Annotated in this window: 311 protein-coding genes, 1 tRNA gene, 1 other RNA gene and 11 pseudogenes; 180 read left to right on the top strand and 144 right to left on the bottom strand. The window is 71.3% G+C overall.

All coding sequences use genetic code 11. The features are described from left to right. Nucleotides 1-148: 148 nt before the first annotated feature. Entirely contained in the window at nucleotides 149-505 is a 357-nt protein-coding gene (locus ACGFU6_RS12465) for a HesB/IscA family protein (protein WP_393610210.1), read from the bottom strand. 237 nt (nucleotides 506-742) lie between these two features. On the opposite strand from ACGFU6_RS12465, the gene nadA reads away from it, so the two are divergent. After that, complete coding sequence (nadA, locus tag ACGFU6_RS12460; protein ID WP_393610208.1) at nucleotides 743-1,939, top strand: quinolinate synthase NadA; 1,197 nt, start codon at nucleotides 743-745, stop codon at nucleotides 1,937-1,939. A 128-nt stretch (nucleotides 1,940-2,067) separates the two neighbouring features. Here nadA and ACGFU6_RS12455 read toward each other — a convergent pair whose 3' ends face one another. Then, nucleotides 2,068-2,400, bottom strand: coding sequence for a hypothetical protein (locus ACGFU6_RS12455; RefSeq protein ID WP_393610206.1), 333 nt, complete (start codon nucleotides 2,398-2,400; stop codon nucleotides 2,068-2,070). Between the two features lie 135 nt (nucleotides 2,401-2,535). Here ACGFU6_RS12455 and ACGFU6_RS12450 point away from each other — a divergent pair, with 135 nt between their 5' ends. Together ACGFU6_RS12450 and ACGFU6_RS12445 are read left to right on the top strand one after the other, a co-directional pair. After that, complete coding sequence (locus tag ACGFU6_RS12450) at nucleotides 2,536-3,363, top strand: Scr1 family TA system antitoxin-like transcriptional regulator (RefSeq protein WP_393610204.1); 828 nt, start codon at nucleotides 2,536-2,538, stop codon at nucleotides 3,361-3,363. Continuing rightward, nucleotides 3,360-3,554, top strand: coding sequence for a DUF397 domain-containing protein (locus ACGFU6_RS12445; protein ID WP_393610202.1), 195 nt, complete (start codon nucleotides 3,360-3,362; stop codon nucleotides 3,552-3,554). Before ACGFU6_RS12450 ends, ACGFU6_RS12445 begins: the two co-directional genes overlap by 4 nt. A gap of 83 nt (nucleotides 3,555-3,637) precedes the next feature. Here ACGFU6_RS12445 and ACGFU6_RS12440 read toward each other — a convergent pair whose 3' ends face one another. The 5 genes from ACGFU6_RS12440 to ACGFU6_RS12420 form a co-directional block, all read right to left on the bottom strand. After that, nucleotides 3,638-6,787, bottom strand: coding sequence for an efflux RND transporter permease subunit (locus tag ACGFU6_RS12440; RefSeq protein ID WP_393610200.1), 3,150 nt, complete (start codon nucleotides 6,785-6,787; stop codon nucleotides 3,638-3,640). 165 nt (nucleotides 6,788-6,952) lie between these two features. Then, entirely contained in the window at nucleotides 6,953-7,648 is a 696-nt protein-coding gene (locus ACGFU6_RS12435; RefSeq protein WP_393610198.1) for a response regulator, read from the bottom strand. Further along, nucleotides 7,645-8,907, bottom strand: coding sequence for a sensor histidine kinase (locus ACGFU6_RS12430; protein ID WP_393610196.1), 1,263 nt, complete (start codon nucleotides 8,905-8,907; stop codon nucleotides 7,645-7,647). Before ACGFU6_RS12430 ends, ACGFU6_RS12435 begins: the two co-directional genes overlap by 4 nt. A 151-nt stretch (nucleotides 8,908-9,058) precedes the next feature. After that, a complete protein-coding gene (locus tag ACGFU6_RS12425; RefSeq protein WP_123526512.1) occupies nucleotides 9,059-9,337 on the bottom strand; it encodes a hypothetical protein in 279 nt (92 codons plus the stop codon). Between the two features lie 9 nt (nucleotides 9,338-9,346). Then, entirely contained in the window at nucleotides 9,347-10,132 is a 786-nt protein-coding gene (locus ACGFU6_RS12420; RefSeq protein WP_123526511.1) for a PspA/IM30 family protein, read from the bottom strand. A 319-nt stretch (nucleotides 10,133-10,451) separates the two neighbouring features. On the opposite strand from ACGFU6_RS12420, the gene ACGFU6_RS12415 reads away from it, so the two are divergent. The 3 genes from ACGFU6_RS12415 (at nucleotide 10,452) to ACGFU6_RS12405 (ending at nucleotide 13,082) form a co-directional block, all read left to right on the top strand. Continuing rightward, entirely contained in the window at nucleotides 10,452-11,051 is a 600-nt protein-coding gene (locus ACGFU6_RS12415; RefSeq protein WP_393610193.1) for a DUF3043 domain-containing protein, read from the top strand. Between the two features lie 89 nt (nucleotides 11,052-11,140). Then, complete coding sequence (locus ACGFU6_RS12410; RefSeq protein ID WP_393610316.1) at nucleotides 11,141-11,893, top strand: class I SAM-dependent methyltransferase; 753 nt, start codon at nucleotides 11,141-11,143, stop codon at nucleotides 11,891-11,893. Between the two features lie 97 nt (nucleotides 11,894-11,990). Further along, on the top strand, nucleotides 11,991-13,082 hold the full coding sequence (locus tag ACGFU6_RS12405) for a S1C family serine protease (RefSeq protein ID WP_393610191.1): 1,092 nt from the start codon (nucleotides 11,991-11,993) through the stop codon (nucleotides 13,080-13,082). Between the two features lie 62 nt (nucleotides 13,083-13,144). On the opposite strand, the gene ACGFU6_RS12400 is transcribed toward ACGFU6_RS12405, so the two are convergent. Continuing rightward, nucleotides 13,145-13,399: a hypothetical protein gene (locus ACGFU6_RS12400; protein WP_393610189.1), complete on the bottom strand. Its 255-nt coding sequence runs from the start codon at nucleotides 13,397-13,399 to the stop codon at nucleotides 13,145-13,147. Between the two features lie 128 nt (nucleotides 13,400-13,527). On the opposite strand from ACGFU6_RS12400, the gene ACGFU6_RS12395 reads away from it, so the two are divergent. The 4 genes from ACGFU6_RS12395 (at nucleotide 13,528) to ACGFU6_RS12380 (ending at nucleotide 18,645) form a co-directional block, all read left to right on the top strand. Then, nucleotides 13,528-14,730 carry a bifunctional adenosylcobinamide kinase/adenosylcobinamide-phosphate guanylyltransferase gene (locus ACGFU6_RS12395; RefSeq protein ID WP_393610188.1) on the top strand — a complete coding sequence of 401 codons (1,203 nt, stop codon included), beginning with the start codon at nucleotides 13,528-13,530 and terminating at the stop codon, nucleotides 14,728-14,730. 152 nt (nucleotides 14,731-14,882) lie between these two features. Further along, the gene (gene cobT / locus ACGFU6_RS12390) at nucleotides 14,883-16,025 is read left to right on the top strand and encodes a nicotinate-nucleotide--dimethylbenzimidazole phosphoribosyltransferase (RefSeq protein ID WP_393610186.1); all 1,143 of its coding nucleotides are present in this window, start codon (nucleotides 14,883-14,885) and stop codon (nucleotides 16,023-16,025) included. Between the two features lie 92 nt (nucleotides 16,026-16,117). Beyond that, a complete protein-coding gene (locus tag ACGFU6_RS12385; RefSeq protein ID WP_393610184.1) occupies nucleotides 16,118-17,920 on the top strand; it encodes a phosphatidylglycerol lysyltransferase domain-containing protein in 1,803 nt (600 codons plus the stop codon). Next, nucleotides 17,917-18,645 carry a hypothetical protein gene (locus ACGFU6_RS12380; protein ID WP_393610182.1) on the top strand — a complete coding sequence of 243 codons (729 nt, stop codon included), beginning with the start codon at nucleotides 17,917-17,919 and terminating at the stop codon, nucleotides 18,643-18,645. The genes ACGFU6_RS12385 and ACGFU6_RS12380 overlap by 4 nt, the downstream gene beginning before the upstream one ends. Here the strand turns inward: ACGFU6_RS12380 and ACGFU6_RS12375 are convergent. Further along, a complete protein-coding gene (locus tag ACGFU6_RS12375; protein ID WP_393610180.1) occupies nucleotides 18,588-19,349 on the bottom strand; it encodes a hypothetical protein in 762 nt (253 codons plus the stop codon). The genes ACGFU6_RS12380 and ACGFU6_RS12375 overlap by 58 nt on opposite strands. An 88-nt stretch (nucleotides 19,350-19,437) precedes the next feature. Between ACGFU6_RS12375 and ACGFU6_RS12370 the strand changes: the two genes are divergently transcribed. Then, on the top strand, nucleotides 19,438-20,217 hold the full coding sequence (locus ACGFU6_RS12370; RefSeq protein ID WP_393610178.1) for an adenosylcobinamide-GDP ribazoletransferase: 780 nt from the start codon (nucleotides 19,438-19,440) through the stop codon (nucleotides 20,215-20,217). Between the two features lie 19 nt (nucleotides 20,218-20,236). Here the strand turns inward: ACGFU6_RS12370 and ACGFU6_RS12365 are convergent, their stop codons facing one another. Further along, entirely contained in the window at nucleotides 20,237-21,085 is an 849-nt protein-coding gene (locus ACGFU6_RS12365) for an endo alpha-1,4 polygalactosaminidase (RefSeq protein WP_393610177.1), read from the bottom strand. 268 nt (nucleotides 21,086-21,353) lie between these two features. On the opposite strand from ACGFU6_RS12365, the gene ACGFU6_RS12360 reads away from it, so the two are divergent. From ACGFU6_RS12360 to ACGFU6_RS12330, 7 genes are all read left to right on the top strand, one after another. Next, nucleotides 21,354-22,901 carry a leucyl aminopeptidase gene (locus tag ACGFU6_RS12360; protein ID WP_393610175.1) on the top strand — a complete coding sequence of 516 codons (1,548 nt, stop codon included), beginning with the start codon at nucleotides 21,354-21,356 and terminating at the stop codon, nucleotides 22,899-22,901. Between the two features lie 336 nt (nucleotides 22,902-23,237). Next, nucleotides 23,238-24,626 (top strand): dihydrolipoyl dehydrogenase, encoded by a 1,389-nt coding sequence (gene lpdA / locus ACGFU6_RS12355; RefSeq protein ID WP_393610174.1) that lies wholly within the window; start codon nucleotides 23,238-23,240, stop codon nucleotides 24,624-24,626. A 61-nt stretch (nucleotides 24,627-24,687) separates the two neighbouring features. Then, complete coding sequence (sucB, locus tag ACGFU6_RS12350; protein WP_393610172.1) at nucleotides 24,688-26,454, top strand: 2-oxoglutarate dehydrogenase, E2 component, dihydrolipoamide succinyltransferase; 1,767 nt, start codon at nucleotides 24,688-24,690, stop codon at nucleotides 26,452-26,454. A gap of 147 nt (nucleotides 26,455-26,601) precedes the next feature. Next, complete coding sequence (locus tag ACGFU6_RS12345) at nucleotides 26,602-27,225, top strand: GntR family transcriptional regulator (RefSeq protein WP_393610170.1); 624 nt, start codon at nucleotides 26,602-26,604, stop codon at nucleotides 27,223-27,225. A 283-nt stretch (nucleotides 27,226-27,508) separates the two neighbouring features. After that, the gene (gene aceE, locus ACGFU6_RS12340) at nucleotides 27,509-30,178 is read left to right on the top strand and encodes a pyruvate dehydrogenase (acetyl-transferring), homodimeric type (RefSeq protein WP_393610169.1); all 2,670 of its coding nucleotides are present in this window, start codon (nucleotides 27,509-27,511) and stop codon (nucleotides 30,176-30,178) included. Between the two features lie 442 nt (nucleotides 30,179-30,620). Continuing rightward, nucleotides 30,621-31,601: a helix-turn-helix transcriptional regulator gene (locus ACGFU6_RS12335; protein WP_393610167.1), complete on the top strand. Its 981-nt coding sequence runs from the start codon at nucleotides 30,621-30,623 to the stop codon at nucleotides 31,599-31,601. Nucleotides 31,602-31,687: 86 nt separating this feature from the next. Continuing rightward, nucleotides 31,688-32,209 carry a DUF4240 domain-containing protein gene (locus ACGFU6_RS12330; protein WP_123526493.1) on the top strand — a complete coding sequence of 174 codons (522 nt, stop codon included), beginning with the start codon at nucleotides 31,688-31,690 and terminating at the stop codon, nucleotides 32,207-32,209. Between the two features lie 67 nt (nucleotides 32,210-32,276). On the opposite strand, the gene ACGFU6_RS12325 is transcribed toward ACGFU6_RS12330, so the two are convergent. After that, nucleotides 32,277-33,047, bottom strand: coding sequence for an SDR family NAD(P)-dependent oxidoreductase (locus ACGFU6_RS12325; protein ID WP_393610165.1), 771 nt, complete (start codon nucleotides 33,045-33,047; stop codon nucleotides 32,277-32,279). 139 nt (nucleotides 33,048-33,186) lie between these two features. On the opposite strand from ACGFU6_RS12325, the gene ACGFU6_RS12320 reads away from it, so the two are divergent. Next, the gene (locus tag ACGFU6_RS12320) at nucleotides 33,187-33,834 is read left to right on the top strand and encodes a TetR/AcrR family transcriptional regulator (RefSeq protein ID WP_393610163.1); all 648 of its coding nucleotides are present in this window, start codon (nucleotides 33,187-33,189) and stop codon (nucleotides 33,832-33,834) included. A 19-nt stretch (nucleotides 33,835-33,853) separates the two neighbouring features. Here the strand turns inward: ACGFU6_RS12320 and ACGFU6_RS12315 are convergent, their stop codons facing one another. Beyond that, nucleotides 33,854-34,381 (bottom strand): GNAT family N-acetyltransferase, encoded by a 528-nt coding sequence (locus tag ACGFU6_RS12315; protein WP_393610161.1) that lies wholly within the window; start codon nucleotides 34,379-34,381, stop codon nucleotides 33,854-33,856. A gap of 53 nt (nucleotides 34,382-34,434) precedes the next feature. Here ACGFU6_RS12315 and ACGFU6_RS12310 point away from each other — a divergent pair, with 53 nt between their 5' ends. Continuing rightward, nucleotides 34,435-35,334: a TIGR01777 family oxidoreductase gene (locus ACGFU6_RS12310; RefSeq protein ID WP_393610159.1), complete on the top strand. Its 900-nt coding sequence runs from the start codon at nucleotides 34,435-34,437 to the stop codon at nucleotides 35,332-35,334. 255 nt (nucleotides 35,335-35,589) lie between these two features. After that, the gene (locus ACGFU6_RS12305; protein WP_393610157.1) at nucleotides 35,590-36,939 is read left to right on the top strand and encodes an NAD(P)/FAD-dependent oxidoreductase; all 1,350 of its coding nucleotides are present in this window, start codon (nucleotides 35,590-35,592) and stop codon (nucleotides 36,937-36,939) included. A 21-nt stretch (nucleotides 36,940-36,960) separates the two neighbouring features. Here ACGFU6_RS12305 and ACGFU6_RS12300 read toward each other — a convergent pair whose 3' ends face one another. Further along, nucleotides 36,961-38,580, bottom strand: coding sequence for a regulator (locus ACGFU6_RS12300; protein WP_393610155.1), 1,620 nt, complete (start codon nucleotides 38,578-38,580; stop codon nucleotides 36,961-36,963). 264 nt (nucleotides 38,581-38,844) lie between these two features. On the opposite strand from ACGFU6_RS12300, the gene lipB reads away from it, so the two are divergent. The 4 genes from lipB (at nucleotide 38,845) to ACGFU6_RS12280 (ending at nucleotide 41,995) form a co-directional block, all read left to right on the top strand. After that, nucleotides 38,845-39,657: a lipoyl(octanoyl) transferase LipB gene (gene lipB, locus ACGFU6_RS12295; protein ID WP_393610154.1), complete on the top strand. Its 813-nt coding sequence runs from the start codon at nucleotides 38,845-38,847 to the stop codon at nucleotides 39,655-39,657. 132 nt (nucleotides 39,658-39,789) lie between these two features. Continuing rightward, the gene (lipA, locus tag ACGFU6_RS12290) at nucleotides 39,790-40,755 is read left to right on the top strand and encodes a lipoyl synthase (RefSeq protein WP_393610152.1); all 966 of its coding nucleotides are present in this window, start codon (nucleotides 39,790-39,792) and stop codon (nucleotides 40,753-40,755) included. A 309-nt stretch (nucleotides 40,756-41,064) separates the two neighbouring features. Next, a complete protein-coding gene (locus tag ACGFU6_RS12285) occupies nucleotides 41,065-41,265 on the top strand; it encodes a hypothetical protein (protein ID WP_123526484.1) in 201 nt (66 codons plus the stop codon). Between the two features lie 19 nt (nucleotides 41,266-41,284). After that, a complete protein-coding gene (locus ACGFU6_RS12280; RefSeq protein WP_073735670.1) occupies nucleotides 41,285-41,995 on the top strand; it encodes a DUF4191 domain-containing protein in 711 nt (236 codons plus the stop codon). 100 nt (nucleotides 41,996-42,095) lie between these two features. On the opposite strand, the gene ACGFU6_RS12275 is transcribed toward ACGFU6_RS12280, so the two are convergent. Then, nucleotides 42,096-42,563, bottom strand: coding sequence for an RDD family protein (locus tag ACGFU6_RS12275; protein WP_393610150.1), 468 nt, complete (start codon nucleotides 42,561-42,563; stop codon nucleotides 42,096-42,098). A 287-nt stretch (nucleotides 42,564-42,850) separates the two neighbouring features. Between ACGFU6_RS12275 and glnA (ACGFU6_RS12270) the strand changes: the two genes are divergently transcribed. Further along, a complete protein-coding gene (glnA, locus tag ACGFU6_RS12270) occupies nucleotides 42,851-44,260 on the top strand; it encodes a type I glutamate--ammonia ligase (protein WP_393610148.1) in 1,410 nt (469 codons plus the stop codon). Between the two features lie 3 nt (nucleotides 44,261-44,263). On the opposite strand, the gene xerC is transcribed toward glnA (ACGFU6_RS12270), so the two are convergent. Beyond that, nucleotides 44,264-45,376, bottom strand: coding sequence for a tyrosine recombinase XerC (xerC, locus tag ACGFU6_RS12265; protein ID WP_393610147.1), 1,113 nt, complete (start codon nucleotides 45,374-45,376; stop codon nucleotides 44,264-44,266). Beyond that, complete coding sequence (locus tag ACGFU6_RS12260; RefSeq protein ID WP_393610145.1) at nucleotides 45,345-45,902, bottom strand: helix-turn-helix domain-containing protein; 558 nt, start codon at nucleotides 45,900-45,902, stop codon at nucleotides 45,345-45,347. The genes xerC and ACGFU6_RS12260 overlap by 32 nt, the downstream gene beginning before the upstream one ends. A gap of 113 nt (nucleotides 45,903-46,015) precedes the next feature. On the opposite strand from ACGFU6_RS12260, the gene ACGFU6_RS12255 reads away from it, so the two are divergent. From ACGFU6_RS12255 to ACGFU6_RS12215, 9 genes are all read left to right on the top strand, one after another. Next, on the top strand, nucleotides 46,016-46,210 hold the full coding sequence (locus tag ACGFU6_RS12255; RefSeq protein WP_393610144.1) for a DNA-binding protein: 195 nt from the start codon (nucleotides 46,016-46,018) through the stop codon (nucleotides 46,208-46,210). Nucleotides 46,211-46,266: 56 nt separating this feature from the next. Next, the gene (locus ACGFU6_RS12250) at nucleotides 46,267-46,608 is read left to right on the top strand and encodes a hypothetical protein (protein WP_393610142.1); all 342 of its coding nucleotides are present in this window, start codon (nucleotides 46,267-46,269) and stop codon (nucleotides 46,606-46,608) included. Beyond that, entirely contained in the window at nucleotides 46,605-48,017 is a 1,413-nt protein-coding gene (locus ACGFU6_RS12245) for a phage/plasmid primase, P4 family (protein ID WP_393610140.1), read from the top strand. The genes ACGFU6_RS12250 and ACGFU6_RS12245 overlap by 4 nt, the downstream gene beginning before the upstream one ends. Before the next feature lie 209 nt (nucleotides 48,018-48,226). Beyond that, nucleotides 48,227-48,442: a hypothetical protein gene (locus ACGFU6_RS12240; RefSeq protein WP_393610138.1), complete on the top strand. Its 216-nt coding sequence runs from the start codon at nucleotides 48,227-48,229 to the stop codon at nucleotides 48,440-48,442. Beyond that, entirely contained in the window at nucleotides 48,439-48,603 is a 165-nt protein-coding gene (locus ACGFU6_RS12235; protein ID WP_393610136.1) for a hypothetical protein, read from the top strand. The genes ACGFU6_RS12240 and ACGFU6_RS12235 overlap by 4 nt, the downstream gene beginning before the upstream one ends. Beyond that, the gene (locus ACGFU6_RS12230; protein WP_393610134.1) at nucleotides 48,600-48,866 is read left to right on the top strand and encodes a hypothetical protein; all 267 of its coding nucleotides are present in this window, start codon (nucleotides 48,600-48,602) and stop codon (nucleotides 48,864-48,866) included. Before ACGFU6_RS12235 ends, ACGFU6_RS12230 begins: the two co-directional genes overlap by 4 nt. Continuing rightward, nucleotides 48,863-49,465: a hypothetical protein gene (locus tag ACGFU6_RS12225; RefSeq protein ID WP_393610132.1), complete on the top strand. Its 603-nt coding sequence runs from the start codon at nucleotides 48,863-48,865 to the stop codon at nucleotides 49,463-49,465. Before ACGFU6_RS12230 ends, ACGFU6_RS12225 begins: the two co-directional genes overlap by 4 nt. 221 nt (nucleotides 49,466-49,686) lie before the next feature. Then, nucleotides 49,687-50,052: a hypothetical protein gene (locus tag ACGFU6_RS12220; RefSeq protein WP_393610131.1), complete on the top strand. Its 366-nt coding sequence runs from the start codon at nucleotides 49,687-49,689 to the stop codon at nucleotides 50,050-50,052. Between the two features lie 356 nt (nucleotides 50,053-50,408). After that, nucleotides 50,409-55,079 (top strand): hypothetical protein, encoded by a 4,671-nt coding sequence (locus ACGFU6_RS12215; protein ID WP_393610130.1) that lies wholly within the window; start codon nucleotides 50,409-50,411, stop codon nucleotides 55,077-55,079. Nucleotides 55,080-55,194: 115 nt separating this feature from the next. Here ACGFU6_RS12215 and ACGFU6_RS12210 read toward each other — a convergent pair whose 3' ends face one another. The 8 genes from ACGFU6_RS12210 to ACGFU6_RS12175 all read right to left on the bottom strand — a co-directional run bounded on the left by ACGFU6_RS12210 (nucleotide 55,195) and on the right by ACGFU6_RS12175 (nucleotide 59,198). Continuing rightward, entirely contained in the window at nucleotides 55,195-55,389 is a 195-nt protein-coding gene (locus ACGFU6_RS12210) for a DUF397 domain-containing protein (protein ID WP_393610129.1), read from the bottom strand. Next, nucleotides 55,353-56,045 (bottom strand): DUF5753 domain-containing protein, encoded by a 693-nt coding sequence (locus ACGFU6_RS12205; RefSeq protein ID WP_393610128.1) that lies wholly within the window; start codon nucleotides 56,043-56,045, stop codon nucleotides 55,353-55,355. Before ACGFU6_RS12205 ends, ACGFU6_RS12210 begins: the two co-directional genes overlap by 37 nt. A 401-nt stretch (nucleotides 56,046-56,446) precedes the next feature. Beyond that, nucleotides 56,447-56,728, bottom strand: coding sequence for a hypothetical protein (locus ACGFU6_RS12200; protein WP_393610127.1), 282 nt, complete (start codon nucleotides 56,726-56,728; stop codon nucleotides 56,447-56,449). After that, nucleotides 56,725-57,120, bottom strand: a complete 396-nt coding sequence (locus tag ACGFU6_RS12195; RefSeq protein ID WP_393610126.1) for a hypothetical protein — start codon at nucleotides 57,118-57,120, stop codon at nucleotides 56,725-56,727. The genes ACGFU6_RS12200 and ACGFU6_RS12195 overlap by 4 nt, the downstream gene beginning before the upstream one ends. After that, on the bottom strand, nucleotides 57,117-57,584 hold the full coding sequence (locus ACGFU6_RS12190; RefSeq protein WP_393610125.1) for a DUF6907 domain-containing protein: 468 nt from the start codon (nucleotides 57,582-57,584) through the stop codon (nucleotides 57,117-57,119). Before ACGFU6_RS12190 ends, ACGFU6_RS12195 begins: the two co-directional genes overlap by 4 nt. After that, the gene (locus tag ACGFU6_RS12185; RefSeq protein WP_393610124.1) at nucleotides 57,581-57,766 is read right to left on the bottom strand and encodes a hypothetical protein; all 186 of its coding nucleotides are present in this window, start codon (nucleotides 57,764-57,766) and stop codon (nucleotides 57,581-57,583) included. The genes ACGFU6_RS12190 and ACGFU6_RS12185 overlap by 4 nt, the downstream gene beginning before the upstream one ends. Continuing rightward, nucleotides 57,763-58,359, bottom strand: coding sequence for a DUF6907 domain-containing protein (locus ACGFU6_RS12180; RefSeq protein WP_393610123.1), 597 nt, complete (start codon nucleotides 58,357-58,359; stop codon nucleotides 57,763-57,765). Before ACGFU6_RS12180 ends, ACGFU6_RS12185 begins: the two co-directional genes overlap by 4 nt. Beyond that, on the bottom strand, nucleotides 58,356-59,198 hold the full coding sequence (locus tag ACGFU6_RS12175) for a DUF6907 domain-containing protein (protein ID WP_393610121.1): 843 nt from the start codon (nucleotides 59,196-59,198) through the stop codon (nucleotides 58,356-58,358). Before ACGFU6_RS12175 ends, ACGFU6_RS12180 begins: the two co-directional genes overlap by 4 nt. 203 nt (nucleotides 59,199-59,401) lie before the next feature. Here ACGFU6_RS12175 and ACGFU6_RS12170 point away from each other — a divergent pair, with 203 nt between their 5' ends. Further along, nucleotides 59,402-59,638: a hypothetical protein gene (locus ACGFU6_RS12170; RefSeq protein ID WP_393610120.1), complete on the top strand. Its 237-nt coding sequence runs from the start codon at nucleotides 59,402-59,404 to the stop codon at nucleotides 59,636-59,638. 236 nt (nucleotides 59,639-59,874) lie between these two features. On the opposite strand, the gene ACGFU6_RS12165 is transcribed toward ACGFU6_RS12170, so the two are convergent. Further along, nucleotides 59,875-60,360: a hypothetical protein gene (locus ACGFU6_RS12165; RefSeq protein WP_393610118.1), complete on the bottom strand. Its 486-nt coding sequence runs from the start codon at nucleotides 60,358-60,360 to the stop codon at nucleotides 59,875-59,877. Nucleotides 60,361-60,488: 128 nt separating this feature from the next. Here ACGFU6_RS12165 and ACGFU6_RS12160 point away from each other — a divergent pair, with 128 nt between their 5' ends. From ACGFU6_RS12160 to ACGFU6_RS12140, 5 genes and pseudogenes are all read left to right on the top strand, one after another. Then, the gene (locus ACGFU6_RS12160) at nucleotides 60,489-60,929 is read left to right on the top strand and encodes a hypothetical protein (protein ID WP_393610117.1); all 441 of its coding nucleotides are present in this window, start codon (nucleotides 60,489-60,491) and stop codon (nucleotides 60,927-60,929) included. A 244-nt stretch (nucleotides 60,930-61,173) separates the two neighbouring features. Continuing rightward, nucleotides 61,174-61,482: pseudogene (locus ACGFU6_RS12155) on the top strand (replication initiator); the annotation flags it as partial. A gap of 55 nt (nucleotides 61,483-61,537) precedes the next feature. Then, nucleotides 61,538-61,645: pseudogene (locus tag ACGFU6_RS12150) on the top strand (hypothetical protein); the annotation flags it as partial. 209 nt (nucleotides 61,646-61,854) lie between these two features. After that, nucleotides 61,855-62,426 (top strand): annotated as a pseudogene (locus ACGFU6_RS12145) (replication initiator). Continuing rightward, the gene (locus ACGFU6_RS12140; protein WP_393610115.1) at nucleotides 62,426-63,934 is read left to right on the top strand and encodes a tyrosine-type recombinase/integrase; all 1,509 of its coding nucleotides are present in this window, start codon (nucleotides 62,426-62,428) and stop codon (nucleotides 63,932-63,934) included. The pseudogene ACGFU6_RS12145 and the gene ACGFU6_RS12140 overlap by 1 nt, the downstream one beginning before the upstream one ends. A 92-nt stretch (nucleotides 63,935-64,026) precedes the next feature. Here ACGFU6_RS12140 and ACGFU6_RS12135 read toward each other — a convergent pair whose 3' ends face one another. From ACGFU6_RS12135 to ACGFU6_RS12120, 4 genes are all read right to left on the bottom strand, one after another. Then, nucleotides 64,027-64,428 (bottom strand): hypothetical protein, encoded by a 402-nt coding sequence (locus ACGFU6_RS12135; protein WP_393610113.1) that lies wholly within the window; start codon nucleotides 64,426-64,428, stop codon nucleotides 64,027-64,029. Beyond that, entirely contained in the window at nucleotides 64,428-71,225 is a 6,798-nt protein-coding gene (locus ACGFU6_RS12130) for a polymorphic toxin-type HINT domain-containing protein (RefSeq protein ID WP_393610111.1), read from the bottom strand. Before ACGFU6_RS12130 ends, ACGFU6_RS12135 begins: the two co-directional genes overlap by 1 nt. Before the next feature lie 221 nt (nucleotides 71,226-71,446). Further along, nucleotides 71,447-75,712 (bottom strand): LamG-like jellyroll fold domain-containing protein, encoded by a 4,266-nt coding sequence (locus ACGFU6_RS12125; RefSeq protein WP_393610110.1) that lies wholly within the window; start codon nucleotides 75,710-75,712, stop codon nucleotides 71,447-71,449. Nucleotides 75,713-76,583: 871 nt separating this feature from the next. Further along, nucleotides 76,584-76,853, bottom strand: coding sequence for a hypothetical protein (locus ACGFU6_RS12120; RefSeq protein WP_393610108.1), 270 nt, complete (start codon nucleotides 76,851-76,853; stop codon nucleotides 76,584-76,586). A gap of 119 nt (nucleotides 76,854-76,972) precedes the next feature. On the opposite strand from ACGFU6_RS12120, the gene ACGFU6_RS12115 reads away from it, so the two are divergent. Next, nucleotides 76,973-77,332, top strand: coding sequence for an arsenate reductase family protein (locus ACGFU6_RS12115; protein ID WP_393610107.1), 360 nt, complete (start codon nucleotides 76,973-76,975; stop codon nucleotides 77,330-77,332). A gap of 50 nt (nucleotides 77,333-77,382) precedes the next feature. Here ACGFU6_RS12115 and ACGFU6_RS12110 read toward each other — a convergent pair whose 3' ends face one another. Further along, complete coding sequence (locus ACGFU6_RS12110; protein ID WP_393610106.1) at nucleotides 77,383-78,291, bottom strand: Gfo/Idh/MocA family protein; 909 nt, start codon at nucleotides 78,289-78,291, stop codon at nucleotides 77,383-77,385. A 260-nt stretch (nucleotides 78,292-78,551) separates the two neighbouring features. Between ACGFU6_RS12110 and glnII the strand changes: the two genes are divergently transcribed. From glnII to ACGFU6_RS12090, 4 genes are all read left to right on the top strand, one after another. After that, the gene (gene glnII, locus ACGFU6_RS12105; RefSeq protein ID WP_393610105.1) at nucleotides 78,552-79,586 is read left to right on the top strand and encodes a glutamine synthetase; all 1,035 of its coding nucleotides are present in this window, start codon (nucleotides 78,552-78,554) and stop codon (nucleotides 79,584-79,586) included. Nucleotides 79,587-80,015: 429 nt separating this feature from the next. Then, the gene (locus ACGFU6_RS12100; protein ID WP_393610103.1) at nucleotides 80,016-80,627 is read left to right on the top strand and encodes a winged helix-turn-helix domain-containing protein; all 612 of its coding nucleotides are present in this window, start codon (nucleotides 80,016-80,018) and stop codon (nucleotides 80,625-80,627) included. Nucleotides 80,628-80,834: 207 nt separating this feature from the next. Further along, nucleotides 80,835-82,469, top strand: coding sequence for a beta-xylosidase (locus ACGFU6_RS12095; RefSeq protein WP_393610101.1), 1,635 nt, complete (start codon nucleotides 80,835-80,837; stop codon nucleotides 82,467-82,469). A 91-nt stretch (nucleotides 82,470-82,560) separates the two neighbouring features. Beyond that, nucleotides 82,561-83,754 carry an ROK family transcriptional regulator gene (locus ACGFU6_RS12090; RefSeq protein ID WP_393610100.1) on the top strand — a complete coding sequence of 398 codons (1,194 nt, stop codon included), beginning with the start codon at nucleotides 82,561-82,563 and terminating at the stop codon, nucleotides 83,752-83,754. Between the two features lie 95 nt (nucleotides 83,755-83,849). On the opposite strand, the gene ACGFU6_RS12085 is transcribed toward ACGFU6_RS12090, so the two are convergent. Beyond that, the gene (locus tag ACGFU6_RS12085) at nucleotides 83,850-85,166 is read right to left on the bottom strand and encodes an enolase C-terminal domain-like protein (protein ID WP_393610098.1); all 1,317 of its coding nucleotides are present in this window, start codon (nucleotides 85,164-85,166) and stop codon (nucleotides 83,850-83,852) included. A 231-nt stretch (nucleotides 85,167-85,397) separates the two neighbouring features. Here ACGFU6_RS12085 and ACGFU6_RS12080 point away from each other — a divergent pair, with 231 nt between their 5' ends. The 5 genes from ACGFU6_RS12080 (at nucleotide 85,398) to ACGFU6_RS12060 (ending at nucleotide 90,938) form a co-directional block, all read left to right on the top strand. Continuing rightward, entirely contained in the window at nucleotides 85,398-86,771 is a 1,374-nt protein-coding gene (locus ACGFU6_RS12080) for an ABC transporter substrate-binding protein (RefSeq protein WP_393610096.1), read from the top strand. Between the two features lie 2 nt (nucleotides 86,772-86,773). Continuing rightward, a complete protein-coding gene (locus ACGFU6_RS12075; protein WP_393610094.1) occupies nucleotides 86,774-87,787 on the top strand; it encodes a carbohydrate ABC transporter permease in 1,014 nt (337 codons plus the stop codon). Continuing rightward, on the top strand, nucleotides 87,784-88,665 hold the full coding sequence (locus ACGFU6_RS12070) for a carbohydrate ABC transporter permease (RefSeq protein ID WP_393610092.1): 882 nt from the start codon (nucleotides 87,784-87,786) through the stop codon (nucleotides 88,663-88,665). The genes ACGFU6_RS12075 and ACGFU6_RS12070 overlap by 4 nt, the downstream gene beginning before the upstream one ends. Beyond that, entirely contained in the window at nucleotides 88,662-89,597 is a 936-nt protein-coding gene (locus ACGFU6_RS12065) for an NAD-dependent epimerase/dehydratase family protein (RefSeq protein ID WP_393610090.1), read from the top strand. The genes ACGFU6_RS12070 and ACGFU6_RS12065 overlap by 4 nt, the downstream gene beginning before the upstream one ends. Before the next feature lie 81 nt (nucleotides 89,598-89,678). Further along, nucleotides 89,679-90,938 (top strand): glycoside hydrolase family 71/99-like protein, encoded by a 1,260-nt coding sequence (locus tag ACGFU6_RS12060; protein WP_393610088.1) that lies wholly within the window; start codon nucleotides 89,679-89,681, stop codon nucleotides 90,936-90,938. 66 nt (nucleotides 90,939-91,004) lie between these two features. On the opposite strand, the gene ACGFU6_RS12055 is transcribed toward ACGFU6_RS12060, so the two are convergent. Further along, a complete protein-coding gene (locus ACGFU6_RS12055) occupies nucleotides 91,005-93,155 on the bottom strand; it encodes an MMPL family transporter (RefSeq protein WP_393610086.1) in 2,151 nt (716 codons plus the stop codon). 247 nt (nucleotides 93,156-93,402) lie between these two features. On the opposite strand from ACGFU6_RS12055, the gene ACGFU6_RS12050 reads away from it, so the two are divergent. Beyond that, a complete protein-coding gene (locus ACGFU6_RS12050) occupies nucleotides 93,403-94,671 on the top strand; it encodes a sensor histidine kinase (RefSeq protein WP_393610084.1) in 1,269 nt (422 codons plus the stop codon). Further along, nucleotides 94,656-95,303 (top strand): LuxR C-terminal-related transcriptional regulator, encoded by a 648-nt coding sequence (locus tag ACGFU6_RS12045; RefSeq protein ID WP_393610082.1) that lies wholly within the window; start codon nucleotides 94,656-94,658, stop codon nucleotides 95,301-95,303. The genes ACGFU6_RS12050 and ACGFU6_RS12045 overlap by 16 nt, the downstream gene beginning before the upstream one ends. Here the strand turns inward: ACGFU6_RS12045 and ACGFU6_RS12040 are convergent. Both ACGFU6_RS12040 and ACGFU6_RS12035 read right to left on the bottom strand, forming a co-directional pair. Beyond that, a complete protein-coding gene (locus ACGFU6_RS12040; RefSeq protein ID WP_393610080.1) occupies nucleotides 95,300-96,949 on the bottom strand; it encodes an alpha-L-fucosidase in 1,650 nt (549 codons plus the stop codon). The two genes, ACGFU6_RS12045 and ACGFU6_RS12040, sit on opposite strands and share 4 nt — an antisense overlap. Before the next feature lie 179 nt (nucleotides 96,950-97,128). Beyond that, on the bottom strand, nucleotides 97,129-97,623 hold the full coding sequence (locus tag ACGFU6_RS12035; protein WP_393610078.1) for a MarR family winged helix-turn-helix transcriptional regulator: 495 nt from the start codon (nucleotides 97,621-97,623) through the stop codon (nucleotides 97,129-97,131). A gap of 88 nt (nucleotides 97,624-97,711) precedes the next feature. Here ACGFU6_RS12035 and ACGFU6_RS12030 point away from each other — a divergent pair, with 88 nt between their 5' ends. The 5 genes from ACGFU6_RS12030 (at nucleotide 97,712) to ACGFU6_RS12010 (ending at nucleotide 103,158) form a co-directional block, all read left to right on the top strand. Continuing rightward, the gene (locus ACGFU6_RS12030) at nucleotides 97,712-98,293 is read left to right on the top strand and encodes a carboxymuconolactone decarboxylase family protein (protein ID WP_393610076.1); all 582 of its coding nucleotides are present in this window, start codon (nucleotides 97,712-97,714) and stop codon (nucleotides 98,291-98,293) included. A 76-nt stretch (nucleotides 98,294-98,369) separates the two neighbouring features. Next, the gene (locus tag ACGFU6_RS12025; RefSeq protein ID WP_393610074.1) at nucleotides 98,370-100,319 is read left to right on the top strand and encodes a hypothetical protein; all 1,950 of its coding nucleotides are present in this window, start codon (nucleotides 98,370-98,372) and stop codon (nucleotides 100,317-100,319) included. Between the two features lie 76 nt (nucleotides 100,320-100,395). Next, nucleotides 100,396-101,301, top strand: coding sequence for a metal-dependent hydrolase (locus ACGFU6_RS12020; RefSeq protein WP_393610072.1), 906 nt, complete (start codon nucleotides 100,396-100,398; stop codon nucleotides 101,299-101,301). 8 nt (nucleotides 101,302-101,309) lie between these two features. Next, nucleotides 101,310-102,386 carry a PDR/VanB family oxidoreductase gene (locus tag ACGFU6_RS12015; protein WP_393610315.1) on the top strand — a complete coding sequence of 359 codons (1,077 nt, stop codon included), beginning with the start codon at nucleotides 101,310-101,312 and terminating at the stop codon, nucleotides 102,384-102,386. A 49-nt stretch (nucleotides 102,387-102,435) separates the two neighbouring features. Further along, nucleotides 102,436-103,158: a TetR/AcrR family transcriptional regulator gene (locus tag ACGFU6_RS12010; RefSeq protein ID WP_393610070.1), complete on the top strand. Its 723-nt coding sequence runs from the start codon at nucleotides 102,436-102,438 to the stop codon at nucleotides 103,156-103,158. A 4-nt stretch (nucleotides 103,159-103,162) separates the two neighbouring features. Here ACGFU6_RS12010 and ACGFU6_RS12005 read toward each other — a convergent pair whose 3' ends face one another. Together ACGFU6_RS12005 and ACGFU6_RS12000 are read right to left on the bottom strand one after the other, a co-directional pair. Next, nucleotides 103,163-103,513 (bottom strand): 5-carboxymethyl-2-hydroxymuconate Delta-isomerase, encoded by a 351-nt coding sequence (locus ACGFU6_RS12005; protein ID WP_393610068.1) that lies wholly within the window; start codon nucleotides 103,511-103,513, stop codon nucleotides 103,163-103,165. A gap of 181 nt (nucleotides 103,514-103,694) precedes the next feature. Then, nucleotides 103,695-103,823, bottom strand: a complete 129-nt coding sequence (locus ACGFU6_RS12000) for a hypothetical protein (protein WP_393610066.1) — start codon at nucleotides 103,821-103,823, stop codon at nucleotides 103,695-103,697. A 368-nt stretch (nucleotides 103,824-104,191) separates the two neighbouring features. On the opposite strand from ACGFU6_RS12000, the gene ACGFU6_RS11995 reads away from it, so the two are divergent. Beyond that, nucleotides 104,192-104,554, top strand: a complete 363-nt coding sequence (locus tag ACGFU6_RS11995) for a hypothetical protein (protein WP_393610065.1) — start codon at nucleotides 104,192-104,194, stop codon at nucleotides 104,552-104,554. Continuing rightward, complete coding sequence (locus tag ACGFU6_RS11990; RefSeq protein ID WP_393610063.1) at nucleotides 104,551-105,564, top strand: hypothetical protein; 1,014 nt, start codon at nucleotides 104,551-104,553, stop codon at nucleotides 105,562-105,564. The genes ACGFU6_RS11995 and ACGFU6_RS11990 overlap by 4 nt, the downstream gene beginning before the upstream one ends. Nucleotides 105,565-105,768: 204 nt before the next feature. On the opposite strand, the gene ACGFU6_RS11985 is transcribed toward ACGFU6_RS11990, so the two are convergent. From ACGFU6_RS11985 to ACGFU6_RS11970, 4 genes are all read right to left on the bottom strand, one after another. Continuing rightward, entirely contained in the window at nucleotides 105,769-107,805 is a 2,037-nt protein-coding gene (locus ACGFU6_RS11985; protein ID WP_393610061.1) for an ATP-binding protein, read from the bottom strand. Between the two features lie 197 nt (nucleotides 107,806-108,002). Next, complete coding sequence (pulA, locus tag ACGFU6_RS11980; protein ID WP_393610059.1) at nucleotides 108,003-113,330, bottom strand: pullulanase-type alpha-1,6-glucosidase; 5,328 nt, start codon at nucleotides 113,328-113,330, stop codon at nucleotides 108,003-108,005. A gap of 113 nt (nucleotides 113,331-113,443) precedes the next feature. Then, the gene (locus tag ACGFU6_RS11975) at nucleotides 113,444-115,165 is read right to left on the bottom strand and encodes a carbohydrate-binding module family 20 domain-containing protein (RefSeq protein ID WP_393610057.1); all 1,722 of its coding nucleotides are present in this window, start codon (nucleotides 115,163-115,165) and stop codon (nucleotides 113,444-113,446) included. A gap of 468 nt (nucleotides 115,166-115,633) precedes the next feature. Next, nucleotides 115,634-116,719 (bottom strand): DUF5937 family protein, encoded by a 1,086-nt coding sequence (locus ACGFU6_RS11970; protein WP_393610055.1) that lies wholly within the window; start codon nucleotides 116,717-116,719, stop codon nucleotides 115,634-115,636. A 99-nt stretch (nucleotides 116,720-116,818) separates the two neighbouring features. Here ACGFU6_RS11970 and ACGFU6_RS11965 point away from each other — a divergent pair, with 99 nt between their 5' ends. Further along, on the top strand, nucleotides 116,819-118,045 hold the full coding sequence (locus ACGFU6_RS11965) for an MFS transporter (protein WP_393610053.1): 1,227 nt from the start codon (nucleotides 116,819-116,821) through the stop codon (nucleotides 118,043-118,045). A 103-nt stretch (nucleotides 118,046-118,148) separates the two neighbouring features. Here ACGFU6_RS11965 and ACGFU6_RS11960 read toward each other — a convergent pair whose 3' ends face one another. Both ACGFU6_RS11960 and ACGFU6_RS11955 read right to left on the bottom strand, forming a co-directional pair. Then, on the bottom strand, nucleotides 118,149-118,619 hold the full coding sequence (locus ACGFU6_RS11960; RefSeq protein ID WP_393610052.1) for an NUDIX hydrolase: 471 nt from the start codon (nucleotides 118,617-118,619) through the stop codon (nucleotides 118,149-118,151). Between the two features lie 2 nt (nucleotides 118,620-118,621). Then, a complete protein-coding gene (locus ACGFU6_RS11955) occupies nucleotides 118,622-119,341 on the bottom strand; it encodes an XRE family transcriptional regulator (RefSeq protein WP_393610050.1) in 720 nt (239 codons plus the stop codon). A gap of 282 nt (nucleotides 119,342-119,623) precedes the next feature. Between ACGFU6_RS11955 and ACGFU6_RS11950 the strand changes: the two genes are divergently transcribed. Together ACGFU6_RS11950 and ACGFU6_RS11945 are read left to right on the top strand one after the other, a co-directional pair. Beyond that, the gene (locus ACGFU6_RS11950) at nucleotides 119,624-119,839 is read left to right on the top strand and encodes a hypothetical protein (protein WP_393610048.1); all 216 of its coding nucleotides are present in this window, start codon (nucleotides 119,624-119,626) and stop codon (nucleotides 119,837-119,839) included. Further along, a pseudogene (locus ACGFU6_RS11945) lies at nucleotides 119,827-120,066 on the top strand (hypothetical protein); the annotation flags it as partial. The gene ACGFU6_RS11950 and the pseudogene ACGFU6_RS11945, both read left to right, overlap by 13 nt. A 60-nt stretch (nucleotides 120,067-120,126) precedes the next feature. Here the strand turns inward: ACGFU6_RS11945 and ACGFU6_RS11940 are convergent. From ACGFU6_RS11940 to ACGFU6_RS11920, 5 genes are all read right to left on the bottom strand, one after another. Next, nucleotides 120,127-121,197 (bottom strand): LacI family DNA-binding transcriptional regulator, encoded by a 1,071-nt coding sequence (locus tag ACGFU6_RS11940; RefSeq protein ID WP_393610046.1) that lies wholly within the window; start codon nucleotides 121,195-121,197, stop codon nucleotides 120,127-120,129. Further along, nucleotides 121,182-122,909 (bottom strand): glycoside hydrolase family 13 protein, encoded by a 1,728-nt coding sequence (locus ACGFU6_RS11935; protein ID WP_393610044.1) that lies wholly within the window; start codon nucleotides 122,907-122,909, stop codon nucleotides 121,182-121,184. The genes ACGFU6_RS11940 and ACGFU6_RS11935 overlap by 16 nt, the downstream gene beginning before the upstream one ends. A gap of 137 nt (nucleotides 122,910-123,046) precedes the next feature. After that, nucleotides 123,047-123,925 carry a sugar ABC transporter permease gene (locus ACGFU6_RS11930; RefSeq protein ID WP_393610042.1) on the bottom strand — a complete coding sequence of 293 codons (879 nt, stop codon included), beginning with the start codon at nucleotides 123,923-123,925 and terminating at the stop codon, nucleotides 123,047-123,049. Further along, on the bottom strand, nucleotides 123,922-124,941 hold the full coding sequence (locus ACGFU6_RS11925; RefSeq protein WP_393610040.1) for a carbohydrate ABC transporter permease: 1,020 nt from the start codon (nucleotides 124,939-124,941) through the stop codon (nucleotides 123,922-123,924). The genes ACGFU6_RS11930 and ACGFU6_RS11925 overlap by 4 nt, the downstream gene beginning before the upstream one ends. Before the next feature lie 21 nt (nucleotides 124,942-124,962). Next, nucleotides 124,963-126,240, bottom strand: a complete 1,278-nt coding sequence (locus ACGFU6_RS11920; RefSeq protein ID WP_393610038.1) for an extracellular solute-binding protein — start codon at nucleotides 126,238-126,240, stop codon at nucleotides 124,963-124,965. 403 nt (nucleotides 126,241-126,643) lie between these two features. On the opposite strand from ACGFU6_RS11920, the gene ACGFU6_RS11915 reads away from it, so the two are divergent. Further along, nucleotides 126,644-127,693 (top strand): LacI family DNA-binding transcriptional regulator, encoded by a 1,050-nt coding sequence (locus ACGFU6_RS11915; protein ID WP_393610037.1) that lies wholly within the window; start codon nucleotides 126,644-126,646, stop codon nucleotides 127,691-127,693. A gap of 199 nt (nucleotides 127,694-127,892) precedes the next feature. Then, nucleotides 127,893-128,789, top strand: coding sequence for a phosphatase PAP2 family protein (locus ACGFU6_RS11910; RefSeq protein ID WP_393610314.1), 897 nt, complete (start codon nucleotides 127,893-127,895; stop codon nucleotides 128,787-128,789). Nucleotides 128,790-128,894: 105 nt separating this feature from the next. On the opposite strand, the gene ACGFU6_RS11905 is transcribed toward ACGFU6_RS11910, so the two are convergent. Continuing rightward, nucleotides 128,895-131,891 (bottom strand): bifunctional [glutamine synthetase] adenylyltransferase/[glutamine synthetase]-adenylyl-L-tyrosine phosphorylase, encoded by a 2,997-nt coding sequence (locus ACGFU6_RS11905; protein ID WP_393610035.1) that lies wholly within the window; start codon nucleotides 131,889-131,891, stop codon nucleotides 128,895-128,897. 172 nt (nucleotides 131,892-132,063) lie between these two features. Here ACGFU6_RS11905 and ACGFU6_RS11900 point away from each other — a divergent pair, with 172 nt between their 5' ends. After that, nucleotides 132,064-132,579: a pyridoxamine 5'-phosphate oxidase family protein gene (locus tag ACGFU6_RS11900; RefSeq protein ID WP_393610034.1), complete on the top strand. Its 516-nt coding sequence runs from the start codon at nucleotides 132,064-132,066 to the stop codon at nucleotides 132,577-132,579. A 17-nt stretch (nucleotides 132,580-132,596) separates the two neighbouring features. Here the strand turns inward: ACGFU6_RS11900 and ACGFU6_RS11895 are convergent, their stop codons facing one another. The 3 genes from ACGFU6_RS11895 to ACGFU6_RS11885 all read right to left on the bottom strand — a co-directional run bounded on the left by ACGFU6_RS11895 (nucleotide 132,597) and on the right by ACGFU6_RS11885 (nucleotide 134,277). Continuing rightward, a complete protein-coding gene (locus ACGFU6_RS11895) occupies nucleotides 132,597-133,394 on the bottom strand; it encodes a putative protein N(5)-glutamine methyltransferase (protein ID WP_393610033.1) in 798 nt (265 codons plus the stop codon). Nucleotides 133,395-133,617: 223 nt separating this feature from the next. Then, nucleotides 133,618-133,845: a hypothetical protein gene (locus ACGFU6_RS11890; protein WP_123526410.1), complete on the bottom strand. Its 228-nt coding sequence runs from the start codon at nucleotides 133,843-133,845 to the stop codon at nucleotides 133,618-133,620. A 114-nt stretch (nucleotides 133,846-133,959) separates the two neighbouring features. Then, complete coding sequence (locus tag ACGFU6_RS11885; RefSeq protein WP_393610030.1) at nucleotides 133,960-134,277, bottom strand: 4a-hydroxytetrahydrobiopterin dehydratase; 318 nt, start codon at nucleotides 134,275-134,277, stop codon at nucleotides 133,960-133,962. 178 nt (nucleotides 134,278-134,455) lie between these two features. On the opposite strand from ACGFU6_RS11885, the gene ACGFU6_RS11880 reads away from it, so the two are divergent. Then, nucleotides 134,456-135,382 (top strand): LysR family transcriptional regulator, encoded by a 927-nt coding sequence (locus ACGFU6_RS11880; RefSeq protein ID WP_393610028.1) that lies wholly within the window; start codon nucleotides 134,456-134,458, stop codon nucleotides 135,380-135,382. A gap of 51 nt (nucleotides 135,383-135,433) precedes the next feature. Beyond that, a complete protein-coding gene (locus ACGFU6_RS11875; protein WP_393610026.1) occupies nucleotides 135,434-135,976 on the top strand; it encodes a DapH/DapD/GlmU-related protein in 543 nt (180 codons plus the stop codon). Between the two features lie 84 nt (nucleotides 135,977-136,060). On the opposite strand, the gene glnA (ACGFU6_RS11870) is transcribed toward ACGFU6_RS11875, so the two are convergent. Further along, complete coding sequence (gene glnA, locus ACGFU6_RS11870; protein ID WP_073735717.1) at nucleotides 136,061-137,422, bottom strand: type I glutamate--ammonia ligase; 1,362 nt, start codon at nucleotides 137,420-137,422, stop codon at nucleotides 136,061-136,063. Nucleotides 137,423-137,664: 242 nt separating this feature from the next. Here glnA (ACGFU6_RS11870) and ACGFU6_RS11865 point away from each other — a divergent pair, with 242 nt between their 5' ends. From ACGFU6_RS11865 to ACGFU6_RS11840, 6 genes are all read left to right on the top strand, one after another. Beyond that, on the top strand, nucleotides 137,665-138,351 hold the full coding sequence (locus ACGFU6_RS11865) for a DUF3105 domain-containing protein (protein ID WP_393610024.1): 687 nt from the start codon (nucleotides 137,665-137,667) through the stop codon (nucleotides 138,349-138,351). Continuing rightward, a complete protein-coding gene (locus ACGFU6_RS11860; RefSeq protein ID WP_393610023.1) occupies nucleotides 138,348-139,082 on the top strand; it encodes a DUF305 domain-containing protein in 735 nt (244 codons plus the stop codon). Before ACGFU6_RS11865 ends, ACGFU6_RS11860 begins: the two co-directional genes overlap by 4 nt. Before the next feature lie 128 nt (nucleotides 139,083-139,210). Then, a complete protein-coding gene (locus ACGFU6_RS11855) occupies nucleotides 139,211-139,636 on the top strand; it encodes a CBS domain-containing protein (RefSeq protein ID WP_393610021.1) in 426 nt (141 codons plus the stop codon). A gap of 103 nt (nucleotides 139,637-139,739) precedes the next feature. After that, complete coding sequence (locus tag ACGFU6_RS11850; RefSeq protein ID WP_393610019.1) at nucleotides 139,740-140,183, top strand: DUF6153 family protein; 444 nt, start codon at nucleotides 139,740-139,742, stop codon at nucleotides 140,181-140,183. Between the two features lie 82 nt (nucleotides 140,184-140,265). Beyond that, nucleotides 140,266-141,852, top strand: a complete 1,587-nt coding sequence (locus tag ACGFU6_RS11845; RefSeq protein WP_393610017.1) for a multicopper oxidase family protein — start codon at nucleotides 140,266-140,268, stop codon at nucleotides 141,850-141,852. Between the two features lie 79 nt (nucleotides 141,853-141,931). Further along, nucleotides 141,932-143,686 carry an NAD+ synthase gene (locus tag ACGFU6_RS11840; protein ID WP_393610015.1) on the top strand — a complete coding sequence of 585 codons (1,755 nt, stop codon included), beginning with the start codon at nucleotides 141,932-141,934 and terminating at the stop codon, nucleotides 143,684-143,686. Between the two features lie 110 nt (nucleotides 143,687-143,796). On the opposite strand, the gene ACGFU6_RS11835 is transcribed toward ACGFU6_RS11840, so the two are convergent. The 4 genes from ACGFU6_RS11835 to ACGFU6_RS11820 all read right to left on the bottom strand — a co-directional run bounded on the left by ACGFU6_RS11835 (nucleotide 143,797) and on the right by ACGFU6_RS11820 (nucleotide 148,860). Continuing rightward, entirely contained in the window at nucleotides 143,797-145,017 is a 1,221-nt protein-coding gene (locus ACGFU6_RS11835; RefSeq protein ID WP_393610013.1) for an MFS transporter, read from the bottom strand. Nucleotides 145,018-145,255: 238 nt separating this feature from the next. Continuing rightward, nucleotides 145,256-146,278 carry an endonuclease/exonuclease/phosphatase family protein gene (locus ACGFU6_RS11830; protein WP_393610011.1) on the bottom strand — a complete coding sequence of 341 codons (1,023 nt, stop codon included), beginning with the start codon at nucleotides 146,276-146,278 and terminating at the stop codon, nucleotides 145,256-145,258. A gap of 190 nt (nucleotides 146,279-146,468) precedes the next feature. Continuing rightward, nucleotides 146,469-147,161, bottom strand: coding sequence for a TetR/AcrR family transcriptional regulator (locus ACGFU6_RS11825; RefSeq protein WP_393610009.1), 693 nt, complete (start codon nucleotides 147,159-147,161; stop codon nucleotides 146,469-146,471). Between the two features lie 82 nt (nucleotides 147,162-147,243). Continuing rightward, a complete protein-coding gene (locus tag ACGFU6_RS11820; RefSeq protein ID WP_393610008.1) occupies nucleotides 147,244-148,860 on the bottom strand; it encodes a DHA2 family efflux MFS transporter permease subunit in 1,617 nt (538 codons plus the stop codon). A 218-nt stretch (nucleotides 148,861-149,078) separates the two neighbouring features. Here ACGFU6_RS11820 and panB point away from each other — a divergent pair, with 218 nt between their 5' ends. The 3 genes from panB (at nucleotide 149,079) to ACGFU6_RS11805 (ending at nucleotide 151,964) form a co-directional block, all read left to right on the top strand. Beyond that, nucleotides 149,079-149,966, top strand: a complete 888-nt coding sequence (gene panB / locus ACGFU6_RS11815; protein WP_123526394.1) for a 3-methyl-2-oxobutanoate hydroxymethyltransferase — start codon at nucleotides 149,079-149,081, stop codon at nucleotides 149,964-149,966. A 133-nt stretch (nucleotides 149,967-150,099) separates the two neighbouring features. Next, on the top strand, nucleotides 150,100-151,110 hold the full coding sequence (locus ACGFU6_RS11810; protein WP_393610006.1) for an ATP-binding cassette domain-containing protein: 1,011 nt from the start codon (nucleotides 150,100-150,102) through the stop codon (nucleotides 151,108-151,110). Beyond that, complete coding sequence (locus ACGFU6_RS11805; protein WP_393610004.1) at nucleotides 151,107-151,964, top strand: ABC transporter permease; 858 nt, start codon at nucleotides 151,107-151,109, stop codon at nucleotides 151,962-151,964. The genes ACGFU6_RS11810 and ACGFU6_RS11805 overlap by 4 nt, the downstream gene beginning before the upstream one ends. 9 nt (nucleotides 151,965-151,973) lie before the next feature. On the opposite strand, the gene ACGFU6_RS11800 is transcribed toward ACGFU6_RS11805, so the two are convergent. Further along, entirely contained in the window at nucleotides 151,974-155,318 is a 3,345-nt protein-coding gene (locus ACGFU6_RS11800; protein ID WP_393610313.1) for a BTAD domain-containing putative transcriptional regulator, read from the bottom strand. A 201-nt stretch (nucleotides 155,319-155,519) separates the two neighbouring features. Between ACGFU6_RS11800 and ACGFU6_RS11795 the strand changes: the two genes are divergently transcribed. Continuing rightward, nucleotides 155,520-156,317 carry a site-2 protease family protein gene (locus ACGFU6_RS11795; RefSeq protein ID WP_393610003.1) on the top strand — a complete coding sequence of 266 codons (798 nt, stop codon included), beginning with the start codon at nucleotides 155,520-155,522 and terminating at the stop codon, nucleotides 156,315-156,317. 27 nt (nucleotides 156,318-156,344) lie between these two features. Here ACGFU6_RS11795 and ACGFU6_RS11790 read toward each other — a convergent pair whose 3' ends face one another. After that, the gene (locus ACGFU6_RS11790) at nucleotides 156,345-156,521 is read right to left on the bottom strand and encodes a hypothetical protein (protein WP_393610001.1); all 177 of its coding nucleotides are present in this window, start codon (nucleotides 156,519-156,521) and stop codon (nucleotides 156,345-156,347) included. A 95-nt stretch (nucleotides 156,522-156,616) separates the two neighbouring features. Continuing rightward, nucleotides 156,617-157,327: an NADPH-dependent F420 reductase gene (gene npdG / locus ACGFU6_RS11785; RefSeq protein ID WP_123526390.1), complete on the bottom strand. Its 711-nt coding sequence runs from the start codon at nucleotides 157,325-157,327 to the stop codon at nucleotides 156,617-156,619. Between the two features lie 302 nt (nucleotides 157,328-157,629). On the opposite strand from npdG, the gene ACGFU6_RS11780 reads away from it, so the two are divergent. Further along, entirely contained in the window at nucleotides 157,630-158,232 is a 603-nt protein-coding gene (locus ACGFU6_RS11780; protein WP_393610000.1) for a hypothetical protein, read from the top strand. Between the two features lie 89 nt (nucleotides 158,233-158,321). After that, complete coding sequence (locus ACGFU6_RS11775; RefSeq protein WP_393609999.1) at nucleotides 158,322-159,632, top strand: MFS transporter; 1,311 nt, start codon at nucleotides 158,322-158,324, stop codon at nucleotides 159,630-159,632. Between the two features lie 32 nt (nucleotides 159,633-159,664). On the opposite strand, the gene ACGFU6_RS11770 is transcribed toward ACGFU6_RS11775, so the two are convergent. Further along, nucleotides 159,665-159,898, bottom strand: coding sequence for a hypothetical protein (locus ACGFU6_RS11770; protein ID WP_393609997.1), 234 nt, complete (start codon nucleotides 159,896-159,898; stop codon nucleotides 159,665-159,667). Between the two features lie 120 nt (nucleotides 159,899-160,018). On the opposite strand from ACGFU6_RS11770, the gene map reads away from it, so the two are divergent. Together map and ACGFU6_RS11760 are read left to right on the top strand one after the other, a co-directional pair. Continuing rightward, nucleotides 160,019-160,876 (top strand): type I methionyl aminopeptidase, encoded by an 858-nt coding sequence (gene map / locus ACGFU6_RS11765; protein ID WP_393609996.1) that lies wholly within the window; start codon nucleotides 160,019-160,021, stop codon nucleotides 160,874-160,876. A 232-nt stretch (nucleotides 160,877-161,108) separates the two neighbouring features. After that, nucleotides 161,109-161,774: a heme oxygenase (biliverdin-producing) gene (locus ACGFU6_RS11760; protein WP_393609994.1), complete on the top strand. Its 666-nt coding sequence runs from the start codon at nucleotides 161,109-161,111 to the stop codon at nucleotides 161,772-161,774. A 34-nt stretch (nucleotides 161,775-161,808) separates the two neighbouring features. Here ACGFU6_RS11760 and ACGFU6_RS11755 read toward each other — a convergent pair whose 3' ends face one another. From ACGFU6_RS11755 to ACGFU6_RS11745, 3 genes are all read right to left on the bottom strand, one after another. Then, entirely contained in the window at nucleotides 161,809-162,480 is a 672-nt protein-coding gene (locus ACGFU6_RS11755) for a PhzF family phenazine biosynthesis protein (protein WP_393609993.1), read from the bottom strand. A gap of 81 nt (nucleotides 162,481-162,561) precedes the next feature. After that, a complete protein-coding gene (locus tag ACGFU6_RS11750; RefSeq protein WP_393609992.1) occupies nucleotides 162,562-164,097 on the bottom strand; it encodes an HtaA domain-containing protein in 1,536 nt (511 codons plus the stop codon). Nucleotides 164,098-164,200: 103 nt separating this feature from the next. Continuing rightward, entirely contained in the window at nucleotides 164,201-165,616 is a 1,416-nt protein-coding gene (locus tag ACGFU6_RS11745; protein WP_393609991.1) for an HtaA domain-containing protein, read from the bottom strand. Between the two features lie 132 nt (nucleotides 165,617-165,748). Between ACGFU6_RS11745 and ACGFU6_RS11740 the strand changes: the two genes are divergently transcribed. The 7 genes from ACGFU6_RS11740 (at nucleotide 165,749) to ACGFU6_RS11710 (ending at nucleotide 173,368) form a co-directional block, all read left to right on the top strand. Further along, nucleotides 165,749-166,891: a hemin ABC transporter substrate-binding protein gene (locus ACGFU6_RS11740; RefSeq protein WP_393609989.1), complete on the top strand. Its 1,143-nt coding sequence runs from the start codon at nucleotides 165,749-165,751 to the stop codon at nucleotides 166,889-166,891. Beyond that, complete coding sequence (locus ACGFU6_RS11735) at nucleotides 166,888-168,009, top strand: FecCD family ABC transporter permease (protein WP_393609987.1); 1,122 nt, start codon at nucleotides 166,888-166,890, stop codon at nucleotides 168,007-168,009. The genes ACGFU6_RS11740 and ACGFU6_RS11735 overlap by 4 nt, the downstream gene beginning before the upstream one ends. Beyond that, on the top strand, nucleotides 168,006-168,845 hold the full coding sequence (locus tag ACGFU6_RS11730) for a heme ABC transporter ATP-binding protein (RefSeq protein WP_393609985.1): 840 nt from the start codon (nucleotides 168,006-168,008) through the stop codon (nucleotides 168,843-168,845). The genes ACGFU6_RS11735 and ACGFU6_RS11730 overlap by 4 nt, the downstream gene beginning before the upstream one ends. 188 nt (nucleotides 168,846-169,033) lie before the next feature. Continuing rightward, the gene (gene efeO, locus ACGFU6_RS11725; RefSeq protein WP_393609983.1) at nucleotides 169,034-170,170 is read left to right on the top strand and encodes an iron uptake system protein EfeO; all 1,137 of its coding nucleotides are present in this window, start codon (nucleotides 169,034-169,036) and stop codon (nucleotides 170,168-170,170) included. 23 nt (nucleotides 170,171-170,193) lie between these two features. Next, the gene (gene efeB / locus ACGFU6_RS11720; protein WP_393609982.1) at nucleotides 170,194-171,492 is read left to right on the top strand and encodes an iron uptake transporter deferrochelatase/peroxidase subunit; all 1,299 of its coding nucleotides are present in this window, start codon (nucleotides 170,194-170,196) and stop codon (nucleotides 171,490-171,492) included. A gap of 39 nt (nucleotides 171,493-171,531) precedes the next feature. Continuing rightward, nucleotides 171,532-172,503 (top strand): iron uptake transporter permease EfeU, encoded by a 972-nt coding sequence (gene efeU, locus ACGFU6_RS11715; protein WP_393609980.1) that lies wholly within the window; start codon nucleotides 171,532-171,534, stop codon nucleotides 172,501-172,503. After that, nucleotides 172,436-173,368: a hypothetical protein gene (locus tag ACGFU6_RS11710; RefSeq protein WP_393609979.1), complete on the top strand. Its 933-nt coding sequence runs from the start codon at nucleotides 172,436-172,438 to the stop codon at nucleotides 173,366-173,368. Before efeU ends, ACGFU6_RS11710 begins: the two co-directional genes overlap by 68 nt. Nucleotides 173,369-173,501: 133 nt before the next feature. On the opposite strand, the gene ACGFU6_RS11705 is transcribed toward ACGFU6_RS11710, so the two are convergent. Continuing rightward, nucleotides 173,502-174,248 carry a bifunctional DNA primase/polymerase gene (locus tag ACGFU6_RS11705; protein ID WP_393609977.1) on the bottom strand — a complete coding sequence of 249 codons (747 nt, stop codon included), beginning with the start codon at nucleotides 174,246-174,248 and terminating at the stop codon, nucleotides 173,502-173,504. A 275-nt stretch (nucleotides 174,249-174,523) separates the two neighbouring features. Between ACGFU6_RS11705 and ddaH the strand changes: the two genes are divergently transcribed. Continuing rightward, the gene (gene ddaH, locus ACGFU6_RS11700) at nucleotides 174,524-175,432 is read left to right on the top strand and encodes a dimethylargininase (protein ID WP_393609976.1); all 909 of its coding nucleotides are present in this window, start codon (nucleotides 174,524-174,526) and stop codon (nucleotides 175,430-175,432) included. Here ddaH and ACGFU6_RS11695 read toward each other — a convergent pair. Continuing rightward, nucleotides 175,429-176,424: a small ribosomal subunit Rsm22 family protein gene (locus ACGFU6_RS11695; protein ID WP_393609974.1), complete on the bottom strand. Its 996-nt coding sequence runs from the start codon at nucleotides 176,422-176,424 to the stop codon at nucleotides 175,429-175,431. The two genes, ddaH and ACGFU6_RS11695, sit on opposite strands and share 4 nt — an antisense overlap. 82 nt (nucleotides 176,425-176,506) lie before the next feature. Further along, nucleotides 176,507-177,868, bottom strand: a complete 1,362-nt coding sequence (locus ACGFU6_RS11690) for a multidrug effflux MFS transporter (RefSeq protein ID WP_393609973.1) — start codon at nucleotides 177,866-177,868, stop codon at nucleotides 176,507-176,509. A gap of 78 nt (nucleotides 177,869-177,946) precedes the next feature. Between ACGFU6_RS11690 and ACGFU6_RS11685 the strand changes: the two genes are divergently transcribed. Further along, on the top strand, nucleotides 177,947-178,945 hold the full coding sequence (locus ACGFU6_RS11685) for a Gfo/Idh/MocA family protein (protein WP_393609971.1): 999 nt from the start codon (nucleotides 177,947-177,949) through the stop codon (nucleotides 178,943-178,945). Between the two features lie 11 nt (nucleotides 178,946-178,956). Here ACGFU6_RS11685 and ACGFU6_RS11680 read toward each other — a convergent pair whose 3' ends face one another. After that, entirely contained in the window at nucleotides 178,957-180,597 is a 1,641-nt protein-coding gene (locus ACGFU6_RS11680; RefSeq protein ID WP_393609969.1) for an alkaline phosphatase D family protein, read from the bottom strand. A gap of 312 nt (nucleotides 180,598-180,909) precedes the next feature. On the opposite strand from ACGFU6_RS11680, the gene ACGFU6_RS11675 reads away from it, so the two are divergent. The 3 genes from ACGFU6_RS11675 (at nucleotide 180,910) to ACGFU6_RS11665 (ending at nucleotide 183,261) form a co-directional block, all read left to right on the top strand. Next, entirely contained in the window at nucleotides 180,910-181,683 is a 774-nt protein-coding gene (locus ACGFU6_RS11675; protein WP_393609967.1) for an SDR family oxidoreductase, read from the top strand. Between the two features lie 163 nt (nucleotides 181,684-181,846). Next, nucleotides 181,847-182,314: a lamin tail domain-containing protein gene (locus ACGFU6_RS11670; protein ID WP_393609965.1), complete on the top strand. Its 468-nt coding sequence runs from the start codon at nucleotides 181,847-181,849 to the stop codon at nucleotides 182,312-182,314. A 62-nt stretch (nucleotides 182,315-182,376) separates the two neighbouring features. Next, nucleotides 182,377-183,261: a PhzF family phenazine biosynthesis protein gene (locus ACGFU6_RS11665; protein WP_393609963.1), complete on the top strand. Its 885-nt coding sequence runs from the start codon at nucleotides 182,377-182,379 to the stop codon at nucleotides 183,259-183,261. Between the two features lie 25 nt (nucleotides 183,262-183,286). On the opposite strand, the gene ACGFU6_RS11660 is transcribed toward ACGFU6_RS11665, so the two are convergent. Together ACGFU6_RS11660 and ACGFU6_RS11655 are read right to left on the bottom strand one after the other, a co-directional pair. Next, on the bottom strand, nucleotides 183,287-184,228 hold the full coding sequence (locus ACGFU6_RS11660; protein WP_393609961.1) for an NAD-dependent epimerase/dehydratase family protein: 942 nt from the start codon (nucleotides 184,226-184,228) through the stop codon (nucleotides 183,287-183,289). Next, complete coding sequence (locus tag ACGFU6_RS11655) at nucleotides 184,225-185,157, bottom strand: ScbA/BarX family gamma-butyrolactone biosynthesis protein (RefSeq protein WP_393609959.1); 933 nt, start codon at nucleotides 185,155-185,157, stop codon at nucleotides 184,225-184,227. The genes ACGFU6_RS11660 and ACGFU6_RS11655 overlap by 4 nt, the downstream gene beginning before the upstream one ends. A gap of 254 nt (nucleotides 185,158-185,411) precedes the next feature. Here ACGFU6_RS11655 and ACGFU6_RS11650 point away from each other — a divergent pair, with 254 nt between their 5' ends. The 4 genes from ACGFU6_RS11650 to ACGFU6_RS11635 all read left to right on the top strand — a co-directional run bounded on the left by ACGFU6_RS11650 (nucleotide 185,412) and on the right by ACGFU6_RS11635 (nucleotide 188,557). Continuing rightward, nucleotides 185,412-186,074 (top strand): ScbR family autoregulator-binding transcription factor, encoded by a 663-nt coding sequence (locus ACGFU6_RS11650; protein ID WP_393609958.1) that lies wholly within the window; start codon nucleotides 185,412-185,414, stop codon nucleotides 186,072-186,074. Nucleotides 186,075-186,243: 169 nt separating this feature from the next. Next, nucleotides 186,244-186,621 carry a VOC family protein gene (locus tag ACGFU6_RS11645; RefSeq protein ID WP_393609957.1) on the top strand — a complete coding sequence of 126 codons (378 nt, stop codon included), beginning with the start codon at nucleotides 186,244-186,246 and terminating at the stop codon, nucleotides 186,619-186,621. A 102-nt stretch (nucleotides 186,622-186,723) separates the two neighbouring features. Next, entirely contained in the window at nucleotides 186,724-187,725 is a 1,002-nt protein-coding gene (locus ACGFU6_RS11640) for an ArsR/SmtB family transcription factor (protein ID WP_393609955.1), read from the top strand. Nucleotides 187,726-187,786: 61 nt separating this feature from the next. After that, a complete protein-coding gene (locus ACGFU6_RS11635) occupies nucleotides 187,787-188,557 on the top strand; it encodes a nucleotidyltransferase domain-containing protein (RefSeq protein WP_393609954.1) in 771 nt (256 codons plus the stop codon). 120 nt (nucleotides 188,558-188,677) lie between these two features. On the opposite strand, the gene ACGFU6_RS11630 is transcribed toward ACGFU6_RS11635, so the two are convergent. From ACGFU6_RS11630 to ACGFU6_RS11620, 3 genes are all read right to left on the bottom strand, one after another. Next, nucleotides 188,678-189,658 (bottom strand): Ku protein, encoded by a 981-nt coding sequence (locus tag ACGFU6_RS11630; protein WP_393609953.1) that lies wholly within the window; start codon nucleotides 189,656-189,658, stop codon nucleotides 188,678-188,680. 198 nt (nucleotides 189,659-189,856) lie between these two features. After that, complete coding sequence (locus ACGFU6_RS11625; RefSeq protein ID WP_393609951.1) at nucleotides 189,857-192,808, bottom strand: M48 family metalloprotease; 2,952 nt, start codon at nucleotides 192,806-192,808, stop codon at nucleotides 189,857-189,859. Then, a complete protein-coding gene (locus tag ACGFU6_RS11620) occupies nucleotides 192,809-193,390 on the bottom strand; it encodes a hypothetical protein (RefSeq protein WP_393609950.1) in 582 nt (193 codons plus the stop codon). Nucleotides 193,391-193,587: 197 nt separating this feature from the next. On the opposite strand from ACGFU6_RS11620, the gene ACGFU6_RS11615 reads away from it, so the two are divergent. Then, nucleotides 193,588-193,800 carry a hypothetical protein gene (locus ACGFU6_RS11615; RefSeq protein ID WP_393609949.1) on the top strand — a complete coding sequence of 71 codons (213 nt, stop codon included), beginning with the start codon at nucleotides 193,588-193,590 and terminating at the stop codon, nucleotides 193,798-193,800. A gap of 21 nt (nucleotides 193,801-193,821) precedes the next feature. Here ACGFU6_RS11615 and ACGFU6_RS11610 read toward each other — a convergent pair whose 3' ends face one another. Next, a complete protein-coding gene (locus ACGFU6_RS11610) occupies nucleotides 193,822-195,120 on the bottom strand; it encodes an SLC13 family permease (RefSeq protein WP_393609947.1) in 1,299 nt (432 codons plus the stop codon). Between the two features lie 28 nt (nucleotides 195,121-195,148). Beyond that, nucleotides 195,149-195,613, bottom strand: coding sequence for a CBS domain-containing protein (locus tag ACGFU6_RS11605; protein ID WP_393609946.1), 465 nt, complete (start codon nucleotides 195,611-195,613; stop codon nucleotides 195,149-195,151). Nucleotides 195,614-195,950: 337 nt separating this feature from the next. Here ACGFU6_RS11605 and ACGFU6_RS11600 point away from each other — a divergent pair, with 337 nt between their 5' ends. From ACGFU6_RS11600 to ACGFU6_RS11590, 3 genes are all read left to right on the top strand, one after another. Next, nucleotides 195,951-197,711 (top strand): chloride channel protein, encoded by a 1,761-nt coding sequence (locus ACGFU6_RS11600; RefSeq protein ID WP_393609945.1) that lies wholly within the window; start codon nucleotides 195,951-195,953, stop codon nucleotides 197,709-197,711. Nucleotides 197,712-198,103: 392 nt separating this feature from the next. Next, complete coding sequence (locus ACGFU6_RS11595; RefSeq protein ID WP_393610312.1) at nucleotides 198,104-199,138, top strand: PP2C family protein-serine/threonine phosphatase; 1,035 nt, start codon at nucleotides 198,104-198,106, stop codon at nucleotides 199,136-199,138. A gap of 9 nt (nucleotides 199,139-199,147) precedes the next feature. Then, nucleotides 199,148-199,684 (top strand): MarR family winged helix-turn-helix transcriptional regulator, encoded by a 537-nt coding sequence (locus ACGFU6_RS11590; RefSeq protein WP_393609943.1) that lies wholly within the window; start codon nucleotides 199,148-199,150, stop codon nucleotides 199,682-199,684. A 33-nt stretch (nucleotides 199,685-199,717) separates the two neighbouring features. On the opposite strand, the gene ACGFU6_RS11585 is transcribed toward ACGFU6_RS11590, so the two are convergent. Further along, the gene (locus tag ACGFU6_RS11585; protein WP_393609941.1) at nucleotides 199,718-200,305 is read right to left on the bottom strand and encodes a TetR/AcrR family transcriptional regulator; all 588 of its coding nucleotides are present in this window, start codon (nucleotides 200,303-200,305) and stop codon (nucleotides 199,718-199,720) included. 138 nt (nucleotides 200,306-200,443) lie between these two features. Here ACGFU6_RS11585 and ACGFU6_RS11580 point away from each other — a divergent pair, with 138 nt between their 5' ends. Next, nucleotides 200,444-200,740, top strand: coding sequence for a putative quinol monooxygenase (locus ACGFU6_RS11580; RefSeq protein WP_393609939.1), 297 nt, complete (start codon nucleotides 200,444-200,446; stop codon nucleotides 200,738-200,740). 192 nt (nucleotides 200,741-200,932) lie between these two features. Here ACGFU6_RS11580 and ACGFU6_RS11575 read toward each other — a convergent pair whose 3' ends face one another. Then, on the bottom strand, nucleotides 200,933-201,691 hold the full coding sequence (locus ACGFU6_RS11575) for an SDR family NAD(P)-dependent oxidoreductase (RefSeq protein ID WP_393610310.1): 759 nt from the start codon (nucleotides 201,689-201,691) through the stop codon (nucleotides 200,933-200,935). Between the two features lie 144 nt (nucleotides 201,692-201,835). Between ACGFU6_RS11575 and ACGFU6_RS11570 the strand changes: the two genes are divergently transcribed. Continuing rightward, the gene (locus ACGFU6_RS11570) at nucleotides 201,836-202,471 is read left to right on the top strand and encodes a TetR/AcrR family transcriptional regulator (RefSeq protein WP_393609938.1); all 636 of its coding nucleotides are present in this window, start codon (nucleotides 201,836-201,838) and stop codon (nucleotides 202,469-202,471) included. A gap of 85 nt (nucleotides 202,472-202,556) precedes the next feature. Here ACGFU6_RS11570 and rnpB read toward each other — a convergent pair. The 3 genes from rnpB to ACGFU6_RS11555 form a co-directional block, all read right to left on the bottom strand. Beyond that, nucleotides 202,557-202,958, bottom strand: an RNA gene (rnpB, locus tag ACGFU6_RS11565) — RNase P RNA component class A. Between the two features lie 61 nt (nucleotides 202,959-203,019). Then, the gene (locus ACGFU6_RS11560) at nucleotides 203,020-203,589 is read right to left on the bottom strand and encodes a Uma2 family endonuclease (protein WP_393610308.1); all 570 of its coding nucleotides are present in this window, start codon (nucleotides 203,587-203,589) and stop codon (nucleotides 203,020-203,022) included. Between the two features lie 115 nt (nucleotides 203,590-203,704). Then, entirely contained in the window at nucleotides 203,705-204,229 is a 525-nt protein-coding gene (locus ACGFU6_RS11555; RefSeq protein ID WP_393609936.1) for a TetR/AcrR family transcriptional regulator, read from the bottom strand. A 138-nt stretch (nucleotides 204,230-204,367) separates the two neighbouring features. On the opposite strand from ACGFU6_RS11555, the gene ACGFU6_RS11550 reads away from it, so the two are divergent. Then, nucleotides 204,368-205,108 carry a MerR family transcriptional regulator gene (locus tag ACGFU6_RS11550; protein ID WP_393609935.1) on the top strand — a complete coding sequence of 247 codons (741 nt, stop codon included), beginning with the start codon at nucleotides 204,368-204,370 and terminating at the stop codon, nucleotides 205,106-205,108. Beyond that, nucleotides 205,108-205,968, top strand: coding sequence for a hypothetical protein (locus ACGFU6_RS11545; RefSeq protein ID WP_393609934.1), 861 nt, complete (start codon nucleotides 205,108-205,110; stop codon nucleotides 205,966-205,968). The genes ACGFU6_RS11550 and ACGFU6_RS11545 overlap by 1 nt, the downstream gene beginning before the upstream one ends. On the opposite strand, the pseudogene ACGFU6_RS11540 reads toward ACGFU6_RS11545, so the two are convergent. Further along, nucleotides 205,919-206,068: pseudogene (locus tag ACGFU6_RS11540) on the bottom strand (RNB domain-containing ribonuclease); the annotation flags it as partial. The gene ACGFU6_RS11545 and the pseudogene ACGFU6_RS11540 overlap by 50 nt on opposite strands. A gap of 206 nt (nucleotides 206,069-206,274) precedes the next feature. Here ACGFU6_RS11540 and yaaA point away from each other — a divergent pair. Together yaaA and eda are read left to right on the top strand one after the other, a co-directional pair. Next, complete coding sequence (yaaA, locus tag ACGFU6_RS11535) at nucleotides 206,275-207,075, top strand: peroxide stress protein YaaA (protein WP_393609933.1); 801 nt, start codon at nucleotides 206,275-206,277, stop codon at nucleotides 207,073-207,075. A 93-nt stretch (nucleotides 207,076-207,168) separates the two neighbouring features. Beyond that, nucleotides 207,169-207,789 carry a bifunctional 4-hydroxy-2-oxoglutarate aldolase/2-dehydro-3-deoxy-phosphogluconate aldolase gene (gene eda, locus ACGFU6_RS11530; protein WP_393609932.1) on the top strand — a complete coding sequence of 207 codons (621 nt, stop codon included), beginning with the start codon at nucleotides 207,169-207,171 and terminating at the stop codon, nucleotides 207,787-207,789. A gap of 221 nt (nucleotides 207,790-208,010) precedes the next feature. Here the strand turns inward: eda and ACGFU6_RS11525 are convergent, their stop codons facing one another. The 4 genes from ACGFU6_RS11525 to ACGFU6_RS11510 form a co-directional block, all read right to left on the bottom strand. Further along, nucleotides 208,011-209,237 (bottom strand): bifunctional RNase H/acid phosphatase, encoded by a 1,227-nt coding sequence (locus tag ACGFU6_RS11525; RefSeq protein ID WP_393609931.1) that lies wholly within the window; start codon nucleotides 209,235-209,237, stop codon nucleotides 208,011-208,013. Next, nucleotides 209,237-209,980, bottom strand: a complete 744-nt coding sequence (locus ACGFU6_RS11520; RefSeq protein ID WP_393610306.1) for a zinc ribbon domain-containing protein — start codon at nucleotides 209,978-209,980, stop codon at nucleotides 209,237-209,239. The genes ACGFU6_RS11525 and ACGFU6_RS11520 overlap by 1 nt, the downstream gene beginning before the upstream one ends. Next, entirely contained in the window at nucleotides 209,977-210,813 is an 837-nt protein-coding gene (locus tag ACGFU6_RS11515; RefSeq protein WP_393609930.1) for a Nif3-like dinuclear metal center hexameric protein, read from the bottom strand. Before ACGFU6_RS11515 ends, ACGFU6_RS11520 begins: the two co-directional genes overlap by 4 nt. An 85-nt stretch (nucleotides 210,814-210,898) precedes the next feature. Beyond that, nucleotides 210,899-211,933, bottom strand: a complete 1,035-nt coding sequence (locus ACGFU6_RS11510; protein ID WP_393609929.1) for an ABC transporter substrate-binding protein — start codon at nucleotides 211,931-211,933, stop codon at nucleotides 210,899-210,901. A 197-nt stretch (nucleotides 211,934-212,130) separates the two neighbouring features. Here ACGFU6_RS11510 and ACGFU6_RS11505 point away from each other — a divergent pair, with 197 nt between their 5' ends. Both ACGFU6_RS11505 and ACGFU6_RS11500 read left to right on the top strand, forming a co-directional pair. Further along, nucleotides 212,131-213,585, top strand: coding sequence for a hypothetical protein (locus tag ACGFU6_RS11505; protein ID WP_393609928.1), 1,455 nt, complete (start codon nucleotides 212,131-212,133; stop codon nucleotides 213,583-213,585). Between the two features lie 138 nt (nucleotides 213,586-213,723). Then, nucleotides 213,724-213,897, top strand: coding sequence for a hypothetical protein (locus ACGFU6_RS11500; RefSeq protein ID WP_393609927.1), 174 nt, complete (start codon nucleotides 213,724-213,726; stop codon nucleotides 213,895-213,897). Between the two features lie 122 nt (nucleotides 213,898-214,019). Here the strand turns inward: ACGFU6_RS11500 and ACGFU6_RS11495 are convergent, their stop codons facing one another. The 3 genes from ACGFU6_RS11495 to ACGFU6_RS11485 are packed head-to-tail and all read right to left on the bottom strand — an operon-like array spanning nucleotide 214,020 to nucleotide 217,007. Further along, nucleotides 214,020-214,961, bottom strand: coding sequence for a 3-oxoacyl-ACP reductase (locus ACGFU6_RS11495; protein WP_393609926.1), 942 nt, complete (start codon nucleotides 214,959-214,961; stop codon nucleotides 214,020-214,022). 47 nt (nucleotides 214,962-215,008) lie between these two features. Then, nucleotides 215,009-216,085 carry a Zn-dependent alcohol dehydrogenase gene (locus ACGFU6_RS11490; protein ID WP_123526348.1) on the bottom strand — a complete coding sequence of 359 codons (1,077 nt, stop codon included), beginning with the start codon at nucleotides 216,083-216,085 and terminating at the stop codon, nucleotides 215,009-215,011. A gap of 49 nt (nucleotides 216,086-216,134) precedes the next feature. Next, on the bottom strand, nucleotides 216,135-217,007 hold the full coding sequence (locus ACGFU6_RS11485; RefSeq protein ID WP_393609924.1) for a MaoC/PaaZ C-terminal domain-containing protein: 873 nt from the start codon (nucleotides 217,005-217,007) through the stop codon (nucleotides 216,135-216,137). 346 nt (nucleotides 217,008-217,353) lie between these two features. Here ACGFU6_RS11485 and ACGFU6_RS11480 point away from each other — a divergent pair, with 346 nt between their 5' ends. The 4 genes from ACGFU6_RS11480 to ACGFU6_RS11465 all read left to right on the top strand — a co-directional run bounded on the left by ACGFU6_RS11480 (nucleotide 217,354) and on the right by ACGFU6_RS11465 (nucleotide 222,157). After that, nucleotides 217,354-218,334: an ABC transporter ATP-binding protein gene (locus tag ACGFU6_RS11480; protein WP_393609923.1), complete on the top strand. Its 981-nt coding sequence runs from the start codon at nucleotides 217,354-217,356 to the stop codon at nucleotides 218,332-218,334. After that, nucleotides 218,334-219,056: an ABC transporter permease gene (locus ACGFU6_RS11475; RefSeq protein ID WP_393609921.1), complete on the top strand. Its 723-nt coding sequence runs from the start codon at nucleotides 218,334-218,336 to the stop codon at nucleotides 219,054-219,056. The genes ACGFU6_RS11480 and ACGFU6_RS11475 overlap by 1 nt, the downstream gene beginning before the upstream one ends. 11 nt (nucleotides 219,057-219,067) lie before the next feature. Further along, on the top strand, nucleotides 219,068-220,279 hold the full coding sequence (locus ACGFU6_RS11470; protein WP_393609919.1) for a sensor histidine kinase: 1,212 nt from the start codon (nucleotides 219,068-219,070) through the stop codon (nucleotides 220,277-220,279). A gap of 282 nt (nucleotides 220,280-220,561) precedes the next feature. Then, complete coding sequence (locus ACGFU6_RS11465) at nucleotides 220,562-222,157, top strand: glycosyltransferase family 39 protein (RefSeq protein ID WP_393609917.1); 1,596 nt, start codon at nucleotides 220,562-220,564, stop codon at nucleotides 222,155-222,157. A gap of 203 nt (nucleotides 222,158-222,360) precedes the next feature. Here the strand turns inward: ACGFU6_RS11465 and ACGFU6_RS11460 are convergent. From ACGFU6_RS11460 to ACGFU6_RS11450, 3 genes and pseudogenes are all read right to left on the bottom strand, one after another. Further along, nucleotides 222,361-222,438, bottom strand: a pseudogene (locus ACGFU6_RS11460) (hypothetical protein); the annotation flags it as partial. Between the two features lie 809 nt (nucleotides 222,439-223,247). Continuing rightward, complete coding sequence (locus ACGFU6_RS11455; protein ID WP_393609915.1) at nucleotides 223,248-223,457, bottom strand: DUF397 domain-containing protein; 210 nt, start codon at nucleotides 223,455-223,457, stop codon at nucleotides 223,248-223,250. Then, nucleotides 223,454-224,284 carry a helix-turn-helix domain-containing protein gene (locus ACGFU6_RS11450; protein ID WP_393609914.1) on the bottom strand — a complete coding sequence of 277 codons (831 nt, stop codon included), beginning with the start codon at nucleotides 224,282-224,284 and terminating at the stop codon, nucleotides 223,454-223,456. The genes ACGFU6_RS11455 and ACGFU6_RS11450 overlap by 4 nt, the downstream gene beginning before the upstream one ends. A gap of 104 nt (nucleotides 224,285-224,388) precedes the next feature. Here ACGFU6_RS11450 and ACGFU6_RS11445 point away from each other — a divergent pair, with 104 nt between their 5' ends. From ACGFU6_RS11445 to ACGFU6_RS11425, 5 genes are all read left to right on the top strand, one after another. Further along, nucleotides 224,389-224,649, top strand: coding sequence for a hypothetical protein (locus tag ACGFU6_RS11445; RefSeq protein ID WP_393609912.1), 261 nt, complete (start codon nucleotides 224,389-224,391; stop codon nucleotides 224,647-224,649). 253 nt (nucleotides 224,650-224,902) lie between these two features. Continuing rightward, nucleotides 224,903-225,232 (top strand): hypothetical protein, encoded by a 330-nt coding sequence (locus ACGFU6_RS11440; RefSeq protein WP_393609910.1) that lies wholly within the window; start codon nucleotides 224,903-224,905, stop codon nucleotides 225,230-225,232. Nucleotides 225,233-225,265: 33 nt separating this feature from the next. Next, nucleotides 225,266-225,757, top strand: coding sequence for a MarR family winged helix-turn-helix transcriptional regulator (locus ACGFU6_RS11435; RefSeq protein ID WP_393609908.1), 492 nt, complete (start codon nucleotides 225,266-225,268; stop codon nucleotides 225,755-225,757). A 152-nt stretch (nucleotides 225,758-225,909) separates the two neighbouring features. After that, the gene (locus tag ACGFU6_RS11430; RefSeq protein WP_393609907.1) at nucleotides 225,910-227,064 is read left to right on the top strand and encodes a N(5)-(carboxyethyl)ornithine synthase; all 1,155 of its coding nucleotides are present in this window, start codon (nucleotides 225,910-225,912) and stop codon (nucleotides 227,062-227,064) included. A 114-nt stretch (nucleotides 227,065-227,178) separates the two neighbouring features. After that, on the top strand, nucleotides 227,179-227,811 hold the full coding sequence (locus tag ACGFU6_RS11425; protein WP_393610304.1) for a response regulator: 633 nt from the start codon (nucleotides 227,179-227,181) through the stop codon (nucleotides 227,809-227,811). A gap of 214 nt (nucleotides 227,812-228,025) precedes the next feature. On the opposite strand, the gene ACGFU6_RS11420 is transcribed toward ACGFU6_RS11425, so the two are convergent. Continuing rightward, complete coding sequence (locus tag ACGFU6_RS11420; RefSeq protein WP_393609906.1) at nucleotides 228,026-228,289, bottom strand: DUF5133 domain-containing protein; 264 nt, start codon at nucleotides 228,287-228,289, stop codon at nucleotides 228,026-228,028. A 483-nt stretch (nucleotides 228,290-228,772) separates the two neighbouring features. Between ACGFU6_RS11420 and ACGFU6_RS11415 the strand changes: the two genes are divergently transcribed. Continuing rightward, a complete protein-coding gene (locus ACGFU6_RS11415) occupies nucleotides 228,773-229,981 on the top strand; it encodes a PP2C family protein-serine/threonine phosphatase (protein ID WP_393610302.1) in 1,209 nt (402 codons plus the stop codon). A gap of 206 nt (nucleotides 229,982-230,187) precedes the next feature. Here ACGFU6_RS11415 and ACGFU6_RS11410 read toward each other — a convergent pair whose 3' ends face one another. Both ACGFU6_RS11410 and ACGFU6_RS11405 read right to left on the bottom strand, forming a co-directional pair. After that, nucleotides 230,188-230,583 (bottom strand): ATP-binding protein, encoded by a 396-nt coding sequence (locus tag ACGFU6_RS11410; RefSeq protein ID WP_393609905.1) that lies wholly within the window; start codon nucleotides 230,581-230,583, stop codon nucleotides 230,188-230,190. A gap of 124 nt (nucleotides 230,584-230,707) precedes the next feature. Next, entirely contained in the window at nucleotides 230,708-231,034 is a 327-nt protein-coding gene (locus ACGFU6_RS11405) for an STAS domain-containing protein (protein WP_393609903.1), read from the bottom strand. 99 nt (nucleotides 231,035-231,133) lie between these two features. Between ACGFU6_RS11405 and ACGFU6_RS11400 the strand changes: the two genes are divergently transcribed. Both ACGFU6_RS11400 and ACGFU6_RS11395 read left to right on the top strand, forming a co-directional pair. Beyond that, nucleotides 231,134-231,313 (top strand): hypothetical protein, encoded by a 180-nt coding sequence (locus ACGFU6_RS11400; RefSeq protein WP_393609901.1) that lies wholly within the window; start codon nucleotides 231,134-231,136, stop codon nucleotides 231,311-231,313. A gap of 110 nt (nucleotides 231,314-231,423) precedes the next feature. After that, nucleotides 231,424-233,127, top strand: coding sequence for a SpoIIE family protein phosphatase (locus ACGFU6_RS11395; RefSeq protein WP_393609899.1), 1,704 nt, complete (start codon nucleotides 231,424-231,426; stop codon nucleotides 233,125-233,127). 123 nt (nucleotides 233,128-233,250) lie between these two features. Here the strand turns inward: ACGFU6_RS11395 and ACGFU6_RS11390 are convergent, their stop codons facing one another. The 3 genes from ACGFU6_RS11390 to ACGFU6_RS11380 form a co-directional block, all read right to left on the bottom strand. Beyond that, nucleotides 233,251-234,675 carry an MFS transporter gene (locus ACGFU6_RS11390; RefSeq protein ID WP_393609897.1) on the bottom strand — a complete coding sequence of 475 codons (1,425 nt, stop codon included), beginning with the start codon at nucleotides 234,673-234,675 and terminating at the stop codon, nucleotides 233,251-233,253. Nucleotides 234,676-234,789: 114 nt separating this feature from the next. Next, nucleotides 234,790-235,986: a lipid-transfer protein gene (locus ACGFU6_RS11385; RefSeq protein ID WP_393609895.1), complete on the bottom strand. Its 1,197-nt coding sequence runs from the start codon at nucleotides 235,984-235,986 to the stop codon at nucleotides 234,790-234,792. 12 nt (nucleotides 235,987-235,998) lie between these two features. Further along, nucleotides 235,999-238,188: an acyl-CoA dehydrogenase gene (locus tag ACGFU6_RS11380; RefSeq protein ID WP_393609893.1), complete on the bottom strand. Its 2,190-nt coding sequence runs from the start codon at nucleotides 238,186-238,188 to the stop codon at nucleotides 235,999-236,001. 261 nt (nucleotides 238,189-238,449) lie between these two features. Between ACGFU6_RS11380 and ACGFU6_RS11375 the strand changes: the two genes are divergently transcribed. Continuing rightward, entirely contained in the window at nucleotides 238,450-240,243 is a 1,794-nt protein-coding gene (locus tag ACGFU6_RS11375; RefSeq protein ID WP_393609892.1) for an MFS transporter, read from the top strand. Here the strand turns inward: ACGFU6_RS11375 and pepE are convergent. Both pepE and ACGFU6_RS11365 read right to left on the bottom strand, forming a co-directional pair. After that, a complete protein-coding gene (pepE, locus tag ACGFU6_RS11370; RefSeq protein ID WP_393609890.1) occupies nucleotides 240,206-240,934 on the bottom strand; it encodes a dipeptidase PepE in 729 nt (242 codons plus the stop codon). The two genes, ACGFU6_RS11375 and pepE, sit on opposite strands and share 38 nt — an antisense overlap. Nucleotides 240,935-241,026: 92 nt before the next feature. After that, the gene (locus ACGFU6_RS11365) at nucleotides 241,027-241,848 is read right to left on the bottom strand and encodes an IclR family transcriptional regulator (RefSeq protein ID WP_393609889.1); all 822 of its coding nucleotides are present in this window, start codon (nucleotides 241,846-241,848) and stop codon (nucleotides 241,027-241,029) included. Between the two features lie 152 nt (nucleotides 241,849-242,000). Here ACGFU6_RS11365 and ACGFU6_RS11360 point away from each other — a divergent pair, with 152 nt between their 5' ends. The 8 genes from ACGFU6_RS11360 to ACGFU6_RS11325 all read left to right on the top strand — a co-directional run bounded on the left by ACGFU6_RS11360 (nucleotide 242,001) and on the right by ACGFU6_RS11325 (nucleotide 251,504). After that, nucleotides 242,001-242,954, top strand: a complete 954-nt coding sequence (locus ACGFU6_RS11360; RefSeq protein WP_393609888.1) for a DUF1177 domain-containing protein — start codon at nucleotides 242,001-242,003, stop codon at nucleotides 242,952-242,954. After that, nucleotides 242,954-244,345 carry a cytosine permease gene (locus ACGFU6_RS11355; RefSeq protein ID WP_393609887.1) on the top strand — a complete coding sequence of 464 codons (1,392 nt, stop codon included), beginning with the start codon at nucleotides 242,954-242,956 and terminating at the stop codon, nucleotides 244,343-244,345. The genes ACGFU6_RS11360 and ACGFU6_RS11355 overlap by 1 nt, the downstream gene beginning before the upstream one ends. Further along, nucleotides 244,342-245,670: a M20/M25/M40 family metallo-hydrolase gene (locus ACGFU6_RS11350; RefSeq protein ID WP_393609886.1), complete on the top strand. Its 1,329-nt coding sequence runs from the start codon at nucleotides 244,342-244,344 to the stop codon at nucleotides 245,668-245,670. The genes ACGFU6_RS11355 and ACGFU6_RS11350 overlap by 4 nt, the downstream gene beginning before the upstream one ends. A 249-nt stretch (nucleotides 245,671-245,919) precedes the next feature. After that, nucleotides 245,920-247,545 carry a chitobiase/beta-hexosaminidase C-terminal domain-containing protein gene (locus ACGFU6_RS11345; RefSeq protein WP_393609884.1) on the top strand — a complete coding sequence of 542 codons (1,626 nt, stop codon included), beginning with the start codon at nucleotides 245,920-245,922 and terminating at the stop codon, nucleotides 247,543-247,545. 183 nt (nucleotides 247,546-247,728) lie between these two features. Next, complete coding sequence (locus ACGFU6_RS11340) at nucleotides 247,729-248,316, top strand: class I SAM-dependent methyltransferase (RefSeq protein WP_393610301.1); 588 nt, start codon at nucleotides 247,729-247,731, stop codon at nucleotides 248,314-248,316. Between the two features lie 68 nt (nucleotides 248,317-248,384). Continuing rightward, entirely contained in the window at nucleotides 248,385-249,329 is a 945-nt protein-coding gene (locus ACGFU6_RS11335) for an N-acetylmuramoyl-L-alanine amidase (protein ID WP_393609882.1), read from the top strand. A 220-nt stretch (nucleotides 249,330-249,549) separates the two neighbouring features. After that, complete coding sequence (locus tag ACGFU6_RS11330) at nucleotides 249,550-250,380, top strand: hypothetical protein (RefSeq protein ID WP_393609881.1); 831 nt, start codon at nucleotides 249,550-249,552, stop codon at nucleotides 250,378-250,380. 113 nt (nucleotides 250,381-250,493) lie between these two features. Beyond that, nucleotides 250,494-251,504 (top strand): LLM class F420-dependent oxidoreductase, encoded by a 1,011-nt coding sequence (locus ACGFU6_RS11325; protein WP_393609879.1) that lies wholly within the window; start codon nucleotides 250,494-250,496, stop codon nucleotides 251,502-251,504. Between the two features lie 41 nt (nucleotides 251,505-251,545). On the opposite strand, the gene ACGFU6_RS11320 is transcribed toward ACGFU6_RS11325, so the two are convergent. From ACGFU6_RS11320 to ACGFU6_RS11305, 4 genes are all read right to left on the bottom strand, one after another. Further along, entirely contained in the window at nucleotides 251,546-252,346 is an 801-nt protein-coding gene (locus tag ACGFU6_RS11320; RefSeq protein ID WP_393609877.1) for an SAM-dependent methyltransferase, read from the bottom strand. A 183-nt stretch (nucleotides 252,347-252,529) separates the two neighbouring features. Beyond that, the gene (locus tag ACGFU6_RS11315; protein WP_393609875.1) at nucleotides 252,530-253,570 is read right to left on the bottom strand and encodes an iron-containing redox enzyme family protein; all 1,041 of its coding nucleotides are present in this window, start codon (nucleotides 253,568-253,570) and stop codon (nucleotides 252,530-252,532) included. Beyond that, entirely contained in the window at nucleotides 253,567-253,860 is a 294-nt protein-coding gene (locus tag ACGFU6_RS11310; RefSeq protein ID WP_393609874.1) for a CDGSH iron-sulfur domain-containing protein, read from the bottom strand. Before ACGFU6_RS11310 ends, ACGFU6_RS11315 begins: the two co-directional genes overlap by 4 nt. Beyond that, nucleotides 253,841-254,536 (bottom strand): HemK2/MTQ2 family protein methyltransferase, encoded by a 696-nt coding sequence (locus ACGFU6_RS11305; RefSeq protein ID WP_393609872.1) that lies wholly within the window; start codon nucleotides 254,534-254,536, stop codon nucleotides 253,841-253,843. Before ACGFU6_RS11305 ends, ACGFU6_RS11310 begins: the two co-directional genes overlap by 20 nt. 178 nt (nucleotides 254,537-254,714) lie before the next feature. On the opposite strand from ACGFU6_RS11305, the gene ACGFU6_RS11300 reads away from it, so the two are divergent. Then, a complete protein-coding gene (locus tag ACGFU6_RS11300; protein WP_393610300.1) occupies nucleotides 254,715-255,086 on the top strand; it encodes a VOC family protein in 372 nt (123 codons plus the stop codon). A 32-nt stretch (nucleotides 255,087-255,118) separates the two neighbouring features. Next, nucleotides 255,119-255,646: pseudogene (locus ACGFU6_RS11295) on the top strand (endonuclease); the annotation flags it as partial. A gap of 207 nt (nucleotides 255,647-255,853) precedes the next feature. On the opposite strand, the gene ACGFU6_RS11290 reads toward ACGFU6_RS11295, so the two are convergent. From ACGFU6_RS11290 to ACGFU6_RS11275, 4 genes are all read right to left on the bottom strand, one after another. Next, entirely contained in the window at nucleotides 255,854-256,420 is a 567-nt protein-coding gene (locus ACGFU6_RS11290; RefSeq protein ID WP_393609871.1) for a type 1 glutamine amidotransferase domain-containing protein, read from the bottom strand. A 131-nt stretch (nucleotides 256,421-256,551) separates the two neighbouring features. Then, complete coding sequence (locus ACGFU6_RS11285) at nucleotides 256,552-257,583, bottom strand: PHP domain-containing protein (protein ID WP_393610298.1); 1,032 nt, start codon at nucleotides 257,581-257,583, stop codon at nucleotides 256,552-256,554. Nucleotides 257,584-257,683: 100 nt separating this feature from the next. After that, nucleotides 257,684-258,463 carry a maleylpyruvate isomerase family mycothiol-dependent enzyme gene (locus ACGFU6_RS11280; RefSeq protein ID WP_393609869.1) on the bottom strand — a complete coding sequence of 260 codons (780 nt, stop codon included), beginning with the start codon at nucleotides 258,461-258,463 and terminating at the stop codon, nucleotides 257,684-257,686. A 42-nt stretch (nucleotides 258,464-258,505) separates the two neighbouring features. After that, nucleotides 258,506-259,057: a hypothetical protein gene (locus tag ACGFU6_RS11275; protein WP_393609868.1), complete on the bottom strand. Its 552-nt coding sequence runs from the start codon at nucleotides 259,055-259,057 to the stop codon at nucleotides 258,506-258,508. 140 nt (nucleotides 259,058-259,197) lie between these two features. Between ACGFU6_RS11275 and ACGFU6_RS11270 the strand changes: the two genes are divergently transcribed. Continuing rightward, nucleotides 259,198-259,488, top strand: a complete 291-nt coding sequence (locus tag ACGFU6_RS11270; protein WP_393609866.1) for a hypothetical protein — start codon at nucleotides 259,198-259,200, stop codon at nucleotides 259,486-259,488. A gap of 22 nt (nucleotides 259,489-259,510) precedes the next feature. Here ACGFU6_RS11270 and ACGFU6_RS11265 read toward each other — a convergent pair whose 3' ends face one another. From ACGFU6_RS11265 to ACGFU6_RS11255, 3 genes are all read right to left on the bottom strand, one after another. Continuing rightward, nucleotides 259,511-260,584 carry a prenyltransferase gene (locus ACGFU6_RS11265; protein ID WP_393609865.1) on the bottom strand — a complete coding sequence of 358 codons (1,074 nt, stop codon included), beginning with the start codon at nucleotides 260,582-260,584 and terminating at the stop codon, nucleotides 259,511-259,513. Then, nucleotides 260,581-261,357: a class I SAM-dependent methyltransferase gene (locus ACGFU6_RS11260; protein ID WP_393609863.1), complete on the bottom strand. Its 777-nt coding sequence runs from the start codon at nucleotides 261,355-261,357 to the stop codon at nucleotides 260,581-260,583. The genes ACGFU6_RS11265 and ACGFU6_RS11260 overlap by 4 nt, the downstream gene beginning before the upstream one ends. Nucleotides 261,358-261,424: 67 nt before the next feature. Further along, nucleotides 261,425-262,765, bottom strand: coding sequence for a glycosyltransferase family 4 protein (locus tag ACGFU6_RS11255; protein WP_393609862.1), 1,341 nt, complete (start codon nucleotides 262,763-262,765; stop codon nucleotides 261,425-261,427). 230 nt (nucleotides 262,766-262,995) lie between these two features. Between ACGFU6_RS11255 and ACGFU6_RS11250 the strand changes: the two genes are divergently transcribed. The 7 genes from ACGFU6_RS11250 (at nucleotide 262,996) to ACGFU6_RS11220 (ending at nucleotide 269,488) form a co-directional block, all read left to right on the top strand. After that, nucleotides 262,996-263,607: a TetR family transcriptional regulator gene (locus ACGFU6_RS11250; protein WP_393609860.1), complete on the top strand. Its 612-nt coding sequence runs from the start codon at nucleotides 262,996-262,998 to the stop codon at nucleotides 263,605-263,607. Nucleotides 263,608-263,741: 134 nt separating this feature from the next. Beyond that, nucleotides 263,742-265,022, top strand: coding sequence for a substrate-binding domain-containing protein (locus ACGFU6_RS11245; RefSeq protein WP_393609858.1), 1,281 nt, complete (start codon nucleotides 263,742-263,744; stop codon nucleotides 265,020-265,022). A 3-nt stretch (nucleotides 265,023-265,025) separates the two neighbouring features. Continuing rightward, a complete protein-coding gene (locus tag ACGFU6_RS11240) occupies nucleotides 265,026-265,826 on the top strand; it encodes an ABC transporter ATP-binding protein (RefSeq protein WP_393609856.1) in 801 nt (266 codons plus the stop codon). Continuing rightward, nucleotides 265,823-266,569: an ABC transporter ATP-binding protein gene (locus ACGFU6_RS11235; RefSeq protein WP_393609854.1), complete on the top strand. Its 747-nt coding sequence runs from the start codon at nucleotides 265,823-265,825 to the stop codon at nucleotides 266,567-266,569. Before ACGFU6_RS11240 ends, ACGFU6_RS11235 begins: the two co-directional genes overlap by 4 nt. Further along, nucleotides 266,569-267,456, top strand: a complete 888-nt coding sequence (locus ACGFU6_RS11230; protein WP_393609852.1) for a branched-chain amino acid ABC transporter permease — start codon at nucleotides 266,569-266,571, stop codon at nucleotides 267,454-267,456. The genes ACGFU6_RS11235 and ACGFU6_RS11230 overlap by 1 nt, the downstream gene beginning before the upstream one ends. Continuing rightward, nucleotides 267,453-268,607, top strand: a complete 1,155-nt coding sequence (locus ACGFU6_RS11225) for a branched-chain amino acid ABC transporter permease (protein WP_393609850.1) — start codon at nucleotides 267,453-267,455, stop codon at nucleotides 268,605-268,607. Before ACGFU6_RS11230 ends, ACGFU6_RS11225 begins: the two co-directional genes overlap by 4 nt. Beyond that, on the top strand, nucleotides 268,604-269,488 hold the full coding sequence (locus ACGFU6_RS11220; RefSeq protein WP_393609849.1) for an alpha/beta fold hydrolase: 885 nt from the start codon (nucleotides 268,604-268,606) through the stop codon (nucleotides 269,486-269,488). The genes ACGFU6_RS11225 and ACGFU6_RS11220 overlap by 4 nt, the downstream gene beginning before the upstream one ends. Nucleotides 269,489-269,578: 90 nt before the next feature. Here the strand turns inward: ACGFU6_RS11220 and ACGFU6_RS11215 are convergent, their stop codons facing one another. Beyond that, entirely contained in the window at nucleotides 269,579-271,054 is a 1,476-nt protein-coding gene (locus tag ACGFU6_RS11215) for a PHB depolymerase family esterase (protein ID WP_393609847.1), read from the bottom strand. A gap of 219 nt (nucleotides 271,055-271,273) precedes the next feature. On the opposite strand from ACGFU6_RS11215, the gene ACGFU6_RS11210 reads away from it, so the two are divergent. The 5 genes from ACGFU6_RS11210 (at nucleotide 271,274) to ACGFU6_RS11190 (ending at nucleotide 277,376) form a co-directional block, all read left to right on the top strand. Continuing rightward, complete coding sequence (locus ACGFU6_RS11210; RefSeq protein WP_393609845.1) at nucleotides 271,274-272,263, top strand: aldo/keto reductase; 990 nt, start codon at nucleotides 271,274-271,276, stop codon at nucleotides 272,261-272,263. Between the two features lie 109 nt (nucleotides 272,264-272,372). Beyond that, nucleotides 272,373-273,194 carry a 3-hydroxybutyrate dehydrogenase gene (locus ACGFU6_RS11205; RefSeq protein ID WP_393609843.1) on the top strand — a complete coding sequence of 274 codons (822 nt, stop codon included), beginning with the start codon at nucleotides 272,373-272,375 and terminating at the stop codon, nucleotides 273,192-273,194. A gap of 32 nt (nucleotides 273,195-273,226) precedes the next feature. Next, the gene (locus ACGFU6_RS11200; protein ID WP_393609842.1) at nucleotides 273,227-275,203 is read left to right on the top strand and encodes a helix-turn-helix domain-containing protein; all 1,977 of its coding nucleotides are present in this window, start codon (nucleotides 273,227-273,229) and stop codon (nucleotides 275,201-275,203) included. A gap of 137 nt (nucleotides 275,204-275,340) precedes the next feature. Next, complete coding sequence (locus ACGFU6_RS11195; RefSeq protein WP_393609840.1) at nucleotides 275,341-276,678, top strand: sensor domain-containing protein; 1,338 nt, start codon at nucleotides 275,341-275,343, stop codon at nucleotides 276,676-276,678. Between the two features lie 53 nt (nucleotides 276,679-276,731). After that, nucleotides 276,732-277,376, top strand: a complete 645-nt coding sequence (locus ACGFU6_RS11190) for a response regulator (RefSeq protein ID WP_393610296.1) — start codon at nucleotides 276,732-276,734, stop codon at nucleotides 277,374-277,376. Between the two features lie 10 nt (nucleotides 277,377-277,386). Here ACGFU6_RS11190 and ACGFU6_RS11185 read toward each other — a convergent pair whose 3' ends face one another. The 3 genes from ACGFU6_RS11185 to ACGFU6_RS11175 form a co-directional block, all read right to left on the bottom strand. Further along, nucleotides 277,387-278,268, bottom strand: coding sequence for a hypothetical protein (locus tag ACGFU6_RS11185; RefSeq protein ID WP_393609838.1), 882 nt, complete (start codon nucleotides 278,266-278,268; stop codon nucleotides 277,387-277,389). A 171-nt stretch (nucleotides 278,269-278,439) separates the two neighbouring features. Further along, complete coding sequence (locus ACGFU6_RS11180; protein ID WP_393609836.1) at nucleotides 278,440-278,673, bottom strand: ferredoxin; 234 nt, start codon at nucleotides 278,671-278,673, stop codon at nucleotides 278,440-278,442. After that, entirely contained in the window at nucleotides 278,673-280,136 is a 1,464-nt protein-coding gene (locus tag ACGFU6_RS11175) for an aldehyde dehydrogenase (RefSeq protein ID WP_393609835.1), read from the bottom strand. Before ACGFU6_RS11175 ends, ACGFU6_RS11180 begins: the two co-directional genes overlap by 1 nt. Before the next feature lie 190 nt (nucleotides 280,137-280,326). Here ACGFU6_RS11175 and ACGFU6_RS11170 point away from each other — a divergent pair, with 190 nt between their 5' ends. From ACGFU6_RS11170 to ACGFU6_RS11160, 3 genes and pseudogenes are all read left to right on the top strand, one after another. Further along, nucleotides 280,327-280,698, top strand: coding sequence for a VOC family protein (locus ACGFU6_RS11170; protein ID WP_393609833.1), 372 nt, complete (start codon nucleotides 280,327-280,329; stop codon nucleotides 280,696-280,698). Nucleotides 280,699-280,815: 117 nt separating this feature from the next. Next, nucleotides 280,816-281,856: an MBL fold metallo-hydrolase gene (locus tag ACGFU6_RS11165; RefSeq protein WP_393609831.1), complete on the top strand. Its 1,041-nt coding sequence runs from the start codon at nucleotides 280,816-280,818 to the stop codon at nucleotides 281,854-281,856. A 56-nt stretch (nucleotides 281,857-281,912) separates the two neighbouring features. Further along, nucleotides 281,913-282,089 (top strand): annotated as a pseudogene (locus tag ACGFU6_RS11160) (TetR/AcrR family transcriptional regulator); the annotation flags it as partial. Nucleotides 282,090-282,095: 6 nt separating this feature from the next. Here the strand turns inward: ACGFU6_RS11160 and ACGFU6_RS11155 are convergent. The 3 genes from ACGFU6_RS11155 to ACGFU6_RS11145 are packed head-to-tail and all read right to left on the bottom strand — an operon-like array spanning nucleotide 282,096 to nucleotide 284,541. Beyond that, on the bottom strand, nucleotides 282,096-282,941 hold the full coding sequence (locus ACGFU6_RS11155) for an amino acid ABC transporter ATP-binding protein (RefSeq protein WP_393609829.1): 846 nt from the start codon (nucleotides 282,939-282,941) through the stop codon (nucleotides 282,096-282,098). 5 nt (nucleotides 282,942-282,946) lie between these two features. Beyond that, nucleotides 282,947-283,732 carry an amino acid ABC transporter permease gene (locus ACGFU6_RS11150; protein WP_393609828.1) on the bottom strand — a complete coding sequence of 262 codons (786 nt, stop codon included), beginning with the start codon at nucleotides 283,730-283,732 and terminating at the stop codon, nucleotides 282,947-282,949. A gap of 14 nt (nucleotides 283,733-283,746) precedes the next feature. Next, nucleotides 283,747-284,541 carry an ABC transporter substrate-binding protein gene (locus ACGFU6_RS11145; RefSeq protein ID WP_393609827.1) on the bottom strand — a complete coding sequence of 265 codons (795 nt, stop codon included), beginning with the start codon at nucleotides 284,539-284,541 and terminating at the stop codon, nucleotides 283,747-283,749. 781 nt (nucleotides 284,542-285,322) lie between these two features. Between ACGFU6_RS11145 and ACGFU6_RS11140 the strand changes: the two genes are divergently transcribed. The 6 genes from ACGFU6_RS11140 (at nucleotide 285,323) to ACGFU6_RS11115 (ending at nucleotide 291,733) form a co-directional block, all read left to right on the top strand. Further along, nucleotides 285,323-286,594 (top strand): prenyltransferase/squalene oxidase repeat-containing protein, encoded by a 1,272-nt coding sequence (locus ACGFU6_RS11140; protein WP_393609825.1) that lies wholly within the window; start codon nucleotides 285,323-285,325, stop codon nucleotides 286,592-286,594. Further along, nucleotides 286,591-287,280: an SCO2322 family protein gene (locus ACGFU6_RS11135; RefSeq protein ID WP_393609824.1), complete on the top strand. Its 690-nt coding sequence runs from the start codon at nucleotides 286,591-286,593 to the stop codon at nucleotides 287,278-287,280. The genes ACGFU6_RS11140 and ACGFU6_RS11135 overlap by 4 nt, the downstream gene beginning before the upstream one ends. Continuing rightward, complete coding sequence (locus ACGFU6_RS11130) at nucleotides 287,277-288,443, top strand: energy-coupling factor transporter transmembrane component T (RefSeq protein WP_393609822.1); 1,167 nt, start codon at nucleotides 287,277-287,279, stop codon at nucleotides 288,441-288,443. The genes ACGFU6_RS11135 and ACGFU6_RS11130 overlap by 4 nt, the downstream gene beginning before the upstream one ends. After that, nucleotides 288,440-290,164, top strand: coding sequence for an ABC transporter ATP-binding protein (locus ACGFU6_RS11125; protein ID WP_393609821.1), 1,725 nt, complete (start codon nucleotides 288,440-288,442; stop codon nucleotides 290,162-290,164). Before ACGFU6_RS11130 ends, ACGFU6_RS11125 begins: the two co-directional genes overlap by 4 nt. After that, nucleotides 290,161-290,988: an ECF transporter S component gene (locus ACGFU6_RS11120; protein ID WP_393609820.1), complete on the top strand. Its 828-nt coding sequence runs from the start codon at nucleotides 290,161-290,163 to the stop codon at nucleotides 290,986-290,988. Before ACGFU6_RS11125 ends, ACGFU6_RS11120 begins: the two co-directional genes overlap by 4 nt. Before the next feature lie 304 nt (nucleotides 290,989-291,292). Further along, nucleotides 291,293-291,733: a transglycosylase SLT domain-containing protein gene (locus tag ACGFU6_RS11115; RefSeq protein WP_393609818.1), complete on the top strand. Its 441-nt coding sequence runs from the start codon at nucleotides 291,293-291,295 to the stop codon at nucleotides 291,731-291,733. A gap of 81 nt (nucleotides 291,734-291,814) precedes the next feature. Here the strand turns inward: ACGFU6_RS11115 and ACGFU6_RS11110 are convergent, their stop codons facing one another. Both ACGFU6_RS11110 and ACGFU6_RS11105 read right to left on the bottom strand, forming a co-directional pair. Next, nucleotides 291,815-293,113, bottom strand: coding sequence for an alpha/beta hydrolase (locus ACGFU6_RS11110; RefSeq protein WP_393609816.1), 1,299 nt, complete (start codon nucleotides 293,111-293,113; stop codon nucleotides 291,815-291,817). A gap of 114 nt (nucleotides 293,114-293,227) precedes the next feature. Further along, nucleotides 293,228-294,406: a steroid 3-ketoacyl-CoA thiolase gene (locus ACGFU6_RS11105; protein ID WP_393609815.1), complete on the bottom strand. Its 1,179-nt coding sequence runs from the start codon at nucleotides 294,404-294,406 to the stop codon at nucleotides 293,228-293,230. Nucleotides 294,407-294,709: 303 nt separating this feature from the next. Here ACGFU6_RS11105 and ACGFU6_RS11100 point away from each other — a divergent pair, with 303 nt between their 5' ends. Then, nucleotides 294,710-295,960 (top strand): cytochrome P450, encoded by a 1,251-nt coding sequence (locus ACGFU6_RS11100; RefSeq protein ID WP_393609814.1) that lies wholly within the window; start codon nucleotides 294,710-294,712, stop codon nucleotides 295,958-295,960. A 70-nt stretch (nucleotides 295,961-296,030) separates the two neighbouring features. Then, nucleotides 296,031-297,014, top strand: a complete 984-nt coding sequence (locus ACGFU6_RS11095) for an AEC family transporter (protein ID WP_393609812.1) — start codon at nucleotides 296,031-296,033, stop codon at nucleotides 297,012-297,014. Nucleotides 297,015-297,060: 46 nt separating this feature from the next. On the opposite strand, the gene ACGFU6_RS11090 is transcribed toward ACGFU6_RS11095, so the two are convergent. Then, complete coding sequence (locus tag ACGFU6_RS11090) at nucleotides 297,061-299,199, bottom strand: bifunctional glycosyltransferase 87/phosphatase PAP2 family protein (RefSeq protein ID WP_393609810.1); 2,139 nt, start codon at nucleotides 299,197-299,199, stop codon at nucleotides 297,061-297,063. Nucleotides 299,200-299,462: 263 nt separating this feature from the next. Here ACGFU6_RS11090 and ACGFU6_RS11085 point away from each other — a divergent pair, with 263 nt between their 5' ends. Beyond that, on the top strand, nucleotides 299,463-300,554 hold the full coding sequence (locus tag ACGFU6_RS11085; protein WP_393610294.1) for a DUF2330 domain-containing protein: 1,092 nt from the start codon (nucleotides 299,463-299,465) through the stop codon (nucleotides 300,552-300,554). Nucleotides 300,555-300,573: 19 nt separating this feature from the next. Here the strand turns inward: ACGFU6_RS11085 and ACGFU6_RS11080 are convergent, their stop codons facing one another. Continuing rightward, a complete protein-coding gene (locus ACGFU6_RS11080; RefSeq protein WP_393609808.1) occupies nucleotides 300,574-301,677 on the bottom strand; it encodes a serpin family protein in 1,104 nt (367 codons plus the stop codon). A 60-nt stretch (nucleotides 301,678-301,737) separates the two neighbouring features. Here ACGFU6_RS11080 and ACGFU6_RS11075 point away from each other — a divergent pair, with 60 nt between their 5' ends. Continuing rightward, on the top strand, nucleotides 301,738-302,226 hold the full coding sequence (locus ACGFU6_RS11075; RefSeq protein ID WP_393609806.1) for a GNAT family N-acetyltransferase: 489 nt from the start codon (nucleotides 301,738-301,740) through the stop codon (nucleotides 302,224-302,226). Between the two features lie 13 nt (nucleotides 302,227-302,239). On the opposite strand, the gene ACGFU6_RS11070 is transcribed toward ACGFU6_RS11075, so the two are convergent. Then, the gene (locus ACGFU6_RS11070; protein ID WP_393609805.1) at nucleotides 302,240-304,282 is read right to left on the bottom strand and encodes a DHA2 family efflux MFS transporter permease subunit; all 2,043 of its coding nucleotides are present in this window, start codon (nucleotides 304,280-304,282) and stop codon (nucleotides 302,240-302,242) included. A 135-nt stretch (nucleotides 304,283-304,417) separates the two neighbouring features. Between ACGFU6_RS11070 and ACGFU6_RS11065 the strand changes: the two genes are divergently transcribed. Next, nucleotides 304,418-305,572 carry a peptidoglycan-binding protein gene (locus ACGFU6_RS11065; protein WP_393609804.1) on the top strand — a complete coding sequence of 385 codons (1,155 nt, stop codon included), beginning with the start codon at nucleotides 304,418-304,420 and terminating at the stop codon, nucleotides 305,570-305,572. 192 nt (nucleotides 305,573-305,764) lie between these two features. Further along, entirely contained in the window at nucleotides 305,765-306,427 is a 663-nt protein-coding gene (locus tag ACGFU6_RS11060) for an HAD-IA family hydrolase (protein WP_393609802.1), read from the top strand. An 18-nt stretch (nucleotides 306,428-306,445) separates the two neighbouring features. Here ACGFU6_RS11060 and ACGFU6_RS11055 read toward each other — a convergent pair whose 3' ends face one another. Then, nucleotides 306,446-307,207: an ABC transporter permease gene (locus ACGFU6_RS11055; protein WP_393609801.1), complete on the bottom strand. Its 762-nt coding sequence runs from the start codon at nucleotides 307,205-307,207 to the stop codon at nucleotides 306,446-306,448. Between the two features lie 242 nt (nucleotides 307,208-307,449). Between ACGFU6_RS11055 and ACGFU6_RS11050 the strand changes: the two genes are divergently transcribed. The 4 genes from ACGFU6_RS11050 to ACGFU6_RS11035 all read left to right on the top strand — a co-directional run bounded on the left by ACGFU6_RS11050 (nucleotide 307,450) and on the right by ACGFU6_RS11035 (nucleotide 311,562). Continuing rightward, a complete protein-coding gene (locus ACGFU6_RS11050; RefSeq protein ID WP_393609800.1) occupies nucleotides 307,450-308,094 on the top strand; it encodes an HNH endonuclease family protein in 645 nt (214 codons plus the stop codon). Nucleotides 308,095-308,274: 180 nt separating this feature from the next. Then, nucleotides 308,275-310,026 carry an alkaline phosphatase D family protein gene (locus ACGFU6_RS11045; RefSeq protein ID WP_393609798.1) on the top strand — a complete coding sequence of 584 codons (1,752 nt, stop codon included), beginning with the start codon at nucleotides 308,275-308,277 and terminating at the stop codon, nucleotides 310,024-310,026. Between the two features lie 82 nt (nucleotides 310,027-310,108). Continuing rightward, nucleotides 310,109-310,567: a DoxX family protein gene (locus ACGFU6_RS11040; RefSeq protein ID WP_393609796.1), complete on the top strand. Its 459-nt coding sequence runs from the start codon at nucleotides 310,109-310,111 to the stop codon at nucleotides 310,565-310,567. A 308-nt stretch (nucleotides 310,568-310,875) separates the two neighbouring features. Next, the gene (locus ACGFU6_RS11035) at nucleotides 310,876-311,562 is read left to right on the top strand and encodes a DedA family protein (RefSeq protein WP_393609795.1); all 687 of its coding nucleotides are present in this window, start codon (nucleotides 310,876-310,878) and stop codon (nucleotides 311,560-311,562) included. On the opposite strand, the gene ACGFU6_RS11030 is transcribed toward ACGFU6_RS11035, so the two are convergent. From ACGFU6_RS11030 to ACGFU6_RS11020, 3 genes are all read right to left on the bottom strand, one after another. After that, a complete protein-coding gene (locus tag ACGFU6_RS11030) occupies nucleotides 311,549-311,773 on the bottom strand; it encodes a DUF2277 domain-containing protein (RefSeq protein ID WP_393609794.1) in 225 nt (74 codons plus the stop codon). The two genes, ACGFU6_RS11035 and ACGFU6_RS11030, sit on opposite strands and share 14 nt — an antisense overlap. An 80-nt stretch (nucleotides 311,774-311,853) precedes the next feature. Continuing rightward, complete coding sequence (locus tag ACGFU6_RS11025) at nucleotides 311,854-312,300, bottom strand: TIGR03618 family F420-dependent PPOX class oxidoreductase (RefSeq protein ID WP_393609792.1); 447 nt, start codon at nucleotides 312,298-312,300, stop codon at nucleotides 311,854-311,856. A gap of 32 nt (nucleotides 312,301-312,332) precedes the next feature. Next, nucleotides 312,333-312,776, bottom strand: coding sequence for a hypothetical protein (locus tag ACGFU6_RS11020; protein ID WP_393609791.1), 444 nt, complete (start codon nucleotides 312,774-312,776; stop codon nucleotides 312,333-312,335). 172 nt (nucleotides 312,777-312,948) lie between these two features. Between ACGFU6_RS11020 and ACGFU6_RS11015 the strand changes: the two genes are divergently transcribed. Together ACGFU6_RS11015 and ACGFU6_RS11010 are read left to right on the top strand one after the other, a co-directional pair. Beyond that, on the top strand, nucleotides 312,949-313,473 hold the full coding sequence (locus ACGFU6_RS11015) for a GNAT family N-acetyltransferase (RefSeq protein WP_393609789.1): 525 nt from the start codon (nucleotides 312,949-312,951) through the stop codon (nucleotides 313,471-313,473). Then, the gene (locus tag ACGFU6_RS11010) at nucleotides 313,470-313,970 is read left to right on the top strand and encodes a GNAT family N-acetyltransferase (RefSeq protein ID WP_393609788.1); all 501 of its coding nucleotides are present in this window, start codon (nucleotides 313,470-313,472) and stop codon (nucleotides 313,968-313,970) included. The genes ACGFU6_RS11015 and ACGFU6_RS11010 overlap by 4 nt, the downstream gene beginning before the upstream one ends. Nucleotide 313,971: 1 nt before the next feature. Here ACGFU6_RS11010 and ACGFU6_RS11005 read toward each other — a convergent pair whose 3' ends face one another. After that, nucleotides 313,972-314,334, bottom strand: coding sequence for a hypothetical protein (locus ACGFU6_RS11005; RefSeq protein ID WP_393610326.1), 363 nt, complete (start codon nucleotides 314,332-314,334; stop codon nucleotides 313,972-313,974). On the opposite strand from ACGFU6_RS11005, the pseudogene ACGFU6_RS11000 reads away from it, so the two are divergent. From ACGFU6_RS11000 to ACGFU6_RS10990, 3 genes and pseudogenes are all read left to right on the top strand, one after another. Further along, nucleotides 314,255-314,539: pseudogene (locus ACGFU6_RS11000) on the top strand (MFS transporter); the annotation flags it as partial. The gene ACGFU6_RS11005 and the pseudogene ACGFU6_RS11000 overlap by 80 nt on opposite strands. Before the next feature lie 57 nt (nucleotides 314,540-314,596). Beyond that, a complete protein-coding gene (locus ACGFU6_RS10995) occupies nucleotides 314,597-314,935 on the top strand; it encodes a PadR family transcriptional regulator (RefSeq protein ID WP_393609787.1) in 339 nt (112 codons plus the stop codon). Further along, nucleotides 314,932-315,831 carry a hypothetical protein gene (locus tag ACGFU6_RS10990; protein ID WP_393609785.1) on the top strand — a complete coding sequence of 300 codons (900 nt, stop codon included), beginning with the start codon at nucleotides 314,932-314,934 and terminating at the stop codon, nucleotides 315,829-315,831. The genes ACGFU6_RS10995 and ACGFU6_RS10990 overlap by 4 nt, the downstream gene beginning before the upstream one ends. Before the next feature lie 37 nt (nucleotides 315,832-315,868). Here ACGFU6_RS10990 and ACGFU6_RS10985 read toward each other — a convergent pair whose 3' ends face one another. The 4 genes from ACGFU6_RS10985 to ACGFU6_RS10970 form a co-directional block, all read right to left on the bottom strand. After that, nucleotides 315,869-316,645, bottom strand: coding sequence for a class I SAM-dependent methyltransferase (locus ACGFU6_RS10985; protein ID WP_393609783.1), 777 nt, complete (start codon nucleotides 316,643-316,645; stop codon nucleotides 315,869-315,871). A 154-nt stretch (nucleotides 316,646-316,799) separates the two neighbouring features. After that, nucleotides 316,800-317,990, bottom strand: coding sequence for an MFS transporter (locus ACGFU6_RS10980; RefSeq protein ID WP_393610293.1), 1,191 nt, complete (start codon nucleotides 317,988-317,990; stop codon nucleotides 316,800-316,802). 146 nt (nucleotides 317,991-318,136) lie between these two features. Further along, entirely contained in the window at nucleotides 318,137-318,577 is a 441-nt protein-coding gene (locus ACGFU6_RS10975) for a hypothetical protein (RefSeq protein ID WP_393609782.1), read from the bottom strand. 48 nt (nucleotides 318,578-318,625) lie between these two features. Beyond that, entirely contained in the window at nucleotides 318,626-318,994 is a 369-nt protein-coding gene (locus ACGFU6_RS10970; protein ID WP_393609781.1) for a signal peptidase I, read from the bottom strand. 257 nt (nucleotides 318,995-319,251) lie between these two features. Here ACGFU6_RS10970 and wecB point away from each other — a divergent pair, with 257 nt between their 5' ends. The 4 genes from wecB (at nucleotide 319,252) to ACGFU6_RS10950 (ending at nucleotide 324,401) form a co-directional block, all read left to right on the top strand. After that, a complete protein-coding gene (gene wecB, locus ACGFU6_RS10965; RefSeq protein ID WP_393609780.1) occupies nucleotides 319,252-320,475 on the top strand; it encodes a non-hydrolyzing UDP-N-acetylglucosamine 2-epimerase in 1,224 nt (407 codons plus the stop codon). Nucleotides 320,476-320,517: 42 nt separating this feature from the next. After that, on the top strand, nucleotides 320,518-321,855 hold the full coding sequence (locus ACGFU6_RS10960; RefSeq protein WP_393609778.1) for a glycosyltransferase family 2 protein: 1,338 nt from the start codon (nucleotides 320,518-320,520) through the stop codon (nucleotides 321,853-321,855). A gap of 420 nt (nucleotides 321,856-322,275) precedes the next feature. Then, nucleotides 322,276-323,346 (top strand): cytochrome P450, encoded by a 1,071-nt coding sequence (locus ACGFU6_RS10955; RefSeq protein WP_393609776.1) that lies wholly within the window; start codon nucleotides 322,276-322,278, stop codon nucleotides 323,344-323,346. 47 nt (nucleotides 323,347-323,393) lie between these two features. Then, nucleotides 323,394-324,401: a JmjC domain-containing protein gene (locus ACGFU6_RS10950; protein ID WP_393609774.1), complete on the top strand. Its 1,008-nt coding sequence runs from the start codon at nucleotides 323,394-323,396 to the stop codon at nucleotides 324,399-324,401. Nucleotides 324,402-324,426: 25 nt separating this feature from the next. Here the strand turns inward: ACGFU6_RS10950 and ACGFU6_RS10945 are convergent, their stop codons facing one another. The 3 genes and pseudogenes from ACGFU6_RS10945 to ACGFU6_RS10935 all read right to left on the bottom strand — a co-directional run bounded on the left by ACGFU6_RS10945 (nucleotide 324,427) and on the right by ACGFU6_RS10935 (nucleotide 325,371). After that, a complete protein-coding gene (locus ACGFU6_RS10945; RefSeq protein WP_393609773.1) occupies nucleotides 324,427-324,804 on the bottom strand; it encodes a hypothetical protein in 378 nt (125 codons plus the stop codon). A gap of 259 nt (nucleotides 324,805-325,063) precedes the next feature. Further along, nucleotides 325,064-325,189: pseudogene (locus ACGFU6_RS10940) on the bottom strand (flavoprotein); the annotation flags it as partial. Nucleotides 325,190-325,299: 110 nt separating this feature from the next. Beyond that, nucleotides 325,300-325,371: transfer RNA gene (locus ACGFU6_RS10935), tRNA-Val, on the bottom strand. Nucleotides 325,372-325,645: 274 nt separating this feature from the next. Here ACGFU6_RS10935 and ACGFU6_RS10930 point away from each other — a divergent pair. The 4 genes from ACGFU6_RS10930 to ACGFU6_RS10915 all read left to right on the top strand — a co-directional run bounded on the left by ACGFU6_RS10930 (nucleotide 325,646) and on the right by ACGFU6_RS10915 (nucleotide 328,956). Beyond that, nucleotides 325,646-326,416, top strand: coding sequence for a DUF4097 family beta strand repeat-containing protein (locus tag ACGFU6_RS10930; protein ID WP_393610291.1), 771 nt, complete (start codon nucleotides 325,646-325,648; stop codon nucleotides 326,414-326,416). A 71-nt stretch (nucleotides 326,417-326,487) separates the two neighbouring features. Continuing rightward, nucleotides 326,488-327,882: a hypothetical protein gene (locus ACGFU6_RS10925; RefSeq protein WP_393609771.1), complete on the top strand. Its 1,395-nt coding sequence runs from the start codon at nucleotides 326,488-326,490 to the stop codon at nucleotides 327,880-327,882. Nucleotides 327,883-328,028: 146 nt separating this feature from the next. Continuing rightward, a complete protein-coding gene (locus tag ACGFU6_RS10920) occupies nucleotides 328,029-328,655 on the top strand; it encodes a DUF4383 domain-containing protein (RefSeq protein WP_393609770.1) in 627 nt (208 codons plus the stop codon). 85 nt (nucleotides 328,656-328,740) lie between these two features. After that, complete coding sequence (locus ACGFU6_RS10915; protein ID WP_393609768.1) at nucleotides 328,741-328,956, top strand: zinc ribbon domain-containing protein; 216 nt, start codon at nucleotides 328,741-328,743, stop codon at nucleotides 328,954-328,956. A gap of 25 nt (nucleotides 328,957-328,981) precedes the next feature. Here the strand turns inward: ACGFU6_RS10915 and ACGFU6_RS10910 are convergent, their stop codons facing one another. The 4 genes from ACGFU6_RS10910 to ACGFU6_RS10895 all read right to left on the bottom strand — a co-directional run bounded on the left by ACGFU6_RS10910 (nucleotide 328,982) and on the right by ACGFU6_RS10895 (nucleotide 334,641). Next, entirely contained in the window at nucleotides 328,982-329,641 is a 660-nt protein-coding gene (locus ACGFU6_RS10910; RefSeq protein WP_393609767.1) for an O-methyltransferase, read from the bottom strand. Between the two features lie 122 nt (nucleotides 329,642-329,763). Next, on the bottom strand, nucleotides 329,764-330,606 hold the full coding sequence (locus ACGFU6_RS10905) for an HAD family hydrolase (protein ID WP_393609765.1): 843 nt from the start codon (nucleotides 330,604-330,606) through the stop codon (nucleotides 329,764-329,766). Then, nucleotides 330,603-333,299, bottom strand: a complete 2,697-nt coding sequence (locus ACGFU6_RS10900) for a phosphoribosyltransferase domain-containing protein (RefSeq protein ID WP_393609764.1) — start codon at nucleotides 333,297-333,299, stop codon at nucleotides 330,603-330,605. The genes ACGFU6_RS10905 and ACGFU6_RS10900 overlap by 4 nt, the downstream gene beginning before the upstream one ends. A 178-nt stretch (nucleotides 333,300-333,477) precedes the next feature. Then, a complete protein-coding gene (locus tag ACGFU6_RS10895) occupies nucleotides 333,478-334,641 on the bottom strand; it encodes an HpcH/HpaI aldolase/citrate lyase family protein (protein WP_393609763.1) in 1,164 nt (387 codons plus the stop codon). 221 nt (nucleotides 334,642-334,862) lie between these two features. Here ACGFU6_RS10895 and ACGFU6_RS10890 point away from each other — a divergent pair, with 221 nt between their 5' ends. Next, nucleotides 334,863-335,723 (top strand): TerD family protein, encoded by an 861-nt coding sequence (locus tag ACGFU6_RS10890; RefSeq protein WP_393609762.1) that lies wholly within the window; start codon nucleotides 334,863-334,865, stop codon nucleotides 335,721-335,723. A 10-nt stretch (nucleotides 335,724-335,733) separates the two neighbouring features. Here ACGFU6_RS10890 and ACGFU6_RS10885 read toward each other — a convergent pair. The 7 genes and pseudogenes from ACGFU6_RS10885 to ACGFU6_RS10855 all read right to left on the bottom strand — a co-directional run. Further along, nucleotides 335,734-336,105: pseudogene (locus tag ACGFU6_RS10885) on the bottom strand (MOSC domain-containing protein); the annotation flags it as partial. 21 nt (nucleotides 336,106-336,126) lie between these two features. Continuing rightward, nucleotides 336,127-336,861: a Tellurium resistance gene (locus ACGFU6_RS10880; RefSeq protein ID WP_024490092.1), complete on the bottom strand. Its 735-nt coding sequence runs from the start codon at nucleotides 336,859-336,861 to the stop codon at nucleotides 336,127-336,129. 191 nt (nucleotides 336,862-337,052) lie between these two features. Then, a complete protein-coding gene (locus tag ACGFU6_RS10875) occupies nucleotides 337,053-338,192 on the bottom strand; it encodes a DUF475 domain-containing protein (protein ID WP_393609760.1) in 1,140 nt (379 codons plus the stop codon). Nucleotides 338,193-338,262: 70 nt separating this feature from the next. After that, nucleotides 338,263-338,838 (bottom strand): TerD family protein, encoded by a 576-nt coding sequence (locus ACGFU6_RS10870; protein ID WP_073735863.1) that lies wholly within the window; start codon nucleotides 338,836-338,838, stop codon nucleotides 338,263-338,265. Between the two features lie 144 nt (nucleotides 338,839-338,982). After that, complete coding sequence (locus ACGFU6_RS10865; RefSeq protein WP_123527849.1) at nucleotides 338,983-339,558, bottom strand: TerD family protein; 576 nt, start codon at nucleotides 339,556-339,558, stop codon at nucleotides 338,983-338,985. Between the two features lie 150 nt (nucleotides 339,559-339,708). Beyond that, on the bottom strand, nucleotides 339,709-340,167 hold the full coding sequence (locus ACGFU6_RS10860) for a peroxiredoxin (protein WP_393609758.1): 459 nt from the start codon (nucleotides 340,165-340,167) through the stop codon (nucleotides 339,709-339,711). Between the two features lie 191 nt (nucleotides 340,168-340,358). Further along, nucleotides 340,359-340,796, bottom strand: a complete 438-nt coding sequence (locus ACGFU6_RS10855; protein WP_393609756.1) for a DUF3052 domain-containing protein — start codon at nucleotides 340,794-340,796, stop codon at nucleotides 340,359-340,361. A 540-nt stretch (nucleotides 340,797-341,336) separates the two neighbouring features. On the opposite strand from ACGFU6_RS10855, the gene aceE (ACGFU6_RS10850) reads away from it, so the two are divergent. Then, a complete protein-coding gene (gene aceE / locus ACGFU6_RS10850) occupies nucleotides 341,337-344,078 on the top strand; it encodes a pyruvate dehydrogenase (acetyl-transferring), homodimeric type (RefSeq protein ID WP_393609755.1) in 2,742 nt (913 codons plus the stop codon). The last annotated feature ends 179 nt before the right edge of the window (nucleotides 344,079-344,257 follow it).

The raw sequence follows: 344,257 nt of genomic DNA, 5'->3' as shown, positions 1-344,257 counted from the left end.
CCCCGCCCCCCCCCCCCCCCCCCCCCCCCCCCCCCGCCCCCCCCCCGCCCCGCCCCCCCGGCCCCCCCCCCCCCCCCGGCGCCCCCGGCCCCCCCCCCCCCCCCCCCCCCCCCCCCCCCCCCCCCCGCCGTACCGCTGTGTCTGTCGCCTAGCTGAAGGAGTCTCCGCAGGCGCAGGAGCCCGTGGCGTTCGGGTTGTCGATCGTGAAGCCCTGCTTCTCGATGGTGTCGACGAAGTCGACCGAGGCGCCGCCCAGGTACGGGGCGCTCATCCGGTCGGTGACGACCTTGACGCCGCCGAAGTCCTTCACGACATCGCCGTCGAGCGAACGCTCGTCGAAGAAGAGCTGGTACCGCAGGCCCGAGCAGCCGCCGGGCTGGACGGCGACGCGCAGCGCCAGATCGTCACGGCCTTCCTGCTCCAGCAGGCCCCTGACCTTGTCTGCGGCGGCGTCGGACAGGAGGATGCCGTCGCTCACGGTGGTGGTCTCGTCCGATACGGACATCTGCTTCTCTCCCGGGTTGTACGGAGTCTGCTTGCCGACGTTGCAACCGCCGGAACCGCGGATTCATTCCGGGCCGCGCGCTTGCCTGTTCCATTCATGCTCGCACACCGGACCCGCGAGCGGGTGCGTCACATTGACGCTATCGGCATCGTCAAAGTGACGTGAACCGGATATGATAGATAACGTCAATTCGACGAAAAGGCTCCTCTCAGAGAAGCTCCTCGCAGAGAAGAAAGGGTGCGTGACGTGACCACGGCCCACCCCGTCCAGGAACTCGACGTCCAGCCGTCGCCCCTCGCCCTGCTCCTGCTGGGCCGCGACGCCGACCCCAGGAGCGAGCGCGGCGTCGAATGCCCCGGCGACCTGCCCTCCCCGTCCGACCCTGACCTGGTGGAGCGCGCCCGCGCGGCCAAGGAGAAGCTGGGCGAGAAGGTCTTCGTCCTCGGCCACCACTACCAGCGCGACGAGGTCATCCAGTTCGCGGACGTCACCGGTGACTCCTTCAAGCTGGCGCGCGACGCCGCGGCGCGTCCGGAGGCCGAGTACATCGTCTTCTGCGGTGTGCACTTCATGGCCGAGTCCGCGGACATCCTGACCACCGCCGACCAGAAGGTCGTGCTGCCGGACCTGGCGGCGGGCTGTTCGATGGCCGACATGGCCACCGCCGAACAGGTCGCGGAGTGCTGGGACGTGCTGACCGAGGCCGGCGTCGCCGATCAGGTCGTACCCGTCTCGTACATGAACTCCTCCGCCGACATCAAGGCCTTCACCGGCCGCCACGGCGGCACGATCTGCACCTCGTCGAACGCGAAGCGCGCCCTGGAGTGGGCCTTCGAGCAGGGCCGGCAGGTCCTGTTCCTGCCCGACCAGCACCTGGGCCGCAACACCGCCGTCCGGGACATGGGGATGACCCTGGAGGACTGCGTCCTCTACAACCCGCACAAGCCGAACGGCGGCCTGACCGCCCAGCAGCTGCGCGACGCGAAGATGATCCTGTGGCGCGGACACTGCTCGGTGCACGGCCGCTTCTCGGTCGAGTCGGTCAACGACGTGCGGGCCCGGATACCCGGCGTCAACGTGCTGGTGCACCCGGAGTGCAAGCACGAGGTCGTGGCGGCGGCGGACTACGTCGGCTCGACGGAGTACATCATCAAGGCGCTGGAGGCGGCTCCGGCCGGTTCCAAGTGGGCCATCGGCACCGAGCTGAACCTGGTGCGGCGCCTGGCGAACCGGTTCGCGGCCGAGGACAAGGAGATCGTCTTCCTCGACAAGACGGTCTGCTTCTGCTCGACGATGAACCGGATCGACCTGCCGCACCTGGTGTGGACGCTGGAGTCGCTGGCCGAGGGCAACCTCGTCAACCGGATCGAGGTCGACCCGGAGACCGAGAAGTACGCCAAGCTCGCGCTGGAGCGGATGCTGGCGCTGCCGTAGCGCCGCCACCGGAGCAGGATGGCTCGCGCTGCCGTAGCGCACGCCGCGCAAGGGCCCCGGGGCCGCCTTCGGGTGCTTCCGGGGCCCTGCGGCGCCGATACTCATGGGCGCACCCCTCCCCGCCCCGGTCAGCCCTCCCGCCGGCCGCCACCCTTGCCGTTCGCCAGCCGCCCGCCCCGGCTCTCCGCGATCCGCAGGGTGTCCCCCAGCGACTCAGCGAGCCGGATGCCCGCGAACCGCAGCTCCCGCTCCCCCACCACGGTCTCCGCCAGTACCTCCCGGGCCTCCTCCAGTACGTACTCGGCCGAGGCGATCAGGTCGGATTCGAGTGCGTCGGCCATCCGGGAGACACGACTGTCGGGGTCCGCCGTACTGAGCCAGCACGGCCCGCCCTGCTCGTTGGTCCACGGGAGCAGCCTCATGGCCCGGCCCTGCGCGTCGAACATCAAGTCGATCGCCACCTTCGGAGAAGGCCCTCTGGTGCGCCGCACGAGAGGACGGTTACGGTGTGTGCCGCAATCGTCGCCCTGGGGAACCTCGCTCCAACAGGGCGCCACTGTCCCGGCCTTGGGAACGGGACACACGAAAGGCACACCGTGACGTTCAAACCCCAGGCCCTCACCCCGTATCTGTCCGCCCGCCACTACTTCGGCTCCGAGCAGCGCCGCCACCGTGAGCGGGCGGGGCTGTCGCTCGTACAGCTCGCGGAGATCGTGAACTCCAGCAAGAGCACGCTGGCCCGGATCGAGACGGCCGACCTGATGCCGCCACCGGACATCCCCAGCCGGCTGGACGTCGCCTTCGGGACGGACGACCGTTTCCACGGGCTCTACGAGCTCGCCCGGCGCGAGATCCATCCCGACCAGTACAAGCGGTACATGGACTTCGAGGCCCGGTCCGAGGTGATAGAGCAGTACGGCGCGCAGGTGCTGCCGGGTCTGCTCCAGACCGAGGAGTACGCGCGCACGTTCCTCCGTTGCCAGGAGGACCTGAGCGACGAACAGGTCGAGGAACGCGTCACCGCGCGCATGTCGCGGCAGCATCGGCAGCGCTCGGAGGACCCGCCGTTCCGGTGGGCGATCGTCGACGAGGCCGTGCTGCGACGACAGATGGGCAGCCGGGCCTGCATGCACAAGCAACTGGCCTCGCTGCTGGAGCAGGTGGATACTCCGGACAGTAAAGTTCAGGTGATGCCGTTCGGCGCGGGGCCGCACTCGCTGCTGGGTGGCGCGCTGACTCTGCTGTCGCTGCCCGACGGCACTTCGGTGGCGTACGAGGAGGGCATCCAGGCCGGGCATCTCTACGAGGACCCGGCCGCGGTGAAGAAGTGGCGGAGGCAGTACGAAGTACTCCGCGCCAACGCCCTCCCCCTGGCCGAGTCGGCGGAACTGATCCGGACCGCGATGGAGGGCTACCGACCATGAACCACTCCCCCGAGCTGAGCACCGCCCGCTGGCGCAGCAGCAGCTACAGCAATTCCAACGGGGGCGAATGCGTCGAGATCAGCGACGACTTCCCCGGCGTCGTCCCCGTACGCGACAGCAAGAGTCCCTCCGGACCCGCGCTCGTCGTCGAAGCCGCCGCCTGGGGGGCGTTCGTCTCCTCGCTCAAGTAGCGACGCGCATAGCGGGCGCCGCAGGAAACGGAGAGGGGCCCCGTCCCACGCGGTCGCGTGGGACGGGGCCCCTCTCCTTCTCGTCAGGCCTTCGCGGGCTCGGTCTCCCGGGCCTCGTCGGACTCGGCCTGGGCCGGGACGCCCGCCTTCGCGGCGCGCTTGTCGGCCTTCTTCTTCGCGCGGCGCTCCTTGCGGAGCTCCACCATCGCGTAGAGCGTCGGCACCAGGAGCAGCGTCAGCAGCGTCGAGGTGACCAGACCACCGATGACCACGACGGCCAGCGGCTGCGAGATGAAGCCGCCCTCGCCGGTGACGCCGAGCGCCATCGGGAGGAGGGCGAAGATGGTCGCCAGTGCCGTCATCAGGATCGGGCGCAGCCGGTGACGGCCGCCCTCGATGACCGCCTCGACGACGCCCATGCCCTGCCTGCGGTACTGGTTGATCAGGTCGATCAGCACGATCGCGTTGGTCACCACGATGCCGATCAGCATCAGCATGCCGATCATCGCCGCGACGCCCATCGGGGTGCCGGTGATGAGGAGCAGACCGATCGCGCCGGTGGCGGCGAACGGGATGGAGACCAGCAGGATCAGCGGCTGGATGAGCGACCGGAAGGTGGCGACCAGCAGCATGAAGACGATCGCGACGGCCGCCAGCATGGCCAGGGCCAGCTTGACGAAGGCGTCGTTCTGGTCCTCGGAGACGCCGCCGATGGTGGCGGTGGCACCGTCCGGAAGGTTCAGCGAGTCGACCTTCTTCTGGAGTGCCGTGCTGACGCTGCCGGTGTCGTCACCGACGGGCTTGGCGGTGATCGTCGCGGCGCGCTGACCGTCGATCCGCGTCATGGAGACCGGTCCGGGGACCAGCTTCACGTCCGCGATGGTGCCGAGCTTGACCGGGCCGAGCGGGAGGGCCTTCAGCTCGGCCATCGTGGCGGCCGGGTGGGCGGACTTGATGACGACGTCGCGCTCGGTGTCGTCCATGGTCGCCTTGCCGGAGGGGGTGCCCTTCACGGCGCCGGCGACGGCCGCGCCCAGGGTGGCCTGGCTGAAGCCGGCGTCTGCGGCCTTGGAGTTGGCCGTGACCGAGATCCTCGGGATGCTCTGCGACAGGTCGCTCTGGACGTCGGAGACGTCCTTGAGACCGGCCACCGCCTTGCGTACCTGCTCGGAGGACTTGGCCAGGACGTCCGCGTCGGCGGCCTTGACCACGACGCTGAGGTCCTGGCTGCCGAAGCCGCCCGCCTCCGCGATGGTCGTGTCACCGACGCCGTCGAGCTTGCCGAGGGCCTCGTCGAGGCGCTTCGAGGTGGCGTCGTACTCGGCCGGGTCCTTCAGCGTGACCTGGTAGGTGGCCTGGTTGGCACCCGTGCCGCCGCCGAAGGCCGCCATGAAGCCTGACGAGCCGACGGTGACCTGGTAGGCCTTGACGCTCTTGTCCGCGGCGAGGAGCTTCTCGACCTTCTTGGACGCCTCGTCGGCGGCCGCCAGGCTGGTGCCCGGGGGCAGCTCCTGGTTGATCGAGAGGACTTCCTGCTCGCCCTGGTCGAAGAGGGTGGTCTTCAGCAGCGGAGCCATGCCGAAGGTGCCGATGAGCACGACGACGGCGATGACCACACTGACGATGCGGCGCCGGGTGGCGAAGCCCAGCACCCGGATGTACATCCCCTGGAGCTTGCTGCGGGCTTCCTTCTCCTCGGCCTTGCGGCGGGCCGCCTCCGGGTCCTTGGCGCTGCCCTTGGGTGCGCGCAGGAACCAGAACGAGAGCACCGGGACAACGGTCAGCGAGACCAGCAGGGAGGCCAGCAGGGCGGCGGTGATGGTCAGCGAGAACGAGCCGAACAGCTCACCGACCATGCCCCCGACCAGACCGATCGGCAGGAAGACGGCGACCGTGGTGAGGGTCGAGGCGGTGACCGCGCCGGCCACTTCCTTCACCGCGGCGAGGATCGCCGACTGGCGCTCCTCCCCGTAGCTGAGGTGGCGCTTGATGTTCTCCAGGACGACGATCGAGTCGTCGACGACCCGGCCGATCGCGATGGTCAGCGCGCCCAGGGTGAGCATGTTGAGCGACAGGTCACGGGTCCAGAGCACGATCAGCGCGAGGACCACGGAGAGCGGGATGGAGACCGCGGTGACCAGGGTCGAGCGCAGCGAGGCCAGGAAGACCAGGATCACGATGATCGCGAAGACCAGGCCGAGCGCGCCCTCGGTGGTCAGGCCCGAGATCGCCTTGGAGACCGCGGGGCCCTGGTCGGACACGACGGTCAGCTCGGCGCCGGCGCCGAGGTCCTTGCGCAGGTCGGGGAGCTTGTCCTTGACCGCGTCCGAGATGGCGACGGCGCTGCCGTCCTTGTCCATCGTGGCCATGACGGCGAGGCTCGGCTTGCCGTCGGTACGGGTGATGGAGTCCGCGGTGGCGGGCTCCTGCTTCACCGTCGCGATGTCACCGACCCGGACCGGCTTGCCGGGCTTGCCCGTCGCCGGGTCCTGACCGATGACCCGCAGGTCCTCGATCTGCTTCAGCGAGGTGAAGGCGCCGCCGACCTGGACGGTGCGGCTCTTGCCCGACTCGGAGAAGGAACCGGCCGGGACGGTCGCGCCGCCGGACTGGAGTGCCTGGGAGAGCGAGGCCGCGTTCAGACCGGCTTCCGCGAGCTTCTTGTCGTCGGGGGTGACGGAGATCTGGAGGTCCCGCACACCGTCGACGGACACCTGGCCGACACCGTCGATGTCCTCGAGTGCGGGGACGACGGTGCGGTCCAGCTGGTCGGCGAGGGCCTGCTGGTCCTTGTCCGAGGTGACGGCGAGGACGACGGTCGGGATGTCGTCCGTCGAACCGGCGATGACCTGCGGGTCGACGCTGTCGGGCAGTTGGACGCGGGCCCGGTTCACGGCCTGCTGGATGTCCGCGACGAGCTGCTTGGTGCCCTCGTCGCCGAAGTCGAAGGACGCCATGATGACGGCGTTGCCCTCGCTGGCGGTGGAGGTGACTCCGGTGACGCCGTCGACGGCCTTGATCGAGTTCTCGAGCGGTTCGACGACCTGCTTCTCGACCACATCGGGGGACGCGCCCTGATACGGGGCGAGCACCGACACCATCGGGAGTTCGATGGTGGGCAGCAGCTGCTGCTTGAGCTGCGGGATCGCGATCGCTCCGAACACGAGCGCAACGATCGAGATCAGCCCGATCAGGGCCCTTTGCGCGAGGCTGAATCTGGACAGCCAGGACATGGGTGAGGTCTCTCTTCTGTGGCTTACGCGGCAGGTGGGCGGGTAACTCGGGGACAGACCCGGCCCACCTATTACGATCGCCCACGCCCGGGACCCAAAGCGTCAATCGCAGGTCGCTTTCTTATCCCCCGCATACCGCAGCTGGAGTACGCCGCGGCTGCACCCTCACTCCACCCTGGGGCGCACAAGACCCGATTCGTAGGCGATTACCACCAATTGGGCCCGGTCCCGGGCGCCCAGCTTCGCCATCGCCCTGTTCACATGGGTCTTGACGGTCAGCGGGCTGACCACCAGGCGCCCCGCGATCTCGTCGTTGGAGAGCCCGGCCGCGACCAGGACCAGCACCTCGCGCTCCCGTGTGGTGAGGGCCGCCAGGCGCTCGGAGTACTCCGCCGCGCCCGGCCCCCCGTCGGCCGCACCGCCGCCCTGCGCAAGGAACGTGGCGATCAGCCCCTTGGTCGCGGCAGGCGAGAGCAGCGCCTCACCTCCGGCGGCGATCCGGATGGCGTTGAGGAGCTCCTCCGGCTCCGCCCCCTTGCCCAGGAAGCCCGAGGCTCCGGCCCGCAGCGACTGGACCACGTACTCGTCCACCTCGAAGGTGGTGAGCATGACCACGCGTACGTCCGCGAGGTCCGGGTCGGCGCTGATCATCCGGGTCGCGGTGAGCCCGTCCGTGCCGGGCATCCTGATGTCCATCAGCACCACGTCGGCACGTGTCGAGCGGGCCAGCTCCACCGCCTGCGCGCCGTCCGCGGCCTCACCGACCACCGCCATGTCGGGCTCCGAGTCGACCAGTACCCGGAACGCGCTGCGCAGCAGCGCCTGGTCGTCGGCGAGCAGTACCTTGATGGCCGGTGTCATGCGTTCTCCCCCGTCCGGCCCGCCAGGTCCGGTTGATCCGGCTGCTGCGGGAGGGCCTTGACGGGCAGGATCGCATGGACGCGGAAGCCGCCGCCGTAACGGGGTCCGGCGCTGAGGGTGCCACCCAGGGCCGTGACCCGTTCCCGCATGCCGAGCAGGCCGTGGCCGCCCCCGTCGTCCCTGCCGTCCGGATTTCCGCGGCCGTTGTCGAGCACCATGACCTCGGCGGTGGCCCCGACCCGTACGACACTCACCTCGGCCTTGGCGCCGGGGCCCGCGTGCTTGCGGACGTTCGTCAGCGCCTCCTGGATCACCCGGTACGCGGCCAGGTCCACAGCGGCGGGCATCGGCGGGTTCCCGTCGGCCGCGCAGGCCACCTCTACGGGCAGCCCGGCCTGGCGCACGGCCTTCACCAGCTCGTCCAGGACCGCGAGGCCGGGGGCGGGTTCGGTCGGCGCCTCGGGGTCGCCGGACTGGCGCAGCAGCCCGACGGTGATCCGCAGTTCGTGGAGCGCGGAGCGGCTCGCCTCGCGGACGTGGGCGAGCGCCTGCTTGGCCTGGTCGGGGCGCTTGTCCATGACGTGGGCCGCGACGCCGGCCTGCACGTTGACCAGGGCGATGTGGTGGGCGACGACGTCGTGGAGGTCGCGGGCGATCCGCAGCCGTTCCTCGGCCACTCTGCGCCTGGCCTCCTCCTCGCGGGTCCGCTCGGCCCGTTCGGCGCGCTCCCGGATCGCGTCGACGAAGGCGCGCCTGGAGCGCACCGCGTCCCCGGCGGCGCCGGCCATTCCGGTCCAGGCGAAGACGCCGAAGTTCTCCTGGCTGTACCAGGGCGCAGAGCCGAAGAGCATCGCGGCGGCGGTGAGCGCGGCCATCGTGAGCAGCCCGACCCGCCAGGTGGTGGGGCGGTCGGTGCGGGCGGCGATGGTGTAGAGGGCGATGACCACGCTCATCACCACCGGAGCCGGCGGGTCCACCAGCACCAGCTCGACGACCGTCAGCCCGCCGGTGGCGACGAGCACGGCCATCGGGGCCCGGCGGCGCCACACCAGGGCGAGTGCGCTCAGCACCATCAGCAGCACGCTGCTCGCGGCGGGCGTGCGGGTGCCGAAGGTGGGTCCGTTGTGCGAGCCGGGATCAGCGAACGATCCGATGATCATGGACGCGAGCACGCACACGGCGAGCGCTCCGTCCGGCGCGAGCGGGTGGTCGCGCAGCCAGTGCCGGACGCGCAGCACGCGGGTTCCGAGGGTGGTCACGTCAAGCAACGTTACGGCGTGTCGCGCGGAAATCCGTCCGTCCTGTGCCGAGGAGCGGCGCCGGGATGGCGGGCGTACGCACCGACAGTGCCCCGCGTCCGGCGGACCGGACGCGGGGCACTGTCGGTGCGGGTGCTGGAGCTGCCGGTCGTCAGCCGGGAATCAGACCGTCGTCGCGGAGCATGGCGCGTACCTCTTCGAGGGTCGCCTCGGGTGACGGCAGGATCAGCTCGGACGGCTCCAGGGAGTCGTCCGGCAAGGGCGTGCCGAGTTCGCGCACCCTGGCGAGGAGCGCGTGGAGAGTGGAGCGGAAGCCGGGGCCGTCGCCGCTCTCCATTTCGGCGAGCAGTTCGTTGTCGAGCTCGTTGAGCTCGGCGAGATGGCTGTCGGCCAGGAGTACCTGGCCCTCCCCCATGATCCGTACGATCATGACGCTGCCTTAGTTCTTGTCGAATTTGTTCGGGGACCGGTCCTGCTGCTGTTGCTGGGCGGCATCCTGCGGACCGCCCTCGATGGCCTGCTGCGAGGAGGAGCCGCCGGCCAGTTCGGCCTTCATGCGCTGCAGCTCCAGCTCCACGTCCGAACCACCGGAGATCCGGTCCAGCTCGGCGGTGAGGTCGTCCTTCGCCGTGCCGGTCGGGTCGTCCAGGGCGCCGGAGGCGAGCAGCTCGTCGATCGCACCGGCGCGCGCCTGGAGCTGCTGGGTCTTGTCCTCGGCCCGCTGGATCGCCAGGCCGACATCGCCCATCTCCTCGGAGATGCCCGAGAAGGCCTCCCCGATCCGGGTCTGCGCCTGGGCCGCCGTGTAGGTGGCCTTGATCGTCTCCTTCTTGGTACGGAAGGCGTCGACCTTGGCCTGCAGCCGCTGGGCCGCCAGGGTGAGCTTCTCCTCCTCACCCTGCAGCGTGGTGTGCTGCGTCTCCAGGTCGGTGACCTGCTGCTGGAGGGCTGCCCGGCGCGACAGCGCCTCGCGGGCCAGGTCCTCGCGACCGAGCGCGAGTGCCTTGCGGCCCTGGTCCTCCAGCTTCGAGGTCTGGCCCTGCAGCTGGTTCAGCTGCAGCTCCAGACGCTTGCGCGACGTCGCCACATCGGCGACACCGCGGCGCACCTTCTGAAGCAGCTCCAGCTGCTTCTGGTACGAGTAATCGAGGGTCTCGCGCGGGTCCTCGGCCCTGTCAAGGGCCTTGTTTGCCTTCGCGCGGAAGATCATCCCCATACGCTTCATGACACCGCTCATGGGCTTCGCGCGCCCCCTTCTGACTTAACCGGTCTCCAGCACTCCAACAGAACCCACAGTACGGGCCCTGTCTCTATTACCGCACTGTTCGAGCAAGGATGTGGTCCTCCCCAAGGACGACTGACACCGCCCGGCACTCCGGCGCAGGGAGTAGGTGAAGGTCGGGGAATCCGTTGACGACGGCCGTACCGCCCCGCTGACAACGCCCGAATCGTCCCGCTCGCACACTGCTGGGGACGCAGGCCGTTGCCGGATCGTTCCCGGCCGGCCTGGGGTCGTCGCGATCGACCCCGTACCCTTGGGCCTTGTGTTCCGTAGCCGCTCCAAGGAAGAGAAGGCCCCCACCGGCAAGGTGACGGCGGACCTCTCCAAGACGCCCCGCGACCCGCAGGCCCCCAAAGGTCGCCCCACCCCCAAGCGCAGCGATGCCCAAACGCAGCGCCGTCGTGCCTCCAGTGGAGCGCCGACCGACCGCAAGGAGGCCATGAAGCGCCAGCGCGAGGCGCGCCGCGTGGACATGGCCAAGCAGCGTGAGGCGCTCGCCAGTGGTGACGAGCGCTATCTGCCGGCCCGCGACAAGGGCCCGGTGCGGCGCTTCGTCCGTGACTTCGTGGACTCGCGCTTCTGCATCGCGGAGTTCTTCCTGCCGCTCGCCGTGATCATCCTGATTCTCAGTGTGATCCAGGTGCAGGGCATCCAGAACATCTCGCTGCTGCTCTGGCTCGGCGTCATCGTGCTGATCGTCGTCGACTCGATCGGGCTGACGTTCCGGCTGCGCAAGCAGCTGAACGAGCGCTTCCCCGATACGCCCAAGCGCGGCGCGATCGCCTACGGCCTGATGCGCACGCTCCAGATGCGACGACTGCGGCTGCCCAAGCCGCAGGTCAAGCGCGGAGAGCGGCCCTGAGTACGGATCTCTTCGGCGCGGCCGGCGGTGCGTCCGCCGGCCGGCCGGGTGATGCCGCGTCCGGGTTCTCCGGGGCCGCCTCGGCCTGGCTGGAGGGGCTCGGCGGCCTGCGCAACACCGTGCGCCAGGAGCTGGTCGCCCGGCAGCTGGACGAGCAGATCGCGGCCCGCTTCCCGGTCGGGCAGCGGCTGCGGATCCTGGACGTCGGCACGGGCCAGGGCACTCAGGCGCTGCGCCTGGCGCGGGCCGGCCACACCGTGACCGGGCTCGAGTCCGACGCCGGGATGCTGCGGACCGCCCGTGAGGCGCTCGCGGGCGAGCCCGAGGGGATCCGTGAGCGGGTCCGGCTGATCGAGGGCAACGGCCAGGACACCGGGGTGCACTTCCTGCCCGGCAGCTTCGACGTGGTGCTCTGCCACGGCGTGCTGATGTATGTCCAGGCACCCGACGCCATGGTGGCCGGGCTCGCCCGGATGCTCGCGCCCGGCGGCCTGCTGTCCCTCCTCGTACGGAACGCGGACGCGCTGGCGATGCGGGCCGGGACCGCCGGGGACTGGGACACCGCGCTGGCCTCGTTCGACACCGACCGGTACATCAACCGGCTCGGGGTGTCCGTACGCGCGGACCGGCTCGACGCCCTCACCGCGACGCTCGCCGGGATCGCGGCGCCGCTGCACGCCTGGTACGGGGTGCGTGTCTTCACGGACAACGTGCGCAACGACGTGGCGCTGCCGCCCGCCGCGGAGCTGGAGCGGGTGCTCGCGGCGGAGGACCGGGCGGGCCGGACGGATCCCTACCGCCGGGTGGCGGCCCTGCTGCACCTGTGCGGAGTACGAGGCTGAGGAGCGCCCCGCCCGCGCTCGGGCGGGTGCGCTCGACGAGCCACTGATCGGGTGCGCTCAACGAGCCACCAATGGGGCTAAAAGTGATAATCCGGACATGGATTCCACTCACCCCCGCAGCCGTGCGCGCCGGCTGCTGCTGCCTCTGACCGCGGGTGTCTGTGCGATCGCGCTGGCCGGCGGTTGCTCCGACTCGAACTCGAACTCCTCCGCGCCCGGCGCGACGAAGTCCGGCACGGTCCAGCAGGGCTCGGCCTCCAAGGCCACCGGCGACCTCCAGGCCGAATACCAGTCGGTCATCGAGAACGTGCTGCCCTCGGTGGTGCAGATCGACGCGTCGGACAGCCTGGGCTCCGGCATCGTCTACGACACCAAGGGCCATATCGTCACCAACGCCCACGTCGTCGGCAAGGAGAAGACCTTCAAGGTCAGCTCGGCCACCGGCGAGAAGGTGCTGAGCGCCTCGCTGGTCGCCGCCTACCCCGACCAGGACCTCGCCGTCATCAAGCTCGACAACGTGCCCAAGGGGCTGAAGGCCGCGAAGTTCGGCGACTCGGAGAAGGTCGCGGTGGGGCAGATCGTGCTGGCGATGGGCTCGCCGCTGGGCCTGTCCAGCAGCGTCACCCAGGGCATCGTCTCGGCGCTCGGCCGGACCGTCAGCGAGAGCAGCGCGGGCGGCGGTACCGGGGCCACCATCGCGAACATGGTGCAGACGTCCGCCGCGATCAACCCGGGCAACAGCGGGGGCGCGCTGGTCAACCTGAACAGCGAGGTCGTCGGCATCCCGACGCTGGCGGCGACCGATCCGCAGCTGGGCGGGAGCGCGGCGCCGGGGATCGGGTTCGCGATCCCGGTCTCGATGGTGAAGACGGTCGCGGACCAGATCATCAAGAGCGGCAAGGTCACCGATTCGGGCCGGGCGGCGCTGGACATCACCGGCCGTACGGTCGTGGACAACAGCTACAAGCCGGCCGGGGTCGCGCTCGTCAGCGTCGCGAAGGGCGGCGCGGCCGACAAGGCGGGTCTGCGGGCCGGGGACATCATCACCAAGATCGGGAGCACACCGGTCACCACGATCACCTCCCTGTCGGAGGCACTGGCCTCGGACAAGCCGGGCCAGAAGGTCACCGTGACGTATCAGCGCAGCGAGGCGGAGAAGACCGCGCAGGTCACCCTGGGCGAGATCTGAGAGGCGACGCGCGCGACGGCCGCCGGGCGGGTCCCGAGGGGCGCGCCCGGCGGCCGTCCGGCTCAGCTCTGTTCGGCCTGCTCGGCCGGTTCCGGCTGTTCGGCCGGTTCGGGCTGCTCGGCCTGGAGGCTCATCGGGCCGTAGATCTTCGTCGCGTCGTCGAAGAGCGTCACCTGGGCCGCCCCGCCGTCGAGGAGTTCCTTCCAGTACTCACCGATCCAGGACTCCGCGTCGCCCTGCGTCGTGAATTCCTCCGGCTGCAGGGCCGGCTCCGTCTCCGTGCCGTCGGACTTCTCGAACCGCCACGTCCACGCCATGTCCGCCTCCTGGGTCCATTTGTTCCGTACGGCAGCCTAGTGCTTACGACCAGCGCGGGAAGGGGTCCCGGCACCTCCGGCCACCCCCACGTCGCGCACCCCGTGCGGGTACGCGGGAGGATCGGACCGTGGAACTGACTCTGCTCGGCACCGGAGCCCCCGACGGGCTGCCGCGGCCCGAATGCCCCTGCGCCGCCTGCGCCACCGCCCGGGGGACGCGCAGCCGGGCCGCGACCGCCCTGCTGGTCGACGACGCGCTGCTGCTCGACCTGACCCCCGGGGCGGTGTTCGCCGCCGCCCGCGCGGGGCACTCGCTCACCGGCGTACGCCAGGTGCTGCTCACCCATCCGCACGACGGCCCCGCCGTCGAGCTGCCCGCCGGGCTGCCCGCGGCGGGCCGGGTGCCGGACGGGCAGGTGCTGACCCTGATCAGCGGACACCGGGTGCGGGCCGTGCCGATGGACGCGCCGGGTACCGGGTACGAGGTCACGGCGCCGGAGGGCGAACGGCTGCTGTACCTGCCGCCGGGCGCCGCCCCCGCCGGTCTCGCCGACCGGATGGCGGAGCCGTACGACCTGGTGGCCTGCGATGTCGTGGGGCGCCCCGACGCGGTGGCCCGGCTGCGGGCCGTCGCCGCGATCGGACCGGCCACCGAGTTGATCGCCGTCCATCTGGACCATGACGCGCCGTCCGGCCCCGAGCTCGACCGCAGGCTGGCCGCCGCCGGGGCGCGGGCCGTGCCCGACGGGACGACGCTCCCGGTCGGCGGCTACCGCGCCGCGCCGGACGTCCCCCGGCGCACCCTGATCACCGGCGGCGCCCGGTCCGGGAAGTCGGTCGAGGCCGAGCGGCGCCTGGAGACGTATCCGGAGGTCGTGTACGTGGCGACCGGCGGCTCCCGTGACGGCGACACGGAGTGGGCGGAGCGGATCGGGCTGCACCGGGAGCGCAGACCGGCGGCCTGGCGCACCGAGGAGACCTGCGAGCTGGCGGAGCTGCTGGCCTCGGACGGGCCCCCTGTGCTGATCGACTGCCTCTCGCTCTGGCTGACGGACGCGATGGACCGGGTGGACGCCTGGGACGACGCGGCGTGGGCGGGCGGCGGGCGCAGCACGCTGCGCAAGCGGACGGCCGAGCTCGTGGCCGCCGTCCGGGGGACGCGGCGCACCGTCGTCGCGGTCACCAACGAGACCGGTTCCGGGGTGGTGCCCGCGTCGGCCGCTGGGCGGCGCTTCAGGGACGAGCTCGGCCGGCTGAACGCGGCGGTGGCCGCCGAGTGCGAGCAGGTGCTGCTGGTGGTGGCGGGGCAGCCGCTGACCCTGCGCGGCTGAGGACCCGGCCGGCGACAGGGGCGGCGCACCGGCAGGGGCCCGGAAATCGCGGCGGGTACTGTTCCGCAGTGGGAGGTCACCCGGCATGCTCTGAGGGGCTGTCGCCGGGCTCCCCGGCCCACACGACGTATCGACCCGCGAGGCAGACCCCCGTGAATCTGGACGACTTCTCCGACCTGATCGAACGCCCCGACGGGGGCGTACGGCGAGACGCCGAGGAGCGCCGGGAGCGCTTCGCGGTGCCGCCGGGCGCCCTCGGCCGCCTCGACGAGCTGGGCGAATGGCTCTCGGCCGCCCAGCAGGCCGTGCCGGTCAGGCCGATCGGGCAGCCACGTGTGGTGCTGTTCGCCGGTGATCACGGGGTGGCGGCGCTGGACGTCTCCGGCCGGGCGGCCGGCAGCGCGCACGAGCTGGTGCGGGCCACGCTCGACGGTGCCACGTCCGGCGCCGTGCTGGCCCGCCGGTTCTCCGTACCGGTGCGGATCGTCGACGCCGGCCTGGACTGCGACCCGGAGCTGCTGCCGGAGCACGTGGTGCGGACCCGGGTGCGGCGGGGCAGCGGCCGGATCGACATCGAGGACGCGCTGACGGCCGAGGAGGCCGAGCAGGCGGTGCGCCTCGGTATGGCGATCGCCGACGAGGAGGCCGACTCGGGCACGGACCTGGTGGTCCTCGGCGATCTGAGCGTGGGCGGCACGACGGCCGCGGCCACCCTGATCGCGGCGCTGTGCGGCACGGACGCCTCGGTGGTCACCGGGCGCGGCGGCGCGGGCATCGACGACCTGGCCTGGATGCGCAAGTGCGCGGCGATCCGGGACGCGCTGCGCCGGGCCCGGCCGGTCCTGGGCGACCAGCTGGAGCTGCTGGCCACGGTGGGCGGTGCGGACCTGGCGGCGATGACCGGCTTCCTGCTGCAGTGCGCGGTGCGCCGGCTGCCGGTGATCCTGGACGGCGTGGTCGCGGCGGCCGCGGCGCTGGTCGGCCAGCGGGCCGCGTTCCGGGCGCCGGACTGGTGGCTGGCGGGTCACGTCAGCGGGGAGCCGGCACAGGCGAAGGCGCTGGACCGGATGGCGCTCAACCCGGTGCTCGACCACGGCGTCATGGTCGGGGAAGGAAGCGGGGCATTGCTCGCACTTCCGTTCGTGCAGGCCGCCGCCGCACTGGCGGCGGAACTGCCCGAACGCGCACCGGCCGCCGACGAGGACGACGAGAAGGAAGAGCTGGGGGACGGGGACGACGACGGGAAGGCGGCCGTCGGCGAAGGGGCCAACGAGAGCGAACCGGCCGGGAACTGACGGGAAGCAGCGGGCCGGCCCGGCTGCGGCCGCCGGACACCGGCCGCGAGGTGGCCCCTTATGAAGTGCGATGCCCCATATGATCGCTTTTCATGGGAGAGGTCAGATTGGCCAGCGAGGAATCCGGGCGGGGCGCCGTTCCGGCACAGAGCACGGTCCGGTCACGACGCAGCGCGGCCTTCGCCATCTGGTACCTGCGCGTCGTGTCGTTCATCAACTTCCTGAGCGCCGCCTGGGTCACCTTCGGACAGGACCTCCGGCGCCACAACACCGAGAACTACTTCACGCCCTACCTGCTCACCGCGGGCTTCTCGTCCGGGGTGGTGGCGCTCTTCCTCGCGGTCACCATGCGGCGGCGCAAACGCGCCGCGTGGATCGTCAACATGGTGCTGAGCGGGCTCACGCTGCTGCTCTTCGCCGCGGTGATCGGCTTCCCGGAGATCCGCCGGTACCCGCAGAACTGGATCTCGCTGGCCCTGACCGCCTCCTTCGTCCTCGCGCTGGCCCTCGGCCGGCGCGAGTTCTACGCCAAGGGCGACCGGTCCAATCCGAAGCTGGCCGCGCTGGTCGCGGTCGTCGGCCTGCTGGTCACCTCGCTCATCGCGGCGGCCCTGGTAGCCGCCGCCAACACCGCGCACGACGAGTCCCGTTCGACGTTCCTGGACCGCTGGCGCTACGGGGCGCTGCGGCTGGTGTCCGTCGCGGACAACGACGCCCGGTTCCCCGGCATCATCACGCCCGGCTGGGTCAACGTCGTGATCAACATCATGTCCACGCTGCTGCTGATCGCCGTCGTCTACGCCGCCTTCCGCTCCCGCCGGGCCGTCGACCCGATCAGCCCGCAGGACGAGGAGGCGCTGCGCGTCCTGCTCGGCAAGCACGGCGACCGGGACTCGCTCGGGTACTTCGCGCTGCGCCGCGAGAAGAGCGTCATCTGGTCCCCGACCGGGAAGGCGGCCGTCACCTACCGGGTCGTCGGCGGGGTCTCGCTGGCCTCCGGTGACCCGATCGGCGATCCGGAGGCCTGGCCCGGGGCGATCGGCCCCTGGCTGGCCGAGGCCCGCGAGCACGGCTGGACCCCGGCCGCGATGGGCGTGAGCGAGGAGGGCGGCACCGTCTACGCCCGGCACGGGCTGGACGCCCTGGAGCTCGGGGACGAAGCGATCGTGGAGACCGCCGAGTTCACCCTGGAGGGCCGGGCGATGCGCACCGTCCGCCAGGCCTACAACCGGGTCGGGCGGGCCGGTTACGACGTGACGGTGCGCCGCCACGAGGAGATCCCCGAGGCCGAGATGGCCGAGCTGGTGCGCCGGGCCGACGACTGGCGCGACGGGGCCACCGAACGCGGCTTCTCGATGGCGCTGGGCCGGCTCGGCGACCCGGCCGACGGCCACTGCGTGATGCTCGAATGCCGCGACGCGGCCCCCGAGGAGGGCGGGCGGGGCGAGCTGCGTGCCGTCCTGAGCTTCGTCCCCTGGGGCCCGAACGGCCTCTCGCTGGACCTGATGCGCCGTGACCGGGACGCCGAGAACGGCCTGATGGAGTTCATGGTCATCGAACTCCTGCAGCGGGCCGAGGAGATCGGCGTCACCCAGGTCTCGCTGAACTTCGCGATGTTCCGCTCGGTCTTCGAACGGGGCTCGCGGCTGGGCGCCGGCCCGGTGCTCAGACTCTGGCGGTCCCTGCTCAGCTTCTTCTCGCGCTGGTGGCAGATCGAATCGCTCTACCGCGCCAACGCCAAGTACCGGCCGATCTGGGAACCGCGCTTCATGCTGTTCGAGAAGAGTTCCGACCTGCTGCGCATCGGCATCGCGGCGGGACGCGCCGAAGGGTTCCTGGAGGCGCCCGGTCTGCCCAAGTGGCTGCACCGCTCGCACCTCGGACCGCGTGGATGAGACCCGTGCGCGCGCTGGGCCGGGCGGCCCGCCGGGAGTGGGGCCCGCTGTGGGCGACCGTACGGGCGGCACTCGCCGCCGACCGGCTGCGGGCCGTACCGATGACGCTGACGGCGGTCGGTCTGACCGCGCTGCTCCAGGTGGTGCAGAACCGGCCCTGGGGCTTCGGCCCGGTGCAGACGCTCGGTTCGGTGCGGGCCGAGGATCCGCTCCGGGTGGCTCTGCCGCGTACCCCGCTGTCGCTGTTCGTGCCCGCGCTCGACCTGCCGGTCTGGGGTGCGCTGGCGCAGTTGCTGCTGGTGTTCGGGATCGCCGAGATCTGCCTGGGCCGGTGGCGGACGCTGCTGATCGCGTACGTCGCGACGCTGGCGGGGACGCTGTACGCGCGGATCGGGGTCGCGGCCGGCCCCGACGGGTTCCTCGGGCTGCCCGCCTCCGACGCCCTGGTCGTGGACACCGGCCCCTCGGCGGCCGTGGTCGCCCTCGCGGTCTACCTCTGCCACATCCACCGCGCCCGGTTCACCGGAGCGGTGGTGATCGCGGCGATGGTGGCCGAGGTGGCCGTCAAGGACAACCTGGCGGGCAAGGAGCATCTGGCGGCCATCGCGGCGGCCCTCGTCCTGTGCGCGGTCTCGGGCCGCCGGGACCGGCGCAGGCTGCGCCGCCGTCAGGGTTTGGGCGTGGGCGCCGGGACCCGGTCGGGCGCGCCGCCGATCAGATCCTGAAACCTGCGGCGCGGGCCGGCCCAGCGGACGTCGTGGTGGTAGGCGCGCAACACCGCACGGGAGCGGGCCCGGTGCCGGTTGCGGTAGAACCGCTTCGCCCACGTCGAGGTGGGCCGGGCGAGGCGGATCGCCCCGATGAGGGCGACGAACGGGACGAGAGTGCCCACCACCGCCATCCGCGCCTTGCCCTTGAACAGCGCGATCAGCACGAAGCAGAAGTTGATGACGACCGTGAGGACGGCGCTGAGGCGGCCCTGCTGCTGATCGTCGCTCAGGTCATCCACGCCGAGCGGCGAGAACCCGCCCAGCACGAGCAGCACCAGAGCCGCGGTGAGGACCACGACCTCCACGCTCTGGCGGCCCTCCTCGGTCCAGTACACGTCGTCCAGGTGCAGGATCAGCGCGAACTCGTCCAGCACCAGCCCCGCGCCCATGCCGAACACCACCGCGCAGATCCCGGCGGTGACACCGTGCCGGTCGCTGGCGACCGCGCCGAAGCCGCCGACCACGCTCAGCACCACCCCGGGCACCACGTGGTGGACATGGACCCCGCCGGGAGTGAAGTTGCCGAACGGGCCCTTCCCGGCCCGGATCATCCGGGTGATGACCCGGGTGATCCCGAAGGTCAGCACGAAGGAGGCCAGTGCCAGGAGCAGGGGCAGCTTCCCCGGCTCGACGACGTTCTGATCGAACCAGTGACCCATGCCACCCACTCCCGATAAATCGCTTCCGCCCCGCTTCATGACGTTTTGGACAATCTATCGGCCGCGCCCACCGATTAGCCTGCGCGCCGTGACCTCCCTGAACAGCCACGGCATACGTTTCGCCTTCGGCACCCTCACCGTCATCCCCGTCCGCGTCACCCGCTGGGACCGCGAGGCGGCGCGGGCCGGGATGCTGTGCGCCCCGCTGGCCGGTCTGGCCGTGGGGATCCTCGCGGCGGTGCCGGGCAGCCTGCTGCTGCTGTGCGGCTCGGGGCCGCTGCTCGCCGCCGTGGCCTGCGCGGCGGTGCCGGCCGCCCTCACAAGGGGGCTGCACCTGGACGGTCTCGCGGACACCGCCGACGGCCTCGGCAGCGGGAAACCGGCCGAGGACGCACTGCGGATCATGAAGCAGTCCGACATTGGGCCGTTCGGTGTGATCACCCTGCTGTTCGTGCTCCTCGCCCAGGTGGCGGTCCTTCAGCAGCTGTACGCGCAGAGCTGGGTACGGGGCGCGGCGGCGGCCGTCGTGGCCGGCGTCGTCGCCCGGCTCGCCCTCACCCTGGCCTCCCGCCGCGGGGTCCCGGCGGCCCGCCCGGAGGGGCTGGGCGCCGCGGTGGCCGGCACGGTCCCGGTCCGGGGCGCGGTGGCGGCCGCCCTCGTGACGGTGGCGGCGTGCGCGGCCTTGGGAGCGCCGTTCGGCGGGTACGGGGCGCTGCGGTACGCCCTGGCGGCCCTGGCCGCTCTCGCGGTCGCCCAGCTGCTCCTGCGGCACTGCGTGCGGCGGTTCGGCGGGGTGACCGGCGATGTGTTCGGGGCGCTGGCAGAGACGGCGGCGACCGTGACGCTGGTGGGGCTGGCCCTTGGCTGAGCGGGGAGCCGCCGCCCGGTCAGGCCCCGGCCGCCGGGCACCCCTGGCGCCAGACGCCGAGCTCGTACTTCTTGAGCAGCGAGCTCAGCCCCAGCCGCCGGGAGTCCGAGCAGAACTTCGCCACGGGCAGCTCGTACTCCACGTGGAAGACCGCCTTGCCCGCCTTCACGAACGGGGTGAGCTCCTCGCACTCCTCGTACTGGGCGCACTGCTCGTTCACCGCGAAGTCGAAGTCCCCCACCAGCTGGGGAATCTGCGGGAGGTCGTTCTTCAGGCCGACGGCGAGGCCGTGGCTGTGGGCGGTGCGGGCGACGATCCGGTTGTAGCGCAGCTGGTCGGCGGCGGTGAGCGGGAAGCCGGACCGGTTGCGGTAGCCGTCCATGTTGTCGGGTTCCACCGCGTCGAAGCCCTTCTTCGCGCACATCGCGATCCGGGTCTCCATCAGCGGCTCCAGCACGTCGGTGCGGCGGATGTCGAGCCACCGCTCCCCCGCCCAGCCGTTGCTCCTGCCGAGGACCGCCGCCGGGAAGTCGTCCGCGTCCGGGCGGAACTCCTCCCAGGCGCCGGTGGAGAGGTAGCAGATCACCTTGCGCCCCTTGCGGTGCAGGCCGGCCACCTGGTCCGCGTCGTGGTCGAAGCCGTCGATGTCGTACACCGGGACGTCCACGGTGGTGTCCAGCCGGCCGGACAGCTGCCACTGCCAGTCGGTGCCCGGTTCGGGCTGCCAGCGGTCCCCGGCGGACGGGGCGGCGGCCCCGGCGGATTCCGGCGCCGAGGTGCAGCCGGCCAGCACCGCCAGCAGAATCAGTACGGCGACCGGCAGCACCGCCGGCCCTCCGGTCACTCTTGCGGCCAGCCGCTCGCGCATCGTTCTCCCTGCTCACCGGCGCGCCGCCAACACCGCTCCGGTCACGCCCCGTTCCCCCCGGGAAGATCGTCCCGGCAGGACAACCGTACGACTCCCCGGACGCATACCCGCCCCGCCGCCGTGATCCGGCACCAAGGGCGCGCGTAGGCTCATTCCCGGCACATTGCGGCGACGCCTACGATGCGCCCGGCACGGTCGGCCACCCCCTCGACCAGCACAGGCCAACACAGACCGGCTCAGAACTCTACGGAAGCGAGATTTCACCACCGTGACTGCTCTCACTCTCAGCACCTCCGGTGCGGCGACGCTGCGCGCCGACGCACTCGTCGTCGGCGTCGCCAAGGGCGCCGGATCCAAGTCTGGCGACCTGGTCCTCGCACCGGGCGCCGAGGCCGTGGACAAGGCGTTCGGCGGAAAGCTCGCCGCTGTCCTGGAGACCCTGGGCGCCACTGGTGCCGAGGGCGAGCTGACCAAGCTCCCCGCGCCCGACGGCCTGAAGGTCCCGGTCGTCATCGCGGCCGGACTCGGCCCGGCCCCGGAGAAGGACGGCGCCTACGACGCCGAGGCGCTGCGCCGGGCCGCGGGCTCCGCCGCCCGCTCGCTCGCCGGCTCGAAGAAGGCCGGTTTCGCGCTGCCCGTCGGTTCCGTCGAGGACGCCGAGGCCGTCGCGGAGGGCGCCCTGCTGGGCGCGTACGCCTTCACCGCCTACCAGCGCGGCGAGAACAAGCTGGCCTCCAAGGCCTCCGGTGGCGCGAAGCAGCCGCTCGCCGAGGTGGCCGTGCTCGGCGCCAAGCCCCGCGACAAGGCGTTCAAGGCCGCCGCGGAGCGCGCCGTCGCCCTGGTCGAGGAGATCAACCGCGCCCGCGACCTGATCAACACCCCGCCGAACGACCTGTACCCCGAGTCCTTCGCCGCAGTGGCCACCGCCGCCGGCAAGGAGCACGGCATCAAGGTGCAGGTGCTCGACGAGAAGGCCCTCGTCAAGGGCGGCTACGGCGGCCTGCTCGGCGTCGGCCAGGGCGCGGCCCGCGGCCCGCGCCTGGTGAAGCTCGCCTACACGCACCCCAAGGCGGAGAAGACCCTGGCCCTTGTGGGCAAGGGCATCACCTACGACTCGGGCGGCATCTCGCTGAAGCCGGCCGGCCACAACGAGACGATGAAGTGCGACATGGCCGGCGCCGCCGCCGTGTTCGCCTCCGTCGTCACCGCCGCCCGTCTGGGGCTGCGCGTCAACGTCACCGGCTGGCTGGCGCTGGCCGAGAACATGCCGTCGGGCACCGCCACCCGCCCCGGTGACGTGCTGAACATGTACAGCGGCAAGACCGTCGAGGTCCTCAACACGGACGCCGAGGGCCGCCTCGTCCTGGCCGACGCGCTGACCCGCGCCTCCGAGGAGAAGCCGGACGCGATCGTCGACGTGGCGACCCTGACCGGCGCGATGGTGCTGGCCCTGGGCAACCGCACGTTCGGCATCATGGCCAACGACGACGCCTTCCGCACCTCGATCCACGAGATCGCCGACGAGGTCGGTGAGGCCTCCTGGCCGATGCCGCTCCCCGCCGACCTGCGCAAGGGCATGGACTCTCCGACCGCCGACATCGCCAACATGGGCGAGCGGATGGGCGGCGGACTGGTGGCCGGTCTGTTCCTGAAGGAGTTCGTGGGCGAGGGCATCGCCTGGGCGCACCTGGACATCGCGGGCCCCGCCTTCCACGAGGGCGCCCCGTACGGCTACACGCCCAAGGGCGGCACCGGATCCGCGGTCCGCACCCTGGTCAAGCTGGCCGAGCGCACCGCGGCCGGAGACCTGGGCTGAGGTCGTGAGCTGCTGGACGGCCCCGGGCATACGTCCGGGGCCGTCCGTGTTCCACCCACGGCACCGCGGCCGGGTCCGGGCAGGTTTCGCTCTCGACGAAACCCGACGAAATCAGCCCCTCCCACGCAGCGGTGACCCGCTGGGACGGACGATCGTCCGTCCCAGACCCGGGCCCCGCGTCCCGCCCACCGTCAACAAGTGCGAAGATGGGTTCTCGGCAGGACAGGGCCCCCACCACAGGGCCGAATGACAAAAGCGGCCGCACACCAGCCGACCGGCCGGTCACACCCCGATGACGGGGCCCGGCGTACGGCGCACATGCATGGAGGACGTGACGTGGCGAACGACGCCAGCACCGTTTTCGACCTAGTGATCCTCGGCGGTGGCAGTGGCGGTTACGCCGCGGCCCTGCGCGGAGCGCAGCTGGGCCTGGACGTCGCTCTGATCGAGAAGGGCAAGGTCGGCGGCACCTGCCTGCACAACGGCTGTATCCCCACGAAGGCCCTGCTGCACGCCGGTGAGATCGCGGACCAGGCGCGCGAGGCCGACCAGTTCGGTGTCAAGGCCACCTTCGAGGGCATCGACATGGAGGCCGTCCACAAGTACAAGGACGACGTGATCTCGGGCCTGTACAAGGGTCTGCAGGGTCTCATCGCCTCCCGCAAGGTGCACTACATCGAGGGTGAGGGACGGCTCTCCTCCCCCACCTCGGTGGATGTGAACGGCCAGCGCATCCAGGGCCGCCACGTGCTCCTGGCGACCGGCTCCGTGCCGAAGTCGCTGCCGGGCCTGGAGATCGACGGCAACCGCGTCATCTCCTCGGACCACGCGCTGAAGCTGGACCGGGTGCCGAAGTCCGCGATCGTGCTGGGCGGCGGCGTCATCGGCGTCGAGTTCGCCTCGGCGTGGAAGTCCTTCGGCACCGACGTCACCATCGTCGAGGGCCTGAAGCACCTGGTCCCGGTCGAGGACGAGAACAGCTCGAAGCTTCTTGAGCGCGCGTTCCGCAAGCGCGGTATCAAGTTCAACCTGGGCACGTTCTTCCAGGGTGTCGAGTACACCCAGGACGGCGTCCGGGTGACCCTCGCCGACGGCAAGACCTTCGACGCCGAGGTGCTGCTGGTCGCCATCGGCCGCGGCCCCGTCTCGCAGGGCCTCGGGTACGAGGAGGCCGGTGTCGCGATGGACCGCGGCTACGTCGTCGTCGACGAGTACATGCGGACGAACGTCGAGACCGTCTCCGCCGTGGGCGACCTGGTCCCGACGCTCCAGCTCGCGCACGTCGGCTTCGCCGAGGGCATCCTCGTCGCGGAGCGGCTGGCCGGTCTGAAGACCGTCCCGATCGACTACGACGGTGTCCCGAAGGTGACGTACTGCCACCCCGAGGTCGCCTCCGTCGGCATCACCGAGGCCAAGGCCAAGGAGCTCTACGGAGCGGACAAGGTCGTCGCCCTCAAGTACAACCTCGCGGGCAACGGCAAGAGCAAGATCCTCAAGACCGCGGGCGAGATCAAGCTCGTCCAGGTCAAGGACGGTGCCGTGGTCGGCGTCCACATGGTCGGTGACCGTATGGGCGAGCAGGTCGGCGAAGCCCAGCTGATCTACAACTGGGAGGCGCTGCCGGCCGAGGTCGCGCAGCTCATCCACGCGCACCCCACGCAGAACGAGGCGATGGGCGAGGCCCACCTGGCCCTCGCCGGCAAGCCCCTGCACTCCCACGACTGATCCAGTCGACCGGGCGCGACGACCGACCACTTCCGCATTTTCGTAAGGAGCAACTGAAACCATGTCGGTTTCCGTAACCCTTCCGGCGCTCGGCGAGAGCGTCACCGAGGGCACTGTCACCCGTTGGCTGAAGGCCGAGGGCGAGCGCGTCGAGGCCGACGAGCCGCTGCTCGAGGTATCGACCGACAAGGTCGACACCGAGATCCCGGCTCCCGCCGCCGGCATCCTGGCCTCCATCAAGGTCGCCGAGGACGAGACCGTCGAGGTCGGCGCCGAGCTGGCCATCATCGACGACGGCACCGGCGCGCCGGCCGCCGAGGCGGCTCCGGCAGCCGAGCCCGAGGCCGCCCCGGCCCCGGCTCCGGCAGCCGAGGCCCCCGCAGCCGAGGCCCCCGCCGAGGCTCCGGCCGCCGCACCCGCCGGTGGTGCCTCCGGCACCGACGTCACCCTTCCGGCGCTCGGCGAGAGCGTCACCGAGGGCACCGTCACCCGCTGGCTGAAGGAGGTCGGCGAGGAGGTCACGGAGGACGAGCCCCTCCTCGAGGTCTCCACGGACAAGGTCGACACCGAGATCCCGGCCCCGGTTTCCGGTGTGCTGCTGGAGATCGTCGTCGCCGAGGACGAGACCGCCGAGGTCGGCGCCAAGCTCGCCGTCATCGGTGCCCCCGGCGCCGCTCCGGCCGCTGCTCCGGCTCCGGCCGCAGCCGCCCCTGCGCCCGCCGCTCCGGCTGCCCCGGCAGCTCCCGCCCCGGCTCCGGCCGCCCCGGCTCCGGCTCCGGCGGCTCCCGCGGCCCCGGCCGCAGCTCCGGCCCCGGCCGCTCCGGCGCCCGCCGCCGCAGCTCCGGCTCCGGCTCCGGTCACCCCGGCGGCTCCGGCCGCTCCGGCCGCGACCTCCGGTGACGACGGCGCGTACGTCACGCCGCTGGTCCGCAAGCTCGCCGCCGAGAACGGCGTCGACCTGGGCGCGGTCAAGGGCACCGGCGTCGGTGGCCGTATCCGCAAGCAGGACGTCGTCGCCGCTGCGGAGGCCGCCAAGGCCGCCGCCGCTCCGGCTCCCGCCGCCGCTGCCCCGGCAGCGTCCAAGGCGCCGAAGCTGGAGGCCTCCCCGCTGCGCGGTCAGACGGTCAAGATGACCCGCATGCGCAAGGTCATCGGCGAGAACATGATGAAGGCGCTGCACTCGCAGGCTCAGCTGACGACGGTCGTCGAGGTCGACGTCACCAAGCTGATGAAGCTGCGCAACAAGGCGAAGGACGCCTTCGCGGCCCGTGAGGGCGTCAAGCTCTCCCCGATGCCGTTCTACGTCAAGGCCGCCGCCCAGGCGCTGAAGGCCCACCCGGTCGTCAACGCCCGGATCAACGAGGACGAAGGCACGATCACGTACTTCGACTCGGAGAACATCGGCATCGCCGTGGACGCCGAGAAGGGTCTGATGACCCCGGTCATCAAGGGTGCGGGCGACCTCAACATCGCCGGTATCTCGAAGAAGACCGCCGAGCTGGCCGGCAAGGCCCGCGGTGGCGGCCTGACGCCGGACGACATGTCCGGTGCCACCTTCACCATCAGCAACACCGGCTCGCGCGGTGCGCTGTTCGACACCGTCATCGTGCCGCCGAACCAGGCAGCCATCCTGGGCATCGGCGCCACCGTCAAGCGCCCGGCGGTCATCGAGACCGAGGAGGGCACCGTCATCGGTGTCCGCGACATGACGTACCTCGCGCTCTCCTACGACCACCGTCTGGTGGACGGCGCGGACGCCGCCCGCTACCTGACCGCGGTCAAGGCGATCCTGGAGGCCGGTGAGTTCGAGGTCGAGCTCGGCCTCTGAGCACCACGGTTGTAACCAGCCTCACCAGCGGCGCCCCCGTCCGGAACACTCCCGGGCGGGGGCGCCGCCGTATTGTCTAGACACCACCGGCCGCCCCGGCAGCCGAGTTGGGTGCAGGCAGCACCGGTTTGCCCGAAGGAGCCCCACATGACCCCGCCCGTCGTCCACTCGCTGCGCGAACAGATCCGCGAGCACATCGTGGACGGGATCGTCAGCGGGCGCTGGAAGCCGGGCGAGCGGATCGTGGAGCGTCGCATCGCCACCGAGCTGGAGGTCAGCCAGACGCCCGTGCGCGAGGCGCTGCGGGAGCTGGAGACGCTCCGGCTGATCGAGTCGGCGCCCAACAAGGGCGTACGGGTCCGCAACCTCACCGCGGCCGACCTGGAGGAGAGCTACCCGGTCCGGGCCGGCCTGGAGCAGATCGCCGCCGAGCTCGCGGCGCCCGGCCTCGGCGAGGACTGCTCACGGCTCGCCCCGCACGTCACGGCCCTGTACGAGGCCGACCGGCTGGCCGACGGGGAGGCGCAGGTGCGCCACACGGTCGGCTTCCACCGCGAGCTGGTCCGGGCGGCCGGCAACGCCGTGCTGCTGCACACCTGGGAGGGACTGGGCATCGAGGTGTTCACCGCCCTGTCGATCCGCTGGCTCGGCACGGTGCAGAAGTCCTACGCCGAGGAGCACGAGGCGCTCATCGAGGCGTTCCTGCGCAACGACCCGGATATCGGTGTGCTGGTCAAGGCGCACGTGCTCGGCTGCGCACCGCGCGCCTGAAGCGGCGTCGGAGCCCGAAGCACCGGAGGCGTTGCGCATGTGACGCGAGTGGCGCTCTCCTGTGCAGCCGGGCGCCCCTTTTGGGTATTAGATCCCGTCACTCCGTGCCCCGATTCGCGGCACCGCATGCCACTTTCTTCATATCGAGAAGTTTTGCCTTTCATCCTTTGATCGATCATCGATCGGCGACTTACAGTTCACTTCGCGGGCCCACCGGCCCCATCGCCCTGTCCTGCCAGTCAGGGACTTTCTCCACCCCCCTCCTCACCGGAAGGCGGCGAACATGACCGACCCCGTTGGAAAGCTTCCGAGCGAGCTCGACCAGCTCCCGGACCGCGACCCCGAGGAGACCGCCGAATGGGCGGCCTCCCTCGATGCCGTCACCAAGGCCGCAGGCCCGCACCGCGCCGCATACCTGATGCGCCGCTCGCTCCAGCATGCCGAGGGCGCCGGTCTCGCGCTGCCCAAACTGCTGGAGACCGATTACGTCAACTCCATCCCGACCGCCGCGGAGCCCGCCTTCGACGGTGACCTGGAGATGGAGTCGAAGATCACCGCGTGGAACCGCTGGAACGCGGCCGCGATGGTCACCCGTGGCTCCCGGTTCGGCGTCGGCGGCCACATCGCCACCTTCGCCTCGGCCGCCTGGCTGTACGAGACCGGCTTCAACCACTTCTTCCGAGGCAAGGAGGGGGACGGCTCCGGCGACCAGCTCTACATCCAGGGCCACGCCTCCCCCGGCATATACGCCCGTGCCTTCCTGGACGGCCGGCTCAGCGAGCAGCAGCTCGACAACTTCCGCCAGGAGGCGGGCGGCGAGGGTCTGCCCTCCTACCCGCACCCGCGGCGGCTGCCCTGGCTGTGGGAGTTCCCCACCGTGTCGATGGGCCTCGGCCCGCTCTCGGCCGTCTACCAGGCGCGCTTCAACCGCTACCTGAGCAACCGCAACATCAAGGACACGTCGAACTCGCACGTCTGGGCCTTCCTGGGCGACGGCGAGATGGACGAGCCCGAGTCGACCGCCGCCCTCGCCCTCGCGGCCCGTGAGCAGCTCGACAACCTGACCTTCGTCATCAACTGCAACCTGCAGCGGCTCGACGGTCCGGTCCGCGCCAACTTCCGCGTGGTCCAGGAGCTGGAGGGCGCGTTCCGCGGCGCCGGCTGGAACGTCATCAAGACGCTCTGGGGCAACGCCTGGGACGAGCTCTTCCAGCTCGACACCACGGGTGCGCTGGTGCGCCGGCTCCGGGAGGTCCCGGACGCGCAGTTCCAGACGTACGCCACCCGTGACGTCGCCTACATCCGCGAGCACTTCTTCGGCGCGGAGCCCGCGCTCGTCGAACTGTCCAAGCTGCTCACGGACGCGAAGATCGCCGAGTGTTTCCACACCTCGCGCGGCGGCCACGAGGCCCGCAAGGTGTACGCGGCGTACAAGGCGGCGGTCGAGCACAAGGGTGCTCCGACCGTGATCCTGGCGCAGACGGTGAAGGGCTACACGCTCGGCGCCGGCTTCGAGTCGCGCAACGCCAACCACCAGATGAAGAAGCTGGACGGCAAGCAGTTCCGCGCCATGCGCGATCTGCTGGAGCTGCCGATCCCGGACTCCAAGCTGGACGAGGCCCTGGTGCCCTACGGCCACCCGGGCGCCGACTCCCCCGAGGTCCGCTACCTCCAGGAGCGCCGTGCCGCCCTCGGCGGTCCCGCCCCGGCCCGCCGGGTGCACGCGGTGGCGCTGCCGCAGCCCGAGGAGCGCGCGTTCGCCGCGCTGAAGAAGGGTTCCGGCAAGCAGGAGCTGGCCACCACGATGGCCTTCGTCCGGCTCGCCAAGGACCTCATGCGGGACAAGGAGACCGGCAAGCGCTGGGTTCCGATCGTCCCCGACGAGGCCCGCACCTTCGGTATGGAGGCGCTGTTCCCGTCGGCCGGCATCTACTCGCCGCTGGGCCAGACGTACGACCCGGTCGACCGCGACCAGCTGATGTACTACAAGGAAGCCAAGGACGGCCAGGTCCTCAACGAGGGCATCACCGAGGCCGGCGCCATGGCCGACTTCATCGCCGCCTCCACGTCGTACGCGACGCACGGCGAGCCGATGATCCCGTTCTACATCTTCTACTCGATGTTCGGCTGGCAGCGCACGGGCGACCAGTTCTGGCAGCTGGGCGACCAGCTCGGCCGCGGTTTCGTGGTCGGTGCCACGGCGGGCCGTACGACCCTGACGGGTGAGGGCCTCCAGCACGCGGACGGCCACTCGCACCTGATCGCGTCCACGAACCCGGCGTCGCTCAACTACGACCCGGCGTTCGCGTACGAGATCGCGGTGATCGTCCAGGACGGTCTGCGCCGGATGTACGGCCCCGAGGCCGAGAACGTCTTCTACTACCTGACGGTCTACAACGAGCCGAAGCCGCAGCCCGCGATGCCGGAAGGCGTCGAGGAGGGCATCGTCAAGGGCCTCTACCGGTTCAAGGAGGGCGCGCCCGCGAAGGCGGACGCGCCGCGCCTTCAGCTGATGGCCTCCGGTACGGCGATCCACTGGGCCCTGGAGGCCCAGGAGCTGCTGGCCTCCGACTGGGGTGTCACGGCCGACGTCTGGTCCGCCACCTCGTGGGGCGAGCTGCGCCGCGACGCGCTGGAGTGCGACGAGGCGCTGCTCCGCGGTGAGCAGCGGGTGCCTTACGTGACCCAGGCGCTGGAGGGCGCCCCGGGTCCGGTCCTCGCGGTCAGCGACTGGATGCGCGCGGTGCCGGACTCGATCAGCCAGTGGGTGGAACAGGACTGGTCCTCGCTCGGCACGGACGGCTTCGGCCTCTCCGACACCCGCGAGGCTGCCCGTCGCCACTTCGGCGTGGACGCGCAGTCGGTCACCGTGGCGGCACTGGCCCAGCTGGCCCGCCGCGGCGAGGTACCGGCGTCGGCGGTCAAGGACGCCCGCGAGCGGTACGGGCTCTGACGGCAGCCCCATCGCATACTCAGGCCCGTCCGGCGGGAGGCTTTGCCCTCAATCGCCGGACGGGCTTGGTGTGCCCGTCCCCTGCACGACCGGGCCCCTCCGGCACAGGCGTCGTCCTCAATCGCCGGACGGGCTTGATTTGCCGGGCCCAGGCACCATCCAGCCCGACCGAGTCACCTCCAAGCCGGGCCGAGGCACCATCCAGCCCGACCGAGGCACCTCCTAGCCCGACCGAGGCACCTCCTAGCCGGGCCGAGGCACCTCCTAGCCGGGCCGAGGCACCTCTGAGCCGGGCCGAGGCACCTCCAAGCCCGGCCGGCGTTTGAGGCCACCCCTCTGAGCCCGTCCGGCGATTGAGGACCCCTTCAAGCCCGGCCGGCGATTGAGGCCACCGCCCCGGCCCGCAGCCACACGCACCCCCAACCGCGGCCACAATGGCCGCATGCGTGCTGCCCGGCTCATCAGAATGGTGCTGCTCCTGCAGTCCCGCCCCGCCATGACCGCCGCCGAGCTGGCCCAGGAGCTGGACGTGTCGGAGCGGACCGTCACCCGGGACGCCCAGGCGCTCTCCGAGGCAGGGGTCCCGGTCTACGCGGAGCGGGGGCGGGCCGGCGGCTACCGGCTCGTCGGCGGCTACCGGACCGGGCTCACCGGCCTCGCCCGGAACGAGGCCGAGGCGCTCTTCCTCTCCGGCCTGCCCTCCGCGCTGCGCGAGATGGGCCTGGAGGACGCCGGGTCGGCCGCGCGGCTGAAGGTGTCCGCCGCGCTGCTGCCCTCCCTGCGGGACGCCTCCACCGGGGTCAGCCGGCGCTTCCACCTGGACGCGCCCGGCTGGTACCGGGAGCCGGCCACCCCCGAGCTGCTGCCCGCCGTCGCCGAGGCGGTGTGGGACGACCGGAGGGTACTGGCGCGCTACCGCAGTCCCGGCCGGGAGACCGAGGTGGAGCGGGAGCTGTCGCCGTACGGACTCGTGCTCAAGGCCGGGGTCTGGTACCTGTGCGCCCGCGCGGCGGACGACTTCCGGGTCTACCGGATCGACCGGTTCACCGCCGTCACCGTGTCGGACACCCGGTTCGTCCGGGATGAGGGCTTCGACCTGCCGGGGTTCTGGGACGAGCGCGCGGCGCAGTTCGCCCGGTCGATCCTGCGTGCGGAGGTGACGCTGCGCCTCTCGGAGGCGGCGGCCGCTTGGCTGCCGAACGCCGTGGACCGCGTCGCCGCCCTGGGCGCCCTGGAGGCGGCAGGACCGGCGGGGCCCGACGGGTGGGTGACGGTCACTCTGCCGGTCGAGTCCCTGGACGTGGCGTACGGCCAGTTGCTCGCGCTGGGACCGGAGTTGGAGGTCCTGGCCCCTGCCGAGCTGCGGTCCCGGTTCGCCGCCGCCGCCGAACAGCTGCACTCTCTCTACCTTCGGCCCCGTTAGCCCTCACCCTCGCGGGGAGACCGTAAGGCTTCATTTCGGTGTCTCCGCGTGCGTCGCCCGCCGCCAAGGCAGATGCTGGAGCGGTGATGGACGAGACGGAATTCTGGGAGATCGTCGACAGCACCCGCGAGGCCGCCGACGGCGACCCCGAGGACCACGCCGACCTGCTGGTCGAACGGCTGGTGCGGCTCGATCCCGATTCCGTGCTGGACTTCGCCCGGCACTTCGAGGCCCGCTACAACCGCGCCTACCGCTGGGAGCTGTGGGGCGCCGCCGCCGTCCTGCTCGGCGGGGCGAGCGACGACGCCTTCGACTACTTCCGCTGCTGGCTGATCGGTCAGGGCCGGGAGGTCTTCGAGGGCGCCGTGCACGATCCGGACAGCCTCGCCGAGCTCCTCGACGACTTCGACGAGGAACTGGACGGGGACGCGGAGGAGCTGGGCTACGCCGCCGACGAGGCGTACGAGCAGCTCACCGGGGTGGTCGCGCCGGACCTCGGGCTGCCGCCCCAGCCGGCCGAGCCGGAGGGCACCGCGTTCAGCCTGGAGGACGACGCGGCCCTGGCCGAGCGCTTCCCGTTGCTCCAGGAGCGGTTCGGCGGCGTCTGAGCCCTGCCGCGCAACCGCTCCCCTGCCCTGCCCTGCCCTGCCTCGCCCCCTCCCCGCTCCGGTCCGGTCAGTAGTGGGTGCCGCCGTCGATGCGGATCTCCGTACCGGTGATGAACGCGCCGTCCTGCGAACCGAGCATCGCGACGACGCCCGCCACGGTGTCCGGGCTGGCGAAGCCCTCGCCCAGCGCGGGGGCCAGCTTCACGAAGAGGGACATGTCGGCGTCGGCCGGGAGCCCCGGCCCGTTGCCACTGGTCATGTCGGAGGAGATCGAGCCGGGCGCCACGGCGGCGAAGCGCAGCCCCTGCTTGCCGTACTCGGCGGCCAGCGCGTGGGTCATCGACTGGATGCCGCCCTTGCTCGCGGCGTAGGCCGACATGTAGGGGTGCGCGAAGCTCGCGGACGTCGAGGAGAAGTTCACGACGGCCGGCCTGTCGCCCGCCAGCAGTGCGGGTATCGCCTCCCGGATCATCAGGAAGGTGCCGGTGAGGTTGACCGCGATGACCTTGTTGAAGAACTCCAGCGAGGTCTTGTGCGTGTGCTCCGAGCGCAGGATGCCCGCGGCGTTGACCAGCACGTCCAGCCCGCCGAGGGCGGCCACCGCGGCGGCGACACCGGCGCGTACCCCGGTCTCGTCCGAGATGTCGAGGACGGTGGTGGTGAGGCGGTCGGCGGTGCCGTCGGCCTCGGCCGTGGCGTAGGTGGCCCGCAGCCCGGCCTCACTGACATCGGCGGCGACCACGAGGCCGCCCTCCGCGAGGACGCGGTGGACGGTGGCCTGCCCGATGCCGGAGCCCGCGCCGGTGATGAGTACGCGTCGGCCTTCGTAGCGGTTCATATGAGGTCTCCCGATCTCGAATCCCCCGGTGACAGTCAGTTTCCTGTCCACCGTACGCCTGGATGGCACGTTTTGCCATGACGGCATCATGTGCACGCACTCGATGCGGGGAGGGCCGGGCCGGGGTAATCTGCGGGGAATGAACCCGCCGCAGCCGTCACTCACCGAACGCCGCAAGGCCGCGACCCAGCTGGACATCGCACGGGCCGCCGCCGCGCTCTTCGCGGAGCGCGGCCCCGACGGCACCACGGCGGAGGACATCGCCCACCGGGCGGGCGTCGCGCTGCGCACCTTCTACCGCTACTTCCGCTCGAAGCAGGACGCGGTGGGGCCGCTACTCACCGGCGGCGCCGAGCGCTGGCAGGCGCTGCTCGAAGCGGCGGAGCCGGGCGCCCCGCTCGGAGGTGTCCTGGAACGGGCGGTGACGGACGCGCTCGGCCCGGGTGACGAGTACGCCGCGGAGCAGCTCGTCCAGACGCGCGGGCTGCTGCGGGCGGCACAGGACGATCCGGCGCTGCGGGCCGTCTGGTACCGGGTCAACCAGGACTCGGAGGAGCGGCTGCTGCCGGTGCTGACCCGGCTGGCGGGCGACGCGGCGGACCCCCTGGAGATCCGGCTCGCCGCGGCCGCCGCCACGGACTCGGTACGGGTCGCCCTGGAGACGTGGGCGGGCACGGACGCCCCGGCGACCGGGGCCGGCTCCCCCGCCGACCTCGCGGTGCGCTGTCTGCACCAACTCACCGGCGGAATGCGGCTGTTCAGCGACCGGCCGGGCCCGGAGGCCTGAGCGGCAGGGGGCGCGCCGCTCAGGGGGCGAGCGAGCGCCCCATCAGCACGTCGTCGACGTAGCGGCCGGCCAGGAAGAACTCACCGGGCAGCACTCCCTCGACGGCGAAGCCCTCCGACTCGTACAGCGCACGCGCGGGCGCGTTGTGCCCGAGTACCCGCAGGGTCATCCGGTTCGCGCCCTGGTCGCGCGCCGCCGCCGTCGCCGCCCGCAGCAGCGCCCTGGCGATCCCCCGGCCGCGGGCCCAGTCGGCCACGGCCAGGCCCTGTATCTGGCGTACGTGCGCATTGCAGGCCAGCGGGGTCGGCGGGACCAGCCTGGTGTACCCGGCCAGCCGAGTCCCACCGGCCGCGTCCCGCACCTCGGCCACCAGGAAGTCCAGCGGCCGGTGGGCGTCGTCGAAGAACGGGGCGTACGGGGGCTGCGGCCGGGGCGACACGGCGTGCAGCGTCGACCAGGTGGCGCGGTCGAGTTCGCCGAGCGCGGCCTCGTCGGAGGCGGCCGAGAGGCGGACGGAATGGGCCGGGTGGGCGTGGATCTCGGACATGCGCGCAACTGTGCCACGCCCCTTCCGGGCGTCGGGTGCGGCAGGATGGCCCCATGCCGCACTCCCGTATCGCCGTCACCGGATCGACTGGACTCATCGGAGCGGCCCTGGTGCGCTCCCTGCGGGCCGACGGGCACGAGGTGGTCCGGCTGGTCCGGCACCCGGCCCGGTCGGGCGACGAGGTGGAGTGGGACCCGAAGCGCAGCTACGTCGACGTGGCCGGGCTGGTGGGCTGCGACGCGGTCGTCCATCTCGCCGGGGCCGGGGTGGGCGACCACCGCTGGACCGAGGCGTACAAGCGCGAGATCCGGGACAGCCGGGTGCTGGGCACCGCCGCGATCGCGGAGGCCGTCGCCTCGCTGGACACCCCGCCGAATGTGCTGCTGGCCGGTTCCGCGATCGGCTTCTACGGCGACACCGGCGACCGGGCGGTCGACGAGAGCGCCCCGCCCGGCGACGGGTTCCTGTCGTCGGTGTGCGTGGAGTGGGAAGAGGCCACGGCCGCCGCCGAGGAGGCGGGGGTACGGACCGTGCACGCCCGCACCGGACTGGTCGTCGCCCGCGAGGGCGGCGCCTGGGGACGGCTGTTCCCGCTCTTCCGGGCGGGGCTCGGCGGGCGGATGGGCAACGGGCGGCAGTACTGGAGCTTCATCGCGCTGCACGACCACATCGCGGCCATGCGGCACATCCTCGACACCCCGGAGCTGTCCGGGGCGGTGAACCTGACCGGCCCCGACCCCGTCACCAACGGCGAGGTGACGGCGGCGATGGGCCGGGTGCTGCGCCGGCCGACACTCTTCACCGCGCCCGCGCCGGCGCTGCGGATCGCCCTGGGCGACTTCGCCGGGGATGTGCTGGGCAGTCAGCGGGTGCTGCCGGGGCGGCTGCTGGACGCGGGGTTCTCGTTCGCCTTCCCCGGGATCGACGCCGCCATCCGCGCGGCACTGCGCTGATCCGGCCGCGCGCGAACCACGGCGGCGAACCCGCCGACAGCCCGGCCGCGGCGGGTCCCGCGAGCCCCAGCGACGCCAGGAACCCCACCCGTAGACCGATTCAGACGAATGTGCGACCCCGTTGCACCGGTGCCCCGGTGCGCGCGACTGCGCCGATAACCGGCCGAGCTTCTAGCCTCATGCCGAACTCGCGCATTTCGGTGGCCTGTTGAGGGCAAAACCCTCCCACCAATCGCGCCGACTCGGGGAGGGCACGTGCTCAGCACGGCACACCACGCGGACGTCGTCATCATCGGGGCCGGCATCGCCGGCCTGGCAGCGGCTCACCAGCTGACCAGCGCGGGAGTGAGCGTCAGCGTCCTGGAGGCCGGCCCCCGGGTCGGCGGCCGGATGATGACCGAGGAGGTGGACGGATTCCGGCTCGACCTCATCGGCCCGCTCCTCAACACCTCTTACCCGGAGCTGTACGCGACACCCGGGCTCGACGAACTCGTCCTGCGGAACTTCTCCCCCGGCGTGCTCGTCCACAGCGAGGGCCGCCGCCAGCGCACCGGCGGGATACGGAGCACCCGGGGCGCGCGCAACGCCCGCGGCGCACTCAAGGCAGCGCGCGCCCTCGCGAGTGCCCCCAGGGCGCCGCTCGGCGGGGCCATCACCGGGGCCATGGGCGGCGCGATCGAACAGGCCAGGCTCGGCGCGGCGTTGTCCCGGCTCGCCGCCACCCCCCGGGCCCGTGTGCTGGCCAGGCCCGAACGGACCGCGCTGGAGGCCCTGTCCGGCCGAGGCCTGTCCCCCCGTACGCTCAACGGCTTCGTGCGCCCGCTGCTCACCGCGCTGCTCAGCGACCCCGCGCTGACCACGTCCAGCCGGTGCGCCGATCTCGCGCTGCGCGACTACGCGAGCGGCAGGCTCTGCGTACCGTCGGGGGGTTCGGGCACCCTGCCCGAGCTGCTGGCGGCGGCGCTGCCGCCCGGCACGGTGCGCACGGGCGTGCACGTCACGGCCGCCGACATCACCTCGGTGCGCACCAAGGAGCACGGCGAACTGGGCTGCCGCTCACTGCTGCTGGCCACCGGCGCGGGCGCCGCCGCCGAACTGCTGCCCGGTCTGCGGGTGCCGTCCTTCCACCCGGTGACGGTGCTTCACCACACCGCCCCCGCTCCCCCGCCGACCGGTGCGTCACTGGTGCTGGACGCCGACCGCTCGGGTCCGGTCGCGCACACCGCGGTGATGAGCGAGGTCGACCCGGCGCGCGCCCCGCACGGCCGGACGCTGGTCAGCTCGACGGTGCTCGGCACCCCGCCGCCCGAGCTGGACCGCGCGGTCCTGGCCCACCTCGCCGTGCTGCACGGCACGCCGACCGACGACTGGGAACTGCTCGCCGTCCACCACGACCCGGAGGCGGTGCCCGCGATGGCGGCCCCGCACGACCCCCACCGTCAGGTCCGGCTGCTCGCGGGGCTGTACGTGTGCGGCGACCACCGCGACACGAGCACGGTCCAGGGCGCGCTGTCCTCGGCCCGCCGGGCGGCCGAGGCGATCCTCACCGACCTGGGCGTACGGCGCGGGCCCGGAAGCACCGCCGCGCTCCCGGAGGCGGCCTGAGGCCCGGGAGCCGGGCCGCTCTCACCCGAGTGCGGCTACCCGCTCCCGGTAGCCGCGTACGGGGGCGGCGTCCCGGAACGGTTCGAGGCGGCGCTCGAAGTCCCGTACGTACTCGGTGGCGCGCACCGATCGCATCTCGGCGGCCTGCTGAGCGGCCTCCGCGCCCAGCCGGCAGGCCTGGTCGAGCTCCCCGAGCCCGAGCCGCGCGGAGGCGAGCACCACCCGGCAGAACAGCCGGCTGCGGGCGTACGCGGGGGCCCGCAGCTGCAGCGAGCGCTCCGCGTGCTGGGCGGCGGCCCGGTACTGCTGGAGGTCCCGGTGGCAGTGCCCGAACTCGTCGGCGAGCTGGGCCTCGTCGAAGTAGCGCGCCCAGTGCGGCACTTCGTCCCCGGGCCGGGAGACCTCCAGCGCCCGCTCGGCCCGCGCCAGCGACGCCACGCAGGCCTTGGCCTCTCCGAGCACCCCGTGCCCGCGCGCCTCGACCGCGTGCAGCAGGGCCAGAACCGCGTTCGGCGCCGCCGAGCCGATGCCCTGCTGGGCGACGCGCGCCAGCTGCACCGCCTCCCGGCCGTGCCCGAGGTAGACGGCCTGCCGGCTCATGGTGATCAGTACGTAGCTGCCGTAGGCCCGGTCCCCGGCGGCCTGGGCCAGCCGTAAGGACTGCACGAAGTACCGCTGGGCCAGCCCGTGCGCGGCGATGTCGTACGAGGTCCAGCCCGCGAGGCGGGTCAGGTCGGCGGCGGCGGCGAACAGCCGGCGGCCGGTGGCCTCGCCGTAGGTGCCGCGCAGCATCGGTTCCGTCTCGTGCTCCAGGTACCGCACCAGGGCCTGGCGGGCGTGGCCCCCGCCGTAGGCGTTGTCGAGGGTGCGGAAGAGCTCGGCGACCGACCTGAGCGCGGCGACGTCGCCGCTGCTGACCTTCTGGCCCGAGCCCCGGTCGGTCTGCCGCTGCCGGGGGACGCCCGGAGCACCCGGGCCGCCGCCCGGCGCGTGCGGCGTCCCCGGCGGGACGAGGGCGCCCGGCAGGCCGTGGGCCACCGGCGGGCCGGGCGGCCGGGGCGGCAGGGGCCCCCGCGGACCGGGGCGGCCGCCGGGGGCGGGGGGCCCGCCCTGTTCGGGGACCGCGCCGAGAGCGCCGGCGAGCCCGGCGCTCCCGGGGTGCCCGTTCACTCCGGTGCCGTAGCCGCCGCGCGCCACCCACTCGTCCGCCCGGCCGATCAGCCAGTCCCGGCTGGGGACGACCAGGCCTGCCGGGGTGAAGGCGATCTTCCGCAGCTCCGCATGGCTGCCGGAGTCCTTGCGCCACAGTCCGCTGACGATGTCGACCGCCTCGGCGGGCGTTGCGGCGAACTCCAGGCCCGCGTAGACGGGTGCGCAGGCGTCCAGACCCAGGTCCTGGGCGGAGAGTCTGCGCCCGAGCCGCCGGGTGAAGACCTCCGCGATCAGGGCCGGGGTGGTCCCGCGCGGCTGCTGTCCGCGCAGCCAGCGGGTCACGGAGGTCTTGTCGTACCGCAGGTCCAGGCCGTGTTCGAGGCCGAGCTGGTCCACCCGGCGGGCGAGGCCGGCGTTGGAGAAGCCGGCTTCGGTGATGAGCGAGGCGAGTCGGCGGTTGGGCGTGCGCTGCGGAGGTCGTTCCGACATCAGCTGTACGGTCTCCTGCCTTCGGGGCCGGGCGGGCAGCCCTTATGGAACGGCGCGAATTTAGCGGCCTCCGGGGCGACCTCGGCCGCCTTCGCTTCACATTCATCCGATCGTGTGAGGATTGCGGAGAAGCTGACGTGAACCACCTGCCCGGCCGGTCCCGGGCGGCCGGTCGTACAGTTGCGGGAGGCGCGATTCGGTGCATGGTGACGTGGCGACGGGGCACCCCCGGCTCCCGGCACCGCAAGGAGAAAGGCTGCTGCCGTGACTGAGCTTCGGTTCGTCCGTCTGGGATTCGGCGAGGAATCCGTCGACTACCAGGAGGCCTGGCAGAAGCAGCGCGAGGTGCACGCGGCACGGTTTGAGGACACCGTCCCCGACACCTGCCTGCTGCTGGAGCACCCACCCGTCTACACGGCCGGCCGGCGCACCGCCGACAGCGAGCGCCCCCTGGACGGCACACCGGTCATCGACGTGGACCGCGGCGGCAAGATCACCTGGCACGGGCCGGGCCAGCTGGTCGGCTACCCGATCCAGAAGCTGCCGCGCCCGGTCGACGTCGTCGCGCACGTCCGCCGGCTGGAGGAGGCGCTGATCCGTACGGCCGCCGAGTTCGGGGTGGCGACCAGCCGGGTCGAGGGCCGCAGCGGTGTCTGGGTGCTCGGGGACCCGGTCGAGCAGCGCCCGTCGATCGGCGGCCTCTCGCTCGACTTCGATCCCAGGCTCCAGGACGAGGAGTTCGACGCCCGGCTGAACGGCCCCGAGTACGCCCCGTCCAACGCCGGCCAGCGCCGCGAGGACCGCAAGCTGGCCGCGATCGGCATCCGGGTCGCCAAGGGCGTGACGATGCACGGTTTCGCGCTCAACGTGAACCCGGACAACACCTCGTTCGACCGGATCGTGCCGTGCGGCATCCGGGACGCGGGCGTCACCTCACTGGCGTACGAGCTGGGCCGCGACCTCACGATCACGGACGTGCTCCCGGTCGTCGAGAGGCACCTGCGGGACGTCCTGGAGAACGCCGAGCTCGCTCCGCGCGTCATCGAGCGCCCGGCCGATGCCGTGGCCACGGCATGACGCTCGGAGTACCGCTCCGGGAATAGGCCCTGCCGGCCACAGGTTGGCCAGACGTAAAGCCGTATGAACTACGGGCGTACCCTGGTGTTCGCCGAAGAATCCAATGCAGTGATAGCAAAGGGGAGTGCCGGAGTGTCCGCTGTCGCACCCGACGGGCGCAAGATGCTGCGCCTTGAGGTCCGGAACAGCCAGACCCCCATCGAGCGGAAGCCCGAGTGGATCAAAACGCGGGCGAAGATGGGCCCCGAGTACAACCAGCTGCAGAAGCTCGTGAAGAGCGAGGGTCTGCACACGGTGTGCCAGGAGGCGGGCTGCCCCAACATCTTCGAATGCTGGGAGGACCGCGAGGCCACCTTCCTCATCGGCGGCGACCAGTGCACCCGGCGCTGCGACTTCTGCCAGATCGACACGGGCAAGCCCGAGGCGCTGGACCGGGACGAGCCCCGCCGCGTCGGTGAGTCCGTCGTCACGATGGACCTGAACTACGCCACCATCACCGGCGTCGCCCGCGACGACCTGGAGGACGGCGGTTCCTGGCTGTACGCGGAGACCGTGCGCCAGATCCACGCGCAGACGGCGGAGCGGGAGGGCGGCCACACCAAGGTGGAGCTGCTGATCCCCGACTTCAACGCCGAGCCCGCGCAGCTCGCCGAGGTCTTCGCCTCGCGCCCCGAGGTGCTGGGGCACAACGTGGAGACGGTGCCGCGGATCTTCAAGCGGATCCGCCCCGGCTTCCGGTACGAGCGTTCCCTGGAGGTCATCACCCGGGCCCGCGAGGCCGGTCTGATCACCAAGTCCAACCTGATCCTCGGCATGGGCGAGACCCGCGAGGAAGTCAGCCAGGCCCTGCGGGACCTGCACGACGCGGGTTGCGAGCTCATCACGATCACGCAGTACCTGCGGCCGACCCCGCGCCACCACCCGGTCGAGCGCTGGGTGAAGCCGCACGAGTTCGTGGAGCTCAAGGACGAGGCCGACGCGATCGGCTACTCCGGCGTGATGTCCGGGCCGCTGGTCCGTTCCTCGTACCGCGCGGGCCGGCTCTTCCAGCAGGCCATGGAGCGGCGCGGCGCCGCTGCCACGGCGCCCACCGCGTAGCCGGCGCCCGTGTGAAACCGGGCACAAGAAGCTACTGAAAAGTAATAGCTGATTCGACGCGGCCCGTCCGCTCCTCGCAGGTCGGAGGCGCGGATGGGCCGCGCCGACGTGCGCGGCGCCGCCATCAAGGTTTCATTGGTGTTTGACCGACCGGTCATGCGCTGGTAACACCGAGCAGTGACCCTGGATGCACGCAGCGCAGTGGCTTCGCCGCCGCTGTCCACGCAGCTTCCGTATCCAGTCCGCGCAACACAGTCCGCCCACTGAGCGCCGCTCAGTCCGCGCATCCGTTCCGAGGGGACTTCCACGATGCAGGCCGCGCCGGTACGCGCCACAGCCATTCCGACCGTCACCAATGCCCTCCGCGCCGTCGAGTCGCTGCTGCTGAGCAGCGGCCAGGCCACGGCCCGTCGCAACGCCTGGACGGCGGTCCTGGAGGACCGCCGCCGGGCCAAGGACCGGGTCGAGTCCGAGTCCGTACTGGAGGCCGTGGCCGAGCACCGTTCTTAGGCCACGTAAACTTCATTGCATGGCGAGGAAGGCAAAATCCACTGAAGGCGCGGACAGCGCCGAGAACGCGGGGCGGCTCAAGCAGATCGCCCTGACCTACAAGATGACCAGGCGGACCGACTCGAAGATCGGTCTTGTCGTCGCGGGTGTGGGAATCGTCACCTTCGGTGTCCTCCTCGCGATCGGTTTCTTGATCAACCACCCGATCTACGTGGGCATCCTGGGCTTCGTGCTCGCCCTCCTCGCGATGGCGATCGTCTTCGGACGGCGTGCCGAGCGGGCCGCCTTCGGGCAGATGGAGGGCCAGCCGGGCGCTGCGGCGGCCGTCCTGGACCGCGTGGGCCGGGGGTGGTCCACGACCCCCGCGGTCGCGATGAACCGCAGCCAGGACGTCGTACACCGCGCCGTGGGCAAGGCGGGCATCGTGCTGGTGGCGGAGGGCAACCCGAACCGGGTGAAGTCCCTGCTCGCGGCCGAGAAGAGGAAGATGGCCCGCATCGTGGTCGACGTACCCGTGCACGACATCATCGTCGGCAACGACGAGGGCCAGGTGCCGCTGAAGAAGGTGCGCACCAAGATGCTGAAGCTGCCGCGCGTCCTGACCGGCCCGCAGGTGACCGCGGCCAACGACCGGCTGCGCGCGATGGGCGACCTGATGAGCAACATGCCGCTGCCGAAGGGCCCGATGCCGAAGGGCATGCGGATGCCGCGCGGCGGAAAGATGCGCTGACGGCGCACGGAGACGGAATACGACGCTCAAGAGGGCGGGTCACGAACCAGGTGTTCGTGACCCGCCCTCTTCGCGTGCTTGGCCTGCGTTGTCCGCCGTCTCAGCCGCGGATCTGGACGGCGCGGGCCACCCGGTCGTGCAGCCCCCGGCCGTCGCGGTCCCAGACCAGGGCCGGGATCACCAGGCACAGCAGCACCGTGCGCACCAGCACCCGCCCGAGACCCAGCCGTCCGCCGCCTTCGGCGACGACCCTGATGCCCGTGACGCGCTTGCCGGGCGTGCGGCCGATGGTCCCGACGGTGAGCAGGCTCAGTACGAGGAAGATCCCCACCGCCCAGTTGCCGGCCGCCTGCTGGTCACCGCGAGCGAACAGCCCGTATGCGATCACCATGCACAGGGCCCAGTCGATGAAGATCGCGCCGAAACGGCGACCGAGCGGCGCCACGGCCCCGGGGCCCTGCTCGGGAAGCCCGAGCCGCTTGCCCCGGTACCCGAAGTCGGCGCCCATGTCCTCGGCGGCCGCACGCGGCCCGGAGAGCCACGATCCGATTGCTTGCCTGTTGTCCACCCGACCACGGTACTGCGCGCCCGTGAGCCCGCTGCCGGGCGGGTGGAACAGGCGCTTTCCGGCACCGCCGGGAAACCCGTCCGAAACCTGCCCAGAACCCGCTCGGAACCAGTCACCGCGCGGTCACGAGGCGCTGCTCACACCCGGCCCGGTTAACTTCGGCGAAACAAATGGGTCATGCTTGAGAAATCCGGTCTGCCTATGGTCGGGTCCAGCGTGTGCCACCGCACTGGCCGCACAACGAGCTGCAACCCCGTCCCGCCCGGGTCGGGAGTAGGAGGAGTTGGATGTTCCAGAACGCCGACGACGTGAAGAAGTACATCGCCGACGAAGACGTCAAGTTCATCGACGTCCGGTTCTGCGACCTGCCCGGTGTGATGCAGCACTTCACCATCCCGGCGGCGGTCTTCGACCCGACCGAGGAGCTCGCCTTCGACGGCTCGTCGATCCGCGGCTTCCAGGCCATCCACGAGTCCGACATGGCGCTCCGCGCGGACCTGTCGACCGCCCGTGTCGACCCCTTCCGCCGCGACAAGACCGTCAACATCAACTTCTTCATCCACGACCCGATCACCGGCGAGCAGTACAGCCGTGACCCGCGGAACGTGGCCAAGAAGGCGGAGGCGTACCTGGCCTCCACCGGTTTCGCGGACACCGCGTACTTCGGCCCCGAGGCCGAGTTCTACGTCTTCGACAACGTCCGCTTCCAGACGTCGGCGAACGAGAGCTTCTACCACATCGACTCCGAGGCCGGCGCCTGGAACACCGGGTCGGAGGAGAACAACCGCGGCTACAAGGTCCGCTACAAGGGCGGCTACTTCCCGACCCCGCCGGTGGACCACTTCGCCGACCTGCGTGCCGAGATCTCCCTGGAGCTGGACAAGAACGGCCTCCAGGTCGAGCGCCAGCACCACGAGGTCGGCACGGCCGGCCAGGCCGAGATCAACTACAAGTTCAACACGCTGCTCGCCGCGGCCGACGACCTGATGCTCTTCAAGTACATCGTGAAGAACGTCGCCTGGCGGAACGGCAAGACCGCGACCTTCATGCCGAAGCCGATCTTCGGCGACAACGGCTCGGGCATGCACGTCCACCAGTCCCTGTGGGCCGGCGGCGACCCGCTGTTCTACGACGAGCAGGGCTACGCGGGCCTCTCGGACATGGCGCGCTACTACATCGGCGGCATCCTGAAGCACGCCCCGTCGCTGCTGGCGTTCACCAACCCGACGGTGAACTCCTACCACCGCCTGGTCCCCGGCTTCGAGGCCCCGGTCAACATGGTCTACTCGCAGCGCAACCGCTCCGCCGCGATGCGCATCCCGATCACGGGCTCCAACCCGAAGGCCAAGCGCGTCGAGTTCCGCGCCCCGGACCCGTCGTCCAACCCGTACCTCGCCTTCTCGGCCCTCCTGATGGCCGGCCTGGACGGCGTGAAGAACAAGATCGAGCCGCCGGAGCCGATCGACAAGGACCTCTACGAGCTGGCTCCCGAGGAGCACGCCAACGTCCAGCAGGTCCCGACGTCCCTCCCGGCCGTCCTCGAGGCCCTCGAGGCGGACCACGAGTACCTCCTCGCGGGCGGCGTCTTCACGCCCGACCTGATCGAGACGTGGATCGACTTCAAGCGCACGAACGAGATCGCCCCGATCCAGCTGCGCCCGCACCCGCACGAGTTCGAGCTGTACTTTGATCTGTAAAGATCAATCAGCTTCTGAGCTGTAGGTTCGCGCTGCGGACCCCTTGTCAGTCCGCAAGGGGTCCGCAGTTTTTTTGATCTTGCCCACCATGACCGCCTCGACGGCGCTCCTGGTCGACTCGTCCGAGTCGGGCCACAGGTGACCGTATGTGTCCAGCGTGGTCTTCGCCGACGAGTGCCGCAGCCGGTGCTGCACCACCTTGACGTCCGCGCCCGAGGCGATGAGCAGCGAGGCGTAGTAGTGCCGCAGGTCATGGAAGCGGAACTCCGACGGAAGCCCCGGGACATCCCCCCGGACCGCTCGCATCCTCCGCTCGATCGCCCAGGTGCTCACCTGCTCGCCACCATCGTGAATCAGTACCGTGACCGGGCCGCCGTCCGCCGGGCGCGGGAGCTCACCCACAAGTGCGTCCGGGATCGGGATGAACTCCTGGCTCATCTCGGTCTTGAGCGGTTCGGCCGGGTACTGCACCGCGGGCCGGATCTCCCGGACGTCGAACTCGATGTCGGTACGCCGGAGTCCGCAGACTTCCCCGACGCGCAGGCCGGCGAACGCAGCGAGGAGAACGGCCAGCTGGTACTTCTCACCGAACGCGTCATACAGCTGCCACACCTGATCGGTGGTGGCGACGTAGGGCCGCGGCTTCCCGCCGCCGGGACTGGTCCGCCGGGAGCACGGGTTCGACGAGACGATGCCGTCATGCACGGCGTCCGTCATCACCTGGGACAGGCGGTTGTGCAGGGCGAAGATGTACGACGGCTTCCGCCCCTCCTTCGCCAGACGGGCCAGCCACGACTTCACCATGCTGGGCTTGATGCTGCCGACCGGCAGGGGTCCGAACTCCTTGCGGATCCGAGCCAAGTGCACCTTCGCCTGTCGCACCGTCGACGTGCGCTTCGCCGCGTAGCCAGCGACCCATCGGTCGCACCATTCGTCGACCGTAACCTTCCGCGACTTGGGATCGACGTACTGCCCTGTCACCAGGCTTGCCGTCTCCTCGTCGAGCCAGCGCTGCGCGTCAACCTTCCGGGCGAAGTGCCGGGCGTGCTCGCGGCCCGCCGCATCCCGGTACCGCGCCCGATACTTACCGTTCGGTCTCTTCTTGATGCTCGCCATCCGGCCCTTCCTCTCGTTCTGTCGCACCGAACATCCGGTTGAGCAGTGCGTTGTCGTCGAGATCCCGGCCCGTCGCAGCCCGGTGCTTCTCTCGTTCCTGGTCCACGAACGCCCGCCCCTGAGCCGTGAGCCGGCCGGGAACAGGCAGCTCGTCGATGGGCACCTCGCTCCGGAAGATGCGTTGGTCGGTCCCTGAAAGCGGGCTTTCTCCCCGCACCCATGCACGAACCCGATTCGCTGCAACCGACTCCTTCGCCGTGACGGCGAACGGTCGGTCGTCGAGCGGTACGAGCAGGTTCACGGGGGCGACGTCGAGCACGCGCGCCAGGGCCAGCAGCTCGACAACGGTGATCGTCTGACGCCGCCCGGTTTCCAGCTTGGTGACCGTGGCCCGATCCCAGTTGAGACCGGTCTTGTCTCTCAGTTTGTCGGCCAGCTGTTGGGCAGTGAATCCCTTACGGCCGCGCACCTCCTTCACGCGTTGGGCGATCACTGCAACGGGGTCAGCTCCATCCGAATGTTCCATAGGGGAACACTAAGGGCCGCTTGCGGAACACGCAACGATGGGGCACCATCGAACGCAACGCACTTTCATGGCACTAAATGTTCCTTGAAAGCACTTAATGATCTGGAGGCGCGATGCGTAGGCCACTGGCCACCGTCCCCGAACTCTCCGAGCACTACGGCGTCCCGCAGGCGACTGTCCGCCGCTGGCACCACACGCAGACCTTCGTCGGCCCCCTGATGTTCCGCATGGGCAAGTACCTGCGGGCCCGCTGGGAGGACATCGACGCCTACGACGCCGAGCAGGCCGGAGGGCGGAAGGCCGCATGACCAGGAACGCAGAAACGCCCCGGCGGGTATCCGGGGCGTTTCCTGAAACTCGCGCGGTGGGCGCTCGCCTCACCGTAGCGCAGGCCAAGCCGGAGACGGAACCTGAAGCGGTCATCCGGGACTACTGGGCCGCCGCGAAGAACCGGTACGCCCAGGGCGACTACTTCAACTACGGCTCGCCCGAGTGGCGGGCGCTCCCCCCGGAGGACCCCCGCAAGATGGCCGGCCTGGTCGCGTTCGCCGAGATGTGGCGGAAGTACGGCGACGACATCGGCGCCAGCCTCACCCGAGCACTGGCCCCCCATCAACCTCTCTGGCAGCGAGCCACCGCCGAAGCCTGCGACAAGGCATTCCGCGACATCCTCGCCGAGCAGCAACGCAGGAAGGAGGCAGCGTGAACGAGCCGCACCTGCGCCCCGTACCCCAGGCCCCGCGCCTGGCCGTCGTGCCGGTACCCCGCCAGTCCCACCGCGGCCACCTGCGCATGGCCGAACGGTTCATCGAGGAACACGCCCTCGACCTGCGGCACGTCCACGGCATCGGCTGGCACCAGTGGGACGGCGCCCGCTGGAAGGCGGACGAAGAGCGCGTCGACATCGAGGCCGCCATCAACACCACGAAGCGCGCGCTGGCCGACGTCCTCGACATGCCGGCCACCAAGGAACGCGACGAGCTGTACGCCGATGTGCGCAAGTCCGAGAGCGCGTCCGGCATCGAGGGCATGCTGAAGCTGGCCGCAGCGCTGCGGCCCGTCTCCGCCGCATCCCGGGCGCTCGACGCCGACCCGTACCTGTTCAACACCCCGGGCGGCACGGTCGACCTGCAGGGCGGAACGATCGCCGAGAACAACCGCGACGACCTCATCACGAAGGTGGCCGGCGGACCCATCGGAGCCGAGCTGGACACCGAATGGGAACGGTTCCTGGAACGGATCCTGCCCGATCCGGACGTTCGGTCGTTCGTCCAGCGGCTCTTCGGCTACGCGATGCTCGGCAAGCAGACCGAGCACGTCATGCCGATCTTCACCGGTACCGGGGCGAACGGCAAGGGCACCATCCGTGACGCGGTCATGGCCGCGTTCGGGGACTATGCCATCGAGGTGGACCCCTCGCTGCTCATGGAGTCCAAGCACGAGCGGCACGGCGCGTTCAAGATGCGGCTACGCGGTGCCCGGCTGGCCTTCTGCTCCGAGACGGAGAAGGGCCGCAAGTTCGCCGAAGCCACCATGAAGCGGCTCGTCGGCGGCGACCCCATCGAGGCGAACCTGATGCACAAGAACCCGATCACGTTCGACCCGTCCCACACGCTCATCATGCTGACCAACCACCTGCCCGCCGTGTCCGGCGACGACCCGGCGGTGTGGCGCCGCATCCTCGTCGTTCCGTTCGACGTCGTCATCCCGGAGAACGAGCGGGACGGCGGGCTGCCCGAGCGGCTGAAGGCAGCTGCGCCCGCCGTACTCGCCTGGGTGTACGCGGGCTGGCTGGACTACCAGGGGCAGGGGCTCAACCCGCCCGAGGCCGTCCGAGTGAAAACCGAGGAGTACCGCGAGGAGAGCGACGCGCTCGGCCGCTTCCTGAAGGACCGCACCATCGACTCGCCACACGGCCGAGTGCGCTCGGGAGAGCTCTTCACCGCCTGGTCCAACTGGTGCCATGGCAACGGGATCGGGTCCGAGGAGATCGGCAACGCGGTCACGTTCGCGGCCTCGATGCGGGCCCGCGACTTCAGCAAGAAGGACACCAGCGTTGGGGCCGTCTGGCTCGGCCTGATGCTCGCCGGAAACGAGGAGGACGAAAGCCCCTGACCTGCGGAAGTGGTGGGTTGTGGTGGGTCCCCCGGTTTCTCTCCATATGCGCACGCGTAGTGAGTTTCGGAAAACCCACCACAACCCACCACCCGCCACTCTTCCGGCAGTGACGCAGACCAAGACAAAAGCGGCAGCAGGAAGAAGCAGCCCCGCCCGCTCATCACCTAGCCAGCCATCAGTTACCGCAACCAACGAGAGGGGTCAGCATGAGTGACCCGTTCAGCGCCGCAGCATTCCGGGCCCTGGTGGCCCGCCTCGGCGTCGACAGCATCCCCATCGTCGACGCCGACGGCCGGCCCGACGTGCTGCTTGACCGGACCGGCATGGAGCAGCTTCGAGACGCCGCCCGCGACCACAACTTGCCGGAGATCGCCGACACCGTTCAGCGACTCCTCGACCACAGCAACAAGGAGGCGGCATGACCTCCCAGGTCGAGCTCGCCGTGCAGGCCCGCATAAGCGAGGCCCGCCGCAAGATCGAGCAGAAGAAGCGGCGCCGCGCCGAGCTCGCCGAGCGCCGCCAGCACGGACTGCAGGCCCGGCACGCCGCGAAGATGCGCCGCTGGGACAAGGAGTCGTCGTGACCGACCTTGAGCTACTTGCCTACGACGTGGCCGCCGCCGCCCTCACCGGCGACCGCGACACCCTCGCCAGCCACCTCGCCAGCACTCCCGTCATCCAGACCGCGGCCACCGCCGAACTCGCCGTGATGACCCTCGCATCCATCGTCGACGGCCTGCTCACCTCCGAGCAGAAGGCCGACGTCGTCGAGCAGATCCGCGGCTTCGCACAGGAGCGCCGCGCCTTCAACAACATCGTCGCCACCATCGAAGGGAACCCGTCATGACCCCCGAACAGATCCGCCAGGCTCTCGCCAACAAGGCCGCCGCCATCAACGGCAAGCGCAACCTCACGGACGCGGCGAAGCGCACCATGCTCGCCCGCGCCTACCTCGAAGCGAAGACGGCCATCGAGGAGGCGCGGACGCAGGAGACCGAGAACATCGGTCGCGAGCGGCGCAAGCTCGAACGGAAGCTCTTCGGCAACGACGGCTTCACCGTCGACCCCAACGCAGCCATCAGCCGGCGCGACGCAGCCGACCGGGCCGCCCGCATCGAGACTGCGGACGAAGCGCTGCGCACCATGTGGCGGGCCGAGCGCGATGGAGACGCCACGCTCGCCAAGGCGATCGCCTCCAGGGCGGCCGACTACAGCGGCGACCCGGTGTGGGCGGGAGTCGTGCAGCAGTACGTCGCCGACAAGCCGAGCGAAGCCGAGACGCTGCAGGCGATGCGGGACCTGCCCGACACGGACGACGCGGTGTGGCGGATGCAGCAGGCCATGCAGTACGGCATCGGCACGCCGGACGGGCTGGGTGAGGTGTCCCACTACCAGGCCGAAGCGCTCGCCTCGCAGCCGCTCGATGGTGAGACGACAGCAGCGTGACCCAACGACTCGGCAGCAGCGCACAAGTCCATGGAGGGCGTCCCCGCGCTGCTGTCGACCGCCTCGGACGGCTCTGCTCCGGCCGGGCGGCCGAGGCGCATCCGGGGCGGGGTGGGGCGGTACCCCGCCCCCCACCTGGTCTTTTTCATCGGACCGTATAGCTCTCGACTTTGTGCGTGCTGGCCGCGCTGTGTTTTCCGGACCCTGGAAAGGGGGCTGTGATGGCTCTGAACGAACCGCCCGAGGGGCTCGGCCCGCAGGGCATGACCTTGTGGCAGGAGATCGGAGAGGTGTTCGAGCTGCGCGTCGACGAGCTGCGCATCCTCGGCGACGCGTGCCGGGAGGTGGACCTCATCGAGCGCATGCATGTCGCGCTGCTGGACGCGCCGCTGTTGGTGAAGGGCTCCATGGGGCAGGAGGTCGCGAACCCTCTGGTGCAGGAGTTGCGTCAGCATCGCGCTCTTGTCGCCCGGCTGCTGTCGGCGCTGAAGCTGCCGGACGACGAGGAGCAGGAGGACACCGACGGCCGGGCCCGCTCGTCGCAGGCCCGCAAGGCGGCCCTTGCTCGGTGGGGGCGGACCGGGTGAGCCGGCGCCGCGTCCGTGAGCGCTCCGGCGACCTGCCGGGCTGGCTGGCCGAGTACCGGCCAGAGCAGTGGTCCGAGGACCTCGACGACCCGGTGCAGGTCCACTACTTCGGCCGCATCGCCTGGGAGGCAGCCCAACGGGAGTGGGCTGCGGGAGGCGATCCGCAGCCCAAGATCCAAACTCCCCAGACCCGTAGCCGAGAACAGCGTGTATACGGCTCCGATGGCCAGGCAGCCGGGGAGGGGGTAACCCGGCACCCGCCGAGAGAGCCGCGGGCTCGCCCGATCAAGTCCTACTGACTGCACCACCATCTGACCTTTCAGGGCCCGCGCCAGAGCCTGCCGGAAGGGGCAGCTATGGCGATCTCTGTGGGATCCGTCGAAGTCGACGTCATCCCGAACACGAATGGCATCTACAACCGCTTGCGTGGTGCGTTGGTGCCTGCGGCTACACGGGCCGGTGACGATGCCGGCCGCGCCGCTGGGCGGTCGTTCGGCCCGGCAATGTCGGGTGCCGTTGACGACACGGTGGCCGCGCGCATCGGCCAGCAGCTCGGGCAGCAGATCGCTGCCCGCATCGCGGCGCAGGTCCGGGGTTCGTTGACCCAGGGCATCCGGCAGGGCGGTGCAGCTGCGCGCGGCTCGGCTACGCAGCAGGGCAACGAGGCGGGTGGGGCGTTCGGGACGATGTTCCGCCGCCGGGTACAGGCCGCCCTGGCCGCGCTCCCGGACATCGACATCGACGCGGACACGACCGAGGCGGACGCCGATATCCGGGCGCTTCGCGTCCAGTTGGAGACGTTGACGGGTCAGCGTGTCGGGATCGATGTGGATGCGGTCACGGCCCGGCGCCAGATCGATGAGCTTGAGCGGGAACTGACCCGCCTCGGCACGTCCCACCCGGACATCTCGGTCCGCATGAACACCGCCGCGGCCACGGCCCAACTGGCGGCGCTCCGTGCGGAGATCGACGCACTCGACGGCCGGGACGTCAATGTGCGGGTTGATCCGACGATCCGTAGCTTCGGCTTGCTGGTGACGGCGGCGGCGGCGTTCGGCCCGGCGATCCTGCCTGCTCTGCCGGTCGTGGCGGCCGGCCTCGGTGCGGTGGCGGCTGCTGGTGTGGCTGCTGGTGTCGGCCTCGGTGCGGTGGCCGCGGTCGCCCTTCCCGCCCTGAAGGACATCGGTGGTGCGTTGCAGGCGCAGAAGGCTGCCCAGGACGCTGCCAGCGCCGCCACGCTGAAGGGCGCCCAGTCCACCGGGCAGGGCGCGGCAAAGGCCCTGCAGATGGCGGGCGCACAGCAGGCGTTGGCGTCCGCGCACCGCAACGCGGCCCGGCAGATCGACCAGGCCGAGCAGTCGGTCGCTGATGCTGTCCGGTCGTCGGCCGAGGCGAGCGTGCAGGCCGCTCAGCAGGTGAAGACGTCGAGGAAGGCGCTTGCCGATGCTGTGCAGCAGGCCGCAGACCGGCAGCGTGACGCTGCTGAGCGGGTGTCACAGGCAGAGGACTCGCTCGCCGACTCTCAGCGCAGTGCCCGCCAGGCGCAGGTGGACCTGACGCAGGCCCGCAAGGACGCGGCCGCCGATCTGGCGGCCCTCGCCGACCGGGTCGCGAATGCCCAGCTGTCCGAGCGGGATGCGGTACTCGACGTTCAGGAAGCCCGGGACCGGCTGCAGGCTGTGCAGGCGGTCGGCTCGAAGGCGACGGTTGTCGAGCAGCAGCGCGCCCAGCTCGCCTACGACCAGGCGGTGCAGCGGCTCAAGGAGCAGCAGGCCGAAACGAAGGCCCTGGCCGGCGAGAAGGCTACGGCCGACAAGGCCGGCATCGAGGGCTCCGACTTGGTCAAGGCCGCGCAGGAGCGTATCGCCGAGGCCGAGAAGACTGTTGCCGACCAGCAGAAGGCGCTCGGTAAGGCGCGCGACGAGTCGGCGCGCCTGCAGGTCAAGAACCAGCAGGACATCGCCGGTGCGCAGGAGAAGGTTGCCGAGTCCCAGCGCAACGTCACGAAGGTCCAGGAGGACGGCGCGCGCGCGGTCGCCAGCGCCCAGGAGTCCCTTGCCGCTGCACAGGCGTCGGCGGCGGACTCGATTTCCACCGCTCAGCGCCAGATCGCCTCTGCGTCGCAGACTGCGGCCGGGGGCGTGGATCAGGCTGCCGTGGCGCAGGCCAACTACCAGGCGCAACTGGACAAGTTGACTCCGTCGGCGCGTGGCACATTCGACGCGTTCGTGGAATTGAAGTCGGCGTTCACGGACTGGTCGGAGAGTCTGCAGCCGCAAGTCATGCCCATTTTCACGCGGGCACTCGTCGGCCTGCGGGACGCGCTCCCGAGCCTGACACCGTTCGTTCTGGCCGCCGCCAGCGCGATCGGAACGCTGCAGGACAAGGCGTCGGCCGGCTTCAAGTCGCCCTGGTGGAAGAGCTTCAAGGAGGATCTGGCGGGCTCGGTCGAACCCGCGATTGTCGGGCTCGGCGTCTCATTCGGCAACATCTTCAAGGGCATGGCCGGCATCATCCAGGCCTTCCTGCCGCACATGGATGGCGTCTCCCAGTCGATGCAGGGGATCACCGCCCGCTTCGCGACGTGGGGCAGCAACCTGAAGGGGTCGCCCGCGTTCGAGCGGTTCCTGTCGTACAGCTCGGAGCAGGCCCCGCTACTCGCCGAGACGCTGGGCAACCTGCTTGCCGCGGTCCTGCACCTCGGTGTCGCGCTGGCCCCGATGGCGGGCACCGCCCAGTCGTTCATCAACGCACTCGCGACCGGCATCAGCGCCATCCCGACGAACGTCCTGACGGTGATCGGTGTGGCGTTCGCGTCCATCGCGATCGGGGCGAAGCTGGCCGCCCTGGCGATGGGCATCTGGCGGGGCGCTGTCATGGCCGCGGGTCTCGTCACGGCCCTGATGACTGGGGAGACGATCGCCCTGAACGCGGCGATGCGCGCGAACCTCATCGGGCTCATCGTGACGGCGATCCTGGCCCTGGTCGTCGCGATCGTCTACGCGTACCAGAACTGCGAGACGTTCCGGAACATCGTGGACACGGTGTGGTCCGCGCTCCAGACGGGCGCCCTGTTCGTCTGGAACACCGTCCTGAAACCAATCTTCAGCGCGCTGGTCACTGGCTTCCAGGCGATCGGCGCTGCCGCGACGTGGCTGTGGGACACCATCCTCAGCCCCGTCTTCGGATTCATCGGGGCGGCGGCACAAATCCTCGCCACGATCGTCCTGACGATCCTCATCACCCCCTTCGTCCTCGCTTTCCAGGCGCTCGCCGCCGTGGCCACCTGGCTGTGGGACATCATCCTCAGCCCGGTCTTCGGGTGGATTGGCGACGCGGCGACGACGCTGTGGACCGAGAAGATCAGCCCCGCCTGGGAGTTGATCAAGATAGGTACCGGGCTGCTGGCCGCGAAGATCAAAGAGCTCTGGGACACCTACGCCAAGCCGATTTTCGGGTGGATCGGCGACAAGGCGACCAAGCTGTGGACCGACACGATCAAGCCCGCGTGGGTTCTTTTCAAAGCCGGTATTGGGCTCCTGGGCGAGAAGGTTCAAGATCTTTGGGACGACTACGCTAAGCCGGTCTTCGACTCGATCGCCGAAAAGGGTAAGTGGCTTTGGGAAAAGGCACTCAAGCCTGCATTCGACAACATGAAGGAAGGCATCGCGGCCGTCGGCACTTCCTTCGGTGACGCGAAAAGCTTCATCAAGACGGCCTGGGATCAGGTCAAGAACATCGCTAAGACCCCAGTCAAGTTCGTGATCGATAAGGTGTACAATGGCGGAATTGTTCCGACGTGGAACCTGATTGCGAAGGCGTTCGGCGCCCCGAAGCTCAAGCCGATGGAGACCAAGGGCTGGGCGACAGGCGGCGTCCTGCCCGGCTACAGCCCGGGGAAGGACATCCACAAGTTCGTCTCCCCGACCGGCGGCGGGCTGGAGTTGAGCGGCGGCGAGGCCATCATGCGGCCCGAATTCACGCGCGCGGTCGGCTCGGGCTTCGTCTCCACGATGAACAAGATCGCCACGACGCGCGGTGCGACCGGCGTCAAGGCAGCCCTGGCCCCAGCGCTCGGCGGCAACGAGACGACGCAGCGCTTCGCCAGCGGTGGCATCTTCGGCTGGATCGGCAAGAAGGCTGCCGGTGCAGGATCTGCCGCATGGGACGGCGTGAAGAAGGGCGCGTCGTGGCTGAAGGATGGCCTCGAAGCGTCCGCGCGAGCAGGGGTCAACGGCGTCGTCAACCCGCTCCTCGCCAAGTTTCCAGGCGCCTCCGGGGACTTCGGGCAGATGATCCGCAAGATTCCGAACAGCATCCTCGACAGCCTCTTCGGCTACTCGAAGAAGGCCGACGAGAAGGGCGCGGGCGGCGTCGGCGGCCCAAGAATTCAGTCGGCACTGCGGTGGGCCAAGACACAGGCCGGCCTGCCGTACCAGTGGGCGGGCAACGGCAACCCGTCGTGGGACTGCTCCGGGTTCATGTCCGCGATCGAGTCGAAGATCCGGGGCCAGAAGCCCCACCGCCGCTGGGCGACCGGTGCGTTCTCCGGGAAGCAGGCCCCGCCCGGCTGGGTCCTCAACGCGAAGTCGCCGTTCCAGATCGGCATCACGAACTCCGGCGTTGGCCACACCGCGGGCACGATCGGCGGCACGAACGTGGAGTCGAGGGGAGGCGACGGCGTCACTGTCGGGCCGCGGGCCCGCGGCTGGAACGACAAGCTGTTCACATCGCACTACGGGTTCAAGCCCGGGTCCTACGACTCCGGCGGCTACCTGCAGCCCGGTATGAACCTCGCCTACAACGGCACCGGGAAGCCGGAGCCCGTGTTCACCACGGGGCAGGCCAACGCGCTCGCCCGAGGCGGTCCAGCCGGCGGCGCGCTGTCCCTCGACGGCCAGCAACTGCAGCTCGTCCTCGACGACGGTCAGCGGTTCAACGCCCACGTCGAGGCCCTGGCAGACGGCCGCGTCCAAGCGGCGAACGGGCAGCTGGTGCAGGTACTGAACGCGGGTGGTGGTCTGTAGCCCCGCCCTCGGGCATGATGCAGGTGTCCGGACATGCAGAAGCCCCCGCCGCAATTCTCCTGCGGCGGGGGCTTCCTGCTGCTCAGGAACCTTGAATGTTATACAAGGTTGCCTGTCACACCTCGTGGGTGCGGGCCCAGTCGACGAGCGACGACCAGGCGGCCGGCCGGAGCGGTATCCGGGCGCCCGCGGGGCGCTTCGAATCCCGAACCAGCACACCATCCTGGGGCCGCGCCCACTCGACACACGAACCGGTGTCGGTGTACGTCGACTTCACCCAGACCAGATGCTCATCTCCAACTGCTGACACAGTGTTCTCCTCGCCGTGTCGATCAACTCCAAGGACGCTGCTGGTGGCAGTGCCTCAGCCGTCACGTGATCGTATGCCGACGAGAAGGCGGCGATGTCCTCCGGGCGGGTGCTGATGAGCGTCCCGGTGAGCGTCTCGGTGAACACCGCACGCTGCCCACCGATGCGGTACATGGTGAAGCCACCCGAGAGACCGGGGTGTCCCTCGCTCGCTTCTGGCATCACCTGCAGTGTCACGGACGGCCGGAGCGCAGCCACGTTCAACAGGTGCTCCAACTGCTCGATGAGCACAGCCTTCCCGCCCACGGGGCGCCGCAGTGTCTCTTCGGACAGAACGAACCAGGCGCGGCGGTCCGAGGAGAATCCGAGGCTGTCGATGCGCTTCAGGCGCCGGTCCGCCCGGTCCGCGACCTCTTCCGGCGGCAGGGCCGGTGTCGTGGCCTTGATCGCTGATGCGGCGTACTGGAACGTCTGCAACATGCCGGGAATCATGAGCGGCTGGTACGACTGGATCGTGTCCGCGGCACTCTCTAAGCGGCCGAGCCGGTCGATGTGTTCAGACAGGGACTCGGCCGGCGCGGCCCGCCACCACCCCGCCTTGGATGAATCTCGTGTGCCACGGACGATGTCCGCAGCTTCCTTACGGTTGGGCTTCACCGGTTCTCCTCCGGTCGTGCCTTCATGGTTCGACAAAACTACTCCCTGTGTTGTGTGGATCACATAGGCGGAACGGGGGGCGCGCACGGCGCACTTCGGCCACTCCCCTGTTGCTCGCGTTGTTGTTGTTGCTCTGACCTGCGGCAACAACGGCAACAGGAGCGGTCTCAGAAGTGGGGGAGGGGTTCCCGAAAGGGGGGCCCGAACAGCAACCCCTTCTCGCCCCCCACTCTCGCCCGGGTAGATGACTGGTAGACGGCCCGATCTACCGGGGTAGACGGCGGGTAGACATGCAGGTCACAGCAGGTAGATGGGGTGGGTAGACGGGGCACGTCTACCCACCCCGGGGGAGCGGCCCGAGAGGGGGCTGGCTGCTCTCGAATCGCGGGGGCTGGCCGAGGTCAGGCGGCCGCCCGGAGGAACCGCCGCGCAGCCTCCCGCTCGGCCGTGCTCTCGGCCGGATCCTCGGCAACGATTCGGGCCTCGGCTACGGCCCGCGTGATGCCGGTCGATTCGACGGTCACGGCGATGCGGAATCGGACCGTGCCGGCGTCGGCCGAGCGCACCCACGACAGACCATCGAGCGTGGCCCCGCCGGGGGCATCGGCGAGGAGGTCGAGCAGCTGCTCGGCGTGCGACTCCAGGATGCCCTCGACGAGCTCGGGCGTGATCTTCTGGTTCATGATTCCCCCTCAGTGACCTGGTGGTGCGCGCTGTCCGTGCGAGCCGATGCCGGACTGCCCGCGGTGTGACGGGGTACCCCGGGTACCCGAGTACGTGGGGTACCCGAGCCCCCGGGTACCCCGGCGGGTACCTGGGGTACCCGCCGGGGTACGCCCGCGGTCATACCCCAGTCATATGGGCGTACCTGACAGGCGATGACCTGCGGCAACACCCCTTCCGGGTAGGCGCCCATCGCCCACGCGTTGCGGTAGGTACCCGCGATGAGGCTCACCGCTTCCTTCACCGCGTCGGAGACGGTATTACCCGCCCGCATCATGATCATGAGGTCGTCATACAGCTGCTGGTCGACCTTGACCGACAGCCCCTTGCCCGGCAGCGGCGGGGTACTCACGACGCAACCTTCTGCACTGCGGCGAGAGCGTCGCGCATCTGCTGCAGGCCGACGACGTACTCACGCAACTGCCGAAGCACGTCATCGGCCCCGGCCACATCCAGATCGGCGTAAGCATCGACCGACGTACCCAACTCCATGTGAATGGAAGCGGCCCCCAGCATCACCCCACCCTCGATCGTGTGGGCCATGAGCCGCGCCGTCAGCTGCGGAAGCAGGGACACATCGCTGCCGTGCACCTCAGGGGGAGGCACCACGGTGATCGGGGCGGACACATGGAAGTCGTCATCCAGGAACCGGGGAACACCCGGCGCCACCGGCACGGCGTGATCCTCCGCGCACCAGGACGGACACTCGACCTCGACGACACAGTCGGGAAGGTCGGCCGGCCCACGGTAGCAGCGAGGCGCCGTCTGGACCGGCGCCCCCGTCTCGCCCGGACTGTACAGAAGCCTGTGAATCATGACCGACCTCCCATCGCGCGATCGAGCAGGCAGCTGAACAGCTGCTCGCCGTACCGGTCGTTGGTGGCACGGGCCACGATCAGCAGATCGGCAACCCTCCCCACGGGCGGCACCGGGTGGGACGTCATCGAGCGCAGCGCCGCCGCCTCGGTCGGCCGGTTCACCACGGCCACCCCGGTCACAGCCCCTCCCCCGCCCGCACGACGGCCAGCTGCAGGGCGAGGGTCCGAAGCTGTCCGGCCGCCTCGACGAGCGCGGCGGCCAGGCCCTCGGCCCCGGGCGGGTCGAACGCGTCGGGCTCGCTGACGGGCTCGATGTACAGGTCGACGGCGCAGGCACTGCCGTGCGGGTACTGGGACAGGTAGGCGACGAACAGCTGCCGGTCACCGCCGATTCGGTGCTCGGGCCCGCGGTGGCCCAGGTCAACGAGCGCGTTCACCGGCAGGCCATCGTGTCCGCGGCACCACGTCGGCTCGGGCACCGTGACGTCGCCCTGGTCGAGGGTGGCCACAGTGACAGCCCCCTGCGCGATGAGGCGGAGGAGCGCCGCGTACTCGCCGCGGGTCTGGCCGGGGCGGACGTGGGGTGCGGCGGCGAGCAGGTCCTGCTCGGCCGCGAACGCCTTCTCCCCGACACCGTGCAGCACCTCGGAGAGGACCAGCGCGCGAGCGAGTCGGATCGGCTCCAGCATCGGCGCGGTCGGCCTGCGGGCGTCGAGGGTGTCGGCGAACTCGCCGAGGAGAGTACGGGTCTCCTCGCTGATGGGCTTCGTCATCGGACACCGCCAGCCTGCGCCGCGAGAGCACGCACCGACTCGGCGAACGCCACCAGGCCATCGGCGAACACCCCGGCCTGCTCGGGCGTCATGTACAGCGCCTCATCCTCGTGCGCGATGATGAGCAGCGGCCGGCGGGTTGCCTCGTCGGACCCGAACGTGTCCGCGTTCAGCCGGGCATTCACCAGCGGCGCATCCTCAGCGCCCACGCGCGGCGCCATGAGCGTCACCGTGTCCGTCGAGTGGTAGACGTCATCGAGGAACAGGGCATCCTCCGCGACGTGATCGAAGGTGCACCAGGCCGGGCAGTCGATGAGAACCGTGTGCCCGTCCACCCGGGCGGGCACCATGCGGACCGGCCGGTCCGCCTTCACCGTGTACTGCTGGGCGGCGGGGCTGATACGGGCCAGCAGCGCGCGGACGACGCGCTCGCGGTCGGCCTGCGGCAGGCTCCGCTCGATCCGGATCGTGGCCTCCCCGACCCGGCCCGACAGGGCCCCGGCGGCGCCGTCATCGGAGAGTTCGCCGTCGACCTCAACGACGCGGACACCGAGCGTCTTCAGCAGCTCGGCCACGGGGATCGTGCTGACGTCCCCCAGGGAAAGCGACCGCCAGGCGGTTGCCGGGGCCGACTCGGCGCGCAGCGCGGCGAGCCGGGGGAACTGAGCGTTGACGCTCCGCTGGGCGCGGCAGACGTCGGCATCGGTGCAGCGGAACAGCTGGGCGCCGGACGGGGAACGGTCCCCCGTGGGCTGCTGCTCGGTGTCGTCCGCGCCGCAGCCGACGCAGGCGAGCCCGTCGAGCTGCAAGCTGGACAAGGTGGGTACGGTGATCTGCATGGTTCGACTCCCTGTACTGAGGGTTCGGACCTAGGCCCCATTCCGGTGTTAGCGCACCGGGTGGGGCCGTTCCGCGTTCTGCGGTGGCCGTGCCCCAACCGTAGGGAACATCGTGTTCCTTTGTCAATGACTCACACTCTGGGCTTTCTGGCGCCGCATAGGTAACGTGATGTTCCATGAAGAAGGATGGAACACTATGTGTCATGGACAAGCGATCCCTGGAGCAGCTGGCCGGCCGATTCAGAGCGGCCGAGGCCCGGACTGAGATCCTGCGGCAGGAACTTGCGGCCGCGATCAGGCAGGCGGACGCCGACGGCGTGCTGCAGAAGGACGTATGCGAGGCGACCGGCTACACGCGTCAGCAGGTACGGCGGATCGTGAAGGCTGCGGACAGCGACCATGATGACCAGTCCGCAGGCAGTCCGCAGAACAATGATTAACGACGGAGTACGACGGAACGCGATGACTCACATATCGGCAGGTCAGAGGCCATGCGGACGCGAATCCGCAGGCCCCTGACCACCCGCACGAGTTCGAGCTGTACTTCGACCTCTAGGCAGCCGGCCCGGACTGTCGGTGGACAGCGCCCGGCCCGATTGCCGAGCTGATGCCGTGAGCGTCACACGAGGGCCGCCGCCCCCTGGCCGGGGCGGCGGCCCTCGTTCGCGTCGGACCGTCAGTGCCGCAGCGCCGTGCCCACCTCGGCCTTGACGTCGCCGTCGAGCTTGCGGTTGCTGCGGGCGGTGGCGTCCTTGGTGGCCTTGGCGGCGACGTCGTCGACCGTCACCACGACCGTGTCGAGCAGATTGCCGTTCCGGTCGCGGAAGTTGATCTGAACGCCGTAGGACTGCTTCGAGTCGGTCGAGTTGCGCACCGTGACCTTCGAGGTGGCGTGGCCGTCCTTGCCGGTGGCCGTCGCACCGGCCTTGACGTCGCCGCTCGCGTTCACGCCGTCCTTGAAGCTGTCCAGCTTGTCCTTGGCGGCGGCCGTCGCCGATGCGACCGCGTCGGCGCCCCTGGACGCCAGGGAGGAGGCTGCCGAAGCGGCCTTGGACGCCGTGCTGGACGCGCTGTCCCCGTCGTCGGAGCAGGCTGTAGCCGTCGCCGCCAGGACGACCGCCACCAGCACGGCACCCGCACCCCGTACGCCTCGCCCGGTCATCGCGCCTCCCAGCACTCGTCCACCGTCCCAAGTCAAGGCGGCGGCACGCGGGGGCGCATGCGGTGGGGGCCGGACGGGTGAGGGGCGGCGGGGTCGCGGGCCGGGGCCGGAGCGTGGAGGGTGGTGGCATGAGCGAGCAGGGAGCCGACGACGGGCCGGACGCGCCGCAGCCCTCCCGGCGGCGGTTGTGGCCGTGGGTGGTGCTGATGATCGTCGTGCTCCTGGCCCTGGCCGCGGGCGCGGTCTCCGCGGTGCTGGCCCGGGGGCTGTCCGAGCAGAGCTCGCAGCGGCTGCGGGTCAGGTACGAGGTCACCGGCACCGCCACAGACGTGACGCTCACCTACAGCACCTGGCAGGGCGAGGCCCTGTCGACGGGGCGGCTGACCCTGCGGACCCTGCCGTGGGCCGGGGAGCTGGAGACCAGGGGGTTCATGAACAGCGGCTCGTTCGTCGTCAGCCTCGGGAGGTCCGGCGGCGACGTCGCGTGCTCCGTGAAGGTGGACGACATCACCCGGCGGACGGACCGGGCTTCGGGGGCCTTCGCCACCGCCACCTGCGACGGGTACTGAGCTGGACTCCGTCACGCAAATAGCAGCAGCTCGGGGTGGTTGTGGGCGTAGCTGGGTGTTCGGTGGTCGCAGTGGACCGCCGGGTGTCCGGGCTGCCGGTCAGGCTGTGTCTTCCCTCGGGTTGAGGGTGACGGTGAAGCCAAGGTGGTTGAGCTGGTTGATCGCTCGGCGGGTGACGCATTCAGGGTCGCAGCGAGTGAAGTAGTCGCCGCCGAGCTCGAGCTAGGGCACGTTGTCGTTGAGCATGTGCCAGATGACGGTGATGATCGAGTGCTCGACAGCGACCGGACGAGGCCGCGTGACCCGCGTCCGCCAGCCGGCCGAGCGGGCCAGCCCCGGCCAGGACACCTACCACCTCATCCGCGCCGGCCTCTCCGGCGGCAAGACCGTCCCCGACACCGTCCGCACCCACCCCCGCGTCTTCGCCACCCTCACCGCCCCCTCCTTCGGCCCCGTTCACAACCGCACCACCACCCCCGGCGGCGGCACCAGGCCCTGCCGCTGCCACCAGCTCCACGACCCCATGGACCCGCTGCTGGGCTCGCCGTTGAACCCGGCGACGTACGACTACACAGGCGCGGTCCTGTTCAACGCCCACGCTGGGAGCCTTGTGGGCCCGCTTGACCATCTACCTGCGCCGCGAGCTCGCCGCCCGGCTCGGCATCACCCAGAAAGCCGCCCGCGCCGTACTGCGGATCTCCTTCGCCAAGGTCGCCGAGTACCAAAAGCGCGGCCTGGTCCACTTCCACGCGTCATCCGGCTCGGCGGCCCCGACGGCAACGCCACGCCTCCGCCCCCGTCTGCCACCGTCGTCGTGTTCACCGACGCCATCCGGGCCGCAGCCCTCCGTGTCCGAGTGGCCGTCACGTCGGACGCGATCAGGGAACGCGAACTCACATGAGGCCAGCAACTCGACGTCCGCGAGATCGCTGCCTTCGGCACCGCCAGCGACCTCACCGACCAGACGGTCGCCGCCTACGTGGCCAAGTACGCCACCAAATCCGCCGACGCCTCCGGCACGCTCGACCATGCCCTGTTCTGCCGCCCCTGCCAGGGACGCGGCGCCACCCTCCTGCCCCACGGAACCCCGCTCCCCTGCACCTCCTGCAAGGGCACCGGACAGGCCCGTCCCCTGCCACAGCTCGCGGTCACCCGGCATGTGCGGCAGATAATCCGCACCTGCTGGGAGCTGGGCAGGATGCCGGAATTCACCGGCCTAAGTGGGCGCACATGCTCGGCTTCCGGGGCCACTTCTCCACCAAGTCCCGCAGCTACTCCACCACCCTGGGCGCGCTGCGCGACGTCCGCCGCGCCTGGCGTACCGAACAGGCCCGCGCCCATGCCGGCCTGCCGGAGTCCGACGCGACGACCACGCTCGTCGTCGGCCGCTGGGACTACCTCGGCTCGGGCTACAGCCCCGGCGCGGCCCTCCTCGCCGCCGGTGTCTGGCATCGCAAGGAACTGGAAAGGCAGTTCGCGGCCGAAGGGGGCTGCTGATGGCCTCGCCCCCGCTCGCCGTCCTCCACGCGGAAGCGGCACCAGCGCTGGATCTGCTCACGGTGCCCCAGGTCATGGCCCGTCTCCAGCTTGGCCGCTCCGCCGTCTACGACCTGCTCCGCACCGGCCAGCTCGCCTCGGTCACCCTCGGCCGCGCCCGCCGTATCCCCATCCCCGCGCTCACCGACTTCATCCGGCCTCGAACAGGAAGCCGCCTGATGACCACACCTCGCCCCGCCTCCTCCCGCCGCTCCCGTGCCCGTGCCCGTGCAAATGGCGACGGGACCGTCTACCAGCGCAAGGACGGACGCTGGGAAGCCGCCGGATATGTCCTCGCCCCCGGCAACACCAGCAAGCGCATCCGCGTCTACGGCACCACCCGCAAAGACGCGATGACCAAGCTCACCGAGAAGATCGCCGCCAGCAACCGCGGCCTCCCCGTCGCAGCGGCCGACAGCACCGTGAGCGCCTATCTTGCGTACTGGCTGAACGGCGTCGCCGTTCACCACCTGCGGGAGAACACCCACACCCGATACGCGGCTTCCATCCGCCTCCACCTCAATCCCGGCCTCGGCGCCAAGAAGCTCGCCCGGCTCACCACCCGCGACGTCCGCACCTTCCTCGACGGACTCCGCACCACCTGCCAGTGCTGCGCCCAGGAGCGAGACGTTGTTCGGCGGTCCTGCTGCACCATCGGCCAGTGCTGCGACAAGCGCCTGTCCCCGCTGACCGTGACGTACGTCCACACGGTCCTCAAGTCCGCCCTGGAACACGCCGTCCGCGAGGACGAACTTCCCCGCAACGTCGCCCGGAACGTCAAGACGACCACGCCCCGCCCTCGCCGCTTCCAGCCCCTCACCACCACCGAAGCCCGACGACTCCTCCACACGGCCCACGGTGATCGGCTTCACGCCCTGTACGAACTCGCCCTGCGTACCGGACTCCGCAAGGGCGAACTCCTCGGCCTCCACTGGGAAGACGTCGACCTCACCGGCGGCACCGCCACCATCCACCGCTCCCTCCAGCGCACCCGAAGCCAGGGCCTGACCGTCCTGCACACCAAGGCCCTGGCCTCCGAGCGGCGCATCGACCTGCCCATCGAATGTCTGAGCTCCCTCAAGATCCACCAGGAACAGCAGCAGGAAGAGCGCCAGGCGGCCGGAAAGGGCTGGACGGACAACGGACTCATCTTCACCACCCCTCAGGGCAGGCCTCTCGACCCCGGCAACCTGACCCGTCGCTTCCGCCTCCTCCTCCACAGCGCAGGACTCCGGACGATCCGTTTCCACGACCTCCGACACTCGACCGCCCCCCTCCTCCTGGAACAGGGCATCGACCTCGTCGTCATCAAGGAACTCCTCGGCCACGCCCACATCGGCGTCACCGCCGGCGTCTACGCCCACGTCCGACTCCGCCTCCAGCGTCAGGCCATCGACACCCTCGGCAACGCCCTCGGCAGCGGCGACGACGCCCCCGACGACCCACCGACCGCAGCCGTAGTCCGCTGACGTTGCCGTCAGCGTTGCCGTCAAACACTCCAGAGGCCCCACCGGAAAAAAATCCGGTGAGGCCTCGATTGGATTACCGAAAAGACTTCGCGTCAGCCATGATGAAGCAATTCTTCGACTGCCGCCTTGATGGCTTCCAGCGCTTCATCGTCCACCATAAGTGGCGCTGCGAGCGTTTCGATCCATTGGCGCATCTCGACCGCATCTAGATCCCGCCAACGCGGATGCAACACGGCCCTTTGCCCGATGACCCCCCAGCGATGTGGGTGATGCGAAAGTCGATACCAGTCAGCCTGCTTCTGCGCTCGGCCTGGCGTCGAGCTCGAACGCAGCCCCAAGATCAAACCTTCGCGAAGGCGATTCAATGCCGATGCGTAAACCGGACTCCCGTTGAGTATGTCCGAGCCCTCGGAGTGCTCGAACTTGAACTCCATGCCAGCGCGAAGCAAGACCTCTACCTGGGCAAAGGTGTCGAACTCGACTAGCTCTGCCATCAGAAGGGGTTCCTTCCATGAAAGAGGACGTTCCCGGACGGGATCTTCAACGAGCCCCTCGCGATCAGCTCATTTGGCTGAGAACCAGGGCCAAGCCCGACACCTTGAGGCATGCGGAAGGCGAAAAGGAAATCAGCCTTCCCGGCGTGTGACGGATTATTGATCATGACGTTTCGCTCAATTTCCACAGAGCTCCCAATTTCCTGCGTCACATGAACCTTTCCGGCAGAGTTGGCACCGATCCTAAGGCTGCCGTCACCAGACAAGATACCTGCGTGCCCATCCTCGCTGGTGTAATGGAAGTAAACATCGTCATCGAGATTATCGACAACGTTCTCGACTTCATGAGTGGCCGCGTTGTTGCAATTATGAACCAGGACCGGAGTAGCGCCCGCCAGCACATAGTACGTGTGGATGCGGTCGACGGTGAGGTCGTGGGTCGTCTGCTGCTTCGCGTAGTGCCGGGTTTGCAGGACCTTGATGCTGGCACCGCTCGCCGTTCGCAGCGTGGTTCCGGGCTCTATGTCGCCGGCGTCTATCCACCTCTTCTGGTCGGTGGACCAGAAGGGGTGGGTGTCGGTGGCGATGATGGTTGCCTGGTCTTCGCCGGTCTGGAGCGTGAGTTCGGTGAAGTGCTTGTCATCCTTCGTGAGGATGGTTGCTATGACCTTCTTGCTCTGGGTCTTCCCGGTTTCCGGGTCGGTGGAAAGTAGCTCGTCACCCTCGTCGACGTCCTCAATTTTTTTGGATTTTCCATCGGCCAGGAGCACCTTGGTCCCAGGGAGGAAGCTGTGCAGGCATTTCGCTACAGCCGAACCGTCTTCGATTCCCTCTTCGATGCGCTTGGCCGCCTTGAGGCCCTTGAATATCTTGAGGAACGGTATATCTGTGGCCGACCAGGCGCAGGCAGTCACACTGCCCCCGGCGCAGGCCTGGTAGGAATCTACGTCGGGGAGAAGTATTGCTCCGACAACAGGACCGATGAAGTTGCTGTATAGGTTGTCTGGTTTCTTGGTTTCTACGGGTACGAATGAGGCTTCTTTAGCTGCCGAAACCCCTGCTGCTTTGGCTCGCCCGGACAGGGAGTAGGTGAGGAAGTAGCCGTACTTGCCTCTGTTTGACCATGTCTGGTGTCGATAGGTCCAGCCACCGTAGTAGTCGAGGATCCAGCCGCTTCCTCTTGTCCTTTCTCTGTATCCCCCGTCGAGAAGGGGGTTTGTCTCTCGCTCGTCGTTGTATGAGGCTCCGCCGACGGGTCCGTCGGGGCGTAGGCCGCTGGGGTCGGAGAGGGTGGCGGGGTTGTTGTTGGCGTAGGTGTAGCCGTTCATCTGTTGGGAGTCGGTCAGGTCGAGGACCGGGTCGATGGAGATGAAGCGGCCGAGGTCGGCGTCATATTCGCGTGCGCCGAGGTGGGTGAGGCCGGTGGTTTTGGTGTCGTCGGTGCCGCCGACGAATCCCTTGGTGCCGGGCCAGGTAGTGGGTGTGGTGCCTCGTTCTCCGCCGAAGGGGAGGGTGCGGCGCTGGGTGATAGCTAGGTCGGCTGCTTGGATGGCTAGTTCGCCGGTGCCGTGCTGGTCGGCGATGGTGAAGGCGAAGGTGCCGTCGTCACTGCGGATGGCTGTCTGGCCGCCGCCGAGGTCGAAGTACCGGGTGGCCTTTGCCTTGGTGGCGCCGGTGGGGAGGGTGACTTCGGTGTTGCCCAGGTACAGGGTGGTTTCGGTCGGGGTTCGGCCGATGAGCCGGTTGCCGGAGGCGTCGTAGAGGTAGTTGGTGGTCTTGCCGCTTTTGGTGACGCTTGCCAGGTGGCCCTCGGCGTCCCAGGTGAGCGACTGGCCGGGGCGGGTGATGGTGTTCCCGCTGGAGTCGTAGGTGTAGGTGTCGGTGGTGGAGCCGGCGGGCCCGGTGGTCTTCCGGGAGGTCAGGCTGTGCGCCTGGGGTGTGCCGGGCGTGGGGTAGGTGTAGGTGTCCTTGAGGTCCTTTGTTGTGTCGCCGGTTACGTCATGGCGTGTCTGCGTGGCTCGGTTGCCGGACTTGTCGTAGGTGAAGGACTGCCAGTACGGGGCAGGGCCTCCGACCTGGGACGCCGCGGGTGCGGCTGCGCAGGTCTTTGTGGGCTGTGCCCAGGCTTCAGTGAGCCGGCCGAGGTAGTCGTAGGTGTAGCACTGGTTGTCCGTGCCGGTCCGGGAGGTGTCCGAGATCGAGCGGACGTTGTCGGCCTCGTCGTAGTGGTAGGTGGCGTAGCGGTCGACGCCGGGCTGGTCCTGGCGGTCGACGCGGGAGGTGGCGAGGCGTTGGGTGCCCCACTCGTAGGTGTTGGTGACCTGTGTGATCTTGCTGCTGGAGGCAAGGCTCATCTGGTACTGGAGCGGCTTGCCTGTGAGGCTGTAGCTGACGCTGGACGCCATGCCCTCGCCGTAGACCGTGGCCGGGCGGAGGGTTGCGTTGTCGTAGGTGTAGTTGGCGGAACCGCCCGGCAGGGAGCCGGCTGCGGAGTAGCTCACGCCTGCGGTGAGGCCGGAGGGGTGGAAAGTGGTTCCGGTCTGGTAGGTGCCCTGGAGGGCGCCCTCAGCGGCGGGAATGACCACTGCCGTCCGGGTGGGGCGGTAGAGCCTGTCGTAGGCGGTGACCTTGGAGGTGTATGCCTGGCCGTCCACGTACCGCGTGGATTCGGCGAGCTGGCCCTTGGCACCTGTGAGCGTGTCGTAGACCTGCTTGGTCCGCAGGGTTCCGGTGGCGGACTTCTCGCGTACCTCGGTCTGGCGGCCGAGGTCGTCGTAGAGGTACGCCAGTCCGGGGACGTCGGTGCGCGAGCCCTTGGTGAAGGTCACCTGGCCGCGGTCGTCGTAGGTGGTGTCGGTCGTGCCCTGGTCGGGGTCGGTCGTGGAGATCTTCCGGCCGAGCTGGTCGTAGGTGTACGTCCAGTGGTTTCCGGCGGGGTCGGTGACCTTGTCCAGTTCGTTGCGCGGTGTGTAGTGGTACGTGGTGCTGTCGTAGGCGGCGTCAGCCGAACGGCTGTGAAGCTGGCGCAGTTCCGTGATGTTGCCGCGGGCGTCGCTCAGCGTCGTGGTGGCTGTGCCGCCGACCGGCGGAATGATCGTGGTGCGGTCGCCACCGTAGATGGTCTTGGTGGTGCTGAGGATCTCACCGCCGTCGCCATTGCCGGCCTTCTGCTGGGTTTGTACGGACCGGTTCATCCCGTCGAAGGTGACGAGGGTCTGGGTCTCGACGGACAGTGCGTTGTCCGGTTTGAAGAGCTGGGTGCTGGGTGCCTCCGTGACGTAGTAGGGGGCGAACGTCTTGGCGGCGAGCCCGCGTTCGTCGTAGAAGGTGTCCGCGATGATGCTGCCGCCGTCGGGCCCTGGGGCCTGGGTCTGGCGCTCTCGCAGGAATCCGTCGAGCAGTTGGTACGACGTGATCTGTCCGCCGGTATTGTTGAGCGACTTCGTCGCAATCACGACCGGCTTGTCGTCATCGATCGTGTAGACGAACTCCTGGGTGGGAGTCTGCGTGTTGCGGCGGTCGGCAGCCCAGACCTTGGTCGTCCGTCCCAGCGCGTCGTGGGCGTATTCGGTGACGTTGTTGTTCGTGTCGGTCTGCTTGGCGACGACCCCTCGTGACGGGTCGATGTCCGTGGTGGTGACCTGGGCCGTCGTTGTGTCGGACGCCTTGGCAGGCGGGGTGGTCACCTTGGTCTGCGTGGCGAAGCCGGTCGGGGGTGTGTAGGCGGTCGTGTTGGTGCGGCCGTCGCTGCGTGCGGAGCGGACAGGGGCCTGGTCGCCGGTGACCGTAACGTTGGCGGTCAGGTCGGTCGCGGTCAGCTGTCGGCCGTAGATGTCGAAGGTGGCTCCCGCTTCGAGGTACGTCGCCTTCGTGCCGTCGTGGCTCTTCAGAGCTGCCGTGGCTGTCGCGTCGCCCTTCGTGGGTGCCGCACCGTAGGCGGCCTTGTCGTAGGCCGAACGGACGTCGGTCAGGACATTCTTGGACCGGTCCACGGGAGCGCTGCAGGATTTCGCGACGGTCTCGACCCGTATCGGGAGAGTGAGGATCGTTGCGGCCGAGTCCTCCGCGTAGGTGGTGCGGGTGCACTGGTCATCCGCTGCCGTCGAGTCGTCGCCGAAGTTGTCGCTTTCGATAACTCGCCCGGCGACCAGGTCCTGCTTCGACGCGGTCGATGTCGTGCGCCACTTCTCGCCTGCCCCCTTGTCCAGGGAGGTCCAGGTCGTGGTGGAGGCAGTGCCGTTGAAGTTGGAGGTGACAGTCCCCCAGTCGCGTACCTTCTTCCCGGTCTCGTGGAACCATGGCCGGCTGACGGTCTTGCCCAGAACGTTGCCGCCAGGCTTTTCGAAGACGGCGGTCTTGTAGCCGAACCCGGCGGAAGCGGCATCGTCCGCTATCGCGTCGCCTTCGCCGTCTTCGAGCGCCACGGAGACGCTCTTCGTACCGCCTGTGGAGTTCTTCCGGTCGCCGTTCATGCCGCGCAGAAAGTAGGAGTCGTTCTGCGTCTTCATCTGGTCGGCGCCGCCCTGGCCACCGGTCAGTACACGGACGTGACCGTAGCCGCGCCACTGGGACCAGGTCTTCTCCTTCTCCTTGGTCAGGCCGTCGTCATCGTCGTAGTGCCAGGCGGCGTCGCCGAGGTACTCGTACTGCGTGACCTGGTCCGGCGCCTTCCCTGTACGGTCCGTCTCGGTGACGGACGTCGTGACGTACTTGTTGAACCAGTTCAGTTTCGCCGGTTCCGAGTCGCTACCGCGGAGGTACTGCGGGAAGCACCTCGTGGTGTTCGTCTCCGGTGTCGGCAGCGCGCCCCAGCTGCATTCCGGCTTCGAGTAGTTCGCATCGATCTGACCGCCGAACTCGTCGGCAACAGTCGAGAGCCGGTCCTTGACGAACGGGGCGTAGCCGTCGCCAGTCTTGTCGAGTCGGTTCTGCAGCTGTGTGTAGTCGAAGGTGGTCTTGGGCAGCGTGACGGCCGGGGTCGCCGATTCACCGGTGTGCTGGATGCTGTCCAGCAGCAGCTGGTAGTCGACGTCCGCGGTGCCCCAGTGGTGGTCGAGCTTCCAGGAGTCGACCTTGTCGTAGGTGCCCGCGGTGTTGAGTACCTGGGTGTTGATGCCGGTCAGTCGCTTGCGGGTCCAGAAAGAGGGGGAGAGCCGGCCGTTGTCACAGCTGGTGCCCGTCTTGCAGTTCAGGTCCCAGGGGGTGTCGTACCAGTAGGCGGACTTGGAGTCGATCGTGTCGGTCTCGCAGGTCACGCCGGTCTGGGGCAGGCAGCGTTCTTTGTTGTCGAAGACGACCTGGGCCAGGGGCTTGGCGTAGTAGTCGCTGGCCCTCAGGCCGTAGTTGATCTTGTCGAGGTACCCGCCGCGCACGTACGTCGTGTCGTCGTCGGCCTTGAGGTTCCGGCCGTAGGAGTTGTTCTCCTTGCCGTAGTGATAGGTGATGGCGTTGCCGTGCGTGTCGACGACTACGTCGAGGTTCCACCGCCAGCCCTGCTGGCACCAGGATTCCGCGAACGACGCACCATGGCACTTCTCGCCGCTGTCGTTCCCGTAGACCGGAACCGTCCAGGTCGAGTTCGAGGACTCGTCGCCGTCCGTCCAGCCACTGGGCCGGTTGTAGCCGAAGTAGTACCGCGTGCCGTCCGGGGTGGTTACACGCCAGTACTCGCCGTCGTTGTCACCGTTCTCGAGAGCGGTGTTGTAGCCACGGGCGATCTTCGTGCCGTCGTCGTTCTTGAGCTTGAAGGTGTTGGTACCGGTCTGGACGAGTTCACCGCCCACGCCGTTGAACGAGATGTAGGCGTTGTCGTAGCCCCAGCACAGGTCGCCCGGCTTGTTGCCGTCAGTGTTCTTGACCCCGTCGTCGGCACACGGCTTGTAGCGGCGCTCGATGGAGCCCGACCACAGGTTGAACCCGTCGCCGGCCCAGGAGCCCTGGTTGTTCGTCCCTCCGGTACGCCCGTCGATGGCGCCCGACGAGTAGGACAGACCCACGCTCGGCTTCAAACCGCCCGGCACCTCGGGGGTCTGGAAATCGTAGGACCAGGTGAAGTCACCGGTGTTGAGACTGGTGGCCCAGGTGGAGGACGGCGAGAGGGAGGTGGCCTTGTAGTCGCCCTTGTCCCCGTCCGGCGCTGCCGTGGCCGCCAGGACCGTGGGGGCGTCCGCCTGCAGCGACATGGAGCCGGCGCTCAGCGTCTGCTGGTCCGTGTCGTTGACTGCCGCGACCGGCTGCGCCTTGCGGCACTTGTCCTGCTCGGGCGTCGTCAGCGCACAGGCCGGAAGTTCGACCAGCTGCATGCGCGAGGCATACGAGCCGCCGAAGGACTGGGCGAAGGAGGAGTAGTCGACGGAGACGTCGACCGGAGCTTTGCCCTTGGCAGAAGACTTGGCAGCCTTCGGGGCGAGAGTGAAGAGCAGTCCCTTCACCCCCGCACGCTTGGCGTGCCGGGAATCGAATACGCGTGAGGTGACGCCGTTCAGCGCCAGGTCTTCGCTAGCCGTGCTGCTCTTCGCCGTGTTCTTGCCGGCCGCGGTGCTCGTGGCCCGCGCGATCCCGATCGGCTGCCCCTTCGGCGAGGCGAACCGGTTCGCGCCCTTGGCACCCGGGGCCGGAAGCGAAGTGGTGACCTCGGTCGCCTTCGGCAGCGTGTTGTGCGGGGTGGCTGTGGGGACGCGGGACCCCTTGTGCTGCGCCCGCGGTTTGACCTTCGTGCCCTTGGTACCCGCGACGGGCTTCTCCGACGCGGGCAGACCGGGCAGACTCGGCGCCGCAACGGCGACGGGGGTTGCCACACCCTGCAGCAGACTGCCTATCAGGACCGTGGACAGGACGAGTGAGGTTCTGCGGAGCAATCTTGCCCCGGGACTGGCTTTCATACGTGACGTGTCCATCACTGTCGGGCGTCTGACCGCTCATGTCGGTCAGACACAGAAAATTGGGTGGAAGCTCGCAGGCAACTGCCTCTGTCGGGTGGGCGGACCACTGGCAGGTCCGCCCACCCGACGCTTGTGGATCAGCCTTGGTTGCCGCTGGGGACGTCGGTGGGAATGTCGAAGAATGTCCCGGCCAGCTGCTGGACTTGGCTGTCGTCCAGCGCGCCCTGGAAGGCCCACACGTCGTCGATGACACCGGGGAAGTACTGCCCGAAGGCGTCCGCTGTCTTGGCGCGGCCGACCTGCAGGGTGCCGCCGGCCTTGAACGTCAGTACGTTGTCGGCCCAGGCGATCAGGTCCTGGCAGGAGGTGTCGTCCGCGTTGCCGTTGCCGTCGGCATCGGTGCAGGCGGTCTCCTGCAGCACGCCGTTGACGTACAGGCGGGCCTCCTTGGCGAAGCCGTCATACACCAGGGCCAGGTGGTTCCAGTCCCGTGCGTCGTAGAACTCGGTGTTCGCGACGCTGTCGGTGCTGGCGCCGGCCGTGTCCTCGGCGTGGATGTCCGCGCTGTAGCTGCCCATCCCGTCCGCGTTCGCGGCATCTGGGGTGAAGTGCAGGTCGAAGGCACTGGTGTGGGTGCCTGCGGCGGAGACCACACTGGCGTTCTGGGTGGGCAGCGCGGCGGCCTGAGCCCAAGCGGTGACGGTGAAGCTGGAAGAGGTGTCCAAAGGCTGGCTGTTCGCGGTGGCGTAATCGTCCACCCCGTCCAGCTGCAGGCCGTTGAAGTCGATCCAGCCCATGCCCTGCTGGGCCTGGCCACCCAGAGTCATCGTGTTGGCGTTGTCGGAGGAGTCAGGGCTGGTGGCCGGACTTCCGGTGGTGACGGTCTCGAAGTTCCAGCGGGCCTTGACCAGCGGGCGCTGGCGGAACATCTGCGCCACCTCCTCAGCGGAGACCGGCCGGTCCATCACCCGGACGTCGTCGATGGTGCCGGGGAAGTAGGAGCTCATGGCTCCGCTGTAGTTGGACGCGCCGATGTACATCGACTGGTCCGCGTAGAACGCTCCCTCCAACGCCGTCGTGCCGGCCTTGGCCCCGTTCACGTACAGGGTGAGGGTCTTGGCGACGGTGTCGTGCACACCGACCAGGTGCACCCACTCCCCTACCCGGGCGGCGGTGCCGTCGGGCTGCATCGCGCGGATTGGCTTGGCGTCGACGCTGTCACTGGAGTACTGGTTGAACACCCACCGGTCATAGCCGGCCGAGTAGTACAGCTCGAAGCCAGGAGCCACTTGACCGGCCTGCGCGGTGATCACCGCGGCGCCGGTCGGCTTCTTGTCGAGCTTGGCCCAGGCCGAGACGGTGAAGCTGCGCTCGGTGTTGACGTGTGGGCCGCTGGTCTGGCCGATTTTCGCGTAGCCGTCGGTGCCGTTGAACTTGGCAGCCTTGCCCGCAATGCCCTCCACGCCGGTGGTGACCGTGCCGTTGTACTTGGCAGGCAGAACGCCGCCGTGTCCACTCAGCTCAGTGGCATCGGCCGCATCGTCCATGTCGAAGACGGCGATGGCGGGACGGCCGGGGTCGCCCACGCTCTGCTTGGCCTTCAGCTTGTCGACCTCGTCCTGGGCGAGCGGTTTGTCGAAGATCTGCAGATCATCGATGGTGCCCGGGAAGAGGGCGCTCGGGGTGCCGGTGAAGTTCTTACCACCCACCAGCAGGCCGCGCCGCGCGATCCACGGCGCGTCGTAGGACACCGTCTCGGTCAGCACACCGTCCACGAACAGCTGCAACTCGTGAGTAGAGGCGGAGTTCGAGTAGGAGCCGACCAGATGCGTCCAGGTACCGGCCTTCACCTTGCTGGTGTCACCCTGGTCGGCACGCACCAGACCGGCGGAGGCGTCGTCGGACTTGTACTGGTTGAACGACCAGCCGAACGTGGTGGAGTAGTACAGCTCCATGCCGGGCGCATTGTTGCCCGGGATCAGAGCCACATCCGCGGTCGCGGTCGGGATCTTGTCGAGCTTCACCCACGCCGAGACCGCGAACCCCCTGCTGGTGTCGACGGGCGAGAGGTCGGTGGAGGCGTAGGCGTCGGTGCCGTTGAACTGCACCGCCGTGCCATCCGCCCCGGCCACGCCCGGGGTCGCGCCACCGTGCAAAGCCAGCGCGCGCTCCGGCGTAGAGCCCTTGGCCTCGCTCGCGCCCGCAGCCTCGTCCAGCTGCCAGGTCGCCCGGGCCGGCTGGCCCGCCTTCACCCGGAACTGATAGGTCCGGATCTCGCTGCCATTGCCGGCCGAGTCGAAGGCCTGCGCCGTCACGAAGTTCACGCCCGGCTTGGACGGCAGCACCTGGGCGACCTCAGCGGCCCCGCCCGAGGTCGTGATCTTGTTCTTGGAGGACGGGTCGGTGTTGATGCCGTACCAGTACGTCTTCACGTCCGTACTGGCCGAGTCGATCGTGAACGACCCGTACTGCCCCACACCGTCGTACCACGGGTCATCCGGGTCGTCCGGGTCGGACTCCGGGTACTGGCTCGAGGCCACGGCCGGCGCCTTGGGCACCGATGTGTCGTAGACGAAGTAACAGGCCTGCGGATCACCGGCGTACGACCATGGTGAATACTGCGCGCCGTCATAGACGCGGGCATACCAGTTGACCGTCTTGTTGGACGGGATCGACGAGGGCAAGCTGATGGTGAAGTCGGAACCTGACTTCTTGGAACTAGTCTTGGCCGGGCTCCATGAGCCCCCGTCCCAGTTCGCCTGGAACTGCACCGAGACGCTGTCCTTGTCCGGGTCCGTCACATTGTTCGCGGTGATCTTGCCGAGAGTACGTACCCGCGCGGGGTTCGACGAGGACTTGCAGGTGCCGCCGTACTCCATAGTCAGCTGCGAGGACTTCAGCTGCGACGGCGGGCGGTTGTACTTCACCCGCAGAAACGCCTTGTCCGAGAACCGCTTCCACCCATAGCCATCACTCTCACTGCCCGCCCGCAGGCCGAACGTCATCGTGGAGTCGTGCGCGTTCGCCGCCGACTGCACGGCCGACTTCACGCTGAACTCGGCGTCCTTGGCCGAGCAGCCGTTGTAGCCGTACGCGAACGAGTCCGAGGCCAGCTGCTTGACCCAGAACCCCGACGCATTCTGCGAGTTCCACGTCGTCGACGAGGAGATGCCCTTCGTCTCCCACAGCTCCACCGAACGCGCCGAGCAGGACGCCGACCAGGTGTTGTGCACCACGAACTCGGCCGACAGGATCGACTTGCCCGCGAACGTAGACACCGGAATGCGATAGAAGAGCCGCTTGGTGTCATTGGGCTGGCAGTACGACCAGTTGCAGTAGCCCATGCCGGAGTCCGAGTCACCGTTGAACTTCCACTGCGGCGACGATGCCCAGTACTTCGACGCCATCGTCCACGCCGACGCACGCGGCGAATACCACTGCGGGTCGATGAACACCGGATAGGTGGTGTCCTCCCCCTTGAGCACCTCGGTGTCCGGGGTCAATACCAGCTCATCGTTCGTGGTGAGATCCACACCGACCGGCGCCAACTGTCCCGACTCGGCCGCGCCCGGCTCCTCCCGCTCCCCGGTGCTGCCGTCATCACCGACCGCGCTCAGAGTCTGGGGCGCCGTCTGCGCATCGCCCTTGCTGGAGTCCCACATCAACGGCTGCGGCGCCTCGAAAACCGTGCCGCCCGCACCACGGTCGACCGCCTGCAATCCGCCCTGGCTGGTCTCCTTGACATCCAGGCCCTCGGTACCGAGCTTGAGCCGCAGATCAGCCAGCTCCTCGCTCTGCGCCGCCTCGGCCGTCTTGACCACCAAGAGCTGCGAGAAGCCGTCTTCCTGCGCCGTCATCCGCAGATCCACGCCCGGCAGCACCGACGGGTAGGTAGCCATCGCGCCGTCCAATACCGGAGCTGGCAGCGACGCCGGCCAGGTCAGGCTTGCCGCACGGCCCGCTCGCTCGATACGTACCAGCGGCTCCTTGGCACCGCCGCCGGAGAACGCCAGGTTCACCGTAGCCGCGGCCGGGGCGACCGTGCCGTCATCCTGTCGCGCAAGCGCGGTGTCGATGTGCTTCCAGTCCTTGCCCGACCGGGTCCAGATCGGACGCAGGTACTCCCGCGCCTCCAGATTCCCGTCCGTCGTCGCGAAGACCTCCCGTGCTTCACCCCGCTGGGCGAGCACCTCCACCGGCTTGCCCGACTTCTTCGCCTGCGCCAGCGCCTCGGTCTCCGAGGCCACTGCAGCCGACGTATCGCCGCTGTCGGCGGCCGTCTCACTGAACGCGGCGGCCCCCGGAGCGGCCGCCATCGACAGGCCAGGCAGCACCCCCGCCCCGAGCGCGACCACGAGCGCCGCCCCCAACCAACGCTGCCGCCCGTGTTGCTTTCTTCCCATATTCTTCCCGCCCCACTCACAATATATCCTTATTTGCAGCGTGAACTTAAGCCGCTCTTACTCGGACTGACCAGCTGTCACCAGGGCAGACATTTCTCCCTATGCACGCATCCGCCGGGAAACTTCACCTGTGATCTTCATTGCATGATCAAAAGGTTGTATCGCACACGCGTGTTTTCGATCACACATTCGGCTGCCATCTGCGGCACCGGGTCAGTGGTGCTCACCGGCGACGCCTCAGCGTCGATCTGCCGACGTGGCGAGCCTCCAGCCAGAGCGGCTCGGAGAGACAATCGCAGGCGATACGCTCGCAGTGTCCTGGGACTACTCCCGGCCCTTCATGTGCTCAACACCCGTCCCGCCGAAGCAGACCTCGGGAACGGCGGCTCCGAGCCGGGTGGCCATGATCCGGTTCACCTCGGTTCTCCAGCGCGAACGCACGCGTTTTGACGCAGACACCGAAGCAGCACGGATAACCCTCACCAAGCTGATGAAACTTTCTCGCGATCTGCTGTCACGTTTCGGTCCGGCGACGTCCTTGTGCTTTGTGCGAGTGGCAGAGCGCCGTCGTACGGGTGGTGCGCATGACGCTGGTGCCTGATTCCGTCTCGCTCGCCGGACCCGCACCATCTGGCAGTTTTGGTAGGCCCCGGCTTTGCCAGAGCCGCTCTCGCCCTCCCCTGCACCACCCGGATCAGGCTGCACTCAGCTGCCCTGACCTGCTGCTACAGGCTAGAGGCGGCGGACTGTCACCTCCACTCGAACCACAGCGCCTCACGGCGCAACCAAGATCCCCGACAGAGTCAAGCTGAGACGCGGCCGTGCCCCCGGGGCCTCCCGGGGGCACAGCGGACTGACAGGGGGCCGGTGGTCAGCGGCCGTAGCGGATGAGCGCGCGGACCATGCGGCAGGTGGTGTCGGACGGCGGGTGGATGCCGAGGTGCCCGGCAGCCGTGCGTATCCGGGCGTTGCTCGCGCTGGACGGCTGGTGAACTCCCGTGTCGAGCAGGGCGATCGCCAGCCGCATCGCCTTCAGCCGGCGGTTGTGCGTGACGTACCACTGACGGGGGCGGCCGGCGGGGAGCGGCTTCTTCTTCAGGGGTGTGTGGAGCGGCTCGGTCGTGACTGCGGCAACGGCCATTGGCAACCTCCTGGCGCGGTGGTGGAACCCTCACGAACTACCTCCATTTTACTGCCCGGCACTGACAATCGCCCCTGGCCAGAGGGGTTTTCGCGGGTCCATCCCGTACCGTTGGCCCCATGGAGATCTGGATCAATCCCGCCTGTTCCAAGTGCCGGGGCGCGCTGCACCTGCTCGACGAGGAGGGCGCCGAGTACACCGTCCGCCGCTACCTGGAGGACGTGCCGTCACCGGACGAGATCCGGGCCGTCCTCGACCGGCTGGGGCTGGAGCCGTGGGAGATCACGCGGACGCAGGAGGCGGACGCGAAGGAGCTGGGGCTCAAGGACTGGCCGCGCGACGCGGCCGCCCGGGACCGGTGGGTCACGGCACTCGCCGAGCACCCGAAGCTGATCCAGCGGCCGATCATCACGGCCGAGGACGGCACTGCCGTGGTCGCGCGCACGGACGAGGCGGTACGGGAGGCGATGGGGCGCTGAGCGGTGGGCCCGGGGACCAGGAGTGTGCCCGGACCACCGCGTCGGCTCCGCTACTCCCCCGCCTGCGCCTCGGCCTCCGCGAGGAGTTCGGTCAGCCGGAGCCCGAACCGTGCGTCGCAGGGGTGCGCCACCCCCGTGCGCACCGATTCGATGAGCGCGTCCACCGCCGCCGTGTAGGCGCCGACCGCGCCGTCCCACCGGGGCAGCCCGATGGTCCCGTGCTCGCCCCTGAGCTCCACCTCGACGCCGGTCGCCGCCTGGGGGGCGGCCAGGGTGAGCGTCACCGTGCTGGAGGCTCCGGAAGCGTGGCGGAGGATCAGGTGGTGGGTGTCGGCGGGGCCGCGGGCGGCGGTCAGCCGGGTCACCTCGCCCAGCACCGGGATGAGGACGGAGAGCGCGTGCGGGCCGACGTCCCAGAGGCCGCCCTTCTCGTGGCGCCAGGGGGACGCGGCGTACTCGCTGTCCGCGCCGGGCGCCCACAGGGCGCCGATCCAGTGCGCGTGCGCGGTGAACCAGCCGCCCGCCGCGTGCTGTTCCTCGATCCAGGCCGCGGTCTCCGGGGCGAACCGCAGGGTGCAGAAGACGACCGAGGCGACCCGGGCCCGCTCCGCCGCCTCCACCACCGTCCGGGCCGCCGCGACGCTCGTGGCCACCGGCTTGTCCATCAGCAAATGGCAGCCGGCCGCCGCGGCACGGGCGGCCAGCGGCGCCTGTACGTCCGGCGGCAGGGCGAACGCGACGGCGTCGCTCACGACGAACAGCTCGTCGAGCCCCGCATCCCCCGTGTAGGCCTTGGCACCGTGGGCGTCGGCCACCTCCTGCGCGGCTTCGGCCCGGCGGCCCCACACCCCGCTCAGCACGGCGCCGGGATGTGCGGCGAGGGCGGGGGCCTGGGTGTTGCGGGCCCAGGGACCGGTCCCGACCAGGCCGATACGCAGGGGGTTCACGGATGTCGTCATGGCACAAGTGTGCCCGGTGCGGCCGTGGTCCCGAATCCCGCGAGCCGCTCGGGCGTCACCGCGATGAACCGGCCGCGGCCGTACGTGCCCCGGTGGTCCTGTGGTCCTGTGGTCCGTGCGAACCCTGTATACGACGCCACGGGCCCGCTCCCGTGCGGGAAACCTCGGTAACACGGGCTTCACACGAGAGCAACGGACGGGAAATCGCGTCTTGCGAAGCTGCGCTGCATAGACCGCAGCACCCCCGAAGGATGGCTTCCGTGACGTTCAAGGCTGAGTACATCTGGATCGACGGCACCGAGCCGACCGCCAAGCTCCGCTCCAAAACGAAGATCATGCCCGGTTCCCCGTCGTCCGACGTGGCCGAGCTGCCCATCTGGGGCTTCGACGGATCGAGCACCAACCAGGCCGAGGGCCACGCCTCCGACCGGGTGCTGAAGCCGGTCTTCACCTGCCCGGACCCGATCCGCGGCGGTGACGACGTCCTGGTCCTGTGCGAGGTCTTCCACATCGACATGACCCCGCACGAGTCCAACACGCGTGCCGGACTGCGCCCGGTCGCCGAGCAGTTCGCGGGCCAGGAGCCGATCTTCGGCATCGAGCAGGAGTACACCTTCTTCGACGGCCACCGGCCGCTCGGCTTCCCCGAGGGCGGTTTCCCGGCCGCGCAGGGCGGCTACTACTGCGGCGTCGGCGCGGACGAGATCTTCGGCCGCGACATCGTCGAGAAGCACCTCGACAACTGTCTCAAGGCGGGCCTGGCCATCTCCGGCATCAACGCCGAGGTCATGCCCGGCCAGTGGGAGTTCCAGGTCGGACCGGTCTCCCCGCTGGAGGTCTCGGACCACCTGTGGGTCGCGCGCTGGCTGCTCTACCGCACCGCCGAGGACTTCAACGTCTCCGCGACCCTGGACCCGAAGCCGGTCAAGGGTGACTGGAACGGCGCGGGCGCGCACACCAACTTCTCCACCAGGGCGATGCGTGCGGGCTACGACCCGATCATCACCGCGTGCGAGTCGCTGGGTGAGGGCTCGAAGCCGATGGACCACGTCAAGCACTACGGCGCGGGCATCGACGAACGGCTGACCGGTCTGCACGAGACCGCCCCGTGGAACGAGTACAGCTACGGCGTCTCCGACCGCGGCGCCTCGGTCCGCATCCCGTGGCAGGTCGAGCAGGACCGCAAGGGCTACATCGAGGACCGTCGCCCGAACGCCAACGTCGACCCGTACGTCGTCACGCGGCTGATCGTCGACACCTGCTGCGCCGCGCTGGAGAAGGCCGGCGAGGCCTGATCCCGCGCAACACCCGTACGAGGGGGGGCGTGCACCGGTTGTCCGGTGGGCGCCCCCTTCGGCGTGCACCGGTTGTCCGGTGGGCGCCCCCTTCGGCGTGCACCGGACACCGCGGACGGGACGGACCCGGATTCCGGGTTCACGGCCCCGAGTGAGGAAGGTAACCCAAAGGGTCCGTATCGACGGGTGGAAGAGGCCTGCTGCGGCACTGTTTTCTCTGGTTCAATGGAGGCATGGCCAGCATTCAGCACACCTCGTCAGGTCGCAGCGACCTCGAGCCGTTCTGGCCTTCCCGTCAGCATCACGACTTCGACCGGGTGTGTTGCCGCGCGTTGAACGCGCCGGCCCCCTAAAGCCGATCACCCGGCCTTCGGCCCGCGCGCAGCAAGTCCGTCCACAGACGACTCCTCGCGCGAAAGAGCTGACCTCATGGCGAACACTCGTACGATCTCCGCCGCTTCCGCTGCCACCGCAGCCCAGCCGGCGACCGCTGCGGCCACCACCGCCCGTCCCCTCTCCCCCAACCGGCCCCGGCTGCGGGCCGTCGCGCCGGACGAGGTCTTCCAGCCGGCCGATGTCGCCGCGTTCCTGGCGCCGGGTGCCACCTGGCTGCCCGCACCGCAGCACACCCTGCCGGCGCTGCCGGGCCGGCCGCCGATGGTCGGCTACCTGGTGCTCGTCCCCGCCGACCAGCAGCCGCCGGCCGCGGCGGTCCGGGCCGGCCAGTACGTGGTGCCGGAGATCCTGGAGGCGCCGGGGGCCGGGCCGGTGCGCATCGACCCCGTCCAGCGCACCGCCGCGGTGAACGGCGACCGGCTCGACCTCACCTACCTGGAGTTCGAGCTCCTCGCCCACCTGGTGGCGCACCCCAACCGGGTGCACACCCGCGACCAGCTGGTGACCACGGTCTGGGGCTACGGGCACGTGGGCGACGGGCGCACCGTCGATGTCCATGTCGCCCGGCTGCGCCGCAAGCTGGGCGCCGAGCACCGCCGGTCGATCCAGACGGTGCGGCGCGTCGGGTACAAGTACACGCCCTGAGCCACGACGAGGCCGGGCAGGGGTCGCGCCGGCCCCTGCCCGGCCTGATCGTGAAGGCGGAGCGGGTGCCCGGTGGCGCCTGCGAACTCCCGCACGGCCGGAGGCCGGACCTGGTCACCGGCCCTACCCGTACCTGCTTCCCGATCTGCGGTGCCCTGTTAAAGTAACATCAATCAAATTGATTTAGCTTGTGACAGGGAGACACTCATGACTCGTGACCTGGAACGAGGCAACCGTGCGGGCGGCACGAGCGGTCGCGCAGCGGTGAGCATCGATATCTCCGCGTCGGCCGAGGGCACCGCGCTCCAGCCGTTCTGGCGCCGCGTGGTAGGTGCGGGACGGGCCAATGAGGGGCTCCGGGCCGACTGGCAGCACCAGCTCGTCGCGGCCCGGCGGGACTGCGGCTTCGAGTACGTCCGCTTCCACGGGCTGTTCCACGACGACATGTTCGTCTACACCGAGCGCGAGGACGGCGCCCCGGTGTTCAATTTCCAGTACGTGGACGCCCTGTTCGACTTCCTGCTGGACACCGGCGTGCGTCCGTTCGTCGAGTTCGGCTTCAGCCCGCGCGCGCTCGCCCGGGAGACCGGCACCGTCTTCTGGTGGGGCGCGCACGGTGCGCCGCCCGTCGACCTGGACAAGTGGGCCGCGCTCATCGAGGCGACGGTGCGCCACTGGATCGGGCGCTACGGCGCGGAAGAGGTGCGCCGCTGGTACTTCGAGGTGTGGAACGAGGCGAACCTCGACGGGTTCTTCAAGGGGACCCGCTCCGAGTACTTCGAGCTGTACCGGGTCACGGTCGAGGCGGTGAAGGCCGTGGACGGGTCGCTGCGCGTGGGCGGCCCCGCCACCTCGAACTTCGTGCCGGACGAGCGGTTCAGCAAGGACGTGGAGGACGTCGCCCTGCGGATCACCGCAGGCCGCGACGACATCGACACCCTCCGCTGGCGGCCCGTGTGGCTGGAGGCGTTCCTGGAGTTCTGCGAGCGCGAGGCGCTCCCCGTCGACTTCGTCTCCACGCATCCCTACCCGACGGACTGGGCGCTGGACGAGCACGGCCGGGGCGAGAAGCTCACCCGGTCGAAGGACGCGACCCCCCAGGACCTGGCGCTGCTGCGCGACATGGTGGCGAAGAGCGCGTTCCCCGAGGCGGAGATCCACCTCACCGAGTGGTCCTCGTCCTCCTCGCCCCGCGACCACACCCACGACACCCTGCCCGCGGCGACCTACGTGGTCCGCTCCGTACTGCACTCCCTCGGAACCGTCGACTCGCTGGCCTACTGGACCTTCACCGACGTCTTCGAGGAGGGCGGCGCCGGCGACGAGCTCTTCCACGGCGGCTTCGGCATGCTCACCCTGCCGGGCATCCCGAAGCCGACCTACCACGCCTACCGGATGCTGAACGCGCTCGGGGACGAGCTGATCGGACAGGGCGAGGACTTCACCGCCACGCGGGACTCCGCCACCGGCCGCGTCGGCGTCCTGGTCCACCACTACCCGGCCCAGGAGCCCAAGTCGGTACCGGCCTCCTTCGACGACCGCTCGACGGCCCGGTCCACCCAGGCCAAGGGCGAACCGCGCGAACTCCGGCTGCGGCTGACGGGGCTGGCCCCGGGCGCCTGCTTCGAGGTGGAGACCCTGGAGCCGGGCCACGGGGACGCGATCGGGGCCTGGCAGGAGCTGGGCGAACCGGACGCGCCGACCCGTGAGCAGCTGGCCCACCTGGACCGGCGGGCGCGGGCGACCCGGCTGGAGACCATCCGGGCGGACGGGGCGGGCGTGCTTGTACACGAGGCACCACTGCAGCCGTGGTCGATCACGCTGGTACGCCAAGTCCCCTGAGGCGTGTTTCATTCGGATCCGGCGGATCAACCCGCCGCCCGATCGTCGTGATGCGCCCCGTGGACGCCGCAGCAGGAGAACTATCGTGAGCATGAGCAACACATCGATCAGGCGGGGTACCAACCTGCCACGCATGGGCGACTTCAACGAGTCGGTCGTCCTGGACGCCATCCGGCGCCACCCCAAGGGCCTGAGCCGGGTGGAACTCGCCCACGCCACCGGGCTCTCCGCACAGACGGTCTCCAACATCTGCCGCCGGCTCCTGGACCAGGGGCTGACCCAGGAGTCGGGCAAGCAGTCGTCCGGCGGTGGCGGCAAGCCCCGTACGCTGCTGCGCGTCGTGGCGGGAGCGCGGTACGCGGTAGGGGTGCATCTGGACCCGGCCGTCATCACCTACGTACTGCTCGACCTGCTGGGCACCACCGTCGCCCGGCGCAGCGAACCCACCCCCCTGGGCACCGACATCCACGCGGTCACCGCCGAGATGGTGAGTGCGGTGCGGGCGCTGATCGATGATTCGGGCGTCGAGCCCGAACGGGTCCTCGGCCTGGGCATCGCGGCCCCCGGGCCGCTGGACGCGGGGCACGGAATGGTCGTCGATCCGCCCGAACTGCCGGGCTGGGGAAGCGTTCCGCTGCGTGCCAGCCTCGCCGCCGGAACGGGGCTGCCCACGCTGCTCGACAAGGACGTCATCGCCGCGGCGGTGGCCGAGCGCTGGATGGGGGCCGCCACGGAGACCCGCAACTTCCTGTTCTTCTACCTGGGCACCGGCTCGGGCATGGGGCTGGTCGTGGACGACACGGTCCTGCGCGGCGCTTCCGGGAACGCCGGTGAGGTCGGCGGGCTGGGGGCCGCCTGCTCCACCCGGGCGCTGGTCGACGAGGCGATCCAGATGGGGGCCCTGGGGCACGAGTTCACGCCCACCGGCCCCCAGGACGCCCGGCGCAGTCTGGACGAACTCGCCCGGCTGGCCCGAGCGGGCGTGCAGCCCGCGGCGGGTGTCGTGGAGCGCTGGGCGATCCGCATCGGCAGGGGGGTGTGCGCGGCGGCCACCCTGCTCGACTCGGACACCATCGTCTTCGGCGGACCGCTCTGGCCGCAGATGTCCGAACCGTTCCTCAGCGTGATCGAGCCGATGGTCGCGGCGTCCCCGTACGTGAAGGCCGTCCATCCGACCCGGGTGACCTCGACACGCATCGGCGAGCACGTCGCCGCTGTGGGCGCCGCCTGTCTGGTCCTGGACCAGACGCTGTCCGCGCAGCCGGGAAGCCTGCTGCTGCACTGAGCGCGGGGGGGGGGGGGGGGGGGGGGGGGGGGCGGGGGCCCCCCCCCCCCCCCCCCCCCCCCCCCCCCGCGCCTGTTCCGTCGCAGGGCCCCGCGTCAGGGCCGGTGCGCGCTGCCGTCCGCCGCCCGGAGCAGGGCCCACCGGTCGTGCTGGAGCGGTGCGGGGGCCGGGTGGCACCGGGCGGCCGCCTCGTCGAAGTCGACGCCGAGGCCCGGTGCCTCGGAGGGGAAGAGCTTGCCGGCGCGCGGTACGGGAGCCCCGGGGAAGACCTCGCGGGTCGCCTCGGTGAAGGAGGCCGCCTCCTGCACGCCGAACGCCGGTGAGCTGATGTCCAGCGCGAGGTTGGCGGCCATGCCGACCGGGCTGACGTCCCCCGGGCCGTGCGGGGCGGTGCGCACGCCGAACAGCTCGCAGGCGGCCACCAGTTTCCGGGTGGGCGTGAGCCCGCCGAGGGTGGGGATGCGGATGCGCGCGAAGTCGATGACGCGCTGCTCCAGGAGCGGCAGGTACGCCTGCGGATCGGCGTAGAGCTCCCCCACCGCGAGCGGAACCGTACCGGCCGCGCGGAGCTGCGCGAAGTGTGCGGCGTCCTCGGGCGCCAGCGCGTCCTCCAGGAAGAACAGGTCCGCGTCCTGCACCGCGCGCACCAGTTCGCGCGCCTGTGAGGGCGTGAGGCGCTCGTGCACGTCGTGCAGCAGCTCCACGCCGGGGCCGACCCGTTCGCGCACCTCGCGCAGGACGGGCGGCACGTGGCGCAGGTAGCCCAGGGAGTCCCAGCTCCCGGCGCGCAGGGTGCGGCGCTCGGCCTCCTCGGCGTTCCGGGGGGCGGTGCCGTAGGCGTCGGTGCCGGGTACGGCGACCTGGACGCGCACATGCCGGTAGCCGCCCTCGGCGGCGGCCAGCACGGCTTCGGCGATCTGCGCGGCGTCGGCCCCGTCGACGTGGGTGTACGCCTCGGCCGACTCCCGGACGCGCCCCCCGAGCAGGGAGAACAGCGGCAGGCCCGCCGACTTGCCCTTGATGTCCCACAGGGCGACGTCCACGCCGGCCAGCGCGTTGTGCCCGATGGACCCGCCGCGCCAGTAGCCGCTGTTCAGCAGGAGCCGGTGCAGGTCCTCCACGTCGGCCGGGTCCCGGCCGATGAGGAGCGGTCCGACGTAGTCGTCGACGACGGCCCGGATCGCCGTCGTGCGCTGGGGGTCGCTGGCGCAGCCGAGGCCGTAGAGGCCCGGCTGGTTGGTCTCCACCCGCACGATCACGTACGGGCAGCCCTGGGGCGCGCACAGGAAGGTGCGGACGGCTGTGATGCGGGTTCCGTCGCCGGACCCGCTCCAGGGGGCGGCGGCGAGTACGGGCGCGGCGGCCCGGGCGGTGCCCGGAGCGGCCGGGTCCGCGATGTCCTGTTCAGTCATGGTGGGCTCCGTACGGGAGGAGACGCGCAGGGTTTCTCGAGTGTTACGACCGTTGACACGGTACATCAAGTCGATTTAGATACCGGTGCTGGCTCTGGCCCGTACCCGCTTCAACACGCGGCCCTCAGCACCCACTTCATCACCCAGCAGGCGAGACACCTGTATTCCGCGGGCTCGGGACGCGGTGCGGAATCAGGCCATGGACGCCACAGAGGAAAGGGGGCCGCTTGCATGGAACACAGCCCCGCGTTCCGGCAAGGACGCCGCCGTCTGCTCGCCGCCGCACCGGCCATGGCCCTGCTGGCCGCGGGCTGCGGCCGGTCCGCAGGCGCCGGACGTGATCGTCTGACGATGTGGACCTTCAAGCAGTCACACGTCAAGGCCCTCGACGCGGCCGCCGCCGCGTTCACGGCGCAGACCGGCACCAAGCTCGCGATCCAGGCCATCACGCCCGACGACGCCTTCCTGACCAAGGTGCAGGCCGCCGCGCGCACCAACGATCTCCCCGACGTGATCGAGGTCCACGCCAACGGCGACGACCTGTCCTTCGGGGGCGCCGGCCTCCTGGAGGACCTCGCCGGCGCGGTCGGCAGGAGCTGGCTGGACACGTACCTGCCCCAGGTACGCAAGGACGGCGCCGTCACCGCCGCGCAGTACCGGGACTCCCTCACCGAGGGGTCCAAGACGATGGGGGTGAAGGAGGGGCAGCGGTTCAGCGTCCCGCTCACCGTCGGCACCTTCGGCATCGTCTACGCGGACCGCCGCCGCCTCGCCTCGGCCGGTGTCACCGAACCGCCCGCCACGTGGGAACAGTTCATCGACACTCTCGCCGCGGTCCACCGGACCGACCCCAAGCGGGGCGGCATCACCATCGGGGTCCAGCAGCCGTCCACCGCGCTGGAGTGGCTCATGCAGCCCATGGCGTTCGGGATGCTCGGCAAGGAACGCTTCCAGGCCCTCTTCGGCTCCGACCCCTCCAAGGGCTTCGCCTCGGCCGACGGCCAGCGGGTCCTGACGGAGTACGGCAGGGTGACGCCGTACTGGATGCCGGGCACCGCCGCCAAGAGCATCGACGACGCGGACCTCTCCTTCGCCCAGGGCAAGTCGGCGTTCCTGGTCGGCGGGACCTTCACCCTGGCCTTCCTGGCGGCCAACGGCGCCGACCCGGCCAACATCATGACGTTCCCGGTGCCGCCGCCTGCCAGGGCCGCCATCCCCGGCATGCAGCTGTCCCCCTTCGCGCTGACCGGGCTCTCGGTGACCCGCACCTCGCGGCGGAAGGACGAGGCGATGGCCTGGCTGCGGTTCCTCTCGAAGCCCGACGTGGCCGCCGACTTCGGCCGCGCGGCGCTCGACGTGCCGCCCAACCTGCTCACCGGCGCGGACCGCGAGGCGGTCGGCCCGCTGCTCACCACCATGCTCGACTCGTTCGGCACCGGCGAGAACGCCTACAACGCGGGCGACACCACCTACCGCCCCAGCCTCTACGACCCGGGCAAGGTCGGCGCGGTACTGGCCGGCTACACCCCGCTGAAGTCGACGGGCGCGCGGCAGACCGGCAATCACATCAGCTCCATGATCAAGTCTTACTGGGCGGAGCAGTAGCCATGGCAGCCAATCTCACCGCCGGCACCGACGCCGGCACCCCCGACCCCGGCAGCATGGGTAAGGCCCGCGCCACCGGAAAGGGCCGTACATCGCCTGCGGGCAGGCCCCGCCGTACCGCCCGCCTGCGGGAAGCGCTCTGGGGCTACACCTTCATGGCCCCCGCGCTGGCCCTGTTCGCCGTCATGGGCGTCTACACCATCGTGTACGGCTTCTCACTGAGCTTCGCCCAGTGGAACGGCTTCTGGCCGCAGTGGCACTGGCGCGGACTGCGCAACTACACCGACCTGCTCGGCGGCAGCCCCACCTACGCCCCGATCGTCAGGACCGCGGCGCTCAACACGCTCTACGTCATGATCGCCGTCCCCGTGCTCACCGTGCTGATCAGCTTCCCGCTGGCGCTGGTGCTCAACTCGATCCGGCGCTTCCAGGGCGTCCTGCGCTCGGTGTACTTCCTGCCGTACGTCACCACCGGCATCGCGGTCTACTTCGCCTGGCAGTACATCCTGGAGCCCGAGGGCGCGATCAACCTGCTGCTGCAGTCGGCCGGCCTGGGGTCCCTCTCCCAGCCGCAGGGCTGGCTGGGCAATCCGGACACCGCGCTGCCCACCCTGATCATGGTGATGGTCTGGTCGGCCGTCCCGGTCTCGATGCTGCTCTACCTCACCGGCCTGCAGTCGCTGGACGGATCGCTCCTGGAGGCCGCCCAGCTCGACGGCGCCGGCCGGGTGCGCACCGCGCTCCACATCATCTGGCCGCTGATGCGCCCCATGACCCTCGTCATCACGCTGCTCAACCTGCGGGACGCGCTCCAGGGCTTCCAGATGTTCCTGATCATGACGAACGGCGGTCCGGGCGACTCGACCTCGGTCCTCGGGCTGGAGACCTACCGGCTGGCCTTCCTCTCCGAGCTGTCGCCCACCCTGGGCCTGGCCAGCGCACTGGGCTGGCTGCTGTTCATCGCGGCCCTGGTGGTCGCGTTCCTCAACCAGCGCGCCACGCGGAGGACGGAATGACCACGACCGCCCAGATCGCTCCCCGGGCACTTCCGTCCCGCCGCACCCGGCGGTCGCTCGGCGGGATCAGCGCCCGGACCGCGGTGACGGTGGCGCTGGCCGCCTACGCCGTGGTCAGCTTCTACCCCTTCCTGTGGATGGTCTCGGCCGCCTTCAAGACCAACAGCGAGGTCGTCTCCGGCGGCCACCTCATCCCGCACCACCCCACCTTGCAGACGCTGTCCGACACGTGGAACAAGCTCGACTTCTTCGAGTACTTCACCAACAGCCTGAAGGTGACGGTACTGACCACCGTCCTGGTGGTCGTCGTGTACGCGGCGGCCTCCTACGCCTTCGCGGTTCTCCGCTTCCCCGGCCGGCGCCTCTTCTACCGGCTCTTCCTGGCCCTGCTGTTCGTGCCCGGAGTGGTGACCCTGCTGCCGATCGTGCTGCTGGAGAGCCGGCTCGACATCCTGGGCACCCACTGGGGGCTCGTCCTCCCCTTCGTCAACGGCAGCGCCCCGCTGGCCGTCCTGATGCTCACCAACGCCTTCAACACCGTCCCCATCGAACTGCGCGAGGCGGCCCGGATGGACGGGGCCGGCGAGCTGCGCATCTTCGCCCGCATCTACCTTCCGCTGGCCCTCCCGGCGCTGGTCACCATCGCGCTGCTCACGGCGATCCCGACCTGGAACGAGTACCAGCTCACCCGGATCTCGCTCAACGACCCGCACACCTACACGCTGCCGATCGCCCTCCAGGCGATGCAGTCGGAGAGCGTCGTCCAGTACAACTCGCTGATGGCCGCCGCGCTGATCATGGTGGTCCCCGTGATCATCCTGTTCCTCTGCGCCCAGCGCTACTTCGTCAACGGACTGATGGGAGCGGTCAAGGGATGACCTCGCACGAGAACGCACACCGGCACGCCGGCACGGTCCTGGTCACCGGCGCCTGCGGCGGCCTGGGCACCGCGGTGACCGCGGACCTGGCCCGCGCGGGCTACCGGGTCGTCGGCGCCGACCGGCGGGGGCCGGCCGATCCGGACGCCTCCGCCCACCTCGCCGCCTTCGTCACCGGCGACCTGAACGACCCGGCCGTCGTACGCGCCGCCTTCGACGCGGCGGCCGGGCAGGACGGGGCCGCTCCGGCGGCCGTGGTCCACCTCGCCGCGATCCCCGCACCCGGCATCGTGGACGAGTACGAGACGCTGCGCTCCAACGTCATGACCGCCTACACCGTCTTTCAGGAAGCGGGCCGCCGGGGAGCCGGCCGCGTGGTCGGCGCCTCCAGCGCCGCCGCCGTCGGGCTGGCCTGGGCGGACCGGGACCAGTCCCCCCGGTACGTTCCGGTCGACGAGGAGCACCCGGATCTGACGGTCGACTCCTACGGGCTGTCGAAGGTGATGAGCGAGAGCGCGGCCGCCTTCACCACCCGGCGATGGCACACCACCACCGTCATGCTGCGCTTCCCCTTCATCGGTGAGGGCGAACGCCTGGCCGGCCGGCTCGCCGAGGTGGCGGCCGACCCCGCCGCCAACCGCCGCGAGCTGTGGGGCTGGGTGCACACGCAGGACGCCGCCGGGGCGGTACGCGCCGCGCTCACCGCCCCGCTCACCGGCCACCACGTCATCAACATCGCCGCTCCCGACAGCTCCTGCCGGGTACCGACCCGTGAACTGCTGGCCGCCCACCACCCCACCGCGAAGCTCCTGGACGACGGTATGGCCGAACACGGCTCCCTGTTCGCCACCGGGCGCTCCCGCGCACTGCTCGGCTTCACCGCCCGCCAAGGCCGGCGGACCAGCGGCACCACCGCCGCTCCCCCGGACTGATCGCGGACCGCAAGAACCCGGAACCCGTCCGTGGATCACGCACCGCCCCCGTTCCCCGTCCTCATCATGAGAGGCCCCCACATGACCACATCGCGACGCACGTTCCTGCTGGCGGCGACGGCCGGTGTCACGGCCGCCGCGCTGTCCCCCACCATCGCCGGGGCCGCGACACCGAGCCCCTCGGCGTCCGGCGCCGCGAGCCCCGTCGGAGACGTGGTCGGCAAGGTCACCGTCGGCTATCAGGGCTGGTTCGGGGCGCCGGGTGACGGCGCCCCGATCAACGGCTGGTGGCACTGGAGCCCGGACATGTCACAGGCCCCGCGCCCCGGCGCCTCCAGCGCCAAGTCCTGGCCGGACGTGCGCGATTACGACCGTACGTACCCGACGGCCATGCCCGAACTGAACGGCGGAGAGCCCGCGGCGCTGTTCTCCTCCTGGGACCAGCAGACCGTCGACACCCACTTCCGCTGGATGCGGGAGAACGGCATCGACACCGCCGCCCTGCAGCGCTTCAACCCCTTCGGCTCCGAGGGCCCCACCCGTGACGGCATCGCCCAGAAGGTGCGCGGCGCCGCCGAGAACAACGGCCGCAAGTTCTACGTCATGTACGACGTGACCAACTGGACGTCGATGGCGGCCGAGATCAAGCAGGACTGGTCGCAGAAGATGTCCGCGCACACCTCGTCCGCCGCCTACGCCCGCCAGAACGGCAAACCGGTGGTGTGCGTCTGGGGCTTCGGCTTCAGCGACGACGCCCGGCCCTTCGACGCGCCGGAGTGCCTGGACGTAGTCAACTGGTTCAAGCAGCAGGGCTGTTACGTCATCGGAGGCGTCCCCACCCACTGGCGGACGGGGAACGAGGACTCCCGTCCCGGCTTCCAGGACGTCTACCACGCCTTCGACATGCTCTCGCCCTGGATGGTGGGCCGGATCGGCAGCGCCGGTGAGTCGGACTCGTTCCACACCAACGTCAACACCCCCGACCTGGCGGACTGCGCCGCGCACGGCATCGACTACCAGCCGTGTGTCCTGCCGGGTGACCTCCAGGCCGGGCAGCGCGCGCACGGCGACTTCATGTGGCGGCAGTTCTACAACATGGTCCGCCTGGGCGCCCAGGGCATCTACATATCCATGTTCGACGAGTACAACGAGGCGCACCAGATCGCCAAGACGGCGGAGACGGCCGCCGACGTGCCCGCCGGGTCCGGGATCCTCGCTCTCGACGAGGACGGAACCTCCTGTTCCGCGGACTACTACCTGCGGCTGACCGGCGACGGCGGGCGGATGCTCAAGGGGCAGCTGGCCCTGACCGCCGACCGCCCCACCCCGGTGCGTCCCTGAACAGCGCGGTGGGCCCCGGTTCCGGTACGTAACCGGAGCCGGGGCCCACCGCGTGTTGCGGCACGGTCAGCCGCGCTGTCCCGTCGCCACCGGGCCGACCGGGCCGGCCACCGGGCCGTGCTCCGGCTCCGGCTCGCTGTGGTCCAGGGCGGGCAGCCGGGACAGTCCGCGCGGGGTCCGCCAGTTGCGCTCACCGAGCAGCGCCATCACGGAGGGCAGCAGCACCATCCGGACGATCGTCGCGTCGAGCAGTACCGCGACGGCCAGGCCGACGCCCATCTGCTGCATGTCCTGCATGGACAGCGTCCCGAAGACCGCGAACACCGCCACCATGATCACGGCCGCGCCGGTCACGGCGCCCGCCGTCCGGCGGATTCCCTCGTCGATCGCGGCCGGGGTGGACAGGCCTCGGCCGTGGGCCTCGCGGATCCGGGAGACCACGAAGACGTGGTAGTCCATCGAGAGCCCGAACAGGACGACCAGTACGAAGAGCGGCATCCAGGACTCGATGGCGCCGACGCCCTCCGAGCCGATCAGCGAGGCGCCCCAGCCGTGCTGGAAGACGGCGACCATCACTCCGTAGGCGGCGCCCACCGAGAGCAGGTTGAGCAGGATCGCGGTCACGGCGATGACGTAGCTGCGGAAGCAGAACAGCATCACCAGGAAGGTCACCGCGGCGATGAAGAGGAAGACGGGCGCGATGCCGCTCTTGAGCTGGGCGGTGAAGTCCACGGACCCGGCGGTCTCACCGGTCACATAGGCACGGGCGCCCGTGCCGTCGAAGGCGGCCGGCAGCCGGTGCTCACGCAGTTCGCTCAGATCGGCCTTACCGTGCGGCATCGCGACCTCGATCTCCGCGACGTTCTGCGCCCGGTGGACGGTCACCTTGTCGAAGTCGCCGAGCGCCTTGCGTACGGCGGGGGCCTCGATGTCGTCGGCCTCGACGACCACCTGGGCCGGGGCGGGGCCGCCGGGGAAGGTCTCGCTGATATCGCGGTAGGCGATGGCCAGTTCGGACTGGGAGCCGAACTGTTTCTCCAGGCCGAGCGATTCGGTCTTCATGCCGAGGGCCGGCGCCGCGAGCACGAGCAGTACGACGACCGAGGCGGCGGCGAAGAACTTCGGCCTGGCCAGCACGGGCCGCAGCAGCTTTCCGGCGAACCGGCCGCTCTGCTTCTTCGCGCCCCGCTTGCCGCGCCGGTTGAGCAGCGGCACGCGTCCGGCGTCGATCCGGTCGCCCAGCCAGGACAGCAGGGCCGGCAGCACCGTCACGGAGCCCATCATGGCGATGAAGACCACGATGATCGTGGCGACGGCGAAGCCCTTGAAGAGGAGCAGTCCGGACAGGAACATGCCGGCCATGGCGACCATGACGGTCAGCCCGGAGACCAGGACGGACCGGCCGCTGGTCGCCGCCGCGATCCGCAGCGCCGTCTCGGCGTCACGCCCCGCCGCCCGCTCGTCCCGCTCGCGCCGCAGGTAGAAGAGGCAGTAGTCGACGCCGACGGCGAAGCCCATCAGGAACATCACGGAGTACGTGGTCTGGAAGAGGTGCAACTGGTGGCTGGCGAGCGACAGCAGACCGAAGGCGGCCAGGCAGGCGGTCAGCGCGAGTCCGACGGGCAGCAGGGCCGCGACGACGGCGCCGAAGGCGACCAGCAGGATGCCGAGGGCCAGCGGTACGGCGGTGAACTCGGCCTTCTTGAAGTCGTCGGAGAGCAGGTCACCGAGCCACTTCCCCGCACTGGCGTCGCCGAACTGGTGGACCGTGACGCCCGGCTGCCCCTTCCGGACCCCCTCGACGGCGTCCAGGACGGGCTGCACCCTGTCGGACGCGGTGGCGGCGTCCCCCTTCATCTCGAAGGTGACCAGCGCGTCCTTGCCGTTCTCGGCGGCGACCGGAGCCTTGAGGCCCGTCACCTCACCGGTCTTCCCGAGGGCGGTGGTCAGCTGCCGCGCCGCGGTCCGCCAGCCGTCGGGTTCGGCCGACGACACCATGACCATCTCGCCCGCCCGGTGGCTGAGGCCGGCGTCGGAGAGGATCTGCTCGGCCCGTGCCGAGTCGCCCGCACCATTCTCCGCGTTGGTCATCTCGACCATGCCCGACGCACCGCCGATGCCCGCGGCGAGCACGACGAAGAGCAGCCAGCCGAGAATGGCCGTCTTTCGGTGGTGTGCGCTCCACACACCGATACGTGCCGCGAGATTGCGCCTCATGGCGTCTTCGCCCCCTGAAATCGTCGTTGGAAGTACCTCGGTCAAGACACCTCGAATCTACGAATGCGACGCCCGCCGCCCCAGCCGCTGGAACACCCACTCCCCGTGACGTAGGGCGAGGTCACGGGGGTGGTGCTGGGTACACCCCCGCCGGGTGGCAGAACGGCTGACGTCCCGGCCGGCCGAGGCGTCAGACTGTGTGCGGACCGGGGCTGCCACGAGTGCCGGCGAGGGAAGAGGGACCGATATGGACACGCCGCACGGACGGACAAGGGCCGCACTGCTGGCCGCTGGGCGCGGGCTGGTGCTCTCGTTCGCGTCGATCGTGGGGTCGGTCACGCTGTTCGTGCTGGCGGTGGTCTCGATCTCCTTGATCCCGCTGGGCATCGGCCTGGTGACCACCCCCTACGTCATGACGGCGGTCCGCAAGCACGCCAACCAGCGCCGGCTGCTGGCGATCACCTGGTCGAACGTCCGGATCCCGGTCCCGTACCGGCCGGTTCCGAAGGACGTCCGCAGCGGGTTCACCGGGCAGGTGGAGCGGACCACACTGATGCTGAAGGACCCGGCGACCTGGCGGGACATGCAGTGGCTGCTGGTCGACATGACGGCCGGCTACGTGGTGTCGATCCTGGCGGCGGCGCTGATGATCTACCCGCTGGAGGGGTTCGTCCTGGCGGCCGGGCTGTGGCGGGTCTTCAGGGACGACACGTACTGGTACGGGTTCGTCCCGGTCGACAGCCAGGCCACGGCGCTGGCCGCCGCCGCGCTCGGGGTGGTCCTCTTCGGCGCCGGGGTGCTGCTGAGCGAGCGGCTGCTGCACGCGCACTTCGTTCTCACCCGCTCGGTGCTGGCCCCCACCCATGAGCAGGAGCTGGCGCTGCGCATCGACCGGCTGACCGAGACCCGGCACGAGGCGGTCGACACCGCCGCCACGGAGCTGCGGCGCATCGAGCGCGATCTGCACGACGGTGCGCAGGCCCGGCTGGTCGCCATGGGCATGAACCTGGGCACCATCGAGGCGCTGGTCGAGAAGGACCCGGCGCAGGCGAAGAAGCTCCTGGCGATGGCCCGCGCGTCCTCCGCGGAAGCGCTCACGGAGCTGCGCGATCTGGTGCGGGGCATCCACCCGCCGGTGCTGGCCGAGCGGGGGCTGGGGGACGCGGTCAGGGCGCTGGCCCTGCGGATGCCGATCGGGACCGAGGTCGAGGTGGAGCTGAGCGGCCGCGCCGAGGCGCCGGTCGAGTCGGCCGCGTACTTCGCGGTCAGCGAGATCCTGACGAACGCGGCGAAGCACTCGGGCGCGGACCGGATCTGGGTGGACCTGCACCATGGCGACCACATGCTGCGGATCTCCGTGACGGACAACGGCAAGGGCGGTGCGAGCGCCGGTTCGGGCTCGGGCCTGAGCGGAGTCGAACGCCGACTCGGTACATTCGACGGCATCATGGCCGTCAGCAGCCCCGCGGGCGGTCCCACCATGGTGACCATGGAGATCCCTTGCGAGTTGTCCTAGCCGAAGATCTCTTCCTGCTGCGCGACGGCCTGGTGCGCATGCTGGAGGCGTACGACTTCGAGATCGCGGCCGCCGTCGAGACGGGGCCTGAACTGACCAGAGCCCTTGCCGAGTTGAAGCCGGACGTCGCCGTGGTCGACGTCCGGCTTCCGCCGTCCCACACGGACGAGGGGCTGCAGTGCGCGCTGGCGGCCCGACGGGCCAGACCGGGGCTGCCGGTGCTCGTACTCTCCCAGCACGTCGAGCAGTTGTACGCGCGTGAGCTGCTGGCGGACGGCAACGGCGCCATCGGCTATCTACTCAAGGACCGGGTCTTCGACGCCGAACAGTTCATCGACGCGGTCCGCCGGGTCGCCTCGGGCGGCACCGCGATGGACCCGCAGGTGATCTCGCAGCTGCTGTCGCGGCGCTCGCATGACAAGCCGATGGGCGGGCTCACGCCGCGCGAGAAGGAGGTCATGGAGCAGATGGCGCAGGGCCGTTCGAACGCGGCGATCGCCGCGCACATGGTGATCACGGAGCGGGCGGTGGCCAAGCACACCTCGAACATCTTCGGGAAGCTCGGCCTGCCGCCCTCCGACGACGACAACCGCCGCGTTCTGGCGGTACTGGCCTATCTGGACCGCGGTTAGCGCGCGGCTGCGAGGTGCAGGGTCGTCGCCCCCAGGTGCGGCTTCGCCCTGGACTCCAGCACCTTGACCCGGACGGCGGACGCGGTGACGGCCGAGGGCAGCGGCAGGATCCGCTCGCTGCCGATGGTGGTGCCCTCCGCGATCCGCTGCCACTTCCCGCCGGTCCGGGCCTCGACGGCGAACTTCTCCACCCGCTGGCCGTGCCGGATGTCCTCCCGGACGGCGACCCGGTCGAAGGTGTACGGGCCGGGGCCCTGTTCGCGTACGTCGGTGCCGTAGATCCGGCGCACGTCGGCGCCGTAGGCGCTCAGGGACGCGACGTCCGCGTCGGCGATCCGGCCGTCCGGCGCGGGCGGGACGTTGAGCAGGAGCGAGGCGTTGCGGCCGACGCTCTTCTCGTAGAGGTCCATCAACTGCGCCGGGGTCTTGGGCTTTTCGTCGGGGTGGTAGAACCAGCCGGGGCGGTTGGAGACGTCGGCCTCGGCCGGGTACCACTGGAGGTAGTTGATCGCCGGGTCGAGGAGTTTGGCCCGGGAGCCGATGTCGGGTTCGGTCGAGTCGTTGGGGAGACTTCCGAGGCCCGTCCACGGGTCGGTGACGTGCGGAGTGACGCTCCACTCGGTCTCGCGGGCGACGCCGGACTCGTTGCCGACCCAGCGGACGCCCTGCGGGCCCTGGAAGACGACGGTGTCCGGCGACAGTGCCTTGACCATGTCGAACCACTGCTTGACGTCGTACTTCTGGGTGATCCCGGAGCCGGACCAGGGGTTGGCGCCGTCCAGCCAGAGTTCCTCGACCGGGCCGTACTGGGTGAAGATCTCGTAGAGCTGGTTGAGGTAGTACGCGTCGTAGTCGTCGGCCTTCACCTTGAAGGTGGGCAGCTTGCCGCTCTTCACCCGGGCCGCCCGGTCGTCGCCGGGAACGAGGGTGGGGATGGTGCGCTCGGTGACGGCGCTGCCGTTGCCGAAGCGGCCCTGTCCTGCGGGGGCGCGGTCGCCGTCCTCCAGGGCCATCTTCTCGGGCAGGCTGAGCGCTTCGCCGTCGGCCTGCTTGGCCCGGATCTTCTCGACCCACTCGGCGTGCCAGGCGTGCGGGAGCTCCGCGCCGTCGGAGGGCGAGAGGTAGAGGCCGACCTTCAGGCCCGCCTTGCGGGCGGCCTTCACATAGCGGGCGACGACGTCGGGGCTGCCGGGGCTGAGGGCGACCGAGTGGTCGGTGTAGCGGCTCGGGTAGAGGACGAAGCCGTCGTGGTGCTTGACGGTGAGCATGACCTGTTCGACGCCGGCGGCCTTGTAGGCGCGCATCCACTGGTCGGCGTCGATGCTCTTCGGCGCGAACAGCTTCTCGTCCTCGGTGCCGGAGCCCCACTCACGGCCGGTGAAGGTGTTCATCCCGAAGTGCGTGAAGGCGGTGACCTCCCGCTGCTGCCAGGCCAGCTGGCCCGGAGTGGGGACGATGTTCGCCGCCTTCTCGATGATCCGCTCGGGGCTGTCGCACGCCTCGACCGTCATCTGCGACGCGGGACGAACGGGTGCGCCGCAGGGCTTGGCGGGGTGCGCGGGCTGCTGCGCCGTGGCAGTCACGGGGATGAGCGCGGCGGCGGCCGCCAGCGCGAGCGCGCTGAGCACATGGGTGCGTCGTGCCATGGTTCCCTCCCATTCCCGACCACTAGTGGTCGGATCTCTTGGGTGCCGACGCGTGCATGTTGCCGCACGGAGTGGCCTGCGGGAAGGGCGCCCACCAGATACGTCCTATCTCTCGTGCGCAAAGTCCAAGTCCGCACCCAAGCCCGCACCCAAACCCCACGCACCGCCCCTCGACCCCGTCAGCCGTTGAACCAGCTCGACGCGTCGAGCCGGAAGGCGTCCGCCGCGGCCATGGTGCGCAGGTCGGACTCCAGGGCCGCGACCCGTTCGGCGCCGAGCACCCGGACCCACTCCGCGCGCACCCGGTCGAAGCCCGCCGCCGAGCGTGCCAGTACGTCGATTCCGCGCGGGGAGAGCCGGACCAGTTTGCGGCGGCCGTCCTGCGGATCGTCGGCACGCTCGACGTAGCCGAGCCCTTCGAGCCGCTCGACGGTCTTCCCGGCGGCCTGCTTGGAGACCCCGAGCCGCCGGCCGAGCTCGCTCGCGGTCGCCCCGTCGAGGCCCACCGCCTGGAGCGCGTACCCGTACGCGGGCCGCACCTCGGGGTGACCCTGCACGGCCAGCTCGCGATGCATCTCGTCGATGATCGACCGGAAGCCGGCGAACAGCAGCAGCGGCAGCTCGAAGCCCGCGACGCCACCGCTCGAAGTGGCATCCCCCGCGCGCTCAGCCATTGCGAAACTCGACAACCTGATTTACCTTTTCGTCAATCACGTTGTCGAGTTTACGTCGTCGCGTTCGCGTTGAGACGAGAGGTCCGCCATGTCCACACCCCTGTCCCCGTCCCCCGAGCACATCACCTGCCACTTCCCCGACCACTCCCCCGAATCCGCCCCCGCCGCGTCCCGCGCCGCGATGGCGGCGGTGACGGCGAAGCAGGGCCACCTGCCCGCCGCCGTCGCCCGGCTCGCCTCGTCGCCCGAGCTGCTCAACGGCTTCCTGAAGACGAGCGCGCTCTTCGAGTCCACCACCCTGGACCAGCTCTCCCGGGAGGTCCTGGTCATGACCATGGCCACCCGCAACGGCTGCCACCTCTGCGTGGCGATGCACACCGCGAAGCTCACCGCCCTCGCGGCGGACGGCGGACTCGTCGCCGCCCTGCGCGGCGAGAGCCCCCTGCCACTCCCCGACGAGCGGCTGGAGGCCATGAGGCGGTTCACCGTCGCCGTGATCGAGGCGAGCGGCGCGGTGGACGACGACACGCTCCAGTCGTTCCTGGCCCACGGCTACACCGCGCGCAACGCGCTGGAAGTGGTCCTGGGGATCGGCGCCTACACCATGTCGACTCTGGCCAACCGGATGACGGCAGCCCCGATCGATCCCCAACTGGCCCGCTTCGCCTGAGGCTTGGTGCCGAAACGGCGTCCCGGGGGCACCCGGTCCGGGGTGACCATCGCACGATTCGCTCGTTCAGCTGAATGTGCGCCCACTGCCAGAGGTACCGCCAGCCGCCACCCCGGTCGACGCGGAGCAGGCCGAGGCCTCGCTCGTCGAGCACTACCCGCGACTGGTCCGGCTCGGCTATCTCGTCCTGCCGCCCACGCTGAGCCGCTCCCGGCGCGTGCTGGCCTCGCACGCCCTGGCCCAGCGCTCGCTGCAGGCCGCGCGCCGGGCCTGTCCGGCGGACGGTCCGGGCCTCCCGCCGCCGCGCCGCCCCGGCCGTGCGGCGGCGGCCGGCCCCGGGTACGCGTACGTCAGGCGCCAGGTGCTGCGCGGCGCCCTGACGGCGGGGCTGCCGCTGCGGCGGCGGTGGTGGCCGGGGCGGGTGCGGCTGCCGTCCGCCCTTCCGCTGGTCTGGGGGCTGCGGCTGTTCCCGCACTCCGGCGGCGCGGACGAACTCGCTCTGGAGCAGAGGCTGTCGGCGGTCGGCGGGCCGGCGCGCGCCGCGTTCGTCCTGCGCGGTCTGGAGTCCCTCTCGGACTGCGAGGTCCGCCGCGAGCTGGCCGCCGCGGGGGTGGCCGATCCGCACGCGGCCCTGCGGGAGGCGGACGGGGTGGCGGCGCCCTACGCGCTGCTGGCCTCACCGGAGTTCGATCCGTGCTCCCTGCAGGCCAGGCCGCCGGACCTGCCGCGCCGCCGCAGATACGCGCGGGCCGCGCTGGCCGCCGCCGCGGCGGCCGCGGTGTGCGGGACGCTGCTGGGGCTGCCGGGCGGCGGCTGGGGACACGAAGGGCCGGCCGCGCCCCCCTACGCGCGCAATCCGGCCGCCGAGGAGGCCCTGGACCCGGGGGCGTTGCGGGTGGTGCCGGCCACGTTCTGGCGCCGTTCGCCGCGTACCGACTTCACCGCGTGGCCCACCCGGGGCGACCGCACCGAGGACACCCGGCTGCTGCGGCGGGCGCTGACGGTGTGGGCGCGGCCGGGCGGCGGGGTACGGACGTCGGCGACGCCCCGCACACCCATGGGCCCCCCGATGGGAGCCCCGCAGCTGCTGTACGCGGGCGAGGTGGGCGCGTCGGCGGTGGTGCTGTTCTACGACGGGCTGCGCGTCGTGCGGTACGCGGAGCCCCGTAACGCCGATCCGTCCGAGGGCGCCGCGCTCGACTTCGCCCGGGTCGACGGGGCGGACGCGGCCTCGGCGGGCGCCCTGGTGGTGGAGCGCGCCGGGGGCCGGGTCCGCTATCTGACGGCGCCCTGGGTGCGGAGCGCGTCGGTGCGGGACCTGCTCGCCCCGGACCGGGCGCCGCGCCCGCTGCACCGCGCCCCGGACGGGGTGACCGACGCGCTGAGCGGTACCGGGGCCGCGGGCGGCTGCCGGTCCTGGGACGCGGTCGGGCTGTCCGACGGCACGGCCGACCGGCTGGTGACGGATCTCGGTGAACTCGCCCCGGCCCGGCTGACCTCGGGCCCGCCGTCGAAGCCGCACGACGTGGCGGGGCGCACGGAGCTGGAGAGCTGGGCGCGGACCGCGTGCCTGCTGCCCGCGGTGCGTTCGCGCGGGGTGCGCTCGGTGAACTCCTGGGCGTACGCGACGCAGCCGCTGCCCGAGGACGGCGGTTCGGCCCGGTGGCTGTGCACCAGGGCGGAGACCTGGCGGGGCGCCGGGAGCCGGGTGCTCGCCCAGTTCCAGGCACCGTCCGCGCGGCCGCCCGGGAGCCGTCCGCCGGGGGCCGTCGCGGCGCGCTCCGAGGACTCGCCCGCGTGCGGGGCGAGCGACCCGCGGGTACTGGCGGGCGTGCTGTGGAAGTCGCGCGAGGGCCGTTGGTACGTGCTCGCGGCGGGCAGCGAGCAGTTCACCTCGCTCACCACGTCGGGCGGGGTGACGGGGACCTCGCGGGGGCGGCTGCTCGCGGTACCCGCCGGCGCGGGCGACCGGGCGAGGCTGAACGGACGGCTGAGAGACGGAAGTCGGGTCGGGGCCCTGCGGTGACGGCCGGCCGGGAGCATGCTCAGGAATTCGCCGCAGGCCCCTGTTCGCCGGGCCTACCCCTCAGTACATTGACAACATGTCTAACACGCAGCCAGCGGCGGTCGCGTCCGAGCGGATCGCACTCAAGGCCCGCCGGGTCTCCTTCGCCTGGGACCGGACGCCCCTGCACTGGGTACCGGGCGATCCGTTCACCACGCACACCATCAACGTCCTCCATCTGCTGCTCCCGGCCGGGGAACGCTGGTTCATCCACGTCTACCGCCAGGTGCTGCCGTATATAACCGACGAGCGGCTGCGCGAGGACGTCATCGGGTTCATCGGCCAGGAGGCGATGCACTCCCAGGCCCATGACGACGTGCTCCCGCACCTGAGGGAGCTGGGCCTCGACCCGACCCCGTACACGGCGCAGGTCGACTGGTTCTTCGAGAAGCTGCTCGGGGACCACACGCTGCCGCCGGGCCGGGCGCGCAAGTGGTGGCTGATGGAGCGGGTGGCGACGATAGCCGCCATCGAGCACTACACCGCGTTCCTCGGCGACTGGGTCCTGAACGCCGAGGAGCTGGACCGGCGCGGCGCCGACCCCACCATGCTGGACCTGCTGCGCTGGCACGGCGCGGAGGAGGTCGAACACCGGTCGGTCGCCTTCGACGTGTTCATGCATGTCGACGGCGGATACCGGCGGCGGGTGCGGACCTGGGCGACGGCGTTCTCCGCACTGGCCTTCCTCTGGCAGCGCGGCGCCCGCTTCTTCATGGAGAACGACCCCAGTCTGCTGGACGGCAAGGCCTCGTTCGGGCAGTTCTACCGCAGCGGCCGGCGCGGCACCCTGCCCAGCACACCCTCGATGCTGCGGTCCATACCGCGCTATCTGAGCCGCGGCTACCACCCCTCGCAGGAGGGCAGTACGGCCCAGGCCGTGGACTACCTCAACCGCTCGCCCGCCGCGGTCGCGGCCCAGGCCCGTACGACGGAAGCCGGCTGACCATGCCCCTGCCCCTCCCCCGGCCGCGCACCGTCCTCGCGCTGGCCGCCGCCGCGCTGCTCGCCAGGCGGGCGATGCGCCGGCGCATAGAGAAGTCCCCGCTGTGGCCGCTGCCGGCGCTCGACGAGCCCGTGTCCGGTCACTCGCAGCGCCGTTCGACCACCGGCAGACTGCTGACGGTCACCGAGCGGTCCACCCCCGCCGACGGGGTCGTGCTGCTCCGGCTGAAGGGCTCGGGCCTGCCGCGCTGGCAGCCCGGCGCCCACCTCGACCTGGTGCTGCCGTCCGGGCTGATCCGCCAGTACTCGCTGTGCGGCGACCCGGCCGACCCCGACACGTACACCGTCGCGACCCGGCTCGCCGAGGACGGCCGGGGCGGCTCCCGGGAGGTGCACGAGCGGCTCCGCGAGGGCGACGAGATCGAGGTCCGCGGCCCGCGCAACCGCTTCCCGCTGGCGGACGCCCCCGCGTACGTGCTGGTCGCGGGCGGCATCGGGATCACGCCGGTGCTGCCGATGCTGCGCGAACTCGCCGCCGCCGGAGCGGACTGGCGGCTGCTGTACGCAGGGCGCAGCCGGACGACGATGCCGTTCCTGGCGGAGCTCGCGGAGCTGGACGCGGACGGCGGCCGGGTCACCGTCGTACCGCAGGACGAGGCGGGCCACCCGGACGTCGCCGCGGCGCTGGCGGACGCGGCGCCCGGCACGGCGGTGCACTGCTGCGGCCCGCAGCCCCTGATGGACGCGGTCGCCGCCGCGCTCCCGCCCGGCTGCACCCTGCACCTGGAGCGCTTCACCGCGGCGGCCCAGGACGCCACCGGCTCCGCCCCGTTCGAGGTGGAGCTGCGCCGCTCGGGCCGCACGGTCCGGGTGGCGGCGGGCCAGTCGGCGCTGGCCGCGGTGCGGGCGGAGCTGCCGCATGTCACGTACTCCTGCGAACAGGGCTTCTGCGGTACGTGCCAACAGCGCGTCCTGGAGGGCGAGGTGGACCACCGCGACGATCTGCTCGACGACGCGGAGCGGGCGGACTCGATGCTGCTCTGCGTGTCCCGGTGCCGGGGCGAGCGGCTGGTGCTGGATCTGTAACGGGCCCGGGGGCCCTGCGTCGGGCGCGCAGGTCGGTACGCTGTTCACCATGACGACCGGGGTGCGGCGCAGGATGGGCGTCGAGGAGCGCAGGCAGCAGCTGATCGGTGTCGCGCTGGAGTTGTTCAGCCACCGCTCCCCCGACGAGGTCTCGATCGACGAGATCGCCGCCGCCGCCGGGATCTCGCGGCCGCTGGTCTACCACTACTTCCCGGGCAAGCAGAGCCTGTACGAGGCGGCGCTGCGGCGGGCGGCCGACGAGTTGGCGACCCGGTTCCTGGAACCGCACGAAGGCCCCCTGGGCGCAAGGCTGTTGCGCGTGATGCAGAGGTTCTTCGCCTTCGTCGACGAGCACGGGCCGGGCTTCGCCGCCCTGATGCGGGGCGGCCCGGCCGTGGGCTCGTCGACGGCCAACGCGATGATCGACGGGGTGCGGCAGGCGGCCTGCGAACAGATCCTGGCCCACCTCGGGGTCGAGGAACCCCCGGCCCGGCTGGAGTTGGTCGTCCGGTCCTGGGTGTCACTCGCCGAGTCGACGGCCCTGATCTGGCTGGACGGGCGGCACATCCCGCGCGCCGAGCTTGAGTTGCAGCTCGTGCACGACTTCGCGGCACTGATCGCCGTGAGCGCCGCTTACAACGCGGAGATGGCGGGCATTGTGCTGCGGGTCCTCGCGCAGGAGCCGGCGGACGGGCCGTTCGGAGACCTGCTGGTGCGGCTCTCCGCGCTGGCCCCCGCCGTGCCGGCCGTGCCGCCGCAGCGGCTTCCGTAAGGCCTCAGGCGCTGCGGTAGGACGCGTCGAGGTCACGGGCCTCGACCGAGAGGTGCAGCGTCAGCCCGGCCGCCGGCCTGATGTGGGCGGCCAGCAGCTCCCGTACGGACTCGGTGAGCCGGGCCTTGACCTCGGGGGTGCGGCCGGCGAGCAGCGAGATGTCGATGTGCACGAGCGCGTCGCCGCCGGGCGCGTCCGCCACCACGACCTCCTCGACCCGGCGGAAGCGGGTCTTGCAGGCGGCGATCTTCGTGGCCACCGTCTCGGCGACCAGCGGGTGCAGCGCGCCGGTGAAGCCGGTGCGGTCGAAGGTGTCGTCGAGCTCGGCGGAGTAGTCGACGGTGATCTGCGGCATGGCGGGGCTCCTGAGCGGGGCGGGGAGGGACGGTACGCCCCCACCCTTTCCCGCGCCGGGGAACGCGCACAAGCGGGAATCACTATGTGAGCGGTTCGCGGGAGGCTCCTTGTGCGCGGTGCGTCGTGGGGTCGCCGCGCGCACGGTCCGCCTCGGCGTCCCTACGGGCAATACCGGTGATTCAGGGCCTTCTGCGGGTGCCGGCGGTCCTCGTGGTCTCGACCATGGTGACGATCGGAGCGCTGGGACGCGTCGGGGTGCGGTGCTCGGCGCACTTCAGCGCCCAGTGGGACATGCTGCGTTTGATCACGCACGGGTCGGAACGCAACCGCCCTGGTTCCAGCAGGCGTTCGCCGATCTCACGCCGAGCCTGGGGGGCTGCCCGGGTGAGCCGGGAGGGGGGAAGGCGCCGCCTGGTCGGTGGCCTGGCGGCGGGCGACTCGCAGGGTGCACCCTCGACGCCGGCCGCCGGCGAACACATCAGCCGGATGCGTCTTGTGCTGGTGAGATGAGTACCAGGGAGTCGGGGCGCGGGCTCAAGGTGCTTATTTGACCTGGACTTGACACTCGCGATTGAGTACCCCGGGAAGATCACTGGGTCATGGGGGTCCGATGAGTTCAGATTTCGACGACGAGCGCCCGATATCCGCGCCGAACACAGGACCGGATCCGCACGTCATGGCACCTGTCACGCCGAACAGCGAGGCAGACCCCCGTGCCACCGCACCGGTCACACCCAACATCGGGCCCGATCCGCGCGGCGAGCAGATCCAGCTGGTCTCCGCACCGGCCGGGGCCACCGCCGGGGGCAGTCGGCGGCGGCGTACCCACCGCCGGATTCGGTACGAGCCATGTCGACGACCCCAGCGTGCTCAGCCGCGCCGCCTCACCTCGCACCAGGAAATGCTCGATCTCCTGGGCAACCGGGCCAAGGACGGCGGGCCCGGCCGGCATGGGGCCGGGATGGACGATCTCAGGCACGACATGACGAATGACCACACCCCCGGCCAGCAGCTCACCAAGGAGGCGATCGGCCGATGAAACCGTTCCACAAGCGGGCCGTGATCGTAGGCGCGCTGGTTCTGACCATCGTCACCGGGGGCGCTGTCACCTACGCCGTCGTGTCCCACGAGGAGGACCCCGGCTGCGGGAACCTGCTCGGCGAGAAGCCGGTGCAGCGCATCCTCGGTTCCGAGCACCGTACGGACATGAGCTGCGCCGATCTGGGCGAGGCCCTGCGGCGGGCTGCGACGGGACCGGTCGCCGGACAGCACACACTGGCACAGGCGCAGAACATGCACGACACCATCATGGTGATCAACGAAGACATTCAGCAGCGTCGGCAGCCCACCATCGCCGAGGGACTCCGAGGGCCGATCACGAAGGCCCTCGCGGACTATGCCGGAGACTCCTTCGAGATGCTCACCGCGATCAACCCGGACTACAACCACCGCAGGGACAGCGGTCCTTGGCGCGAAGGGGCGGTCGTCCGTATGCCGGTCCCCCTGGGCGATCTCGTGCGCGTGATGCGTGCCGCATCCGATGCCCCGTCGGCGTACGCGACCCTGCGGGCCGCGCAGACCCGTGAGTGCGCGGACGGGCTGGGCGCGCTGCCTGCGAAGGTCACGGACACCGAGTTCCGGGGTCCGGCCCGCGACTGCGCGGCGGGACTGGGCCGATTCGACGCCATCGCCGACGACCTGCCGGAGAACAAGCGCCAGGACTGGCAGAAGGCCGTCCTCGCCCAACTCGCGGACACTGCGCCCAAGGCGCCTCCGGCCTCGTACGGCGACGATCCCGCCGAGCACATCATGCGAACCTGGCAACAGGGCTTCACCGGGGCCGATCCCGACGAGTCCGCCTTCATGGACGACGACATCAGCCGGCTCATCGACATCTGGGTCAAGGGGAGAGGAGAGGACCCCCGTTCCGGCAGAGTGAAACTGCTCCGTGCCAAGGCCGCCGGCGATGCCTCCGGCACCGCCGGAGATACGGCAGCTGCCCTCACCTGCACCCGCCACCCCCACGGCAGCTCCTGCCCCCTCCTCTAGGGTCCGTTTGGATCAGGGAGCGGTGTCCGGTGCGTGCGATTGCAAGGCGGAGGAGGGAGTGAATGCGGAGCATTGGCGACCGACGACAACGCCGCGGATGTGCGTGCCGGACACCGCGAGCCCGGCATGAGCCAAACGAAAGACCCTAGGGCCTGTCTTCAGACTGCCGTCTGCCGGGCGACGACGGCAGTCTGAAGACAGGCCCTAGGTGAGCAGTTCCCCGTGGAGCGCGAGTGCCAGGCCCGCCTCGGCGCTGTCCGCGCGGCCCCGGTCGTAGGCCCGCTGGTAGGCGGCGTCCCCGACGGACTCGCGGGCCTGGCGCTCGCAGGCCTCGCGCAGCGGCCCCAGCTCCGGGGTGCCGCGCTGCGGGTGGCCGACCATCCGCCAGTAGAGCTGCCCGGTCCCGTACACCCGGGCGGCGTGGGCGCCCTCGCCCTGGGCGGCGACCGCGGCGGCCAGGATGTCCAGGCCGAGGGCGATGCCGAAGCTGTCGCGGAGCCGGTGCTTGCCGGTGAGCATGGACCGGGCGTGCGCGGCGGCCGCGTCGGCGCGGCCCTGGAGCAGGGCGATCAGGGCGAGCTGGTAGTCGACGTAGCTGCGGGTCCAGCACTCGTCCATGGCCTCGCAGGCCGCGCGCAGGACGGCCGCGGCCTCGGCCGCCTCGTCCAGCCGGCCGAGGCCGGTGAGGGCGAAGACGGTGATCAGGTGGCAGCGCAGCCGGTAGGTCGATTCGAGCGGCGTGCCGGCCTCGGTGCTCCGCAGCACGCGGTCCACCTCGCGCAGGCTCAGTTCGGGCCTGCCGACCATCAGGTGGGTGAGGCCGCGCAGGTACGCGGCGGCGAGGACGCCCTCGTCGGCCCCGTCCTCGGCGGCCGCCTTCACGCATTCCTCCCCGATCCGCTCGGCGGCCGGGTAGTCGCCCTGGAGCATCACGCAGATGCCGAGCACCCACAGGGCCCGGGTGCGGTGGGGGCCCTGTGCCGGGCCGACGTCCAGGGCGCGCTGTGCGTAACCGCGGGTCTGCGGCAGGTGGCCGCAGCAGCACCAGAAGAAGCCGATCCGGCCGGCCATCTCCTGGGCGGCGGCGGTGTCGTGGGTGAGCAGGTGGTCCAGGGCCGCGCACAGGTCGGCGTGGGTGTCGGCGATGCGGTGGTACCAGCTGATCTGGTCGTCGCCGGTCCAGCCCGCGTGGGCGCTGCGGGCCAGTTGGAGGAAGCAGGCGGCGTGCCGGTCGGCCGCGGCCCGTTCCTCCCCGAGCTCGGCCAGCCACATCCGGCCGTACTCGCGGATGGTGTCCAGCATCCGGTGGCGCGCACCGTCGCGCACGACGACCGATTTGGCCACCAGGCCGCGCAGTGCCGTGCCCACTCCGTCCCCGGTGAGCGGTCCCCCGGCGCAGACCTCGCGGGCGGTGGCCTCGTCGAAGTCACCGCGCAGCACGGTCACCCTGGCCCAGAGCAGCCGTTCCAGCGGGGTGCACAGCTCGTGGCTCCAGCCGATGGTGGTGCGCAGGGTGCGGTGGCGCTGCGGGCGGATGGACTCGTCGGCGAGCAGGTCGAGGCGGGAGCCGATCCGCAGCGCGATCTGCTCGACGGTGTGCCGGCCGGTGCCCGCCGCCGCGAGTTCGATGGCGAGCGGGATGCCTTCCAGCCGTCGGCAGATCTCGGCGGCCGCCTCGGCGGTGCCCGGTTCGTCGAACTGGGTGCCGGGGGCGGCCGCGACGGCCCGTGCCCGGAAGAGGGCGAGGGCGTCGGCGGCGCCGTCGACGGGCAGCGGCTCGACCTCGACGAGTTGCTCGCCCTTGATGCCGAGGGGCTGCCTGCTGGTGGCGAGCACGGTGAGCCCGGGTGAGGTCGTGAGGATCTCCCCGAGGAGGTGGGCGCAGGCGGGGCGCAGATGCTCGCAGGAGTCCAGGACGAGCAGCAGCTCCTTGTCGGCGAGCCACTCGCAGAGCACGTCCATGGGCAGCCGCAGGGTGTGGTCGCTGAGCCCGACCGCGTCGGAGACGGTGGCGAGGAGGAGTCCGTCGTCGTGCAGCGGGGCGAGGTCGGCCCACCAGACGCCGTCGCGGTATCCGGGCTCCGCGCGGCCGGCCGCGCGGACCGCGAGGCGGGTCTTGCCGACCCCGCCGGAGCCGGTGAGCGTGGTCAGCCGACGGGTGGCGAGGGCGTGTTCGATCCGGCCCAGCTCCGTCTTCCGTCCGACGAAGCTCGTGGTCTCCTCGGGGATGTAACTCACCATCGTCACCGTCGCTGAACAGGTGGAGCGGCCGGGCCCCGGCCCCCGCGCCCGGTACGCCACCGGCGGGCCGACGGTGCGGCTGGCGGTGTGTACGGGGATCGGGGCCGGGACCGGCCGGGTGGAGTGGGGAGGGCGCGCCCGGGAGTGTGTTGCTGCGGCTCTCCCCGGCGGCTGGCCTCACGGTAGACCTGTTGCGGTCAGCGTGCCGAGAACACCGCCACTGTGCGTCCCGGAACGGTGAAAATTCCCGAACTCCGTCCGTAGACAGACCTCTTGACGGTAAGATCCGCGCCCGCCGCCTGGACGGGGTGCAGGGTGTAGTTCCGGCCCGCCAGTGCGGCGACCTTCTGCGTGGTGGTGTCCGGGGTGGCGTTGAGGACGACCACCAGTTTCCCGAGCCGCATGGTGATCACTCCGGGGGTCTCGTCCTTGCCGGAGAGCGGGAAGGAGAGGGCGGACTGCACCTGTCCGGCGGTGGCGAGGCCGAAGTCCTTCTCGGTGGCCCGGATGGTGAGCAGGTCCCGGTAGGCGGCCGAGGCGCCGTTGATCTGTGCGCAGCCGGGGCTGATCGCCGGGTTGGCCAACAGTGGTCCGGCGTAGGGCCACTTGGCCTGGTTGTCGGCGGCGGGCGGAAGGCCCCGGCCGAAGCCGTTGCCCGCGCGGCAGTCCCAGTGCAGGGCGTTGAACCAGTCGCCGCTGTCGAAGGAGTTGCGGTCCAGGGACTTGGAGCGCAGCAGGTCGGTGCCCGCCTGGGAGAGCGAGGGCCCTTGCGAGAGGGTGGCCGTCGCCATGGCCAGGACCTGCATGCGGGCCCGGTCGGCTGCCGGGGTGTCCGCCGGGAGCTTGAAGGCGAGGGTGTCGTAGAGCGTCTCGTTGTCGTGCGCGTCGGCGTAGGCGAGGGCGTCGCCGGGGGCGTCGGCGTATCCGGCCGGGGCCCCGTTGTAGTCGATGTCCGAGCCCTTGACCGTGCTGCCGGAGCTGGCGGTGAAGGTGTAGCCGGCGAGGCTGCCGGTGAGCCCGACCTTGATCAGGTCCTGGTAGTGCAGCAGCCGGGCCTTCTGCTCGGCCTTCGTACCGTTGTGGGTGGAGGCGTTGGGGTCGGTGTAGAGGCCGGTGGCGAAGCCCTGCACGCCGGGGTCCTCGTCGAACGGGGAGCCACCGCGCACGGCGTCGCGGGCCCGGTCGGAGAAGGTGGCGATGCCGGTGCCGGCCATGTTCTTCTGGGTGGCCTGGACGAAGCGGGCGTCGTCGGCGATCTCTCCGAAGTTCCAGCCCTCCCCGTACAGGATGATCTTCTTCCCGTCGACGCCGTCCCTGGCGACGGTCAGCGCGTCCAGGGCCTTGCGGACGGCCAGGATGTTGGCCTTGGGGTGGTGGCCCATCAGATCGAAGCGGAAGCCGTCGACCTTGTACTCCTTGGCCCAGGTGACGACCGAGTCGACGACCAGCCTGCCCATCATGGTGTTCTCGGGCGCGGTGTTGGCGCAGCAGGTGGAGGTGGCGACGGTGCCGTCCTCCAGGAGCCGCTGGTAGTAGCCGGGCACGATCCGGTCGAGGACGGACTTGTCGTCCTGGCCGGAGGCGACGGTGTGGTTGTAGACGACGTCCATGACGGTCCGCAGCCCGGCGCCGTTGAGGCCCTGCACCATCTGCCGGAACTCGACGGTGCGCTTCGTGCCGTCGGGGTCGGAGGCGTAACTGCCCTCCGGGACGGTGTAGTGCAGCGGGTCGTAGCCCCAGTTGAAGGCGTCCTTCGCGGCGGTCTTCGCCACGCAGGCCTGCTGCTCGGCGGAGTCGGGGGCGTAGACGGACAGGTCGCAGGCCGGCTTCTGCTGGTCCTTCTTCTTCTCCGGGATGGTGCCGATATCGAAGGCGGGGAGCAGGTGGACGTAGCCGGTGCCGGAGTCGGCGAGCTGCTTGAGGTGCTTCATCCCGTCGGAGCGGGTGTCGGTGAAGGCGAGGTACTGGCCGGGGTGCTTGGAGGTGGGGTCCGCGATCGAGAAGTCGCGGATCTGGAGCTCCTGGATCTGTGCGTCGCGCAGCGGCACGGCGGCGGGCTTGCGCAGCCCGCTCCAGCCCCTGGGCGCGAGCTTGCCGTCGTCGAGGTCGACGACGAGGCTGCGGGCGGAGTCGGTGGTCAGGGCGGTGGAGTAGGGGTCGGTGACCTTGTTGGTGACCAGCTTCTGGACGGTGGGCGCCCAGACGTTCACGGCGTACCGGTAGGGCTTGCCCTGCCAGTTCTTCTTCCCGGTGACGGACCAGACGCCGGTGCGGTCGTCGCGGCGCATGGCGACGGTCCTGCCGTCGAGTTCGAGCGCGACGGTACGGGCGGTCGGCGCCCAGACGGACAGGGTGGGCGTGCCGCGGTGGAAGACCGGGCCGAGCGGGGCGCCGCTCGCCCGCTTCCCGTAGAGGTCGTCGAGCACTCCGGCGCTCTGCACCCCGGTGGCGGCGAGCAGGGCGCCGTTGGCCGCGCGCTGGGTGGCGATCAGCTGGCCGCGCAGGGCCTCGCGGACCCGGTCGCGGTCACGGGCGTCCACGGTGAACGCCGGGTAGTCCTTGAGGTGCGGGTACTTCGCCTGCTGCGCGTCGGTCAGGGCGGCCGGGCTGAGCCGCAGCCACTGGCCCTCGTCGGAGAGCGCGCCGTCGACGACGGAGATCCCGCCGCCCGGTGCGTAGACGAGCTGCTGGCTGGTGGCCTCGGTGGCCTTCACCTTCCAGACGACGGTGTCGGCGTCGATCCACTGCGCCTCCGCCTTGGTGAGGTCGGGGGCGGGCACGCCGCCGGTCTGCGGGAGCAGGTAGCCGGCGCGGCCGCCGAGCATCCAGACCTCGTGGCCGTAGCTCGCGATATCGAGCGACTGGTCGCCGGTCAGGTCCTTCTCGTCGCCGCGGTGCAGGATGTAGCTGAGCGAGGTGGCCGCGTCGGTGAGCGGGACCTCGAAGGTGAGACCGGAGGCGTCCTTCTTCACCGGCTGCAGCGGCTTGGCCCAGTCGGTGGGCTCCTTGGCGCCGGTCCAGGTGTGCAGCCCCCAGCCGTCGTAGTCGCCGTCGGCCCGGTAGTAGTGCAGGACGGCCTTGCCGGTGTCCTGCGGCGGGTAGGCGCCTTCGGGGGCGGTGTCGGCCTGGCCGTCCTCGCCCTGCGCGATCCACACCTGCCCGGTCCTCGCGAGGTCGACGGTGCGCTCCGGCCCGTCCGCGACACCGGCCTTCTCGACGGTGTACGGGACCGAGGAGGCACCCTCCGGCACCTTGATCCAGGCGAAGGCACCGTAGGCGTCCCGGCCGGTGAACGCGGCGGTGGTGTCGCCGGACCTGACCTGCCGGCCGTCGTAGGCGCCGTCGGCACGCTTGTAGTGGATGACGGCGTAGTCGCGTTCGACGGCGACGGGCTTCGCCGGGGCCGGTGCCTGGCCGGCGGTCGACGCGGCGAGCGTGCTCGCGGTGCGTCCGGTGCGGTCGACGACGACGGCCTTGTAGCGCAAGGGCGTTCCGGCGGCGGTGTGTGCGCCGATGGTCTGGGTGACCTTGTACGGGGCGTGGTCGGCGGTGCCGAGGGTGGTCCACTTGCCGTTGCCGGTCTGGGCGGCGAAGACGACCCGGTTGAGGGAGCCGCCGTTCACGTCGGCGGTGAGCTCGACGGTGCCGGTGGCTCCGGCGGCCGGTGCCTTCAGCGTGACCGAGGGCTTGGCGGCAGGGGCGGCCAGGGGCTTCGCGGCGCGCAGCACGATGCTGGACAGCGCCGGGACGGTGACGGTGATCTTCTTGTCGGAGCCGCTGCGGACCGTACCGGAACCGCCGTACAGGGTGCGGAAGTCCATCCGGGCGGACTCGGTCGGCAGGTCGACGGTCTTCGCGGCCGTGCCGTTGTTGGTGGCGACGACGTACTCGTCGCCGCGCGCCGGGTCCGTACGGGAGAAGGCGTAGACGGAGCCCTCGGCGTACCGCTCGCTCTGCACGCCGTCGCGCAGCGCCGGGTTCCGGGCGGTCAGCCCGGACAGGGCGGCGATGGACCGGTAGAGCGGGTGGCCCGGGTCGTAGGCGTCGGAGGCGTGCGTACGGTCGGTGCCCAGTTCGTCGTCGTCGAGGTAGTCGGCGGTCTTCGAGGCGAACATGGTCTGGCGGGCGTCCTTGTCACCGCCGGCGCCGGTGAAGCCCTGCTCGTCGCCGTAGTAGACGACGGGGTTGCCGCGGCTGAGGAACATCACCTCGTTGGCCAGCCGGGCCCGCTTCACCAGCTCCGCGTCATCGGCCTTCGGGTTGTCCTGCTTCAGGAACGTCCCGATGCGGCCCATGTCGTGGTTGCCGAGGAAGGTCACCTGCTCGTAGGCGTTGGCCTTGTCGGTGGTGTACCGGTAGTCGTCGCCGAAGACGGCGGCGAGCTTCGAGGCCGGGGCGCCCTGCGAGGCGTACTGGCGGGCCGCTTCCTGGAAGGGGAAGTCGAGCGTGGCGTCCAGCCGCCCCTGGGTGACGTAGGGCGAGGTGATCGCGGTGTCGGCGGAGTAGACCTCGCCGAACATGAAGAAGTCCTTGCGCCCGTGCCCGGCCGCGTAGGTGTCGAGCGCGGTCGCCCACTGGGTCCAGAAGTCCATGTCGACGTGTTTGACGGTGTCGATCCGGAAGCCGTCGATATCGAAGTCGCGGACCCACTTCTCGTAGATCTTCTCCATCCCGGAGACGACCTCGGGCCGCTCGGTCCACAGGTCGTCGAGCCCGGAGAAGTCGCCGTACGTGGTGGACTCGCCGGCATAGGTCGAGTCACCGCGGTTGTGGTACATCGTCGGGTCGTTGAGCCAGGCCGGCGTCTTGCCGCCGGAGGTGACCGGCTTGTACGGGAAGGAGCCGGCGTCCACCTTCGCCATGCCCGCCGCGTCGTCGAAGGGGCGGCCGTTGCGGTCGAGGTAGGGGTAGGCGCCCTTGGGCTTGTAGCCGTACGTCTTCTCGGCGTAGTCGACGGTGTCGGCGGTGTGGTTGGTGATGACGTCGAAGAAGACCTTCATGCCCTTGCCGTGGGCCTTGTCGATCAGCTTCGTCAGGTCGGCGTTGGTGCCGAAGTGCGGGTCGACCTGGGTGAAGTCGGTGATCCAGTAGCCGTGGTACCCGGCCGAGGCGTCCTTGCCGGTGCCCTGCACGGGCCGGTTCCTGAAGATCGGGGCCAGCCAGATGGCGGTGGTGCCGAGTCCCTTGATGTAGTCGAGCCTGCTGGTCAGCCCCTTGAGGTCGCCGCCCTGGTAGAACCCCTTGTCGGTGGGGTCGTACCCGGTCTCCAGGCGCGAACCGGTCAGCCCGCCCTTGTCGTTGCCGGTGTCGCCGTTGGCGAACCGGTCGGGCATCACGAAGTAGAACTGCTCGCGGGTCAGGTCGTGCCGGGCCGGCTCGGCGGCCAGCTTCGCGTCCGAGGGCGCGGCGGGCGGCCCGGCCGCGGCGGCGGGCAGCGCGGGCACCAGGGCCGCGCACAGGGCGGCCGCGACGACGGCGGCGGGCGCCGCTCTTCGCGCGGGCACGCGCGGGTACGGACGTATCACTCGGGTTCTCCTCGAAGGGGGTGTACGGGTACGAGGCCGGACGGGCGGAATTCAGCCCGTCCGGCGATTGAGGACACGGCGCGGCCGGAGACCGCTCGGCCCACGGAGAGACCTCAGTTCCGCCAGGCATCCGCGGTCAGGGCGACCTTGCCGGAGGAGGGCACCGTGGCCGTGCGGTTGGCACCGCTCTCCCAGGTGACGTTGCCGCTCGCGTCCTTGCGGACGTACTTGTACTCGAACGACGTACCGGCGGGCAGGCCGACGTCGAGCTTCCAGACGGGGTAGGCGGCCGGGTCCAGCTTCGGCGCGGCGCCGGGGTTCCAGTTGCCGAGGGCGGACTGGTTGCCGGTGACGTAGATGTTCTGGCCCGGCTGGGTGGTGGCGTTGACCCCGAACGAGGCGCCGGAGGTGCCGGTCCCGGGGCCGGTCGGGTCCGTCGGATCGGTGGGGCCACCGGCGCAGGTGCGGGCGTTCGTCTGGAGGGCGAGTGCGGTGCCGGCGCCGAGGGTGGCGGTGAAGCGGCCCGAGCCGTCCACGGTGACGCCGTTGCCCGACTGGATGTCGCAGTAGGCACCGGCGGGCAGCGAGGTCTGGAACGTGCGGGACAGCGTGGAGCCCTCGTGGTTGATCACGACGTACGCCTTGGAGCCCCGGCCGAAGGCGATCTGGTCGCCGCCGTTGTCCCACCAGTTGGTGACGGCCTCGCCGCGGGCGGTGTTGCGGAAGCCGACCATGGAGGCGATCTCCCGCCAGGCGTGCTGGCACTTCCAGCCGTCGCTGTAACAGGCGTTGACCGTGCCTCCGTTGGGCGGTCCGGCGTCCTTGTCGGACCACTCGTAGCCGGAGTGGACGTCGGGCGAACCGTAGGGCCAGGCCAGCATGAACACGCTGGCGAGCGTGTAGTTGGCACCGTCCTTGTAGCTCAGTGTGTCGCCGCCGCGCTCGGTGTCGTGGTTGTCCACGAACACCGCGGCCTTCGAGGAGGCCATGAAGCCCCAGCCCTCGCCGAAGTTCTTCAGGTTGGCGAGGTTCTCGTTGTTGAAGACCTGCTTGAGGCTGCGGGCGTACCGGAACTCCTGCACGTCCCCGGTGCCGGCGTACTCGTCGGGCGAGACGGCCTCACCGGCTCCGTAGATCGCCTCCTGCTTCCAGTACGCGGCCGGGTTGCTCAGCCGGGACTTGATGTTGGCCAGGTCGTCCTCGGGGATGTGCTTGGCCCCGTCGATGCGGAATCCGTCGACGCCGAGCGCGAGCAGGTCGTTGAGGTATCCGGCGATGCGGCCGCGTACGTAGTCCTCACCGGTGTCCAGGTCGGCCAGGCCGACGAGTTCGCAGTGCTGGACGTTGTAGCGGTCCTGGTAGTTGCTGATCTGCGCGGTGCAGTCGTCCATGTCGGGCGCGGAGTACAGCCCGGGGTAGTCGTACTTCGTGTACGAGGACCCGCCGGTACCGGTGCCGGAGCCCGCCGACATGTGGTTGATGACGGAGTCCGCGACGACCTTGACGCCCGCGCTGTGGCAGGTGCCGACCATGGCGGCGAACGAGGCGCGGTCGCCGAGCCGTCCGGCGATCCTGTAGCTGACCGGCTGGTAGGAGGTCCACCACTGCCCGCCCTGGATGTGCTCCTGGGGCGGCGAGACCTGCACGTACCCGTAACCGGCCGGACCGAGGGACTCCGTGCACGCCTTGGCGACGGAGTCGAACTTCCACTCGAAGAGAACTGCGGTGACGTCCTTGGTGCCCGGCGCGGCGGCCTGGGCGCTCGTGCCGGGGACCACGAGAGCGGCGGCGCCCGCCATCAGGGCGAGCGCTGCAGACAGGGGTCTGCGTGCCATGTCATTCCTCCTGCGGTGGGGGAAATGCGAGTGACGGCTGTCGAGTTGTCTCGGCCTCGTACGGCAACGCACCCTGCCCTCAAGGCTCCTGAAGGTTCTTGCTGCAAGAATGCAAACCTTGCCGCGGGGAGACCGTACGAGCCCGCCAGGTCCCGGTCAACCCTTTGGACATCAACTGCTCACATCCTGCTCACACCCACGAAATACCGCAGATTTCTTCCTGCAAGCTCTTACGCAAAACATTGCAGCCCTGTTACGTTTCTCCCGACTCCGGTCCGGTCGGCCGGGGGTCCCGTTACCCCGGGCCCCACGCGCCCGTCCGGCCGGGCCGGTCACGGACAAGAGGGGCACCCGAAGTCACACTCCCCGCCGGCCCACCCCGGGCCGACTCCGGGTGCCCCTCCTGCACGCGGGGGCCGCTTCCCCCGTCGCGGCCGCCGTCGGGCGACGCGCCCGCGGTCCGAACGCTCAGCGCAGCACCGCGGCCAGCAGATCGGCCCCCAGCGTCGTCAGATCGGGCAGATTGAGGGTGTAGCGGACGTAGCGACCGTGCCGCCGGGCCGTGAGCAGGTCCGCTCGGCGCAGGACAGCGAGGTGGCGGGACACCTCCGGGGGTGACAGTTCCCAGGCCTGGGCCAGCTCACCGGTCGTGTGCGGGCCGCGGGCCAGGGTACGCAGCAGCCGGAGCCGTACCGGATGCGCGAGCGCCTCCAGTCGTAGCGTCACCGTTTCCAGCGCTACCGGCTCCGTCGGACTCGCCCCGGCCACCGGGTACTGCACCACCGGTTGCCATCCGGGGGCGTGGACGGCCACCAGGTGCGGGCGGCCGAAGGCGCTGGGGATGAAGGTGACTCCGGTGCCGTGGGCGGCGGTCGCGTTGTCCTGCAGCTTGTCCACGATGATGCAGTCGCCGTCCGGGGACAGGGTGACGGCGCCGGAGACCGAGGCGAGTGCCGCACCGATGCCCTGGTGCTTCAGCAGGTCGTTCTTCAGACGCAGGTCGGTGGCGAGTTGTACGGCGACGCCCGTCCACGCGGCGTCGAAGAAGGCCTCGGCGCACTGTTCGAGGGTGTGGCGCACCCGTGCCCGCACGGCGGCCGGGTCCGCCAGCAGCCGTTCCGCGAAGGCTTCCTGGATCGCGCCCCGGGCCTGGGCGAGGTCCAGGGCCCGCTCACGCGCCGTCGCGTCGGCGAGCGGCGACGGCGCGGCGAAGTTGACCCGGTTACTGCCGCAGGTGGTGATGAGCGCGGCGGTCACATAGGTTTCGTTGTCGATCCGGTCCACGTCGTCCAGCTCCTCGGCGAGGGTGAGCCGGGGGCGCGCGGGGACCAGGAAGTCGGCCCGTGAGGAGCGCCAGAGGAACTCCGCCTCCCTGAGCCGTTCGGCAAGCTCCGGCCGGAGCCCGGCCCAGACGTCCCCGGCCCAGCCGGCGAGCTGCGGGTGATGCGCGGGTTCGGCCAGCACGTGCAGCATGGCGGTCAGCTCGGCCAGCGGGGAGGGAGCGAACCGCAGTTGTCCCGTCGGCAGGCCCCCGATGTCGATCCTCAACGTCATCCCCTCATCATCGCCGGTCAGTTGGCCGGCGACCACGTCGATTGACGATGTCCGTCAACCGGCCTGGCCGGCTCCGCTGCCGGCCGCACCGTTGACGCCATGGCAACCACCACCAAGCTCCAGCCGCGCGACCTCGTCCGCGCCTGCGGAGGCCCCCGCTACGCAGTCGCCCTGACCGTGGACGCACTCGGTACCGGGCTGCTGCGGCCCCTTCTGCTGCTCTACGGGGTCTCCGTGCTGCGGCTGACCGCGCCGGCCACCGGCATCGCCATGACAGCCGGCGCCGTCGTGGGTCTGGTGTGCATGCCCGCGGTCGGCCGCTGGCTGGACCGGGGCGCACGCAGCACGGTCGTGGCGGCGTCGATGCTGGTGCGGGTGCTGGGTGTGGCGCTGCTGCTGGCCGCCCCGGCGGGAGACGTCCGGCTGTTCGCGGCGGCGGCGCTCTTCCTCGGCATCGGCAACCAGGCATGGCCGGCCGCCCACGCCGCCCTCGTGGCCACGGTCGCCCACGGCCGGGAACGCGACGTCGCCCTCGCCGGGAGCCGCGCCCTGCGCAACGCCGGCCTGGGCGTGGGCGCCCTCCTCGCCACCGCATGCCTGGCGGGCGGCACCGCGGCCCTGCAGGCGCTGGCAGCCGTCACCGGGCTCGCCTACCTCGCCGCGGCGGCCCTGGCATGGTCGGTCCACGTGCACGCTCATCCGGCCGCCGCCCCGGCCACGGGCGGCAACGACGGGCCCGCGCCCCGGATGCGCGCGCTGCTGGCCGCCAACGTGATCTACGTCTTCTGCCTCAACGTCCCCGAAATCGCGCTCCCCCTGGTCCTGGTGACACAGCTGCACGCGTCCCCGGTGTGGTCGGGGGCCATCTTCGTGGCCAACACCGTGCTGGTGGTCTCCCTGCAGGTTCCGGTCACCGTCCTGATGTCCCGCTTTCCTCGCCGGTCCGTACTGGCGGTCGGCGGCGTGGTGCTCACGGTGTCCTACCTCGGCTTCCTCGCGGCCACCTTCCTGGGACACGACGTGGCCGCCCCGGCCGTCGCCGCGGTGTCCGTGCTCTGCACTCTCGGCGAGATCATCTACGCGGGCAGCGCCACGACGCTGGTCACCGCCCTCGCCCCGGCCCATGCCCTGGGCCGCGCCCTCGCCCGCTTCCAGCTCTCCACGGGCTTCGGCCTCTCCGCCTCGCCGGCGGCCATCACCGCTCTCGCATCCCACGGCCCGGCCGCCCTCTGGGGCACCCTCGCCGCCGCGACGCTCCTCTCCGCCGGAGCCGTCGCCACCGAGAAGGACGGCGACGGGCCCTGCCCCGAGCACCCTTCGCCCTGACCGGGCAGCGGGGCCCCGCGGAGTCCGGTTCCCCCGTCCGGCCGGCAGGGGCCTCTCCCGGCGAGGAGCGGCGTTGTTGCCGTCGCTACTGCCGTCCGCCGGATCAGCCCAGGTAGGGGCTTTCGCGGCGTTCCATGAAGTGCTGGAGCCTGAGCTGGTGGGTGTGGTGCATCGACAACTGCGCGATCTCTTCCGGCGGTACGAACCGGAGCTCTGTGGACTCGTCGGAGATCTCCAGCCGGCCGCCGGTGATGCGGGCGGTGAAGCAGACGTTGAACTGGCGGCGAACCTCGCCGTCCGTGTAGGCGATGATGTGTTTCGGATCGGTGTAGGTGCCGACCAGGCCGGTGATCTCGACGTCCAGACCGGTCTCTTCCCTGACCTCGCGGACGGCCGTGCCGGGCAGAGAGTCGGTGAGGTCCATGCCACCTCCCGGCAGGGCCCACAGATCATTGTCGCGGCGGCGCTGGAGAAGGATGCGCCCGTGATTGTCGGTGACGACAGCGGATGCGGCCACGACCATGCTGTTCGGCTCGGGCGCGTTCGGGTCGTCGTAGTGTTCGGTGCGCGCCACGGTCAGCCTTCCACTTGTACGGGCGTCGCCGTCGTCCACACGGCGTCGAAGCTCTCGGCGTAGGTGTCGAACACCCCGCCTGTCTCGTGTCGGCGAAGATGCCATACGGGGGCGGCGTAGGCGTTGACGCCCCAGACGTGGGCGTTGACGAGCTGCTGGTCGTCGGCACGGTAGAGGGAGTTGTAGAGCGTGGTGCTGTGGGTGCGGACTTCGATGCCGAGGGTGCCGGCGAGCGGCCTGTAGTGCATGAGCGCGAGGCGGCAGCGGGATTCGATGGCGTGGCCGAACCGCTCTTCTTGGCCGCGGGCTTGGACGTTTTCGCTGTCGGGGTCCCCGACCGCGATGCGGACGGTGCAGCCTTCGGCGGCGCGTTCGGTGAGGAGTTCGTTCAGCCGGGGGTACGCCTCGTGGAGGAAGACGGCCGCGTAGACAAGGATGTCGATCCGTTCCCGGGCCTGGGCCATCAGGTCGGTGAACGCCGACACGGGGAGGTCGGCCCGCTGCTCGTAGAGCGCCACCAGCTCAGGGCTGATGGCGCGGACGGGGCGGGCCTGGCGGAGCGCCGGCCAGAGTGCGTGCACGTCTTCTCCCAGGGCCTTGGCCGCCTGGAGGGCGGTGGCACGGCGTGGGATACGCCCGAGGTTCACCCAGCGCTCGACCGACTTGGGGTCGACCTCGACCTGCTGAGCGAGTGCGGCGTACGTCCAGCCTCCCGTCGCCATGACGGCTCGTAGTCTCTCGTTCCGCACGAGTCTCCCCCCTCATCTCAGGACGGCACTAGGGACGTTCCACACGGTGCAGGACGTCCCGAAGCGGGTTTTGGTGGAGGTTCCTTCGTCCCGGTGACCGGCGTGAGGATCGGTGCCGACCCTGCGGCACCGACAGACCCCAGGGCACGCATCACCGCCGCCGAGGAGCGTCACCGTGCCAATGAGCGCCACCCCGTGTGTTCCCGCCCTACAACTGACCGCCCAGCCGCCCGCCCCCTCGCCGGGGTGGTCACGATGAACGCCCCCGCCCCCGATGCCGGCGCTCTGGCGGTCGACCGGCGGAATGGCGAGGTGGGCGTGGTGATGGGACACGTGGGGACGTACATGCAACTTCGACCGCTGGGCGGTGGCCGGGAGTGGGACGTGCCGCCCCAGGACGTACGTCCGCCGACCCCGGCCGAAGAGTTGAGCGCCAAGGTGGCCGTGGCCAACCGAAGGTGGCGGCGGTGACCCCGCACTCGGTCCTGCGCTACGGCATCTGGACGCTCCAGCCCGACCGCGAGCCAGATGCGGAACCGGTCCTGTACGCGATGCAGTGCGCCGTGGACGGAGAGACCTCACCGACGAGCGAGGACTTCGCCGAACCGCAGGACTGGGTGCTGCGGCATTGCGGCCGGAACCCGTCCCACCACACCTACCGAGAGCTCATCACCCGCCCCTGGCGGACCTGGCGCCAGATGCGACCCGCTGGGTTCGCCCCATCAGCAGCCCACCCCGGAGACGGAGCCGCGCTCGCGTCACCCCCCGCGCACCGCCGCCACCACCGCCGCCGTCGACCCCCGTACCACCAGCTCCGGCTGGAACACGTACTCCGTGCGCTGGACGGGGCTGCCGGCTATCTCCTCCAGCAGGGCGCCGACCGCCGCCGCCGCCATCGCCTGGACGGGCTGGCGGACCGTGGTCAGCGGGGGGTCGGTGAACGCGATGAGCTGGGAGTCGTCGAAGCCGACCACGGACACCTCGCGCGGCACCGACAGGCCCCGGTCGCGGGCGGCGCGGACCACGCCGAGGGCCATCAGGTCGCTGCCGCAGACGATGCCCGTGCAGCCCCGGTCGAGCAGTCCGCCGGCCGCCACCTGGCCGCCCTCGACGCTGAACAGCGTTGAGCACACCATGAGTTCGGCCTCGGAGCGGTCCATCCCCAGCAGCGACACCGCCGCGTCCACGAAGCCGTCGCGTTTGCGGCGGGAGGGGACGTAGCGCTGCGGGCCGATCGCCAGGCCGACCTTGCGGTGGCCGAGTTCGGCGAGGTGGCCCACGGCCATGCGGACGGCGGCGGTGTCATCGGGCGATACGAAGGGGGCGCTGATCCGTTCGTTGTAGCCGTTGATCAGGACGAACGGCACGCCCCGGTCGGTGAGGGCGGCGTAGCGCGCCGGGTCGGCCGAGGTGTCGGCGTGCAGTCCGGAGAGGAACACGATGCCGCCGACGCCGCGTTCGACGAGCTGCTCGACGAGTTCGTCCTCGGTGGCGCCGCCGGGCAGCTGGGTGCAGAGGACCGGCGTGTAGCCGTGGCCCGCCAGGACCTGTTCCACGGACTGCGCGAACGCCGGGAAGATCGGGTTGGTGAGTTCGGGCGTCACCAGTCCGATCAGTCCGGCGCTGCGCTGCCGCAGCCGTACCGGGCGCTCGTAGCCGAGGATGTCGAGCGCCGCGAGCACCCGCTGACGCGTGGTGTCCGCGACGCCCGGCTTGCCGTTGAGCACCCGGCTGACGGTCGCCTCGCTGACCGAGGCCTGTCCGGCGATGTCGGAGAGCCTCAGCGCGCCGCCGGCCCTGGGCGGGGGGACCGTCACACCGTCCACCACACCGTGGTGTCGGCCGGGAGCTCGATCTCGGCGCCGTCGGTGGTGACCGGGGCGCTGGACAGCAGGACGGTGCCGCGTACGGGGATGCGGACCGGGGCGCCGGTGGTGTTGACGGTGCAGACGAAGCCGGGGCGGGCGAAGATCAGCAGGCCCTCGGGGGCGTCCAGCCACTCCACCGCTGTTCCGGCACCGAGCCCCGGGTGCGCCCGGCGGGCGGCGATCGCGGCCCGGTACAGCTCCAGGGTGGAGCCGGCCGCACCGGTCTGGGCCTCGATGCTCAGCTCGCCCCAGCCGGTGGGCTGCGGGAGCCAGCTGCCGCCGTCGCCGAAGCCGTACGAGCTGCCCTCGCGGGTCCACGGGATCGGCACCCGGCAGCCGTCGCGGAAGCCGTCCTGGCCCTCGGCCCGGAAGAACGACGGGTCCTGGCGGGCCTCGTCGGGCAGGTCGGTGACGTCGGGCAGGCCGAGTTCCTCGCCCTGGTAGACGTAGGCGGAGCCGGGCAGCGCCAGCATGAGCAGGCTGGCCGCGCGGGCTCGGCGCAGGCCAAGGTCGCGGTCGCCCGCGGTCCGGATCTGGGTGCCGAGGCCGGGCGGGTTGGCGAACCGGGTGGCGTGCCGGGTGACGTCGTGGTTGGAGAGCACCCAGGTGGTGGGGGCGCCGACCGGGCGCATCGCGTTCAGCGAGGTGTCGATGACGGCGCGCAGCTCGGCGGCGTCCCAGGCGGTGGCCAGGTACTGGAAGTTGAACGCCTGGTGCATCTCGTCGGGGCGTACGTAGTTGGCGGTGCGCTCGACGGTCGGGGTCCAGGCCTCGGCCACGGCGATCCGCCCGCCCGTCGCCCGCCGCCGCCCCTCTGGCGAAGGCCCTTCGGGCCCCATCGCATCGGGGTACTCGTCGAGGATGGTGCGCCAGCTGCGGTAGACCGCGTGCACACCGTCCTGGTCGAAGAAGGGCATGACATCGTTTCCGAGCAGCTTCAGCTGGTCGTGCGTGCCCAGGTCGGGCAGCCCCTCGGCCTTGACGAGGCCGTGTGCCACGTCGACCCGGAAGCCGTCGACGCCCATGTCGAGCCAGAAGCGCAGGATCGAGCGGAACTCGTCCGCGACGGCCGGGTGCTCCCAGTTGAAGTCGGGCTGTTCGGGCGCGAAGAGGTGGAGGTACCAGTCGCCGGGCGTGCCGTCCGGGTCGGTGGTCCGGGTCCAGGCCGGTCCGCCGAAGATGGACTCCCAGTCGTTGGGCGGGAGTTCGCCGTGCGCGCCCTTTCCGGGGCGGAAGTGGTAGCGGTCGCGCAGGGCGGAGCCGGAGCCCTCGGCGAGCGCGCGCTTGAACCACTCGTGCTGGTCGGAGGAGTGGTTGGGCACCAGGTCGACGATGATCCGCAGACCCAGGTCGTGGGCGTCCCGGATCAGCGCGTCGGCGTCCAGCAGGGTGCCGAACATCGGGTCGATGGCCCGGTAGTCGGCGACGTCGTAGCCCGCGTCGGCCTGCGGGGAGGCGTAGAAGGGGCTGAGCCACACGGCGTCGACGCCGAGGTCCCTGAGGTACGGGAGCCGGGCGGTGACGCCTGCGAGATCGCCCATGCCGTCGCCGTTGCCGTCGGCGAAACTGCGCGGATAGACCTGGTAGATCACCGCGTCCTGCCACCAGCCGGTGCGGTGGCCCGGGGCGTCGGTGGACGTGCCGGTGGAGGGGGCAGCGAGGTGCTGGGTCATGTCGTCCCTGGGGTGTCTGGGTGGGGAGTGGCGCCGGAACCGGGTCGGGATGCCGGCGCCACCGTGACTTGGTGCGTGCGGGTCGTGCTGCTGCCGTTGGGGAAGGGTGCGGCCGAGATCGCCGGCGCCCTCCCCGCTCAGCCCTTGACGGCTCCGGCGGACATGCCGGTGACCAGGTGCTTCTGCGCGAACAGGAAGACCAGGGCCGCGGGTATCGCGATCAGCACGGACGCGGCCGTCATCGGACCCCACTGGGCCCCGTACTGGTTGACGAACAGTTGGAGGCCGCCCGCGAGGGTGAGGTTGTCCTCGCCGACCATGAAGGCGGAGGCGTAGGCCACCTCGCCCCAGGCGGTGATGAACGAGTAGAACGCGGTGACGGCGAGGCCGGGCTTGGCCAGCGGCAGGATGAGCCGCCAGAACGTGCCGAACGGGGTGAGGCCGTCGACCTGCCCCGACTCGTCGATCTCGCGCGGGATGGTGTCGAAGAAGCCCTTCATCATCCAGGCGCAGAAGGGCACCGAGATGGTGAGGTAGGTGATGACGAGACCGGCGGGCTTATTGAGCAGTCCCATGCCCGCCATGATGTTGTAGATCGGCACGATGAGGACCGCGACCGGGAACATCTGGGTGACGAGCAGCGTCCACATCAGTCCGCGCTTGCCGGGGAAGCGGAAGCGGCTGACGGCGTAGCCGGTCGAGGCGGAGACGATGACGCCGAGGAGTGTGGTGAACCCGGCGACGAGCACCGAGTTGCCGAACCAGGTGAGGAACTTCGTGTTCTGGATCAGGTTCGAGTAGTTCTCGAAGGTCGTCGCCTTGAAGAAGTCCGTCGTCGTCGCGAACTGGGCGGGCTTCAGCGAGGTGAGCAGCACCCACAGCACGGGGAACACGGCGATCACCGAGGCGACGACGAGCGTCAGGTGCAGGGCGGTGGAGGCCAGCGGTGAACGCTCGCCACGCAGCCGGACCTTGGACGCGGAGTGCCGCGCGGCGGGCGTGGGGATGGTGGTCACCAGTCGTCTCCCTGGGTGCGCAGGACTCGCCGGTAGATGGCGGCGAAGATCAGCAGGAGTACCAGGATCAGCACACCCCATGTGGAGGACTGCGCGAAGTCGCGCGGGCTGATCTCAAAGGAGAACTTGTACGCCTGAGTCACCAGGATCTGGGTGGCGTCGCCGGGTCCGCCCCGGGTCAGCAGGTAGATGACCGGGAACATGTTGAAGGTCCAGATCGTGGAGAGCAGGATCACCGTCGTGGAGACGGGACGCAGTCCGGGCAGCGTGATGTGCCGGAAGCACTGCCAGGCGGTGGCGCCGTCCATCTCGGCGGCCTCGTAGTGCTCGCTGGGGATGGACTGCAGGCCGCCGAGCAGGGCGACCATCATGAACGGCACACCGAGCCAGACGTTGACGGCGATGACGGCGAACTTCGCCCAGGTCGGGTCGTTCAGCCACGGTATGCCGTCGAAGCCGGCCCCGGAGAGGATCTTGTTGAGCAGCCCGCGGTCCTCGTTGTAGAGGAAGCGCCAGGCGAAGACGGAGACGAAGCCGGGGATGGCCCAGGGCAGGATGAGCGCCATCCGGTAGGCGGAGCGTCCCGCGATCCGCCGGTTGAGGATGTTGGCGAGCGCCATCCCCAGGGAGAAGGTGATGGCCACGCAGGAGACCGTCCACACCAGGGTCCAGCCGAGCGTGCCGAGGAACTGTTCGCCGGTGAGCGCCTCGGTGTAGTTGTCCAGGCCCACGAACTTGTACGTGGCGGGCAGGTGGTTGACACCGATGGACCGTTCGACGTTGCGTTCGTTGGCGTCGGTCAGCGACAGGTAGATGCCGCGGACCAGCGGATACCCGATGATCACGCCGATCACGGCGACGACCGGGGCGACCATGGTCCAGGCGTACCAGTGGGTCGACAGGGCCCGCCGGAGCCGGCCCGGGGGCGGTGGGTTGCCAGTACCGCGGCTCCGGCCGCGGGCGACGGTGTCGTCGCCCGCGGCCTTCGCCACCGACTGGCTGGTGTGGACAGCCATCAGCCGGCCTGCCTTCCTGGGTTACTTCCAGCCCTTGAGGAGCTTGCGGTAGGAGTCGCCGGTCGTCTTGACGGCCTTCTCCGGGGAGGTCTGTCCGGTGAGGACCTTCGTGTACTCGGTGACGAGCGGCGCGAAGAGGCTGCCGGTCTCCGGGATCCAGGGGCGCTCGACGGCGCTCTCGACGACGGGCTTGAAGAAGCCGACGATCTCGTTGTCGACGACGCTCTCCTGCGCGTAGGCCGAGGTGCGGGTCGGCAGCAGGTTGAGCTCCTTGGTGACCTGGGCCTGGGTCTTGACGGAGGTCATGTAGTCGACGAAGGCGTAGGAGGCGTCGAGGTTCTTGGAACCGGCGTAGACGGCGAGGTTGTGGCCGCCCTGCGGGGCGCCCTGTGCGGCGGAGCCGGCCGGGACCGGGGCGACGCCGAGGTTGGCCTTGTCCTTGAACTCCTTGCCGGTGTAGGTGTCGGCGACGGCCCACGGGCCGTTGATCATCATCGCGACCTTGCCGTCCTTGAAGGACGACTGCATGTTCTCCCAGCCGTCCGTCGCGTCGGTCTTGGCGGCGCCGGAGTCGACGAGGTCCTTGACGACCTTCATCGCCTTGACGCCGGCCGGGTTGTCGATGGTGACGGACTTGTTGGAGGCGTCGACCATGTCGCCGCCCTCGCCGTACAGGAAGGAGAGGAACCAGTACGCGTCGTCGCCGCGCAGGTAGAGACCGGTCTTGCCGGTCTTGTCCTTGATCTTCTTGGATACGGTCTTCAGCTCGTCGACGGTCTTGGGGACCTCGACGCCGGCGTCCTTGAAGATCTTCTTGTTGTAGAAGATGCCCATGGAGTCGATGACCTGCGGCACCGCGTACGTCTTGTCCTTGTACTCGGTGGACGCGGCGGCCTGCTTCAGGAAGTCGTCCGCCTTCTGGAGGGCGGGGGTGCCGTCCAGCGGGGCGAGGTAGCCGAGGTCGGCGAACTCGGGCGTCCAGGCGACCTCGGAGCGGATCACGTCGGGGGCACCGGAGCCGGACTGCGCGGCGTTCTTGAACTTGTTCTGCGCGTCGCCGAAGGGCACGTTGACGTACTTGACGTCGACCTTCGGGTGCTCCTTCTCGAAGCCCTCGGCGATCTTCTTGAAGACCTTGTCCTCGCTGCCCGCGGTGGAGGTGTCCCACCACGTCACGGTGCCCGAGAGCTCGCCCGAGCTCTTGGAGGTGCCGTTGGAATCGTCGTCATCGCTGCCGCAGGCGGTCGCCGCGAGCGCCAGGGCCGCGACCAGGGCGGTGGCCGTTATGCCACGTCGCATCTGAACTCCTTCAACTGCCGTACCGCTCCGTCGCGGCGCCGGGTCGACGTGAACGTAACAAGGATGAAAGAAGGCCGAAAGAGTTTGCGGAAGATTTCTGCAAGCTCCGGTGATCGTTACATTCGCGTGTCCTCAAGGTTGCCGTCAAGCCCCTTGACGCGGGCCCCTGAACCCTGACAGGGGCGGGCCACCGCCCATGATTGCGCAGTGCGACGATCAGATCGCAGCCGACGGACCGGCTTCGCAAGACCTTGCAAGATATTGCCGAAGTCCCTCGGAAGACCTTCGGAAGACCTCCACGGACGGAGCAACGGGAAGCGCCCCGGGCCTGCCCCGCAGCCGCCGGGGTCCGATTCCTGCGCATGGTGGGCAATCCGACCCGCTCCCGGTACAGTCCAGTCCCATGACCGCACGGCTTGCCGATATCGCAACTCAGGCGGGGGTCAGCGAAGCGACGGTCAGCCGTGTACTGAACGGCAAGCCCGGGGTTGCCGCTGCCACCCGCGAATCCGTCCTCGCCGCGCTCGACGTCCTGGGCTACGAACGGCCCGTACGGCTGCGCCGGCGCAGCGCTGGTCTGGTCGGCCTGATCACGCCCGAGCTGGAGAACCCCATCTTCCCGGCGCTCGCCCAGGTCATCGGGCAGGCGCTGACCCGCCAGGGCTACACCCCGGTACTGGCGACCCAGACGCCCGGTGGCTCCACCGAGGACGAGCTGACCGAGATGCTGGTGGACCGCGGCGTCTCGGGGATCATCTTCGTCTCCGGACTGCACGCCGACACCTCGGCCGATATGCAGCGCTACGAGCAACTGCGCGCCCAGGGAGTCCCCTTCGTACTGGTTAACGGTTTCTCGCCCAAGGTGCAGGCGCCGTTCATCTCGCCGGACGACCGGGCCGCGATGCGGCTGGCGGTGACGCATCTGGTGTCGCTGGGCCATACCCGGATCGGACTGGCCGTCGGGCCCAAACGGTTCGTCCCCGTGGTCCGCAAGATCGAGGGCTTCCACGCCACGATGCGGGAGCAGTTGAACCTCACCCCGGACGAGGTGGAGGGGCTGATCCAGCACTCCCTGTACACACTGGAGGGCGGCCAGGCCGCTGCCTCGGCACTGATGGAGCGGGGTTGCACGGCGGTGGTGTGCGCGAGCGACATGATGGCGCTGGGCGCCATCCGTGCTGCTCGCAGGCTCTCCAGGGACGTACCGCGCGATCTTTCGGTGGTCGGTTACGACGACTCGCCGCTCATAGCGTTCACCGATCCGCCGCTGACCACGATCCGGCAGCCGGTGACGGCGATGGGCCAGGCAGCGGTGCGCACGCTCCTGGAGGAGATCGGCGGCACTCCCGCCCCGCACAGCGAGTTCGTCTTCATGCCCGAGCTGGTCGTGCGCGGTTCGACCGCTGCGGGCCCCGGTCCGGATGCGGCACCGGCCGCCCCGACCGTCCAATAATCCCACGCACACCCGTAGTCCGCAGGACGTGCGAGCCGCGTAGCCCCACAGGCCCTTCGCGCCCTCCGCAGGACGTGCACGCCGCTTCCGACCGGAGGATCATCAGGCGGAGGGGGCAAATCTGGCAGACTCTGTGCCTATGGGTGAATTGAGCGTGAAACCACAGGAAGGCCGCACGGAGGCCACCCCGTCACCCATCGTGAACGAGGCGGCTCCCGAGGCGAACACGAAGCAGGCCGGCAAAGCGAACCGGCTGCGCAGACTGCGCGACCGCAGCCTGGCAGGGCTGCGGGCCCCGCGGTCCCCCAGACGGCCACGTCTCTGGTTCGAAATCCTGCTGATCGCGGTCAGTTACTGGCTGTACTCGCTGGTACGCAACGCCGTCCCCGAGCAGAAGGCGGCGGCCCTGGCCAACGCCGACTGGATCTGGTCGGTCGAGCGGTTCATGGGCATCGCCGTCGAACAGTCGGTCAACCACGCGGTCAACTCCGTGACATGGCTGATCGTGTCGATGAACTACTACTACGCGACACTGCACTTCGTCGTCACCATCGGTGTGCTCGTCTGGCTGTTCCGCCGCCACCCAGGACGCTACGCGGCGGCCCGCCTGGCCCTGTTCGCGACCACGGCGGCCGCGCTGGCCGGCTACTACCTCTTCCCGCTGGCGCCACCCCGTCTGATGAACGGCAGCAAGTTCATCGACACGGTCATGGTCCACCAGACCTGGGGTTCGATGGCCTCGGGCAACTTCAAGGAAATGTCGAACCAGTACGCGGCGATGCCGTCGATGCACATCGGCTGGTCACTGTGGTGCGGCCTGACCGTCTTCGCCCTGGCCTCCGCGCCCTGGGCGAAGATCCTGGGCCTGCTCTACCCGACGGTCACGCTGATCGTGATCGTGTCGACCGCGAACCACTTCTGGCTGGACGCGGTGGGCGGCATGGCCTGCCTGGCCTTCGGCTACGCGGTGTCGTACGCCTGGTACGGAGCGCTTCCGCACCATCTGCCGAGGCAGATCCCCCGGAAGACGGCCCGGCGCCCTCGCCTGTCCGCGCTCTCGGTGCACCGAGCGAAGGCCGCGGTGGGCCGGAACTGACGGGGCCGGGGCGTTATCAAGCCCCTCCGGCGATCGAGGAGCGAGGTCCGGGGCAGAGCCACAAAACCCGGGCGCGACGTCATCCGGCACCGCACCGGCCACTCTTCACACCGCCGCCCCGTAGAACAGCTCGTCCACCACCGCCCGCGCCCGCCGGGTGATCCGCCGGTAGTCGTCCAGCATGTCGCCGACGTGTCCGGGCTCGTACCCCAGGTACCGCCCCACCGCCGTCAGCTCCCGGGGCCCGGACGGGAAGGTGTCGGCCGGCCTCCCCCGCACCAGCATCACCGCGTTGCGGACCCGGGTGGCCAGCACCCACGCCTCGTCCAGCGTCTGCGCGTCCTCGGCGGAGATCAGCTCCGCCGCACAGGCCGCCGCCAGCGCCTCGCGGGTCCGGGTGGTCCGCAGCCCCGGCACCTCCCAGCCGTGCTGCATCTGCATCAGCTGGACCGTCCACTCGACGTCGCTCAGCCCGCCCCGGCCCAGCTTGGTGTGGAGCGTCGGGTCCGCCCCGCGCGGCAGCCGCTCGGACTCCATCCGGGCCTTCAGCCGCCGGATCTCGCGGACGGCGTCCTCCCCCAGCCCCTCCGCCGGGTAGCGCAGCGGATCGATCAGCTCGATGAAGTCGCTGCCCAGGTCCGCGTCGCCGGCCATCGGCTGGGCGCGCAGCAGTGCCTGGCTCTCCCAGACCAGCGACCAGCGCCGGTAGTACGCCTCGTACGACTTCAGGGTGCGGACCATGGGCCCGCTCTTGCCCTCGGGGCGCAGATCGGCGTCGATGATCAGCGGCGGGTCCGCGGTCGGCAGCTGGAGCAGCCTGCGCATCTCGGCCACCACCCGGTTCGCGGCACGGGCCGCCTCCTGCTCGTCGACGCCCTCACGCGGCGCGTGGACGAACAGGACGTCCGCGTCGGAGCCGTAGGCGAGCTCCTGTCCGCCGAAGCGGCCCATGCCGATGACCGCGAACCGGGTGGGGAGCGTGTCGCCCCACTCGGCGCGGACGGCGGCGCGCAACGCTCCGGCGATGGTGACGGCGTTGAGGTCGGTGACCGCGGTGCCGACGCGGTCGACGAGCGCGCCCGGGTCCTCTTCCGCGGGGCTTTCCTCGGTGCCGTAGGAGCCGATGAGGTCTGCGGACGTGGTCCGGAACAGCTCGCGCCGCCGCACCCCGCGCACCACCGCCACCGCCGATTCGGCGCCCTCCGAGCGCCCGACCGCGGCCAGCACCTCCTGCTCCAGGGCGTCCCTGCTGCGCGGCTTGAGCCCCTGCGGGTCGCCGAGGATCGCCACCGCCTCGGGGGCGCGCAGCAGCAGGTCGGGGGCGAGCCGGCCGGCCGACAGCACCCGGGCGAGGTTCTCCGCCGCCGCGCCTTCGTCACGCAGGAGGCGCAGGTACCACGGGGTCTTGCCCAGCGCGTCGGACACCTTACGGAATCCGAGCAGTCCGGCGTCCGGGTCGGCGGAGTCCGCGAACCAGCCGAGCAGCACCGGCAGCAGGGTGCGCTGGATGGCGGCCTTGCGCGAGACACCGGACGACAGCGCCTCCAGGTGTCGCAGCGCGGCCGCCGGGTCCTCGTAGCCGAGGGCTTCGAGCCGGTGCGCGGCGGCCTTCGTGCTGAGCCGGGACTCGCCGGGGGCGAGCTGGGCGACGGCGTCGAGCAGCGGCCGGTAGAACAGCTTCTCGTGCAGCCGGCGCACCACGGAAGCGTGCCGCTTCCAGGCCTGGTTGAGCTCGGTGACGGGGTCGGTGCGCATGCCGAGGGAGCGGGCGAGGCGTCGCAGGTCCGGTTCGTCCTCCGGGACGAGGTGGGTGCGGCGCAGCCGGTAGAGCTGGATGCGGTGCTCCATCGTGCGCAGGAAGCGGTAGGCGTCGTCCAGCTGTGCGGCGTCCACCCGGCCGACGTAGCCGCCCCGGGCGAGCGCGCCCAGGGCCTCCAGGGTGGAGCCGCTGCGCTGGGCGGGGTCGTTGCGGCCGTGCACGAGCTGGAGCAGCTGTACGGCGAACTCGACGTCCCGCAGTCCGCCGGGCCCCAGCTTGATCTCGCGGTCGACCCGGTCGACGGGGATCGTGTCGATGACGCGGCGGCGCATCTTCTGCACGTCCGGGACGAAGTTCTCCCGGTCGGCGGCCTGCCAGACGAGCGGCGAGACGGCCTCGACGTACTCGGCGCCCAGCTCGGGGTCACCGGCCACCGGCCGGGCCTTGAGGAGCGCCTGGAACTCCCAGGTCTTGGCCCAGCGCTGGTAGTAGGCGAGGTGCGAGGACAGGGTGCGCACCAGGGGCCCGTTGCGGCCCTCCGGGCGGAGGTTGGCGTCGACGGGCCAGATGGTGCCCTCGACGGTCGTGTCGGAGCAGATCCGCATCATGTGTGCGGCCAGCCGGGTGGCGGCGGGGATCGCGGCGCTCTCCTCGGCGCCGTCGGCGGGTTCCGCCACGAAGATGACGTCGACGTCGGAGACGTAGTTCAGTTCGTGGCCGCCGCACTTGCCCATCGCGATGACGGCGAGGCGGCACTGCGCGGCGTCATCGGGCGCCGCCGTACGCGCGATGGCGAGCGCGGCCCGCAGGGTCGCCGTGGCCAGGTCGGCGAGCTCGGCGGCGGTCTGGGCGACATCCGTGGTGCCGCACACGTCCCGGGCCGCTATCGACAGCAGGCACCGGCGGTAGGCGACGCGCAGGGCGTCCTGGTCGTCGGCCCCGGCCAGCTCGTGCTCGAACTCGGCCACCCCGGGGTGCAGATCGGTGGCCTCGTACGTGACGAGTGCCTGCCAGTCGCGCGGGTGGCGGGCCAGGTGGTCACCGAGCGCCTCGGAGGCCCCGAGCACCCCGAGCAGCCGGTCCCGCAGCGGCTTGGCGGTGACGAGGGTGTCCAGCAGGATCTGCCGCTCGTCCTCCTCCTCCGCCTCCACGAGCCGTACGACGCCGCGCAGCGCGAGATCGGGGTCGGCGGTGGCGCCGAGCGCTTCGAGGAGGACGGGGTCGGAGCGTACGGAGGAGAGGTCCGGCAGGTCGAGCAGCCGTTCGGCGGCGGACGGGTCGGTGAATCCGTGCCGCAGCAATCGGGTGAACGTACTGCTCCTGCGCCCCGGCAACGTCGTCATTCCGCGCTCTCTCCTGCTCGCCGCCCGATCACGTTCCAGTATTACGAGCCTAGGGCCTGTCCGGCGGATCAGGGTCGGAAAGGCACTGGTCCCGCACCGATGAGTAAGGGGCCGTCGCACAGTCTGTACTTCACCGGCACGTCCCGTTCAGCACTCTCCTGGAGGCCCGATCATGTCCGCAGCCGAACCGCACGCCGAGCTGGACCCCCGCTACAGCAGCTCCGGCGCCGAGCCCGCCCGCTGGGCCGACGCGCGGGAGCTGCTGTCCGGCGCCGAGCTGTACTGGCTGACGACGGTCCGCCCCGACGGCCGCCCGCACGTCACCCCGCTGATCGGGGTCTGGTGGCAGGGGGCGCTGTACTTCTCCACCGGCGCCGAGGAACGCAAGGGCCGCAATCTGGCGGCCAATGCCGAAGTGGTCCTCACGACCGGCATGAACACCTGGACCGAGGGCTTCGACGTGGTGGTGGAGGGCCGGGCGGACCGGGTGACCGACGCGGCCCTGCTGACCAGCCTCGCCCAGGCCTGGGAGGCGAAGTACGGGGAGTTCTGGCACTTCGACGTGGCGGACGGCCTTTTCGTGGGCGCCCAGGGCAACCGGGCCGAGGTCTTCGCGGTCTCCCCGCGCACGGTCTTCGGCTTCGGCAAGGGCGAGCGGTTCAGCCAGACCCGGTGGCGTTTCGCCTGAGCCGTCGGGAGGCTCGGCTACCGGGGCCGGGCGGGCATGGTCCCGATCACGACGGTGGCGTACAGCTCGTCGCAGCTGACCACCCGAGGGATCAGCCCGCTGCCGCCGATGGTCTCCTCGGCGAGGGCGGCCTGCCGTTCGCTGGCCTCGACGAGCAGGCTGCCGCCGGGCGCCAGCCACCTCGGCGCCTCGGCGGCCACCCGCCGCATGACGTCGAGGCCGTCACCGCCGCCGTCGAGCGCCACCAGCGGCTCGTACACGCGCGCCTCCGCGGGGAGCAGGGCGACATCCCCGCTCGGTACGTACGGCACGTTGGCGAGCAGTACGTCGACGCGCCCGCGCAGCGAGCCGGGCAGCGGCGCGAAGAGGTCGCCCTCGTAGACCCGGCCCAGCTCGCCGACGTTGCGCCTGGCGCAGCGCACGGCGGCGGGTTCGACGTCACAGGCGTGGAGTTCGACGTCCTCCAGAGCCGCGGCGAGCGCGGCGCCGAGCGCGCCCGTGCCGCAGCAGAGGTCGACCACGACGGCGGGTCTCGCGGCGAGTTCCACGGCCTGCCGGATCAGGAACTCGGTGCGGCGACGGGGCACGAAGACCCCGGGGTCCACGGCGATCCGGAGCCCGCTGAACTCGGCCCAGCCCAGGACGTGTTCCAGGGGCAGACCGGCGGCGCGGCGCTCCACCATGGCGGCGAGCGCGGCAGGGTCCTCGGCGGTGGAGGCGAGGAGCTCCGCCTCGTCCTCGGCGAATACGCAGCCGGCGGTACGGAGTGTGGTGATGACGGCGGAGAGGTCGAGCGGAGACAGCGGGACCGGCATGGAGCGGAGCCTTTCGGGAAAACGCCGATGGGTGCTCCGCGGCCGGTTATGTCCGGTCGACCACGCGTTGACGAGGGGCGAGCACCCAGCCTGATACAGCGGTGATGGGTCCCACCTCCTCCGGTACGTCCCCGTGCGGGGATCCTTTGCTGCGTCCCCGTGCGGGGCACGTCACCCTACCCCAGCGCGGACCCGCTCATGCGGACCCTGCGGGCGGGCCGGATCAGCGCCGTCCGGGCCGCCAGTCGTTGCCGCCGTCGAAGAACCGGTTGTGCACGGCGACCGACGTGTTGGCCGCCCGGGTATGCCGCGCCTCGGCGCTGTGCAGCCGCTCGATCTCCTGGCCGTCGAAGTTGTCCGTGGGGCGGCGCCGCTCCTTCAGCATCAGCTTCACGATCAGGAAGACGATCACCGTGAACAGTGCACCGAACAGTACGAATATCTCAGCCATGGCTCCCCGTTCCCCCGCCCACTGCTGCCCTGGCAACCATTGTCAGTGATCGGACAGGTGCGGTCCAGCGGAACGGCGGGCTCCGCACGGAGGGGGTGGGCGGGCGTTCGGGTGTCAGTCGAGGGGCGTGGCCTGGTGGGCTGCCGCGACGGCGTCGATGCGGGCGGCGAGGTCGAAGTCCGCCTCGGTCAGTTTGTAGTCGGCGTCGTGCGTGGTGACCGCGATGCGCAGGTGGTCGATCCTCAGATCGATGTCGGCGTGGTGGCCGATGCGCCGTTCCCGGTCCGCGATGTGCACGATCATCGCGACGCCTGCGTGGTAGCGGATGTCGACGCGGCGGTGGATCTCGTCTCCGTCTCGCGTCCACTCCGGGAGCGCGGCCAGCCGCTCCGCGATCTCCCCGTCGGTCAGCGGCTGCGGTACGCCCGTCATGTCATCCCCTCCCGGTCACCGGTGCCGGCACAGGCCGAGCCGATCACCATCCATGCGGCTACGGGGCCCGGGGCCACCATCCGCGTCCACAAGGCGCCGTGCACCCGTGCGGGCCACGGTCGCACAACCACCCCTCCTCCAGCCACAACGAATGGTTGTACCTGCCTAGGATGACCAGGTGGACACCGAGGCATTGCGATCGTTCGTCCGGGCCGCCGAGCTCGGGCAGCTGCGGCATGCGGCCGACGAGCTGGGCGTGACGCAGCAGGCGGTCTCCAAGCGGATCGCCGCCCTGGAGCGGAAGCTGGAGGTCCGGCTGTTCACGCGGACCGCCCGGGGAGTGGAGCTGACCCTGGACGGCCGGGCCTTCCTCCCCCACGCACGGAGCATCGTCGCCGCCGTCGAGCGGGCCGTCGCCTCGGTCAGGCCGGGCTCACGGGCGCTCCGGGTGGACGTACTCGGCCTGCGGAGCGCGCAGGCCCTCGTGCTGCACAACTACTGGCGGTCGCGTCCCGGGTCCGGCCTCGACGTGGTGACCCTGCGGGTCAACGATCCGCGCGTGGCGGCCGCCGCCGTCGCGGCGGGCGATATCGACGCCTCGTTCCGCACCGTCACCGATCCGGACGCGCTGCCGTCCGGTGTGCGGATGCTGCACGCGTTCGACTCACCGCTGGAACTCCTGGTCGGCCCGGGGCATCCGCTCGCCTCCGCGCCCAGCCTGACACCGGCACAGTTGCGCAAGCACCGGATCTGGGTGCCGGGCATCGCGCCGCTGAGCGAGTGGTCGGACTTCTACGACCAGCTCGCCGCCGAATTCGACCTGCGTATCGACGCGGCCGGGCCGCACTTCGGCGACGAGGTGCTCCTCGACACCCTCGCGGAGTCCGGCCAGGTGGCCACCCTCGTCGGGGCGCGTGACCGGTACACCTGGCCGGCGGAGTACGGCCTGCGCCGCATCCCGGTCGTGAATCCGACCCTCGCGTACCCGCTGTCGCTCATCGTCCCCGCGGCAAACCCCCATCCAGGGCTGCGCGGGGTCATCGCCCACCTGGAAGGCCTGCCGACTGTCGCCGGACCGGTCTGGCGCCCGACCTGGGCAACGTGAACCGACCGTCGTCCCCGTCACCCGCACACCATCCCCGCGAAGGACCGTCGCTTGTCCAACGACCGCCTCATGCGCATCCACAGCCCCGAGTTCCGGGCCATGTCCGAACGAGTCCTGCGGGCCACCCGGCTCACCTCCCGGCTGAACGTCCTGCCCTTCGATGACGAGACCGGAAAGGCCGAGCTGTTCGCGGAGATCCTCGGCGGGCCGCTGCCGCCGAAGGTCACCGTCTACCCGCCCTTCTACACGGACCACGGGCTCCGACTGGACCTGGCCGAGCGGGTGTTCATCAACCAGAACTGCACGTTCCTGGACTACGCCGGCATCCGGCTCGGTGAGCGGGTGATGGTCGGCCCCAACGTCATGTTCATCACCGTCGGCCACCCGGTCGATCCCGAGGAGCGACGGGGCTGGCTGACCGGCGCGCCCATCGACGTCGCGGAGAACGTGTGGATCGGCGCCGGTGCCAAGATCCTGCCCGGCGTCAGCATCGGCCGCGACGCCGTGGTCGCCGCCGGCGCGGTCGTGGCCGACGACGTTCCGCCGGCCAGCCTGGTGACCGGCGGCAAGGCTGCGGTGCGAAGGCGGTGGTGACCGGGGCCGGGACGGCTTCGGGCCGACCGTGCGACACGGCCGGCCCGAAGCGTACTCATCAGCTCTGCGCGGAAGTTGCGGAAGTTACAGCACCGGCAGCAGGTTCTTCAGCTCGAAGGCCGTGACCTCGCTGCGGTACTCCTCCCACTCCTGCTTCTTGTTGCGGAGGAAGAAGTCGAAGACGTGCTCGCCGAGCGTCTCCGCGACCAGTTCGCTCTTCTCCATCAGCGAGATCGCCTCGCCCAGGTTCTGCGGGAGGGGCTCGATGCCCATCGCCCGGCGCTCGGCGTCGGACAGCGCCCAGACGTCGTCGTCGGCGCCCGCCGGGAGTTCGTAGCCCTCCTCGATGCCCTTGAGGCCGGCGGCCAGCAGGACCGCGTACGTCAGGTACGGGTTGGCGCCGGAGTCGATCGAGCGGACCTCGACACGGGCCGAGCCGGTCTTGCCGGGCTTGTACATCGGGACCCGGATGAGGGCGGAGCGGTTGTTGTGGCCCCAGCAGATGTACGAGGGGGCCTCGCCGCCGGCGCCCGCGGCACGGGAGGAGCCGCCCCAGATGCGCTTGTAGGAGTTGACCCACTGGTTGGTCACGGCGGAGATCTCCGCCGCGTGCGTGAGCAGACCCGCGATGAAGGAGCGGCCCACCTTCGACAGCTGGTACTCGGCGCCGGACTCGTAGAACGCGTTGCGGTCGCCCTCGAAGAGGGAGAGGTGGGTGTGCATGCCCGAACCGGGGTACTCCGAGAACGGCTTCGGCATGAACGTCGCCTGCACGCCCTGCTCCAGCGCGACCTGCTTCATGACCAGGCGGAACGTCATGATGTTGTCGGCGGTGGAGAGCGCGTCCGCGTAGCGAAGGTCGATCTCCTGCTGGCCGGGCGCGCCCTCGTGGTGGCTGAACTCGACCGAGATGCCCATCGATTCGAGCATCGTGATCGCCTGGCGGCGGAAGTCCATGCCCACGTTCTGCGGGGTGTGGTCGAAGTAGCCGGAGCTGTCCGCCGGGGTGGGGCGGCTGCCGTCCACCGGCTTGTCCTTCAGCAGGAAGAACTCGATCTCCGGGTGGGTGTAGAAGGTGAAGCCGAGGTCGGACGTCTTGGCGAGGATCCGCTTCAGGACGTAGCGCGGGTCCGCGAAGGACGGCGAGCCGTCCGGCATCAGGATGTCGCAGAACATGCGGGCGGTACCGGGGGCCTCCGCGCGCCAGGGCAGGATCTGGAACGTGCCCGGGTCCGGCTTGGCGATCATGTCCGACTCGTAGACCCGGGCGAAGCCCTCGATGGCCGAGCCGTCGAAGCCGATCCCCTCGTCGAACGCCTGCTCCAGCTCGGCAGGGGCGACGGCCACGGACTTGAGGTAACCGAGCACGTCGGTGAACCACAGCCGGACGAACCGGATGTCCCGCTCCTCGAGTGTCCTGAGGACGAATTCCTGCTGCTTGTCCATAGCCACATCCTTGCAGTTCAGACGGTCCGTGCACCACCGCCCGGGGTAGGGGGGAAACTCCAGTATCACGACCCGGGATTTCACCCAGATTACGCACACGACGTGAGATGGAGCACTCGGCCACCCACTACGATCGTCGGCCATGGTGTGCACGGGCCGCGGCGGCCCGGCAACCGCCCTGCGCACACCGGATTTCCGACCCGTTCCAGACCCTCATCGCCCCTTCGCAGAAGGACCACGACATGAGCCACGAGAGCCACGACCGCAGGACGCGCATAGAGCAGATGCGCAAGGCCGACCGCGCGCGGGACCGCCGCAGCCGCGTGGTGGCCATAAGCCTCGGCGCCGTCGTCGTCGCAGGTCTCGTCGCCTTCGGCAGCTACACGCTGCTCGACAGGTCGGAGGCGTCGGCGGACCAGAAGTCCTCGGACGCGAAGGCCTCGGAGCAGCCCGGGGCGGAGGGGAAGGACGCGGGCGGCGACGCGATCGAGGGCGAGAAGACGTGGGACGCGAAGAAGCTGACCCGCAACCACGTCACCAAGCCCGTGACGTACCCGATGAAGCCCCCGGTCGGCGGTGACCACGACCCCGTCTGGATGAACTGCGACGGCGAGGTATACAAGAAGCCGGTCCCCGACATGAACGCCGTGCACGCGCTGGAGCACGGTTCGGTGTGGGTGACGTACACGGACAAGGCCCCGGCCGCCGACGTGGCCGAGCTGGCGGACCGGGTCTCGAAGACCCCGTACTCGCTGATGAGCCCGTACAAGGACCAGGCCGGCACGATCATGCTGAGTGCCTGGGGCAAGCAGCTCACGGTGGACGGCGCCGGTGACCCCAGGGTGGCGCAGTTCTTCACCAAGTACGTGCAGGGGCCGCAGACCCCCGAGCCCGGTGCCGCGTGCACCGGCGGGCGGGGGGCCGAATGACGGTTACGGAGCGCACCCGGCGCACCCGCTGGGCGGCCGGTTCCGCCGTGGCGCTCGCGGTGCTGTTCGCGGGGGCCGCGACGGTGGCCTCCGCGCGGGACGACGGGGCCGGCCACCACCCGAGCGCGCCCGGGTCCGCCCAGCGCACGCCCGGAGCGGAGTCGGCGGACGCCGGCTTCGCCCGCGACATGGCGGTCCACCACCAGCAGGCCGTGGAGATGTCCTTCATCGTGCGGGACCGCACGCGGGACGAGGACGTGCGCCGGCTCGCGTACGACATCGCCAACACCCAGGCCAACCAGCGGGGCATGCTGCTCGGCTGGCTGGATCTGTGGGAGCTGCCCAAGGTGGCCGCCGGGCAGGAGCCGATGGCCTGGATGGCCGGTGGTGGACAGAGTGGACACGAAGGCCATGACATGGCGGGTATGCCCGGCATGGACGGGGGCGCCTATCAGGCCCACGACGGGTCCCTCATGCCCGGCATGGCCACCCGCACCGAGCTCGGCCGGCTCCGTGAGGCCAGTGGCAAGCAGGCCGAGATCCTGTATCTCCAGCTGATGACCGACCACCACAGGGGCGGCATCGACATGGCTCGCGGCTGCGTGGACCTGTGCACCGTCAAGGTGGAGAAGCGGCTGGCCCAGGGCATGGTCCAGGCCCAGCAGTCCGAGCTGGACGCGATGGCCGACCTGCTCGCCGAGCGCGGAGCGAAGCCCAGGGACCACGGCTGAGGGTTCCCCCAGTGCCGCAGGTGCACCCGAATGGGTGACAGCGCTCGCGTACCCCGAACGGGCCCATGACGATGGGTTCGCTCGGGGTCGTAGAGCTGTGCCCACCGGCACGCGGGAGGAAAACGCCCATGACCACTGCCAAGGAAATCATGCACACCGGCGTCACCTGGATCCCGGCGCACGAGACCCTCGACCGCGCCGCGCAGCTGATGCGTGAGCACAAGGTCGGCGCGCTGCCCATCTCGGCCGAGGGCGACCGGGACCGGATGATCGGCATCCTCACGGACCGCGACATCGTGGTCGACTGCGTGGCGATGGGCAAGGATCCGTCCAAGGTGACCGCGGGCGACCTCGCGCAGGGCACGCCGCGCTGGATCGACGCGGGCGCGGAGGTGGAGGACGTGCTGCAGGAGATGCAGGACCACCGGATCCGGCGGCTCCCCGTCGTCGAGGACAAGCGGCTGATCGGCATGATCAGCGAGGCCGATCTGGCGCAGCACCTCTCCGACGACCAGATCGCCGGCTGGGCCGAGAAGGTCTACTCCCGCAACTGACCGGCACCGCGTACGGCCTGACGGCCCGGCGGCCCGCCCTCCGCCGCGCGCGGGGTGGCGGGCCGCCGCCGTTCATATACCCGGTAGGGGTAAGGTGGCCGGCATGTTCGGGACGAGGAGTGCGAGATACGGGCAGCTGCTGCTGTTCGCCGCGCTGCTCTTCGGGATCTTCACCATGCACACCGTCGGGCACCCGGCGGAGCACGGCGGGCAGGGTGGCGGCGCCTCCCCGATGTCCGCCGCGCACTCGATGACCGCACCCGGCCCGGCGGCCGAGCAGGCCACCCAGGTCTCTGAGGCCGCTCACCCCGGCATCCGGCACCCCGTCCGCCCGGCGCCGATGCGCGGCATGGACCCGATGGCCGTCTGCCTCGCCGTGCTCACGGTCTGGGGCCTCGCCCTGCTCACCGCGCTCATGGCGGCGCGGCGGCCCGCGAACGGCGTACCGGGGACCGCCGGGGCGCGTTCGCCTTGGCTGCCCCGGCCCCCTCCCCCACCACGGCCGCGCAAGGCCCTCCTCACCGGTCTGTCGGTACTGCGGATATAGGCGCGCCCGCGCTCCGTCCGGGGCACACCGCGCCCCGTCCGCCCTTCACCACACCGACAACACCTTTGAGGTGCACTCAGCCATGCCCGCTCAGCACACCCGACGCGCCGTACTCGGCGCCTCGCTCGCCCTCGCCGGTACCGGAGCCCTCGCCGCCTGCTCCGACGGCGGCACGAGCACCGGCCACTCCGGCATGAACCACTCCGCCATGGACGACGCCGGGCCCTCCGGCACGGCGGCCCCCGCGGGATACGTGTCCCCCGACGGCCCCGAGGTCGCGGCGGCCGAGAAGCGGCGGGGTTCCGGCCCCGTCCGCCAGGTCTCCCTGACCGCCACCCCGTCCCGGCTCGACCTGGGCGGCGGGCACACCGTCAGCACCTGGGCGTACGGGGACCGGCTGCCCGGCAAGGAGGTGCGGGTCACCGCCGGTGACACGCTCGCCCTCACCCTCGCCAACCACCTCCCGCAGCCGACCTCGATGCACTGGCACGGGCTCGCGCTGCGCAACGACATGGACGGGGTCCCCGGGCTGACCCAGCGGGCCATCGAGCCCGGCAAGGACTTCACCTACCGGTTCGCGGTGCCGGACCCCGGCACGTACTGGTTCCACCCGCACTCCGGCGTCCAGCTGGACCGCGGGCTGTACGCGCCACTGATCGTCGAGGACCCGAAGGAGCCGCTGTCGTACGACAAGGAGTGGGTCGTCGTCCTGGACGACTGGCTCGACGGGGTGGACGGCTCCACTCCGGACGCGGTGCTCCAGGAACTCACCAAGGGCAGCGGGCACAGCGGGCACGCCATGGGCGCGACGCCCCCGGCGAGCACCGGAACCGGGCCCTCGCGCATGCTCATGGGCGCCACCAGCGAACTGCTGGGCGGCGACGCGGGCGACGTCGGCTACCCGTACTACCTGATCAACGGCCGCACCCCGCAGGACCCGACCGCCCTCAGCGCCCGGCCCGGCGACCGGATCCGGCTGCGGATCATCAACGCGGGCGGTGACACCGCCTTCCGCGTCGCGCTCGGCGGCCACCGGATGACGGTCACGCACACCGACGGCTTCCCGGTCCGGCACACGACGACGGACGCCCTGCTGCTCGGCATGGGCGAGCGGTACGACGTGCTGGTGACCGCCGGGGACGGGGTGTTCCCGCTGACCGCGCTGGCCGAGGGCAAGAAGGCCTCCGCGCTGGCGCTGCTGCGGACCGGGGGCGGGGCGGCGCCCGACGCCGCCGTGCGGCCCAAGGAGCTGGACGGCTCGCTGGTCACCGCCGACCGGCTCGTCCCGGACGCGTCCGTGGCGCTGTCCGGCCGGACGCCCGACCGGACGGTGCGGATCCGGCTGACCGGCTCGATGGCGGCGTACGACTGGGCCTTCGACGGGAAGCCGTACAGCGCCGACCAGCGCCATCCGGTGCGGGCCGGGGAGCGGGTGCGGATGGAGTTCCGCAACGCGACCTCGATGTGGCACCCCGTCCATCTGCACGGGCACACCTTCGCGCTGGCCGGGAACGCGTCCGGGGCCCGTAAGGACACCGCGATCGTGCTGCCCCGGCAGACCCTCACGGTCGACTTCGACGCCGGCAACCCCGGGCTGTGGATGCTGCACTGCCACAACCTGTACCACGCGGAGGCGGGCATGATGACGGTCCTCGGCTACCGGGGCTGACCGGCTCCCCGGCGGGCCGCACGGCTTTTCGCGCGGCCCGCCAGGACATCGCGTCAGTCAGACGATTACACTGGGCGGCGTGCCTCAACTACGCCTCGCACTGAATCAGATCGACTCGACCGTCGGCGACCTCGCCGGCAACGCCGAGGCGATCCTCCACTGGACCCGGCACGCCGCCGAGCAGGGCGCCCACCTGGTGGCGTTCCCCGAGATGGTGCTGACCGGATACCCCGTCGAGGACCTGGCCCTGCGGTCGTCCTTCGTCGAGGCGTCGCGGGACGCGCTGCGCGCGCTCGCCGCCCGTCTCGACGAGGAGGGCTTCGGGGAACTGCCGGTCGTCGTCGGATACCTGGACTGCTCCGAGTTCGCCGCGCCGCGCTACGGGCAGCCCGCCGGGTCCCCGCGCAACGCCGCCGCGGTGCTGCACCGCGGCGGGATCGCGCTGAACTTCGCCAAGCACCACCTGCCCAACTACGGCGTCTTCGACGAGTTCCGGTACTTCGTGCCGGGCGACTCGATGCCCGTCGTACGGGTGCACGGCATCGATGTCGCGCTCGCCATCTGCGAGGACCTCTGGCAGGACGGCGGCCGGGTGCCGGCCGCGCGGGCCGCCGGGGCCGGGCTGCTGCTCTCGGTCAACGCCTCGCCCTACGAGCGGGACAAGGACGACACCCGACTCGAACTGGTCCGCAAGCGGGCCGAGGAGGCCGGCTGCACGACGGCCTATCTGGCGATGATCGGCGGCCAGGACGAGCTGGTCTTCGACGGCGACTCGATCGTCGTCGACAAGCGGGGCGAGGTCATCGCCCGTGCGCCGCAGTTCGCCGAGGGCAGCGTGATCATCGACCTCGACCTGCCGGCCGCCACGGCCGACGCGCCGTCGGGTGTGGTGAACGACGGGCTGCGCATCGACCACGTGGTCCTCTCCGAGAAGCCGCTGCCGGCGTACGAGGCGGAGCTGGCCGGCGGGTACGCGGACCGGCTCGACGACGACGAGGAGCTGTACTCGGCGCTCGTGGTGGGCCTGCGCGCGTACGCGGCGAAGAACGGCTTCAGCAGTGTGCTGATCGGGCTCTCCGGCGGGATCGACTCCGCGCTGGTCGCCGCCATCGCCTGCGACGCGCTCGGGGCGCAGAACGTCTACGGCATCTCGATGCCGTCGAAGTACTCCTCGGACCACTCCAAGGGCGACGCGGCCGAGCTGGCGCGGCGTACCGGGCTGAACTTCCGGACCGTACCGATCGAGCCGATGTTCGACGCGTACATGGGCTCGCTGGGGCTCACCGGTCTCGCCGAGGAGAACCTCCAGTCGCGGCTGCGCGGCACGATGCTGATGGCCGTCTCCAACCAGGAGGGCCAGATCGTCCTGGCGCCGGGCAACAAGTCGGAGCTGGCGGTCGGCTACTCGACGCTGTACGGCGACTCCGTCGGTGCGTACGGGCCGATCAAGGACGTCTACAAGACGTCGGTCTTCCGGCTGGCGAACTGGCGCAACCGGGCCGCCGAGGAGCGTGGGCAGACCCCGCCGATCCCGGAGGCATCCATCACCAAGCCGCCGAGCGCGGAGCTGCGCCCGGGGCAGGTAGACACGGACTCGCTGCCCGACTACGACGTGCTGGACCGCATCCTGGAGATGTACGTCGACCGGGACCAGGGGCTCGACGCGATCGTCGCGGCAGGGTTCGATCCGGCGCTGGTGGCGAAGACGCTGCGGATGGTGGACACCGCCGAGTACAAGCGGCGGCAGTACCCGCCGGGCACGAAGATCTCGCCCAAGGGCTTCGGCAAGGACCGGCGGCTGCCGATCACGAACCGGTGGCGCGAGTCCGGCTGACGCCGGGGGTACGGGTGGCTGCGGGCCCGTCCGGCCGAGGGTTTGTCCTCAATCGCCGGACGGGCTTGAGGTTGCCGGGCACCGGCTCGATCCGGCGGATCGCGGTGTCCTCAATCGCCGGACGGGCTTGAGGTTGCCGGGCTCCGTTCGGTCATGTCCGTCGCGCGTGCCACCACCCTCGACGGGGTGCGGTCCCGGTCCAGTACGCCCGCCGTGACCGCCACCGCGAGGCCCGCCACGGCCAGGACCGCGCCGACCAGGGCCGGGGACGTCCAGCCCCAGCCCGCCGCGATGGCCACGCCGCCCAGCCAGGCGCCGCCCGCGTTGGCCAGGTTGAACGCGGAGTGGTTGGAGGCGGACGCGAGCGTCGGGGCGTCCTTCGCCTTGTTCATGACGAGCATCTGCAGCGGCGTCGTCGTCATGAACCCGACCCCGCCCAGCAGCACCACCATCACCAGCGCGGCCCACTGCACATGGGCGGCGAACGGGAAGACGACCAGGACGACCGCGAGCGCGCCCAGCGATCCGTACAGCGTGGGACGCAGCGCCCGGTCCGTGAGCGGGCCCGCGGCGAGCGCGCCCAGGGTCATGCCGATGCCGAAGAGCGCCAGCACCAGGGTCACCGAGGACTCCCCGAAGCCCATCGCCTCCGTCGTCATCGCCGAGAGGTAGGAGTACACGGCGAAGACCCCGGCGAAGCCGAAGACGGCGGTGAGCAGTCCGAGCAGCACCTGCCGGTTGCCCATGGCCCGCACCTCGTGGCGGACGCTGCGGTGGGCCTCCACCGGGATCTTCGGGACGAGCCGGGCGAGCGCGGCCATGGCGCACAGCCCGATCACGGCGACGACCAGGAACGTGGCCCGCCAGCCGAGGTGCTGGCCGAGAAGGGTGGCGGCGGGCACTCCGACGATGTTGGCGACGGTCAGGCCGAGGAACATCGTCGCCACGGCCCGTGCTCGCCGCCCGTCGGCCACCAGCCGGGCGGCGACGACCGCGCCGACGCCGAAGAACGCGCCGTGCGGGAGCCCGGCCAGGACCCGGCCCGCGATCAGCCAGCCGAAACCGGGGGCGAGCGCGGAGGCGAGGTTGCCGACGGTGAAGAGCGCCATCAGCAGCAGGAGCATCCGCTTGCGCGGAATGCGCGAGCCGAGGGCGGTGAGCAGCGGGGCGCCGAGCACCACGCCGATCGCATAGGCCGACACGAGGTAGCCCGCCGTGGGGACGGAGGTGCCGAGATCGTCCGCGACATCGGGCAGCAGGCCCATCATCACGAACTCCGTGGTACCGATGCCGAAGGCGCTCACCGCGAGTGCGAGCAGAGCCAGAGGCATGAGGAGAGACCTTTCCGCAGGGAGGCCTCGCGCGGGGCGGCGGCGTGGGCCGGCCGCGCCACGAGGGGCAGGAGGGAGCCGGGGCATGGCGGCGCTGCCGGGCGTGGGGGCCGGAGCGCACAGCGGCTGACCGGCTCCATCGCCGGTCGGCCTCGGTCCCTGATCGGAACAAATACTCTCAGATGGTTTATGCCGGGAGGTAAACGGACCGTGACGTCAGAGCCTGGCCCGGGCGGCGTCAGAGCTTGACGCGGGCGGCGATCGGGAGGTGGTCGCTGTCCGTCGCGGGGAGCGTCCAGGACGACACCGGGTCGACGCCCTTCACCATGATCTGGTCGATCCGGGCCATCGGGAACGACGCGGGCCAGCTGAATCCGAAGCCGTCACCGGCCGCGCCCTGGGTGGAGCGCATCTGGGAGGTGACCGCGTTGAGCGAGCGGTCGTTCATGGTGCCGTTGAGGTCGCCGAGCAGGACGACCCGGTCGAGTCCCTCGTCGGCGATGGCCTCACCGAGGGCGTCCGCGCTCTGGTCGCGCTGGTTCGCGGTGAACCCGGCGTGCAGCTTGACCCGCACCGAGGGCAGGTGCGCGACCACGAAGCCGACCTTGCCCCCGGGTGTGGCGACGGTGGTCCGCATGGCCCGGACCCAGCCCATCCTGATGTCCACCGGGCGGGTGTCGCTGATCGGGTACTTGCTCCACAGGCCGACGGTCCCCTGTACCGAGTGGTACGGGAAGCGGCCGTCGAGCGCCGCCTCGTACGTCTTCACCTGACCGGCGGGCAGCTCCTGGAGGGCGATGACGTCGGCTCCGGAGCCCGCGACCTGCTGGGCGGTGCCGGCGGGGTCGGCGTTGTCCGCGTTGACGTTGTGGGTGGCGACGGTGAGGTCGCCGCCCCCGCCCGACTTGTCGGTGAGCAGACCGCCGAACACGTTCAACCAGACGATGACGGGCAGCAGCAGCGCGATCAGCGCGGTGGCGGAGCGCCGCACCAGGCCCAGGACGAGCAGCACCGGTACGAAGACGGCGATCCAGGGCAGGAAGGTCTCGGTGAGGCTGCCGAGGTTGCCGATGGTGTTCGGGATGTGGGCGTGCAGCAGCATCACGAGGGTCAGCAGGACCGAGCACCCGGCCAGGACCGTCCCGCGCCGCCAGATGCCCCGGTCCCGGGCCAGTCTGTCGCGCAGGTCCCGGAAACGGGATCCGGAGGGCTGCGGTCCTCCGCCGCCGTTCCCGGTGTCCGCCCTGTACGCCTGCACCATCGCACTGTCCTCACTGCCTTGCCGTACACATCGCCGCGCCAACGACCCTAGGCGATGAGCGACGCGATTCCGGCCGTCGACGACGGCCGTACTGCCACCAGGACGAACGAGCGGGCGCGGCGGGTTCCGGCCGGAGGCGGTCTGTGGGGGCTTGTGACAGAACGATCACATGCGCGGGGGTCCGGGCGCGTCAGCCACGACGGGCGGCCCCGCCGGATCCGGTGCCCGGCGGGCGCGGTCCGATGCCGTCGACGAGCAGCCCGATGATGCGGTCGGTGAGGTCCTCGGGCAGCGGCGCGTCCGGCCGGTGGATGGTGCGGACGAGCATGGGGCCGGTGAACAGGTCGTCGATCAGCTCCACGTCCGTGTCGTCGCGCAGCTCACCGGCCTCGACGGCCCGCCGGACGGCCGCGCGCATGGCGACGCGGCGTGGGGCGATCACGGTGGCCTGGTACTCGGCCCAGAGCCGGGGGTGGCTCTTCATCTGGGCGAAGACGTTGTGCAGCAGGACGGAGGAGCGCTGGGCCAGTCCGCGCGTGCGCATCGACTCCAGCATGACGCGCAGATCGCCGATGCCGGCGGTGCCCGAGACCTCGGGCTCCGGGGGCTCGATGTCACGCAGGACGTCGACGAAGAGCGCTTCCTTGTCGGTCCAGCGCCGGTAGATGGTGGCCTTGCCGACCCCGGCGGTACGGGCGATCCGCTCGATGGACAGGCCGGCGAGGGGTTCGCCGGCCTCCAGCAGTTCGACGACGGCGTCCAGGATGGCCCGCTCGGCCGCCGCGCTGCGCGGACGGCCGCGGCGGGGCTCCTGATCGTCGCCGGGGGCGCGGTCGCGCTCGTCCGAAGCCCGCTCGGCCCGGTCCGATGCCTGGTGCTGCACGTGAAACCACCTTTCGCCGCCCCCGATTCTCCCCGACCGGTCCGGTCCCGGTGGCATCCCGCCGGGACCGGACCGGTCGGCGTCACCGTGCCGCGGGCGCGCGCACCGCCTGATCGTCCTGGCCGTCGCCCGGGGCGGGCGTCCGCCCGGCGGGTGCCTTGCCGGGCAGGAACAGGGCGACCACGATCGCTCCGAGCAGGGCGACGAGGGCCGAGCTGATGGCCGTGACGTGCATGGCGCCGAGGAAGGCGTCGTTGGCGGCGGCGACCAGCGGGGCGCCCTTGGGCCCCATCTTCTCCGCGATGCCGAGCGTCGCCTCGATCGACTCCGCCGCGGTGTCCCTGGCGGCGGCCGGGAGCGCCCCGAGGTGGCCCTCGATGTCGCTCCGGTAGACGGCGGACAGCACCGATCCGAGTACGGCGATCCCGAGCGCCCCGCCGACCTGCCGGAACGTGTTGTTGACGGCCGAGCCGGAGCCGGCCTTCTCGCGCGGCAGGGCCTGCATGACGGCGACGGTGACCGGCGGCATCACATGCGCCATGCCGGTGCCCTGCACGAAGAAGACCACACACATCAGCCAGACGGGGGTGTCGGCGTCGAACAGCGCGAACGCGGCGAGACCGACCGCGACCATCAGCATGCCGACGGTGCACACGGCACGGGCGCCGAACCGCGCGACCACCAGCCGGGCCCTGGGCGCGAAGACCATCTGGGCGATGGCCAGCGGCAGGATCAGCAGTCCGGACTGCAGGGCGCTCCAGCCCCGCACGCTCTGCATGTAGAAGGCGGAGAAGAACGTCACGCCCATCAGCGCGAAGAAGACCAGCGCGATGGCGGCGACGGCTGCGGAGAAGGCCGGCTTCCTGAAGTACGTGATGTCGATGGCCGGGCTGGCGCTGCGCTTCTCGTGGAGGACGAATCCCACCAGGACCACCAGGCCGCCGATGACCGGCAGGAGCACCGAGACGTCGGTGAAGTCGGCCAGCTCGCCGCCGCGGATGATCCCGTACACCAGCAGCACCAGGCCGATGATGGAGAGCACCACACCGACCGGGTCGAGGCGGCCCGGCTTCGGGTCCCTGGAGTCCGGTACGAGGATCAGCATCGCGATCAGCGCGATGACCACGACGGGCACGTTGACCAGGAAGATCGAGCCCCACCAGAAGTGTTCCAGGAGCAGGCCGCCGGTGATCGGGCCGATCGCGATGCCGAGGCCGACGCTGCCCGCCCAGATGCCGATGGCCTTGGGCTGCTCGTCGCGCTCGAAGACGTTCATCAGGACGGCGAGGGTGGCCGGCATCACGAAGGCGGCGCCGAAGCCCATCACGGCTCGCCAGGCGACGAGTTCGCCGGGCGAGCCGGACATGGCGGCGAAGGCCGAGCCGATGCCGAAGATCACGATGCCCAGGAGCAGCGTCTTCTTGCGCCCGATGCGGTCGCCGAGCAGGCCAGCGGTGAAGAGCAGTCCGGCGAAGACGAGGGTGTAGGAGTTGATCGCCCACTCCAGCTCGCTCTGGGTGGCCCCCAGCCCGGTGGGTGCGGGGGAAGCGATCGTCTTGACGGCGACGTTGAGGATCGAGTTGTCCAGCACCACGATGAGCAGGCTGAACATCAGGACGACGAGGATCGCCCAGCGGCGGCGGTGGACCGCCTCCGGGACCTGGGGCACGACGGCGGGAGCGCCGGACGGTATGGACATGGACGAGAGCCTAACCTCATTTCGATACGAGACCGTCTCGTATTGGAAAGTCTTTACCGGCGGGACCCGGCGATTGCCGCCGCCGCACCGCCCTCGTACTGCCGCCGTCCGGGGGACGTGTGCGGGCCCACTTCCCGTGACGGGCTCCGGGATGCCACCATGGAAGGGATCCGGGGACGCCGTCAGGGCGCCTCGAGATGACGAAGGAGCCGTTGGCAATGTCGCTTCAGGCTGCGCACAACCAGTCCGCCACACCCCCCGCGGGTGCTCCCGCCGACAGCAGCAAGGCGCTGTACGGAGGAAAGAGCAACCGCCGCATCACCGTCCACGACATCGCCGCCGCCACCGAGCGCGGCGAGAAGTGGCCCATGCTCACCGCCTACGACGCGATGACCGCGTCCGTCTTCGACGAGGCCGGCATCCCGGTCATGCTCGTCGGCGACTCGATGGGCAACTGTCACCTCGGCTACGAGACCACCGTGCCCGTCACGATGGACGAGATCGCCATCCTCTCCGCCGCCGTCGTACGGGGCACCAAGCGCGCCCTCGTCGTCGCCGACCTGCCCTTCGGGGCCTACCAGGAGGGCCCGGTCCAGGCCCTGCGCAACGCCACCCGGCTGGTCAAGGAGTCCGGGGTCGGCGCGGTCAAGCTGGAGGGCGGCGAGCGCAGCCACGAGCAGATCAAGCTCCTGGTCGACGCCGGCATCCCGGTCATGGCCCACATCGGCCTGACCCCGCAGTCCGTCAACGCGATGGGCTACCGGGTGCAGGGCCGCGGCGAGGAGGCCGCCCAGCAGATGCTGCGCGACGCCAAGGCCGTGCAGGACGCGGGCGCGTTCGCCGTCGTCCTGGAGCTCGTACCGGCCGAACTGGCCGCCGAGGTCACCCGCACCCTGCACATCCCGACCGTCGGGATCGGCGCCGGTCCGGACACCGACGCCCAGGTGCTGGTCTACACCGACATGGTCGGGCTGACCGGCGGCAAGGTGCCGCGCTTCACCAAGCAGTACGCCGACCTGCGCCAGATCCTCGGTGACGCCGCCAAGGCGTACGCGGACGAGGTCGTGGGCGGCACCTTCCCGGCGCCGGAGCACACCTTCCACTGACCGGACCCGCCCCGGCCGGACGACCACCACCGGCACCACCGACAGCCCGCCGTCTTCCCCCGTCGGCGGGCTGTCGCACTGCTGTCGGCGGCCTGTCGGCGGGTTGTCGGTGGCGGCTGCTCTGATAGTGGACATGACGCGAATCGACAAGAACCCCAGGCGCGGCGGAAACGCCGTCGAGGTACGGGGACTGGTCAAGCACTACGGCTCGACCAAAGCTCTGGACGGCGTGGACCTCGATGTGCGCGAGGGCACCGTCCTCGGAGTACTCGGCCCCAACGGAGCCGGCAAGACCACCCTCGTGCGAGTCCTGTCCACCCTCATCCTTCCCGACGCCGGACACGCGGTGGTGGCGGGCCACGACGTGGTGAAGCAGCCCCGCGCGCTGCGCCGCACCATCGGACTGACCGGGCAGTACGCCTCGGTCGACGAGAAGCTCTCCGGCTGGGAGAACCTCTACATGATCGGGCGGCTGCTCGACCTGCCGCGCAAGAAGGCCCGCTCCCGCGCCGACGAGCTGCTGGAGCGCTTCTCGCTCACCGACGCGGCGAAGAAGGCCGCCATGGACTACTCCGGCGGCATGCGGCGCCGCCTCGACCTGGCCGCCTCCATGATCGGCAGCCCGGCCGTGCTGTACCTGGACGAGCCGACGACGGGGCTCGACCCCCGCACCCGTAACGAGGTCTGGGACGAGGTGCAGCGGATGGTCGCGGAGGGGGCGACCGTGCTGCTCACCACCCAGTACATGGAAGAGGCCGAGCAGCTCGCCAGCGAGCTCACCGTCATCGACAAGGGCAGGATCATCGCCCGCGGCGGTGTCGACGAGCTGAAGGCCAAGGTCGGCGGCCGCACCCTGCAGATCCGCCCCTCGGACCCCGCCGAACTGGCCGCGATGGCGCAGGCCCTGCGCGAGGCCGGTCTCGACGGGGTCGCGGGCGCGCAGGCGGTCCCGGACGAGGGACTGCTGTACGTACCGATCCTCAGCGACGAGCAGCTCACCGCCGTCATCGGCCTGCTCGGCACCCGGGGCTTCTCGCTGGCGCACGTCGCCACCGCGCTGCCCAGCCTGGACGAGGTGTTCCTCGCCATCACCGGCGGCAAGGCCACCGTCACCGACACGACTCCCCAGGAGGTCGCGGCATGAGCACGACGACTCTGACGCCCGCCCCCACCGGCACGACGCCCGCAGCTCCGGTCACCGCTGTCCACGACGAGGGCGGCATAGGCCTGCGGAACAACCTGCGGCACATCGGGGCACTGGTGCGGCGCAACCTGCTCCAGATCAAGAAGGATCCGGAGTCGATGTTCGACGCGCTCCTGATGCCGGTGATCTTCGTCCTGCTGTTCGTGTACGTCTTCGGCGGCTCCGTCGGCAGCAGCATGGGCGGCGGTCGGCAGGAGTACCTGAACTACCTGATCCCCGGTCTGATGGCCATGATGGGCATGAACATCGCCATGGCCGTCGGCTCCGGTGTCAACGACGACTTCCGCAAGGGGGTCATGGACCGGTTCCGCACGATGCCGATCGCGCGGTCCTCGGTGCTCATCGCCAAGATCGTGGTCGAACTCGGCCGGATGATGGTCGCCACGCTGATCCTGCTGGGCATGGGCTTCGCGCTCGGCATGCAGCTCCACGGCTCGGTGCCGGGGCTGATCGGCGCGATCGCGCTGGCGGCCGCGTTCGGCGCCGCGATCATGTGGATCTTCATCCTGCTCGGACTGAGCCTGAAGACGACCCAGGCCGTCCAGGGAATGGGGATGCTCGTCATGATGCCGCTCCAGTTCGGCTCCTCCATCTTCGCCCCGCCCACGACGATGCCCGGCTGGCTCCAGTCGTTCACCGACTACAACCCGCTGTCCAACCTTGCCGACTCGGCCCGCGCCCTGATGATGGGCACCCCGGTCGGCCACTCAATCTGGCTGACGCTCGGCTGGACCGTGTTCATCACCGCGGTGATGGCCCCGATCGCGGTGTCCAAGTTCCGCAAGAAGTCCTGACGGCCGGGTTCAGTCCCGGTACGCCTCGACGAGAGCGGTGACCTCCTCAAGGGAGAGGCCGCCGCTCCCGGCGTACCCGCTCTCGAAGGCGGTGTCCCCGAGAGCGGCCCGCACCAGTTCCTCGGCCGCGTCGTAGTTCTCCCGCTCCATCGACGTCGGCATGTGCCCGCTCGGCAGCAGTTCCCGGCAGGTGGCCAGCAGCCGGGCCGCCAGGGCCCCCCGGCGCTCCCCGCCGAGGCCGCCCAGCGCCCGCGCGGCGCTGACGAGGTGGATGACGGCCATGTGCGGCGCCACCATCTGCGACAGCGGGTCGCCGGACCGCGACAGCGCATGCCGGCTCCGGTCGAGGGCGTCCGCGTACAGCCCCTCGATGTTGTCCAGCCAGGCCATACCGCCCACCACGAACGCGTCGAAGACCGCCTGCGTCTCCGCCCTGAACTCCTCGCGCAGGGCGGTGAGGTGCGCGCGGGCCTCGACGGTCCGGCCGGACCGGCCCAGCCACATCGACAGGAAGAGCCGGGCGAAGGACTTGGCCCCGTGCCCCACGTGCCACGTCTCCAGGAGCACCTCGCGCAGAATGGTCTCGCCCTCGGCGCCGCGGCCGAGCTCCGTCAGGACGGAGGCGTACCGGGTGCGGAGCACCGAGACCTGGGCGCGGGCGCCGATCTTCTCCGCGTACCCGATCGCGGCCAGGTAGTCCTCGGCCGCCTGGTCGAAGTCGCCCCGCTTCTCGTCGGCCTCGCCCCGTGAGGAGAGGGCCTCGGCCACGCCCCAGTCGTCGCCGAGACGGATGAAGATCTCCAGGCTCTCGTCGGCGTCGGCCTGTGCCTCGCCCGCCCAGTCGAGCCGGTTGGCCAGCACGTTGGCGCGCATCTGGAGCGCCGAGGCCAGCTCCCATTCGTAGCCGAGTCGCCGTGCGGCCGCGACCGTCTCCTCCAGCATCTCGCGCAGCGCGGCCATGTCACCGGTGACCAGCACCGCGAAGAACCAGAGCGATGCCGGGAAGCGGCAGGTCTGCGGCTGGCCCGCCCGGTAGGTGTTCGCGATGGTGCGCAGCTGCGCCACGCCGTCTGTGTTCGTCCACTCGTCCAGCCCGTTGTCCACGCTGACCAGCTGGACCAGCGCCACCTGCCGCCGTGCCTCCTGGAGCAGTTCGGGGCTCATCGGCGGCGGTGCGTCGATGCAGCGTTCGTGGAGGGAGGGCGCGGGGCTGCCGGGCGGGGCGAACGGATCGGGGCCGAGGGACGCGGCGGCCTCGGACCACTGCAGGGCATCGGTGCTCAGATCGCGTATGTGCCAGTACCAGGAGAGCGAGAGCACCATGCAGAGCGACTCCTGCTCATCCCGGGCGGCGATGGCGTGCCGCAGGGCGGAGCGGAGGTTCTCGTACTCGCTCTGGAACGTTTCGATCGCGGCCAGCTGCCCGGCGCCGCGGAGCTCGGGGTCAGCGGTACGGGCCAGCTCCCGGAAGAACACCAGGTGCCGGCGTTCGACGGATTCGCGCTCCGCCGCCTCGTCGAGCCGCTCGGCGGCGTACTCGCCGACGGTCTCCAGGAGGCGGTAGCGCATCCGGCCGTCCGCGGCGGGCGCGGCGACGACGAGCGATTTGTCGACGAGCGAGCCGAGCAGGGCGGCGACGTCGTGCGCGGCGCGCGGCCGGTCCGCGCAGACCGCCTCGGCGGCGGCCAGGGTCCAGCCGCCGGAGAAGACCGACAGCCGCCGCAGGGCGGTGCGTTCGTCCTCGTCCAGGAGGTCCCAGGACCAGTCGACGACGGCGCGCAGGGTCTGCTGGCGTGGCAGTACGGTGCGGCTGCCGCCGGTCAGCAGGCGGAAGCGGTCATCCAGCCGGTCGGCGATCTGGCGCGGGGTGAGCATCCGGAGCCGGGCGGCGGCCAGCTCGATGGCGAGCGGCAGCCCGTCGAGCCGGCGGCAGATCTCGGCGGTGGCGGCCGCCGTCCGCTCATCCGCGTCGACCCGGAAGCCGGACAGCGCGGCGGCGCCCCGGTCCGCGAACAGGCGCAGCGCCATCGGGTCGGGCAGCGGGTCGACGGTCCGGACGAACTCGCCCGGCACACCGAGGGGTTCACGGCTGGTCGCGAGCACGGTGAGCTCGGGGCAGCGGGCCAGCAGGTGGTCGGCGAGGGCGGCCGCGGCCTCGATGACGTGCTCGCAGTTGTCCAGGAGCAGCAGCATGCGGCGCCCGGCGAGGTGTTCGGTGAGCCGGGCGAGCGGTTCGCCCCCGCCGCCCCGCTCCACGGCCCGGAGCTCCTCGGCGCCCGCACCCCGCAGTACGGTCTCGCGGCCCCCGAGCGCGGTGAGTACGGCCTCCGGCACCGCCTCGGGATCGTCGACCGGCGCCAGCTCCGCCATCCAGACCCCGTCCGGCCAGGTGGCGGGATCGACGGATTCGGCGGCCTCCTGCGAGAGCCGGGTCTTGCCCGCGCCGCCGGGGCCGAGCAGGGTGACCAGGCGGGCGCCGGAGAGGTCGCCGCGCAGGGTCTCGATGTCGCTCTCCCGGCCGACGAAGCTGGTGAGCCTGGCCCGGAGGTTGCCGGGCGGGGCGGCGGGAACGCGGCGGTCGGAGGCCGCGGCGGGGCGGTCGGCGGGAGCCGCGGATATGAGCGGTCGCTGCGGCTCCTGACGCAGCAACTCCGCGTGCAGAGACCTCAGTTCGGCGCCGGGATCGGCGCCGAGCCGGTCGGCGAGCACGGTGCGCACCTCCTCGTACGCGGCCAGCGCCTGGGCGGTGCGTCCGGCGTCGCGCAGGGCGCGCAGCCGCAGCGCCTGGAGCGGTTCGTCGAGGGGGTGCTCGCCGCAGAGCGCGGCCAGTTCCGGCAGCACCCGCTCGGCCCGGCCGAGGGCGAGCGAGGCGGTGAGCCGGGTGCGGCGGGCGTCGAGCCGGCGGGCGGTCCAGCGGGCCGCCTCGGCGTGGCGGTCGGGCAGATCGGCGAGCACCTGGCCGCGCCACAGGCCCAGCGCGTCGTCGAGGACGCTCGCGGCCTTGGCCGGGTCGCCCTCCTCCAGGGCCCGTGCCCCCTCCCCCGCGAGGCGCTCGAAGCGGTACAGGTCGACGGTGTCCGGTTCGGCTGCCAGCCGGTAGCCGTTCTCCGCCGAGGCGACGGCCGCGTGCCCGAGCGCCCGCCGGAGCCGGCCCACGAGCGCCTGCAGGGCGCCCGGCGCGTCGGCGGGCGGGTCCGCGCCCCACACCTCGTCGACGAGTACGGCGGCGGGCACCGTCCGGCCGGCCCGCAGCGCGAGAACGGTGAGCAGGGCGCGCAGCCGCGCCCCGCCGACGGCGACGGCCGTGCCGTCGTCGCGGAGTGCCTGGGTGGTACCGAGGATCCTGTAGCGCACCCGCCCATTGTCCGTGACCGGGGCCGGAAGCGAGACCACGGACCGGTCGTGTGCGTGCGGGCCGCCCGCCGTACTGGCTGTCATGCCCCCACCCTTTACGGAACCAGTGGCAGGATGCCAGACGTTTTGGCCGTGTCGCCTGTACGGTCGGGCTCGCCGCCCGCCCGCGCCCGTTCCGCCCGCAGCCACCAGGAGCCGCCGATGACCACCGCAACAGCGCGCAGCGACCGGCGGATCAGCCCGGTCTTCCTCGGGATCGCCGCCGTCGCGGCGGTGTCCGGATGGGCGGTGTGGACGGACTTCGCGGATCAGCCGGGCTTCGCCACGTTCCTCTTCGTCACGGCGGCCTGGATCGTGTCGCTCTGCCTCCACGAGTACGCCCACGCCAGAACCGCGCTGCACAGCGGCGACATCTCCATCGGTGCCAAGGGGTACCTCACGCTCAATCCCCTTCGCTACACGCACGCCCTGCTGAGCATCGTGCTGCCGGTGCTGTTCGTGATCATGGGCGGGATCGGCCTGCCCGGCGGTGCGGTCTTCATCGAGCGCGGCCGGATCCGGGGCCGCTGGCGGCACAGCCTGATCTCGGCGGCGGGCCCGCTGACCAATGTGCTGTTCGCGATCGTGTGCACGGCGCCGTTCTGGCTGGACGCGCTGAGCGGCGTGCCGGCCGCGTTCCGCAACGCGCTGGGCTTCCTGGCGCTGCTCCAGGTGACGGCGGCGATCCTCAACTCCGTACCGGTGCCGGGGCTGGACGGCTACGGGGTGATCGAGCCCTGGCTCTCCCACTCGGTGCGCCGCCAGGTGGAGCCGTTCGCCCCGTTCGGGCTGATCGCGGTCTTCGCCCTGCTGTGGGTCCCGGGGGTGAACGCGGCGTTCTTCGACATGGTCGACGCACTGCTGCGGTCGCTCGGCGTCAGCGACTTCGACACGTACTGCGGTCTCGACGCCTACCGGTTCTGGCAGACGCCGAACGACATCTGCTCGATGAACGGCTAGCCGGGTGTCTTACGCGCTCCGCGTGCCCTACGCGCTCTGCGTGGCACGCCGGCGGCGCAGGTAGTACCAGGCCATGTTCGACGAGAGGCCGACCAGCAGCACCCAGAGGACCCCGAGGAGCCAGCTGCCCTGCACGAAGGAGATCACGGCCGCCACGACGGCGAGAACGCAGACGATGACGGCGTAGAGAGCGAGGCGGGGCATGGGGAGGGCTCCTGTCGGGGGGTGGTGCGCGGTCTCCTCCAGTGTCCCCCATGCCCCGGAACGCTCCGAGCGGGGTGCGGGCGCGGCGGCGCGGCTCACACGTCGGTGGTGCGCAGCCCCGCGTGTGCCTTGTAGCGGCGGTTGACCGAGATCAGGTTGGCGACCAGCGACTCGACCTGGTGGGCATTGCGCAACCGTCCCGCGAAGATGCCGCGCATCCCCGGAATCCGGCCGGCCAGCGCCTGGACCAGGTCGGTGTCGGCGCGGGCCTCGCCCAGCACCAGCACATCGGTGTCGATCTCCTCGATCGCCTCGTCCTGAAGCAGCACCGCCGAGAGGTGGTGGAAGGCGGCGGTGACCCGGGAGTCCGGCAGCAGGGCGGCGGCCTGCTCGGCGGCGCTGCCCTCCTGCGGCTTCAGCGCGTAGGCGCCCTTCTTGTCGAAGCCGAGCGGGTTGACGCAGTCGATGACGAGCTTCCCGGCGAGCTCCTCGCGCAGCGACTCCAGGGTCTTGGCGTGCCCGTCCCACGGCACGGCGACGATCACGACGTCGCTGTCGCGGGCGCAGCCGGCGTTGTCCGCGCCCCGGACGCCGTGGCCGATCTCCTCGGCGGCGGTCTGCGCGCGGTCGGCCGCGCGGGAGCCGATGACGACCTGCTGTCCGGCGCGGGCGAAGCGGTAGGCCAGTCCGCGGCCCTGCGGGCCGGTGCCGCCGAGTACGCCGACGGTCAGGCCGGACACGTCGGGGAGGTCCCAGGGGTCCTTGGCGGGGGGCTTGGGCGCGCTGCCGCTGTCATTCGTAGTCATGGGCCCGACAGTACTTCCAGGCGGCTAGGGCCTGTCCGGCGGAGCAGGGTCGGAAAGGGCGCGGTGTCTGGTGCGGTGCATCGCAAGGCGCCGGAGTGTCCTCATCGCGGAGCGATTCGGACGTTTCGGCAACGCGGCGAGGTGCCGTACCAGACACCGCGACCCCGGCCCTGATCCGCCGGACAGGCCCTCAGGGCCGCCCCGCCGCCGGACCGCGATCCGGATCACGTTTCCGGCCCCGTTCGGGTGGTCCGCGGCCGTTCCCCCGCGCCGGCCCCGGGATGTGCCGCAGGATCCCGGCCATGGATGCCGTACGTGTGGCGCTGCTGCGTGAGGTGCTCGCCGGGACGGAGTGGCCGGCCGCCACCCGGCGGTTCGCCGGGACGCTGCGCTCGTCCGTCGTCCCGCACGGCGGCGGGCTGCTGCTGGTGGGGACCGAGGAGTACGAGCCGTGGCACCTGGCTGCCCATCTGGTCGACGAGTCCACCTGGTCGGGGCTGCCCGAGCTGGCGCCCACGCTGGTCCGGCACAGGGTGGCGCCCGGGGACCCGGCCCAGCTGGCCGTCGGCCTGGGCCGGATCGAGGCGGCGGGCCGGGGCGAGACGCTGCTCGTGGTGGTGCCCCGGTGGCCGGGCGAGGGCCTGCTGGAGCGGGTGCACGACGCGCGGCGGGCGGGTGCGACGGTGCTTTCGCTGGACAACGGTGATCCGGAGGTCCGGGGCCTGGCCCATGAGGCGCTGTCCGTGGCGGGCGACGACGAGGTGGACCTGGACACGGTGCAGCACCTGGTGAGCGCGGCGGCCGGGGAGAACAGCGCGCCCGTGCCGCGTGGCCGGCGGCGCTTCCGCGACCGGCTGTCCCGCCTCGCCGACCAGCTGACGGCGCCCCCGCCGCCGCGCTGGTGAGCCGGGGCGGGCGGTCCTGCGGGGCGGCCGTCCGGCAACCCGGAAACGCGTTTGCACCGAGCACCCGTCCCGGCGGACCATGACCCCTCGTGACCTCCCGTTTCTCGCTCGCCGCCAGGCTCTCCGCGCTTCTTCCCGACCTCTCGCCCTGGCGGTCCTCGGCGGACTTCCGGCTGCTGTGGGTGCAGGGGCTCGTCACCTTCTTCGGCAGTTCCATGGCGCTGATCGCGCTGCCGCTCCAGATCAAACACCTCACCGGCTCACCCCTCGCGGTCGGCGCGATGGGCGCGGTCGAGCTGGTGCCGCTGATCGTGTTCGGCCTCTACGGCGGTGCGCTGGCCGACGCCGCCGACCGCCGCAAGGTCATCCTGGCCACCGAGGCGGGGCTCGGGCTGCTCGCGCTCGTCCTCCTGGTGAACGCGGCCCTGCCCGACCCGATGCTGTGGCCGCTCTACGTGGTGGCCGGCGGCGTCTCCGCGCTAGCCGGGCTCCAGCGGCCCGCGCTGGACTCGCTGATGGCCCGCATCGTGCCGCACGACCAGCTGGGCGCCGCCGCAGCGCTGAACTCGTTGCGCTGGCAGGCCGGCGCGATCATGGGCCCGGCCCTCGCGGGCCTGGTGGTGGCCTATGCCGGGCACGCCACGGCGTACGCGATCACGGTGGCGACCTTCAGCGTGTCCGTGTTCCTGTGCCGCCGCCTCGCGCCCGCGCCGCCCGCCGAGAAGGGGACGAAGCCGTCGCTGCGCGGCATCGCGGAGGGCGCCCGCTACGCCTGGAGCCGGCCGGTGCTGCTGGGGACGTACGCGATCGACATGGCGGCGATGTTCTTCGCCTTCCCGAACACGATCTTCCCGTTCCTCGCGGACGACCTGGACGCGGAGTGGTCGCTGGGGCTGATGTACGCGGCGGGCTCGGTCGGCTCCCTCCTGCTGGGCCTGACCAGCGGCTGGACCTCACGGGTGCGCAGGCACGGACTGTTCGTGGTGTTCGGCGCGGCCGTCTGGGGGCTGGCCATCGCGGCGGCCGGCTGGTTCGGCAACGTGTGGCTGGTGCTGGGCTGCCTGGCGGTGGCCGGCGCGGGCGACATGCTCAGCGGGCTCGGCCGTTCGACGATCTGGAACCAGACGATCCCGGAGGCGCTGCGGGGCCGCCTCGCGGGCATCGAGGTGCTCTCGTACAGCGTCGGCCCGCAGCTGGGCCAGGTGCGGGCCGGCGGTATGGCGGGGTGGACGGGGACCCGCACCGCCGTCTGGAGCGGCGGGGTGGCCTGCATCGCCTCGGTGGCGCTGCTGGCGGCGGCCCTGCCGAAGCTCCTCACCTACGACTCGGAGACGGACGCGGACGCGCTGCGCAGGCGCGCACAGCGCGAGGAGGGCCTGGAGGCCGCGCCCGCGGGCTGAGCCCGGGGCGCGGGCCCCTCACCGAGGGGCTCTCAGCCGCTCGCGTTCTCGTCCGGCCCCTGGCGGTCGTGCCATTTGGGGTCGGTCTCCCACTCCAGGTTGCGCTCCTGCGCGGTCTCCATGGCGTGCTGAGCCTCCTGGCGGGAGGCGTACGGGCCGAAGCGGTCCTTGGCGGGGCAGTCGGGACCCTCTTCGACCTTCTTGTGCTCCAGGCAGTAGTACCACTCGCCGGGCTTGCCGACCGTGCGCTTCTTGAACAGGGCCATCGTCGCTTCCTTTCCTCGGTGCCATGCTGCCCCATGCGGGCTGGTCAGGGCCTGCCATTCGGATCAGGCCGGATCAGCGAGCCCGGCATGATCCGAATGGCAGGCCCTACACTCGCTGGCATGTCTGGCCAGTCGCTGCTTGTACCAGGGGAGATCACTCCCGTCCGTTCCGTGCCCGGAAACATCCGGCGCCCCGAGTATGTCGGCAAGCCGGCTCCGACGCCGTACACCGGCCCGGAGGTCCAGGACGCCGACACCGTCGAGCGCATGCGCGTCGCGGGGCGGATCGCCGCGCAGGCGATGGGTGAGGCCGCGAAGCTCATCGCCCCCGGCGTCACGACGGACGAACTCGACCGGGTCGCCCACGAGTTCATGTGCGATCACGGCGCCTATCCGTCCACGCTCGGCTACCGGGGCTTCCCCAAGTCGCTCTGCACCTCGCTCAACGAGGTCATCTGCCACGGCATCCCCGACTCGACGGTGCTGCGCGACGGCGACATCGTGAACCTCGATGTGACGGCGTACATCAACGGAGTGCACGGCGACAACAACGCCACCTACCTCTGCGGCGACGTGGACGAGGAGTCGCGGCTGCTCGTGGAGCGCACCGAGGAGTCGCTGAAGCGGGCGGTCAAGGCGGTCCGTCCGGGCCGCCAGGTGAACGTGATCGGGCGGGTCATCGAGTCGTACGCGAAGCGCTTCGGGTACGGGGTGGTGCGGGACTTCACCGGGCACGGGATCAACTCCTCGTTCCACTCCGGGCTGATCATCCCGCACTACGACAGCGAGCACGCCACCACGGTGATGAAGCCCGGCATGACGTTCACCATCGAGCCGATGCTGACGCTCGGAACCCACACCTACGACATGTGGGACGACGGCTGGACCGTGGTGACCAAGGACCGCAAGCGCACCGCGCAGTTCGAGCACACGCTGGTGGTGACGGAGACGGGGGCCGAGATCCTCACGCTCCCGTAACCCGTCCCCTCCCCCTCACCCACCTGCTGAACGGCCGCCCCTTCCGGGCGGCCGTTTCCCTTTCCCGGCTTCCCCGATGTTTTTACCGACAGGCCGTCGGGAAGCGGTTGACTTAGGTAAACCTAAGTAGGAAGATCGACCCATCGGCACGCATGCGGTGCACTGCCTCGGCGAGCCGATATTTCCGTCTCTTTCTGGACTTCCCGTCCCCCTCGGTCCCCGGAGGCCCGCCTTGGACGCAACCGCCACCGCCACGTCCTTCTCGACGCTGATCCGCACCGCGTCGCACGAGCAGCACGTCGAGGCGGAGACCTCGACCTTCATGAGCGACCTGCTCGGCGGACGCCTCGGGGTGGACGCGTACACGCGCTACACCGAGCAGCTGTGGTTCGTGTACCGAGCCCTGGAGGACGGCGCCGAGGCACTGCGCGGCGATCCGGTCGCCGGTCCGTTCATCCAGCCCGAGCTGATGCGCACCGCCGAGCTGGAGCGCGATCTGACCCATCTGCGGGGTGCGGACTGGCGCGAGGGCCTGGAGCCGCTGCCGGCCACCGCCGCGTACGCCGACCGGGTCGCCGAGTGCGCCCGTACCTGGCCCGCGGGTTACATAGCGCACCACTACACCCGCTACCTGGGCGACCTGTCGGGCGGCCAGATCATCCGCGACAAGGCGGAGCGCACCTGGGGCTTCGAGCGCAAGGGCGACGGAGTGCGGTTCTACGTCTTCGAGGGGATCTCCAACCCCGCCTCGTTCAAGCGGGGTTACCGCGAGCTGCTGGACGCGGTGAACGCGGACGACCTGGAGAAGCAGCGGATCGTGGACGAGTGCAGGCGGGCGTTCGCGCTGAACACCGCGGTGTTCCGGGAGCTGGGAGAGGCCTTCCCCCTCGGCGCGTAACGCGGCGCGCTCGGCGGCGCGCTCCGTTCTGCCGTCAGCCCTGGGTCGTGAGGAGGACCCGGCCGCCGATCTCCACCGTGCCGTCCGGTGCGGGGGCCGTGAGGATCTGGGAGCCTCGGCCCTGCCTGATGTTCAGGGCACGGTTCAGTTGGTTGCTGAGCAGCAGCGCGGCCGCCCCCGTCGCCTCGTCCTCGATGACCCTCTCGTCCCGGCACGGGAATCCCCGCGCCCTGACCCGGCCGGCCGCCTCGTCCTCCCACGCCCAGGCGTAGAGCCGGCCCTCGCCGGGTGGCGGGGCAGACAGCGCCTCGACCTCGGCCGCCGAGCCGTACCGCTCCAGCGTGCGCGGCGGGACCCACTCGGGGCGGGCGGTGATCCAGCTGAACTCGCCGTCCTGACGGGCGAACACCTCCCCCACCGCCGGCTCCAGGACCTCCAGGTCGAGCAGCCAGGCGGCGCCGACGAGCAGGTCGCCGGCGAACGGCAGCCGCAGGCCCGGGGTGTAGATGTCCAGGTGACCGCGTTCCGGATCGTCCACGAACACGGTCTCGCTGAAGCCGAGCCGCCGGGCCAGTTCCTGACGCGCGGCCGGCTCGGGGTGGTCGCTCCCGTCGCGTACGACGCCGAGCGCGTTGCCGTGCCGCCCGTCGGGGCCGCAGAACACACGCAGTACGTCGATGCCGGCGGGTACGTCGTAGTCGCTCACGTGCGCATTGAAGCACCGCCCGGGTGCCCGCCCCTCCGAGAGGGCCGGTACCCGGGCGGCGGTGTCGCGCGGTGCCTCGGATCAGGCGGTGCGGCGACGGCGGGCCACGACGACGGCGCCGGCGCCGGCCGCCACGATGAGGCCCGAGGCGGCGACCAGCGAGCCGGCCGGGACGTCGGAGCCGGTGGAGGCCAGGGCGGCCGAACCGCCGACCGTACCGCCGCCCCCCACGGTGGCGCCGCCGGTCGTACCGCCGTTGGCCGAACCGCCGGCCGCGCCCGTGCCGGACGGGAGTTCGGCGTCCTTGTCCAGGGCGACCGCGACGGTCAGCGCGTCGAGCTGCTCACCGGCCCGGTACATGCCGCCGAAGGCCTTGGTGCCGTCGGCGGTGAGGGTGGCCGGAACGGCGGAGAGGGTCACCACACCGTCCTTGGCGGTGAGTCCGCCGGCGGGCAGCTTGAGATCGGCGACGGCGAGTCCGGTGTAGGTGGCGGCCTTCTTCGTCGCGCGGTCCTTGGTGGACACGTCGGCGATGAGCTTGCCCGTGGTCCCGTGGGCCTGGATCTCCAGGTTGCTCAGCGAGAGGTCGAGCGTGTACGCGCCGTCCTCCTGGTGGCCCAGGAAGCGGACCTTGCCGTCGAACCCGGCGTTCAGGGTCTGCTTCGCGGCATCGAAGTGCCCGGTGGCGTCGGGGAACCGGTAGCCGTCGCCGGACGCGGTGGCGCCGCCCGTCGTCTCGACCTTGCCGTGGGCGATGGGGCCGGTGACGTATGCGCGGAAGGAGGCCTTCACGCCCCAGTTCAGGGTGCCGCCGACGACGGCGCCCGGGTCGGCGGCCGGCCGGTCGGTGGCCGTGACGCTCGGGGAGGGCTTCGGCGTGGGCTGGGTGGTGGGCTTGCCCGTGGGCATCACGGTCGGCTTGTCGGTGGGCTTCACCGTCGGCTTGCCGGTCGGCTCGGTGGGCTTCTCGGTCGGCTGCTCGGTCGGGGGCGCGACCGCCTTCACCGTGAGCGTGGCCGGGTCCAGGACCTCCCCCGCCTGATACTGGCCGTTGAAGGCCTCCGAGCCCGCCTTCGTCAGCTTCGCGGGGATGTCCTTGAAGACCATCGCCCCGCCCGCGCCCTGACCGGGCTTCACGGCCGACAGGTCGAGGTCCGCGACCGCCACGTCGTTCTGGGTGCCCTGCGGGGTCGCCACGTCGGCGGTGATCGCACCGCCCTTGCCGGCGGTGGACAGCTTGACGTCCGAGAGCGTGATGTCGAGGACCCCGCCGTGGGCGGAGAAGTTGACGCCGCCCTCGAAGGCGGTGTCGGTGCCGTAGGTGGTCATGTCGTACGTGCCCTTGCCGTTGACAAAGGTGAACACACCGTTGCCCGCGGCCTGGGTGGCGCCGTCCTTGACCGTGATCTTGCCTGCGGCGCCGATGTACTTACGGAAGGACTCCTTGAAGCCCCAGTCCAGCGTGCCGTCCTTCAGCTCCATGGCAGGGGCGGCCGCGTTGGCGCCGTCCTGGCCGGACCGGCCGGCCGCGAACGCCGGGAGTGCGAAGGCTGCGCCGAGGGCGGCCGCTGTGGCGACGGCTGCGGCGAGGGCTATGGGGCGGCGGGTGGCTGCCATGGTCGGTGGTCTCCTCAGGGATGAACAGAATCAACGGGGGTGGGGTGGGGACGGGGGTGGAGCGGGTGGAGTGCGGTGCGTGGGGGGACGGGGAGGTCCGGGATCAGGAGGGGGTGCCCGGCGTGGAGCGGTTGCGGCGCACCAGGAACAGCACGCCGCCCGCCGCCGCGACGAGCACGGCGATGCCGCCGAGGGCCAGGTAGAGCCCGGTCGATGAGCCCTCGTCCGTCACCGAGGCCACGGGAGCCGCGGCGGCGGTCTTCGGCCCGGGGGTGTCCGACGGCTGCGCGGTGGGGGCCGGGTCGCTGCCGAGGTCGGGGAGCGCGGGGAGCTTCGCCTTCGCGTCCACGGCAACGGCGAGCGAGACCGGGTCCATCGCGGTGCCCGCCCGGTAGAGCGAGCCGAACGCCTTGGCGCCGTCGGCGGTCAGCTTCGCGGGGGCCTCGGTGAGGACCGCGAGGCCGTTCTTCGGCGCGAAGTCCTCGGCGGTGAAGGTGATGAGCGGCACGGCCTTCGCGGTGTCGCCCTCGGTCCGGACGTCGGCGCTGAGCGTGCCCCGGCCCGCCTTCAGCCCCACCGTGAACCGGGAGAGCGTCAGATCGAGGTCGTTCGCCCCGGTGAAGCGGACGCTGCCCGCGAACGCGGCGGTCAGGTTCCGCTTCTTCGCGTCGTACGTGCCCTGCCCCTTCGGGAAGCGGAAGAGTGCTCCGCCGTCCTGGGCGCCCCCGGTCAGGGTCCACTCGCCCTGGCCGATCGAGCCGGTGACGTACTCCCGGAAGGTGCGGCGCACGCCCCAGTCCACGGCGGCGTCCTCGATCCGGCCCGCCGCCTCCTTCGGCTTCGCACCGGCGGCGGGCTTCTCGGGGGGCCTGGACGCGGCGGGCTTCCCGGCCGGGGCCGAGGTGTCCACGGAGAGGCTGACCGGATCCAGCGGCGTACCGGCCGTGTAGTAGCCGGCGAAGGACCTCGCGCCCTGCGAAGTCAGCGTTGCCGGGACGTTGTTGAGGGCGATGGGGGTGGAGCCGCCCCGCATGTCGATCCCGGCCAGGCCGAGCGTGGCCAGGGGCACCTGGGCGGTGGACGTGACCCGGCCGGTCCCCCGGTCCTTGCTGACCATGTCCGCGTACAGGGTGCCGCCGCCGCCCTGGATACGGATGGTCGGGCGGCTGATCGTGAGGTCCAGCTCGTTGGAGCCGTCGGGCTTGCGGTGGCCGGTGAAGTGGACACCGCCCGAGAAGCCGGAGGTGAGGGCGCCGCTCGCCGGGTCGTAGGAGCCGGTGGCGGAGTGGAAGCGGAACTGGCTGCCGCCGACCGTGGCCGCGCCGCCGGTCAGGTTCCAACTGCCGTGGGCGATGGGGCCCGTGACGTAACTCTGGAAGGAGGACTTGATCCCCCAGTCGAGCCGGCCGCCCTGCACCGTCCGGCTCGCCGCTTGCGCGGCGGTGGCCGGGAGCAGGGCTCCCAGCAGTACCGCGAGAAGCGCGACGGCGAGCGCGCGGGCAGGTCTGAACGGCGGCATGAACCCCTCCGAGGCCTAGAAGATGAGGTAAGGCTAACCTAAGCTATATGCATCGTGTGTCGGTACCCCTTCCGTCACATTCCTCGCATTCCATTCCCAACTGCACGCCGCAGAACGACAGGACGGTGCCCAGTGCGCTCCTCGCAGGACTTCGCCCCGCCGGGCCGGGACACCGGGCGACCCGGGGCCTTTCGTTTGGATCAGGCCGGACACCGCGAGCCCGGCCTGATCCGAACGAGAGGCCCCGGGCGGGCGCGCACCGGCCTCGTCACGGCCGCGATATCCCTGGCGACCGCACTGCTGCTGACCGGCTGCGGGGGGACGGCGACTCCGGCGGCGAAGGCGGCGGGCGCCAAAACCGGCGCGGCCTTTGACGCCGACCGGATCGAGCCGCTGACGACCACGCCCGCACCCCGCCTGCCCGTCACAGTGAAGTCGGCGGACGGGAAGCGGACCACGATCACCTCGGCGGACCGGATCGTGCCGCTGACCGGCAGCCTGAGCGAGATCGTCTTCACCCTCGGCCTGGGTAAGCGGGTGGTGGCCCGCGACATCACCGCCACCTTCGAACAGGCCGAGAAGCTCCCGGTGGTGACCCGCGCCCACGACGTGTCGGCCGAGAGCGTGCTGTCCCTGCGGCCCACCGTCGTCCTCGCGGACACCACGACCGGCCCGGCCGAGGCCATCGGCCAGATCCGGGGCGCCGGGATCCCGCTCGTGGTCGTCGACCCGGCCACCGAACTGGCGGACGTCGGCCGCCGGATCGAGACGGTGGCGGCGGCCCTGGGCGTACCGAAGTCGGGCGATGAGCTCAAGCAGCGCACCCAGGACCGGATCGACGCCGTCCGCAAGTCCGTGCCCGCACCTGCCGACGGGGCGAAGAAGCCCCGGGTCGCCTTCCTCTACCTGCGCGGCTCCGCCTCCGTCTATCTGCTGGGGGGCCGCGAGTCCGGCGCGAGTTCGCTGCTCGAAGCGGCCGGCGCGGTCGACGCGGGCAAGGCGTCCGGGCTGAGGAAGGACTTCACCGCCATCACCAGCGAGGCCCTGGCCAAGGCGGCTCCCGACGCGATCCTGGTGATGACGAAGGGCCTCGAATCGGTCGGCGGTGCCGACGGCCTGGTGAAGATCCCGGGCGTCGCGGAGACCCCGGCCGGCATGGACCGCCGCATCCTCTCCATCGACGACGGGGTACTGCTGAACTACGGGCCGCGCACCGACCGCGTACTGAGCGAACTCGTCGCCCAGCTCCACCCGAAGGACGGGGCGGCCAAGTGACCACCTCCTACCGGGAGCGCACCGGGAAGACCGCAGCCGATGCCGGGCCGCCCGGCGCCGAGACGGCCCCCGCGCCGCCGCCGAGGGCCCGGCGCCCCGCCGCCGTCACCCTCACCGCCGGGCTGCTCGCGGCCCTGGTCCTGTGCTCCCTGCTCTCCGCCGGGCTCGGCGCGTACGGCATTCCGCTCGGTGACGTCCTCGCCTCCGTGCAGCACCGCGTCGGACTCGGCGGACACGCCCTGGACCGGGTCGGGGAGAGCGTCCTGTGGAACGTCCGGCTGCCGAGGGTCGTCCTGGCGCTGCTGGTCGGCGCCTCCCTCGGCTGCGCGGGCGCCCTGATGCAGGGGGTGTTCGGCAATCCGCTCGCGGAGCCGGGCGTCATCGGGATCTCGGCGGGCGCGGCGGTCGGCGCGGTCGCCTCGATCGCGCTGGGGCTGAGCTTCTTCGGCAACTGGACCATCACCGTCTGCGCGTTCGTCGCCGGTCTGCTGACCGTGCTGCTCGTCTACGCGCTGTCGCGGTCGGGCGGCCGGACGGAGGTGGTGACGCTTATCCTCACGGGTATCGCCGTCAACGCCTTCGCGGGCGCGCTGATCGGGCTGTTCATCTTCTTCGCGGACAACGCGCAGATCAGCCAGATCACCTTCTGGCAGCTCGGCTCGCTGGCCCAGGCCACCTGGCCGAAGGTGCTGGCCGTGCTGCCGTGCGCGGCGCTCGGGCTGCTCCTCGCGCCGTTCTACGCCCGCAGGCTGGACCTGCTGGCGCTCGGTGAACGGCCCGCCCGGCACCTGGGCGTCGATGTGGAGCGGCTCCGGGTCGTGCTGGTGCTGGTCGTGGCGCTGCTGACCGCCGCCGCGGTGGCGGTCGCCGGGATCATCTCGTTCGTGGGGCTGCTGGTGCCGCATCTGCTGCGGATGGCGAACGGCCCCGGCCACCGCTTCCTGGTCCCCGGCAGTGCGCTCGGCGGTGCGCTGGTGCTGGTCGCGGGCGATCTCGCGGCCCGTACCGTCGCGGACCCGGCCGAGCTGCCGCTCGGCGTGCTGACCGCGCTCATCGGCAGCCCGTTCTTCTTCTGGCTGCTGCGCCGGACCCGTCGCAAGCAAGGTGGCTGGGCATGAGAACGCTGCGGAACCTCTTCGCGGTGCGCGACCGGCTGCTTCCTGCCCCGGTCGCCCCCGGCGCCCCGGTCGCGGAGGTGAGCGGGCTGCGGGTCCGGCTGGGCGGGCGCCAGGTGCTCGACTCCGTCGAGCTGACGGTGCACGCGGGCGAGGTGCTGGCGCTCGTCGGCCCGAACGGGGCCGGGAAGTCGACGCTGCTGGCCGCGCTCGCCGCCGACCTGCCCGCCGGGAGCGGCACGGTACGGATCGACGGGCGGCCGGTGGGCGAGTGGTCCGCGCCGGAACTCGCCCTGCGCCGCGCGGTGCTGCCGCAGTCCGCCGCGCTCTCCTTCCCGTTCCCGGTGGCGGACGTCGTACGGATGGGGCGGGCGCCCTGGGCCGGTACGGAGCGCGAGGACGAGGACGATCCGGCGGTCCGGGCGGCGATGGCGGCCACCGAGGTCACCGAGTTCGCCGCACGCCCGTTCTCCGCGCTGTCCGGCGGCGAGCGGGCCCGGGTCGCACTGGCCCGGGTGCTGGCGCAGCGCGCCCCGCTGCTGCTGCTCGACGAGCCGACCGCGGCGCTGGACCTGCGCCACCAGGAACTCGTGCTGCGGATCTGCCGGGAGCGGGCCGCCGCCGGTGACGCGGTCGTGGTGGTCCTGCACGATCTGGGGCTGGCCGCCGCGTACGCGGACCGGGCCGCCGTGCTGCACGGCGGGCGGATCGCGGTGGTGGGGCCGCCCGCCGAGGTGTTCACGGGCGCGCTGCTCGGCGAGGTCTACCGGCAGCCGGTCGAGGTGTTCCCGCATCCGCGCACCGGGGCGCCGCTCGTGGTGCCGGACCGGACCGCTTGACCGTCGCTTTACCCCGTGCGGGCTCGTCCATGGGTCGGTCGTGATCGCCCCGTTCCCGCGCGCGTGCGGTGAGAGCTGAATCACTGCGCGGGTGGGTATCGGTCAGGTAAGGGTCGGTTAAGTTAGGTCCGCCTCACCTGCCCTGGTCCGTCCCGCTGTTTCTTCCTTCATCCTCATGTGGAGCCCGTATGCGAGCCGTTCGTCTCTCCGTCGTCACCGCTGCCGCCACCGTGGCTGCCCTGACCGCTGTCACGGGCTGCGCCGAGAAGAGCGACGGCAAGGGTGACGGCGCCGTCCAGGTCGTCGCGAAGGACGACTCCTGCGAGGTGTCGAAGAAGAAGCTGCCGGCCGGTCACGTCGAACTGGCCGTCCAGAACAAGGGCTCCAAGGTCACCGAGGTCTACGTCCTGTTCCCGGACGACCGCATCGTCGCCGAGCGCGAGAACATCGGCCCCGGCACCAAGGCCACCATCACGGCGGAGATCAAGGCCGGTTCGTACGAGATCGCCTGCAAGCCCGGCATGAAGGGCCACGGCATCCGGCAGAAGCTGGAGATCAGCGGGGGCAGCGCGGCCAGGCGCAGCCCCGAGATGGACAAGGCCGTCGCCGCCTACCGCACCTACGTCCAGGACCAGGCCGACGAGACGCTGCCCAAGGCCAAGCTCTTCACGGACGCGGTCGCCGCCGGGGACATCGAGGCCGCCAAGAAGGTCTACGCCGAATCCCGGCTCGGCTGGGAGCGGACCGAGCCCGTCGCGGAGTCCTTCGGTGACATCGACCCGAAGGTCGACGTCCGCGCGGACGGCCTGGAGGACGGCCAGAAGTGGACCGGCTGGCACCGCCTGGAGAAGGCGCTGTGGCAGGACAAGAAGCTGGGCGCCCAGGAGAAGGCCCTCGCCCCGACCCTCCAGAAGGACCTGCTCGACTGGCAGAAGCGCGTCGGCACGGCGGAGATCACCCCGACCTCGATGGCCAACGGCGCCAAGGAACTCCTCGACGAGGTCGCGACCGGCAAGGTCACCGGCGAGGAGGAGCGCTACAGCCACACCGACCTGATCGACTTCAAGGCCAACGTCGAGGGCGCCGAGAAGTCCTACGAGCTGCTGAAGCCGATCGCCTCGAAGAACGACGCGGCCCTGTCTGCCACCCTGGACAAGCGCTTCGCGGAGCTGAACAAGCTGCTGGACACCTACCGCAAGGACAAGACGTCCTACGACTTCACCTCGTACGAGAAGGTCGGCAAGGCGGACCGCAAGGACCTGTCCGACGCGGTCAACGCACTGGCCGAGCCGCTCTCCAGGCTCGCCGCCGCGGTCACCAAGTAACGAGTCGCAGAGAGGCCCCGGGCATGTCCGAGGACACGCAGAACACAGCCGGCGAGAGCCCGGACTCCGGGGCCCCGGCCGCCCCGGGCCCCGGCGGCGCCCCGTCACGGCGGGCGCTGCTCGGCTGGGGCGGCGCCGGACTGGCGCTCGGTGCGGTGGCGGCCGGTGGCGCGGTCGCCGCGGTCCGCTCCGACGACGCGCCGGTCCCGGCCGCGGACAGCGGCGCGGCGGTGCCGTTCCACGGCGCGCACCAGGCCGGGATCGCCACCGCCGTCCAGGACCGGCTGCACTTCGCCGCGTTCGACGTGACCACGAAGGACCGGGCCGAACTCGTCGCGCTGCTCAAGGAGTGGACCCGGGCCGCCGAGCGGATGACGGCCGGGCACGCGGTAGGTGACGGGGCGTACGGGGGCCTGCCCGAGGCCCCGCCGGACGACACGGGCGAGGCGCTGGGCCTCAGGCCGTCCCGGCTGACGCTGACCATCGGCTTCGGCCCCACGCTGTTCGCCAAGGGCCGCTTCGGCCTGGAGGACAGGCGGCCGGACGCGCTCGTCGATCTGCCGAAGTTCCCCGGCGACAACCTCGACGCGGCCCGCAGCGGCGGCGACCTGTGCGTCCAGGCCTGCGCGGACGACCCGCAGGTGGCGGTGCACGCCATCCGCAACCTGGCCAGGATCGGCATGGGCCGCACCGCGATCCGCTGGTCCCAGCTGGGCTTCGGCAAGACGTCGTCGACGACGCCGGGCGCCCAGACCCCCCGCAACATGATGGGCTTCAAGGACGGCACCCGGAACATCTCCGGCAGCGACACCGCCGCCCTGGACAAGCACGTCTGGGCCGGCGGGAAGGACCGGGCGGGCTGGATGACCGGGGGCTCCTACCTGGTGGCCCGGCGCATCCGGATGCACATCGAGACCTGGGACCGCGCCCCGCTCCAGGAGCAGGAGGACGTCTTCGGCCGCGACAAGGGCGAGGGCGCCCCGGTCGGCAAGGCCAAGGAACGCGACGAGCCGTTCCTGAAGGCGATGCTGCCGACCGCCCACGTACGGCTCGCGCACCCCGACAGCAACGCCGGGGCGACGATCCTGCGGCGCGGCTACTCCTTCACCGACGGGACGGACGGCCTGGGCCGCCTCGACGCCGGGCTGTTCTTCCTCGCGTACCAGCGCGACACACGCAAGGGGTTCGTACCGCTCCAGCGCCGCCTGGCGGCGCACGACGCGCTCAACGAGTACATCCAGCACGTGGGTTCGGCGCACTTCGCCGTCCCGCCGGGCGTCCGCGACAAGGACGACTGGTGGGGCCGGACGCTGTTCTCGTAGTCGTTCTCAAGTACCCCGAAGCGGAAAGGGACCCGAATCGTGTTCAGTAACTTCCTGATCGGCCTGCGCGAGGGCCTTGAGGCCAGCCTGGTCGTCTGCATTCTCATCGCGTACCTGGTGAAGACCGGAAACCGGAACAAGCTGCTGCCCATCTGGGTCGGCGTCGGCATCGCGGTCGTCGTCAGCCTGGCGTTCGGCGCGGGGCTCGAATTCGGCTCCCAGGAGATGACGTTCAAGGCGCAGGAGGCGCTCGGCGGCTCGCTGTCGATCCTCTCGGTCGGCCTGGTCACCTGGATGGTCTTCTGGATGCGGCGCACCGCCCGCCACCTCAAGGCGGAGCTGCACGGCAAGCTCGACGCGGCGCTCGCGATGGGCACCGGCGCACTCGTCGCCACGGCGCTGCTCGCGGTGGGCCGGGAGGGACTTGAGACCTCGCTGTTCGTGTGGCGCGCGGTGCACGCCGCGGACGACGGCTGGCATCCGATGATCGGCGCGGTGCTGGGCATCGCCACCGCCGTGGTGCTGGGCTGGCTGTTCTACCGGGGTGCGCTGAAGATCAACCTGGCGAAGTTCTTCACCTGGACCGGCGGCATGCTGGTGGTCGTCGCGGCGGGCGTCCTCGCCTACGGGGTGCACGACCTGCAGGAGGCCGGGTTCCTGGGCGGCCTGCAGAACCGGGCGTTCGACATCAGCGCCACGATCCCGCCGGACAGCTGGTACGGCACGCTGCTGAAGGGCACCTTCAACTTCCAGCCCGATCCGACGGTTCTCCAGATCACGGTGTGGGCGCTGTATCTGATCCCCACGCTCGCGCTCTTCCTCGCCCCGGTAGGGTTCGCACGGTCAGTGGGGGCGACGGATCAGAAGGCGCAGAAAGCAACGGATGAGAAGTCTGAGGCCGGTTCGGCTGGCGACGGGGCTCGCGGCGGCGACGGTGCTGAGCATGACGGCGAGCGGATGCGTGACGGTGCACGGCGAGCTGGAAGTCGTGCCAGCGGCGACGGAGTCTGAGGCCGCGCAGGCCCTGAAGACCTTCACCGCCGCGTACAACGCGGCGGACAAGGCCTACGATCCGGCACTGGACGCCGACGAGATCGGCGGCTCGCTCGGGGCGATCAACCAGGCCGGCCTGACGGCCCGGCACAAGAACAGCCCGGACGGCAACGCGAACCACCGGCCGCTGGAGCTGACCGACGCGAACTACGTCATCCCCAAGAAGGCGGGCTGGCCGAGGTGGTTCGTCGCGGACACCGACTCCAACCGGGACCAGGACAGCGGCAAGCTGGACACCCGCTGGCTGGTCGTCTTCACCAAGTCCGGCCCCGACGCGGGGTGGAAGGCCGTCTATCTGTCGGTCGTCGCCCCGTCACGGCTGCCCGAGTTCGCGAAGGACGACGACGGCCGGGCCGAGCCGGTCCCGGCGGACAGCACCGGACTGGCGGTCGCCCCGCAGGAGTTGAGCAAGCAGTACACGGGCTACCTGCAGAAGGGCACCCCGGACGTCTTCGCCCCCGGCACCTCCACCTCGCTCTGGCGCACCACGCGCCAGAACACCCGGCGGGCCGGTTTCTCGTACCAGTACATCGACCAGCCGCTGGTCAGCGGCGCGTTCGGACCACTCGGCCTGGAGACGAAGGACGGCGGGGCGCTGGTCTTCTTCAGCAGCAAGCACTTCGAGCGCCAGACCGCGGCGAAGGGGCTGCGCCCGACGGTCAGCCCGGACGTCCAGGCGCTGCTGTCCGGCGAGGTGAAGAGCACCCTCACGAAGGAGCGGGTCTCCAGCCAGCTGGCGTACGTCCCGAAGAAGGGCGCCGGCACGGGCAAGGTAACCGTCCTGAACCGCCTCCCGGGCCTGACCTCGGCCAAGGGCTCCTGACAACAGCCAGCCCACATCGGCTCAGCCCGGCCAAAACCAAGCCCGCCCGGCGATTGAGGGCATCTTTCAGCCCGTCCGGCGCTTGAGGACGGAAAGGACGGAACCGGCCGTCCCGGCCCGGCCGCTCACCCGCCTAGCGACTGAGCGGCCACGCCACGGACTCGTGATCGACGTCGCTCTGCTCCGCCGACCCCACGAACCTCGCACACGCGTCCGTCAACGTCTCCAGCAGCGTCAACGGGTCCGGCAGCGGATTCTCCGGCCCCCGCACCCACCGCACGTCCAGCTCACCCGGCAGCCGCGCCGGCGGCAGGAGCACGTAGCTGCCGCGGCAGTGCCACCGCAGCCCGGGGTGCTCGTCCATCGTCTCGGGGTGGCAGTCCAGCTCGCACGGCCACCACTCGTCCTCGTCCTCCGGCGTGCCCCGCGTCGCCGTGAAGAAGAGCATCCGGTCGTCGCCGGACCGGGCCACCGGGCCCACCTCGATCTCGGCGGCGAGCAGCCGTTCCAGTGCCTGCTCACCCGCCGACAGCGGGACATCGAGCACGTCGTGGATCATGCCGGTCGCCGTGATGAAGTTCGCCTGCGGCTGGCTGCGGGCCCAGCGCTCGATCTGGGACCGGTCGGTGGTGGACTGTGTCTGCCAGGCGAACGAGATCGGGTGCCTGGCGGGGGTGGGACAGCCCATGCGTTCGCAGGAACATCGGTAGCCCACCGGATGGGCCGCGGGTGCGATCGGCATTCCGGCCTCGGCGACAGCCAGGAGCAGTGCCTCCCGTGCGGTGTCGTCGACCTCGCTCTGCTGCGCTTTGGGTCGTCGGCGCAGCCAGTGGGAAAACTTGCTCTCTGAGCCGCGACTACGGCCGAAATCGGCGCCCATCTATCCCCTTACCTCTGCGTTGCCCCTGCCCATCGTCCCACCATCCTGCGCCTCGGGTGGCCAGACTCCGGAAGCAGGGTGCGCGGATCGGCGACGCGGGGTGAGCACTATCACACGTCTTGTCGTGAAATGACGGATGCTGCTCAGAGGGCAGGGCCCCAGCAGCCGGTGGTGGGTGAGCAGGGCGACAAGGGGTTCCGGGGCGATCCGCGCTTCGGCACTTCTCGGGAACCACCCGATCGGTTCACTGTGCGACGGGGCCCGGACGGCGCACCATGGGCTCACGCACACACCCGTGCGACGCACCGGCCGCAGCGGCCACCAATGCCGCCGCGACGATTCGTGAGGAGCCCTCGTTGCCTCGTGAAGCCACACCCCGCCGCTACCTGATGTGCGCCCCGGCCCACTTCAGGGTGACCTACTCCATCAACCCGTGGATGGACCCCACCAAGCCGGTGGACCTCCCGCTGGCGCAGACCCAGTGGGAGGACCTGCGCGACCGCTACCGCGCCCTCGGCCACACCGTCGAGCTGCTCACGCCCCACCCCGGGCTGCCCGACATGGTCTTCGCCGCGAACGGGGCCACCGTGGTCGACGGCCGGGTGCTGGGCGCCCGGTTCGCGTACCAGGAAAGGTTCGCCGAGGCGGCCGCCCACCGCGACTGGTTCAGCGAGCACGGCTTCGCGGAGATCCACGAGCCCGACCACGTCAACGAGGGCGAGGGCGACTTCGCGGTGACGTCCTCGTACCTGCTGGCCGGGCGCGGCTTCCGGTCCAGTCCGCTCTCGCACGACGAGGCCCAGGAGTTCTTCGGGCGGCCGGTGATCGGCCTCGACCTGGTCGATCCGCGGTACTACCACCTGGACACGGCGCTGAGCGTGCTGGACGAGGCGGCCGACGAGATCATGTACTACCCGGCCGCCTTCTCACCGGGCAGCCGGGCGGTGCTGGCTCGGCTCTTCCCCGACGCGCTGATCGCCGAGGAGGCGGACGCCGCCGCGCTCGGGCTGAACGCGGTGAGCGACGGCCGCAACGTGCTGCTGCCGCAGGCCGCCACCGGCCTGTTCGACCCGCTGCGGGCGCGCGGCTTCGAGCCGGTGCCGATGGACCTGAGCGAGCTGCTCAAGGGCGGCGGCAGCGTGAAGTGCTGCACCCAGGAGCTGCGCGGACAGGACAGCTTCTAGCCGGCCTCGGGCGGCGGCCAGGCGTCGCCCCAGTCGATGTCCCGGGCGGCGCGGTACAGCTCGCCGTGCCGCTTGGTGACCGTGGCCCGCTGGAGCCCCCCGTCCCGGGTGCACAGCTCCAGCAGCACCTGGCCCTTGCGGATCTGCGGGCGGCGGGTGATCCGGGCCCCCACCGGGTCCACCGCGAACCGGGTCGCCGCGACGTAGCTGAACTTCTCGTCCTCGTACGGCAGCGAGCCGCCCTTCACCTTCCGGTGCAGCGAGGAGCGGCTCACCCGGACCGAGAAGTGGCACCAGTCCGTGCCGGGCTCGATGGGGCAGGCGTCGCTGTGCGGGCAGGGCGCGGCGACGGTGAACCCGGCGGCGGTCAGCCGGTCCCGCGCCTCGATGACGCGGGCGTAGCCGTCGGGGGTGCCGGGCTCGACGATCACCACGGCCTGCGCCGCCCGGCCCGCGGCGTCGACGAGCGCGGTGCGGGCCTGCGGCGTCAGCTCGTTGAGCACGTAGGAGACGGTCACCAGGTCGGCGGCGTCGAGTTCGAGGTCCTCGCCGATCCGGGCCCGCTGCCACTGGACGGATTCCAGCGCCGGGCTGCCGGAGGCGTCGGCCAGTTCGCGGCCGAGGGCGAGCGCGGGCTCGGCCCAGTCCAGCACGGTGGTGCCAGGTCCCTCCCAGGCCCCGGCGACCGCCCAGCTCGCCGCTCCGGTGCCGCCGCCGACGTCGGTGTGGGTGGCGGGCACCCAGTCCGGGGCGGCCTCGCGCAGGGCGTGCAGGGCGGACCGTACCGCTTCGAAGGTGGCGGGCATCCGGTACGCGGCGTAGGCGGCGACGTCCGAGCGGTCGCGGAGCAGCGGGGTGCCGGTGGGGGTGGTCCCCCGGTAGTTGGCGATGAGCCGGTCGACGGCCTGGGCGGCCTGTCGGGGCGGCAGCCCGTCGAGGAGTCCGGCCAGTGCCGCACGCAGGGTGTCCGCGGTGGGGAGGGAGTCGTTCACCGACGAAGTGTAGGCGGAGCCCGGCCCCGCTCCGCCCGGCCCGCCGCCGGTCACCGCCGCCCTCCCCCGGGCCCGCCGGCCGTCACGGCCTCGCGGCCACCTGCTGCCAGGGCCGGCACAGCGCCAGGAAGCAGACCATCGCGCCCGCCGCGCACACGAGCTGCACGACGGCCATCGGTACGGCCGTCGCCTCGCCCGCGATGCCGACGAGCGGTGAGGCGACGGCGCCGATCAGGAACGACGACGTGCCGAGCAGCGCGGAGGCGGACCCGGCGGCGTGCTTGGTGCGCATCAGGGCCTGTGCGTTGGTGTTGGGCATCGCGAGCCCCATCGCGGACATCAGGACGAAGAGTCCGGACGCCACCGGTACGAGTCCGACGTCGCCGAAGACCCCGGAAGTCATCAGCAGCAGCGCCGTCGCGGCCAGCACGATGACGGAGAGCCCGAAGCCGAGCGCCTTGTCGAGGCTGATCCGGCCGACGAGGATCTTGCCGTTGATCTGGCCCACGGCGATCAGGCCGATCGAGTTGATACCGAAGAGCATGCTGAAGGTCTGCGGCGAGGCGCCGTAGATCTCCTGCACGACGAACGGCGAGGCGCTCACGTAGGCGAAGAGGGCGGCGAAGGCGAGGCTGCCGGCGATCATGTAGCCGGTGAAGACGCGGTCGGCGAGCAGCCCGCGCATGGTGTGCAGCGCGTCCTTGACGCCGCCGGTGTGGCGTTCCTCCGGCGGCAGGGTCTCCTGGAGCCACTTCCAGACGACCAGGGTGAGCAGGGTGCCGACCACGGTGAGGACGGCGAAGATGCCCCGCCAGTCGGTGAGCCGCAGGACCTGTCCGCCGATGACGGGGGCGATGACCGGGGCGACGCCGGAGATCAGCATCAGTGTGGAGAAGAACCTGGCCATCTCCATGCCGTCGTACATGTCACGCACGACCGCCCGGGCGATGACGATGCCCGCAGCGCCCGCGAGGCCCTGGAGCAGCCGGAAGCCGATGAGGAGTTCGACGGTCGGGGCGAAGACGCAGAGCGCGGTGGCGAAGACGTAGATGATCATGCCGAGGAGCAGCGGGCGGCGCCTGCCCCAGCGGTCGCTCATCGGTCCGACGACGACCTGTCCGAGCGCCATGCCGGTGAGGCAGGCGGTGAGGGTGAGCTGGACGGTCGAGGCCGGTGCGTGCAGTGCGTCGGTGACGGCGGGGAGCGCCGGGAGGTACATGTCCATGGACAGCGGCGGCAGCGCGGTCAGGCCGCCGAGTACCAGGGTGACGAGGAGTCCGGTGCGCCGGGCCGCCGCCGTGGCGGCCGGGCGGGACGGGGCGGTCCCCCCGGGAAGTCCGGTTCCGGTGCGGGTCGCGACTCCGGCGCCGGCGTCGGCGCGGGTGTCGGGGGCGGTGTCGGTTATGTGTACGTGCTGGGCTCGGCTGACGCCGCTCTCCGGCATTCTGATCTCCATTGTTGTTGAATCCGCCTCTATGCTCTCAGCTCAGCCGGAATGGTCGACACCTTTTTGGGAGCGTGCATGAGCAGGACTGTCCGTTGGGGCGTGCTGGCGACCGGTGGTATCGCGGCGACGTTCACCGCCGACCTGCTGGCGATGCCCGATGCGGAGGTGGTGGCCGTGGCCTCCCGTACGGACACCTCGGCGAAGGCGTTCGCCGAACGGTTCGCGATACCGAGGGCGTACGGCAGCTGGGCCGGACTCCTCGCCGACGACGAGGTCGACGTGGTGTACGTGGCCACGCCGCACTCCGCGCACCGGGAGGCGGCCGGGCTCGCGCTGGAGGCCGGAAAGCACGTGCTGTGCGAGAAGGCGTTCACGCTCAACGAGCGCGAGGCGCGGGAGTTGGTGGAGCTCGCCCGCGACCGCGGCCTCTTCCTGATGGAGGCCATGTGGACCTACCTCAACCCGGTCATCCGGCGGATGACGGAGCTGGTGCGGGACGGGGCGATCGGCGAGATCCGCACCGTGCAGGCCGACTTCGGCTTCCCGGGCGACTTCGGCGCGGAGCACCGGCTGCGCGATCCCGCGCTGGGCGGCGGTGCGCTGCTGGACCTCGGGGTCTATCCGGTGTCGTTCGCGCAGCTGCTGCTCGGTGAGCCGGACCGGGTGCACGCGGACGCGCTGCTGTCGCCGGAGGGCGTCGACCTGAACACCGGGATGCTGCTGGGCTGGGACTCGGGCGCCACCGCCCTGCTCGCCTGCTCGATCGTCGGGCACCACCCGACGGCCGCGACGGTCATCGGGACGGCCGGACGCATCGACTTCCCGGACAGCTTCTTCTATCCGCGGCGCTTCGTGCTGCACCGGGCGGGCCATGAGCCGGAGGAGGTCACCTCGGGGCCGGGGCCGCAGGGCCTGTCGGGGATGCAGTTCGAGGCCGCCGAGGTGATGCGGGCGGTCCGGGCGGGCGAGACGCAGTCCCCGCTGGTGCCGCTGGAGGGTTCGCTCGCGGTGATGCGGACGCTCGACGCGGTACGTGACCGCATCGGCGTCCGCTACCCGGCGGACGCGCTCTAGCCTTTCGCCCGTCAGGCGGGGGTGAGGCCCTGGTTGCCCACCTCCGTGACGAGCGAGCCGGCCGTCGTGACCGGGGAGCCGGGCTTGGTGACGGCGGCCACCGTGCGGAAGTCGGCGCGCGCCTGGCGCTCCTGGAGGGTGACGACGGCGTAGCCTCGGCGCCCGTTGTAGAACTTCAGGTGCGGGTTGGCCTGCATCAGGTTGTTCCAGTTGGACGGCTTCTCGGAGCCGTCCTTGCCGCTGGTGACGGACGTGGTGACGATCTCGGTGCCGACGGTCCGGGACGAGGGGTCGTCGAAGTCCCGCTTCAGGTCGAAGGCGTAGCTGACGTGGACGTCGCCGGTGAGCACCATCAGGTTGTCCACGCCGACGGCCTCGGCGCCCTTCAGGAGCCGGTCGCGGGAGGCCGGGTAGCCGTCCCAGGAGTCCATGGAGAGTTTGTAGGCGTCGGTCGGCACGTCGCGCCGCTGGGCGAAGGTGACCTGCTGCGGCACGACGTTCCAGGTGGCCCGCGAGTGGCGCCAGCCGTCGACCAGCCAGCGTTCCTGGGCGAAGCCGGGCAGGGTGCGTGCGGGGTCCTCGGACTCGGGTCCGGAGGTCTGCCAGCCGTCGCCGTACGCCTGGTCGCTGCGGTACTGGCGGGTGTCGAGGATGTCGAACTGGGCGAGCCGGCCGAACTGCAGGCGCCGGTAGAGCTTCATGTCCGGGCCGGTCGGCCGCTGCGGGGCGCGCAGCGGCTGGTTCTCCCAGTACGCGCGGTAGGCGGCGGCGCGGCGGATCAGGAACTCCTCCGGCGGCACGTTGTCCTCGGAGGTGTCCCCCGCGTAGTTGTTCTCGGTCTCGTGGTCGTCCCAGGTGACGACGAAGGGGTGCGCGGCGTGGGCGGCGCGCAGGTCGGGGTCGGACTTGTAGAGGGCGTACCGCAGCCGGTAGTCCTCCAGCGTGGCCGTCTCCCGGTTGAAGAGGGCGGGCAGCGTGCGGTCGGTGTAGTTGCGGGCGCCGCCGGTCGCGGTCACCGCGTACTCGTAGAGGTAGTCCCCGAGGTGGAAGACGACGTCGACGTCCTCCTGGGCAAGGTGCTTGTAGGCGGTGAAGTAGCCGTCGTGGTAGGCCTGGCAGGAGACCGCGGCCAGCCGCAGTTCGCTGTTGCGGGCCCCGGGGGCGGGCGCGGTGCGGGTCCGGCCCACCGGGCTGGTCCACTTGCCGGCGCGGAAGCGGTAGTAGAGGACGCGGTCGGCGTCCAGGCCCCGGACCTCGACGTGGACGCTGTGGTGGAACTCGGGGTGGGCGGTGGTGGAGCCGCGCCGCACGACCCGGGTGAAGCGCTCGTCGCGGGCCAGCTCCCAGCGCACCTCGACGCGGGCGCGGGGCAGTCCGCTGTCGGGCTCGTACGGGCGGGGCGCGAGCCTCGTCCACAGCAGGACGGAGTCGGGCAGCGGGTCGCCGGAGGCGACGCCGAGGGTGAACGGGTCCTCGTCGATCCGCCGGGCGTCCAGCTCGGCGGCGGCCGCGGAGCCCGCTGCCGGGAGGCCGACCGAGAAGGCGAGCGCGGCGGCGGCACCGGTGACGGTGAGAAATCGGCGGCGGCCCGTGTGCCGGGCGGCGTCGCGCAGCTCCTGCTCCTGGTCCTGCTGGTGCGATGAGTGCGTCATCTGTCCCTCCCCTGACTGGTGATGTGAGGGGAAGTCCATCGGTCCAGCACATCCGGCGGTTGTCGTGCTCGCGTCGCGCGGGCGTCGCCGGGATGAGGAATGCGGCAGGAATGGGTCCCCGGGGGCAAACTCCGCATATGCGGCCAGGACCATGATCATTAACTCCGGCCGGGACGGCCCGGGAATCGCCGGTACCCGTGCCGGAATCACCCCCCGGAAGCACGAACCCGCCATCCGGGGGCACCGTTTGGCCCGACCGGAACGGACGGGACGCTCCGCCGGCCCCGGACCCTGGGCGTACGCTGCCGCACCATGAGCAACAAAGTGTTGAACTCCGCGACGAAGACGGCTGTGGTCACGGGCGCGGGCTCCGGGATCGGCCGCGCGGTGGCTCTCGCCCTGAACGGCGCGGGCTGGTCGGTGGCGCTCGCGGGCCGCCGCCCCGAGCCCCTCGCCGAAACCGCCGCCCTGGCCGGGGAACAGGCCCGGGTGATCACCGTCCCCACCGATGTCTCGCGCCCCGGGGAGGTGGACGCGCTCTTCTCCTCGGCGCACGAGTCCTTCGGCCGCCTCGACCTGCTCTTCAACAACGCGGGCACCTTCGGTCCGGGCGGCGTACCGGTCGAGGACCTCGGTTACGAGGACTGGCGCACGGTGGTCGACGTGAACCTCACGGGGGCGTTCCTGTGCGCGCAGGCGGCGTACCGCCGGATGAAGGAGCAGGACCCGCAGGGCGGCCGGATCATCAACAACGGCTCCGTCTCGGCGCACACCCCGCGCCCGCACTCGGTGGCGTACACGGCGACCAAGCACGCGCTGACCGGCCTGACGAAGTCGCTGTCGCTGGACGGACGCCCGTACCGGATCGCCTGCGGGCAGATCGACATCGGCAACGCGGCGACCGAGATGACCGAGCGCATGCGGACCGGAATCCTCCAGGCCAACGGCGAGCTGGCCGTGGAACCGGTGATGGCGGCCGCGGACGTGGCGAGGACGGTGGTCCACATGGCGGAGCTGCCGCTGGAGGCGAACGTCCAGTTCGCCACGGTGCTGGCGACGGCCATGCCGTACGTGGGACGGGGCTGACCTGCCTCGAACGATCAGAACAGGCCGTTGATCGACCGGAACTGACCAACCTTCACACCGGAGCGGCCGATGTCCGCCGGAATGACGCCCCGGCCGGTCCGGTAAGCGCGTGCTGCCCTTATGCTCAACGTTCTTCACCGGAACTACACACAAGGAACACAGCATGCGCATACGCACCGCGGTGCCCCTCGCCCTGGCGGCCGCCACCGCCCTCGCCGGCTCGCTGCTCGTCGCGGCACCGGCCTCGGCCGCCGCGCACCAGGGCGGGGTGCACCTCGGCAAGATCCAGTACGACAGCCCCGGCAAGGACACCCGGTCCAACACCTCGCTGAACGCCGAATGGGTCGAGATCCACAACAACACGAAGTCGAAGTTCCAGCTCAAGGGCTACAAGCTGAAGGACAACACCGGGTACACCTACACCTTCGCCGGCTACAACGTCAGTCCGGGCAAGACCGTCAAGGTCCACACCGGCAGGGGGAAGACCAGCCCCGGCCATGTGTACTGGAACCGCGGTTCGTACGTCTGGAACAACACCGGTGACAAGGCGCGGCTGATCAAGCCGAACGGCAAGCTGCTGGACTCCTGCTCCTGGACGAAGTCGAGCAAGGGCACCAAGAACTGCCACTGAGCCGGCCCTCGCGGTCCGGGGCCCGGGGGAATGCCCCGGACCGCGACACGGTTGTGCGGCACATGAATGAGATCCCGCACACCGCGATCCTGCGCTACACCGCCTTCTCCGCCGACCCGGACGGCGGCAATCCGGCCGGCGTGGTGCTGGACGCGTCCGGCATGGACGAGTCGGAGATGCTCGCGGTGGCGGCGGATCTCGGCTACAGCGAGTCGGCCTTCCTGACCGGGCCGGCCGAGGCGGCGGCGCCGGGCGCGCGCGGCTACGCGATCCGCTACTTCAGCCCGAAGGCCGAGGTCCCCTTCTGCGGGCACGCCACCGTCGCGACGGCCCTGGCCCTCGCCGAGCGGGACGGCCCCGGGGACCTGGAGTTCGCCACCGCCGCCGGTCCGGTGCCGGTCACCGTCGCCCGCGAGGGCGCCGAGCTGCGGGCCACCCTGACCAGCGTGGAACCCCACATCACGGACGTCTCCCCGGAGGACCTGGCGGAGGCGCTGGCCGGTCTGGACTGGCCGGCCGCCGATCTCGACCCGGCCCTGCCGCCCCGTATCGCCTACGCGGGCGCCCGGCACCTGGTGCTGGCCGCCGCGACCCGGGAGCGGCTGGCCGACCTCGACTACGACTTCGCACGCGTCGAATCGCTCATGCACCGGCTGGAGCTGACCACGCTGCAGCTGGTGTGGCGCGCGGCGGACACCGTCTTCCACGTCCGCGACCCGTTCCCGGTCGGCGGTGTGGTCGAGGACCCGGCGACGGGTGCGGCCGCCGCCGCCCTCGGCGCGTACCTGCGCGCCCTGTCCCTGGTCCCGGACACCGCCGGACTGACCCTCCACCAGGGTGAGGACATGGGCCGGCCCGGCACGCTCACCGTCGCCCTGCGGGCGGGCGACACACGGGTCCGGGTGAGCGGGACGGGCACCAGGATTCCGGCACCGGCCGGGGCCTGAGACTCCAGCGACACGGCTCGACGCTTCAGCGGCTGAGGAACTCCCGGTACCACGGGGCGTGTTCGGCGAAGGACGTACGGAAGTCCGGGCCGGGAGGGCAGTCGAAGTCCTCCCAGACCCGCTCGTCGGCGAACCAGTGGTCAACGGTGAGCATCTCGAAGTGGTGCTTGGCGTACGGGACACCGGCCAGCCGGGCGCGGGCCTCGTCCAGTCCGATCTCCGTGCTCGCCCACGGCAGCGAGAGTCCGGTGAGGACCGTCGACAGCACCTCCGAGCAGCTCACCGGCTCCGGATGGTTCACGTGGTAGACGCCGGTCGGCCGCTTCGGGGAGAGCGCGGCCCCGAGCAGCGCCCGGCCCAGCGTCGCCACGTCGATCATCGAATGGCGGGCGTCGCAGCCGACCGGTCCGGCCGACAGGTACCGCAACAGGGCCACCAGGCCGGGGATCGCCCACCGGTCCCCCGCCCCGTGCACGAGGTGCGGGCGCAGGACGGCCCCGCCGGCCGCGAGCACGTGCTGTTCGGCGGCGGCCCGGGTCAGGCTGACGGCCGAGGCGGGAGCCGGTTCGGCCATTCCGGGGAGCAGCGCCGTGAAGGGGCCCCGGCCGTAGACGGACGCGGTGCTCAGCTGGACGATCCGGCCGACGTCGCTGCGTACGGCCTCGTCGACCAGGGCCCGGGTGCCGAGGTCGTTGACGGTCCGGGCCGTCTGTTCACCCGAGCCGACGTGCGAGGCGCAGTGGATCACCGCGTCGACGCCCTCGCAGCTGCCGCGCAGCGTCCCGGGATCGGTCAGATCCCCGTACACCGTCTCGAAGCCCGGACCGTCGGCCGTCGTGGCCGGGTCGTCGAGCTCGGTGCGGTGCGTCATCAGCCGCAGGCTGACGCCGGGAGTGGAGCGGGCGGCCGCGGCCACCCGGCTGCCGACGAATCCGGTGGCCCCGGTGATGAGGATGCGCGTGGTCATGAGCGGCGGCTCCGGGCGTCGCTGAGGCCGGTCTGACGGAGATCCGGCGTACGGAGAGTGCAGGTGAAGGCGGGTTCGTCGTCCTGGACGGCCCGTATGCGGACCCCGGCGGGCGAGGTGCCGTCGGCGGGGACGGGCCTGGCGTCGATCCAGCAGGGGCGGTCGAGTTCCACGTACTGGAGGAAGTCGGCCTCTATCGATGTCGGGAGGAAGACGCGGCCGGGCGAGGCGGCCTGCGCGGCCTGCCGGGCGGCCTCCAGCAGCAGGATGCCCGGCACATGGTCGTTGGAGTGGCTGAACAGTGTCGGGTGCGCGGTGTCGAGCCGCAGTGCCCAGGTGCCGGGGGCGGCCGCGGGCGCGAGGACGACGTCGTGCTCGGAGGTCCTGCCCACGGTCCGGGGTGCGACGGCGGGCAGGAGGGGTATCCGTGCGTCGAGCATGTCGCCGCGGTGACCCCGCACCCGCTGGTAGGCCCTGGCCGAGGTGCAGCTGATCCGCCCGCCGCCGGAGGCCAGCACGGTGCCCCGGCGGTGCAGGAGGAGTTCCAGTTCCATGGAGCCGAGGCTCCGGCCGCGGCGCTGTATCCGGGAGCAGGACACGTCCACCGTGATGTCCCAGGGGTCCTCGCCCAGAACGAGGCGCCCGGCCTCGGAGACGTACCGCAGCTCCCACATCACGAACGCGTCCCCGAGGGGTACCCCGAACTCGGAGTGTGCGATCAGCATGGTGGTCTGCCGCATGGTCTCCGCGACGAGCAGCGGGTCCTGGTGGCCCCCGACGGGGGAGAAGAAGCGGTGCGACCTCGGCCAGTGGGCCGACACCGAGAACTGGGAGTCGGTCAGCCGGGTCAGCCCGGTGGGGAACACGTCCTGCGGATCGGGGCGGTGGACCAGCTGTCTCAGGTGTTCCGAGGAGCTCCTTCTTCGCACCGATTGCTCCATTCCGGCGGCGGTGGCGGAGCCCGGGACTCCGCCGGGGGCCTCGGAGCGACCGGTGTTCCTTCCGGTCCCGGCGCTCCCGGCCGAAACCGAAACGCCGCGTGAGGTGATCTGAACCATGAAGTTCCCCCAGGAGGATCCGAGTCACAGAGCCGAGCCGCCCCGCAGTAAGATACTGACAGCCCGGTTTTACTTTCCAGCCAACCCCATGTGACACCAACCCCGCCACCACTAGAGAGAAGCTGATGGCACAACAGGCGCGCGCGATCCAGACCCGCCGGTCGATCCTGGTGGCGGCCGCCGAGGTGTTCGACGAACGCGGCTACAGCAGCGCGACGATCAGCGAGATCCTCACGCGGGCGGGGGCGACCAAGGGCGCGTTGTACTTCCACTTCACCTCGAAGGAGGACCTCGCGCTCGGGGTGATGGACATACAGCTGCACAGCGCACCGCTGCCGCCGCAGCTGACCAAGCTCCAGGAACTGGTGGACCAGGGGATGATCCTCGCCCACCGTCTGCGCCATGAACCCCTGGTCCGGGCCAGTGTCGGCCTGGCCATGGACCAGGCCGTGGAGGGGCTCGACCGGGGCACGCCGTTCCGTGCCTGGATAGACCGGCTCGAACAACTGCTGCGTGCGGCGAAGAGCCAGGGCGAGCTGCTGCCGCACGTCGATCCGGGCGAGACCGCGGAGATGCTGGCCGGATCCTTCTCGGGTATCCAGGTGATGTCGCAGGTGCTGTCGCAGCGCGAGGACCTCGGCCGGCGCATCTCGGTCCTGCTGCACTACGTACTGCCGAGTATCTCGACGCCGGCCATTCTGGCCAGTTTGGATATGGCCGAAGATCGCGGTGAACGTCTGCTCAGCCTCCTCGAAACCGTACCGACCCAGGCCGGCGCCTCCAACTGACCACCGGACCGGGCGGCTTGGCAGGCCCAAAGCATACCCAGCGGTCCGGTACGAGGGGTACGACTCCGAGGCGCGATCGAACCCAGAGTGTGTGCGCGACACATGCCGACGCGTCCGTGCGGCCCGTAATGTCGGTGACACCAAGTCAGTCACGTGACAGGAGTCGCCGATGTCAGTCCGCCGCGTCGTCCCCAACATCCCCGTCGCCGAGAGCACGGGCCCCGACGGCGCAGCCGGCGCCATGCGGGCGAATGCCGCGTTCTACGGGCTGCTGGGGTTCGAGGAGGTCATGAACCAGGGCTGGATCATGACGCTCGCCTCCCCCTCACAGCCCGCCGCCCAGATCAGCTTCATGAGCGCCGACCTGACCGCACCGGTCACGCCAGACATCAGCGTGGAGGTGACGGACGTGGACGCGGCACACGCTGAGCTGGTGCGCGCGGGCGCGGAGATCGTGTACGGCCCCCGCGACGAGGACTGGGGCGTGCGCCGCTTCTTCGTACGTGATCCAGGCGGCCGTGTCGTCAACGTCCTGAGCCATCACTGACGTCGTCACCGGCCCCGGCGGGAGTGACCGGAGACGGTCTCGTCCTCCCCGTCATCTCCTGCCATAGTTGACAGCGCAGCTATGGGGACATCGGGGGATGAGATGCTGCGTATCGAGTTCGGCACGGAAGACCTCACCCGGCTGCGGCTGGCCGAATCCGTCCATCCGCTGTGGGAAACGGCGCTGAGTCTGCAGCTGTTGCAGAACCGGCACGGCGCGCTGGTCTTCGACTCGTGGCGCCGCAAGGCGCGTGCGGACCTGGACGACGAGGGGCTGACCGGGACGGTGGCCGCGCTGATGCGGATCTGCCCGCACGCGGAGTACTTCCCGGACTTCCTCACCCCGCGCACCGACGACAACGGCCTGGAGGCCGGGCTCGACACGGTGCTGTCGACGCCGCGCGAACAACTGGGACGGGAGCTCGGGCGGCTCTACCCGGACCGCCGCATGCCCGCGTCCGTGCGCCGGCTCGCGGAGGGGGATCTCACGGCGCTGCACTGGCTGGGCGAGGCGCTGCGACGGTTCCACAGTGTCGCGGTGGCGCCCTACCAGGACGCGATCCGTGCCGAGGTCTGCGCCGATCTGCCGCACCGCTCGCAGGCGGCGCTCGCCTCGGGCGCCGAGGGGCTGCTGGCCAGCTACCGGCCGGAGCTGATCCGGCGGGACGGGGCGCTGGAGTGCGCGTATCCGATCGACTGGGAACTCCCCCTCGGCGGACGCCCGTTGAACCTGATCCCGTCGTTCTTCTGCACCCGCTGGCCGGTGACACCGGCGGATCCCGAGCTGCCGCCGGTCCTGGTACTGCCGCTGGCACCCGCGCCGGGCTGGCTCGACCGGTCCCGCCCGCTGTCCGGCACCCTCGACTCCCTGGGCCGGCTGCTCGGCCACACCCGGGCGCAGGTGCTCGACGTCCTGGACCGGCCCATGTCCACCGGCGGGATCGCGGCCGAGCTGTTCCTCGCCCCGGCGAGCGCGAGCCGGCACACGGCGGTGCTGCGTGAGGCGGGCCTGATCAGTTCGCACCGCCGGCGCCACCAGGTGCTGCACCGGCGGACCTCGCTGGGCGAGGCCCTGCTGAACGGAGAGCCGGGGACGGCGGCGTGACCCGGGCCGTGAACCACACGGAACCACGGCGTCCGGCAGGGCGCTCTGCGAGAATCCGGCCATGACAGCAACCGCAACGGATCACGTGCTCAAGCGGTTCGTCGCCGACGTACGGCAGTTGGTGCCGACGGTAGCCGTCTGGGCGCACGGCTCACTGGCACTCGGCGACTTCCAGGAGGGGCGGAGCGATCTCGACCTCATCGCCGTCGTGGAGAGCCCGCCGGACGCGGCGCAGCGGGAGCGGCTGGCCGGGCTCCACCAGCGGCTCCTGGACGAGGAACCGGCGGCGGCCGAGCTGCACTGCTCGTACATGCCGGGGGAAGCACTGGCGGACGCCGAGGCGGACCATGTCACCTGGGCACACGCGATGATCCAGGAGCGCCCGGTCACCCCGGTCACCCGCCGGGAACTGCTCGACGGCGGACTCACCCTCCACGGTCCGCCTCCCGGGCAGCTGCTCCCGCCGCTCGCCCCGGGGCAGCTGGAGGACTACATCCGGCGCGACCTCAGGGAGTACTGGCTCCCGGCCACCGACAAGGCCCGGCTCTGGCTCCAGGACATCTGGGTGGACCTCGGCCCGCTGGTGCTGGCCCGCGCCTCGGTCACGCTGCGCGACGGTAGGCTGATCACGAAGGGCGAGGCCCTGACGGAACTGCCGGCCATCGGCGCACCCGCAGACCTGGTCCAGGACATCCGCGAGCGCCGGTACGCGGACCCCTTGCCGCTCAGCGACGCCGAGCGCGTCCGACGGGGCGAGCGGGCACGTGCCTTCGTCCGGGACGGCATCCTGATCACGCTCGGGACGGGGACGGGGACGGCCTCGGGGACGTGAGTCCCGGCCCCGCGAGGCCGGTGTGCGGGCGACCGGTGCACGCGGCCGGTGTGTGCGAGGCCGTGTGCGTGGCCGGTGTGTGCGACGCCGGTGTGCACGCGCCCGGTGTGCGTGGCCGGGTCAGGACGCGCTGCGCCTCTCGGCCGCGGTCTTCCCGGCCGTCGCCGTCTTCGCCCGGGACCTCTTCGCCGCGGACTTCTTCGCCGCCCCCTTGCCGGCCGCCGTCTTCTTCGCCGGGGTCTTCCTGGCCGGGGTCTGCTTGGCCGGGGCCTTCTTGCGCGACCGCATGGTGTGCACGGTGGCGTCCTCGCCGTCCGCGCCCCGGCTCTCCTTCGCGGCCTCGACGGAGGCGTTCAGTGCCGCCATCAGGTCCATGACCTGTCCGGACTCCTGCTCCGCGTCCTCGGCCGGCTCGGGAGCCTCCTTGCCCTCGGACTTCGCCTCGATCAGCTGCTCCAGGGCTTCGCGGTAGCGGTCCCGGAAGCCGGAGATGTCGTCGCTCGCCATGGTCTCGGTGAGCTGGACGGCCTGCTCGATCTCGTTCTCGTCCAGCTCCACGTCCTTCGGCGCGAGGGACTCCGGGCTGCGGATCTCGTCGGGCCAGTGCATGACGTGCAGCACGATCGCCTCCTCGCGGACCTGGAGCATGCCGAGGCGCTCGCGCCCGTGCCAGGCGAATTTGGCGACGGCGACCTTCTCGGAACGCTCCAGCGCCTGCCGGAGCAGGGTGTACGGCTTCGCCGCCACCTGGCCGCCGATCGCCAGGTAGTAGGAGTCGGCGATCCGGACCGGGTCGATGCTGTCCGCGTCGACGAACGTGACGATCTCGATCGCCTTCGCGGTCGGCAGCGGCATCTGGTCGAGTTCCTCGTCCGTGATCGGGACGGTCTCGTCCTTCGCGACCTCGTAACCCTTGCCGATCTCGTCCTGCGACAGCTCCTCGCCGTCGAGGTCGCACACCTTGCGGGTGCGCACCCGGCCCATGTCCGAGAGATGGAACTGATGGAAGTGGATCGCGTGGTCCTCGGTCGCGCTGATCATCTTGACCGGGATCGTGACCAGCCCGAAACTGATCGCTCCGCTCCACAGGGGTCGCGGCATCCGTACCTCCAGGCGCGTGGCGGGTGCGGGCCGGATCGACCGGTACGCACGGTGAACGGCCGAACGGGGCTGGCCGGGCCCGCCGCCGCCCGCACCTCGATCCTGCCGCCGACCCGGCGTGATCGCATGCGGAGCGGGCGCGGTGATCCGGAGCGGCGGTTCAGGGGGGGGTAGCGGGCGTCCGGGCGCGTCGCCGGGTCAGGGCTCGGCCGCAGGGGGGTGGTCGCAGACGGCAGTGCGGCCCGTGGCGGCCCGGCGGGAGGTGCCCGGGTAGCCGCCCGCCCGCAGGACCCTGTCGATCCCGGTGTTGACGGTCTCCGCGCAGCGGGCGGCGGAACGCAGCCCGAGCAGGGCCTTCCGCAGCGCGTCGTTGTCGTGCGCTTCCAGGGCTTGCTTGCAGCCCCGGTTGCCGGTGTCCGCCCAGGTGACCATCCGGTGCCAGTCGGCTCGCAGGAGCGGATCGGCCGGTACCCGGAACCAGACCGTCTCGAACCAGGCGGCCCTCCCCCAGCTGGTGCAGACCGGCAGAACCGTCCGGTTCAACGCGGGCCAGGGTTCCTTGGTGGCATCCGCCGCCCGGATGACGACGCTTAGCTGCCTGTCGTACGACACCGCGAGGTTGATGAGATCGTCCCCGCTGAGCCGGTACCAGGCCCGGATCTGCCGCGCGCGGGCAGCGTCCGACAGGTGTGGTTCCGGGAGGCCCCAGAACTGCACCAGCCTGCGCTGGGAGGTGATCTCGTTGGTCGTGAGCCCGAGCCGGTACCTCCCCACCGCGCCCTGCGTCGCGGTGCCGGCGAGCGCCACCGCGCACAACAGCGCCACCGCGGTCCGGACGCGGCGTCCCCATGCCGGGGCGGGGCCGGGGGCGGGGGCCGCCGGCCGCCGTCGACGGCCCGGCAGCGTGGCGGCCGACGCGGTGACGAGCGCGGTGACGAGCGCGATGAGGAGGGCGGCGAGCGCGGACAGGACCAGGGCGTTGTTCAGCACGAAGTCGAACGGGAACAGCGGCCTGTGCCAGGCCGGCCGCCAGGCGCAGCTGTCCGAGAGGACGTCGAGGGGGGCGATGCAGCCGTCCACCGATACGAGCAGGGTCATGGCGGCGAGTCCCAGCAGGGCCGTCGTCTGGGCGGCGATCAGTGCGCCCAGCAGCCGGTAGCGGCGGTCCGCGGTGCTCGCCACCGCCGCGGCCGCGGCTGCGGGCAGACAGAGGGCCGACAGCAGGAGGGCCAGGTAGCGGTAGGCGTAGAGCCCGCCCCGCCCGGCCGGCACCGGCTGCCCGGTGTGCAGGTAGGCCTGGACGCCGGCCACGGCCAGGCAGGCCAGCGCACCGCCCAGCAGTCCGGGCCGCAGGACCTTGCGCAGCGAGGCCGCGGGCGCTTCCGGGTAAGCCGTCCGGCCGGGCACCCAGCGGGGGGTGCCGGCCGCCGGGCCGCTCGCCCAGGCGAACAGCGGAACCACCCACAGCACGGTGACCGCGAGGGCGCCCATCGGGGTCTCGGCGATGTTGTCCAGCTGCGGCTGGACCACGGCGAGGCCGGGAATCGTGCTCAGGTCCCCGGCCGGCGCCTCGGAGGGCAGCCATGCCAGGATCGCCCGCGCCGCCATCCCGGCGCTCGGTGCGGGCCTGTTCAGGTTCGCGGCGCCGGCGAGCATCCACCACGTGAGCCACGACATCATGGCGAGGGAGGCGGCCGCCACGCAGGACGCGAGCGCGGGACGCAGGGTGCGGCCCCTCGCCGCGCCGGTCCACAGACGCGCGCACTGGGTCACCCACCAGCCGAAGGCCGCCCCCGCCGCCACCGGGACGAGCAGGACCGGCGGGCGCTGCGGCAGCCAGGCCCAGCCCGCGCCGAAGCCGCTCAGGACCAGGCCCGCCGACATCCCGGCGCCCAGGCACCCCCCGGCCCAGGCACCGGAGGGCACTCGGGCGCCGGTCAGCACGGCGTAGACCACGGCCCGCCACAGGGCGACCACGATCACGCCCGTCACCAGTGCGCCGGGCACGATCACCAGGAGCGTCATCAGGTTGTTGGTGAAGTCGACGCGGTACTGGGCGATCTGCAGGAGCACCTGCGGCACGGCCAGGGAGGGCACCGTACCGATGAGGAGGATCGGCAGGGCCGCGGTGCGGAACAGCGGTGCGGGATCGGCCAGCGCGCCCCGGCGCAGGCCCCATTGCGGATGCGTACGCCACAGTTCGGTGAACGAGTCGAGGGCGCGGCGCACCGGGCCCCCGGGCGTCGGGGCGGTGACGGACCAGCCGTGCGGGTCCGCGCCCCAGCGCACCGCCGTCAGGTCCGCGTAGATCTCCCGGCTCCGCAGCGCGTCGGAGCGGGCGAGGTACAGCAGCGCGACCATGACGAGGGCCAGCACCGCCGGCCGGCCCATCCTCGGCACGCCGCCGCCCGCCACCACGCTGTAGACCACGTAGCCGAGGCAGAGCAGGTACGGCAGCAGCACCAGCCCGAGGAAGACCCGCCACAGGGCGACCGTGAGGTAGGTCAGGGTGACGTCACGGTTGGCGATGTGGGCGAGCTCGTGCAGCAGCACCGCCCGGAACCGTTCGGGATCACTGCGCCGGACGACGAGCAGGCCGCCGTGCAGGCAGACGACCGGACGGCGAGTACGTCCGAAGACCACCGCGCCGACCGAGGTGGCGGCGGGATCGATCACGAACCGGGGCATCGGCGACACCCCCGCGACCGCACACAACTCACTAATCAGAGACCGGAGTTCACCGCTCTGATCGACCGCCTCCAGCGGGACGACACGGCTCTGCCGGGCCTTCCACATGGGCAGTACGGCGAAGAGCAGCCCGGCCGCGACCATCAGCACCAGGGGCCAGCCCGCGATCTGCCACCAGGGCGGCGCGGGCGCCCAGAGGGACAGGCAGAAACGGGCGGCGGTCGCCTGGCCGGAAATGCTGAGCGATGTGTTCCAGTAGCTGCCGTCGCTGAGGTCCACACCTGCGGCGAGGCTGCATCCGTCCTGGTCCCCGTGGGCCAGGACCTGGAACACCGCCAGGATCATGGCACCGCCCGCGGTCAGCATCAGGAGCAGCAGGGTGACGAAGCGGGGTCCCGTTCCCGCGCCGAGGACCCTCTCGTCGATCCGGAGCCGCGCACCCGGCCCGGGTACGGCGGCCATCTAGTCCTGCCCGGTGGCCGGCCCAAGAGCATCCGGCTCGACCGACGGCCCCGGCTCCAACGGCCCCGGCTCGGGTGCGGCCGGTGCCGTCAACTCGTCGGCCAGCACCAGCCGGGCCACGACCGCGTCCGCGATCGCCTCGGCCCGCACGGTCTCCAGACCGCGCTGTTCGCCCGCCGCCAGGACGAGGGCCCGTACCGCCGCCAGTTGTTCCCGCGTCAGCGGCGGGACTCCGGCTGCCGGGGCGGGCCGCCGCCTCGGCACCAGTCGTCGCACCATGGCCGTCATCCCCTCGGAGATACGCGTCGCCGTCGACTCCGCCGTCCGCTGCGCAACCCCGTCGAGCACCAGCCAGACGACGGGCGTCACCAGCGCGGCGACCTCGCCGAACCCGAATCCCAACGGCTCGCGGCGCCCGCCCCTGCGGCTCAGCCGCCGCACCACCGTGGCGTCGTCGAAGCGGCAGAGCCCGTCCACGAGCGGCAGTTCGTCGGGCGCGAGGTCCGCCACGACCGCACGCACCAGATCACGCACCAGCGGGCCGGACCGATCGCCACCGGTCCTGGCAGTTGCGGATTCCACTCGTCCCCCAGACGTCCCGAGCCTCCCCCGGCCCGCAGCGAACCGGCCTACGACCAAGCACTGTCCCATGCGATGTGACGGCTCGGCAGAGTTTTCCGCAGGACCGCATATGCGGCCGGCTGCCCCGCCCAGCACGTCGGCGGGTGTGAGCACACGTACTCAAGCGCGCCATGGGCACGCAGCGATACGGTCGCGGGATGGTCATGCGACCGAAGCGGCAGGCGGCGGGCTCCACGGCACACGGTGGCGGCTACCTGGTGCGCAACGCGTTGTTCCGCATGTGGGTCGTCCTCGCCCGCGCCCTGCCGGAGGGGGCCTTCTGGTACCCGCTCTGGCTCGGGGCCGTGCTCTGGAAGGGGCGGAGCGGCAGAGGGGCGTCAGGCGCCCGTGCCGCTCCGCGCAGTCCGTGATCCACGGACCTCGGCCCTGGGTCAGGCGAGAGCGAAGTAACGCAGCCAGAGGTAGGCGGCCGCGACGGCGAGGGTGGCGGCGGTGACGACCAGACCGTACTTGGTGAACTGCCAGAAGCTGATCGGTGTGCGGTTGCGTTCCGCGATACCGAGGACGACCACGTTGGCGCTGGCGCCGATGGCCGTGGCGTTGCCGCCGAGGTCGGCGCCCAGAGCGAGCGCCCACCACATGACGTGCTGGGTGGAACCGCCCATGCTGTGAACGAGATCGCTGGTGATCGGTGCCATCGTCGCGACGTAGGGAATGTTGTCGACGACTCCGGACAGGATTCCGGAAGCGCCGAGGATCAGCATGGAGCCGCCGAGTTCCTTGTCTCCCACGGCGTTGGCGAGCGCTTTGGAGACTTCGCCGATGACGCCGGTGTCGATGAGCCCGCCGATCATGATGAACAGTCCGGCGAAGAACGCCAGCGTGGGCCACTCCACTTCCTTCAGGACCTCGCCGGTCTCCACGGTGGAGACGGCGATGAGCAGGCCGGCTCCGAGAAGCGCGACGATGCTGGGTTCGTAGTGGAGTACGGGATGCAGGACGAATCCCACGATGACCAGGGCGAGTACGGCAAGCCCCTGGACCAGGAGGCGCCGGTCCCGGATCGCTTCCTTCTCGTCCAGCTCCATGACCTCGGTCGCCCGCTGCTCGTCGTAGACGAACGACTTGCGGAACAGGAACCGGCACAGGGCGATCAGTACGAGGGTCAGCAACGCGGACAGCGGGGCCAGGTGGACCAGGAAGTCGTTGAAGGTCAGTCCGGCCCGGCTGGCGATGATGATGTTGGGCGGGTCGCCGACGAGCGTTGCCGTGCCGCCGACATTGGAGGCGAGGACCTCGGCGATCAGGTACGGGGCGACGGGCAGTGCGAGGCGTTCGCAGATGAGCAGGGTGACAGGGGCGATCAGCAGGACGGTGGTGACGTTGTCCAGGAGGGCCGACGCCACGGCGGTGATGACGATCAGCATGGCCATCACCCGGAAGGGCTTGGCCCTGGCCTTCTTGACGGACCAGATCGCCAGGTACTCGAACATGCCGGTCTTCTTCAGCACGCCGACGATCATCATCATGCCGAGCAGCAGGAAGATGACGTTCCAGTCGATACCGGAGCCCTCTGAATAGAAGGCCGAACGGTCGTCGGTCGCCCCGATCGCCAGCATCAGGCCGGCGCCGCCCAGAGCGGCCGCGACCCGGTGGATCCTCTCACTGATGATCAGGGCATAGGTGCCGGCGAAGACGGCGATGGCCGCCCAACCGTGCCAGTCACTCACGTGGTCTCCATTTACTTCTGTGCTCCGACTACTTCTGTGCCCCGAGCAGTTGCTGAAGGAGGTGCGAGGCGGTGATCACGCCGAGCAGACGGGTGCCGCCCCGCTCCCCCTTCTCGGTCACGGCCACCAGGGGGCTGCGCACCTGCGCCATGAGCGCGGCCACTTCCAGAGCGGTGTCATCAGGTGCGGCAACGGGCGGCGGGACGGCCTTGACCGGCAGGCAGTCGCCGACCGTGCGTCCGGCCAGCGCCTCGCACAGCCGGTCGGCGTGCCTCTCGTCGATGACCGCTGCCAGGGTGGGGTCATCGATCACGTAGGAGGGCACCAGCACCTTGACCAGCTGGGAGGCCGGCATGATCGCGACCGGAGCCCCGTCCGCGTCCACCACGAGCAGCGCGGGCAGCGTCCCCCCGGCCATCAGCCGTGCGGCGTCGAGCGCGTCGCTGTCGACGTCGACCGTCTCGTACTCCACCGCCAGATCACGTGCGCGCACGGTCGGCTCCCTTCCGCTGTGGGTGTCTGTCTGCTCCGCCCGCTGGATACCGGACCGCGGCGCAGCGGTTCGTGCACCACCTCCACGTACCCGCCCGGCGGCACGGCCCCGGACAAGCACGTCCCCCGGAGGGGACCACTGACCAGCGGCGCGGCGGACATCGCCGTACGCTACGCCACCGGCCAGAAGGGGAACGCGGCAAGGAGCACCGTACGCGCGGACAACTGGACCGCGACCGGCACGGCAACACTGGCATACGAGCACCAGCACCATTCTTTGCCTAGTGCAATAAATCACAAACGTAGAATCGCCGCATATATTTTTGCATAATGCAAACATGTGGAGCAGGGGAATCACAGAAGCAGCAAGGATCCGCGAGGAACACGGGAGGATCGCGGTGCTCGCCGCGCTGACCGGCATCGGCGCGGGGCTCGGGTCCATCGTGTTCCGGTGGCTGATCATGTCCTTCACCCGCCTTTTCTCCGGGCACGCGGACTACGCGGGCGCCGGGCACGCCGCCAACCCGCACATCCCCTGGCTCGGCCCCTTCTTCGTACTGCTCACGCCTGTCGTCGGCGGTCTGTTGTACGGCCCGCTGGTGGACCGGTTCGCCAAGGAGGCCAGAGGCCACGGGGTGCCCGAGGTGATGCTCGCGGTCGCCCGGCGCGGCGGCCGCATCAACGCCAATGTAGCCGTCGTCAAGTCGCTGGCCTCGGCGCTGACGATCGGGTCCGGCGGATCGGTGGGACGGGAGGGCCCGATCGTGCAGATCGGCTCGGCACTGGGCTCCACGCTCGGCCGGATGGCCAAGGTCACCGAAGGCCGGATGCGGCTGCTGGTCGCCTGTGGCGCGGCCGGAGGTATCGCCGCGACCTTCAACGCGCCACTGGCCGGGGTGTTCTTCGCGATGGAGCTCATCCTGCGGGACTTCGCCATCGAGTCGTTCGGCGCCGTCGTCCTCTCCAGCGTGGCCGCGAGCGTTATCGGGCGGGCCGCGTTCGGCGACAGCGCCTTCCTCGACCTGCCTTCGTTCCATGTCGAACACATCGCCCAGTACGGACTGTTCGCCCTGCTCGGTATCGCCGCCGGATGCGCGGGGATCGGCTTCACCCGCGTCCTCTACTGGGTCGAGGACGCCTGCGACTGGGCGTGGCGCGGCCCCGAGTGGCTGCGGCCCGCGGCCGGTGGTCTGCTGCTGGGCCTGGTCCTGCTGGTGCTGCCGCAGATGTACGGGGTCGGCTACCCGGTCCTGGAGAAGGCCGCCGAGGGCCGCTATGCCGCCGGGTTCCTGCTGCTGCTCCTGGTCGGCAAGATCCTGGCCACCAGTCTGACCATCGGGATCGGCGGCTCCGGCGGAGTGTTCGCGCCGAGCCTGTTCATCGGCGCGATGCTCGGTTCCGCGTACGGCATCGGGGCGCAGCAGCTGCTGCCCGGCACGGCGGGGGCGGTCGGAGCGTACGCGCTCGTCGGGATGGGCGCGGTGTTCGCCGGATCGGCGCGGGCACCGATCACCGCGGTCGTGATCCTCTTCGAGCTGACGGGCCAGTACTCGATCATCCTGCCGCTGATGCTCGCCATCGTCACCGCCACCCTCGTCAGCAAACTCCTCAGCCGGGACACCGTCTACACCCTGAAGCTCCGCCGCCGCGGCATCGATCTCGACGCGGCGGCCCCCGTCGCCGCACCGCGCGACCGGCGGGTGGACGAGGTCATGGAAGAACTCCCGTATCCGCTGTCCGCCCGGACCGCACTGTCAGCAGCCGCCCTGTTGCTCGCGCACTCCGAGCACGGCAGCCTGCCGGTATTCGACGCGGACGAGAAGTACGTCGGAACGCTCACCGCCCGCGCGGTGGCGGAGGCCCTGGCCGCGAACCCGGACGGCGGGGCAGACGCACCGGCCACGGCCGGTGACCTGGTCGAACTGCCGCCCCGGGTCCACTGCGACATGCAGCTGTCGGCCGCGCTGCACGCCCTGATGTCGGCTCCGGGCACCGGGCTGCCCGTGCTCGACGCCGACCGGGGCGCTCCGGTCGGCTGGATCACCCACCAGAGCGCCCTGCGCGCGCTGCACCCGTCGCCCGTGGCAACACCCTCCTGATGCCCGCTCATCGAGACGGACCCGACAGCCCGGTCCGTCTGCCGGGCCTGCCCCGCCGGGCCGGCGGGCCCGGGGCAGGGGCGGCCCGCAACAGGACTTGCTCACGGGGCATCCTCGAGACCGGAACCAGTGCATGATGAACCTCGTTCCGGTGACAGACAGCGAAGGAAGCCCGCTCCACCGACCCATCCGTCGCGCGGGGTGAGTGGCACGTGAGAGAGAGGACGATGATGCGTCCAGCCCGGTCGGATCCCCGCCCTCGCGAGCGCACCGGCCTCTTCGGCCGCAGGCGGGGCTCCCTTCCGGACAGTCGACCGCCTGCGTCCGACGGGACGGACATCGAGCGGACGCCGCCCGCGCCCGTCGCGCTCTCGGTCCTGCCCTTCGCCGTGATGCTGATCGTCGCCGTCGTGGACGTGTCGGCCGGTTCGGGGGCTGGATTCCTGCCGCTGGTGGCACTGGGGCCTGCCTTCGCCGGGCTGGTCGGCGGCTGGCGGCGCACAGCGGTCATCGGAGTCCTGGCGCTGGCTCTCTGCACGGCGCTCGGTCTCTACGACGAGGCGTTTCACGGACGACGGGGCTATACGGCGCTGGCGTCGGTGGCGGGCGTGACCGCGGCGGGCTGGGTGGCCGCCGTCATGCGGCAGCGGCGCGAGAGGGAGTTCGCGAACATGCGGTCCATCGCGGAGGTCGCCCAACGGGTGCTCCTGCGACCGGTGCCGCGCCGGGCGGGCCATCTGCACACGGCGCTCTCTTACACCTCGGCGGTGGCGGAGGCCAGGATCGGCGGGGATCTCTACGAGGTGGTCGCCACCCCCACCGGGGTTCGGGTCATCGTCGGGGACGTGCAGGGAAAGGGGCTGGCGGCGGTGGAGACCGCGGCTGTCGTCGTAGGAGCCTTCAGGGAAGCGGCCTACGAGGAGCCGGAGCTGACCGGTGTCGGTGCCCGGGTCGAGCGGGCCGCCGACCGCGTCCTGCAAGGCGAGAAATTCGTCACCGCTCTCATCGCCGAGCTCAGCCCCGGACGGGGAGCCGTGTTCCTGAACTACGGCCATCCGCCCCCCATGGCCGTACGCGCCGATGGAACGGTGAGGTTCCCGGAGCCCGATCAGTACGCTCTGCCGCTGGGACTCGGCATCCACGCCGCGGACGGGCCGAAGCCGTTCCGGGTCGACTTCGGCCCCGGTGATCAGCTCCTTCTCTACACGGACGGGGTGACCGAGGCGCGGAACCAGGAGCGCGCCTTCTACCCACTCGCCGAGCGGGCCCACCTGCTGCGGGACGCGGACCCCGAGTTGGCACTGAACGCACTGCACGACGATCTGACGGAACACGCCGGAGGGCAGCTGCACGACGACGCGGCCATGCTGCTCCTCCGTCACCGCGAAGAGGGCACCGGCAGCGGCAGCCGGCCCGAGGCACGGTAGAAAGAGCCAATGAGCGAGCAAGCGCAACCCGCTGCCCCAGGCATCGACGACGTCGACGCGGTGACCCACGCCGTACTGACGGCGTCCCGGCTGCTGGTGGCCGTATCGGCCAGGTCGCTGGCCGAGGTCGAGGACCGGGTCACCCTCCCGCAGTTCCGTCTGCTCGTCGTGCTGTCGACGTACGGCACAGCGAAACTCGTGGTGCTCGCCGAGCTGCTCGACGTGAATCCGTCGACAGCCATGCGCATGCTCGACCGCCTCATCTCGGCCGGGCTCGCCGACCGGCAGACCGATCCGGGTGATCGGCGCGCGACACTGCTGCGCCTCACCGCGGAGGGGCACCGCCTGGTCGAGGAGGTCACCGCCCGCCGCCGCAGGGAGATCGCGACAGTGGTGGAGAAGCTCACCCCTGAGGAGCGATCAGCCCTGGTGAAGGCCCTCACGGCGTTCAGCGACGCGGGCGGCGAACCGTCGGTGGCCGCCGGCAAAGACACCGCGCCCTACCCACTCGGCTGGTCCGACCCGCCCGCACACCGGTCCGCTTGACCCGCGAGTTGGGCATGATCCGAACGAGCGGCCCTAATCGCGCTCCGGTGCACGTCGCGTGAGAAGCGGCACCGCGATGCCGTCCACGATCCGCTCGATGGCCTCGGTGGATACCGGCCGCAGCGTCAGGAGAACCTCGTGCCGGAACAGATCGAAGGGAAGCGAGACGAGACGCGGCTCCAGTAGGGCGGGGTCCACTTCGCCCCGCTGGACGGCCCTCTGAACGATCGTCTCGGCGGCCGAACTTCGGCCGCCCATGATCTGCTCGCGAAGTTGTTCCGGGTTCGTTCCCGTATCCGCGAAGTAGCTGTCGAGGAGGATCGCGGTCGCCACGAGCAGGTCGGTCCGCGATGCGTTGGCCGCCCGCATGATGGCGATCAGGTCGCCGCGAAGAGTTCCCGTGTCCGGTACGTCGACGACCCGCCGCGAACTCGCGTGCGCGATGGCCGCCTCGACCATGAGGACCTTGTTGGCCCAGCGGCGGTAGATCACCGGCGTGCTCGTGCCGGCCCGCTTCGCGACCGCTTCCAGTGTGAACGCCGCATATCCGCGCTCGGTCAGCTCGGCCCACGCGGCTTCGAGCAGTGCGTCCTCGAGGTCCTTGCCTCGTCTGCGCCGCATCGCGCCTCCGTACCGGGTTGGGTTGGGTTGGGTTGGGTTGGTGCACCTTACGGCGTCCATGTACAGTCCAAAATAAGATGTGACACCACATCTTAATTGACCGAGAGAGACGATGGGGACAACAAGGGAGCGCCACCCATGAGCAACCAGGACACCGTCACGGTCCTGATCGAAATCCATGCCGAGGCGGGCCAGGAGCAGCAGGCTCGCGACGCGCTGCTCCACGCGATCCAGACGTCCGAGAAGCCGGGCCTGATCAGCTCCACCGAGTACGACGACGTCAACGACCCCGGAGCGTTCTACGCCATCCAGGTCTGGGAGAACGCGGACGCCTTCCGCGCCCACATGGAGGATGCCGCCAACTCCGGTATGCGCGAGGCGATCCAGGTCCTGAGCGAGCACCCCAGGACCGCCGTACTGCGCACCATCGGCTGAGCCGGGCCTCTCGTCCTCCCGGGGCGCGAGCGGCCCCCGGTTCCGCCGTCGCGCCCGATTCGCCGGCGCCCTGCGCCCGCCGCGCGACCCGGACGCGCCGGAACCGGACGAAGACGGGACCGGTGCGGCACGCATCCGGCCCGTCGTTGCCTGCGGCCCGGCACAGGCTCGCCCGCCCGGTCGGTCGGTCGGTCAGAGGAGGGCACCACCGGAGACTTCGACGCGCTGGGCGGTCATCCAGCGCAGACCCTCGGACGCCAGTGCGGCGATGGCGTCGCCGATCTCCTCGGGTTCGCCGACGCGGCCGAGCGCGGTCTGCCCGGCGAGGCCCTGGCGCATCTCGGCGTCATCCCGCATGGCACCGCCGTTGAAGTCGGTGGCGGTCGGCCCCGGGGCAATGGAGTTGACCCGGATGCCGCGGGGGCCGAGTTCTGCGGCCAGAGTGCGGCTCAGGGCCTCGACGGCAGCCTTCGAGGCGGAGTAGACCGAGGTCGCGGGACTGGTGTGGCGAGTCAACGACGAGGAGACGTTGATGACGCGGGCGCCCTGCGCCAGCAGCGGCACAAGTGACTGGATGAGGAAGAACGTGCCCCGCACGTTCGTGCCGAACACCGCGTCGAAGTCGTCGGCCGTGACAGCTTCCAGCGGGCCGAAGAGACCCACCCCCGCGTTGTTGACCACGATGTCGAGCCGCGAAGCCCCCCAGCCCCCCAGCAGTTCACTCAGCTCGGAAGTGAAGGCTCCGAAAGAGGAGACGTCGCTGATGTCGAGACGCACGACAGCGGCAGTCCCGCCCGCGGCTTGCAGTTGCCGCACCGTCTCCTCGGCCCCGGTCGCATCACCGCGATGGGTGACCACGACCCGCACTCCGCTCGCCGCCAGGGCAAGAGCCGCACTCCGGCCCAGGCCACGGTTGGCCCCGGTCACCAAAGCGATCCTGTCGACTGTCATCAGCTGCTCCCTCATCGCAGGGCACCCGCGAGAGGGCGGGCACCCCAGCCCGAGGCGAGTCGCTCGACTCGCCTCCCTTCGAACCGTAGACATGCCAGAGAGGCGAGTCAAGTGACTCGCCTCGGGCTGGGGCATACTGCACGCATGGCAGCAGAGCTCTCCACACATCACCGCCGGCTCGCGCAGCAAAAGCGTGAGGCGATCATCTCCGCAGCCACGGACCTCTTCCTGAACCGCGGTTACGACGGCACTTCCCTCGCCCGCATCGCCGAAGCGGCGGCAGTCTCGAAGTCCACCCTGTTCAAGCAGTTCCCCACCAAGGCAGCCCTCTTCGAGGCCATCGTCACCGAGTCCTGGCAGCGCGACGCCGCAGGCGCTGTCGCACGGCCTCAGGCCGGCGACCTGCGTTCCGGCCTGACCTCCATCGGCCTCCGCTACGCCGACCTGATCGGCCGGCCCGGCATGACAGCCCTGTTCCGCATCGTCATCGCCGAGCTGCCCCGCTTCCCCGAACTGGGACGGATGCAGTTCCAGCTCGGCAAGCTGCCCTACTTCGCCTCGGTGCAGCACTACCTGGAGTCGGAGCACGAGGCCGGTAACGCCGACGTCCCGGACGCCGAGAGCGCCGCCAACCAGTTCCTCGGGATGATCGCCAACTACGTCCTGTGGCCCCGCATGCTGCTGACCGACTGGAACCCCGCACCCGCTGACATCCGCTACACCGTCGAGCAGGCCGTAGAGACCATGCTCGCCCGCTGCACCTCCGATCGGCCAGCCTGATCCGAAGCCGGAACTCGTACGCCGGTACTGGGTGCTGGAAGATGTTGAGAGGTGAGCTTCCCTCGCAGGTCAGGGAACTGGCAGGCAGACGAGTCGGGCTGTACGCCGGGTTCTGTCGCCCGGTCGCCTCGCGGCGGCCGGGGAGACGGCCATCCATCTAGGACCGGCATTGCTGCCGGTCTCGTGCGGTCTACCCGCGAACTCGGGCGGGCAGCCCTCGGACGTTCGCGCAGAGCCGTCTTGCGACGGCCCCTCTTGACCTTGCTCCGGGTGGGGTTTACCTAGCCGCCTGAGTCACCTCAGGCGCTGGTGGTCTCTTACACCACCGTTTCACCCTTACCGAGGACCGAAGTCCAAGGCGGTCTGTTTTCTGTGGCACTGTCCCGCGGGTCACCCCGGGTGGCCGTTAGCCATCACCCTGCCCTGTGGAGCCCGGACGTTCCTCGGGAGGGTCCGAAGATCCTCACGCGGCCGTCCGCCCGGCTCGTCTGCCGTGGCGCCCATGCTACCTGCACCACCGGGGCCGGCCGACAGGGCGAACGGGCGGCTCAGACGAACGACTCGGTCTCCAGATCGAGCGTGAAGGGCGCCGGGAGCCGGATCGACTTCCCGAACGGAACCGTGCAGTGCTGGCGGTAGTCGTCCCCCTGTGGGTCGCTGAACAGGGTCACCGAGGACTCTTCGCGATCGACCAGGAGGTAGAGGGGAACGGGCCCCCGGGCGTAGCAGTGGCGCTTGCCGGTGCGGTCGGCGGCGGGTTTGGACGAGGTGACCTCGACGACCAGGGCCACCCCCTCACAGGGCATCCACGGATCCGCGCCCCGGTACAGACGCAGTTCGGTGGGTGCGAAGGTGCCGTCGGGGATGGCGTGGTTCTTGGGACACCCGCCACCGCTGCGCAGCTTCAGGCCCTTGTTCCCGGAGAAGTCCATGTCGGTCCGGGCCAGCCTGATCACTTGCTTCATGATGACGCTGATGTAGTCCTCATGATCCCCGTCCGGCGGCGGCGTCACAACAATTTCCCCCTCGATCAGCTCGGCCCGGAAGCCCTCCGGCGTATCCAGCGCCAGGAAGCCCTCAAGCAGGACTTCCGCCTGCGAGAGCGGTTCGTGCGGCATGGCAGACATGTCACGCCCCTTCCTCGGTCGCTCGCCAGAATGGGACATCGGGGAATCCGCCGTCCGTGAGATGGGAATGTTTCCCCCGATCGTGGCACAGCAGGGCGCGCACGTGTCAGAGGCGGCCCGGGGCGAAGGCCGCGATCCCCGCCGTCCACGCCGCGGCCACCTCGCCCGCGGGGAAGCGGCCGTTCAGTTCCATCGTCACCATGCCGTGGGCGAAGGCCCAGGCCGCGCGGGCGCGGTCCGCGTCGTCCGCCAGGGCCCGGAACAGCGGAGCCGCGGCACGCTCCTCCAGGTCCTGCGGGAGCGGGCGGCCGGTGGTGAGGCGGTAGAGGTGGGGGTGGGCCAGGGCGTGGGTGCGGTAGGCGTCGGCCAGGGCCGGGAAGGAGCCCGGGGCGGCGGACTCCGCCGCTTCGAGGGCCTCGGCCGTCTCCCGGAGCATCACCCCGGCCAGGGCGTTCACCACCGAGGACTTGTCCGGGAAGTGCTTGTAGAGCGAGGGCGCCGTGATGCCCACACGGGCGGCGAGGCGGCGCATGGTGAGCGCCTCCGGGCCCTCCCGCTCCAGGAGCACGCGCGCGGCGGCGAGGATCTCGCGGGCGCGGTCGGTGACGGTCGGGGCCGCGAGATCGGTCATTCCGGCTTCCTCTCCTACGGGCTCGGGGTGCGGGGCCGAAGGCGCGATCGTACGAGACGGGGAACGGTGCGGCAGGTACCAGGGGTGCGTGGCCCGGCGGCTTGACCTTGCCGCAGCGTCAGGGTTTCTACTGGCCCTATGCGCATCGGAGAGATCGCCGCGCTCGTCGGGCTCACCCCCAGGGCCGTGCGGCACTACCACCAGATCGGCCTGCTGGCCGAGCCCGCCCGCCGGGCCAACGGCTACCGCGTCTACACCGTGCGCGACGCCGTGCTCCTGGCCCGGATCCGGCGGCTCAGCGAGCTGGGGCTCGGCCTGGACGAGGTGGCGGAGGTGCTCGCCGGGGACGCCGGGCGGCCGCTCGGGGACGTACTGCGGGAGCTGGACGAGGATCTGGCGCGGCAGGAACGGGAGATCCGGGAGCGGCGGCTGCGGCTGGCGCGGCTGATGGAGGGGCCCGCGACCGGAGCCGGGCCCGTGTCGCCCGCGCTGGCCGCGCTGCTGGCCGCCGGTCCGGTCACCGACTCACCGGCCGCCGCCAAGGACCGGGAGCATCTGGAGCTGCTGGACTCGGCCGTCGGCGACAGCGAGGTCTTCACCGCGATGCGCCCCCTGGCCGCCGATCCGGCCGTGCTCGCGCTGTACCAGGAACTGGACGCGCTCGACGCGGCCCCCGCGGACGATCCGCGCATCGGGCCGCTGGCCGACCGGATGCTCGCGCTCCTGCCGGACGAGGTGCTGGCGGCGATCCCCGGCAACGGTCCGGTGGTGACGGGGTTCGGCGAGGCCCTGCTGGCGGACTACCCCGCCGCGCAGGCGGAGGTGGTGCGCCGGGTGATGGTGGCGCTGACGGAGCGGATGAAGGGGAGGTCGAAGTGATGAGCGGGGTACGGGGTGCGCGGCTGGCGGTCGCGGCGGTGCTGCCCGCCGAACTCGCCCTGGTGGTATGCCTGCTGGCCGGAGTACCGATACCGGGTGTGGTGCTGGCGGGTGTGGAGGGGGTCGTTCTCCTGGCCCTCGCGCTGGAGGCCGTCGTGCTGGCGCGGCTCTGGCGGGCGGGGCGCCGGGCGGGTGCGGGTCGGCGGGAGGCGATGGGAGGGGCCCTGCGGACGGTCGTGCCCGTGGGGGTGCGTCGGCTGTTCGCGCACGAACTTCGGGCCCTGCACAGTCTGGGCCTGTGGGTGCTGCGGCGTCGCCACGCCGTACCGGAGTCGGCGCTGGCCGTCCCGTACACCGGGCCGCAGACCGCGATGATGTACGGCCTGGTCTTCGTCTCCGTGGTGGAGACGGTGATGCTGGCGCTGCTGATCCCCTGGCCGGCCGTGCACCGGATCATGCTCTTCGTGGATGTGTACGGGGTGCTGCTGATCCTCGCCATGCATGCCGCCTGCGTGACCCGGCCGCATGTCGTGGACTCCGACGGTTCGCTGCGGATCCGCTACGGGGTCCTGTTCGACCTGCGGATCCCGGCCGCGTCGATCGCGTCGGCGCGGGTGGAACGCCGCTACCCGGAGGGCCGGCTGGTCCAGCTGGGCCCGGACGGCGTACTCGATCTGGCGGTCGGCTCGCAGACGACGGTGACGGTGGAGCTGACCGCACCGCTCGGCTTCGTGCGGCCGCTGGGCGGTCGCGGGCAGGCGGGTACGGTCCGCTTCCACGCCGACGACCCGCGCGCCGCGGTGGCCGCGCTCACGCGGGCGCGAACAGCACCTTCGACGAGCCAGGGTCCGCCTGCGTGAGCCGGACCCGCAGCCGTTCCCCGAGCGGGAGCGGGGTGCTGCCGCCCTCGATCCGGGCGACGATCGCCGGGTCGTCGATGTGGACGGTGCCGGTGGCGGGGCATGGACCGAGCGTATGGCGGGGCGGGGCGGGCGGCATCCCGGGTGCGGGGAGGGCGGGGGCAGGAGTGCGGGAGGGCGGGGGCGGGACTCCCCGTACGCTGGCGCGAGGGGTCTTCACGGACCCGGGCGACGCCGCCGGGAGCCGTGGGCCGGTCCGCACCACCGGTCGCGCCCCCTTTTCCGTACGTACGAAGGAGAACCGCCGTGCTCGTGCTGTTGCCGCCCTCCGAAGGAAAGGCCGCCTCGGGGCGGGGAGCGCCGCTGAAGCCGGAGTCGCTGTCGCTGCCGGGCCTGGCCCCGGCGCGGGCCGCCGTGCTGGATGCCCTGGTGGAGCTGTCCGTGGCGGACGAGGAGAAGGCCCGTGTGGTGCTGGGGCTGAGCGAGGGCCTGCGCGGCGAGATCGCGAAGAACGTCGAGCTGCGGACCGCGGGCACCCGTCCGGCCGGGGAGATCTACACCGGGGTGCTGTACGACGCGCTGGACCTGGCGTCCCTGGACACCGCCGCCCGCCGCCGGGCCGGGAAGTCGCTGCTGGTGTTCTCCGGGCTGTGGGGCGCGGTGCGGGTGGGCGACCGGATTCCCTCCTACCGCTGCTCGATGGGGGTGAAGCTGCCGGGGCTCGGGGCTCTCGGGGCGTACTGGCGCACGCCGATGGCGGAGGTCATGCCGGAGGCGGCCGGGGACGGGCTGGTGCTGGACCTGCGGTCGTCCGCGTACGCGGCGGCGTGGAAGCCGAAGGGTGAGGTGGCCGAGCGCACGGCGAGCGTGCGGGTGCTGCACTCCCAGCTGGTGGACGGGGTGGAGAAGCGGTCGGTGGTCAGCCACTTCAACAAGGCCACGAAGGGCCGGATGGTCCGCGACCTGCTCCGGTCGGGCGCCGCGCCGAAGGGACCCGGCGAGCTGGTCGGCGTCCTGCGTGATCTCGGGTACGTGGTGGAGGCCGAGGCGCCCGCACGGGCCGGGCGGTCCTGGGAGCTCGATGTCGTGGTGACGGAGATTCACTGACGCCACGGAGATCCGGTGGGCCGGATCGAGCACGCGTTGCAGCATGCGCAACGCGCGTTGCGTGGAGTGCGGTCTTCGCGGCAGGATGAGGGCATGACCTCCTCCGTGCTGGACCTTGCCCCCGTCGTGCCCGTCGTCGTCCTGGAGGACGCCGCCGACGCGGTGCCGCTCGCCCGTGCCCTGGTCGCGGGCGGGCTCCCGGCGATCGAGGTGACCCTGCGGACGGCCGCCGCCCTGGACGCGATCAAGGCCATCGCGGCGGAGGTGCCGGACGCGGTGGTCGGCGCGGGAACGGTGATCTCGGCGCGCAACGTCTCCGACACCGTGGCCGCGGGTGCCCGGTTCCTGGTCAGCCCCGGCTGGACGGACGCCCTCCTGGACGCGATGAAGGCGTCCGGGGTGCCGTTCCTGCCGGGCGTCTCGACGACGTCCGAGGTGGTCGCGCTGCTGGAGCGCGGGGTCACCGAGATGAAGTTCTTCCCGGCCGAGGCGGCGGGCGGCACGGCCTATCTGAAGGCCCTCTCCGCCCCGCTCCCGCAGGCCCGGTTCTGCCCGACCGGCGGCATCTCGCTCGCCTCGGCACCGTCCTACCTGGCCCTGCCGAACGTCGGCTGTGTGGGCGGCAGCTGGATGGTGCCCGCCGACGCGGTGGCGTCCGGCGACTGGGCCCACGTGGAGCGGCTGGCCGCCGAGGCGGCGGCGCTGCGCGGCTGAACACCGCTCGGGACATCTGGCGCGATTTCGCGCGCATGCTCCCCGGCAGCCGGGGCACGAGTCCTTTCAGGGACACGTGACCCGGACTCCGGGTGACCCGGGTTCCGGCAGGCAATCCCCCGGCCCGCCGGAACCGCCTCGGCCCCATCGGCCTCCCCCCGCCGATGGGGCCGAGTGCCGTCCGGGGGCGGGTGCCGTTCAGCGCCGGCCGCTCGCGGCGGTCAGCGGAGGTGAGACGTGTCGTTCAGCAGCCGTAGGGAGGCGTTGCCGTCCGCGTAGTACGCCACGGTCGACAGCGAGGCCGCCGACAGCTCCATCCGGAACAGCGACTCCGGCGGTGCGCCGAGCGCCAGCCGGACCAGGGTCTTGATGGGCGTGACATGCGTGACGACGAGCACGGTGCGCCCCGCGTAACGGGCGGTCAGGCGGTCGCGGGCGGCGGCGACGCGGCGGGCGACCTCCGCGAAGCTCTCACCGCCACCGGTCGGCGCCGCCTTCGCCGAGGCGAGCCAGGCGTCCAGGTCGGCGCGGTGACGCTCCCTGACCTCACCGAACGTCAGCCCCTCCCAGGCGCCGAAGTCCGTCTCGCGCAGACCCTCCTCGATCCGGACCTCCAGGCTCAGCCGGGCCGCCACCGCACCGGCCGTCTCGCGGCAGCGCAGCAGCGGGGAGCTGACGATCTCCTGCACCGTGCCCCGGGCGGCGAACGCGTCGGCCGCGTGGGCGGCCTGCTCCCGGCCGGCGGCGGAGAGCTCGGGGTCGGTGCCGCCGCTGCCGGAGAACCGCTTCTGCGGGGTGAGGGCGGTCTCCCCGTGCCGCAGCAGGAGGAAGGTGGCGGGCGCGCCCAGATCGGGGGCGGCGCCCCAGCCGACCTGCGGGGTTGCGCCGGAGGCCTGCGGGGTTGCAGCGGAGGCCTGCGCGGTTTCAGTCGTCTGTGTGTCAGCCGTCTGCGGGGTTGCTGCGGCGGGCCGGTCCAGGGCGGCCGTCGAGGACGACGGCTCCCACTGCCTGCCGCGCTTGCCCGCGTCCATCGCCTCGTTGGCGAGCCGGTCCGCGTGCTTGTTCCGCTCGCGCGGGATCCACTCGTAGGTGACGGCGGACGCCGGAAGGATCCGGGCGGCCTCGGCCGCGAGCGGCTTCATGTCCGGGTGCTTGATCTTCCAGCGCCCCGACATCTGCTCCACGACCAGCTTGGAGTCCATCCGGACGTGCACCTGCGGCCCGCCGTCGGCCCCGGCCTCCGGCACCAGGGCCTTCGCCGCACGCAGACCGGCGATGAGGCCCCGGTACTCGGCGACGTTGTTCGTCGCGACGCCGATGTACTCGGCCGCCTCGGCCAGCGTCTCCCCCGTCACCGGGTCGATGACGACCGCACCGTAGCCGGCGGGCCCCGGGTTGCCCCGGGAGCCGCCGTCGGCCTCGATGACGAACCGGCGCGCAGGGGTCACTACAGACCCGAGTCGGCGGTGCGGACCAGGATGCGGTGGCAGTTCTCGCAGCGCAGCACCGTGTCGCGGGACGCGGCCTTCACGTCGTTGACCTCGGTGATGTTGAGCTCAAGGCGGCAGCCCTCGCAGCGGCGCTGGTAGAGGCGGGCGGCGCCGACCCCGCCCTGCTGGGCGCGGAGCTTGTCGTACAGCTTGAGCAGGTCGGCGGGGACGGAACCGGCGACGACCTCGCGCTCCTTGGTGATCGTCGCGCGCTCCTCGTCGATCTCGTTCGTCGCCGCGTCCCGGCGGGCGGTCGCGTCGTCGACCTTCGCCTGGACGGCGGAGACCCGGTCGGTCAGCTCGGTGACCCGCTCCTGCACGGACTCCCTGCGCTCCATGACCTCCAGGACGACGTCCTCCAGGTCGCCCTGGCGCTTGGCGAGCGAGACGATCTCCCGCTGCAGGCTCTCCAGGTCCTTGGGCGAGGTGACGCTGCCGGAGTCCATCCGCTGCTGGTCGCGGGCGGCGCGCTGGCGCACCTGGTCCACGTCCTGCTCGGCCTTGATCTGCTCGCGTGCGGTGTCGCTCTCCTCGGTCGTCGAGGCGACGAGGAGGTCACGGAGTTGGGCGAGGTCGGTCGTGAGCGACTCGATCTCGGCGTGCTCGGGAAGGGTGTCGCGCTTGTGCGCGAGCTGGGAGAGGCGCTGGTCGAGGGCCTGGACGTCGAGGAGTCGGATCTGGTCGGCGGGCGCGGCGTTCAGTTGGGGGCTCCAGAAGAGTGGTGGGTGGTCCAGGGGTCGGTGACCTGCTTCGAGACATGGACCCGCAGGTCCCATCCGTGGCGGTCGGAAATCGCGTCGAGCTGTGCCGCGGCCTGTTCGCACCACGGCCATTCGGTGGCCCAGTGTGCGGCATCGACCAGGCCGAGCGGCGAGTGCTGGACGGCCTCGGAGGCCGGGTGGTGGCGCAGGTCGGCGGTGAGGAAGGCGTCCACACCCGCCGCGCGGACCGCGTCGAAGAGGCTGTCGCCGGACCCGCCGCTCACCGCGACGGTGCGCACGACGGCGTCCGGATCGCCGGCCAGCCGGATGCCCTGCGCGGTGGCGGGCAGCCGGGCGGCGGCGCGGGCGGCGAACTCACCGAGGGTCTCGGGGCGGCCGAGCGTGCAGATCCGGCCGAGTCCGCGACGCCCGGCGGGGTCCGTCGGGTCCGGCACGAGGGGCCGCTCGACGCGCAGGTCCAGGGCGCCGGCGAGGGCGTCGGAGACGCCGGGATCCGCGGAGTCGGCGTTGGTGTGGGCCACGTGCAACGCGATGTCGTGCTTGATCAGCGTGTGCACGACCCGGCCCTTGAAGGTGCCGGCCGCGACCGTCGTCGTACCGCGCAGATAGAGCGGGTGGTGGGTGACGATCAGCTGGGCGCCGAGCTTCAGCGCCTCGTCGGCGATGTCCTGTACGGGGTCGACCGCGAAGAGCACCCGGTCGACCTCGGCGTCCGGATCACCGCAGACGGTGCCGACCGCGTCCCATCCTTCGGCCCGCTCGGGCGGCCAGAGGGCGTCGAGCTCGGAGATGACTTCAGACAGACGGGGCACGGAGGAAAGGCTACCTGTCCTCCGTGCCCCGCAGTCCATGGCCGCCGCGACCCGTGGGGCCGGACCGGCGGCCGGTCATGAATCGTTACTTCACCAGGTCCGCGCGGAGGTCGTCCAGGACCAGGTTGGCGGCCGTGACGCCGAGACCGAGGTACCAGGTCTCGTCGGAGACGTTCTTGGCCCGCCCCTCCTTGACCGCGGTGAGGTTCTTCCACAGCGGGTTGGACTGGGTGGTGTCGCGCTTGGTGGCCTTCGGCGCGCCGTAGACGCCGGTGAAGATCCAGTCGGCGTCCGCCTCGTCGATCTTCTCCGGGCTGATCTCCGCGGCCAGCTCGTTGATCTGCTGGTTCTTGGGCCTCGGCAGGCCCGCGTCGTCGAGGATCGTGCCGATGAAGGAGGCCTTGGCGTAGAGGCGGATCTTGTCCGGCAGGTAGCGGACCATCGAGATGGTCGGCTTCTTCGGGCCGACGTCCTCGCCCAGCTTCTTCGCGTTCGCCTCGTAGGTGCCCAGCTCCGACTCGGCCTTGGCGGTCTTGTCCAGCGCCGCGGCGTTGAGGAGGTAGTTCTCCTTCCAGGTGAAGCCGGGGCGGATGGAGAACACGGTCGGCGCGATCTTGGACAGCTCGTCGTACTTGTCGGCCGCGCGCAGCTGGCTGCCGAGGATCAGGTCGGGCTTCAGGCCCGCGATCGCTTCGAGGTTGAGGTTGTTGATCGTGCCGACGCTCTTCGGGTTGCCGGCGTTCTTCTTCAGATAGGAGGGGATGGCCGCGTCGCCCTCGGAAGGGGCGTAGCCGACCGGCTTCACACCCAGCGAGACCACGTTGTCGAACTCACCGACGTCGAGCACGACGACGCGCTTGGGAGCGGCCTTGAGCTCGGTCTTGCCCATGGCGTGCGTGAGGGTACGGGGGAACGTGCCCGCCGGGGCGTCGGTCCCGTACTCCGCCGTCTTCTTCGCCGCGTCACCGAAGTCCTTGCCGCCCGTCGCGACCGCGGCCTTCTTCTCGCCACCGGCCTCGGACTTGCCCGAGCCGCCGTCGTCGCTTCCACAGGCCGACAGGGACAGGGCGGCGACAACGGCCAGGCCGACTGCGGCGGTGCCGCGGCGTCGAAGGGACATCACTTGCTCCAGTTGCGGATCACACAAATAAGACTTAGGGGTGCCTAACCTTAGCCACGCCCCCATCGCGAAGCACACCCACCCCCTCCCCCTCAGGCGAATACGGGCATCGCCACCCATATGTGTGAAGTGACGGGTCTCGTGTTGTTCGGCAGGAAGTGCGAAAACTAGCTTCGGTGGCCGGAGGTGACGAGTCGATGACTGCCTGTGCCATCGAGGACGGGACCGCGGCGGCGGTCGAAGCCGGCGAGACGGCGGAGACGGTGGAACCGGGGTCCGACGAGACGAACGACGAGACGACCGGGAACGGGGAGCCCCCGGATCCGGCGACGGACACGGCGCGCGACGCCGCGACGGACCCGACGCCGGAAGCGGAAGCGGCCGATCCGCCGGACCCTCAAGTCCCGCAGATCCCGTTGGTCCCGTTGGTCCCACCGGTACCGGAGCAACCGCCCGCTGAAACGGTCCTGCCGACACCCGCGTTCACCATCACGGCGAACGGCGCGTACGCGGCCCGGCTCACCACCGCCCGCGTCGGGACGACCGGAGCCGGAGAGGCGAGCGCCCACACCGGCGTGAGCGCCTCCGCCGACCCGGCCTGGTTCCCGGAGCGCTGGACGCTGGACGGCCCCGAGCCGTACGCCGTACCGCTCCCCCTCAACCAGCCGGAGGACGCCGCGTCCCAGGTGCTGCCGCTCGCCGACGGGCGGGTGCTCATCCGGCGCCGGGTCGCGGACGGGCACACCCTCTCGCTGCTCTACCCGACCGGCCCCGGCACCGGCGAACTGCTGCTGGGCGCGGTCGAGTGCGAGGAGCTGACCCTGCTGCCGCCCTCACCGGACGGCGTCAGCGCGTACGCCCTGTCCACCGGTGAGTACTCCACCGGGCTCTGGCTGGTGGCGGGCGGCCCGGCCGGGCCCGAGCTGGTCGTGGAGCTGCCGGGACGCTGCTCGGGCGGGGCCTGGCTGGACCGGGCCGGACGGCTGCTGGCCCTGGACCGGGAGCCGGCCGGGGGCGGCCCGGTGAAGGCGGTCGCGGTGGACCTGGGGCGGGGCGCCGAGATGACACCGCTGCTCCAGATCGCGCCGGAGAGCGACGACCGGCTGCTGCTCGCCGATCCGGACAGCGGTCTGCTGCTGATCCGCTCCGACGCGCCGGGGCACGACCGGCTCGGCTGGGGGGTGCTGGGGAGCTGTCTTCCGGTGCGCTTCCCGGAGTGCCTGCGGCTGCCCGATGTCGCGGTGACGCCGTTCGCCGTGCAGCCGGGGCAGATGCTGATGCCGGAGAGCTGCGCGGTCGCCCTGCGGATCGACGGGGCGACGGGCAGCTGGCTGGGGGTGTGGCGGCCGGCCGGCCGCCGGCTGCACCAGCTCCCGGTGCCCGGGGGGTGGCTGGCCGGCAGCGGCGTCTGGTCCCGCGAGGGCGTGCTGGCCCTGCCGTACGCCAACGGGGAGACGGACTGCGCGGTGGCGTTCCTGACGGCACCGGCCGATGTGGACCCCGTCCCGGGACCGGCTCCGGCTCCGGCTCCGGCTCCGGCAGGACATCCCGGAAGCGGGATGCAACCGTCCGGGGCCGGGGTGCCTCCTTCTGTGTGCAGGCCGGTTCCCCTGGGTCAGGCTCCGCTCGTGGGGCGTTCCACCAGTAGCTAGACCCATCGGTCTAAAGTTGGGCCGGGGGCTCACGCATTCGCGCACCGAGGTTGCCGACGGTGACCGCTTCCCGGGTGGCGGTGGCGTGATGACCCCGGAGACAAACACGTAAGCGATCACAACGGGGTGACTTCCCACATGTCTGAAGCCCGAACCGACACGACCCAGACGCGTCCGCCGGGGGCGGACGCGAAGCGGGCCGAAGCCGGTGGCTCCGGAAAGCACCGAGGGGGTGTGGCGCCGGACGACTCGGCAGCACAGCCGCTCGGCCGCCACCGCCGCACCTCCGAGGAGGAGAGCAGGGCGGCCTGACCGCCGGAACATCAACGAGGGAAACGGGGAAAGGGAGGGCCCCCGCAGCCGGCCGGCTGCGGGGGCCCTCCCCTGTGCTTCCCCTGCGCTTCCCCTGTGCTTCCCCTGCGCGCAGCGGCCGGTCAGCCCCGCTTCAGGCCGAGCACCTCCGCTGCCGCGAAGGTCTCGTTCGCCGGGCGGTCCGCGTAGTACGGCGAGATCAGCTCGTCCAGCTCGTCGAAGGAGAACGTCTCCTTCGACGCGTCGAACTTCGCCGCCACCTTGGGCCGTTCGACGATCGCGACCATCCCGCCGTGCACCACGAGGAGCTGCCCGTTGACCTTGGCGGCCGCCGGGGAGGCCAGATAGCCGACGAGCGGTGAGACGTGCTCGGGTGCGAGCGCGTCGAGCCCCCCGTCCTGCGGTTCCTGGAAACCCGCGAAGACGTCCTCGGTCATCCGGGTCCGGGCGCGCGGGCAGATGACGTTGGCGGTGACGCCGTACTTGGCCAGGGCCAGCGCGGTGGAGGTGGTCAGCCCGACGATGCCGCCCTTGGCCGCCGCGTAGTTGGGCTGGCCCGCCGAACCGGCGAGGAACGCCTCGGAGGAGGTGTTGACGATCCGGCCGTAGACCGGTCCGCCGGACGCCTTGGACCGGGACCGCCAGTGCGCGGCGGCGAAATGCGTGGTGTTGAAATGGCCCTTGAGGTGCACCCGTATGACCGAGTCCCACTCGTCCTCGGTCATCGAGAAGATCATCCGGTCGCGCAGGATGCCCGCATTGTTGACCAGGATGTCGAGCTGTCCGTACGTGTCGACGGTCAGCTCGACCAGGGCGCGGGCCTGCTCGTGGTCGGACACGTCACCGAGGTGTGCGACCGCCCGGCCGCCGGCCGCCCGGATCTCCGCCGCGACCTGCTCGGCGGGCGCGGCGGACGCGTCGCCGGAGCCGTCGCGGCCCGGCTGCCCGTAGTCGTTGACGACGACGGCCGCGCCGAGCCGCGCCAGTTCCAGCGCTTCGGCGCGGCCGAGGCCTCGGCCGGCGCCGGTGACGATCGCGGACAGTCCGTCCAGGGGAAGTGACATCGGATCTCGGGGTCCTCTCGGGAGGGGGCGGGGCGGTGACGCGGGGGTCAGAGTTCGATGCAGGTCCGCAGCGACTCGCCGGTCCGCATCTGGTCGAGGGCGTCGTTGATGCCGTCGAGCCGCACCCGGTGGGTGATCATCGATTCGAGGTCGATGCGGCCGGCCCGCCAGAGCGCGATGGCCCGCTCGTACGACCGGAGCACGTCCCCGCCCCCGTACATGGAGGGCAGGATGCGCTTCTCGTCGAAGAACAGCTCGAACATGTTGACCTGGAAGTTGTCGTCCATGGCGCCCGCGCCGACGACGCAGAGGGTGCCGCCGCGCCGGGTGTTCTCGTACGCGGTGCGGGCGGTGACCGACTTGCCGACGACCTCGAAGACGTAGTCGAAGCCCTCGCCCGCGGTGATCCGTGCCTTGGCGTCGGCGAACGCCTCGGGCGACACCGCCTCCGTCGCGCCGAACCTCAGCGCCGCCTCGCGCCTGGATTCCACCGGGTCAACGGCGACGATCTGGGCGGCGCCCTGCACCCGGGCGCCCTGGATCGCGGAGATGCCGACGCCGCCGCAGCCGATCACGGCCACCGACGAACCGGCCTCCACCTGGGCGGTGTTGATGGCCGCGCCGAGTCCGGTGGTGACGCCGCAGCCGATCAGCGCGGCGATCTCGAAGGGCACGTCGTCGGGGATCGGCACCGCGCAGTCCGCGCCGACGACGACCTCCTCGGTGAAGGTGCCGGTGCCGGCGAAGCCGAAGACGTCACCGCCGGGGCGCTTGAAGTTGGGCGTGCCCGCGTTCATGAACCCGGCCAGGCACAGGTGGGTCTGGCCTCGCTTGCAGGACGCGCAGGCGCCGCAGGCGGGCAGCCAGCAGACCAGCACCCGGTCACCGGCGCTGAGTCCGCTCACCCCGTCGCCGACGTCGAGCACCTCGCCCGCGCCTTCGTGGCCGGGGACGAAGGGGGCGGGCTGCGGCAGCACGCCGTTCATCGCGGAGAGGTCGGAGTGGCACAGCCCGGTGGCCCGGATGCGGAGCCTGACCTTGCCGGGGCCGAAGCCCACCGCCTCGACGTCGTCGAGCACTTCGAGCTTGTCCTGGCCTGTCTCGTGCAGTACGGCTGCGCGCATGGTGCGGCTCCCCTCGGGGTCGGTACGTGCGGTAGGTGCGGTACGTGCTTCAGGAGTGCTCGACGAGCGTGTCGGCGAGGACCGGCGCGTCGTCGCGTTCGGCGGCGGTCACCAGCGCCTGGACCCGGCCGTCACCGGCCCACATCCGGATGCGGAGGGTCTCGCCGGGGAAGACGATCCCGGCGAACCGGGTGCGGTAGGAGGCGATGCGGGACACCTCGCCGTCCAGCAGGGTGTCGGCCACCGCCTTGAGCGTCATCCCGTAAGTGCAGAGCCCGTGCAGGATCGGCCGGTCGAAGCCGGCCAGCTTGGCGAACTCCGGGTCGGCGTGCAGCGGGTTCCAGTCCCCCGACAGCCGGTAGAGCAGCGCCTGCTCCGGCCGGACCGGCCGCTCCACCACCCGGTCCGGCTCGCGGTCCGGCAGTTCGAGCCGCTCCGACGGGCCGCGCTCACCGCCGAATCCGCCCTCCCCGCGTACGAAGATCTGGGCGTCGTTGGTCCACAGCGGTCCGTCGTCGTCGGTGGCCTCGGTACGCAGGACGAGGACCGCCGCCTTGCCCTTGTCGTACACGGCGGCGACCTTCGAGGTCTGAACGGCGCTTCCCTTGACGGGAATCGGCCGGTGCAGCCGTACGGACTGGCCGCCGTGCAGTACGGCGGCGAGGTCGACGTCGACCCCGGGCGCCGCGAGGCCGCCGGCCATCGCGAGGCCGGCGCCCGCGACGGTGGCGAAGCTCGGCAGGACGTGGAGCCGGGACTCCAGCGTGTAGCGCAGCTCGTCCGGGTCGGTGGCGTCGTCCGGCCGGCCGGGGGCCGTACCCGCCCCGAGACCCAGGTGGTAGAGCTGAACGTCCTTGTGGTCCCAGCTGATCGAGGTCGGGCGGGGTTCGGCGGCAACCGCCTCTGCGGCATCAATGGGCATGGGAAAGCTGCTCCTTGATGGTGGGAAGACCTCGGCGCGGCCGTCCGCACCGTCGGCCGCACCGAGGTCGTGCGGGACCGGAAGCCGCATCCGTTCTAGAACGCGTTCTAGCCGGTGGCCCTATGTATAACGCAGCACCGAGCAGTTGTGAAGACCACTGACGTAGCGTCAGATCACCTTGTGTACAAGCGATCCGGCCGCTCCGAACCCCACCGGCCCGTTCCCGTCCCGGCCGGCCGGATGCCCACCGGCCCTTCCAGTTCGGCCGGCCGATGACATTTGTCATCACGGAGTCCGTACATGCGCCTCTGCCGGGGCCGCACCCCCGCTCCGTAGCGTCATGTCCATGAATTCAACAACGGGGAACGGGACCGCGGTGGTCTTCACGGCGGCGGTCAAGACCTTCGGCCGGGGAGCGCAGAGCGTGCGGGCCGTGGACGGGATCGGGCTGACCGTGGAGCGGGGCGAGACCGTCGCGCTGCTCGGCCGCAACGGCGCCGGGAAGTCCACCGCCATCAGCCTGCTGCTCGGCCTGGACGAGCCCGACTCCGGCAGCGTCCGGGTACTGGGCCGCACACCCGGTCAGGCAGTCCGGGCCGGCCTGGTCGGCGCGATGCTCCAGGAGGGGCAGCCCATCCCCCGGGTGACCGTCCGCGAGCTGATCACCTTCGTCGCCTCCACCTACCCGAACCCCATGCCGATCGGTGAGGCGCTGGACCTGGCGGGGGTCGCGGACTACGCGAAGCGGCGGATCGACAAGCTCTCCGGCGGTCAGCTGCAGCGGGTCCGGTTCGCCGTCGCGCTGGCCGGGAACCCGGAACTGATCGTGCTGGACGAACCGACCGCGGCCCTGGACGTGGAGGCTCGCCGCGGCTTCTGGGCCTCCATGGGGGCCTACGCCCGTCGCGGCAACACGGTGATCTTCTCCACCCACTACCTGGAGGAGGCCGACGAGAACGCCGACCGGATCGTCGTGATCGACCGGGGCCGGATCGTCGCGGACGGCAGCGGCCACTCCATCAAGGAGGCGGCCGGCCTCCACATGGTCTCGTTCGACCTGGCGGGCGGGTCCACCGAGGGCCTGGAACTGCTGCCCGGCGTCGCGACCGCCGAGGTGACGGGCGACCGGGCACTGCTGCGTACGAACGACTCCGACGCCACCGTCGTCGAGCTCGCACGGCTGGGCCTGATACGGGGCCTCCAGGTCTCCCCCGCCACGCTGGAGACCGCCTTCCTCTCCCTCACCGCACAGCCCACACAGCCCGCCCAGCCCGCACAGCCCACAGAGCCTTCCGCCGCCCCGCTGAACCAGAAGGAGACCGTCTGATGTTCCAGTACATCCTGCTCGAAATCCGCCGGACCCTGCGCGACAGCTTCTTCCTGCTCTTCGGTTCCGGGATGCCGGTGATGATGTACCTGCTCTTCACCAACATCGGCGGCGACGGGGGCGACGACGGCTGGAAGACCGCCTCGATGGTCGGCATGGCCGCCTACGGGGCGCTGGGCTCCGCGATGTCGATCGGTACGGGGGTCGCCTCCGACAAATCCCTCGGCTGGCTGCAGCAGTTGCGGGTCACCCCGCTCTCCCCGTCACAGGCCGTCGTGGGCCGGGCGATCAGCGGCTCGGTGACGGTGCTTCCGACGATCCTGACCGTGCTGCTGGCCGGCGGGCTGGTCAACGGGGTCGAACTGACGGCCTGGCAGTGGCTCGCGCTGGTCCTGCTCCTGTGGATCGGCGCGCTGCCCTTCACCATGCTCGGCATCGGCAACGGCTACCGGCTCACCCCGCAGGGCACCGGCGTGGTCAACGTCGCCTGCCTGATGGGCTTCGCGATCGTCGGCGGGCTGTGGTTCCCGCTGGAGCTGCTCCCCCACTGGCTGGGTTCCATCGGCGGGTTCACCCCCGCCAACCGGTTCGCGGAACTCGGCTGGGCGGCCACCGAGGGCCACGCCCCCGGCGCGGGCACCATCGCGGTGCTCGCCGCGTGGATGCTGCTGTTCGGTGGTTACGCCGTGATCTCGTACCGTCGGTCCGCGAGGACCGTGTGACGGGAGTGAACATGTCCAGGAGTGGATCGGAAGCGCGCGAGGCACGGCGCAAGCGGCGTGCGGAGCGACGGGAGTGGCGCAGGGAGCACCGGCGCCCGGGACCTCCCGGACCCTACGTCCTGCTGCCCTGGCTGCTGCTCGGCCTCGGCGCCTTCTCCAATCTGTTCCAGGGCGACACCCCCAACCCCTGGGTCGGCGGCATCGGCCTCTTCGCCTTCAACTCCCTCTACGTCTCCCTGGTGTTCAGGGGCTTCCACAAAAAGGCACGCGAGGCCCGCGTGACGTACGTGATGCTGGCCGCGCTGACAGCCATCACGGTGGGGCTCGCGGCCGGGTACGGCGGCAGCTGGCTGCTGTTCTTCCCGCTGCTCTCGCTGGCCTGCGGAACCGTCCTGCGCAAGCAGTGGCTGGCGGTCGGTCTGCTCGTTCTCGCCGTGACCGCGTGCGTGATCTCCGTATGGCGCGAGGACAGCACGTCGACCCCGTGGACGCTGGCATACGGCACCTTCATCTCCGGTGCGGTGACGGCCGCGCTGCTCACCCTGTCGGAGACGGTGATGGAGCTGCGCTCCACCCGGCAGGAACTGGCCCGCAGCGCTGTGGAGAGGGAGCGGCTGCGCTTCTCCCGCGACCTGCACGATCTGCTGGGCCACACGATCTCGGTGATCGTCGTCAAGTCGGAGGCCGCGCGCAGGCTCGCGCCGCACGACATGGACCAGGCACTCCAGCAGGTCGCCGACATCGAGTCGGTCGGCAGGCAGGCGCTCACCGAGATCCGCGAGGCGGTCACCGGCTACCGCGAGGGCAGCCTGGCCACCGAGCTGGACCGGGCCAGGTCCGCGCTGATCGCCGCCGGCATCGAACCCGCGGTCCGCCGCTCCGGCCCGCCGCTCCCGCCGCAGACCGAGGCGCTGCTGGGCTGGGTGGCCCGGGAGGCGGTCACCAACGTCCTGCGCCACTCCACCGCCACCACCTGCGCCTTCGTGATCGACGGCACCCCCGACCGGGTCCGCCTGACGGTCACCGACGACGGCCGCACCCCGGCCGCACCGCCCACCCCGGGTATCGGCGGCACCGGCCTCAAGGGCCTCACCGAACGGCTCACGGCGGCGGGCGGCTCCCTGGAGGCGGGACCTGGTCCGGGCGGCGGCTTCGTGGTGACGGCGGAGCTGCCGTTGGACGCGGTCGGGGAACCGGAAGCGGACGAGCCCTCCGGCCCATGACCGAGGCCGGAGTCCGGGCCGGGAGCGAGTCCGGGCCGGAGCGAGCGGGGTCCGGGCCGGAAGCTCGGAATGCCGGTCACCGGCCGGCCGGGCACCGAGGTACTACGCCATAAGGCCGAAGGCGGACCCTCGTAGCTCCTGCGACGGACCCCCGGGGTCGTCGGCGCAGGGGACGACCCCGGTCACCCCCGCCGCCTAGCGTGCTGCGGGTGATCGGAACCGTCCGGCGGCTGCCTGGCGTCCCGGTCGCCTCCTCCTTCGCGCCGGCCCCGGAGCTTCGCCATGCCCAGAACCACACTCGCGGCCGGTCCGGCAGCGCTCACCCTCTTACTCGGCCTGTGGGGGATCACCCGCGAGGACAGCATGTGGCTTGACGAGGCGGCGACTTGGCAGATCGCCCACAGATCCGTCCCCGAGATCTGGCACCTGCTGGACCGGGCCGATGTCGTCCACGGCCTCTACTACCTGTTCATGCATGGCGTCTTCGCCCTCTTCGGAGACAGCCTCCTCAGCCTGCGGCTGCCCTCCGTCCTGGCCATGGCGGGCGCCACCGCCCTGGTCACCCTGCTCGGCGCACGACTGGCCGACCCGTGCACGGGACTGGCCGCAGGCCTGGCCTTCTCCCTGATCCCCGCGGTCCAGCAGTACGCGCAGGAGGGGCGCTCGTACGCCCTGGTGACAGCCTGCGCGGCACTGGCCTGCCTGCTGCTGGTCAGGGCGATCGACACGGCCGGCGAGCCTGGCGCGGGCCTCTGGGCGGCATACGGCACGACGGTACTGCTGGCGGCGCTGCTCAACTGGTTCTCGCTCCTGCTGCTGCCCGCGCACGCCGTGACACTCGCCCTGATCCGCGCGCCCCGCGCGACCGTCCTGCGCTGGGGAGCCGCCTCCTGCACGGCCGTGCTCGGCACGCTCCCCCTCATCGTCGCGAGCAAGTCCCAGACGGGCCAGGTCGCCTGGATATCCCCGGTCCGCCTGGGCACCCTGCTCGGCCTCCTGCTGACCCTCCTCGCGGGCGCCCTCTGCGCCTGGCTCGCCCGGCCGGGGAAGGCCCTCGGCGCGCCCCGCCGCGACCGGGCCACACTCACGGCGGTGGCCGCACCCCTACTCGCCGTACCCCAACTCCTCCTGCTGACCGCGTCGCTGGCCCACCCCGTCTACCTCACCAGCTACGTCCTGTTCAGCTACCTCGGGCTCGCCCTGCTCATCGGCGCGGCGTGCCGGGGCCTCGCGCTCCGTCTGCGCACACCACCACGTCGGCTGATCGTCGCGGTCACGGCCCTCGCCTTCCTCGGGCTGCTCCCCGTCCAGCTGTCACTGCGCGCCCCGGCCGGCCGGATCGACGACGTACTCGCCACGGCCGAAGATGTCGCCACGGTCCGCGAGGCGGGCGACGGGGTGCTGTACATCCCCGCGGCACGCCGTGACACCGCCCTCGTCTCGCCCACGGCGTTCACCGGGATCAGGGACCTGGCACTGGTCCGGGGTCCACTGGAATCCAGCACCATGAACGGCGTGGAGAGCACCCCGGAGCAGATAGCGGAGGCCATGCCGACCGTGAGCCGCATCCTGGTCGTCAGCGACGACGGTGCGCCGTCCGCCGATACGGATCGCGACCGGGCCAAATTGCGTGTCCTCAAGGAGCGCTTCGTCCGCTGCTCCGAAGTCAGCGAGCACGGCCGCCGGGTCACGGTGTACCGGCCGCGCCCGGTGACAGCTGTTGCTGAAACCGCGGTTGGGGTGGCCGGTGCAGGTCAATCCTCGCAGGCCCCGAAGTCGAGCCAGCCGAGCTCGGGGCCGGCCCAGCCCGACCACCCGTCGGAGCCGGTCTCCTCATCGCTCACAGAGACCCCGCCCCGGTCCTGCCGGCCGATATAGCGGGAAGCGGTGCCGTCCCCGCCCGACTGGACGACCTGGAGCTCCGCGTGGCCGTCGTGATCGGCGTCGGTGGCCCGCACCGCGCGCACGAACGCCGAGCCACCTATACGGATGGTGCCGGTCCGGTCACTGCTCAGGTCGCGGGCGAGAGGCCCGTAATGAACCTCATGCACCACCATGTTGTCCCTCGTGGCATCGCCCGCGTCGCCCTGGCTGTAGAAGAGAGCCAGATCGAGGTACCCGTCGCCGTCGAAGTCACCGAAGGTTCCCCGGGTCACCATGTCTTCCTTCGGTGCGCCTTGCAGCTTCTGCCAGAACCCGCGGGCCTCGCCGACGCCGACAGTGGTGCGGATACCGCCTCGGCGGAAGACCGCTGAGCCGATGCCGTCGCGGTGCCGGTCACGGATCTCGTCCAGTTGTCCGTCCGCGTCAACGTCGGCGCGCAGGCTCTCGCTGTCGACAGCGCATATGGCCATGGGCGCATGGTCACCCGGTTCAGGCCCGGTGCCCAGCAGAAGCCACAGGCCTTCGGCGACCACGACGAGACCGGCTCCGGCAGCCGTGACGAGCCGCCGACGCCGACGCGTGCGCTGCCGTCGCAGCGACGCGAGCTCGTCCGCAAGCGTGGATCGCTTCGGGGCGGCAGAGAACGGCATGGCCGAACCCTAGATGAACGAGAAGCCGCATCTCAATCGATCTTGGAACATACGGGTCGAGCGGTTATCCGGATCGGGTGATCTCGGGGTGGTCGGTGCATGAGGGCGGGTGCTCTCGGTAGTTCGGGGCATTGGAGGCCGCCGGTCTGCCCGGGAGATTCTGCTGCTGCAGCCGTACGCGCCCGCGCCCGCGTCGATCCGCCCGTTGCTGCCGGTACCGGCCCGTTCCACGACCGGCTGCGGGGCAGCGTCCGCATCGGGGCGGGACGCGCAGCCGCGCCGACCGCATCCAGAAGTGTCTGGATCAGCACCAGATCCCCCGGCCGAGGTCCTGGCGAACCCTGGGCAGCTGACCTCGTAACTCCAAGATCCCCGCCAGAGTCAAGCTGCGCCCCACCGTGCGGGGCACGGTGGGGCGGCGCCGAATCGACCGCTCAGACGGTGCCGAAGTCTCCGGCCCTGACACCCGCCACGAACGAGGCGAACGCGGCGGTACGAAGACCCAGAGTGGGGCCACTCAGATCCTTGGAGTCGCGGACGGGTACCACGCCGCGTGAGACGGCAAGGTTGGCCGCGACCTCGACGCACTGGCCACCATTGCTACTGTAGGAGGACTTGAACCAGCGGGGGGATTCGGTCGTCACGGGGTGCCCTTTCTTACCTTCTCGATCATGGCCACGGATGCCGCTTGGGACGGCGCTTCGGCCTGTAGTTGATGGTAGGCCGTCAACAGGGGCTGAACGAACCGCATATCGCGCTCCAGTCGCCCTTGCTGCGCAGACTCCGCGTATGCCATGTGCGATCGGTCGGGGAGGGTGACCAGTGTTACCGGCAGGTCGAACGGCCGCCGCTCACCAAGATCGAACGGCGCGACTTGCACGACACTGGACGGCAGCTCGGCGAACGCGGCGAGCCGGTCGAGCTGTTCCGCCATGACACGGGGGCCGCCCACCACGCGCCGAATGCAGCTCTCGTCGAGGACCACGTACACAAGCGGTGGGGGCGTCCGCTCCAGTGACGCCTGCCTCTTCGTAAGGAGTGTCAGCCGCTCTTCCGCCTGCTGCTCCGTGATCGCACCGCGCCGCACCGCACCCGTCGTGATCGCCGCCGCGTACTCCGGAGTCTGGAGGAGACCCGGAACGATCCCGAGCTCGAACAACCTGATCTCTGCGGCTCGTACCTCGTGGGTGACGAAGTCCGTGAACCCCTCCAGTAGCGAGGTGTTCATGAGCGCACGGGTCATTCGCTCGAACTTGTCCCCGGTGCCGAGTGCGCTGTCAGCACTACGCGCGAAGCGTTTAGTTGGTGGGCGGCGGCCAGTTTCGACGGCGGAAACATGGGACCCGGTCAGGCCCATGCGTACGCCCAGTTCGTCCTGTGTCCACCCGCGCTCGTCCCGTGCCTGCCGTAAGCGCTGGCCAAATGCCTGCGCCGGCGAGGTCTCGGGGTCCAGTGCCTTCCGGTTGACCACGTGCGTTCCTAACTCATCAAGCAAAACAGCCAAGTTGAGGACACTCCAACTCTAGGCCACTCTGGCAGCCCTGAGTAGCTAAACCGCTACGGAGAGGAGCGGCGATGAGTGCGCACATCGTTCCCACGGATGGGCAGGAGCCTGCCCCCGTACCCGCCCCCGGCACACTCATGGTGGACACGGCCCGCGCGAACAGGATCGGGGAGTTCCGAGGGCTCGCCGGCCCCTACTGGTCACTGCGACCCCTGTGCGGCGGGCAGGAGTGGGAGGCCGAGCCCGAGCACGTACGTCCTGCGGACTCCATAGAGCGGCTGCGAGCCCAGAACGCGCGGTGCAACGCGCGAAGTCGGGGTGAGGTGCTGTGAGTGCGGGACACCTCCCGGTCGGGGAGCACCTCGGGTGAACGGCGTTCCCTACGTCGCGGAGGTCACCGCTACGACCGGAGGCAGAGCCGTATCGCTCGGCCGGGCCGTCATGCCGAACCGCCGGCTCGCGCTCCGGTGGCTCCGGCGGCAAGCGCATCGGCTCGCGGACGGGCTCGGCGCCCCCGAGCCCGTCCGTGTGCTGCCGCGCGCCGCATGGACCGGGTCCCACGTCCCCTGAACCGGAGGCTCAACGGTGATCCACTGCAATTCCCGCGCTCGTCCGCCCTGGTCCGACACCGCGCAGGCGCATCAGCAGGCGGGTAGTACAGGACTGCCCCACTCACTTGTCTGCGAACTGGCCAAGGGGCATACCGACGAGCACGCCGGCCATCTGGAGGACATGGGGCGCGGCACCTTTGACGTATGGGTGCGCTGGGACAGCGACCACTTCACCTACGTCTGTGCCGAGCCGTGCGAGAGGGTCGACCCTGCGCTTTCCCCTCAACGGCAGCAGGCCTGCACGCTGTTCGTCGACCATGCGCCGGGGCACTCCTGGGAGTTCGAGGACTTCTTGAACGACTGACGCTCCTGGGGACTGGGGATATAGCGTCGGTTCATGATTCCGCCGACCGCTACCGCCACCGACCAGGCACCGGCCGATCCGGCCGCCACCGACGACATGCTGGCCACCCAGCCCGTCGGGTACTGGAGCGGCCTCGCCCATTCGGCCGTCACCCGGCATCTGCGCGACGCCATGGCCAGGATCGACGTCACACAACCGCAGTACTGGGTGTTGAACCGCCTGAACGGCGGGTCATCGGCGCCGAGCCGCGAGGAGCTCGTCATCCAGCTGACGCCCCTCGCGGACGGGCCGGATGAGATGGGGCGGGTCGTCGACCAGCTGGCCCACCGAGGCTGGCTGCGGATCGACGCCGGGCACCGCCTGCACCTCACTGACGCCGGGGAGGCTGCCAGGGTTCGGCTGCGCGAGCTGGTGACCGAACTGCGCGCCGTGGTCCACGAGGGCGTCAGCGACGCGGAGTACGTGGCCGCGCTCAAGGTCCTGCGCAGGATGGTCGCCAACATCGAGGATTCCGCCGACTCCTGACGGGACCCGGGGACGACCCGGCTCAGGACCACTGCGCCCGGGAGGCCGGGGTCCCGGAGTCTGCGGGCGAGGGCAAGGGCCCCGGACGAGCACTGCCGACCACGTCCGCGCATCTCGGGGGGTGTTATACAGTTAGCAATCAGAGGGGTATTTTGCAGCAGCTCAAGCTCGGAATCATGTCGCAGGCTCGCAAAGAGAACGAACACCGTCTGCCGATCCACCCGGCGCACTTCGATCGCATCGACGTCGACCTACGGTCCAGCATCTATCTGCAGAGCGGCTACGGAGAGCACTTCGGCGTTCCGGACCATCAGCTCGCACCGCACGTAGCCGGTTTCCGCTCACGCGAGGAACTGATCGCGGAGTGTGACGTCATTCTGCAGGCCAAACCGTTGCACGAGGATGTGGCGGAGCTGCGGGACGGCCAGGTGCTGTGGGGGTGGCCGCACTGCGTGCAGGACGAGAAGGTCACGCAGGCAGCCATCGACCGCAGGCTCACGGTGATCGCCTTCGAAGCGATGCACCACTGGACCCGCAACGGCGGATTCAGCCTGCACGTCTTCCACAAGAACAACGAGCTGGCCGGCTACTCGTCGGTGTTGCACGCCATGCAGCTGACCGGAGCGACCGGTGACTACGGGCGTCGGCGGCGTGCGGCAGTGATCGGCTTCGGCGCCACCGCCCGCGGCGCGGTGACCGCGCTGAGCGCGCTGGGCGTGCACGACGTGGACGTGCTGACCGCCCGCGGCACCACCGCCGTCAGCTCACCGATCCACTCGGCACGGATCGTGCGCTTCGACCACGACGTGGCCGACGACACCCTCGACCCGCGGCGCAGCATCGCGCTCACCGAGGACGGCCCGGAGCCGCTTGCCGAGTTCCTCGCCGGGCACGACATCATCGTCAACTGCGTGCTCCAGGACACCGCTGCTCCGCTGATGTTCCTGATAGAGGAGGATCTGCCGAAGCTCGCGCCCGGCACCCTCGTCATCGACGTCTCCTGCGACGAGGGCATGGGTTTCACCTGGGCTCGGCCCACCACCTTCAACGAGCCGATGTTCACCGTCGGCGACAACGTCCACTACTACGCGGTGGACCACAGCCCCTCCTACCTGTGGGATGCGGCCACCTGGGAGAACAGCGAGGCGCTGATCCCGTTCCTGCGGCCGATCCTCCAGGGGCCGGCCGGCTGGGACGGCGACCGCACCATTGGCAAAGCGATCGAGATCCGCGACGGCACCGTGCAGAACCCCGCGGTTCTGGCCTTCCAGCACCGCGCCGAGCAGTACCCGCACGCGGTGCTCTGAACCGGCGCCGCCCGGTCGACGGCCGGCTCACGCCGGGTACGCCGCCGACCGGCCGCCCCGGCCGGATGACGCGCCCCGACACCCCGCCCGCCATACCCTGTCCCGGTGAACGAGATGCCGCAGGATCACCGGCCCGTCAAGTCCGTACGCGTACTGCTCGCCGAGGACCAGGGGATGATGCGGGGCGCGCTGGCCCTGTTGCTCGGGCTCGAACCGGACATCGAGGTGGTCGCCCAGGTGGGGGCCGGGGACGAGATCGTGGCGGCGGCCCTGTCGGCGCGGCCCGATGTGGCGTTGCTGGACATCGAACTGCCGGGCCGCAGCGGGCTGGACGCGGCCGCCGATCTGCGCGAGGAGGTGCCGGACTGCCGGGTGCTGATCCTCACCACGTTCGGGCGGCCCGGGTATCTGCGGCGGGCGATGGAGGCCGGGGCGGCGGGGTTCCTCGTGAAGGACGGGCCGGTCGAGGAGCTGGCCGAGGCGATCCGGCGGGTGCTGGCCGGGGAGACCGTCATCGATCCGGCGCTGGCCGCCGCCGCGTTGAGCGCGGGCCCCAGTCCGCTGACCGCCCGGGAGCGCGATGTGCTGATGGCCTCGGTGGACGGGGCGACGGTCGCGGACATCGCGGTGAAGCTGCACCTGTCGGAGTCGACGGTGCGCAACTACCTCTCGTCCGCGATCGGCAAGACCGCCACCCGTAACCGGATGGAGGCGGTCCGGGCCGCGCGCCAGCAGGGCTGGCTCTGAGGACTGCCCGTGGCCACGCTTGTCGCCGTTGCCCGAGCCGGACTCCCGCCGGCTCGCTGGAGCCGGCGGGAGTCCGGGGCCCCGGCACCGTCGGTACCTTCGCTGGAGGGCCTTGAGGGGCTGTCGTCGGCAGCGTTCCGGCTCCCACCGCTGCCCTCGGAAACCTCGGCGGACAGAGCCCGGCACCCGACTGGTGGATCTACGACGGGCCGGTTCAGGCGGCCTGCAGGCCCTCGCCCCGCTCGGTGGCCGTCCTCGATGAGCCGACGGGGAAAATCGTGGTGTGCTCCCCGAGCAGCGCGTCGGCGACCCTCAGGGCCCGCGGCACGTCACGGGCGCCGGTCATGACGCACAGGGTGTAGGCGGCGTCCTCGACGGCTCCCGCCGTGGAGTCCGTGGGGAAGCGGTCGTCGTGGATGCGTGCGTCGGCATAGCGGGCCAGGGCTACACGCAGGTCCTGCGGGCTGGGGTTCAGCACAGTGAAGTACTCCTCATGGTCCGGTGTCGGGGCAAATACCCCAGGCGGCGAGACCGCCTGGCATGGGATACCCGCTGCCGTCCGGCCGTGTGGATGCGCAGCGGCGCACGCACCATTGCGAGATCCGTTTGGTCGCATGCCCCCGAACCCACCTTTCAATCAGGCGACTTGGAGCCTCTTCACCCGTACGGTCCTGCGCGCACGCGGGGCCGCGTCTGTGTCACCCGTCACGAGCAGGCCGTGGGCCCGACGGGGTAGGTGTGACGGGGTAGGTATGAGATATGCGGCTGCGGGGCCGGTGAGCTCCCGCAGCACGATGCCCCGTCCGCGCCGCAGATGGCACGGACCCCATGCCCCGGGGCGCCGCCTCGGGGTGCTGTCGATGAGTGAGGTGCTGCAGTGACCGCGATCGAGCCGGATACGGAAGGCATGCGTGCTTCTCGCCGTGGCACGGCCGGGGGCGCTGGGACGGCGTTGGCACAGATGTTGCAGGCGGCGGAGAGCGCGCCGCCGGTGGAGTCCCTCGATGTGGTCGCCCGGATCTTGAAGGAACGGCTCGGAGCCGTCGCCGTGTCGTTCCTGATCACCGACTTCACCGGAAGCTCGGTGGTCCGACTGGGCACCGCGGGAAGTGTCGAAACCGGTGAACGGGCCCGACGAATCCCGCTGGCGGAAACGATCTACGACGATGTGATCCGCTCCCAGCGCCCGACGGTGGAGGCCGCGGGCCGGGCGGAACTGGTGCGGGTCGTGGCGCCGGTGACCAATCGCGGGGACGCTATCGGACTGCTGGAGCTGTCCCTGCCTTCGGCGCCGGATGCCGAAGTGCTGCGGGAGGTCGGTGAGGCGGCGCACGCGCTAGCGTACGTCGTCATTGCCAACCGGCCCTTCACCGACCTCTACCAGTGGGGACGGCGCACCCTTCCACTGAGCCTGGCCGCGGAGATCCAGCACCGGCTGCTCCCGTCGTCGCTGACGTGCGAGGCGGCGCAGTTCGCGGTCGCGGGTGCGCTGGAGCCGGCCGACCACGTCGGGGGCGACACCTTCGACTACGTCCTGGACCGCGACACCGTACAGCTTTCGATCACCGACGCCATGGGGCATGACGTGCGGGCCGCCCTGCTGGCCACTCTGGCCGTGGGGGCCCTACGGCGGGCCCGGCGGGCGGGCGCCGACGTGGTGGAGCAGGCGCGCCAGGCCGATGAGGCACTGCGGGAGCACGACCAGCCGGGATACGTGACCGGTCAGATCCTTCGGATCAACCTGCGCGACGGTGGGACCGAGTTCGTCAACGCCGGTCACCCCTGGCCCCTGCGACTGCGCGACGGCCAGGTGGAGCAGATCGTCCCCGAGGTCGACATGCCTTTCGGCGTCCACCTCCCGCACGGCTACCGGGCGCAGAAACTGGACGTACGGCCCGGCGACCGCCTGGTGCTGCTCAGCGACGGCATGCTCGAACGCAACGTCAAGACCCTGGACCTCTCCGACATGATCGTCCGCACTCGCGGCCTGCACCCCAGAGAGGCGGCCCGCGCCCTGATCAGCGCGGTCGTCGAAGCCGGCGAAAGCAACCTGTCGGACGACGCGACCGTCATCTGCCTGGACTGGCACGGCACCGACAGCTCCCAGCGCGACGCCGACACCGGTGCCGACCTCACCGACGCCTCCGCCGCGTCACCTCGGCACCACTGACCCGGAGCCGCCACCCGACCGGGCCTTCCCCCACCGGAGACGACGGCCTCAGGAAAGCCGACCGGTCTTCGGACACAGGGCCCTGTACGACTCGGCAGAACATCCTCCTGCCGCCTGACGCCCGCCCGGCACCGAGGTGGCGCGTCCCGGGCGGCCGCGCGCTTTGTGGAGTCCGCTCAGGCCGTCCGCCCGGGGCAGGCGCTGGTTCATGTGAGGGAGATCAGGGCGACGATGTTCTTCCCGCCGGGGTGGACGGTGACGGACACCTGCTTGGCGAGCCGGCGCACCAGGGCCCAGCCGTAGCCCCCGATGCGGCCGACACCCGAGGTCTCGGTGCCGGCGTCGTAGCTGACCGGCAGGTCCGGGCTGGCGTCCGCCACCGCGAGACGGAGTCCCTCGTCGGTGAGTTCGGCGGCGAATCCGGTGAGTCCGCCGCCGTGCCGGACAGCGTTGGTCACCAGTTCCGAGGTGACGAGCAGCGCGTCGGCCACGATGACGTCGGCGGCCGGCCCTTCACCCACCAGCCCCCCGAACTGTGCTGTCAGGAGCAGCATGACGGTGTCACGGGCCGCGGCCGCGTTATTGGGAACAGGAGCAGTCACGGACTCATCCCACCCATCGGCCGGATTCGTGCCGTCTTCCGCTGTATCTCGTTCCCCGTGCATCGTCTTCATCGCATGCCCGGCCGGACCCCGCCCACACACCGCTCTCGCGGACGGTTCCCTCTCATCCAGTGACGGCCGCGTCGACGTCGTCCGCGAACCGGAACGCACCTTCGGTGCCGGTGACCTCGAACAAGCGGCGTACGTTGGCGCTCAGAGGGCCGGCCACGACCATGCTCACCCCGGCTTTGTCGTGCTTGCGCTTGCCGAGCAGCAGGGCGTGCAGACCGGACGAGTCGGCGAAGTACACGCCGGACAGGTCCAGCACGGTTCGCCGCCCCCCGTTCTCGGCCGCATCTGTCAGCGTCTCGACCAACGCGGCAGAGCCCGCCCAGCCGTCCAGACTGCCTTGGACCCGGACCAGCACGACACCGTCGCCGACGGCCTCCACGACCGGACCCGCTTCTTCCCCTCGCGATGAGGGCTCCTTCATAGTTGTCACCCGGCAATCATTACAGAGTCGAACGGCTGTTCTGCAAGGTTCTGCAAGGTGCTCACGAAGAGAGAGGTCCACGTGGACGTACAGAACCTCACGTTCATGGATTTCACCGGCCCGGAAGTGCTGGTCGACGGAGTGCGCGACTCGGAAGCAGCCCGGAACGGTCCGCGCCTGGCCGGGGCCGGAACGCGGGTGCGCCGTTGCTGGACCCGAGCGGCCCGGATGAGGTGATCAGCGCGCTTCCCGACGCCGGCGCCGCGCTTTCTTCCTGGGCCCCCTGATGCCTCCCGCACGTCTGCGGCCTGCTGTTTATCGCGCGGGCATCGGGAAAAAAGAGCCGGATGGAAAGCTCTGGAGCGGGTGCGAACGCCGTCCCCCTGGTGGGCGACGCGCTGATGTCCGACCTGTTCGCCGGCGCACGCGCGGGCATGTACGCCGTCGACGCACACGGCGTGGTGATCGCCTGCAACCCGTGGGCGGAACGCCTGCTGGGCTACGCGCCGCACACCCTGATCGGTGTCAACGCGCACGAGGCCCTGCACCCCCACTCGGGCGACGGACTCCGCCCGCCCGCCCAGCGCTCCGTCCTCGAGGACATCACCCTGGGCAAACGCTCCAGCGGCGACCGAGCCGTCCTGCTCCGGGCCGACGGCAGCGCACTCCAGGTCTGGTGGAGCGCGGCACCGCTGCCCTCCGACGGCCGGCACGGCAGCGGTGCGGTCGTCGTCTTCCATGACGTCTCCGCGCAGCGTGAGCGTGACGGGCAGCGAGCGGTCCGCTACGCGCACAGTGAGACGATGCGCGAGCAGGCCGAATACGATCTCGCGGAGATCGCCTGGCTCGCAGAAGTGACACTGGCCCTGGTCAGCACCCTGAACGCGGACGAAGCGCTGCGCCGCCTGGTACGACTCCTGGTGCCGCGCCTGGCTGACACCGCGGTCATCCATCTCGGTGAGAGCCACACGCCGGAACGCACAGCATGGGCTCACCACGCACCGGACGCGCTTCCCGCACACCCCTCCGACACCCACACCCTTCCCGACACACCAGCCCACACCGAAGCGCTGCGGCGGGTGATGCGGGGGGACGGCATCCAGCACCTCACCCCAGTTACCGACTGCCCCGGCCCGGATCTGTTCGGTTCGGTCGGAGCAACCGAGGTCATCGTGGTCCCGCTGCGCCTGCGCACCACCACGTTCGGAGCCCTGACACTGATCCGCTCCGCGGCCGGCCCGCCGTACGACGAGGCGGACCAGGTCGTGGCCGAGGAAGTGGCCCGCCGTACCGCGCTGGGTCTGGACAACACCCGCCTGCACACGGCCCAGGCAGACATCGCCGCCACGCTCCAGCGAGCCCTGCTCACCAACCTGCCGCACGTCCCCGGACTGGAGCTGGCCGCGCACTACCAGCCCAGTCAGCACGCTGCGGAGGTCGGGGGCGACTGGTACGACGCCTTCCCGCTGGAAGGCGGCGACACCGCCCTGGTCATCGGGGACGTCACCGGGCACGACATCCAAGCAGCCTCACGGATGAGCGAGTTGCGCAACATGCTCCGCGCCCTGGCCGTCGACCGACCGGAAGAGAGCCCGGGACAGATCCTCCAACGGCTCGATACCGCCCAGGCCCGGCTGTCCCTCGCCGACTCCGCCACCACCGTCCTCGCCCGACTCAGACCCGACGACGCGGGATCCTGGGATCTGGCCTGGTCGATCGCCGGCCACCCGCCGCCTCTGTTGATCACCGCCGACGGCAACACCACCTTCCTCACCGGCGGAAAGTCACTCCTGCTCGGCGTCCGCCCCAGCACGGAGCGCCCCACCGCCGAGATCCGGCTGCCCGCCGGCGCGACCCTGCTGCTCTACACCGACGGACTCATCGAATCCCGGACCCAGAACCTCGACACGGGCATGACCCGCCTGCGCCAGCACATCACCACCCACCAGCACCTGCCACTGCCCCAACTGTGCGCCCAGCTCGCCCGCGAACTCGGCGACACCCGCGACGACATCACGCTCATAGCCGCCCGCACCCCGCCCCGGAACTGAGCCACACCTGTCGGAGTCGACGGTGCGCGACTGCCTGTAGTCCGCGATCGGCGAGACCGCCACCCGCAACCGGATGGAGGCGGCCCGGGCCGCGCGGCAGCAGGACCGGCCCCGGAAAAGTGCTCAGCGCTGTACGGACGACCGGTGGCGCGGCAGCCAGAAGATCATCAGCAGCAGGCCGGCCAGCAGGACCGAGCCCGAGGTCCGGAAGGCCAGGGCGTAGCCGGCCGTGAGATCGGCCGGGGCCGTTCCGCCGTCCGTGCGGGCGGCGGCGACGGTGGAGAGGACGGCCAGGCCGAGTGCGCCGCCCATCGTGCGGGAGGTGTTGACGAGTCCGGAGACAAGCCCGGCCTCGCCGGGGGCCGCGCCCGAGATGGCGAGTGAGGCGAGCGGGGTGGACGCGAGGCCGGCGCCCGTCATCATCAGTATGCCGGGCAGGCAGATCGAGGTGAGGTAGTCGCCGTCGGCGGTCATCGTGGACTGCCAGCCGAAGCCTGCGGCGGCGACCACCGTGCCGACGAGCGCCAGGTTCTTCGCGCCGACCCGGGCCATCAGCCGCGGGGCGCTCTTGGAGCCGACGACGATGGCGACCGAGGTCGGCATCAGGGCGAGTCCGGCCTCCAGCGCGCTGTAGCCCAGCACGTTCTGCGCGTACACGGTCATGAAGTACCACATCGAGAACGTGGCCGAGCCGATCACGAACATCGCCACGTTCGCCGAGGCCACCGCCCGTGCGCCGAGCACCCGCAGTGGCATCAGCGGCTTCGCCGTACGCGATTCCACCAGCACGAACAGGGCGAGCAGCGCCACTCCGCCGAGCAGCGGGAGCAGGGTCGCGGCAGCGGTCCAGCCCGACTCCTCGGTCTGGACGATGCCGTACGCGACGGAGGCGAGGCCCGCCGTGACGAGCAGCGCGCCCGGGAAGTCGATCCGGCTCCGCCCGCCGGTCCGGCCCTCGGCCAGGCAGACCGCGGCACCGACGAGGACGACGACGCCGACCGGCACGTTGATCAGCAGGACCCACCGCCAGGAGAGCCCGTCGGTGAGCACCCCGCCGATCAGCCCGCCGGCCGCGCCGCCACCGGCGCCGACCGCCATCCAGGTGCCTATGGCCTTCGTCCTGGCGGGTCCTTCGGGGACGGCCGCGGTGAGCAGGGTGAGGGTGGCGGGGGCCAGGACGGCGGCGCCGAGGCCCTGCGCGGCGCGGGCGGCGAGCAACTGCCAGCCCTCCTGGGCGAGTCCGCCGCCCAGCGAGGCGGCGGTGAACAGGCCGAGGCCGACCAGGAACATCCGCTTGCGGCCGTACAGGTCGGCGGCCCGGCCGCCGAGCAGCATGAACCCGGCGAACGTGATCGAGTAGGCGTTGAGCACCCATTGGAGCCCGGCGGTGCTGAGCCCCAGGTCGGTGCGCATGGAGGGGAGGGCGACGTTGACGACGGACACGTCGAGGACGACGAGGAACTGGCCGACACAGGCGGCGAGCACCACCGCCCAGGTGCGGGTACGGGGCCGGGCGGTACGGCGTGTGGGCGTCGAGACGTCAACCATGACGTCATAGTCGCAGCCGCCCCGCACCCCGTACATCGGTTTCCGGACCGTACCGGCCTCGGTCCGGCGGCGTAGGACTACGGGCTCCGGGTGCCCTGCGAACCCATCCGGATCTCAGCGGCGCAGCAGCGTCACCACGGCCGCGCCGCCGAGTCCGATGTTGTGGGCGAGTCCGGTGCGGGCGTCCGGCACCTGTCGGGCGCCGGCCTCGCCCCTGAGCTGCCAGGTGAGCTCGGCGGCCTGGGCGATTCCGGTGGCGCCGAGCGGGTGGCCCTTGGAGATCAGGCCGCCGGAGGGGTTGACCACCCAGCGGCCGCCGTGGGTGGTGGCGCCGGACTCGACGAGCGGGCCGGACTCGCCCTCGCCGCACAGCCCGAGCGCCTCGTAGGTGAGGAGTTCGTTGATGGAGAAGCAGTCGTGCAGTTCGATGACGTCGAGGTCGTCGGCGCCGATGCCCGCGCTCTCGTACACCTGCCGGGCCGCCTCCCGCGACATCGGCAGTCCGACCACGTCGATGCAGGTTCCGGAGGCGAAGGAGTCCTCGGTGTCGGTCGTCATGGCCTGGGCGGCGATCTCGACGGCCCGGTCGCCGAGGCCGTGTTCGTCGACGAAGCGCTCGGAGACGACGACGGCGGCGGCTGCCCCGTCGGAGGTGGGTGAGCACTGGAGCCGGGTCAGGGGGTGGTGGATCGGCTTGGCGGCGAGGACCTCCTCGACGGTGTACGGGGCCTGGAACTGGGCGTACGGGTTGCCCGTGGAGTGGCGGTGGTTCTTCGCGGCGACGGCGGCGAGCTGCGCCTCGGTGGTGCCGTAGCGCTTCATGTGCTCGCGGGCCGCGTTGCCGAAGATCTGGGCGGTGGGCGGGGTCATCTCGAAGCCGTGCGCGGCGGCCATGATTCCGTAGTGCCGGGCGACCGGGGACGTCTTGAAGTCGCCGGCGCCGCCGTCGGCCCCGCCGCCGCCGAGCGATCCGCGTGCCATCTTCTCGAAGCCGAGCGCGAGGACGCAGTCGCCGGAGCCGCCCTCGACGAACTGCCGCGCCATCATCAGCGCGGTGGAGCCGGTGGCGCAGTTGTTGTTGACGTTGTAGACGGGTATCCCGCTCAGGCCGAGCTCGTACACGGCGCGCTGTCCGGCGGTGGAGGCCTGGAAGCAGTAGCCGACCGCGGCCTGTTGTACGTCCTCGTACCGGACGCCGGCGTCGTCGAGCGCCGCGGTGCCGGCCTCCTTGGCCATGTCCCAGTACTGCCAGTCGCGGGTCTCGGGCTTCTCGAACCTCGTCATCCCGACGCCGACGATGTATGACCTCATCATGGATTCCCTTCAGTCCCTGGGGAGGCCGAGGATGCGCTCGGCCACGACGTTGAGCTGGACCTGCGTGGTGCCGCCCGCGATGGTCAGGCAGCGGGACATCAGGAAGCCGTGCACGGCCCGCTCCCCGGCTCCTTCGGCGACCGCCCCCGCGGGGCCGAGCAGTTCGAGGGTGAGTTCGGCGACCTTCTGCTGGTGGACGGTCTGGACGAGCTTGCGTACGGAGGCGCCCGCGCCCGGTTCGAGGCCGGAGACCTGTTGCAGCGTGGTGCGCAGCCCGATGCAGGCCAGCGCGTGGGCTTCGGCGGCGAGTGCGCCGATCCGGGCCCGGCAGGCGCCGTCGAGTCCGGCGGAGCGCTCGATCAGGGCCTCCAGGCCGGTGTCGAAGGACATCTGGTCGGCCATGTGGACACGTTCGTTGCCCAGGGTGTTGCGGGCAACCCGCCAGCCGCCGTCGGCCTCGCCCACCAGGGCGTCGGCGGGCAGGATCACGTCGTCGAAGTAGACCTCGTTGAACAGGGATTCGCCGGTGATCTCCTTCAGCGGGCGGATGTCGATGCCCCGGGCGTTCTTCATGTCGACCAGGAAGTAGCCGAGCCCCCGGTGCTTGGGGGCGTCCGGGTCGGTCCTGGCGAGCAGGATGCCGTGGTCGGCCCACTGGGCGGCGCTCGTCCACACCTTCTGGCCGTTGATCCGCCAGCCCTCGGGGACGCGTTCGGCGCGGGTGCGCAGTGCGGCGAGGTCGGAGCCCGCGCCGGGTTCGGAGAACAGCTGGCACCACTGGAGTTCGCCGCGCAGGGTCGGCAGGAGGTAGCGGTCCTGCTGCTCGGCGGTGCCGTGCGCGATGAGCGACGGGATCACCCAGGTGGCGATGGACAGGTCGCTCAGCTTCACCCCCTGCTCGCGCAACTCCTGTTGTACGGCGAGCTGTTGTACGGGTCCGGCGTCCAGTCCGTAGGGCGCGGGCAGATGCGGGGCGGCGTAGCCGGTGGGGGCGAGGGCACGGCGGGCGGCCTTCGGGTCCAGGCCCCGGGCGGCGGCGACGGCCTCGCGGGCGGCCGTGCGATGCGCCTCGGCCTCCGGGGGGAGCTCCAGGGTGAGGCCGCGGCGGGCTCCGGCGGCGGCGAGGCGGACGGCGCGCCGGCGGTGGACGTCGCCGGAGCCGAGCAGCTGCCGTGCGACCAGGGCCCGGCGCAGGTAGAGGTGGGCGTCGTGCTCCCAGGTGAAGCCGATGCCGCCGAGGATCTGGATGGCGTCCTTGGCGCAGGTGTACGCGGCGTCCAGGGCGGCCGACGCGGCGAGGGCCGCGGCCATGGACCGCACCTCCGGGGCCTCGCCGGCCGCGCGGGCGGCGTCCCAGGCGAGCGCGCGGGCCTGTTCGACCCGTACGAGCATGTCGGCGCAGAGGTGTTTGACGCCCTGGAACTGTCCGATGGGGCGGCCGAACTGCTCGCGGACCTTGGCGTGTTCGGTGGCGGTCTCCAGGGACCGGGCCGCGGTGCCGCACGCCTCGGCGGCCAGGAGTACGGCGGCGAGGTCGCGGACGAGTCCGGAGTCGGCGGGCAGCAGCCGCCCGGCGGGGACCAGGACGCCCTCGGCCCGGACCTCGGCGGTGGGCCGGGTCGGGTCGGCACAGCGGTGCGGGCGGACGGTCAGCCCCCGGGTGGCGGTGTCGACGGCGAACCAGCGGGTGCCGGTGACCGAGGCGGCGGGGAGCAGCAGGAGATCGGCCCCGGCGGCGGAGAGGACCGGCGGGAGTTCCCCGTCGAGCAGGTGCCCGTCCTCCAGCTCGACGGCGGTGAGGCCGCCGGGACCGAGGGCGACGGCGCCGATGCGGCGGCCGGTGGCCAGGTCCCGTACCAGCTCGTCCGCCTCGGGGGTGCGCGGCGCCGACGCGTGCAGCACGGCCGAGGCGAGGGTGCTCGCCAGGAAGGGGCCGGGCAGTGCGGCCCGTCCGGCCTCCTCCAGGACGACGGCGAGGTCGAGCAGACCGCCGCCCCCTCCTCCATGCTCCTCGGGGAGGTGGATGCCGAGCAGGCCCTGTCCGGCGAGGCCGTCCCAGTACTCGGGGCGTGCGCCGGTTGCGGTGGGGGCGTCCGCGTCAAGAATTCTACGGATTTCCCCGGGCGGTACGGCGCGCGCGAGCCACCCCCGTACGGCCTGCGCGAGCTCCCTGTGTTCTTCGGTGATTCCGATGCCCATGCGGATCCTCGCCGGTCGCAGCCACTGGAACGGCGCAAGAGTAGAACACGTTCCAATCTGACGGAAGGTCAGACGGGCATCTGTTTCCGGACGGCCGGCCGGCCCCGGCCGCGAGCGTGTCCTGTTCGCACCTCGTTCACCGGAATACCTCGGACATGCGGAAGGTTTCACCCTGCACACACTTGGCGGGCAGCGCTGCCCGCAGCACGACCCGCACGCCTGCCCCGTACCTCCCTCTTCCGCTGCCCGGAGGCCGCACGTATGCCACAGACGACGCACGAACAGCAGTCCTCGGAGCTCCCTGATCCGCGGACGTCGAAGACGGGCAAGGGGATCGTCCCCGTACTCGCCTTCGCGGGTATCACCGTCGCGGTGATGCAGACCCTGCTCGTCCCCGTCATCAAGGACCTGCCCGCCCTTCTCGACACCGACCCGTCCAACGCCACCTGGGTGATGACGGCGACGCTGCTCGCCGGAGCCGTCTCCACGCCGATCATGGGGCGGCTCGGCGACCTCAACGGCAAGCGGAAGATGCTGCTGGCCAGCCTCGCCGTCATGGTGATCGGCTCCCTGATATGCGCCTTCACCGACGACCTCGTGATCATGATCGTGGGCCGGGCGCTCCAGGGCTTCGCCATGGGCGCCATCCCGCTGGGCATCGGCATCATGCGCGACGAGCTGCCGCGCGAGAAGCTCGGCTCGGCGATGGCCCTGATGAGCTCATCGATCGGCGTCGGCGGCGGACTGGCACTGCCCGCCGCCGCACTGGTCGCCCAGCACACCGACTGGCACACCCTCTTCTTCGGTTCTGCGGGTCTGGGCGTACTGGCCATGGGGCTCACCGTCCTCGCCGTGCCGGAGCCCGCACTGCGGGCCCCCGGCCGGTTCGACGTCATCGGCGCCCTCGGCCTCTCGGCCGGACTGGTCCTCCTGCTGCTGCCCATCACCAAGGGCAGCGACTGGGGCTGGACCTCCGTCACCACCCTCGGACTGATCGCCGCCGGCCTGGTGGTGCTGCTGCTGTGGGGCGTGTTCGAGCTGCGCAGCGACGCACCCCTGGTGGACCTGCGCACCACCGCCCGCCGCGAAGTGCTGCTCACCAACCTCGCCTCGATCATGGTCGGGGTCGCCTTCTACGCCGTCTCGCTGGTCCTGCCGCAGCTGCTCCAGCTGCCGCTGTCCACCGGATACGGCCTCGGCCAGTCGATGGTGGTCGCCGGGCTGTGCGTGGCGCCGCTGGGCCTGACGATGATGCTCGTCGCCCCGCTGTACGCCCGGCTGTCCGCCAGGTACGGCCCCAAGGTCTCACTCATGCTCGGCATGGCGGTCATCGCGATCGGCTACGGCGCCGGGCTCGGCCTGATGAGCGCCGCCTGGCAGACCGTCGTGATCGCGGTGGTGCTCGGCGCGGGCATCGGGCTCGCCTACTCCTCGCTGCCCGCACTGATCATCGGGGCCGTCGACGCCTCGGAGACAGGTGCGGCCACCGGGCTCAACACCCTGATGCGCTCGATCGGCACCTCGGTGTCGAGCGCGGTGATCGGCATGGTGCTGGCGCACACGTCGACCCAGATGGGGCCGGTCGCGGTGCCCAGCATGCAGGGGTTCCGCACCTCGTTCATGATCGCGACGGGTGCGGTGCTGATCGGTCTGGTGCTGGCGGCGTTCCTGCCGTCGCAACGGGCGGCCGCCGCACCGGTCCTGCTGGCCAGCAGCGCGGGCGACGCCACGGCCCGGCGCTCCGGCCTGCCGCTCCCGCTCCCCGGCTCCGGCTTCCGGGGCCGGGTCACCGAGGCGGACGGCACCCCGGTGGCCGGCGCCAACGTGACCCTCATCGACCGGCAGGGCCGGCAGGCCGGGCTCACCACGACGGACGCGGAGGGCCGGTACGCGCTCGCCGCCCCGGCCGGCGGCAGCTTCGTACTGGCCGGGTCGGCCGCCGGATACGCGCCGCGCGCCTACCCGGCGGCGCATCCGGCGAGCGGCCGGCCCGCCGAGACGGATCTGGTGCTGAGCGTCAGCGCACCGGAGCGTCGAACCTCGGTGCGCTCGTGAGCAGATGAGAGACGTCCGTCCCCGCCGGGAGCTCCTGCGGCTGCGTGCCCCGGGTGAACAGCCGTGCGGGGCGGGCGCCCTGGACCCGGGCCTGACGCCCGTTGACCCGCAGCCATGAGCCCTCGCGCAGGCCGAGCACGGGGACGTCGTTCTCCTCCAGGAACTCGCTGAGCCGTTCCTCGCGGGTCTCGCCCTTGTGGGTGCTGTCCGGGTCCGGGTCCTGGTAGTGCGGGTTGATCTGGAACGGGACGAGGCCGAGCGTCTCGAAGGACGGCGGCTGCACGATGGGCATGTCGTTGGTGGTGCGCAGGGTGGGCGACGCCATGTTCGTCCCCGCGCTGGCCCCCATGTACGGCAGCCCCTCGCGCACCGCCCCGGTCACGGCCTCGCGCAGCCCGGTCCGGCAGAGCGCGCTGAGCAGCCGGAAGGAGTTGCCGCCGCCGATGAACACGGCGTCGGACGCGGCGAGTTCGGCGACCGGGTCGGCGTTCTCGTGGACGCCCCGGACGCTGATGCCGGCCGGTTCCAGGGCGTCGCGGACCCGGGTGGTGTACGCGGCGTAGTCGGCGAGCGCGTACGGCACGAAGGCGAGGCGGGCACCCGAGGGCAGGAACGTCTGCACGGTGTCGAGGGCGTGTTCCAGGTAACCGCAGCCGTACTGGGTCGAGTTGGAGAGCAGGAGCAGATTCACGGGGTTCCTCTTGGGTTCTCTTCGGGTCAGGTCGTGCGGGCGGGGCGGGTGACTGCTGGTCAGGTCGCCCGGATGGGGCGGGTGTTCACGGTTCAGCCGGTGCGGCGGGACCGGGGCTTCGGGCGCTGCGGCGGATGGGTGAGGCGCCGCTCCAGCATTTCGGCCGCCTTCCGCAAGGCTTCGAGCCGGTTCTCCGGTGCCCCCTCGAACCGTTCCTGTGCGCCGCCCAGACTGAGGCTGCCGTACGGTTCGCGTCCCAGGAAGACCGGCACGGCCAGCGTCGCGATGCCGGTGTCGTACTCCCCGACCGTCCAGGCGTACCCCTGGGCGCGCACCTTCAGCAGCTCCGCCTCCAGCAGATCCGGATCGGTCACCGTCCGGTCGGTGAACCGGGCCATCGGGCGGCCCCGGAACAGCCGGTGGCGCTGCTCGTCCGGCAGGTAGGCGTAGTACGACTTGCTGGTCGCCCCGGCGTGCGCCGGGTAGAGCTCACCGACCAGCGGGTAGTAGCGCAGCGGCCCGGTCTCGCCCTCCTCGGCGGCCACGCACCGCATGTGGAAGCTGTCCGGCAGGCAGAACAGCACGGTGTCCCCGGTGACCCGGCGCAGCTCCTCCAGGACGGGTCCGGCGAGCAGCTCCAGCGACCCCGAGCGCTCCCAGAGCCTGCCCAGGCGCAGCACGGCGGGGCCGATGCGGTAGCGGCGGGTGGCCGGGTCGGAGACCAGGAAGCCGCGCCCCGCGAGGGTGGCGAGCAGCCGCTGGGCCACCGAGGTGTCCCAGCCGAACTCCTCGGCGACCTCGGTGACGCCCCAGTCGGGTCTGGTCCGCTCGAACGCGAGCAGCACGAGGAGCGCCCGGTCGACGGTTTGCAGGGCCCCGGCGGGGGTGCGCCGGTCCAGATCGAAGTCCGCCATGTGATCTCACCATTCAGACCTGAGTTGCAGATAACGGGAAATGGTTGCGCTCAACGCTATCCGATCCCGACTCTGCTCTCAGCACCCCGTCCGGCGTCCCACTCCCTGCCGGGCGCCGGACGGGTGTGATGGATGCGCGAGAAAGGCCCCCCATGCTGAAGTACGTACTGGACATCGTCGACCTCCTCGACGACCCGCAGGCCAACGGCAAGACGGTCGTCGAGTACCTCGACTCCGTGGCCGGTGCCGAGGGCTCGTCGGCGGAGGTCACCACGGTCGCCGGCGAGCGGGGCTCGACGGACTTCGTGATGGTCCGCATCCCCGGCTCCCGGGGCCGCACGGCCGGGGGCACCGCCCGCACCCTCGGTGTGGTCGGCCGGCTCGGCGGCATCGGCGCCCGGCCCGAGATGACCGGCCTGGTCTCCGACGCCGACGGGGCCGTCTCCGCCGTCGCCACCGCCGCGAAGCTGCTCGACATGCGCCGCCGCGGCGATGTGCTGCCCGGCGATGTGATCGTCGCCACCCACATCTGCCCGGACGCGCCGACCGAGCCGCACGACCCGGTGCCGTTCATGGGCTCGCCCGTGGACATCGCCACCATGAACCGCCACGAGGTGAGCGACGCCATGGAGGCCGTGCTCTCCATCGACACCACCAAGGGCAACCGCATCATCAACCACAAGGGCCTGGCCCTGTCGCCCACCGTCAAGGAGGGCTGGGTGCTCCGGGTCAGCGAGCAGCTCGGTGAGCTGCTGGCCGTGGTGACGGGTGAGCCGTTGGTCACGTACCCCGTGACCACACAGGACATCACGCCGTACGGTAATGGGGCACACCACATCAATTCGATCCTCCAGCCCTCCACCGCCACGGCCGCTCCCGTGGTCGGTCTGGCGGTCACCTCGGCCGCCGCGGTGCCGGGCTGCCAGACGGGCGCGAGTCACGAGAGCGACATCGCGTCCGCCGCCCGCTACGCCGTCGAGGTCGCCAAGGCCTACGGCGCGGGCCACCTGGACTTCCACGACGCGGTGGAGTTCGACAACCTCGTCAACCGCTACGGGTCGCTGTCCCACCTGCAGACCTTCGGCCGCACACCCCAGGAGTCCTGATGGCTGCCGCCCCGCAGGCCGACGCCGCGGTCCACGAGACCAAGAGCATCGGCAGCGACGACTACTCGCTCTCGCGCGTCCCGCGCGACAAGCGGTTCGGCTTCTGGTCCATGCTGCTCCAGTGGCTGGCCCAGTCCGGTTCGATCTCGCAGTTCACGCTCGGCGCCACCATCGGCGTCGGCATGACCTTCGGCAACGCCTTCCTCGCCTTCACGCTCGGCGCGGTGATCCTGGAGATCGTGATCTTCGCGATCGGTCTGGCCGGGATGCGCGAGGGTCTCGCGACCCCGATGCTGACCCGCTGGGTGGGCTTCGGCCGCAACGGCTCCGCGCTGGTCAGCTTCGTCATCGCGGTCAGCCTGGTCGGCTGGTTCGGCGTCCAGAACACGATCTTCGGCAACAGCGTCTCGGAGCTGGTCGGCGGACCGTCCTGGATGTGGTGCGTGCTGGCGGGCATAGCCATCACCGCCCTGGTGATCTTCGGCTTCAAGTACATGGCCAACTTCGCGAAGATCGTCACCCCGCTCTTCTTCGCCATGGTCGCCTTCTCCGTCATCCGCACCCTGAGCGACCACTCCTTCAGCGACCTGATCCACTCGCCGCCGCCCGGCGACACGATCCCGCTGGCCGTCGCCGCCACCGCCATCGCGGGCGGCTACATGACGGGCGCGATCGTCTCCCCCGAGATGACCCGCTACAACCGCAAGGGCTCGCACGTCTTCCTGCAGAGCGCCTCCTCGATGATCCTCTCCGAGTACATCGTCGGCCTGACCGGCGTGCTCCTGGGCCACCTGGTCAAGAGCAACGAGGTCTCGCACATCGTGCTCTCCACCTCCGGCGCCTTCGGCGTCATCGTGGTCCTGATGTCCACGGCGAAGATCAACGACTGGAACCTGTACGGCTCCTCGCTCGGCGTCGTCAACTTCTTCCAGGTCGTCTTCGGCAAGCGGATCCACCGCGGCGCCGTCACCATCGTCCTGGGCATCGCGGGCACGCTCCTGTCCGCGGTCGGGATCATGACCCACTTCACCGAGTTCCTCACGATCCTCGGTGTCGCCATCCCGCCCATCGGCGGCATCATCGTGGCCGAGTACTGGGTCGTGAAGAAGATGCGCAAGCCGCTGGACGAGACCCGCGAGGCCGAGACCCTGCCGGCGACCTCGCCGACCTGGGTGCCGATGTCCATCGTCATCTGGATCGTCGCCTTCTGCGTCGGCAAGTTCTACGACGGCGGCATACCGGCCCTGAACTCGCTGGCCACCGCCTTCGTCCTGTACTGCGTGCTCGGCCTGCTGGGCTGGGTGAAGCCGTACGGCACCTCCACCACCCAGGACGACGAGGACAGCGCTGTCCCCGACGCCCGCACCACCACCTCCGTGGGAGCAGCATGAGCACCACCGAACCCACCGCACCCCTGGTCCCGGCCTCCGACGAGGCCCAGGCCGAGGTCGTCGACCTCTGCGCCGAACTGATCAGGTTCGACACCTCCAACCCCACCAGCGACGAGCGCGCGAGTGCCGAGTGGGTGGTGGGCCGCCTCGCGGAGGTGGGCATCGAATCGGAGCTCATCGAGTCCGCGCCGGGCCGGGCCAGCGTCATCGCCAGGATCGCCGGCAGCGACCCGGAGCGGGGCTCCCTGATGGTCCACGGCCATCTGGACGTGGTCCCCGCCGACGCCTCCGAGTGGCAGGTGCCGCCGTTCTCCGGCGAGATCCGGGACGGCTACCTGTGGGGCCGGGGCGCGATCGACATGAAGGACACGGTGGCCGTCATGCTGGCCACCGCCCGGCACTTCGCCCGCACCGGCACCAAGCCCTCGCGCGACCTGGTCCTGGCCTTCCTCGCCGACGAGGAGGCGGGCGGCAAGTTCGGCGCCCACTGGCTGGTCGAGCACCGCCCGGAGCTGTTCGCCGGGGTCACCGAGGCGATCGGCGAGGGCGGCGGGTTCTCCTTCGCCATCGACGACACCCGGCGCCTCTACCCGATCGAGAACGCCCAGCGCGGCATGGCCTGGATGGAGCTCACCGCCACCGGCCGGGCCGGTCACGGCTCCTCCCCCAACGACGAGAACGCGGTCACCGACCTCGCCGAGTCGCTGACCCGGATCGGCCGCGAGACCTTCCCGATCCGGCTGATCGAACCGGTCCGCGCCCTGCTGGAAGAAGCCGCCCGCCTCTACGGCGTCGAGTTCGACGAGAACGACATCGAGGGCAGCCTGGCCCGCCTGGGCCCGGTCTCCGACTTCATGCAGGTGGTGCTCCGCAACTCCGCGAACCCCACCATGTTCAACGCCGGCTACCAGACCAACGTCATCCCCGGAAAGGCCACCGCCCGCGTCGACGGCCGCTTCCTGCCCGGTCACGAGCAGGAGCTGATCGACACGATCGACCGGCTGCTGCTCCCCTCGGTCAGCCGCGAGTGGGTCAACCACGACATCGCGATGGAGACCACGTTCGACGGCCCGCTCGTCGACGCCATGTGCGACGCGGTGCGCGCCGAGGACCCGGACGGCCACCCGGTGCCGTACTGCAACCCCGGCGGTACGGACGCCAAGGCCTTCACCCACCTGGGCATCCGCTGCTTCGGCTTCAAGGGCCTGAAGCTCCCGCACGACCTGGACTACGGCCGCCTCTTCCACGGCGTGGACGAGCGCGTCCCGCTGGAGGGACTGCGCTTCGGCGTCCGCGTCATGACCCGACTCTGGCAGAGCTGCTGACCGCTGCGTCACGGCCCTGCCAGGGGCCCGCCCCGACCCGGGCTCACCCCTCCCGTACGCCCCCGCCGACTCCTTCGGCGGGGGCGTACGGCGTGCGGCGGGACCGCGCCACGGACATTCACGGGCACTTCACCGGAAGGCCGGCCGGCTCACCCCTCCGGCTGGTCCGCGCTGCCTAACGTCGATGGTTCAGACCGGTTATCGGTCCGTTATCACGCCATCACGCTGTCGCGCAGACAAGGAACCCCCGTGAGACTCACCCCGCTCGTGATCGCCTCGGCCGCCCTGGCGCTCGCCGCACCGGCCGCCGTCCCGGCCACCGCCCAGGCCCGGCCGCAGTCCGCCCCGCCGGCCGCACCCGGTGTCAGCGTCCCCGGCGGACGGTACGACCACACGGTGTCCCTGAAGTTCCGCGCCGGGCACGGCGACACCGTCCGCTACACGCTGGACGGCAGGACCCCGACCCGGGAGAGCCGGGCCTACCGCCCCGGCCGGCCGCTGCGGATCACCGAGGACACCAACGTCACGGCCGTCGCCTTCCGGGGCGGCCGGGCCAGTGTTCCCGTCGCGTACGGCTATCTGATCAAGACGAAGGAGAAGCCGCTAGCCCGCTTCGTCGTCATGTCGGACGTCCACGTCGGCGACCACGAGAACAACGACAAGAAGTACGAGAGCTTCTTCGACACCATCGGCTCGGTCTTCCCGCACCCGGACGCGATCCTGTCGAACGGCGACATGATCAACGACAACGGCGACGGCAAGGGCCCGGACCACCGGATCGTCTCGGACATCTTCCGCTCGAATCTGAAGCGCAAGGGCATGACCGGCACCCAGCTGCTCATCTCCAACGGCAACCACGACGACAGCCTCGCCGCGATCCGGGCCGGCTATCCGAAGGCCTGGTTCCCCGACTCGGGCGGCGGCTACTACGAGTCCGACGTCAAGGGCGTCCACCTGCTCACGGTGAACACCGAGACCTACGACGGCGACGCCTCGCAGCGCACCTGGCTGAAGAACCGGCTGACCGCGCTCACCACCGGCCCGGGAGCCTCCCGCAAGCCGGTCCTGGTCCAGGGCCACCGGCCCACGACCGGCACCACGATGGACGGCCAGCAGGCAAGCAACCCGGGGCTGGCCGCGGACCTGAGCGCCTTCCCGCAGGCGATCCTCTTCTCCGGCCACTCGCACCTCAACGTCAACGACGACCGGTCCATGTACCAGCGCGACTTCACCTCCGTCAACGACGGCTCGATGTCGTACGTGGAGGTCGACCACGGCTACCAGATGGTGACGGACAACGGGCTCGCGGACCGCTTCGAGGCGCCGACCGCGCAGGCGCTCTTCGTCGAGATCTACAAGGACCGCACCGAGATCGACCGCATCAACATGGCCGCCGACAAGCACGACATCTACACCGGCGGCCAGTGGTCGGCGAGCTGGCAGCCGCCGTACGCGAGCGCCGGGACGCTCGCCGGTCCGGGCTGGACCGTACGCCTGAAGGGCAGCACGAACCAGCAGATCAAGGACAACTTCCGCTACACCGCGGCCCGTCGCAACACGGTGGCCCCGCAGTTCACCACCCGCAGGCCGGTGACGACGGCGCGCGTCGCCGGGGGCGGCACGGCGCTGCGTGTCACGCAGGCCGTGGACGACCAGATAGTGCACCACTACCAGGTCGACATCACGGACACGGCGACCGGCGCGAAGGTCCTCTCGTCCGAGGTGCTGTCCGACTACTACTTCATGCCCCGCCCCAACGCCCTGGACATCCCGGTCCCGGACGCGGTGGCCGGTCACCGCTACCGGGCGGACGTCGTCGCGGTCGACGCCTACGGAAACGCCGCCCGCCCCGTCTCGCTGACCTTCACCGGCTGAGCCGGCGGACGTGGCCGCGGGGGCTCTGTGCCCCCTCGGCCCGGCGGACCCCGCGCGCACCGGCGGCACGGGCGTGCGGCACGATGGGGCGCCGTCGACACCGCCCCCAGCACCAGGAGGAAGCCCGTGGCCGCCGAGCCCAAGCCGGAGATTCTTGCCGCGTTCCAGGCCGCGAAGGGCTTCATGCCGGTGGTGGAGGGGCTGGCCCTGTACGCGGCCGCCGCCGAGGCCGCCGCGCTCGGGCTGCCGCTCCTCGAGGTGGGCACGTACTGCGGGCGCTCCACCATCCTGCTCGCGGACGCCGCCCGCGCCGCGGGGGCCACGGCCCTCACCGTCGACCACCACCGGGGCAGCGAGGAGCAGCAGCCCGGCTGGGAGTACCACGATCCCACCGTGGTGGACCCGGAGGTCGGCCGGATGGACACGCTGCCCACCTTCCGCCGGACGCTGCACGCGGCCGGTCTGGAGGAGCACGTGGTGGCGCTGGTGGGGCGCTCCCCGCAGGTCGCGGCCGTCTGGGGCGGGCTGCTCGGTCTGGTCTTCATCGACGGCGGCCACACCGACGAGCACGCGAACGGCGACTACGAGGGCTGGGCCCCGCATGTGGCCGATGGCGGGCTGCTGGTGATCCACGACGTGTTCCCCGACCCGGCGCACGGCGGCCAGGCCCCGTACCGGATCTATCTGCGGGCGCTGGCCTCCGGGGCGTTCACCGAGGTCTCGGTCACCGACTCGCTGCGCGTCCTGCGGCGCACCGGGCCGGGGATCTGACGGCGGCGCCCGCCGGGGAGGCCGTCGGGCCACCGGACGCCGGACGGGCCGCCGGATAGCATCGCCGGGTGCGTGACGACGAGAGCGTTCCCCCCACCCCGCGCCGCCCGGCCCTGTTCGCCGCCGCGACGCTGACCGTGATGTGTCTGGGCGCGGCCGGCTGCGGCGGCGGCGACACCGCGCAGGCCCGGCCCGGCGCGGCCGGTGCGGCCGCCGGGTCGCCGTCCGCGGCGACGGCCTCCTCGCCGGTCCCGGCCTCCCCGTCGCCGGTGCACAGCAGCCCGGCCCCGGCCAAGCACCGGCCCGCCGCGTCGGCTTCGGCGGCGGAGGGCCCGTCCGGCCCGCTGACGGGGAAGACGGTCGTGATCGACCCCGGGCACAACCCGCGCAACCACCTGCACACCGCCGAGATCGCCCGGCAGGTGGACATCGGCACCACGCACAAGGAGTGCGACACCACCGGAACCTCCACCGACTCCGGTTACGCGGAAGCCGAGTTCACCCTCGACGTGGCGCACCGGATGCGCACACTGCTGCGGGCGCAGGGCGCGAAGGTGGTGCTGACATACGACAACGACCGGGCGTTCGGCCCCTGCGTGGACGAACGGGCCCGGATCGGCAACAAGGCCGGGGCGGACGCGGTCGTCTCGGTCCACGCGGACGGCTCGGCGGTCGGCAACCGGGGCTTCCATGTGATTCTTCCCGCACCGGTGCGCGGCGGCGGCGCGGACACCACGGAGATCGTCGGCCCGTCGCGTGATCTCGGTACGCGTATCGCCGGACTCTTCGTCCGCACTACCGGAAGTGCGCCTTCCAATTACATCGGCGGCAATACCGGACTGGACACCCGCAAGGATCTGGGTGGACTTAATTTGTCTACCGTGCCCAAAGTCTTCATCGAATGCGGCAATATGCGTGATCCGAAGGACGCGGCCCTGCTCACCAGTGCGGGCTGGCGCCAGAAGGCGGCTCAGGGCATCGCCGACGGCATCAGCAGCTACCTCAACGGGTAGTAAGAGGTGGTTCTGCGATGAATTCGGGAGGATGCCCGACCAACGTCCGGACGGGGGGCACAACCCGCTCGGGCAGACGATAGATTCATCCGTACGATGGGGAGCCGCCCCCGAGCTTCGCGCCGTGCCCGCCGTACCGGTGGCAGCGACGACCGCCCCGACGAGACGACCCACTAAGGACCTTCACGTGAATATCCGCTCCCTCACTCGAGGCGATGGCGTGGTGATCGGAGCAGCGGTCGTGCTGTTCATCGCCTCTTTCCTCGACTACTTCTCCTACGGGAACTCCGACATCGACGCACCGAACTCCTGGGATTCGCTGGGCAATGCGATCGGTGTCTACCTGGTCGGGGTGGCCGGTGCCGCGCTGATCGTGCTCTCCCGCTCGCAGCCCCAGCCGCGCAAGGTCGCCGGTCTGGACCTGGCCCAGTTCGGCGTGGCCGCCACGGTGTTCACCGCGTGGAACCTGTTCTGGACGATCATCGACCTCGGCCAGATCGACGCCGGCGCCGGTCTGATCCTCGGCCTGATCGCCGCTCTGGTGCTGGCCGGCGGCGCGGTCGCGTCGCCCCTGCTTCCGGCACTGAAGGCCCCGCTCGCGGGCGCCCCGAAGCCGCAGGCCGTGCACCCGCCGTACGGCGGTCAGCCGCAGCCCGGCCAGGGCTACGGCTACCCGGGCGCGCAGCAGCCGTCCTTCGGCGGCCAGCAGCCGGGCCAGCCGCAGCCGTACGGTGCCCAGCAGCCCGGTCACCCCGGCCAGCCCGGCCAGCCCGGCCAGCCCGGCCAGCCCGAGCCGCAGCAGGCGGCGGCGCCGGCCCAGCAGGCCCCGGCGGCCGACGCCGCGCCGGCCGGTGACTTCACCCCGTTCTGGTTCGCGGTTCCGGTGGCCCGTCCGCTGTACGGCGAGGACGGTTCGCCGGCCCCGATCGCCGAACTGGCTCCGGGTACCTGGTACCTCGCGGTCGAGCAGCGCGGTCCGGGCCTCATCGCCCAGACCCAGGACGGCCGTCGTGGCGTGCTCCAGGACACCACGGGCATCCAGCGCGGCTGATCACCGGCACACGCACCACCGACAGCGGCCCCCCGCCCCTTCCGGGCGGGGGGCCGCTGTCGTACCCTCCCGCTATATCTGATGCAGCGTCAGAAATACTGGGAGGCAGCGGCATGCGGCTCGGACTCGCTCTCGGATACTGGGGCCGCGGCCCGAACCCGGCCCACCTCGACCTTGCCCGCCAGGCCGAGGACCTCGGCTACTCCTCGGTGTGGACGGCGGAGGCCTGGGGGTCGGACGCCTTCACCCCGCTCACCTGGATCGCCGCCCACACCTCCCGCATCCGCCTCGGCACCGCCATCGCGCAGATGGCGGCCCGCACCCCGACCGCGACCGCGATGCACGCCCTGACCCTCGACCACCTCTCCGGCGGCCGGATGATGCTGGGCCTCGGCCTCTCCGGACCACAGGTGGTCGAGGGCTGGTACGGACGGCCGTTCCCCCGCAGCCCGCTGACCGCCACCCGCGAGTACGTGGACGTGGTGCGCCAGGTGCTGCGCCGCGAGGCACCGGTCGAGCTGGACGGCCGCTTCCACTCCCACCCGTACAACGGCCCGGACGCCACCGGGCTCGGCAGACCGCTGAAGCCGATCACCCATCCGCTGCGGGCCGGCCTTCCGTTGCTGCTCGGCGCGGAGGGGCCGAAGAACATCGCGCAGACCACCGGGATCGCGGACGGCTGGCTGCCGCTGTACTGGTCGCCGCTGCGCACCGATGTGTACGGGGCCTCCCTCACCGGCCTCCGCGACGGGTTCATGATCGCGCCGATGGCCCGCGCACAGGTCTGCGACGACGTCGCGGAGGGGCTGCTCCCGGTGAAGGCGATGCTCGGCTTCTACATCGGCGGCATGGGCACCGCCGCCCGCAACTTCCACGCGGACCTGATGGCGCGGATGGGGTTCGAGGATGAGGCGCGGCACGTCCAGGAACTGTTCCTCCAGGGCCGCAAGCAGGAGGCGGTGCTGGCCGTCCCGGACGCGTTCGCCGACGAGATCTCACTGGTCGGCCCCCGCGAACGCATCGCGGAACGCCTTGAGTTGTGGCGCAAGGGCCCGGTCACCGACCTCCTGGTGACCGCCCCGGACCCGCACACCCTGCGGGTGCTGGCGGAGCTGAACCAGTAGGGCCGCCTCCTGAGCCGGGCTCCCCTTCGCCCCGCTCGCTCCTACCGCTTGGCGGCCACGAATCCCCACTGGTCGACCGGCTCACCGACGACGGGCTCCTCGGGGCGCCACAGGCTGATCGAGCCGAAGCCCGGCTCCACCAGGTCGAGTCCGTCCGCGAAGGCCTCCATGGCCTCCTTGGGGCGCGAGATGTACGGCATCGCACCGCCACTGGCGTACTCCTCGGAACCGGCCTCGGTCTCCGGAGTCCCGATGGTGTCGCACAGCATCAGATGACTGCCCGCGGGCAGCGCGTCCAGGTAGCCGCGGAGCAGCGCCGCGGCCTCGTCCGAGTCCGCGACGTGTCCCAGCGTCGAGAGCAGCATCACGGCCACCGGCTTGTCGAGGTCCAGCGTCCGGGCGGCCTCGCGCAGCACCGTCTTCGCGTCCGTCAGGTCCGCGTGCACATAGTCCGTCGCCCCTTCGGGCCGGCTGGTCAGCAGGGCACGCGCGTGCGCCAGGACGATCGGGTCGTTGTCCACGTACACGATGCGGGCGGCCGGTTCGACGTCCTGGGCGACCTCGTGCGTCGCGTTCGCCGTCGGGAGACCGGTGCCGAGATCCAGGAACTGCCGCACCCCCGCCTCACGGGCCAGATAGCGCACGGCTCGCGCCTGGAACGCCCTGGAGGCGCGCGCTATGTCGATGATCTGCGGGTACAGCTCCTCCATCGTCGCTCCGAGCCGGCGGTCCACCTCGTAGTTGTCCTTGCCGCCCAGCCAGTAGTTCCACACCCGCGCCGAATGCGGTGTCCCCGTGTCGATCCCGTCCACCGGCGTCCGGGTGCCCTGCTCGTCAGTCATCGGCCCTCTTCGAGTCGTACATCGGCCGCGCGGACGACCCCCGTACCGCGCGCACCCATGCTTCCTCACCAGCAACGTCCGCACCAGCCCGGCGGGTGAGCAACTCCCTTACGGGGCAAGGAGGCAGAGGACCGGCGGCCGGGGCTCAGCCGGGTGCCGGCGGAGCTGAACCAGCAGGGCCGGCTACCGGTGGTCCGGCGGCCGCAGCGGTGCGCGCAGGCTGGAGCGGCCCCGGCGCCAGGCGGAGAGCGTCCTGTCGCCCAGCCGCGCGTCCAGCAGGTTCGTCGCCTCGATACCGAAGGCCACGTCCGCCTCCAGCCAGGGTTCCTCCTCCAGCAGACCGCCGACGACCTCGCGGCGCACCACCTGCTCGTGGACGGCGTCGGCCTCCACGTGCTCGGCGTAGAAACGCACCGCCGCCGCGCCCGCGTCCGCCCGCCGCATCGCCTCCGCCAGCCGCCGGGAGGCCGGGGAGGACGTGACCTCGACCGAGGCGAAATGGCCCACCAGGGCGCCCCGCAGCGCCCGGTGCAGGCCGAACACCGACATCAGGTTGACGCTCGCCAGCATCTCCGCCGCCGCCACGTCCACGTACCGGCCGTACGTCGTGTCCAGGCCCAGGTCCGTCATCAGGTCCGCGAAGAGCCTGGAATGCATCCGGTCGGCCGCGCCGGCGCCGAACTCGTCGAACTCCACCGCGACCATGCCGGCCTTGGCGCGGCCCCGCAGCCGGGGAATCACCCAGGCATGCGGATCGGCCTCCTTGAGGTGGTAGAGCGACCGCTGCGCGGCATACTCCCGCAGCTGCCACAGCTCACCCTCGTCCCGGAGGAAGTGGGACAGGCCCTTGCCGTCCGGCGGCTCGACGAGAATCCCGGCGAACGCCTCGTCCACGCTGTGCGGCGCGGCCTCGGTGTCCGTGCGCAGCGCGTCCAGGAAGCGGCGTTCCAGGCCCGCCCGCAGCCCGAGGAGTTCCGGATTCCACTCCCAGCCGGGGTCGGCGTCGCGGAACCCGCGGTAGTGCAGCTCGTAACAGACATAGAGCGCCAGGTGCAGGTCCTCGCCGTACGGATCGGCCCCGTCGACCGCCCCGCCCGTGGGCAGGGCGTGCTCGCCGCCGGGGCGGGTGCGCAGCGCGCGCAGGACCGCGTGGCTGAGTTCTCCACGGCCTGCCGGGGGAATCGGCCCGGACCGGTGGGCGGCCGCGTCTTCCGCAGTGCTCACGTGCCGGGCTCCTCACCGGGGCTCCGGCGTCCCGCCCGCTCGGCGTCCGGCGCCGGCCGGCTTGCGGTGCGCGGTTCGCGGTCCGCGCGGGCGCCGGCCCCGCGCCGGTGGCTGGTGTCGCACCAGGGGTAGGCGCGGCTGCGCCGGCAGACGCACAGGGCCACGGTGAACCGGTCCGAGGTCACCGTGCTCCCGTCGTCGAGGGTCACCTCGACCGGGCCTTCGAGCAGCACCGGCCCCTCCCGGGTCGGTGTGACGCGCCTCGGCCGGTCACTCGCTGCGTTCGGCACGGATGATCACCAGCTCTTCCTTGTCGTCACCGGGCCCGACCAGGCCACGGTCCAGCAGCCACTGCCGCCGCCCCGCCAGCACGGGCCCGAAGGGCACGGACCGGCGGTCGGTCACCTCGGCGGGCAGGCCCGCGTGCCCCAGCCGGTCCAGCGTCTCGGTTACCCCGCACAGGGCGGAGTGAACCAGCAGCAGCGCCCCGCCGGGCCTGAGCAGCCCGGCGGCTCCGGCGCACAGCCGGTCGATGACCAGGCGGCCGTTGTTCCCGGCGTCCCATGCCCGGCTTGAGCCCCGCCCGGGCAGGGCCGCGTCCGGCGCCGGCACGTAGGGCGGATTGCTGAGGATGAGGTCGAACCGCCTGCCGGCCGCCGGGGCCAGCAGGTCGCCCCGGACCGCTTCGGCCCGCACCCCGGCGAGCGCCGCGTTCAGGCGGGTGGCCAGAACCGCGCGGCGGGTGCGGTCCACGGCGGTGACGCGCGCGCCCCGCCGGGCCGCGGCGAGAGCGAGGAAACCCGACCCCGTCCCGACGTCCAGGACTGTCGTCCCGGCGCGGACGGCTTCCCGGGCGAGCGCCTCACGCAGCAGAAGGGTGTCCTCCTGGGGCGCGTAGACGCCCCTCGGCACCATCATCCGGCCGGTGCGGTCGTAGGTACCGAGCAGACCGAGGAATCCGAGCATCGACTCACCTCTCACCACTGCGCGACACGCTCACGTCACCCTGCAACCATCGCCCAGTACCCCCGGCGGCGCACTTCTCACGTCCTGGTGCCGAGGTGTCCGCCGCAGGGCCGCGGTTTAGCTTGGACATGGAGGGAACGTGTTCCTGTCCCTGTGTGTCGACGTTCAGGAGGACGCGATGGCCGTCGCCACGTTCAGCCTGGTGGCTCTGGACTGCCCGGAGCCGGAACCGCTGGCCCGTTTCTACGCGGATGTGCTCGGGGGCGAGGTGAAGCGTTTTGCGGACGACTGGTACGACCTGTACCTGCCCGGTGGCACGCGGCTCGCTTTCCAGCGGGCGTCCGGGTACCGGGCGCCGGACTGGCCCCGTGCCGATGACAACTCCCAGCAGTCACACCTTGACTTCGATGTCGACGACATGGAAGCGGGCCGGGAGCGGGTGCTCGCGCTGGGTGCCACGGCGCTGGATCTGGACGACCGGGGCGGCGAGCGCGGATTCCGCGTCTTCGCGGACCCGGTCGGACATCCCTTCTGCCTGTGCCGACGGTAGATCCGCCGTGCCGGGCGACGACGGGCACGGGCGCCACGAGACCGAGGAGGAGCGGGCCGACCGCAACTGGACGGATCTGCTCCGACGGCATGCGCACCCCTCGCCGCATGCTCGACAGGACGTGGCAGCAACGCGTGGACGCCCTCGGCAAGGGGGGCTACCGCCGCTACGACGAGAAGACCGCCGAGCAGCTCGGCGAAGGCGCCGAGCTGCTGCTCGACGAGTACGGCGGCGACCTGCGACGCCTTCGCCGCTCCGCCGACGGCGATCTCGACGCCCTGTGCGCCGGACTGCGCCGGACACCGGGCGTGGGACCGGCCGGCGCGGACATCTTCCTGCGCGAAGCGCAGGCGGTGTGGCCCGAGACGGCCCCGTTCCTCGACAAGAAGGCGCTGCGGGGCGCGGAGCGGCTGGGGCTGCCCTGCGCACCGGAGAAGCTGGTCCGGCTGGCGGAGCGGGCCCACCCCGCGGGCCCCCACGGGCCCGCGGTCCTCGCGGCGGCGCTGGTACGCGCGGCACTGGACAAGGACATCGTGGCGGACCTGCGGGGGCGTGGGTGACGGACCTGGACGCGCTCAGGGCTTGAGTACGGCCTTGGCCCAGAACTGACCCAAGCAGAAAGGCAGTTGCCCCTCCTGTGTCAGTCGGTCGGAGCCGCAGGTATGGGTGGGGTGGCGGCCCGGGGCGCCGGACAACGCCCCTCTCCACCATGCGCGCGACGGACTCCCCTCGCAGAGGGCGAGGGCCCCGTTGACGCCTCGCGGAGCTCAGGAGCCGACGAGGGCCTTGTTGATCGCGTCGATGAAGACGTCGAGGTCCTTGGGCGTCCGGGAGGTGACCAGGGTGCAGGGGCCCTCACTGTCACTGACGACGGGCTCGTCGACCCAGGCCGCGGCGCCGGCGTTGCGGATGTCGGTCTGCAGCGAGGGGTACGACGTGAGGGTCCTGCCCCGGACGAGGCCGGCCTCCACAAGGGCCCAGGGGCCGTGGCAGATGGCCGCGATCGGGCGGCCGGAGGCGGCGAAGGCCCTGACGATGGCGAGGGCCTTCTCGTCGAGGCGCAACTGGTCGGCGTTCAGCGTGCCGCCGGGAATCAGCAGGAGCTGGCGTTCACCCGGGTCCACCTGGTCGAACGTCGTGTCCGGGTCGACGCTCTCACCCGGGTCCTTGTCACCCACCAGGGTCTGTACCGGCTCGGCGGACGCGGCCGCGACGGTGACCTCGGCCCCGTCGTCCCGCAGCCGTCGCAGCGGTACCAGCAACTCGTCCTGCTCGACTCCGTAGTTGGTGACGAGGACCAGCACGCGGTGTCCGTTCAGGGGCTTGTCGGTCATGATGCGCCTTTCCTTCTCGTGTTGTTCAGCCTTCTTGCTCTTGCGTTCAGCCTTCTCTCTCGCGCCCTCGGCCGTCTTGTCCCGTGCCTTGAGGGCGGGTGCCCGTGCGGGTACCCCTTCTCCCGCCGTCCTCACGTTCCCGGGATCACGCCCTCGCCCGTCCAGGCCAGCAGCTCGTCCGCCGTCCACGTCGTGACGACGCGCTCCGCGGGGACCTCGCACTCCTCGGCGCGGGCGCAGCCGTGGATCTGCCAGTCAAGCTGGCCGGGTGCGTGCGCGTCGGTGTCGAGGGCGAACAGGGTGCCCGCCCCGACGGCCCGGCGCAGCAGCCGCCGGGGCGGGTCGAGGCGCTCGGGTCTGCTGTTGATCTCCACCGCCGTGCCCGCCTCCGCGCAGGCGGCGAAGACCTCGTCCGCGTCGAACCGCGACTCCGGGCGGCCCCGGCCGGTGAGCAGCCGGCCGGTGCAGTGGCCGAGGACGTTCGCCTGCGGGTGGCGGACGGCCGCGAGGAGGCGCCGGGTCATCGGTCCGGGGTCCATCCGCAGCTTGGAGTGGACGGAGACGACCACCAGGTCCAGGCGCTCCAGCAGCTCGTCCTCCTGGTCGAGGGTGCCGTCGAGGTTGATGTCGCACTCGATGCCGGTGAGCAGCCGGAACGGCGCCCAGCGCTCGTTGAGTGCGGCCACCTCGTCCAACTGCCGGCGCAGCCGCTCGGGCGAGAGCCCGTTGGCCACGGTCAGCCGGGGAGAGTGGTCGGTGAGCACGGCCCAGTCGTGGCCGAGCGCCGCCGCCGTGCGGCCCATCTCCTCGATCGGGCTGCCGCCGTCCGACCAGTCGGAGTGCAGATGGCAGTCACCGCGCAGCAGTGCGAGCAGCCGCTCACCGCCCTCGGCGAGCGGTCCGCTCTCCTCGGTCTCGGTCTCCAGCCGCTCCAGGTAGCCGGGCACCTCTCCGGCCACCGCCTCCCGGACGACCTGCGCGGTCCTGGGACCGATGCCCTTGACCCGCTCCAGCGAGCCGTTCGTCACCCGCTGGACGGCCTCCCCGTCGGCCATGGCGGCGACGGTGCGGGCGGCCGTGCGGAAGGCCTGGACGCGGTAGGTGTCCGCGCTGCCGCGCTCCAGCAGGAAGGCGATCCGTTCCAGGGCCCGGACCGGGTCCATCGCCACCTCCTCGCCGGACGGGACGGGCTGCCGTACCAGCTTGGCGCAGCGAGGCCCGGCCCGCACACCGGCCCCCGCACACCGGCCGGGGTCCGGCCGGTCAGCCGAAGGAGGAGCGCGCCAGCCAGAAGTCCAGGAGCTCCGCGTCGCCCAGGACCTCGACCCGGTCGCTGTCCGGGGAGAGACGGCGGTTGAAGACCAGCATCAGGTCGGTGAGCGGGCCCCGCAGCGCCACGGTGGCCCTGTCGTGCGCGCGGCGCCAGGTGAAGCCGTCCTCGCCGAACTCGATCAGCCACTCGGCGCCGGGGGCGTCGGTGGCGTGCAGGTGGATGGAGCGCCCGGCGCCGCGCAGCTCAGCCGCCTCCGGGTCGTCTCCGGAGGAGGCGGAGAAGGCGACGATGTCCAGCCATTCGTCGATGGTGTCCGCCGCCAGGTCGGGCGCCATCGCGTAGGGCACCTTCGCGGCCAGGGCGGCGTCCGCCTGGTGGACGACGGTCTCGATCGCCGCGCGCCGTGCCCAGAACCCGGCGCTGTGGTCCCAGGACCAGGACCAGACCGGCAGGTCCGGCCCCGCCTCCCGCAGCGCCCCGGCGGTCTGCGCCGCCCCCTGGGCCAGCCAGGCATCCAGCTCCGCGGGGTCGTCGCCCCCGGGGGTGAAGTCCGCCACCCTGTCCTCCGGCAGCTCCTCGGTGGCCCGGGTGCGCACGATCTCCCCGATCCAGCGGTGGGCGCCGCCGACGTGGACGGCGAGCTCGCGCAGCGTCCACTCGGGGCAGGTCGGTACGGTCGCATCGAGGTCGCCGTCGGCCACCGCAGCCCTCAACGCGTCTGTTCTCAGAACGATTTCGTCGCAGTAGCGCTTGTGCGTGAGTTGGCTCATGCCCCGCAGCCTAAGGGCTGTCCCGAGCGTCGCTCCCGCCCTTTATCCGCCGAGCTGCGACGTGGAGGGGACCTTGTCCTTCACCTCGGCGCCCGCGCTCTTCCCGGCGTCCTTGATGCCGCTGATGACGCTCTCGAAGGCGCCGATGTCGCCCTCTCCCGCCTCGCCCTTGCGGAGCTTGGTGGCGAGGCCCTTGAGCGAGGCGATGCCGGCGGTCAGCGGTGCGACGGCCTTCGCGAGCAGCGGGTCACCCTTGGCGTTCTCGGTGGCGGCCTTGAGCCTGTTGTAGGCGAAGCCGCCCGCGAGTCCGGCCTTGACCAGCGCGAAGGTCCGCCCGTCGGTGCCCTTCTTGAACTTGCCGGCCCGGTACGGCTTGACGACCCACTGGTAGGTGGCGCCCGCGGCGAGCCCCGCGTTGGCGACGAACCGCGTCTTGGCGAACTTCTGCGCCTCGGCCGAGGACGTGCCGGAGGGCGACGCCGAACTGCTGCTCGTCGTGCTGTCGTCGTCGCCGCACGCGGTGGTGCCCATCAGTACGGCGCAGCACAGCAGCAGCGCCATGAGCAGACGGCGGAGCGGTACGGAACGGGGCACGGCGGGCCTCCCTGGCCGGGCACATCACGACGGGCGCCGGGGCCCGGCACTCCCCCGCAAGGCTGGCGCCGGCCCGGGCGGCCCGCCACCGGGGTACGCCGTCCGGGTTTCACTCAACGGAAAGCGGCAATCCGCAGTCCATGTCGTACTCAAGAGGCAACGGAAGCAGCACCGCAGCACGTGTCATAGCCGTGGTGGCGGACATCATGGCTTTCATCATCATCCTGTGGATCCTGATGTACCTGCTCGATGCCAACCCGGACAACGGTCTGGTCGAGTTCGTACGGCACACCGCCCGCTGGCTCGCCGGCTGGTCGTACGACCTGTTCACCTTCGACGAGGAGTGGGCCCGCGTCGTCGCCGGCTACGGCCTCGCGGCCGTGGTGTACCTGTTCATCGGGCACGCCGTCGCGGGCCGCATCCGCCGCTGAGGCCGACGGGCCCGCCTGCCGCTCAGCCGCAGCAGTCCGGCTCCAGTCCCTTCGGCAGCCGCTCCCCGCTGAAGACCGCGGTGGTCGCCTCGTCCCCACCGAGCGCGGCCACCGCCAGCAGCAGCGAACCGGCGGTCCAGGCGGTGCGTTCCTCGGGCCAGAACGCCCGCTTGCCCTCGAAGACGTACCCCGTCCAGTACATCCCGTCCCCGGCCCGCAGGTGCTGGATGGACTGCAGGATCTCCAGGGCCCGGTCGGACTCGCCCATCACCCAGAGCGCCAGGGCGAGTTCGCAGCTCTCGCCACCGGTCACCCAGGGGTTGGGCAGCACGCAGCGCACGCCGAGGTCCGGGACGACGAAGCGGTCCCAGCCCTCCTCGATCCGCCTGGTGGCCGCCGGGCCTTCGAGCGCGCCGCCGAGGACCGGGTAGTACCAGTCCATCGAGTAGTGGCTCTTGTCCAAGAAGCGTTCCGGGTGGCTGCGGATCGCGTGGGCGAGTGCGCCGGTCGCCAGCTCCCAGTCGGGCTGCGGCTCCTCGCGGCTCTCCGCGATGGCCAGCGCGCAGCGCAGCGCCTGGTGGATGGAGGAGGAGCCGGTCAGCAGCGCATCCGTCACCGGGGTGCCGTCGGCCTCCTGCTTCCAGCCGATCTGGCCGCCGGGCTGCTGGAGCCGCAGCACGAACTCGACGGCGGCGAAGACGGTCGGCCACATCCGGTCGACGAAGGCGTCGTCGCCGGTGGCCAGGTAGTGGTGCCAGACGCCGACGGCCACGTAGGCGCAGAAGTTGGTCTCCAGGCCCCGGTCGGTGGGCCGCGACGGATCGCCGTCGTGGTAGGCGGCGTACCAGGAACCGTCGTCGTTCTGGTGACGGGCCAGCCACTCGTACGCGCGTTCCGCGGCCTCGTGCTCACCTGCGGCGTCCAGCGCCATGGCGGCCTCGGTGTGGTCCCACGGGTCGAGGTGGTGCCCTCGGAACCAGGGCAGGGCGCCGTCCTCGCACTGCACGGCCAGCAGCGCGGCGACGGTCTCGGTGGCCTGCCCGGCGGTGAGCACTCCGGGCAGCACGAGGTGTTCGGTGCGCTCGGGAAGTGTCACGCCCCGGCCCCGGCGGCGTGGTCGGCCTGCGCCGGGGCGTCGGTGGCCGCGGTGGCGGGCAGGTGCGGCTTGGTCGCGTAGGCGACGAAGCTCTTGCCGACGACCGGGTTGAGCAATTGCTCCGCGACCCTGGTCGCCATCGGCTTCTTCATGATGTCCCAGACCAGCAGCTTGTGGTACGCCCGCACCGGCAGCGCCTTGTCATTGTCGACGCCGAAGGCGCACTTGAGCCACCAGTAGGGCGAGTGCAGTGCGTGCGCGTGGTGGGTGCCGTACGGCTTGAGGCCGGCGCCGCGCATCTTGCCGAGCAGCTCGTCGGCCCTGTAGATGCGGATGTGGCCGCCCTCGACCTCGTGGTAGGCGTCGGAGAGCGACCAGCAGACCTTCTCGGGACCGTAGCGCGGCACCGTGACGGCGATCCGGCCGCCGGGCCTGAGCACCCGGACCATCTCGGCGAGCACGCCCTTGTCGTCGGGGATGTGCTCCATCACCTCGGAGATGATCACGACGTCGAAGGAGTCGTCGGGGAACGGGAGGTTGAGCGCGTCGCCCTCCATCGCGGTGGCGGTGGCGCCCTCCGGGGCCTCGCCCTCCTCCTTCATCGCGGCGAACCACTTCGCGACCTCGCGGATCTCCTCGCCGTTCTGGTCGAGAGCCACCACCTGGGCGCCGCGCCGGTAGCACTCGAAGGCGTGGCGTCCGGCGCCGCACCCCAGGTCGAGCACTCGGTCACCTGCGGCGAGCGGGAAGCGGGTGAAATCCACGGTCAGCACGAATGCCTGCTTTCGCGGTCGGGGTTCGAAGGGGGCGGGACGCGGAGGCGTCGGGGGTGGTGCGGAGTCAGCGGCGGCCGTCGGGCCCGGTGGCGGCGCGGGCGGCGATGGCCTCACGGTAGAGCGCGGCGGTGCCGATGGCCGCCTGCTTCCAGGTGAACCGGGCGAGGACCCGGGCGCGGCCCGCCGCCCCGAGCCGCTCGCGCAGCGCGGGATCACGGAGCAGCCGGCCGAGCGCGTCGGCCAGGGCCCCGGCGTCGGCGGGCGGGACCGCGAGACAGGTCTCGCCGTCCGGGCCCGCGACCTCGGGGATCGCGCCGCCGGTGGTCGCGACGAGCGGGGTGCCGGTGGCCATGGCCTCGGCGGCGGGCAGCGAGAAGCCCTCGTACAGCGAGGGGACGCAGGCGATCTGGGCGCCGCGCACCAGGTCGACGAGTTCGGCGTCGCTGATGCCCTTGACGAACTCGACCGCGTCCCCGAGGCCGTGACGCTCGATGGCCTGCGCGACGGGTCCGTCCTCGGCCCGCCGGCCGACGACCACGAGGTGCGCCGCGGGGTTCTCGGTACGGAGCTTGGCGAGCGCCTCGACGAGGTGGACGAGGCCCTTGAGCGGGACGTCGGCGCTGGAGGTGGTGACGATCCGGCCCTCGACCTCGGCGACGGCGGGGTCGGGCGACCACAGGTCGGTGTCGGCGCCGATGTGCACGACGTGGACGCGGCCGGGCTCGACCCCGAGGTGCTCGACGATCTCCTGCTTGGAGGAGCCGGAGACGGTGAGCACGGACGGCAGCCTGCGCGCGACCCGCTTCTGCATCCGGGTGAAGGCGTACCAGCGGCGCACGGAGGCGCGGCGGCGGCGGGTCGGGGCGGCGTCCAGGTCGAGCTTTCGATCGACGGTGATGGGGTGGTGGATCGTGGTGACAAGGGGGGCGCCGAGGTCGGCGAGGAGCCCGTAGCCGAGGGTCTGGTTGTCGTGGATGACGTCGAACTCGCCGCTCCTGGCGGCGAGATGGCGTCTGGCGCGCAGGCTGAAGGTGAGCGGTTCGGGGAATCCGCCGGTCCACATGGTGGCGACCTCGGTGGCGTCGATCCAGTCCCGGTACTCGCCGGGCTTCGGGGTGCGGAACGGGTCGGGCTGCCGGTAGAGGTCCAGGCTCGGCAGCTCGGTGAGCGGGACGCCCTCGTCGAGCACGGGGTAGGGCTGGGCGCCGATCACCTCGACACTGTGGCCCAGGCGGGCGAGCTCGCGGGCGAGGTGGCGCACGTAGACGCCCTGGCCGCCGCAGAAGGGATTGCCCTTGTAGGTGAGGAGTGCGATGCGCAACGGCCGGTCGCCTTCGGTGCCTGCCTCCGTGTCCGACGTACCGACGCCCGTGCGGGGGCCCGACTCTATGGCCTCAGCGGTCACACTCGGCCCCCTTCTCACTGCGTGTTCGCCGGAGCGTAACCGCTCACGCTAATCTAGAACAAGTTATAGACCGGATCGTTCAACAAGCTACGAATCTACCGGCAGGTAGCGACGGTGCAACGGCCGGATCAGGTGATTCGCGCCACGGCACACACCCTGGCATGCTGTGCGCCGCCGGACCGGCCTTCGCGTCCTCGCGGTCGCGGACAGAAGCCACGGGGATGGGACACATGACAGCGGAAGCCAGACCGGCATCGCCGCCCCTGACGGAACGCCAGGAGGCCCGCCGCCGCCGCATCCTGCACGCCAGTGCGCAGCTCGCCAGCAGGGGCGGTTTCGAGGCCGTCCAGATGCGCGAGGTGGCGGAGGCCGCCGGGGTCGCCCTGGGCACCCTGTACCGCTACTTCCCGTCCAAGGTCCACCTGCTGGTCGCCACCATGCAGGACCAGCTCCAGCACATGCACGGCACGCTGCGCAAACGTCCCCCCGCCGGGGCCGACGCCGCGGACCGGGTCGCCGACACCCTGATGCGGGCGTTCCGCGCGCTCCAGCGGGAACCGCATCTGGCGGACGCGATGGTGCGCGCGCTGACCTTCGCGGACCGCAGCGTGAGCCCCGAGGTGGACACCGTCTCGCGCCTCACCACGGCGATCATTCTGGACTCGATGGGGCTCGAGCACCCGACGCCCGAGCAGCTCTCGGCCGTCCGGGTGATCGAGCACACCTGGCACTCGGCGCTGATCACCTGGCTGTCCGGCCGGGCGTCGATCGCACAGGTGAAGATAGACATCGAGACGGTGTGCCGGCTGATCGACGTGACGGCGCCGGACCAGGCCCGCTGAGCGGCCGGGCGCCGCCCATGTGCGGTGCCCACACGCATCGCCGGTCAGGTGAGGTGCCCTGCACCATATCGACGACGGCACGGTGTTCATACGGTTCGGCGACATCACAGGAACACGCCGAGGAGCCGGTCACCATGCGTCGCAGAGCCAGCGATACGAGCAGAGCCCGCACAACCGGCGGGGCCACCCGCACCGCCCGCCCCGCAGCCCTGCCGGCCGTCGCCGCACTGGCCGCCGCCGGCCTGCTGCTGACCGGGTGCAGCGCCGCCGGGAAGGCGGGCAGCGAGGACGCCGGGGCCGGGAAGTCCGCCGGCACGTCGAGTGTGAAGGTGGGCCTGGTCTACTCGCGGACGGGGCTGCTCGCGGACTACGGCAAGCAGTACCGGGACGGCTTCATGGCGGGCCTGGACTACGCGACCAAGGGCACCGGCAAGGTCGCGGGCCACCGCATCGAGGTCACCGAGCAGGACGACGCGGGCGACCCCGGCAAGGCCGTCTCGGCGGCGAAGAACCTGATCGGCAAGGGCTACAAGGTGCTGGCCGGCACCACCGACTCCGGCGTCGCCCTCCAGATGGCGCCGCTCGCCGCCCAGAACAAGGTGCTGTACATCAGCGGGCCGGCCGCCACCGACGCGGTGACCGGCATCAACGACTACACCTTCCGCTCGGGCCGCCAGTCCTACCAGGACATCCTCACGGCGGGCGCGATGCTCGGGGACGCCAAGGGCAAGAAGGTCACGGTGCTCGCCCAGGACTCCACCTTCGGCCAGGCGAACGTCGCCGCGGTCAAGGCGGTGCTCGGCGCGAAGGGCGCGAAGGTGGGCTCCGTGCTGGCGCCGCCCAGCGCGACGGACCTGACGCCGTTCGCCCGGCAGGTCAAGGCGGGCGGGCCGGATCTGGTCTTCGTGGCCTGGGCCGGCTCCACCGCGCCGGCCCTGTGGACCGCACTGGACCAGCAGGGCGTGCTGGGCGCGGGCAAGGTCGTCACCGGGCTGGCCGGGACCGCCTCGTACCCGGTCTTCGGAGCGGCGGGGGCCAAGGTGTCGTTCCTGGCGCACTACTTCCCGGGCGCGGGCGGCGGCAACGCGGTGGAGAAGGCGATGCTCGGCTCGGTGCGGAAGGCCGGCGGCACCCCCGACCTGTTCACCCCGGACGGTTTCACCGCGGCCCAGATGGTCGTGCGCGCCGTGGCCGGGGGCAGCGCCACCGACCCGGCCGCGATGGTGAAGGCCCTGGAGGGCTGGTCCTTCGACGGGGTGAAGGGCAAGGCGCAGGTCCGGGCCGAGGACCACGCCCTGGTGCAGCCGATGTTCGTGGCCCGGCTGACCGGCAAGGGCGCCGCCGCGAAGCCGGAGCTGCTGGACACCGAGCCGATGGACGCCGTGGCGCCGCCGGTGAAGCCCTCGGCGGGCTGAACCATGACCGCACCGCACCCCCTCGGCCGGCGGGACGGCCGGGCGGACGCCGCGGACTCCACCGGCCCCGTGCTCCGCCTCGACGGGCTGGGCTGGAGCGTCGGTGGCGCGACGATCCTGAAGGACATCACGCTCGACGTCCGCGAGGGCGAGTTCCTCGCGTTCATCGGCCCCAACGGGGCCGGAAAGACCTCCCTGTTCAACCTGATCAGCGGCACGGTCATGCCGACCTCCGGCAGCGTCACGCTGGACGGCGCCGACATGACGGACCGGCCCGCGCACGTCCGCGCCCGGCGCGGCGTCGGCCGGACGTTCCAGACGTCCAGCCTCTGGCCCGCGATGACGGTGGCCGGCCACGTCCGGCTGGCCGCGCAGGCCGCCCGGGGCGGCTCGTACCGGCTCTGGCGGCGCGCCGACCCGTACACCGCCGAGGTGACCGGCGTACTGGAGCGCACCGGTCTGGGCCACCGGGCCGGGGCCACCGCCGCCGAACTGTCGCACGGCGAGAAGCGGAAGCTGGAGCTGGCCGTGCTGCTGGTCGGCGAGCCCCGGCTGATGCTGCTCGACGAGCCGATGGCCGGGGTGAGCGCCGAGGAGGTCCCCGCGCTCACCGAACTGATCCGCACCCTGCACCGGGAGGAGGGGCGCACCGTCCTGATGGTCGAGCACCACATGGACGTGCTCCTCGGTCTGGCCGACCGGCTCGCGGTGATGCACCACGGGCGGCTGCTGGCCCTGGACACCCCGGAGGCCGTCACCGCCGACAGAGCCGTACAACAGGCTTACCTCGGGGAGGGTTTGTGAGCGAGCCGCCCCTGCTCGACGTACGGGACCTGCGGGTCCTGATCGGCGGCAGGCACATCCTGCACGGCGTCGCCCTGGACGTCGCCGCCCACGGCGTGACCGCACTCCTGGGCCGCAACGGCGCCGGGAAGACCACCACCGTCCGGGGCGTCATGGGCCTCGTCCCACGCACCGGCAGCGTCCGGCTGGACGGCGAGGAGACCGTGTCGCTGCCCACCCACGCCGTGGTGCGGCGGGGCGTGGGCTACGCCCCGGAGGACCGGGGGATCTTCGCCGGGCTGACCGTGGCGGAGAACCTGCGGCTGGCCGAACGGCGCGGCGCGGGTGAGCCCGACTACCCCCTCGTCCATGAACTCTTCCCCGAACTCAAACAGCGGGCAAGGCAGTTGGCCGGCACGCTGTCCGGTGGTCAGCAGCAGATGGTCGCCATCGGCCGCACCCTGCTCAACGCCAACCGGCTGATCATCGCGGACGAGCCGACCAAGGGCCTCGCGCCGAAGGTGGTCACCGAGGTGGCGCGGGTGCTGGAGCGGGCCGCGGAGGCGGTGCCGGTGCTGCTCGTGGAGCAGAACCTCGCCGTCGTACGCCGGCTCGCCGGGCACTGCGTGGTGCTGGCCGACGGCCGGACCGCCCACCGGGGCCCGGCCGACGAGCTGCTCGGCGACGCGCAGGCGGCCCGCCGGCTGCTCGGCGTGGGACACGGTCCGGCCACCGGAGCACCCTTTGTGGAGGCGGATTCCTGATGTCCACCATCGTGCTGCTCACCATGACCGGACTCGGTCTGGGAGCCCTCTACTTCCTCGTCGCGTCCGGACTCTCGCTGATCTTCGGCCTGATGGACGTGCTCAACTTCGCGCACGGCGCGCTGCTCTCCATCGGCGCGTACGGCACCTGGTGGGCGGCGTCCGGGAATCTGCCCGGCGCGGGCCCCGGCGGGGCCGGCTTCGTCCTCGCGGTGCTGTTCGGTACGGCGGTGGGCACCGCGGCCGCCGTGCTCCTGGAACTCGCCGTCGTCCGCCCGCTCTACACCCGGCCGCGCGAGCAGGTGCTCGCCACCGTCGGGGTGGGGCTCGCGGTCCCCGCGCTGCTGTCGGGGATCTGGGGCGCGGACGCCCGGACCTTCCCCGGGCCCGAGGCCCTGTCCGGCACCTTCGGGCTGTTCGGCGCGCAGGTCCCGGTCAACCGGCTCGTCCTGGTGGCGGCGGCGGTCGTGGTCCTGGTGGCGCTGCGGCTCTTCCTGGGCCGGACCCGGCACGGCCTCGTCGTACGGGCCGGGGTCGAGGACCGGGCGATGGTCACCGCGCTCGGCATCGACGTCCGCAGGGCGTTCACCCTCGTCTTCGCGATCGGGGGCTGCGCCGCCGCGCTGGGCGGGGCGCTCGGCGGGCTGTACTTCGGCTCGGTCGACCCGCGCCAGGGCACCTCGCTGCTGATCTTCGCGTTCGTCGTGGTGGTCACCGGCGGCATGGGCTCGGTGACCGGCGCCGCCGCGGCGTCCGTGGTCATCGGCCTGGTACAGCAGTTCGCCAACTACTACACCGCGGCGGGACTCGGCGACCTGGCGGTCGTCGTCCTGCTCGCCGCGCTGCTGCTGATCCGCCCGCGCGGACTGACGGGGAGGCTCGCGTGAGCACCGCCATCGAGACACCCGACCGCACCGGCGGCCGCACCCCGGCCGCCCCCGCGCCCCCGGGCCCGTCCCGGCTGCTGCGCAGGTGGCTGCCCGCCGCCGTGCTGCTGGTCCTGGTCGTGGCACCGTACAGCGCCGTTCCCGTACCGGGGCTGCTGGACGGGCCGCTCGGCAGCGCGGGCAGCCTGCAACTCATCGCCACCTGCCTGCTGTTCGGCGCTCTGGCCACCGGCTACGACCTGCTGCTCGGGCGCACCGGGCTGCTCTCCTTCGGCCACGCCCTGTACTTCGCGGCGGGCAGCTACGCCACCAACGTGTTCCTGCTGGAGGCGGGGCTCCCCTTCGCGGCGGCCGCGCTCCTCGGGCTCTGCTTCGGGATCGCGCTGGCCCTGGTCCTGGGCTCGGTGAGCCTGCGCGTCACCGGCATCGGCTTCTCCATGGTGACGCTGGCCTTCGCCCAGGCGGGCTCGATCCTGGTCTCCCGCAACCCCGGTGGCGTCACCGGCGGCGAGGAGGGCCGGGCGGCACCGGCCGGTCTGCTGCCCTCCTGGCTCGTCGGCATCGACAACACGGCGAACCTGTACTGGATCGCGCTCGCCTACCTCGTCCTCACCCTGGGCGTCGTCCACTGGGCGGTCCGCTCCCCCACCGGACGCGTCTGGGAGGGGATCAAGGAGAACGAGCGCCGGGTGGAGGTGCTGGGGCTGAGGCCGTACGGGTTCAAGCTGACGGCCTTCGTCCTGGCCGGCGCGCTCGCCGCGCTCGGCGGCATCGTGCACCTGCTGCTGACCGGCGGCTCCACCCCGCAGACGACCACGTCCGACTTCACGCTCTCGCTGCTGGTGATGGTGGTGCTGGGCGGGTCCGGGACCCGCTGGGGCCCGATGGCCGGCGGCATCCTCTACACCTGGGCCGACCACCGGCTCGGCGACCTGGCCGGTTCGGGCGCGGTCGCCGGTCTCCCGGCGGTGCTCCGGGTCCCGCTCTCCCAGCCGCTGTTCCTGCTGGGCGTGCTGTTCGTGGCCGTGGTACATCTGCTGCCCGGCGGTCTGGCCCGACTGCCCTCCAGGCTCGCCGCGTCACGCCGGCGCGGGCCCGCCGAGGAGACCCCGCCCCGTACCCCGCTCCGGAAGGAGAACGGAAACCCGTGATTCCGTACGAAGAGATCAAGGTCCCCGTCACCGGGGGCGAACTGGCGGCCGTACGCTGGCCGGCCGCCGAGCCGGACGCGCCGGTGGTGGTCGCGCTGCACGGCATCACGGCCAACGCGCTCTCCTGGGGCACGGTCGCCCGGCAACTGGCCGGACGCGTCACCCTGGTCGCCCCGGACCTGCGCGGCAGGGCGGGGAGTTCGGGGCTGCCGGGCCCGTACGGCATCGCCGCCCACGCCGATGACACCGCCGCCCTGACCGAGGCGCTGGGCGTGGACCGGGTGGTGCTGGCGGGCCACTCGATGGGGGCGTTCGTCGCGGCGCTCGCCTCGGTCCGCCACCCGGAGCGCTTCGGACCGCTGCTGCTCGTCGACGGCGGCATCGGCTTCCCGGCGCCCGCGCACCTGTCGCCGGACGAGCTGATGACGGCGGTGATCGGCCCGGCGATGGACCGGCTGTCGATGACGTTCGCGGACCGGGCCGCCTACCGCGCCTTCTGGCAGGCTCATCCCGCGTTCGCGGGCGCCTGGTCGGACGAGGTGGACGCCTACATCCAGCGCGATCTGACGGGCGCGGAACCGGCCCTGCGCTCGTCGTGCCGGATCGAGGCGATCCGCACGGACGGCGTCGGCCTCTTCGACGAGGAGGTGCTCTCGGCGGTACGGAAACTGCCCGTCGGGGCGACGCTGCTGTGGGCGGCGCGCGGTCTGATGGACGAGGAGCAGGGCCTGTACGACGAGAAGCGCCTCGCGGCGGCGGATCTCGCCGGGACCCGGCTGACGCCGGTGGCGGCGGCGGACGTGAACCACTACACGGTGCTCACCGGCGAGGCGGGCGCGCGGGAGATCGCGGACCGGCTGGTGGCGTACGCGCGGGCCTGAACCGGTGGGCCGGGCAGGTTAGTTGCCTGCCTGGCTGAACCGGTGGGCCGGGCCAGGCAGTTGCCTGCCGGGCCCGGCCCACCGCACGTGTCAGCCCGTGGTGCAGCCGCTGTCCGCGATCACGAAGTACCCCGCGGGTGACTCCTTGAGGGTGTGGCTGACGAACACGTTGTACAGGCCCATGTTCGCCTCGGAACCGTTGGCGTAGACGTACCCGCCGGCGGTGTGGGCCCGGCCGGCGGCCACCTGCGCGTAGTTGGTGGCCGTCCAGCACCGGGCGGGTGCGCTGCCGCCGGTGGTGGTCGCCGTCACCCGGTCCGATGCGGTGCCCGCCGTGCCGTCGGAGTCCACGGCCGCCACGGTGTAGCGGTAGGCGGTCCCGGCGGTGAGGCCGGTGTCCGTGTGGGTCGTGCCGGACGGGGACGCGATCTTCGTGCCGTTGCGCAGGACCGCGTACGAGGCGGCGCCCTCGACCGCGTTCCAGGACAGGGAGGCGGTGGTGTCGGTGGTGCCGGTGACGGTCACACCGGCCGGGGCCGGCAGCCCGTCGTCGCCGCCGCCCGGGGTGCCGCCGTCCAGGCCCCAGAAGACGCCCGTGTAGTAGGAGGAACAGATCGCGTTCAGGAAGTACGCGGCCGTCTTCCCGCACTGCTCGGCCCCCGGACCGGGACTCACCGCAAGGCCGTGGCCCATGCCGGAGACGGTGTACGTCTCCACGGCCGGCCGGCCCGCCGAGTCGTTGTAGACGCTGCGCGTGGTGTTGCCGGGGAGGGTGTCGGTGGCGGACGGGGTCTGGCCGATGCCCCAGACGTCCGTCCACTGGTCGCGCAGGGCTGTGGCGTTGGCCGGGTACACGGTGTAGTCCGAGGTGCCCTGCCAGATCGCCACCCGGGGCCGGGGGCCGCTGTAGCCGGGATAGGCGGCGCGGACCTTGTCGCCCCACTGCGCGGGGCTGAGTTTCTGCGGGCCGGTCTGGCAGCCGGAGGCGGCCGCCTGGCTCGTCGCGCACTGCGCGGGCAGCCCCGAGGCCACCGAGCCGCCCGCGAACACGTCCGGGTAGGCGGCCAGCAGGTCCGCGGTCATGCCGCCGCCCGCCGAGAGGCCGGTGACGTACACCCGGGCGGCGTCCGAGCCCCGGCTCTGCTTCGCCTTCTCCACCATCTGCACGACCGAGGCGGCCTCGCCCTTGCCCCGGGTGTCCTCGGCGGGGTCGAACCAGCCGAAGCAGGAGAGCGCGTTGTTCGCGGCCGTGGTCTGCGGGAAGACGACGTCGAAGCCCCACCGGTCGGCCAGTTCCGCCCAGCCGGAGTCGGCGTAGTACGCGTCGGCCGTCTGCGTACAGCCGTGCAGGGCGACGACCAAGGGCGCGTTCGCGGGGAGTCCGGCCGGGGTGTACTCGTACATCTGGAGGTTGCCGGGGTTGGAGCCGAAGCCGGTGACCTGCTGGAGGCCGCCGGCCGCGGCGGCCGGCTGGGCGGCCGTGGTGCTCAGCGTGGCCGCGAGCAGGCCGAGGACGGCCGTGGACGCGGCGCGGCGGAAGAGACGTCTCAGGATCGGTGGGCGCACGGGTGCCTCCCTGGTCGGTACGTGCGGGGGTACGGGCTGCTGCCGGAACCTACGAGCAGCGCCCGCCCGCGCCCATGGGACCGGCGGACACTCCCGGGACCCGGCTGTGTGCGCCGCCGCCCTTGCGCGGCGGGCCGGCGGTTGACATCGAGTGCACTCCAGCACGCAGACTGCCGCCCAACGCCCTTACTGCAAAGGGCTGCTGGAGAAGGGACCCGCATGCGCTACCGCACCATCGGCACCAGTCCGAAGACCCGTCGCGAGGTGAGCGTGCTCAGCCTCGGCGCCATGCGGATGGGCACGCTCACCGACGAGGCGGCCTCGTTCGCGATCCTCGACCGGTACGCCGAGGCCGGCGGCACCTTCGTCGACACGTCCGACAACTACGCGTTCTGGGTCGACGGCACCCAGGGCGGGGAGAGCGAGCGACTGCTCGGCCGCTGGCGGCGCAGCCGGGGCGCGGCGGCCGACGGGATCGTCATCGCGACCAAGCTGGGGGCCCGTCCGAACGCACCGAGCAGCGGGTTCACCCGCGATATCGAGGGCCTGTCCGCCAAGATCGTCCGGGAGTCGGCCGAGCGCAGCCGGGAGAACCTCGGGGTGGAGAAGCTGGACCTGCTCTACGCCCATGTCCAGGACCACGCCGTGCCGCCGGAGGAGACCGTCGGGGCGTTCGCGGAGCTGGTCGCGGAGGGCACCGTCGGGCTGCTGGGCGTCAGCAACCACTGGGCGTGGCAGGTCGAGCGGGCGCGGGCGCTCGCGGCGGCCGCCGGTCTGCCCGGGTACGAGGTCCTCCAGTACCACCACAGCTATCTGCGACAGCGCACGGACCAGCCGAGCCCGCGCTCCCCCGACGGCCAGGAGGGCGTGCTGGCGGGCGACCTGCTGAGCTACCTCCGCCACGAACCTGCCCTGGTCCCGGTCGCCTACTCACCGCTGCTCAGCGGCGCCTACAGCCGGGCGGACCGGCCGCTGGGACCGGAGTTCGACCACTCGGGCACGCCTGCCCGGCAGGCGGCGCTGCGGGCGGTGGCCGAGGAGACCGGGGCGACCCCCAACCAGGTGGTGCTGGCCTGGCTCATCGGCGGCGAGGTGCCGGTCGTCCCGCTGGTCGGCGCCTCGTCGGTGGCGCAGCTGGACGAGAGCCTGGCGGCGGTGGACCTGGAGCTGACCCCGGAGCAGCGGGCGGTGCTGGACGCCGCGCACTGACGGCCCGGGGCCGGGGCACGCACCATGTACGCCGCCACCATGCCGGGGCGGGAGGGTGTGTGCACCGGCCCCGTGTGACAAGGGCCGCCGCGTACCTACGGTGACGGCCATGGAGACTTCCCGCAGACCCGATCACGAGCCTTCCGCGCCCTCCCCCGGCGGCGGACCGGCGCAGGCACCCCTGGCACCTCCGCAGGCCGGGCGGACCGCGCTGGTGACCGGTGCGGCGAGCGGGATCGGGCGGGCCTGTGCGCTGGCGCTCGCGGCGGCCGGCGCCCATGTGCACGTGGTGGACAAGGCCGGTGAGGCCGCCAGGAGTCTGGCCGCGGAGATCGGCGGGACGGCCTGGGTGGTGGACCTGGCCGATCCCTCGGTCGTCGACACGCTGCCGGCCGACGCGGACGTGGTGGTCAACAACGCGGGGCTCCAGCACGTCGCCCCCGTCCACGCGTTCCCGCCGGAGCGCTTCGCGCTGATCCAGCGCGTGATGGTGGAGACCCCGTTCCGCATCTTGCGCCGGACCCTGCCGGGCATGTACGAACGCGGCTGGGGGCGCGTGGTCAACATCTCGTCGGTGCACGGGCTGCGCGCCAGCCCGTACAAATCGGCCTATGTGACGGCCAAGCACGCACTGGAGGGGCTGAGCAAGGTGGTGGCGCTCGAAGCGGCGGAGCACGGGGTGACGAGCAACTGCGTCTGCCCCGGCTACGTACGCACCCCCCTGGTGGAGGACCAGATCGCCGACCAGGCCCGCAACCACGGCATCTCGGAGGAGGAGGTGGTGGGGCGGGTGATGCTGGAGCGCAGCGCGATCAAGCGGCTGATCGAGCCGGCGGACGTCGCCGAGGCCGTCCTGTGGCTGTGCGGTCCGCGCACCGGTCACATCACCGGCACCTCGCTCTCCATGGACGGCGGCTGGACCGCCAACTGAGCCCTCCCACCCCCTGTCTACGAACGGCCGCCATGTCTGAACCGCCCCCCTCCGCCGCACCCCATCTCCGGCACCTGTTCGACCTGCTGGGCGACGACGCCCCCGCCGAGGCGCTGGGCGCGGTCCTGTCGACGGCGCGGGCCGACGGGGTGCCGGCGGGCGAGCTGGCCGAGGTGGAGCGGGCCACGGCCACCGCGCTGCGGATCAGGGGCGCCCTGCGCCAGCACCGGCGGCGTGAGCTCCAGCTCACCGCGCTCTTCGACACGGCGGGCGACCTGGCGGCATCCCGCGATCTGGACGACGTGCTGAAGGCGATCGTGCGGCGGGCCAGGATGCTGCTGGGGACGGACACGGCCTACCTCACGCTCCCGGACGAGGAGGCGGGCGACACCTACATGCGGGTGACCGACGGGTCGGTGTCGCTGCTCTTCCAGCGACTGCGCCTCGAACTCGGCGAGGGGCTCGGCGGTCTCGTGGCGCAGACGGCGAGCCCGTACGCGACGCCGGACTACCGCACCGACGAGCGCTTCCACCACACCCGCAACATCAATGCCGGGGTGCTGGACGAGGGCCTGGTCGCCATCCTGGGCGTGCCGCTGCTGCTCGGCTCCAGCCGCGGGGGCACCGGCAAGGTGATCGGCGTCCTCTTCGCGGCGGACCGCGCGCCCCGGGTCTTCAGCCCCGACGAGGTCGCCCTGCTGTGCTCGCTGGCCGCGCACGCCGCGATCGCCATCGACACCGCCCGCGCCCTGGCCGACACCACCTCCGCACTCGCCGAACTGGCCGAGGCGAACGCGGAGCTGGCCGAGGCCAATGCCTCGGTACGGGCGCACTCGGCGGCCATGCGGCGGGCGGAGGAGTCGCACGACCGGCTGACGGACCTGGTGCTGCGCGGCCGGGACGTCAGGGACGTGGCGGCGGCCGTCGCCGGACTCCTCGACTCCCCCCTGACCATCCACGACCCGGGCGGGCGCCCGCTGGCCGCGGTCCGCCCGGACGGTACGGGCTTCGCCGCCGACAGCATGGACGCCGGCTGGCTGGCGGAGGCGGCCGAGGAGTCCCGTACCGGGGCGCGCGCGGTGCACCGCGACGGGCGGGTGGTCTGCGCGGTGCTCGCCGGACAGGAGCTGCTCGCCGGTCTGGTGCTGCACCGCGGCCGGCACCTCGACGACTCCGACCGCCGGCTGTTCGAGCGGTCGGCGGTGGTCACCGGGCTCCTCCTGCTGCTGCGGCGCACGGTGGCCGAGACCGAGAACCGCATCCGCGGCGAACTGATCGCCGACCTGCTGACGGACACCGCCCGCGACCCGGCCGGGCTCGTCGAGCGCGGCCGCCGCCTCGGCATCGACCTGGACCGCCCGCATCTGCTGCTGGTCGCGGAGACCGGCGCCCGGGGGCGGCTGGCCCCGGCCGCGATGCGCTATCTGTTCGGCGGGGAGATCCACGGGGTGAGCGCCGAACACGCGGGCGCGGTGGTGCTGTTGATCGAGGCGGGCGGTTCCGGTCCGGCGGCCGGGGCCGTGGCCCGCTCGGCGGCGGCCCAGCTCGGCCAGCTGGCCCAGACCCCGGTCACCGTCGCCGCCGCGGGCCCGGCCAGGGGCGCGCGGGAGCTGGCCGCCGCGTACGCGGAGGCGGCGCGCTGCCTGCGGGCGATGCGGGTGCTGGGGCGTACGGGTGAGGGCGCGTGCGTGGACGAACTGGGCTTCCTGGGCGTGGTGCTGGGCAACGGGCAGGACGTCGGCGGCTTCGTCTCGGCGGCGCTGGGGCCGCTGCTGGAGTACGACGCGCAGCGCGGCACCCACCTGGTGCGGACGCTGGGCGCGTACTTCGGCGCGGGCGGCAGCCTGATCCGGGCCAAGGACGAGCTGCACGTGCACGTGAACACGGTGGTGCAGCGGCTGGACCGGATACAGGTGCTGCTGGGACGGGACTGGAACGAGCCGGACCGCGCGCTGGAGCTCCAGCTGGCGCTGCGCCTGCACCTGCTGTCCGGAGCCCCGGACCGCTGAGGGCCCAGCGCACCTGAGGCCCCGCACCGCTGAGGACCCCGGACCGCCGCTGACGCCCCGCGTCCCCGCGCCCTGGTCCGCCCCGTGCCCGGCCGTCGCGCCGCAGCGCCGCCGGCCCGCGCGATTATGCTGAGGTCATGGCTGAGTCGCTGCCCTCCGTGGTCGCGGGCCGGTGGCGGCCGGGCGCCGGTCCTGCTGTCCGCGTCGGGCGTCGCACGCTCGTGGAATCCCTGTATCTCCTCACCGCGCCGTTGAGCGCGGCGGCCGGTCTGCTGCTGGTGGCCGGCGGCCTGTGCGCCGCGACGGCCGGTTCGCTGGTGCCGGGCGGGTCGCCCGGTACGGCCCGCGCCCTGGCACTGGCCCGGTGGCCCGGCGATCTGGAGTGGTGGCGGATCGGCGCGGTGCGGGCCCGGACCGGCGCGGCGCGCGGTGCGGGCCGGCGGCCGAGGTCGAAGGAGACGGACGGCGCGGCCGACCCGGAGCTGTGGCTCGACCTGGCGCACGCGGTGCTGGTGCTCCCCGTCGTGCTGGTCACCTGGGTGGTGACGGCGCTGTGGTGGTTCGTGGGCCTCGCGACCCTCACGTACCCGCTGCGCAACGAGGTCGCGCCCGGTTCGCTGCGGCCCATGACCCTGTACGCGGGCAGCGACCGGTCCCATGTCGCGCTGAGCCTGGGCCTGACGTCGCCGTCCGGGCGGATCGCGTTCGCCCTCTCGGTCGGCGTGCTGGTGCTGTCGGCCCTGCCGCTGCTGACCCGGGTGTGCGTCGCCGCCCAGGCCGGCCTCGGGCAGGCGCTCCTGTCGAACATGTCGGCGCTGCACCGCCGGATCAGCGGCCTTGAGCAGGAGCGCGACACCGCCCGCGCGCAGGCCGTCGCGGCGGTGACGGCGGAGACCGCCGCGCTGCGGCGGCTGGAGCGCGACATCCACGACGGGCCCCAGCAGCAGCTGGTCCGGCTGGCGATGGAACTGGGCCGCGCCCAGCACCACTTCGACCGCAGACCTGAACTGGTCAGGGCCGCACTCGCGGACGCGGTCCTGCGGACCCAGGAGGCCCTGGACGAACTGCGGGCCCTGTCACGGGGCATCGCCCCGCCGGTCCTCACCGACCGGGGGCTCCGGGAGGCGCTGCGCGCCCTGGCCGCGCGCGGTGTCGTCCCCGCCGGGCTCGACACCGCTCCCCTGAACCGCCGGCTGGAGCCCGGAATCGAGACGGCCGCGTATTTCGTGGTCGCCGAGGCGCTGACGAACGTGGCCAAGCACAGCCACGCCCGCCGGTGCACGGTCGGGCTGCGCCACACCGGGGGAACCCTGCGGGTCTGGGTGACGGACGACGGGGTGGGCGGTGCGGCGCCGGCCGAAGGACACGGACTGTGGGGTCTGGCCGACCGGGCGCGGGCGGTCGGCGGCCGGCTGACGGTCGACAGCCCCGAGGGCGGCCCGACAACGGTCACGGCGGAGCTGCCATGTCAGTGACCGGCGACGGCGCGGCGCCGGGAACACCGGTGGTCCCCGCCTTCCGGGAGCCGCTGCGGATCGTCGTCGCGGATGACGCGGTGCTGCTGCGCGAGGGGCTGGTCCGGCTGCTCTCCGAGGACGGCCACGAGGTGGTGGCGGCGGTCGGTGACGGCCCCGCCCTGGTCGAGGCGGTGCTCGCGCACCGCCCGGACGTGTCGGTCGTCGATGTGCGGATGCCGCCGACGCACACGGACGAGGGGCTGCGCGCGGCGGCCACCGCCCGCAGCCTGTTGCCCGGCGCCCCCGTGCTGGTGCTCAGCCAGTACGTGGAGGTGTCCTACGCCGCCGATCTGCTCGCGGACGGGGCCGGCGCGGTCGGCTACCTGCTGAAGGAGCGGGTCGCCAGGGTCGAGGAGTTCCTGGACGCCCTGGTGCGCGTCGCCGGGGGCGCGACGGTGCTCGATCCGCAGGTCGTCGCCCAGTTGCTGGCCCGGCGGCGGCGGGACGACCCGCTGGAGAAGCTGACCGCGCGCGAGAGGCAGTTGCTGGCGCTGATGGCCGAGGGCCATTCCAATACGGCCATCGCCCGGCGCATGGTGCTCTCCGGCAGCGCGGTGGAGAAGCACATCGGCAACGTCTTCGCGAAGCTCGGCCTGCCGCCCGACGACACGCGGCACCGCCGGGTGCTCGCCGTCCTCGCCCACCTCAACGGCTGAGGACCTCCCCTCACCAGCCGCCTTCGAAGAAGGCCAGGAGCGCGGGGGCCGGGTCGGCCGCGGTGGCCGTGTTCGCCACGGCGATCACGGCGACGGCTGCCGCCAGCAGGGCCCGGAGCAGGCCGGACGACCGGAGTACGCGCCTGGTCCACCGGTCGGACGGCACTGTCGCGGCGAACCTCCGCCACGACACCGCGCTCATCGCGGCAGCGGTGAGCGCCGCCGCCGTCGCGGCCACGGCCAGCACGGCGTGGTAGCGCCCGAAGTCGCCGACCATCACCTCGACGGGGGGCGGGGTCGCGCCGCCGGCGTCCGGGTAGCCGCCCAGTTGCCGTCCGATCTCATCGAGGGTGCCGGCCAGCTCCCCGTGGGGCGCGTGGAGCGGCAGCATCGACAGCAGCGAGGAGAAGGGCGCCACCGCTCCTTGGACGTTCGCCATCACCATCGCCAGCGAGAACAGCGCGAACGCCGCGACGGCCGCCCCGGCGGACGCGAGGGCGGCCCGCCTCCCGGCGGTGAGCCCGCCGGCCCGCAGGTACGCCTTCCGCAGCAGCACGCCGAGCGCGATGAGTACGGCCAGCAGGACCGCGGCGACCACGGCCTTGACCAGGTGGTAGCGGGACCAGTAGTCGACGACGTCCCTCAGGCCCGGGGGGAAGCCCCGCTCACCGGCCGCCCAGTAGTCGACGAAGGAAGCGGAGAGATGGTCTTCGAGCCCGCGCCGGCCGTCGTAGCCGCCGCCGGACAGGCTCCCGGCCACCGGACCGGGGGCGAGTACGAAGGCGGTGCCGAGGGCCATCGCGAGGGCGGTGAGCACGGTGGCCGCGCGGACGGGTACACCCGGGGTGCGGGACGGTCCGGGCCGGGTGGTGGGTGGTGTCGTTGTGGACATGCTGGTGACTCTGTCGCGGCGCCCCCTCCCCGGTCACTGCGGTCCGCCACCCGCTCGGGGTGTGGCAGGCCACACCCCGAGCGGGTGGCGGGGACCACGGAACAGGTGCCGGGGCTCACGGAACAGGTGCCGGGGATCGGGGAACAGGTGCCGGGGCTCGCGGACCGGCTCTCAGTCCTCCGGCGGGAACACCACTTCCCCCGAGTCGGCCAGGGACACGGTGATCGCTTCGACCGGACACCCCTCGGCGGCCGCGAGGACCCGCTCGTTGGCGTCGGTCTCCGGGTCGACGGGACGGGACTGCCGGGCGGAGTCCAGCCGGAAGCCGTCCGGTGCGTGGTTGACGCACATCCCCGACCCGATGCACACGCCCCGGTCGACCTCGACGCTCCACCGGTCCCCCATCAGGACGCTCCCCCGTACCCGGCGGGCAGATGGATCATCTTGTGCTCGAAGTACTCCCCGTACCCCTCGGGCCCGAACTCCCTTCCCACACCGGAGTTCTTGTAGCCGCCGAACGGCCCGAGCATGTCGAGGCTGAAGGTGTTCACGCTGTACGTGCCGGTCCTGACCCGGCGGGCGATGTCGATGCCGCGTTCGGTGTCGGCGGTCCAGACGCTGCCGCTGAGCCCGTACTCGGAGTCGTTGGCGATCTTCACGGCCTCGTCCTCGTCGCCGTACGGCAACAGGCAGATGACCGGCCCGAAGATCTCCTCGCGGGCGATGCGCATGGAGTTGTCGACGTCCCCGAAGAGCGTCGGCTCGACGTACCAGCCGCGCTCCTGGGAGGCCGGACGCCCGCCGCCGGTGAGGATCTTGGCGCCCTCCTCCTGGCCGATCCGGATGTAGTCGAGGGAGCGCTGCTGCTGGCGCCGCGCGACGAGCGGGCCGAGTTCGGTGGCCGGGTCGAGCGGGTCGCCGACCTTGAGCGCACCGGCCGCCGCCGCGAACGCCTCGGCGGTCTCCTCGTACCGGGAGCGCGGCACGAGAATGCGGGTCTGGGCCACACAGGCCTGCCCGTTGATCATCCAGGCGAAGGGCACGATGCCCGCGACGGCGGCCGTGAGATCGGCGTCGGGGAGGATCACGGCGGCGGACTTCCCGCCCAGTTCCAGGGTGACGCGGGTGAGGTTTCGCGAAGCGACCTCCATGACGCGCCGTCCGGCGGCGACGGACCCGGTGAAGGAGACCTTGTCGACGCCGGGGTGCCCGACCAGGTACTCGCTGACCTCGCGGTCGGCGGGCAGGATCGACAGCACGCCTTCGGGCAGCCCGGCCTCCGCGACGATCTCGGCCAGGATGTAGGCGTCGAGCGGAGATTCGGGCGACACCTTCAGGACGGCCGAGCACCCGGCGAGCAGCGCGGGCGCGAGTTTGGCGGCGGCGGTGAACTGCGGCACGTTCCACGGCACGACGGCCGCGACCACCCCGACGGGCTCACGGCGCACCAGCAGCGGCCCGAGCGCCCCGTCCCTGCGCTCCTCGTACGGGAAGGTGCGGGCGACGGTGATCGCCGCGTCCCACACCATCATCGCGGCGAGGGCCTGCACCATGACGCTGGAGCTGTACGGGGTGCCGTTCTCCGAGCTGATGACGCGGGCGATCTCCTCGTACCGCACGGCGAACGCGTCCTTGATCCGCGTGACGACGGCGATCCGCTCATCCAGTGCCATCCGGGGCCACGGCCCCTCGTCGAACGCCCGGCGGGCGGCGGCGACGGCCCGGTCCACGTCCCCCTCGGCGGCGTGCGGCACGCGGCCGATGACCTGCTCGGTGTGCGGGGAGATGACCTCGATGACTTCCCGCCCGAGCGGATCGACCAACTCCCCGCCGATGAACAGTTTTCCGTGTTCGACAAGCTCGCTCATGGCTGCTGCCTCCCGCGACGCGGCACGTGACCCGACTCGTTGACTGGTTCTGCGTCCGGCATCCGCATCCCGCTTCCGACGTCCGCAGCTGATATCTGACTCGCTGTCAGAACTGATACCAGTTCCAGTTCCAGGAGTCCACGGCTGGGACAACGCCCGAAGCGCGGACCGGCGATGCACACTGGCCCCCATGACCGCTTCTCTCCACCACATCGTCATCGACGCACACGACCTGCCCGCCCTGGCCCGCTTCTGGGCCGCCGTCCTGAAGTGGCGCGTTCTATCCGAGCGTGAGCGGGAGGTGGTGATCGGACCGGACGTGAACGCCCCGGTGGGCATCTGTTTCATGCCCGCACCGGAGACGAAGACCGTGAAGAACCGGCTGCACCTCGACCTGACGACAGAGCCCGCCGAGGGGGAGGCGGAGATCGAACGCATCCTCGCGCTCGGCGCGCGCCGGGCGGACATCGGACAGACCGGCGAGGAGTCCTGGACCGTGCTCACGGACCCGGAGGGCAACGAGTTCTGCGTCGTGCGGCCGAAGGCCACCCTGGTCGGGTAGCCGCCCCGACGAGATGGTCGACCGGGGCTACCACTGGAACAAGTTCTCGTTACAGTGGACGCGGCGCGTCGTGGCCGGGACAAGCACGCCGCCGAGGCCGCGGAGATTGGGGAGTCCATGACGCAGGTGATGAACCACGGTGGTGGCGTCCACAGCATCAAAGTCCCCATCCCTGACAACCCGTTGGGCCACACGCTGGTCCATGTCCTGGACACCGGCCGGGGGCCGGTCCTGATCGACACCGGCTGGGACGACCCCGAGGCCTGGGACACCCTGACGGCCGGACTCACGGCGGTCGGCGTGGACATCGCCGACATCCACGGTGTGGTCATCACCCACCACCACCCCGACCACCACGGCCTGTCGGGGCAGGTGCGCGAGGCATCCGGGGCCTGGATCGCGATGCACGCGGCCGACACGGCGATCGTCCGCCGGACCCGGGAGTCCGAGCCGGGCACCTGGCTGTCGTACCTCGCGGCGAAACTGGCGACGGTCGGCGCCCCCGAGGACCACATCGCCCCGCTCCTGGCCGCCCGTGAGAAGGGCGGCCGGATGCGCACCCTGCCCGGTCTGCGGGCCGCGCTCCCGGACCGGGAGATCGTGCCCGGCGAGCTCCTCGACCTGGCGGGCCGCCGGCTGCGCGCGATCTGGACCCCGGGCCACACCCCGGGCCATGTCTGCCTGCACCTGGAGGAGGACCACCCGGCCAATCTGCCCGGCCGCGGCCGCCTCTTCTCCGGCGACCACCTGCTCCCCGGCATCAGCCCGCACGTCGGCCTCTACGAGCACCCGGACAGCGCGACGGAGACCGACCCGCTCGGGGACTACCTCGCCTCCCTGGAGCGGATCGGCGCCCTGGGGGTCGCGGAGGTGCTGCCCGCCCACCAGCACGCGTTCGCGGACGCGGCAGGCCGCGTGCGGGAACTCCTCGTCCACCACGAGGAGCGCCTCACCGGCCTGCTGTCCCTGCTGGCCGAACCGCTCACGCCGTGGCAGCTGGCCGAACGGATGGAGTGGAACCGGCCCTGGGAACAAATCCCTTACGGCTCACGGAACATCGCGGTCTCGGAGGCCGAGGCGCATGTGCGCCGGCTGGTGAAGCTGGGGCGCGCGGAGGCGGTGGCAGGGAGCGAGCCGGTGACATTCGTCGCCGTGTGAGGTGACTCCGGGCGACGACAGGCGCGGGACGGAGCGGAATCCCTTGGCGTGAAGACCGGCGCGCAGGGCAGTACGACGCCGCACCGTCCCGTGCCGTCGGCCGGCTCCTGGCAGCCGTGCCGGCCTTCTTCGCGGGCACCCTGGAACGCATCGCGGACCCGGATCCGCCCGACGGATGCCTGGTGGCTCAGTCCGCCATGGCGATCCCGGTACCGAGCTCGGCCCTCGACGCGCGGCCCTCAGGGCGGACCCGACCGCCTTCCCGGCCCGTCGGCATCCGCGGCCGCGTCCTCACGCAGGCCCGCGCCGGCCGGGGTCAGCAGGCGGGCGAGGAAGGACCGGGTACGGACATGACCCGGCGCGCCGATCACTTGCGCCGGGGTGCCCTCCTCGACGATGACCCCGCCGTCCATGAAGACGACACGGTCCGCCACCTCCTCGGCGAAGCTCATCTCGTGGGTGACGACGAGCATGGTCATGCCCTCGTCGGCCAGTGAGCGCATCACGGCCAGGACGTCCCCCACCAGTTCCGGGTCGAGGGCGGAGGTGGGCTCGTCGAAGAGCATCAGCTCCGGGTCCATGGCCAGCGCCCGCGCGATGGCCACCCGCTGCTGCTGGCCGCCGGACAACTGCGCCGGGTAGGTGGACTCCTTGTCGGTCAGGCCCACCCGGGCCAGCCGTTCGCGGGCGATCCGGGCCGCCTCCGCCTTGTCGCGTCCCAGCACCCGTCGCTGTGGAAGCGTCAGGTTCTCCAGCACCGTGAGATGCGGGAAGAGGTTGAACGACTGGAAGACCATGCCGATCCGCCTGCGCACCCTGTCGATGTCCACATCCGGGTCGGTGACTTCGGTGCCGGCCACCGTGATCGTCCCCGAGGTCGGCTCCTCCAGCAGGTTCACACAGCGCAGCAGCGTGGACTTGCCCGAGCCGGACGGGCCGATGACGCACACCACCTCACCCCGGCCGACCGTGAAGTCGATGCCCGCGAGCACCTCCAGCTTGCCGAACGACTTGTGCAGGCCCCGCACTTCGATCGCCGGTGTGTTCACCGCCGCCTCGCCGTCCGCCACAGGAACGTCCTTCATCGCGTTCACCTCGCCCTCGCCGTACGCGCTTCGAGCCGCCGGACCAGATGGCCGAGCGGCAGGGTAATGATCAGATAGCAGAGTCCGGCGATGAGGATCGGGGTCAGGCTGCGATTCTGGTTCAGGGCATCCCGGCCGAACTTGGCCAACTCGTACTGGGAGAGCGACAGGCCCAGCAGATACACCAGGGACGAGTCCTTGGTCAGCAGGATCAGTTCATTGGTGAGCGGGGGCAGAACGATACGCAGGGCCTGCGGAATGATGATGGACACCATGGCCCGGCCCTGCGACATTCCGAGCGAACGCGCCGCTTCGGTCTGCCCCTTGGGGACCGCCTGGATTCCGGCCCGAATCGTCTCCGCCATGTAGGCGGCGCCGACGAGTCCCAGAGCCAGCATCACGGTCACGTACTGGTTGAGCGCCACCTGGAAGGCCAGCGGGACGCCGAATCCGAGGGCGATGAAGACCAGCAGAGTGGGAACCCCGCGGAAGAACTCGATATAGGCAACGGCCAGCCAGCGGTACGGAGGTACGTGCGACAGCCTCATCAGCGCGAGGACGAGTCCGGCAACCAGCCCGAAGCTGAAGCCGAGCAGCGTGTAGACGACGGTGTTGACGAGGGCGGTGGTGATGATGTCGGGGAACTGCGCCTTGGCCACGCCCACGTCGAAGAACGCCCGCCCGATCTCACCCCAGTCGGCGGCCAGGGCGACTACGAGCAGGACGGCGGCGAGGACAGCGTACTGAACACCCCGAATGGCGCGGGCCCGTTGTCGGCGTGATATCGGCATCGGTATGCGCTTCCTCACTTCTTGGGAGCGGCGGGGAACCACTTCTTGTAGATGCGGTCGTAGCTGCCGTCGGATTTCGCCTTACTGATGACTGAGTTGATCTCCTTTCTCAGGGCGTCATTTCCGGCACGGACCCCGATGCCGTACTTCTCGCCCGTATCGAACTCAGCGGTGACCTCGGTATCCGGGTTCTTCCGCACGTACTCGAAGAGCACACCGTTGTCGCCCACCGCGGCGTCGACCTGTCCGGTCTTCACGGCCGTGAGCAGCAGAGCCAGATCCTCGAACTGGACGGCGGTCACCCCCGGCGCGTGCTTCTGCGCGTACGTCTCTCCGGTGGTGCCCTGCTGGACTCCGAGCTTCTTGCCCTTGAGGGCGGCCAGCGAGGTGAAGGAAGAGCCCTTCTTGGCGATCAGGGCCTGCGTGGCGTCGAAGTAGCCGGCGGAGAAGTCCAGGTTCTTCGCACGCACCGGCGTGATCGTCATGCCCGCCGCGGCCAGATCGCATTTACGGGTGTTGAGGTCCTCCCCGCTCTGGATGCCCTCGAAGGGCGTGTCCACGATCTCCTGGGTGACCTTGAGCTTCTTGGCGACCAGGTCCACGAGGTCCACGTCGAAGCCGACGATGGCGTTGCCCTTGCGTATCTGGAAGGGCTCATAGGGCAGATGGGTGCAGGTCATGAGCTTGCCGGATTTCACCAACTCCACCTCTGTGCCGCCCGAAGCGGAGGGCTTGGTGCTCGTGCAGCCCGTGAGCACGGCAACGGCGGTCGCGGTGGCCAGAAGGCACAGCATGGAACGTTCGGACACGACATCTCCAAAGGGCGGTCGGCCAACGAACCCACTGCATGAGTGAGTTGGGCCGATCTTGTCACCGGAGGGGCGCGCTGTCGCCTGTTGGTGTCCGGGCCGCCGGCCCGCGGCCCGCGCGCACCCCGCACGGTCAGGGTCTCGGCAGCGCCCTGCGGGCCACGCGGCCCTCCGGGTCCGGGGTGGCCGCCGGGCAGCCGTCGCCCAGCGCCAGGTGGTCGAAGCCGGACACGCCGCGGGGGACGGCTCCGCGGATGGCCGCGCGTACGCGGCGTCCGCCCTCGACGGGGACCGGGACGACGTCACGCGGGTCGGCGGGACGGGTCGAGCGGCGCTGCGGCCACCAGGCGCACAGGCTCCCCGTGCGAGGGACGGCGGGACGGCGGCCGCCATGACGACGAGAGCGCTGCCCGTCTCGTCCCCGCCCCTGCCCTCCCGGCCGCGCGCGGCCGCCCCTCCTCGCATTCTCCCCCGGCACCACCGCCCGGCCAGGGCTCCCGACGGGCCCGCCCGGTAGAGTGTGCGAGTCGTCATCATGCCCGTTCAGGGGGAAGCCGGTGCGAATCCGGCGCTGACCATTCCCCAAGCTCTCGACTTCGCTCGAGCAGGGGAGACCCCATCCCGTGACCGCCCCCGGGCGGGAGTCTGAATGCCCTGTCCGTGTCGTGACCGGCTCGTGCCATCGGGACCCCGGTGGCCGGCACCGTCGAGGTATACGGAGCCGGAGCCCGGTGCCTGAGTGCGCCTGGGCCCGGTTCCCGCAGGAGAGGCCCCGCCCGCCATGACCGTACGCCGCAGCGCAGCCGCGCTCGCCGCCACCGCTGCCGTGCTCTGCGCGGCCGCAGCCCCGGCCGCGGTCGCGGTCGCCGCACCGTCCCCCTCCCCCTCGCCCTCCGCGGCGCTGCCCTCGGGGCTGTACGGCACGACGGACCCGACGTACGACGGGGTGTGGCGGCAGTCGCTGGCCTTCGTCTCGCAGCGGGCCGTGGGCGTCATGCCCGCCGCGAAGGCCGTGGACTGGCTGGTCGGGCAGCAGTGCGACAGCGGGGCGTTCCCCGCGTACCGCCCCGACCCCTCCGTGCCGTGCGACGCCAAGACCGCGATCGACACCAACGCGACGGCGGCCGCCGTGCAGGCGCTGCACGAGGTCGGCAAGCACCAGGAGCTCGTCGCCAACGGGCTCGACTGGCTGAAGTCCGTCCAGAACGAGGACGGCGGCTGGGGATACACCGCCGGCGGGCCCAGCGACGCGAACTCCACCTCGATCGTGATCGGCGCCCTCTCCCGCGCCGGCGAGCGGCTCGGGGACATCACGACGCACGGCGGCAAGACCCCCTACAACGCGCTGCTCAGCTTCGCCATCCCCTGCGGCGGCAAGGACGGCGGCGCCTTCGCCTACCAGCCCGACAAGGCCGGCAAGCTCGTCGCCAACGGCGACGCCACCGCCGCGGGCGTCCTCGCCGCACTCGGCAAGGGGCTCGTCGTCGGCGACACCGCCGCGGCCAAGGCGCCCACCTGCGAGAAGGGCAGCACCCCGCTCAGGCCGGAGCGGGCCGCCCAGAACGGCGCCCACTACCTCGCCGGGGCCCTCGCGAAGACCGGCCACCTCGACCAGCCGCCGATGCCGGGGGCCGAGGACAGTGCCCCGCAGCCCGACTTCGGCAACACCGCCGACGCGGTCGTCGCCCTGTCCGCCTCCGGGCACAAGGACAAGGCCGCCGCCTCCGTCGACTGGCTGGCGAAGAACTCCGCCGCCTGGGCCGAGCAGAGCGGCCCGGCCGCCTACGCCCAGCTGGTCATGGCCGCCCACTCCACCGGCGCCGACGTGCACGACTTCGGCGGCGCCGACCTCGTCACCCAGCTGAACTCGACCGGGCCCGCCCCCGCCTCCATTTCGACGCCGAAGCCGACCGCCACCCAGAACGAGGAGAAGAAGGACAGCGGCGACGGGGACGGGATCGGCGGCGTCTGGTGGTTCGTCGGGATCGGCCTCGCCGTCGGCGCGGGCGCCGGCTTCCTGATCAGCGGCCGCCGGAAGAACCAGCAGCTGTGAGGGGCTGCCGGGCCGCCGTGCTGCTGGTGGTCCTGGGCGCCGTCCTGGCCGTGCTCGGCACGGGTACGGCCCAGGCCGCCGGCTACCGCTACTGGTCCTTCTGGGAGGGTTCCGGCAGCGGGTGGGCGTACGCCACCCAGGGGCCGTCCCTGGTCCGGCCGGACGACGGTTCGGTGCAGGGCTTCCGGTTCGCCGTGAGCGCCGACTCGCAGGACGCGGCGAAGCCGCGCCGCTCCCCCGACTTCGGCGCGATCTGCGCCGGCACCCCGGCCCGGGGCGGCAGCAAGCGGATCGCGCTCGTCATCGACTCCGGCACCGCCGCCGACGCGCCGCAGGGCGAGACCCCGCCCGCGCCGCGCACCGCGTGCGCGCGGGTCCCGGAGGACGCCAGCAGCGCGGAGGCCCTCGCGTCGGTGGCCAAGCCGCTGCGTTACGGGAGTGACGCGCTGCTCTGCGCGATCTCCGGCTACCCGGTCGCGGGCTGCGGTGAGCAGGTCTCGGGAACCACCGGCACCGAGAGCGGCCGGGCGACCGCGGACCCGTCCGCGCCCACGTCGGCCTCCTCCTCCGCCAGCGGCGGCGGCTCCGGCGGCAGCGGTCCGTCCGCCGGGGTGCTGTTCGGGGTCGGCGCCGTCCTCCTGCTCGGTATCGCCGCAGTCGCACAGGCCCGCCGCCGCCGCGGATGAACGGCTCGACGGACGGCACCGGGAGCGCCCCGGCGGCCGTCGCCCCGGCCCCGGTCTGGCGCGCCCCCGCCGCGACCCGGAGCAACGCGCTGCCCGCCGGGGCCTGGTGGCTGTGGGCGCTGGGGCTCGCCACCGCCGCGTCCCGGACGACCAATCCGCTGCTGCTCGGCCTGCTGGTGGGCGTGGCGGGTTACGTGGTGGCCGCGCGCCGCACGGACGCGCCGTGGGCCCGGTCGTACGCGGCGTTCATCAAGATCGGGCTGTTCGTCATCGGGGTGCGGCTGCTGTTCTCGGTCTTCCTCGGCTCACCGATCCCCGGTACGCACGTGGTGTTCACCCTGCCCGAGGTGCCGCTGCCCCACTGGGCGAAGGGCGTGCGGATCGGCGGCCGGGTCACCGCCGAGCAGCTGCTGTTCGCGCTGTACGACGGGGCGAAGCTGGCCACCCTGCTGATCTGCGTCGGCGCGGCGAACTCGCTCGCCAATCCGGCCCGGCTGCTGAAGTCGCTGCCCGGTGCGCTGTACGAGGCCGGGGTGGCGGTCGTCGTCGCGATGACGTTCGCGCCGAACCTGGTCGCCGACGTGGTGCGGCTGCGCACCGCCCGGCGGCTGCGGGGCCGGGCGACCGGCGGGGTCGCGGCCGTGCTCCAGATCGGGCTGCCGGTCCTGGAGGGCGCGCTGGAGCGGTCGGTCGCGGTGGCCGCCTCGATGGACGCGCGCGGCTACGGGCGTACCGCCCAGGTGCCCGCCGCCGTCCGGCACACCACGAACGTCCTCACCCTGGGCGGGCTGCTCGGGGTCTGTGCCGGCACGTACGGGCTGCTGGCCGCGCAGGGCGCGGTGTACGGGCTGCCGCTCCTGATCGCCGGGCTGGTGGCGGCGATGGCCGGGCTGCGGCTCGGCGGGGCGCGTTCGGTGCGGACCCGCTACCGGCCCGACCGGTGGGGCGTACGGGCCTGGCTGGTCGCCGGCTCGGGTGCGGCGGTCGCGGTCGCGATGATCCGGGCGGGCGCCGTGGATCCGGCGGCGCTGCACCCCGGGGTCGTACCGCTGACCGCGCCGGTGCTGCCGCTGTGGCCCGCGGCCTCGGTGCTGATCGGTCTGCTGCCCGCGCTGGTCGCGCCCGTCCCGCCTTCCCCCACAGGCTTCGAGGAGCAGGTGTGATCCGGTTCGACGATGTTTCGGTGCGGTACGAGGGGGCCGGTCGCCCCGCCCTGTCGGGGGTCGATCTGACCGTTCCCGAGGGTGAGCTGGTGCTGCTCGTCGGCCCCTCGGGCGTCGGCAAGTCGACATTGCTGGGTGCGGTGTCGGGGCTCGTGCCGCACTTCACCGGGGGCCGGCTGACCGGCCGGGTCACCGTGGACGGGCGCGACACCCGTACGCACAAGCCCCGCGAGCTGGCCGATCTGGTCGGCACGGTGGGCCAGGACCCGCTCTCCCACTTCGTGACCGACACGGTCGAGGACGAGCTGGCGTACGGCATGGAGTCGCTGGGCCTGGCCCCGGACGTGATGCGGCGGCGGGTCGAGGAGACCCTCGACCTGCTGGGCCTGGCCGGGCTGCGGGACCGGCCGATCGCCACGCTCTCCGGCGGCCAGCAGCAGCGGGTCGCGATCGGCTCGGTCCTCACCCCGCACCCCCGGGTGCTGGTCCTGGACGAGCCGACGTCCGCGCTGGACCCGGCGGCGGCCGAGGAGGTCCTCGCGGTGCTCCAGCGGCTCGTCCACGACCTGGGCACGACGGTCCTGATGGCCGAGCACCGGCTGGAGCGCGTCGTGCAGTACGCCGACCAGGTCGTCCTGCTGCCCGCGCCGGGCGCCGCCCCCGTGATGGGCGCCCCCGCCGATGTGATGGCCCTCTCGCCGGTGCATCCGCCGGTCGTGGCGCTGGGGCGCCTCGCGGGCTGGCACCCGCTGCCGCTCTCGGTACGGGACGCCCGGCGGCGGGCCGCCGGAATGCGCGAGGCGCTGGCGGGCGAGCGGCCCGGACCGGTCTCCGGCCCGGCCGGGCCCCGGCTGCCGGCCGGAACGGGCCCCGCGCCCCGCCCCGCCGCCCGGCGCTCCGGCCTGGCCAGGCTCCTCGGGCGCGGCCCGCGGGAGACCGCCGCGCCAGGACCGGTCACCGACACCACCACCCGCATCGAGCGCCTGGGGGTGCGGCGCGGCCGGATCGAGGCGCTGCGCCGGGTCACACTCACCGTCGCGCCCGGCGAGACCGTCGCGCTCATGGGACGTAACGGCGCGGGCAAGTCCACCCTGCTCGCCGCCTTGGTGGGCATGGTCGAGCCCACCTCCGGGAGCGTCCTGGTCGGCGGCCGGACCCCGCACCGCACGCCGCCGCGCGAGATGGTGCGCCGGGTCGGCCTCGTACCGCAGGAGCCGCGCGACCTGCTGTACGCGGACACGGTCGCCGCCGAGTGCGCGGCGGCGGACGCCGACGCGGGCGCCGCGCCGGGCAGCTGCCGGGCCCTGGTGTCCGAGCTGCTGCCCGGCGTACCGGACGACACCCACCCCCGTGATCTCTCCGAGGGCCAGCGCCTCGCCCTGGCCCTCGCCCTCGTACTCACCGCCCGGCCGCCGCTGCTCCTCCTGGACGAGCCGACCCGGGGCCTGGACTACGCGGCGAAGGCCCGGCTCGTCGGGGTGCTGCGCGCGCTGGCGGCCGAGGGCCACGCGATCGTGCTGGCCACCCATGACGTGGAGCTGGCCGCCGAGCTGGCGCACCGGGTGGTGATCCTGGCCGACGGCGACGTGGTGGCGGACGGGCCGACCCCGGAGGTCGTGGTGTCGTCCCCGGCGTTCGCCCCGCAGATCTCGAAGATCCTCGCCCCGCAGGAGTGGCTCACCGTGTCCCAGGTGGGCGCGGCGCTGGGGGGTGGGGCGTGAGCGGCACGACGGGCCGGGGCGCCCGGCCGGTGCGGCTCGGGCCGCGGGCCGTCGCCGCACTGGTGCTGATCAGCGCGATCGGGGTGGTCGCCTTCGGCTGGCCGCTGCTGGCCGGGGCCGATTCGGGTCTCGCGCATGCGCAGGACGCGCCGTGGCTGTTCGCCGCGCTGCTGCCGCTGCTGGTCGGGGTGGTGGTCGCGATGATCGCGGACGCCGGGCTCGACGCGAAGGCGGTGGCGATGCTGGGGGTGCTGGCCGCGGTCGGTGCGGCGCTGCGTCCGCTGGGGGCGGGCACGGCGGGGCTCGAGCCGATGTTCTTCCTGATGGTGCTGAGCGGGCGGGTGCTGGGGCCGGGCTTCGGCTTCGTGCTCGGCTCGGTGACGATGTTCGCGTCCGCGCTGCTGACCGGCGGGGTGGGTCCGTGGATGCCGTTCCAGATGCTGTCGATGGGCTGGTTCACGATGGGCGCGGGCCTGCTGCCCGCACCGGACCGGCTGCGCGGGCGGGCCGAGCTGCTGATGCTGGCGGGCTACGGGGCGGTCGCGGCGTTCGCGTACGGGACGGTCATGAATCTGTACGGCTGGACCATCGTGCCGGGCCTCGGTTCGGGGATCTCCTTCCATCCGGGTGACCCGCTGGGCGACAACCTGGTGCGCTTCCTCGCCTACTGCACGGCCACCTCGGCCGGCTGGGACCTGGGCCGGGCCGTGCTCACCGTCGTACTGACGCTGACGGTCGGGGCGGCGCTGCTGAAGGCGCTGCGCCGGGCCACCAGGCGCGCCGCCTTCGAGGCCCAGGTCACATTCGACGTCCCGGGCGAGTGAGGGCACCCACAGGACCTTGGTCCTGTACGAAGCGGAATAGGAGCCGTCACGCGGGGTGCGGTGGCCCCTCGATATCCCCTCCGACCTGCTATGAAGCGTTTTGGGGTGGTTCAGGACCTTCGGTCCTGGGTGCGATGCGGGGTCGTAACGGGGGTCGTTGCGGTCGTTGAACGGCGCCGCTAACACTGGTTGACGTCGCCGAGCACCGCAGCGTCCACCGGATACGGACAGCGGTCAACGAGCACCGGGCCAGGCAGGATTCGGACCGGCAGGCGGCCCATCCGTTCCCGACGTTAGGTTCAATGTGTCGTTCGCCAGCACCCTTGTCGCCAAGCCCCGCAACGCCCGTCGCAAGACCGTCATGGCCGGCGCCGCCGTCCTCCTGAGCGTCGGCGGTGTGGCCGTGGGCGCGACCTCAGCCATGGCGGCCCCGTCCGCCGCGCCGGCGTCCGCCGGCGGCAGTGCCCAGGACGCGGCCAGGCAGATGATCGGTGACGACGCGCAGTTCCAGTGCTTCAGCAACATCGTCAGCCACGAGAGCGGCTGGAACCCGAGCGCGACCAACGCCTCCTCCGGCGCCTACGGCCTGGTCCAGGCCCTGCCCGGTTCGAAGATGGCGTCCGCCGGCTCCGACTGGCAGACCAACGCCTCCACCCAGATCAAGTGGGGCATGGACTACATGAACTCCCGCTACGGCAGCCCGTGCGGCGCCTGGTCGTTCTGGCAGTCCAACAGCTGGTACTGAGCCGGCCCGGACTCCGTCCGCCGGTGAACCCGACAGCCCCGACCGCGACGCGGCCGGGGCTGTCGGCGTGCGCGCCCGGGATCAGTGCCGGGCCGACTCGGCGTCGAACCAGCGCACGATCTGCGGACCCGACTTCAGGTACGTCTCGTTGTGGCTGGTCGACCCTTGGTCGATCACGGGCGCCCGGACACCCCGCTTCGCCAGGTCGGCCGCGCAGTTGCGGGCGTTGGCGATGGGTACGTCGGTGTCGCCCGACGAGGAGTAGAGCCGCACCGGGACGTCCGGCTTCCAGGCGCAGTTGCCGTCCTGGGCGCGGACGGCGTCGAGCAGGGCGCCGGCCGGGTGCTGGATCGCCTCGTAGTAGTCGTCCGTGAGCAGTTCCTCCAGCGTCCCGGGCAGCGACATGAAGATCTCCTCCTCCGTGTGGCCGGAGTCGAAGAGGCCCTCGACGATGTCCGCGTAGGGATCCCGGAAGGCCTCGGAGGCGTCCTTCCAGAGCGGGTGGATCCGGTTCTGCGCGGTGAGGAAGTACGTCATGTAGAAGAGGGCGCTGGTGTCGTTGATGCTGCCGTCGAAGGTGCCGGGCATCTCGGCGTGCTCGATGTCGTACGGTCCCGAGACGGGGGCCAGGGCCCGCAGGGTGAAGCGCCGGTCGGCGCCGCCCTCAAGGGCCTTGCCGAGCGCCATGGCGACCTGGCCGCCCTGCGAGAAGCCGCTCGCGTACACGTCGCCGGTGAGCGGCCGGTCCAGCCGCTGGGCGGCGGTGCGCGAGGCTCGGAGCATGTCGAGCGTCGCGGTGACGGCGGACCGGGTGTCCATGTACGGGTGGAATCCGGGCCCCTTGCCGAGCCCCAGGTAGTCCGGCGCGGCCACCGCCCGCCCGGCCGAGGCCTGGAGGTAGGCGGCGTAACGGCCGGAGTCCTCGCCGACCGAGGGCGCGTAGTCGCGGTGGACCATCGTGCCGTGGGTGTCGGAGACCAGGTCCAGCCGGTGCGCGCCGCCCTCGGGGAGCACGAGGAGGCCGGTGGCGGTGGTGGGAGCGCCCTGCGGGGTGACGGTGCGGTAGGTGAGGCGGTAGGCCAGGACACCGTGCCGGACGGTGGCCGTGTCCATGCCCGCCGTGGCGAGGAAGTCCGCGACGCCCGCCCGGCCGACGCGGGCCACCGGGGTGAGGGCGAGGAGTCCGCCGCGCCCGTCGTGGTGGGCGGCGGCGGGTGCGGACGTGTGGCGCTCCGGGGCCTGGCGGCCGGGCCCGGCATGCCCGGCCGCCGCGGCGGGAACCGTGCCCAGTGCGGCGAGGACCACCACGGTCGCGGCGGCCAGGAGGCGTCGAGTGGCGCTCGTCCGGGCGGAGTTGCTCGCGTTGTTTTCCATGACCATGAATCTAGGCAGCCGGGGACGCCGCCGACATCCGCGTACGCCCCCGCACCGGGGTGCACTTGACCGCACCATCGGGCCGGGGGTCGGCCCCCGCGCGGCCCGACCGGGCCGGCGCTACAACCGCTGGATGATCGTCCCGGTGGCCAGCGCCCCGCCCGCGCACATGGTGATCAGCGCGAACTCCTTGTCCTGGCGCTCCAGTTCGTGCAGGGCCGTGGTGATCAGCCGGGCCCCGGTGGCGCCGACCGGGTGGCCGAGCGCGATGGCGCCGCCGTTCACGTTGACCTTCGCGAGCCCGTCGAGGTCCCGTTCGAAGACCTGGGCCCAGCTCAGGACCACCGAGGCGAAGGCCTCGTTGATCTCCACGATGTCGATGTCCTTGAGCGACATCCCGGCCTTGCCGAGCACCGCGCGGGTGGCGTCCACGGGGCCGTCGAGGTGGAAGTGCGGGTCGGAGCCGACCAGCGCCTGGGCCACGATCCGGGCCCTCGGCTTGAGCTTGAGGGCGCGCGCCATGCGCTTGGACGCCCACATGATCGCGCAGGCGCCGTCGGATATCTGCGAGGAGTTGCCCGCGGTGTGGATGGCGGTGGGCATCACCGGCTTGAGGCCGGCGAGCCCCTCCGTCGTGGTGTCGCGCAGCCCCTCGTCCCGGTCGACCAGCCGCCACATGCCCTGCCCGGCGGCCTGTTCCGCCTCGGTGGTGGGCACCTGGACGGCGTAGGTCTCGCGTTTGAAGCGCTCCTCGGCCCAGGCGGCGGCCGCCCGCTCCTGGGAGACGAGGCCGAGCGCGTCGACGTCCCTGCGGGTGAGGCCGCGCTTGCGGGCGATGCGCTCGGCGGCCTCGAACTGGTTGGGCAGGTCGACGTTCCACTCGTCGGGCCACGGCTTGCCGGGACCGTGCTTGGAGCCGCTGCCGAGCGGCACCCGCGACATCGCCTCGACCCCGCAGCTGATGCCGACGTCGATGACCCCGGCCGCGATCATGTTGGCGACCATGTGGGAGGCCTGCTGCGAGGAGCCGCACTGGCAGTCCACGGTCGTCGCGGCGGTCTCGTACGGTAGCCCCACGGTGAGCCAGGCGTTGCGCGCGGGGTTCATGGACTGCTCGCCGGCGTGGGTGACGGTGCCGCCGACGATCTGTTCGACGCAGTCGGCGTGGATGCCGGTCCGGCCGAGAAGTTCACGGTAGGTCTCACCCAGCAGATAGGCGGGGTGCAGATTGGCGAGCGCGCCTCCGCGCCTGCCGATGGGAGTGCGTACGGCTTCGACGATGACGGGTTCCGCGGCCATGAGCTCGTCCTCTCCTCACACTTCCGCAGAGGCGTCCCGGCGCCCACGGAAGGAACTAGTACGCGTTCTAGTTCTTCGTGCAGTCTTATGAGGATTACCCCCGGTACGCAAGGGGCTTGCACGGACCTTGCCCATGCTTCACCGCCAGCACCCACCACAAACCGGCCTGGTTCACGGATGCTTCACGCAACAGATCGGGCCACACCCCTTGTCAGTTGTAGAACTCGTTACTACCTTTCGGGCAACTTCTGATGGGTCGTCAGACATCGATCGGGCGGCTCTCGGACCGACCTGGAGTTGCCGATGCCCTGCCCCCATCTGCCCGAAGGGTTCGACTTCACCGATCCCGATCTGCTCCAATCACGCATCCCGCACCCGGAGTTCGCCCGGATGCGCGAGACCGCGCCGGTCTGGTGGTGCACCCAGCCCGCCGGCATCTCCGGCTTCGACGACGAGGGTTACTGGGTCGTCACCCGGCATGCGGACGTCAAGTACGTGTCGACCCATCCCGAGCTGTTCTCGTCGAACACCAACACCGCGGTCATCCGCTTCAACGAGACGATCAGCCGCGAGCAGATCGACGTCCAGAAGATGATCATGCTGAACATGGACCCGCCCGAGCACACCCGGGTCCGCCAGATCGTCCAGCGGGGCTTCACCCCGCGCGCCGTCCGCTCGCTGGAGCAGGCGCTGCGCAGCCGGGCCCGCTCGATCGCCGAGACGGCGCTGGCCGCCGCGGACGACGACGGCTCCTTCGACTTCGTCAACAACATCGCCGTCGAACTGCCGCTCCAGGCCATCGCCGAGCTGATCGGCGTACCGCAGGAGGACCGCAGCAGGATCTTCGACTGGTCCAACAAGATGGCCTCGTACGACGATCCGGAGTACGCGATCACCGAGGAGATCGGCGCCGAGGCGGCCATGGAGCTGGTCTCGTACTCGATGAACCTCGCGGCGGCGCGCAAGGAGTGCCCGGCCAAGGACATCGTCTCCCAGCTGGTCGCGGCGGAGGGCGAGGGCAACCTGCTTTCGGACGAATTCGGCTTCTTCGTCATCCTGCTCGCCGTGGCCGGAAACGAGACCACCCGCAACGCGATCAGCCACGGGATGCACGCCTTCCTCACCCACCCCGAGCAGTGGGAGCTGTACAAGCGCGAGCGGCCGAGGACGACCGCCGAGGAGATCGTCCGCTGGGCGACACCGGTGGTCTCCTTCCAGCGGACCGCCACCCAGGACCTCGAACTGGGCGGGCAGCAGATCAAGAAGGGCGACCGGGTCGGGATGTTCTACTCCTCGGCCAACAACGACCCCGAGGTCTTCGAGAGTCCGGAGGAGTTCGACATCACCCGCGATCCCAACCCGCACCTCGGCTTCGGCGGCGGCGGTCCGCACTTCTGCCTGGGCAAGTCCCTCGCCGTCATGGAGATCGACCTGATCTTCAACGCCGTCGCCGACGTGCTGCCCGATCTGCGCCTGGTGGGCGATCCGCGACGGCTGCGGTCGGCCTGGCTGAACGGCATCAAGCAGCTCCAGGTGAGCACCACGAACGCCTGAGCTCCGCGGCCCCGAACGTCCGTCCGCCCCCCGCACGGGTGCCGGACGGGCGTGACGGGATCATGGTGGTATGCATGCCCTGCTCTCCGCCTTCGCGCCCATCTGGCTGCTGACCGCCGCCGGTTACGCGGTCGGCAGCAGCGGTCTGCTCGGGGTGCACGCCGAAGCGGTACTCGGCCGGTTCGTCTTCCATGTGGCCATGCCGGCCGCTCTGTTCGGCATGGTGTCGGGGTCCCGGCCCGCCGACTTCGCCCATCTGTCGGTGGTGGCGTTCGGGGCGGCCACGGCGCTGGTGTCCGCTCTGGGGTACGTGGTGGCCCGGCGGTTCTTCGGCCGGGGGCGGGCCGACGCGGCGGTCGGCAGCATGGCCTCCGGCTACGTCAACTCCGCCAACCTCGGCATCCCGGTGGCGGTACGGGTGCTCGGTGACGCCTCGTTCGTCGCGCAGGTCATCCTGTTCCAGGTACTGCTGGTCTCACCGGTGATCCTGACCCTGCTGGACTCGGGGACCCGGGCGGCCGGCGGACCGGGCGGCGGGCGTCCGGGCGGCGGTCTGCGGCGGATGCTCACCATGCCGGTCCGCAATCCGGTCATCATGGCGTCGCTGCTCGGGGTCGCCGTCTCCGCCGCCGGGCTGCGGCTGCCGGCCGCCCTCACCCACTCCTGCGACCTGCTGGGCGCCGCGGCCGTGCCGACGGCGCTGGTCACGCTGGGCCTGTCGCTGCACGGCGGCCCCCGCAGCGGGGGCGAAGGGGTGCCGGAGGCAGGCGGGCGGGGCGCGGGCAGGGCCGAGGTCGGGGTCGCGGTCGCGCTGAAGACGCTCGCGCAGCCCCTGGTCGCCTTCCTCGTCGCCGGTCCGCTCCTGGGGCTGTCGGACCACCAGGTGCTGGCCGTGGTGCTCTGCTCGGCGCTCCCGACGGCTCAGAACGCCTTCATCTACGCCCGTGAGTACGGCCTGGACACCGCGCTCGCCCGCAATGCCGTGGTGGCCTCCACGGTCGTGTCGATGCTCACGCTGTCCTTCGCCGCCTGGGCCCTGGGGCCGGGCGGCTGAACCGTTCGAGTGGCGGGCGGGGCCGGGTGGACGCGGCCGCCGGTGGCTACGGCTTGCCGGCCACCGCCCCGCCGTCCACCTTCGGCTCCGGAAGCGGCTCCGGTTCCGGGCGCTGTTCCGGCTCAGGGGCTGGTTCCGCCTTCCCGGCCCGCCCTGCCTTCCCGGCGTTCGCGGCCTTCGCCGCCGGTTCCTGGAGCCGGCGCGGTCCGGACAGCACGTGGGTCAGCCCGAAGCCGAGCGCGACCACCGCGGCGCCGCCCACCGCGTCGAGCACCCAGTGGTTGCCCGTCGCGATGATCGCGGAGACCGTGAACAGCGGGTGCAGCACACCGAGGAGCTTCATCCAGACCTTCGGGGCGAGCATCACGATCACCACACCGCACCACAGCGACCAGCCGAAGTGCAGCGAGGGCATCGCGGCGTACTGGTTGGTCACCCCGGTCAGCGTGCCGTAGTCGGGCTTCGCGAAGTCCTGGACGCCGTGGACGGTGTCGATGAAACCGAGCCCCGGCATCAGCCTCGGCGGGGCCAGCGGGTAGAGCCAGAACCCGACCAGGGCCAGCACCGTGGCGAACCCGATGGAGCTGCGGACCCAGCGGTAGTCCGCGGGGCGGCGCACGTACAGCACGGCGAGGATCGACAGCGGCACGATGAAGTGGAACGTCGAGTAGTAGTAGTCGAAGAAGTCCCGCAGCCAGCCGGCCTTGACGACCGCGTGGTTGGCCCAGTGCTCGATGTCGATGTGCAGCCACTGCTCGGCCGCGTGGATCTGCCGGCCGTGGTGCTCGGCGGTGGCGCGGCCGGCCGTCGCGGCCAGCCTGACGTGCTGGTAGGCCGAGTAGACGACCCTGATCAGCAGGAGTTCCAGCAGCAGGTTGGGCCGGCTGAGCACCCGCCGCCAGAACGGCAGCAGCGGCACCCTGCTCCAGCGGGCCGGGACCGGGGCCGCGTAGTCGGTCGGGACGGGCTGCTGCCAGTACGGCGAGGTGCGCGGCAGGAACGGGGCGGCGCACGCGGCACCGAGCGCGGCGATCAGCAGCACGTTGTCGCGTACCGGGAACATCGCCTCGATGTTCGGCAGCAGCATCTTGCCGGGCAGTGTGATCACGAGGACCACGACGGCCGGCCACACCATCCGGTCCGAGGCACGCGTGCCGACCCGGCCGACCACCGCGAGCAGCACCCACAGCAGCTGGTGCTGCCAGGCGGTCGGCGACACGGCGACGGCGACGCAGCCGGTGACGGCCACGGCGAGCAGCAGCTGGCCGTCGTGTGCGTACCGGGCGGCGCGGCGCAGACCGACGAAGCAGACGGCGGCCGCCAGCACGAGGAAGAGCGCGATCTCCAGCGGGCCCTCAAGGCCGAACCGGAGCAGCGCGCCGTGCAGGGACTGGTTGGCGAGGCTGTCGGCCTGGTCGCCGAGGCCGGCCCCGGCGACGTGGTGCACCCAGTACGTCCAGGAGTCGTGCGGCATCGCCGCCCAGGCCAGTGCCGTGCAGGCGGCGAACGCGGCGCCACCGGTCACGGCGGCCCGGCGTCTGTCGGTCAGCCAGAGCAGCGCGGCGAACAGCAGCACGGTCGGCTGGAGCGCGGCGGCGATGCCGATCAGGACGCCCGAGGCACGCTCCCCGCGGACCACGAAGCAGCCGACGAGCACCAGGAGGACCGGCAGGATGCTGGTCTGGCCCAGGTAGAGGGCGTTGCGGACCGGCAGCGAGAGCATCAGCAGGGTGATCGCGACGGGCGCGGCGTACAGCGCCGTGCGCCGGTTGACCGGGCCCGGCAGGGCGCGCGCCACGATGACTCCGAGGGCGGCGACGAGGAGCAGCGAGCCGAAGGTCCAGGCGACCCCGAGGCTCTGTTCGGCGCTCCTGGTGAGCGGCTTGAGCACCAGCCCGGCGAAGGGGGTTCCGGTGAACCGGTCGGTGTCGTACAGCGAGCCCGTCACATGAAGCACACCGTTCTCACCGGTCCAGGTCTCCAGATCGGTGAGCCGTTCGCCAGGCGGCTGCCGCAGCACCACCGCCATCTGCCGTACGGCCAACGCGGCCACAACCAGCCAGAGAACCACCCGGGCCGCCCCGGTCCTCGTCTCTGTCGTCGCATCTCCGCGCACACTGTGCTCCGCATTCGCCACGCTGCGCCGACCCTCCCGCCGTCTTGTGCCGGCCCTCGATTCGGGCATGCTGTGAAACCTTCGCATTGCGCTATGAGGTAGACACAATCAACCCCCTCTTCGCCTGACTGTCATCCGGCTTTTGTCCGAAAGAATGCTCGGCGGTCCGGCCGGGCCGGTGCCGGGTGGCCGGAACCGGCCCGGCCGCCCCCACGTCTGAGCCCGTATCCAGTGCCTACGGGGGAGGAACCGGCATGCGGTGGGCGGGGACGGATCAAGGGGTGCGGGCCGGGTCGCGTGCGTGGGCGGTCCGCGCGCTGTCACTGGTCATGATGCTGGTGTCGCTGCAGATCGGCTCGCTGATAGCCCCGGCGTACGCCTGCGGCTGCGGAGCGATGGTGGTGGACCGGAACAGCCAGGTCTCGGTCGAGCGGGAGACCTCCGTGGTCAGCTGGTCGGGTGGCGCCGAGCAGATCGTGATGCAGCTCACCGTGCGCGGGAACGCGCCGGACGCGGCGTGGATCATGCCCGTGCCGCACCGCGCCACGGTCGAGCTGGGTGACGCCTCCCTCTTCTCCGAGCTCGAAACCCTCACCGCGCCGGTCCGCGAGACCCGGCACTACTTCTGGCCACACGCCGACGACTGGCCGTTCGGCGCTTCGGGCAACTCCTCCGGGGACTCCGCCGCCCCCTCGGCCACCGCACCCGTCGGGGTGGTGGGCCGGGAGCGGCTCGGCCCGTTCGACGTGGCCCGGCTGACCGCGACGGATCCCGCGGCCCTGGAGGGCTGGCTGACGGACAACGGCTTCGAGCTCCCGGACCGGCTGTCGACGGCGCTGCGGCCCTACGTCGAGCAGAAGTGGGAGTACGTGGCGATCCGCCTCGCCCCGCAGCAGAAGGGCGGCCGGCTGCTCGGCCGGCTCGACCCGCTGCGGCTGCGTTTCGCCAGCGACGAGCCGGTCTACCCGATGCGGCTGTCCCGGCTCGCCACGACGCCGCAGTCGCTGGGGCTCTACGTACTGGCGGCGCACCGGATGGAGCCCCGTGGCCGGATCGGCGGGCCTGCGCCGCACGTGACGTACGCGGGACGGGTCGACGCCGGGCGGGACGGCGGCGATCACCCGGTGCTGGACAGGCTGACGGGCGGGAAGCCGGTGTTCCTCACGGCGATCAGCCAGTCCTTCCCCCGGCCCGAGCTGATCGACGGCGACCACCACCTGCGGGCGACGGCCGCCGACACCCCGTACCGGACGACGTACTACCGCGACGAGATGCTGACCGCGGGGCCCGTACCGGCCTGGGTACTGACGCTGCTCGGTGCCGTGGCGGCGGCGGTCGCGGCGGCGGTGCTGGTGGCGCGGGCCAGGCGGCGACGCCCTGTGACACCGCCGCCGCCCGTCCTCGCGCCGCCACCGCTGCGGTGAGCGCGGGACGCCGCCGGGCTCAGTCCTCCTCGGCCGGGATGTCCGCCTGCCAGCCCGTGAACAGCGGGACCTCGCCACTGCCGTCCAGGACCACGATCCCGAACGGGCGGTCGAAGGCGATGTGCAGGTAGCGCCGCTGCACGGGCGGCGCGCCCCCCGGTGCGGCGATGACGGTCACCGCCGCGGCCTCCACACCTTCCTCCGCGACCTTCACCACGGCCTCCTGCACCACCTGGGAGATCATGAGCGGCTCGGGCGAGATCCACCCGAAGTCCGCGAGGGGAGTCGTGGCGACCCGGATCCCGAGCGCCGCCAGCTGCCCGGTCACCTGAACGTTCGTGCGCAGGGTGAATCGCGGGACCTCGATACGCAGGACGTCCGTGTCCAGCGGAGTGCGCAGCTCCTGCGGTGCCCATCCCGCAGGCAGTACGTCCGCCGCTCCCGCGCCCGGCGCCCCCAGCACCAGCCGGACCCGGGCCGGGGCGCCGCCGGTGCGCTCGGTGCGGCAGCGCAGCTCGACGACCTGGGTGCCGCGCACCGTCCAGCCGTCCCACGGCGCACGTGCGGCGCACATGGTCGGCACCGCGCGCCGCACCCCGGCCGCGTCGGTGAACGGCAGGTCGCAGGTTTCCTCGGGATCGAACGGCTGGTCCCACCGCGCCTTCAGCGCCAGTACGTTGGCGAGCACCAGCAGCATCTCGTCGCTGATGTCCAGCGGCAGCCGCTCGATCAGTCCGCCGGTGGCCTCCCGCACCCAGGCGTCGACCCCGGTGGTGTCCATCGGCCCGAAGCCGATGTCGGCCAGCGCCTCCCGGTACTCGCGGTAGACCGGCACCCGGGTCCACACCCGGGTCGCCACCCCCAGCGCGTCGGTGGCCGCCAGCTCGCGCACCCGGGCCGTCACCGCGTCGGCGGCCTGCCGCTCCGCCACCCCCAGCACCGCTCGCAGCTCCTCGGCGGTCTCCCCGCGAGCCCCCGCCGCGACCACGGCCAGGGCCAGCCAGAGCCCGGCCGGCGAGCAGACGAAGCTCCCGCCGCCCGGCCCGGCCAGCTCCCGTATCCACCGCTCACCGAGCCGCTGGACCGCCCCGGCCCCCGTCGTCGATCCCGTCTCCTGTGCCACCGATGCCCCCTGCACCAAATTCGCTTTTCCGCACGGTTGTGCGGAAGACAGAATGAACCAATGACGTGGACCGTGACGCCCGAACGCTTCGACTCCCCCGATGCCGCACTGCTGCGCCGGGACTACTACGACGAGGTCGCCAGCCGTTACTGGGAGCGGCCGGCGACCCCCGAGGAGATCGACGAGGGCCTCACCGACGACGGCGCCGAGCTGCTGGTCCCGCCGACCGGTGAGTTCGTCGTGGGGCGCTTCGGCGGGCGGGCGGCGGCCTGTGCCGGGCTGGTCGTGAAGGGCGACGGGATCGCGGAGCTGACCCGGGTGTTCGTACGGCCGCAGGCGCGCGGCACGGGCGGTGGCGGGCTGCTGCTCGCGGCGGTCGAGAGCCGGGCGCGGGCCCTCGGCATCCGGCAGGTCCGGCTCGACACCCGTAACGACCTGGTCGAGGCGCGCGGGCTGTACGCGAAACACGGCTATCTGGAGGTCCCGGCGTTCCACCACCGCCAGTACGCCGAGCACTGGTTCGCCAAGGAGCTCGGCGCCACCGTGTGACGGGCGCCGGCGCTCAGGCCTGGTGGTCGCGCCTCGGCTCGGGGCTGTGCGGCCGCTCCTTGCTCGATCCGCTCGTCTCGGCGGTCAGCTCCGACACCAGGGCGACCAGGTCGGTGGGCCGGTCGGGGCCCCACCAGTCGCCCAGCAGCTCCGCAAGGGACTCCTCCCGGGCGTGCGAGAGCTTCACGACGGCCTCCGCGCCGGGCTCGGTGAGCACCAGCTGCACGCCCACCCGGCGGGCCAGCCCGCGTTCCTCCAGTTGCCGGCCCGCCTCGCTGACCACCCGCAGCGGCACCGGAGCGATCTCGGCGAGCCGGGCGGGCTCCACGGTGCCGTGCCGTTTGATGCGCAGCAGCATCCAGCTCGCGGCGGGCAGCAGGTCGAGCCCGGCCTTCTCGGTGATCTTCACGTAGACCTCCCGGCGCCCCTCCCTGGTGGCCAGCACCGAGAGGGCGCGGGCACATTCGTCGTACGAGGACCGCTCGACCGGGTTGGACGCCAGGGTCTCGCTGGGGTCGGGGGCGGTCACCGAGCCCCGCAGCTTGTCCTCCTTGAGCAGCCAGGCGAAGACGAAGGCGATCAGGACGACGGGGGCCGCGTACAGGAACACGTCGGTGATCGACGTCGAGTACGCGTGGACCACCGGTCCCCGGAGCGTGGGGGGCAGCTGGCCGATGGCCCGCGGGTCGGCGGACAGGCTGTCCGCGTTGACCCCCGGCGGCAGGGTGCGGCCGGAGAGTGCCGCTTCGAGCTTGTCGGTGAGGCGGTTGGTGAAGATGGTGCCGAAGATGGCGACGCCGAACGAGGCGCCGATGGACCGGAAGAAGGTCGCCCCCGAGGTGGCGACGCCGAGGTCCCGGTAGCTCACGGCGTTCTGCACGATCAGGACCAGGACCTGCATCACCAGTCCGAGTCCCGCGCCGAAGACGAAGAAGTAGAGGCTCATCTCCAGGGTGCTGCTGTTCTCCGTGAGCCGGTGCAGGAGCAGCAGGCCGATCGCGGTGATGCCGGTGCCGAGGATCGGGAAGATCTTCCAGCGGCCGGTACGGCTGACGATCTGGCCGGACCCGGTCGAGGTGAGGAGCAGGCCGAACACCATCGGGAGCATGTGGACGCCGGACATCGTCGGCGTGATGGAGTGCACCACCTGGAGGAAGGTCGGCAGGTAGGTCATCGCGCCGAACATCGCGAAGCCGATGACGAAGCTGATCACGGCGACGAGGCTGAAGGTCCTGATCCGGAACAGCTTCAGCGGCAGTACGGGTTCGGCCGCGCGCCGCTCCACGTACACGAAGACGATCAGCAGCAGCACGGCGAGCACGGCGAGGCCGATGATCTGCGCCGAGCCCCAGGGCCAGGTGGTGCCGCCGAGCGAGGCGACCAGGACCAGGCAGGTGGCGACCGAGGCGATGAGGAAGGTGCCGAGGTAGTCGATGGTGTGCTTCGTCCGGCGGACCGGGATGTGCAGCACGGCGGCGATCACGGCGAGGGCGATGACCCCGATGGGCAGGTTGATGTAGAAGACCCAGCGCCAGCTGAGCTGCTCGGTGAAGAAGCCGCCGAGGAGCGGGCCGAGCACACTCGTCGCGCCGAACACGGCGCCGAAGAGACCCTGGTACTTGCCTCGTTCGCGCGGCGGGACGATATCGCCGACGATCGCCATCGACAGCACGATCAGACCACCACCGCCGAGCCCCTGGAGGGCGCGGAAACCGATCAGCTGCGGCATGTTCTGGGCGATGCCGCAGAGCGCGGAGCCGATCAGGAAGATGACGATGGCGATCTGGAAGAGCCGTTTGCGCCCGTACTGGTCACCGAGCTTGCCCCAGAGCGGGGTCGCGGCCGTGGATGCCAGCAGATAGGCCGTGACCACCCACGACAGGTGCTCCAGGCCGCCGAGGTCGCTGACGATGGTCGGCAGTGCGGTGGAGACGATGGTCTGGTCGAGTGCGGCGAGCAGCATGCCGAGAAGCAGGGCGCCGATCGCCACCAGGACCGACCGCGTGGAGCGGTTTTCGCCCGGGGCCGGGGCCGGGGGGCTCAACTGCTGGGCCATGAGACATCTCCTCGGATCCACTGGACACCCATCCTGTCCGGTTTGCTCCGTTATGGCCTGCCGAGGGGCCGCACGATTGGGCTTCCCGGCGGCGCGCTGCATAATCGCAGGCAGCTCAAGGGGAGGGGACCCACAATGACCGGACATATATGCCCGGAGTGCGGTACGGACGGCAGACCCGGCGCCGGACCGGGCTGCGGCTGCGCGGAACGCGCGGCCCGGGGCGGTGCCGGGCAGCGGCGGGACGACGGACAGCGGCACGTCACCGAGGAGCAGCGGGTGGCCGAGCGGCACCGCGTCGTCCAGGAGCACCACGCCGGGCGGTCCGCCGAGTTCGCGGCGGCGGAGGACTTCGACCCGCTGCGCATCCGGCCGTACGTGACGCTGGGCGGCGAGGAGCCGGCGGGGGCCGGGACCGGCGGCGAGGAGCCGGCGGCCGGCCGGGACGGCTCGACGGGATACCCGGCGGACGGCCATGCGGGGGACGCGGCCACCACGATGCCCCTGTTCCTGGACCCGGCGGGACCGGCGGCCGGCGGACCGGGCGCTCCGGGCGGCTCGGGCGGTGCGGCCGGCGCCGGCGGCACGGATGGCGACCCCGGCGCCCCGGTCCTGATGGCGGAGCCGGACCCGGTGCGCCCGCGCCGCCGCAGGCCCTTCGCCGCGCTGGCCGTGGGGGCGGCCGTCGTCGCGGTGGTCGGCACGGCGGCATTCGTCGGCGGGCTGTTCAACGGGGACAACAACGGGGACGCCGATCTGGACCCGGTCCTGCCCTCCACGGTGACCACCCTCCCCGAGGAGAGCGCCCCGCCGTCGGCCTCCACGACGGCCTCCGCCTCCGCACCGCCCTCCCGGTCCGCCCCGGCGTCACCGTCCGCCTCCTCCGGCGCGTCCGCGTCCGCCTCGGCATCGGCGTCCGCGTCACCGTCGGCGAGCACCTCGGCGTCCTCCCCGGCATCCACCGCCCCCTCGGCCCCGGCCGCCGAGTCCTCACCGGCGTCCACCGCGGACGCCGAGGACCCGGAGTCGGCGGCCCCGCCCGCGCTGGCGGAGGAGGGCGGCACGCTGCGGCACGGCGACCACGGCCCGGAGGTGGCCGAGCTGCAGCGCCGCCTCCAGGAGATCGGGCTCTTCATGAGCACCGCCGACGCCGACTACACGGACCGCGTCGAGGACGCCGTGCACCGCTACCAGCGGTACATGTACATCCAGGGCGACGACGACGGGGTCTACGGGCCGAACACCCGGCGGGCGCTGGAGGCGATCACGACGGGCCGGGGACGCTACTGACGCGGCTCCCGCACAGCTCCGCCGCGGCCGCACCGCTGCCCCGCCAGGGATTCGCTTTCCCCGGCAGGTTTTTGTATCGTGATGAAACAAAGTGGCCCCCAAACGCACTCCCTGACCGGCGGGCGGGGGCCGCTTGTTCTCTTTCCCGGGGCCTCACGCGCCCCGCACCGTCACCCCGCCTGGAGCCCGCCCATGCCGGCCACCGTTCTGTCCGCCCGCGCCCTCCTGCTCGACATGGACGGGACCCTGGTGAATTCCGACGCCGTCGTGGAGCGCTGCTGGCGGCGCTGGGCGCTGCGGAACGGGCTGGACCCGGAGGCCGCGCTCAAGGTGGTCCACGGCCGGCAGGGGTACGCCACCATGGCGGTGCTCCTCCCGGACCGCCCGGTGGAGCAGAACTACGCGGACAACCGGGTGATGCTCGCCGAGGAGACCGCCGACACCGAGGGCGTCGTCCCGGTCGGCGGCGCGGGCACCTTCATGGACGCGATCGCCGCGCTCCCGCACGCCTTGGTCACCTCGGCCGACCTGGCACTGGCGCGGGCGCGGATGACCGCGGCCGGGCTGCGGATGCCCGAGCTGAAGGTGACCGCCGAGAGCGTGGGCGCCAGCAAGCCGGACCCGGAGGGCTTCCTCAAGGGCGCCGCCGGGCTGGGCTTCGACCCGGCGGACTGCGTCGTCTTCGAGGACTCCGAAGCGGGCATCGCGGCCGGCCGGGCGGCGGGCATGCGCGTCGTGGGCGTCGGCCCGCGCGCGGCGGCGCTCTCCCCGGACGCGCACGTCGAGGACCTGACGCAGATCCGGGTGGAGGCGGCGGCCGACGGATCGGTCCTGCTGCACATCAGCGCCCGGTAGCCGAGCCCCCCCGCCACATCAGCGCCCGGTAGCCGAGGCCCCCGCCCCGTCGCGGTGCAGGCGTCCGCGCGCCACCAGTTCCAGCACGGTCGCGACGGCCGCCGCCTGTACCGCCATCAGTGCCACCAGCACGAACAGCTGTACGGCGCCCGCCTGTACCGGTGAGGCGCCGCCCAGCAGCATGCCGACGAACGCCCCGGGCAGCGTGACCAGCCCCACCGTCCGGGTCTGGTCGAGCCCCGGCAGCAGCGCGTCCGACGCGGCGGGTCCGGCGATCTCCAGCCGCGCGTCGCGGTCGGGGAAACCGAGCGCCATCGCCGCCTCCACCTCCCCGTGCCGGGTGGCCAGTTCGTCGAGCGCGCGCCGCCCGCCGAGGACCGTCGCGGTCAGCGCGCCCCCGATCAGGATGCCGGTCACCGGGATCAGCGCGATACCCCGCACCGGAACCAGGCCGGTGAGCAGCAGCGCCGCGACCACCGGCACGACCCCCGCCCCGATCGGCACGGCCGCCCACCGCCAGGTGCGGTTGCCGGTGACGCGGTGCCCCGCGGTCCACACCGCGACGCCGAACATCAACGCGATGAACGCGAACGTCGGCGCGAAGGCGTGCACCACCCAGCCGATGAGCGAGGAGACCGCGGCCAGCTGTACCGCCGCCCGCAGCCCGGCCAGGACGATCTGACGCGACCGGCCGAGCGAGGCGAAGGCGGCGATGCCCGCGGCGGCCGCGAGCAGCAGGGCGAGCACGACCCCCAGCGTGATGTTGACCGGTAGCAGCACGCGGCCACCTTAGGCACGGCCAGGACCCGGCGCGGACCTGCCGTCTCATCAGTTCCGTACGCCCGCGCACTCACTTGCGCACGCCCCCGCACCCCGACCCTCTTCGTCAGAACCCTTGATGTGACGTGCCCATGTCGCCACTCTGTTACCTGGCGCCCACCCCACGGAAACCTGGCGCCGCCACGATGGCCGGGCCGTTTCGGACGACCCGCCCAAGGTCCCCCCACATCAAGGGAGTTCGCATGTCAGGTGTCTACGCGCGTCGCATAGCCGTCCTCGCCGCATCCGCCGCCCTCGCCGCAACCACTGGGCTGCTCACGGCTCCCAGCGCCCAGGCCGCCATGCCCACCCCGGTCGCCGCCTCCACCGCCCGCACCTATCTGAGCGAGCTGACCGTGCAGGCGGAAGGTTCCTCCAGCGGATACAGCAGGGACAAGTTCCCGCACTGGATCACCCAGTCGGGCGCCTGCGACACCCGCGAGGTGGTGCTGAAGCGGGACGGCACGAACGTCTCGCAGAACTCCAGCTGCAGCGCGGTCAGCGGCAGTTGGTACTCGGAGTACGACGGCGCCACCTGGACCGCCGCATCCGACCTGGACATCGACCACATGGTCCCGCTGGCCGAGGCCTGGCGCTCCGGCGCCTCCGGCTGGACCAACGCCCAACGCCAGTCGTACGCCAACGACCTGACCCGCCCCCAGCTCATCGCGGTCACCGACAACGTCAACCAGTCCAAGGGCGACAGGGACCCGGCCAAGTGGCTCCCGTCGCGCACCGCCTACCAGTGCACCTACGCCCGCGCCTGGGTGCACGTGAAGCACTACTACGACCTGACCGTCGACCCGGCCGAGAAGACCGCACTGCAGTCCGTGCTCAACGGCTGCTGAACAATCGCTGAACAGCGGCCGGCCCGCTGACCCCGGGCCCCGGTCCACCGACTCCGGCTCCGGCTCCGGCTCCGGCCCCCGGAACCACCCCGCACTCCCCCGTCGTTCCGTACGGTACGAACCCGCCGCACGAACAACGCGTACGGAACCGTCCGTACGGAACGACGCGAGGAGCACTACATGACAGCCGGGCTGCGCCTGGGACCGCTACTGCGGTACGTCGACTGGGAGACCGCCTCCACCGCGACCGTCTGGGTCGAGGCGGACCGGCCGTGCACGGCCGTGGTCCGGTGCGTGGACGGGGGCTCGGGCTCGTCCCGGACCTTCGCGGTCGCCGGGCACCACTACGCCCTGGTGGTGGTGACCGGGCTGACCCCCGGCTCCACCACGGCGTACGAGGTACTGCTCGACGACCGCCGGGTGTGGCCGCCCGAGAACCACCGCTTCCCGGCGAGCACGATCACCACACCACCCATATCCACCGGCGACGAGGGCGGTGACGGCGACGGCCCCGCGCCGGTCCGGATCGCGTTCGGCTCCTGCCGCTGGGCGGCTCCCCCCGCCGGCGGACACACCTCGGTCCGGTCCGACCCCGTCGGGCCGGACGCGCTGGACACCCTCGCCGCCCGGCTCGCCGCCGACCCCGACGCCGTACGCCCCGATGTCCTGCTGCTTCTGGGCGATCAGGTGTACGCGGACGAGACCTCGCGGGAGACCCGGCAGCGGCTCGCCGCACGGCGCGATCTGGACGAGCCGCCGGGGGCGGAGGTCGCCGACTACGACGAGTACACCTGTCTGTACGACGAGTCGTGGCGCGACCCCGAGGTCCGCTGGCTGCTCTCGACGGTCCCCAGCTGCATGATCTTCGACGATCACGACGTCATCGACGACTGGAACACCAGCTCCGCCTGGCTCACCGAGATCCGCGCCAAGCCCTGGTGGAACGAGCGGATCGTCAGCGGACTGATGTCGTACTGGGTCTATCAGCACCTGGGCAACCTCTCCCCGGCCGAACTGGCGGCGGACCCGCTCTACGCGGCGGTGCACGCCACCCCGGACGGCACCGAAGCGGTGCGCCGGTTCGCGGCCGGGGCCGACGCGGACCCCACCTCCACCCGCTGGAGTTACCGACGCATTTTCGGCCGAGTACGGCTGCTCATGGTCGACAGCCGGGCGGCCCGGGTGCTCGACGAACCGCAGCGGGCGATGATCCACCCCGAGGAGATGCGGTGGCTGCGCGAGGAGATGCTCTCCGGGCCCGGTTCCTTCGACCATGTACTGATCGGCACATCGCTCCCGTGGCTGCTGCCTCCATTGGTACACGAAGCGGAGCAGTGGAGTTCGGCACTGTGCCGGGGCGAGCGGGGCGGGCCCGACGGCCGCTGGGCGCGGGTCGGCGAGTACCTGCGGCAGCGCGCCGACCTGGAGCATTGGGCCGCCTTTCCCGATTCGTTCGAGAAGTTGACGGAGCTCATTCGGGAGGTGGGCAGCGGCCCGGACGCCCCGGCGACGATATGCGTGCTCTCGGGCGATGTGCACCATGCGTACATCGCGGACGCCGCCTGGCCCGCCGGGACCTCCGGCGGCGGGCCGGAGGCCCGCGTCCTGCAACTGACCTGCTCCCCCGTGCACAACTCGATCCCGGGCCCGCTCAAGGCGACCTTCCGTTTCGGCTGGAGCCGGGCGGGGCGTGCGTTCGGACGGCTGCTGGCCCGGCACGGGCGCACTGGTACAGCTCCGGTCCAGTGGCACAAGACGGATGGGCCATGGTTCGGCAATCAGCTGATGACACTTACGTTGCATGGCCGGAAAGCTGCGCTGTCATTGGTTCAGGCCAAGTCGAAGAGGACAGGGGCCCAGCTCCAGAAGGTATTCGATCGCTCGCTGACCAATGGCGGTCCATCGACTTTCAGCCAGTCAACTAAACGTTGAACTTGCAAGTACTGATGAGGTCTACCTAACCTATGGCGCTCAGTCGGTTCACGTCCCCACTAGACCGAAGGAGCCTCCCCCCATGTACTCACGCCTGAATCAGGCCCAGCCCTACGCTCTCGCGCTCTTCCGAATCGTCGTAGGCCTGCTCTTCGCCTGCCACGGTGCCGCCTCGATCTTCGGCGTCCTGGGCGGCGCCATGGGCGGCGGATCGATACCCGCCGGCACCTGGCCCGGCTGGTACGCCGCGGTCATCCAGCTCGTCGGCGGCGGCCTGGTGGCGCTGGGCCTCGGCACCCGCATCGCCGCCCTGATCTCGTCCGGCTCCATGGCGTACGCGTACTTCAGCGTCCACCAGTCCGGGGCGCTCTTCCCGCTCCAGAACGGCGGCGAGCCCTCGGCCGTCTACAGCTGGGTGTTCCTGCTGCTCGTCTTCACGGGGCCCGGCGCGCTGGCCCTGGACCGGCTGTTCACGCCCCGCACCGCCGCCCGGCCCGCCGAGGAGCGCGCACCCGAGCCGGCCGCCCCGGTCGCCGTCTGACCCCTGCGCCGGACGGGCCCAGAGCCGCCGGGCCGCCTCGGGTACGCCGGGAATGCCGCTTCCGGGCGTACCCGAGGCGACGGCGCGCCGCCGTGTACGGATCCACCCCTGCCGGGCCGCAGCCGACCTGCGCGTCGAGGCACACGCAAGTGGCACACAAGGCTCATGTGACACACCGGTGGGGTGCCCAACATCACGCATATATATGGATCTCCAGGTGAACGGCAGGCGTACGCTGTACAGCTGGCCCTGCCGCTCCTGCCGCTCCCCTGCGACGTCGCGGCGTTGTCACGAATCGGGGAGTAGAAGTGCTAGAGAGTGTGGGCGCGCTGACCGGCAGCCCATGGATCTACGTTGTGGTCGCCCTCTCGGTGCTTCTTGACGTCTTCCTCCCCGTACTGCCGAGCGGTGTCCTGGTGATCACCGCCGCCACGGCCGCCGCCGCGGGCACCACCACGGTGGCCGCCGACGCAGCGGGCGCCGCCCGTCACGTCACCGAGGTCCCCTCGCTCCTGGCCCTGATCCTCTGCGCGGCCAGCGCCTCCGTACTGGGCGACCTCGCCGCGTACCGGCTGGCCTGGCGCGGTGGCGCACGCCTGGACGCGGCCATCGCCCGCTCCCGCCGCCTCACCTCCGCGCAGGAGCGCCTCGGCGCCGCGCTGAGCCGGGGCGGCGGCGTCCTCGTCGTCATCGCACGCTTCGCCCCGGCCGGGCGTTCGGTCGTCTCGCTGGGGGCGGGCGCCGCGCACCGCAAGGCGAAGGAATTCCTGCCGTGGTCCGCGGTGGCGGGAGTGGCCTGGGCCGGGTACAGCGTGGGGCTCGGCTACTTCGGCGCCCAGTGGCTCGGAGCGAGCTGGCTGGGCACCGCGATCTCGGTCCTCGCGCTGTTCGTCGCCGGAGCGTTCGCCGCGCTGCTGATGCGACGCCCGGCCGCGGCGGCCGCCGCGGCCGCTGCCACCGCCGCCGGCCCTGCCTCGGTCCCTACGGCGTCCTGACACCTCCCCGCACTTCCAGACCGTCCAGCAGTCTGGCGGTCGACGCGGCGATCTCGTCGACGGCACGGTCGAACACTTCCCTGTTGTGCGCGGCCGGGGCGCGGAAGCCGGACACCTTGCGTACGAACTGCAGGGCGGCGGCGCGGACGTCCTCCTCGGTGGCTTCCTCGGGGAGGGCCGGCGGGCGAAGGGTCTTGATACTGCGGCACATACATCAAGTGTGGACCGCACCACTGACAACGTCCCGCGCTCACGCCCGGCGGGGCGGAGCCGGCGTCCGGGCGGGCCGGGTCAGGGAGCGGGAACGGGGCCACCGGGACGGAACCGCTCCACCCCGACGATGTGCCGCACCTTGAGCGGCCGCACGATCACCGCGATCCGGCGCTCCCCCGGCATGGTCCACTCGAACCGCTCGGAGCCCAGGTACTTACGGGCGAGCCGGTCCATCCGGTCGTGCGCCTCGTCGCCCTCCACGAAGCGGACCACCTCACCGCTGATCTGCACCCGGTCGAAGGGGTCGGCGTGGTCCGCGTGCGAGAGGTAGACCCGGGGGTCGCGGCGCAGGTTCTCCTCCTTCACCCGGCCCGCCGAGGTGTTGAACGCCAGCTCACCCTCCCCCTCCAGGTCCACCCACATCGGGCTGACCTGCGGCGCTCCATCGGCGAACACGGTTCCGACGTACCAGATGTTGGCGGCTCGCAGCCGGGCGCGGACGGCTTCTTCCAAGATCACTGTCATCCGTGGAGGCTACCAACCGCGCCCGGCGACCGTCAGACGACCGGCTTCGAGCGGTCCGTGCACAGGGCCCAGATCACGAAGGTGTCGATGGCGAGCGAGACCACGGCCCAGATCGGCTGGTAGGGCAGCCACATGAAGTTGGCGATCATGTTGAGCGCCGCGAGCCCCACACCGATCCCGCGCGCCCAGCCGAAGCCCCGGAGGATCCCCCAGCCGACCAGGACGAGGAGGATGCCGAGGGCCAGGTGGATCCAGCCCCAGGTGGTCACATTGAACTTGAAGACGTAGTTGCTGACCCGTGCGTAGACGTCGTCGGTCGCGATTCCGGCGATGCCCTTGATCGCCTCCAGCACACCGTCGACCATGAGCAGGACCCCGGCGAACATGGTCCCGCCGGCCGCCCAGGGGTTGTTGCCGCCCCCCGCGTCGGAGGCATGCGAACGGGACGTACCCGGATTGGGCGCTGACTCTGCCATGGGAACTCCTTGGCCGGTGGAACTGCACGTCAGACCGACCCTGGTCGGCGCGTGCGGGGGCGGCCAGCCGGGCGCAGCCGAACGAGTGAAGCCGGGGTGCGGCCCCGGCCGGGAAATCCGCTTGGCAGGGACGCCGGCCGGAAGGAATCCTTGCCTGCCGGAGGTGGTGACGTTGACCGACGTCGTACTGCGGCTCGCGGCCCGCGACCTGGTTCCCGGCGATCTGGAGTCCTGCGGGTGGTCGGGCTCCCCGCTCCACGTGGAGAACATCGCGCGGCAGCTGGCACGGGCCCGGCGCGGCGAGGTGGACTACCTGGCGGTGTGCCCGCCGTCGGGCATCCCCGTGGCGATCGGCGGCGTCGACTACGACGCCCTGGAGGGGGCGGGCACGCTGTGGCAACTGGCGGTGCATCCCGCGCTCCGATCCTGCGGCATCGGCACGTTCCTGATCCGGGCCGCCGAACAGCGGATCACCTCGCGCGGCCTGCGGCGGGCCGAACTCGGTGTGGAGGAGGACAACCCGCGTGCCCGCGCGCTGTACGAGCGCCTGGGGTACGTGGCGTACGACCGGCAGCCCGACTCCTGGGACGAGTTGGCCCCGGACGGCTCGGTCCGCCGGTACGAGACCATGTGCACGCTGATGGCCCGGGAGCTCGGCGGGATCCCTGCGGCAGAGGCCCCAGGCTCGCCGACATGATCGAGACGGAGCGACTCACCCTGCGCCCCCTGGCGGCCTCGGACACGGAAGCCTTCGTGGAGCTCCACGCCGATCCGGAGGTCAACCGGTTCGTCGGCGCCTACTCGCCCCAGCAGGCGCTGGAACGGCTCACCGGGATCGAGCGGCAGTGGGTGGAGCGGGGTCATGGCCTGTGCGCGGTGGAGCTCCGTTCCACCGGCGAGTTCATCGGCCGGAGCGGTCTGCAGTACTGGCAGCAGTTCGACGAGGTCGAGGTGGGCTGGACCTTCCGGGCGGAGCACTGGGGGCACGGATACGCGACCGAGGCGGCGCGGGCGTGCCTGGACTGGGGCTTCGCCACGCTGGACGCCGACTACTTCATCGCGCTCATCCGGCCGGGCAACGTCCCGTCGGTGAAAGTGGCCGAGCGCCTCGGGTTCGCGCCGCGCAGGCAGGAGGAGCTGAACGGAAACCCCGTCACGGTCTACGCGCTGGACCGCCCCGCCGGCGCCCGGTGACTCAGGCCTCGCCCGCGCCTGCGGAGACGGCACTTTCGGGAACCACGAGTTCGGAAACCGCGAGTTCGGAAACCACGAGTTCGGAGACCGCGCCTTCGGGAACCGCGCGCTCGTAGGCCAGGGTGAGCTCGGCCAGTACGCCGTCGGCGCGCTGCGGCCGGCCTTCGAGGTGCGTGGCGCGGAGCTCGTCCATGAACCTCTCCCCCATTTCGGGGCCGCCCCGAGCGAGGAGCTGGGCGCGGATCGACAGCTCGGGCACCGCCGGGAGCCACCGCGAGCCCCAGTCGTCGGTGCTCCCCGACGGCGTGATGCCCTGCGTGCCGGCGCTGCCCGGCTCCACCCCCGTGACGCTCCCGGCGCTCATGGGGGTCAACTTCCTTTTCGGTACGTCCAGTCAGCTGGTCAACGTCACGACGATGGCCGTACGGCAGGCCGTCACACCCCTCCATACGCAGGGCCGGGTGGTGGCGACGATCAACTTCGCCGGAATGGTGACACCGCTCGGATCACTGCTGGGCGACTTCCTCGCCGTTCGGTGCGGGCTGCGCACCAGCCTGCTCCTGACCGCCGCCCGGACCAGGCGCCCCGAGGCCAGCATATGCCGGTGAGTGACCTATCATGCGGACATGAGTGATCGTGCAATGCAGGAACCGACCCTCCTCCTCCTGACCGCCCTCGCGGACCAGCCGCGCCACGGCTACGCGATCGCGCGTGAAGTGGAGAAGATCTCGGACGGGCGGGTCACGATGCGGACCGGCACGTTGTACGGGGGGCTGGAGCGCCTTCTGAACGAGGGGCTGATCGAAGTGCACGCGGAGGAGGTCGTGGACAGTCGGCTGCGGCGCACGTACACCCTCACCGCGGCCGGCCGGGAGAGCCTGGCCGCCGAGGTGCGGCGCATCGCCGCCACCGCGCGCGAGGCCACCCGGCGCCTGGGCGTCCAGGGCAAGCCCGCCACCGCATGACGCCCCCGATCCTGCGCCTGTACCCGGCCGGATTCCGGCGTGCATTCGGGGACGAGCTGGCCGAGGCCTACCGCGAGGCGACGGAGGGGGCCGGGCGGGCGGCCCGGTTGCGGGAGGCCTGCGACGTCGTGGCGCACGCGCTCCGCCTCCGCCTGGGGCTGGGGTCCGCACAGCGCGGCGGGCGCCTGTTCGCGGCCGCGGCCCCCTTCGCACTGGCGGCGACCGCCGCGTACGCCGCCTTCGACCTGGTCTCGGTGACCAGCGACCGGATCGTCAGCGGCGACCCGGACTTCCTGGTCCCGCTCAGCTACGTGCTGGGCGGCTGCGACCTGCTGGCGCTCGTCGGGGCAGTCGTCGCGCTCGGCGGGCGCTACGTGGCCGGGGCGCGGTGCGCGTTCGCCGGAGTGGCGGCGACGGCCGTCGCCCTGCTGGCGGTCCTCCTGCCGGCCGGTGCTTCTCCGGCGCCGGAGTTCACGGCGTACCTGCTGGCGCCGATGGTCGCGGCCGTCGTCCCGCTGGCCTGCCCGCCGGATCTGCGCCCGCCCGGCCGGGCCCGGAGTGCGGCGGGGATCGTGGCGTCGGCGGTCTGGGCGCCGCTCGCCGTGGCCGTGCTCGCGGTGACCGACGCGGACGGGCTCGGATCCGTCCTGCTGTGGCGCCTCGGCGTCCCGGTGGCCGCCGCCCTGCTCCTGCCGGGCCGTCGGGCGCTGGCCGGCATCCGGACCACCGGCCAGTTCGCCCTCGCCTCGACGCCGTTCGTCGCCATGGGGTACTCCGCCGGGGTGGTGGACCAGGACACGCTGCCCCCGGTCGCCGTCCTGCTGGCCGGCGCCGCCCTGCTGCTGCGCCTGTGGCGTCCGCGTCGCAGGGACTCCGGCCCGGCCGGTACGCGCTGAGGCCGCCGCCACCGCGTGTGCCACCGGGCCGGTCACCTCAACGGGCGGTGACCCGGATCTTGGACTGCCCGTGGCCGAGCTCCTCCCAGTCGTCCATGAACCGCGCGGCCAGCCCGTGGCGGGCGGCGAGGTCGACGAGGGTCTCGGTGCGGTAGTAGAAGTCCTCGCGCAGGACCTGGTGTTCGGCGCCGGTGGTGCGGTCGAAGGTGAAGTCGAAGTGGCCGCCGGGGGCCAGCACCCGGCCGACATGGGCGAGACACTCGTCGATGATCTCGATGGGCGAGTGCGAGAACACGCTGTGGGCGTGGACGACGTCGAAGTACGCGTCGGGCAGGAAGTCCAGCTTCAGGTCCTTGGTGATGGTCAGGTGCGGCACCTTGGGCTGGAGCCCCTGAGTGGCCAGCGTCTGCTTCGCGGCGATCAGGATGTCGGGCGAGATGTCGATGCCGTAGTAGTGGCCGGCTTCGAGGTGGTCGATGAAGCGCCAGCCCGCGCGCAGGTTGCCGCAGCCGATGTCCAGCATCCGGGCCCCGGGAGCGAGCCCGTGCCCCAGCAGGTAGTCGAACTGCATCCGGCCCAGCGCCAGCCAGCGCTCGTGCGTCTGACTGCCGACGGCCGCCTCTGGGTTGCGGCGGGTGTCCGAGGCCATCACGGCCCGGTAGTAGTTCACATGGCCGGGGTGCTTGAACGCCAGCCAGCGGTCACGGGCCGCCCGCTTGAGATACGGCGCTATGCGGTCCGGCCGGCTCGCGGCGTACCTGACCTTGTGGACCAGGGACTCCCGGTTGACGACGAGGTTCTTCTTGGCGGCCATGACTGCTCCAACTCCGTTGCAGGGCACAGCCCCGGCACGGGCGCAGCATCGGCCGGCCCCGGGGCGGACTTCACGGGGCAACTATAGGTCGGTCACCGACATATACAAACCACGGACCTATGGCGAGGTGGCCCGTTCGTGGCGGCCCCGCCCCTCATTCCCGGCTCACCCGGTTGATCCGGTACACATCGCGCACGCACGCGTTGGCCAGGGTGGCGGCGAGGACGACTCCGGCGCACGCCAGCAGAATGTGCTGACTGCTCCAGTGCTTCGAGGCCACCGCCACCAGCAGGTACGCGATCGGCACGGCGGCCCGTTCACCGACGGCGTTGAACGCACCGAGGCGCCCCAACTCCTCATCCGCGAGCTGCTGTTGCATGACCGTGGACCAGGACACGATCGCGACGTCCAGACCGACCCCGGCCAGTACGGCGGCCACGAGCACCCAGCCGAGCGGCAGTTCGAGCCCCAGTGCGGCCAGGGGCAGCATGAGCCCCGCACCGGTCACCACACAGACGAGCATCAGCCGTCGCGGCTTCCAGGCCAGGCAGAGGAACGTACCCGCAAGCAGCCCGGCGGCGAAGGCCCCCTGCACCAGCCCCCACGAACGGGCGCCCGCATAGCTTCCGGCCGCCATGAGCGGACCGAGCAGCTGATAGCCGGCCAGCCAGGCCGCCACCACCGCCGTTCCGGCCACGGTGTAGCTCCACAGCCAGCTCCGCGCGCGGAACCCGGACCAGCCCACCCGCAGATCGCTCACCACACCGCCTCCGGAGGCGACCGAGCCGGCGAGCCGCAGCCCGAGCAGGAGGAGGGCGGCGACGACGAACGTGCCCGCGTCCCACCCGAGCGCCCAGGCGGGCCCCGCCAACGCCACGACGAACCCGCCGACGACCGGACCGACGACCCTGACGGCGTTCCCCGGGACCCGGACCAGCGCGTTGGCCTGCTGGAGCCGGCCCTTCGGTACGAGCCGGCTCGCGATCCCCTCGGCGGCGGGCGCGATGAACGCGGCGGACACCCCGGAGAGGCAGGCGCAGACACTGATCGCGAGCGTCGTCGCCGTACCCGTCGCCACCAGCACGCCGACCGCCGCCTGCGCCAGCCCGGCCCCGAGGTTGCCGAGGAAGAGGATGCGGCTGCGGGACATCCGGTCCGCGAGCACGCCCCCCAGGAGCAGGAGGGCCAGGGTCGGCACCGTGTTCGCGGTGAGCACGATCCCGAGCGACCGCGCACCGCCCCCGTGACCGATCACGGCGAACGCGAGCGCCACGGGCGCCATGGCCGAACCCGTGGCGGACACGAGGTGGGCCAGCAGGAAGCGGCGGAAGGCCGGTATCCGCAGCGGCGACGCGGCACCGGGCACGTACTCCCGCTCCGGCCCGCGCTCCCGCTCCCGACCGGCGGCAGTGGCCGGGACGGCTGCGGCGTCCGCGGCCGTGGCGGTGACCGCGACCGCGTCGTCCGCCGGCACTTCGCGCCCGCGGGCCCTCACCGCCGCCCCGGCGGCCGCACCCAGGGGGCGAAGCGCCGGCCGGGTGCCGCGTCATCGCGCCAGTACCTCAGGACGGTCCCCCGGACGATCTCCAGCCGCTCGGCGGCGACGAGGCACGGGACAGGCTCCCGCCCTCCCGCATCGGCCTCGAAAGCGACGACCACGGGCGGTTCCGCGCCTAAGTGCCTTGTGAGTTGCAGGAGTTCGCTGGACGCGGGGGCGCGGAACACCGGATCCTGGAAGCTCGAAGGGCAGTTGACGAAGACCGGGTCGTCGAAGACCAGCTCCAGACCATGGTGGTAGGTCAGGTCATGACCGGCGGCGAGCCGGAGCTGTCCGGCGTTCCAGGCGACCACGTCCCAGTCCCACCAGGACCCCTCGGGAAGCCGGAGCCCGGCATGCCGCCCTTCGCCGCCCACGTCCTGCCCCTCGGTCACCCTTCATCGATGCGAACCGGTCGCCAGGCTACCCAGCGCCATCCCGCCCTACTCCGGCGTCACCGCGTAGCCGGGAACGGACGGCCACCGGACCGTCAGCACCACCGACTCCTCCTCGGCGAACCAGGAGTGATCCACTCCGTGACCCCAGACGACGTAGTCGCCCTGCTCCTCCAAGAGCACGGTGCGACCGGGAAGTTGGACATGGAAGCGACCACTGATGAGCACCAGCAGCGCGGTCCGCTCCTCGCCCCGCACCCACTGCTTGCACTCGTCACCAGGCGGGTGAACACCCCATTTGACCTCTACGGCCTCGCTGTGGCGCGGGTCCGCCGCGTCCTTGAAGTGCCCGAGGAGCCACCCCCGGTCCAGTGCCGCGTCCTCGCCCGCTCTTCCCACGTACACGCTGTCGTTCATGATCCCGGAAGCTAGCAGCCGCCCGTTGCGCCCACCGGCTCCGCCGACCGTTCCACTGCCCGTTTCGCTGCCTGTTTCGCTGCCCGTTTCGCTGCCCGTTTCGCTGCCGGAGTTCGCCGCCCGCAGGACCAAAGGCCTCTGCTTCGGTGCGGGAAAGGACCCAAAGCCCCTGGCAAAATGTCATCAAAGGGCGCAGAGCACCCGATAACGCATCAGGTCTCTCGGATCTGGAATTCATGTTCACTACCGTGGGTTACATGAAGATCTCCAGCGCCTCCCTGCCCCGCCGCTCCGTCGCCGTCGTCCTGGGGACCCGCCCCGAGCTGGTCAAGCTCGCGGAGCTGATCCGTCTCCTGGGCCCGGCGGCCCGGGTGATCCACACCGGACAGCACTACGACGCCGAGCTGTCCCGCGATTTCGCGGACGGACTGGGCATACCCGAACCGGAACGCCTGACCAGTGTCGGCGGCCTGCCACGTGCCGGTCAGATAGCCGTCGCGCTCAACGGCCTGGACGCGCTGTTCGCCGCCGATCCGCCGCGTGCGGTCGTCGTCCAGGGCGACACCAACGCGGCGCTGGCCGGTGCGCTCGCCGCCAACACCCGCGGCCTGCCGCTGGTGCACGTCGAAGCCGGGCTGCGCAGCCACGACCGCGCGATGCCCGAGGAGCACAACCGGGTCCTGATCGACCACGTGGCCGACGTGCTCTGCGCCGCCACACCCGGCAACCGGGCCTCGCTGCTCTCCGAAGGTGTCTCCGCTGAGCGGGTGCACGTCACCGGCAACACCGTCGTCGAGTCCGTCCGCGACAACCTGCCCCCTGCGGAGGACCGCCGCACCGCCCTGTCCGGACTGGGGCTGGACCCGGACGGATTCCTGCTCGCGACGGTGCACCGTCCGGAGAACACCGACGACCCCGCCGCCCTCGCCGTCCTACTGGCGGAGCTCGCCGGCCTGGCCCACGAACTCCCCGTCGTACTCCCGCTCCACCCCCGCACCAGCGCCCGGATCGACGCCTGCGGTCTTCAGCCGTTGCTGGACGACATCGTCACGCTGCCTCCCGTCGGATACGGCACCTTCCTCGCCCTCGCCCGCCACGCGGCGGTTCTCGTCTCCGACTCCGGAGGTGTGCAGGAGGAGACCACGGTCCTGGGCCGCCCACTGGTGGTGGTCCGCCGCTCCACCGAACGGCCCGAGGCCATGGCCGAGTTCGCCGAACTCGTCCCGCCGGGCCAGGAGATCGGCGAGGCGGCCCGGCGCCGGCTGGCCGAAGGACGTCCGGGGCTGCGCCATCTGGCCGCCGTACCCAGTCCGTTCGGTGACGGCCACGCCAGCGAACGCATCGCAGGTCTGATCGACCGGGCCGCCCGCCCCGCCGACTCGCGTTCCCAGCCCCTGTCTCCGGTCCGGCCCCAGAGTCCGGTCCGGCCCCAGGCCCCGGTCCTGTCCGGGGAGGAGGTGCTCGCACCGGCCGGTGTGTGACCGGCCCACCACCCGTTCGCCGCCCACCACTTGTGAGGCGCCATGTTGCTCGACTTCGTCCTGTACGTCTTCCCGTTCCTCCTCCTCGCCTGCTTCCTCGTGTACTGGGCAGGGGCCCGGCACGCGTACTCCCGCCGCCGCCCCTCCCGGAACGGCGATCCCACCGCGTACGACTGGCACTTCTTCGTCCCCTGCCGTGACGAGGAAGCCGTCATCGCCACCACCGTGAACCGGTTGCGCGCCGACTTCCCCCGGAGCCACGTCTGGGTGATCGATGACGCCGGCGACGATCTCACCGCCCCGATCGTGACGTCGCTCGCGGGCCGCGACCCCCACATCCACCTGGTCTCCCGTCGCCGCCCCGACGCCCGCGTCGGGAAGGGCGCCGCGCTCAACGCCGCGTACACCGCGCTCGACGAACGCCTCGGCCCCACGACGGACCGCGCCCGCGTGATCGTCTGCGTCGTCGACGCCGACGGCCAGGTCTCCCCCGGCGCCCTGACCCGCGTCAGCGGCCCCGACGCCTTCGCCGACCCGGACATCGGCGGGGTCCAGATCGGCGTCCGGATGCGGAACGTCGACGACGAACGCCCGCTGGAGCACCGCGGCCGCCTCGCCAACGCCTACGCCCGGCTCCTCATCCGCATGCAGGACGCCGAGTTCGCCACCTCCAATACCGGCATGCAGATGCTCCGCGTCCGGACCGGCTCCGCCGGCCTCGGCGGCAACGGCCAGTTCACCCGCCTGACCGCCCTGGACCGCATCGCCGCCGCCGAACGCCACCCCTGGCAGCAGGGCGCACTGCTCGAGGACTACGAACTCGGCCTGCACATGCGGCTCGCCGGATACGACGTCACCCATCTCTGCGACGCCTGGGTCACCCAGGAGGCGCTGCCCCACACCCGCCGCTTCCTCACCCAGCGCACCCGCTGGGCCCAGGGCAACATGACCTGTGTCCGCTACGCCGGCCGGATCGTGTCCTCCCGCCACTACCGCGCCCGCGGCGTCCTGGAGTCGCTGTACACCTTCGTCCAGCCGTTCGCGCACCTCGCGACACTGCTGCTCACGGTGCTGATGACGGCCGCGCTGATCATCGGGGACGGCATCATGTTCGCCGCCTGGCCCCTGGCGCTCTCGCTCGCCCTCGTATCGATCGTGCCGTTCGTGCTCTGGGGCCCGCTCTACCGCAGGGAGTTCGCCGCGGACCGCTCCCGGTTCAAGGGCCTGCTGTGGGGCGTCGCGCTCTGGCTGTACGCGTACCACCTCTTCGTCGTCTCCACCCGCGGCTTCGTCCGGATGCTGCGCGGCCGGACCGGCTGGGCCAAGACCCGGCGCAACGCGGAGGCGGTGGGCCCCGGCCCCGTGGCACGCGAAGCCTGATTCCGCCTCCTCTCTCCCCGCACGGGCCAGGCGGTGCAGCGGTTCGCGTTAGTCAAACGTTAGGAGAACGTGAGCGCCGAATGGAATGGTGAAATCCCCCGGTGGGGAAAGTAAGCCTCTTTCGATTATGGCACGGGCACGCTTTCGGGCGCGTCCGTAATCCAGGAAATGGAGCAGTCATGAAGAAGATCAAGGCGCTTGTGCGGAAGTTCAAGAAGGACGAGGACCTCGCCAACCACGCGTGGGTCCTGCACGTCATCTAGTACTGCACGTCATCCAGTACACCTTCGGCGGCGGGGGAACCGGCTATTCCGATTCCCCCGCCGGCGCTCCAGAACCTCCCGGCCCGGTCAATTCCAGAAATTCTCCACCCGCTGCGGGCAGCCTGTTCAGTTGCCATTTTCATGGAGGGCGATTCTCGTGAGAGAAACGGTACCTGCGGCAGGTCGCGGCCATTCCATCGTGTACGCCCCGCGAATTCAGGACCTGCTGGCCAGGGAAGAGAAAGTGTTCCGGATCGACGCGACCACGGTCGGCGTCTCCCACTGCGACCTGATGGCCGAAGTCGTCGCGGCGCGCCCTGTTCTGTCGACGGAGCGCTCGGTCTACAAGCCCGCGGCGGGAGCCGAGATCCCCCACGACAGCGCGACAGGCACGATCCGTGCTCTGGGCCGGGACGTCATGGCGGGCATCCGCACTCCGCCGCCCCCGGTGCGCGGGCTGCACGGCGCCTGGCCCTACGCGGCCACCTCCTACCTGCGTCAGTGGCTCTTCGCGTCCGACCCGCTGCCGGTCTCCCTGTTGTCGAAGCGCGGCATCACGCGCTCCGCCTCGCTCTCCCGGCTCGTCGACCGCGCCGTCGCTGTCTGGCCGGAGTCCGGGGGCGGGGACAGGGACGGGCGCGGGCGCACCGCCCTCTCCGAGCAGATCCGCACCGCTTCCGACACCCAGGAGCGCGGGCAGGCCATCGCGATGTACCGGCGGGCGACAGCCACCCTCTGCGACGGGGTGGCGGCGCTGGCCGGTAACGCGCTGTGGCTCGTGGGGCCTTCGGCGACAGCCCGGGAGGCAGCCCGAGGCGATCTCACCGCGGTCCTGTGGGAGACGCTGCGACTGCTCCCGCCCGCGTGGATGCTGTACCGGAAGGGCGGGGACGCGTACGCCGCCCTGCACTCCGAGATCCGCCGCGAGGACAACGTCGCGCTCTTCCCTCTTCTGATGCATCGTCACCCGGACTACTGGACGGACCCGCTGGCGTTCCGCCCCGAGCGGTGGGCCGGGCCGGCGGATCCCGAGAAGACGCCCGCGTTCATGCCGTTCGGGTTCGACGGCGCCCGCTGCTGGGCCAAGCACCTGGTCGTGCCCCTGGCCGAACGCCTGCTGGCCGTCGCTCTCGACAACCGGCTCGCCATCCGCAGCCCGGAGCAGGAGAAGCACGTCCCCCTGCGCTCCCTGCTCTCCGTACGGTTCGACGCGGAATCCGGGCCATGACGGCACCCCGCCCCGTCATCCGACCACCCTGACACCACGGGAACGCCATGGAATCGCCCACGCTGGCCAACTGGGTCGGCAACGTCGAGAGTTTCACCAGCCACCAGTGGCAGCGCGAGCCCGCGGTCTTCACGCCGGAGACACTCGGATCGCCCTTCGACCTCGACGAGTTGGACAGCGCCTTCGACTCGGGGCTGCTGCGCACGCCCTACCTGGAGATGGTCCGCTCCAACAAGGTCACCGTCCCGGCCGAGGCGTACACCACGTCACGCCTGCTCAACGGCACGACGCACCACGGCTTCGCCGACCGCGCGAAGGTCGTCGCACTCCTGCGCGCCGGGGCGACGCTGCTCCTGCGACATGTCGACCAGTGGCACCTGCCCACGGCGGACCTGGTGACACGGCTGTCCGGCGAGCTGGACCGGCGCGTGGAGGCCTTCTTCTTCGTCACGCCCGCCGACGGCCAAGGCCTCGCGACCCACCGCGACGACGCCGACGTGTTCGCCCTCCAGGTGGCCGGACGCAAGACCTGGTACGTCCACGGCGCGCCGACGACGGCGGACTGGTCGCTGGGCGAGCTCCCGGACGACGAGGAGTCGCCCCAGCTCCTGCGCAGCGTCCTGGAACCCGGCCACGTCCTCTACATCCCGCGCGGCTTCGCCCACCGCGCGGTGGGCGAGGCCGGACTCTCCGCCCACCTGTCGCTGACGATCCGCGACATCTCCCTGGCGGACCTGCGGACAGCCCTGCAGCAGCGCCTCACCGAAGGCCTGACCGCCCCCGCCCGCCCCCTGGGGGAAGCCGCGATCGCGGACGCCGCCGCCACCCTGCTCGGCCACGCCCGTACGAAGCTCGCCACGATCGAACCGCGCGACCTGCTCCTCGCCGCACGTACAGCACAGACGCGGCACCTCGCCGACGCGCCCCGGTCGCAGACGTTCACCGAAACGGCCCGGGACTGGGAGTCCGGCACCCCCCGCACCAGGCGGGCCGGGCTGGGCTCGGTCGTACGCACCTGGCGCAGACTCCGCGACGCGACGGATACCGCACCCTGACGTACCGGGTGCGGTCGCACGACCGTCATCGGGCCGTGCGACCGAGACCCTCCGTCGTTCTCGCCGTGGCCCGAAGCAGGGGAACCGAGGAGACGGCGACGAACAGGCCGAAGAGCGTGATGGGCAGCAGACCCACCGGACGCAGCAGCCATCCCGGATCCTCCTGCAGCCAGGGCCAGTTGACGATCCAGTTGGCAGCCACGTCCAGGACCATCACACCGCAGGCCAACCGGATACCCGCTGGACGCACGAGTGTCACCAGCACGACGACCAGCGGGTCCAGGACCGCCAGGCTGACGAAGAACACCTGCAATGGGACCGGGGCAAAGGACGCGTAGAAGTGGATCCCGCCGCCGGCCAGATCAAGGAAATGGGCACCGACTCCTTCAACGAACCCGATCACGTACACAGCGAGCGCAACCCGCACCCACCGAGGCAGGCCTCTCCAGCGATCCCACAATCCACCCCTCATCGGGCCAACCTATGCGGGACACCCCGCGTTCATCGGAGAATCAACGACCGCATCCCCGCGGACCGATCTGCATCATGACGACGCCGCCGCAACGCCATACGGCCGCCGGCGGCCGACCTCGCCAACGCGATGACCGGCACACAGCCAGCAACCGTCGGCGCAGCGGGGAGCGACGAGCATGCGGCCCCGGTTACGGCAGGGGCGGGAGCCGCCTTCGCGCATCGTCGGCCGCGTCAAGTGCGAGGGCCCACGGGTACCCTTCGGCCCGCCGCTCGCCCGGCCGGTTCGGCACGAATCCGCCCTCGCCGTACAGCACGCGCAGGCTTTCAGGGGATGTGGCCTCTATGTGGACTCGATCACGGAAAAGGCTCCTCGGTCCAATGGACCGAGGAGCCGCTGCAGGCTCTCACCTGCGGTTTCTTACTGTGGGCGCGGGCAGTTTCGAACTGCCGACATCTGCTTTGTAAGAGCAGCGCTCTACCCCTGAGCTACGCACCCGTGGATGAGGCAACAGCGTACATGGACTACGGCCCCTGGTCACAAACGGTTGCCGGGGGCAGCGGCCTGGGTGGCCCGGGGCGCTGCCGTGCCGCCAGGAGGAGGCGGGAAGCGGGAGGAGGCGGGGGATAGCCCCACCATGCATACGGTAGCCGTCCTGATTCCCCGGGATGCCGGCGCACCCATACCGTGAGCCGGAACGCAGTACGGCGAACCGGCAGTACGGCGAGCCGACCGGCGCACCATCTGGGGGACGAACACCGTGGCACACCGCATGCGCACCCGCACCCATGCCCGCACACTCATCGCGTCCGGCGGAGCGGTGGTCGCCGCTCTTGTGCTCTCCGGCTGCGGCGGGGCGGACACCGACGACGCACCGGTCGAGCACAAGTCGTTCGCGTTCAGCGGGAAGGCGCTGACCATCGAGACGGCCAACACGACGCTGGAGCTCGTACCGGCGGATGTGAAGAAGGTCGAGGTGACCCGGCAGGTCGACGGGTGGGTGGTGCTGGGAAGTGGGCCCGATCCGCGCTGGGACATGGACGGCGGCACGTTGTCGCTGAAGGTGAAGTGCAAGGCCCTGATCAGCAACTGTGCGGCCAAGCAGCAGGTGAAGGTGCCGCGCGGGGTGGCGGTCACCGTGCACGGGGACAACGGGAAGATCATGGCGTCGGGCTTCGACACCGCGCTCGACCTGCGCTCCGACAACGGAGAGGTGACCGTGCGCGACTCCAGTGGGCCGCTGAAGCTGAACAGCGACAACGGCGGCATCGTCGCCGAGGGGATCTCCGGCCCGACCGTGCGGGCCGACTCGGACAACGGGGCGGTGCGGCTCGGGTTCACCGCCGTGCCGACACTGGTGGACACCACCAGTGACAACGGCAGGGTCGTCATCGAGCTGCCGGGCGGCAGCACCTCGTACGCGGTGACCACCAGCGCCGACAACGGGAGCACGTCGGTGGAGGTGCCGCGCAGCGGCAACAGCTCCCATGTGGTGAAGGCCCGGAGCGACAACGGTGAAGTCAAGGTGCGAACCGCGAACTAACCGGCCCGTGTGTTCGTCCTTACCTGGTGGGAGAATGTACCGGGCAGGGCGAATCGGCACGGGAGAGGGATGTGACGGCGACACACGCGAAGCCGCAGGCGAGAGCGGGTGCGAGTTCCGCCGTCAGAGATGCCCCTCGGGGCCGTGAGATCCGTGATGTCCTCGTGTTGATGCTGCTGCCGGTGCCGCTGCTCGCGGGCGCTCTTTCGGGCGCCTTCGCAGGTGGCGGCACGCGGCGATGGTTCGGCGGGCGCGGGGAGGGGCAGCGGGCCGAGGCCCAGGCCGCGAAGGATGCCGCCGCCGAGGCCTTCTACGAGCTGGACACCGCCCAGCGCGATCTGCAGATCTCGATCGAGACGATCACCGCGGTGGACAGCTCTCCGGCCGCGCGCAAGGCAGTGGACGACTTCGCCGCGCTCGGACGATCCATCGACGCGGCCAGCAGTGCCTACATCAGCGCCGTGGACGCGCACGATCTGGACCGCGACGATCTCGAACCGTCGATCGCGACGCAGGCCAAGGCCCAGCTGTCCTCCGCCAAGAACGACCTCGTACGGGTCAAGGGCGAGCTCGACCGGTACGCGGCCGGTCTCGGGCCGCTGCTCGGCAGCGCCGAGACCCAGCTCGCCCGGCTCGCGCCCGCTGTGGAGCGGGCCCGGCAGGCGCTCCTGTCCGCGAGCAATGCTCTCGACGCGGTGCGGGAGTCCGGACTGCGAGCGGATGAGCTCGCCGCGCGGCTCGCCGCCCTCGCCCCCGAGCTGACCAAGCTCAACCAGGGAGCCGGCCGGCACGGTGTGGCCGAGACCCTCCAGCGTGCCGATCGGGTGCTGCGCGACGCCGAGGCGGTGCGATCCGAGGCGGCCCAGTTGCCCGAGCGGGCCGCCGAGATCGATCGCCGGCTGGTCACGCTGCGTACGCGTGCCGAGGCCCTGACCACCCGGGCCGGCTCCGTCGAGCCCGTGCTCAGCGAGTTGCGGCGGCGGTTCTCGGCCGCCTGCTGGCAGGACCTCCAGCCCGTTCCGGAGCAGGCCGCGGTCAATGTCCGCCAGGCCGAGGAGAAGCTGAAGGAGGCCGCGAAGGCGCGCAGCGAGCAGCGCTGGGCCGATGCGACATCGCGGCTGAGCACGGTACGGGCCCTGCTCAACGCCACCGACGAGGCGGTGTCCGCGGCCGGTGACCGGCTGAACCGGCTGAACGAGGTGGCCAAGGACCCGCAGCAGGAGATCCAGCGGACCCGGTTCGCGATCCGGGACGCCCAGCGGCTGGCCATGGCCGGGCGCAATACTCCCGAGCCGCGCCACGCCCGCCCGCTGGACGACGCCGTGGCCCGGCTCGACCAGGCCGTCAGCGGCCTTGAGGGGCGCCATCCCGACTACTGGCACTTCCTGACCGTCACGGAGGGTGTCCGGAAGACCGCCGCGCACGTGGTCTCCGAGATCCGCGAGGAGCGCGGAGCCGGAAGCTGAGGCGCTGAGGCAGGTGCAGTAGGTGCAGTAGGTGCAGTAGCAGTGGATGAGAGCTGCTGCTGGGTGCGGCGTTCTGACGCGACAGCCCTGACGTGCGCCGCATCCCTCATGGAGCGATCCTGGTAGTGGCCGAAGGAGGCTCCTCCATGGCGACCCATGCGCCCCATGTGACCCGTGTACAGCGTCCCGCACGACGGCCCGCCGCTCACCGCAGGGCCACTCGACTCGATGAGCACCTGCCGGTCGACCACCGCCTCAGCCGCGTCTACCAGGTGGGGGCCGGGCTGATGGGCCTGGTACTGCTCGCCTTCGGCATTCTCGGGCTGATCGACAAGATCGGCTTCTTCAGCACCGGCGGCGACATGGTCGCCGGCCTCAGCACCAACGGCGCGCTCAGCGTGCTGTCGATCTGCGTCGGGCTGCTGCTCTTCATCGGCATGGTGATCGGCGGCAACCTCGCCTCGACCCTCAACATGGTCCTCGGTGTCGCCTTCATCCTCAGCGGCTTCGTGGGCCTCGCGGTTCTGGACACCGGAATGAACTTCCTCGCCTTCCGGATCCAGAACGTGCTGTTCGCCTTCGTTGTCGGGCTGCTGCTGATGATGTTCGGGATGTACGGGCGCGTCAGCGGCGGACTCCCCCACGACAACCCGTACTGGCGGACCCGCCACCCCGAGGAAGTCGCACACGAGGAACACCTCGGGCGGCGGCGGCAGAGTGCGGAGATGCCCGTCGTCGTGCCGCCGTCATCCACATCCGGGCGGTGGCTGTAGGGCCGGTGCCAGGTACTGGCCCTACGGCCCGTGCCCGGGACAGCGCCTCTGCCCGGGATCCGGCCTCTGCGGATAGCCTGAGCGCATGCCTCGTTACGAGTACCGCTGCCGCTCCTGCGGAGACACGTTCGAACTCAGCCGGCCGATGGCCGAGTCGTCGGCCCCCGCCTCCTGCCCCGCCGGGCACGAGGACACCGTGAAGCTGCTCTCCGCCGTCGCCGTCGGCGGCTCGGCCGGTTCCGCGTCCGCGCCGTCGGGCGGTGGTGGAGGCGGTTGCTGCGGCGGGGGCTGCTGCGGCTGACCCTCCTGCCGCTTGCCTCCGCCGGCTATCGCTTGCGCGACAGGGTCAGGCCGTCCGACACCGTGAGCAGCACGCTGTCCATCCGCGCGTCGGCGGAGACGTGGTCGTTGAACTCCTTGATGGCCGCCGCTCCGCCGGTCACGTCCGGGTCCGTCACGCGGCCGTGGAAGAGCACGTTGTCCGTGGCGATGACGCCGTCCCGGCGCATCCGGGGCACCAGCTCCTCCCAGTACGGGATGTAGCTGCCCTTGTCCGCGTCGAGGTAGGCGAAGTCGATGTGCGGCTCGGCGGGCATCGCCCGCAGGGTGTCCAGGGCGGGGGCGATCCGCAGGTCGATCCTGTCGGCCACGCCCGCCTTCTCCCATGCCTCGCGGCCGTACGCCGTCCACTCCTCCGAGACGTCGCAGGCGATCAGCTTCCCGTCGGCGGGCATGGCCTGCGCCATCGACAGGGCGGAGAAACCCGTGAAGGTGCCGACCTCCACGATGTGACGGGCCCCGGTCAGCCGGACGAGGAAGGCCAGCAGCGGGCCCTGCTCCTCGGCCGACTGCATGCCCGCGTGGTCGGGGAGACGGGCGTACGTGGTCTCGACGAGCTCGCGCTGCACCGCGTCCAGCGGCGGATTGTGCGCCAGCATGTACGCGTAGAGCTCATCAGTGATCTTGGTTTCGTTGCCCTTGGTCATCGCACAACTCCTTGCTCGGCCGCGTGCTCCCCCGGCGGGCGGGAACGCGGCGACTTTAGCCGCCGGACGCGGCCGGTTCGTGCCGGTCCGGCGGCGCGGCGGCCGACATGGTCCTCGGTCGGTCAGGCGGCCCGGTCCAGGCTCGACGCGCGCAGGAGGAGGCGCCGCAGGATCTCCTCGCCCGCGGCCACACCGTGCTCCGCCGTCGCCTCCACGTGCGGGGCGCTCCACCCCGCGTCGGCCAGTTCGCCGTGGCCGGGGCGCCAGCCGTGGTCGGCGGCGAGCAGCAGGTCGGCGTCCAGGAGGGAGTCACCGGCGGCGAGCGTGAGCTCGGCGCCCGTGCGGCGGGCCACCTCGCGCATCGCCGCGCTCTTGGTGAGCGGCCTCGGCACGACGTAGATCTTGCGGCCCTGGAGCGAGACGGACCAGCCGCGCGGCTGCGCCCACTCGGCCAGCTCCTGGCGCCAGTCCGGGGGCAGTTGGGCCCGGTCGACGACGAGGTAGGCGAAGAGGTCCTCGGCGACCCGTTCCTTGAGCAGCCAGGCGGGGTCGGCCGCGGATACCAGGTGGGCGCGGACCTCGGCGAGCGAGGCGCACTCGTCGGCCAGCCGGCCGGCCACCGTCCGCTGCCAGTCCCGGTCGGACTCGCCGTCCACCAGGATGTGTCCGCCGTTGGCACAGATCGCGAACCGGGGCACCGGCCCCGGCAGATGGATGCGGTGGTACTGCTCGCGGGTACGGGTGGTGGTCGGCACGAAGACCGTGGCGGCGGCCAGTTCGACGAGCAGTTCCGCCGCCGCCTCCGTGACGTACGAGAGCGGTTTGTGGTCGTACACCTCGACGCAGAGCAGCCTGGGGGCCTCCGCGTCCGGCATCGGGAGCTGGAGTGCGGCCGCCGAGTAGATGAGGGTGCGGTCGAGGTCGCTGGCGACCAGCGTCACCGGGGAGGGCGCGTGGGCGCTCACTTGGACTCCACCGCCTTGCCGTCCGCGCCGGTCGCGCCGCGCGTGTACTTGGGGTGGATCAGCCCGACGCAGGTGTACGGGAGTGCGTCGACCTCCTCGACCGGGACGCCGCGCTGTTCGGCCAGCAGCCTGATGTGCTCCAGGTCCGCACCGGCGCCGCGCTTGGCGAGGATCTTCCACGGGACCCGGCGCAGCAGGACCCGGGTCGTCTCCCCGACGCCCGGCTTGACCAGGTTCACGTCGTGGATGCCGTACTCCTCGCTGATCCGTTCCACGGCTGCCCAGCCCTCCCAGGTGGGTGCGCGGTCGGCGGTGAGCAGTTCCTTGGCATCGGCGTCGACCGCGTCCGCGACCTCTGCGAACCGGTCGGCGATGGTGTCGAGGAAGTGGCCGGAGACATCCGAACCGGCGAGCTCGCGGTAGAACTTCGCGCCGTGGAAGTCGTCCGGTCCGACCAGGTCGGAGCGCAGGACCGTACGGGAGATCAGGCCGGACACCGTGGAGTTGAGGCAGGCCGAGGGGATCAGGAAGTCCTCGCGGGTGCCGTACGTACGGACGCAGCCGCCGGGGTCGGCCAGGACCGCGATCTCCGAGTTGAAGCCCTCGGCTCCGTCGGCTTCCTCGAACTCCGCGATGGCTGCGGCCAGTTCGCGGGTGATGGCGCCCTTGCCCGTCCAGCCGTCGACGAAGACGACATCGGCCGGGTTGTGGTGGGCGGCCAGCCAGCGCAGGGCGTTGGCGTCGATGCCCCGGCCGCGCACGATGGAGACGGCGTAGTGCGGCAGGTCGACGCCGTGCCGGTGGCGGGCCCAGCGGCGCATCAGTACGCCGACGGGCGTGCCGGCCCGCGCCAGCGAGACCAGTACGGGGCGGGGGCCGCGCTCGGCGAGGACGGTCTCGGTGACGGCACCGACGGCGCGGGCGATACGGACGGCCGACAGGTCCAGCGCCGCCTTGAACAGGTCCTGGTACGCGTCGGACGGCTGGTACTCGACGGGCAGCGACTCGGCGTAGTGCGCGCCACCGCTCTGTATCGCCTCCTCGCGCTCCTCGGTGGGCGCCTCCAGCTCGGTGTCCGAGAGGTCCTGGAGCAGCCAGCCGACCTCGTCGGGCGCGTAGGAGGAGAAGGCGGGGCCGCGGAGGGGCTCGGGCAGCATGCGGGGTTCTTCCTGGCGGTCGGGGGCGTACGACGGAACGGGGGCGGCGGACGGCGCGGGCCGGCCTGCCGCTTCGGGTATCGCCTCTGCCGGTGTCGATGCCGGTATCGGTGCCGGGTGCTGTGGCGATGCCGGTGTCGGCGTCGGAGTCGGTGTGTACGAGGGCACCACCGCCAGGAGGACCTGGGCCGTGTGCGGGGCGAGCCGCGCCAGCAGTCCGTCGGGGGCGTGCAGTTCCGGCGTGTCCGCGATGGAGTCGACGACGGCCACCACGGCGTCGAACCCGGCGCCCGCGACGTTGTACGCGTACCGGTCACCGGGGCCGTCGGCCGGGTCGTCGTGGGCCGGGAAGACCAGGCGGGTACGTATCGCGTACCCGGGGTCGTCCACCGCGAGGACCGGGGAGCGGGTCGTGGTGGAGTAGCGGACTTCGGCGCCGAGGCGGTCCTCCAGTGCCGTGCCCAGGCGCAGGGGCGCGTACATCAGCTCCTCGAAGCCGAGCACCAGCACACGGCGCACCCCGCCTCCGGCCGGGGCCCCGCCCCCCTCGGGCACCCCGCCCTCCAGAGCCGCGGCGATCCGGTCCGCCATGGCGGGGAGGGCCGCCTCCAGCCGGGCGCGGTGCTCGGGGGTGAAGCCGTGCCTGCCGCCGTCGGGCACACCGGCGGGCCACCGCAGGTCCACCCGGGTACAGGGGCGGGCAGCACCGGACGCGGGCTGCGGTGCCGCCGTCCCGGCACCCGGCGCCGAGCCCTGCGCCTCCTCCTCCGCCGCGACCAGCGCCTGCCCCTTCTCCAGGACGCCGTCCGGGAGGCGGACCGTGCCCGAGTTCCTCGCCACCAGGTCGACGCGGGCGCCGATCTCCGCCGCGAACTCGGCCAGCCGTCCCCGGTCGGCCGGTGAGCGCATGTCGACGAGGGCGACTATCACGTAGCGGTTGCGCGGGTAGCGCTCGTGCAGGGCGCGGATGGTGTTGAGGACGGTGTTGCCGGTGGAGAACTCGTCGTCCACCAGCACGAGCACCGCGTCGGCCGAATCGGCCGGATCCGACGTGCCGGCCGGACCGGACGCGGCGGCCGAACCCGCCCGGTCCGTGCCCCCCGCGTCCCCCGCCAGCAGGTCCGGGTCCTCCGGCAGCAGCAGGTGCGAGGTGGCGTGCGAGTGCGACTCCTCGAAGCCGCCCGCCCGTGCCACGCCCGCCACGGGGCGGCGCGTCGAATGCAGGTACGGTGCCGTGCCGAGCCCGTCGGCGACCGCGTGGCCGAGACCGGTGGCCGTCTCCGCGTAGCCGAGCACGACCGCGTGCCGCGCCCCTGCCTCCCCGAGCAGGTCCCGCACCTGGCGGCCGAGCTCGAATCCGGCGCCGTAGACCACCGAGGGGTACTGCGGCACGTGCTTGCCGAGTACCCGGGACACGAGCAGATGCGCCCGCTTGGGGTTGCGCCGCAGGGCGAGGCCCAGCAGTTCCCGCAGTTCGCCGTCGCCCACGATCTCGACGCCCAGCCGCTCCGCGACCCAGCTACCCGACCACACCACGTTCGCCGTCTCTTTCCTCAGCCGTGCGTCCGCTCATCGGACCGCACTCGGGGCCACGCCCATCCGGAACCGTCACCGGAACTCGATCCGTCACCGTCACCGTCACCGTCACGTCACGTCACAGGAACACCGTCACCGACCGGAATGACGTCCCCGGACCAGCCTCACCCGAACAGCCTCATTCCGCGAGGCTCGCGGCCAGCAGATCCACGAAGCCGACGTCTTCCCTGGCCACCCCGAAGACCTCGGCCCGTTGCAGGGTGCGCTCGGCCCAGGCCCGGTGCGGCTTCACTTCGTTCATCTTGTTCGTGTACGCGGACCGCAGCACGCCGCCGCCCCCGCTCTCCGGCCGCAGGATGTCCTGGGCGTCACTGAACTCCTCGTGACTGACCACCGACAGCGCGTGCACGGGCGCGACGTGCGACGGGTGGATGCAGGTCTTGCCGAGCAGGCCGTTGGCCCGGTCCAGCTCGATCTCCCGCAGCAGGCCGTCCAGGTCGTGCTCGATCAGCGCGGTGCGCAGTTCCTCGGCCCGGCCCTCCAGGAAGGGGCTGCGGCGCAGCTGCGGCTTGAACATCCGCTCCTGGAGCCGGAAGTACTCCCACACCGGTCCGGTGATCGTGAAGCCGGTGCCGTCGGCCCGGCCCAGTACGTTGACCACGTCCGCGATGACGTCGCCGACGATCCGCACGTCGTACGCCGTCATGTCGGGCGCCCTGCGCAGTCCGTACGCCGAGCAGAAGTCGGTGACGCCGAGCCGCAGCGCGAGCACCCGGTCCCGGTACGAGCCGACGGTGGCGGCGATCTTCCCGAGGACCTCCCGCCGGGTCTCCAGATGGAGCAGCTCGGGTGATTCGAGTACGGGCATGGCGAAGAGCCGCCGGCCGCCGAGGCTCTCGGCCTTGGCGAGCGCCTCCATGAAGGGCACGCCACGCTCCTGCGTGAACTTCGGAAGTACAAAACCGGACAGGAGGCAAGCGGAATCGCCGAGCCTGCGCACCAGGTCGGTGATCTGGTGGGGCTCGCGGACCCGGATGAAGAGCAGGGGCAGTTCGCCGCCGCGCGCGGCGAGCTCCGCGAACTGTCCGACCAGGTTCTCCTCGGCGCCGGCGACCTCGGAGTCGTCGATCGAATCCTCCAGGCACAGCACCATGGAGACGACGCCCCGGCCGGCCTGCTTGATGACGTCATCGGCGAGCTTCGGCCGGGTGGCGGGGCTGTAGAGGGTGGCTCCCAGCGCGGCCGAAAGTGTCCGGGCCGGCGCGTCGGCGTCGAAGGCGCTCGGCTGCTGGAAGAACAGGTCGTCTCTGACAGCCGGCGCAACATGCCCGAAATGACGCATTTGAATCCCCCCGTGCTACCTGACCGATCGGACAACGTGTGGCCGGTAATAGTACGTACGGACGGGTGTCGGCAGTTCCCTGGCCGCATGAATTCCGGGTAACTCGTCCATTTAGCGATGGTTCCACAGGGTGCGGACGCGGCGCTTCCGCCATTCCGCCGGGACACGGCTCGCGACCCCCGCGTTGTCCGCGGGGGCGGCCAGCAGGCAGGATGACCGCCATGACGCACGCGATGGTGAAAGGCTCGAACGTCCCACTCGACGCCATGGCCGTACGGGCCGTGCTGCGCTGGACCCCGGGCTCCGGGGTCCCCGACGTGGACGCCTCCGCCCTGCTGCTCGGCTCCGACGGCCGCGTGCGCTCGGACGAGGACTTCGTCTTCTACAACCAGCCCCGTCATCCCTCCGGCCTGGTACGACGGCTGCCGAAGCGGAGTCTCGCCACAGGGCTGACGGACACCGTCGAGGCCGATCTGAACGCACTCGACCCCTCGGTCGACCAGGTGGTCATCGCCGCGTCATCCGACGGAGCCTCTTTCGAACGGGTGCGCGATCTGTCGATCATGCTCTTCGACGCGGCGGCTGCGGGCGGTGAGCCGCTCGCCGTGTTCGAGATCCGGCCGGAGACCGGCGCGGAGACCGCGATCATCTGCGGCGAGCTGTACCGGCGCGGGGATGGCTGGAAGTTCCGGGCCGTGGGACAGGGCTACCCGACCGGCCTGGTCGGGCTCGCCACCGCGTTCGGCATCTCGGTCGACGAGACGGCGGCCCCGTCCGGGCCCGAGCCGGCCTCGCTGTCGCCCGAACCGTCATCACTGCCCCCCGTACCGGCCTTCCCGCCCGCACCGGCCCCCGACCCGGACGCGCAGCTCACCGTGCAGCACCAGCAGCCCGCGTACGGCTATCCGCAGCCCGCCACGGCCCCGCCCGTGCCCGTCGCGCCGCAGCCCGCCTACGGCTACCCCCAGCCGGCCTCCTCGCAGCCCGCGTACGGCTATCCGCAGCCCGCGGCGGCGGCAGCACACGCGCCCGACCCGAACTTCGTCCTGCCGCCGCAGGGGCCGCAGTTCATACGCCCCTGAGCAGCGCCGACCCGGTCACCTCGAGCACCGCCTGCTCCCCGAGATGGAGCAGGGCACCGGTGGGCAGGCCCAACAGGTCCACCCCGCGCGTGGTGCTGTTCTCGCCGAGCTGGCCCGCAGAGACCCTGAAGCCCTTGAGCGCGACTTCGTCGAAGAGTTCCTCGTGCATCAGGTGGACCTGGCGCAGGCTTGGCAGGTTCGGCCCGTAGGTCATGCGGAACCGGTGGCGGATCATCTCACCTGCGTGAACGTCTCCTTCCACTCCGAGCCCCGTGAGGAGCTTGACGGAAACGCGATTGGGCTTGCTGAACGAGTACGCAGTGGGCGGGCCTGATCGCGCGGATGCGTCAGGCCCGGCACCCGGGCGGCACCGTCCCGTCACCGAACACCGAAGAGACGGCTCCTACGTCCGGGACTTGTAGCCGCGCCCCCACTGCATCCCGTACCCGTACAGCCGGTCCAGCTCCGACTGGAAGCCGTACACGAACTTCACCTCGCGCCGCACGATCAGTTCGTCCTTGACGTTCTCCACCGTGAACACGGCGCAGGAGCGTGCCTGCGGGGCCCGCTCGTCCAGCTCGATCTCGATCCGCGGCCCGTTGCCCGGGTAGAGCGTCACCTTGGCGTGCGTCCGGTCGAAGGCCGGGGTCTGGTCGTAGATGTAGACGAAGAACAGCAGTCGCTTGATCTGGTCGCGCTGGTCGAGGTTGACGTAGACCGTCTCGCCGGACGGCGCGCCGAAGCGGTCGTCACCGCTGAGCCTGATGTAGGGCGGCGCGTTCAGGTCACCGATCAGGTTGCCGAGCGGCTGCACGACGCCCTTGGTGCCGTCCGCCAGCTCGTACATGCAGCCCAGGTCCAGGTCGACGTTGACCACGCCCTGGGTGTGCGCCTGGACCACATCGGGCTTGAAGAGCTTGAGCGGCCGCAGCAGCCGGCCGCTCTGCCGCGACCGGCCCTCGATGTCGGAGGTGCGCATCCGCCAGGAGAGGTTGACCCGGAGGTTGCCGGTCAGCGCGCCCTGTTTGGTCAGTGAGACCGTGGCGTGCCGTCGGGAGAGCACGATCGAATTGGTGGCCGCGCTGCCCGACTCGAACTGTGCTTCCCGCCCCGGCCACAGGTTGTCCCAGAACGCCATCCCCAACCCCCACACATATCGGCCCTGCCGGATACCCGGCCCCGCACCCGCCGCATGCGGCGCACACGACGCACGCACCGCTGCGGGGCGGCTCCGGGCCGGGTCCGGGATCTCCCCGAGGACCTCCGCCGTACGAGCCGCCCCGCAGAGAGCGTTCCTCATTCCCTACCGGGTCACACCCCGGCGGGCACTTAAGACGTGGAACCGCCGTCCCCGCCGCCTCCTCCACCGCCGCCTTCGGCCTCCAGCGCCTTGTTGCGCCGGACCGAGGACCAGAAGGACCAGCCGATCAGGATGACGCCGACGGAACCGGTGATGAGCTCGTGGATCTCGTACTGGATCGTGACGAGCAGGATGACGGCCAGCGCGCCGATCGCGTAGTGGGCGCCGTGCTCCAGGTAGACGTAGTCGTCCAGGGTGCCCTGGCGGACCAGGTAGACCGTGAGCGAACGGACGTACATGGCGCCGATACCGAGACCCAGGGCCATCAGCACGATCTCGTTGGTGATGGCGAAGGCGCCGATGACGCCGTCGAACGAGAAGGACGCGTCGAGCACTTCCAGGTAGAGGAACATGAAGAACGCGGCCTTGCCGGAGAGAGCGACCGCGGAGAGCTTCTTGCCCGTGCGCTTGGCCTCTTCCTCCTGCTCGTGTTCGCGTTCCTCCTCCTCTTCGAGTTTGTTCTCGAAGTAGCCCGAGAGACCGCCGACCACGAGGTAGGTGATCAGACCGGCGACGCCGGCGAGCAGCACCGTCTCCGCCTTGTCCGCGTGTCCGCCGCCGTGCTGGTGCGCGTTGGCCGCGAACGTCAGGGCCGAGATCAGCAGCACGATCAGCGCGATGCAGACCGACAGCATGTCGACCTTGCCGAGCTTGGCGAGCGGGCGCTCGATCCAGCGCAGCCACTGGATGTCACGGTCCTCGAAAATGAAGTCGAGGAAGATCATCAAAAGGAACATCCCACCGAAGGAGGCAATCGCCGGGTGGGCGTCCGTGACCAGTTCCTTGTAGCGGTCCGGGTCATTGAAGGAGAGATCAATGGCCTCGATCGGTCCCAGCTTGGCGGTGACGGCCACGATCACGACGGGGAACACCAGCCGCATACCGAAGACCGCGATGAGCACACCGACGGTGAGGAAGATCTTCTGCCAGAAGGCACTCATCTTCTTCAGGATTCCGGCGTTGATCACCGCGTTGTCGAAGGACAGCGAGATCTCCAGGACGGTGAGGATCGCCACTACTCCGAAGGCCTCCCACCCCCCGTAGAACCACGCTGCGACCAGGCCGATCGCGGTAATCGCGAGCGACCAGCCGAAGGTTTTCAGAAGCACTGGCTACCCCATCATTTATGTAACGGGTCTCCCCCGGTGTGTACGGGGCTCCCCCGCGCCGAGCGCGGCTTTACGAAACGTTGACCCCGAAGTCTAGAGCGATGCCCCGCAGTCCCGACGCGTACCCCTGCCCCACTGCACGGAACTTCCACTCGCCGCCATAACGGTAGAGCTCACCGAAGATCATCGCGGTCTCCGTCGAGGCGTCCTCGCTCAGGTCGTAGCGCGCGAGTTCCTGGCCGTCGGCCTGGTTCACCACCCGGATGAACGCGTTGCTGATCTGCCCGAAGGTCTGGCCCCGGCTGTCGGCCTCGTGGATCGAGACCGGAAAGACGATCTTGTCGCAGTGGGCCGGCACCTGGGTGAGGTTGACGATGACGGACTCGTCGTCGCCCTCGCCCTCACCCGTGAGGTTGTCACCGGTGTGTTCCACGGAGCCGTCGGGGCTCGTGAGGTTGTTGTAGAACACGAACCATTCGTCGCCGAGCACCCGGCCCGACTGGCACAGCAGCGCGCTGGCATCGAGGTCGAAGTCGGCCCCGGTGGTGGATCGTGCGTCCCAGCCGAGCCCGATCAGCACCTGGGTGAGATCGGGTGCGGCCTTGGAGAGGGAGACATTGCCTCCCTTGGCGAGTGTGACGCCCATGGTGTGTGTCCTCCCCGAGTGGATGAACCGTCTGTTGAGCGCGTCCGGCGCCGCACATGGTGCGGCGCCGGACGGAGACGTGCTGCGGCCTGTCCGGGGCGCGCCGGTCGCCGGCGCGGCCCGGAGGGCCTGCTGGGGCCTGTTCTAGACGTTGACGCCGAAGTCCTGCGCGATGCCGCGCAGACCCGAGGCGTAGCCCTGGCCGATGGCACGGAACTTCCACTCCGCACCGTTGCGGTACAGCTCGCCGAAGACCATGGCGGTCTCCGTCGAGGCGTCCTCGCTCAGGTCGTAGCGGGCGAGCTCGCTGTTGTCGGCCTGGTTGACCACGCGGATGTACGCGTTGCGCACCTGGCCGAAGCTCTGCTGGCGCGACTCGGCCTCGTAGATCGAGACCGGGAAGACGATCTTGTCGACGTCGGCGGGGACACCGGCCAGGTTGACCTTGATGACCTCGTCGTCGCCCTCGCCCTCACCGGTGGTGTTGTCACCGGTGTGCTCGACGGAGCCGTCGGGGCTCTTGAGGTTGTTGAAGAAGACGAAATTGCCGTCGTTGCCGACCTTGCCCTCGGCGTTCGTCAGCAGTGCGCTGGCGTCGAGGTCGAAGTCTCCACCGGTGGTGGTACGAGCGTCCCAGCCCAGACCCACGATGACCGCGGTCAGGTTGGGCGCGGCCTTGGTCAGCGAGACGTTGCCGCCCTTGCTGAGGCTGACTCCCATGAGTCCTCCCATTGGTTTCATTGGGGGCCGGCCGGTGCCGGCGCCTCCACGTTGCGTTGGCATCGGATCAACGAGTGGATCCTAGTGACCGGTTCCCGGCCAAAACAGGCTTTTGGCCGGGGGTCGCCAGGAGATCCCCCGGATCTCGGATCAGAGAGTGCCGAGCGCCTTGATGTAGTCGTTGAGGTCGCGCGCGTCGGGCAGGCCGTTGACGACGGTCCAGCGCACCACGCCCTCCTTGTCGATGATGAAGGTGCCGCGCACCGCGCAGCCCTTCTCCTCGTCGAAGACGCCGTACGCCCGCGAGGTCTCGCCGTGCGGCCAGAAGTCCGAAAGGAGCGGGTACTCCAGGCCCTCCTGCTCGGCGAAGACGCGCAGGGTGTGGATGGAGTCGTTGGAGACGGCGAGCAGCTGCGTGTCGTCGTTCTCGAACTTGGGGAGCTCGTCGCGCAGGGCGCAGAGCTCACCCGTGCAGACGCCCGTGAAGGCGAACGGGTAGAACAGCAGCACCACGTTCTTGGCGCCGCGAAACTCGGAGAGCTTCACGGTCCGGCCGTGGTTGTCCTTCAGCTCGAAATCCGGGGCCTTGGTGCCGACCTCGATCGCCATGAAACGCGTCCCTTCGCTACGTCGCCGGGCTGGGCTGTCCGGGTGACTCCCACCCTACGCAGAGGCCCGCGGCGGGCGTACGGCACCCGCAGGAGCTTCACCCTGCGGGGACCCGGCACCCGCAGGGGGTATACGAAGGCCCCCGCCGCGGCGTGCTGCCGCGTCGGGGGCCTTCAGTGGCGAAATGCGGTTCAGCGCTTGGCCTTGGCCGCCTTCGGTGTGGCCAGACGGCTGCCCGTCCAGTCCTTGCCCGCACTGATGCTCTTGGTCTGGGCGAGACCGGCTGTCTGGGCAGCCTCGTTGATGTCGCTCGGCTCGACGTATCCGTCACGGCCGGTCTTCGGCGTCATCAGCCAGACCGTACCGCCGTCCTCGAGCAGACCAATGGCATCCACCAGCGCGTCCGTAAGGTCGCCGTCCTCGTCGCGGAACCAGAGCAGGACGACGTCTGCGACGTCGTCGTACTCCTCATCGACGAGTTCCTGGCCGATAGTGGCCTCAATGCCCTCACGGAGCTCCAGCTCGACGTCGTCGTCGTAGCCGATCTCCTGGACCACCTGTCCGGGCTCGAACCCCAGGCGTGCTGCCGGGTTGGTCCGCTCCTCCGCGTGGTCCGCGGTCGCGCTCACGGGTTGCCTCCTGATCATGTTTCGGAAAATGCTGCAGCCACGCGCGTACGCGGGGCGTTGGCCGTAGTCCACACGGGAGCGGCGGATCGCGCAAGTACCCAGCGCACGAGACCGCCTAAACGGTGACGTTTCGTGCCACGTCGCCGCACTGTCGGCGGGTCCGCTGCTGGGGCCTGTGCGACCCTCCACACCCTTTACGTCCTTGAACAGCTTATGCCGTTTCGGTCCGGCAATCGGAGTCGAGCAGTGTTTGGGAACACTTGGACGCCTTGGGCGTATGGTTGCGGTTTCTCCCGACCCATCCTGCCCGACCAGCCCTCCCGACGCGTCCTGCCTCCCGGATACCCGCTCCGCCGCAGCCCATCCGGAGTCTTGGGCCGTCCGGGAGACGGCACCGCGCAAAGCCCCTGGTTACCCCTCGGTAGAGGTGACGTTTGCGCCCTCGCGGTACACGATGGGACGGCGTACGTGTACACATCCCGGGGGCGTGAATCCCTCCACCAGGCCCCGAAGCGCAGCACCGAACAGCGAAGGAACAGCGTGGCTTCCGGATCCGATCGCAACCCGATCATCATTGGCGGCCTTCCGAGTCAGGTCCCGGATTTCGATCCCGAAGAGACCCAGGAATGGCTCGACTCCCTCGACGCCGCCGTCGACGAGCGGGGCCGCGAGCGGGCCCGCTACCTCATGCTCCGGCTCATCGAGCGCGCCCGCGAGAAGCGCGTCGCGGTGCCGGAGATGCGTAGCACGGACTACGTGAACACCATCGCCACCAAGGACGAGCCGTTCTTCCCCGGCGACGAGGAGGTCGAGCGCAAGGTCCTCAACGCGACCCGCTGGAACGCGGCCGTGATGGTGTCGCGGGCACAGCGCCCGGGGATCGGCGTCGGCGGTCACATCGCCACCTTCGCCTCCTCCGCCTCGCTGTACGACGTGGGTTTCAACCACTTCTTCCGAGGCAAGGACGACGGCCGGGGCGGCGACCAGATCTTCTTCCAGGGGCACGCCTCCCCCGGGATCTACGCCCGCGCCTTCCTGCTGGACCGGCTGAGCGAGGCGCAGCTCGACGCCTTCCGCCAGGAGAAGTCGAAGGCGCCGAACGGCCTGTCCAGTTACCCGCACCCTCGGCTGATGCCGGACTTCTGGGAGTTCCCGACCGTCTCGATGGGCCTCGGCCCGCTCGGCGCGATCTACCAGGCGCGGATGAACCGGTACATGGAGGCGCGCGGTATCGCGGACACCTCCGATTCGCACGTCTGGGCGTATCTCGGGGACGGCGAGATGGACGAGCCCGAATCGCTCGGCCAGCTCTCCATCGCCGCCCGTGAGGGCCTGGACAACCTGACGTTCGTCGTCAACTGCAACCTCCAGCGGCTCGACGGCCCGGTGCGCGGCAACGGCAAGATCATCCAGGAGCTGGAGTCGCAGTTCCGCGGTGCCGGCTGGAACGTCATCAAGCTGGTCTGGGACCGTTCCTGGGACCCACTGCTCGCGCAGGACCGCACGGGCATCCTGGTCAACAAGCTGAACACCACTCCGGACGGCCAGTTCCAGACGTACGCCACCGAGACGGGTGCGTACATCCGTGATCACTTCTTCGGTGACGACGCCCGGCTGCGGGACATGGTCAAGGACATGACCGACCAGCAGATCCTGCACCTGGGCCGGGGCGGTCACGACCACCGCAAGGTCTACGCGGCGTACGCGGCGGCCAAGGCCCACAAGGGCCAGCCGACGGTGATCCTGGCGCAGACGGTCAAGGGCTGGACGCTGGGGCCGAACTTCGAGGGCCGCAACGCGACCCACCAGATGAAGAAGCTCACCGCCGAGGACCTCAAGCGCTTCCGGGACCGGCTGCACATCCCGGTCCCGGACAGCCGGCTGGAGGACGGCAACCCGCCGTACTACCACCCGGGCCGCGACTCGGACGAGATCCAGTACATGCACGACCGCCGCAAGGGTCTGGGCGGTTACGTCCCGACCCGGGTGGTGCGGGCGAAGCCGCTGGCACTGCCCGATGACAAGGCGTACGCGACCGCGAAGAAGGGTTCGGGTCAGCAGTCGATCGCCACCACCATGGCGTTCGTCCGCATCCTGAAGGACCTCATGCGGGACAAGGAGATCGGCAAGCGCTTCGTGCTGATCGCGCCCGACGAGTACCGCACCTTCGGCATGGACGCCTTCTTCCCGAGTGCGAAGATCTACAACCCGCTGGGTCAGCAGTACGAGTCGGTGGACCGCGATCTCCTGCTCGCGTACAAGGAGTCCCCGACCGGCCAGCTGCTGCACGACGGCATCTCCGAGGCGGGCTGCACCGCCTCGCTGATCGCCGCCGGGTCGGCCTACGCCACACACGGCGAGCCGCTGATCCCGGTGTACGTCTTCTACTCCATGTTCGGTTTCCAGCGGACCGGCGACCAGTTCTGGCAGATGGCCGACCAGCTCGCGCGCGGCTTCGTGCTGGGCGCCACCGCCGGCCGTACGACGCTGACCGGTGAGGGCCTCCAGCACGCGGACGGCCACTCGCAGCTGCTCGCCTCCACCAACCCGGGCTGTGTCGCCTACGACCCGGCGTTCGGGTACGAGATCGGGCACATCGTCAAGGACGGTCTGCGACGGATGTACGGGGGGACGCCCGAGGAGAACGAGGACGTCTTCTACTACCTCACCGTGTACAACGAGCCGATCCAGCACCCGGCCGAGCCCGCCGACGTGGACGTCGAGGGCATCCTGAAGGGCGTCTACCGCTACGGCGTCGGCGAGAAGGGCGAGATCCCCGCCCAGATCATGGCGTCCGGTGTGGCGGTCCCGTGGGCGGTCGAGGCGCAGCGCATCCTCGCGGACGAGTGGAACGTGAAGGCGGACGTCTGGTCGGCGACCTCCTGGAACGAGCTGCGGCGCGAGGCCGTGGACGTGGAGCGGTACAACCTGCTGCACCCGGAGGAGGAGCAGCGCGTCCCGTACGTGACGCGCAAGCTCTCCGGCGCCCAGGGCCCGTTCGTGGCGGTCTCGGACTGGATGCGGTCCGTACCGGACCAGATCGCGCGCTGGGTGCCCGGTGCGTACCAGTCGCTGGGTGCCGACGGGTTCGGCTTCGCGGACACGCGGGGTGCGGCGCGCCGGTTCTTCCACATCGACGCGCAGTCGATCGTGCTGGCGGTCCTCACCGAGCTGGCGAAGGACGGGAAGGTCGACCGTTCGGCGCTGAAGACGGCCGTAGACCGCTATGACCTGCTGGATGTGGCCTCGGCCGATCCGGGGGCCGCGGGCGGCGACGCGTAGCGAATGGACGGCGCGTGGCCGGCAGCCACGGCGTCAGGGGCGGGGGGGGGGGGGCGGGAGGGGCCCCCCCCCCCCCCCCGGGGGCCGGGGGGGGTGTGCCACACCGTTGATGGGGGGGCCGGGTTGGGGGGGCGCGGGCCCCCCGTGGCGCCCCCCCCGGGGGTGTAGAAAAACGCCGG

Source organism: Streptomyces sp. NPDC048462 (assembly GCF_043200175.1).
GTDB lineage: Bacteria > Actinomycetota > Actinomycetes > Streptomycetales > Streptomycetaceae > Streptomyces.
This window is presented reverse-complemented; position numbering and strand designations above follow the sequence as displayed.

Coding starts and splice junctions, on each gene's coding strand:
- ACGFU6_RS11850 (WP_393610019.1), top strand. CDS start 139,740: ATGTTCGGGACGAGGAGTGCGAGATACGGGCAGCTGCTGCTGTTCGCC.
- ACGFU6_RS11915 (WP_393610037.1), top strand. CDS start 126,644: ATGACCGCACGGCTTGCCGATATCGCAACTCAGGCGGGGGTCAGCGAA.
- ACGFU6_RS11230 (WP_393609852.1), top strand. CDS start 266,569: ATGTCCACCATCGTGCTGCTCACCATGACCGGACTCGGTCTGGGAGCC.
- ACGFU6_RS11925 (WP_393610040.1), bottom strand. CDS start 124,941: ATGGCTGTCCACACCAGCCAGTCGGTGGCGAAGGCCGCGGGCGACGAC.
- ACGFU6_RS11500 (WP_393609927.1), top strand. CDS start 213,724: ATGTCTGAAGCCCGAACCGACACGACCCAGACGCGTCCGCCGGGGGCG.
- ACGFU6_RS11100 (WP_393609814.1), top strand. CDS start 294,710: ATGCCCTGCCCCCATCTGCCCGAAGGGTTCGACTTCACCGATCCCGAT.
- ACGFU6_RS11690 (WP_393609973.1), bottom strand. CDS start 177,868: ATGCCGGAGAGCGGCGTCAGCCGAGCCCAGCACGTACACATAACCGAC.
- ACGFU6_RS11285 (WP_393610298.1), bottom strand. CDS start 257,583: ATGGACCCGGTCCGGGCCCTGGAACGGATCGCCTTCCTGCTGGAGCGC.
- ACGFU6_RS10930 (WP_393610291.1), top strand. CDS start 325,646: ATGCGCACCCGCACCCATGCCCGCACACTCATCGCGTCCGGCGGAGCG.
- ACGFU6_RS11950 (WP_393610048.1), top strand. CDS start 119,624: ATGAACGCCCCCGCCCCCGATGCCGGCGCTCTGGCGGTCGACCGGCGG.
- ACGFU6_RS11040 (WP_393609796.1), top strand. CDS start 310,109: ATGTACTCACGCCTGAATCAGGCCCAGCCCTACGCTCTCGCGCTCTTC.
- ACGFU6_RS10880 (WP_024490092.1), bottom strand. CDS start 336,861: ATGGCGTTCTGGGACAACCTGTGGCCGGGGCGGGAAGCACAGTTCGAG.
- ACGFU6_RS11250 (WP_393609860.1), top strand. CDS start 262,996: ATGACAGCGGAAGCCAGACCGGCATCGCCGCCCCTGACGGAACGCCAG.
- ACGFU6_RS11965 (WP_393610053.1), top strand. CDS start 116,819: ATGGCAACCACCACCAAGCTCCAGCCGCGCGACCTCGTCCGCGCCTGC.
- ACGFU6_RS12165 (WP_393610118.1), bottom strand. CDS start 60,360: ATGACCGGGCGAGGCGTACGGGGTGCGGGTGCCGTGCTGGTGGCGGTC.
- ACGFU6_RS11835 (WP_393610013.1), bottom strand. CDS start 145,017: ATGCCTCTGGCTCTGCTCGCACTCGCGGTGAGCGCCTTCGGCATCGGT.
- ACGFU6_RS12440 (WP_393610200.1), bottom strand. CDS start 6,787: ATGTCCTGGCTGTCCAGATTCAGCCTCGCGCAAAGGGCCCTGATCGGG.
- ACGFU6_RS11730 (WP_393609985.1), top strand. CDS start 168,006: ATGAGAACGCTGCGGAACCTCTTCGCGGTGCGCGACCGGCTGCTTCCT.
- ACGFU6_RS11970 (WP_393610055.1), bottom strand. CDS start 116,719: ATGACGTTGAGGATCGACATCGGGGGCCTGCCGACGGGACAACTGCGG.
- ACGFU6_RS11795 (WP_393610003.1), top strand. CDS start 155,520: ATGACCACCGCAACAGCGCGCAGCGACCGGCGGATCAGCCCGGTCTTC.
- ACGFU6_RS11485 (WP_393609924.1), bottom strand. CDS start 217,007: ATGCCCATTGATGCCGCAGAGGCGGTTGCCGCCGAACCCCGCCCGACC.
- ACGFU6_RS11435 (WP_393609908.1), top strand. CDS start 225,266: ATGATTCCGCCGACCGCTACCGCCACCGACCAGGCACCGGCCGATCCG.
- ACGFU6_RS11475 (WP_393609921.1), top strand. CDS start 218,334: ATGTTCCAGTACATCCTGCTCGAAATCCGCCGGACCCTGCGCGACAGC.
- ACGFU6_RS10970 (WP_393609781.1), bottom strand. CDS start 318,994: ATGAACGACAGCGTGTACGTGGGAAGAGCGGGCGAGGACGCGGCACTG.
- glnA (WP_393610148.1), top strand. CDS start 42,851: ATGTTCCAGAACGCCGACGACGTGAAGAAGTACATCGCCGACGAAGAC.
- ACGFU6_RS12055 (WP_393610086.1), bottom strand. CDS start 93,155: ATGAGGCGCAATCTCGCGGCACGTATCGGTGTGTGGAGCGCACACCAC.
- ACGFU6_RS11890 (WP_123526410.1), bottom strand. CDS start 133,845: ATGGCTGAGATATTCGTACTGTTCGGTGCACTGTTCACGGTGATCGTC.
- ACGFU6_RS12280 (WP_073735670.1), top strand. CDS start 41,285: ATGGCGAGGAAGGCAAAATCCACTGAAGGCGCGGACAGCGCCGAGAAC.
- ACGFU6_RS12100 (WP_393610103.1), top strand. CDS start 80,016: ATGGCGAACACTCGTACGATCTCCGCCGCTTCCGCTGCCACCGCAGCC.
- ACGFU6_RS11025 (WP_393609792.1), bottom strand. CDS start 312,300: ATGACAGTGATCTTGGAAGAAGCCGTCCGCGCCCGGCTGCGAGCCGCC.
- ACGFU6_RS11395 (WP_393609899.1), top strand. CDS start 231,424: ATGGAAAGCTCTGGAGCGGGTGCGAACGCCGTCCCCCTGGTGGGCGAC.
- ACGFU6_RS11195 (WP_393609840.1), top strand. CDS start 275,341: ATGGCTGAGTCGCTGCCCTCCGTGGTCGCGGGCCGGTGGCGGCCGGGC.
- ACGFU6_RS11085 (WP_393610294.1), top strand. CDS start 299,463: ATGCTGGTGTCGCTGCAGATCGGCTCGCTGATAGCCCCGGCGTACGCC.
- ACGFU6_RS12335 (WP_393610167.1), top strand. CDS start 30,621: ATGCGTGCTGCCCGGCTCATCAGAATGGTGCTGCTCCTGCAGTCCCGC.
- ACGFU6_RS12310 (WP_393610159.1), top strand. CDS start 34,435: ATGCCGCACTCCCGTATCGCCGTCACCGGATCGACTGGACTCATCGGA.
- ACGFU6_RS10950 (WP_393609774.1), top strand. CDS start 323,394: ATGGAATCGCCCACGCTGGCCAACTGGGTCGGCAACGTCGAGAGTTTC.
- ACGFU6_RS11905 (WP_393610035.1), bottom strand. CDS start 131,891: ATGACGACGTTGCCGGGGCGCAGGAGCAGTACGTTCACCCGATTGCTG.
- ACGFU6_RS11185 (WP_393609838.1), bottom strand. CDS start 278,268: ATGTCCACAACGACACCACCCACCACCCGGCCCGGACCGTCCCGCACC.
- ACGFU6_RS11365 (WP_393609889.1), bottom strand. CDS start 241,848: ATGGCGGACTTCGATCTGGACCGGCGCACCCCCGCCGGGGCCCTGCAA.
- ACGFU6_RS11340 (WP_393610301.1), top strand. CDS start 247,729: ATGCCGGTGGTGGAGGGGCTGGCCCTGTACGCGGCCGCCGCCGAGGCC.
- ACGFU6_RS11270 (WP_393609866.1), top strand. CDS start 259,198: ATGTCGTACTCAAGAGGCAACGGAAGCAGCACCGCAGCACGTGTCATA.
- ACGFU6_RS12115 (WP_393610107.1), top strand. CDS start 76,973: ATGGAGATCTGGATCAATCCCGCCTGTTCCAAGTGCCGGGGCGCGCTG.
- ACGFU6_RS12225 (WP_393610132.1), top strand. CDS start 48,863: ATGACCCCCGAACAGATCCGCCAGGCTCTCGCCAACAAGGCCGCCGCC.
- ACGFU6_RS11095 (WP_393609812.1), top strand. CDS start 296,031: ATGCATGCCCTGCTCTCCGCCTTCGCGCCCATCTGGCTGCTGACCGCC.
- ACGFU6_RS11355 (WP_393609887.1), top strand. CDS start 242,954: ATGGCTGCCGCCCCGCAGGCCGACGCCGCGGTCCACGAGACCAAGAGC.
- ACGFU6_RS11855 (WP_393610021.1), top strand. CDS start 139,211: ATGACCACTGCCAAGGAAATCATGCACACCGGCGTCACCTGGATCCCG.
- ACGFU6_RS11650 (WP_393609958.1), top strand. CDS start 185,412: ATGGCACAACAGGCGCGCGCGATCCAGACCCGCCGGTCGATCCTGGTG.
- ACGFU6_RS12020 (WP_393610072.1), top strand. CDS start 100,396: ATGTCTAACACGCAGCCAGCGGCGGTCGCGTCCGAGCGGATCGCACTC.
- ACGFU6_RS12315 (WP_393610161.1), bottom strand. CDS start 34,381: ATGTCCGAGATCCACGCCCACCCGGCCCATTCCGTCCGCCTCTCGGCC.
- ACGFU6_RS12235 (WP_393610136.1), top strand. CDS start 48,439: ATGACCTCCCAGGTCGAGCTCGCCGTGCAGGCCCGCATAAGCGAGGCC.
- xerC (WP_393610147.1), bottom strand. CDS start 45,376: ATGGCGAGCATCAAGAAGAGACCGAACGGTAAGTATCGGGCGCGGTAC.
- ACGFU6_RS11555 (WP_393609936.1), bottom strand. CDS start 204,229: ATGACCGATCTCGCGGCCCCGACCGTCACCGACCGCGCCCGCGAGATC.
- ACGFU6_RS11955 (WP_393610050.1), bottom strand. CDS start 119,341: ATGGCGACGGGAGGCTGGACGTACGCCGCACTCGCTCAGCAGGTCGAG.
- ACGFU6_RS11790 (WP_393610001.1), bottom strand. CDS start 156,521: ATGCCCCGCCTCGCTCTCTACGCCGTCATCGTCTGCGTTCTCGCCGTC.
- ACGFU6_RS11320 (WP_393609877.1), bottom strand. CDS start 252,346: ATGACTGACGAGCAGGGCACCCGGACGCCGGTGGACGGGATCGACACG.
- efeB (WP_393609982.1), top strand. CDS start 170,194: ATGTCCGAGGACACGCAGAACACAGCCGGCGAGAGCCCGGACTCCGGG.
- ACGFU6_RS10915 (WP_393609768.1), top strand. CDS start 328,741: ATGCCTCGTTACGAGTACCGCTGCCGCTCCTGCGGAGACACGTTCGAA.
- ACGFU6_RS11560 (WP_393610308.1), bottom strand. CDS start 203,589: ATGCCGCACGAACCGCTCTCGCAGGCGGAAGTCCTGCTTGAGGGCTTC.
- ACGFU6_RS11935 (WP_393610044.1), bottom strand. CDS start 122,909: ATGACCCAGCACCTCGCTGCCCCCTCCACCGGCACGTCCACCGACGCC.
- ACGFU6_RS12005 (WP_393610068.1), bottom strand. CDS start 103,513: ATGCCGCAGATCACCGTCGACTACTCCGCCGAGCTCGACGACACCTTC.
- ACGFU6_RS11245 (WP_393609858.1), top strand. CDS start 263,742: ATGCGTCGCAGAGCCAGCGATACGAGCAGAGCCCGCACAACCGGCGGG.
- ACGFU6_RS12060 (WP_393610088.1), top strand. CDS start 89,679: ATGACCACATCGCGACGCACGTTCCTGCTGGCGGCGACGGCCGGTGTC.
- ACGFU6_RS11600 (WP_393609945.1), top strand. CDS start 195,951: ATGTGGAGCAGGGGAATCACAGAAGCAGCAAGGATCCGCGAGGAACAC.
- ACGFU6_RS12010 (WP_393610070.1), top strand. CDS start 102,436: ATGACGACCGGGGTGCGGCGCAGGATGGGCGTCGAGGAGCGCAGGCAG.
- ACGFU6_RS11985 (WP_393610061.1), bottom strand. CDS start 107,805: ATGGTGAGTTACATCCCCGAGGAGACCACGAGCTTCGTCGGACGGAAG.
- ACGFU6_RS11830 (WP_393610011.1), bottom strand. CDS start 146,278: ATGGTGCAGGCGTACAGGGCGGACACCGGGAACGGCGGCGGAGGACCG.
- ACGFU6_RS11680 (WP_393609969.1), bottom strand. CDS start 180,597: ATGACGCACTCATCGCACCAGCAGGACCAGGAGCAGGAGCTGCGCGAC.
- ACGFU6_RS11845 (WP_393610017.1), top strand. CDS start 140,266: ATGCCCGCTCAGCACACCCGACGCGCCGTACTCGGCGCCTCGCTCGCC.
- ACGFU6_RS12175 (WP_393610121.1), bottom strand. CDS start 59,198: ATGCAGATCACCGTACCCACCTTGTCCAGCTTGCAGCTCGACGGGCTC.
- ACGFU6_RS12375 (WP_393610180.1), bottom strand. CDS start 19,349: ATGGGTCACTGGTTCGATCAGAACGTCGTCGAGCCGGGGAAGCTGCCC.
- ACGFU6_RS11175 (WP_393609835.1), bottom strand. CDS start 280,136: ATGAGCGAGCTTGTCGAACACGGAAAACTGTTCATCGGCGGGGAGTTG.
- ACGFU6_RS11210 (WP_393609845.1), top strand. CDS start 271,274: ATGCGCTACCGCACCATCGGCACCAGTCCGAAGACCCGTCGCGAGGTG.
- ACGFU6_RS11860 (WP_393610023.1), top strand. CDS start 138,348: ATGACGGTTACGGAGCGCACCCGGCGCACCCGCTGGGCGGCCGGTTCC.
- ACGFU6_RS12070 (WP_393610092.1), top strand. CDS start 87,784: ATGACCACGACCGCCCAGATCGCTCCCCGGGCACTTCCGTCCCGCCGC.
- ACGFU6_RS11300 (WP_393610300.1), top strand. CDS start 254,715: ATGGCCGTCGCCACGTTCAGCCTGGTGGCTCTGGACTGCCCGGAGCCG.
- ACGFU6_RS11415 (WP_393610302.1), top strand. CDS start 228,773: ATGTTGCAGGCGGCGGAGAGCGCGCCGCCGGTGGAGTCCCTCGATGTG.
- ACGFU6_RS11595 (WP_393610312.1), top strand. CDS start 198,104: ATGCTGATCGTCGCCGTCGTGGACGTGTCGGCCGGTTCGGGGGCTGGA.
- ACGFU6_RS11920 (WP_393610038.1), bottom strand. CDS start 126,240: ATGCGACGTGGCATAACGGCCACCGCCCTGGTCGCGGCCCTGGCGCTC.
- ACGFU6_RS11490 (WP_123526348.1), bottom strand. CDS start 216,085: ATGCGCGCAGCCGTACTGCACGAGACAGGCCAGGACAAGCTCGAAGTG.
- ACGFU6_RS12065 (WP_393610090.1), top strand. CDS start 88,662: ATGACCTCGCACGAGAACGCACACCGGCACGCCGGCACGGTCCTGGTC.
- ACGFU6_RS12385 (WP_393610184.1), top strand. CDS start 16,118: ATGGGAGAGGTCAGATTGGCCAGCGAGGAATCCGGGCGGGGCGCCGTT.
- ACGFU6_RS12200 (WP_393610127.1), bottom strand. CDS start 56,728: ATGAACCAGAAGATCACGCCCGAGCTCGTCGAGGGCATCCTGGAGTCG.
- ACGFU6_RS11325 (WP_393609879.1), top strand. CDS start 250,494: ATGCGGCTCGGACTCGCTCTCGGATACTGGGGCCGCGGCCCGAACCCG.
- ACGFU6_RS10865 (WP_123527849.1), bottom strand. CDS start 339,558: ATGGGAGTCAGCCTCAGCAAGGGCGGCAACGTCTCGCTGACCAAGGCC.
- ACGFU6_RS12435 (WP_393610198.1), bottom strand. CDS start 7,648: ATGACACCGGCCATCAAGGTACTGCTCGCCGACGACCAGGCGCTGCTG.
- ACGFU6_RS11280 (WP_393609869.1), bottom strand. CDS start 258,463: ATGAGCCAACTCACGCACAAGCGCTACTGCGACGAAATCGTTCTGAGA.
- ACGFU6_RS12320 (WP_393610163.1), top strand. CDS start 33,187: ATGAACCCGCCGCAGCCGTCACTCACCGAACGCCGCAAGGCCGCGACC.
- ACGFU6_RS12095 (WP_393610101.1), top strand. CDS start 80,835: ATGACTCGTGACCTGGAACGAGGCAACCGTGCGGGCGGCACGAGCGGT.
- ACGFU6_RS11045 (WP_393609798.1), top strand. CDS start 308,275: ATGACAGCCGGGCTGCGCCTGGGACCGCTACTGCGGTACGTCGACTGG.
- ACGFU6_RS11205 (WP_393609843.1), top strand. CDS start 272,373: ATGGAGACTTCCCGCAGACCCGATCACGAGCCTTCCGCGCCCTCCCCC.
- ACGFU6_RS11480 (WP_393609923.1), top strand. CDS start 217,354: ATGAATTCAACAACGGGGAACGGGACCGCGGTGGTCTTCACGGCGGCG.
- npdG (WP_123526390.1), bottom strand. CDS start 157,327: ATGACTACGAATGACAGCGGCAGCGCGCCCAAGCCCCCCGCCAAGGAC.
- ACGFU6_RS11380 (WP_393609893.1), bottom strand. CDS start 238,188: ATGGGCATCGGAATCACCGAAGAACACAGGGAGCTCGCGCAGGCCGTA.
- ACGFU6_RS11180 (WP_393609836.1), bottom strand. CDS start 278,673: ATGGGGGACCGGTGGAGCGTCGAGGTCGACCGGGGCGTGTGCATCGGG.
- ACGFU6_RS12400 (WP_393610189.1), bottom strand. CDS start 13,399: ATGGCGTGGACGTGGCGGTTCGAGAAGTCCGACGGCACGGAGACGGAG.
- ACGFU6_RS11130 (WP_393609822.1), top strand. CDS start 287,277: ATGAACGGCTCGACGGACGGCACCGGGAGCGCCCCGGCGGCCGTCGCC.
- ACGFU6_RS12465 (WP_393610210.1), bottom strand. CDS start 505: ATGTCCGTATCGGACGAGACCACCACCGTGAGCGACGGCATCCTCCTG.
- ACGFU6_RS11865 (WP_393610024.1), top strand. CDS start 137,665: ATGAGCCACGAGAGCCACGACCGCAGGACGCGCATAGAGCAGATGCGC.
- ACGFU6_RS11350 (WP_393609886.1), top strand. CDS start 244,342: ATGAGCACCACCGAACCCACCGCACCCCTGGTCCCGGCCTCCGACGAG.
- ACGFU6_RS12260 (WP_393610145.1), bottom strand. CDS start 45,902: ATGGAACATTCGGATGGAGCTGACCCCGTTGCAGTGATCGCCCAACGC.
- ACGFU6_RS10920 (WP_393609770.1), top strand. CDS start 328,029: ATGGCGACCCATGCGCCCCATGTGACCCGTGTACAGCGTCCCGCACGA.
- ACGFU6_RS12120 (WP_393610108.1), bottom strand. CDS start 76,853: ATGGCCGTTGCCGCAGTCACGACCGAGCCGCTCCACACACCCCTGAAG.
- ACGFU6_RS10895 (WP_393609763.1), bottom strand. CDS start 334,641: ATGCGTCATTTCGGGCATGTTGCGCCGGCTGTCAGAGACGACCTGTTC.
- panB (WP_123526394.1), top strand. CDS start 149,079: ATGTCGCTTCAGGCTGCGCACAACCAGTCCGCCACACCCCCCGCGGGT.
- ACGFU6_RS12220 (WP_393610131.1), top strand. CDS start 49,687: ATGGCTCTGAACGAACCGCCCGAGGGGCTCGGCCCGCAGGGCATGACC.
- ACGFU6_RS11385 (WP_393609895.1), bottom strand. CDS start 235,986: ATGAGGTCATACATCGTCGGCGTCGGGATGACGAGGTTCGAGAAGCCC.
- ACGFU6_RS11505 (WP_393609928.1), top strand. CDS start 212,131: ATGACTGCCTGTGCCATCGAGGACGGGACCGCGGCGGCGGTCGAAGCC.
- ACGFU6_RS11770 (WP_393609997.1), bottom strand. CDS start 159,898: ATGGCCCTGTTCAAGAAGCGCACGGTCGGCAAGCCCGGCGAGTGGTAC.
- ACGFU6_RS11020 (WP_393609791.1), bottom strand. CDS start 312,776: ATGGCAGAGTCAGCGCCCAATCCGGGTACGTCCCGTTCGCATGCCTCC.
- ACGFU6_RS11060 (WP_393609802.1), top strand. CDS start 305,765: ATGCCGGCCACCGTTCTGTCCGCCCGCGCCCTCCTGCTCGACATGGAC.
- ACGFU6_RS10910 (WP_393609767.1), bottom strand. CDS start 329,641: ATGACCAAGGGCAACGAAACCAAGATCACTGATGAGCTCTACGCGTAC.
- ACGFU6_RS12030 (WP_393610076.1), top strand. CDS start 97,712: ATGTCCACACCCCTGTCCCCGTCCCCCGAGCACATCACCTGCCACTTC.
- ACGFU6_RS11685 (WP_393609971.1), top strand. CDS start 177,947: ATGAGCAGGACTGTCCGTTGGGGCGTGCTGGCGACCGGTGGTATCGCG.
- ACGFU6_RS11445 (WP_393609912.1), top strand. CDS start 224,389: ATGAGTGCGCACATCGTTCCCACGGATGGGCAGGAGCCTGCCCCCGTA.
- ACGFU6_RS12180 (WP_393610123.1), bottom strand. CDS start 58,359: ATGACGAAGCCCATCAGCGAGGAGACCCGTACTCTCCTCGGCGAGTTC.
- ACGFU6_RS12085 (WP_393610098.1), bottom strand. CDS start 85,166: ATGACTGAACAGGACATCGCGGACCCGGCCGCTCCGGGCACCGCCCGG.
- ACGFU6_RS11140 (WP_393609825.1), top strand. CDS start 285,323: ATGACCGTACGCCGCAGCGCAGCCGCGCTCGCCGCCACCGCTGCCGTG.
- ACGFU6_RS12110 (WP_393610106.1), bottom strand. CDS start 78,291: ATGACGACATCCGTGAACCCCCTGCGTATCGGCCTGGTCGGGACCGGT.
- ACGFU6_RS11780 (WP_393610000.1), top strand. CDS start 157,630: ATGGATGCCGTACGTGTGGCGCTGCTGCGTGAGGTGCTCGCCGGGACG.
- ACGFU6_RS10860 (WP_393609758.1), bottom strand. CDS start 340,167: ATGGCGATCGAGGTCGGCACCAAGGCCCCGGATTTCGAGCTGAAGGAC.
- ACGFU6_RS11155 (WP_393609829.1), bottom strand. CDS start 282,941: ATGAAGGACGTTCCTGTGGCGGACGGCGAGGCGGCGGTGAACACACCG.
- ACGFU6_RS12345 (WP_393610170.1), top strand. CDS start 26,602: ATGACCCCGCCCGTCGTCCACTCGCTGCGCGAACAGATCCGCGAGCAC.
- ACGFU6_RS11050 (WP_393609800.1), top strand. CDS start 307,450: ATGTCAGGTGTCTACGCGCGTCGCATAGCCGTCCTCGCCGCATCCGCC.
- ACGFU6_RS11375 (WP_393609892.1), top strand. CDS start 238,450: ATGCCACAGACGACGCACGAACAGCAGTCCTCGGAGCTCCCTGATCCG.
- ACGFU6_RS11805 (WP_393610004.1), top strand. CDS start 151,107: ATGAGCACGACGACTCTGACGCCCGCCCCCACCGGCACGACGCCCGCA.
- ACGFU6_RS11070 (WP_393609805.1), bottom strand. CDS start 304,282: ATGGCCCAGCAGTTGAGCCCCCCGGCCCCGGCCCCGGGCGAAAACCGC.
- ACGFU6_RS10870 (WP_073735863.1), bottom strand. CDS start 338,838: ATGGGCGTCACACTCGCCAAGGGAGGCAATGTCTCCCTCTCCAAGGCC.
- ACGFU6_RS11110 (WP_393609816.1), bottom strand. CDS start 293,113: ATGGTCATGGAAAACAACGCGAGCAACTCCGCCCGGACGAGCGCCACT.
- ACGFU6_RS12170 (WP_393610120.1), top strand. CDS start 59,402: ATGGACAAGCGATCCCTGGAGCAGCTGGCCGGCCGATTCAGAGCGGCC.
- ACGFU6_RS11305 (WP_393609872.1), bottom strand. CDS start 254,536: ATGCTCGGATTCCTCGGTCTGCTCGGTACCTACGACCGCACCGGCCGG.
- ddaH (WP_393609976.1), top strand. CDS start 174,524: ATGGGCTCACGCACACACCCGTGCGACGCACCGGCCGCAGCGGCCACC.
- ACGFU6_RS12365 (WP_393610177.1), bottom strand. CDS start 21,085: ATGCGCGAGCGGCTGGCCGCAAGAGTGACCGGAGGGCCGGCGGTGCTG.
- ACGFU6_RS11550 (WP_393609935.1), top strand. CDS start 204,368: ATGCGCATCGGAGAGATCGCCGCGCTCGTCGGGCTCACCCCCAGGGCC.
- ACGFU6_RS11625 (WP_393609951.1), bottom strand. CDS start 192,808: ATGGCCGCCGTACCCGGGCCGGGTGCGCGGCTCCGGATCGACGAGAGG.
- ACGFU6_RS12330 (WP_123526493.1), top strand. CDS start 31,688: ATGGACGAGACGGAATTCTGGGAGATCGTCGACAGCACCCGCGAGGCC.
- ACGFU6_RS12140 (WP_393610115.1), top strand. CDS start 62,426: ATGGCCTCGCCCCCGCTCGCCGTCCTCCACGCGGAAGCGGCACCAGCG.
- ACGFU6_RS12325 (WP_393610165.1), bottom strand. CDS start 33,047: ATGAACCGCTACGAAGGCCGACGCGTACTCATCACCGGCGCGGGCTCC.
- ACGFU6_RS11065 (WP_393609804.1), top strand. CDS start 304,418: ATGACCGGACATATATGCCCGGAGTGCGGTACGGACGGCAGACCCGGC.
- ACGFU6_RS12190 (WP_393610125.1), bottom strand. CDS start 57,584: ATGATTCACAGGCTTCTGTACAGTCCGGGCGAGACGGGGGCGCCGGTC.
- ACGFU6_RS11580 (WP_393609939.1), top strand. CDS start 200,444: ATGAGCAACCAGGACACCGTCACGGTCCTGATCGAAATCCATGCCGAG.
- ACGFU6_RS12135 (WP_393610113.1), bottom strand. CDS start 64,428: ATGGCAGAGCTAGTCGAGTTCGACACCTTTGCCCAGGTAGAGGTCTTG.
- ACGFU6_RS11705 (WP_393609977.1), bottom strand. CDS start 174,248: ATGGGCGCCGATTTCGGCCGTAGTCGCGGCTCAGAGAGCAAGTTTTCC.
- ACGFU6_RS11290 (WP_393609871.1), bottom strand. CDS start 256,420: ATGACCGACAAGCCCCTGAACGGACACCGCGTGCTGGTCCTCGTCACC.
- ACGFU6_RS11010 (WP_393609788.1), top strand. CDS start 313,470: ATGATCGAGACGGAGCGACTCACCCTGCGCCCCCTGGCGGCCTCGGAC.
- ACGFU6_RS11105 (WP_393609815.1), bottom strand. CDS start 294,406: ATGGCCGCGGAACCCGTCATCGTCGAAGCCGTACGCACTCCCATCGGC.
- efeO (WP_393609983.1), top strand. CDS start 169,034: ATGCGAGCCGTTCGTCTCTCCGTCGTCACCGCTGCCGCCACCGTGGCT.
- ACGFU6_RS11675 (WP_393609967.1), top strand. CDS start 180,910: ATGAGCAACAAAGTGTTGAACTCCGCGACGAAGACGGCTGTGGTCACG.
- ACGFU6_RS12075 (WP_393610094.1), top strand. CDS start 86,774: ATGGCAGCCAATCTCACCGCCGGCACCGACGCCGGCACCCCCGACCCC.
- ACGFU6_RS11995 (WP_393610065.1), top strand. CDS start 104,192: ATGGCACCTGTCACGCCGAACAGCGAGGCAGACCCCCGTGCCACCGCA.
- ACGFU6_RS11545 (WP_393609934.1), top strand. CDS start 205,108: ATGAGCGGGGTACGGGGTGCGCGGCTGGCGGTCGCGGCGGTGCTGCCC.
- ACGFU6_RS11615 (WP_393609949.1), top strand. CDS start 193,588: ATGGTCATGCGACCGAAGCGGCAGGCGGCGGGCTCCACGGCACACGGT.
- ACGFU6_RS12405 (WP_393610191.1), top strand. CDS start 11,991: ATGGATTCCACTCACCCCCGCAGCCGTGCGCGCCGGCTGCTGCTGCCT.
- ACGFU6_RS11090 (WP_393609810.1), bottom strand. CDS start 299,199: ATGCCCGAATCGAGGGCCGGCACAAGACGGCGGGAGGGTCGGCGCAGC.
- ACGFU6_RS11465 (WP_393609917.1), top strand. CDS start 220,562: ATGCCCAGAACCACACTCGCGGCCGGTCCGGCAGCGCTCACCCTCTTA.
- ACGFU6_RS11750 (WP_393609992.1), bottom strand. CDS start 164,097: ATGGCAGCCACCCGCCGCCCCATAGCCCTCGCCGCAGCCGTCGCCACA.
- ACGFU6_RS12300 (WP_393610155.1), bottom strand. CDS start 38,580: ATGTCGGAACGACCTCCGCAGCGCACGCCCAACCGCCGACTCGCCTCG.
- ACGFU6_RS11570 (WP_393609938.1), top strand. CDS start 201,836: ATGGCAGCAGAGCTCTCCACACATCACCGCCGGCTCGCGCAGCAAAAG.
- map (WP_393609996.1), top strand. CDS start 160,019: ATGTCTGGCCAGTCGCTGCTTGTACCAGGGGAGATCACTCCCGTCCGT.
- sucB (WP_393610172.1), top strand. CDS start 24,688: ATGTCGGTTTCCGTAACCCTTCCGGCGCTCGGCGAGAGCGTCACCGAG.
- ACGFU6_RS11895 (WP_393610033.1), bottom strand. CDS start 133,394: ATGCCGGTCCCGCTGTCTCCGCTCGACCTCTCCGCCGTCATCACCACA.
- ACGFU6_RS11585 (WP_393609941.1), bottom strand. CDS start 200,305: ATGCGGCGCAGACGAGGCAAGGACCTCGAGGACGCACTGCTCGAAGCC.
- ACGFU6_RS12080 (WP_393610096.1), top strand. CDS start 85,398: ATGGAACACAGCCCCGCGTTCCGGCAAGGACGCCGCCGTCTGCTCGCC.
- ACGFU6_RS11030 (WP_393609794.1), bottom strand. CDS start 311,773: ATGTGCCGCAGTATCAAGACCCTTCGCCCGCCGGCCCTCCCCGAGGAA.
- ACGFU6_RS11165 (WP_393609831.1), top strand. CDS start 280,816: ATGACGCAGGTGATGAACCACGGTGGTGGCGTCCACAGCATCAAAGTC.
- ACGFU6_RS12285 (WP_123526484.1), top strand. CDS start 41,065: ATGCAGGCCGCGCCGGTACGCGCCACAGCCATTCCGACCGTCACCAAT.
- ACGFU6_RS11390 (WP_393609897.1), bottom strand. CDS start 234,675: ATGGTTGACGTCTCGACGCCCACACGCCGTACCGCCCGGCCCCGTACC.
- ACGFU6_RS12035 (WP_393610078.1), bottom strand. CDS start 97,623: ATGGCTGAGCGCGCGGGGGATGCCACTTCGAGCGGTGGCGTCGCGGGC.
- ACGFU6_RS10990 (WP_393609785.1), top strand. CDS start 314,932: ATGACGCCCCCGATCCTGCGCCTGTACCCGGCCGGATTCCGGCGTGCA.
- ACGFU6_RS12420 (WP_123526511.1), bottom strand. CDS start 10,132: ATGAAGCGTATGGGGATGATCTTCCGCGCGAAGGCAAACAAGGCCCTT.
- ACGFU6_RS11360 (WP_393609888.1), top strand. CDS start 242,001: ATGCTGAAGTACGTACTGGACATCGTCGACCTCCTCGACGACCCGCAG.
- ACGFU6_RS11990 (WP_393610063.1), top strand. CDS start 104,551: ATGAAACCGTTCCACAAGCGGGCCGTGATCGTAGGCGCGCTGGTTCTG.
- ACGFU6_RS10995 (WP_393609787.1), top strand. CDS start 314,597: ATGAGTGATCGTGCAATGCAGGAACCGACCCTCCTCCTCCTGACCGCC.
- ACGFU6_RS11820 (WP_393610008.1), bottom strand. CDS start 148,860: ATGTCCATACCGTCCGGCGCTCCCGCCGTCGTGCCCCAGGTCCCGGAG.
- ACGFU6_RS11425 (WP_393610304.1), top strand. CDS start 227,179: ATGCCGCAGGATCACCGGCCCGTCAAGTCCGTACGCGTACTGCTCGCC.
- ACGFU6_RS12380 (WP_393610182.1), top strand. CDS start 17,917: ATGAGACCCGTGCGCGCGCTGGGCCGGGCGGCCCGCCGGGAGTGGGGC.
- ACGFU6_RS12125 (WP_393610110.1), bottom strand. CDS start 75,712: ATGGGAAGAAAGCAACACGGGCGGCAGCGTTGGTTGGGGGCGGCGCTC.
- aceE (WP_393610169.1), top strand. CDS start 27,509: ATGACCGACCCCGTTGGAAAGCTTCCGAGCGAGCTCGACCAGCTCCCG.
- ACGFU6_RS11005 (WP_393610326.1), bottom strand. CDS start 314,334: ATGAGCGCCGGGAGCGTCACGGGGGTGGAGCCGGGCAGCGCCGGCACG.
- ACGFU6_RS12040 (WP_393610080.1), bottom strand. CDS start 96,949: ATGGCACGACGCACCCATGTGCTCAGCGCGCTCGCGCTGGCGGCCGCC.
- ACGFU6_RS11640 (WP_393609955.1), top strand. CDS start 186,724: ATGCTGCGTATCGAGTTCGGCACGGAAGACCTCACCCGGCTGCGGCTG.
- ACGFU6_RS11470 (WP_393609919.1), top strand. CDS start 219,068: ATGTCCAGGAGTGGATCGGAAGCGCGCGAGGCACGGCGCAAGCGGCGT.
- ACGFU6_RS10985 (WP_393609783.1), bottom strand. CDS start 316,645: ATGGCCGCCAAGAAGAACCTCGTCGTCAACCGGGAGTCCCTGGTCCAC.
- ACGFU6_RS11885 (WP_393610030.1), bottom strand. CDS start 134,277: ATGACGGGCGTACCGCAGCCGCTGACCGACGGGGAGATCGCGGAGCGG.
- ACGFU6_RS11665 (WP_393609963.1), top strand. CDS start 182,377: ATGAATGAGATCCCGCACACCGCGATCCTGCGCTACACCGCCTTCTCC.
- ACGFU6_RS11810 (WP_393610006.1), top strand. CDS start 150,100: ATGACGCGAATCGACAAGAACCCCAGGCGCGGCGGAAACGCCGTCGAG.
- ACGFU6_RS11510 (WP_393609929.1), bottom strand. CDS start 211,933: ATGTCCCTTCGACGCCGCGGCACCGCCGCAGTCGGCCTGGCCGTTGTC.
- ACGFU6_RS12255 (WP_393610144.1), top strand. CDS start 46,016: ATGCGTAGGCCACTGGCCACCGTCCCCGAACTCTCCGAGCACTACGGC.
- ACGFU6_RS12445 (WP_393610202.1), top strand. CDS start 3,360: ATGAACCACTCCCCCGAGCTGAGCACCGCCCGCTGGCGCAGCAGCAGC.
- ACGFU6_RS11150 (WP_393609828.1), bottom strand. CDS start 283,732: ATGCCGATATCACGCCGACAACGGGCCCGCGCCATTCGGGGTGTTCAG.
- ACGFU6_RS12090 (WP_393610100.1), top strand. CDS start 82,561: ATGAGCAACACATCGATCAGGCGGGGTACCAACCTGCCACGCATGGGC.
- ACGFU6_RS11590 (WP_393609943.1), top strand. CDS start 199,148: ATGAGCGAGCAAGCGCAACCCGCTGCCCCAGGCATCGACGACGTCGAC.
- ACGFU6_RS12240 (WP_393610138.1), top strand. CDS start 48,227: ATGAGTGACCCGTTCAGCGCCGCAGCATTCCGGGCCCTGGTGGCCCGC.
- ACGFU6_RS11670 (WP_393609965.1), top strand. CDS start 181,847: ATGCGCATACGCACCGCGGTGCCCCTCGCCCTGGCGGCCGCCACCGCC.
- ACGFU6_RS11645 (WP_393609957.1), top strand. CDS start 186,244: ATGTCAGTCCGCCGCGTCGTCCCCAACATCCCCGTCGCCGAGAGCACG.
- wecB (WP_393609780.1), top strand. CDS start 319,252: ATGAAGATCTCCAGCGCCTCCCTGCCCCGCCGCTCCGTCGCCGTCGTC.
- ACGFU6_RS10890 (WP_393609762.1), top strand. CDS start 334,863: ATGACGCACGCGATGGTGAAAGGCTCGAACGTCCCACTCGACGCCATG.
- ACGFU6_RS11575 (WP_393610310.1), bottom strand. CDS start 201,691: ATGACAGTCGACAGGATCGCTTTGGTGACCGGGGCCAACCGTGGCCTG.
- eda (WP_393609932.1), top strand. CDS start 207,169: ATGACCTCCTCCGTGCTGGACCTTGCCCCCGTCGTGCCCGTCGTCGTC.
- ACGFU6_RS12050 (WP_393610084.1), top strand. CDS start 93,403: ATGGACACGCCGCACGGACGGACAAGGGCCGCACTGCTGGCCGCTGGG.
- ACGFU6_RS11495 (WP_393609926.1), bottom strand. CDS start 214,961: ATGTCACTTCCCCTGGACGGACTGTCCGCGATCGTCACCGGCGCCGGC.
- ACGFU6_RS12215 (WP_393610130.1), top strand. CDS start 50,409: ATGGCGATCTCTGTGGGATCCGTCGAAGTCGACGTCATCCCGAACACG.
- ACGFU6_RS11710 (WP_393609979.1), top strand. CDS start 172,436: ATGACGGCGAGCGGATGCGTGACGGTGCACGGCGAGCTGGAAGTCGTG.
- ACGFU6_RS11075 (WP_393609806.1), top strand. CDS start 301,738: ATGACGTGGACCGTGACGCCCGAACGCTTCGACTCCCCCGATGCCGCA.
- ACGFU6_RS11745 (WP_393609991.1), bottom strand. CDS start 165,616: ATGCCGCCGTTCAGACCTGCCCGCGCGCTCGCCGTCGCGCTTCTCGCG.
- ACGFU6_RS11170 (WP_393609833.1), top strand. CDS start 280,327: ATGACCGCTTCTCTCCACCACATCGTCATCGACGCACACGACCTGCCC.
- ACGFU6_RS11660 (WP_393609961.1), bottom strand. CDS start 184,228: ATGACCACGCGCATCCTCATCACCGGGGCCACCGGATTCGTCGGCAGC.
- ACGFU6_RS10960 (WP_393609778.1), top strand. CDS start 320,518: ATGTTGCTCGACTTCGTCCTGTACGTCTTCCCGTTCCTCCTCCTCGCC.
- ACGFU6_RS11975 (WP_393610057.1), bottom strand. CDS start 115,165: ATGGCACGCAGACCCCTGTCTGCAGCGCTCGCCCTGATGGCGGGCGCC.
- ACGFU6_RS11240 (WP_393609856.1), top strand. CDS start 265,026: ATGACCGCACCGCACCCCCTCGGCCGGCGGGACGGCCGGGCGGACGCC.
- ACGFU6_RS11900 (WP_393610034.1), top strand. CDS start 132,064: ATGTCCGCAGCCGAACCGCACGCCGAGCTGGACCCCCGCTACAGCAGC.
- ACGFU6_RS11635 (WP_393609954.1), top strand. CDS start 187,787: ATGACAGCAACCGCAACGGATCACGTGCTCAAGCGGTTCGTCGCCGAC.
- ACGFU6_RS11630 (WP_393609953.1), bottom strand. CDS start 189,658: ATGCCGCGACCCCTGTGGAGCGGAGCGATCAGTTTCGGGCTGGTCACG.
- ACGFU6_RS11200 (WP_393609842.1), top strand. CDS start 273,227: ATGTCTGAACCGCCCCCCTCCGCCGCACCCCATCTCCGGCACCTGTTC.
- glnA (WP_073735717.1), bottom strand. CDS start 137,422: ATGGACAAGCAGCAGGAATTCGTCCTCAGGACACTCGAGGAGCGGGAC.
- ACGFU6_RS12160 (WP_393610117.1), top strand. CDS start 60,489: ATGAGCGAGCAGGGAGCCGACGACGGGCCGGACGCGCCGCAGCCCTCC.
- ACGFU6_RS12425 (WP_123526512.1), bottom strand. CDS start 9,337: ATGATCGTACGGATCATGGGGGAGGGCCAGGTACTCCTGGCCGACAGC.